The 461373-nt window shown below is 58.7% G+C and carries 407 protein-coding genes, 3 tRNA genes, 6 pseudogenes and 2 riboswitches (2 of these 418 only partly in view); of the genes and pseudogenes, 216 read left to right on the top strand and 200 right to left on the bottom strand.

The genetic code is table 11. The annotated features are described in order from the left end of the window. Positions 1 to 98 carry the 3' portion of a hypothetical protein gene (locus tag ACA061_RS14620; RefSeq protein WP_224450865.1) on the top strand. Its footprint begins 145 nt before the window's first position, so the window shows 98 of its 243 coding nt (coding positions 146–243); the start codon falls outside the window, past its left edge; it ends in the stop codon at positions 96 to 98. Positions 99 to 138: 40 nt separating this feature from the next. On the opposite strand, the gene ACA061_RS14625 is transcribed toward ACA061_RS14620, so the two are convergent. The 7 genes from ACA061_RS14625 to ACA061_RS14655 form a co-directional block, all read right to left on the bottom strand. Beyond that, positions 139 to 225 (bottom strand) — tRNA-Leu (locus tag ACA061_RS14625). Positions 226 to 421: 196 nt separating this feature from the next. Continuing rightward, positions 422 to 495 (bottom strand) — tRNA-Cys (locus ACA061_RS14630). 45 nt (positions 496 to 540) lie between these two features. After that, positions 541 to 616, bottom strand: a tRNA-Gly gene (locus ACA061_RS14635). Between the two features lie 60 nt (positions 617 to 676). Further along, positions 677 to 1237 carry a CDP-diacylglycerol--glycerol-3-phosphate 3-phosphatidyltransferase gene (gene pgsA, locus ACA061_RS14640; protein WP_150592577.1) on the bottom strand — a complete coding sequence of 187 codons (561 nt, stop codon included), beginning with the start codon at positions 1235 to 1237 and terminating at the stop codon, positions 677 to 679. 32 nt (positions 1238 to 1269) lie between these two features. Continuing rightward, complete coding sequence (uvrC, locus tag ACA061_RS14645) at positions 1270 to 3093, bottom strand: excinuclease ABC subunit UvrC (protein ID WP_042562105.1); 1824 nt, start codon at positions 3091 to 3093, stop codon at positions 1270 to 1272. A gap of 1 nt (position 3094) precedes the next feature. Further along, complete coding sequence (gacA, locus tag ACA061_RS14650; protein WP_016984198.1) at positions 3095 to 3736, bottom strand: response regulator transcription factor GacA; 642 nt, start codon at positions 3734 to 3736, stop codon at positions 3095 to 3097. A 127-nt stretch (positions 3737 to 3863) separates the two neighbouring features. Beyond that, the gene (locus tag ACA061_RS14655) at positions 3864 to 4307 is read right to left on the bottom strand and encodes a GNAT family N-acetyltransferase (protein WP_210552850.1); all 444 of its coding nucleotides are present in this window, start codon (positions 4305 to 4307) and stop codon (positions 3864 to 3866) included. 639 nt (positions 4308 to 4946) lie between these two features. Here ACA061_RS14655 and ACA061_RS14660 point away from each other — a divergent pair. Further along, entirely contained in the window at positions 4947 to 6023 is a 1077-nt protein-coding gene (locus ACA061_RS14660; RefSeq protein ID WP_150615473.1) for a 3-deoxy-7-phosphoheptulonate synthase, read from the top strand. Positions 6024 to 6077: 54 nt separating this feature from the next. Here ACA061_RS14660 and ACA061_RS14665 read toward each other — a convergent pair whose 3' ends face one another. Beyond that, positions 6078 to 7157, bottom strand: coding sequence for a hypothetical protein (locus ACA061_RS14665; RefSeq protein ID WP_497299478.1), 1080 nt, complete (start codon positions 7155 to 7157; stop codon positions 6078 to 6080). 336 nt (positions 7158 to 7493) lie between these two features. Here ACA061_RS14665 and ACA061_RS14670 point away from each other — a divergent pair, with 336 nt between their 5' ends. From ACA061_RS14670 to ACA061_RS14715, 10 genes are all read left to right on the top strand, one after another. Beyond that, complete coding sequence (locus ACA061_RS14670) at positions 7494 to 8363, top strand: esterase/lipase family protein (RefSeq protein ID WP_150615471.1); 870 nt, start codon at positions 7494 to 7496, stop codon at positions 8361 to 8363. A gap of 96 nt (positions 8364 to 8459) precedes the next feature. Then, complete coding sequence (locus ACA061_RS14675) at positions 8460 to 8741, top strand: peptidylprolyl isomerase (protein WP_150615470.1); 282 nt, start codon at positions 8460 to 8462, stop codon at positions 8739 to 8741. A 133-nt stretch (positions 8742 to 8874) separates the two neighbouring features. Continuing rightward, positions 8875 to 10743, top strand: a complete 1869-nt coding sequence (locus tag ACA061_RS14680) for an extracellular solute-binding protein (protein WP_210699917.1) — start codon at positions 8875 to 8877, stop codon at positions 10741 to 10743. Continuing rightward, positions 10743 to 11804, top strand: a complete 1062-nt coding sequence (locus tag ACA061_RS14685) for a microcin C ABC transporter permease YejB (RefSeq protein ID WP_150602444.1) — start codon at positions 10743 to 10745, stop codon at positions 11802 to 11804. Before ACA061_RS14680 ends, ACA061_RS14685 begins: the two co-directional genes overlap by 1 nt. Beyond that, positions 11804 to 12826 carry an ABC transporter permease gene (locus ACA061_RS14690; protein WP_150615468.1) on the top strand — a complete coding sequence of 341 codons (1023 nt, stop codon included), beginning with the start codon at positions 11804 to 11806 and terminating at the stop codon, positions 12824 to 12826. Before ACA061_RS14685 ends, ACA061_RS14690 begins: the two co-directional genes overlap by 1 nt. A 9-nt stretch (positions 12827 to 12835) precedes the next feature. Next, positions 12836 to 14410, top strand: a complete 1575-nt coding sequence (locus ACA061_RS14695; protein ID WP_497299479.1) for an ABC transporter ATP-binding protein — start codon at positions 12836 to 12838, stop codon at positions 14408 to 14410. Between the two features lie 166 nt (positions 14411 to 14576). After that, positions 14577 to 15992 carry a sigma-54 interaction domain-containing protein gene (locus ACA061_RS14700; protein ID WP_497299480.1) on the top strand — a complete coding sequence of 472 codons (1416 nt, stop codon included), beginning with the start codon at positions 14577 to 14579 and terminating at the stop codon, positions 15990 to 15992. A 283-nt stretch (positions 15993 to 16275) separates the two neighbouring features. Next, complete coding sequence (locus tag ACA061_RS14705; RefSeq protein ID WP_150592047.1) at positions 16276 to 17667, top strand: GntP family permease; 1392 nt, start codon at positions 16276 to 16278, stop codon at positions 17665 to 17667. A 7-nt stretch (positions 17668 to 17674) separates the two neighbouring features. Next, entirely contained in the window at positions 17675 to 18448 is a 774-nt protein-coding gene (gene hbdH / locus ACA061_RS14710; protein WP_210552857.1) for a 3-hydroxybutyrate dehydrogenase, read from the top strand. A gap of 156 nt (positions 18449 to 18604) precedes the next feature. Further along, the gene (locus ACA061_RS14715) at positions 18605 to 20560 is read left to right on the top strand and encodes an acetoacetate--CoA ligase (protein WP_497299481.1); all 1956 of its coding nucleotides are present in this window, start codon (positions 18605 to 18607) and stop codon (positions 20558 to 20560) included. Between the two features lie 55 nt (positions 20561 to 20615). Here the strand turns inward: ACA061_RS14715 and ACA061_RS14720 are convergent, their stop codons facing one another. Together ACA061_RS14720 and ACA061_RS14725 are read right to left on the bottom strand one after the other, a co-directional pair. Then, positions 20616 to 24308 (bottom strand): hypothetical protein, encoded by a 3693-nt coding sequence (locus ACA061_RS14720; protein WP_497299482.1) that lies wholly within the window; start codon positions 24306 to 24308, stop codon positions 20616 to 20618. 146 nt (positions 24309 to 24454) lie between these two features. Continuing rightward, positions 24455 to 25561, bottom strand: a complete 1107-nt coding sequence (locus tag ACA061_RS14725; protein ID WP_497299483.1) for a PilT/PilU family type 4a pilus ATPase — start codon at positions 25559 to 25561, stop codon at positions 24455 to 24457. A 127-nt stretch (positions 25562 to 25688) separates the two neighbouring features. Between ACA061_RS14725 and ACA061_RS14730 the strand changes: the two genes are divergently transcribed. Both ACA061_RS14730 and ACA061_RS14735 read left to right on the top strand, forming a co-directional pair. After that, entirely contained in the window at positions 25689 to 28226 is a 2538-nt protein-coding gene (locus ACA061_RS14730; protein WP_210552861.1) for a PAS domain-containing hybrid sensor histidine kinase/response regulator, read from the top strand. 51 nt (positions 28227 to 28277) lie between these two features. Then, on the top strand, positions 28278 to 28553 hold the full coding sequence (locus ACA061_RS14735) for a peptidylprolyl isomerase (protein ID WP_497299484.1): 276 nt from the start codon (positions 28278 to 28280) through the stop codon (positions 28551 to 28553). A 130-nt stretch (positions 28554 to 28683) separates the two neighbouring features. On the opposite strand, the gene kdgK is transcribed toward ACA061_RS14735, so the two are convergent. From kdgK to cobW, 14 genes and pseudogenes are all read right to left on the bottom strand, one after another. Then, positions 28684 to 29619, bottom strand: coding sequence for a 2-dehydro-3-deoxygluconokinase (gene kdgK / locus ACA061_RS14740; RefSeq protein ID WP_497299485.1), 936 nt, complete (start codon positions 29617 to 29619; stop codon positions 28684 to 28686). Between the two features lie 157 nt (positions 29620 to 29776). After that, positions 29777 to 30991, bottom strand: a complete 1215-nt coding sequence (locus tag ACA061_RS14745) for an amino acid deaminase (protein WP_497299486.1) — start codon at positions 30989 to 30991, stop codon at positions 29777 to 29779. 43 nt (positions 30992 to 31034) lie between these two features. Beyond that, on the bottom strand, positions 31035 to 31799 hold the full coding sequence (locus tag ACA061_RS14750; protein WP_150602502.1) for an IclR family transcriptional regulator: 765 nt from the start codon (positions 31797 to 31799) through the stop codon (positions 31035 to 31037). A gap of 130 nt (positions 31800 to 31929) precedes the next feature. Further along, on the bottom strand, positions 31930 to 32319 hold the full coding sequence (locus ACA061_RS14755; protein WP_007912330.1) for a RidA family protein: 390 nt from the start codon (positions 32317 to 32319) through the stop codon (positions 31930 to 31932). A gap of 21 nt (positions 32320 to 32340) precedes the next feature. Continuing rightward, on the bottom strand, positions 32341 to 33138 hold the full coding sequence (locus ACA061_RS14760) for an amino acid ABC transporter ATP-binding protein (RefSeq protein ID WP_497299487.1): 798 nt from the start codon (positions 33136 to 33138) through the stop codon (positions 32341 to 32343). Continuing rightward, positions 33135 to 33797 carry an amino acid ABC transporter permease gene (locus tag ACA061_RS14765; protein ID WP_150615455.1) on the bottom strand — a complete coding sequence of 221 codons (663 nt, stop codon included), beginning with the start codon at positions 33795 to 33797 and terminating at the stop codon, positions 33135 to 33137. The genes ACA061_RS14760 and ACA061_RS14765 overlap by 4 nt, the downstream gene beginning before the upstream one ends. 9 nt (positions 33798 to 33806) lie before the next feature. Beyond that, positions 33807 to 34469, bottom strand: a complete 663-nt coding sequence (locus tag ACA061_RS14770; protein ID WP_024012746.1) for an amino acid ABC transporter permease — start codon at positions 34467 to 34469, stop codon at positions 33807 to 33809. 51 nt (positions 34470 to 34520) lie between these two features. Further along, entirely contained in the window at positions 34521 to 35369 is an 849-nt protein-coding gene (locus tag ACA061_RS14775; RefSeq protein WP_150615454.1) for a transporter substrate-binding protein, read from the bottom strand. 283 nt (positions 35370 to 35652) lie between these two features. After that, positions 35653 to 35856 (bottom strand): annotated as a pseudogene (locus tag ACA061_RS14780) (type II toxin-antitoxin system RelE family toxin); the annotation flags it as partial. Positions 35857 to 36100: 244 nt separating this feature from the next. Further along, the gene (locus tag ACA061_RS14785) at positions 36101 to 37660 is read right to left on the bottom strand and encodes a TerC family protein (protein ID WP_150615453.1); all 1560 of its coding nucleotides are present in this window, start codon (positions 37658 to 37660) and stop codon (positions 36101 to 36103) included. 428 nt (positions 37661 to 38088) lie between these two features. After that, entirely contained in the window at positions 38089 to 38829 is a 741-nt protein-coding gene (locus ACA061_RS14790; RefSeq protein ID WP_497299488.1) for a vWA domain-containing protein, read from the bottom strand. Continuing rightward, entirely contained in the window at positions 38754 to 39755 is a 1002-nt protein-coding gene (locus tag ACA061_RS14795; RefSeq protein WP_150615451.1) for a magnesium chelatase ATPase subunit I, read from the bottom strand. Before ACA061_RS14795 ends, ACA061_RS14790 begins: the two co-directional genes overlap by 76 nt. A gap of 163 nt (positions 39756 to 39918) precedes the next feature. Continuing rightward, complete coding sequence (cobN, locus tag ACA061_RS14800; protein ID WP_497299489.1) at positions 39919 to 43767, bottom strand: cobaltochelatase subunit CobN; 3849 nt, start codon at positions 43765 to 43767, stop codon at positions 39919 to 39921. Between the two features lie 3 nt (positions 43768 to 43770). Then, positions 43771 to 44841, bottom strand: coding sequence for a cobalamin biosynthesis protein CobW (gene cobW / locus ACA061_RS14805; protein ID WP_150602463.1), 1071 nt, complete (start codon positions 44839 to 44841; stop codon positions 43771 to 43773). A 101-nt stretch (positions 44842 to 44942) separates the two neighbouring features. After that, positions 44943 to 45153: riboswitch (cobalamin riboswitch) on the bottom strand. A gap of 895 nt (positions 45154 to 46048) precedes the next feature. Continuing rightward, positions 46049 to 46270, top strand: a riboswitch (cobalamin riboswitch). Between the two features lie 121 nt (positions 46271 to 46391). Here cobW and ACA061_RS14810 point away from each other — a divergent pair. From ACA061_RS14810 to cobM, 4 genes are all read left to right on the top strand, one after another. Continuing rightward, positions 46392 to 46589: a CbtB domain-containing protein gene (locus tag ACA061_RS14810; protein WP_150602464.1), complete on the top strand. Its 198-nt coding sequence runs from the start codon at positions 46392 to 46394 to the stop codon at positions 46587 to 46589. A gap of 11 nt (positions 46590 to 46600) precedes the next feature. Next, entirely contained in the window at positions 46601 to 47302 is a 702-nt protein-coding gene (locus ACA061_RS14815; RefSeq protein ID WP_150615448.1) for a CbtA family protein, read from the top strand. After that, positions 47299 to 47712, top strand: a complete 414-nt coding sequence (locus ACA061_RS14820) for a cobalamin biosynthesis protein (RefSeq protein WP_150602466.1) — start codon at positions 47299 to 47301, stop codon at positions 47710 to 47712. Before ACA061_RS14815 ends, ACA061_RS14820 begins: the two co-directional genes overlap by 4 nt. Positions 47713 to 47791: 79 nt before the next feature. Beyond that, positions 47792 to 48538 carry a precorrin-4 C(11)-methyltransferase gene (gene cobM, locus ACA061_RS14825; RefSeq protein ID WP_497299490.1) on the top strand — a complete coding sequence of 249 codons (747 nt, stop codon included), beginning with the start codon at positions 47792 to 47794 and terminating at the stop codon, positions 48536 to 48538. Between the two features lie 151 nt (positions 48539 to 48689). Here the strand turns inward: cobM and nfuA are convergent, their stop codons facing one another. Both nfuA and ACA061_RS14835 read right to left on the bottom strand, forming a co-directional pair. Continuing rightward, complete coding sequence (nfuA, locus tag ACA061_RS14830) at positions 48690 to 49274, bottom strand: Fe-S biogenesis protein NfuA (RefSeq protein WP_042559410.1); 585 nt, start codon at positions 49272 to 49274, stop codon at positions 48690 to 48692. A gap of 291 nt (positions 49275 to 49565) precedes the next feature. Further along, a complete protein-coding gene (locus ACA061_RS14835; RefSeq protein WP_497299491.1) occupies positions 49566 to 51857 on the bottom strand; it encodes a fatty acid cis/trans isomerase in 2292 nt (763 codons plus the stop codon). A gap of 155 nt (positions 51858 to 52012) precedes the next feature. On the opposite strand from ACA061_RS14835, the gene metH reads away from it, so the two are divergent. Then, a complete protein-coding gene (metH, locus tag ACA061_RS14840; protein WP_497299492.1) occupies positions 52013 to 55723 on the top strand; it encodes a methionine synthase in 3711 nt (1236 codons plus the stop codon). Between the two features lie 67 nt (positions 55724 to 55790). On the opposite strand, the gene ACA061_RS14845 is transcribed toward metH, so the two are convergent. The 3 genes from ACA061_RS14845 to ACA061_RS14855 form a co-directional block, all read right to left on the bottom strand. Beyond that, positions 55791 to 58409 carry an NEL-type E3 ubiquitin ligase domain-containing protein gene (locus tag ACA061_RS14845; RefSeq protein WP_497299493.1) on the bottom strand — a complete coding sequence of 873 codons (2619 nt, stop codon included), beginning with the start codon at positions 58407 to 58409 and terminating at the stop codon, positions 55791 to 55793. Between the two features lie 196 nt (positions 58410 to 58605). Beyond that, positions 58606 to 60303 (bottom strand): hypothetical protein, encoded by a 1698-nt coding sequence (locus ACA061_RS14850; protein WP_497299494.1) that lies wholly within the window; start codon positions 60301 to 60303, stop codon positions 58606 to 58608. Next, positions 60296 to 62989, bottom strand: a complete 2694-nt coding sequence (locus ACA061_RS14855) for a dermonecrotic toxin domain-containing protein (protein WP_497299495.1) — start codon at positions 62987 to 62989, stop codon at positions 60296 to 60298. Before ACA061_RS14855 ends, ACA061_RS14850 begins: the two co-directional genes overlap by 8 nt. 174 nt (positions 62990 to 63163) lie before the next feature. On the opposite strand from ACA061_RS14855, the gene ACA061_RS14860 reads away from it, so the two are divergent. The 3 genes from ACA061_RS14860 to ACA061_RS14870 all read left to right on the top strand — a co-directional run bounded on the left by ACA061_RS14860 (position 63164) and on the right by ACA061_RS14870 (position 65967). Then, complete coding sequence (locus ACA061_RS14860; RefSeq protein WP_150602471.1) at positions 63164 to 63382, top strand: DUF2970 domain-containing protein; 219 nt, start codon at positions 63164 to 63166, stop codon at positions 63380 to 63382. Positions 63383 to 63830: 448 nt separating this feature from the next. Continuing rightward, positions 63831 to 65489, top strand: a complete 1659-nt coding sequence (locus ACA061_RS14865; RefSeq protein ID WP_497299496.1) for a nitrite/sulfite reductase — start codon at positions 63831 to 63833, stop codon at positions 65487 to 65489. Then, positions 65473 to 65967, top strand: coding sequence for a DUF934 domain-containing protein (locus tag ACA061_RS14870; protein WP_150602473.1), 495 nt, complete (start codon positions 65473 to 65475; stop codon positions 65965 to 65967). Before ACA061_RS14865 ends, ACA061_RS14870 begins: the two co-directional genes overlap by 17 nt. A 63-nt stretch (positions 65968 to 66030) precedes the next feature. Here the strand turns inward: ACA061_RS14870 and ACA061_RS14875 are convergent, their stop codons facing one another. Both ACA061_RS14875 and sohB read right to left on the bottom strand, forming a co-directional pair. Next, positions 66031 to 70866 carry an NEL-type E3 ubiquitin ligase domain-containing protein gene (locus ACA061_RS14875; RefSeq protein ID WP_497299497.1) on the bottom strand — a complete coding sequence of 1612 codons (4836 nt, stop codon included), beginning with the start codon at positions 70864 to 70866 and terminating at the stop codon, positions 66031 to 66033. Between the two features lie 196 nt (positions 70867 to 71062). Then, positions 71063 to 72094 (bottom strand): protease SohB, encoded by a 1032-nt coding sequence (gene sohB / locus ACA061_RS14880; protein ID WP_150602474.1) that lies wholly within the window; start codon positions 72092 to 72094, stop codon positions 71063 to 71065. A gap of 204 nt (positions 72095 to 72298) precedes the next feature. Here sohB and ACA061_RS14885 point away from each other — a divergent pair, with 204 nt between their 5' ends. From ACA061_RS14885 to ACA061_RS14910, 6 genes are all read left to right on the top strand, one after another. After that, positions 72299 to 73009, top strand: coding sequence for a histidine phosphatase family protein (locus ACA061_RS14885; RefSeq protein ID WP_150602475.1), 711 nt, complete (start codon positions 72299 to 72301; stop codon positions 73007 to 73009). Between the two features lie 64 nt (positions 73010 to 73073). After that, a complete protein-coding gene (locus ACA061_RS14890) occupies positions 73074 to 73388 on the top strand; it encodes an SCP2 sterol-binding domain-containing protein (protein ID WP_007946492.1) in 315 nt (104 codons plus the stop codon). 350 nt (positions 73389 to 73738) lie between these two features. Continuing rightward, positions 73739 to 75469 carry a hydrogenase maturation protein gene (locus ACA061_RS14895; RefSeq protein ID WP_497299498.1) on the top strand — a complete coding sequence of 577 codons (1731 nt, stop codon included), beginning with the start codon at positions 73739 to 73741 and terminating at the stop codon, positions 75467 to 75469. A gap of 189 nt (positions 75470 to 75658) precedes the next feature. Next, the gene (locus tag ACA061_RS14900) at positions 75659 to 76522 is read left to right on the top strand and encodes a LysR family transcriptional regulator (RefSeq protein WP_042559420.1); all 864 of its coding nucleotides are present in this window, start codon (positions 75659 to 75661) and stop codon (positions 76520 to 76522) included. Positions 76523 to 76645: 123 nt separating this feature from the next. Next, positions 76646 to 77791 (top strand): sterol desaturase/SRPBCC family protein, encoded by a 1146-nt coding sequence (locus ACA061_RS14905; RefSeq protein WP_210552876.1) that lies wholly within the window; start codon positions 76646 to 76648, stop codon positions 77789 to 77791. After that, positions 77788 to 78864, top strand: coding sequence for an SMP-30/gluconolactonase/LRE family protein (locus tag ACA061_RS14910; protein ID WP_497299499.1), 1077 nt, complete (start codon positions 77788 to 77790; stop codon positions 78862 to 78864). Before ACA061_RS14905 ends, ACA061_RS14910 begins: the two co-directional genes overlap by 4 nt. 132 nt (positions 78865 to 78996) lie before the next feature. On the opposite strand, the gene ACA061_RS14915 is transcribed toward ACA061_RS14910, so the two are convergent. Both ACA061_RS14915 and ACA061_RS14920 read right to left on the bottom strand, forming a co-directional pair. Further along, entirely contained in the window at positions 78997 to 79161 is a 165-nt protein-coding gene (locus ACA061_RS14915) for a hypothetical protein (RefSeq protein WP_191626417.1), read from the bottom strand. Positions 79162 to 79270: 109 nt separating this feature from the next. After that, the gene (locus ACA061_RS14920; protein WP_042559423.1) at positions 79271 to 79513 is read right to left on the bottom strand and encodes a DUF465 domain-containing protein; all 243 of its coding nucleotides are present in this window, start codon (positions 79511 to 79513) and stop codon (positions 79271 to 79273) included. Positions 79514 to 79719: 206 nt separating this feature from the next. Here ACA061_RS14920 and ACA061_RS14925 point away from each other — a divergent pair, with 206 nt between their 5' ends. Then, on the top strand, positions 79720 to 80241 hold the full coding sequence (locus ACA061_RS14925) for a DUF4142 domain-containing protein (protein ID WP_497299500.1): 522 nt from the start codon (positions 79720 to 79722) through the stop codon (positions 80239 to 80241). Positions 80242 to 80303: 62 nt separating this feature from the next. Here the strand turns inward: ACA061_RS14925 and ACA061_RS14930 are convergent, their stop codons facing one another. From ACA061_RS14930 to lexA, 11 genes are all read right to left on the bottom strand, one after another. Further along, on the bottom strand, positions 80304 to 80582 hold the full coding sequence (locus ACA061_RS14930) for a hypothetical protein (RefSeq protein WP_150602480.1): 279 nt from the start codon (positions 80580 to 80582) through the stop codon (positions 80304 to 80306). A gap of 106 nt (positions 80583 to 80688) precedes the next feature. Then, the gene (locus tag ACA061_RS14935; RefSeq protein WP_497299501.1) at positions 80689 to 83322 is read right to left on the bottom strand and encodes an excinuclease ABC subunit UvrA; all 2634 of its coding nucleotides are present in this window, start codon (positions 83320 to 83322) and stop codon (positions 80689 to 80691) included. A gap of 232 nt (positions 83323 to 83554) precedes the next feature. Next, a complete protein-coding gene (locus ACA061_RS14940) occupies positions 83555 to 85666 on the bottom strand; it encodes a hybrid sensor histidine kinase/response regulator (protein ID WP_497299502.1) in 2112 nt (703 codons plus the stop codon). Positions 85667 to 85800: 134 nt separating this feature from the next. Next, positions 85801 to 86490 (bottom strand): GntR family transcriptional regulator, encoded by a 690-nt coding sequence (locus ACA061_RS14945; protein WP_042559433.1) that lies wholly within the window; start codon positions 86488 to 86490, stop codon positions 85801 to 85803. Between the two features lie 221 nt (positions 86491 to 86711). Beyond that, positions 86712 to 87371 (bottom strand): DUF799 domain-containing protein, encoded by a 660-nt coding sequence (locus ACA061_RS14950; RefSeq protein WP_042559434.1) that lies wholly within the window; start codon positions 87369 to 87371, stop codon positions 86712 to 86714. Continuing rightward, positions 87368 to 87736 carry a DUF4810 domain-containing protein gene (locus ACA061_RS14955; RefSeq protein WP_150615432.1) on the bottom strand — a complete coding sequence of 123 codons (369 nt, stop codon included), beginning with the start codon at positions 87734 to 87736 and terminating at the stop codon, positions 87368 to 87370. The genes ACA061_RS14950 and ACA061_RS14955 overlap by 4 nt, the downstream gene beginning before the upstream one ends. Positions 87737 to 87765: 29 nt before the next feature. After that, on the bottom strand, positions 87766 to 88452 hold the full coding sequence (locus tag ACA061_RS14960; protein WP_191626419.1) for a CsgG/HfaB family protein: 687 nt from the start codon (positions 88450 to 88452) through the stop codon (positions 87766 to 87768). 272 nt (positions 88453 to 88724) lie between these two features. Continuing rightward, positions 88725 to 91802 (bottom strand): error-prone DNA polymerase, encoded by a 3078-nt coding sequence (locus ACA061_RS14965; RefSeq protein WP_497299503.1) that lies wholly within the window; start codon positions 91800 to 91802, stop codon positions 88725 to 88727. Then, a complete protein-coding gene (locus tag ACA061_RS14970; protein ID WP_150602492.1) occupies positions 91799 to 93214 on the bottom strand; it encodes a Y-family DNA polymerase in 1416 nt (471 codons plus the stop codon). Before ACA061_RS14970 ends, ACA061_RS14965 begins: the two co-directional genes overlap by 4 nt. A 7-nt stretch (positions 93215 to 93221) precedes the next feature. Then, positions 93222 to 93839, bottom strand: coding sequence for a translesion DNA synthesis-associated protein ImuA (gene imuA / locus ACA061_RS14975; protein WP_497299504.1), 618 nt, complete (start codon positions 93837 to 93839; stop codon positions 93222 to 93224). Then, positions 93839 to 94456 carry a transcriptional repressor LexA gene (gene lexA / locus ACA061_RS14980; RefSeq protein ID WP_047301573.1) on the bottom strand — a complete coding sequence of 206 codons (618 nt, stop codon included), beginning with the start codon at positions 94454 to 94456 and terminating at the stop codon, positions 93839 to 93841. Before lexA ends, imuA begins: the two co-directional genes overlap by 1 nt. 53 nt (positions 94457 to 94509) lie before the next feature. On the opposite strand from lexA, the gene ACA061_RS14985 reads away from it, so the two are divergent. Next, positions 94510 to 94680, top strand: coding sequence for a hypothetical protein (locus ACA061_RS14985; protein WP_210552882.1), 171 nt, complete (start codon positions 94510 to 94512; stop codon positions 94678 to 94680). Positions 94681 to 94686: 6 nt separating this feature from the next. Here ACA061_RS14985 and ACA061_RS14990 read toward each other — a convergent pair whose 3' ends face one another. Continuing rightward, on the bottom strand, positions 94687 to 95604 hold the full coding sequence (locus tag ACA061_RS14990) for a LysR family transcriptional regulator (RefSeq protein WP_497299505.1): 918 nt from the start codon (positions 95602 to 95604) through the stop codon (positions 94687 to 94689). Positions 95605 to 95707: 103 nt separating this feature from the next. Here ACA061_RS14990 and ACA061_RS14995 point away from each other — a divergent pair, with 103 nt between their 5' ends. Continuing rightward, positions 95708 to 97450, top strand: a complete 1743-nt coding sequence (locus ACA061_RS14995; protein WP_497299506.1) for an amidohydrolase — start codon at positions 95708 to 95710, stop codon at positions 97448 to 97450. Between the two features lie 145 nt (positions 97451 to 97595). After that, the gene (locus ACA061_RS15000) at positions 97596 to 98333 is read left to right on the top strand and encodes a TorF family putative porin (protein WP_497299507.1); all 738 of its coding nucleotides are present in this window, start codon (positions 97596 to 97598) and stop codon (positions 98331 to 98333) included. Positions 98334 to 98516: 183 nt separating this feature from the next. Here the strand turns inward: ACA061_RS15000 and ACA061_RS15005 are convergent, their stop codons facing one another. From ACA061_RS15005 to ACA061_RS15055, 11 genes are all read right to left on the bottom strand, one after another. Next, on the bottom strand, positions 98517 to 98795 hold the full coding sequence (locus ACA061_RS15005) for a DUF971 domain-containing protein (protein WP_150615422.1): 279 nt from the start codon (positions 98793 to 98795) through the stop codon (positions 98517 to 98519). After that, positions 98792 to 99754 carry a HEAT repeat domain-containing protein gene (locus ACA061_RS15010; protein WP_497299508.1) on the bottom strand — a complete coding sequence of 321 codons (963 nt, stop codon included), beginning with the start codon at positions 99752 to 99754 and terminating at the stop codon, positions 98792 to 98794. The genes ACA061_RS15005 and ACA061_RS15010 overlap by 4 nt, the downstream gene beginning before the upstream one ends. Further along, a complete protein-coding gene (locus ACA061_RS15015; protein WP_150615420.1) occupies positions 99751 to 100599 on the bottom strand; it encodes an ABC transporter ATP-binding protein in 849 nt (282 codons plus the stop codon). The genes ACA061_RS15010 and ACA061_RS15015 overlap by 4 nt, the downstream gene beginning before the upstream one ends. Next, positions 100599 to 101381, bottom strand: a complete 783-nt coding sequence (locus ACA061_RS15020) for an ABC transporter permease (RefSeq protein WP_497299509.1) — start codon at positions 101379 to 101381, stop codon at positions 100599 to 100601. The genes ACA061_RS15015 and ACA061_RS15020 overlap by 1 nt, the downstream gene beginning before the upstream one ends. Positions 101382 to 101522: 141 nt before the next feature. Then, entirely contained in the window at positions 101523 to 102947 is a 1425-nt protein-coding gene (locus ACA061_RS15025) for an ABC transporter substrate-binding protein (protein WP_497299510.1), read from the bottom strand. A 213-nt stretch (positions 102948 to 103160) separates the two neighbouring features. Then, positions 103161 to 103406: a 4Fe-4S dicluster domain-containing protein gene (locus tag ACA061_RS15030; protein WP_042559450.1), complete on the bottom strand. Its 246-nt coding sequence runs from the start codon at positions 103404 to 103406 to the stop codon at positions 103161 to 103163. 26 nt (positions 103407 to 103432) lie between these two features. Continuing rightward, entirely contained in the window at positions 103433 to 105163 is a 1731-nt protein-coding gene (locus tag ACA061_RS15035; protein ID WP_497299511.1) for a fumarate reductase/succinate dehydrogenase flavoprotein subunit, read from the bottom strand. After that, complete coding sequence (locus ACA061_RS15040; protein ID WP_497299512.1) at positions 105160 to 105912, bottom strand: GntR family transcriptional regulator; 753 nt, start codon at positions 105910 to 105912, stop codon at positions 105160 to 105162. Before ACA061_RS15040 ends, ACA061_RS15035 begins: the two co-directional genes overlap by 4 nt. Positions 105913 to 106098: 186 nt before the next feature. Continuing rightward, positions 106099 to 107064, bottom strand: coding sequence for a Gfo/Idh/MocA family protein (locus ACA061_RS15045; protein ID WP_497299513.1), 966 nt, complete (start codon positions 107062 to 107064; stop codon positions 106099 to 106101). Positions 107065 to 107083: 19 nt separating this feature from the next. Continuing rightward, the gene (locus ACA061_RS15050; protein WP_497299514.1) at positions 107084 to 107971 is read right to left on the bottom strand and encodes a Dyp-type peroxidase; all 888 of its coding nucleotides are present in this window, start codon (positions 107969 to 107971) and stop codon (positions 107084 to 107086) included. A 133-nt stretch (positions 107972 to 108104) separates the two neighbouring features. Beyond that, positions 108105 to 109145: an AraC family transcriptional regulator gene (locus ACA061_RS15055; RefSeq protein ID WP_497299515.1), complete on the bottom strand. Its 1041-nt coding sequence runs from the start codon at positions 109143 to 109145 to the stop codon at positions 108105 to 108107. Positions 109146 to 109355: 210 nt separating this feature from the next. Between ACA061_RS15055 and ACA061_RS15060 the strand changes: the two genes are divergently transcribed. Continuing rightward, on the top strand, positions 109356 to 110303 hold the full coding sequence (locus ACA061_RS15060) for a SphA family protein (protein ID WP_497299517.1): 948 nt from the start codon (positions 109356 to 109358) through the stop codon (positions 110301 to 110303). A gap of 178 nt (positions 110304 to 110481) precedes the next feature. On the opposite strand, the pseudogene ACA061_RS15065 reads toward ACA061_RS15060, so the two are convergent. Together ACA061_RS15065 and ACA061_RS15070 are read right to left on the bottom strand one after the other, a co-directional pair. Further along, positions 110482 to 110628: pseudogene (locus ACA061_RS15065) on the bottom strand (hypothetical protein); the annotation flags it as partial. Between the two features lie 256 nt (positions 110629 to 110884). Then, positions 110885 to 111244, bottom strand: a complete 360-nt coding sequence (locus ACA061_RS15070) for a DUF6124 family protein (protein ID WP_150597920.1) — start codon at positions 111242 to 111244, stop codon at positions 110885 to 110887. 542 nt (positions 111245 to 111786) lie between these two features. On the opposite strand from ACA061_RS15070, the gene ACA061_RS15075 reads away from it, so the two are divergent. Next, positions 111787 to 112269 (top strand): GNAT family N-acetyltransferase, encoded by a 483-nt coding sequence (locus tag ACA061_RS15075; RefSeq protein ID WP_497299518.1) that lies wholly within the window; start codon positions 111787 to 111789, stop codon positions 112267 to 112269. A 376-nt stretch (positions 112270 to 112645) separates the two neighbouring features. Here the strand turns inward: ACA061_RS15075 and ACA061_RS15080 are convergent, their stop codons facing one another. From ACA061_RS15080 to ACA061_RS15095, 4 genes are all read right to left on the bottom strand, one after another. Then, positions 112646 to 113005, bottom strand: a complete 360-nt coding sequence (locus ACA061_RS15080) for a DUF6124 family protein (protein ID WP_150615407.1) — start codon at positions 113003 to 113005, stop codon at positions 112646 to 112648. A gap of 406 nt (positions 113006 to 113411) precedes the next feature. Further along, complete coding sequence (locus tag ACA061_RS15085; protein WP_497299519.1) at positions 113412 to 113798, bottom strand: hypothetical protein; 387 nt, start codon at positions 113796 to 113798, stop codon at positions 113412 to 113414. Positions 113799 to 113883: 85 nt separating this feature from the next. Then, positions 113884 to 114267 (bottom strand): hypothetical protein, encoded by a 384-nt coding sequence (locus tag ACA061_RS15090; protein ID WP_497299520.1) that lies wholly within the window; start codon positions 114265 to 114267, stop codon positions 113884 to 113886. Beyond that, positions 114264 to 115412 carry a hypothetical protein gene (locus ACA061_RS15095; protein WP_497299521.1) on the bottom strand — a complete coding sequence of 383 codons (1149 nt, stop codon included), beginning with the start codon at positions 115410 to 115412 and terminating at the stop codon, positions 114264 to 114266. Before ACA061_RS15095 ends, ACA061_RS15090 begins: the two co-directional genes overlap by 4 nt. Positions 115413 to 115824: 412 nt before the next feature. Here ACA061_RS15095 and ACA061_RS15100 point away from each other — a divergent pair, with 412 nt between their 5' ends. Genes ACA061_RS15100 through ACA061_RS15110 form a run of 3 tightly spaced genes read left to right on the top strand, consistent with a single transcriptional unit; the run spans position 115825 to position 120571 of the window. Then, positions 115825 to 116955: a ComEC/Rec2 family competence protein gene (locus ACA061_RS15100; protein WP_497299522.1), complete on the top strand. Its 1131-nt coding sequence runs from the start codon at positions 115825 to 115827 to the stop codon at positions 116953 to 116955. Further along, positions 116952 to 118412, top strand: a complete 1461-nt coding sequence (locus tag ACA061_RS15105; RefSeq protein WP_497299523.1) for a Hachiman antiphage defense system protein HamA — start codon at positions 116952 to 116954, stop codon at positions 118410 to 118412. The genes ACA061_RS15100 and ACA061_RS15105 overlap by 4 nt, the downstream gene beginning before the upstream one ends. After that, positions 118409 to 120571 (top strand): DEAD/DEAH box helicase, encoded by a 2163-nt coding sequence (locus ACA061_RS15110; RefSeq protein WP_497299524.1) that lies wholly within the window; start codon positions 118409 to 118411, stop codon positions 120569 to 120571. The genes ACA061_RS15105 and ACA061_RS15110 overlap by 4 nt, the downstream gene beginning before the upstream one ends. 471 nt (positions 120572 to 121042) lie before the next feature. Here the strand turns inward: ACA061_RS15110 and ACA061_RS15115 are convergent, their stop codons facing one another. Continuing rightward, a complete protein-coding gene (locus tag ACA061_RS15115) occupies positions 121043 to 121474 on the bottom strand; it encodes a type II secretion system protein N (RefSeq protein ID WP_497299525.1) in 432 nt (143 codons plus the stop codon). Between the two features lie 120 nt (positions 121475 to 121594). On the opposite strand from ACA061_RS15115, the gene gspH reads away from it, so the two are divergent. The 3 genes and pseudogenes from gspH to ACA061_RS15130 all read left to right on the top strand — a co-directional run bounded on the left by gspH (position 121595) and on the right by ACA061_RS15130 (position 123245). Continuing rightward, entirely contained in the window at positions 121595 to 122047 is a 453-nt protein-coding gene (gspH, locus tag ACA061_RS15120; protein ID WP_210552905.1) for a type II secretion system minor pseudopilin GspH, read from the top strand. Then, positions 122044 to 122485: pseudogene (locus ACA061_RS15125) on the top strand (prepilin-type N-terminal cleavage/methylation domain-containing protein). Before gspH ends, ACA061_RS15125 begins: the two are co-directional and overlap by 4 nt. A 523-nt stretch (positions 122486 to 123008) precedes the next feature. Further along, positions 123009 to 123245 carry a hypothetical protein gene (locus tag ACA061_RS15130; protein WP_497302007.1) on the top strand — a complete coding sequence of 79 codons (237 nt, stop codon included), beginning with the start codon at positions 123009 to 123011 and terminating at the stop codon, positions 123243 to 123245. 23 nt (positions 123246 to 123268) lie between these two features. On the opposite strand, the gene ACA061_RS15135 is transcribed toward ACA061_RS15130, so the two are convergent. Further along, positions 123269 to 123709, bottom strand: coding sequence for a carboxymuconolactone decarboxylase family protein (locus ACA061_RS15135; RefSeq protein WP_210552906.1), 441 nt, complete (start codon positions 123707 to 123709; stop codon positions 123269 to 123271). A gap of 298 nt (positions 123710 to 124007) precedes the next feature. Here ACA061_RS15135 and pdxR point away from each other — a divergent pair, with 298 nt between their 5' ends. The 3 genes from pdxR (at position 124008) to ACA061_RS15150 (ending at position 126460) form a co-directional block, all read left to right on the top strand. Then, positions 124008 to 125441: a MocR-like pyridoxine biosynthesis transcription factor PdxR gene (gene pdxR, locus ACA061_RS15140; RefSeq protein WP_497299526.1), complete on the top strand. Its 1434-nt coding sequence runs from the start codon at positions 124008 to 124010 to the stop codon at positions 125439 to 125441. A gap of 123 nt (positions 125442 to 125564) precedes the next feature. After that, positions 125565 to 125858: a putative quinol monooxygenase gene (locus ACA061_RS15145; protein ID WP_497299527.1), complete on the top strand. Its 294-nt coding sequence runs from the start codon at positions 125565 to 125567 to the stop codon at positions 125856 to 125858. Positions 125859 to 126058: 200 nt separating this feature from the next. Then, positions 126059 to 126460, top strand: coding sequence for a cupin domain-containing protein (locus tag ACA061_RS15150; protein WP_497299528.1), 402 nt, complete (start codon positions 126059 to 126061; stop codon positions 126458 to 126460). A 229-nt stretch (positions 126461 to 126689) separates the two neighbouring features. Here the strand turns inward: ACA061_RS15150 and ACA061_RS15155 are convergent, their stop codons facing one another. After that, entirely contained in the window at positions 126690 to 131585 is a 4896-nt protein-coding gene (locus ACA061_RS15155; RefSeq protein ID WP_150602738.1) for an NAD-glutamate dehydrogenase, read from the bottom strand. Positions 131586 to 132090: 505 nt separating this feature from the next. Here ACA061_RS15155 and ACA061_RS15160 point away from each other — a divergent pair. The 9 genes from ACA061_RS15160 to ACA061_RS15200 all read left to right on the top strand — a co-directional run bounded on the left by ACA061_RS15160 (position 132091) and on the right by ACA061_RS15200 (position 143011). After that, a complete protein-coding gene (locus tag ACA061_RS15160; RefSeq protein WP_210699877.1) occupies positions 132091 to 132444 on the top strand; it encodes a hypothetical protein in 354 nt (117 codons plus the stop codon). Between the two features lie 610 nt (positions 132445 to 133054). Further along, positions 133055 to 134230, top strand: coding sequence for a YcaO-like family protein (locus ACA061_RS15165; RefSeq protein WP_210699876.1), 1176 nt, complete (start codon positions 133055 to 133057; stop codon positions 134228 to 134230). Between the two features lie 29 nt (positions 134231 to 134259). Next, positions 134260 to 135969 (top strand): ATP-binding cassette domain-containing protein, encoded by a 1710-nt coding sequence (locus ACA061_RS15170; RefSeq protein ID WP_497299529.1) that lies wholly within the window; start codon positions 134260 to 134262, stop codon positions 135967 to 135969. A gap of 199 nt (positions 135970 to 136168) precedes the next feature. Beyond that, positions 136169 to 137128: an AAA family ATPase gene (locus ACA061_RS15175; RefSeq protein ID WP_003218556.1), complete on the top strand. Its 960-nt coding sequence runs from the start codon at positions 136169 to 136171 to the stop codon at positions 137126 to 137128. A 5-nt stretch (positions 137129 to 137133) separates the two neighbouring features. Next, positions 137134 to 138078: a DUF58 domain-containing protein gene (locus tag ACA061_RS15180; RefSeq protein WP_042559487.1), complete on the top strand. Its 945-nt coding sequence runs from the start codon at positions 137134 to 137136 to the stop codon at positions 138076 to 138078. Further along, positions 138075 to 138572 (top strand): DUF4381 domain-containing protein, encoded by a 498-nt coding sequence (locus ACA061_RS15185; protein WP_497299530.1) that lies wholly within the window; start codon positions 138075 to 138077, stop codon positions 138570 to 138572. Before ACA061_RS15180 ends, ACA061_RS15185 begins: the two co-directional genes overlap by 4 nt. Further along, entirely contained in the window at positions 138565 to 139644 is a 1080-nt protein-coding gene (locus ACA061_RS15190) for a vWA domain-containing protein (protein WP_042559489.1), read from the top strand. The genes ACA061_RS15185 and ACA061_RS15190 overlap by 8 nt, the downstream gene beginning before the upstream one ends. Continuing rightward, a complete protein-coding gene (locus ACA061_RS15195) occupies positions 139641 to 141377 on the top strand; it encodes a tetratricopeptide repeat protein (protein WP_497299531.1) in 1737 nt (578 codons plus the stop codon). Before ACA061_RS15190 ends, ACA061_RS15195 begins: the two co-directional genes overlap by 4 nt. After that, positions 141374 to 143011, top strand: a complete 1638-nt coding sequence (locus tag ACA061_RS15200) for a BatD family protein (protein ID WP_497299532.1) — start codon at positions 141374 to 141376, stop codon at positions 143009 to 143011. The genes ACA061_RS15195 and ACA061_RS15200 overlap by 4 nt, the downstream gene beginning before the upstream one ends. A gap of 116 nt (positions 143012 to 143127) precedes the next feature. On the opposite strand, the gene ACA061_RS15205 is transcribed toward ACA061_RS15200, so the two are convergent. Beyond that, complete coding sequence (locus tag ACA061_RS15205) at positions 143128 to 143472, bottom strand: DUF7957 family protein (protein WP_497299533.1); 345 nt, start codon at positions 143470 to 143472, stop codon at positions 143128 to 143130. 305 nt (positions 143473 to 143777) lie between these two features. Between ACA061_RS15205 and ACA061_RS15210 the strand changes: the two genes are divergently transcribed. From ACA061_RS15210 to ACA061_RS15220, 3 genes are read left to right on the top strand one after another with little or no spacing between them, the layout of a single operon-like run. Next, the gene (locus tag ACA061_RS15210; protein WP_497299534.1) at positions 143778 to 145022 is read left to right on the top strand and encodes an exonuclease SbcCD subunit D C-terminal domain-containing protein; all 1245 of its coding nucleotides are present in this window, start codon (positions 143778 to 143780) and stop codon (positions 145020 to 145022) included. Next, complete coding sequence (locus ACA061_RS15215; protein WP_497299535.1) at positions 145019 to 148660, top strand: AAA family ATPase; 3642 nt, start codon at positions 145019 to 145021, stop codon at positions 148658 to 148660. Before ACA061_RS15210 ends, ACA061_RS15215 begins: the two co-directional genes overlap by 4 nt. After that, positions 148657 to 149241: a glutathione S-transferase gene (locus ACA061_RS15220; protein ID WP_497299536.1), complete on the top strand. Its 585-nt coding sequence runs from the start codon at positions 148657 to 148659 to the stop codon at positions 149239 to 149241. The genes ACA061_RS15215 and ACA061_RS15220 overlap by 4 nt, the downstream gene beginning before the upstream one ends. An 8-nt stretch (positions 149242 to 149249) precedes the next feature. Here the strand turns inward: ACA061_RS15220 and ACA061_RS15225 are convergent, their stop codons facing one another. The 8 genes from ACA061_RS15225 to ACA061_RS15260 all read right to left on the bottom strand — a co-directional run bounded on the left by ACA061_RS15225 (position 149250) and on the right by ACA061_RS15260 (position 156020). Next, positions 149250 to 149507, bottom strand: coding sequence for a hypothetical protein (locus tag ACA061_RS15225; RefSeq protein WP_042559497.1), 258 nt, complete (start codon positions 149505 to 149507; stop codon positions 149250 to 149252). Further along, positions 149504 to 149716, bottom strand: a complete 213-nt coding sequence (locus tag ACA061_RS15230) for a hypothetical protein (RefSeq protein ID WP_150602746.1) — start codon at positions 149714 to 149716, stop codon at positions 149504 to 149506. Before ACA061_RS15230 ends, ACA061_RS15225 begins: the two co-directional genes overlap by 4 nt. Positions 149717 to 149980: 264 nt before the next feature. Continuing rightward, positions 149981 to 150160 (bottom strand): hypothetical protein, encoded by a 180-nt coding sequence (locus ACA061_RS15235; protein WP_150602747.1) that lies wholly within the window; start codon positions 150158 to 150160, stop codon positions 149981 to 149983. A 156-nt stretch (positions 150161 to 150316) separates the two neighbouring features. Continuing rightward, on the bottom strand, positions 150317 to 151492 hold the full coding sequence (locus ACA061_RS15240) for a lactonase family protein (protein ID WP_210552917.1): 1176 nt from the start codon (positions 151490 to 151492) through the stop codon (positions 150317 to 150319). Next, entirely contained in the window at positions 151479 to 151790 is a 312-nt protein-coding gene (locus ACA061_RS15245; RefSeq protein WP_210552918.1) for a DUF5629 family protein, read from the bottom strand. Before ACA061_RS15245 ends, ACA061_RS15240 begins: the two co-directional genes overlap by 14 nt. 165 nt (positions 151791 to 151955) lie before the next feature. Beyond that, positions 151956 to 153536, bottom strand: a complete 1581-nt coding sequence (locus ACA061_RS15250) for an aldehyde dehydrogenase (NADP(+)) (protein ID WP_497299537.1) — start codon at positions 153534 to 153536, stop codon at positions 151956 to 151958. Between the two features lie 9 nt (positions 153537 to 153545). Then, a complete protein-coding gene (gene araD1 / locus ACA061_RS15255) occupies positions 153546 to 154538 on the bottom strand; it encodes an AraD1 family protein (RefSeq protein WP_210699868.1) in 993 nt (330 codons plus the stop codon). A gap of 159 nt (positions 154539 to 154697) precedes the next feature. After that, positions 154698 to 156020, bottom strand: coding sequence for an MFS transporter (locus tag ACA061_RS15260; protein ID WP_150602752.1), 1323 nt, complete (start codon positions 156018 to 156020; stop codon positions 154698 to 154700). A 193-nt stretch (positions 156021 to 156213) separates the two neighbouring features. On the opposite strand from ACA061_RS15260, the gene ACA061_RS15265 reads away from it, so the two are divergent. Beyond that, on the top strand, positions 156214 to 157950 hold the full coding sequence (locus tag ACA061_RS15265) for an IlvD/Edd family dehydratase (RefSeq protein ID WP_150615390.1): 1737 nt from the start codon (positions 156214 to 156216) through the stop codon (positions 157948 to 157950). Positions 157951 to 158136: 186 nt separating this feature from the next. Next, positions 158137 to 158856 (top strand): FadR/GntR family transcriptional regulator, encoded by a 720-nt coding sequence (locus ACA061_RS15270; RefSeq protein WP_150592137.1) that lies wholly within the window; start codon positions 158137 to 158139, stop codon positions 158854 to 158856. A 192-nt stretch (positions 158857 to 159048) separates the two neighbouring features. On the opposite strand, the gene ACA061_RS15275 is transcribed toward ACA061_RS15270, so the two are convergent. Continuing rightward, the gene (locus ACA061_RS15275) at positions 159049 to 161433 is read right to left on the bottom strand and encodes an efflux RND transporter permease subunit (RefSeq protein WP_150602753.1); all 2385 of its coding nucleotides are present in this window, start codon (positions 161431 to 161433) and stop codon (positions 159049 to 159051) included. After that, positions 161430 to 162473 (bottom strand): WD40/YVTN/BNR-like repeat-containing protein, encoded by a 1044-nt coding sequence (locus ACA061_RS15280; protein WP_150602754.1) that lies wholly within the window; start codon positions 162471 to 162473, stop codon positions 161430 to 161432. The genes ACA061_RS15275 and ACA061_RS15280 overlap by 4 nt, the downstream gene beginning before the upstream one ends. Before the next feature lie 448 nt (positions 162474 to 162921). Between ACA061_RS15280 and ACA061_RS15285 the strand changes: the two genes are divergently transcribed. From ACA061_RS15285 to ACA061_RS15315, 7 genes are all read left to right on the top strand, one after another. Further along, positions 162922 to 163512, top strand: a complete 591-nt coding sequence (locus ACA061_RS15285; protein WP_007917992.1) for an amino acid synthesis family protein — start codon at positions 162922 to 162924, stop codon at positions 163510 to 163512. A 31-nt stretch (positions 163513 to 163543) separates the two neighbouring features. Next, a complete protein-coding gene (locus ACA061_RS15290) occupies positions 163544 to 164377 on the top strand; it encodes an alpha/beta fold hydrolase (protein WP_497299539.1) in 834 nt (277 codons plus the stop codon). After that, positions 164374 to 165855 carry an aldehyde dehydrogenase gene (locus ACA061_RS15295; protein ID WP_150602756.1) on the top strand — a complete coding sequence of 494 codons (1482 nt, stop codon included), beginning with the start codon at positions 164374 to 164376 and terminating at the stop codon, positions 165853 to 165855. Before ACA061_RS15290 ends, ACA061_RS15295 begins: the two co-directional genes overlap by 4 nt. 12 nt (positions 165856 to 165867) lie before the next feature. Next, positions 165868 to 166353, top strand: a complete 486-nt coding sequence (locus tag ACA061_RS15300) for a flavin reductase family protein (RefSeq protein ID WP_210552924.1) — start codon at positions 165868 to 165870, stop codon at positions 166351 to 166353. 129 nt (positions 166354 to 166482) lie between these two features. Beyond that, complete coding sequence (locus ACA061_RS15305) at positions 166483 to 166872, top strand: carboxymuconolactone decarboxylase family protein (protein WP_065259878.1); 390 nt, start codon at positions 166483 to 166485, stop codon at positions 166870 to 166872. Between the two features lie 58 nt (positions 166873 to 166930). Further along, positions 166931 to 167695, top strand: a complete 765-nt coding sequence (locus tag ACA061_RS15310) for a GntR family transcriptional regulator (RefSeq protein ID WP_150602758.1) — start codon at positions 166931 to 166933, stop codon at positions 167693 to 167695. 1 nt (position 167696) lies between these two features. Then, the gene (locus ACA061_RS15315) at positions 167697 to 168260 is read left to right on the top strand and encodes an NUDIX hydrolase (RefSeq protein WP_150592145.1); all 564 of its coding nucleotides are present in this window, start codon (positions 167697 to 167699) and stop codon (positions 168258 to 168260) included. Positions 168261 to 168413: 153 nt separating this feature from the next. Here the strand turns inward: ACA061_RS15315 and ACA061_RS15320 are convergent, their stop codons facing one another. Continuing rightward, the gene (locus ACA061_RS15320; protein ID WP_150615385.1) at positions 168414 to 168707 is read right to left on the bottom strand and encodes a DUF1330 domain-containing protein; all 294 of its coding nucleotides are present in this window, start codon (positions 168705 to 168707) and stop codon (positions 168414 to 168416) included. Between the two features lie 69 nt (positions 168708 to 168776). Here ACA061_RS15320 and ribBA point away from each other — a divergent pair, with 69 nt between their 5' ends. The 5 genes from ribBA (at position 168777) to ACA061_RS15345 (ending at position 174201) form a co-directional block, all read left to right on the top strand. After that, the gene (gene ribBA, locus ACA061_RS15325) at positions 168777 to 169886 is read left to right on the top strand and encodes a bifunctional 3,4-dihydroxy-2-butanone-4-phosphate synthase/GTP cyclohydrolase II (protein WP_497299540.1); all 1110 of its coding nucleotides are present in this window, start codon (positions 168777 to 168779) and stop codon (positions 169884 to 169886) included. Between the two features lie 358 nt (positions 169887 to 170244). Further along, positions 170245 to 171270, top strand: a complete 1026-nt coding sequence (locus ACA061_RS15330) for an ABC transporter substrate-binding protein (protein WP_497299541.1) — start codon at positions 170245 to 170247, stop codon at positions 171268 to 171270. Then, the gene (locus ACA061_RS15335; protein ID WP_042559517.1) at positions 171267 to 172214 is read left to right on the top strand and encodes an ABC transporter permease; all 948 of its coding nucleotides are present in this window, start codon (positions 171267 to 171269) and stop codon (positions 172212 to 172214) included. Before ACA061_RS15330 ends, ACA061_RS15335 begins: the two co-directional genes overlap by 4 nt. Before the next feature lie 6 nt (positions 172215 to 172220). Further along, complete coding sequence (locus tag ACA061_RS15340; protein WP_007918021.1) at positions 172221 to 173030, top strand: ABC transporter permease; 810 nt, start codon at positions 172221 to 172223, stop codon at positions 173028 to 173030. 16 nt (positions 173031 to 173046) lie between these two features. Beyond that, positions 173047 to 174201 (top strand): ABC transporter ATP-binding protein, encoded by a 1155-nt coding sequence (locus tag ACA061_RS15345; protein WP_497299542.1) that lies wholly within the window; start codon positions 173047 to 173049, stop codon positions 174199 to 174201. 221 nt (positions 174202 to 174422) lie between these two features. Here the strand turns inward: ACA061_RS15345 and map are convergent, their stop codons facing one another. Together map and ACA061_RS15355 are read right to left on the bottom strand one after the other, a co-directional pair. Then, complete coding sequence (gene map / locus ACA061_RS15350) at positions 174423 to 175214, bottom strand: type I methionyl aminopeptidase (protein ID WP_497299543.1); 792 nt, start codon at positions 175212 to 175214, stop codon at positions 174423 to 174425. After that, positions 175211 to 175438 carry a ParD-like family protein gene (locus ACA061_RS15355; protein WP_042559521.1) on the bottom strand — a complete coding sequence of 76 codons (228 nt, stop codon included), beginning with the start codon at positions 175436 to 175438 and terminating at the stop codon, positions 175211 to 175213. Before ACA061_RS15355 ends, map begins: the two co-directional genes overlap by 4 nt. A 506-nt stretch (positions 175439 to 175944) precedes the next feature. Here ACA061_RS15355 and ACA061_RS15360 point away from each other — a divergent pair. Both ACA061_RS15360 and ACA061_RS15365 read left to right on the top strand, forming a co-directional pair. Beyond that, positions 175945 to 177321, top strand: coding sequence for a pyridoxal-phosphate dependent enzyme (locus ACA061_RS15360; protein WP_115147322.1), 1377 nt, complete (start codon positions 175945 to 175947; stop codon positions 177319 to 177321). Then, positions 177318 to 178490 carry a cystathionine gamma-synthase gene (locus tag ACA061_RS15365; protein ID WP_497299544.1) on the top strand — a complete coding sequence of 391 codons (1173 nt, stop codon included), beginning with the start codon at positions 177318 to 177320 and terminating at the stop codon, positions 178488 to 178490. Before ACA061_RS15360 ends, ACA061_RS15365 begins: the two co-directional genes overlap by 4 nt. A 526-nt stretch (positions 178491 to 179016) precedes the next feature. On the opposite strand, the gene ACA061_RS15370 is transcribed toward ACA061_RS15365, so the two are convergent. After that, positions 179017 to 180015: a bile acid:sodium symporter family protein gene (locus tag ACA061_RS15370; RefSeq protein ID WP_497299545.1), complete on the bottom strand. Its 999-nt coding sequence runs from the start codon at positions 180013 to 180015 to the stop codon at positions 179017 to 179019. Positions 180016 to 180099: 84 nt separating this feature from the next. Between ACA061_RS15370 and ACA061_RS15375 the strand changes: the two genes are divergently transcribed. Both ACA061_RS15375 and ACA061_RS15380 read left to right on the top strand, forming a co-directional pair. After that, positions 180100 to 180888 (top strand): AraC family transcriptional regulator, encoded by a 789-nt coding sequence (locus ACA061_RS15375; protein WP_497299546.1) that lies wholly within the window; start codon positions 180100 to 180102, stop codon positions 180886 to 180888. A gap of 136 nt (positions 180889 to 181024) precedes the next feature. Then, positions 181025 to 181999 (top strand): TerC family protein, encoded by a 975-nt coding sequence (locus ACA061_RS15380; RefSeq protein WP_210699857.1) that lies wholly within the window; start codon positions 181025 to 181027, stop codon positions 181997 to 181999. A 116-nt stretch (positions 182000 to 182115) separates the two neighbouring features. On the opposite strand, the gene ACA061_RS15385 is transcribed toward ACA061_RS15380, so the two are convergent. Then, on the bottom strand, positions 182116 to 183216 hold the full coding sequence (locus ACA061_RS15385; protein WP_150602779.1) for a polyamine ABC transporter substrate-binding protein: 1101 nt from the start codon (positions 183214 to 183216) through the stop codon (positions 182116 to 182118). A gap of 337 nt (positions 183217 to 183553) precedes the next feature. Then, complete coding sequence (locus ACA061_RS15390) at positions 183554 to 184993, bottom strand: purine-cytosine permease family protein (protein WP_497299547.1); 1440 nt, start codon at positions 184991 to 184993, stop codon at positions 183554 to 183556. Between the two features lie 324 nt (positions 184994 to 185317). On the opposite strand from ACA061_RS15390, the gene ACA061_RS15395 reads away from it, so the two are divergent. Both ACA061_RS15395 and ACA061_RS15400 read left to right on the top strand, forming a co-directional pair. Next, on the top strand, positions 185318 to 185803 hold the full coding sequence (locus ACA061_RS15395) for a flavin reductase family protein (protein WP_047301703.1): 486 nt from the start codon (positions 185318 to 185320) through the stop codon (positions 185801 to 185803). Between the two features lie 209 nt (positions 185804 to 186012). After that, entirely contained in the window at positions 186013 to 187056 is a 1044-nt protein-coding gene (locus ACA061_RS15400; protein WP_210552935.1) for an LLM class flavin-dependent oxidoreductase, read from the top strand. Between the two features lie 94 nt (positions 187057 to 187150). On the opposite strand, the gene ACA061_RS15405 is transcribed toward ACA061_RS15400, so the two are convergent. After that, positions 187151 to 187600 (bottom strand): winged helix-turn-helix transcriptional regulator, encoded by a 450-nt coding sequence (locus ACA061_RS15405; RefSeq protein WP_150602783.1) that lies wholly within the window; start codon positions 187598 to 187600, stop codon positions 187151 to 187153. 184 nt (positions 187601 to 187784) lie between these two features. On the opposite strand from ACA061_RS15405, the gene ACA061_RS15410 reads away from it, so the two are divergent. Together ACA061_RS15410 and ACA061_RS15415 are read left to right on the top strand one after the other, a co-directional pair. Further along, a complete protein-coding gene (locus tag ACA061_RS15410; RefSeq protein WP_497299548.1) occupies positions 187785 to 188603 on the top strand; it encodes an alpha/beta fold hydrolase in 819 nt (272 codons plus the stop codon). Positions 188604 to 188766: 163 nt separating this feature from the next. Beyond that, the gene (locus ACA061_RS15415; RefSeq protein ID WP_497299549.1) at positions 188767 to 189390 is read left to right on the top strand and encodes a glutathione S-transferase family protein; all 624 of its coding nucleotides are present in this window, start codon (positions 188767 to 188769) and stop codon (positions 189388 to 189390) included. Between the two features lie 6 nt (positions 189391 to 189396). On the opposite strand, the gene ACA061_RS15420 is transcribed toward ACA061_RS15415, so the two are convergent. After that, positions 189397 to 189894 (bottom strand): winged helix-turn-helix transcriptional regulator, encoded by a 498-nt coding sequence (locus ACA061_RS15420; protein ID WP_497299550.1) that lies wholly within the window; start codon positions 189892 to 189894, stop codon positions 189397 to 189399. Positions 189895 to 189993: 99 nt separating this feature from the next. Here ACA061_RS15420 and ACA061_RS15425 point away from each other — a divergent pair, with 99 nt between their 5' ends. Beyond that, positions 189994 to 190632 carry a cysteine hydrolase family protein gene (locus tag ACA061_RS15425; RefSeq protein ID WP_210552940.1) on the top strand — a complete coding sequence of 213 codons (639 nt, stop codon included), beginning with the start codon at positions 189994 to 189996 and terminating at the stop codon, positions 190630 to 190632. A gap of 95 nt (positions 190633 to 190727) precedes the next feature. Here ACA061_RS15425 and ptrR read toward each other — a convergent pair whose 3' ends face one another. After that, positions 190728 to 191606 (bottom strand): putrescine utilization regulator PtrR, encoded by an 879-nt coding sequence (gene ptrR, locus ACA061_RS15430; RefSeq protein WP_210553197.1) that lies wholly within the window; start codon positions 191604 to 191606, stop codon positions 190728 to 190730. A gap of 104 nt (positions 191607 to 191710) precedes the next feature. On the opposite strand from ptrR, the gene ACA061_RS15435 reads away from it, so the two are divergent. The 3 genes from ACA061_RS15435 to ACA061_RS15445 all read left to right on the top strand — a co-directional run bounded on the left by ACA061_RS15435 (position 191711) and on the right by ACA061_RS15445 (position 194641). Then, on the top strand, positions 191711 to 193102 hold the full coding sequence (locus ACA061_RS15435) for an aldehyde dehydrogenase family protein (RefSeq protein ID WP_497299551.1): 1392 nt from the start codon (positions 191711 to 191713) through the stop codon (positions 193100 to 193102). A 256-nt stretch (positions 193103 to 193358) separates the two neighbouring features. Then, entirely contained in the window at positions 193359 to 193955 is a 597-nt protein-coding gene (locus ACA061_RS15440) for a paraquat-inducible protein A (protein WP_150615366.1), read from the top strand. Beyond that, positions 193952 to 194641, top strand: a complete 690-nt coding sequence (locus ACA061_RS15445) for a paraquat-inducible protein A (RefSeq protein ID WP_150615365.1) — start codon at positions 193952 to 193954, stop codon at positions 194639 to 194641. The genes ACA061_RS15440 and ACA061_RS15445 overlap by 4 nt, the downstream gene beginning before the upstream one ends. Here the strand turns inward: ACA061_RS15445 and ydiJ are convergent. Further along, positions 194574 to 197600 carry a D-2-hydroxyglutarate dehydrogenase YdiJ gene (gene ydiJ, locus ACA061_RS15450; RefSeq protein WP_497299552.1) on the bottom strand — a complete coding sequence of 1009 codons (3027 nt, stop codon included), beginning with the start codon at positions 197598 to 197600 and terminating at the stop codon, positions 194574 to 194576. The two genes, ACA061_RS15445 and ydiJ, sit on opposite strands and share 68 nt — an antisense overlap. 158 nt (positions 197601 to 197758) lie before the next feature. On the opposite strand from ydiJ, the gene ACA061_RS15455 reads away from it, so the two are divergent. Next, complete coding sequence (locus ACA061_RS15455) at positions 197759 to 198643, top strand: LysR substrate-binding domain-containing protein (protein WP_210699851.1); 885 nt, start codon at positions 197759 to 197761, stop codon at positions 198641 to 198643. 167 nt (positions 198644 to 198810) lie between these two features. On the opposite strand, the gene ACA061_RS15460 is transcribed toward ACA061_RS15455, so the two are convergent. Further along, a complete protein-coding gene (locus tag ACA061_RS15460) occupies positions 198811 to 199416 on the bottom strand; it encodes a DUF6338 family protein (protein WP_497299553.1) in 606 nt (201 codons plus the stop codon). 242 nt (positions 199417 to 199658) lie between these two features. Then, complete coding sequence (locus ACA061_RS15465; RefSeq protein ID WP_150602794.1) at positions 199659 to 199994, bottom strand: hypothetical protein; 336 nt, start codon at positions 199992 to 199994, stop codon at positions 199659 to 199661. Positions 199995 to 200177: 183 nt separating this feature from the next. Here ACA061_RS15465 and ACA061_RS15470 point away from each other — a divergent pair, with 183 nt between their 5' ends. Continuing rightward, complete coding sequence (locus ACA061_RS15470) at positions 200178 to 200417, top strand: hypothetical protein (RefSeq protein WP_497299554.1); 240 nt, start codon at positions 200178 to 200180, stop codon at positions 200415 to 200417. Between the two features lie 250 nt (positions 200418 to 200667). Further along, entirely contained in the window at positions 200668 to 201030 is a 363-nt protein-coding gene (locus ACA061_RS15475) for an NUDIX hydrolase (protein ID WP_150615361.1), read from the top strand. 3 nt (positions 201031 to 201033) lie between these two features. Here ACA061_RS15475 and ACA061_RS15480 read toward each other — a convergent pair whose 3' ends face one another. Beyond that, on the bottom strand, positions 201034 to 201276 hold the full coding sequence (locus ACA061_RS15480; RefSeq protein ID WP_150615360.1) for a DUF1652 domain-containing protein: 243 nt from the start codon (positions 201274 to 201276) through the stop codon (positions 201034 to 201036). A gap of 110 nt (positions 201277 to 201386) precedes the next feature. Beyond that, positions 201387 to 202286 (bottom strand): polysaccharide deacetylase family protein, encoded by a 900-nt coding sequence (locus ACA061_RS15485; protein ID WP_497301941.1) that lies wholly within the window; start codon positions 202284 to 202286, stop codon positions 201387 to 201389. 197 nt (positions 202287 to 202483) lie between these two features. Here ACA061_RS15485 and ACA061_RS15490 point away from each other — a divergent pair, with 197 nt between their 5' ends. Further along, the gene (locus tag ACA061_RS15490) at positions 202484 to 203164 is read left to right on the top strand and encodes an SOS response-associated peptidase (RefSeq protein ID WP_497299555.1); all 681 of its coding nucleotides are present in this window, start codon (positions 202484 to 202486) and stop codon (positions 203162 to 203164) included. 328 nt (positions 203165 to 203492) lie between these two features. Next, positions 203493 to 203765, top strand: coding sequence for a hypothetical protein (locus ACA061_RS15495; RefSeq protein ID WP_210552948.1), 273 nt, complete (start codon positions 203493 to 203495; stop codon positions 203763 to 203765). A gap of 43 nt (positions 203766 to 203808) precedes the next feature. Here ACA061_RS15495 and ACA061_RS15500 read toward each other — a convergent pair whose 3' ends face one another. Further along, entirely contained in the window at positions 203809 to 203958 is a 150-nt protein-coding gene (locus tag ACA061_RS15500; RefSeq protein WP_191626427.1) for a hypothetical protein, read from the bottom strand. A gap of 123 nt (positions 203959 to 204081) precedes the next feature. Here ACA061_RS15500 and ACA061_RS15505 point away from each other — a divergent pair, with 123 nt between their 5' ends. Continuing rightward, a complete protein-coding gene (locus ACA061_RS15505) occupies positions 204082 to 204468 on the top strand; it encodes a DUF2784 domain-containing protein (protein ID WP_150615356.1) in 387 nt (128 codons plus the stop codon). Here the strand turns inward: ACA061_RS15505 and ACA061_RS15510 are convergent. Further along, entirely contained in the window at positions 204465 to 204992 is a 528-nt protein-coding gene (locus ACA061_RS15510; RefSeq protein ID WP_497299556.1) for a DUF3087 domain-containing protein, read from the bottom strand. The genes ACA061_RS15505 and ACA061_RS15510 overlap by 4 nt on opposite strands. A 226-nt stretch (positions 204993 to 205218) precedes the next feature. Between ACA061_RS15510 and ppnN the strand changes: the two genes are divergently transcribed. After that, on the top strand, positions 205219 to 206592 hold the full coding sequence (gene ppnN / locus ACA061_RS15515) for a nucleotide 5'-monophosphate nucleosidase PpnN (RefSeq protein ID WP_042559566.1): 1374 nt from the start codon (positions 205219 to 205221) through the stop codon (positions 206590 to 206592). Positions 206593 to 206802: 210 nt separating this feature from the next. Here the strand turns inward: ppnN and ACA061_RS15520 are convergent, their stop codons facing one another. Both ACA061_RS15520 and ACA061_RS15525 read right to left on the bottom strand, forming a co-directional pair. After that, entirely contained in the window at positions 206803 to 208197 is a 1395-nt protein-coding gene (locus ACA061_RS15520; protein ID WP_497299557.1) for an FAD/NAD(P)-binding protein, read from the bottom strand. After that, complete coding sequence (locus ACA061_RS15525; RefSeq protein WP_210552951.1) at positions 208198 to 208761, bottom strand: helix-turn-helix domain-containing protein; 564 nt, start codon at positions 208759 to 208761, stop codon at positions 208198 to 208200. Between the two features lie 85 nt (positions 208762 to 208846). Here ACA061_RS15525 and ACA061_RS15530 point away from each other — a divergent pair, with 85 nt between their 5' ends. The 7 genes from ACA061_RS15530 to ACA061_RS15560 all read left to right on the top strand — a co-directional run bounded on the left by ACA061_RS15530 (position 208847) and on the right by ACA061_RS15560 (position 216061). Continuing rightward, complete coding sequence (locus ACA061_RS15530; protein WP_497299558.1) at positions 208847 to 209785, top strand: DMT family transporter; 939 nt, start codon at positions 208847 to 208849, stop codon at positions 209783 to 209785. Between the two features lie 218 nt (positions 209786 to 210003). Beyond that, a complete protein-coding gene (locus ACA061_RS15535; protein ID WP_497299559.1) occupies positions 210004 to 212922 on the top strand; it encodes a monovalent cation/H+ antiporter subunit A in 2919 nt (972 codons plus the stop codon). Then, on the top strand, positions 212922 to 213266 hold the full coding sequence (locus ACA061_RS15540) for a Na+/H+ antiporter subunit C (protein ID WP_016775082.1): 345 nt from the start codon (positions 212922 to 212924) through the stop codon (positions 213264 to 213266). Before ACA061_RS15535 ends, ACA061_RS15540 begins: the two co-directional genes overlap by 1 nt. After that, positions 213263 to 214942, top strand: coding sequence for a monovalent cation/H+ antiporter subunit D (locus ACA061_RS15545; protein WP_497299560.1), 1680 nt, complete (start codon positions 213263 to 213265; stop codon positions 214940 to 214942). The genes ACA061_RS15540 and ACA061_RS15545 overlap by 4 nt, the downstream gene beginning before the upstream one ends. Then, positions 214939 to 215427 (top strand): Na+/H+ antiporter subunit E, encoded by a 489-nt coding sequence (locus ACA061_RS15550; RefSeq protein WP_210699842.1) that lies wholly within the window; start codon positions 214939 to 214941, stop codon positions 215425 to 215427. The genes ACA061_RS15545 and ACA061_RS15550 overlap by 4 nt, the downstream gene beginning before the upstream one ends. Next, on the top strand, positions 215424 to 215702 hold the full coding sequence (locus tag ACA061_RS15555) for a K+/H+ antiporter subunit F (RefSeq protein WP_150602808.1): 279 nt from the start codon (positions 215424 to 215426) through the stop codon (positions 215700 to 215702). Before ACA061_RS15550 ends, ACA061_RS15555 begins: the two co-directional genes overlap by 4 nt. Further along, the gene (locus ACA061_RS15560) at positions 215699 to 216061 is read left to right on the top strand and encodes a Na+/H+ antiporter subunit G (RefSeq protein WP_064587971.1); all 363 of its coding nucleotides are present in this window, start codon (positions 215699 to 215701) and stop codon (positions 216059 to 216061) included. The genes ACA061_RS15555 and ACA061_RS15560 overlap by 4 nt, the downstream gene beginning before the upstream one ends. An 83-nt stretch (positions 216062 to 216144) precedes the next feature. Here ACA061_RS15560 and ACA061_RS15565 read toward each other — a convergent pair whose 3' ends face one another. Continuing rightward, positions 216145 to 216585: a DUF3995 domain-containing protein gene (locus ACA061_RS15565; RefSeq protein ID WP_150602809.1), complete on the bottom strand. Its 441-nt coding sequence runs from the start codon at positions 216583 to 216585 to the stop codon at positions 216145 to 216147. Positions 216586 to 216678: 93 nt separating this feature from the next. Here ACA061_RS15565 and ACA061_RS15570 point away from each other — a divergent pair, with 93 nt between their 5' ends. Together ACA061_RS15570 and ACA061_RS15575 are read left to right on the top strand one after the other, a co-directional pair. Next, positions 216679 to 217068, top strand: a complete 390-nt coding sequence (locus ACA061_RS15570; RefSeq protein ID WP_210552954.1) for a DUF2946 domain-containing protein — start codon at positions 216679 to 216681, stop codon at positions 217066 to 217068. 92 nt (positions 217069 to 217160) lie between these two features. Further along, a complete protein-coding gene (locus ACA061_RS15575) occupies positions 217161 to 219293 on the top strand; it encodes a TonB-dependent receptor (protein WP_497299561.1) in 2133 nt (710 codons plus the stop codon). A 161-nt stretch (positions 219294 to 219454) separates the two neighbouring features. On the opposite strand, the gene ACA061_RS15580 is transcribed toward ACA061_RS15575, so the two are convergent. The 3 genes from ACA061_RS15580 to ACA061_RS15590 all read right to left on the bottom strand — a co-directional run bounded on the left by ACA061_RS15580 (position 219455) and on the right by ACA061_RS15590 (position 221275). Beyond that, the gene (locus ACA061_RS15580) at positions 219455 to 220471 is read right to left on the bottom strand and encodes an ABC transporter substrate-binding protein (RefSeq protein ID WP_497299562.1); all 1017 of its coding nucleotides are present in this window, start codon (positions 220469 to 220471) and stop codon (positions 219455 to 219457) included. 127 nt (positions 220472 to 220598) lie between these two features. Then, positions 220599 to 220796 (bottom strand): hypothetical protein, encoded by a 198-nt coding sequence (locus ACA061_RS15585; protein WP_150602814.1) that lies wholly within the window; start codon positions 220794 to 220796, stop codon positions 220599 to 220601. Positions 220797 to 220804: 8 nt separating this feature from the next. Continuing rightward, positions 220805 to 221275 carry a hypothetical protein gene (locus ACA061_RS15590; protein WP_497299563.1) on the bottom strand — a complete coding sequence of 157 codons (471 nt, stop codon included), beginning with the start codon at positions 221273 to 221275 and terminating at the stop codon, positions 220805 to 220807. Positions 221276 to 221675: 400 nt separating this feature from the next. On the opposite strand from ACA061_RS15590, the gene ACA061_RS15595 reads away from it, so the two are divergent. Both ACA061_RS15595 and ACA061_RS15600 read left to right on the top strand, forming a co-directional pair. Beyond that, complete coding sequence (locus ACA061_RS15595) at positions 221676 to 221951, top strand: hypothetical protein (protein ID WP_150615345.1); 276 nt, start codon at positions 221676 to 221678, stop codon at positions 221949 to 221951. Between the two features lie 47 nt (positions 221952 to 221998). Further along, positions 221999 to 222235, top strand: a complete 237-nt coding sequence (locus ACA061_RS15600; RefSeq protein WP_210552958.1) for a DUF2789 family protein — start codon at positions 221999 to 222001, stop codon at positions 222233 to 222235. A 5-nt stretch (positions 222236 to 222240) separates the two neighbouring features. On the opposite strand, the gene ACA061_RS15605 is transcribed toward ACA061_RS15600, so the two are convergent. The 3 genes from ACA061_RS15605 to ACA061_RS15615 form a co-directional block, all read right to left on the bottom strand. Continuing rightward, positions 222241 to 222444, bottom strand: a complete 204-nt coding sequence (locus tag ACA061_RS15605; RefSeq protein ID WP_210552959.1) for a hypothetical protein — start codon at positions 222442 to 222444, stop codon at positions 222241 to 222243. A 113-nt stretch (positions 222445 to 222557) separates the two neighbouring features. Further along, the gene (locus tag ACA061_RS15610) at positions 222558 to 224162 is read right to left on the bottom strand and encodes a methyl-accepting chemotaxis protein (protein WP_497299564.1); all 1605 of its coding nucleotides are present in this window, start codon (positions 224160 to 224162) and stop codon (positions 222558 to 222560) included. A gap of 224 nt (positions 224163 to 224386) precedes the next feature. Continuing rightward, positions 224387 to 224791, bottom strand: a complete 405-nt coding sequence (locus ACA061_RS15615) for a TraR/DksA family transcriptional regulator (protein ID WP_047301757.1) — start codon at positions 224789 to 224791, stop codon at positions 224387 to 224389. Between the two features lie 411 nt (positions 224792 to 225202). Here ACA061_RS15615 and ACA061_RS15620 point away from each other — a divergent pair, with 411 nt between their 5' ends. The 5 genes from ACA061_RS15620 (at position 225203) to ACA061_RS15640 (ending at position 230915) form a co-directional block, all read left to right on the top strand. Beyond that, positions 225203 to 226111: a MurR/RpiR family transcriptional regulator gene (locus ACA061_RS15620; RefSeq protein WP_497299565.1), complete on the top strand. Its 909-nt coding sequence runs from the start codon at positions 225203 to 225205 to the stop codon at positions 226109 to 226111. Positions 226112 to 226173: 62 nt separating this feature from the next. Beyond that, on the top strand, positions 226174 to 226779 hold the full coding sequence (locus tag ACA061_RS15625; protein WP_395598482.1) for a glutathione S-transferase: 606 nt from the start codon (positions 226174 to 226176) through the stop codon (positions 226777 to 226779). A 2-nt stretch (positions 226780 to 226781) separates the two neighbouring features. Beyond that, entirely contained in the window at positions 226782 to 227888 is a 1107-nt protein-coding gene (locus ACA061_RS15630) for a DNA alkylation repair protein (RefSeq protein ID WP_497299566.1), read from the top strand. 508 nt (positions 227889 to 228396) lie between these two features. After that, on the top strand, positions 228397 to 229536 hold the full coding sequence (locus ACA061_RS15635) for a GmrSD restriction endonuclease domain-containing protein (protein WP_497299567.1): 1140 nt from the start codon (positions 228397 to 228399) through the stop codon (positions 229534 to 229536). After that, the gene (locus ACA061_RS15640) at positions 229533 to 230915 is read left to right on the top strand and encodes an ATP-dependent nuclease (protein ID WP_497299568.1); all 1383 of its coding nucleotides are present in this window, start codon (positions 229533 to 229535) and stop codon (positions 230913 to 230915) included. Before ACA061_RS15635 ends, ACA061_RS15640 begins: the two co-directional genes overlap by 4 nt. 417 nt (positions 230916 to 231332) lie before the next feature. On the opposite strand, the gene ACA061_RS15645 is transcribed toward ACA061_RS15640, so the two are convergent. The 3 genes from ACA061_RS15645 to ACA061_RS15655 form a co-directional block, all read right to left on the bottom strand. Continuing rightward, on the bottom strand, positions 231333 to 232268 hold the full coding sequence (locus ACA061_RS15645) for a hypothetical protein (protein ID WP_497299569.1): 936 nt from the start codon (positions 232266 to 232268) through the stop codon (positions 231333 to 231335). 330 nt (positions 232269 to 232598) lie between these two features. Beyond that, positions 232599 to 233714, bottom strand: coding sequence for a hypothetical protein (locus ACA061_RS15650; RefSeq protein ID WP_497299570.1), 1116 nt, complete (start codon positions 233712 to 233714; stop codon positions 232599 to 232601). 635 nt (positions 233715 to 234349) lie between these two features. Further along, complete coding sequence (locus tag ACA061_RS15655; RefSeq protein WP_497299571.1) at positions 234350 to 235270, bottom strand: LysR family transcriptional regulator; 921 nt, start codon at positions 235268 to 235270, stop codon at positions 234350 to 234352. A gap of 109 nt (positions 235271 to 235379) precedes the next feature. Between ACA061_RS15655 and ACA061_RS15660 the strand changes: the two genes are divergently transcribed. Genes ACA061_RS15660 through ACA061_RS15670 form a run of 3 tightly spaced genes read left to right on the top strand, consistent with a single transcriptional unit; the run spans position 235380 to position 237723 of the window. Continuing rightward, positions 235380 to 236465 (top strand): TauD/TfdA family dioxygenase, encoded by a 1086-nt coding sequence (locus ACA061_RS15660; protein ID WP_497299572.1) that lies wholly within the window; start codon positions 235380 to 235382, stop codon positions 236463 to 236465. Positions 236466 to 236468: 3 nt separating this feature from the next. Next, positions 236469 to 237227: a sulfite exporter TauE/SafE family protein gene (locus tag ACA061_RS15665; protein WP_047301774.1), complete on the top strand. Its 759-nt coding sequence runs from the start codon at positions 236469 to 236471 to the stop codon at positions 237225 to 237227. Between the two features lie 16 nt (positions 237228 to 237243). Then, the gene (locus tag ACA061_RS15670; RefSeq protein WP_150602826.1) at positions 237244 to 237723 is read left to right on the top strand and encodes a YbaK/prolyl-tRNA synthetase associated domain-containing protein; all 480 of its coding nucleotides are present in this window, start codon (positions 237244 to 237246) and stop codon (positions 237721 to 237723) included. 217 nt (positions 237724 to 237940) lie between these two features. Here the strand turns inward: ACA061_RS15670 and ACA061_RS15675 are convergent, their stop codons facing one another. The 7 genes from ACA061_RS15675 to ACA061_RS15705 all read right to left on the bottom strand — a co-directional run bounded on the left by ACA061_RS15675 (position 237941) and on the right by ACA061_RS15705 (position 243356). Further along, entirely contained in the window at positions 237941 to 238597 is a 657-nt protein-coding gene (locus ACA061_RS15675) for a DUF2931 family protein (RefSeq protein WP_497299573.1), read from the bottom strand. Positions 238598 to 238608: 11 nt separating this feature from the next. Next, entirely contained in the window at positions 238609 to 239262 is a 654-nt protein-coding gene (locus ACA061_RS15680; RefSeq protein WP_497299574.1) for a DUF2931 family protein, read from the bottom strand. Beyond that, a complete protein-coding gene (locus ACA061_RS15685; RefSeq protein ID WP_497299575.1) occupies positions 239262 to 240803 on the bottom strand; it encodes a phospholipase effector Tle1 domain-containing protein in 1542 nt (513 codons plus the stop codon). Before ACA061_RS15685 ends, ACA061_RS15680 begins: the two co-directional genes overlap by 1 nt. 138 nt (positions 240804 to 240941) lie before the next feature. Further along, on the bottom strand, positions 240942 to 241304 hold the full coding sequence (locus tag ACA061_RS15690) for a DUF6124 family protein (RefSeq protein ID WP_042559596.1): 363 nt from the start codon (positions 241302 to 241304) through the stop codon (positions 240942 to 240944). 576 nt (positions 241305 to 241880) lie between these two features. Continuing rightward, positions 241881 to 242360, bottom strand: a complete 480-nt coding sequence (locus tag ACA061_RS15695) for a GNAT family N-acetyltransferase (RefSeq protein ID WP_497299576.1) — start codon at positions 242358 to 242360, stop codon at positions 241881 to 241883. A 12-nt stretch (positions 242361 to 242372) separates the two neighbouring features. Then, positions 242373 to 242588 carry a DUF4287 domain-containing protein gene (locus tag ACA061_RS15700; RefSeq protein WP_210552977.1) on the bottom strand — a complete coding sequence of 72 codons (216 nt, stop codon included), beginning with the start codon at positions 242586 to 242588 and terminating at the stop codon, positions 242373 to 242375. Positions 242589 to 242801: 213 nt separating this feature from the next. Beyond that, positions 242802 to 243356 carry a cytochrome b gene (locus ACA061_RS15705; RefSeq protein WP_497299577.1) on the bottom strand — a complete coding sequence of 185 codons (555 nt, stop codon included), beginning with the start codon at positions 243354 to 243356 and terminating at the stop codon, positions 242802 to 242804. A gap of 208 nt (positions 243357 to 243564) precedes the next feature. Here ACA061_RS15705 and ACA061_RS15710 point away from each other — a divergent pair, with 208 nt between their 5' ends. The 7 genes and pseudogenes from ACA061_RS15710 to ACA061_RS15740 all read left to right on the top strand — a co-directional run bounded on the left by ACA061_RS15710 (position 243565) and on the right by ACA061_RS15740 (position 249860). Then, positions 243565 to 244242, top strand: a complete 678-nt coding sequence (locus tag ACA061_RS15710; protein WP_497299578.1) for a thermostable hemolysin — start codon at positions 243565 to 243567, stop codon at positions 244240 to 244242. After that, positions 244232 to 245713, top strand: coding sequence for an AMP-binding protein (locus ACA061_RS15715; RefSeq protein ID WP_497299579.1), 1482 nt, complete (start codon positions 244232 to 244234; stop codon positions 245711 to 245713). The genes ACA061_RS15710 and ACA061_RS15715 overlap by 11 nt, the downstream gene beginning before the upstream one ends. After that, positions 245710 to 246383: pseudogene (locus ACA061_RS15720) on the top strand (iron-containing redox enzyme family protein). The gene ACA061_RS15715 and the pseudogene ACA061_RS15720 overlap by 4 nt, the downstream one beginning before the upstream one ends. Further along, positions 246370 to 247179, top strand: coding sequence for an SDR family oxidoreductase (locus ACA061_RS15725; protein ID WP_497299580.1), 810 nt, complete (start codon positions 246370 to 246372; stop codon positions 247177 to 247179). Before ACA061_RS15720 ends, ACA061_RS15725 begins: the two are co-directional and overlap by 14 nt. Continuing rightward, entirely contained in the window at positions 247176 to 247820 is a 645-nt protein-coding gene (locus ACA061_RS15730) for a tetratricopeptide repeat protein (RefSeq protein ID WP_150602838.1), read from the top strand. The genes ACA061_RS15725 and ACA061_RS15730 overlap by 4 nt, the downstream gene beginning before the upstream one ends. Before the next feature lie 10 nt (positions 247821 to 247830). Then, positions 247831 to 248493 carry a response regulator gene (locus ACA061_RS15735; protein WP_150602839.1) on the top strand — a complete coding sequence of 221 codons (663 nt, stop codon included), beginning with the start codon at positions 247831 to 247833 and terminating at the stop codon, positions 248491 to 248493. Then, positions 248490 to 249860 (top strand): ATP-binding protein, encoded by a 1371-nt coding sequence (locus ACA061_RS15740; RefSeq protein ID WP_150615321.1) that lies wholly within the window; start codon positions 248490 to 248492, stop codon positions 249858 to 249860. The genes ACA061_RS15735 and ACA061_RS15740 overlap by 4 nt, the downstream gene beginning before the upstream one ends. A 31-nt stretch (positions 249861 to 249891) precedes the next feature. On the opposite strand, the gene ACA061_RS15745 is transcribed toward ACA061_RS15740, so the two are convergent. From ACA061_RS15745 to ACA061_RS15770, 6 genes are all read right to left on the bottom strand, one after another. Next, positions 249892 to 250470, bottom strand: coding sequence for a LysE family translocator (locus tag ACA061_RS15745; RefSeq protein ID WP_497299581.1), 579 nt, complete (start codon positions 250468 to 250470; stop codon positions 249892 to 249894). Between the two features lie 67 nt (positions 250471 to 250537). Further along, complete coding sequence (locus ACA061_RS15750; RefSeq protein WP_497299582.1) at positions 250538 to 251377, bottom strand: AraC family transcriptional regulator; 840 nt, start codon at positions 251375 to 251377, stop codon at positions 250538 to 250540. A gap of 88 nt (positions 251378 to 251465) precedes the next feature. Continuing rightward, complete coding sequence (gene arsH / locus ACA061_RS15755; RefSeq protein WP_497299583.1) at positions 251466 to 252164, bottom strand: arsenical resistance protein ArsH; 699 nt, start codon at positions 252162 to 252164, stop codon at positions 251466 to 251468. 12 nt (positions 252165 to 252176) lie between these two features. Next, the gene (locus tag ACA061_RS15760) at positions 252177 to 252647 is read right to left on the bottom strand and encodes an arsenate reductase ArsC (protein WP_150602844.1); all 471 of its coding nucleotides are present in this window, start codon (positions 252645 to 252647) and stop codon (positions 252177 to 252179) included. A 26-nt stretch (positions 252648 to 252673) separates the two neighbouring features. Continuing rightward, positions 252674 to 253021 (bottom strand): metalloregulator ArsR/SmtB family transcription factor, encoded by a 348-nt coding sequence (locus ACA061_RS15765; RefSeq protein WP_210699818.1) that lies wholly within the window; start codon positions 253019 to 253021, stop codon positions 252674 to 252676. Positions 253022 to 253173: 152 nt separating this feature from the next. Then, positions 253174 to 254061 (bottom strand): LysR family transcriptional regulator, encoded by an 888-nt coding sequence (locus ACA061_RS15770; protein WP_210699817.1) that lies wholly within the window; start codon positions 254059 to 254061, stop codon positions 253174 to 253176. Positions 254062 to 254193: 132 nt separating this feature from the next. On the opposite strand from ACA061_RS15770, the gene ACA061_RS15775 reads away from it, so the two are divergent. Both ACA061_RS15775 and ACA061_RS15780 read left to right on the top strand, forming a co-directional pair. Then, positions 254194 to 255840 (top strand): GMC family oxidoreductase, encoded by a 1647-nt coding sequence (locus tag ACA061_RS15775; RefSeq protein ID WP_497299584.1) that lies wholly within the window; start codon positions 254194 to 254196, stop codon positions 255838 to 255840. A 175-nt stretch (positions 255841 to 256015) separates the two neighbouring features. Next, positions 256016 to 257638 carry an MFS transporter gene (locus ACA061_RS15780; RefSeq protein WP_150615314.1) on the top strand — a complete coding sequence of 541 codons (1623 nt, stop codon included), beginning with the start codon at positions 256016 to 256018 and terminating at the stop codon, positions 257636 to 257638. A gap of 186 nt (positions 257639 to 257824) precedes the next feature. Here ACA061_RS15780 and ACA061_RS15785 read toward each other — a convergent pair whose 3' ends face one another. Then, positions 257825 to 258193 (bottom strand): DUF427 domain-containing protein, encoded by a 369-nt coding sequence (locus ACA061_RS15785; protein ID WP_150615313.1) that lies wholly within the window; start codon positions 258191 to 258193, stop codon positions 257825 to 257827. Between the two features lie 226 nt (positions 258194 to 258419). Here ACA061_RS15785 and ACA061_RS15790 point away from each other — a divergent pair, with 226 nt between their 5' ends. The 3 genes from ACA061_RS15790 to ACA061_RS15800 all read left to right on the top strand — a co-directional run bounded on the left by ACA061_RS15790 (position 258420) and on the right by ACA061_RS15800 (position 261873). Continuing rightward, the gene (locus ACA061_RS15790) at positions 258420 to 260351 is read left to right on the top strand and encodes a DNA topoisomerase III (protein WP_497299585.1); all 1932 of its coding nucleotides are present in this window, start codon (positions 258420 to 258422) and stop codon (positions 260349 to 260351) included. Between the two features lie 178 nt (positions 260352 to 260529). Next, positions 260530 to 261033 carry a GNAT family N-acetyltransferase gene (locus tag ACA061_RS15795; RefSeq protein ID WP_497299586.1) on the top strand — a complete coding sequence of 168 codons (504 nt, stop codon included), beginning with the start codon at positions 260530 to 260532 and terminating at the stop codon, positions 261031 to 261033. A 510-nt stretch (positions 261034 to 261543) separates the two neighbouring features. After that, positions 261544 to 261873: a hypothetical protein gene (locus ACA061_RS15800; protein ID WP_042559618.1), complete on the top strand. Its 330-nt coding sequence runs from the start codon at positions 261544 to 261546 to the stop codon at positions 261871 to 261873. A gap of 160 nt (positions 261874 to 262033) precedes the next feature. Here the strand turns inward: ACA061_RS15800 and cynR are convergent, their stop codons facing one another. Further along, positions 262034 to 262918 carry a transcriptional regulator CynR gene (gene cynR / locus ACA061_RS15805; protein WP_497299587.1) on the bottom strand — a complete coding sequence of 295 codons (885 nt, stop codon included), beginning with the start codon at positions 262916 to 262918 and terminating at the stop codon, positions 262034 to 262036. Positions 262919 to 263038: 120 nt separating this feature from the next. On the opposite strand from cynR, the gene cynS reads away from it, so the two are divergent. Next, positions 263039 to 263506 carry a cyanase gene (gene cynS, locus ACA061_RS15810; RefSeq protein ID WP_497299588.1) on the top strand — a complete coding sequence of 156 codons (468 nt, stop codon included), beginning with the start codon at positions 263039 to 263041 and terminating at the stop codon, positions 263504 to 263506. A gap of 60 nt (positions 263507 to 263566) precedes the next feature. After that, positions 263567 to 264220: a carbonic anhydrase gene (locus ACA061_RS15815; protein WP_497299589.1), complete on the top strand. Its 654-nt coding sequence runs from the start codon at positions 263567 to 263569 to the stop codon at positions 264218 to 264220. Between the two features lie 100 nt (positions 264221 to 264320). On the opposite strand, the gene ACA061_RS15820 is transcribed toward ACA061_RS15815, so the two are convergent. Further along, the gene (locus ACA061_RS15820; RefSeq protein ID WP_497299590.1) at positions 264321 to 265823 is read right to left on the bottom strand and encodes an aldehyde dehydrogenase family protein; all 1503 of its coding nucleotides are present in this window, start codon (positions 265821 to 265823) and stop codon (positions 264321 to 264323) included. A gap of 201 nt (positions 265824 to 266024) precedes the next feature. Further along, positions 266025 to 266933 carry a glutaminase B gene (gene glsB / locus ACA061_RS15825; protein ID WP_150592233.1) on the bottom strand — a complete coding sequence of 303 codons (909 nt, stop codon included), beginning with the start codon at positions 266931 to 266933 and terminating at the stop codon, positions 266025 to 266027. A gap of 139 nt (positions 266934 to 267072) precedes the next feature. Here glsB and ACA061_RS15830 point away from each other — a divergent pair, with 139 nt between their 5' ends. Beyond that, positions 267073 to 267561, top strand: a complete 489-nt coding sequence (locus ACA061_RS15830; protein ID WP_497299591.1) for a GFA family protein — start codon at positions 267073 to 267075, stop codon at positions 267559 to 267561. Positions 267562 to 267713: 152 nt separating this feature from the next. Here ACA061_RS15830 and ACA061_RS15835 read toward each other — a convergent pair whose 3' ends face one another. The 3 genes from ACA061_RS15835 to ACA061_RS15845 all read right to left on the bottom strand — a co-directional run bounded on the left by ACA061_RS15835 (position 267714) and on the right by ACA061_RS15845 (position 270599). Beyond that, on the bottom strand, positions 267714 to 269000 hold the full coding sequence (locus ACA061_RS15835) for an ATP-binding protein (protein WP_150615305.1): 1287 nt from the start codon (positions 268998 to 269000) through the stop codon (positions 267714 to 267716). Further along, complete coding sequence (locus ACA061_RS15840; protein ID WP_210553199.1) at positions 269001 to 269708, bottom strand: response regulator; 708 nt, start codon at positions 269706 to 269708, stop codon at positions 269001 to 269003. A gap of 282 nt (positions 269709 to 269990) precedes the next feature. Continuing rightward, a complete protein-coding gene (locus ACA061_RS15845) occupies positions 269991 to 270599 on the bottom strand; it encodes a MiaE family protein (RefSeq protein WP_150602857.1) in 609 nt (202 codons plus the stop codon). A gap of 159 nt (positions 270600 to 270758) precedes the next feature. Here ACA061_RS15845 and uspL point away from each other — a divergent pair, with 159 nt between their 5' ends. Beyond that, entirely contained in the window at positions 270759 to 271622 is an 864-nt protein-coding gene (gene uspL, locus ACA061_RS15850; RefSeq protein WP_210699808.1) for a universal stress protein UspL, read from the top strand. An 86-nt stretch (positions 271623 to 271708) separates the two neighbouring features. Here the strand turns inward: uspL and ACA061_RS15855 are convergent, their stop codons facing one another. Next, on the bottom strand, positions 271709 to 272179 hold the full coding sequence (locus tag ACA061_RS15855) for a DUF1289 domain-containing protein (protein WP_497301942.1): 471 nt from the start codon (positions 272177 to 272179) through the stop codon (positions 271709 to 271711). A gap of 470 nt (positions 272180 to 272649) precedes the next feature. Here ACA061_RS15855 and acnB point away from each other — a divergent pair, with 470 nt between their 5' ends. Then, positions 272650 to 275259, top strand: coding sequence for a bifunctional aconitate hydratase 2/2-methylisocitrate dehydratase (gene acnB / locus ACA061_RS15860; protein WP_497301944.1), 2610 nt, complete (start codon positions 272650 to 272652; stop codon positions 275257 to 275259). 451 nt (positions 275260 to 275710) lie between these two features. Here acnB and ACA061_RS15865 read toward each other — a convergent pair whose 3' ends face one another. The 3 genes from ACA061_RS15865 to ACA061_RS15875 all read right to left on the bottom strand — a co-directional run bounded on the left by ACA061_RS15865 (position 275711) and on the right by ACA061_RS15875 (position 277660). Then, positions 275711 to 276991, bottom strand: coding sequence for an HAAAP family serine/threonine permease (locus ACA061_RS15865; RefSeq protein WP_150615304.1), 1281 nt, complete (start codon positions 276989 to 276991; stop codon positions 275711 to 275713). Between the two features lie 253 nt (positions 276992 to 277244). Then, complete coding sequence (locus tag ACA061_RS15870) at positions 277245 to 277415, bottom strand: hypothetical protein (protein ID WP_191626428.1); 171 nt, start codon at positions 277413 to 277415, stop codon at positions 277245 to 277247. 50 nt (positions 277416 to 277465) lie between these two features. Continuing rightward, complete coding sequence (locus ACA061_RS15875; protein ID WP_150602860.1) at positions 277466 to 277660, bottom strand: hypothetical protein; 195 nt, start codon at positions 277658 to 277660, stop codon at positions 277466 to 277468. A gap of 443 nt (positions 277661 to 278103) precedes the next feature. Between ACA061_RS15875 and ACA061_RS15880 the strand changes: the two genes are divergently transcribed. Both ACA061_RS15880 and ACA061_RS15885 read left to right on the top strand, forming a co-directional pair. Continuing rightward, a complete protein-coding gene (locus ACA061_RS15880; protein ID WP_497299592.1) occupies positions 278104 to 278628 on the top strand; it encodes a cysteine hydrolase family protein in 525 nt (174 codons plus the stop codon). 139 nt (positions 278629 to 278767) lie between these two features. Then, positions 278768 to 279736: a 2-hydroxyacid dehydrogenase gene (locus tag ACA061_RS15885; protein ID WP_150602862.1), complete on the top strand. Its 969-nt coding sequence runs from the start codon at positions 278768 to 278770 to the stop codon at positions 279734 to 279736. On the opposite strand, the gene tssA is transcribed toward ACA061_RS15885, so the two are convergent. The 5 genes from tssA to ACA061_RS15910 are packed head-to-tail and all read right to left on the bottom strand — an operon-like array spanning position 279733 to position 287239. Next, entirely contained in the window at positions 279733 to 280815 is a 1083-nt protein-coding gene (tssA, locus tag ACA061_RS15890; protein ID WP_150602863.1) for a type VI secretion system protein TssA, read from the bottom strand. The two genes, ACA061_RS15885 and tssA, sit on opposite strands and share 4 nt — an antisense overlap. After that, a complete protein-coding gene (locus tag ACA061_RS15895) occupies positions 280812 to 284636 on the bottom strand; it encodes a type VI secretion system protein (RefSeq protein ID WP_497299593.1) in 3825 nt (1274 codons plus the stop codon). Before ACA061_RS15895 ends, tssA begins: the two co-directional genes overlap by 4 nt. After that, a complete protein-coding gene (locus tag ACA061_RS15900) occupies positions 284633 to 285397 on the bottom strand; it encodes a DotU/TssL family secretion system protein (RefSeq protein WP_150602865.1) in 765 nt (254 codons plus the stop codon). The genes ACA061_RS15895 and ACA061_RS15900 overlap by 4 nt, the downstream gene beginning before the upstream one ends. A gap of 18 nt (positions 285398 to 285415) precedes the next feature. Continuing rightward, positions 285416 to 286747 (bottom strand): type VI secretion system baseplate subunit TssK, encoded by a 1332-nt coding sequence (tssK, locus tag ACA061_RS15905; protein ID WP_150615297.1) that lies wholly within the window; start codon positions 286745 to 286747, stop codon positions 285416 to 285418. Between the two features lie 45 nt (positions 286748 to 286792). Beyond that, a complete protein-coding gene (locus tag ACA061_RS15910) occupies positions 286793 to 287239 on the bottom strand; it encodes a type VI secretion protein (RefSeq protein ID WP_210553002.1) in 447 nt (148 codons plus the stop codon). 228 nt (positions 287240 to 287467) lie between these two features. On the opposite strand from ACA061_RS15910, the gene tssB reads away from it, so the two are divergent. The 11 genes from tssB to ACA061_RS15965 all read left to right on the top strand — a co-directional run bounded on the left by tssB (position 287468) and on the right by ACA061_RS15965 (position 300743). Continuing rightward, positions 287468 to 288010, top strand: coding sequence for a type VI secretion system contractile sheath small subunit (gene tssB / locus ACA061_RS15915; protein WP_150602868.1), 543 nt, complete (start codon positions 287468 to 287470; stop codon positions 288008 to 288010). A gap of 30 nt (positions 288011 to 288040) precedes the next feature. Continuing rightward, a complete protein-coding gene (gene tssC, locus ACA061_RS15920) occupies positions 288041 to 289522 on the top strand; it encodes a type VI secretion system contractile sheath large subunit (RefSeq protein ID WP_210553003.1) in 1482 nt (493 codons plus the stop codon). A 224-nt stretch (positions 289523 to 289746) separates the two neighbouring features. Then, entirely contained in the window at positions 289747 to 290244 is a 498-nt protein-coding gene (locus ACA061_RS15925) for an Hcp family type VI secretion system effector (RefSeq protein WP_150602870.1), read from the top strand. Positions 290245 to 290259: 15 nt separating this feature from the next. Further along, a complete protein-coding gene (gene tssE, locus ACA061_RS15930) occupies positions 290260 to 290703 on the top strand; it encodes a type VI secretion system baseplate subunit TssE (RefSeq protein WP_497299594.1) in 444 nt (147 codons plus the stop codon). Continuing rightward, complete coding sequence (tssF, locus tag ACA061_RS15935) at positions 290687 to 292480, top strand: type VI secretion system baseplate subunit TssF (RefSeq protein WP_497299595.1); 1794 nt, start codon at positions 290687 to 290689, stop codon at positions 292478 to 292480. The genes tssE and tssF overlap by 17 nt, the downstream gene beginning before the upstream one ends. Beyond that, on the top strand, positions 292444 to 293469 hold the full coding sequence (gene tssG / locus ACA061_RS15940) for a type VI secretion system baseplate subunit TssG (protein ID WP_210553006.1): 1026 nt from the start codon (positions 292444 to 292446) through the stop codon (positions 293467 to 293469). The genes tssF and tssG overlap by 37 nt, the downstream gene beginning before the upstream one ends. 1 nt (position 293470) lies before the next feature. Beyond that, positions 293471 to 296011, top strand: coding sequence for a type VI secretion system ATPase TssH (gene tssH, locus ACA061_RS15945; protein ID WP_210553007.1), 2541 nt, complete (start codon positions 293471 to 293473; stop codon positions 296009 to 296011). Between the two features lie 42 nt (positions 296012 to 296053). Then, entirely contained in the window at positions 296054 to 296947 is an 894-nt protein-coding gene (locus ACA061_RS15950; protein ID WP_210553008.1) for a hypothetical protein, read from the top strand. A 96-nt stretch (positions 296948 to 297043) separates the two neighbouring features. Continuing rightward, on the top strand, positions 297044 to 298048 hold the full coding sequence (locus ACA061_RS15955) for a hypothetical protein (RefSeq protein ID WP_210553009.1): 1005 nt from the start codon (positions 297044 to 297046) through the stop codon (positions 298046 to 298048). 131 nt (positions 298049 to 298179) lie between these two features. After that, positions 298180 to 300189: a type VI secretion system Vgr family protein gene (locus tag ACA061_RS15960; protein ID WP_497299596.1), complete on the top strand. Its 2010-nt coding sequence runs from the start codon at positions 298180 to 298182 to the stop codon at positions 300187 to 300189. Positions 300190 to 300200: 11 nt separating this feature from the next. Beyond that, positions 300201 to 300743 carry a toxin-antitoxin system YwqK family antitoxin gene (locus ACA061_RS15965; RefSeq protein WP_497299597.1) on the top strand — a complete coding sequence of 181 codons (543 nt, stop codon included), beginning with the start codon at positions 300201 to 300203 and terminating at the stop codon, positions 300741 to 300743. A 142-nt stretch (positions 300744 to 300885) separates the two neighbouring features. Here ACA061_RS15965 and ACA061_RS15970 read toward each other — a convergent pair whose 3' ends face one another. Continuing rightward, a complete protein-coding gene (locus tag ACA061_RS15970) occupies positions 300886 to 301281 on the bottom strand; it encodes a DUF4280 domain-containing protein (RefSeq protein WP_210699798.1) in 396 nt (131 codons plus the stop codon). A gap of 190 nt (positions 301282 to 301471) precedes the next feature. On the opposite strand from ACA061_RS15970, the gene ACA061_RS15975 reads away from it, so the two are divergent. Together ACA061_RS15975 and ACA061_RS15980 are read left to right on the top strand one after the other, a co-directional pair. Then, entirely contained in the window at positions 301472 to 302539 is a 1068-nt protein-coding gene (locus ACA061_RS15975; RefSeq protein WP_210553013.1) for a phosphotransferase family protein, read from the top strand. Positions 302540 to 302577: 38 nt separating this feature from the next. After that, positions 302578 to 303345 carry an SDR family oxidoreductase gene (locus tag ACA061_RS15980; RefSeq protein WP_042559635.1) on the top strand — a complete coding sequence of 256 codons (768 nt, stop codon included), beginning with the start codon at positions 302578 to 302580 and terminating at the stop codon, positions 303343 to 303345. A gap of 181 nt (positions 303346 to 303526) precedes the next feature. On the opposite strand, the gene ACA061_RS15985 is transcribed toward ACA061_RS15980, so the two are convergent. The 6 genes from ACA061_RS15985 to ACA061_RS16010 all read right to left on the bottom strand — a co-directional run bounded on the left by ACA061_RS15985 (position 303527) and on the right by ACA061_RS16010 (position 310406). Next, positions 303527 to 303748: a hypothetical protein gene (locus tag ACA061_RS15985; RefSeq protein WP_210553014.1), complete on the bottom strand. Its 222-nt coding sequence runs from the start codon at positions 303746 to 303748 to the stop codon at positions 303527 to 303529. A 947-nt stretch (positions 303749 to 304695) separates the two neighbouring features. Next, positions 304696 to 304953: a DUF1652 domain-containing protein gene (locus tag ACA061_RS15990; protein WP_150602881.1), complete on the bottom strand. Its 258-nt coding sequence runs from the start codon at positions 304951 to 304953 to the stop codon at positions 304696 to 304698. A 136-nt stretch (positions 304954 to 305089) separates the two neighbouring features. Beyond that, entirely contained in the window at positions 305090 to 306586 is a 1497-nt protein-coding gene (locus ACA061_RS15995; RefSeq protein WP_210553015.1) for a helix-turn-helix transcriptional regulator, read from the bottom strand. A 251-nt stretch (positions 306587 to 306837) separates the two neighbouring features. Next, positions 306838 to 307722 carry a LysR substrate-binding domain-containing protein gene (locus ACA061_RS16000; protein ID WP_497299598.1) on the bottom strand — a complete coding sequence of 295 codons (885 nt, stop codon included), beginning with the start codon at positions 307720 to 307722 and terminating at the stop codon, positions 306838 to 306840. A gap of 6 nt (positions 307723 to 307728) precedes the next feature. Further along, positions 307729 to 309942 carry a xanthine dehydrogenase family protein molybdopterin-binding subunit gene (locus tag ACA061_RS16005; RefSeq protein ID WP_497299599.1) on the bottom strand — a complete coding sequence of 738 codons (2214 nt, stop codon included), beginning with the start codon at positions 309940 to 309942 and terminating at the stop codon, positions 307729 to 307731. Then, complete coding sequence (locus tag ACA061_RS16010) at positions 309942 to 310406, bottom strand: (2Fe-2S)-binding protein (protein WP_497299600.1); 465 nt, start codon at positions 310404 to 310406, stop codon at positions 309942 to 309944. Before ACA061_RS16010 ends, ACA061_RS16005 begins: the two co-directional genes overlap by 1 nt. Before the next feature lie 118 nt (positions 310407 to 310524). Here ACA061_RS16010 and ACA061_RS16015 point away from each other — a divergent pair, with 118 nt between their 5' ends. The 9 genes from ACA061_RS16015 to ACA061_RS16055 all read left to right on the top strand — a co-directional run bounded on the left by ACA061_RS16015 (position 310525) and on the right by ACA061_RS16055 (position 320595). Continuing rightward, positions 310525 to 311415: a LysR substrate-binding domain-containing protein gene (locus ACA061_RS16015; RefSeq protein ID WP_497299601.1), complete on the top strand. Its 891-nt coding sequence runs from the start codon at positions 310525 to 310527 to the stop codon at positions 311413 to 311415. A 318-nt stretch (positions 311416 to 311733) separates the two neighbouring features. Then, the gene (locus tag ACA061_RS16020; RefSeq protein WP_042559644.1) at positions 311734 to 312663 is read left to right on the top strand and encodes an amidohydrolase family protein; all 930 of its coding nucleotides are present in this window, start codon (positions 311734 to 311736) and stop codon (positions 312661 to 312663) included. Between the two features lie 4 nt (positions 312664 to 312667). After that, complete coding sequence (locus ACA061_RS16025) at positions 312668 to 313573, top strand: amidohydrolase family protein (RefSeq protein ID WP_034152486.1); 906 nt, start codon at positions 312668 to 312670, stop codon at positions 313571 to 313573. Between the two features lie 318 nt (positions 313574 to 313891). Next, positions 313892 to 315277 carry a UbiD family decarboxylase gene (locus tag ACA061_RS16030; RefSeq protein ID WP_497299602.1) on the top strand — a complete coding sequence of 462 codons (1386 nt, stop codon included), beginning with the start codon at positions 313892 to 313894 and terminating at the stop codon, positions 315275 to 315277. An 11-nt stretch (positions 315278 to 315288) separates the two neighbouring features. After that, positions 315289 to 315909, top strand: coding sequence for a UbiX family flavin prenyltransferase (locus tag ACA061_RS16035; protein WP_497301946.1), 621 nt, complete (start codon positions 315289 to 315291; stop codon positions 315907 to 315909). A 110-nt stretch (positions 315910 to 316019) separates the two neighbouring features. Next, the gene (locus tag ACA061_RS16040; RefSeq protein WP_210699790.1) at positions 316020 to 317075 is read left to right on the top strand and encodes a CobW family GTP-binding protein; all 1056 of its coding nucleotides are present in this window, start codon (positions 316020 to 316022) and stop codon (positions 317073 to 317075) included. Positions 317076 to 317425: 350 nt separating this feature from the next. Beyond that, positions 317426 to 318793 (top strand): nucleobase:cation symporter-2 family protein, encoded by a 1368-nt coding sequence (locus tag ACA061_RS16045; protein ID WP_150602890.1) that lies wholly within the window; start codon positions 317426 to 317428, stop codon positions 318791 to 318793. Positions 318794 to 318806: 13 nt separating this feature from the next. Beyond that, on the top strand, positions 318807 to 320195 hold the full coding sequence (locus ACA061_RS16050; RefSeq protein ID WP_497299604.1) for an amidohydrolase family protein: 1389 nt from the start codon (positions 318807 to 318809) through the stop codon (positions 320193 to 320195). Positions 320196 to 320412: 217 nt separating this feature from the next. Then, positions 320413 to 320595, top strand: coding sequence for a hypothetical protein (locus ACA061_RS16055; RefSeq protein WP_150602892.1), 183 nt, complete (start codon positions 320413 to 320415; stop codon positions 320593 to 320595). Between the two features lie 276 nt (positions 320596 to 320871). Here ACA061_RS16055 and ACA061_RS16060 read toward each other — a convergent pair whose 3' ends face one another. Further along, positions 320872 to 321318 carry an NUDIX hydrolase gene (locus ACA061_RS16060; protein WP_497299605.1) on the bottom strand — a complete coding sequence of 149 codons (447 nt, stop codon included), beginning with the start codon at positions 321316 to 321318 and terminating at the stop codon, positions 320872 to 320874. 509 nt (positions 321319 to 321827) lie between these two features. Here ACA061_RS16060 and ACA061_RS16065 point away from each other — a divergent pair. Beyond that, entirely contained in the window at positions 321828 to 322256 is a 429-nt protein-coding gene (locus tag ACA061_RS16065) for a nuclear transport factor 2 family protein (protein ID WP_497299606.1), read from the top strand. 165 nt (positions 322257 to 322421) lie between these two features. On the opposite strand, the gene mqo is transcribed toward ACA061_RS16065, so the two are convergent. Beyond that, a complete protein-coding gene (gene mqo, locus ACA061_RS16070; RefSeq protein ID WP_210623690.1) occupies positions 322422 to 324068 on the bottom strand; it encodes a malate dehydrogenase (quinone) in 1647 nt (548 codons plus the stop codon). Between the two features lie 536 nt (positions 324069 to 324604). On the opposite strand from mqo, the gene ACA061_RS16075 reads away from it, so the two are divergent. Continuing rightward, positions 324605 to 325036: a nuclear transport factor 2 family protein gene (locus tag ACA061_RS16075; protein WP_497299607.1), complete on the top strand. Its 432-nt coding sequence runs from the start codon at positions 324605 to 324607 to the stop codon at positions 325034 to 325036. Between the two features lie 290 nt (positions 325037 to 325326). Here ACA061_RS16075 and ACA061_RS16080 read toward each other — a convergent pair whose 3' ends face one another. Together ACA061_RS16080 and ACA061_RS16085 are read right to left on the bottom strand one after the other, a co-directional pair. Next, complete coding sequence (locus ACA061_RS16080) at positions 325327 to 326190, bottom strand: methyl-accepting chemotaxis protein (protein ID WP_497301947.1); 864 nt, start codon at positions 326188 to 326190, stop codon at positions 325327 to 325329. After that, positions 326185 to 326940: pseudogene (locus tag ACA061_RS16085) on the bottom strand (MCP four helix bundle domain-containing protein); the annotation flags it as partial. The pseudogene ACA061_RS16085 and the gene ACA061_RS16080, both read right to left, overlap by 6 nt. 246 nt (positions 326941 to 327186) lie before the next feature. Between ACA061_RS16085 and sodC the strand changes: the two are divergent. From sodC to ACA061_RS16100, 3 genes are all read left to right on the top strand, one after another. Continuing rightward, positions 327187 to 327708, top strand: coding sequence for a superoxide dismutase [Cu-Zn] SodC (gene sodC, locus ACA061_RS16090; protein WP_497299608.1), 522 nt, complete (start codon positions 327187 to 327189; stop codon positions 327706 to 327708). Between the two features lie 137 nt (positions 327709 to 327845). After that, on the top strand, positions 327846 to 328160 hold the full coding sequence (locus tag ACA061_RS16095) for a DUF2388 domain-containing protein (RefSeq protein ID WP_150615266.1): 315 nt from the start codon (positions 327846 to 327848) through the stop codon (positions 328158 to 328160). A gap of 80 nt (positions 328161 to 328240) precedes the next feature. Then, positions 328241 to 328642, top strand: coding sequence for a hypothetical protein (locus ACA061_RS16100; protein WP_210553031.1), 402 nt, complete (start codon positions 328241 to 328243; stop codon positions 328640 to 328642). Here the strand turns inward: ACA061_RS16100 and ligD are convergent, their stop codons facing one another. Genes ligD through ACA061_RS16115 form a run of 3 tightly spaced genes read right to left on the bottom strand, consistent with a single transcriptional unit; the run spans position 328643 to position 333602 of the window. After that, complete coding sequence (gene ligD / locus ACA061_RS16105) at positions 328643 to 331243, bottom strand: DNA ligase D (RefSeq protein WP_497299609.1); 2601 nt, start codon at positions 331241 to 331243, stop codon at positions 328643 to 328645. A gap of 17 nt (positions 331244 to 331260) precedes the next feature. Further along, on the bottom strand, positions 331261 to 332214 hold the full coding sequence (locus tag ACA061_RS16110; RefSeq protein WP_150615263.1) for a methyltransferase: 954 nt from the start codon (positions 332212 to 332214) through the stop codon (positions 331261 to 331263). 11 nt (positions 332215 to 332225) lie between these two features. Next, positions 332226 to 333602 (bottom strand): iron-containing redox enzyme family protein, encoded by a 1377-nt coding sequence (locus tag ACA061_RS16115; RefSeq protein ID WP_210553033.1) that lies wholly within the window; start codon positions 333600 to 333602, stop codon positions 332226 to 332228. A 322-nt stretch (positions 333603 to 333924) separates the two neighbouring features. Here ACA061_RS16115 and ACA061_RS16120 point away from each other — a divergent pair, with 322 nt between their 5' ends. Further along, positions 333925 to 334383, top strand: coding sequence for an REP-associated tyrosine transposase (locus tag ACA061_RS16120; protein ID WP_497299610.1), 459 nt, complete (start codon positions 333925 to 333927; stop codon positions 334381 to 334383). 155 nt (positions 334384 to 334538) lie between these two features. On the opposite strand, the gene ACA061_RS16125 is transcribed toward ACA061_RS16120, so the two are convergent. After that, complete coding sequence (locus tag ACA061_RS16125; RefSeq protein ID WP_497299611.1) at positions 334539 to 335291, bottom strand: tellurite resistance TerB family protein; 753 nt, start codon at positions 335289 to 335291, stop codon at positions 334539 to 334541. A gap of 259 nt (positions 335292 to 335550) precedes the next feature. Between ACA061_RS16125 and pcsA the strand changes: the two genes are divergently transcribed. Continuing rightward, complete coding sequence (gene pcsA, locus ACA061_RS16130; protein WP_497299612.1) at positions 335551 to 336273, top strand: phosphatidylcholine synthase; 723 nt, start codon at positions 335551 to 335553, stop codon at positions 336271 to 336273. Positions 336274 to 336423: 150 nt separating this feature from the next. Here pcsA and ACA061_RS16135 read toward each other — a convergent pair whose 3' ends face one another. The 3 genes from ACA061_RS16135 to ACA061_RS16145 form a co-directional block, all read right to left on the bottom strand. Beyond that, entirely contained in the window at positions 336424 to 337236 is an 813-nt protein-coding gene (locus tag ACA061_RS16135; protein WP_497299613.1) for a class I SAM-dependent methyltransferase, read from the bottom strand. A gap of 164 nt (positions 337237 to 337400) precedes the next feature. After that, positions 337401 to 338612 (bottom strand): cytochrome c biogenesis protein DipZ, encoded by a 1212-nt coding sequence (locus ACA061_RS16140; RefSeq protein ID WP_497299614.1) that lies wholly within the window; start codon positions 338610 to 338612, stop codon positions 337401 to 337403. A 72-nt stretch (positions 338613 to 338684) separates the two neighbouring features. Next, positions 338685 to 338948 (bottom strand): DUF2790 domain-containing protein, encoded by a 264-nt coding sequence (locus ACA061_RS16145; RefSeq protein ID WP_042559815.1) that lies wholly within the window; start codon positions 338946 to 338948, stop codon positions 338685 to 338687. Positions 338949 to 339244: 296 nt separating this feature from the next. Between ACA061_RS16145 and ACA061_RS16150 the strand changes: the two genes are divergently transcribed. Both ACA061_RS16150 and ACA061_RS16155 read left to right on the top strand, forming a co-directional pair. Beyond that, complete coding sequence (locus tag ACA061_RS16150; protein WP_150615256.1) at positions 339245 to 339985, top strand: response regulator; 741 nt, start codon at positions 339245 to 339247, stop codon at positions 339983 to 339985. Continuing rightward, on the top strand, positions 339982 to 341283 hold the full coding sequence (locus ACA061_RS16155; protein ID WP_497299615.1) for an ATP-binding protein: 1302 nt from the start codon (positions 339982 to 339984) through the stop codon (positions 341281 to 341283). The genes ACA061_RS16150 and ACA061_RS16155 overlap by 4 nt, the downstream gene beginning before the upstream one ends. Positions 341284 to 341817: 534 nt before the next feature. Here the strand turns inward: ACA061_RS16155 and ACA061_RS16160 are convergent. Next, positions 341818 to 342567 (bottom strand): HvfC family RiPP maturation protein, encoded by a 750-nt coding sequence (locus tag ACA061_RS16160; protein WP_497299616.1) that lies wholly within the window; start codon positions 342565 to 342567, stop codon positions 341818 to 341820. After that, complete coding sequence (locus ACA061_RS16165) at positions 342560 to 343399, bottom strand: HvfB family MNIO-type RiPP peptide maturase (RefSeq protein WP_497299617.1); 840 nt, start codon at positions 343397 to 343399, stop codon at positions 342560 to 342562. The genes ACA061_RS16160 and ACA061_RS16165 overlap by 8 nt, the downstream gene beginning before the upstream one ends. Positions 343400 to 343822: 423 nt before the next feature. Between ACA061_RS16165 and ACA061_RS16170 the strand changes: the two genes are divergently transcribed. Continuing rightward, a complete protein-coding gene (locus ACA061_RS16170; RefSeq protein ID WP_497301948.1) occupies positions 343823 to 344869 on the top strand; it encodes a class I SAM-dependent methyltransferase in 1047 nt (348 codons plus the stop codon). A gap of 87 nt (positions 344870 to 344956) precedes the next feature. Beyond that, entirely contained in the window at positions 344957 to 345808 is an 852-nt protein-coding gene (locus ACA061_RS16175; RefSeq protein ID WP_150604209.1) for an NAD-dependent protein deacetylase, read from the top strand. Between the two features lie 94 nt (positions 345809 to 345902). Here the strand turns inward: ACA061_RS16175 and ACA061_RS16180 are convergent, their stop codons facing one another. The 3 genes from ACA061_RS16180 to ACA061_RS16190 all read right to left on the bottom strand — a co-directional run bounded on the left by ACA061_RS16180 (position 345903) and on the right by ACA061_RS16190 (position 348661). Next, positions 345903 to 346598 (bottom strand): hypothetical protein, encoded by a 696-nt coding sequence (locus tag ACA061_RS16180; RefSeq protein ID WP_497299618.1) that lies wholly within the window; start codon positions 346596 to 346598, stop codon positions 345903 to 345905. Between the two features lie 263 nt (positions 346599 to 346861). Continuing rightward, the gene (locus ACA061_RS16185; protein ID WP_497299619.1) at positions 346862 to 347248 is read right to left on the bottom strand and encodes a c-type cytochrome; all 387 of its coding nucleotides are present in this window, start codon (positions 347246 to 347248) and stop codon (positions 346862 to 346864) included. 81 nt (positions 347249 to 347329) lie between these two features. Then, positions 347330 to 348661: an aminotransferase-like domain-containing protein gene (locus tag ACA061_RS16190; RefSeq protein WP_497299620.1), complete on the bottom strand. Its 1332-nt coding sequence runs from the start codon at positions 348659 to 348661 to the stop codon at positions 347330 to 347332. 89 nt (positions 348662 to 348750) lie between these two features. On the opposite strand from ACA061_RS16190, the gene ACA061_RS16195 reads away from it, so the two are divergent. Further along, entirely contained in the window at positions 348751 to 349644 is an 894-nt protein-coding gene (locus tag ACA061_RS16195; protein WP_497299621.1) for a DMT family transporter, read from the top strand. 3 nt (positions 349645 to 349647) lie between these two features. On the opposite strand, the gene ACA061_RS16200 is transcribed toward ACA061_RS16195, so the two are convergent. After that, positions 349648 to 350463: a cupin domain-containing protein gene (locus ACA061_RS16200; protein ID WP_497299622.1), complete on the bottom strand. Its 816-nt coding sequence runs from the start codon at positions 350461 to 350463 to the stop codon at positions 349648 to 349650. 132 nt (positions 350464 to 350595) lie between these two features. Between ACA061_RS16200 and ACA061_RS16205 the strand changes: the two genes are divergently transcribed. Continuing rightward, complete coding sequence (locus tag ACA061_RS16205) at positions 350596 to 351108, top strand: carboxymuconolactone decarboxylase family protein (RefSeq protein ID WP_497299623.1); 513 nt, start codon at positions 350596 to 350598, stop codon at positions 351106 to 351108. Between the two features lie 637 nt (positions 351109 to 351745). Here the strand turns inward: ACA061_RS16205 and ACA061_RS16210 are convergent. Then, positions 351746 to 353191, bottom strand: coding sequence for a SulP family inorganic anion transporter (locus ACA061_RS16210; protein WP_150615247.1), 1446 nt, complete (start codon positions 353189 to 353191; stop codon positions 351746 to 351748). A 173-nt stretch (positions 353192 to 353364) separates the two neighbouring features. Here ACA061_RS16210 and ACA061_RS16215 point away from each other — a divergent pair, with 173 nt between their 5' ends. Both ACA061_RS16215 and ACA061_RS16220 read left to right on the top strand, forming a co-directional pair. Further along, complete coding sequence (locus ACA061_RS16215) at positions 353365 to 353658, top strand: DUF7693 family protein (protein WP_150615246.1); 294 nt, start codon at positions 353365 to 353367, stop codon at positions 353656 to 353658. Positions 353659 to 353769: 111 nt separating this feature from the next. Beyond that, on the top strand, positions 353770 to 354315 hold the full coding sequence (locus ACA061_RS16220) for a hypothetical protein (protein WP_150615245.1): 546 nt from the start codon (positions 353770 to 353772) through the stop codon (positions 354313 to 354315). 41 nt (positions 354316 to 354356) lie between these two features. Here the strand turns inward: ACA061_RS16220 and ACA061_RS16225 are convergent, their stop codons facing one another. The 4 genes from ACA061_RS16225 to ggt all read right to left on the bottom strand — a co-directional run bounded on the left by ACA061_RS16225 (position 354357) and on the right by ggt (position 358708). Beyond that, on the bottom strand, positions 354357 to 354992 hold the full coding sequence (locus tag ACA061_RS16225) for a hypothetical protein (protein WP_497299624.1): 636 nt from the start codon (positions 354990 to 354992) through the stop codon (positions 354357 to 354359). Between the two features lie 182 nt (positions 354993 to 355174). Then, positions 355175 to 356188, bottom strand: coding sequence for a lysozyme inhibitor LprI family protein (locus ACA061_RS16230; RefSeq protein WP_497299625.1), 1014 nt, complete (start codon positions 356186 to 356188; stop codon positions 355175 to 355177). Between the two features lie 192 nt (positions 356189 to 356380). Then, the gene (locus ACA061_RS16235) at positions 356381 to 356914 is read right to left on the bottom strand and encodes a cysteine hydrolase family protein (protein WP_150604198.1); all 534 of its coding nucleotides are present in this window, start codon (positions 356912 to 356914) and stop codon (positions 356381 to 356383) included. Between the two features lie 66 nt (positions 356915 to 356980). Beyond that, positions 356981 to 358708, bottom strand: a complete 1728-nt coding sequence (gene ggt, locus ACA061_RS16240; RefSeq protein ID WP_210553047.1) for a gamma-glutamyltransferase — start codon at positions 358706 to 358708, stop codon at positions 356981 to 356983. A 151-nt stretch (positions 358709 to 358859) separates the two neighbouring features. Here ggt and ACA061_RS16245 point away from each other — a divergent pair, with 151 nt between their 5' ends. Both ACA061_RS16245 and ACA061_RS16250 read left to right on the top strand, forming a co-directional pair. Then, a complete protein-coding gene (locus tag ACA061_RS16245; protein ID WP_497301950.1) occupies positions 358860 to 359375 on the top strand; it encodes a methylated-DNA--[protein]-cysteine S-methyltransferase in 516 nt (171 codons plus the stop codon). A 302-nt stretch (positions 359376 to 359677) separates the two neighbouring features. After that, on the top strand, positions 359678 to 360673 hold the full coding sequence (locus ACA061_RS16250; protein ID WP_497299626.1) for an IS110 family RNA-guided transposase: 996 nt from the start codon (positions 359678 to 359680) through the stop codon (positions 360671 to 360673). A 49-nt stretch (positions 360674 to 360722) separates the two neighbouring features. Here ACA061_RS16250 and ACA061_RS16255 read toward each other — a convergent pair whose 3' ends face one another. The 3 genes from ACA061_RS16255 to ACA061_RS16265 all read right to left on the bottom strand — a co-directional run bounded on the left by ACA061_RS16255 (position 360723) and on the right by ACA061_RS16265 (position 362730). Continuing rightward, positions 360723 to 361313, bottom strand: a complete 591-nt coding sequence (locus ACA061_RS16255; RefSeq protein ID WP_150604195.1) for an NUDIX domain-containing protein — start codon at positions 361311 to 361313, stop codon at positions 360723 to 360725. A 122-nt stretch (positions 361314 to 361435) separates the two neighbouring features. Then, the gene (locus tag ACA061_RS16260; protein ID WP_497299627.1) at positions 361436 to 362071 is read right to left on the bottom strand and encodes a lytic polysaccharide monooxygenase auxiliary activity family 9 protein; all 636 of its coding nucleotides are present in this window, start codon (positions 362069 to 362071) and stop codon (positions 361436 to 361438) included. Between the two features lie 221 nt (positions 362072 to 362292). Beyond that, on the bottom strand, positions 362293 to 362730 hold the full coding sequence (locus tag ACA061_RS16265) for a hemerythrin domain-containing protein (RefSeq protein ID WP_497299628.1): 438 nt from the start codon (positions 362728 to 362730) through the stop codon (positions 362293 to 362295). Positions 362731 to 362878: 148 nt separating this feature from the next. Between ACA061_RS16265 and ACA061_RS16270 the strand changes: the two genes are divergently transcribed. After that, positions 362879 to 363304 carry a GNAT family N-acetyltransferase gene (locus ACA061_RS16270; RefSeq protein ID WP_210553050.1) on the top strand — a complete coding sequence of 142 codons (426 nt, stop codon included), beginning with the start codon at positions 362879 to 362881 and terminating at the stop codon, positions 363302 to 363304. 123 nt (positions 363305 to 363427) lie between these two features. Here the strand turns inward: ACA061_RS16270 and ACA061_RS16275 are convergent, their stop codons facing one another. Further along, complete coding sequence (locus tag ACA061_RS16275) at positions 363428 to 363778, bottom strand: hypothetical protein (RefSeq protein WP_150597235.1); 351 nt, start codon at positions 363776 to 363778, stop codon at positions 363428 to 363430. 134 nt (positions 363779 to 363912) lie between these two features. Between ACA061_RS16275 and ACA061_RS16280 the strand changes: the two genes are divergently transcribed. The 8 genes from ACA061_RS16280 (at position 363913) to ACA061_RS16315 (ending at position 368623) form a co-directional block, all read left to right on the top strand. Continuing rightward, on the top strand, positions 363913 to 364242 hold the full coding sequence (locus ACA061_RS16280; RefSeq protein ID WP_210553051.1) for a DUF6388 family protein: 330 nt from the start codon (positions 363913 to 363915) through the stop codon (positions 364240 to 364242). A gap of 25 nt (positions 364243 to 364267) precedes the next feature. Continuing rightward, positions 364268 to 364972 carry a YoaK family protein gene (locus tag ACA061_RS16285; protein ID WP_210699764.1) on the top strand — a complete coding sequence of 235 codons (705 nt, stop codon included), beginning with the start codon at positions 364268 to 364270 and terminating at the stop codon, positions 364970 to 364972. Between the two features lie 184 nt (positions 364973 to 365156). Beyond that, positions 365157 to 365549: a sulfurtransferase complex subunit TusD gene (gene tusD / locus ACA061_RS16290; protein WP_210553053.1), complete on the top strand. Its 393-nt coding sequence runs from the start codon at positions 365157 to 365159 to the stop codon at positions 365547 to 365549. A 1-nt stretch (position 365550) separates the two neighbouring features. Further along, the gene (gene tusC, locus ACA061_RS16295) at positions 365551 to 365907 is read left to right on the top strand and encodes a sulfurtransferase complex subunit TusC (RefSeq protein ID WP_497299629.1); all 357 of its coding nucleotides are present in this window, start codon (positions 365551 to 365553) and stop codon (positions 365905 to 365907) included. Next, positions 365907 to 366200, top strand: a complete 294-nt coding sequence (tusB, locus tag ACA061_RS16300) for a sulfurtransferase complex subunit TusB (RefSeq protein WP_497299630.1) — start codon at positions 365907 to 365909, stop codon at positions 366198 to 366200. Before tusC ends, tusB begins: the two co-directional genes overlap by 1 nt. After that, positions 366197 to 366532: a TusE/DsrC/DsvC family sulfur relay protein gene (locus ACA061_RS16305; protein WP_497299631.1), complete on the top strand. Its 336-nt coding sequence runs from the start codon at positions 366197 to 366199 to the stop codon at positions 366530 to 366532. Before tusB ends, ACA061_RS16305 begins: the two co-directional genes overlap by 4 nt. Continuing rightward, a complete protein-coding gene (locus tag ACA061_RS16310) occupies positions 366529 to 367530 on the top strand; it encodes a glycosyl transferase family protein (protein ID WP_210699762.1) in 1002 nt (333 codons plus the stop codon). Before ACA061_RS16305 ends, ACA061_RS16310 begins: the two co-directional genes overlap by 4 nt. A 91-nt stretch (positions 367531 to 367621) precedes the next feature. Further along, the gene (locus tag ACA061_RS16315; protein ID WP_497299632.1) at positions 367622 to 368623 is read left to right on the top strand and encodes a glutathione S-transferase family protein; all 1002 of its coding nucleotides are present in this window, start codon (positions 367622 to 367624) and stop codon (positions 368621 to 368623) included. A gap of 94 nt (positions 368624 to 368717) precedes the next feature. Here ACA061_RS16315 and cysG read toward each other — a convergent pair whose 3' ends face one another. From cysG to ACA061_RS16345, 6 genes are all read right to left on the bottom strand, one after another. Next, positions 368718 to 370112, bottom strand: coding sequence for a siroheme synthase CysG (gene cysG / locus ACA061_RS16320; protein ID WP_497299633.1), 1395 nt, complete (start codon positions 370110 to 370112; stop codon positions 368718 to 368720). Next, the gene (gene serS / locus ACA061_RS16325; RefSeq protein WP_150592299.1) at positions 370113 to 371393 is read right to left on the bottom strand and encodes a serine--tRNA ligase; all 1281 of its coding nucleotides are present in this window, start codon (positions 371391 to 371393) and stop codon (positions 370113 to 370115) included. Positions 371394 to 371408: 15 nt separating this feature from the next. After that, positions 371409 to 371783 (bottom strand): fluoride efflux transporter CrcB, encoded by a 375-nt coding sequence (crcB, locus tag ACA061_RS16330; protein WP_150615234.1) that lies wholly within the window; start codon positions 371781 to 371783, stop codon positions 371409 to 371411. Next, positions 371783 to 373105 (bottom strand): replication-associated recombination protein A, encoded by a 1323-nt coding sequence (locus ACA061_RS16335; RefSeq protein WP_042559848.1) that lies wholly within the window; start codon positions 373103 to 373105, stop codon positions 371783 to 371785. Before ACA061_RS16335 ends, crcB begins: the two co-directional genes overlap by 1 nt. Before the next feature lie 193 nt (positions 373106 to 373298). Then, positions 373299 to 373919, bottom strand: a complete 621-nt coding sequence (gene lolA, locus ACA061_RS16340) for an outer membrane lipoprotein periplasmic chaperone LolA (RefSeq protein ID WP_042559849.1) — start codon at positions 373917 to 373919, stop codon at positions 373299 to 373301. A 65-nt stretch (positions 373920 to 373984) separates the two neighbouring features. After that, complete coding sequence (locus tag ACA061_RS16345; RefSeq protein ID WP_150604183.1) at positions 373985 to 376393, bottom strand: DNA translocase FtsK; 2409 nt, start codon at positions 376391 to 376393, stop codon at positions 373985 to 373987. A 550-nt stretch (positions 376394 to 376943) separates the two neighbouring features. Here ACA061_RS16345 and aat point away from each other — a divergent pair. The 3 genes from aat to infA all read left to right on the top strand — a co-directional run bounded on the left by aat (position 376944) and on the right by infA (position 378720). Next, a complete protein-coding gene (gene aat / locus ACA061_RS16350; RefSeq protein WP_210553059.1) occupies positions 376944 to 377624 on the top strand; it encodes a leucyl/phenylalanyl-tRNA--protein transferase in 681 nt (226 codons plus the stop codon). A 57-nt stretch (positions 377625 to 377681) separates the two neighbouring features. Continuing rightward, complete coding sequence (locus ACA061_RS16355) at positions 377682 to 378389, top strand: arginyltransferase (RefSeq protein ID WP_150604181.1); 708 nt, start codon at positions 377682 to 377684, stop codon at positions 378387 to 378389. Positions 378390 to 378501: 112 nt separating this feature from the next. Beyond that, positions 378502 to 378720, top strand: coding sequence for a translation initiation factor IF-1 (gene infA, locus ACA061_RS16360; RefSeq protein ID WP_002553999.1), 219 nt, complete (start codon positions 378502 to 378504; stop codon positions 378718 to 378720). 970 nt (positions 378721 to 379690) lie between these two features. Here infA and clpA read toward each other — a convergent pair. Both clpA and clpS read right to left on the bottom strand, forming a co-directional pair. Further along, positions 379691 to 381961 carry an ATP-dependent Clp protease ATP-binding subunit ClpA gene (gene clpA, locus ACA061_RS16365; protein WP_047301913.1) on the bottom strand — a complete coding sequence of 757 codons (2271 nt, stop codon included), beginning with the start codon at positions 381959 to 381961 and terminating at the stop codon, positions 379691 to 379693. 30 nt (positions 381962 to 381991) lie between these two features. Next, on the bottom strand, positions 381992 to 382375 hold the full coding sequence (gene clpS / locus ACA061_RS16370; RefSeq protein ID WP_042559854.1) for an ATP-dependent Clp protease adapter ClpS: 384 nt from the start codon (positions 382373 to 382375) through the stop codon (positions 381992 to 381994). Between the two features lie 224 nt (positions 382376 to 382599). Here clpS and ACA061_RS16375 point away from each other — a divergent pair, with 224 nt between their 5' ends. Continuing rightward, entirely contained in the window at positions 382600 to 382881 is a 282-nt protein-coding gene (locus ACA061_RS16375; protein WP_150615232.1) for a cold shock domain-containing protein, read from the top strand. Between the two features lie 79 nt (positions 382882 to 382960). Here the strand turns inward: ACA061_RS16375 and icd are convergent, their stop codons facing one another. Further along, positions 382961 to 384217, bottom strand: coding sequence for an NADP-dependent isocitrate dehydrogenase (gene icd / locus ACA061_RS16380; RefSeq protein ID WP_150597244.1), 1257 nt, complete (start codon positions 384215 to 384217; stop codon positions 382961 to 382963). Positions 384218 to 384695: 478 nt separating this feature from the next. On the opposite strand from icd, the gene ACA061_RS16385 reads away from it, so the two are divergent. The 26 genes from ACA061_RS16385 to ACA061_RS16510 all read left to right on the top strand — a co-directional run bounded on the left by ACA061_RS16385 (position 384696) and on the right by ACA061_RS16510 (position 414661). Then, positions 384696 to 386921, top strand: a complete 2226-nt coding sequence (locus ACA061_RS16385; RefSeq protein WP_497301951.1) for an NADP-dependent isocitrate dehydrogenase — start codon at positions 384696 to 384698, stop codon at positions 386919 to 386921. A gap of 204 nt (positions 386922 to 387125) precedes the next feature. Then, positions 387126 to 387572: an NUDIX hydrolase gene (locus ACA061_RS16390; RefSeq protein WP_150604179.1), complete on the top strand. Its 447-nt coding sequence runs from the start codon at positions 387126 to 387128 to the stop codon at positions 387570 to 387572. 59 nt (positions 387573 to 387631) lie between these two features. Then, positions 387632 to 388756 carry a tRNA 2-thiouridine(34) synthase MnmA gene (gene mnmA, locus ACA061_RS16395; protein WP_497299634.1) on the top strand — a complete coding sequence of 375 codons (1125 nt, stop codon included), beginning with the start codon at positions 387632 to 387634 and terminating at the stop codon, positions 388754 to 388756. Next, the gene (hflD, locus tag ACA061_RS16400; protein WP_150604177.1) at positions 388753 to 389376 is read left to right on the top strand and encodes a high frequency lysogenization protein HflD; all 624 of its coding nucleotides are present in this window, start codon (positions 388753 to 388755) and stop codon (positions 389374 to 389376) included. The genes mnmA and hflD overlap by 4 nt, the downstream gene beginning before the upstream one ends. A gap of 126 nt (positions 389377 to 389502) precedes the next feature. After that, positions 389503 to 390873: an adenylosuccinate lyase gene (purB, locus tag ACA061_RS16405; RefSeq protein WP_497299635.1), complete on the top strand. Its 1371-nt coding sequence runs from the start codon at positions 389503 to 389505 to the stop codon at positions 390871 to 390873. A gap of 86 nt (positions 390874 to 390959) precedes the next feature. After that, positions 390960 to 392129 carry a ribosomal protein uL16 3-hydroxylase gene (locus ACA061_RS16410; protein WP_150615229.1) on the top strand — a complete coding sequence of 390 codons (1170 nt, stop codon included), beginning with the start codon at positions 390960 to 390962 and terminating at the stop codon, positions 392127 to 392129. Beyond that, positions 392122 to 392547, top strand: a complete 426-nt coding sequence (locus tag ACA061_RS16415; RefSeq protein ID WP_042559863.1) for a GNAT family N-acetyltransferase — start codon at positions 392122 to 392124, stop codon at positions 392545 to 392547. The genes ACA061_RS16410 and ACA061_RS16415 overlap by 8 nt, the downstream gene beginning before the upstream one ends. A 215-nt stretch (positions 392548 to 392762) precedes the next feature. Next, positions 392763 to 393515: a secretin N-terminal domain-containing protein gene (locus ACA061_RS16420; protein WP_150604174.1), complete on the top strand. Its 753-nt coding sequence runs from the start codon at positions 392763 to 392765 to the stop codon at positions 393513 to 393515. A gap of 474 nt (positions 393516 to 393989) precedes the next feature. Continuing rightward, the gene (gene aceA, locus ACA061_RS16425) at positions 393990 to 395315 is read left to right on the top strand and encodes an isocitrate lyase (RefSeq protein WP_033057066.1); all 1326 of its coding nucleotides are present in this window, start codon (positions 393990 to 393992) and stop codon (positions 395313 to 395315) included. A gap of 669 nt (positions 395316 to 395984) precedes the next feature. After that, positions 395985 to 396398, top strand: coding sequence for an NADH-quinone oxidoreductase subunit A (locus ACA061_RS16430; protein WP_003223812.1), 414 nt, complete (start codon positions 395985 to 395987; stop codon positions 396396 to 396398). Positions 396399 to 396408: 10 nt separating this feature from the next. Further along, positions 396409 to 397083, top strand: coding sequence for a NuoB/complex I 20 kDa subunit family protein (locus ACA061_RS16435; RefSeq protein ID WP_042559865.1), 675 nt, complete (start codon positions 396409 to 396411; stop codon positions 397081 to 397083). A gap of 73 nt (positions 397084 to 397156) precedes the next feature. Next, entirely contained in the window at positions 397157 to 398941 is a 1785-nt protein-coding gene (nuoC, locus tag ACA061_RS16440; RefSeq protein ID WP_047302093.1) for an NADH-quinone oxidoreductase subunit C/D, read from the top strand. 2 nt (positions 398942 to 398943) lie between these two features. Next, a complete protein-coding gene (nuoE, locus tag ACA061_RS16445; protein WP_042559867.1) occupies positions 398944 to 399441 on the top strand; it encodes an NADH-quinone oxidoreductase subunit NuoE in 498 nt (165 codons plus the stop codon). Beyond that, complete coding sequence (gene nuoF / locus ACA061_RS16450) at positions 399438 to 400793, top strand: NADH-quinone oxidoreductase subunit NuoF (RefSeq protein ID WP_497299636.1); 1356 nt, start codon at positions 399438 to 399440, stop codon at positions 400791 to 400793. The genes nuoE and nuoF overlap by 4 nt, the downstream gene beginning before the upstream one ends. Before the next feature lie 135 nt (positions 400794 to 400928). After that, the gene (gene nuoG, locus ACA061_RS16455) at positions 400929 to 403643 is read left to right on the top strand and encodes an NADH-quinone oxidoreductase subunit NuoG (RefSeq protein WP_497299637.1); all 2715 of its coding nucleotides are present in this window, start codon (positions 400929 to 400931) and stop codon (positions 403641 to 403643) included. Continuing rightward, a complete protein-coding gene (gene nuoH, locus ACA061_RS16460; RefSeq protein ID WP_064390680.1) occupies positions 403640 to 404647 on the top strand; it encodes an NADH-quinone oxidoreductase subunit NuoH in 1008 nt (335 codons plus the stop codon). Before nuoG ends, nuoH begins: the two co-directional genes overlap by 4 nt. A gap of 11 nt (positions 404648 to 404658) precedes the next feature. Beyond that, positions 404659 to 405207, top strand: coding sequence for an NADH-quinone oxidoreductase subunit NuoI (nuoI, locus tag ACA061_RS16465; protein ID WP_129394527.1), 549 nt, complete (start codon positions 404659 to 404661; stop codon positions 405205 to 405207). A 9-nt stretch (positions 405208 to 405216) separates the two neighbouring features. Then, positions 405217 to 405717, top strand: coding sequence for an NADH-quinone oxidoreductase subunit J (nuoJ, locus tag ACA061_RS16470; RefSeq protein WP_042559872.1), 501 nt, complete (start codon positions 405217 to 405219; stop codon positions 405715 to 405717). A 3-nt stretch (positions 405718 to 405720) separates the two neighbouring features. Then, complete coding sequence (gene nuoK, locus ACA061_RS16475; RefSeq protein ID WP_003223790.1) at positions 405721 to 406029, top strand: NADH-quinone oxidoreductase subunit NuoK; 309 nt, start codon at positions 405721 to 405723, stop codon at positions 406027 to 406029. Beyond that, positions 406026 to 407879 carry an NADH-quinone oxidoreductase subunit L gene (gene nuoL, locus ACA061_RS16480; RefSeq protein WP_095189665.1) on the top strand — a complete coding sequence of 618 codons (1854 nt, stop codon included), beginning with the start codon at positions 406026 to 406028 and terminating at the stop codon, positions 407877 to 407879. Before nuoK ends, nuoL begins: the two co-directional genes overlap by 4 nt. A 39-nt stretch (positions 407880 to 407918) precedes the next feature. Further along, complete coding sequence (nuoM, locus tag ACA061_RS16485) at positions 407919 to 409451, top strand: NADH-quinone oxidoreductase subunit M (RefSeq protein ID WP_150592314.1); 1533 nt, start codon at positions 407919 to 407921, stop codon at positions 409449 to 409451. 7 nt (positions 409452 to 409458) lie between these two features. Then, positions 409459 to 410922 (top strand): NADH-quinone oxidoreductase subunit NuoN, encoded by a 1464-nt coding sequence (nuoN, locus tag ACA061_RS16490; protein WP_150615224.1) that lies wholly within the window; start codon positions 409459 to 409461, stop codon positions 410920 to 410922. Positions 410923 to 411399: 477 nt separating this feature from the next. Then, on the top strand, positions 411400 to 411528 hold the full coding sequence (locus ACA061_RS16495; RefSeq protein ID WP_263480701.1) for a hypothetical protein: 129 nt from the start codon (positions 411400 to 411402) through the stop codon (positions 411526 to 411528). Between the two features lie 48 nt (positions 411529 to 411576). Then, positions 411577 to 412809, top strand: a complete 1233-nt coding sequence (locus ACA061_RS16500; RefSeq protein ID WP_210553065.1) for a YcaO-like family protein — start codon at positions 411577 to 411579, stop codon at positions 412807 to 412809. After that, positions 412806 to 413768, top strand: a complete 963-nt coding sequence (locus tag ACA061_RS16505) for a class I SAM-dependent methyltransferase (protein WP_210699758.1) — start codon at positions 412806 to 412808, stop codon at positions 413766 to 413768. Before ACA061_RS16500 ends, ACA061_RS16505 begins: the two co-directional genes overlap by 4 nt. Continuing rightward, positions 413765 to 414661, top strand: a complete 897-nt coding sequence (locus ACA061_RS16510; RefSeq protein WP_210553067.1) for an alpha/beta fold hydrolase — start codon at positions 413765 to 413767, stop codon at positions 414659 to 414661. Before ACA061_RS16505 ends, ACA061_RS16510 begins: the two co-directional genes overlap by 4 nt. A gap of 227 nt (positions 414662 to 414888) precedes the next feature. Here the strand turns inward: ACA061_RS16510 and ACA061_RS16515 are convergent, their stop codons facing one another. Next, positions 414889 to 415353: a GNAT family N-acetyltransferase gene (locus ACA061_RS16515; protein WP_497299639.1), complete on the bottom strand. Its 465-nt coding sequence runs from the start codon at positions 415351 to 415353 to the stop codon at positions 414889 to 414891. 369 nt (positions 415354 to 415722) lie between these two features. Between ACA061_RS16515 and ACA061_RS16520 the strand changes: the two genes are divergently transcribed. From ACA061_RS16520 to ACA061_RS16530, 3 genes are all read left to right on the top strand, one after another. Beyond that, complete coding sequence (locus ACA061_RS16520; RefSeq protein ID WP_497301953.1) at positions 415723 to 416073, top strand: toxin; 351 nt, start codon at positions 415723 to 415725, stop codon at positions 416071 to 416073. Further along, complete coding sequence (locus ACA061_RS16525) at positions 416063 to 416377, top strand: helix-turn-helix domain-containing protein (protein ID WP_027614657.1); 315 nt, start codon at positions 416063 to 416065, stop codon at positions 416375 to 416377. Before ACA061_RS16520 ends, ACA061_RS16525 begins: the two co-directional genes overlap by 11 nt. A gap of 175 nt (positions 416378 to 416552) precedes the next feature. Further along, a complete protein-coding gene (locus ACA061_RS16530) occupies positions 416553 to 417878 on the top strand; it encodes an OprD family porin (protein WP_497299640.1) in 1326 nt (441 codons plus the stop codon). 619 nt (positions 417879 to 418497) lie between these two features. Here the strand turns inward: ACA061_RS16530 and ACA061_RS16535 are convergent. The 6 genes and pseudogenes from ACA061_RS16535 to ACA061_RS16560 form a co-directional block, all read right to left on the bottom strand. Then, a pseudogene (locus ACA061_RS16535) lies at positions 418498 to 418878 on the bottom strand (DUF6124 family protein). Between the two features lie 475 nt (positions 418879 to 419353). Then, positions 419354 to 419683, bottom strand: coding sequence for a DUF2790 domain-containing protein (locus ACA061_RS16540; protein ID WP_497299641.1), 330 nt, complete (start codon positions 419681 to 419683; stop codon positions 419354 to 419356). A gap of 67 nt (positions 419684 to 419750) precedes the next feature. Then, positions 419751 to 419954 carry a co-regulatory protein PtrA N-terminal domain-containing protein gene (locus ACA061_RS16545; RefSeq protein WP_150604166.1) on the bottom strand — a complete coding sequence of 68 codons (204 nt, stop codon included), beginning with the start codon at positions 419952 to 419954 and terminating at the stop codon, positions 419751 to 419753. 236 nt (positions 419955 to 420190) lie between these two features. After that, positions 420191 to 423337, bottom strand: coding sequence for a CusA/CzcA family heavy metal efflux RND transporter (locus ACA061_RS16550; RefSeq protein ID WP_497299642.1), 3147 nt, complete (start codon positions 423335 to 423337; stop codon positions 420191 to 420193). A gap of 15 nt (positions 423338 to 423352) precedes the next feature. After that, positions 423353 to 424546, bottom strand: coding sequence for an efflux RND transporter periplasmic adaptor subunit (locus tag ACA061_RS16555; RefSeq protein ID WP_497299643.1), 1194 nt, complete (start codon positions 424544 to 424546; stop codon positions 423353 to 423355). A 49-nt stretch (positions 424547 to 424595) separates the two neighbouring features. Continuing rightward, entirely contained in the window at positions 424596 to 425843 is a 1248-nt protein-coding gene (locus ACA061_RS16560) for a TolC family protein (protein WP_497299644.1), read from the bottom strand. Positions 425844 to 426379: 536 nt separating this feature from the next. Here ACA061_RS16560 and ACA061_RS16565 point away from each other — a divergent pair. Then, positions 426380 to 427054, top strand: coding sequence for a heavy metal response regulator transcription factor (locus ACA061_RS16565; protein ID WP_150604162.1), 675 nt, complete (start codon positions 426380 to 426382; stop codon positions 427052 to 427054). Beyond that, complete coding sequence (locus ACA061_RS16570) at positions 427051 to 428484, top strand: heavy metal sensor histidine kinase (protein WP_210553076.1); 1434 nt, start codon at positions 427051 to 427053, stop codon at positions 428482 to 428484. Before ACA061_RS16565 ends, ACA061_RS16570 begins: the two co-directional genes overlap by 4 nt. A gap of 262 nt (positions 428485 to 428746) precedes the next feature. On the opposite strand, the gene ACA061_RS16575 is transcribed toward ACA061_RS16570, so the two are convergent. From ACA061_RS16575 to ACA061_RS16600, 6 genes are read right to left on the bottom strand one after another with little or no spacing between them, the layout of a single operon-like run. Further along, complete coding sequence (locus ACA061_RS16575) at positions 428747 to 430489, bottom strand: ABC transporter substrate-binding protein (protein WP_042559890.1); 1743 nt, start codon at positions 430487 to 430489, stop codon at positions 428747 to 428749. Between the two features lie 48 nt (positions 430490 to 430537). Further along, positions 430538 to 430810, bottom strand: a complete 273-nt coding sequence (locus ACA061_RS16580) for a DUF2160 domain-containing protein (protein ID WP_042559891.1) — start codon at positions 430808 to 430810, stop codon at positions 430538 to 430540. 10 nt (positions 430811 to 430820) lie between these two features. After that, a complete protein-coding gene (locus ACA061_RS16585) occupies positions 430821 to 431621 on the bottom strand; it encodes a carbohydrate ABC transporter permease (RefSeq protein ID WP_150615212.1) in 801 nt (266 codons plus the stop codon). A 9-nt stretch (positions 431622 to 431630) separates the two neighbouring features. Next, positions 431631 to 432497 carry a carbohydrate ABC transporter permease gene (locus ACA061_RS16590; protein WP_042559892.1) on the bottom strand — a complete coding sequence of 289 codons (867 nt, stop codon included), beginning with the start codon at positions 432495 to 432497 and terminating at the stop codon, positions 431631 to 431633. Next, positions 432494 to 433609 carry an ABC transporter ATP-binding protein gene (locus ACA061_RS16595; protein ID WP_497299645.1) on the bottom strand — a complete coding sequence of 372 codons (1116 nt, stop codon included), beginning with the start codon at positions 433607 to 433609 and terminating at the stop codon, positions 432494 to 432496. The genes ACA061_RS16590 and ACA061_RS16595 overlap by 4 nt, the downstream gene beginning before the upstream one ends. Then, positions 433609 to 434703 carry an ABC transporter ATP-binding protein gene (locus ACA061_RS16600; RefSeq protein WP_042559894.1) on the bottom strand — a complete coding sequence of 365 codons (1095 nt, stop codon included), beginning with the start codon at positions 434701 to 434703 and terminating at the stop codon, positions 433609 to 433611. The genes ACA061_RS16595 and ACA061_RS16600 overlap by 1 nt, the downstream gene beginning before the upstream one ends. A 374-nt stretch (positions 434704 to 435077) precedes the next feature. On the opposite strand from ACA061_RS16600, the gene ACA061_RS16605 reads away from it, so the two are divergent. Continuing rightward, positions 435078 to 436916, top strand: a complete 1839-nt coding sequence (locus ACA061_RS16605; RefSeq protein WP_497299646.1) for a sigma-54-dependent Fis family transcriptional regulator — start codon at positions 435078 to 435080, stop codon at positions 436914 to 436916. Positions 436917 to 437036: 120 nt separating this feature from the next. On the opposite strand, the gene ACA061_RS16610 is transcribed toward ACA061_RS16605, so the two are convergent. The 3 genes from ACA061_RS16610 to ACA061_RS16620 form a co-directional block, all read right to left on the bottom strand. Next, the gene (locus ACA061_RS16610; RefSeq protein WP_497299647.1) at positions 437037 to 438245 is read right to left on the bottom strand and encodes an MFS transporter; all 1209 of its coding nucleotides are present in this window, start codon (positions 438243 to 438245) and stop codon (positions 437037 to 437039) included. Positions 438246 to 438556: 311 nt separating this feature from the next. Continuing rightward, complete coding sequence (gene cysS, locus ACA061_RS16615; protein ID WP_042559897.1) at positions 438557 to 439939, bottom strand: cysteine--tRNA ligase; 1383 nt, start codon at positions 439937 to 439939, stop codon at positions 438557 to 438559. Positions 439940 to 439960: 21 nt separating this feature from the next. Then, positions 439961 to 441658 (bottom strand): glutamine--tRNA ligase/YqeY domain fusion protein, encoded by a 1698-nt coding sequence (locus tag ACA061_RS16620; RefSeq protein WP_042559898.1) that lies wholly within the window; start codon positions 441656 to 441658, stop codon positions 439961 to 439963. A 253-nt stretch (positions 441659 to 441911) separates the two neighbouring features. Between ACA061_RS16620 and ACA061_RS16625 the strand changes: the two genes are divergently transcribed. After that, positions 441912 to 442418, top strand: coding sequence for a peptidylprolyl isomerase (locus tag ACA061_RS16625; RefSeq protein ID WP_150605366.1), 507 nt, complete (start codon positions 441912 to 441914; stop codon positions 442416 to 442418). Further along, on the top strand, positions 442415 to 443167 hold the full coding sequence (lpxH, locus tag ACA061_RS16630; protein ID WP_497299648.1) for a UDP-2,3-diacylglucosamine diphosphatase: 753 nt from the start codon (positions 442415 to 442417) through the stop codon (positions 443165 to 443167). Before ACA061_RS16625 ends, lpxH begins: the two co-directional genes overlap by 4 nt. A gap of 120 nt (positions 443168 to 443287) precedes the next feature. On the opposite strand, the gene ACA061_RS16635 is transcribed toward lpxH, so the two are convergent. From ACA061_RS16635 to ACA061_RS16670, 8 genes are all read right to left on the bottom strand, one after another. Next, positions 443288 to 444817, bottom strand: a complete 1530-nt coding sequence (locus ACA061_RS16635; protein ID WP_150605364.1) for a DHA2 family efflux MFS transporter permease subunit — start codon at positions 444815 to 444817, stop codon at positions 443288 to 443290. A gap of 277 nt (positions 444818 to 445094) precedes the next feature. Next, positions 445095 to 446297: an HlyD family secretion protein gene (locus ACA061_RS16640; RefSeq protein ID WP_497299649.1), complete on the bottom strand. Its 1203-nt coding sequence runs from the start codon at positions 446295 to 446297 to the stop codon at positions 445095 to 445097. Between the two features lie 15 nt (positions 446298 to 446312). Further along, positions 446313 to 447782, bottom strand: coding sequence for an efflux transporter outer membrane subunit (locus tag ACA061_RS16645; protein WP_150618360.1), 1470 nt, complete (start codon positions 447780 to 447782; stop codon positions 446313 to 446315). Then, positions 447772 to 448254 carry a MarR family winged helix-turn-helix transcriptional regulator gene (locus tag ACA061_RS16650; RefSeq protein WP_095189882.1) on the bottom strand — a complete coding sequence of 161 codons (483 nt, stop codon included), beginning with the start codon at positions 448252 to 448254 and terminating at the stop codon, positions 447772 to 447774. Before ACA061_RS16650 ends, ACA061_RS16645 begins: the two co-directional genes overlap by 11 nt. Before the next feature lie 253 nt (positions 448255 to 448507). Then, positions 448508 to 449830, bottom strand: a complete 1323-nt coding sequence (locus ACA061_RS16655; protein WP_210553082.1) for an HdeD family acid-resistance protein — start codon at positions 449828 to 449830, stop codon at positions 448508 to 448510. Positions 449831 to 449945: 115 nt separating this feature from the next. Beyond that, the gene (locus tag ACA061_RS16660) at positions 449946 to 453620 is read right to left on the bottom strand and encodes a translocation/assembly module TamB domain-containing protein (RefSeq protein ID WP_497299650.1); all 3675 of its coding nucleotides are present in this window, start codon (positions 453618 to 453620) and stop codon (positions 449946 to 449948) included. Next, positions 453617 to 455344 (bottom strand): autotransporter assembly complex protein TamA, encoded by a 1728-nt coding sequence (locus ACA061_RS16665; protein WP_150605359.1) that lies wholly within the window; start codon positions 455342 to 455344, stop codon positions 453617 to 453619. The genes ACA061_RS16660 and ACA061_RS16665 overlap by 4 nt, the downstream gene beginning before the upstream one ends. Before the next feature lie 66 nt (positions 455345 to 455410). Next, on the bottom strand, positions 455411 to 456061 hold the full coding sequence (locus ACA061_RS16670) for a GNAT family N-acetyltransferase (RefSeq protein WP_007912451.1): 651 nt from the start codon (positions 456059 to 456061) through the stop codon (positions 455411 to 455413). A 328-nt stretch (positions 456062 to 456389) separates the two neighbouring features. Between ACA061_RS16670 and xthA the strand changes: the two genes are divergently transcribed. Both xthA and ACA061_RS16680 read left to right on the top strand, forming a co-directional pair. Then, positions 456390 to 457202: an exodeoxyribonuclease III gene (xthA, locus tag ACA061_RS16675; RefSeq protein ID WP_150605358.1), complete on the top strand. Its 813-nt coding sequence runs from the start codon at positions 456390 to 456392 to the stop codon at positions 457200 to 457202. 162 nt (positions 457203 to 457364) lie between these two features. Further along, positions 457365 to 458699 carry a substrate-binding domain-containing protein gene (locus ACA061_RS16680; RefSeq protein ID WP_497299651.1) on the top strand — a complete coding sequence of 445 codons (1335 nt, stop codon included), beginning with the start codon at positions 457365 to 457367 and terminating at the stop codon, positions 458697 to 458699. Between the two features lie 121 nt (positions 458700 to 458820). Here ACA061_RS16680 and ACA061_RS16685 read toward each other — a convergent pair whose 3' ends face one another. After that, the gene (locus ACA061_RS16685; protein ID WP_150618355.1) at positions 458821 to 460050 is read right to left on the bottom strand and encodes an acyl-CoA dehydrogenase; all 1230 of its coding nucleotides are present in this window, start codon (positions 460048 to 460050) and stop codon (positions 458821 to 458823) included. 172 nt (positions 460051 to 460222) lie between these two features. Here ACA061_RS16685 and ACA061_RS16690 point away from each other — a divergent pair, with 172 nt between their 5' ends. Together ACA061_RS16690 and ACA061_RS16695 are read left to right on the top strand one after the other, a co-directional pair. Beyond that, the gene (locus ACA061_RS16690; protein WP_150618354.1) at positions 460223 to 461158 is read left to right on the top strand and encodes a LysR family transcriptional regulator; all 936 of its coding nucleotides are present in this window, start codon (positions 460223 to 460225) and stop codon (positions 461156 to 461158) included. A 150-nt stretch (positions 461159 to 461308) separates the two neighbouring features. Further along, a protein-coding gene (locus ACA061_RS16695) for a MerR family transcriptional regulator (RefSeq protein WP_150592331.1) crosses the window boundary here: on the top strand, positions 461309 to 461373 show its 5' end (the start). Its footprint extends 337 nt past the window's final position; the window shows 65 of its 402 coding nt (coding positions 1–65); the start codon lies at positions 461309 to 461311; the stop codon falls past the right edge of the window.

Here is a 461373-nt window from a genome sequence, read left to right on the forward strand (position 1 = left end):
ATATCCGGACGCGTAAGGGCATGAAGGTAACCCCCTACGAAGTGACAGAAGGGCAGGAATTGCATAAAAGATTTTTTGATTGCGGAAAAAAGAACTAAGGGCTTGCATGAGGTATGTCATGCAAGCTCTTGATATAGATGGTGCCCGAAGCCGGAATCGAACCGGCACGCCCTTACGAGCGGGGGATTTTAAGTCCCATGCGTCTACCAGTTTCGCCATTCGGGCGGTAGCGCTGTGTTGCTGTTTCCAGCGGCTTGCTCGCAATCCTGACAGGATGCAGGCTCCAGCAGCCGAGCGGGAAATATATACATCACTTCCCGGTGAAGCAAGTTCGCAATGGCCGTTTTTCAAGACTAAATCTTGCAACGCACTGCAAATAAAAAAGCTCCGTAAATCATGGATCTACGGAGCTTGTTTATAGTGGAGGCCGAGGTCGGAATCGAACCGGCGTAGGTGGATTTGCAATCCACTGCATAACCATTTTGCTACTCGGCCTCAAAGCATCTGCTGTCAGTAGCACAACAACAAACACGTACAAATTGGAGCGGGAAACGAGACTCGAACTCGCGACCCCGACCTTGGCAAGGTCGTGCTCTACCAACTGAGCTATTCCCGCTTGGTGATGCGCATTCTATAGAATTAAGAAGCTCCGTCAACCCCTTGATTCAAAAAAGTTTTATTTCTTTTCTACATCAGTCTTCAGATGCGGCCAGGCGGCGCGCAGGTATTGAACCATCGACCACAAAGTCAGGCCTGCCGACACCAGGAGCAAGGCGTAACCCAAGATAACCCAGAAGTTGAAGTCCTTCGGATGAGCTAACAGAATCACCAACGCGAGCATTTGCGCTGCGGTTTTCCATTTGCCGAGATTCGATACAGCCACGTGGGCGCGCGCACCGAGTTCGGCCATCCATTCACGCAGTGCCGAAACGACGATCTCGCGACCGATAATTACCGCCGCTGGCAGCGTGAGCCAGAGGTTGCCGTGCTCTTGAACCAGCAGCACCAGCGCAACGGCGACCATGAGTTTGTCAGCGACCGGATCAAGAAACGCTCCGAACGGAGTGCTTTGCTCCAGGCGCCGCGCCAGATAACCATCCAGCCAGTCCGTTGCTGCCGCAAAGGCAAACACCGAGGCGGAGGCCATGTAGCTCCACTGATATGGCAGATAGAACAGCAGAATGAAGATCGGGATGAGCAGGACGCGTAGAACGGTAATCAAATTAGGGATATTCATCGGCACAACTGGCTACGAGGTGAAGGGGCATTCTACTCGCTATGCAGGTTCGCATAAATCGACTCTGCGAGCTTTTTACTGATCCCCGGGGCTTTCGCTATCTCTTCGATGCTTGCACGAGTCAGCTCCTGCAATCCACCAAAATGTTTCAACAAGTCGCGACGTCGGGTCGGCCCTACTCCAGCAACGCCTTCCAGCGTTGACGTACGGCGGGTTTTGCCACGACGTGCCCGGTGTCCCGTAATTGCAAAACGGTGCGCTTCGTCGCGTATCTGCTGAATCAGGTGCAGCGCCGGCGAGTCACCGCGCAAGGTGAACTCGTGCGCCGCATCATTCAGATACAACGTTTCGAAACCCGCCTTGCGCGTTGCACCCTTCGCGACACCGAGCAGGATCAAATCCGGTACGGCCAATTCATTAAGCACGTCGCGAGCCATCGATAGCTGACCCTTGCCACCGTCTACCAGCAGAATGTCCGGCAACTTACCCTCGCCGTCCTTGAGTTTGCTGAAACGGCGCGTCAGGGCCTGGTGCATGGCGGCGTAATCGTCGCCCGCCGTGACACCTTCGATGTTGTAGCGACGGTAATCCGATTTGATCGCGCCTTCCGGACCAAAGACCACGCAGGAAGCGACCGTCGCCTCACCACTGGAGTGACTGATGTCATAACACTCAAGCCGTTGCGGTGGCTCATCCAGGTTCAGCACTTCAGCCAAGGCCTCAAACCGCGCCGCTGTGTGCTGACGATTGGCCAGACGCGCACCCAAAGCCTGCTCGGCGTTGGTAACAGCCAATTGCTGCCAACGCGCGCGCGTGCCACGTACCCGATGACTGATGGCCAGTTCGCGACCACGCAATTCATGGATCGCCTCGATCACCGTCGGAAAGTCTTCGTGCATCACGTTGACGATCAGCTCGCTGGGCAGGTCGCGCTCCGGGCTGCTGATGAAGTAATGACCTAGAAACGCCGCCATGACTTCAGAAACGTCTTCATCAATCCCGACCTGCGGGAAGAAGTTCTTGCTACCCAGCACGCGCCCGCCACGGACGCTGATCAAATGCACGCAGGCGCCGCCCGGGTTGACGAAGGCCGCGATGACATCGATATCGCCCGTGCCCCCCTCCATGCTTTGTTGATCCTGCACACGGCGCAGCAGAGCGATCTGATCACGCAACTCGGCGGCGCGCTCGAATTCGAGGTTGATCGCCGCCTCTTCCATCGCACTGGACAGCTCGTTGGTCAGCGCATGACTGCGCCCTTCGAGGAACATCACCGAATGACGCACGTCGTCAGCATAAACATCAGGCTCGACCAGCCCGACGCAAGGCGCCTTGCAACGCTTGATCTGATATTGCAGGCACGGGCGGGTACGGTTCTTGTAGTAACTGTCTTCACACTGACGGACGAAGAACGTTTTCTGCAGCAGGCTCAGACTTTCACGGATGGCGCCAGCACTTGGATAGGGCCCGAAATATTTGCCCTTGGCCTTCTTTGCCCCACGATGAATGCTCAAACGCGGGAATTGGCCATCGGACAAAAATACATACGGATACGATTTGTCGTCGCGCAACAGAATGTTGTACGGCGGCCGCCATTCCTTGATCAGCGTCTGCTCTAATAGCAGCGCCTCGGTTTCATTGGCGGTGATGGTCGTTTCGACCTGAGCAATGCGTCCGACCAGTGCAGCCGTCTTCGGCGCCAGGCCGGTTTTGCGAAAGTAGCTGGCCAGTCGCTTCTTGAGGTTCTTGGCCTTGCCGACATACAACAGGCGCGCATCGCTGTCGAACATGCGGTACACGCCGGGGCGCCCGCTGACGGTCGACAGAAAGGCACTGGAATCGAATGTTTCAGTCATGTCAGAGGCTGGCATCAACCATGCCGTGACGAACCGCCAAAAGTGTCAACTCGACGTCGCTGCTGATCGAAAGCTTCTCGAAAATACGGTAGCGATAGGTGTTCACGGTTTTCGGTGAAAGACACAACTTGTCGGAAATGATCTGTACCTTCTGGCAGCCGACAATCATCAATGCGATCTGGATTTCGCGCTCGGACAAGGCATCGAAGGGTGAGTCATTGGACGGCTGAAAGGACTTGATCGCCAATTGCTGGGCAATCTGCGGGCTGATATAGCGCTGCCCGGCAAATACCAGGCGAATGGCCTGGACCATTTCCGGCAACCCGGCGCCCTTGGTCAGATAACCCGCTGCGCCAGCCTGCAGCAACCGTGTAGGAAAAGGATCCTCTTCACACACTGTAACCGCGACCACCTTGATGTCTGGATGACTGCGCAGCAGTTTGCGCGTGGCCTCCAGTCCGCCGATGCCAGGCATCTTGACGTCCATCAGGACCACATCGGGTTTCAACTCTCGGGCCTTGATCAGGGATTCTTCCCCGGACTCGGCCTGGCCAACCACCTGCAAGCCATCAATATCGGCCAGCATCCGTGTAATGCCCGTACGAACCAGATCATGGTCATCGACCACTAGCACCCTAATCAAGCAGACACCTCGCGATATGGTCTTATTGGGATGCCGGACACCTTAGCAAAAAGTGCCCGACAGACCTAGCGGCAAGCTTCATTTAAAAAGTTTCAAACGATCATTCAAGGCTTGCCGGCCGTGGGTTTCAGAGCACAGGTGTACTGATATCGAGCTGCATTCGCAGGAAACACTCATCCTCGCCTTGCACGTGTAGGCCTTTTCGCTCATACAATTTCTTTGCCGGATTATTTTCGAATACCGTCAGACGTAACGCCGGACGCCTTTCCTGTCGGGCCATGCCTATAACCTGATCGATCACCCAGGATCCTGCGCCCTGCCCCCGAAAGGCTTCAGCCATTTGCAATTCACGAATATACAGCGCCCGCACATCCCGACTCAGACTGAAAAAACCCGCCGGTACGTCATCAAGCACTATCAGCCAGTTTTCACGCCCCGACCATGCCACGTCGAACGCCTCGTCCTGCCACAACAGCTCATGATGAATGTAGTAATGCAGCATGTTCTGACAGGTGAGAGCGCGGGCAAACACCAAGTCTTCAGGTGTCGCGCGACACATACGAAATCTCATCTTGCCTCCATCACGGACTTGCCCGCTCCTGCCATCTGCGGGTAACAGCGGAGTGTGTCACAACACATGCCGGACTCAAGCGATAGGTGTTTCATTGGCTGCTCGATAGCATTTTCTGATTGCTGAGGCGTATAGGCCTCTAGTAAGCTCGGCGCATTCATCGGAGACAGACCATGTTCAACGCCCTCTCACAGCTTCATACCGCCAGCGCCCTGCGCTCGGTTGCGGCTGCCCGGGCGAATGACGTTTGCGCTCCAGTCAGCTTTTATTTTGGGTATTGGTTTAGCCACTGGCGCGCCTGATACCCACATGGCGCCCAAGTAAACGGGTCGCCTACCAGAGATTTCTCAACCCCCGGTCGGCCTCCCGACCGGGGGTTTTGTTTTTTCAGGCCACAAACTTTTCAGCAACACAACAGACACTTTTGAGGATTCACGAAATGAACTACGCCACTTATTACCGTTACGACAGCTTTAGCGCCTGGCGATTTACCAGCCTCCGCTCGGGACAGCCTGCCGCCTCCGATCGGTCACCTACAGGTGGCAAACCCGAACACGTAGCCAATACGGCCAATTGTCGAACACCCCAGTAGGGCCGAGCGAGCGGGAAGCACCCGCCGCCTGCCCAGGAAGACCGAATATGAACTCGTCCGTTTCTGCACTGCCATTGTCCACCCACACTTGCGCCAACGAAGCCCTGACCCTGCGTCTGCCGAGCTCGTTGCAACTCAAGCAGCAATTGCCATTGAGCCATGCCTTGAGCCGCCAGGTCGCCGCCCACCGCCAAGCGGTTCGCGCGATCCTCAACGGCGAAGACCAGCGCCTGCTGATCATTGTCGGCCCTTGCTCAATCCACGACCCTCAGTCCGCCCTTGAATACGCCGGCAAACTCGCCCGGCTGGCTGAACAAGTCAGCGACGAAATGCTGCTGGTCATGCGCGCCTACGTCGAAAAACCTCGCACCACTGTCGGCTGGAAAGGCCTGGCCTACGACCCGCATCTGGATGGCAGTGATGACATGGCCGGTGGCCTGGCACTGTCCCGCGAGCTGATGCTGGAAATGATCCGACTGGGTTTGCCGGTGGCGACCGAACTGCTGCAACCGATGGCCGCCGGTTACTTCGACGATCTGCTGAGCTGGGTTGCGATCGGCGCACGCACCACTGAATCGCAAATCCATCGCGAAATGGCCAGTGGCTTGAGCATGCCGGTGGGCTTCAAGAACGGCACCGACGGTGGTGCGACCGTTGCCGTTGACGCCATGCGTTCGGCAGCCCACCCTCATCGGCATTTCGGCGTCGACAGCCAGGGACACCCGGCCATCATTCAGACATCCGGCAACCCTGACACCCATCTAGTGTTGCGAGGCGGCCATCAAGGGCCGAATCATGATCGCGAGAGCGTGGCACGGATTCACGCCGAACTGATCCGCCTGAAGATCCCCAGCCGGATCATGGTCGACTGCAGTCACGCCAACAGTGGCAAGGATCCATTGCGCCAGCCAGGCGTGTTCAACGAAGTGCTTGAACAGCGCTTGCAGGGCGATCGTTCGTTGATTGGCATGATGCTGGAGTCGCATCTGTTCGAAGGTTGTCAGCCACTGAGTGCACCGCTGCAATACGGTGTTTCGATCACTGATGGCTGCCTGGGTTTCAGCGCAACCGAGCAACTGCTGCTCGATGCGGCTCAACGCCTTGGCGCGCAAACCAGAGGCTGATAGCAAGACCTGCCCTCCGGTTGGTTAAAAACCGGAGGGAGAATCGTGTCGCAGCTACGCCTCGACCCGCACCAGTGTTACCGCAGAGGCCTGACTGACATCGTCCAGACGCTCGACCGTGTAGGCGACAGAGACGGTCGACCCATGATGCTCACGCCAGAAGCGCTGTGGAACGATGAAAATCAGCGGTTTGCCTGCGGTTTCCCGGGTGATTTCACGGTCATCCCGATGATTGAAATATGCACCGTCGCACTTGAGGTAAACCAACTCACCCTCTTGCGTTTGGGCATTGCCGATCACCACAGTGACGCCATCAATCGAATCCTCCGTCAGTAGCACACCATCCTCAGCTTCCAGTACATCAGGCGCATCCAGCTCGCCTAGCAGCAACGGCGTGATCAGTATTCGCGCTGGCTCGGATTCGCGCACCACTCCACCCTCCTGCTCGATTCGGTAGCGTACCGAAACCTCGGCACCAAGATGTGCCGCGATGAATTCAGGCTCGACCCAAAATGACAGGACATCGGAGACTGCGAAGGTTTCGACTTTCAATCGATCGCTGAACGACAGGGGTGATGCGTCGCCAGACCACATTAGCGAAACCTGATCGCCTGCAGCCATGCGGGCGTATGGCTGCAGCGTGATGAGTACGCCTTCAGCGACACGCGCCGGATCCAGCGTCGCGCCACTTGCACCTTCGACGTGCGGCGCCAGCAACTGCGCCCGCGTATCCCCCACAGACAATTGCAGAGGTGCAGACACTGCGGGCTCGGGCAATGTTGCGCTGACGAGTGTCCAGCGGACCTCCAGTGAGCCGCCATCCAAAGCCGCGACGTGTATGCCCTTGATAACAAAAATGACGTCTTTGCCAACCTGAGCTTCGCTGACGAAGCGCACCATTTCATGCTGATAAGCATAGCCCTCGATATCCAGCCCGTCCCAGCTCAACAGCAGTTGATCACCGCTGGCCATGCCTGGATACGCGGCGATACGGACGACGACCTTGCTTTGCGAGGGGTCCAGGACAGTGCCCTGCAACGCATCGAGCGTTGCTGCTGGCAACAATTCACCTGTCTTGCTGGCGCTGGCTGTGTGGCGCATCCGGTAGCAAAACTCGATCTCATGCGTGTTCATTCGCAATTCCATTCCTTGGGCAAAACGCTATCTTCATTGACGGCGTCGACAGCCAACATTGAACGCGTTTGCGAGCGGTCTCGCTATCAGCCCAATTCGCCGCATCCATGGCGCAAAAGCAATGGGGCCGGTAGGCAACTTACGCAAGATCGAGCAGGTTCCTGCGGGAGACGGCCAGAACTTCCGATTTGGATTTCGACTGTTTCCGAAACTTCTCACGACCACTAGTCCAGATTCAACGGCCAATTGAAGCCTCTTCGTACCTCTTCAACGAGTTGTGTGTTTTAGAGTGGCCCACAGATTCCCCAATGAACTTCTGCGAAAAAAGGTAAGAACATGCAACGGAATGCTGTAACTCGTTATCCCATCCTTCTGGTACACGGCCTGTTCGGATTCGAGCGTATTGGCCATTTCGAGCTGTTTCACGACGTCAAGGTGGCGCTGAAAAACGCTCAAAACCGAGTGTTTGTTCCTCACCTCTCCGCCACCCACAATAACGAAATGAGGGGCGAGCAATTGCTGGCGCAGATTGATCGCGTCCTGCGAGGCACAGGTGTCAGCAAAGTCAACCTCATCGGCCACAGCCAGGGCGCACTGACTGCTCGATACGCGGCGGCGCTTGCTCCGCACGCCGTTGCTTCGGTGACTTCAGTCAGTGGTCCAAACCACGGCTCCGAACTGGCCGACTTCCTGCGCAAGGCTCTGGTTCCGGGTCAGTTGCCGGAAGTGGTCGCGCAAAACGTTGCAACGCTGTTTGCCGACTTCCTTTCACTGCTCAGCGGTAGTGTCAACCTGCCGCAGAACGCGTTGGCGGCGCTCAATGCACTGACCACCGTGGGGGTTGGCGCCTTCAACGACAAATACCCACAGGGGTTGCCCAGCACTTGGGGCGGCGATGGCCCCGGGCAAGTCAATGGCGTGCACTATTACTCCTGGAGCGGAGTGCTACCGGCAAACGGCCTGCCCACTCTCGATCCGATTCAAGGCGTTTACCGGGCGCTATCGCAATATTTCATAACGGAGGGGCAACAGAATGACGGTTTCGTAGGACGCTTCAGCTCCCACCTGGGGCAAGTGATCCGGTCTGACTATCCGCTGAATCACCTGAGCACACTGCGCCGCCCTGCCGATGGCTGCCCCGGCCAACTCGACCCGATTGGTCTTTACGTTGAGCATGCCGCGCGCCTGAAAGCAGCGAATCTGTGATCAGATAGTCGACAATCGCACGGAACTTTGCCGAGAATTCGGCCACTGATTCCGGTAGGCTCCACACTTTACTGAAATAGATTGGAGAGTTTCCCCATGGCTAAAGCCACTGCCCGCCACATCCTTGTTGCCAGCGAAGAAAAGTGCAACGAACTCAAGACCCAGATCGAAGGCGGCGCTGATTTCGCCGAAGTCGCCAAAGCCAATTCCACCTGCCCGTCCAGCCGTCAGGGCGGTGATCTGGGTTCGTTCGGTCCTGGCCAGATGGTCAAGGAATTCGACACCGTGGTCTTCAGCGCGCCGATCAACGTCGTGCAAGGCCCGGTGAAGACCCAGTTCGGTTATCACCTGCTGGAAGTCACCAGCCGTCAGGACTGATCCTTCGTCTGATTGCTATACAACGGCCCGCCTTTTGGTGGGCCGTTGTGTTTCAGTTACACATACGGCTGGCGACTGACGCGCCTCTCGCGTACAACTTGCGCCTATCGATTACCCGGTTCCAAGGCTGACAATGCGACTGGTTTTCCCTACATTGATGCTCACCGCCCTCGCCCTGCTGTCGGGCGCCGCTGGTGTGAACGCTGCACCGCAACATGCGTTGACCGTGTATGGCGAACCCGCCAGATACCCCGCAGACTTCAGTCACTTCGACTACACCAACCCGCTGGCCCCCAAGGGCGGAACGATGCGCCGCTCGGCGCTCGAAATCGGCCACTTCGACCACATCCTTCCTTATATAGACAAAGGCATAGGCGTCAGCCAGATCGACGGCATGCTGTACTCACCGCTGGCACAGCGTTCGATGGACGAGCCGTACACCGTCTACGGTCTGGTCGCGCAAAAAATGGAGCGCTCGGTCGACGGCCTGTCGCTACGGTTCTTTATTAACCCCAAGGCCCGCTTTGCCGACGGTAAGCCGATCACCGCCGAAGACGTGCGTTACACCTTCGATTTGTTGATGACCCAAGGCAGCTTGCGCTATCGCACACAGTTCGCCGACGTCAAAGGCCTCGAAGTGGAAGCACCGCTGACCGTGCGCTTCGATTTCAAAAGCAATGAAAACCGTACCTTGCCACTGGATATCGCGACCCTGCCGGTGTTTCCCGAGCACTGGTGGAAGCGTCGCGATTTTGCCGGCGGCGGTGGTTATGAACCGCCACTGGGCAGCGGACCTTATCGGGTTGGCAAGGTTGACTCGGGACGGAGTATCACGTTCGAGCGCAATGCCGATTGGTGGGGCAAGGATCTGCCGGTCAGCCGCGGTTTGTATAACTTTGATCATTTCAGCATCGAATACTTCGGCGACACCGACGTCGCACGCCAGGTGCTGCGCGGTGGCGCCTATGACTACAACCGCGAGTTTTCCGCCACCGGCTACTCGATCGGTTATGACAGCCCCGCCCTGAGCGACGGGCGGCTGCAAAAAGCCCATCTGGCCACCGAGGCGCCGCAATCTGCCCAGGGATTTGTGTTCAACCTGCAAAAACCGACTTTCCAGGATCGACGCGTGCGTCAGGCATTGGCGATGCTGTGGGATTTCGAGTGGAGCAACCGGCAGATGATGCGCAATCTGTACATCCGCCAGCAAAGCTACTTTTCCAATTCAGATCTGGCGGCGCGGGAGTTGCCCGATGCACAAGAGCTGAAAATCCTTGAACCGTTGCGTGGACAGGTTCCCGACGAGGTCTTCACGAAAGTCTTCGAGGCGCCTAAAACCGATGGCAGCGGCGTGATCCGCGACAAGCAATTGCAAGCCCTCGCATTGCTCGAGCAGGCCGGCTGGAAACCCGACGGCGATCAACTGGTGAATGCCGAAGGCGAGCCGCTGAGTTTTACCTTTCTGGTCAGCCAGAACGGCATCGATCGTCTGTTACTGCCCTACAAGCGCACGCTGAAACAGATCGGCATCGACCTCAACATCCGCCGCATCGACGCCTCGCAGTACGTCAACCGCTTGATGAACCGCGACTACGACATGATCGTCACCGGTTACCCTGTCACTACGTCGCCGGGGGGCGAACTGCTCAACTATTTCGGCTCTGCATCTGCCAACGACCCTGGCGCCAATAACTACATGGTGTTGAAAAACCCTGCTGTGGACACCTTGATCAACGGGCTGATCCGCGCCACGACCAAACCCGACATGCTGCACTACGCCCATGCGCTGGATCGGGTGCTGCAATGGAATTACTACTGGATTCCCAACTACTATCCGCCGGGCAGTTCGACGGTCTGGTGGAACCGTTTCGGCATTCCGTCGGTTCAGGCCAGCAATGACGAAGCCATCGAGAGTTGGTGGGAAATCAGCCGCACGCCGCTGACCAATCAACAGATGACCGCCGAGAAAATCACCCGTGGCAGACCCGGAGGGCCGCGCTGATGTGGGGCTACATACTGCGGCGTTTGCTGCTGATCATTCCGACGCTGGTGATCATTCTGCTGGTCAATTTCGTCATCATTCAAGCCGCGCCTGGCGGCCCGGTCGAGCAGGCGATCGCGCACTTGCAGGGCATTGGCGGGACGAATGTCGGCGGCGGTTCGGGCGAGACCATGAGCGGTACATCACGCGCCAGCCGCGGTCTCGACCCGCAACTGATCAAGGACATCGAAAAACAGTACGGTTTCGACAAACCGGCCCATGAACGCCTGTGGCTGATGTTGAAGAACTACGCGCAACTGGACTTCGGCAAGAGCTTCTTTCGTGGCGCGACGGTCACCGATCTGATTCTGGAAAAAATGCCGGTGACCATCTCGCTCGGGTTGTGGGCGACGCTGATCACTTATCTGGTGTCGATCCCGCTGGGGATCCGCAAAGCCGTGCATCACGGCAGCCATTTCGATATCTGGAGCAGCACGGCGATCATCATCGGCTACGCGATGCCAGCGTTTCTGTTTGCGATGTTCCTGATCGTGGTGTTTGCCGGCGGCACCTCGCTGAACTGGTTCCCGGTGCGAGGTCTGGTCTCGGACAACTTCGAATCGTTGTCGACCCTTGGCAAGATCGCCGACTACTTCTGGCATCTGGTGTTGCCGGTCACCGCGCTGGTGATCGGTGGTTTCGCGACATTGACGATTCTGACCAAGAACTCGTTCCTCAACGAAATCACCCGCCAGTACGTGGTCACGGCTCGGGCCAAAGGCTTGAGCGAGCGCCGTGTGCTTTATGGCCACGTGTTCCGCAACGCGATGTTGCTGGTGGTGTCGGGCATTCCTCAAGCCTTTATCAGTGTGTTCTTCGCCGGTTCCCTGCTGATCGAAGTGATCTTCTCTCTCGACGGTCTCGGCCGCATGAGTTACGAAGCGGCCGTTTCCCGGGACTATCCGGTGGTGTTCGGCTCGCTGTTCATCTTCACCCTGTTCGGTTTGCTGATAAAACTGATCGGCGACCTGTGCTACACCCTCGTCGATCCGCGCATCGACTTCGCCGCGAGGAACGCCTGATGTTAAAGCTCTCGCCCCTGGGTCGCCGCCGCTTCGAGCGTTTCAAGAAAAACCGCCGGGGTTGGTGGTCGTTGTGGTTGTTTATCGGTCTGTTCGTGGTGACGTTGGGCGGCGAACTGATCGCCAACGACAAACCGCTGATGGTCAGCTATCAGGGCGAGTGGTATTTCCCGGTATTCAAACGCCACACCGAACAGGAGTTCGGCGGGCAACTGCCCTTCCAGGCCGATTACCGCAGCGACTACGTGCAGAACCTGATCCGCAAGGACGGTGGCTGGCTGCTGTTTCCACCGATTCCGTTCAGTGACGACACACCCAATTACGACCTCAACAAACCGGCACCCAGCCCACCCACGGCGGTCAACTGGCTCGGCACCGACGACCAGTCGCGGGATGTGTTGGCGCGGGTGATCTTCGGCGCAAGGGTGTCGATTCTGTTTGCACTGATGCTGACGTTTGTCAGCGCCGTGATCGGCATCGCAGCCGGCGCCTTGCAAGGCTATTACGGCGGCTGGGTCGATCTGCTTGGGCAACGTTTGCTGGAGGTGTGGTCCGGGTTGCCGGTGTTGTACCTGCTGATCATCCTCTCCGGTTTCGTCGAACCGAATTTCTGGTGGCTGCTGGGGATCATGGCGCTGTTTTCATGGCTGGCATTGGTGGACGTGGTGCGTGCCGAGTTCCTGCGCGGACGCAATCTGGAATACGTCAAAGCCGCGCGCGCCTTGGGTTTGACTGACCGCAAAGTGATCGTCCGGCACATCCTGCCCAACGCCATGAATGCGACGTTGAGCTACCTGCCATTCATTCTGACCGGAGCGATTTCCACCCTCACCGCGCTGGACTTTCTGGGTTTCGGCATGCCGGCCGGCAGTGCCTCGCTGGGCGAATTGATCGGCCAGGGCAAACAGAACTTGCAGGCACCGTGGCTCGGACTGACGGCGTTTTTCACGCTGGCGCTGATCCTTTCTTTATTGGTGTTCATCGGCGAAGCGTTACGTGACGCGTTCGACCCTCGATCCTGAAGCGTGACCATGACTGACAACCTGATTGAAATCCGTAATCTGAACGTCGCCTTCCATGGTCAGACCGTGGTGCGCGACCTGTGCCTGGATATCCGCCCCGGTGAATGCCTGGCACTGGTCGGTGAGTCCGGCTCGGGCAAGTCGGTAACGGCGCATTCGATCCTGCAATTGCTCCCCGGAAGCGACGCGCATACCAGCGGCAGCATTCGCTATCGCGGGCAGGAACTGGTCGGCGCCGATCCGAAGGTCCTGCGTGAATTGCGTGGCAACCGCATCGCGATGATCTTTCAGGAGCCGATGACCTCGCTCAACCCGCTGCACACCATCGAAAAGCAGATCGGCGAGACGCTGTTGCTGCACCGCGGCCTCGGCGGCAAAGAGGCGCAAAAACGCATCCTCGAGCTGCTCGGACTGGTGGGCATCCAGAAACCCAAAGAGCGGCTCAAGGCCTATCCGCATCAGTTATCTGGCGGCCAACGTCAACGGGTGATGATTGCCATGGCGCTGGCCTGCGAACCAGAATTGCTGATCGCCGATGAGCCAACCACCGCGCTCGATGTCACCGTGCAACGCAAGATCCTGCTGCTGCTCAAATCCCTGCAACAGCGGTTGGGCATGTCACTGCTGTTGATCAGCCACGACCTCAATCTGGTGCGCAGCATCGCCCAGCGTGTCTGTGTGATGAAGGCCGGCGAAATTGTCGAGCAGGCGCCCTGCGAAACACTCTTCACCGAGCCGAAGCATCCTTACAGCTGCGTGCTGCTCAACGCCGAGCCTGATGGCGAAGCGTTGCCCCGTGATGAGCGCGAGAACGTCCTGGAGGTCGAGGATCTACGGGTCGAATTCCTCGTCGGTGGCGGGCTTTTTCAGCGCAAACAATACCTGCGCGCAGTGGACGGCATCAGCCTGAACATTCAGCGCGGCAAGACTTTAGGCATTGTCGGTGAGTCCGGCTCAGGCAAGTCAACGCTCGGTCAGGCGATCCTGCGTTTGCTCGACTCCGAAGGCAGTATTCGCTTCCAGGGTGAAGCGCTCGACAGTCTCAACCAGAAGCAACTGCGACCATGGCGTCGGCAGATGCAGGTGGTGTTTCAGGATCCGTTCGGCAGCCTCAGCCCGCGAATGTCGGTGGCGCAGATCATCAGCGAAGGTCTGGAAGTGCATTGCGAGTCCACCGCCGACGAATGCGACGAACAGGTGATCCGCGTGCTCAAGGAAGTCGGTCTCGACCCGGACAGCCGTCATCGCTACCCCCACGAGTTTTCCGGTGGTCAGCGCCAACGCATCGCCATTGCCCGGGCGCTGGTACTGAAACCGGCGCTGATTTTGCTCGATGAACCGACCTCGGCACTGGATCGCACGGTGCAGAAACAAGTGGTCGCCCTGCTCCGTGATCTGCAGGAAAAACATGGCCTGACTTATCTGTTCATCAGCCATGACCTGGCGGTGGTACGCGCTCTGGCCCACGACATGATTGTGATCAAGGACGGCAAAGTGGTCGAGCGTGGCGCGAGTCATGAGGTGTTTGATTCGCCGCAGCATCCGTATACCAAAGAGCTGTTGGCGGCGGCGCATCCGGGGTAGGCATAATTGGCGCCCGGCTTGAAATCCAGTCGCGGCTATCGCTGGCAAGCCAGCTCCCACAGGGTTTTCGGTCGTTCACAAATGTTGTGTACACCAATGAAACTGTGGGAGCTGGCTTGCCAGCGATGAGGCCAGCACTGGCAACACACATTCAGGATCAGCCTTCATGAACAGCACCGAAAGCCTCAAGGACTACCAACGGGTTCGCACCCTGGCGATCCGCTCGCTGTTCGAGATCATCGAGCAATCGAGTGAAGGCACGGTGATTGTCGATCGCGACGCCAACATCGTCTGGATGAACGAACGCTACGCCCGACGTTTCGGCCTCGAATCTGCTGCAGGTGCGATTGGCAAACCCTGTGAAAGCGTGATCCCCGGCAGTCTGTTGCGTGAAGTGGTGCGCAGCGGGCGGCCGATTCTGCTGGACATGCAGGACACACCGAAAGAGCCGTTGGTGGTGATGCGCCTGCCGATTCACGACGATGCCGGCACGGTGATCGGCGCCATCGGCTTCGCCCTGTTTGATGAGTTGCGCACGCTGTCACCAATGCTCAAGCGCTACCTGAGCATGCAGGAAGAACTGGCCTCGACCCGCTCATTGCTGCGCGCGCGGCAGACCAAGTACAACTTTGCGCACTTCATCGGCACCAGTGCCGCCAGCCTCGAAGTCAAACGTCGCGCTCGCCGTAGCGCCAGTGCCGACTCGCCGGTTTTGTTGCTCGGCGAAACGGGCACCGGCAAGGAGCTGTTGGCCCAGGCGATCCACAGTGCTTCGCCACGGGCACACAAGGCTTTTGTCAGCATCAACAGTGCGGCGATCCCCGAGGCGCTGCTCGAAGCGGAATTTTTCGGTACGGCACCGGGCGCCTTCACCGGCGCTGACCGCAAGGGTCGCACCGGCAAACTGCAGATTGCTCAGGGTGGCACGTTGTTCCTCGATGAAATTGGCGACATGCCGTTGCCGCTGCAAAGCAAATTGCTGCGCGTGCTGCAAGAGAAAGAGTTCGAGCCAGTGGGCTCCAATGAAGTGATCCAGAGCGACGTGCGGGTGATCGCCGCGACATCGACGGACTTGCAAGCGGCAATCAAACGCGGTGAGTTCCGCGCTGACTTGTATTACCGACTCAACGTATTGCCCATCAATGTGCCGCCATTACGGGACAGGCTCGACGACCTGCCAGCGCTCAGCGAAGCCATTCTCGAAGAGCTGCGCAGCCAGCACGAACTGCACCGCGAAGCCTTGGCGTTGCTCGGGCAGCATGCCTGGCCGGGCAACATTCGCGAGCTGCGCAACGTACTGGAACGGGCGGCGCTGCTCAGTGATGATTTGATGCTCTCAGAGAGCGACATTCGTGCGGCAATCGGCACGTTTACACCGGTGGAGCGAACCTGTGCGCCGGTTGTTGAACCATTGGCCGAGGAAACTTTCGCCCAGGCTCGAGAGAGGTTTGACCGACAGTTGATCCAGTCTGCGCTTGTGCAATGTGGGGGCAAGGTGCCGGAGGCAGCGGCTCGGCTGGGGCTTGGGCGGTCGACGTTATACAAGAAGATGGTGGCGTTGGGGATTGCCGAGTCTCAATAGCGAGATAAATATCTCCGATGTGAGACGGCTGAATCAAGATCAAAAGATCGCAGCCTTCGGCAGCTCCTACAAGGGTAATTCGCGTCGCCCCTGTAGGAGCTGCCGAAGGCTGCGAACTTTTGATCCTATAAACGTCTCACTATAGAGACAATGAGCGTGAATTCCTGCAACAAAATCAACCATTCCCCTTACATTTCAATACGTTACGAACTTGGCACGCATCTCGCTATCACTCCTTCCTACATCCGTTTCACCACAAAAATAACAATCGAAGGAGCACACCATGAGTGTGATCATTGCCTTGGCCGCCCTCGCGCTGCTGATGCTCGCGGCCTACCGTGGCTACAGCGTTATCCTTTTTGCCCCGATTGCCGCTCTCGGCGCTGTCCTGTTGACCGACCCTTCCGCCGTCGCCCCTGCCTTCACCGGGGTGTTCATGGAAAAAATGGTCGGTTTCATCAAACTGTATTTTCCCGTGTTCCTGCTCGGCGCCGTGTTCGGCAAGTTGATCGAGCTGTCCGGTTTCTCGCGCTCTATCGTCGCTGCGGCGATTCGTCTGCTCGGCACCAGGCAGGCCATGCTAGTCATCGTGCTGGTTTGCGCTGTACTCACCTACGGTGGCGTTTCGCTGTTCGTCGTGGTGTTTGCGGTCTACCCGTTCGCCGCGGAGATGTTTCGCCAGAGCAATATTCCCAAGCGCCTGATCCCGGCGACCATCGCCCTCGGCGCGTTTTCGTTCACCATGGACGCCCTGCCCGGCACCCCGCAAATCCAGAACATCATTCCCAGCACCTTCTTCAATACCACCGCGTGGGCAGCGCCGTGGCTGGGTGTGATCGGTACGATTTTCGTGTTCTGTGCCGGCATGCTGTTCCTCCAGCGCCAGCGCAACAAGGCCCAGCGTGCCGGTGAGGGTTATGGCACCGAGCTGCGCAATGAGCCGGAAACGGCCGAAGACCTGAAGCTGCCTAACCCGTGGCTTGCGCTGTCGCCGCTGCTGGCGGTGGGCATCATGAACCTGCTGTTTACCCAGTGGATTCCGCAGTGGTACGGCAAGACCCACAGCCTCGCGCTGCCGGGCATGGCCACGCCGGTCACCACGGAAATCGCCAAACTGACGGCGATCTGGGCGGTACAAGCGGCGTTGCTGATCGGCATCCTCATGGTGCTGGTGTTCGGCTTTAAAGCGATTCGCAGCAAATTGGCCGAGGGCAGTAAGAGCGCGGTCAGCGGTGCGTTGCTGGCCGCCATGAACACGGCGTCGGAATACGGTTTTGGCGCGGTGATCGCCTCGCTGCCGGGGTTTCTGGTGCTGGCCGACTGGCTCAAGCAAATCCCCAATCCGCTGGTCAACGAAGCGATCACCGTGACCTTGCTCGCCGGTATCACCGGTTCTGCGTCGGGCGGTATGAGCATTGCCCTGGCGGCGATGTCGGAGCAGTTCATCAGCGCGGCGAACGCGGCGAATATTCCGCTGGAAGTGCTGCACCGGGTGGCCGCGATGGCCAGCGGCGGCATGGACACCCTGCCGCACAACGGCGCGGTGATCACGCTGCTGGCGGTCACCGGTCTGACCCACCGCGAAGCCTACAAAGACATTTTCTGTATTACGCTGATCAAGACCCTGGCGGTTTTCGTGGTGATCGGCACTTTCTACGCCACTGGCATTGTGTGAGGTATTGATGACGACTCTTTCGGGCAAAACCGCACTGGTTACCGGATCCACCAGCGGCATCGGCCTGGGCATTGCCCTCGCGCTGGCCAAGGCCGGGGCCAACGTGATTCTCAACGGCTTCGGCGATGCCGCCAAAGTCATTGCTGAAGTAGCGCAGTCCGGCGGCAAGGTCGGCCATCATCCGGCCGACGTCAGCGACCCGGCGCAGATCGCCGAGATGATTGCGTACGCCGACCGCGAGTTCGGCGGCGTGGACATTCTGGTCAATAACGCTGGCATCCAGCACGTCGCGGCCGTGGAAGAATTTCCGGTCGAGCGCTGGGATTCGATCATCGCCATCAATCTTTCTTCGGTGTTCCACAGCACCCGTCTGAGCCTGCCAGGCATGCGTGCCAAGGGTTGGGGGCGAATCATCAACATTGCCTCCGTCCATGGCCAGGTAGGCTCAACCGGCAAAGCGGCTTATGTCGCGGCCAAACATGGCGTGATCGGGCTGACCAAAGTGGTCGGCCTGGAAACTGCGACCAGTAACGTCACCTGCAACGCTATCTGTCCTGGCTGGGTGTTGACGCCGCTGGTGCAGAAGCAGATCGATGATCGCGCAGCCAAGGGCATCGACCCGCAGCAGGCGCAACATGATTTGCTGGCAGAGAAACAGCCGTCACTGGAATTCGTAACCCCGCAGCATCTGGGCGAACTGGTGCTGTTTCTGTGCAGCGAGGCCGGCAGCCAGGTGCGTGGTGCGGCGTGGAATATTGATGGTGGGTGGTTGGCGCAGTAAGCCGCGCACCCTGTAGGAGTGAGCCTGCTCGCGATAGCGTTGGGTCAGTCAAAGCTGTATCAACTGACACACCGCTATCGCGAGCAGGCTCACTCATACAAGGGATCGATGTGCTACCTGAGCCACGTGTATGAATCAGATAAAAAGAGGCAACCAATGTCCGACATCCTCTGGCAACCCGACACCGACCGCATCGCCAAATCGCGCATGGACACGTTCCGGCGCTGGGTCAATCAGCGCCATTCGCTGAACCTTGGCGACTACTCTGCCCTGCACCAGTGGAGCATCGATCAGCGCGAGGCATTTTGGCAGGCAATCGTTGATTTCTTCGACATCCAATTTCACGCCCAGCCTGACGACGTATTGCGCGAAGGCGCGAAAATGCCCAGCGCCGAATGGTTTCCCGGAGCGACGCTGAATTTCGCCGAACACCTGCTGCGCCGACGTGATGATGCCGTGGCCATAGTGAGCGTGGCGGAAAATGGTCAGCGCGAGCAATTGACCTGGGCCGAACTGGCCCGCGAGGTCGCGGGGTTTCAGTCCAGCCTGCAAGCGGCTGGTGTTGGCCTCGGTGACCGGGTGACGGCGTGCATGCCCAACACCTGGCAGACCCTGGTGGCGATGCTCGCGACCACCAGCCTTGGGGCAATCTGGTCGTGCTCATCACCGGACTTCGGCACCCATGGCGTGATCGACCGCTTCGGCCAGATCGAACCGAACGTACTGATCACCTGCGCCGGCTATCGCTACGCCGGCAAAGAGATCGACCAGACGATCAAGCTCAATGAAATCCTCGAGCAACTGCCGTCGCTGCAACAGCTGATCATCGTGCCTTACGCGCGCTCGCAGGCCCCCGTGGAAGATTATCGAACGCACGCCGATGTCACGCTCTGGGATGATTTCTACAAGCCGGGTGGCGAGCCGTTTTTCGTCCCGGTGCCGTTCGCTCATCCGCTGTACGTGCTGTATTCCAGTGGCACCACCGGCGTGCCGAAATGCATCGTGCACAGCACCGGCGGCGTGCTGCTGCAACACGTCAAGGAACATGGATTGCATGTCGACCTTGGTCCCGAAGACCGCTTGTTCTACTACACAACGTGTGGCTGGATGATGTGGAACTGGCTGGTGTCGGCCCTCGCGGTCGGCAGCGCTGTGGTGCTGTATGACGGTTCGCCCTTTCACCCAGGTCCCGAGCGTTTGCTGGACCTGCTGGAAGATGAGTGCGTCAGCGTATTCGGCACCAGCCCGAAATTCCTCGCAACCCTGGAAAACAGCGACCTCAAGCCCCGCGAAAGCCATGATCTGAGCGCCCTGAAAACCCTGCTCTGCACCGGCTCAGCCTTGTCGCCGCAGAGCTACGACTTCGTCTACCGCGATTTCAAACCGGACGTCTGCCTGGCCTCGATGTCCGGTGGTACCGATATCGTTTCCTGCTTCGTTAACGGCAATCCGCTGTCCCCTGTGCGGCGCGGCGAGATCATGGGCAAGAGCCTGGGCATGGCGGTTGAAGTCTGGAACGACGCGGGTCAGCCGGTGATCGGTGAGAAAGGCGAGTTGGTGTGCACCCGGCATTTTCCGGCGATGCCGATCGGTTTGTGGAATGACCCGGATGACGAGAAGCTGCGCAAATCCTATTTCAGCCTGTTCCCCGGCGTTTGGGCGCAGGGCGATTACGCCGAACAACTGCAACATGGCGCGATGATGATTCACGGCCGCTCCGACGCCGTGCTCAATCCGGGCGGCGTGCGCATCGGTACGGCGGAGATTTATCGGCAGGTTGAAAAAGTCCCGCAAGTGCTCGACAGCGTAGCTATCGGGCAGCAATGGCAGGACGATGTGCGGGTGGTGTTGTTTGTGCGGCTTCAGGACGGTGTTGAACTGAACGAGGCACTGCAAGCGCAGATCCGCCAGGTCATCCGCGCCAACACCACACCCCGCCATGTGCCAGCGAAAATCGTCGAGGTCACGGACATTCCGCGCACGATCAGCGGCAAGGTTGTGGAGCTGGCCGTGAAAAACGTGGTGCACGGATTGCCTGTGAAAAATACCGATGCGTTGGCCAATCCGGAAGCGTTGGAGCAGTTTCGGGATCGATCAGAGCTCAATGATTGAAAGCCTGGGACAGCATATTCGCAGTCCCCCAGTCAAAACGCAGTATTACCCGGAGTCAGACGGAATTCAGCCTGATCAATACCTCGCTTTTTATGGTTTGCCCCCGGCTGGCGATGACAGCGTCGGTCATGATTTCGAAGTTTTTCTCGAATTGAGCGGGGGCCTGATCCAACTGAGCCAGCAGAGACGCCAAGACAGCAATGGAATCTGCGTTTGATACAGCATCATCACTGTTGTAAAAAGCCCCGGCTCCATCAGATTTTGGCAACCGACCCGCCGCGAGATTCAGTAATGGTGCCACGTTGAGGGCTGGGGCATCGTTTAGACGAGCAGCCTTGGCGGAAACCAGTTCAGTCTTGCGAGGGCCCGCACAAACCATCTCGTGAATCAGGTCGTCTGCCACTTCACCGTAGCTAAAGCTCGCTGCATTAAACCGGTCATTAAGATGTTGAGTGCTCACTTGCAAGTATTGAAAATTATCTCGCTCCTGTAACCCGGCCTTTTTCCAATCACTATATTTGCTCTGATCGACTTGAATAATCTGGTTATCGACCTTCGCTACATCTAGAAAAAAGTTACTGATTGATGTGCCATCGAAGTCTAAACGAACAACCTCCATAACAGCCGAAAGCTTGTCGCGCGCCTTGTTCGTGCTACCTAAAAACAGACCGATGGCAAGATCAGTTTTAAGGGCAAACTGCCTCCGCGCCAAGACACTAATGGCGCTTTTCACCTTCATACCTGCTATCGACATACCATTTCGAATTACATGAATCGTGTAATCAATGGGCCGAATGCTTGGAATTAAAACCAAGCTCTTCAAGTCGAAACCATCCAGTGCCTTGCCCCAAGGATTACCGCGACTATTAAGGGCGTACCATCGTTTATTTCTGCTAACGGCGAGCACGCTTGAGATATCAACAGTGGCACCAAGTGCGCGCCATTTGCCTTTTCCGACCCGGGAAAGACTGGCAGCCTTCAGCATATCGATGTATTTATGTCGCCCGGTCAATCTAAATATCTGGGCATTAGCCTTGCCCAACAACCGGGCTGCCTGATGACCAAGTTTAATTCCATTTTTTAATTGCTTTAATCCAAACCCGATGAGAAGGGGTAACGCGGCATCGATCGGATTCAAAATCGATACTGTTAGCGTCAAGCAATATTTTGCGGTTTTAAGGAGCTTGGCGGCCAACGAAATGGACTTGGCGGCAATGCCCAAAATTTTTGCTGGAACGCCCAACACCGCAAAGACAATACCGATAGCGTCCATAGTGCAACCGTAAATACCATCGACCAGTAAATTTCTATCCCCTGACCGCAAGTCCTCAACGCACTTTTTAAAAGGTATGGTCAAGTTGACAAGCCACGTCTCAAACCTTTCATATTTTTTGTCCGCCATCTCTTTATCAGTTAAAACGGTAAGACTCTCAACAAGCTCACTGACACTTCCGACAGGTCTATGCATTACAACGAAATTTGCAATATCCTCGAAATGAGGGCTGACAAAATATTGATATATGCTGTTTTTATTTTCGACGGGCCTTGTCGGCGCCGGAATGGCTCCCAGTTTTTCTATGAATACATTCATGAACCCAGTAGGACGTGAGCCATCCCCAACGTATTTTTTTACGTGCAAAGGAGCACGATAAAATTCAGGCAGCGGACCCTTACCCTCACTCCCATACACTAACCTGGCGGGTGCTTCCATTACTCCAGACGACAGCACAAAGTCTCCTAAAGCGTCGTTTCTTCGACACTCCGCGGTCATACTGAACAGCTCATAGCAGCGCATTTTATTATTATCATACGAAGCGATCATGATCACTCCATAGCGGCCCCGCGCCTTATCATTTATGTTGCAAACCTGCACCGTCCTGGAGTTAGCACTTCCTGCACCAAGAACGCCAGAACCGCTGCCTTGCGGGAACTCCTGTTTCGTATCCGGTTCGCGGACTGTAAAGAAGGCAATTGCACTCCTCCCTAGTATTTCGCGATCTTCGCGCGGCATTCCCGCCAAGCCCAACTTTAAATTAGTTTTAATAGCCCTATGAATATTGCCATGGAATTTCCGAACTTCGGTTTCGAAAACGTGTTGATTTTGCGGCAACCCTGCCAGCCCAGGGTTTGCATGCATAATATGCGGCTCCTGGCTCCAGTTCCAGCCATGCCCGTCTAGCGTACCTTCAATGTACAAATCCAGAATCGAAGCCCTGAAGTCGGAGAAATGATGTGGCCGGAGTATTCGCTGCTCAAAAAAGTCGGTCTCGGCATCGGGTAGTGCCTGCCTCAGCGTTGCCAACGCCAATTGCTTTCGATCCGGTACGGGGGCAAACGCTGTCGCCGTGTTGACCATGGCTTCCAAAAAGGTTTCATAAGCGGCAACCGCACGATCAGAGGCAGCATTGACTGATCCCTCAAGATCACTTCTGGATATCACTTCATTGATCAACGCCCAATCAATAATTGCTTCAATGGCAAGCACACCCTGAAGCTGACCCAATGCATGACTTAGCGAATCTATATCGGCGAACTGCATGACTTCTTTGTAATCAAGGAACCGCACTCCGCCTTTGGAAATAAGTTCGTAAATGCTCACGGCTTGACAGAACGTTACCCAACCGACCGATCCCGCCTTGAGCCAGGACGGAATATTCTTTACCAGCAACCCAGGTGCTGCAGACGACAGCACAAGATGCGAAGCCAAGGGTGCCAACTTGCGCGAAACCTTTTTATTACTGACTAGATGCTCTTCAAAACCCTGGCGAATTTTTTCCAATGTTTCATCGGCTGAGCGACTGGATTCATAAATATCATGACCCGCAATTACGTTCCGCTGCTGACTGCCACCTACCTGGAAATCAAGATCAAGTATGAGCGCCGTATACAGCATTTGTGCCAGGTCTTTATTATCAAGACTCTCGCCAGAGGCGGCACCCCACCAGCCTAATGCCGCAATGTATTTTCTTGCGAGACCATAAGAAAAGGAGTTATAGATGAGCTTATGAATTACATCATCAGCATTTTCCCAGGAAATACCATCATGCAGTACAGGCCTGACCCTTTCGTATAAAGTATCAAGCAAACTTTTTCCACCTTGAACATACTGGGCGGTCATTGCACGGACCTCCTCGTATTGCGAGGCGGTCAACTTAACGCTATCAGCTTCGTGCCCCTCTAACTGTTCCCAGTAACTTTCGATTGCCTCGGGCGCGCGGTACTCCCATTTTAGAAATGCCGCTAATTTTCGGATTTGTTCTCGATCATTAACAGCTGGCACCTTCATGCCGTGAAAGCATAGCCATTGAGCATAACTAGCTTCACCAATAACCGACGACATGAACCCACCGACTTGATCAGCAACACTCATGAAATAAGTGATATAGGGCTGGGCGTATGGATCGTAGATGACTCTATTTCGAAAGCGGATCTGATCCCAGTCATCGAACTCAGCCACCGCAGGCTCAAAAGATCGATTTGTAACAAGCACTACCCCATCGGGATGATATCGCTTGATAAAATCATTTAGTTCCCTCTTCAAGGGCTTGATCATACAGCCAAGAGAGGAGTGCTCCCGCAACGAAAACCTTTCAGCTTCTAAAGAAATCAGCTCTCCTTCTTTACTGGATACGAGCACTTCAAGCGCATCGGCAATCTCTTTACGCTCCGCCGCATCGGCAAGCAAGCATCGCTCATTATCACGCGTAGTTGAACCATCACTTTCGCTTAAAACACTTCTTGTTTTCACGTCATTTCTCCGCCCAATGTCTTTATTGTTGAAATCAACAGTACAAACATTAACCAGAGAACTGCATTTCTCAATCCGAGATTTATTAACTCAAGTTTCGCTGCCGCGGCAGATCGAGATCCACACCTTCAAAATATCAACCATTTTCACTCTGCCAACTCCCACTCTCCGAACGACTTGTCACCTCCCGCCTTAGACAAATCCAACTTGACTCGTAATCGCAAGTCATTCACAGAGTCTGCGTTTTTCAATGCCTCCTCGACACTCACCACTCCTTCTCCAACCAATTTATGAAGGGAAAAATCAAACGTCCGCATCCCCTCCACCACTGACTTCTCCATGATGACTTTAAGTTCACCCAGTTTATTATTTCTAATTAGATCGCCGATGGTTGGCGTGCCCAGCATTACCTCCACCGCAGCCCTTCGCAGTCCGTCTATCGTCCGAACAAGTCGCTGCGATACACAGGCTTTAAGATTGCTCGCCAATGCCTGCAACAACTGCACCCGACGCTCTTCAGGAAACATATTGATGATTCTTTCCAATGCCTGATTTGCGTTATTGGCGTGCAGGGTCGACAGCACCAGGTGACCGGTTTCGGCAAACGCCAGCGCATGTTCCATGGTTTCTCGGTCACGGATTTCACCGATCAGCACGACGTCGGGAGCTTGGCGCAGGGTATTTTTCAGCGCGGCTTGAAAGCTGCGCGTGTCGACACCGACTTCACGCTGGTTGATGATCGAAAGCCTGTGCCGGTGGATGTACTCGATCGGGTCTTCGATGGTGACGATATGCCCGCTGCTATGGCGGTTGCGGTGATCGATGAGCGCTGCTAGCGACGTTGATTTTCCCGAATCGGTGGCGCCAACAAACAGTATCAGCCCCTGCTTGAGCATCACGGTTTCGAGCAATACTGGCGGCAGCTTTAGATCTTCGAAACGCGGAATATCGAGTTTGACGTTGCGGATCACAATGGATACATCGTTACGCTGTTTAAAGATGTTGACCCGGAAACGGCCGATGCCGGGGCGCGAGATTGCCAGGTTCATTTCCAGATCCCGGTCGAACTCCCGGCGCTGCTCGGCGTCCATCAGGGAGGTGGCAACCGTTGCCACCTCGCCCGGTTTGAAAGGTTGTTCGCTGAGCGGCGTCAGTACGCCTTCAAAACGTGCACTGGGCGGTGCGCCCGTGGAGAGGAACAGATCCGAACCATGACGACTCGCCAGTTGTTTGAGCAGTGCATCGATTTCCATGGCTAAAAGCACCTGCGAAGCTTGCAATGAACAGAGAGGACCCGCGCCGTGACGCCGCGAGCCAATGCGCGTCTATCAGACTAGGATAGTAGACGCCGCCCTACCGACTGACGCTCAGGATGCAACGATGAACGCTGTACCAACCAGCAACGACGCCCAGGCACTGATTGCCCGTACCGATTGGAGCCGCAGCCCTCTGGGCGCTGCTGGCACCTGGCCGCAGAGCCTGCGCACCGCCGTGGACATCGTGATTCACTCGCCGATGCCGATGTTGCTGATGTGGGGTCCGGAGTTGACGCAGATCTACAACAATGGCTTTGCCCTGCTCGCCGGGAGCAAACACCCACACGCTTTCGGACAGCCGGCGCACCAGATATGGCCAGAACTTCGAGACTTTACCGACCCGATTTACAGCGCCGTCCTACAAGGTCAGGTACGCACCTACAGCGAACAGCGCTTCACCCTGCAACGCGATGGCAAGGATTCAGACTTCTGGCTTGACCTGACGTACAGTCCGATCCGCGATGAACGTGCACAGGTGGCCGGGATCCTGGTCACCGCGATTGAAACCAACGAACGGCGGCGCATCGCTCTGGAGTTGCAGCAGCGTTCGGACGAGAGCCTCAGGGTTCAGCGCGACACCGAAGAGCGACTGCAACTGGCGCTCGCCGCCACCGATGCGGTTGGCACCTGGGACTGGGACATCGGTGAAGATCGTTTTATTGCCGACGCGCACTTTGCCCAGTTGCACGGCATTGATCCGGCACGCGCCGGGCAATTGCCCATCAGCGATTACCTGAACGGCGTTCACCCCGAAGACCGTGCGCTGGTCGCCCGCAGCATCAAACATTGCATCACCCACGGCACGGAATACGCCGAGGAATACCGCTTGCTGATGCCCGGCGGCGAGCAGCGCTGGGTATTCGCCCGCGGCCGTTGCTACAAGGATCACCATGGCCGGCCGGTGCGTTTTCTTGGCGCAGCGCTGGACCTGACAGAGCGCAAACAAACTGAACAGGCGTTGCGCCAGAGTCAGACCGAATTACAACTGATCATCAACGCCATGCCGATCCTGATCAGCTATGTCGACCACGAAGAACGCTTTCGCCTGAACAACGCGGCGTATCTCGACTGGTACGGTCTGACGCCGCAAGAGCTGTATGGCCGCACCATTCGCGAGGTGATCGGCGAAGAGGCCTATTTCCTGCGTTCGCCGTACATCGGCGAGGCCCTGGCCGGACGGCCCTGCTCGTTCAGCCTGTACACCCCGCATCGCGACGGCAGCACCCGGCATGCGCTGATGAACTACTTGCCCCGCCACGGCGCGGATGGCGCGGTCAATGGCTTCTACATCTTTGTGATCGACGAGTCAGAGCGCAAGAAAACCGAAGAGGCGCTGCGCAATCTCAACGAAACCCTTGAAGAACGCGTCAGCGCTCGCACCGAACAATTGGCCCAGGCCAATGAGCGCTTGCAGAACGAGATGTTCGAACGTGAGCGCGCCGAAGATGCGTTGCGCCATGCGCAGAAAATGGAAGCGGTCGGCCAGCTGACCGGCGGCATCGCCCATGACTTCAACAACATGCTCACCGGGATCATCGGCAGCCTCGACCTGATGCAACGCTACATCGCCAATGGTCGGGCCGACGAAATCGGGCGGTTTACCGAAGCCGCTGTATCGTCCGCCAACCGTGCCGCTGCGCTGACCCACCGCTTGCTGGCGTTTTCGCGGCGCCAGTCACTGGATCGCAAAACCCTCGACGTCAACGCGCTGATCCATTCGCTGGAAGATCTGATCCGTCGCACCAAGGGCGATCCGATCGCGCTCACGTTGCGCCTCGCCGAAAACCTCTGGCCGGTCAGCACCGACGTCAGCCAATTGGAAAACGCCCTGCTCAACCTGGTGATCAACGCCCGCGACGCCATGCCCGATGGCGGTGAATTGCTGATCGAAACGGCCAACGTTTATCTCGACGGCAATGACATCACCACGCTGGAACCGGTCAAGGCCGGCGATTACCTGATGCTGGCGGTCAGCGATAACGGCAGCGGCATGACCCCTTCGGTGCGCTCCAAGGCATTCGATCCGTTTTTCACCACCAAACCTATTGGCCAGGGAACCGGTCTGGGATTGTCGATGATTTATGGTTTCGCCCAGCAATCGGGCGGCCATGTCAGCCTCGACAGCCTGCCGGACCAGGGTACTTGCGTGCGTCTGTACTTGCCGCGCTTGCATGGCAGCGAGCCGCAAAGCCCGGAGGCTGACCGCGTTGAGCAACCTGCGCCCATCGCCGCCGGTGAAACCGTGATGGTGGTCGAAGACGACCCGGCGGTGCGCATGCTGGTGCTCGATTTGCTCAGGGAGTTGGGCTACACCGCCTACGAGGCCGAAGACGCCAACACGGCTCTGCCGGTGCTGGAATCGAATGTACGCGTCGATCTGCTGGTCACCGACGTCGGACTGCCGGGCATGAACGGTCGGCAACTGGCGGAAATCGCTCGCCAGCATCATCCGGGGCTCAAGGTGCTGTTCATGACCGGGTATGCGCAGAAAGCCGCCGAGCGTCAGGGCTTTCTCGAGGATGGCATGGACATGGTGGCCAAACCGTTTTCGAATGAGCTGCTGGCCAGCAAGATCCGCACGATGATCAGCCAGACGCCTTGAGTTGAGGCATAATCCGCGCCCCGCCGTCACCCCGTTATCAGGTACCGCACGATGAAAGCCCAAGCCCGCCACATTCTGGTGAAAACCGCCGAAGAGGCCGAACAGTTCAAACAACGCATCGCCAAGGGTGAAGCGTTTGATGTATTGGCGAAAAAATTCTCGACATGCCCGTCCGGCAAACGCGGCGGCGATCTGGGTGAAGTCCGGCCGGGGCAGATGGTCGGTGCGATTGATGCGGTGATCTTCAAGAAGCCACTGCGCACGGTGCATGGGCCGATCAAGAGCAAGTTCGGGTATCACCTGGTGCAGGTGTTTTACCGCGATTGAGCTTCACACGTTCCCTGCTTGAACACCCTCCCTGTAGGAGCTGCCGAAGGCTGCGATCTTTTGATTTTGTTTTTTTCAGGATCAACATCAAAAGATCGCAGCCTTCGGCAGCTCCTACAGGGGTTGTGGTTCAGGTTCTGGGGATGAGTGCTCCGGGGATTTGAATCACCTGGCTGGCCAACCTATGCCCGGCCTCGGCCGCATCGACAGGACTTGCCCCCATCAACCGACTCGCCAGATAAGCCGCACTGAACGAATCCCCCGCCGCCGTGGTGTCCACCACCTTCTCGACTTTCTCTGCCGGCACTGCAAAGGCCTCACCGTCACAACGAATCAGGCACGCCTCGGCGCCGCGCTTGAGCACCACTTCTGGTGTGCCAATCTGCGCGTAAGCCTCGAACACCGCATCGCAGTCACTGAAGCCGAACAGCGCCTGCTCGTCATCCACGGTCAGCAACGCCAGATCGATGTGCGGCAACACGCTGCGATAAGCCGCACGTGCCTCTGCCACTGACGCCCACAGACGTGGCCGGTAGTTGTTGTCGAAGACGATTCGCGCATCACGCTGGCGAGCGTCGATCAGGGTCTGGATCAGTCTTTCCCTGCCCTGCGCGCCGAGCACGGCCAGGGTGATGCCGCTGAAATACAGCACGTCGTAATCGGGTAACGCTGCCAGAATCGGCTCGGCTGCCGGGGTGGTGAAGCAATCGCGGACGGCCGCCTCGTTGCGCCAGTAGAGAAAGCGTCGCTCGCCGTTGGCGTCGGTCTGGATGCAATACAGACCCGGCAAGCGTCCGGGCAGACGCTGCACGAGAGCGAGGCCGATGCCTTCGCTCGACCAACTCTGGCACATGGCGTCGCTGAAGCTGTCATCGCCCAGCGCAGTGACGTAGTCGACTTGCGCTTTGTCGCCCAAGGCGCGCGACAGGTAGACGGCGGTGTTGAGGGTATCGCCGCCGAAGCTTTGCTGCAGGCTGCCGTCGGCGCGCTGCTGGAGTTCGATCATGCATTCGCCGATCAGGGCGATGCGTGGGGTGTTGGGGCCCAAGGGGCTGAGGGTGGTCATTTTTTTATGGTGTCTCTGGTTGATCGATGGTGTCTGATCTGGCCCCATCGCTGGCAAGCCAGCTCCCACAGTTTTTGGGTCGTACACAAAATGTGCATCCACACTTCACCCTGTGGGAGCTGGCTTGCCAGCGATGGCGGCGCCTCGGTCTAAAGCCCTAGAAACACGTCTCCATGGTTTCGATCACCGACAACTGCTCATCCACCAGCAAACCCACGCGCCACTTATCGAACGTCAGGCATGGGTGCGATGTACCAAAGGAGATGATGTCACCAACGCGCAGCTCGACGCCCGGTGCCACCGTCATGAACGCATGCTGATCCATCACTGCCGTGACCTTGCACGCGCCAACGTCCTCGCCCACCGCCGGCACCACGCCGGCCCGATAACGCAGCAGCGGCACTGGCAGCCCGGCGTCGTACGCCACGTCACGCTTGCCCAGTGCAATCACCGCAAAACCCGGCTCCGGCAGCGATTGCACGTGCGCCCACACTTCCAGCGCCGGACGCAGGCCTTCGTGCAGATCACTGCGACGATCGAGCACGCAACATTGCGCCTCTTTGTAGATGCCATGGTCGTGCGCCACGTAACTGCCTGGACGCAACACGCTGAGGAATCGACCAGCAGCGTTCTGGGCTTCGAACGATTCGGCAATCAGGTCGTACCACGCCGAGCCCGAGGCCGTAATGATCGGTTTGGCGATGGCAAACGCGCCGCTGTTCTGCAACTGCACAGCCAGACGTACCAATGACGCGGCGAATTCGCGGATACCGCTGACCGCATGATCGCCGTGGATCACGCCCTCATATCCTTCGATACCGGTCAGTGCCAGCGCCGGTTGCGCGCTGATTGCCTTGGCCAACTCGATGACTTCCTGTTCGCTGCGGCAACCGCAACGACCACCGACCACGCCGTACTCGATCATCACGTTGAGCTTCACACCGCGCGAAGCGAAGTAGGCGCCGAGGTCGGCGACGTTGTCCGGGTGATCAACCATGCAATAGAAGTCGAACGACGGATCCGCCAGCAGATCGGCGATCAGCGCCATGTTCGGCGTGCCGACCAATTGGTTGGCCATCAGCACACGACGCACACCGTGGGCGTAAGCCGCGCGGGTTTGAGTTGCGCTGGCCAGGGTGATGCCCCACGCACCGGCGTCGAGCTGACGCTTGAACAGCGCCGGGGTCATGCTGGTTTTGCCGTGGGGCGCGAGTTCGGCGCCGCTGTCGCTGACGAATGTCTGCATCCAGCGAATGTTGTGCTCCAGCGCTTCGCGGTGCAGCACCAGTGCCGGCAGGCTGACGTCTCGCGCCAGGTGCGCGCCGATGGCGGCGTCGCCCTTTTCCACAGCAGTATTGATGGCAGTCGTCATGGTCAAACTCCTCGCATTCATTCGCGGCCGCAGGCAGCCGCGGTTATTCGTTGATGCGCCGGGCGAGGCTGTTGGCGCTCTCGATCAATACCCGGCGATAGTCGTCGTAATTGTTCCTGGCATCGGCCCGTGGGGCGACGATGCACAAGGTGCAAATGGCTACACCGGAAGGGTCTTTGACCGGTGCGGCGAAGCAGTGGGTGAACGTGTCGGCGACGCTGTCGAAGGAGAAGAATCCATCGATGCCGGCCTGACGGATTTCCGCCAGAAAGCGCTCCAGCGGCAAGCGCTCGCCGTCGGGGAGGATGTAGTCGTCTTCGTCGATCAGGTCGATGATCTGTTGATCGCTCAGATGCGCAAGCAACAGTCGTCCGGAAGCCGTCCACGGGATCGGCGCGTTTTCGCCGATATCGGAAGAGATACGGAAATGCCGCTCGCCCTCCTTCATCAACGCCACCGTGTATTTGCGCCCGTTGAGCAGGCACATTTGCGCGGTTTCGCGGGTCTGGCTGACGATCTCCTGCAAGGCATGATCGGCCTCGCGACTGAGGTCAAAATGGCGCAAATGCGCCTGCCCGAGAAAGTACAACTGCCGGCCCAGATAGACATGACCGTCCTTGCCCACCGGTTCCAGAATCCGTCGTTCCAGCAGGGACGCGACGAGTTCGTAGACCGTGGATTTCGGGCTGCCAATGCCGTTGGCGATGTCGTTCGGACGCAGCGGCTGGCCGATCTCCTTGAGGAAATCGAGAATATCGAACGCCCGGTCCAGACCTCGTGCCCGGCGCTTGATGGTGTCTTCGGTCATGTCAGCACTCACTCAAAAATCTCCATGTAGGAGCTGCCGCAGGCTGCGATCTTTTGATCTTGCCTTGTGACATATCCAAAAATGCCAAAAGATCGCAGCCTTCGGCAGCTCCTACAAGAGCCACCGTCGATCAGGCCTTTTTCTTGTACGCAATGCAGTCGATCTCAACCTTGCAATCAACCATCATGCTCGCCTGTACACAGGCCCGCGCCGGCGCGTGTTCCGGTTTGAAGTACTCGCCAAAGACCTTGTTGAAACTGCTGAAATCCCGCGGATCATCCAGCCACACCCCGGCGCGCACCACGTCTTCCAGGCCATAACCGGCCTCTTCGAGAATCGCGATCAGGTTCTTCATGGTCTGGTGGGTCTGCTCGACGATGCCGCCAACAATGATCTCGCCATCCACCGCCGGCACCTGACCGGAAACGTGCAGCCAGCCATCAGCTTCAACCGCGCGCGCGAATGGACGAGGCTGGCCGCCTGCGGCGGTGCTGCCGGTGCCGTAACGAGTAATGCTCATGGGTGTTTCTCCTGATAAAAATTAAAACCGCGTGTTTTTGAGGAACTCAGCCAGACGCGGCGATTGCGGGCGTTCGAACAGTTCCTTGGGAGGCCCCTGCTCTTCGATCCGCCCCTGATTCATGAATACGATTTTGTCCGAGACCTCGAAAGCGAAGCGCATCTCGTGGGTCACCAGCAGCATGGTCATGCCGTCTTCGGCCAGGCCCTTGATCACGTTGAGCACTTCGCCAACCAGTTCGGGGTCGAGGGCTGAAGTGACTTCGTCGAACAGCATCAGGCTCGGGTTCATCGCAATCGCCCGGGCAATCGCCACGCGCTGTTGCTGGCCGCCAGACAACTGGCCGGGAAAGTGATTGCGGCGCTCCAGAAGGCCGACCCGCTCCAGCCATTTCTCGGCCAGCACCACGGCTTCGTCCTTGTGCATTTTCTTCACCTTGAGCAGGCCCAGGGTGACGTTCTGCAACGCGGTCAAATGCGGGAACAGGTTGAATTGTTGAAACGCCATGCCGGTCATCGCGCGATGACGAGCGATGACTTTTTCGCCATGCCGCACGCGCTTGCCATTGATCTCGTCGTAACCGATGGACTCGCCGTCGAGCAGGATCTGCCCGCCCTGAAACTCTTCGAGCATGTTCACGCAGCGCAGCAACGTGGTTTTACCTGAGCCGCTGGAACCGATCAGCGTCACAACGTTGCCGCGTTGCATGCTGAGGTCGACACCCTTGAGCACTTCGACCGCGCCGTATTGTTTGTGCAGACCGCGAATATCCAGCAGCGGCTGGCCGTTTGCAGCGTTGGAAACTTGAGCTTCAGTCATGGCAAGGCCACCCGCTTTTCAATGTGCCGGCCGAGTAATTCGATGCCGTAGTTGATGACGAAGAACAGAAAACCGGCGAACAGATAGAACTCCAGTGTCATGAAGGTCCGGGCGATGATCTGTTGGGTGCTGAGGAGCAATTCGGCCACGCCGATCACCGAGAGCAAGGTCGAGGCCTTGACGATTTCGGTGGACGAGTTGACCCACGTCGGCAGGATCTGCCGCAGCGCTTGTGGCAGCAGCACGTAACCGAGCGACTGGTAAAACGTCAGGCCAATCGCCTTGCCCGCTTCCATCTGCCCGCGCGGCAACGCTTGCAATGCACCGCGCACGATTTCCGCAACGTGTGAGCCGCAGAACAGCGTCAGCCCTAACGCACCGGCCTGAAACGCGCTGATCTGCCAGCCGGCCGCTGGTGCCATATAGAAGCAGGCCAGCACCAGCACAAACACCGGCGTACCGCGAATGATGTCGACATAAAACCGAAACGGCGCACGCATCCAGAATCTGCCGTAAGTCAGTACCAGGCCGGCGACAACACCGAGCAACGTGCCGAACAATATTGCCAGCGCCGACACCTGCACGCTGGTCAGAAAGCCCTGCCACAAGGTTTCGCGGGCAATCCACAATTCATTCAACCAACTGGGGGATTCGTACATCACAGCCTCCTATCGGCGGATCGCCAGACGCTGCTCGAGGTAACGCAGCAGCATGGCGATGAGGTAACAGGCCGCGACATACAACGCCGTAGTCACCAGCCAGGTTTCGATCACCCGGTAGCTTTCGACGTTGATCTTGCGCGCGTAATAGGTCAGCTCCGGCACCGCAATCGCGGCGGCCAGCGAGGTGTCCTTGAACAGCGAAATGAAGTTGTTCGACAGCGCCGGCAACACGTTGCGCAGCATCACCGGTACGGTGACGTAGGCCTTGACCTGCCATTCGCCGAGGCCGATCGCCAGCCCGGCTTCTCGCTGCCCTTTGGGGATGCTCAGCAAACCGCCGCGGAACACTTCGGTCAGATAGGCGCCGGCATACAACGACAACGTGATGATGAACGAGGGGATCTTGTCGAGCCGAATCCCGAGACTTGGCAACGCAAAGTAGATCAACAGAATCAACACCAGAATCGGCGTGTTACGGACCACCGTGACGTACACCGATGCCAACACCCGCAAGGCGCGATGCTTCGACAGCAAGGCAAACGCCATCAGCAGGCCGATCACGCAGCCGATGGCGATCGACACCAGTGCCAGCTGCAAGCCCAGACCGAGCCCCGCCAGCAAGGTGTCGAAATCGCGCCACACGGCGGCAAAGTTCAACTGATAGTTCATGGTCAGCAGTACCTTGAACGGGGCGATTTGAATCGCCCCACTCTCACGGGATCATTTGAATTCGACTGGGAAACCGATCGCGGGCGATGGCAGGTCAACGCCGAACCATTGCTTGAATGAAGCGGCGTAAGTCGGGAACTCAACGCCGGTCATGGCCTCATGCAACGCGGTGTTGACGAAGTTCAGCCAGTCCTGATCGCCGCGTTTGACCGCGCACGCGTAGGTCTGTGGGCTCCACGCATAGGTCGGGCTGCGATAACGGCCAGGGTTCTGCACCATCAGGTATTTGACCGAAGACTGGTCGGTGGCGGCCGCATCGGCGCGACCGGAGTTGACTGCCTGATACATCAGATCAACGCTGTCGTACTGATCGACCTTGGCTTTGGGCAGTGCCTGATGCACCAGTTCTTCGGCGTAGACGTTTTGCAGAACGGCAACGGTGACGCCATCACCTCCCGCCTGCAGGTCTTCGATTTCCTTGTACTTGCTGTTGTTCGGCAGCAGCAGGCCGACGCCTTCGCGGTAATACGGCAGGGTGAACGCCACTTGCTGCGCACGGCTGGCGGTGACAGTGATGAACTGACAGCTCATGTCGACCTTGTCGGTCAGCAGGTTGGGGATCCGCGCATCGGACGACTGCACGACGAACTCGACCTTGCTCGGATCGTTGAACAAACCCTTGGCCACAATCCGGGCGATGTCGATATCAAAGCCCTGCAACTTGCCATCCGCCCCCTGGAAGTGCCACGGCGCATTGGTGCTGCCGGTGCCGACAATCAATTTCCCACGGGCCAGAACACTGTCGAGCTTGCCATCGGCTGCCTGGGCCATACCCATGACAGCGGACGAAGCCGCGAGAACAAAAACACACGCTTTGAACAAGGAAGGTCGGCGATGCATGGCAAGCACTCCAGGATGATGTTTATTCCGCTATACCGGAAGACGGTTTGTTACTCCGGAATAGACAGCAGAAAGTGTGCCACAGGACTCGCGAGGAATCTGCAATGGATTTAAATGTTTTTGGAATCAGGGACATGCACAAATTGCAGAAAAGAGAGCTACGCAGGATTTGGTGCCGGGGCGCTACCATTGGCTACAAGGTGCGGGTAGCGGCTTCCCATTTGGTGCTCGGTGGTCCAATAACGTGCATTGCTGAAGGGTATGAAGTCGTTTAAAAGGGAGGTCAGCGTTTGACCGCGCTTTCGTAAACATCACCCCGCTCTCTTTTGCCAATCGCAATAACAGTCACGATCAGAACTTCATCTTTGACGCGGTAAACCATGCGATAGCCAGCGCTTCTGAGTTTGATTTTGTAGGCCGCCCCCAATCCTCTGAGGCGATCTGCGGGAACATCCGGATTAATCAGTCGATCCTTCAGCTTTTTTTGGCGACATGACGTTGCGTGGTTGCGTCAGTCCTTGCGACAGCTTTGCACCCTTCCCCGTGGGCGGTCACTTCGAAGCTGCGCGGTACCCATGTAGGAGCTGCGGCACGCTGCGATCTTTTGACGTAGTTTTAAAAAAACAGATCAAAAGATCGCAGCGTGCCGCAGCTCCTACAGGGTTTTGCATCGTTCAGGGGAGCTGTGGGAGCCAGCCTGCTGGCGATAGGGTCAGCGCAGACAGTCAGATTTACGCAGTTTCACGCACCAACAACACCCGCGTCACCCGCCGCTCCTCGACCGCTTTGACTGTCATCTGCCAGCCGGCATATTCCATTCGATCGCCCTTCATCGGTAACCGGTCCAGCAAGCTCATCACCAGCCCGGCCATGGTCTGATAATCCTCTGTGGGCTCGGCGCCGAACCCGGTGCGCTGGCGCACACGCGTCAGGTTCAATGCACCGCTGACGATGAATCCGCCCTGCTCCTCGACCACGTCCGGGCCTTCGATTTCGCTGGCATCGGGCAGCTCACCGGCAATCGATTCGAGGATGTCAGTCATGGTCAGCACGCCGACAAAGTCACCGAACTCATTGACCACAAATGCAATGTGGGTCGACGCCGCGCGCATCTGTTCCAGCGCGTTGAGGATCGAATAGCTGTCGAGCAGATTGATCGTCTTGCGCGCCAGGTGCTCCAGGTTCGGCTCGGTACCCGCCAGGTATTCCTTGAGCAATTCCTTCTTGTGCACGAAGCCCAGCGGTTCATCCACGGCGCCATCACGGATGAGCGGCAGGCGCGAATAGGACGAGTGCATCAACTTGGTACGAATCGCCTCGGCATCGTCTGCCAGGTCAATACTGTCGACGTCGGCCCGCACGGTCATCAGTTGGCGGATCGGCCGCTCGGCCAGTTGCAGCACACCGCTGATCATCACTCGCTCGCGACGGTCGAACAGCTCGGCGCTCGGCGCATCACCGTTATCCAGCAAATCGGAAATCTCCTCGCCGACTTCCTCCGCCGCCAGTGTGCGACCTCCCAGCAGACGCATGACCGCGTGAGCGGTGCGCTCACGAATCGGGCGCAGGCCCTGCATCGAGCGTTTGCGTCGAGCGCGGGCGATCTGGTTGAACACCTCGATCAGGATCGAGAAACCGATGGCTGCGTACAAGTAGCCTTTCGGGATGTGGAAGCCCAAGCCTTCAGCGGTCAGGGCAAAACCGATCATCATCAAGAAACCCAGACACAGCATGATTACCGTCGGGTGCGCGTTGACGAAGCGCGTCAGCGGCTTGCTCGCAACGATCATCAGGCCAATGGAGATGATCACTGCGATCATCATCACCGCCAGCTCATCGACCATGCCCACAGCGGTAATCACCGCGTCGAGGGAGAACACGGCATCCAGCACGACGATCTGCGCAACGATCGGCCAGAACAGCGCATACGCGGTATTGCTGGTCCGTTCGCCGACATGGCCTTCGAGCCGTTCGTGCAGCTCCATGGTGGCCTTGAACAACAGGAACACACCGCCAAACAGCATGATCAGGTCACGGCCGGAGAAGCTCTTGTCGAACACTTCGAACAGCGGCTGCGTGAGGGTGACCAGCCAGGAAATACTCGCCAACAGGCCCAGGCGCATGATCAGTGCCAGCGACAGACCGATGATCCGCGCACGGTCACGCTGATGCGGCGGCAGTTTGTCCGCAAGAATTGCAATGAACACCAGGTTGTCGATACCCAGCACCAGTTCCAGCACGATCAAAGTCAACAAGCCTAACCAGGCCGTGGGATCCGCTAACCATTCCATAAAACGTCTCGATCTCTATTCAGTTAATTCAGACTGCCGGACACGGCAAAGCGCAACGCGAAGGCTCTGGGGCCGCGTTATCAACGATAGTCGTGTATCGGAAAACCGGATGCTGCGAGTGCGTCAAGACCGCGCCATGGCGCGAGGGGAACGTGCTTCGTACCTGAAGACTGGGAGGCTCCGAGAGGGTGTTCATGTAGATCCTGAATGAAAAAAGGCCTTGGAGCGTACAGCCTGAAGTGACTTTTCCTACAGCCCGAAATCATTTCAAAATCTGTAACAGCGCCCAAATCCCCCTGTAGGAGCTGCCGCAGGCTGCGATCTTTTGATCTTGTTTTTAAAATCAAAGTCAAAAGATCGCAGCCTTCGGCAGCTCCTACAGGTTTGAATCCGTTAATTCGGGGTGACCTGCTGACGCACAGAGGACTTCAGGCCGGGACAAGGTCATCAATATGCCGATAATCCGCGTCCAGCGCCCCGGCCAAATCCTTCGCGCGACCCAACCGAATCGGCCCTCGCTCGATGTCGATCAACAGCCCCGGGCATTCCAGAACCGGCAAACCTGTCCACGCTTTCAAACGTCCATCCGTGACCAGCAGCAAGCGCTGCTGCTCGACAGGAAAGCGCTTGCGCCGCACTGTCAGCCATTGCTGCGCCTGCGACAATGCCGCGACTAACGGCGTACCGCCGCCCGCACCCAAGCCATCAAGCCAGGTGCGCAAATCGCGGGATGCTTTCAAACCCTGCACCTGCCACTTCGGTGTCGCACCACTGGCGGTCAGCAATGCCAGCCGTGCGCGCTGTCGATAAGCGTCATCGAACAGTTGCGCGAGCAGGCCTTTGGCATCGCTCAACGCCTGATGACGGCGCGTCGACGCCGAGGCATCGACGATCACCAGCCACAACTCATGAGGCGTGCGCGTGCGCCGTTGCAACAGCAGGTCTTCACGACGTTGCGGACGCCCCTTGAGCAACGTTCCCGGCCAGTTCACTGAACCGCTGATGGCCGCGTGACGTTTGCCCTGGCGTCCGTTGTCGAGCCGACCGGCACGGGGTCTGGCATTCGCCCCCGCGTCGGATCGGGGGCGAATGCCTAGGGCTTTTTTGGCCAGCTCGGGATTTCGCGACGGCTGCCAGTGGCGAGCGCCGGGGCCGGCATGTCGCCCCACTGGCCCTGCCCGTCGCTCGGGTTCGCTGCAGAGTTTTCCGGGGATTGCGCAGGTTGTTGAGGGCTCGAAGATGGCTGTTCACGACGACGATGACGCAAGGCAAATTCGGCCACGGCATCGATGTCCTCTTCGCCAATCGCCTCAGCTGCGCGCCATGCCGCGTGCGCACGCGCCGCACGCAGCCACACCAGATCGGCGCGCAGCCCATCGACGCCAGCGGCAAAACAGCGCTCGGTGATTTGCGCCAGTGCAGCATCGTCCAGAGGAATGCCGGCCAAGGCGCTGCGGGCGTTTTCACAGCGCTCGCGCAAGGCTTGTTGCGCGGCTTCCCACTGCATGCAGAACGCTTGCGGGTCGCTGTCGAAGTCGAGACGTCGACGAATGATCTGCCCGCGCTCGGCCGGCACGGTGTGGCCGCTGAGCGCGACGTTCAGACCAAAGCGATCGAGCAACTGTGGGCGCAGCTCGCCCTCTTCCGGGTTCATCGTGCCGATCAGGACGAACTTCGCCGAATGCCGATGGGAAATGCCATCACGCTCGATCAGGTTGGTGCCGCTGGCCGCGACGTCGAGCAGCAGATCCACCAGGTGATCGGGCAGCAGATTGACTTCATCGACGTAGAGCACGCCGCCGTCAGCCTTGGCCAGCACGCCGGGGGAAAACTGCGCGCGACCATCGCTGAGGGCGGCGTCGAGATCGAGGGTGCCGACCAGTCGTTCTTCGGTGGCACCCAGCGGCAACGTAACGAACTGACCGCTGGCGAGCAGGTCCGCCAAACCCCGGGCCAGGGTCGACTTGGCCATGCCGCGCGGGCCTTCGATCAGCACGCCACCGATTTTCGGGTCGATGGCGGTGAGGCACAGGGCGAGCTTCAAGTCATCGGCGCCGACCACGGCGGACAGCGGGAAATGGGGGGTGTCGGTCATCTTCAGTACTCGGTCATGGTCGGTGATCTGGCGAGGTTCTTTGGGGCTACCCTGATCCAATGTGGGAGCGAGCTTGCTCGCGAAGGCGTCCCGTCAGGCAGTATTTCTGCGGATGACACTCCGCATTCGCGAGCAAGCTCGCTCCCACAGGGAATTGCGTGCATCAAGTGTCTTCTTCTATATCCAGCAGCAGATTTTCGAGCGCTTCTTTATACGCCCCCGGTTCCTGCCACATCCCGCGCTGTTGCGCCTCCAGCATGCGTTCAGTCATGTCACGCAGTGCATGAGGATTATGCTCACGAACAAAATCGCGCGTTACCGGATCAAGCAGATAAGCGTCAGCCAGCAACGCGTACTGATGATCGTCGATCAACTGTGTGGTGGCATCGAATGCGAACAGGTTGTCGACCGTTGCCGCCAGTTCAAACGCACCTTTGTAGCCGTGACGCTTGACCCCGTCGATCCATTTCGGATTGGCCGCACGTGAGCGGATCACTCGATTCAGCTCTTCTTTCAAAGTGCGGATCTTCGGCAAATCCGGCTGGCTGTGATCGCCGTGATAACTGGCCGCCGCTTCACCGCGCAGGGTTTCCACGGCTGCGAGCATGCCGCCCTGGAACTGGTAATAGTCGTTGGAATCAAGCAAGTCGTGCTCGCGGTTGTCCTGATTCTGCAGCACCGCTTGCACCTGACTCAGGCGCTGGACGAACTGTTCGCGGGCGGCGGTGCCCTCGTCCGCACCGCCATACGCGTAAGCGCCCCAGTTCAGGTAAACCTCGGCCAGATCCTCACGACTCTGCCACAGACGACCGTCGATGGCGCCTTGCACACCGGCGCCATAAGCACCGGGTTTGGCACCAAAGATTCGCCAACCGGCCTGGCGCCGCGCGGCCTCTTCATCCAGGCCCGATTGCAGCAAGGCCTCGCGTTCGGCGCGCACTTTGGCGGCCAGTGGGTTCAGATCGTCGGGCTCGTCCAGCGCCGCCACCGCTTGCACGGCGGCGTCGAACAAACGGATCAGATTGGCAAACGCATCGCGGAAGAATCCGGAGACCCGCAGCGTCACATCGACCCGCGGTCGGTCGAGCAGGCTCAGCGGCAGGATCTCGAAATCGTCAACTCGCTGGCTGCCCGTGGCCCATACCGGGCGCACGCCCATCAGCGCCATCGCCTGGGCGATGTCATCACCGCCAGTGCGCATCGTCGCCGTGCCCCATACCGACAGGCCGAGTTGGCGCAGATGATCGCCGTGGTCTTGCAGGTGTCGTTCAAGAATCAGCGTGGCCGACTGGAACCCGATGCGCCACGCGGTAGTGGTCGGCAGGTTGCGCACGTCCACCGAGTAGAAGTTGCGCCCGGTGGGCAGTACGTCGAGACGTCCACGGCTGGGCGCACCACTCGGGCCGGCCGGGACGAAACGGCCGCCGAGGGCATCGAGCAGGCCGCGCATTTCTGCCGGGCCACAGGCGTCCAGACGCGGGGCGACGACTTCGCGCAGGTTATCGATGATGGCGTTCACTTCGGCCCAACCCGCTTCTTGTAGGAGTGAGCCTGCTCGCGATGGCGGTGTGTCTGTGAAAAAGTCGTCGGCTGACACATCGCCATCGCGAGCAGGCTCACTCCTACAGGGGTTGTGCAAGGTTTCGCAGATCAGTTCGGCGGCGAACAATTCGAGGCGTTCGCGGGTGTCGCCGGCGCTGCGCCAGACTTCATCGGTCACGGTTTGCAGTTCGACGGGACGCGGGCCGACCCACGGCTCAGCCAGCGCACAATCCAGCGGATCAAAACCCAGTTCAAACGCCTTGGCCAGCGCCCGCAACAGACTCGACTGCGCACCTTTGCCATCGCCGCGCGGAATGCGCAGCAACGCCAACAAGGTATCGATACGCAAACGCCCGGAGGGTGATTCGCCAAAAATGTGCAAGCCATCGCGGATCTGCGATTCCTTCAAATCACACAGATATGTGTCCAGACGCGGCAGCCAGATCGCTGCATCGGCATCGCTGTCCAGCGCGGCATCCAGTTGCAGTTCGCGGTCGATCTGCGTGTCGCGAACCAGTTGCAAAATATCGCGCTGCAACTCGCGAGCACGGCGTGGATCGAGCAGCTGCGCTTCGTAATATTCGTCAGCCAACAGCTCCAGATTACGCAGCGGTCCATAGGTTTCGGCGCGGGTCAGCGGCGGCATCAGGTGATCGATGATCACCGCTTGCGTGCGCCGTTTGGCCTGGGCGCCCTCGCCCGGATCGTTGACGATAAACGGATAGATATTCGGCAACGGCCCAAGCAACGCGTCGGGCCAGCAGTTCTCCGAGAGCCCGACACCTTTGCCCGGCAGCCATTCAAGGTTGCCGTGTTTGCCGACGTGGATCACGCCGTGGGCGCCGTAGGTGTTGCGCAGCCAGAAATAGAACGCCAGATAACCGTGCGGCGGTACCAGATCCGGGTCGTGGTAGACCGCGCTCGGATCGACCTGATAACCGCGCGCCGGTTGGATGCCGACAAAGGTCAGGCCAAAGCGCAACCCGGCGATCATCATGCGCCCGTCGCGGCACATCGGATCGTTTTGTGGCGGGCCCCAGCGTTCGATCACTGCCGCGCGATTGGCCTCGGGCAGTGCATTGAACATCGTCAGGTAATCGTCCATCGCCAGACTTTGCTGGCACGGGCGCAAATCAAGGGTGTCGAGATCATTGCTGACGCCACCGAGCAATTGCTGGATCAGCGCGGTGCCGCTGTCCGGCAACTCGGCCGTTACCGGATAACCCTCGGCCTGTAACGCGCGCAAGATGTTCAGCGCTGCCGCCGGCGTGTCGAGGCCGACACCGTTGCCGATGCGCCCGTCGCGAGTCGGGTAATTGGCGAGAATCAGCGCAATGCGTTTCTCGGCATTCGGCACCCGCGCCAGAGCGATCCAGCGTCGCGCCAGCTCGGCGACGAAATCCATGCGTTCGGGTTGCGCCCGATAGCAGACCACATCTGACTGACTGCGCTCGCTGCGCCAGGCCAGATCCTTGAAGCTGATCGGGCGGCTGATGATGCGTCCGTCGAGTTCCGGCAAGGCAATGTGCATTGCCAGATCCCGCGGGCCGAGGCCCTGCTCGCTGTCGCGCCAACCGGGCTCGTTGTCCTGAGCGCAGATCGCCTGAATCACCGGGATGTTGCGGCGAAACGGCCGCAAGTGCGGCGCTTCGGGACTCGACTGGGCAAAACCGGTGGTGTTGAGAATCACCCCCGCCTCGACTTCATCCAGCCAATCCTCGACCACCGACAGGCAGCCGGGTTCTTTCAGACTCGCCACCGCTAACGGCAAAGGGTTCAGCCCCGCCGCTTGCAAGCGCTGGCAGAAAACATCGATGAACGCGGTGTTCGCCGCTTGCAAATGCGAGCGGTAAAACAGCACCGCCGCCACCGGTTGATCGGGCCGCCAATCGGCCTGCCAGTCACTCAGTGCGGCGCTGGTTTTGTGCGGATGGTAAATCGCCGTGCGCGGCAGGGTTTGCGGTTCGCCCCACGGGTAATCGCGGGCGAGCCAACGGCTGGCCAGGCAATGAAAGAAATCCACGGCGTTGCCCATGCCGCCCTGACGCAGGAACTGCCAGAGCCGGTCACGATCTTCGGCGTTGACGGTGCTCAGGTCACTGAGTTCCGGATCGGGGCGATCATCACCCGGCACCAGAATCACCTGCACGCCACGCTCGGACAACTCAATCAAACGCTCGATGCCGTAGCGCCAATAAGCGATGCCGCCGTGCAGCGAGATCAGAATGACTTTGGCGTGGCGCAGCACTTCATCGACGTAGAGATCGACCGAAGCGTGATTCTGCACCTGCATGGGATTGGCCAGGCGCAGGCTCGGATAATCCTCGGGCAGTTGCTGCGCAGCTTCGGCGAGCAGCGCCAGGCTGGAATCGCCGCTGCACAGGATTACCAGTTCGGCCGGGGTTTGCCCCAGGTCCGCGATGTTGTCATCCGAGACGAAACCGCCGGGCTGGGTCCTGAGCAGGTGCATGGGTTAAACGCTGAGCGCAGCGCGCAGTTGCGCTTCGAGTTGCGCGGCGTCGAGCTCCTGACCGATCAACACCAGACGCGTGACGCGCGCTTCATCGGCGCCCCACTGACGGTCGAAATGCTTGTCGAAACGCGTGCCCACGCCTTGAATCAGCAAACGCATCGGCTTGTTCGGGATCGCCGCAAAGCCCTTCACACGCAGGATGCCGTGCTTGACCACCAGTTGCGTCAGCGCGTCGAGCAGCAGGCTTTCGTCGGCTTGCGGCAGTTCGATGGAGATCGAATCGAAGGCGTCGTGATCGTGGTCATCGTGATCGTCATCACCGTCGTGGTGATGGTCGTGATGGCTGTGACGGCTGTCTATGTGTTCTTCGGAACCGGCGCCAAGGCCGATCAGCACGTCCAGCGGCACACGACCACTGCTGGCTTCGATGATCTTCACCGCTGGCGGCAGTTCTTCGGCGACTTCAAGACGTACGCGCGCCAGGTCTTCAGGGCTGATCAGGTCAGATTTGTTAAGGATGACGAGGTCGGCGCTGGCCAGTTGGTCGGCGAAGAGCTCGTGCAGCGGCGATTCGTGATCCAGGTTCGGGTCGAGTTTGCGCTGGGCATCGACCTGATCCGGGAACGCGGCGAAGGTGCCAGCGGCCACGGCCGGGCTGTCGACCACGGTGATCACCGCGTCAACCGTGCAAGCGCTGCGGATTTCCGGCCACTGGAAGGCTTGTACCAGCGGTTTTGGCAAGGCCAGGCCAGAGGTTTCAATGAGGATGTGGTCGAGGTCACCGCGACGGGCAACAAGCTCGCGCATTACCGGGAAAAACTCTTCCTGCACCGTGCAGCACAGGCAGCCGTTGGCCAGCTCATAAACGCGGCCCACAGCTTCTTCTTCGGAGCAGCCGATGGTGCATTGCTTGAGGATTTCACCGTCGATGCCCAACTCGCCAAACTCGTTGACGATCACCGCGATACGGCGGCCCTGAGCGTTGTCGAGCATGTGCCGCAGCAATGTGGTTTTGCCCGAGCCGAGGAAGCCGGTGACGATGGTGACAGGGAGTTTGGCCAGTGTTTTCATCGGTATGCCCTTTGGCAAAGTGGCGGGCATACGGGACGAGAACCGGCACCGCGCGTGCGTGCCTGGAGAGTTCGCCACCGGATCACCCCGCCCGGTTGAAATTGAGAATCTGTGACGAGGCAGGTCTCCTGGCTGACGGTGTTCAGGCGCTGGGCCTGGATTCACTGCGCCTTCCCGCGGGCTCTGTGGATTGAGCTTGCAGTGGCGTGGCAGCGAACATCACCGTTCACAGTTGCGGGGGCAGCCGCGGCATTGACCGCGTTCCCTTCTTAGCTTCGGCAATGCCGAAGAACCTCGAAGGCGCAAGGCTACGCATGGTGTGGGGGCGGGTCAATGTTTGGATAGAGGGCATATCCGTTGCTGCGGTGATGGCTACTTAGGGTTCCGCCCTTACGGCGGGTCACCTTTTCCAAACGCCGAAAAGGTAACCCAAAAGGCTTTCCCCCGGCGTACGGCACTTCGCTGAGGCTCAGTGTTCCCTCGCTACGGTGTCCATTCGGGGGCATCGCCTACGGTTTGCTGCGCTGCACCTCCTCTCGATGTATGCGGCTTCGCCGCACGGCGCTACGCGCCTACCCCCCGAATGAACACCTTCGCTCGGCCTGCCGAAGGGGGCTAAGAGCAAGAGCAACATCAAAAGCCAGATCAAAAGCCAGATCAAAAGCCAGATCAAAAGCCAGATCAAAAGCCCCTCACCCTACCCGTCTTCCAGAGGGAGAGGGGACTGATCGAGGTGTTTGGGAGAAGTACACCGACGTGAAACACCGAGTCGAACACCGATTCCGAAAAGCCCAAAAGTCGGCCCCCCCTCTCCCTCGGTAGTGGGCTGGGACGAGGGCAAACCCAACACAAAACCAAAGCCAACCGCACGCTCCTCCCCCACTCAACACAATGAGCGTTAGCTCGAGTGCAGCTTTTGATCTTGATCCGCGGGCGACGTCGGGAGGCTGAGTGGAGGGATTCATCCGGGGAGGACATCGAAAGGAGGTGCAGCGAAGCAAACCGGAATCGATGCCCCGGATGGATTCCGGAGCGAAGGAACCCCGAGCTTTAGCGAGCGGGCCGGACGTAGGAGCAAGCCTTTTTGGTTACTTTTTCGGCGTCTGGAAAAAGTGACCCGCCGTAAGGGCGGAACCATAAGAAGCCACACCCGCAGCAACGGATAAGCCCCCAAAGCAAATTGACTAAAAACCCCACACCATGCTCTCCTACACAACTTGTTACGGGTGCCCTTCACAGGGTGAAACGGGAAACCGGTGAATCATGTGCTTTACTCAGAGCCATGTCAGTCCGGTGCTGCCCCCGCAACGGTAAGCGAGCGAAGCGTCAGATCCACTGTGCCATTGCGGCATGGGAAGGTGACGCTTGCAGGTCGGCCAGACGCCAACCCCTCGTGAGCCCGGAGACCGGCCCGCAACACACAGCGCGCAATTGGCGTGCTGAACATAACAAACCCGCGGTGGGCGGGCGCTGTTTGAACCTCTGCGTGCCCGCGCCGCAGGGGTTTTCATGCGCTCTTGTCCACCCCTGACATTCCAGAGGGACGCGCCATGTCGATCATCACCAGCACCGGCAGTAACACGGACAAAATCTCCAGCACCACCACCCTGAGCCAACGCCTGACCGCCGCTGTTTTCGCGTCGATCCTGGGTGCAAGCCTCGTCTATTTCGCCGGTTTCTCGCACATTGAAGCCGTGCACAATGCGGCTCACGATACCCGCCACAGCGCCGCGTTCCCGTGCCACTGAGACCTGCCGACATGATCAAGCGAATTGCGCAAACCGCAGGTTTCACCGGCCTGCTGGCCGCCCTGCTGCTCACGCTGCTGCAAAGTTTCTGGGTGTCGCCGCTGATTCTTCAAGCCGAAACCTATGAAAAATCCGAGCCTGTTGCCGCGGTTCACGAACACGCCGCCGGCACCGCTGCGCACACCCATGATGCCGAAGCCTGGGAGCCGGAAGACGGCTGGCAGCGCGTGCTTTCGACCACGGGTGGCAATCTGGTGGTGGCCGTGGGTTTTGCCTTGATGCTGGCCGGTCTCTACACCCTGCGCGCGCCGACCAAAACCTCGCAGGGTCTGCTGTGGGGGCTGGCCGGTTACGCGACGTTCGTCCTCGCACCGACCCTGGGCTTGCCGCCTGAACTGCCGGGCACTGCCGCGGCGGATCTGGCTTCGCGGCAGTTGTGGTGGATCAGCACTGCCGCTTCAACCGCTGCCGGTCTGGCGTTGATTGCGTTCAGCCGTCATTGGTTGATGAAAATCCTCGGTGTGGCCATCCTCGCTGTACCGCACGTGATCGGCGCACCGCAACCGGAAGTGCATTCGATGCTCGCGCCAGAAGCACTGGAAGCGCAGTTCAAAATCGCTTCGCAATTGACCAACGTAGCGTTCTGGCTGGCCTTGGGCCTGATCAGCGCCTGGTTGTTCCGCCGCAAGATCGATGGTCAATACCACGCATGACGACTGACAGCGCAGCGCCGACTTTCGTGGTCGGTCTGGGCTGCCAGCGCGGCTGCCCTGCGAGCACGCTGCGCGCGTTACTCGATCAAGCCTTGCAAGCCAATCGCATAGAACTGCATGCCGTGAAGGCTTTGGCCAGTATCGACTTGAAGCGCGATGAACCCGGCTTGCAGGAACTCGCGAATCAACTGGCCCTGCCGCTGCTGTATTTCAGCAGTGAAGAATTGGCCAGCTATGCACAGCGACTCAGCCACCATTCGCAGATTGCCTTCGAGCGCACCGGTTGTTATGGCGTAGCGGAAAGCGCCGCACTGGCACTCGCCGAACAGCTGATTCAGGCACCGGCAAAGCTGCTGATTTCCCGACAAAAATACGCTCAGGCAACGCTGGCATTGGCCGGCGCCGCGTAAATTCCCGATAATCCCCGCCATTCATCATGAGCAATCTTCATCTGAAGCGTTGCCGCGCCTATTTCCCAAGGATTCTACGATGACCGTTTACTTCATCGGCGCCGGCCCCGGCGACCCGGAATTGATCACCGTCAAAGGCCAGCGACTGATACGCAGTTGCCCGGTGATCATCTACGCAGGTTCGCTGGTACCCGCGGCGGTGCTCGAAGGTCATCAGGCAGAGACACTGGTCAACAGCGCTGAATTGCATCTGGAACAGATCATCGAGCTGATCAAAACCGCGCACGCCAAGGGCCAGGATGTGGCGCGGGTGCATTCGGGGGATCCGAGTCTCTATGGCGCGATTGGCGAGCAGATCCGCTATCTGCGTGAACTCGATATCCCGTTTGAAATCATCCCCGGAGTGACGGCGACCGCGGCATGCGCGGCGTTGTTGGGCGCAGAACTCACGCTGCCTGACGTATCGCAAAGCGTGATCCTGACCCGTTATGCCGACAAGACGGCAATGCCCGCCGGCGAAGAGCTGGGCAGTCTGGCGCAGCATGGCGCGACGATGGCGATTCATCTGGGGGTCAATCATCTGGAAAAGATCCTGACTGAACTGCTGCCGCATTACGGCGCGGATTGCCCGATCGCGGTGATTCATCGCGCGACATGGCCGGATCAGGACTGGGTGGTGGGAACGCTGGCGGATATCGCCGAGAAAGTCGCCGCCAAAGGGTTTCGGCGTACGGCGTTGATTCTGGTTGGGCGGGTCTTGGGGAGTGAGGTGTTCAGCGAGTCATCGCTGTACCGCGCCGGGCATGCGCATCTTTACAGACCCTGAAAATCAAAAGATCGCAGCCTTCGGCAGCTCCTACATTGGAATACATTTCCCTGTAGGAGCTGCCGAAGGCTGCGATCTTTTGATCTTGTACTCCAGACAACGCATTCATCACGGGAAAAATGCGTCGTCGCAATCGCAGTGAACGCCGTACTCAGTAGTAGGCGTTTTCTTTCTGCGTATGGTCGGTCACGTCGCGAACACCTTTGAGCTCGGGAATACGCTCAAGCAACGTGCGCTCGATGCCTTCCTTCAGGGTCACGTCTGCCTGGCCGCAGCCTTGGCAACCACCACCGAACTGCAAAACAGCGATGCCGTCTTCAACCACATCGATCAGGCTGACCTGACCGCCGTGGCTGGCCAGCCCCGGGTTGATTTCGGTTTGCAGGTAATAGTTGATGCGCTCGTTGACCGGGCTTTCGGCGTTGACCATCGGTACTTTGGCGTTTGGCGCCTTGATGGTCAGTTGGCCGCCCATGCGGTCGGTGGCGTAATCGACAACGGCGTCATCGAGAAACGCTTCGCTGAACGAATCGATGTAAGCGGTGAAGCTTTTCAGCCCCAGCGCGGTGTCTTCAGGTTTTTCTTCGCCCGGCTTGCAGTAGGCAATGCAGGTTTCGGCGTACTGGGTGCCAGGCTGGGTGATGAAGACGCGGATGCCGATGCCCGGGGTGTTCTGCTTGGAGAGCAGATCGGCCAGGTAATCGTGGGCGGCGTCAGTAATGGTAATAGCGGTCATGGAAACTCCTCGCAGGCTTGTGGCGGAGTTTACGCCAATCGTTGCGCCGGACAAAGTCCTAGTATTTTTGTCAGGAATGATTCTCGACAGGTTCATCGTCTATTTGGGTCTTGACGCATATGGGGACTGCACTGAAATCGTAAGTACAACACTTCACCCTGTGGGAGCGGGCTTGCCCGCGATGACGGAGTGTCAGGCAACATCAATGCTGAATGTGCCGACCTCATCGCTGGCAAGCCAGCTCACACAGGGATCTGTGGTCTAGTCAGAAAGGGTGACCGCAGGCATCGATTAAAGATTCTCGTAGCGGTTCATGTCCAGCACGCCCTCTTCCACCGGCTCGGTTTCATGGATGTACTGACTCAGATCGTGGAAATAGAACCAGAATTGCGGATGACTGCGACGTATGCCCCAGCGTTCGACGATTTTTTCGAAACGGTTGGCATCCTTGGCATTTTCCATCGCATCGACAAACGCTGGCACCTGATCAGCGGGAATGTTGAAGATGAAATTCGGATAACTGCTGAGCACACCCGGATAAATGGTCAGCGTATCCAGCCCCGGCTGATAGCGCAGAGACTCACCCAGCAGAAACGCCACGTTGCTGTGCGCGCGGTTGCGCATCAGGCTGTAGACCTCGCGTTTACCGCTGGCCGTTTCGATACGCAGCAGGGTCGCTTCCGGCAAGTTATCAATGACCTTCAAACCGGCCGCCGGGCGTGATGTCAGATGGCTCAGCGCCTGCTCGGCATTTTGCAACGCCGGATCGATATTCGGCCGCGAGCAATAAGCGCCGTCGCAACGGTTGATCGGGTCTGGCCGCGCATTGAGGTCGCCGTAGCGCGCGAGCAACTGCATGGCGAAGTCGTGTTTCGGATCCTTCTCATCGAGTTTCAGCGCGGTCGGCTTGTCGTCGTCGATGGCTTCATAATCGAGCCACATCTTGAACTGGCCACCGTCCTGGTACCAGTCGTTGAGGTAGTCCTCACGGGAGTCGGCCGGCATCAGGCGCAGGAAGTTCTGCTCGGCACCGTTGCGGATCAGGTCGAAGTACAGGCGGGTTTGCGCCTGATGCGAGACATTGCCGAACACATCGAAGTTGACCGCCAACTGGTAATAGGTGCGTTCCAGCAGCGGGTAGTCGAACAGCCACATCGTTTGCGGCACTTCACCAATCAGGCCTTTGGTCACCGAGGCACTGTCAAAGTGGCGGAAGATGCTCAGCAGCGCGTTGTCGTTGCCCGCCCACAGGGTCGACCAGCTCGGCGCCGGCAAGTCGGCGTAACTGTCGCGACGCAGGTCTTCGTATTCATTACGTTTGTCGCGGTAGTCGCGCCACAGGCTCAGCACGCTGCCGACATCGTCGTTCTGCCCGGGCATGGCCAGCAACGGCGTGGCCTGGCCGCGATAATTGGGGTCGGTGATGTACAGATCATGTTCCGGCGCCTGGAACAGAGCCCAGAAGTTGTCACGAATCACATCGGTAGCGATCTGCCCCCGACACACCGGGCCGCGAATAAACGTACGGACGAAATATTCAGCGTTATCAAGCATGAACTGATAGCGCGCCTGCGCCGGAATCGCCTCGAACGTGACGAACGGATTGGCCCGGCTCTGCGGGCCGTAACCCGGCAGCGCGTTGACCTGCCAGTTGCCGCTATAGAACAGGCTTTTAACCCGCGCCATCTTCGCCGCGCTCAGCGGATACGTGATGTGGGTCTTGTGTACGATCACGCCCTGCACCGGCCACAAGCGGTAATACACCCGCGTGCCGGGATCGTCGTTGGGACGGCGAGTGGCGATCAGGTCGATCGGCTGACCGGGCGGCGTACGCGAGCGCACCCACTGAAAAAAGTGTCCGGGCTCGCCGCCCTTGAAATAGATGTGGGCCAGATACAAGTGCTCGAACAACCAGCGGCCGACCAGACTTTCCCGTGCACCGGGCAGGTTGAGCAGATTTTCCCATTGCACAATCTGCATCGCTTCCTGGGCACTCGGCGCCAGGCCTTGTTCGTCGATTGGCGCACCGGAAGCCAGCCAGCGCTGCAAGGTCTGGTATTGCTGATCGGTAAGGCCAGTGACCGCCAGCGGCATGCCTTCTTTCGGGTGAGCCCCTGCGTAGCCGTCAAATTCGGCAGGCATCGCGCACATGTTCTGGCGGTTGAGCCCGAGCACGATGTCTTCCGGCAGTCTGGCGTTAGGCGTTAACGGCGTCTTGTGCCCCAGCTCCAGCATGCGCGCCATCAGCGCAGCCTGACTGCCCTGGGCGTCGAGCACTGAGTAAAAGCCTTTCTGCTGCCAGGCGCGTTGGCCGAAAGCGTCGTAGAACAATCGTGTGGTCGGCGCTGCCTGACTGCGCTCGCCGTCGTAGACCGGCATCTTGCTCGCGCCACGCCCCGCGCCTTCGCCACTGCCCAGATTGAGCTGGCAGGCAGAGTCGTAGCACGCATGGCAGGCCACGCACTTCTCGGTGAAGATCGGCTGGATGTCGCGACTATATGAGATGGAAGACGAAGCGGGATCCTGCGCATTGGCGCCCCAGCTGAATAACATCAAAAAGATGCTGATGACGCGGTACGACATGCCCTTGATCCCGATCCTGAAAAAAACGTCGCGATACTACAGTATGACGCCCGTACCAACATGAACGATATTCATGCAAAACCGCCACATGCTCCAAAAGCGCACAGGTTTGTTATGATCCCGCTCCTTCGTAATGGTCTTTCCGAGTAGTCCAAATGTCCGATCGCAGCGTCCGCCTTCAAGCTCTCAAGCAAGCTCTCAAAGAGCGCATCCTGATACTCGACGGCGGCATGGGCACGATGATCCAGAGCTACAAGCTCGAAGAACAGGATTATCGCGGCAAACGCTTCGCGCACTGGCCGAGTGACGTCAAGGGCAACAACGACCTGTTGGTGCTCACCCGTCCTGACGTGATCGGCGGAATCGAAAAAGCCTACCTGGATGCCGGCGCCGACATTCTGGAAACCAACACCTTCAACGCCACACGCATTTCCATGGCCGACTACGGCATGGAAGAGCTGGCCTACGAATTAAACGTAGAAGGCGCGCGCCTGGCCCGCAAGGTTGCCGACGCCAAGACCGCAGAAAACCCGGACAAGCCACGCTTCGTCGCCGGCGTGCTCGGCCCTACCAGCCGCACCTGCTCACTGTCGCCGGACGTGAACAATCCGGGCTACCGCAACGTCACCTTCGATGAGCTGGTGGAGAACTACACCGAGGCCACCAAAGGTCTGATCGAGGGCGGCGCCGACCTGATCCTGATCGAAACCATCTTCGACACCCTCAACGCCAAAGCGGCGATCTTCGCCGTGCAAGGCGTGTTCGAAGAGCTGCACATCGAACTGCCGATCATGATCTCCGGGACCATCACCGATGCCTCCGGCCGCACTTTGTCGGGCCAGACCACCGAAGCGTTCTGGAACTCCGTGGCCCACGCCAAGCCGATTTCGGTCGGCCTGAACTGCGCACTCGGCGCCAGTGAACTGCGTCCCTATCTGGAAGAGCTGTCGAACAAGGCCAGCACCCACGTTTCCGCGCACCCGAACGCCGGCCTGCCGAACGAGTTCGGCGAGTACGACGAACTGCCAATCGAAACCGCCAAAGTCATCGAAGAATTCGCCCAGAGCGGTTTCCTCAACATCGTCGGCGGCTGCTGCGGCACCACGCCCGGCCACATTGAAGCCATCGCCAAAGCCGTGGCCGGTTACGCACCACGGCAGATTCCGGACATTCCCAAGGCTTGCCGCCTGTCCGGTCTTGAGCCGTTCACCATTGATCGCAGCTCGCTGTTCGTCAACGTTGGCGAGCGCACCAACATCACTGGCTCGGCCAAGTTCGCCCGCTTGATTCGTGAAGATAACTACACCGAAGCACTCGAAGTCGCCCTGCAACAGGTCGAAGCCGGCGCCCAGGTGATCGACATCAACATGGACGAAGGGATGCTCGATTCGAAGAAGGCGATGGTCACCTTCCTCAATCTGATCGCCGGTGAACCGGACATCTCCCGCGTACCGATCATGATCGACTCCTCGAAATGGGAAGTGATCGAAGCCGGCCTGAAATGCATTCAGGGCAAGGGCATCGTCAACTCGATCAGCATGAAAGAAGGCGTCGAGCAGTTCATCCACCACGCCAAACTGTGCAAGCGCTACGGCGCTGCGGTAGTGGTGATGGCGTTTGATGAAGCCGGCCAGGCCGACACCGAAGCGCGCAAAAAAGAAATCTGCAAACGCTCCTACGACATTCTGGTCAACGAAGTCGGCTTCCCGCCGGAAGACATCATCTTCGACCCGAACATCTTCGCCGTGGCCACCGGCATCGAAGAACACAACAACTACGCGGTCGACTTCATCAATGCCTGCGCCTACATTCGCGACGAACTGCCGTATGCGCTGACCTCCGGCGGCGTGTCCAACGTGTCGTTCTCGTTCCGTGGCAACAATCCGGTGCGAGAGGCGATTCACTCGGTGTTCCTGCTGTACGCAATCCGCAACGGCCTGACCATGGGTATCGTCAACGCCGGTCAGCTGGAAATTTACGACCAGATCCCTGTCGAGCTGCGTGACGCTGTCGAAGACGTGGTGCTCAACCGCACGCCGAACGGCACCGACGCCCTCCTCGCCATCGCCGACAAGTACAAGGGCGACGGCAGCGTCAAGGAAGCCGAGACCGAAGAATGGCGCGGCTGGCCGGTCAACAAGCGCCTGGAACACGCGCTGGTCAAAGGCATCACCACGCACATTGTTGAAGACACTGAAGAGTCGCGCCTGTCGTTCGCCCGCCCGATCGAGGTGATCGAAGGCCCGCTGATGTCCGGCATGAACATCGTTGGCGACCTGTTCGGCGCCGGCAAAATGTTCCTGCCGCAGGTGGTGAAATCTGCCCGCGTGATGAAACAAGCCGTGGCCCACCTGATCCCGTTCATCGAACTGGAAAAAGGCGACAAGCCGGAAGCCAAGGGCAAGATCCTCATGGCCACGGTCAAAGGCGACGTGCACGACATCGGCAAGAACATCGTCGGCGTGGTGCTCGGTTGCAACGGTTATGACATCGTCGACCTCGGCGTGATGGTGCCGGCGGAGAAAATCCTCCAGGTTGCCAAAGAACAGAAGTGCGACATCATCGGCCTGTCCGGTCTGATCACGCCGTCGTTGGATGAGATGGTCCACGTTGCACGTGAGATGCAGCGTCAGGATTTCCATCTACCATTGATGATCGGCGGCGCGACCACTTCCAAAGCGCACACGGCGGTGAAGATCGAACCCAAATACAGCAACGACGCGGTGATCTACGTGACCGACGCCTCCCGCGCCGTGGGCGTGGCAACGCAGTTGCTGTCGAAAGAACTGAAGGCCGGTTTCGTTGAAAGAACCCGCGCCGAATACATTGAAGTGCGTGAGCGCACCGCTAACCGTAGCGCCCGCACCGAGCGTTTGAGCTATGCGGCCGCCATCGCCAAGAAGCCGCAATTTGACTGGGCCAGCTACGAGCCGGTCAAACCAACCTTTACCGGTGCCCGTGTTCTGGACAACATTGACCTCAAGGTCTTGGCCGAATACATCGACTGGACGCCTTTCTTCATCTCCTGGGACCTGGCCGGCAAGTTCCCGCGCATCCTCGAAGACGAAGTGGTCGGTGAAGCCGCCACTGCGCTTTACAAAGACGCGCAGGAGATGCTCGCCAAACTGATCGACGAGAAACTGATCAGCGCCCGCGCGGTATTTGGTTTCTGGCCGGCCAATCAGGTGCATGACGACGATATCGAGCTGTACGGCGATGACGGCAAACCATTGGCCAAACTGCATCACCTGCGTCAGCAGATCATCAAGACCGACGGCAAGCCGAACTTCTCGCTGGCCGACTTTGTTGCGCCGAAGGACAGCGAAGTAACCGATTACGTGGGTGGCTTCATCACCACCGCCGGCATCGGTGCCGAGGAAGTGGCCAAGGCTTATCAGGATGCTGGCGACGATTACAACTCGATCATGGTCAAGGCCCTCGCCGACCGTTTGGCCGAAGCGTGCGCCGAATGGCTGCACCAGCAAGTGCGCAAAGAACATTGGGGCTATGCCAAGGACGAAGTGCTCGACAACGACGCACTGATCAAAGAGCAGTACTCCGGCATCCGCCCTGCCCCGGGCTATCCGGCCTGCCCGGATCACACCGAGAAAGCGGCGCTGTTTGCCCTGCTCGATCCTGAAGCAGAAGAAATGCGTGCCGGTCGCAGCGGCGTGTTCCTTACCGAACACTACGCCATGTTCCCGGCTGCGGCGGTCAGCGGCTGGTACTTCGCTCACCCGCAGGCGCAGTACTTTGCTGTCGGCAAGATCGACAAGGATCAGGTGCAAAGCTACACCTCGCGTAAAGCTCAGGAGCTCAGCGTGACCGAACGCTGGCTGGCGCCGAATCTGGGTTACGACAACTGACCAAAGGTGGCGCACGGGAACGAAGCAACTCGCTCCCGTGCGCCACTGACTGTCAAGCGCTGTTACTTCAGGGCAGCCTGGAAGGGCCAGGTTGCGGAGACCGCGGTGCGGGGATCTCCGGATCGCCCGCGGTCGGCTGGAGAACCTCGATTTCCCTGCGCGTCAACTCTGCAAGTTGTTGGTTGCGCTTGTCCTCAATCGTATCCATCGCTTCCCTCATTTCTACCGGGTAATCTGCTTCGTTGAATTCACCACGCTCGTTGCGCGCTTCAAGTGCGTTGAAGACTTCCAGGCGTTCGTCGTCCAGCGCAGTGTTGATCGCGCTGAACTCTTGCGGATAGCGCTCTGCCAGGTGAGCCCTCCAGAAATCCTGCGTCGCCATGAACAGCGACAGTGCGTCGGAACGCTCTGCTTCGAGAATGGAAGCTCGGACCTTTGCAGCTCGCGCTTCGGAGATGGGAGTGCCGTAGAGCATGTGCGTAGGCTGTCCGGGCAAATCCAGACCGTCGTCCCAGCCGTTTGTCAGACCTATTCGGTATTCCAGGCGCACTTCCGCTATGTCGCTGTGCCTCTGAATGGCTCTGTGTTCGGCCAGGGTGTCGACCCTGTAGAGCCGGAACAACCGCCGCAACAGCGGTAAAAGCGCCCTGCCTTTGAGCACCGCATTTCCCGGTGGAATATTGCGCAAAGCGTGATAAGTAAAGACGCGGGTCTCAAGCTGACTAAATGTCAAAATGCGGCCGTCGGCGCACGTTCCATGAGTCTCGGCCTCGAGGAACAGCAGTTCTCGTAGTTCGGTATTTTCGCAAGCCGCGCTTATCACCTCCCAGAGCCGGCGGGTCAAATCGGCGCGAGCAAATCTGAATTCGGACGAGTCAGGCAACAACGCAATCAGATTAAAAAAGCGCTCATGCTGTTCTTCTCCTGCCAGTCGCCGCCACAGCTCGCGCCTGGCCAACGCCTGTTCCGGAGTGGAGTCAGCAAGCCAATCGTCCACCGCGCCCACATCAATCTCGCTCTGCTGCGGGTCCAGCTCTTCAACAGCCTCGACAGCAGGGCCGGCAGCTTCACCGCCGCGATCGTTATCGTCGTTACTTCCATCATCACTATCATGATCGGAACCCGAGCCTTCTGAATGGGAGTCGCCCCTAAATTGGTCTCTCTCGACCAGCTCTGATCGGGAAATGCCAGCCACTGCAGCTCTTTCGTGGGTGTCGCTGTAGCCTATAAGCAAGTCGAGCGAATATCTGGACAGATCCAGGTTATCCGAGAGGTTCGTGCCGGCCAGCAAGGTGTCATGACTGCCATCGAGCAGCTCCTCCGGAAGCGCCCTGAGCCCATTGCCACTTAGATTCAGCCTTCGCAACAGCGCAAGATCCAGCGTTCCTCCAGGCCAGTCAGTAATGGAGTTGTAGGCAAGATCCAACGCCTCCAGACTTGCAAAGGGTGAACTGTCGAACGAAGCCAGCCGGTTGCTGCTGAGATCGATCCGTTTCAGCAAACTTCCTTGCATCGGCAGCTCGAAATTCGATTCAAGGTCGGAGAAATGGTTGGCTGCCAGATCCAGCTCGCTCAACTGACTCATGTCTCTGACGGCTTCAGGCAACGCTGCCAGCTCATTGCCGTTCAGACACAACCTGCGTACGCCCGGGAATGCTCTCAGAAAGTCGTTGGAGCCCTGCGCTGTCAGCCTGACGCCGGTCAGATCAAGTGCAGTCACCCCCGGCAACTGAATCCCCAGCGCCGGCAAGTCGCCTGTCTGTATGCCACTGAGGTTCAGGTTCAGCTCCATGCCACCTGGGTGGTCAACGACTGCTTGCCACCACAGCCCGCGGATGCGCGACGCCGCCTGCGATCGTGTTTGCAACGACACAATAGACCTTGACGTCCTGACCTCGGCAATGCAGAGCCAATCATTCAACTTGCGCGTTAACGCTTCGCTGTCTTGACGCCATTGGCTAATTTGCTCGCCGATTTGCGGGTCGCTCATCGCGCTGCTGCGCATCCGCTGGATCTTCTCAAGAGCTTGGGCCTCGGTGATTTCCGGGCGAATTTGCTGCAGGCTATAAACAAAACTGTCGCCCTCAACCATTGCCTGTGGAAGCCGCGGCACGCGGCTGAGGACTGTCCACGACGTTTCCGCAGGCGGGAAAACGTTAAAAGGCATTTGTTCGGAGAGTCGCGCTAATGCGCCGGCGGACAAGCCTCTGGCCTGTTCAATCCGCTGTCGCGCCGTAGTCAGAACCTGCTGCCCCTGGTCGTTCAAAGGGTTATTGCCAAGCTCGGTTTTCAGCAGGATATCGTCATGTATAAACACATCCTGCGGCAACGATGAGAGCTGGTTATTGCGCAAGTCGAGCCACGACAGCTTCGGCAGGAATTCCGCGCCGGCTGGCCATGAGCGCAACTGTGTCGCGTTCAAATCCAGCGCTTCAAGCGCAGTCAGTGCCGCAACGTTGATGCTGCCGAGCGGATTGCCGCGCAGATTCAGCCGGGCAAGTTTGGCAAAGCCATTGAACTGCGCCTGCACAGCGGGCGTAAGGACAATATTATTGCCGTGCAGGTCCAGCTGCGTCAGGTCAGGGAGGCTTTCGGGCGCGGCAGGCAGCTCGGTCAAACGGCCGCCACTGATTTCAAGTATCTGCGCCTTGCTGAAGGCTTTCAGAAAATCTTTTATCTGCGCCACGGGGGCATCCAGCCCGTCGAGGCGCAGCGTTCTCACGTGGGAAAAGCTGCCCGCTGGCAGCGGTGGCAGCTCGGGCAATGTAAAGAGGCGCAATGAGCCCGACAGGTTGTTTCGCAGGTCGATCTCCAGGAGTGACGCGTCAATGCGTGCACCGTACCGTTGGCGAACAAGTCCCCTCCAGTTCCTCTGCAGGGCGTTATATATCGTTGAGCGCGTGCCGCTTAACCAATTCGGTAAAGGTTGCGCCCCCCTTAATGCAGCACCTGTAGCCGACGGGTAGAAAGGTCGGAATATGCCCGCGTGTTCGGCAGTCAGGGCACGAATCCCGGCCAACTGGTTCTCGGGTGAATCCCAGGTGTGCAGGACACTTTCCCCGGAGCCCCCCCCCTCGATCGTCGCCAAGGAGATAGTTCAGCTCTCCACGACAATACTCATGCACCATCAGCGTTTCATCCAGACCACTGAGTGGCCCGTTTTTTCGCAGGTATTCATACGCAGGCAAGAATTCGTCATAAGAGAACTTCGACCAATCCAGCGACAGTCCTCTCCATAACTGTTCATGGCCGGTATACATGCTTTCAGGGATTGCACTAATGGCTGTCGCCCTCAGGTCGAGAAACTCCAGTTGGGGCAAGTTCTCGACATTGGCTGGCCATTGACGCATGTGCCTGGCGATAATCCTGAGCCGCTTCAAACCCGCCAACCCGCCCAGCCCTCCAGCACTGAACTCTGGCGAAATGCTCCCACGCATCACCAGATTGAGTTTTTCCAGAGAGGTCAACGCGTTCAGCCGGGTTGAAAATTCTGCCGTTAATGATGCGGAGGCTGATCCGTGACAAGTGAGCGTCCTGAGTGCCGGCATCTCAAGAACGGCCGAGGGCAGCGTTAAAGGCAGAATGGCGGAACCGGTGCCAGGCACGAGTTCGATATTGGATAACCAAAGCTCGCGGATATGGGAAAACGTCGAGAGAAATGCATTCAGGTTGTCATCCATCACTCTGCCCCATGTCACTTGCAGTGTCTGTACATGGGAAAAGTCTGCTTCCAGCACCGGCCACGGCGCCTCGCAGTCGAGCCGCAACATGACGCTGCCGGGTGTTTGCGCCGTTAGCGGTGCGGTACGCCAACTGTCTTTGAGTGCCTGCGCAACACGGGCTTTTGCCCGGTATTCCGGCAGTTCAGACTGTGGCCCCGTCCATTGATCAAGTGTTGTCTCAAGCGTCTCCCATTCCCGTGTCTTCGCCTGCAGAACATGATGGATCTGCTGTGGTGTCTTGCCCTCCTGCGCACGCAGAAACGCCTGCGCCTGTTCGGGCGCCGGATAAAGCGCCTCCGCCCGCGCCGTTAGCTGGTCGTCGACCCCACGTCCACGGCCGCTGGCGTAATAACCTGTGCGTGTGCCGTTGATCCTCACGGGCGGTTTGTAGGATTTGGCGCGCGGATTCAGAGCGCTGGCGACTTCACTGCGATGCTCAACGGCGTAATCAATGATGTTGCGCTGCAGCTCGCCGCTCTGCCCGACATGAGGAAGGTCGATGGCGGCACGGGTATCGTCCGGCAGTGCATGCATGATCGAGGCATAAAAATTGTCCCCCTGACGGGGAATACTGTTGAGCGTTTCTCCTCGCTCATTGAATGCCTGGTAATGGGGGCCGTCTTTCACCAGATACTTTATTTGGGTGGCGGTCTCATTGCCGATGCTGTCGAGCAGCAGGCCGGAAGGACTTCCGTCACGAACTTCAAGACGCACTGATGCTGGCCAGCCCGGCAAGTTTTCCAAGGCATGCAAGGCCAGTCGACGGCTGTCTGCCGAAGCGATGTTTTCACTGTGCAAGCCGGCAAAAGCCTTGGTTTGTCGTGCTTGCCGCGCATACCAGCGGGCCTCTTCAAGCATTCTCAAAGGCGCACGTCGCGTACTGTCGAGCCGTAAAATTTCCTCGCCACTGGCGTGAGCCAGCACTTCTTGCGCGGCGTTCAGGCCAAGGCCTGGGCACTCGCGCTGCAACCCCCTGACCCGGGCATCGGCGGACTCGACGCCTTTGTAAAGGCTGTCGAAAATCGCCGGTTGCCGGGTTTGCGCATAATCGGCAAAAACGTCGGTCCAGCACCTGGGGAATTGTTTCTGTAACCCTCGTCCCTTCCTGCCCAAGCAGGTCGATGATTTCCGGCTCGTCCAGCGCCTGCACGATCCGTGTGGTCAGTTGGCCGTTGAGCACGTCTGCGCGACTGACCTTGATGGGTGGCCGGGAGGTGCCATCGGGCAACCTGCGTTCAGCACCATAGCGAATAGAACTGCCAGACAGGTCGGCACGCTCGAACACCTCCAGTATCCGCCCCTGCGGCCAGCGCGGCATCTTCGTCAGCAAAGGCAAAGCATGCATGATCCGATCATCTGCCGGTTTCAAATGCTGCAATTGTTCGAGTACTTCACTTGCATCCCTGTCCGCCTTAAGCAGGTCCATGGCGTCTCTCAGCTCGGGAGGCGGTGCGGCATTATCCATGTGCATCTTGCGTAGCGCGTTATCCGTCACGCCACTGACATCGGCGGCCGTCAAAAGCAGCTCGTCCGGGAAGACTTCAGTCTCATGACCCATGCGTCGCAGCAGCGTCAGGCGATCCCATTGCATGGGACGCTCTAACGTGTGACGCCATGCCCCGCGGCCGTTGCTCTCCAGAACAGGCTGGTACGCCTCGGCATCGGGGTGTTTGATCCGCCACTTGTTGATGTCCGGGTCGAAAGTTTGCTCAACCACTGTATCGTCCAGGCGTATGTAGGTTTTGCCGTCCACGACGTATTGACCCAGGGCATTCGGGCCAGCCTCCGTATCCAGCACGACATCACGCTTGTAAGCACCGAGATCGGGTTGCCACAGGCGGGTCTTGCCATTGGGCAGCGTGACCGGTTCAAGCCCTTCGATGACCGGCGTAGCCCTGACCGCTACCAGTTTGCCCACCCCTGCCCCGACACCGGCCATAACGGCAACCATTGCCAGGTTTTCAGCGACATCGATCAGGTGGGCTTTGGCCGCTCTCTTATCGCCTTCACCCCATTCAATGGCGCCTTCCAGTGTTTCGTACAACAACTGCCCGGCCATCGCGACCATCATCACTTCGCCCAGCACCGGTACAAACATCGACACAAAGTTGAGCCCCATCAACCCGATTTGAAGAAGATGGGCCAGTTTCTCCGCCCGCGCCTTGGCATCAACATCATCGGAGGGAACGGCGTGGCTGCGCGCATCGGCCAATACCTTCGCGCAGCTCTGCTTATAGAGGTAATCCCACAGGTCCTGGTTTGGGGACCAGGCAGGACTGCCCTTCTGTCTAAAAGCAGCAGCGCCAATGTAAGGGTCTTCAACCGGCTCCATTTTGATGTTGCGTCGGGGAGGCAACTCCTTGATGCCCAAAACGTAACCCAATTCACCGAACTCGGTGAAAGCCCGCCAAGGCGATCGCAAGAAGTCAGTGGGTGAGTCGGCAGCCTCCTGCACAAACTGACTAAAGTAATAAGGGCGTTGGTCGTAGGGCAGGAACTGGCTGAGGAAACGCTGATAGGCGGTGGGTGCAGCCTGATCAGGTTCGGCGGGATCCCTGGCCGTTAACAGGCGCTTGAACTCCTGGTCCATTTGAGCCCAGGTATAACGCTTGAAGGGATGTTCCGGGTCATGGGGTATGTAGACAATCAGCTCATCGGCATATCGATATTTTCTGGTAATCAAGAAGGCAACACAGCCTGTCATTCGCTTCTTCATCACACTCAAGTTGCCAAACCACACTTGCTGCTTGCCCATCCATGGATTCACTTCGCCATTGATGACCGACTGGATCATGGCGTGATCGGCGGGCAAAATGTCCTTCGTCAACAATGCCTGATCCGCGGCGGCTTTCATCGTTGCTTTCTGCGCGGCGATAAAGTGCTCGCGTAGCGTCTTTTCAACGTCGGCCTCTGGCGGGTGGAAGAAAGACCGCAGATAGGTCTGGTATTTCGCGCCGATATCAAGGCTGCGGCACAGGCTCAGAAACTCGCTGACCGAAAGCTTGAGAGGGACAGATTTATATGTGTCTGCGGGCGTCTCTTGCTCTCCAAAGCACGAAGACTTGTGATAAGCCCCCGCTTTGCACTCCCAGGCTTCAAAATTATGCAGAGCCGCTTGCAGCAGTGTGAGCGTCATGAACTCAAACGAGGCGACTTCCACCTCGAGAATGCTGATTTCGAGTGGGCGTCGTAGAGTCAAAAGCGTTTTGGTGACATCGACCTCCACGCCGTACCGGTCCTTCAACTCCTTGGTCAGCAAGGGTTCAGCGAATGCATCGATGTCCTTGAAAGACGCCATGGTTTTATCCAGTTGCGCCTGTGCAGTCATGCTCGCACTGAAACTGGCATCCAGGGTTTTACGCTGCTCATCTGACGCGTCTTGATACCACTGAGGCATGACGGTAGAGGCGTTCTTCAACGCTGCCCGTCGCGGCGATGAGGTGTCAATCAGCCACTGAGGAGTGGCTGCTTCAAGAAAGTCGCCATGAATGCTCTCGGTGATTGCGGGCTTGCTGGCATTGCGTATCGAGGGGTTCGAGGACATAAGTCGCTCCTTGTGAATGGAGCGCTAGCACACCATCCGGAACGACCTCGCCTGCGGTACATATATATTGCTTCAATGCGTATGTTTATCAGGATTTGTCGACACCCTCCGGCCGCCGGGAAGCCCGAAGTTGTCTATGCTGTGTGCAAGCAAGACCACTGAAGGAAGGGATTTATGGACGATCCACAGGACAACAAGCCACCAACGTTATGGCAGATGCTGCACAGCGTGATGGCGGCAGCTTTCGGGGTGCAAAGCGGAAAGAACCGGGCGCGTGATTTCACTCACGGCAAGCCGAGTCATTTTGTGGTGTTGGGGGTTTTGTTTACAGGCGTGTTCGCACTGACGCTGTTCGGCATCGTCAAACTGGTGTTGCATCTGGCCGGGATCTGAGTCCGGCGGCGGCCCTACGGACGTCGCCCGGACTGTGTCGATTATTGATGACTGACCCAGAACACCGCCGTCCCTACTACCAGAATGATCAGGAACAAAATGGCCCATGCGTCAACGCTGCTGTCGCTTTTCCTTGCCTTGGTCGGGTTGCTCATTGCATCGCCTCTTATCGGTTTTATCGGTGATTGCAGAAAGACTCGACCACAGTTAAGACGATGATTGTCCGCACGACAAATGTGGAATAGGTAATAACTGTTCTCGTTAGGCGATTTGGTTCTTTACATATACTCAAACATCACTTTTGCGCATAACTGCAAACGGGTATATTGCCCCGGCTCCGTTATGGAGCGCGCGGCCGTGCGCGCAGAATTGCAGAGGCACCATCGGACTCCAGCAAGCGAAAACGCAGCGTTTTCCGAGTAGCCCAAAGCCTGAGAACAGGACTTATATGTACGTATACGACGAGTACGATCAGCGGATCATCGAGGACCGCGTCAAGCAGTTCCGTGATCAGACCCGACGCTATCTGGCAGGTGAGCTGAGCGAAGAAGAATTCCGCCCCCTTCGCCTGCAAAATGGCCTGTACATCCAGCGTTTCGCGCCGATGTTGCGTGTGGCGGTGCCTTACGGCCAGCTGACTTCGCGTCAGACCCGTATGATGGCGAAGATTGCCCGTGACTACGACAAGGGCTACGCCCACATCAGTACCCGGCAGAACGTGCAGTTCAACTGGCCGGCGGTGGAAGACATCCCGGACATCCTTGCCGAACTGGCCACCGTGCAGATGCACGCGATCCAGACCAGCGGCAACTGCCTGCGCAACGTCACCACCGACCAGTTCGCCGGTGTCGCTGCCGACGAATTGATCGATCCGCGCCCATGGTGCGAAATCGTCCGTCAGTGGACGACCTTCCACCCGGAATTCGCCTACCTGCCGCGTAAATTCAAGATCGCCGTCAACGGTTCGACCGCTGACCGTGCGGCCATCGAAGTCCACGACATCGGTCTTGAGCCGGTGCACAACGCCGCTGGCGAACTCGGTTTCCGCGTGCTGGTCGGTGGTGGCCTCGGTCGTACCCCGGTGGTGGGCGCGTTCATCAACGAGTTCCTGCCATGGCAAGACTTGTTGAGCTACCTCGACGCCATTCTGCGGGTCTACAACCGCTACGGTCGTCGTGACAACAAATACAAGGCGCGGATCAAGATCCTCGTCAAGGCACTGACCCCAGAAGTGTTCGCGCAGAAAGTCGATGCGGAAATGGAACACCTGCGCGGTGGCCAGACCACTCTGACCGAAGCCGAATTGCAACGTGTCGCCAAGCACTTCGTCGATCCGGATTACAAGGCGCTGGACAACCAGACTGCCCAGTTGGCCGATCTCGACAAAGAACACCCGGGCTTCGCCCGCTGGCGTACCCGCAACACCCTGGCGCACAAGAAGCCGGGTTATGTCGCCGTAACCCTGTCGCTGAAGCCGACCGGCGTTGCCCCGGGCGACATTACCGACAAGCAGCTCGACGCTGTCGCCGATCTGGCCGAGCGCTACAGCTTCGGTCAACTGCGCACCTCCCACGAGCAGAACATCATTCTTGCCGATGTCGAGCAGGAAAAGCTGTTCACCCTGTGGGGCGAACTGCGTGAAGGCGGTTTCGCCACGCCGAATATCGGCCTGCTGACCGACATCATCTGCTGCCCGGGTGGTGATTTCTGCTCGCTGGCCAACGCCAAGTCGATCCCGATCGCCGAATCGATCCAGCGCCGTTTCGACGACCTCGACTATCTGTTCGACATCGGCGAACTCGACCTGAACATCTCCGGCTGCATGAACGCCTGCGGTCACCACCATGTCGGCCACATCGGCATCCTCGGGGTGGACAAGAAAGGTGAGGAGTTTTATCAGGTATCCCTCGGCGGCAGCGCCAGCCGGGATGCGAGCCTGGGCAAGATCCTCGGCCCCTCCTTCGCTCAGGACGCCATGCCTGACGTGATCTCGAAGCTGATCGACGTGTACGTGGAACAGCGTACCGAAGACGAGCGCTTCATCGACACCTATCAGCGTATTGGCATCGACCTCTTCAAGGAACGCGTCTATGCAGCGAATCATTAAGAACAACGAAGTCGTCGACGAAACCTGGCACTTGCTGCCCAAGGATTTCAACATCGACGAGATCAGCAACTGCGACGATCTGATTGTGCCGCTGCAACTGTGGCGTGAACACAGTCGCATGCTCCAGGCCCGCGACGGCGGCCTGGGTGTGTGGCTGGACGCCGACGAAGAAGCAGAAGAAATCGGTGACGACGTCGCCGAGTTCCAGGTCATTGCGCTGAATTTTCCGGCGTTCACCGACGGCCGCAACTACTCCAACGCGCGTCTGCTGCGTGACCGTTACGGCTTCAAAGGCGAATTGCGGGCGATCGGCGATGTCCTGCGCGACCAGTTGTTCTACATGCACCGCTGTGGCTTCGATGCCTTTGCCGTGCGTGCGGACAAAGACCCGTACGAAGCCCTGGAAGGTCTCAAGGACTTCTCGGTGACCTATCAGGCGGCCACTGACGAACCGCTGCCGCTGTTCCGTCGCCGTTAACGAACAAACCTTGAACCCCGCCCGGGGTTCAAGGCGCCTGCCCCGCCACGTCGGAACTCAGAATCAAGCAACTTCCTCGGCAGGCAGCGTCACGGCTGGATGTCTCGCCAAGGCTGCAGATGTAAGGCGCTGGACCAGTCGCGCATTCTCGTTTTTGAAATTTTCGACGATCGCCTTCAGACGTCGAGAAGCTTCAGCGCGCTGCAGATTCTCCTGCACTTCAAACTCCCTGAAGGCTTGAGCGCTACGCTGGGTAATAGCGTCAAAATCTGCCGGATAAGTCGCAACCAGGTATTCGTACCAGAAGATTCGGTTATTGAATGAGGTCAGCAACGCGTCGTCTGCCTCGGCTTTGACGACCTCTTCGTAAGCGTGCTGAAGCTGTGCGGGGGTAACGTCAACATTCTGGATGAAATTCATTTCCCTGGGCTGAGCAGGCAGATCCAGACGCCGCGCCAGCCTCACGCGGTAGATCAGACTGAGTTCCTGTGCCTGGGCGTGGGTCATTGGCCCGACAAGCGTGCGACGACCGATCTCGATCATGGCCTGACGCTCTACCTCCTGCAATCGAAACAAGCCCCTCATCAGATGAACCAGCTCTCCTTCCAGTGTGCGATTTCCGGTGCGCGCCGCATGCACGGCTCGAAAACACAGGACCCTCACCTCGATATCGCTGAATTGACCCGACACATTCTCCGCCCCCACTCGCCCGATGCGAGCCATTCGAAACAACGTGCGGCGCAGCATGTCATCTTCGCCCGCAGCCTCCAGCACGTTCCATACACGCCGACTCAAGTCGATTTGAAGCAGATTGAACTCCGCTGTGTCGTGCATCTGTGCGAGCAGATGAAAGAAATCCCTGGACCATGGATAAGCCGACAGTGAGTCCCAGAGTGCCTGTCTGGAGGCCAATGCATCACCGGTCAGGCCGCGCATCCAGATCGAGCCGCGTCTGGCCGAATCCGGCTGGACTGCCGCAACCTGATGGTACTCGGCGGCCAGAATTCCCAGACTGATGCCGCTGGATCGTTGGTACTCGGCTATTTCACGCAGACTCGAGGTAGAAAACGGATTGCCATCAACATTGGTCCCGCGGTTCAACGCAGGTTCAGCAGCAAAAACCGCCTGAGGGATTTGTGCGATCAGGTTGTCACGCAGATCAAGTGTGCGCAGCGTCGACAGTGCGTGAGCGCCGACTGGCCATTCGACTATCTTCGTACCGCGTAATGCAAGGCGTTGCAATTGTCGCAGCGCGCTGACGTCCGGAGTGCGGCCCAGGGCAGGATTGAAGCTCAGGTCAAGGGCGTGCAACTGATCCCTGTTCCCCAGCCACTGGACCGCTTCCGGCGTCAGTTGAATCTGGTTGTCGCTTAAATCCAGACTTCTCAATCTGGACATGGCGGCGATCGCCTGGGGGACACGGGTCAACTGATTGCGGGTCAGACTCAAGGTGCGCAGATTGGCGAAGTTGTGCAAAAACCTGATAAATCCGGCGCTGGTTCCCACGCTGTCCATTTCCAGCGTACCGACATGACTGAAATCGCCGACGATCATCGGCAGTTCGCCCAGAGGTTGCGGATCGAGTCTCAGAATGTAGAGCGTCTCCGGCATGTCGGGTGTAAGGCCGGTCTCCTTGCGCCAGGCGCGCAATATAGAGTGTGCTGCCCGCTCTTTGCTGTGCCTGGGGACCTTGAGCCTGGGTCCGTCACCCTCCTGATAATGCGTCGGGCGATTGATCCAGCGCTCCAGTGCAAAACGGATGGTCTGGAGTTCCTGGCGCATTGCCTCGAGCTTGCGAGTGACCAGCACGTCATCGCTGCCCAGCGTCGTCAGAAAGTGCTCGATCAGGGCGGGCGAGTGAGACGGATAGAGCTCCTGAGCACGCTGCACCAATGCTGCCGAATGTTTTGATGCAGGAGGCAGTCCCAGCAACGTAGCGTCCACAATCAACCGGTCGGCCAGCCCCATGGGTGATCGATATCCCGTGCGCTGCGACTTGATACCAATGGCCAGGGCAATGGCATCACGCCGCTTCAATGCCAGCTCGGTGATTTTCTTCCTCAAGCCAACGCCTGCATCGTTGGCCTCGACGCCTAGTGCTTTGCGGGCACTGACCGGCAAGCCTTCCCAGAGCGTTTGAAAAAAATGCGCCCGGGTGCGTTGCAGGTGTGTGGCCAACACCTTGTTATGGCCATCGGTCGCTTTGAACTTGTTCGGGTAAGCCTCGATAAAGAGTTTATTGTCACCGTCATTCGTACCAATGCTGGCCTTTTTCTCTGAATGCAAGGCCCACTCCGTGATCTCCACAAACACGTCATTCGTCCAGCCCGGCAAGTGTTTGACGGTGTTGAGCACCAATCGGTCCGAGTCCAGTCCGCCAGCCGCGTCAAGGTACAGCCCTTCGTAGGCCCGATTCAGGCGCACCACCTGCGCGTAGCGCCGCGCTTCCTCCACCAGTCGCAAAGGCACAATTGCATTGTCGAGCTCTTGCCACTCGCTGAAGTCGGCGTTGTGCACCAACTCATCAGCAACACTGAAGGGCAGGTCCGCAAACTTTTCCCGAATCACCGCGGCTCTCGGCTCCGTGCTGACATCCAGACGCTGGTAAACCCGGGCAAAAAGGGGCAGTTTCTTGCTTTCCGACTGCTCGGCTAACACTTTGCTCAAGGCTTGAGCCTGGCTCGCCGCATCCGTCGTCGTGAGGCCAAGCAAGCGCGTGCGCTCCTCACCTCTAAGGGCACTCAGCAGCGCGGGATAGAACTGCCCCTTTTCCAATAGATCGTTTGCGAGCGTTATCTGTCGGGGAGCAGAGACGGACCCATAGTGACTGACCTCGCTGCCGCCTGTATTGCGGATGCTGATGCTCACGTCCTTAGGCCAACGGCCCATTTCGGTCAACAGGTACAATTGCAGGTCGGGATCGGCTTGGGGCGCAGATAACGGCGTGCGCATGCTTTCAACAAAATGGCTGACGTCTTTGTCTGCGCGAAAGCGCCGAACCGTGTCGACCAAGGTCGCCATGGGCCTGGCGCGGTCCAGGAAGAGCTGACGCAGTTGTTGTTCGTCGATGGCGCTGGTGGCGAGAATCTGTGCGCTTTCGCTGTCCGAAAACTCTTCCTCGCGATAGCCGAGGCGCCGGAACAACGTCAGCAGGTTCCATTTCTGCGGCAGTTCGGAATCGTGGCGCCACGCACCGACGCCGTTCGTTTCCATCACGGGTGAATAGCGCTCTGGCGAGGTGGGATGCTCGACCTTCCACAGATCTGTGCCCTTGATGGGACGTATCGCAAAAAGATCCGTGCCGGCTCGCATGTATTGCCGTTCACGCCACGTGACAAGCCCTTTAGCATCTGCCGCGAGGCTGCCGGGCACCGATGAGGTCTGCTGGTACGCCTTCAGGTCCGGTTTCCACAACTTTGTGGGAGCGGTGCCCACCGGAACTGACCGCAAGCGCCCGATCAAGCTCGAGGATTTCATCGTCTTGAAGCCTTTACCTGCCGCCTTACCCGCGCCAGCCATTGCCGCCATCAGCATCAGGTTTTCAATGACGTCAAACATGTAGTCCGTAGCTTGTTCCTGCTCACCCTGGGTCCAGCTCTCGATACCTTCGTAAACCTCTGCGAGCAACTGAATCCCGGCAATAGCAAACATGACCTCCCCGACAACCGGAACGAACGATGAGAGAAACAGCAGCGTATTGAGACCAATGGTTTTATAGGTCTCCAGCCTGTCCAGCCGTGTTTTCTCATCCTCGTCATCTGTGGGTACCACCAGCAATCGCGCGTCAGCCAAGACGTGGGCCGAGCGCTGTTGATACATCAGTGAAAACACCTCTTCTTTGATATCGAATCCATCGAGCGATATGTATCGAGCGGATACAGGAAGTGGCAACCCACCACTGTTTGGATTCAACAGCCGACTAGTGAGAAACGCAAGGAAGTCGGGCTGCTCACTCAACAAGATAAAACGCATGAAGAACTTGCGAAAGTCGGCAGTTCTCAAACGTCTACTCAGTTCGGTTTCAAATTTGGTAAACGATGAATATTCCTTTATCGGGTGCAGCGGGTCCCCGGGAAGGTAAACCACGCATCGATAATCTTCATCGGCAGGTTCAGTGACAGGGCCCACAAACATTGCTCCGTGCAGTGTAAGACCGCGCATTTCCAGTCGCTGATAACCGGGCGTATTGTTACCCAGTTTAAGTGGCACGTCACCGCGCCTGACGGCCTTGAGCAGTGTATATACATCGGCACTGATATGCTTTTTCATGAATGCAATGTGCACATCAACTTCGAACTGGTCTTTTGCAAATGCAACATATTTATCGTGCAGATTATCCTCTTTAAATATCGTATTGATGTGATCTTGATACTGCTTGCCCAGATCCAGTGAGCGACACAGTTTCGCAAACTCTTCAGGTTTTATCGGCAGGATCTTGTTGGTGCGGCCGGTGATACGCTCCGGAATATAGATCAGTGAATTGCCGTCATAGTTATCCGAGCGAGCCTCACTGGCCTCGAAGTTTTCGCACGCTGCCAATAGCAAGTCCCGGCCAATCGGCGTGACGAGTTTCTTGCGCAATTTGAGAAGGCTTGATATCGAGCGTATGTGCTGAAAGACCACGCCTGTTGTTTCGCACGGCATGTGCAACTTTTCCGAAAACGCAGTTTCCAGTAAGGGTCTGCAATATTTTTCAGGTGATTGAAGTTTGCGCAGCGTCGCGGACGCTGCGGCTCGGGACACAAAGCTTGCCATCAGGCTCTTGCGCAACGCGGCACGAACTTCTGATGAAGCCCCAAGCACCCAACCGGGCATTTGCTGTTTAACAACGGAAAAGAACGCACCCTGCTGTTCCGGCGTCATGGTGGGCAGGACGGTAGTGGAATTTTTCGCAGACATATTGATCAACCTCAGACTGATAAGAAAAACCAGACTAACGCTGAATAACTTATTAAAAAACGCTGATTAACTGATCAATAACTGCTTAAACAAGTTTGATTATAAAACTATAAAATACTTATTTACCGCACTCACAACACTTGAATGTGAAGGGCGTTGTCACCGACGCAATGACAACACCCTTCTCACCAGCTTTTTACCAGAAGCGTTGCTGGGTCAACCGACTCCACCAGCTCAACAGCACGCGGTCCACCGAACTGCTTGCCGCCATGCCGATACGTTCTTGCAGGCTTTTGCGCTCGGCATAATGCAGGTGATAGACCTCGGCCTGTTTGGCCTTCTGCGCAAGGTACTCGTCGCTGGTCTTGAGTTCATCGACCAGTTGTTTGTCCAGTGCCGCGATACCCAGCCAGACTTCCCCGGTCGCCACGTCGTCGATGGCAAGTTGCGGGCGGTAGCGAGCAACGAAGTTCTTGAACAGTTGATGGGTGATGTCGAGGTCTTCCTGGAACTTCTCGCGGCCCTTTTCGGTGTTTTCGCCAAACACGGTCAGGGTGCGTTTGTACTCACCAGCGGTCAGCACCTCGAAATCGATATCGTGCTTCTTCAGCAAGCGGTTGACGTTGGGCAACTGCGCAACCACGCCGATCGAGCCGAGAATGGCAAACGGCGCACTGATGATCTTCTCGCCAATGCACGCCATCATGTAGCCGCCGCTGGCCGCGACCTTGTCGATGCACACGGTCAGAGGCACGCCGGCTTCGCGGATACGCGCCAGCTGCGAGGACGCCAGACCGTAGCTGTGGACCATGCCGCCGCCGCTTTCCAGACGCAGGACAACTTCGTCCTTCGGCGTAGCGAGGGTCAGCAACGCAGTGATTTCATGACGCAGGCTCTCGGTGGCCGAGGCCTTGATGTCGCCGTCGAAATCCAGCACGAACACCCGTGGTTTGGCCTCGGGTTTTTTCTTCTGCTTCTTCTCGCTCTTTTCGGACTTGGCCTCGCCCTTGCGCAAGGCCTTGAGCTGATCCTTGTCGAGCAGGGTCTGCTCCAGACGCTCACGCAGGCCTTTATAGAAATCATTGAGCTTGCTGACCTGCAACTGCCCCGCCGACTTGCGCCGCCCCTTGCTGCGCAACGCGGCAAAACTGGCGAGCACCACCAGAATGGCGATCACCAGGGTGACGGTCTTGGCCAGGAAACTGGCGTATTCGGTGAAAAACTCCACAGAGACTCCTCAAAACGATGCGTGGATGTGCGGCACACGCGGAATGGCTCCAGCATACCCATGCGCCGGCTCGTCGACCAGCCGTGAAACCTCTGGCAACACCCCTGTAACGGGCATTTCAAACAAGCGTATGTTTTTTCATTGACAGCTCCCCGGCATCCTCATAACCTCGCCAAACCTTCAACGTACCGGGACGACGCGGACGTGGGCAGCATCTATCTGATTCGACATGGCCAGGCCTCCTTTGGTGCAGACGACTATGACGTCCTGTCGCCGACCGGTGTGCGTCAGGCAGAAATCCTCGGTCAGCACCTTGCTGAACTGGGAATTCGCTTCGATCGCTGCCTGGCAGGTGATCTGCGCCGCCAGCAACACACGGCCACCAGTGCGCTGGAGCAATTCACCGCCAAAGGCCTGTCGGTTCCGACGCTGGAAACCGATTCAGCGTTCAACGAATTCGATGCCGACGCGGTAATCCGCGCCCTGCTCCCGGCGATGTTGCCCGACGAGCCGGAAGCCCTCGACATCTTGCGCAACGCCGCGCAAAACCGCGGCGAGTTCCAGCGCATTTTTGCCCTGATCATCGAGCGCTGGCTGGCCGGCACCTATGACACACCGGGGCTTGAAAGCTGGCTGGGCTTCGTTGAACGGGTTCAGGCCGGATTGCATCGAATTCTTGAACAGGCCGAAAAAAACCAGAAGATCGCGGTGTTCACCTCGGGTGGCACAATCACCGCCCTGCTCCACCTGATTACCCAAATGCCTGCGAAACAGGCTTTTGAATTGAATTGGCAAATCGTCAACACCTCGCTCAACCAGCTGAAGTTTCGTGGTCGCGAGGTGGCTCTGGCTTCCTTCAACAGTCATGCCCATCTGCAACTGCTGAAGGCCCCGGAACTCATCACTTTCCGCTGAGTCCGGATTACTGTGACCCTTGCTGTAATCACCCAGCTCCTATTACCCAAGAAAGGATCGAACCATGACCTCCGTAGCTGATGCCGTACAAGCAATGAAAGCCAAGTTCAACCCAGCCGCTGCTGCCGGCCTGGATCTGGTCTTCGGTTTCCGCATCGACGACACCAAGAACTTCTCGCTGATCGTCAAAGACAGCACCTGCGAGCTGCAAGAAGGCGAGAACCCGGACGCCCAGGTCACGCTGGTAATGGACGGCGAAACTCTGCAAGGCATCGTTGACGGTTCGACCGACGGCATGCAAGCGTTCATGGGCGGCAAACTGCGCGCTGAAGGCGACATGATGCTGGCGATGAAACTGTCCGAGCTGTTCCCTTCGTAATACCGCTGTTCAGTCAAAAAAATCCCGCCCATGTGGCGGGATTTTTGCGTTTGGCGCCAACGCTTTAGCAGGGCGATATCCGTAGGAGCTGCGGCACGCTGCGATCTTTTGATCTTGAAACAAAAAACAAGATCAAAAGATCGCAGCGTGCCGCAGGTCCTAGAGGTTTTTTGTTGAACATCAGTGTGGGGGCAATTCGTCACTTCGTCCGGCCGCACAACATTTGGCTACACAACGTTGACCAAGATCACTGACGCACACCTTGCCACTGATTACTCTTCCCGCTCCATCGAAGGCCAAGGAAGGCTCACCGGGAGCCTGCGGCTGATCCCATTCAAGGAAGAATCTTCATGCGACCACTCAATATTATTCTGCTGTCATCGGCGTTCAACGGCCTGACCCAACGCGCCTGGCTGGAACTGCGCCAAGCCGGGCATTCGCCCAGCGTTGTAGTGTTTACCGACGAGGCGACGGTGTGCGAACAGATAGAACACAGTGGCGCCGACCTGGTGATCTGTCCGTTTCTCAAGGACCGCGTTCCGCAAGCGCTGTGGAGCAATACCGCACGGCCAGTGGTGATCATTCACCCCGGCATCGTCGGCGATCGCGGTGCGAGTGCGCTGGACTGGGCGATTACCAACGAGCTGTCGCCCTGGGGCGTGACCGCGTTGCAAGCGGTCGAGGAAATGGACGCCGGACCGGTATGGGCCACTTGCGAGTTCAACCTGCCGGCAGGCCTGCGCAAATCCGAGCTGTACAACGGGCGGGTCAGTGATGCGGCGATCCGCTGCATTCGTGAAGTGGTCGAGAAGTTCAGTGACGGATTCGTCCCAGTGGCGCTGGATTACGCCGATCCCAAGGTGCGCGGCCGCTTGCAGCCGAACATGAAACAAGTTGACCGCAGCTTCAGTTGGCATGACTGCGCACACTTCATCAAACGCTGCATCGACGCGGCGGACGGCCAGCCCGGCGTGCTGGCGAGCCTGGCCGGCGGGCAGTACTACGTGTACGACGCGCACCTTGATTCACGCAGCGGCATCCCCGGTGAAATTCTCGCTGTACACGACGATGCGGTGTTGGTCGCGGCCGGCGATCAGAGCGTGTGGATCGGCTCGCTGCGACGTAAACCGCAGCCCGGCGAAGAGACGTTCAAGCAACCGGCGCGGCATATTCTCGCCGGGCAATTGGCCGCTGTGCCGACGCTGGACTGGTCGATTGCCAGTCAGCCGTTCTGCGACGAGGCCTATCAGCCGATTCGTTACCGCGAATCCGGGCATGTCGGTGAGCTGACCTTCGAGTTCTACAACGGCGCCATGAGCACCGAACAGTGCCAGCGCATGGTCGAGGCGTTGCGTTGGGCCAAGTCCCGTGACACTCAAGTGTTGTTGATCAAGGGCGGGCGCGGGAGCTTTTCCAACGGCGTGCATTTGAATGTGATTCAGGCGGCAAAGGATCCGGGCGCTGAAGCCTGGGCGAATATTCAGGCAATCGACGATGTCTGTGAGGAATTGCTGACAGCGCGGCAACTGGTGGTCAGTGGCGTGACCGGCAGTGCTGGCGCTGGCGGCGTGATGCTCGCGTTGGCCGCAGACATTGTGTTCGCCCGCGCCGACATCGTGCTCAATCCGCATTACAAAAGCATGGGTTTGTACGGATCGGAATACTGGACCTACAGCCTGCCCCGCGCTGTCGGTCCGGCAATGACCGAGCAACTGACTCAAGCCTGTTTGCCGGTGAGCGCGACTCAGGCATTGCAAATGGGCATGGTTCAGGAGATCGGGCCGCGCTGCCCGGATGAGTTTTCGCTGTGGTTGCTGCAACGGGCCAACGGAGTTCTGAGCGATCCAACCTACGCCGCCGTGCGTGACCGCAAGTTGCGGATTGATCAGGAACTGATCCGGCAATGTCGCGAAAACGAATTGCAAGAGATGCAGGAAGACATGCTCTACAACCGCAATGGGTTTGCCGAGAAGTGTCGGAATTTTGTCTACAAGCGCAAGGTGTGTGGTACGCCGGCGCGGCTGATTGAGGATTGGGCTCGTCCATCACCGACACTGCAACCCTGCGCGATCTCGGTGTAGGAGCTGCGGCACGCTGCGATCTTTTGACCTGTTTTTCAAAGACAAGATCAAAAGATCGCAGCCTCGTTCTACTCGACAGCTCCTACAGGGTTTTGTGTCGAGCACAGATCTTGCGTACGGCCGCGATGTACGATGACGTGGTATCGGCCCTGCACTTACAATGCCCCCACCTCAAACACCGGCCCGCCCATGGACATCGACCTCGCTCGCACCTTTCTGGAAATCGTCCGTCACGGCAGTCTCGCGGCAGCGGCGCAGAAGCTGTTCGTCACCCAAACGGCGATCACCGCCCGGGTGCAGAAACTCGAAAGCCAGTTGGGCAGTACGCTGTTCGTGCGCAATCGCGCCGGGGCGAAATTGACGCCCAATGGCGAGGCCTTCGTGGTCTACGCCAATCAGCTGGTGCAGACCTGGGAAGCGGCGCGACGCGACCTGCCGCTGCCTGAGGGCTATCACAACGTGCTGCACATCGGCGGCGAAGTCAGCCTGTGCAACCCGCTGATGCTCAGTTGGGCGGCCGAGCTGCGCGAGAAGATTCCCGGGCATGCCCTGCGCATGGAAATCCGCGACGGTGAAAACCTGCTGCGCCAGCTAGAACTCGGCGTGCTCGACGCGGCGCTGGTCTATCAACCGGAATACTGGCCGGGGTTGCAGGTCGAGCAGGTGCTGGAGGAAAAACTGATTCTGGTGCGCGCGCCTGATCGCCCGGATCCCTACGTTTATATCGACTGGGGCCCGGACTTCCGCCGCCAGCACGACGCTGCCCTGCCGGAAAAAGCCAAAGCCGCGCTGAGCTTCAACCTCGGCCCACTCGCCCTGCAATACATCCTCGAAAACGGCGGCAGCGGCTACTTCCGCACTCGCGTTGTGCGCACCTATCTGGAAAGCGGCGCACTGGAAACCGTGACCAAGGCCCCGGAATTCGGCTATCCAACTTATCTGGTGTACTCGCGTGATCGCGACTCGGCGACATTGCAGCAAGCCTTCAATCTGCTGCGTGAAGTGATTCGCACCGATGACGACTGGTCGCAACGCTGGAACCCGCTGAGCTGACGCAAGTACGCGGGCGAGCGCTTTACACCGGATCATGGCGCATGTGGCCTCAAGGTCCGGGCTGCACAAATGGCCGGATCGGCTAATCTGCCGGGTACAACAAAATACCCGCAGGTGAACGCAGTGAGGCAGACCACCGAGGCATTCCGCAGCCGCTATCGCGCGGCGATTCATCCGCTCTACAACCCGTGGCTGCACGGCGCCTTCGTGCTGTTGTTCGGGGTGCTGGCCATTGGCGCGTTCTGGAGCAGCGTGCATCAGGTGAGCTGGCTGGAATGGCTGAGCGTGCCGCTGACCCTGCTGTTTTTCAACTTTGGCGTGTACATGGTCCATCGCCATCTCGGCCATCACAAAAAAACCTTCGCCAAAATGTTCTACGCCCGGCATGCGGGCGACCATCACAGCTTCTTCACGCCCGGCCATATGACTTACGACAGCGCTCGCGACTGGCGGGTGATTCTGTTTCCGGCGTGGCTGATCGTTATTCATACGCTGGTGATTACGCTGCCGCTGTGGTGGCTGTTCGCGCAGTTCAACGCCAACGTCGCCGGGCTGTTCGCTGGCAGCATGGTGCTGGGTTATCTGACCTATGAGGTGTTTCATGCCGCCGAGCACCTGCCACCGCACAACCCGCTGACGCGGCTGCCGTGGATCCGTCAGATGCGCCGTTTGCACGAGCTGCATCACCGCCGCGAGCGCATGCAAGAGCGCAATTTCAATATTGTTCTGCCGCTGATGGACTACCTGTTCGGCACCCTTTACTGGGAGCCGCAAGCCACCCCTTTGAGCTATTCGAGAATGCCCATGACCCGCATGCAGCACCAGATCGATATCGCTGGCGAGCCGATTGCCGTACTCGCCTACGCAGCCAGCGTCGGCCGCTGGCCCGAGTGGCATCCGTCATCGCTGAAGATCGACGGCCCATCCGGTCCACTGCATGCAGGTGCGCGTTTTGAAGAAGACATTCATGCCGGCGGCCGCGCAGGTCATCTGAGCTGGGCGGTCACCGAATACCTGCCCGGGCGACGCTGGTGCGCGCGGGCCCTGGGTGATCACGGGTTGTCGCTGGAGTTGACTTACGAATGCTGCGCCGAAGGTGACGGCACGCGGTTTGTGCGCACGCTGGATTATCGTTTCGGCGGTTTGGGCATGCGTATCGCCAATCGATTGCTGCTCAAGCGGCGCATTGACCGTGAGTCCGCCGCATCCATGCTCGCGCTGCGTGACATGGCTGCGCAGTATCTGGCTTCAGCGAGGGCCAGCGCATGAGGTGGCGGCAGGTTTTGTTGCTGCTGATTGTCGTCGTCATCGCGTTTCTGCTGCTGATGCCTACCAAGGTCGAGCCGGTCGCCTGGACACCGCAGGCGGCGCCCTCGTTGAGCGAAGGGATCTACGCCGATAACCAGCGCCTCAAAGGTGCGGTGCAGGTCGGCCCCAGTGACATCGAAGGGCCGGAAGCGCTGCTGCTGGAAGGGGAGTTCCTGATCACCGGTCTGCATGACGGTCGGCTGATCCGCAGCAGTCTGGATGGCAAAGAACGCAAAGTACTGGCCGACACCGGTGGCCGGCCGCTGGGGCTTGCGCGGCATCCCAACGGGCTGCTGGTGATCGCCGACGGGATCAAGGGTTTGCTGTCTCTCGATGCACAGGGCCAAGTGACGGCCTTGACCAAAGAGGCTAATGGTGTGGCCTTCGGTTTCACTGATGACGTGGCGATCGACAAATCCGGCCATTACGCCTACTTCAGCGATGCTTCCAGCCGTTGGGGCTACGGCCATGATGGCGAGGCGATCATTGAGCACGGCGGTGACGGACGTTTGCTGCGCTATGACTTCCAGACCGGCAAGACCAGCATCCTGCTCGATAAATTGCAGTTCGCCAACGGCGTGACCCTCGGCCCCGATGACGCTTATGTGCTGGTCAATGAAACCGGCGCCTATCGCATCAGCCGCTTCTGGCTGAAGGGCCCCCAGGCGGGCACCCATGACCTGTTTATCGACAACTTGCCGGGGCTGCCGGACAACCTGTCATTCAATGGCCGCGACCGGTTCTGGGTTGCGCTGTATGCCCCGCGCAATGCCTTGCTCGATGGCACGGCCGGGCATCCATTCGTGCGCAAGATGGTTGTGCGGGCGCTGAGCGTGTTGCCCAAACCCGTGGAGAAGCGCGGGTTTGTGTTGGGTCTGGATTTGCAGGGCAAGGTGATTGCCAATCTGCAGGATGCGAGCGAGGGGAATTATTCACCGATCACCACGGTGCGTGAGTATGGGGACTGGGTGTATTTCGGGTCTTTGAAGGCCATGCATATGGCGCGGTTGCCGTTGGCTGATGCGCTGAAGTGAGTCTGTCGGTTTTGTGTTGAATTGACAGACGCCATCGCTGGCAAGCCAGCTCCCACAAGTAATGGGTCGTGCACATAATCTGTGAACTACATGAACCCCTTTGGGAGCTGGCTTGCCAGCGATAGTGGTCTGTCAGTTGGAAGACTTGTCGAACTTTTCGGGGTCTTCGTCTTCAGGAAGGTCCTCAACAGGCTCATCCGGATTGGCCGTGGTATGCGCCGGGCTGTTCGGCTCGGGATGCGTCGGCACCGGGTCGAATGCGCCCTGCTCTTCACTCGGGAATTTGGGATCGCTCATGGGGCACCTCGCAAGGAGTCGATGAATTCGGACTCTGAACATTCGAGGTGCCGGTAGGGGCTGTCGTTCCCGTCAATCCGCAACCGTAGGTCGGCGGACAATTAGAGGATCAGGACGGTGCCTGCAAATGGCTGACGATCTCGTCCTTGACCTTCAGACGCTTCTCTTTGAGTTTTTTCAATGCGTCGTCGCTGGGAGCGTCCGAAGTGGCCGTTTCGGCCTTGACCACGTCGGCATCAGCCTGGGAATACTTGTTGATCAGTGAATCCAGTCGCGGATCCTGGGTGCGTTTTTGCTGGATCTCTTCCTTCGTGCAGCTCAAGTCCTGAAACAGGTCATGGGGAACCGGCATGGAACACCTCCGTGAGTTGATCGGCGACCAACGCGACCGATTGCGCTGGCCAGTCATCAGAATGGCCTCGGTCGGGGCGTTCTGTCGACACCCTGTCAGACCAGCGGTGGCCGTTCGTCGCCCTGTCGCAAATGCGATAAAACCTTTCGTCGGTGCACTTGCTCCATTGAATAACGCTCACAAAAACCTGCGTGGAGATACACCAAATGGACGGATTCAACCTGCGTCACATTGCTCTGGCCGTTGCCCTGAGTGCCAGCATGGGCAGCGCGTTCGCTGCCACCGACAATGACTTCGTCGACAATGCCGCTGCCGGTGGCATCGCCGAAATCGAAACCAGTCGCCTGGCGCTGGAAAAAAGCCAATCGGCCGATATCAAGAAATTCGCCGAAATGATGATCACCGATCACAGCAAGGCCAATGACGAACTGGCGACGATTGCCAAGGCTCACGATATCGAGGTGCCGGACACCACCACGCTGGTCAAACAGGCCAAAGAGAAAATCCTTGAAGTACGTGACGAATCTTTCGATGCCGCCTACGCCAACAACCAGGTGAAGGCTCACGAAGACACCATTGAGCTGTTCAAGAAACAAGCCAATACCGTGACGGATGACAAGGTCAAGGGTGCAACTGAACTGAAAGCCTTTGCCCAGAAAATGCTGCCAGGACTGGAAAAACATCTGACAGCGGCGAAAGAGCTGCAGGCCAAACACCCAAGCAAGTAAGTATCGGGCAGTCAAAAAGAGGCCGCATCCAATGGATGCGGCCTCGTCGTTTTCAACCTCGATCAACCCCCATCAGTATCAATATCCGCATCCGTCTCCTCCCCCGGCTTCGCCCGGTCCGGCTCAGGTTCGAAACCGGGGCTGAACTCGTTGTCGTTATCGGTGTTCTGGTTCTTCTGATCCACTGCCGGGTCAGCACTTTGCGTCTGGCCTGTATCGCCCTGCTGCTGCGCAGGCTGCGTCGGCGCCGATTGCCCCGGTACTTGCGGGTCGATCGCCGGGTCATTGCGATTGATCGCTTCCCCGGATTGATTGTGCTGCTGTGTCGATTGCTCGTTCATAAGCACCTCATTAGTCATCGCCAGCGCGACTGAAACCAGTCGGGCCTTGCAGATTCGAAGCCGCCATCGCGCCAACGTTCAAAACATCGCGCCTTGGAACTCGCTGTTAACGGCTCAAGGCGCGGGCCAGAAACGGCGCCGTCCGGCTCTTTTTACTGGCGGCAACTTTCTGCGGCGTGCCCGCCACGACAATCTTGCCGCCCTCATCCCCTGCCCCCGGGCCGATGTCGATCACCCAGTCGCTTTGCGCGACCACGCGCATTTCGTGCTCGACCACGATGACCGTGTGCCCTGCTGTCACCAGCGTATCCAGTTGTTCCAACAGTCGGTCGACATCCCGCGGGTGCAGGCCGGTGGTCGGTTCATCCAGCACATACAACGTCGCGCCGCGCTGATTGCGCTGCAACTCGGTGGCCAGTTTGATCCGCTGCGCCTCACCGCCCGACAGCTCCGTGGCCGGTTGACCCAGTCGCAAATAACCAAGGCCGATATCGCGCAGAACCTCCAGCGAACGGCGAATCCCCGGCTGCCCGACAAAAACTTCCACCGCCTCATCGACCGTCAATTGCAGCACCTGAGCGATGCTCAAACCCTCCCACAAAACCGCCAGCGTCTGTGGGTTGTAGCGCGCGCCATGACAGGTCGGGCACGGCGCATACACGCTGGGCATAAACAGCAACTCAACGCTGACAAACCCCTCGCCTTCGCACGTCGCGCAACGGCCCTTGGCAACGTTGAAGGAAAACTGCCCGGCGTCATAGCCCGCCGCTCGCGCCTGGGGAGTGGCGGCAAACAGCTTGCGCACGTTGTCGAACAGCCCGGTGTAGGTCGCCAGATTGGAGCGTGGCGTACGGCCGATGGGTTTCTGATCGACCTGCACCAGGCGCTTGATCGACTCCAGCCCGGCCGTGATCTGGCCGCTGCTGACTTGCGGCGCGTCGTCTTCAAGGCTCAGCTCTTCAGCCTCAGCCTCAGTGCTTGGCCGTCCCAGTTGTGCACCGACCAGTTCCAGCAACGCCTGACTGACCAGACTCGACTTGCCGGAACCGGAGACACCGGTCACCGACGTGAAGCAGCCCAAAGGAAACTCGGCGCTGAGGTTGTTGAGGTTATTGCGGGTGATGCCCTCCAGCTTCAGCCACGCCGTCGGCTTGCGCGCGGCACGCGTCTGGCGTGGCGCTTCGGCGAACAGATAAGCGCGGGTCTGCGATTGTTCGACGTCGGCCAGCCCCGCAGGTGGGCCGCTGTACAACACCTGACCGCCCTTCTCACCCGCCGCCGGCCCGACGTCAATCAACCAGTCAGCGCGGCGCATGGTTTCCAGATCATGCTCAACCACAAACAGCGTGTTGCCATCGGCCTTCAAGCGCTGCAACGCTTCGAACAACGCCTCACCATCGGCCGGATGCAAACCGGCGGAGGGCTCATCAAGCACGTAGATCACGCCAAACAACTGCGAGCCCAATTGCGTCGCCAGTCGCAGGCGCTGCAACTCTCCGGACGACAAGGTCGGCGTGCTGCGCTCCAGAGCCAGATAGCCCAGCCCCAGTTCGGTCAACGTGGTGACCCGTTCCAGCAGATCCTCGGCAATGCGCTGCGCCGCCAGGCGTTTTTCCAGTGACAGGTTCGGTGTGTGGCGCACATCTGGCGCGCTGGCGTGACCACTGCCCCCCTTTGCGACGCGTTGTTGACGGGCCTCGCGGGTTTGCGCGTGACTGAGGGTTTCGCCGGTTTCCTCGGCGTGTTCGAGGTAACTGGCGGCCGCCACCGGTTTTAGAACTTCGGCGACTTGCAGCAGCGGCATCTGTGACAACTCGCCGATGTCGTACCCGGCAAACGTCACCGCCAACGCCTCGCGCTTCAGCCGTTTGCCATCGCACAACGGGCAAGGACTGCCGAGCATGAACCGCGCCACGCGCTTTTTCATCAGCGCACTTTGCGAGTGGGTGAAGGTGTGCAGGATGTAGCGGCGGGCGCCGGTGAAGGTGCCTTGATAACTCGGTTCCATCTTGCGTTTGAGGGCGACACGGGTCTCTTCCGGGGTCAGCCCGGCGTACACCGGCACGGTCGGGGTTTCTTCGGTGAAGAGAATCCAGTCGCGCTGCTTTTTCGGCAATTTGCGCCACGGGATGTCGACGTCGATGCCCATCGTCACGAGGATGTCGCGCAGGTTCTGCCCCTGCCATGCCAGCGGCCAGGACGCCACGGCACGCTGGCGGATGGTCAGGCTTGGGTCAGGCACCATCAATTGTTCGGTGACTTCATAGACCCGCCCCAGGCCATGACAATCAGGGCAGGCGCCCTGCGGCGTGTTCGGCGAAAAGTCTTCGGCGTACAGCATCGCCTGCCCCGGCGGGTAACTGCCGGCGCGGGAATAGAGCATGCGGATCAGGCTCGACAACGTAGTGACACTGCCCACCGAGGAACGCGTGCTCGGCGTACCCCGCTGCTGTTGCAGGGCCACGGCGGGCGGCAGGCCTTCGATGGAATCGACATCCGGCACCCCGACCTGATCAATCAGCCGCCGCGCGTAGGGCGCGACCGATTCGAAGTAGCGGCGCTGGGCCTCGGCATACAAGGTGGAAAAAGCCAGGGACGACTTGCCCGACCCGGACACGCCGGTGAACACCACCAATGCATCGCGGGGGATGTCGATGTCGACGTTCTTCAGGTTGTGCTCACGGGCGCCACGCACGCGGACCATGCCGGCGGGTGCTTTGGAGGTGCGTTTGGAAGTCATTGGCGGGCCTTGTTCAGGAGTCTGGATTATCTGTCGATAGTTATGCAGACCCTGTGGTGAGGGGATTTATCCCCGACGGAGTGCGAAGCGCTCCCCCGGCATTTTTCCAGACATACCGCAGGCTCAGGTTTTGCGACGGCTGCGCCGCCGATCGGGGATAAATCCCCTCGCCACGGATGACTTTCTCATCACAGGTGATCTTCCTCGCCATGAAGAAAGGGGTGAATTGGGGTCAAGCGCCGAGCACCGAACGAATCATCTGCAACATCGACTCCGGGCTATAGGGTTTACCGAGCAAATGTGTGTCGGGGCTCAACTGGTGGTTGCGCGAGATGATGTCGCGGGTATGGCCGGAGGTGAACAGCACCGCCACCGGTGGCGTCTGCACCTTGGCCCAGGCGAACAGGTCGGAACTTTTTATAAGCCCGGGCATGACCACGTCGGTGAAGATCAGGTCGACTTCAACGCCGTCCAGCAGCATTTGCATTGCCGCATCGCCATTGCCGGCAGTCAGCACGCGATAACCCTCTTCGCGCAGCAGTTCCACTGCCGAGGCGCGCACCGCGTCGTTGTCCTCGACCACCAGAACGGTCTCGTGACCGCCGCCCAGCGGTTCATCGGTCGCCGGTGATTCTTCGCGAATCGGCCGCAGACTGCGCGGGAAGTACAGCTGCACGCGCGTACCCTCGCCCAGCGTGCTGTCGATCTCGACATGCCCGCCGCTCTGTTTGACGAAACCGAACACCATGCTCAAACCGAGCCCCGTGCCCTGGCCGTCGGCCTTGGTGGTGAAGAACGGTTCGAACACCTGCTCCAGAATCTGCGAGGGAATGCCGGCGCCGGTATCGCTGACCGCCACCCGCACGAATTCGCCGGGAACGATGCCTTTGCCGGCGCAAAACGTGCTGTCCAGAAAAGTATTGAAGGCGCTCAGCACAATCGTGCCCTCGCCTTTCATGGCATCGCGAGCGTTGATCGCCAAATTGAGAATGGCGTTTTCCAGTTGATTGCGGTCGACGTTGATGTGCCACGGCTCTTGCGGCAATTGCACATCGATCTGAATGGTTTCGCCCAGCGCCCGTTGCAGCAACTCACCGACGCCTTCAAAGATCTGCTGCGGATTGCACACGGCCGGCGACAGCGGTTGACGCCGGGCAAACGCGAGCAGTTGCGAAGACAGCTTAGCCCCGCGCTCGACCGCCGCCAGCGAAGCGCTGACGCGCCGCTGCACATTGGCGTTATCCGGCTCATGCCGCGCCAGCAGGTGCAGGTTGCCGGCAATTACCTGCAACAGGTTATTGAAGTCATGGGCCACGCCACCGGTAAGTCCGCCAATGGACTCGAGCTTTTGCGATTGGCGCAGTTGTTCTTCGGCAGTGAGCCGCGCTTCGACTTCATCGGCCACGCGCTGTTCGAGGTTACGGGTGAACTTGAGCAGGGACTCTTCGGCGCTCTTGCGCTCATGAATGTCGATCAACACCCCGGGGAAACGCAGCGCTTCGCCGTGCTCGTCGAATTCGCAACCGCCGCTGGCCAGCACCCAAAGGTAACTGCCATCGCTGCGCAGTACGCGGTATTCGACGTTGTACGGGGCGCCAGTCTTTACGCAATGGTCAATATTTTCCTGAACCCAGGCACGGTCATCGGGGTGAATTCGCGATTGCGCAATGTGTTGTGCCAGGTTGCTCAGATCATGTTCCGGCGGGTAAGAAAATGTGCGGGCAAAACGCTCGTCCGCCGACAACACATTGTTCTTCACATCCCAGACAAACGAGCCGAGCAAAGCCCCGGCGTTGAGCGCCAGGCGTACGCGTTCGTTGTCGGCCCGGAAGGCTTCCTCGGCGGCTTGACGCAATTGCTCGGAACGCACGAGTTCGGTGGTTTCCACCACCATTGCCATCACCCCGGACGGACGCCCTTCGTCATTGGCCACGGGGCTGTAATACAGATCCATCCAGACGTTTTCAGGAACCCCGTCGCGCAACAACACCAGCTCTTTGTTGCGAAACGACAAAGTGCCACCCGCCAGGCAAGTGTCGACCACATGCCGATTGAACTCGGCGACCTCCGGCCAACCCAATTCCACCGGCGCACCGAGCAAGTAGGGATGGCGGCCACCGGCAAATTCCGAATAAGCATCGTTGTAGATCATGTAACCGGCGCGGCCCCAGAGCATGACCATCGGCAACGGCGAGGCGAGCATCAACTGCACGGCACAGCACAGACTGGCGGGCCAGGTATCGAGCGGACCCAGTTCGGTATGGCTCCAGTCGAACGCGCAGATGCGTCCGGCCATTTCGCCTTTCCAGCCTTCACAACCGTGGCTATCGGATAAAAACTGCATCGAGTGACTCGGTGTCCTGTGTGTTTGCCCGAATGATCGCGAAGCCAAATCGCTGCGATCGCCCGTCTGTTTCGAGCATCGTCTGACTCATTGGTTTCATTAGAGGTATAGCCGATTTCAAGGCCGGCTCAGGATTAAACGCCGATCAGGTGTTTGAGCGGATGGTAGCCAGTTTTCATCTTCGCGGCGACGTCGAGAATCGCCTTCTCGATGCCGTTGAGGTGTGTGCAGGTCAACTCGATGGCAGCGCTCTGATCGCCGGCCTCGATGTATTCGATCAGGCGCAGGTGTTCGTTGTCGCGGCAGGCCTCATGGCTGTCGTCGTCCAGCGCGGCAATGTACAGCGAGGCGCGGGAAATCAGCTTCTGGAACCAGTCGAGCAGTACCGGGTTGTTGAGGCTGCGCGCGAGTTTGATGTGGAACTCGCCGAGCAAGTGAATCAGCCGCGGATGGTCCCCGGCCGCGTGGGCCTCTTCCTCCAGCAGCAGGTGTTCACGCAGCTCTTGCATCGCTGCGGTGTCCTTGCGGCGGCACAGTTCAGTGACGATGCCGATCTCGATCAAGCGCCGGGTTTCAAACAGCGAACGGATCTCTTCATTGCTCGGCAACGACACCGACGCACCTTTATTGGGCTCGGTCGTCACCAGTCCGTCGGCCTCCAACTGCTTGAGCGCGGCGCGAACCGACGTGCGGCTGACATTAAATAACTCCGCCAGCGAGGCTTCGCCCAGTTTCATCCCCGGACGTAGCGAGCGCTTGCTGATCGCCTCGTAAACCCCTTGGTAGACGCGGTCGACCGTGGTTTCCGGTTTTTTCTCGGTCATTCGAAAGCTCCTTCAGTGCTGGCAACGCAGCAGTGGCGCATGAACTGTCGCGCAGAATATCGCCTTCGGCCTGAAGATGCAGGGTCTTGATTACGAGTCGATGAGGTGCCGAGCGCTTTTGGCCCCTGAAAGCAAAAGATCGCAGCCTTCGGCAGCTCCTACAGGGAAATACATTCCGAATGTAGGGGCTGCCGAAGGCTGCGATCTTTTGATCTGCGTTTTTAGTCCGTGCCGTACTTCGGCGAACGCGGACCGTACAACAGACCTGCCGGATGCCCGGCCGACAGCAGGCGATTACTGGCCACGCCGGCAATCGGGAAACCGGCATCGGTGGAACTGTTGATGATCTGCTTCACCGCCGCCGTGATCAGCATGCCGATCAGGCCGCCGCCACCGTTGTTGCCGCCCTCTTCGCTCGATGCACGGGCCGAGCCGGTCCACAGCGTGGTGCCGCTTTTCAGATCAACCAGTTTCGCCGTTGCAGTAACTGCGGTTTCGCTGCTGATCACCATGTAACGCGTCCCGTATTCGGTCACGGTGATGTACAACGCCGCGTCGGCGCCGAAGATTTCCTGCAGTTTGTTGGCCGGTGCCTGGTGGATATCATCCGGCGTGGTCAAACCGTTCTGGCGAAAAGTCTCGTCAACCAGAGTGATCGGCAATACGTAGTAACCGGCCTCGGCCAGTGGAAACGTTACCTGCGACAGCAGACTGTAGGAGGCTTTGACGTCAGGTGAAGTGTTCAGCGGCGGCAATACCAGAATGGTCTTGGGCCGTGCCTGCTTGTACGCCGAATAGTCCACGGTCTTGGGCTTGACGCAGCCACCGAGCACGCTCAGTGCCAGCACGCCGACCAGCAGTTTCACTGCACGCGGGATCATTTGGCGTCTCCGGTCTTGGCGTTTTTAAGCAGAAAATCCATGTACGTGCCGGACTCGGGAAACAGAGTCTTTTCTGTACGGAACTGCTGCACCATCTGATCATCCTTGCCCATGCTCAGATAGAGCAGCCCCAAGTGCGCGTGGTAACCCGGTGGTACGGCTTTACCCGAGGAGCGGATTTTTTGCAGGTCGGCTTCCAGCGCTTCGGCCTGGGCTTCTTTCGGTGTTTCGCTTTTGAAGTATTCGTAGACCTGCGGTTCGTAGCCTTCCCACTGGTACAGGGTTTTCGGGCCGGCACAACCGGCCAGCAAGGTGCTGGCGGCCAGGGTCAAGGCCAGCAGCGACCGCGACAGAGTCAAATTCATGTGTTGTTGCTCCTTGCAATGGGCGTCGATCAGTTGCCCGGTTTCCAGGCACCGGCGTTCATACCATCCACCAGACGATTGATCGCCTCGCGCATGGCCAGATCCAGGACTTTGCCGTTGAGGGTGGAGTCGTAGGCAGCGGTGCCGCCGAAGCCGATGATTTCGCGGTTGGACAAGGCGTACTCGCCTGCGCCCTGGGTCGAATACACCACTTCCGAAGTGCTGATGTTGACGATGTTCAGGTTGACCTTGGCGTAAGCGACCTGGGTCTTGCCACGGCCGAGAATGCCGAACAACTGGTGATCGCCAGTCTCTTTGCGGCCGAACTCGGTGACGTCACCGGTGACCACGTAATCGGCGCCTTTCAGACGCTGGGCCTGGCCCTTGATCGCCGCTTCCTGCTGGATTTCGCCCATGTTGTCGCGATCCAGCACGGAGAAACGGTTGGTCTGCTGCAAGTGCGTGATCAGGATGGTCTTGGCCTGACCGCCGAGACGGTCAACGCCATCGGAAAAGATCCCGCGCATGTAGCTGGAACGGTTGTCGAACTTACCCACCGCCATCGGCACACGAACGCCGGTCCAGACTTGAGAAGCGCTTTCAACCTTGGCCACCGGCAGCGCACGGGAGCTTTCGGTGGCGCAACCGGCGAGGGTGCTGGCCAGCGTGCCGAGCACGGCGATTGCAACGCCTGAGACCAACATCCGGGAGATCATTCTCACTGAGTATTCCTTCTTGAAAAACGGTGTGTCCCGGCACGGCAACGCGGCGGGGAGCTGAAAAGGGGCGGCATTATGACAAAGTGCCATCATTCACGACAGGTTTTTTTGACGCCAATTAATCGGCTGGCGGGCATCACACAAAACCCTGTAGGAGTGAGCCTGCTCGCGATGGCGTCTTATCAGATGAATATTCTTTAACTGATAGATCGCTATCGCGAGCAGGCTCACTCCTACAGAGGGTTCATGGCAGGCTGGGATAAAGCTGATCAGTGAAAATCGCGGCTCTGTACGCGGATGCCGTTGAGCAGCGGGCTCAGGTCACTCAGGCGTCCGGCGATCAGGTGGCGCACTTCGCCCTGGCGCTCCCAGCGGCCATCGACCCTGAGCAGTTGCGAGCCGACCAGCACCTGGCGTTGACGCTCGGCGAGGTCGCGCCAGACCACCACGTTGACGTTGCCAAACTCGTCTTCCAGCGTCACGAATGTCACGCCGCTGGCGGTGCCCGGACGTTGCCGGCCCGTGACCAATCCGGCAATGCTGACCGGGCGTCCATGCTCGACATCGAGCAACTCTTGCGAACTGCGGCAGCGCCGCGCCTTCAACTCATCGCGCAGCAGTGCCAGCGGATGTGGTCCCAACGTGGTGCCGACCGTTGTGTAATCCGCGTGCAAGTCCTCGCCGACACTGGGTTTGGGCAGCACCACGTCAGGATCTTCCTGACTCGACAACCCGGCAAACAACCCAAGCTGTTTCTGCACCCCGGCCACTTCCCAGCGCGCCCGATGCCGATGCCCGGCCAAACCGCGTAACGCCCCGGAATCTGCCAGCAACGCCTGCGCCCGACTGTCGAGTTCGGCGCGCTCCCCCAGATCGGCGACATCGGCAAATGCTCCGCGTGCCCGCGCCGCTTCGATACGCCGGGCGTCGTCCTCGCGAAAACCCTTGATCATGCGCAGGCCCATGCGAATCGCCGGTTGCGCGCCGCTGATCGGCTCCAGACTGCAATCCCAGTCACTGGCGCGCACATCCACCGCACGGATCTGCAACTGATGCCGACGCGCGTCCTGCAGAATCTGGTCAGGGCTATAGAACCCCATCGGCCAACTGTTGATCAGCGCACAGGCGAACGCCGCCGGTTCATGGCACTTGAGCCAGCAACTGGCGTAGGTCAGCAAGGCGAAACTGGCGGCGTGGGACTCGGGAAAACCGTAACTGCCGAAGCCTTTGATCTGCTCGAAAATCTGCGCGGCGAACTCCGGTGTGTAGCCGTTTTTCTTCATGCCGGCAGCGAGTCGTTCCTTGTGTGGCTCAAGCCCGCCGTGGCGTTTCCAGGCGGCCATTGAGCGGCGCAACTGATCGGCCTCGCCGGGGCTGTAGTCGGCGGCGACGATGGCGATCTGCATCACCTGTTCCTGAAACAGCGGCACGCCGAGGGTGCGTTTGAGCACCACTTCCAGTTCCGGCGAAGGATAGGTTTCCGCCTCTTCCTTGTTTCTGCGGCGTAGATACGGATGGACCATGCCGCCCTGAATCGGCCCCGGCCGGACGATGGCCACTTCGATCACCAGATCGTAAAACTTCGCCGGTTTCAGGCGTGGCAGCATCGACATCTGCGCGCGGGACTCGATCTGGAACACGCCGATGGTGTCGGCACGGCTGATCATCTCGTAGGTCGGTTTGTCTTCTGGGGGGATCGTCGCCAATGTCAGGTCTTGATGGCGATGACGGCGCAGCAGATCGAAACAGCGGCGAATCGCACTGAGCATGCCGAGGGCAAGAATATCGACCTTGAGCAACCCGACCGCATCGAGGTCGTCCTTGTCCCACTGGATGATCGTGCGGTCAGCCATCGCCGCATTTTCCACCGGCACCAGACTGTCGAGCGGCTGTTCGGAAATCACGAAACCGCCGGGATGTTGCGACAGGTGCCGGGGAAAACCGATCAGTTGCCCGGTCAGGCTCAGCACCCGGCGCAGCACCGGACTGTCAGGGTCGAACCCGCCTTCGAGCAAACGCGCAAGAGGCGGCGTTTCATCGCTCCAATGGCCGCAGCAATCGGCCAGCGCGTTGATCTGATCCGGCGGCAGGCCCAGGGCCTTGGCCACATCGCGCACCGCGCCGGCGGCGTGATACGTGCTGACCACCGCCGTCAACGCCGCACGGTTGCGACCATAACGACGAAACACGTATTGCAGGACTTCTTCGCGACGTTCGTGTTCGAAATCGACGTCGATGTCCGGCGGCTCGTTGCGCTCTTTCGACATGAAGCGTTCGAACAACAGCGTGGTGCGATCCGGATCAATTTCGGTGATGCCCAAGGCAAAACACACCGCCGAGTTGGCCGCCGAACCGCGGCCCTGACAGAGGATGTGCTGTTCGCGGGCGAAGTTCACTACGTCATGCACAGTGAGGAAGTAACTTTCGTAGCCGAGCTCGGCGATCAGCGTCAACTCATCGTCGATCTGCTTGAGCACTTTGGCTTGCGGACCTTTCGGCCAGCGCCAGGCGATGCCTTCGTCAGTCAGATGGCGCAACCAGGAACTGGCGCTGTGCCCTTCAGGCACCAGCTCTTTGGGATATTGATAACGCAACTGACTCAGATCGAAGGTGCAACGCCGAGCCAGCGCCACTGACTCATCCAGCAACGCCGGCGGATACAGTTCCCGCTGCACCTCGACGCTGCGCAGATGCCGCTCGCCGTTGGGGTGCAGGCGCAATCCGGCTTCGGCCACCGGCACGTGGTGCCGAATCGCCGTCATGGTGTCCTGCAAGGCACGCCGGCCACGGGCATGCATGTGCACATCGCCACTGGCCACCGCGGCAATCCCCAACTCAGCGGCCAGGCTCAACAACGCCGCCAATCGCCGCTGATCGTCCTGCCCGCGATGCAGTTGCACCGCCAGCCACAGCCGTTCGCCGAAGGTTTGCCGCAGCCAACGCCCCTGCTCCGCGTCATCGACGCTGTCCGGCACCCAAAGCGTCAGCAACCCCGGCAACGGCTCGCTGAAGTCCTCGCGCAGCACCTGATACTGGCCTTTTTGCGTACGCCGCCGGGCGCGGGTGATCAAGCCGCACAGTGCCTGATAACCGGCAAGGTTCTCCACCAGCAGCACCAGTTTCGGGCCGTTTTCGATGCGGATTTCGCTGCCGATAATCAACGGCAGCTCAACGGATTTCGCCGCTTGCCAGGCACGCACGATCCCGGCCAAGGTGCATTCATCGGTGATCGCCAGCGCTTGATAGCCGTGCTTTTTCGCCCGCTGGAACAGCTCCAGCGCACTCGAGGCACCGCGTTGGAAACTGAAGTTCGACAGGCAGTGCAGTTCGGCGTAGCCATTGTTCATGCGAACCAGCCCTGCAGCCACAACGGACCGCCCTCGCCCACCGCCCGATAAGCCCAGCCCTGCTGCCCGGCGCGGTTCTGGATCAGGTAGTAATCGCGGCGCACATCGTCACCGTCCCACCAGCCGGATTCGATACGCTCAGGGCCCATGAGGATCCGTGCCGAACCCTGCGCTACGCTCTGCGGCTCGCCCAGCAACCAGCCCGGTCGCTGGACACTCGGCAAACCGGCGCAGCGTTGTTTGTCGACGGCGTTTTGCCACGCGCACTCCGGACGATGGTCGGCCTGAAAACGCAGGCCTTGCACCGCGTCGTCGCCCAGCCGTGCGCGCAGGCGTTCGCGCAATTGCTCCCAGGGCAAGGTCTGCTGCGGACGGTCGTCGAACAACTCCTGAAACTGCGGCACGAAACTCGGCAGATCTTCGGCGCGCAGCCGGAAGCCGCGCACCGGGGCCTCGACCTGCACTTGTTCCAGTCGGCCACGGGCCAGTTCGAAGAGCATCGCCGGATCGCGCTCGGCGCTGAGCAGGCCGACCTTGATCAGCGTATCCGGCAACCCGGCATGTTCCAGATGCAGATCGAAACGCTGCACGCCGCTGTCGCGCCCACACAGGAACGCCGATAGATCGCCGGTCAAACGTCGCAAAGGAAATAAAAGCGCCTGATGGGATTGCACGTCGAAATTGAGTTCGATGCGCACATCGAAACGATCCGGCGGCAGATAAAACGCCAGCGCCAGCGGACGTGCGCCAAACAGGGTGTCGAGATGCTTGAGCATCTGCGCTTCGAAGCGTCGCGCCAACGCCTGACGCGGCAGGCTCTGCACCTGACTGAGATTGCGCAGGCCCATGCGCGACAATGCCGTGGCCACACCCGGCTCCAGACCGACGCGGTCGATGGGCAATTGCCCCAGGTGATGCTGCAAGGCTTCACCGTCCGGCACCACCAAACCGTCATAAGCATTGGCCAGCACTCGCGCCGCCACCGGGTTGGGCGCGGCGACGATGCGATGACGGAAACCCAGCTCGGTCAGCTCTTTGCGCAGCCGCACTTCGAACTGCGCCCAGGAACCGAACAGGCCCAGGCTCGATTCGATCTCGAACACCACGGTACGCGGGTAATGCACGCTGACCTGTGAGCTGAAACGATAGGCCCATGCGGCGAGAAACTGCTGCCAGTGCTCGACCTCGGCGACGTCGTAATCGGCGGTGGCAAAGCCTTTGCTCAAGGCTTGCGCGGCGGTCATGGACTGGCCGGGACGCAAGCCAAGTTTGCGCGCCGCGCCATTAACGGCTTGCAGCACCCGGCGCTGGGCCGGGCCGCTGAGCAGCACCAACGGTTCATCGGGTTCGGGACGCTGACGCAGCACAGCGTCGAGGGCCAATTGCGGGAACAGAATACACACCCAGCGCATGACGACCTCAGTGACCCACGGCAAAGGCAATAGGCGTCGCGCGTGCCAGCCCGCCACGGCACTTGAGCACGCGCAACTGGGCAGGTTTGGCATCAATGGCAATGCGCAGCGCCGCCGGCGACGGGTTGACCGCCTCGCTCAACGAGCGCCAGGCAAAGGCCAGGGTCTGGCCGGTTTCCGCCGCCACCTGCAAACGCCGTAACGCGCGGTCATCAGCCTTGTGCGGCCAGCACAGCACCGCGCCACAACTGCCCGAACGCAAGCATTGTTCCGCCGCCCACAAGGCATCGCGCTCACTGGCCTGAATCACCGACAACTGCCGCAGATCGACCCCGGCGTTTTCCCACGCTTGCGGGTATGGCACGAACGGCGGCGCCACCAGCACGATGCGCTCGCCCGCCGCCGACAGCCGCGCCAGTGTCGGCCAGACCAGTTGCAGTTCGCCGACCCCGGGGCCGGCCAGGAGGATTTCGCTCAGCGCCGCTTCCGGCCAGCCACCACTGGGCAACGCTGCATCCAGTGCGGCATGCCCGGTCGGTTGCGGGCTCGCGGCCGGTGGCGCAGGCCGGCCTTTCCAGACCTGGCCGCCATTGAACAGCGTATCCAACGCAACGACGGCGCCCATCAGCCTTGCCTCACCAGGCCGCAGAACACTCCCTCAATAGCCAGATCCTGATCATCACGCACGACAATCGGCTGGTAGGCCGGGTTGCGCGGCAGCAGGCGAACCTCATCGCCCGTGCGCTCAAAGCGTTTGATGGTGACTTCACCGTCGAGCCGCGCCACGACGATCTGGCCGTTGAGCGCCTCGGGATTGCGCCGCACGCCGACCAGATCGCCGTCGAGAATGCCATCCTCGATCATCGAGTCGCCCTGCACCCGCAGCATGTAGTCGGGCGTACGGGAGAACAGCGCCGGGTCGAGCAGCAAACGGCTATGGAGATCGGCATCGGCGCCAATCGGCGCACCGGCGGCCACCCGGCCGAGCACGGGAATGTCGAGCAACTCCGGTCGCGCCGGTTGCCCAAGCAAGCGAATGCCCCGCGCCTGATGCGGGTTGACCTCGATAAACCCAGCTTCAGTGAGCGCCAGCACATGCTTGCGCGCCACGCTGCGCGAGGCAAAACCAAAAGCCTCGCTGATTTCAGCGAGGCTTGGGGGCTGACCGTGTTCGGCGATGCGTTCGCGGATAAAAGTCAGAATGGCGGTACGGCGGGGAGTCAGGTTTGTCATGGAGTACATTTGTACTCCTGTAGGATTTTCCTGACAAGCACCGCCAGTCGGCGGCGGGTGCGGTGGCGCTGATTGCACAAACCCCTGTAGGAGCTGCCGAAGGCTGCGATCTTTTGATTTTAATTTTTAAGAGCAAGATCAAAAGATCGCAGCCTTCGGCAGCTCCTACAGGAGACGTGTTCAGCCAACAAAAAGAGGGCATTCAGTCAAAGCCGCGTTCAACCATCAAATGAGTGCAGTCAGCTCAAGCCGCGCTCGGCGAGGAAAGCGGCGATGTAGTCGATGAACGCCACCACTTTTGCCGTGGCGCGGCGATGGCTTGGGTACACCGCGAGAATGTGCGGGCCAAAGCTGTCGGGGTCTATTTCATAGTCGTCCATGACCCGCACCAGTCGCCCGTCTGCAATGTAGGGCGCGGCGCTCCACAGTGGCGTGTGCAGCAAACCGCGCCCGGCCAGGGCACTGGCCAGCAGCAAGTCGTAATTGTCACTGCGCAATCGAGGGGTTGCGGGTTGTGCCAGGCTCAGGCGCTGGCCGTTGCGCTCGGCCCACCAGAATTCGCGGCTGAGCAACGGATGCTTATAGAGCAGCCATTCATGCTGATCGAGGGTCTGCGGGTTGACCGGCAAGCCCTTGCGCGCCAGGTATTCAGGGCTGCCGCACAGGGCCAAGCGATTGCTGCCGACCACGCGGGCGATCAACCCCGGCAAGTCGTCATGGCCCTCGCGCAACGCCAGGTCGTACCCGCTTTCCAGCAGGTTGACGAACTCGTCGCACAAATCCACTTGCAGGCTGATCTGCGGGTATTGCTGCAAAAAGCCGTCACACACCTGATCGAGAAACGCCCGCCCGTACGCCAGTGGTGCGGTGATTTTCAGGCTGCCGCGCAAGCCGTGCTGCAACTGCTCGATTTCCTCGCTGGCCTCGTCCAGTCGCTGCAACACCAGCCGCGCAGTTTCCAGATACACCCGGCCGATCTCGGTTAGCAAAATCCGCCGGGTGCTGCGTTCGAACAGCCGAGCGCCGAGTTCGGCCTCCAGATGATTGACCGCTTTGGTCAGCGCCGACGGGGTTTTGCCCAACTGTTCGGCGGCGCGACTGAAACTGCCGAGTTGCGCAGTGACCACGAACATTTTCAATGCACCTAACTTGTCCATGCTTTTTCCATTCAGGCAAAAACGTTTTTCGTGCGGGAGGCGTTCTGCCGGCCGGCCTCAGCCACTAATCTGGCCATCAGACGCAATAACAAGGAAATCTTCAATGAAAAGATTCATCCCGAAGCTGTTAGCGGTTGCCGTAAGTTTTGCCTCGATGGAAGCCATGGCCGCTGCCGATCTGGTGCTGGTCAACGGCAAGATTTTTACCGCTGATCGCGCTCAACCCAAGGTGCAGGCGCTGGCCGTGGAGAACGGCAAAGTATTGAAGGTCGGCAGCGACATGCAGATCAAGACGTTGATCGAACCCGGCACCAAAGTCATCGATCTGCAAGGCAAAGCGTTGATGCCCGGCCTCATCGATAGCCATTCCCACGCGATATTCGGCGGCCTGGAAATGGTCTCGGCGAACATGGAAGACGAAGTCGTCGCCCTCGCTGAGCTGGAAAAAAACCTGCGCGCCTGGCGTGACGACGGCAAGGCCCGGCACGGCGATGTGCTGAGTATTGCCGGCATGAGTTCGGTGTATTGGGCGCAGGCCGAGGCCCTGGGCAAAACCTTCAATCAGGGCGAATGGGCCAACGTGCCAGTGGTGTTCATCGGTAGCGATCACCACACCGCGTGGGCGAACAACGTCATGCTCAAACGCGCGGGCATCGACGCCGCGCTGCTGAAAACCCTGCCGGACGCGGAAAAAGACACGATTGGCAAACTGGCCAATGGCGAGCCGAACGGCTTTGTCGTGGACGCCGGTTGGGATCGGGTGGCCTCGAAAATGCCGGTGCCGAGCCCCGCCGCCATGCTCAACGCGGCGAAATCCGCGGTGCGCTACAACAACAGCCTTGGCATCACGGCGTGGATGGACCCCGCCGCCAACGCCGCGCCGGGCGAGCCGGTCTTCGCCCTCAAACCCACCGAGAAAACCGTCGGTGTGCTGCCGGCCTACAAGGCGCTGTCAGAGAGCGGCGAGATGAGCGTCCACGTCGCCGCGCTGCTGGTGGCCAACTCGAAAAGCGTGCCCGCCGACCTCGACACCCTCGACAAGGTGCGCCAGCAATTTCAGGGCATCCCCAACCTCACCCTGCCCGGCGTGAAGATCTTCGCTGACGGTGTGATCGAATTCCCGGCGCAAAGTGCGGCGATGATCGACCCCTACAGCAACTCGCACAAACAGGGTGAATTGCTGATCGATCCGCAGCACTTCGGTGAACTGGTCAGCGCCATCGACCAGCGTGGCTGGCTGGTGCATATCCACGCCATCGGTGACCGCGCGGTGCGCGAATCGCTGAATGGCATCGCCCAGGCGCGCAAGGACCGGCAGAGCGGCGTGACACACTCGATCACTCACCTGCAGATGGTCAATCCGCAAGAGTTTGCCCGTTTCAAACCGCTCAACGTGATCGCCTCGATGCAACTGTTGTGGGCCAGTGCCGACGACTACACCACCGAGATGATCAAGCCCTACGTCAGCGCCCTCGCCTTCCGCTATCAGTACCCGGCGCATTCGCTGCTCAAACAGGGCGCGACGATTGCCGGCGCCAGCGACTGGCCGGTGTCATCGCCAAGCCCGTTCAACGCCATGGCCCAGGCCATCACCCGCACCGGTCCGCTGGGTGTGCTCAACGCCGATGAGCGTCTGGACCGCGAAACCATGTTCTACGCCTACACCGCCAACGCGGCGCGCACCCTCGGTCTGGACAAGCAGATCGGCTCGCTGACGCCGGGCAAACAGGCTGACTTCATCGTGTTGGATCGCGATGTGTTCAGCGTCGACGACAAGGCCCTGCACGACACCCAAGTGCTGCAAACCTGGTTCGGCGGACGTCAGGTCTATACCGCCACCCCATAACAAACCGATTCCCCGTGTAGGAGCTGCCGCAGGCTGCGATCTTTTGATGTTGATTGTAAAAAACAAGATCAAAAGATCGCAGCCTGCGGCAGCTCCTACAGGTTTACCTCCTGCCCCCATAACAATCACAACATCGGGACTTCACATGAAAGCCTTGCCTTTGTTCGCCCTCGTTTCCTTGAGTTCGCTGCCCTTGAGCAGCTTTGCGATCCCTTTGAACGATGACTTTGCGCTGCTGGTGGATATCAATCTGGCCACTGATTACCGCACCCGCGGCATCTCGCAAACCCAGAACGACCCGGCGCTACAAGCCGGGCTGACCCTGGCTCACAGCAGCGGCCTGTACCTCGGCGCCTGGAGTTCCAACGTCGATTACGGCGGCGGTCTGAAAACCCGTCAGGAAGTCGATTACTACGGCGGCTGGCTGTGGCAGGCCACCGAGGATGTCAGCCTGGATCTGGGTTACATCAAGTACGCCTATCCCAAGGAAAGTCAGTTCAACCAGAGCGAGGTTTACGGGATTATTGGCGCTTACGGGATGAAGCTCGCGGCGTATTACTCCAGCGATGCGCCGGGGCTCGACAGCCAGCAGAGTTCGCTTTACAGCTATGTCAGTTATGAAACCGAGTTGCCGTTCGATTCAGGGCTGAAGTTGCGTTACGGCAATATGGATTTCAAGGACCCGCATCTGTACTCGGCCTCCGGTGAGGGCGAAGAGTCGTACCGGGAATGGGAGGTCAAGCTCACCCATAATCTGGCCGGGGTGGTGTTGGGGTTGAGCTATATCGACACTGATCTGTCGCAAACCCAGTGCCTGAGCAACTGGGGCTTCAAGGATGTGTGCACGGCGACGGTGGTTGCCAGCGTGAGCAAGTCTTTCTGACCCAACGCCCCTCCTGTAGGAGCTGCCGAAGGCTGCGATCTTTTGATCTTGCTCTTAAAAATCAAAATCAAAAGATCGCAGCCTTCGGCAGCTCCTACAGGGGTGAGTTTTTGCCAGGTAAGCCCATGCAGTATTTGGTTCAAGGGGGTGAGTTTTTGCCGTGTAAGCCCGTGCAGATTTAGTTCAAGGGGTGAGTTGTGCCAGGTAGGTCCACGGGTAGATGCCGCGTTGATGACCATCGCTGAATACCAGTTGCACGCCGTAACCCTGCGGGTTGAGTTCGATGATACGTACTCGCTCGTCCACCAGAGGCGCCGAGCCGCGCAGGCGAAACGCACGGCACTGCGAGCAGGGGCACTGGCGGCGCAGTTCGGCGTGAGCGAGCAGCGATTCGCGCCCGTCCGGCCAACTCAGGCGCAGGATTTGCTCGCTCTGCGAGTTACCGATCGCCAGCGGATTCATTGCAACTGACTCAAGGCAATCCGCACTGCTTTGCGCACTTCCGGATCGCCGTCATCCTGCGCCGCCTGCAACGCAGCCACTGCGCCACGATCATTCAACTCACCCAAGGCCAATGCGGCTTCCTTGCGCAGGTTGCTGATGCGATGCCCGAGAGTATCGATCAAAGCGTCCAGCGCCGGGCCAAAACGCAAGCGGCCGAGGCTGCGGGTGGCGCGTAAACGCACTTGCCAATAGTCGTCGCTCAAGGCTTCGATCAATGCCGGGCCGGCGTCGCTGTGGCCGACTTTGCCCAAGGTGGTTGCGGCTTCTTCGCGCACTTGCCAGGCGTTGTCCTGCAAGGCCTGACGCAGCGCTGGCAGGACTTCAGCGCTGGACGCCAGGCCGAGCGCACCGGTGGCAGCGCGGCGCACTTCGGTGTCCGGGTCAGCACTGGCCAATCGGGCCAATGCCGGTAGCGCGTCGAGTTGCTTGAGCCAGCCGAGCACGCCCACGGCCTCGCGGCGCACGTTGGCATCGGCATCATTCAGCGCCGCGACGGCAGCGGGCGCAGCATCGGCAAATCGCAGTTCGCGCAGGGCCCGAAACGCGGCATTGCGTACGCTGACTTCAGCATGATCGGTCCACGGCAGAATCACCCGCCCGGCCGCTTCGGTCTTGAGCAAACTCAGACTTTGCGCAGCGGCAGATTGCACGGCGGGCGATGGATCGGTCAGCGCCTGGCACAAGGCAGCAACCACCGGTTCGTCCTCCCAAGCCTCCAGCAGACGCGCCGCTTCAGCACGCACCTCTTCAGCGGGATCCTCGGACAGTCGCTCGACCAGCCAGAGCAAACCATCCGGTTCTTCCAGATCCGCCAGCTCAATCAGCGCAATGCGCCGCACACCGGCGTCTGCAGCGGTCAGGCGTGGTTGCAGGGCAAGGATTTCAGGGTTCTCGGTCATAGCAAAAATAGAGGTCACAGGGCAAATCTCGGCAAAGGGTTTTCGGGCGGCAGGCCGAGCGGATTGAGGCGCGGCAGCGGTCGGTCGTCGTCATGGCGCAGCAGGTCGAGGCAGTGGCGCTTGAGTCGGGAGAATTCAGCGCTGGTGACCAGTTCGCTGGTGCGTGGTCGGGCGAAGTCGAGGCGCAGATCTTCGATGATTCGTCCCGGCCGCGCGCTCATCACCAGCAAGCGATCGGCGAGGAATAGCGCCTCATCGATGTCATGGGTGACAAACACCACGGTGGTGCGAATCCGTGTCCAGATGTTCAGCAGCAGCTCTTGCATGTTCAATCGGGTCAGCGCATCGAGCGCGCCAAACGGCTCGTCCATCAGCAACAGCCGCGGGCGATTGACCAGCACCCGGGCGATTTCCACCCGTTGCTGCATGCCGCCAGAGAGTTGATCGGGCCAGCGCTCGGCGAAGCCGTCGAGGCCGACCAGTTGAAGAATTTCATCAGCGGCGCGATGACGCTCGGCCTTGCCGATGCCACGCATTTTCAGGCCGAAAGCGACGTTGTCGCGCACCGTGCGCCACGGGAACAGTGTGTGATGCTGGAACACCATGCCACGCTGTGGCGAAGGGCCGGACACCGCGCCGCCATCGACCTTCAGGCTGCCGGCATGCGCCTTCAAGTGCCCGGCCAAGGCGCCGAGCAGGGTCGACTTACCGCAACCGGACGGGCCGAGAATGCACACGAACTGGCCAGGTTCGATCTGGCAATCGAGGCCCTGCACCGCTTCGAATGCTTCGCGGCCTTCGCCGAGGACGATCGACAACTGACGAATGTCGATCCGCCCTTCGGGGGTTTGCATCACGCTCATCAGGCTTTTCCTCGCGGTCGATGCCAAGGCGTGAACAAGCCGCCCAGACGTTTGATCAACAGACTGCTGCCCATGCCCAACACACCGATCAGCAACATGCCGACGACGATGTCGGCGTAGTTCTGGATGGTGTAGGACTCCCAGGTGTAGTAACCGATGCCGAACTGGCCGGAGATCATTTCCGCCGTCACCAGGCAAAACCATGAAGTGCCCATGCCGATCGCGAGGCCGGTGATGATGCTCGGTGCAGCGCCCGGCAGAATGACTTCGAGCAGGATCGCCCGGCGCCCTGCCCCAAGGCTTTTCGCTGAGGCGATCAAGCGTGGATCGACGCCTTCAACGCCGTGCACGGTGTTGAGCAGGATCGGGAACAGTGCGCCGGTGAAGGTGATGAAGACCATCGACAACTCGGACGACGGGAACATCAGGATCGCCAACGGAATCCACGCCACGGCCGGGATCGGGCGCAGCACTTCCAGTGGTGGCAACAGCAAGTCTTCGGCCCATTTCGAGCGGCCGATGGCCAGGCCCAGGGCAATGCCGACCACCAGCGCGGCGAGGTAGCCGGCAAACACGCGGCCGAGGCTCGCGGTCAGGTGTTGCAGCAGCTTGCCGGAGTCGCCCAGGCCCAGCACGGCTTCAATCACGGCCAATGGCGTGGGGACGTTGGCGAAAGTGACCAGGCCGAGGTTCCAGTGATGGCTCGCGGCGAGTTGCCAGAATATGAGGCAGAGCAGCAGTGAGGCGGATCTTGAAACCCAGCGAGAAAATGATCGGTACACAGTTATTCCTCCACCCGAGATCCCCTGTAGGAGCTGCCGAAGGCTGCGATCTTTTGACCTTTTTTTCAAATCAAGATCAAAAGATCGTCCGATCGCGGCCCGAGCCTTCGGCAGCTCCTACAGGGAAGCGGTGTCGTGCTGTTAACGGGTGGCTACGGCCTGGGTCGTGGCGTCGGTGAAGTCGAAAACCTTGCCGCCCTGCGCCGCTGCAAATTGCTGCGCCTGCCCCTTGAGCAGAAACGCGCTCAAACGGCCCTTGGCATCGCTGGCAAACCACGCCTGATCGGCCAGCAACTTGATCCCGCTGTCACTCGCCTGCGCATACACCGCACGAATGGTTTTGCCGTCCTGCTTCAATCCGGCCAACGCGGTGAAGGCAGATTCGGCGGAGGCGTACTGGCGCACCTTGTCTTCGCCACGCACCCAGATTTCGGCGACATGGCTGAAGTCAGTGATGGCCTTGCCGCTGATCGCATCCACATTCTTCAGCGGCGTCTGCGCGTAGTTGGCCAACTGCGCGGTGTAATCCAGATTTGACGCCTTGAACGCCGCGCGGATGTATTGATCGTCGATGAAGGTGTTCAAATCGAGACCACGATCGGCCTTCTTCAGGAGCTTCAAGGTATCAATGGCCGTACCCACCGCCTGGCGATATTCCGGCTTCCAGCTGAGGTCGCGGGTCTGCACGCCGAGCGGGCCGTGGAACAGGTAATTGACCTCGGCATCGACGCCGGTGACTTTGGCGATCAGTTCGCTGTACTTCTCCGGTTCGGCGGCCAGCAGTTGATTGGCCTCGATGCTCGCGCGCAGGTAGGCGACGACGATCTGCGGGTGTTTTTTCGCGTAGGCCTGATCCACCAGCGCACCGTGGAAGGTCGGCGCATTGGCCTGGGCGCCGTCGTAGATCTTGCGAGCGAAACCACGGCTGGGGAACAACTCGGCAAACGGCACGAAATCGGCGTGGGCGTCGATCTTGCCGGCCTGCAACGCGGAGCCGGCGACTTCCGGCGGCTGGGCGATGATGTTCACATCCTTGAGCGGATCCCAGCCCTGTTCCGCCACCGCACGCAACAACATGCCGTGGGCCGTCGAAGCGAACGGAACCGAAATGGTCTTGCCCTTGAGTTCGCTCAGCGACTGCACGCCGGACGCGCTCGGCACAACGATACCGTTGCCGCTGCCCTTGATGCTGCCCGACAGCACGCTGATGAACAGGCTGTGTTTGCCGGCCGTTTCGAACGCCACACCGTTGAACGCGCCGGGGAAATCGGCCATGGCGCCGAAGTCGAGTTTGCCCGCGACCATCTCGTTGGTCAGCGGCGCGCCGCTGGTGAAGTTTTTCCATTGCACGTCGTATTTGGCGTCCTTGTAGACGCCGTCGTGGGGCAGGTATTTTTCGAGCAATCCGAGCTCACGGATCAACAACCCACCGGCGGCGCAGTTGATGGTGGTGTCCTGGGTACCGATGGCGATGCGGATGGTTTCGGCCGAGGCCGACAGGGTGAACGAAGCCAGTACCAGACCGGCGATTGCTGCACGCAACATGAGTGTTTCCCCTCGAATCATTTATAGGATGTTCGTCTCCGCCGCGATCAGGGCGCGGTGGGAAACGAGGGGTGTTGTTGAATCCAGCGTCCGGGGTTTCCGGATGGCTTTGGTTGACTGGGCCGGCCTCATCGCTGGCAAGCCAGCTCCCACAGGTTTCTCTGGTGTTGCGAAATCTGTGTCCCACTGCAAATCCCTGTGAGAGCTGGCTTGCCAGCGATGAGGCCCTGTCAGTCAACGCAGGAGATAGGGGATATCGACTTTCACCGCACCCGTCGGGCAATCCTTTTCACACGGCATGCAATACCAGCACTCATCGAACGCCATGTAAGCCTTTTGCGTGGCCGGGTTGATCGCCAGCAAGTCCATCGGACAGACATCGACACACACGGTGCAGCCCTTGTCGGCGATGCATTTGTCCTCGTCCACGGTGACGGGGGCATTGGAGCGGAAGAAGATTTCCTGAGCTTGATAGGCCATGGTTCGGGCTCTCTTTTAATGATGCGTCACGCGGCGAAGGCGCCAACCCGCAAGCGGTCGTAAGCCTGCATTTCCTCGGCATCGAGCGGGATGATGTAGGGCTCGACGGCTTTCTTGAAACTGGTCATCTGACCGTCATCGCCCTTCTTCAGGTGGCAATGGCAGAACCAGTCAGCGTCATTGCGCTGCGGGTGATCGACCCGATAGTGGTACAGACCCCAGCGACTCTCGGCGCGGAACAACGAGGCGCGGGCAGCCATTTCGGCGCAGTCGCGGATCACGCTGGTTTCCATCGCGCGCATCAGTTCATGGGCGTTGTTGGCCTTCATCTGATCGAGATCACGCTCGATGTCGCTGAAGCGCTGCAAGCCGATCTGCATTTTTTTGGTCACTTTCGGCGGTTGCAGGTAGTCGTTGACGAAGCGCCGCAGCTTGTATTCGACCTGAGCCGGCGGCAGACCGTGTTCGCGATCCAGCGGAGCGTAGACCCGTGCTTTCTCTTTCTCGATCTGCCCGGTATCCAGCGCAGAGAACTCGCGCCCGGCAACAAAATCGGCCGCGTTGTGCCCGGCAAACCAGCCGTAGGTGAACGCGCCAAGCATGTAGTTGTGCGGCACCGCTGCCATGTCCCCGGCGGAATACAAGCCTTTCACCGAAGTCTCGGCACGCTCGTTGACCCACACGCCGGACGCCGAATGGCCGCTGCAAAAACCGATCTCGGAGATGTGCATCTCGACCATTTGCGTGCGGTAGTCGGTGCCGCGATTGGCGTGGAACTGACCGCGACTCGGGCGTTCGTTGCTGTGCAAAATCTCCTCGATGTTCTGGATGGTTTCCTCGGCCAGGTGATCGAGTTTGAGGAACACCGGGCCGTTGCCGCTTTCCAGTTCCTGGTGGAACTCCCACATCATCTGCCCGCTCCAGTAGTCGCATTCGATGAAGCGTTCGCCCTTGTTGTTTGCGGTGTAGCCACCCAGCGGGCCGGTCACGTAGGCGCAAGCCGGACCGTTGTAATCCTTGATCAGCGGGTTGATCTGGAAGCATTCCAGATTCGCCAGTTCGGCCCCGGCGTGATAGGCCATCGCGTAACCGTCGCCAGCGTTGGTCGGGTTTTCGTAGGTGCCCATCAGGTAACCGGAGGACGGCAGACCCAGGCGACCAGCAGCGCCACACGCGAGGATTACAGCCTTGGCCTTGATCACATGGAAGTCGGCGGTGCGGCAGTCGAAGCCCATCACGCCGTTGACCGCGCCCTCCTCATCAGTCAGCAACCGCGTGCAGACCAGCCGATTGGTGATGCTCACTCGCGCGCGCTTCAACTGGCGATACAGAACCTTTTTGATGTCGTGCCCTTCCGGCATCGGCAACACATAGGCGCCCATGTGGTGGACTTTTTTCACCGCGTAATCGCCGGTTTCGTCCTTCTCGAATTTCACGCCCCAGCGGTCAAGCTGTTCGATGGTTTCGAAGCTGTGCGTCGCGTAGGCGTACACCGCTGCCTGATTGACGATGCCGTCATTGGCGATGGTGATTTCCTTGGTGTATTGCTCAGGCGTCGAGTGGCCGGGGATGATCGCGTTGTTCAGGCCGTCCATACCCATGCTGATAGCGCCGCTGCGTTTGACGTTGGCCTTGTCGACCAGCAACACGCGCAGATCGCGGTTCTTCTCTTTGGCCTTGATCGCCGCCATCGGGCCGGCCGTGCCGCCGCCAATCACGACGATGTCGTATTCCTGCTCAAGCGTGCTGCGTGTCATGCCTGCTCCCCTTTTTGCCGGTCGATCCGCAAGCGGTACTGGAACGCATCGCCACGGTAGTAAAGGTGTTCGAAGTCCAGCGGCTGACCCTGCGCGTCGTGAGTCAGGCGCTCGATGCGCATGATCGGCGAGCCGGCTTCGACGTTGAGTGCCTGTGTCAGGTCGCTGTCGGCGAGCACCGCGTCGATGGCCAGGTCGGCATGGCCGAGGGCGATGCCGCAGTCGTTTTCGAGAATCAGAAAGATGTCGCGGGTGACCAGATCAGCCTTCTCCAGCCGTTCGCCGATGGCTTTGGGCAGGTAGGTGATTTCCAGCGAGATCGGCTCGCGATTGATCAGCCGTACACGTTTGATCTGCGCCACGGTTTCGCCCTCGGCGACCTGCAAACGCTCGGCGACACGCTTGTCCGCCGGGATGAATTTGAAGCTACGCAGGCGGTTGATCACCTCGTAGCCACGCCCGGTCATGGATTCGGCGAGGCCTTGCAGGCTGCTGACGTTCTGAAAGGTTTTCGGCTTGGCGACGAAGGTGCCCTTGCCGTGGATCTTGAAGATCAGCCCTTCCTTTTGCAGATCGCCCAGTGCCTGGCGCACGGTGATGCGGCTGACTTTGAACAGCCCACCGAGCTCGCTTTCGGAGGGCATCTGGCTGTCTTGCGGGTATTCGCCGTCGAGGATGCGGGCGCGCAGGACGTCGCGCAGTTGGGTGTGCAGCGGGACACTTGATAGAGACAGAACGTTATCGGACATCACGGGATCACTTGTTATAACGAGTTATGACGTGATCTTAGAGACGTTATGACAAGGTTGAGAAATACCGAATGGGCATAACCTTAGATGCAGGTTTCAGGATCAAAAGATCGCAGCCTTCGGCAGCTCCTACAGTTTGAAATGCATTCCCATGTAGGAGCTGCCGAAGGCTGCGATCTTTTGATCTTAGCGCTTGAGGATCTGGTCCATGACCCAGTCGGTCTTGACGGCCTGTTCGGCCATCGCCGGATGCTCTGATTCACCACGAATATGCGCATTCATGCCCAGCACGTGATGCCACTGAATGTGTTCGTGATGGGCAATGTCCAGGCTGATCTGCTCATCGGCATGCAGCTCGACCGGATGCTCATCAAACACTGAAAAGCTGATCCGACCGAGGCTGCCGATGATCTCGACCCGATCCTCGCGCCGATCGGCAACAAAACTCCAGCAGCCCATGCCCAGCGCCCCGCAAGCAAAGCGCCAACTGGCGCTGACCGCGTCTTCCGCCGCGTACAACCCGGCCTGCTGCGCGGTGAAGCCGGCGACCTCGACGATGTCGCCGAGCAAATACTGGAACAGGTCGAAACCGTGGCTGGCCAAATCTGCGAAGTAACCGCCACCCGCCACCGCCGGGTCGGTGCGCCAGTTGTCACGGCCATCCAGATCGGCCGCCGACGGTGCCTTGGTCAGCGTCCAGCTCAAATGCCGCACTTCGCCGATCCGCCCCTGTTCGAGCCATTGCCGCACCTGCGCAAAGCGCGGCAACGAGCGACGATAGTAGGAAACGAACAGATGCAAACCGGCGTCGGCAAACGCCTGCTGCATCTCGCGGCTTTGCCCGGCGTTGAGTGCCATGGGCTTTTCCACGCAGCAATGTTTGCCGGCGGCGGCGACTTTCAGACTGTAATCGCGGTGGCTGTCGGGCGGCGTGGCGATGTACACCGCGTCCACCTCGGGATCGTTGATGAGTGCATCGACGTCGGTGTAAACCCGAGCGATACCGTGGCGCGCTGCGTAATCACTGACGGCTTCAAGGCGTCGGCCCATCACCGCCACCAGCGCGGAACCGGGCGCCTTGTAGAAGGCCGGCCCGCTTTTGCGTTCCGCGACACTGCCGCAACCGATCATGCCCCAGCGCACCACGTTCATCTTTAGTCCTTTTGCAGAATCAGCCGATGCGCAAGGCGCGCAGATCAAGATGGCCGTCCTTGAGCGGCGGGCACCAGTAATAGCCGCCGGTGATCGGCCGGCTGATGCGGTACAAGCCATCGGCGATGCCATCTTCCAGACCGCTCATGCGCCGCAATTGCGCTTCGAAGGCATCCAGCGAGAAACCGAACGCGAGGAACATCAGCCCGGCGCGATCACCTTCGATCCACGGCATCGAGCGACGCACGACGAACGCTTCAGGTGCGAAGCTTTCCTGCGCGGTGCGTTTGACGTGAGCGGACACCGGCGCGTCGTCGATCTCTTCGTTATCGCTCAAGCGACGACCCATGATGTTGTCTTTGTCGTCGGCAGACAGTTTGTGGAACCCCTTGAGGTCGTGCTGCCACTGCTGGATCGCGGCGAAACTGCCACCGACCAGGCCTTCAGCGCCTTCGCTTTGCAACGCGGCAGCAACAGCGGCTTCGTCATGAGGGTTTTCGGTGCCATCTTCGTAGCCGGTCAGGTCGTGACCTTCCTTGTGGCGGAAGGCTTCCTGCATTTCTACCAGACGCAAGGCCGGGGCCAGCGCCGCTTCGACGGCGTTGCAGCGATTGAGCAGATCACCACGGTCAACACCGTGCAGCCAGACCCACAGCGCATGCTGGGTGGACGGGTTGTTCACGCCCACGCCGCTCATGGCCGGGAAACTGCGCAGACCGGCAATCTCTACGTTGAGGGCCTTGGTCAGGGACTCACCGAAACCGACCACCGCCGACTTGCCATCCACCAGGTTCAGCAGGTTGTCGATCGCCTGCGGCAAGGCTTCAACCGACGCCAGAGCGAAAAACAGATGACGTGCTTGCAACGGAACAGGGGTGGCGAGAATGCCCGGCTGGTAGTGACTCATGTGAACTCCTTGAAAAAGTGCGCGGAGTTTACCTGTAGCCAGACAGTTTGTGTGGTTGAAGCAAGATCTAAAGATCGCAGCCTTCGGCAGCTCCTACACGAACCTCGGTAGGAACTTGCGATCTTTGGATCTCCTAAAGCGTCATGCTGGTCTCGACGCGCCACGCACTCGGGCTCAGCCCCGTCCAGCGTTTGAACGCCCGGCGAAAGCTGCGCACATCGCTGTAGCCGACCTCTTCGGTGATCCGCTCGATCGGCATGTCCGGATTGGCCAGCAGACTCATCGTCCGCGCCTGCCGCACTTGTTCCAGCAACGCTTCAAAGGTCAGTGCATGCTCGGTCAGGCGCCGGCGCAATGTGCGGCTGCTCATGTTCAGGTCGCCGGCTATCTTTTCGATATGACTGCCCCGGCTCAGGTCGCGGGCTATCGCACGCTCCACGGCTTGAATCAGGTCGATTTTCTGGTGCACCTGCGCCGCTTCCAGCTCCAGCAACGCGACAGCCTGACGCAACGCCAGTGAATGATGATTGGGCAGGCTGACGTCCAGCCATTGCACATCAATCAGCATGCGATTGTGCAGGCATCCAAAGCGCACTTGCGGCCCAAGCAGACGCTTATATTCACTGAGGTAATCCGGCGCCGCATGCACGAATTCCACAGCGATCGGTTTGAAATCGGCGCCGGCCAGTGCGCGGCCGTACACCAGCAAACTGGCGAAAAACTCCTCGACTGCGAACACCTGCACATCGGCAAACGGCAGGCGACATTCGGCATCGAGATGCACCTGATCACCGACCACATCGACGCTGGAAACCACAATCCCGCCCGAGGTGTGTTGATGGCGAATCCCCACGGCAAACGCATCGCGCAAGGTTTTGCACAGTGAAAGCACGTGCCCGAGCAACCCCAGTGTGCCAAGTACGTTCTGGGCGCCGACCCACAAGCCCAACCCTTGGTTCGGCAGGACTTTGAGCGCGCGTTGAATCATCGCTACGGCCTGACGATAGGAAATCCGCTGCGTCGGGTCCTGCAGATCTTCAAGGGTAAAACCCAGGCCACGGCACAGGCTCTCGGGCTCGACGCCTTTGTTCTGCGCGACTTCAGCGAGGGTTTGCAGGAGAAATGGCGACACCAGCGCCAGTTCAAAGGTCGGGTCTTGGACTTTTACGTTCATGTGGGCTGACATTCCGGATCATGCTTGATTGTTATTTTTGTTACCGGTTATGTCGAAGGAAGTTAGCACAGGGTTTGTCGACTGTCCGCAGAAGTCCCCCTAACTGTCCGCCAATACCCTGCCCCGTCTGGCGCAGAGCGCTTATTTCTATCGTGCCGGGCGACCTGCGTGCCCGCGTTGCGCTCCAACACAATAATAATGAGGACGGATATGCACCCGAACCGCGCGACATTGCCCCTGCGTCTGGCCCTGATTTTGCTGGGCTGCACCGCGACTCTTCCAGCCCTGGCCACCGAGGCCGGCGTCGACAATATCGGAACCGGCACCGACGGCTTCTTCATGCTGCCGATGGAGGTCGACAGCCTTCCGGAAAACATGGTCGCGTTCAACCTCTACTACAACCATTACAAGGCCAGAAAGCTCAATATCAGCTCGTTGGGCGGCAAGGTGCCGGATGTCGAAATCGAGTCGACGGCGGTGATTCCGCGCCTCGATTACTTGAGTCCGGTGCGGATCTTTGGCGGACGCCTGGCCGGTTACATCGCCCAACCGTGGCTGAAGCAGGAAGTGTCAGTGTTCGGCTTGAGCGACACCCGCGAAGGCATGGGCGATACCACCGTCGCGCCGATCATCCTGTGGGACATGGGCAAGGACCTGACCCTTGGCGCCGCGCTGGAAATCACCGTACCGACCGGCGAATACAGCGTCGACCGGCTGGCCAACACCAGCAACAATTTCTACACCTACAAGCCGCTGTTCTCCTTCACCTGGTTGCCGACTGAGCGCACCGAAGTCTCGATGAAGACCACCTACAGCTTCAACGAGAAAAACAAGGACACCGACTACAAGTCCGGGCAGATTTTCCACTTCGACTACTCGGCCAGCTACAAACTCACCGACGACCTGATGCTCGGCCTCAACGGCTACTACCTCAAGCAGACCACCGACGACAAACAGTTTGGCCGCACCGTGCAGTTCGCCGGGCAAGACGTGGACGACGGGGTGCGCGGCGAGGTGTTCGCAATTGGCCCGGCGCTGCACTTCACCTTCCTCAAATACGCCAGCGCGGAGATTCGCTGGGCCAAGGAATTCGATGTCGAGAACCGCCCCGAGGGCGAGATGCTCTGGGCCAAAATCAGCATTCCCTACGCGTTCTGAGCCCCGCGCAACCCCTTGTAGGAGTGAGCCTGCTCGCGATAGCGGTGTGTCAGACAACACATCAGCAACTGACACACCGCTATCGCGAGCAGGCTCACTCCTACAAGGGGTTGTGGTCCGTTCAGAAAGTATTTTTCACACAAAAAAAGGGCGGCCAAACGTACTGCACGAGAGTCTGTTACAGCGTCAGTTGCCCACGCTCCTCCTCGGTCAGCTGCTGTTTCGCCTGTTCATCCAGCGCCCCGGCGCCCAGCACTTGCACCGGACTGTTCGGGTTGTAGCCCGGGGCCGCAGCACGACTGGCGCCATCGCGGGATGGCGCGAGGACTTTCAACGAACAGCCGTCGATTCAGGTCACTACGGCTGAACAGTGGGCTCGGGACAACCTGGCAGTCGACTGACGCAAAGAAAGCACCCCGCCACTCCCGGGTACAGAAACGCGTACATCGTCTCGGTATTTATCGCGGCTGAAGAGCCAGCGCACTCCCACCTTGCAACGCGCTCAAAGGTGGGAGCGAGCCTGCTCGCGAAGGCGCCAGAACAGACACCCAATCAATCACCAGGTGATTCCGATACGCGCATCACCCCGGCAACTGCAAATTATCCAAAGCCCGATTCACCGCCAACTCCCCGAGCATGATCAACTGCGCAATCCCCAACAACGCCCGACGCTGCGACGCCGGCAACAGACTGGCGACGTTCTGGGCAATGGTTTGCGCCGAAGCGAGTGTTTCACTGGCATCGATTAGCAGTTCTTCGTTTTTGTTGTCCGCAGTCACGGCGTACATCCCACGGGTTTTGCGTGGCGGTGGTGTGGAGCCGGGGGGACAGAGGTAATGGTCGAGCGCACGGTCGGCGGCTTCGTGGAGTTTTTTTGAGTCGAGGGATTCGTAGGGGGAAACCGAGTCGGTTTCGGGCGGGTTGGGTGTTGGTTTGATCATGGTGAAGCTCCTTGATTGTTGGAGCCGCCACCGTTCGCGGTCAAACAAACAGGGTGGCAGCTGTACGCGGGTTGACCGACCGGACATCAAGGAATCCGGCACACCCGAAGGTGTCCCACGCACAGCCACCGCGACATGATTTCAGACAATGCCTGAACACGTGCAGAACGCTGGCGCGCCTTGATATAGGGCGGACGGTCAAATCCGATCGCTGAGTCATCAGCGACCGCACCACAATAGAACCCGCCCCCAAGGCGCACAAGCCGGCGGATTCTGGCGTAGCTGTAGGCAAAGGCGCAAGGATATGTAGCCTGAGAGAGTGTGTGGAGATGTCTTTTTAAACACTGGCGTTTATCGGAATCCTCAATGCGTCTCGGATCCCACAACAGATCCGTCCCCTTGCCCCAACAGACGTAAGCGTGCGGCGCACACATCCCCCTGAAGCTGATATGGAGCCATCGCCTCCATTGAACCGAGGCAGTAGCGGTTATGCAGATTCTGTTCTCTATAATGACTGACCGGCCATGTTTAGGGTGCTTGTTATGCCAGCCTCCGCTGATCAAAACTCCGCTGTCGTTTTATGCGCAGCTTCCAATAACGACCTGGAAGATCTGGTGGCCATCAGGATTGAGGCTATGCGCGAGAGCCTTGAACGGCTTGGACGATTTAACCCCGATCGTGCACGCGAACGATTTCTTGGTGGGTTCGACGCTAACAGCACACGCCGCATAGAAGTATCAGGTGAGCTGGTCGGTTTTGTCGTAATCAAAGACCATCAGAGCGAGCTTCTGCTTGACCACTTGTATGTGATACCCAGTGCTCAAGGAGCAGGAATCGGCTCTGAAGTTCTTACTCGGATTTTCACAGAGGCTGATGAGATCGGGCGTCCCATCAAGGTGGGTGCTCTCAAGGAAAGCGCTTCAAATCGTTTTTACACTCGCCATGGCTTCGTGTTCGTCGAAAGCGGTGAATTCGATAATTATTACGTCCGGACTAACGGTAATGCCGTTAATTTTGGCGACTAGGCAGATATTGTTGCGGTGTCGTCAGAGGTTGCACCGCTAGATGGGCATCCACCTGTGCGGCAGTAGGTCGGTAAGCTCATTCGCACCTTTGCCTCCTGTAGGAGCTGCCGAAGGCTGCGATCTTTTGATCTTGTTTTTCAGGTTCAAAATCAAAGATCGTCCGATCGCGGCCCGAGCCTTCAGCAGCTCCCATACAAATATCTCAGGCAACGGAAACAGTGCATGTGCCATCGTCATCGCTGCCAGCCCAGCCCCCAAAGGTTTCAGCGCCGAACAAAACATTCCCGACCAAAACAAAACCCTGTGGGAGCGGGCTTGCCCGCGAAGGCGCCAGAACGGACACCCAATCAATCACCAGGTGATCCCGGAACCCGCATCAACCCGGCAATTGCAAATTATCCAACGCCCGATTCACCGCCAACTCCCCCAACATGATCAACTGCGCAATTCCCAACAACGCCCGACGCTGCGACGCCGGCAACAAACTCGCGACGTTCTGGGCAATGGTTTGCGCCGAAGCAAGTGTTTCACTGGCATCGATCAACAGTTCTTCGTTTTTGTTGTCTGCGGTTACCGCGTACATCCCACGGGTTTTGCGTGGCGGCGGTGTAGAACCGGGCGGACAGAGGTAGTGGTCGAGCGCGCGGTCTGCGGCTTCGTGGAGTTTTTTTGAGTCGAGGGATTCGTAGGGGGAAACCGGATCGGTTTCGGGCGGGTTGGGTGTTGGTTTGATCATGGTGAAGCTCCATTTTTATACCTGGTGGAACCACCAACACCTGTCGCTAAACAAGTAAGGGTGGCAGCTGTACGCGGGTTAGCGAACCGAGAGGTATAAGACCCGGCAGACCCGAAGGTCTCCCACGCACAGCCACCATATCGTCGTCGCAAACGTCTGCGACAAACTGGAGCGTCGTTGTACTTATACCTGGTCAGGTCGCTAAACCCGGTCGCTGGGTTGCCAGCGACCCATAGACGATATAGACCAGGTACAAAGCCCACAAGCCGGCGGATTCTGGCGTAGCTGTAGGCAAAGGCGCAAGGGTGTGTAGCCTGAGAGAGTGTCTGGAGATGTCTTTTTAAACATTGGCGTTTATCAAGGCTTGACTGTGCGTAGGAGCGGGAGCCGCGCATTGCACAATGTGCTAAACAACACCTGACTTCACAGCTACTCCGAAGCAAATCATGACCAATAACAGAGAAATGACGCTCCATTGCAGTACTACTAGCTTACGTTTGAGGGGGACTGGGAAATTGGCTAAATCTTCAGAGCTCAGCTCGCCCCTTTTCAAATAGAACTTAGGAAACGTCACAATTCCCGAAATGCCACCCACGAGCAGAAGCTTTCCCCAAGGCCCACCATGCCGAAGCGGAGCGCGAGCCATGACGGCTGAGCAATTTTTCAGATGCTCCAACATCAAATCCATCTTCGTATAGGCCAAGCGCAAACAGACGCCTATCCAAAGAACAAGCCCTGCCAGATCGACGATGGCAATGGCTAGAAGTACCTTATCAACGACGTTCAAACTCATGTCCCTGCCGAGTAGATCTTCTCACCAGCCCGTTCGCCTGTGGTTTCCAAGCGTTCAAACGGGGCTGGACAATCTTCTCATCCGGTTACTTGAGTATTCCTGATTTACCCAAAGCGACCAGCACAGTCATCGCAGAAAGCAGCCCTATTGCACTCCATTGCATCAACACAAGTTTCTGCTTGAGTGAGGAAGGAAAGTTCTTTACATCATCGGTGCTGAGTGTGCCGCGTCTGATGTAGAAATTCGTAAACGTGACAAGACCAGAGGCCCCCCCGACTAAAAGTAATCGGCCCCACGCACCTCCGTGCTTCAGCGCAGCCAACCTGATACCGGCAGAGCTATTTTTGAGGTGCTCAAGGATCACGTCCATCTTGATGCGTGCAATGTAGAGGGCAATTCCGATCCAGATGATCATCGAGATAATCACCACGCCACACAGCCCTCCGACTATCAGTTCAGCGGTATTCATTTAGTCACCTCGTAAATCACTTCGCCGAACATTTCACCGCCGGCCCCTCCTACCGCCCCGCCAGCATATGAGCCGGCTGCTACAGCTACCACGCCGCAAGCGAGGGTTCCCAATCCACCAGAAGGCACGCCAAGCCCTACACAGATTGCACCTACCACGGGACCAGTTAGTGCTGCTCCTGCCATTGCTCCACCGGCCACCCCACCAATGAAGCTACCACCCTCGGTGTATTTAATTTTTTCACAGGCATCTTTGTTGCCAGCCGCACAGACTTCTTGAACCTTCATGTAAGACGCCCCGCCCCCAACCGCTGTACCAATCCAGCCACCGTACTTCACAACTTTGGCTGCTCTGGCGACACCGTCCGCGTGAGTGGCGTAACCGGGAATCTGTCCCGGTGCACCTGCCAAGCTCCAATGATGTACCAGGCTTTTGCTTGAGATACCGAGGGCTGATTTCAGACTTGGGTGATCAGGGAAACCGATGCCCTTTCTGGTTAACCCGGTGAGCTGCCTATCTAGCTTGGCAAACAGTCGTGCGCGCTCATCAAAAAACTCTGAGCTACGCAAGTGACCGTCACGCTGAAAACTTTTCTGGTGCAGAGTTTCGATTTCCTTCAGTGAGGTTTTCACATCTTCCAGGTTCTTGGCGAAGATTGATTCACCAACGCCGATCGATGTTGAGCCTTGCGAAAGAATGGACTCAATCTGGCTCTGATAGCGAACCATGAAACTGGCTTCTTCGTCACTCATGGGCTTGAGTGCCGCGTCCACTTTCTGGGCCGCTTCCATGAGCAGCGCTTCTTCACGTGTGCACTGAGGATTGTTCGGATCGCTCAACACGATAAGTTGACCGGGCTTGGCGTAGCCGGTGACGTGAGGGTTGAGGCGCGTGAATTTCTCAAAAGTTGGACTATCCGGCTTATCGAACAACGCTGCCTCTAGCGCAGAGCGCGGCATGACTTGCTGAACGATGTAAAAACCGGGCTCCGCTGGTGCCTTTGCAGCAGCCGGTTTCTCTGCAGGAGCCTCAGGGTATTCTGCCCAGTACTTGGCATGCAGATCGATCGGCTCTACGCCACGGTAGACCTGTTTTCTTGGAGGGTTAGGTAGCGCGGGCCTTGGTACGTTTCCATATTCACTCATGAATCATCCTTGTCATTTCGGGAATCCCGACTTGGGTTTCTGACAGCCTGACGCTATCGAAAAACCCAAATGCTGGCTGTAGGACAAAGCCTAAAATGCTGTGCCCGAACTGCTGATTCCTGTCATTCGCGGGGTGTGCAGGATAACTGGTGGAGGAGAATGGTTGTATGGCAGCAGATGGCCACAAACCACAGTACCGCGTAACTTTCTCGTATTGAGCTATTTTTACGACCGATGGTGACTGCCGCTTTTGGCCAGAAGCGGACCTTCGTGGAGGGCGCTATCGGACAAAAGCGATCATGTGACTAAAAAATCAGGAGCTATTCATCTCATGTGGATAGTCAACCCTGCACCGCGACCACGTTGCTGATGGTGGTACAATGCTATCACTTAAGAATCAGGGATGACGTACGTGCTCAAAATACGCATGCTTAAAGCTGGTAATGGCGATTGCATTAGCATTACCACCGAATCTGACTTTATCTTGATTGACGGAGGCACCGCTCAATCATTTGAAGATTGGAAAGAATATGTAATTAACAAAACAAAAGTTATAAACACCCTCATTGTAACGCACATAGATAACGACCATGTCAATGGGATTATAAAGCTTCTACAGCACGAAAAATGCCCTAAAATCCAAAGCATCTTATTTAATGGCGCCGAACAATTTTTCGGCAAACCACATGAAGATAGTGCAATAAGCTATTCAACAGATCGTAAATTACAAGCACTCGCTTGTGAGCTAACAGTCCCAGAGGATAACATTCGCATAGGATACTCAGAGGGAACATCACTCTCGTATGCTATTAATACAAGAAGACTCAAGTGCAATGAAATAGTTTCCGGCGAGGCCCTTTACAGGGAGAGACTTCCTCACTTCAATATTGGCCAGATAAAATTCACAACTATCGGACCAGAAAAATCCTCACTTGACGCATTAATAGCAAGCTGGAGAGACCAACTAAACTCAAAGCTAATCAAGCCTAAGATCATAAACAAAATATATTATGACACCTTTGATTTATATGCCAGCGCCCTAAATCCAACCCCAATCAACTATCCGATATCCAATATAACATCGCGCACCATTGAGTCTTTGGCGAGCGAACCCTTTGTGGAAGACACCTCACAAACCAACATGAGCAGTCTTTCCTTTTTAATAGAGCATGGCGACAAACGTATCTTATGTCTTGGTGACTGCTATCCAAGTACAGTAATTTCGTGGCTTGACAAAAGTAATATTAAAAAGCTGAATGTGAACGCTGTAAAAATATCTCACCACGGGAGTAGAAGCAGTACAAGCATGGAGTTATTAGATCGTCTCGACTGCCCCATTTATATGATCAGCACGAACGGCAAATCTCATGGGCACCCAAATCTTGAAACTTTAGCTAGAATTGCAGAAGCAAACAAATCTAAAGATACGCGAATCATAACAAACTATCAGCTTGAGAATATCCCTCAATGGTTCGCTAAAGAAATGCAAGACAAATACTCAAAAGTTACCATAGAGATAGATGACCGCGAGATTGAACTGTGAACACTACAATCCCAAGCGAATACAAATCAGACTCGGTACATATTCTAGAGGCGATCAGAAAGGATGATAGCGGCAATACTCTAAATGTAGTGCGCGGCACTTGCTTTGCGATATCATCGACGTTTTTGCTTACCGCCAATCATATAATAGCCGACTCGGACGAGCTAAGGATTTACTTCTCAAGTGACGACTTTGACCAAAATATCTTTTCACCTGCCAAATGCATTTATTCAGATGAAGCAAAAGACTTCTGCATTCTTGAAGCCGAGGGCGTACTAGCGAACTTCATCGGCCTTTACTCAACCAGCATTAGCTTGGATACGGAAGTTAAAGCTTGTGGATTTCCAATAGAGAAGCAGCATTACTGCACCCCCATAAGCGTAAAAGTATCTAACGTATTTGAGCACATTATAAGCAGGCAATACAGCTTCGAAGTTTCGCAGTCGGATTACGTTAGCATATACAAGGGTATGTCGGGTTCCCCGGTGTTGCGTGACGGCCTATGCGTTGGTCTTCTGCTCGTACAACAGGGCAGTAATACCTTATATGCGGTATCAGTTAAAGATATTTTATCCGACCCTGCCGCACTTGGGATCATTAACGCCCTGAATCTTGATATTAGAATTCAAGAAGGAATACATTATAAAGCGCCTGCTCACCCGCCATCACCATTTACTTACTGCATAAATTGCAATGTCGGACAACCAAATATCAAAGGGATCGATATCGGATTCACGATGAAAGTTTGGAATCTTAGTAGTTTGACAGAAACTGTATATGACTGGATCATTGACTACTGCCTTTCACATAAAGAGAAGGCGAATTTTAGTGGCCCTGAAAGAGGTCTATTCAAACACGCGAGAGCCAATTACCCCGCTAACGACATGAATGCCCTAGGCGATCTATTTTTGCATATTGCTATACGCGACTCATATAAGACAATCCCTATTATGAACAAGGTCTTCGACATCAACAACAAGACCTTCTCTTGCACTCATGTTGTATTAAATCTTGACGACATTGAATTATGGATTGGCGCCTCTTCAGTTAACACCAATATCGAAGATGCCGTAACTGCTGCTATTAGGAATATTGAGTACATAATAAGCCTGACAACATTAAAGCAGCGATTGTTTATGCTTACAGCGGAAATTGACGAGTCCTGGCCACATACAGATAAGCTCAAAAGATTGGCTAACTCTAGTCTTACAATTGACGAACGATTCGACAAAATAATTATCCCCGTATTTTTGATGCATGATAGTTCAATAATTACCAATTACGACCAAAACTCATTTATTGAACTTTTCAACGAGCGTGTTCGAGAGTGTAGGAATATCCTTGTCAGTGGAATCAGACCAGATCTAATTGATCTAATAAATTTGCGAATTTTCTATTTCCCCGTATCTGATGTTTCAATCGTAAATGAGGCGCTAGCAAAGGAGCTTAACTCGTGATCTCTTGGTACGAAGAATCAAAAGCCAGTATAAGCAATCCAGAGTTCGATCAATGGGATGATTTTTTGCTATCGCTTGTGAACGAATACAACAGACACGAGCAGCAGCACTTAATACAAGATATTGTTATCAGATCATTAGAGCGAAAAAGCGAGATAGAGAATTCTTTCATCTTGGATCATTTGCTAGGTGAATTAGGATTATATCCTTACGTTGAAAATACCGATAATACAAGTAAGGATTTATTTAGGCGCAGCATCTTTACTACGCCTCAAGATGAAAATAAAATATTTCATATTCGCCAAGCCGAAGTTTTTCACAGAATCATAAATAGCGAGAACATTATCCTAAGCGCGCCTACTAGCTTTGGGAAAAGCTTAATTATTGAAGCGTTAATTGCAAGCCGGGAGTTTTCCAACATTGCTATTGTTGTTCCTACGATCGCCTTGATGGACGAGCTTAAGAAGAAGCTGTATAAGTATAGTGACACATATAAGATCATTACTCAGGTTACGCAAAAATCAGACAAAAATAATATATACATTCTCACTCAAGAAAGGGTACTTGAACACATCGACCTTGGAACAATAGATTTCTTTATTATCGATGAATTTTACAAATTAGCACCTACAACAAAAGATGACGAGCGATGTGATCGCTTGAACCTTGCCTTCAAAAAACTCTATGCGAAATGCAAACGATTTTACATGCTGGGCCCCAGAATTAATGGGTTAGCGGCAGGAATTGAAGACGAGCTTAGATGTACCTTTTTGAAATTTGACTCCTACGCCACTGTGGCTACTAACGAATTTTTCTATCCGATAGTTAGCAAGGGCAAAGACGCTGATAAAGACTTGGAAAGGGATGCCATACTTTTAAATATCTTAAAATCCTTCGAAAATAACGAGCAAACAGTCATCTACTGCAAGTCCCCCAAAAGAGCTAGTTCCTTAATGGTCAAGCTACTTAACTCCGGACTGCTCAATCAAAAAATTCGCAATGAAGATTTTTCAATCTGGCTTGGCGAAAACTTTCATTTTGATTGGTCGCTAGTTGAAGGACTTAAACACGGCATCGCCTATCATCACTCGCAACTACCGAGAGCGGTTGCTTCATTGATAGTTGACTATTTCAACAGTTCAGATATCAATATCATCATTTGCACCTCTACACTCATCGAGGGAGTTAACACTAACGCCAAAAATATCATTATATATGATGACTGCATCACTAGAAGAACCAAGCTTGACATGTTTACATTTAACAATATTGCCGGCAGATCCGGAAGGATGTTTGAGCATTTTGTGGGGAATGTTTATATCCTCGGTGACAAGCCTCAGAATGAATTACCCTTCATCGATATGCCGATCGTCACGCAGAGTGAAAACGCATCTGACTCACTCCTGCTACATATGGGCACTGAAGTTAGCGGACCAAACAAAGAAAAGATAAAAAGATACTATGAGCAGGAAGCCATTCCTATTTCGTTAATTCTCAAACACCAAGGAATACATCCGAGCAAGCTTATCGAGTTTGCTAATGCGCTAATCGAGAAGTGCAATACTTGGAACGGTCTTATGCGCTGGGATGGCATATACCCAACTAGCAACCAACTAATGCACCTATCAAAAATTTTATTCAAATATTTCAATGTGTCATCAATGGGTGGCGGCGCCGTCCGCTCCGACACACAATTACATAAAAAAATAATTGATATCATCAACAAGGTTGATGACAAGGTATTAATTATCCAAGATCAAAAATTTTGGGCTAATCGCTCAACCAACTACAACATTGATGATGCAATACAGGCTGTTTTTAACTTTAAGAAAAACTTAGTAAACTACAATCTTCCCAAAATAATATATGCAATAAGTGACATTCAAGAGCTGATATTCAAAAGGTTCTCCTATCCTTTTGGCGACTACAAACCTTTCGCTTCCACGCTTGAAAATTTCTACTTTCCGCCTGCTGTGAACTCGCTTGAGGAATTCGGAATACCGATTCAGATCACGAAGAAGATTCTTGCTAATCATAATTTTGACGACATGAATATAGACCAGTACATAATAAAACTAAAGTCGATCCCCATAAAAAGCCTTACATATCTTACTGAATTTGAAACGCGTATTTTGAAGCATGCTCTTTCTTACACATAAAGGTTGCAGCCGTGAAAACCTTCTTAACATTCGGTCATCATAACTGTTCTATCCAATTTCTAGGACCATGATGTACACTGCATAGATTGACATCACTTATAACTTCTTCATTGGGTCACTGCGACTGCGAGACAAAACTGGGGTTTAATCTACGCGAACGCAGTGTACCAAGGTATTGAGGACTCTCACTTGCCTTCTTGAGTTTGCTGATTGCCTATAGTGACATCGTCAATAATACTTTTTAATAGCCCTGGCTTTTTAGATGCTTTCTAAACTTTACCGATGACTGAAGGGTATCAGTTTCAAATAGAGACGAGTGTTCATTTTTGGCAGATAGCTTTCACTCACTACGATACGTTTCTGCCCGAAAGCAGAAATTAGTATTCTTCGTCTGTCAGTCTATTCCTTCACAGAGGTACTTGTACTGGCACCTCAGGAAACGGCAAAAAATGACGACTTCGATCCTACAAATCAGGGCCTAATAAGGCTCGGCAACACCACCCCCTCCACCAACCTCTCCACCCCCAACCTTACCCTCTCCCCACCCTGCTCAATCACCACCCCATCCCCCTCCACCACCAACAACTTCACCCCAGGCCCCACCTTCTCCCCCTGCAAAAAACTCCTTGGCGGCCCATCATTCAAACTCAGTATCGCCACCGCCCCCCGACTCCCCGCCATCACCCCGCTCACCTTGATATCTACCGGCGCCGTTTGATTGGAAAACCACTGCAACGCCGGGCTATCACTGCGCGCCGCCAGCAACTGCGGGGCCGCTGCCGGGGTGTGTGATTCGGCGGAGGTCAGCAGCAGCGACGACCATGTCGCCACGCCAACCAGCACTGCGAGCAGCGCGAGTACCTGGATCATTTGGGGTGGGGAAAAGCGTGCGGTGAAGGTCATGGGGTGAATCTTCTTTTTATCCCTGCTGCCAGCCTACGCGGCAATTCTCTCCGTTTTATTTCACGCGCCTTACATGTTGGCCGTGCACGATGACTTCCGACGCAAAGGAGCGCGCAATCGATGAACGGGGTCAAGCAACAGGGTTTTACGCTGATCGAGTTGATGGTGGTGCTGGTGATCATCGGTATCGCCAGTGCGGCGATCAGCCTGAGTATCAAGCCCGATCCGTTGCAGTTGCTGCGCAAGGATGCCGAGCGTGTGGCGCAGTTGCTGCAAGTGGCGAAGGCCGAGGCCCGCGCCGATGGGCGGCCGATTGTGTGGGTGAGTGATGCCAAGGGGTTTCGGTTTAGTCGGCGCAGTGACAGTGGCAAGGGGTTTGATCATTTCGCGCAGGACCCGCAATTGCGGCCTCGTGCCTGGCAGAGTCCGAAGATGGAGGTGCGCGTGGAGCCCAGACAGAAAGTTGTGCTCAATGCCGAGTGGATCAATCCGCCGCTGCAACTGACCTTGTCCGACGGTTTCAATCGCCTCAGCGTGCTGCGCGACGGCGCCGGCCGGATCAGTGTGCAATGAAAAACCAACAAGGTTTTACCCTGATTGAGGTGATGGTCGCGATTCTGCTGATGGCGGTGGTGAGTTTGATTGCCTGGCGGGGGTTGGACAGTGTGACGCGGGCGGACAGTCATTTGCAGGTTTCGGCTCGACATCATTTGTACAGCGGCTGATCAGCCGGGGGCTTTGCAGCGGGTTCGCTGGTGGGTTAAGGGCGGCACGTTGTATCGGGCGGTGGCTGAGGCGCGGAGTCGGTATCCGTTGCCGGTGCCTGGGAATGGGGTGGCGGTGTTGAACGACGTTAGCGATGCGCAGGTGCGGGTTTGGGAGGTGGATAAGGGGTGGCGGCAGCTCAGCGGTAATCGGCGGGAAGATCCGGCGGGGTTGGAGATTCGATTGACGCGGGAGACGCCGCAAGTGGTGGAGAAATATCGCCAGGTGATTGGGCCGTTGGATTGAACACGGTCCGTGTAGGAGCTGCCGAAGGCTGCGATCTTTTTTGACTTTGATTTTCAAGATCAGGATCAAAAGATCGCAGCCTTCGGCAGCTCCTACATTGGGATCGGGTGCATTCGGAAGAGATTGGTCGGCTGTCGGGCCGTCATCGTTGGCAAGCCAACTCCCACAGGGATTGGTTGCATCTGCTGGAAGGTTGTTGGCTGTAAGGGCGTCATTGCCAGCAGCCTGGCTCCCACAGTTTAAATTTGCGTACACCCCAAGCGGCAAAGCCACCCCACTCAACAGGATGAGCGTTAGCTCGGCTGCCGCTGTTGATCTTGATCCACGGGCGACGTCGGGAGGCTGAGTGGAGGGATTCATCCGGGGAGGACATCGAAAGGAGGTGCAGCGAAGCAAACCGGAATCGATGCCCCGGATGGATTCCGGAGCGAAGGAACCCCGAGCCTCAGCGAGCGGGCCGGACGTTGGAGCAAGCCTTTTTGGTTACTTTTTTCTGGGCCGGCATTCCGGGCGTCTGGAAAAAGTGACCCGCCGTAAGGGCGGAACCCTAGGCCGCCGTTACCGCAGCAACGGATATGTACCCAATCAAACCTTCGGTGGGCTGTTGCTGAGCGTGTTCGCCAGTGCCCACGCCGAGCAGCCGCTGGGTTGCATGGAGGTGACGGTCGGCGGCTACAAGGCACCGAATTCCGATTGCCTGAGTCAGCAGATGGGCAACACGCTTGGAACGTCGGTGAAACCGCAGCGCCCACCGAACTAGAGAAGGCTGCGACCTTTTGGTCTTCAGTCACTTGGGGTTTGGCGAAAGCTCACTGCCAGCCGATTCCAGCTGTTGATGGTGGTGACGGCCATAGTCAGGTCGACCAGTTCGCCTTCGTTGAATTGCTCGCGTGCCTGCTGGTAAACGTCATCCGGCACATGGCTTTCGGCAAGCAGCGTCACTGCCTCGGCCCACGCCAGCGCCGCGCGTTCACGGGGATTGAAGAAGTCGCTATCGCGCCAAACTGCAATCGCATACAACCGCCGATCACTCTCCCCGGCTCGCCGTGCGTCTACCGAATGCATGTCGGTGCAGAACGCACAGCCGTTGAGCTGCGAAGCGCGGATCCGGATCAGTTGCAGCAGCGGCTGCTCGATACTGAGGTTGGCCGTCAGCGCCTCCATGGCAATCATCGCTTTCATCGCCTTGGGCGAAGCGTTGTAGTAATCCAGGCGCGGGGACATGGCTGTTCTCGGTAGACGGAATAGTGACTTCACCGTAAACGCCGACAGCGATGCATTACAGCCCCAATTCCACGAAAAACCGCTACACCACTTAAACACAAGCCCCTGTAGGAGCTGCCGCAGGCTGCGATCTTTTGATGTTGATCTTAAAAAAATCCAGATCAAAAGATCGCAGCCTGCGGCAGCTCCTACAGGGATTTAGGCCAATTTCGGGTTTTTGTGGTGCGCAACTATTGCCAATCAAACAACAGCGGTAATCTGGCGGGCACACCCAATAGCCCCCCGGAGCCTCGTCGGTATGGAACTTCACGTCGTGATCAACGGCCGCAAGGATCTTGCCGGTCAGTTGTATCAGCAACTGCGCGAGGCCATCGAATCCGGGCGTCTGGCCGCAGGTACGCAATTGCCGCCCAGCCGCTTGCTGGCCGAACAATTGGGCATATCACGCAAGACCATTTCCGACACCTACGCGCAGCTGACGTACGAAAACTTCCTCACCGGCGTGATCGGCAAAGGCACCTACGTCAATGCGCGCCCGGCGCAAGTCCAGCGCAAGCAAAGCCACACCGAGCTGGCCGGTGCAGAGGTGATCGAAAGTTGGCGCAACTTGCCGGTGTTCCTGCGTCATCCGACGCTGCAAGGTGCGCTGCGCTACGACTTCATCGGTGGGGCCACCAGCAAGGGCCAGTTCCCCCATGACGACTGGCGCCGCTGCGTCTCCCACGCCATGCGCAAAATGGCCGCGTCCAAAGGTTTCTACAGCGTGCCCGAAGGCCTGCCGGCGCTGCGCAATGCGATTGCCCGGCACATCGCGTTTTCTCGCGGGGTCAACTGTCAGGACGAAGACACCGTGGTGTGCAACGGCGCGCAACAGGCGCTGGACCTGATCACTCGCGTGTTGATCAGCCCCGGCAGCCTGGTGGCGATGGAAGATCCCGGTTATCCGCCGGCACGTCTGTTGTTCGGCACCCATGGCGCCGAGGTGGTCGGTATTCCCGTGGATGCCGAGGGGATACAGGTCGAACACATCCCTGATGGCACGCGGCTGATTTATGTCACGCCGTCGCATCAGTTTCCGCTAAGCATGCCGATGAGTCCGGCGCGCCGCGAAGCCTTGCTGGCTCGGGCTTATGAACTGGGGGCGATCATCATCGAGGACGACTATGACAGCGAATTTCGCTATGAAGGGCGTCCGACCGATTCGCTGCACAGCCTCGACCAGCGCGGCATCGTCGCCTACGTCGGCACCTTCTCCAAGACTCTGCTGCCGGAGCTGCGCCTGGGTTACGCGATCCTGCCGCCGGCGATCCTCGAAGCGGTGATCCGCGCCAAGCAGCTCACCGATCTGCATGCCTCGACCCTGCCGCAATGGGCGCTGGCCAAGTTCATCGCCGAGGGCTGCCTGCTCAAACACATCCGCCGCTGCCATACGATTTACGCCCAGCGGCGCGAACGGATTCTGGCGCGCATGGCCAGCGACCTGTCGCCGTGGTTCGAGGCCGTGCCGCCCAGTGCCGGGTTCCACATGGCCGCGTTGTGCAAGGTGCCGATCGACCTGCCGCTGCTGATCGAACTGGCGAAAAAAGTCGAGGTCGGGCTGTATTCCATCGACGGTTTCTATTACCAGCAGCCGGTGCGCAGCGGTTTGTATTTCGGCTTCGGCGCCATCGAGACCCTGGACATCGACATCGCGCTGGATCGCCTACGCGACATTTTGCAACAAGTTGCCTGAATGATTGGTCTCGGCGATTAACCGCCGATTGGTTATTGGTGATCGGCAAGGGCAGGCCTATTCTGCACAGGCGTTATCCCTCAATGAGCAGGATTCGTCCGGCCTGATTCAGGAGTGTGAGTAATGTCCAACGAAGTGATCAACACGGTGCAACTGCAGGCCGCCGCCGGCCGCTCGGATGAACTGGGCAGGCAACTGCAGAAAATCGTCGAAACCCTGCGCGAAACGCCGGGCTGCGATTCCTACCTGGTCGACCGCTGCCCCGAGGACAGCCACCGCTGGACGGTCAGTGCGCGATGGCAGTCGGAGGCGGCGATGCAGGCGCATTTCAACCGGCCTGAGGCGCAGGGGTTTATTGACTTGATCGACAGTCGATTGGCCAATAGCGTGGATTTCAACAGCTTCCCGATTGTTTAACGGCAAGATCAACAGATCGCAGCCTTCGGCAGCTCCTACAGGGAACGCATTCCAATGTAGGAGCTGCCGAAGGCTGCGATCTTTTGCTTTTGGCATCAGGCCAATTGGTCACCCGATCTTCCGGAATATTGGCCGTTTGCATGCCCCGCCCCGGGGGCTAGTGTGATCACCGACATCCCCACTTCAACAGGTGATCCGCCATGAAAGTCCTGCACGTCTTCGCCGCTACCCTCGCCCTCGGTATTTCGGCCACGGCACTGGCCCACGACCCTTCCGAAAAAATCACCGTCCTGCAAGAGCAATTACTGAAAAACGCTCCCGGCAAAAAAGCCATGATGATCGAAGTCGATTACCAACCCGGCCAATCGTCCATCGCCCACAAACACGACGGCACCGCGATGGCTTACGTGCTCGAAGGCGAAATCACTTCTCAGGTCAAAGGCGAACAGGCAATAACCTACAAGAAAGGTCAGTTCTGGTATGAACCCGCCGGCTCCGAACATCTGGTGTCGAAAAATGCCAGCCAGTCCAAGCCGGCCAAGTTGCTGGTGTTCATGGTCTTGGCCTCGGATGAACAGGTGCTGATCCCGCTGAAAGACTGATGAATGTTTAGCCAGCATGTTCGCAAGAGAGAGGGGTGGATATTAATCAGGAACATAAGTTGTATTGAATGAAAGGACGTCATCGCGAGCAGGCTCACTCCTACAAGGGACTCATTCCAATTGTAGGAGTGAGCCTGCTCGCGATAAGCCGGGACAGACGACACAAAACCTTCAGGCACAAAAAAGCCCCGGCATCTCACGATACCGGGGCTTTTTATTCAGCGCCTACTTAAGCCAGCTCAGGCTCGGCATTGGCCGTGGCAGGTGCCACCACCGCTTGCCCACTCAACGCCAGATCCAGCAGTTCACGGTTGGCAACCGCATACATGGCGTAGTCAGTGCCGCTCGCGGCACGGATTTCCACCAGCATGGCGCGCCAGCGCGAGATCATGCCTTCGTGCTGTTCCATCCACAGCGCCAGACGTGCTTCCACATCCAGAGTGCCGTCGCCCTGTTGCAGGACAGAGATGGTGATCGCACGTTGCTGCCAGTCGACATCATCACGGAACGCTTCACGGGCCAGCGCCTGCCAGTTGTTTTCAACCGGCAGAGCGCTGATCTGTTGCAGGTACCAGGTGATGTCCAGCGCACTGCCCACGGCGAAGTAGGCCTTGGCCACTTCGGCAGGGTTCTGGCCAGTCACGTCGGAGGCTTCGATGATCGGCAGCAGGGTGTACAGGTGCGAGGTGCCCGCAACCATACGCGCCAGCAACTCCGGCACACCGGCTTCGACGTAAGCCTGATAACGCGCCTGCCAGTTTTCACGGATTTCGCCGCTCAGCAGTTCGTCGAGCTTCAGACCCAGCTCTTTGAGGTGCGGACCGAAATGCGCGACGTCACGGGCAGCGTTCTGCTCGTTACGACGGGCACGCAGGAACCAGCGCGTGGCGCGGCGGCCCAGACGCATCAGCTCGTCCATCAGCTCCAGCTGTACGTCAGCGCTCACTTGGTAGTCCAGCGCTTCGATCTGACGGAACCAGTGCGGGAGGTGGAAGATGTCGCGCACGATCACATAAGCGCCGGCCACGTTCGCCGGGCTCATGCCGGTCGACTCTTTGAGTCGTTGAACGAAGGTGATGCCCATGTGGTTGACCAGATCGTTGGCGATCTGGGTGCTGACGATCTCGCGCTTCAGACGGTGACGACGCATGGCTTCGGAGAACTTGCTGACCAGGCTCGGCGGGAACGCCGTTTCCATGTCGCGAGTCAGGTAGTCATCGTCCGGCACCATGGAGCCCAGCAACTGCTCCTTGAGGTCGATCTTGCTGTACGAGATCAACACCGACAGCTCAGGACGCGTCAGGCCGTGGCCTTCGGCGATACGCTCAGCCAGTTGCTCTTCGGTCGGCAGGAATTCGATGGCACGGTCGAGCTTGCCACGGCCTTCCAGATCGCCCATCAGACGCTTGTACTCAGCGATACGCTCGTAAGCACGGCGCGCCGCCAGAGACAGGGCCTGAGTCTGCTTGTAGTTGTTGCCCAGCACCAGATTGCCGACTTCGTCGGTCATGCTCGCCAGCAACTGGTTGCGTTGCTTGTCGGTCATGTCTCCGGCCTGAACCACTTCGTTCAGCAGGATCTTGATGTTCACTTCGTGGTCGGAGCAGTCCACACCACCAGCGTTGTCGATGAAGTCGGTGTTGGAGCCGCCGCCATTGAGGCCGAATTCCACACGACCCAGTTGGGTCATGCCGAGGTTACCGCCCTCGCCCACGACTTTGCAGCGCAGTTCGTTGCCGTTCACGCGCAGCGCATCGTTGGCCTTGTCGCCGACATCGGCGTGGCTTTCGGTGCTGGCCTTGACGTAAGTACCGATGCCGCCGTTCCACAGCAGATCCACCGGCGCCTTGAGCAAGGCGTTCAGCAATTCGGTCGGGGTCAGCTTGTCAGCCTTGATGTCGAAGCGTTCCTGCATCTGCGGGGAAATAGCGATGCTCTTCGCGCTGCGCGAGAAGATACCGCCACCTTCGGACATGATGCTGGTGTCGTAATCGGTCCAGGCCGAACGCGGCAGATCGAACATGCGCTGACGCTCGACGAAGCTGGTCGCCGGATTCGGGTTTGGATCGATGAAGATGTGCAGGTGGTTGAACGCAGCAACCAGTTGCAGCTTGTCCGACATCAACAGGCCGTTACCGAACACGTCACCGGCCATGTCGCCGACGCCGACCACAGTAATGCTGTCTTCCTGAACATTGATGCCGCGCTCGCGGAAGTGGCGTTGTACGCCAACCCACGCGCCTTTGGCGGTGATGCCCATTTTCTTGTGGTCGTAACCCGCCGAACCACCGGAAGCAAACGCGTCACCCAACCAGAAGCCGTAGTCGATGGCGATGCCGTTGGCGATGTCGGAGAAGGTTGCAGTGCCCTTGTCCGCGGCTACTACCAGGTACGGGTCGTCATCGTCGTGGCGAACCACGTTCAATGGCGGAACCAGCGCGCCGTCTTTCAGGTTGTCAGTGATGTCCAACAGACCGGAAATGAAGATGCGGTAGCAGGCGATGCCCTCGGCCGCGATCTCGTCACGGCTGCCGCCCAGTGGCAGACGACGCGGCAGGAAGCCGCCCTTCGCACCCACCGGCACGATGACCGAGTTCTTCACTTGTTGAGCTTTTACCAGACCGAGGACTTCGGTACGGAAGTCTTCTTCACGGTCGGACCAGCGCAGACCACCGCGAGCAACGTTGCCGAAGCGCAGGTGCACGCCTTCAACGCGTGGCGAGTAGACGAAGATTTCGAACTTCGGTACCGGCTTCGGCAGCTCTGGAATTGCGTGCGGGTTGAACTTGAAGCTGAAGTACGACTTGTTCTGGCCGTTGGCATCAGTCTGATAGAAGTTGGTCCGCAGGGTCGCTTTGATCAGGTCGAGGTAACGACGCAGGATGCGGTCTTCGTTGAGCACCTGAACGTCGTCCAGTGCGGTCAGAATCGCTTGTTCCAGACGCTGCTGTTTGTCTTCCAGATCGTCGCTGCCGAGCTTGCGTGCCAGGTAGAAACGGGTTTTGAACAACCGGGTCAGTTCCCGAGCGATGTCGGTGTGGTTGTTCAGGGTGCTGGCGATGTAGCCCAGATCGAAGCCCAGACGAATCTGCTTCAGGTAACGGGCGTAGGCACGCAGCAGCGCAACGTCGCGCCACGGCAGGCCGGCAGTCAGTACCAGACGGTTGAACGCATCGTTCTCGGCGTCGCCGCGCACGATGTGGACGAAGGCGTCCTGCAGGGTGTCGTTGAGTTGCTGGATGTCGAGGTCCAGGCCTTCAGCGGCAGTGAACGCGAAATCGTGAATCCAGAACTCGCGGCCATTGGTGTGGCGCAGGCGGTACGGGAATTCACCCAGTACGCGCAAGCCAAGGTTTTCCAGAATCGGCAGGACGTCGGAGAGTGCCAGCGGCGTATCGGCGTGATACAGCTTGCAATGCAGCTCGCGCTGGCCGGAAACCTGACCCAGTGGCTGATAGAAGCTCATTACCAGCGGATTTTTTTCGTTCAGGCTCAGCAGGTGCTGCATGTCGACCACTGCCGAATGCGCCGCGAAACGCTCGCGGTAGCCGGCCGGGAAGCCTTTCGGGAAGTCGGCCAGCACATTGGTGCCGTGGGCTTCGCCGAAGCTTTCGACGGTCAGTGCGGCGTAGTCGTCCTGCCAGCTGCGGCAGGCCTGAACCACTTCTTTTTCCAGCAGCAGCGGGTCGATGTCGAGACGGTTCTTTGGATCGACACGCAGGATCAACTGCACGCGCGCCAGTACGGACTCGGAGAAGAACGTCCAGAACTCGCAGTCGGAGGCCTTCAGACGCTCCATCAATACTTGCTGGATCTTCTGACGCACTTCGGTGGAGTAGATGTCGCGCGGCACGTAGGCCAGGCAGTAGCAGAAACGACCGTACGGGTCTTTGCGCAGGAACACGCGGATCTTGTTGCGTTCCTGGATCTGCACAATCGACATCACGGTGGTGAACAGTTCGTCGACCGGAGTCTGGAACAGATCATCACGCGGCAACACTTCGAGCACCTGCGCCAGTTCCTTGCCCAGGTGAGCCTTGGACTGGAAGCCGGAGCGGTGTTCGATTTCTTCGACCTTGCGGCGGATGAACGGGATGACCCGCACGCTCTCGCCATACACCGAAGAGGTGTACAGGCCCATGAAACGGTGTTCCTTGATGACTTTGCCGTCGGCGTCGATTTCACGGATCGACACGTAGTCCGGGTAAGCCGGACGGTGCACACGGCTCGGGTGCGCAGCTTTGGCGAACGACAACAGGGTCGGTTCGCGCAGGTAGCTCACGGCGTAGTCTTCGATGCGCAGGTCATCGTAGGTCAGGCCGGTGCGCAGCAGTTTGGTCAGGCCGAGGAAGGAGTTCTGGTCGTACTCGATGTGGCCGCCATCGGCCTGATTGGTAACCACAAACTCTTCGTAGCCGAGGAAGGTGAAGTGGTTGCCCACCAGCCATTCCAGGAAACTTTTGACTTCGTTCTTCTCGTCGGCATCCACGGCGAAGGCGCTGTTGTCGAGCTTGGTGAGGATTTCCTGCACCTTGGCTTTCATCGGCTCGAAATCGGCGACCGCGACGCGGACTTCACCGAGAACCTGTTCCAGCTCTTTGCTCAGCACATTCAGTTCGGCCGCGTTGGCGCAGCGGTCGATTTCCAGGTACATCAGCGACTCTTGCAGAATGTCGTCGCCCTGGGTGCCCTTCGGCAGAATTTCCAGCAGCTCGCCCTTGCTGCCACGACGTACGCTGAGCACGGTGGTTTGCAGGGTGTGGATGCTGTAGCCGCGGCGGTTCAGCTCGGTACGGACCGAGTCGACCAGAAACGGCAGGTCATGGTGCAGGACTTCGACCGCGGTGTGGGTCGACTGCCAGCCATGACGCTCGTAATCGGGGTTGTAGACGCGCACTTGCGGTTGCGCGTGATCGAAGCGCTCAAGCAGGCGCCACGCAGAGAGAGTACAGCCAGCGAGGTCGGAGAGGCGACGCTGGGTCAGCTCGTCCAGGGAAATGATGCCGAAGAATTGTTCAGCGAACAGCGCCACTTGTGGCAGTGCCTGTTCACTGATGTGCTGCGCCAGTGCCGCTTGCAGTTGGTGCTGGAAGTCGGCTTTGCTGGCTGCGGTGAAGAACGCCATCTGTGGTACTCCGCTTAAGCTTGTTATTAATGGAAAGCGTCGCGTGCAACACCCCTTTCGGGGCTTGTGTCGCCCTGTTCCTGATTCTCGGGCAGAGGAAACAGGGAGACAGGTGGGTGAAGCTGGACGGGACACTCAGGTCACATTCACCTTCCATGAATGAGCATCTGCAAAAGCGACTGTACGGGGCTGCCGGCAATGCCTTTACGGGTGCTCATCCGTTGCGCAGCTTAATGGGTGCGACAATGTGTCTGCTTGCGGTGCTGCGACATATTCGGTCATTGGCACGTAAACCAAGGCTCTGGCTGCGTTAAACACTAGCATTCGTGGCGCAGAACGTCGGTCTGAATGCCCGGTTTTACGGTACATCCGTGCCAGAAATGACCATTGACCTGTGTCGCGTTCACGACACATCCTCTGACACTCTCACATGCAGAAATTCCCGAGGGCTGGCAGAATCGCGCCCAATTGCGACCAACACGCCCCTTGAGGCAGGAATTCCCCCATGCAAATGACCACCGCCCTACTGATCGTCAACCCGTGTGACGACGAAGAAGACAACATGGCCATGCTCTGCTGCCACAGCGACAAGGGCGACATGTTCCTGATGAGCCGCTATCCGGACGAGGATGAGCTGGAGATCACCCTGGATGGCGAGCCTTCGACGCTCGATGGCGTCAAAGTGACCCTGACGTCGACCCTGCTGAAGATTGAAATCGCGGCGGCGGATGCTGATGTGTTGAACGGTGATGATGTGCTGGAGATCAGCTTCAACCCGGATATGGTTGATCTGGATGAGGTTGTGGAGACCCTGAAGAACATCCTTGATGGCACTGGGACTTTCGTTAGCGAAGTTTGATGGTGTCCGGACGGGCCCCATCGCTGGCAAGCCAGCTCCCACAGGTATCAGCTGTGTGCATGCGATTTATGCAACACAGCGATCCCTGTGGGAGCTGGCTTGCCAGCGATGAGGCCAGAACTGCTAGCTCGATAGTCCCCTGCTACAAAAATCCAATAATCCCCCGAAGTATTTCCCGCACTTTGCGCGAAACATTATTAAACATTGCAACTCATTGAAGTGAAAAGTTAAAAACCCCCACCTCTTATAACCGAAAAAACCGTAAGCAACCCCCTACTCAGCAGCAAGAACAATCCCACAGAAGCTTGGGAAGTATCGCTGCCGGCCTCAATTGAAAATCAGATAGCCCACTGTTATTAATAAATCACTTGCATTCCTATCATTGCAAGTGCGCCAACTACCGGTTAGCGCCACATCAATAACAAGGAGTTAATATCATGGGTAAAAAACGTACCGAGATCGGCCCTTGGGATAGTCTTCAAGAGATGCTGTATACATCAGATAGTTTTCTGGCTTCTGAAGTGAGCTTCTTTGCCTCACTAACTAACTGACCGACACTGCAGGAAAGTGCCGGAGAAACACTCCGGCATTTATACTATAGGAGACTGTTATGTCTGAGCGGGAGTTTTGCCCTTTTGTAGTGCAATCAAAAATTGAGAAAATAATACACTCCTTAGATCTAGAGGCGATTACACGCTATACCGACAACCACAAACTGGTAGCAGTTGCCGAGCTTTTTGACAAGTCCAACACCGCAGTTGAGGCTGGAGCGGGTAAAGGGCCAAATTCGCTTGTTGGAGCACTGGCTGAAAGCGTCGAACATTACTGCGCACTTCAATTGAGCTCTGCCGAATCGAGCATCCAGCAATGTGACTTTATCTCGAATCAGCACGCTGCCAGCCACGATGGATTCCTGACGAGCTTGCGATTCAAAAATGAAGCAATCGAGTGTTTCAAACTAACAACACTGGATAGAACGGAGGACCTCTTCATTCCAAGCCTCCTGCTTCGCCCAAAGCTCCACGATCAACCACACAGCGAAGCCCATCTCTTTTTGAGCCGCTACTCCTCCAACTCAGGTTCTGCTTTCGGCTGTACTAAAGCTGAGGCACTACTACACGGCGCAAACGAACTCATCGAGAGACATGTTTTATCAAAATTATTTCTGGCAATTTGTAGTTTGGGCCCTTCCATTAGCTTGTACAGGCCGTCGAGCGCTCTGCTAGCAAGGTCGTTACAGAACGACCCCCACGCGCTGGGGCTTGCAGAAAAACTACAAATCATCGTTGTACACAGCTCAATGAATAGTTATTTTTCTGTTGCGCTTCCAAAATCTGGCCCAGGTTATTTCCATCTATCCCCAATCGGCTCAGGAAACTCTCTAGATATACAAACTGCGATCCACCGGGCAGTCACAGAACAAATTCAAGCGAGTGCGCTTTATGATGCTCCACAAGAGAAAATTGACAGCAAAACATTCGCTTTTCTCGCCAACTCTAAATCTCTCCGCCACCTGATAGATTTTGAGCCCATTAGGGCTTTAAAGCTTCCGCCAATCGATGAACCATCACCCCACTTCACCTCAAGTGTTCCGTTACAACTGAAAACGCTGAACAACAACATCACGAACTCAGGCCGAAAACTTTTTTACAGAGTCATTACCGACTTTCCCGGAAACGGCATTGTTTGCCAAAGCTATATACCTGGCCTTGAACGCTTTAACATTATAAGGAATGGAAGTCTGGTAGCACCGCAGGCCATCTTGCGTCAATTACCCGCGAGATAATGTTAGCGCTACACCACTGAAGACATTCAATGCAAACACTCATCAGAACCGCTTGCAAAAATCACGCATGGTTATTGATCTCAACCATCACCACTGTCATAGCGCTGAAAATCCTTGCACTAGCACCGCCACTGCTACTAGGCAAAATCGTCGACGCACTAAACAGCCAAACCCCAACAGCGCTCAACCTACTGCTATTTTTGACAGCAGGAATTACCCTGGCCGGGTGCATTCAAGCAGCAATCAATCCGCTGCAAATCTATTTCCTTTCCAAGTTGGTACAACAGGTAGTGATGGACGCGTCAATTGGCTGGATAGCACAGCTGATGCGCAAAGAGTTCCAGCAATTCAACACGTGGCGTATTGGCCATTTCATTAAGTCAGTAGAGCGTGGGATTACCGCTCATGAGCAATTGCTGACGTTTTTCATCACCACCGGTTTGCCGCTGTGTCTGGAGTTCATCATCGTCGGGCTGGCTTTTTACTACATGGGTGGGGCAGGTATTTTTCTGGCAATGACTGGCATGGCGATCCTTTACTTGTTTGCCGCCCACCGAATCATCAAATGGCGCAGAAAGCACATTGATGCAGTTAATGAGCAGGAGGACGAACTAAGCGCGCTGCTTTTCAGCACCCTGAATACCGGCAAATCGATAAAGCTGGAAAGCGCCGAGCACACGGCAACTCAACCCTTGAACCATGCCTTCCGGCAGTACGCCAAAGCGGCAGTGACGGTGGCCAGTTCCGGAGGGTTCTTGAGTGGAGCGAAAATCCTCTTTGTCAGCCTGTCTACTGGAGGGTTGCTGGGTTGGGGAGTCATTGACCAGTTGTCAGGCGAGCCAAGTATCAGCGTTGGCCAACTGGTTGCCGTATTCGCCATTGCCGGAAGCTTTTTGCTCAACATCTCGGCGCTGACTGAAGGTTATCGAGTACTCGATCAGTTTCTGGCTGATCAGCGAAGACTACGCTACCTGCTGTCACTGCCAGACTTTGATGATAACAGTCGACAAGTCGATATCACGTCGCAGAACGAGTCGACGCTCGCACTCGATCCTTGCACAGTCAGCGACAATAACGCTGTGCAGTTGACCATCAGCAAAACCATGACGTTTTACCAAGGCCAGTCGGTTGCAATTACCGGCCCCAGTGGTGCCGGCAAATCCACCCTGCTTGAAGCGCTGGCCGGGCTGAACGCTTCAATGAGAGCCCACCTGAGTATCGATGAGGTGCAAATCGGCAAACTGAACGCCCAGACTCACTTGGAGGTGTTGAGGTATTGCCCTCAATTGCCACAGTTCCTGGAGGGTAGTTTTGCCAAGTCAGTGTTATTTGGTATGGAACTATCACCAGACCTGCACTTGGCGATTGAACGTTTAAATCTTGAGGACATTGTTTCGCAACGCAAACTCACCGAGAACGCCTCCAATATTTCCGGTGGGGAGGCGAAACGCCTGTCTTTGCTTCGCCTGATAAACAGGCCGGGAAGGTTCAATCTGTTCGACGAACCCAGCGCCTCCATTGAACCGAAGTTGGCCGCACCGGTTTGGGATCTTTTGTTCGATACGTTTGCGACTCGCGGATTGATCTGTGTCACCCATGATCTCGCCCACCTGTACCGCTTTGATCGGGTCATCGTCATGCAGAACGGCGCGATTATTGAAGATGGCCCCTGGCAGGAATTGGTCGACACAGCCGCAGTCAAACTTCTGTTAACTGATCTTCAGATGGTTGATGAGTAAAAAACTTCAAAAGATGACCGCCTTCGGCAGCTCCTACACGGGATCGCATTCCAATGCAGGAGCTGCCGCAGGCTGCGATCTTTTGCTCTTTTCTACAAAATGCCGTTAGTCGCCACCCCCCGCGATGGATTAAAGTAACGCCCCCAGCCCCGGCGTTACCCGAACGCCTGTGGCCACCCCTTTCCAGGAACAGTCACCGATGGAACATCGTGAAGCGCTGCTGGCGCTGCGAACCTTTCTTTCAACGCAGATTCTCGGCCAGGAAAAACTCATCGAGCGTTTGCTCATCGCCCTGCTCGCCGACGGCCACATGCTGGTCGAGGGCGCTCCGGGTCTGGCCAAGACCAAAGCGATCAAAGAACTCGCCGAGGGCATCGAAGCCCAGTTCCATCGCATCCAGTTCACCCCCGACCTGCTGCCTGCCGACATCACTGGCACCGAGATCTATCGCCCGGAAACCGGCAGTTTCGTGTTCCAGCAAGGGCCGATTTTCCACAACCTGGTGCTGGCGGACGAAATCAACCGTGCCCCGGCCAAGGTGCAATCGGCGTTGCTCGAAGCGATGGCCGAGCGTCAGGTCAGCGTCGGGCGCAGCACTTATGAGCTGTCGCCGCTGTTTCTGGTGATGGCCACGCAGAACCCGATCGAGCAGGAAGGCACCTACCCATTGCCGGAAGCGCAACTCGACCGCTTCCTGATGCACGTCAAGATCGGTTTCCCCGACGCTGCCGTGGAACGCCGCATCCTTCAGCAGGCCCGTGGCGAAGCGCTGAACGGCGAGACCAAGCCCGAGCGCCGGGTCAGTCAGCAGGCGATCTTCGCCGCCCGCAAGGAAATCCTCGGTCTGTACATGGCTGACGCCGTTGAGGAATACCTCGTGCAACTGGTCATGGCCACGCGCACTCCGGCCAAGTTCGACCCGGAAATGGCCGAATGGATCGCCTATGGCGCCAGCCCGCGCGGCTCTATCGCCCTCGACCGCTGCGCCCGGGCCCACGCCTGGCTGGCCGGGCGCGACTTTGTCAGCCCCGAAGACATTCAGGCTGTGCTGTTCGATGTGTTGCGTCACCGCATCATTCTGTCGTTTGAAGCCGAGGCCGCCGGCATCGACCAGGATCGCGTGGTGCAGCGGATTCTCGACGTCGTAGCCGTCGCTTGACCCCCATGAACGCCCCTCTGCCGTCCGAACCGGGCATCCGCGTCAGCCTCGCCGAGCTGATCGAGATGCGCCACCGTGTGCGCGAAGTGCAGCTGTTTTCCACGCCGAGCCAGCGCAGCCCGCTGATTGGCTTGCACCACTCGAAATTCCGCGGTCGTGGTGTCGACTTCGATCAGGTACGGGTTTATCAGGCCGGCGACGACGTGCGTACCATCGACTGGCGCGTTACCGCTCGCACCCAGGAGCCGCACACCAAGCTGTTCCATGAGGAACGCGAACGGCCGATCTTCATCATGGTCGAGCAAAGCACGCGGTTGTTTTTCGGCTCGGGGCTGATGTTCAAATCGGTGCTGGCGGCGCAAGTGGCGGCGTTGATCGGCTGGGCCGCGCTCGGCCATAACGACCGGGTCGGCGGGCTGGTGTTCGGCGACAACGAGCACTACGAAATCAAGCCACGACGGAGCAAACAGAGCCTGCTGCAACTCCTCAACCGTTTGGTGAAAGTCAACCAGTCGTTGCACACCGAGCGCGAACCGGATCGCGATACGCTCGGCGTGGCCCTGCGCCGCGCCCGTGAAGTGCTGCGTCCGGGCAGTCTGGTGATCGTGATTTGCGATGAGCGTGCGCTTTCTGATAGCGCCGAGCAGCAACTGAGTCTGCTTTCGCGGCATTGCGACTTGCTGATGCTGCCGCTGTCCGATCCGCTCGATCACGCACTGCCCGCCGCCGGTCTTTTGCGCTTCGCCGAACGAGGCGCGCAACTGGAACTCGACACGCTCAATTTCGACCTGCGCCAGACCTATCGCGCCCAGGCCGAAGCACGTATCGCCCGCTGGGAATTGCTCGCGCAAAAGCTGCGGGTGTTGCTGATGCCGCTGAGCACACAAAGCGAGATGGTCGAGCAGATGCGCGAGTTCCTCAATCCGCAGCGACCGGGGAAAGGTCGATGAACGGCCTCGAACAACTGCAACCGCTGATTTCCCCGCCACCGATTGCCTTCTGGCCGCCGGCACCGGGCTGGTGGCTGCTGCTTCTGTTGCTGCCGCTGCTCGGTTTTGCCGTGTGGCGTTTGCGCCGTTTCATCCCGATTAAAAAAAGTCCGGTGGTGCGCGCCGAACAGCCGCTCGACCCGGTGCGCATCGCCGCCCTCGCCGAACTGGCACAAATGCCCAAACCCTACGACGGCGCTCCGGCCGGAGCCTGGCTGCAACAACTAAACGGCTTGCTCAAACGCCTGTGCCGCAACCACTACCCCTACAGCCAGAGCCACACGCTCAATGGCCGCAAGTGGCTGGCGTTTCTCGACAACCGTTGCCCGGCCGCCGGGCTGACGCGCTGGATGGTGCTGGTCGAAGGCGCCTACAAACCGGAATGCAAACTCGACGACAAAGCCATCGCCGGCCTGACCCAAGCGGTCGACACCTGGATTCGCAAGCATGTTTGAATTCGCCTGGCCGTGGATCTTTGTGCTGTTGCCGCTGCCGTGGCTGATGCGCCTTGTGCTGCCGGTGGCCGACAGCGGCGAGCCGGCGTTGAAAGTCAGTTTCCTCTCGGACCTTGAAGGCCTTGCGCGTCGTCGTGCTCGGGCCAATTTGCCGGCGTGGCGCCAACAGGCACCGTTCATTTTGCTGTGGCTGCTGCTATTGAGCGCCGCTGCGCGCCCGCAATGGCTTGGCGAACCGCTGCCGATTGCTGCCAGCGGACGTGATCTGCTGGTCGCGGTGGACGTGTCCGGATCAATGGACTTCCCTGATATGCAGTGGCAGGACGAGGACGTCAGCCGCCTGACTCTGGTGCAGCACTTGCTCGGCGACTTCCTCGAAAGCCGCGACGGCGATCGCGTTGGCCTGATCCTCTTCGGCAGCCAGGCTTATCTGCAAGCACCGCTGACCTTCGACCGCCACACCGTGCGCGTCTGGCTCGACGAAGCGCGGATCGGTATCGCTGGCAAGAACACCGCTATCGGCGACGCCATCGGTCTGGCCCTGAAACGCCTGCGCCTGCGTCCGGCGCAAAGTCGCGTGCTGATTCTGGTCACGGACGGCGCCAACAATGGCGGCGAAATCGACCCGCTGACCGCAGCGAAACTGGCGGCCAGCGAAGGCGTGAAGATCTACCCGATCGGCATCGGCGCCAATCCGGAAGACAGCGGTTCCACCGCGTTGCTCGGGGTCAATCCGAGCCTGGACCTTGACGAACCGGCGCTCAAAGCCATCGCTGAAGTGACCGGCGGCCAGTACTTCCGCGCCCATGACGGCAAAGAGCTGCAAGCGATCAAGGACACCCTCGACCAACTCGAACCGGTGACCCAGCAACCGACTCAAGCGCGTCCGGCGCAGGCGTTGTATCACTGGCCTCTGGCGTTGACCCTATGGCTGAGCCTGCTGTTGGTCGCGCGCGAATTGTGGCCGGACAACCCGTTGCAACGCCTTTTCAACAAGGAGCTGTACCTGCAAAGTCCGCTGCCTGACTGGCGTGAGCGCCTCAAACGCTTGCGTCTGCGGAGGCGCCGATGATCGCCCTCTGGCCACACTGGTTCCGTCCGTGGTGGTTGCTGCTATTGCCGTTGCTCGGCTGGCTGATCTGGCAACTCTGGCATCGGCAAAAACGCGCTGGCCGCTGGCAGATGATTTTGCCGCCGGCATTCCACGCCACTCTGCTCAGCGGCGGTAACGGTCGCGACAGCAAATTGCCGTGGGTCGCCCTCGGTGTTGCGTGGCTGCTGACGATTCTGGCGTTGCTTGGGCCGAGTTGGGAGCGCGTCGAACAGACCAGTCAGAAACCTGCCGATCCGTTGGTGGTGGTACTGGAACTGACTCCGGAAATGCTTGCAACCGACTCGCCACCCACGCGTCTGGAACAGGCGCGGCGCAAGTTGTTTGACCTGTTGCAGGCACGCAGCGATGCGCAGACCGCCATTGTCGTCTACGCCGGTAGCGCCCACACGCTGGTGCCGCTGTCGGATGACCTGGCGACCAGTCGCAATCTGCTCGACGCTCTAAAGCCTTCGCTGATGCCGCAAAGCGGTCATCGCGCTGACCTTGCGGTGAGCAAAGCGCTGGTATTACTCAAACAAGGTGCGCTCGGCCAAGGCCGGATCCTGTTGATCGGCTCATCCCTGAATGAAGACGAGCGCCAAGGCATTCGCCGTGCGCTGAGCGGTGAGTCGGCGCAACTGTTGATGCTCGGCGTCGGCACCGCTGAAGGCGCACCGATTGCCCAGGAGGACGGCAGTTTCCTCAAGGATGAACAAGGCGCGATCCGCGTGCCGCAACTCGACAGCCCGGGCCTCGGCGCCTTCCTCAACAGCGTCGGCGGTGACTATCACGTCGCACGGCTGGACGAAGGCGATCTGGGCGCCCTCGGCCTGCTCAACGGCCCGCGCAGCCTGCGCGATGACGGCCAGACCGTGCGCCTCGACACCTGGGCTGATCAGGGCTACTGGCTGCTGTTGCCGCTGTTGTTACTGGCGGCGTGTGCCGGGCGTCGCGGCTGGTTGTTCTGTCTGCCGCTGCTGTTTTGCCTGCCGCAGCCAAGCTACGCTTTTGACTTCGAAGACTTATGGCTGCGCCCCGATCAGCGCGGGCTGCACTTGCTCAAGCAGAAACGCCCCGCCGAAGCGGCGCAACATTTTGCCGATCATCAGTGGCAAGGGGTGGCGTTGTACGAGGCCGGCGACTACAGTGGCGCCGCCCAGCGTTTCGCCGAAGGCAGCGATGCCCGCGCCCACTACAATCGAGGCAACGCGCTGGCGAAAAGCGGTGAACTGGACGCCGCAATCGACGCCTACGAACAGGCCCTGGAGTTGCAACCGGACTTGCGCCCGGCGCAGACCAACAAGGCGCTGGTGGAAAATCTGCTGAAGCTGAAAAAAACACCACCGCCCGCTGAACCGGAGCGCAATCCGACGGAGCAAAACCTGCCCGGCGATGAACCGCCGCCAGCGACCGCGCCGCCACCTGCGGTACAAAGTGAAACCCAAAGCGAGGCTCAGCCCGCCGAGTCGGCCAGCGAACCACCACCGACCGCCCCGCCGCTGCCAGGCCCCGACGAATTGCCAGGCAGTGAGGAGGAAGAGGAAACGAACACCGTGCCGACGCTGCGCCCCAGCGAGGACAACCTCGAAGGCGAGCAACGTCAGGCGCTGGAACAATGGCTGGGCAAGATCCCGGATGACCCCGGCGAACTGCTGCGACGCAAATTCTGGTACGAACAGCAACAACATCAGGATCAGGAAAACACTCGATGACCCGCTTCACCGTTCTCTTGCTGCCCCTGCTGATCTGCACGGCCACCGCGCACGCGGCCGAGCTGACCGCCAGCGTGGATCGCAGTCGCCTGAACTCCGGCGAGACGGTCGAACTCACCCTCGAAACCAGCGACGTCACCCAGTTCGGCAAACCCGACCTGACACCGCTCGAGCCGCTGTTTGAAGTGCGCGGCACGCGGCAGGTCAACCAGTTGAACACCCTCAGCGGCGACAACCGCGCCACCACGCGCTGGATCATCACCCTGTTGCCGAAGGAAAACGGCAGCGTGCTGATTCCGCCGCTGCAATTGGGCGATGTACAGAGCCAGCCGATCACCGTGCAAGTGGTCGAAAGCGATAGCCGCGAGGACAAAAACAAACTCGATCCGGTGTTCATCGAGGCCAGCCTCGATCAGTCCAGCGTCTACGTGCAGGCCCAGGCGATCCTGACCCTGCGCATCTACCATTCGGTGTCGCTGTACGACGACAGCAGCCTGACCCCGCTGCAAATCGCCGACGCGCGCATCGAGCAACTGGGCGACACGCGCACCTACGAGAAAGACATCAACGGCGTGCGCCATGGCGTGATCGAAATGCGCTATGCGATCTACCCGCAGCACAGCGGCTTGTTGACCATTGCACCGCAGACGTTCAGCGCAACGCTGGTCGAGACTCAGCCCGCCCAGGACTCGGCCGCTCAAGGGCCGAAACCCGGCAAACTGATGCGAGTCAACTCTGCGCAAATCCCCCTCACGGTCAAACCCAAGCCGCTGACCTACCCGATCGATGCACCTTGGCTGCCGGCCCGCAGCTTGAGCCTGAGCGAAAGCTGGAACCCTGAGCCCGAACACACTCAGGTCGGCGACTCGCTGACACGCAGCCTGACCCTGAAGGTCGAAGGTCTGGCCAGCTCTCAATTGCCCGCCATGCCCGCCACCGAAGTCAACGGCCTGCGCCGCTACCCGGATCAGCCGGTGCTGAGCAATCAGAGCAGCGACCGTGGCCTGATCGGCAGTCGTGAAGAACGCGAAGCGCTGGTGCCGAGTCGCAGCGGATCAATCGATCTGCCAACGGTGGACGTGGTGTGGTGGAACACTTTCGAGGATCACCTGGAACACACGAGCTTGCCGGCGCGCACCCTGCAAGTGGCCAACAACCCGAGCCTGCAAGTCGATACCCCGACCGGCAGCCTGCAACCGAGCGCGGGCGACAATGATGCGTTGTGGTGGTGGAAACTCAGCACGCTGATCCTGGCCTGCACCACCCTGCTCGGCTTCGGCCTGTGGTGGCGCGCACGTTGGCAACCGGCAGTGCACCGCGCCGCGCAAACCGGCCCGAGCCCGCGCACATTGATGGACGACATCAAGCGTGCAAGCCAGGCCAACGATCCGCACGCAACCCGCCAGGCGCTGGATGCCTGGGCCCGCCAGCAACCAGAAACCCTGGCTGACATGGCTGCGCGGTTTGTGCCGCTGTCGGATGCGCTGGATGGGCTCAATGGTGCGCTGTACAGCGAGACCGGCCAGCACTGGCAAGGCGAGGACTTGTGGCGGGCGATCCGAACCATTCCGGCGGCGGAACGGGTGCAGGATCCGGTGGGTGATAGCGGGTTGCCGCCGCTTTATCCGAAGTAAAAAGCAAAAGATCGCAGCCTTCGGCAGCCCCTTCAGGCCATCATTGTTCACCCCGTAATTTGGTGTGAACAGGATCCCCAGCAGGATCTGCCGAAGGCTGCGATCCTTTGGTTTTGCTATCGATCAAACGCCACAGCAGATACCTCACCAGTGTCCAGACTCACTGAGTAATCCGCTCCTATCCAGTTTCCCGCAATCAACCGTCCCTCATTGTCACAAGCGATACTCATATAGGGTTTGTCTGTCTGCGTCCCGTGCGGACTCTCGGCAATCTGCCAAACAATTGCACCGCCTTTTGCGACCGCAAATATATTTCTATTGAAAATAATACCAATTGGCGGCGCAACTCTAACCACACAAAAGCTCCCACACGCTAAAACGTCCGCCACTGCATAAGGCAGATCAATCGGCGCACCACCGATGAACAACTTCCCGCATTCGATGTAAAACTCATTGTTCACTGAATACGCCTCGGGCAACAGACCCCCACGCTGGGCCGATCAGAGCAAGCAGCGTGAAGCAAGGCTACTAGCGCTCTGATATCAAATTAGGGGCGCGATCTTAGAAGGCCACTTTTTTTGCGTCAATTAATGGATGCATCCGTCATCCGTTGCTGAGGAACGATCAGGGTGAATTCCAGCTCTCCTTCAGCCAGCGCTCGATGCCACAACCAGCCTCCCACCGCAATAATCTGTAAACTCTCCCCTCTTTCGCCGCCCCTCATTTCCCCGCGGCCATCACCTCTTTAATTGTTGCGGAGTCCACCTTGCGTCTGTTTCACACCTCCGACTGGCACCTTGGGCAAAACCTGCACGGCCAGGAGCGCGATTTCGAGCATGCGTGCTTCCTCGAATGGCTGCTGCGCCAGCTGCAATTGGCGCAGCCGGACGTGCTGTTGATTGCCGGTGACATCTTCGACACGGTCAATCCGCCGGTCAAAGCCCAGGAACGCCTCTACGATTTCATCGTCAGCGCCCACGAGCAGCAGCCGTTGCTGACCATCGTGATGATCGCCGGCAACCACGATTCCGGCTCGCGGATCGAGTTGCCCGCGCCGTTGATGCGCCGTTTGCGCACCCACGCACTGGGTCGCGTGCTGTGGCTGGACGATGGCCAACTCGATGCCGAACGTCTGTTGCTGCCGCTGCCGAATGCCCAAGGCGAAATCGCCGCGTGGTGCCTGGCGTTGCCGTTCCTGCGCCCGGCGGAAGTGACTGGCGCACACTTGGGTGACAACTATTTGCGTGGCATTGGTCAGGTGCATGAATGGCTGATCGAAGCGGCGAATGCCAAGCGCAAGCCGGGCCAGGCGCTGATCGCCATCAGCCATGCGCACATGGCCGGTGGTTCGGTTTCGGAAGACTCGGAGCGCAGCCTGATCATCGGTAATGCTGAAGCCCTGCCCGCCAGCCTGTTCGGGCCGAGCATCAGCTACGTCGCCCTCGGCCACTTGCACAAACCGCAGAAGGTCAACGGTGAGGAGCGCATTCGCTACAGCGGCTCGCCGATTCCGTTGTCGTTCTCGGAGATTGGTTATCAGCACCAGATTCTCGATGTAACCCTCGACGGCGAAACGCTGGTCAGCGTCGAACCAAAACTGATCCCCCGCGCGGTCAACTTGCAGCGCATCGGCCCGGCGCCCTTGGCGGAAATCCTCGTGCAACTGGCGGACTTGCCGAACGTCGATCTGCTGGCCGAAACCCAGCGCCAACCGTGGCTGGAAGTGCGCGTGCGCCTCGACGAGCCGCAACCGGATCTGCGCCATCAGGTAGAAACCGCCCTGCAAGGCAAAGCTGTGCGTCTGGTGCGCATCGCCGCCGAATACGCTGGCAATCGTGGTGCCGATGGCATCGAGGACGGCACCGCGTTGATCGAACTTGACCAACTCACGCCCCAGGAATTGTTCAGCCGCGCGTGGCTCGACAACTATGGCAACGAGGTCGATGAGCAGACGCTCAAGGACTTCGCCGAACTGTTGCAGGACGTGCAAATGGAGGGCGAGCAGCCATGAAGATTCTTGCCATTCGTTTGAAGAACCTCGCCTCGCTGGCAGGTCCGTTTGAAATCGACTTCACTGCCGAACCGCTGGCCAGCGCCGGTCTGTTCGCGATCACCGGCCCGACCGGCGCCGGTAAAAGTACTTTGCTCGACGCATTGTGCCTGGCGCTGTTCGGCGCCGTGCCGCGTCTGAACAACACCGGCCGTGATGCCAAAGTCCCGGATGCCGATGGCGAAATCGCCACCGGCGATCCGCGCACGTTGCTGCGTCGCGGTACCGGTGAAGGCTACGCCGAGGTGGATTTTGTCGGTGTCGATGGTCGTCGCTACCGTGCGCGCTGGGAAGCCAATCGTGCGCGGGAAAAGGCTGGCGGCAAGTTACAGGCCAGTCGGCAGAGCCTGCGCGACATCGATCAGGATCAACTGCTCGCCAGCCAGAAAGGCGAATACAAGACTCAACTGGAAGCCGCGCTGGGCCTGAACTTCGAACAGTTCACCCGCGCCGTGCTGCTGGCCCAGAGCGAGTTCAGTGCCTTCCTCAAGGCTGACGACAACGATCGCAGCGAACTGCTGGAAAAACTCACCGACACCGCGCTGTACACGCGCCTCGGCCGTCGCGCCTTCGACAAGACCAAGGAGGCCCGCGAAGCGCACAAGCTGTTGCAGGATCAAGCCACCGGCGTCACCCCGCTGGCGCCCGAAGCCCGGGCGGAACTGGATGAGCGTTTCAATACTGCGCAACAACAACTGAAGTTGCAGCAGACGCAACTCAAGCAGCTTGAACAGCAGCACGGTTGGCTGAAGGATTTGCGCCTGTTGCAGGACTCGCAGCAAGCCGCGACCGAGCAACTGCACAGCGCGCAACAGCAATGGGAAAGTCTGGCCGGCGAGCGCGTCAAGCTGACGCGCCTGGAGCAACTCGGCCCGCAACGTCACCAGTTCGCGCGTAAATCCGAACTGGATGCGCTGCTCACACCGTTGGCCGCACAGATTGCCGCGCACACCCAGCAACATGCAGAACTGAGCAACCAGCAGACGCTGCTGGAGCAAAATCTGACGGCGGCGAAAGTCGCCCTGAGCGAGGCACAACAGCGTCAAAGCGAGAATGCCCCGCTGTTGCGTCAGGCCTTTGAAGAACAAAGCACCCTCGCCCGCCTCGCCAAGGAAGCAGCCGGCAGCGCCGATGCCAAACAGAATGCGCAGCAAGCGTGCACGCAAGGCCAGAGCGATATACAAGCCTTGCTGGAAAAGCAGGGCCAGGTCGCTGAACGCCTGCAACGCATCGCCGCCGGGCTTGAGCAAAGCGCTCACCTTGCACCGTTGAGCGATGCGTGGAATGCCTACCGCGATCGTCTCAAACAGTTAATGCAGATCGGCAATCGGCTCAATCATGGTCAGGCCGAACTGGCTTCGCTCGAAGAGAGCGCCACGCGCAACGCTGAGGCATTCGCCGCACAGAAGCAGCAACTTGAAGTGCTGTTCAAGGAGGCCGGCGCCGAACCCGATGCCGTCGCCGAACAGATCGGCATCCTCGGCAATCTGTTGCAGGACAATCGCAAGCAACTGCGTGCCTTCGAAGACCTGTCGCGCCTGTGGGCCAGCCAACAGGATCTGCACAAGCGCAGCAGCGAGCTGCAACAACGCCAGCTCAGCGCCCAGCAGGAACGTGATCGCCTGACCCAGGACGGCGTGAAAACCAAGGCTGAGCTGACCGTCGCCGAACAGACCCTCAACGTCACCCGCGAACTGCTGGAGCGTCAGCGTCTGGCCCGCAGTGCCAGTGTCGAAGAGCTGCGCGAGCAGTTGCAGGACGATCAGCCCTGCCCGGTCTGTGGCAGCAACGAGCACCCATATCACCAGCCCGAAGCGCTGCTGCAAAGCCTTGGTCGCCACGATGAAAGCGAGCAGGCCAACGCCCAGCAAATAGTCGATCAGCTCAAGGAAAAGCTGGTTGAACTGCGCGCTGAGGTTGGTGGAGTCATTGCTCAGCAAAAAGAGCTGCTGCAACAACAGGAACAATTGGCCGCTCAGCAACAGGCGCTGGCGCCGAGCCTCGACGCTCATCCGCTGTCGGCGCAATTGCATAATCAAGACGCCGATAAACGCGACGCCTGGCTCACCCGCCAAAACGAGCAATTGAATCAAAGCATCGCTCAGGACGAACAACGCCAAGGCGCCCTGCTCACCCTGCAACAGGACGCCGCGCGCCTGACTCAGCAATTGCGTCAGGCCGAAACTGCGCATCAGCAAGCGGCGCAGCACTTGAGTAACCAGCAGCGCGAGTTGAGCAGCGATCGCCAGCGCCTAGACGAAGAACTCACCGCGTTTGGCAGTCTGCTGCCGGCGGACACCCTCGAAGCCTTGCGCCTGGAACCTGCTGCGACGTTCATGCAACTGGACCAGCAGATTGCCGAGCGCCTGGCGCAAGTCGAGCAGCAGAAGGAGGAACTGGCCGAGCAGCAACAACGTCAGCAAACGCTGGAGAAAGAACAGGATCGCCAGCAGACCCGCCTGCAGCAATCGCAAGCCGCCGAACAGCAATTCAATGCGCTGGCCGAGCAACAACAGGCTTGCCAGCAAAAACTCACGCAACTGCTCGGTGAGCACAGCAGCGCCGAGCACTGGCAGCAGCAACTCGAACTCGCCGTTGAGCAGGCACGCAACGCCGAAACCAGCACGGCTCAAGCGCTGCAAAACGTCAGCACGCAACGCGTGCAGATCGCCGCCGAGCTCAAGGCACAGCGTGAACGTTTACAAGCGCTGGAAAGCGAAGACAAGGATCTCGCCGGCAAGATTGCCGACTGGCGCGCCCGCCATCCTGAACTGGACGATGGCGGTCTGGAAGATCTGTTGCGGGTCGATGATGCGCAACTGGCTGAATTGCGCGAACACTTGCAGCGCAATGAAAAAGCCATCGAACAGGCCAAAGTGCTGTTGCAGGAACGCGATCAGCGTTTGCTCGATCATCAGGCGCAGCACAACGGCAATCTCGATGCCGAACAACTCGCCAGCGCCCTCGTTGACCTGCAGCACCAGTTCAACGTCAGCGAGCAGCAATGCGCCGAATTGCGCGCCGAACAGGCTGAAGACCAGCGCCGACAGAACGCCAATCAGGCACTGGCGCAGCAAATCGCCGACGCCTATGCCGAGTACCAGCGCTGGGCACGTCTGAGTGCGTTGATCGGTTCGGCGACGGGCGACACTTTCCGCAAGATCGCCCAGGCCTACAACCTCGATTTGCTCGTGCACCACGCCAACGTGCAGTTGCGCCAACTGGTCAAACGCTATCGCCTGAAGCGCGGCGGTAGCATGCTCGGCCTTCTGGTGATGGACAAGGAGATGGGCGACGAATTGCGCTCGGTGCATTCGTTGTCCGGCGGCGAGACATTCCTGGTTTCGCTGGCCCTTGCGCTGGGCCTGGCATCAATGGCGTCGAGCACGCTGAAAATCGAATCGCTGTTTATCGACGAAGGCTTTGGCAGCCTTGATCCGGAATCCCTGCAACTGGCGATGGATGCCCTCGACGGCTTGCAGGCGCAGGGCCGCAAGGTCGCGGTGATTTCCCACGTGCAGGAGATGCACGAGCGAATCCCGGTGCAGATTCAAGTGCTGCGCCAGGGCAACGGTTTGAGCACGCTGGAGGTGAAATGAATACGCTGTACTCATTCCGCCGCTGCCCTTACGCCATGCGCGCGCGGATGGCCCTGCGTTATTGCGGCGTGCCGGTGGAAATCGTCGAGGTCAGCCTCAAGGCCAAACCGGCCGAGATGCTGACGATCTCGCCCAAGGGCACGGTACCGGTGCTGGATGCGGATGGTCGGGTGATCGATGAAAGCCTGGAAATCATGCGCTGGGCGCTGGCACAGAATGATCCGCAGGATTGGTTGCTCAGCGGTGATGCTCGGGTTGCCGAGTTGATCGAAGCCAATGATCAGGTGTTCAAGGTCCATTTGAACCGCTACAAATATGCCGAGCGCTATCCCGAGCAGCCGATGGAAGTTTATCGGGCCGAGGGGGCGGAGTTTTTACGCAGGCTGGACGAATTGCTTGAAGGGCGCGATTACTTGCTGACCGATCATCCGAGCCTGGCGGATGTGGCGTTATTGCCGTTCGTACGCCAGTTCGCCCATGTCGATCGCGAGTGGTTTGCGCAGACGCCGTACGTTCGCCTGCAAGCCTGGCTTCAACACTTTCTCGAGTCTGACCTCTTCACCTCGATCATGAAGAAATAACCACGGGTTCAGGCCAAAACCTGGCACATCCCGAGGGCCGAGCAATCCACTTCGAACGGCCCGAGAAAATTCGCTGCGGCCTTGCTCGGCGGATTGCCGGCCAGCAGCCCCAGCGTATTCGCCCGCTCGATGTCGTGGGCGATGTTGTGATTGGCCTCTATGGCTCGTGCCAGCGCTCCCACCGAACCCTGCCCAATGCCCAGCAACGACGCGCCGTTAGTCATCAACGCGAGACTGGCGATAACCCAAAGTCTGTAGCCTTTCATGCGCCGCCGACTCCTGCGAGTTCAGCCCGGTCGACCATCACGCTTTGCGAGCGGTGTTCGAACTGAATGCCGGGACTTGCGACCTGAATCGGTGCGTCGAAGCTGTGTTCCATCTGCGATGAGATGCTGACGATCAGCACCAGCGCCAGGTACAGGCCGATGGCCAGGTAGGCGCCGAATTTGGCAGAAGAGATGATTGCGCTGGCCATGGTGTTCTCCCGTGGGCATGTTTCGATGCCCACAGAATCGATCAAAAAAGCTGTGGCAACCACTCAGGGTTTTCCATAGTGAACATCAGCTTCGTTGATCATTAAGCCGGTCTATTTCGGCGTTGAATAAAACCTATCGTGTGGTCAAACGCACACACATGTAGGAGCTGCCGAAGGCTGCGATCTTTTGACGTTGAAGATCAAAAGATCGCAGCCTTCGGCAGCTCCTACAGGAGATCGTGTATCTCTCGGGAACGGGGAATTTCAGTGTTGGGCTTTGTGATCCAGCGCAGCGTAGAAGTTGGCGCTCTGTTGCAGATATTTCTGGGTGTAGCTCTGGGCGTGGGATTTTTTGCTGTTGATTTCGACGTTGGCACTGGCTGGCAGAACCACGGTGGCGGAGATGGCGGAAGCGGCGATGACGGAGAAAAGATTGAAGTTCATGGCGGTAACCCTCGTGTTCGGTTGGCTTGCTTGCCCGGTTGGGCTGTGGAGCCAACTTAACGCTCGAGGGTTGATCGCTTGAAATGCTTTGTAACAGTAGCAGTTATCAGCGCGATTAATACATAGAGACAGGCCCCGCGAACCGGGGCCTGTGGCTTATTGTCGCACTACGAACTTCAGGTCGCTGGGCGCGTCCATCGGCAGTTTCTGCACGGTTTTACCGAGCAGACCGGTCTTGCCATCGCGTTCAACAACGACAATCTCATTGCTCTTCTGGTTGGCAATCAGCAGGAATTTGCCACTCGGGTCGAGGCTGAATTCGCGCGGGTGATCACCTTCCACCGAACGTTTTTGCAGCTCTTTGAGTTGGCCGGTCGCCGGATCAATGCTGAACACGACCAACTGATTGGCGGTGCCACGGTTGCTGACGTAGAGGAATTTGCCGTCAGCGGAAGCATGCAGCGCAGCCCCTGCCTTGTCCGAGGTCGGTTGGCCAGCCGCGAGGTCTACAAGTTGTGTCTGAGTCAGCACGCCGTCGTTGTAATCGAATACCGCGACTTGCGCACTCATTTCCATGGTCAGCCAGGCATGTTTGCCGTCAGCACTGAACAACAGATGACGCGGACCGCTGCCGGCAGGCATGGCCACCGAGGCGGTTTTGGCCGGGGTCAGCGGCAAATCCGGGTTGGCCTTCGGGTCGAACTGGTAGATGAAGACCTTGTCCGCGCCCAGATCATTGGAGAACACATAACGGCCGTCCGGCGAAGAGACCGTCGAGTGCACGTGGTTCGATGCCTGACGTTCTGGGTTGACCCGGCTCGCCGGGTGCGCGCTCATCTGCACCACCGGTTTGAGTTTGCCGTCTGCCCCTACCGGCAACACCGCCAGCGTGCCGCCCGGATCTTCCATCACCGAATAGTTGCTGACGAACAAATGGCTGGCGTCATGGCTGAGGCTTGAATGGGTCGGCTCGTTGCCCAGGCTTTGTACCTGATTGATGAGGCTAAGCGCATGGGTTTTCGGATCGATCGCATAACTGCTGACGCGACCGACCGGATCGGTTTGACCTGGACCATTTTCGTTGACCACGAACAAGCGTTTCTGGTCTTTGGACAGAGTGAGCCACGATGGGTTTTCGCTTTTCACCACTTGCAGTGGTTTGGCTTCGATCTGACCAGTGGCGCTATCGAAGCTCATCCGATAGATGCCTTGGCTGGCGCCGGCAGTGTAAGAGCCGACCAGCAGCTGGAAGCTTTCAGCGGATGCACTGGAAAGGCCCATCGCACCGACGCTGCCGGCCATCAGCAGCGGCCAGAATTTACGCATTTTCATCAGTTTCATCCTCGTCGTCGCTGCTGCTGACTACGTCGCCAAGGCACACCAGACGGTGTTCGCCGGTGGTCTTGGTATCGCTGGCATAGCCAATGACTAGCCAGCTCTGCAGAGCTTCGTCAAACGTCGCCGCTTCAACTTGTGCCGGGGTGAATTCCCAATGCTTGGCCGCTCGGCCATCGATGCATTCGATGTGCAGATTGTCGTCTTCATCGAGGGCGAATTCGAAAGCGTGCAGGCCGTCGATTTCGACCATTCCGCAGTGTTCGAGGGCGTTGAGAAGGGTTGGGGCAGTCATGGTGAACAGTCTTTGTAGGGGGGAAAGAGCGAATGATAGCTTATTGTCGATGCAGATCCCTGTGGGAGCTGGCTTGCCAGCGATAGCAATCTGTCTGACACATCAATGTGGGATGTGCCGCAGTCATCGCTGGCAAGCCAGCTCCCACAGGTTATGGGTGTTGCCTTACAACGCTTCGCGCGATGGCTTGCCATCCACCAGGCGCTGGATGCGCAGCGGGTTGGCGTTTTTCAGCGGTTCCGGCAGCAAGCTGTCCGGGTAGTTCTGGAAACACACCGGACGCAGGAAACGGTCAATGGCCAGCGTGCCGACCGAAGTGCCACGGGCATCGGACGTCGCAGGGTACGGGCCGCCATGGACCATCGAATCACACACCTCGACACCGGTCGGATAGCCGTTGAGCAGGATGCGCCCGACCTTCTGTTCCAGCAGCGGCGTCAATTCCGCGAACGCTTGGAAGTCCGCCGGCTCGCCGATGATCGTCGCCGTGAGCTGCCCGTGCAAACCGTTCAATGCGGCACTGAGTTGCGCCTGATCGGCCACCTCGACAATCACCGTGGTTGGGCCGAAGACTTCTTCCTGCAGCACTTCATCGCCGTTGATCAACAGGCTGACATCCGCTTTGAACAGCTGCGGCTGCGCTTGATTGCCCTGCTGTGGATTGCCGGCCAGATGCTCAATGCCTTGATGCGCGAGAAGCTTCTGCAAGCCGTTGCCGTAACTGCCAAGGGTGCCGGCATTGAGCATAGTTTGCGCAGGTTGGTCGCCGATCAACCCTGCAACCTGTTGCACGAATGCGCTGAATTCAGGCGAGCGAATACCGATGACCAAACCGGGATTGGTGCAGAACTGACCGCAGCCCTGCACGACCGACGCGGTGAGGTCGCGAGCGACGCTTTCCGAGCGAGCGGCCAGCGCCTGTGGCAAGACGATGACCGGGTTGATGCTCGACATCTCGGCAAACACCGGGATCGGTTGCGGGCGTGCCGCGGCCATGTCGCACAACGCACGTCCACCCTTGAGCGAACCGGTGAAACCCACAGCCTGAACCGCCGGATGCTTGACCAGCCACTCGCCGACGCCACCGCCGTAGATCATGTTGAACACACCCGCTGGCATCTCGGTTTTTTCCGCCGCACGAATCAGTGCATCAGCCACCAGCTCGGCCGTGGCCATGTGACCGCTGTGCGCCTTGAACACCACCGGGCAACCGGCAGCGAGTGCCGATGCGGTGTCTCCGCCGGCAGTCGAAAACGCCAGTGGAAAATTGCTCGCGCCGAACACCGCAACCGGGCCAAGGCCGATGCGGTACTGACGCAGATCCGGGCGCGGCAATGGCTGGCGATCCGGCAACGGCAAATCGATCCGTGCCCCATAGAAATCGCCACGGCGCAGCACTTTGGCGAACAGGCGCATCTGGCCGCTGGTGCGACCGCGTTCGCCCTGAATACGGCCAGCCGGCAACGCGGTTTCGCGGCAGACAACGGCGACGAAATCATCACCGAGCGCGTCCAGTTCGTCGGCAATCGCGTCTAGAAACTGCGCGCGGCGCTCGGCGCTGAGGCTGCGATAGGCCGGGTAGGCGGCAGCGGCGGCTTTGGCGGCGGCGTCAACTTCTTCGGCCGTGGCCTGGATGAAATCGTGCGGCAGTTGTTCGCCCGTCGTCGCGTCGACGCTTTGCAGTTTGACGTTGCCGGCAGCGCTACGCTGACCGCCGATGTAGTTGTGACCGAGAATCTGAGTCATGGGATCTCCTTAAAGGGTGCCGATGCTGTCCGGTTCGAAAACCGCTTGAACCGGGGCGATGCCATTGATCAGCGGTGCGCCGAATTCGGCCTGGCTGATTTCGAAAACGTCACCCGGTTGGGTGCGAATGCCATCGGCGAACGACAAGGTCGCGGTGCCGAAAAAGTGAATGTGCACGTCGCCCGGGCGCAGGAACTGGCTGTACTTGAAGTGGTGGTATTCGAGGTTCGCCAGGCTGTGGCACATGTTGGCCTCGCCACTGAGGAACTCGTTCTGCCACAACACTTCGCCATCACGCAGGATACGACTGGTGCCTGCAAGGTGTTGGGGTAGCTCACCGACGCGAAGTTCCGGGCCATAACTGCAACTGCGCAATTTCGAGTGGGCCAGGTACAGGTAATTCTTGCGCTCCATGACGTGATCGGAGAACTCGTTGCCGACGGCGAAGCCCAGGCGATACGGCTTGCCGTCGTGGCCGATGATGTACAGGCCGGCCATCTCCGGCTCTTCGCCAGCGTCTTCGGCAAACGGCGGCAACGGGAAGGCTTCGCCCGGACGCACGACGATGCTGCCGTCGCCCTTGTAGAACCATTCCGGCTGAACACCCGCCTGCCCCGCCGCCGGTTTGCCACCCTCGACGCCCCATTTGAAGATTTTCATGGTGTCGGTCATCGCGGTTTCGTCACCGGCCTGCTGGTGCATCTTGTCGCGGGCCGAGGCGCTGCCCAGATGCGTCAGACCGGTGCCGCTGACCAGCATGTGCGCCGGGTCCGGGTGATCAAGCGGCGGCAGGATGCGCAGGTCTTTGAGCAACTGCGCATAGTCATGGCTGGTGCCCAGGCCGAGGCTTTTTACTTGCTGCTCCAGAGTGCCGCCGGCTTCGATGGCGGCCAGGGCCAGATCACGCACGCTGCGGGCATCCTGCACTTCGCGCACCACAGCGCTTTCGACCACGCCGACGCGGCGTTCGCCGTTACTCAATTCGAATTGAACCAGATGCATAAATTTTCTCCTTTATACAAAACTCTTGAACACTGAAGAACCCTGTGGGAGCTGGCTTGCCAGCGATAGCAATCTGTCAGACACATCAATGTGGGATGTGCCGCCGCCATCGCTGGCAAGCCAGCTCCCACAGGGTCGGTGGTGATTGATGGATGAGTGTCAGGTGCGGGTCGCACCACGCGCACTCGCGGCAAATTGATCGGCCGGCAACACGTGCTTACGCTCCAGCACGCGATACACCACGCCAGTCAGAATCAGCCCGAACACCATCACTCCCGACAGGAAGTACAACCCCGAAGCCAGATTCCCGGTGTGCTCCTTCAGCGCCCCGATCACGAACGGCCCGATGTAGCCGCCGAGGTTGCCCACCGAGTTGATCAGCGCGATCCCCGCCGCCGCACTCGCACCGGCAAAGAACCGCCCCGGCAGCGTCCAGAACACCGCCGTGCAGGAAAACAGCGCAAACGCCACCAGACACAGCGCTGCCAGTTGCGCCACCGGCAATGTCAGCCAGGCACTGAGGAACAAGCCAATCGCGCCCAGTACATAAAGCACCGCCAAATGCCCGTAGCGATCGTTCATGCGATCGGAACTGCGCGGGATGATCAGCAGACCGATGATCCCGAAGATGTACGGCACCGACGACACGAAACCGGTCATCAGATCGCTGCCGCCGAACTGTTTGATCAACGTCGGCAACCACAAGCCGAGGCCGTAAATGCTCAGGGTCACCGGCAGATAGAACAGCGCCAGCAGCAACACGCGTTTGTCTTTCAACGCATGCAAAGGATTGCCGTGACGGGTCTGGCCGTACTCCTGCAGATCCTTTTTCAGCTCGCCGGTCAGCCAGTCTTTCTCGGCCTGATCCATCCACTTCACCTGTTGCGGGCCGTCAGGCAACCAGCGCAGCACCGGCCAGGTCAGCAGGATCGCCGGGGTGCCGATGACGATGAACAGCCACTGCCAGCCGTGCAGGCCGAGAATGCCGTCCATGCCCAGCAAACCGCCGGACACGGGACCGGTGATCATCATGGCGATGGGTTGCGAAAGAATGAACAGCCCGAGGATCTTGCCGCGATGGCGCACCGGGAACCATTGGGTGATGTAGTAGAGAACGCCGGGGAAGAACCCTGCTTCTGCCGCGCCGAGCAAAAAGCGCATGACATAGAAGCTGTGCGGGCCCTGGACGAAGGCCATGCCGATGGTGATCGCGCCCCAGGTGATCATGATCCGCGCAAACCAGCGCCGCGCGCCGAAGCGTTCGAGCATCAGGTTGCTGGGGATTTCGAAAAGGAAATAACCAATGAAGAACAGCCCGGCACCGAGGCCATAGGCCGCATCGCCGATGCCGATGTCGGCGCCCATGTGCAGCTTGGCGAAGCCGACGGCGGAGCGATCCACATAGGCGATCAGGTACAGCAGGATCAGGAAGGGAATCAGTTTCAGTGTGATGCGCCGTATCAGGCGCAATTCCTGGCTCATGAGATCGGTCTCCGATTGTTGTTTTTATAGAACCTCGGGGGACGCCTCTCACGGAAAACCGCCAGGGCCATCCCTCCGTCGAAAACGACTATATAGTAATACTAATTACCCAACAACACTTCCAAACCGTTGAATTTGAGCTTATGTTAAGCCACAGCTGGAACACTATAGTCATACAATAAGAGAATCGATCATGTCTGATAAGAAACCCACCCTGCGCTCCGCCCAATGGTTTGGCACGGCCGACAAGAACGGCTTCATGTACCGCAGCTGGATGAAGAATCAGGGCATCGCCGACCACCAGTTTCATGGCAAGCCGATCATCGGCATCTGCAATACCTGGTCGGAACTGACCCCGTGCAACGCGCATTTCCGCCAGATCGCGGAGCACGTCAAACGCGGGGTGATCGAGGCTGGTGGATTCCCGGTGGAATTCCCGGTGTTCTCCAACGGCGAATCGAACCTGCGCCCGACCGCCATGCTCACCCGCAACCTGGCGAGCATGGACGTTGAGGAAGCGATTCGCGGTAACCCGATTGACGGCGTGGTGCTGCTGACCGGTTGCGACAAAACCACTCCGGCGCTGCTCATGGGCGCAGCCAGTTGCGACGTGCCGGCCATCGTCGTCACTGGCGGGCCGATGCTCAACGGCAAGCACAAGGGCAAGGACATTGGCTCCGGCACCGTCGTCTGGCAGCTCAGCGAACAGGTCAAGGCTGGCACCATCACCATTGACGACTTCCTCGCGGCCGAGGGCGGAATGTCGCGTTCGGCGGGCACCTGCAACACCATGGGCACCGCGTCGACCATGGCGTGCATGGCCGAAGCGCTGGGCACTTCGCTGCCGCACAACGCGGCGATTCCAGCGGTGGATGCGCGGCGTTATGTGCTGGCGCACATGTCCGGCATGCGTGCGGTGGAGATGGTTCGCGAGGATCTGAAACTGTCGAAGATCCTGACCAAGGAAGCCTTCGAAAACGCCATCCGTGTTAACGCCGCCATCGGTGGTTCGACCAACGCCGTGATCCACTTGAAAGCCATCGCCGGACGCATTGGCGTCGAGCTGGATCTGGACGACTGGACGCGCATCGGCCGCGGCATGCCGACGATTGTCGATCTGCAACCGTCCGGGCGTTTCTTGATGGAAGAGTTTTACTACGCTGGAGGCTTGCCAGCGGTGTTGCGTCGTCTTGGTGAAGCGAATCTGATCCCCAATCCGAATGCCCTGACCGTCAACGGCAAGTCCATCGGCGAGAACACCAAGGACGCGCCGATCTATGGCGAAGACGAGGTGATCCGCACGCTCGACAATCCGATTCGTGCCGACGGCGGTATCTGTGTGCTGCGCGGTAACTTGGCGCCACTGGGTGCGGTACTCAAACCGTCCGCCGCCAGCGCCGAACTGATGCAGCATCGCGGTCGTGCAGTGGTGTTCGAGAACTTCGACATGTACAAGGCGCGAATCAACGATCCGGAACTGGATGTTGATAAAGATTCGATTCTGGTAATGAAAAACTGTGGGCCGAAGGGTTATCCGGGCATGGCCGAAGTCGGCAACATGGGCCTACCTGCCAAGCTGTTGGCCCAGGGTGTGACCGACATGGTGCGCATTTCTGATGCGCGGATGAGCGGCACGGCGTACGGCACGGTGGTTTTGCACGTCGCGCCGGAAGCGGCAGCCGGTGGGCCGCTGGCCACGGTGAAGGAAGGCGACTGGATCGAACTCGATTGCGCCACTGGCCGTTTGCACCTGGACATTCCGGATGCCGAACTGGCGGCGCGCATGGCCGATCTGCAACCACCGCAGCAATTGCTGGTGGGCGGTTATCGTCAGCTGTACATCGACCATGTGTTGCAGGCGGATCAGGGCTGTGACTTTGACTTTTTGGTGGGTTGCCGAGGGGCTGAAGTGCCGCGTCATTCTCACTGACAGCACAAACCCCTGTAGGAGTGAGCCTGCTCGCGATAGCAATCTGTCAGTTGACACCTCTATTGACTGTCACACCGCGATCGCGAGCAGGCTCACTCCTACATTCGGTTTTGCATCCACATCAAGAATGCCCGGTGCCTGTTATGATGCGCGGCATCTCCATCGCTCAGGATCGCGCCGCTCCCCATGGATTACCGTAAACCTTCCGACCGCAAAAGCATGCACTCGCGCATTGTCCAGGAACTGGGCAAGCAGATCGTCTCCGGACGCTTTTTGCCCGATGACAAACTGCCCGCCGAAGCCTTGTTGTGCGAGGAGTACGCGGTCAGCCGGCCGGTGTTGCGCGAAGCCACGCGGGTGTTGGTGGCCAAGGGTCTGGTGTATTCGAAGCCGCGCGTCGGCACGGTGGTCAAGGCGCGCCGCGAATGGCACATGCTCGACCCGGACGTGCTGCACTGGCTGATGCAAAGCAGCCCGCAGAATGAGTTTTTCAACGTACTGACCAGCGTGCGCAGCATCATCGAACCTGCCGCCGCCGCCCTCGCCGCCCAGCATGCGACCGACGCCGACATTGCCGCCATCGGCGAAGCCTACCAACGCATGGAAGCGGCGCCGACGCCGGAAGCACTGCTGCAACCGGACCTGGATTTTCATAGCCGCATTGCCGATGCGACGCACAATGATTTGTTGGCGAACCTGTGCAACATGTTGTCGGTGGCGATTGCCGAGGCGTTGAAACATTCGAATCAGCGGCCGAATCTGCATGAATTGGCGTTACCGAGGCACAAGGCGATTTTGACGGCCATTGAAAATCGCGATGCGCTGGGGGCGCGGCATGCAACGTTGGTGCAGCTGGATGATGCGCGCAGTGCGTTGAGTGTTGTGTTGGGGGCTGAGCTTTCTTGAAGCAAAGTCAAAAGATCGCAGCCTTCGGCAGCTCCTACAGGGGCTGAGTGCATCCGCAGTTCAACGATGCATGGGGCATCTAACCTGAATGAAACCCATGTAGGAGCTGCCGAAGGCTGCGATCTTTTGATCTTGATCCACAAAAAAAGCCGCAACCCTAAGGTTGCGGCTTTGTCGTTTCAGCCCTTCAGATCAATGCGCAAACAGCGAATTGCCCTTCTGCCCCGCCAGTTTCTCTGGCTTGATCAGGAACTTCGCCAGTGCCGGCAGCAGCCACAGCGCACCGAACATGTTCCACAGCAGCATAAAGGTCAGCATCAGGCCCATGTCGGCCTGGAACTTGATCGCCGAGAAGATCCAGGTGCACACGCCGATGGCCAGGCACAGACCGGTGAACAGCACCGCTTTACCGGTGGATTTCAGGGTCTGGTAATAGGCTTCCTGCAACGGCAGACCGGCACGCAGGAAACTTTCCAGACGGCTGTAGATGTAGATCCCGTAGTCGACGCCGATACCCACGCCCAGCGCCACCACCGGCAACGTCGCCACTTTTACACCGATGCCCATGAACGCCATCAGCGCGTTGCCGAGTACCGAAGTCAGCACCAGCGGCAGCACGATGCACAAGGTCGCCGCCCACGAGCGGAAGGTGATCATGCACATCACCGCCACGCAGATGTACACCAGGATCAGGATGGTCAGCTCAGCCTGTTTGATGACTTCGTTGGTGGCCGCTTCGATGCCGGCGTTACCCGCGGCGAGGATGAATTCCAGGCCGTCCTTGTTGTTGTCCTTGGCGAATTCCTGCACCGCATGCACCGCACGATCAAGGGTTTCGGCCTTGTGGTCGTTGAGGAACACCAGCACCGGCGCCAGCGAGCAGCTGTTGTTGTACAAACCATCAGCACGGGCAATCGAGTTGTTCAGCACGTCCGGGTTGCGCGACAGGGTTTCCCATTTCAGGTTGCCCTCGTTCATGCCTTTGATCATCTGCTTGGACACAGTCACCAACGAGATCGCCGACTGCACGCCCTCGGTGTTCTGCATCTTCCACATCAGCTCATCGATCGGCGCCATGGCTTCAATGCGTGAGCAGCCTTCAGCCTTTGTCTTGACCATCACCACCAGCACGTCGGAACTGGTCGAATAGTTGCTGATGATGAAGTTGTTGTCCTTGTTGTAGCGCGAATCAGGACGCAACTCCGGCGCGCCTTGGTCAAGGTCGCCGATTTTCAGGTTCTGGCTGTACCAGAGGCCACCACCGAAGGCGACCAGCGCCAGAGCGACGGAGATCGGTGCAACTTTCGGGCTGGCAAAGTTCGACAGCAGGCGCCAGAACGGATGTTCGCGGTTCGCGTCCTTCTTGCTCTTGGCAATAGCGCGTTTGCTGATGCCGACATAGGAGATGGCGACCGGCAACAGGATCAGGTTGGTAAACACGATCACCGCCACACCGATGGACGCACCGATGGCCAGTTCACGGATCACGCCGATGTCGATGATCAGCAGCGTGATGAAGCCCACCGCATCCGCGAGAATCGCGATCATCCCCGGCAGGAACAGTTGCCGGAAGGTGCGTCGTGCAGCCGTAAGCGCGTTGTCCGCCTCACTGGATTGCAGAGCGATACCGTTGATCTTCTGCACGCCATGAGAAATGCCGATGGCGAAAATCAGGAACGGCACCAGCATCGAATACGGATCGAGTCCGAAGCCGAAGAAGTGCATCAAGCCGAGTTGCCAGACCACCGCCACCAGCGTCGTGCTCAATACCGCGATGGTGCTGCGCACGCAGTTGGTGAACCACAGCAGCAGAATCAGGGTGATCACGAAGGCAATGCCGAAGAACAGCACCACCATCACCAGACCATCGATCAGATCGCCAACCTTCTTGGCGAAACCGACGATGTGGATCTTGATGTTCGGGTTCTGCGCTTCGAACTTGTTGCGGATCTTGTCTTCCAGCTCATGGGAGAACTTGCGGTAATCCAGCGCCAGCAACTTGCCCTGATCCTGCGGGTCCGGGTAGGACTCCAGCAGCGGGATGTCGACGATGCTCGACTTGAAGTCGTTGGCCACCAGACGGCCAACCTGACCGGACTTGAGCACGTTGTTGCGCAGCAGATCGAGGCTGTCTTGCGAGCCGTTGTAGCTCTGCGGAATCACCTCACCGCCGGCGAAACCCTCCTCGGTCACTTCGGTCCAGCGTACGCTTGGGCTCCACAGCGACTTCAGCCCGGAGCGGTCAACGCCGGAAATGTAGAACACTTCGTCGTTGATCTGGCGCAGGGTCTCCATGTACTCCTTGGAGAAGATGTCGCCATCGGTGGCTTCCACCGAAATCCGCACGGTGTTGCCCAGGTTCGCCAGATCGTTGCGGTGCTCCATCATCTTCTCGATGAACGGATGCTGCAGCGGGATCATTTTTTCGAAACTGGTGGACGGCCGGATCAGCGTGGCCTGCCAGAACAGGAAAATGCTCACCACCAGGCAGATCAGGATCACAGCCGGGCGGTTATTGAAAATCAGGCGTTCGAGGACCGTCGCCTTTTCCTGGTTATGTGTGTTCAAGGAAGTCATAGCCCCGCCTTCTTATTATTGATCTCGGCGCCGTTCGGCAGCGTGGTATGGACGCCACCCTGCCCGGTCAGAATCAGGTTGCCATTGCCGGCGGCGGTGACCGACGACAGGGATATGCGATCCGCGCGGTTGAATACGCTGAAGGTTTCGCCGTTGTCGCTGCTGCTGATCACCGAGCCGCCGTTGCCGACGATGACGATTGAGCCGTCTTCGAGCAAAGTCGCGCCGGAAAGGCCGAATTCCAGTGATCCGCGCGCAGCTTTCAGCTCGACCTGTTCCCAGTTGCTGCCGAAATCGCTCGAGCGGTAGAGGTTGCCCCGCAAGCCGTAAGCCAGCAGCGTCTGCGGTTGAGCCGTGCCGATCACGCCGAACAGCGAGCCTTCGTAGGGGCCTTCGAGTTTTTCCCAGGTCTGGCCCTCGTCGGCGGAGCGGAACATGCTGCCCGACTCGCCGACGATGAACAGCCCGGCGTCTTTCACAGCAGCGATGGCGTTGAGGTGGAACTGGTCTTCGTTGTCGAGGCGGTCACTGACGTCTTCCCAGTTTTTACCGCCATCGGTGGTTTCCAGCAGCGCGCCGTAAGCGCCCACGGCGAAGCCGCTGCTGGCGTCCTTGAACCAGACGTCGAGCAGCGGCGATTCACGTTTGAGGTCTTCGAATTGTTTGGTCCAGGTCAGGCCACCGTCCTCGCTGGCGAGGATCTGCGCGTCATGGCCAACCGCCCAGCCGTGCTTGTCGTCGACAAAATACACGGCCGTCAGCAACTGCCGGCTCGGCACCTTGGCCTGCGTCCAGGTCTTGCCCTGGTCATCGGAATAGAGAATGTGCCCGCGATCCCCGACCGCCACCAACCGGGCGCCGGCGTGGACAACATCAAGAATGAGGCTTTTCGCGGCTTTGGCTGATTCGGTGGCATAAACCACATCGGCTGGAGCCTGGGCGGCAATCACAGGTGCCGACAACATGGCAAAGCCCAGCATCGAGAGTGCTGTGGCCAGCAACGCGGTGTTGCGTAACGCCGGCGGGCGGCAACGACTCATAGACCTTCCCCTATTTATTATTGTTAGGCCATTTGGCCTTCAAGGGCGCCGCAAGGGTGTTCGAGCGATCGCTGGTCAGAAGCATAGTCCTGAAACCCGCAATCCAGAGCCCCTTCGGAAGCTGGCTCATCCTATCGGGCTTTGGAAACGTCTGACAATCGGCGCCACGTTATCTTTTGTTAACCGCCGGGGAACGACACAACCCCTGTAGGAGCTGCGGCACGCTGCGATCTTTTGATCCTGATGTTTAAAAACAGGATCAAAAGATCGCAGCGTGCCGCAGCTCCTACATATAAATCGCCTCCGCTCCGATGGATTGCGACGGCGGCTGAATGCACCGCCATTCGCCGGATGGATGACGCAAAACTCGCAAGGGGGACTTGCGCGATAGGTATTATGGTATACCATCAGACGGACAGACACTTTGAATCCCCCACCGGAGCAGCTCATGAGTTTCGAAATTCGCAAGATCGTCAGCTATGTCGAAGAAACCTTCATCGAAGGCGGCAAAGCCACCGACAAGCCAGTGACCATGGTTGGTCTCGCCGTGGTGATGAAAAACCCTTGGGTGGGCAACGGCTTTGTTGAAGACCTCAAGCCGCAGATCCGCGCCAACTGCTCCGACCTCGGCGCGCTGATGGTTGAGCGACTGGTGGGGATCATTGGCGGCGCAGAAAAAATCGAGGCCTACGGCAAAGCCGCTGTCGTCGGCGCTGATGGCGAGATCGAGCACGCCTCCGCCGTGATCCACACCCTGCGCTTCGGCAACCACTACCGCGAAGCGGTCAACGCAAAGAGCTACCTGAGCTTCACCAACAAGCGCGGCGGCCCGGGTACCTCGATTCAAATCCCGATGATGCACAAAGACGACGAAGGCCAGCGTTCGCACTACATCACCCTGGAAATGCAGATCGAAGACGCGCCGCGCGCCGACGAAATCGTCGTCGTGCTGGGTTGCGCCGACGGTGGTCGCCTGCACCCGCGCATCGGTAACCGCTACATCGATCTGGAAGAACTGGCCGCCGAAAAAGCCCAGTAATCACAATAAAAAAGGCAAGCAGGAGCGCTCCATGATTCGGCTCACCGCTGAACTCACCCCGGCTGGCACCAGTTACCTGGCGACCGGCCAAGGCCAGCCCGTGGTTTTGATCCACGGCGTGGGCCTGAACAAAGAAATGTGGGGCGGCCAGATTGTCGGCCTCGCCAGCCAATATCAGGTGATCGCCTACGACATGCTCGGCCACGGTGCCAGCCCACGACCGGCCAGCGGCACCAACCTGCTCGGTTATGCCGATCAGTTGCTGGAGCTGCTCGATCACTTGAACTTGCCTGAGGCAGCGGTGATCGGCTTCTCCATGGGCGGTCTGGTGGCGCGGGCGTTTGCCCTGCATTACCCGCAGCGCCTGCAAAGCCTGGTGGTGCTTAACAGTGTGTTCAATCGCAGCGAAGAGCAGCGTAATGGCGTCATCGAACGCACCGCTCAGGCGGCCGAACACGGCCCTGATGCCAATGCCGAAGCGGCGCTTTCACGCTGGTTCAGCCGCGAATATCAGGCAGCGAATCCGGCGCAGATCGCCGCGTTGCGTCAAACCCTGGCGAACAACGATCCGCAGGGTTACCTGACCACTTACGAGCTGTTCGCCACCCAAGACATGTATCGCGCCGAAGACCTGGGCAGCATTCAGGCGCCGACGCTGATCGCCACCGGTGAGCTCGATCCGGGTTCGACCCCTGAAATGGCCGAGCAACTGGCCCAGCGCATCCCCGGCGCCAAGGTTGCCGTGCTGCCCGAGCAACGGCATATGATGCCCGTAGAGTCGCCGCGTCTGGTCAACCAGACACTGCTGGAATTTCTCGAATTCGCACACTCCCGACAAAACCAAATAAAGGGGATCGTTGCATGACGCTCGCACGCTTCCAGATGTGCATCGGCGGAGAATGGGTCGACGCCCTCTCCGGCAAGACTTTCGAAAGCCTCAACCCGGCCACGGCCCAAGCCTGGGCCGAATTGCCCGACGCTGATGAAGCTGACGTCGAACGCGCCGTGCAATCGGCGCAAAACGCTTTCGACAGCCCGGCGTGGCGTGGTCTGACCGCCACTGCGCGCGGCAAACTGCTGCGTCGTCTCGGTGACTTGATCGCCGAGAACAAGGAACAACTGGCGCAACTGGAAAGCCGCGACAACGGCAAACTGATCCGCGAAACCCGTGGTCAGGTCAGCTATCTGCCCGAGTTTTTCCACTACACCGCAGGCCTTGCCGACAAGCTCGAAGGCGGCACCTTGCCGCTGGATAAGCCGGATCTGTTCGCCTACACGGTTCACGAAGCCATGGGTGTGGTTGCCGCGATCATTCCGTGGAACAGCCCGCTCTATCTGACCGCGATCAAACTCGCCCCGGCCCTCGCGGCCGGCAACACGATTGTGATCAAACCATCGGAACATGCTTCGGCGACCATTCTTGAGCTGGCGCGCCTGGCCCTCGAAGCCGGGATTCCGCCAGGCGTGGTCAACGTCGTCACCGGTTACGGCCCGAGCACCGGCGCCGCCCTCACCCGCCATCCACTGATCCGCAAGATCGCCTTCACAGGCGGCGCGGCCACAGCACGGCACGTGGTGCGCAGCAGTGCCGAGAACTTCGCCAAGTTGTCGCTGGAACTCGGCGGCAAATCGCCGAACATCATCTTCGCCGACGCCGATCTCGACAGTGCGATCAACGGCGCGATTGCCGGGATTTACGCGGCATCCGGTCAGAGTTGTGTGTCCGGCTCGCGGCTGTTGGTGCAGGACGAAATCTACGACGAGTTCGTCAGTCGACTGGTCGAGCGCGCCCAGCGCATTCGCATCGGCAACCCGCAGGAAGACAGCAGCGAAATGGGCCCGATGGCCACCGCACAGCAGCTCGCGGTGGTTGAAGGTCTGGTGGCTGATGCGATCGCCGAAGGTGCAGTTTTGCGTACCGGTGGCAAGCGCCCGACGGGGCTTGGCGACGGCTGGTTCTACGAGCCGACACTGTTCGAGTGCGACAGCAATTCGATGAAGATCATGCAGGAAGAAGTTTTCGGCCCTGTCGCCTCGGTCATTCGCTTTAAAGATGAAACCGAAGCGCTGGCCATCGCCAACGATTCACAGTTTGGCCTCGCCGCCGGCATCTGGACCCGTGACCTGGGCCGCGCCCATCGTCTGGCTCGGGATGTGCGGTCGGGGATCATCTGGGTCAACACCTACCGCGCGGTGTCGGCCATGGCGCCGATTGGCGGCTTCAAGAACAGTGGCTATGGACGCGAAAGCGGCATCGATTCGGTGCTGGCCTACACCGAACTGAAAACGGTGTGGATCAACCTTTCTCAGGCGCCAATGCCTGATCCGTTTGTGATGCGCTAGGAGACCTGCGACATGATCGAACCCGGCATATATAAAGACGTGATGAGCTCGTTTCCGTCCGGCGTCACGGTGGTCACCGCCCTCGACCCGGACGGCGGCATCGTCGGCATCACCGCGAGCGCCTTCAGCGCACTGTCGATTGACCCGGCATTGGTGCTGTTCTGCCCCAACTACGCCTCCGACACCTACCCGATCTTGCGCGACAGCAAGCGCTTCGCCATTCATTTGCTCTCAGCCGAGCAGACTGCCGAGGCCTACGCCTTTGCCGGCAAAGGCAAGGACAAGGCCAAAGACATCGAGTGGCATTTGAGCGAACTGGGTAACCCGATATTGGCCAAGGCTACGGCGATCATCGAGTGCGAGTTGTGGCGTGAATACGATGGCGGCGATCACGCGATCATCGTTGGCGCGGTGAAAAATCTGATCCTGCCCGAGCAACCAGTGACGCCGATGATTTATCACAAGGGCAAGCTAGGTCCCCTGCCAACCTTGGCCTGACGGATTCACACAATTCCCTGTGTAGGAGCTGCCGAAGGCTGCGATCTTTTGACTTTGATTTTTAAAGACAAGATCAAAAGATCGCAGCCTTCGGCAGCTCCTACAGGGGAATGTGTGTGAGGAGGAATGATGAACAATGAAAAATACGAAAAAGGCCTGAAGATCCGCACTCAGGTATTGGGCGAAGCCTATGTGCAACGCTCAATAGAGAACGCCGACGACTTCACCCGCCCGTTGCAGGAAATGGTCACCGAATACTGCTGGGGCCATGTCTGGGGTCGTGAGGGTTTGTCGCTCAAGGAACGCAGCATGATCAACCTGGCGATGATCTCGGCGCTCAACCGCCCGCATGAACTCAAGCTGCATGTGCGTGGCGCCTTGCGTAACGGCCTGAGTCGTGAGCAAATACGCGAAATTCTGCTTCAAGTCGGCATTTATTGCGGCGTCCCGGCGGCCGTGGACAGTTTCCGGCTCGCCCGTGAAGCCTTTGCCGAAGCCGACGCCGAGGCCTCCAGTTAACCCCTCGGCTGTTTTGATGCCCGTCTGGCATGGACAGCCACAGTAAAGAGCGGACCCCATGAAACGCCAGCCACTCGACGACAGCTTCAAGGTCAATCGCAACCCCGTTACCCTGCGCGAAATCGTGCTGGATAAACTGCGTAGCGCGATCATGAATTTCCAGCTTATGCCAGGGGATCGTCTGGTCGAACGCGATCTGTGTGATCGCCTGGGCGTCAGCCGCACGTCGGTGCGCGAAGCCTTGCGTCACCTTGAATCCGAAGGCCTGGTGGAATTCGCCGATGCCAAGGGCCCGCGCGTCGCCATCATCACCCTCGCCGATGCCGTCGATATCTACGAACTGCGTTGCGTGCTGGAGGGCTTGATCGTGCAACTGTTCACCCTGCGCGCCAAAGCCAAGGACATCAAAGCCCTGGAGAAAGCCCTCGACGAGAACCGCAAGGCGCTCAAGGACGGCGAATTGCAGCAAGTGATCGACTCGGTACAAGGTTTCTACGATGTGCTGCTGGAAGGTTCGGGCAACCATGTAGCGGCCACGCAATTGCGTCAGTTGCAGGCCCGTATCAGCTACCTGCGCGCGACCTCGGTGTCTCAGGAAAACCGTCGCGGCGCGAGTAACCAGGAAATGGAAAAAATGGTCGAGGCGATCAAGAGCGGTGATCCGCTGCTGGCGCATCAGGCTTGCGTGGATCACGTTCGCGCTGCCGCTGCCGTTGCTCTCGACTACCTCAAGCGCAAGCAGGAAGAAACCGGTGTCGCCGTCAAAGGCACGCCACCGATCACCCTGCCCATCGCGCTCAAAGAACCTCGTATAGGTCACTGACATGTTCAGCCCGAGCTTTTGCCCAAAGTGCGGTGGCCCTGATCTCGGTCAGCAGGTACCGCCGGGCGATACGCACGAGCGCCTGATGTGCCGCGGTTGCGGCTTCATCCACTACGTCAATCCGAAGATCATCGCCGGCTGCATCATTGAGCAGGACGGCAAATACCTCTTGTGCCAACGGGCGATTCCCCCGCGCCCGGGCACCTGGACGCTGCCCGCAGGCTTCATGGAAAGCGGCGAAACCACCGAGCAGGCCGCGCTGCGTGAAGTCTGGGAAGAAAGCGGCGTGCGCGCGGAAATCCTCTCGCCCTACTCGATTTTCAGCGTGCCGAAGATCAGCGAGGTGTACATCATATTCCGCGCCATCGCGCTGGAGATCACCGGCCAGTTTGGCCCGGAAACCCTCGACTATAAGTTCTTCGCTCCGGAAGATATTCCGTGGGAGCAGATCTATTATCCGGCGATCCGGCAGATCCTCGAACGCTATATCGAGGAACGCCAGGCTGGGGTTTACGGGATCTATGTGGGCAATGACGACAGCGGCAAGATCCATTTCATCCGCTAATCCCCCAAACGACGTAGCCCCTGTAGGAGCTGCCGAAGGCTCGGGCCGCGATCGGACGATCTTTTGATCTTGTCTTTAGAAAAACAACATCAAAAGATCGTCCGATCGCGGCCCGAGCCTTCGGCAGCTCCTACAGGGTGATCGTATGTTCGGTTAGGGGGCAACGCCTTCGACAATGATGATTTCCGCCCTCGCCCATCCCTCGCGGTAACTTTTCGCCTCTTGATACGCCGCCGAGTGGTAGCACGCCACCGCTTGTTCATAGCTATCAAACTCGATCACCACGCTGCGCTGCGGGGTCTTGCGTCCTTCCATCGCCTCGCTGCGACCGCCTCTGGCCAAAAACCGCCCACCAAACTCCGCAAACGCCTTCGGCCCGCGCTGGGTGTATTGGCTGTAGTGGTCGGGATCGGCAATGTCTACGTGAGCAATCCAGTACGCCTTCATAGTGACCTCTTTGCTGATTATGTATTATGGTATACCAATAATATTTCCAACAAACACTGAGAGTCCAGCATGGCCTTCAACAGCATCGAAGAAATCATCGCAGATTATCGCCTCGGCAAAATGGTCTTGCTGGTCGATGACGAAGATCGGGAAAACGAAGGCGACCTGTTGCTGGCCGCCGACTGTTGCACGCCCGAGGCGATCAGCTTCATGGCCCGTGAAGCACGCGGCCTGATCTGCCTGACGTTGACCGACGAACATTGCCAGCGGCTAGGTCTGGAGCAGATGGTGCCGAGCAATGGCAGCGTGTTCAGCACCGCGTTTACCGTGTCGATTGAAGCGGCGGTTGGCGTGACCACCGGTATTTCTGCAGCGGATCGCGCCTGCACGGTGGCAGCCGCGGTGGCCCCGAACGCCAGCGCCGAAGACCTGGTGCAGCCAGGCCACATCTTCCCGCTGCGCGCCAAGGAAGGTGGCGTGCTGACCCGCGCCGGCCATACGGAGGCAGGTTGCGATCTGGCCAGACTGGCCGGTTTTACGCCGGCCTCGGTCATCGTCGAAGTGATGAACGACGACGGCACCATGGCTCGTCGCCCGGATCTGGAAGTGTTTGCGCGCCAGCACGGGATCAAGATCGGCACCATTGCCGACCTGATCCACCATCGTTTGAGCACCGAGCACACCATCGAACGTATTGGCGAGCGGGAGCTGCCGACGGTGCATGGCACGTTCCGCCTGATCACCTTTGAAGACCGTATCGAGGGCGGCGTGCACATGGCGATGGTCATGGGTGATGTGCGCCGCGAACAACCGACGCTGGTGCGCGTGCACGTGATCGATCCGCTGCGTGATCTGGTCGGTGCCGACTACAGCGGGCCAAGCAACTGGACGCTGTGGGCGGCGCTGCAGCGGGTCGCGGCAGAGGGTCATGGAGTGGTTGTGGTGCTGGCCAATCATGAGTCTTCACAGGCGTTGCTGGAGCGGGTTCCGCAACTGACTCAACCGCCCCGGCAGTTCAGCCGGTCGCAGTCGCGGATTTATTCAGAAGTGGGGACTGGGGCGCAGATTCTGCAGAACCTTGGGGTCGGCAAGCTGCGGCATCTTGGGCCGCCGCTGAAATATGCGGGGTTGACGGGGTATGACCTGGAAGTGGTCGAGAGCATCCCCTACACCGAATAACCCACAGTTATCGATGAGCCCCTGTGGTGAGGGGATTTATCCCCGTTGGGCTGCGAAGCGGCCCCAAATCCTGCCAACGCGATCCTTCAGGAATAGCGCGTTTTCCGCTTTCAGGGCTGCTCCGCAGCCCAACGGGGATAAATCCCCTCGCCACAATTTCATCCACTGCACATCTTCGGTGCCCCCCCAAAAAACTACTTCGCCAGATAACCGGTCAGGCAAAGTGCTTGCAGAAAGTTTGGAATACCATAATATGATATTCCACAGACCGGACACTCCAACGAACGTCCATCTACTGCTCCCGACAGGCGGGCAACAACGCAAGCCCGCTCAAAAACACAACAATGAGGGCGTGAACATGGTGTTGAAAAAAGCTGCAACCGCGATCTTTTTTGCGGGACTGCTCAGCGTTACCGGCCAGGCTGCAATGGCCGCCGAAAGCGTGAATTTTGTCAGTTGGGGCGGAAGCACCCAGGATGCGCAAAAACAGGCCTGGGCTGATCCGTTCAGCAAGGCCAGCGGCATCACCGTCGTTCAGGATGGCCCGACCGACTACGGCAAACTCAAAGCCATGGTTGAAAGCGGCAACGTGCAATGGGACGTGGTCGATGTCGAAGCCGATTTCGCCCTTCGCGCTGCGGCTGAAGGCCTGCTCGAACCCCTCGATTTCAAAGTCATCCAGCGCGACAAAATCGATCCGCGTTTTGTCAGCGATCACGGCGTCGGCTCGTTCTTCTTCTCCTTCGTCCTCGGCTACAACGAGAGCAAACTCGGCGCCAACAAGCCGCAGGACTGGAGCGCCCTGTTCGACACGAAGACCTACCCCGGCAAACGCGCCCTGTACAAATGGCCAAGCCCCGGCGTACTCGAACTGGCGCTGCTGGCCGATGGCGTAGCCGCCGACAAGCTCTATCCGCTGGATCTGGATCGCGCCTTCAAGAAACTCGACACCATCAAGAAAAACATCGTCTGGTGGGGCGGCGGCGCGCAGTCGCAGCAATTGCTGGCGTCCGGTGAGGCGAGCATGGGCCAGTTCTGGAACGGCCGCATTCACGCTCTGCAAGAGGACGGCGCGCCGGTTGGCGTGAGCTGGAAACAGAACCTGGTCATGGCCGACATTCTGGTCATTCCCAAAGGCTCGAAAAACAAGGACGCGGCGATGAAGTTTCTGGCCAACGCCAGCAGCGCCAAGGGTCAGGCCGACTTCTCCAACCTGACCGCCTACGCCCCGGTCAACCTCGACAGTGTGGAGCGTCTGGATTCGACCCTGGCCCCCAACCTGCCGACTGCCTACGCTAAGGATCAGATCACTCTTGATTTCGCGTACTGGGCCAAGAACGGTCCGGCCATCGCGACACGGTGGAACGAATGGCTGGTCAAATGAAAATGGCGGCCACTGCGTCCCGTCCCTCCACTGCCACCGGGAGCGCCGCACGCGCTGCCGGCTCGGCCGAAGGCAAAAAGGCGATTGCGATGCCGCAAGCCGAGTCCCTCAAACAACGCTGGCGCGGTGCCGGCAACCTCCTCCCGGCGCTGCTGTTCCTCGGCCTGTTCTTTCTTGCGCCGCTGATTGGCCTGCTGTTGCGCGGCGTGCTGGAACCTGTACCTGGCCTGGGCAACTATGAACAACTGTTCGCTAACTCGGCGTACGCCCGAGTGCTGCTCAACACCTTTTCGGTGGCCGGGCTGGTAACGGTGTTCAGTCTGCTGTTGGGCTTTCCGCTGGCCTGGGCGATCACGTTGGTGCCACGCGGCTGGGGGCGCTGGATTCTCAACATCGTGCTGCTGTCGATGTGGACCAGCCTGCTCGCCCGCACCTATTCGTGGCTGGTGCTGCTGCAAGCTTCGGGGGTGATCAACAAAGCGCTGATGGCGATGGGCATCATTGATCAGCCGCTGGAAATGGTGCACAACCTGACCGGTGTGGTGATCGGCATGAGCTACATCATGATCCCGTTCATCGTGCTGCCGTTGCAGGCGACCATGCAGGCCATCGACCCGATGATTCTGCAGGCCGGCTCGATCTGCGGCGCCAGTCCCTGGACCAATTTCTTCCGGGTGTTCCTGCCGCTGTGCCGGCCAGGTCTGGCGTCCGGCGGCTTGATGGTGTTCGTGATGTCGCTCGGTTACTACGTCACCCCGGCGCTGCTCGGCGGGGCGCAGAACATGATGCTGCCGGAGTTCATCATTCAACAGGTGCAATCGTTCCTCAATTGGGGCCTGGCCAGTGCCGGCGCCGCGTTGCTGATCGCGATCACGCTGGTGCTGTTCTACTTCTACCTGAAGCTTCAGCCGGAATCCCCGGTTGGCGCCAGTAACGCGAGGTAAGCCGACATGCTCCTGACTCCCAACGCAATGAGCCGGCGCATGCGTTTCGGCCTCTACGCCACCACCGGGTTGATCGGTCTGTTTTTGCTGTTGCCGATCGTCTTTATCGTGCTGCTGTCGTTCGGTTCATCCCAGTGGCTGGTGTTTCCGCCACCGGGCTGGACGCTGAAATGGTATGGCCAGTTCTTCTCCAACCCGGACTGGATGAACGCCGCAGCGGCCAGCCTCAAGGTCGCGGTACTGACGACGATCTGTGCCGTGGCCCTCGGTTTGCCGACGGCGTTTGCCTTGGTGCGTGGGCGTTTTCCCGGCCGCGAGATGCTCTACGGCCTGTTCACCCTGCCGATGATCGTGCCGCTGGTGATCATTGCCGTGGCGGTGTACGCGCTGTTTCTCAAGCTCGGTTACACCGGGACGATGTTCGCCTTCGTCGTCAGCCATGTGATCGTCGCACTGCCGTTCACCATCATCTCGATCATCAACTCGTTGAAGCTGTTCGATCAGTCGATTGAAGACGCAGCGGTGATCTGCGGGGCCTCACGCCTGCAAGCGGTATTCAAGGTGACGTTCCCGGCGATTCGTCCGGGCATGGTCGCCGGCGCCCTCTTCGCCTTCCTGGTTTCGTGGGACGAAGTGGTGCTCAGCGTGATGATGGCCAGCCCGACGCTGCAAACCCTTCCCGTAAAAATGTGGACCACCCTGCGTCAAGACCTGACACCGGTGATCGCCGTCGCTTCGACGCTGCTGATCGGCCTGTCGGTATTGGTCATGGTGATCGCCGCCGCTCTGCGCCGGCGCAACGAAATCAGCGCTTGAGCGCCAGGAGTACGACATGAGTGCCGTGATCAAAGACGCATCCCAGCAGAACGACAAACCCCTGGTCAGCCTGCGCAACCTGAACAAGCACTACGGTGACTTTGCTGCCGTGGACGACATCTCGCTGGACATCAAGGACGGTGAATTCCTCACCTTCCTCGGCTCCAGCGGTTCCGGCAAAAGCACCACGCTGTCGATGCTTGCCGGTTTCGAAACGCCGAGCAGCGGCGAGATCCTCGTCAACGGCCAGTCGCTGGTCAACGTGCCGCCGCACAAGCGCGACATCGGCATGGTGTTCCAGCGTTATTCGCTGTTCCCGCATCTGTCGGTGCGCGACAACATCGCGTTCCCGTTGGCGATCCGCAAACTCGCGACTGCCGAACGCGAACGGCGTGTCGATGCGATGTTGAAACTGGTGCAACTCGAACAGTTCGCCCATCGCCGCCCTTCGCAACTGTCCGGTGGCCAACAGCAGCGTGTAGCAATTGCTCGCGCACTGGTTTACGAGCCACGCATTCTGCTGATGGACGAACCGCTGGGGGCGCTGGACAAAAAGCTGCGCGAAGATTTGCAGGATGAACTGCGCCAGTTGCATCGGCGTCTGGGCATCACCATCGTCTACGTGACCCACGATCAGGAAGAAGCGATGCGCTTGTCGCAGCGCATCGCGATTTTCAGCCACGGCAAGATTGTCGGTTTGGGCAGCGGGTATGACCTTTATCAGAACCCGCCGAATGCCTTTGTCGCGTCGTTTCTTGGCAATTCAAACTTCCTCAAGCTCAAGGCGCAGGGCAATGCAGCGGCTTCGTTTGAAGGGCAGTCGTTGTCGATTCGACTGACGGCCGGATTGCATGCTGATCAGGATGTGTTGCTGATGGTGCGCCCGGAAAAGGCGCTGGCGTTGAGCGTATCGCAGGCGATCAGCGAACCGCTGGCGGCGGGTTGGAATGAAGTGTCCGCGAAGGTTGTTGAGGTGCTGTTTCTGGGTGAGAGCCAGACGTGCAGCGTGGTGACGTCGGGCGGGACTTCGATGACGGTCAAGGCGTTGTCGGCGGCGGGCATGCCGCTCAAGGCTGGGGATCCGGTGCAGGTACGCTGGGCCACCGCCGACGCTTGCGTCTACACCGAATGGACTGAAAGCGATCTGAACAAAGCCGCCGGAGCCCACTGAGCCCCCCCTGTAGGAGCTGCCGCAGGCTGCGATCTTTTGATCTTGCTGTGAAAAAACAAGATCAAAAGATCGCAGCCTCGTTTCACTCGACAGCTCCTACAAGAATATATTCCGAATGTGGGAGCGAGCCTGCTCGCGAATGCGGTGTGTCATTCAATGTTGATGTTGACTGATACGGCCTCTTCGCGAGCAGGCTCGCTCCCACAGTGATTTTGCGGTGCTCAGACGATCGGGGTAAAACCCTCAATCTCATCCGGCCAAGCCGTCAGCACTTCAAACCCCGTTTCCGTCACCGCCACCATATGCTCCCACTGCGCCGACAACGAGCCATCCTTGGTCAGCACGGTCCAGCCATCCGGCATGTTCTTCACATGGCGTTTACCGGCATTGAGCATAGGCTCAACGGTAAAAATCATCCCGGCCTTGAGCTTCATGCCCTGATTCGGGAAGCCGTAATGCAGGATCTGCGGGTCATCGTGATAAACCTTGCCGATCCCGTGGCCGCAATACTCACGCACCACACTGAAGCCTTCTTTCTCCGCCAATGTCTGGATCGCATGGCCGATATCGCCCAACGTCGCGCCCGGTTTTACCACGCGAATGCCCGCGCACATGGCGTCGTACGTCGTTTTGATCAGGTGCTGCGCCTCAGGCGTCGCCTCCCCGACCACGTACATGCGGCTGGTATCGCCAAACCAGCCATCCTTGATCACGGCGATGTCGAGGTTGACGATATCGCCATCCTTGAGCGGCGTGCCCGACGGGATACCGTGGCACACCACATCGTTGACCGAGGCGCACACGGTTTTCGGGAAACCGTGATAGCCGACATTGGCAGGAATGGCTTTCTGCACATTGACGATGTAGTCGTTGCACAACCGATCCAGTTCATCGGTGGTGACGCCTGCCTTGACGTGCGGCACCAGCATCGCCAGCACTTGCGCGGCGAGTTTGCCGGCGGCGCGCGATTGAGCGATGTCGGCCAGGGTGTTGACTTTGATCTGGTTTCTCATGCCGTGACGTCTTCCTGAGTCAGTTGTTGCAGGTCCAGCCCGCCGTTTTGTTCAGCACGAATCAGCAAACGGCAGATCGCGCTATGGTCGAGGTTGGGGTGCAGTTCGGCGAGCATGCCGATGCGCATCCAGTGCTCGGCTTGCGCGTTGATCGAGCGGCTGAGTGCGTTGCTGGAGATGCGCAGATTCTCGTGCATATCCTCTGAAATCTTTACGATGCCCATGGTGAAATCCGATACGAAGTGTATATGGTTCGTATATTAGCCAGGCCTGTTGAGGAATTGCAAATCGAACCCTGCAGGCAAGGAATTTCAGGCAAAAAAAAGCTGCCGGAAATGGCAGCCAAAAACTTTGAAGAACACGCGATGTGTTGGGCTCAGTATGGTTGTCGAATAATGACAGTGTCATGACAGCAACACTTCACCGCTGATCCCTGTGGGAGCTGGCTTGCCAGCGATGAGGCCCGGACACTCGACATTGATGCTGGCTGACCCACCGTCATCGCTGGCAAGCCAGCTCCCACATTTTTTCTGTACAGCCCTCGAACTCGCATGGCCCTCCTCCCGTTGATAACGCCCCGCCCCTCGGCAAATTCAGTTCTATAGTTAGATCAAAATCGCTGAGCTTTTCAGCCCACTGGGTGGTTGCGGCAGATCCCTTCACGGCCTATGTTGCAGGCGAGCTTTTCCCCGCGAATGGAACGCGATCCATCACCAACAAGAGGTGAAGAATGTCGAAGGAATCCCGCCCTGCCGTACTTGGGCTGATAGGAAATACGCCGCTGGTACAAGTGACCCGCTTCGATACCGGCCCCTGCACACTGTTTCTCAAACTCGAATCGCAAAACCCCGGCGGCTCGATCAAGGACCGAATCGGTCTGGCGATGATCGACGCCGCCGAACGCGACGGGCGCCTCACTCCCGGTGGCACCATCGTCGAAGCCACCGCCGGCAATACCGGCCTGGGCCTGGCACTGGTCGGCCGCGCCAAGGGTTATCGCGTGGTGCTGGTGGTTCCGGACAAAATGTCCACGGAAAAAGTCCTGCACTTGAAAGCCATGGGCGCCGAGGTGCACATCACCCGCTCCGACGTCGGCAAGGGTCATCCCGAGTATTACCAAGACGTCGCCGCGCGGTTGGCGAAAGACATTCCCGGGGCATTTTTTGCCGATCAGTTCAACAACCCGGCCAATCCGCTGGCCCATGAATGCAGTACTGCGCCGGAAATCTGGGCGCAAACCGAACATGATCTGGATGCAATTGTGGTCGGCGTCGGCTCGGCCGGCACCCTGACCGGACTGACCCGTTTTTTCAAACGTGTGCAACCGGATCTGGAAATGGTTCTGGCTGACCCGGTCGGCTCGGTGATGGCGCAATACAGCCGCGACGGCTCGCTGCCAACCCCCGGTTCATGGGCGGTTGAAGGCATTGGCGAGGACTTTATTCCGTCGATCACCGACCTCTCCAGCGTACGCCATGCCTACTCGATCAGCGACGAAGAAAGCTTCGACCATGCCCGTCAATTGCTGCGTGCCGAGGGCATTCTCGGTGGGTCATCGACCGGCACCCTGCTCGCTGCCGCGCTGCGCTATTGCCGCGAACAGACCGAGCCAAAACGCGTGGTGAGTTTCGTCTGCGACACCGGCACGCGCTATTTGTCGAAGGTCTACAACGACCAGTGGATGACCGATCAGGGCCTGTTGCAGCGCAAAGGCTATGGCGACCTGCGGGACTTGATCGCCCGACGTTTTGAAGACGGTCGTGTCATCAGCGTCGGCCCCGATGACACGCTGCTAACCGCCTTCCAGCGCATGCGCCTGGCGGATGTCTCGCAACTGCCGGTGCTGGTGGAAGGCAAACAACTGGTCGGCGTGATCGACGAATCGGACATTTTGCTGGGTGTGCATGAGGACGCCGCACGCTTCAGCCAATCGGTCTCCAGCGTGATGACCGACAAACTGCAAACCCTCGCGCCCGACGCCCCCCTCGCCGAGCTGGAATCGGTGCTCAGCCGTGGCCTCGTCGCCATCATCGCCGACGCTTCGGGCTTCCATGGCCTGATCACCCGCGTCGACATGCTCAACCAATTACGGAGATCCCTCGCATGAGTCAGCAGGACAACAATGCCCAAGGTTTCGCGACCCGGGTAATCCATGCCGGGCAAGAGCCCGACCCGACCACCGGCGCGTTGATGCCGCCCATTTATGCCAACTCCACCTACCTGCAAGACAGCCCAGGCGTGCACAAGGGTTTCGATTACGGGCGCTCGCACAACCCGACGCGTTTTGCCCTTGAGCGCTGCGTGGCGGATCTGGAAGGTGGCACCCGGGCCTTTGCGTTCGCCTCCGGGTTGGCGACGATTTCCACCGTTCTCGAGTTGATCGACGCCGGCTCGCACGTGATTTCCGGCAACGACTTGTACGGCGGCACCTTTCGCTTGTTCGACAAGGTGCGCCAACGCAGCGCCGGGCACCGCTTCAGCTACGTCGACCTGACCGACCTGTCGGCATTCGAAGCGTCGTTACAGGACGACACGCGCATGGTCATGGTCGAGACACCGACCAATCCGCTGCTGAGCCTGTCGGACCTGGCCGCCATCGCGCGCATCTGCCGCGCACGGGGGATCATCAGCGTGGCTGACAACACTTTTGCCAGCCCGTATATCCAGCGCCCGCTGGAGTTGGGTTTCGACATCGTGGTGCACTCGACCACCAAGTATCTGAACGGTCACTCCGACGTGATCGGCGGGATCGCCGTGGTCGGGCAGAACGCCGATCTGGCCGAGCGCCTGGGCTTTTTGCAAAACGCGGTCGGTGCGATATCCGGGCCGTTCGATGCGTTTCTTACCTTGCGTGGCGTGAAAACCCTGGCGCTGCGCATGGAGCGTCATTGCAGCAACGCGCTGGATCTGGCGCAGTGGCTGGAGCGGCAACCGCAGGTCAAACGCGTCTACTACCCCGGTCTTGAATCGCATCCGCAGCATGAACTGGCCAAACGGCAAATGCGCGGTTTCGGCGGGATGATTTCCGTGGACCTGAACAGCGATCTGGCCGGCGCGCGGCGCTTTCTGGAGAACGTGAAAATCTTCGCCCTGGCAGAAAGTCTGGGCGGTGTGGAGAGCCTGATCGAGCATCCGGCGATCATGACGCATGCCACCATTCCACCCGAAACCCGCGCGAAACTGGGGATTGGCGATGGCTTGGTACGCCTGTCGGTGGGGGTTGAGGATGTTGAGGATCTGCGGGAGGATTTGGCGCAGGCTTTGGCTAAGATGTGATTCTTTGAAGGGGGCTGCATCGCAGCCCAACGGGGATAAATCCCCTCGCCACAGGGGTAAAAGACAAAGCCCGCACAATGCGGGCTTTGGTGTTCGAGTAGGTGGCCAGTGCTGGTCTCTGGCTTACAAGGTTTATCAGGCTTCTCACAGTACCGGGCCAAATTGAAAAGGTAGTGCCTCGGCTGCTTCACACGGCATAAGGGCTGGATCTCAGCGCGGAGATCTTTCTAACCGTGTACCCTTCGGAACGCGCCCCACGTCCCCTTGCTATCCGTTTGCGCATCAGTCTGCGTCTTCACCTACATCATTGAGCCTAGCAAACGGTCGCAGCGCTGCTGCGGTGTTTTTAGACTGATTTCCTTCTTGTCGCCGTTTGCAAGGAAGCGAAACGCCTATTAAGTCGCAACGCCCCTCACAAAATGCTGATCCCCCATGTAGGAGCTGCCGAAGGCTGCGATCTTTTGATCTTAAAAACAACATCAAAAGATCGCAGCCTGCGGCAGCTCCTACAGGCGACGGTGTGGGGTTATGGATCGACTTGCGCCATCAACTCCGGCACCGACTCCGGTCGTTTCGCATAGCGCTGTGCCAACACCGCGCAAACCATCAATTGAATCTGATGGAACAGCATCAGCGGCAGGATCAGCACACCAATGGTGCTGCCGGCAAACAATACCTGCGCCATCGGCACGCCAGTGGCCAGACTCTTTTTCGAACCGCAAAACAGAATGGTGATGCGGTCTTCCTGACTGAAACCGAAGGCCTTGCCCAGCAACGTCGCCGCCACTAGCACCAGTGCCAGCAAAATGCAGCAGACCACTACCAGCCCAAGCAACTCGATCAGCGGGATCTGCTGCCAGATGCCTTCGTTGACTGCCTCGCTGAACGCGCCGTAAACCACCAGAAGAATCGAACCCTGATCGACAAACTTCAGCCAGTTCTTGTTGCGCCCCACCCACGCGCCGATCCAGCGACGGGCAATCTGACCGACGATGAAGGGCAGTAGTAACTGCATGCTGATTTTCAGGATCGCATCGAGGGTCGAACCGCCGTCACCATGGACGTCGAGCAGCAGCGTCACCAGCAACGGCGTGAGGAAAATCCCGAACAGGCTCGATGCCGCCGCACTGCAAATCGCCGCCGGAATGTTGCCCCGCGCCAGCGAGGTGAAGGCAATCGCCGACTGCACTGTTGCGGGTAACGCGCACAGGTAAAGCATGCCCATGTACAACGTGTCGCCGATCAGCGGCGACAGCAGCGGTTTCAGCGCCAGCCCCAGCAGCGGGAACAGCACGAAGGTCAGGCCGAACACCAGCAAATGCAGGCGCCAGTGACCGGCTCCGGCGATGATCGATTCCCGCGAGAGTTTGGCGCCGTGGAGAAAAAACAGCAGCGCGATGGCGATGTTGGTCAGCCAGCCGAAGCCGACCGCGACCTGACCGCTGGCGGGCAGGAAACTCGCCAGTAGCACGACGCCGATCAGTGTCAGGGTGAAGTTATCGGGCAGGAATCTTGGGCGCGTCATGGTGTGTTCATCCGGGGGTTGCCAGTGCGTGCCGACGACTCTAACGTGAGCGGGAATTACCGACTAACGCCGAAGAGCCTGCAGATGCCGTCTAAAGGACATGAAAAAAGCATACGACGCAGCATTCCCGGGCTGCCCAGCCTGCCGCGCCCGCTGTACGGACGCACTGAATCCCTGCCCAATCGCGCACTGACCCGACGTCACAGCCATCCGTGGGTGCAATTATCCTATGCGATTCAAGGGGTGCTTGAGGTCCAGACCAGTGCCGGACGCTTCGTTGCCCCGCCTGAGCGCGCCGTATGGATTCCGGCCGGTGTGCCGCATCGGGTATTCAGTTCGCCGCACACTGAAATGCGCAGCCTGTATATCGATTGCAGCGTTGCCGGTTGGGCTGTCGAGCATTGTCATGTACTCGGTGTCAGCGATTTGCTGCGCGAATTGATCCGCGCCTTCAGCCTGGTTCCCGTGGAATACGATCAGTCCGGCCCACACGGACGGCTGGCCCAGGTGATCCTCGATCAACTCGCCGAAGCGCAACAGATCGATCTGATGCTGCCGCTGCCCCAAGACGCACGCTTGCAACAGATCTACCAGAGCCTGGAGCAGCATCCCGAACAGCAAACCACCCTGAGCCATTGGAGCGAAAAATTCGGCGTCACCGAAAAGACCCTCACGCGCCTGTTCCTGCGCGATACCGGCCTGACCTTCCGCGCCTGGCGCCAACGCTTGCGCCTGCTCGGAGCGCTGACACCATTGGAAAAAGGCGAACGCGTTACCGACGTCGCACTGGCCTGCGGCTACGACTCGACGTCGGCGTTTATTGCAGCGTTTCGTCAGCAGTTTGGGGAAACGCCGGGGGAGTTTTTTCGCTGATCCGCGATCAGCCACGGGGCCGACACTTCGTTAATAACGAACTCTAACCCAGAAATAAACGATTTTTCTTTCGCCCAAACTCGTCGCTAGCATGGCCTCGTCTGACCCTAATACAACCAGAAAAAGGGAGCGTGACATGCCAGAAACGAACATCAATATCGGCGAACCGTGGATGTGGGGCGCCTTCATCGTCTTCGTACTTGCGATGTTGGCACTGGATCTTTTTGTGTTCGGCGGGCGCAAGGCGCATCGGGTTTCAGTGCGCGAAGCCTTGGCTTGGGTGATCGCCTGGTGCTTGCTGGCGTTGAGTTTCGCAGGCCTGCTCTGGTGGTATCTGCACGGTGAATTCGGCGGCGAAATCGCCCGGCAGAAAACCCTGGAATTCCTCACCGGTTATCTGATCGAGCAGTCGCTGTCGATCGACAACATGTTCATCTTCGTGATGATCTTCAGCTACTTCGCCGTGCCGCCGGAGTTGCAGCGTCGTGTGCTGCTGTACGGCGTACTCGGGGCGATCGTGATGCGCGCGGTGATGATTTTTGCCGGAGTGTGGCTGGTGTCGCAGTTCGAGTGGCTGCTGTACGTGTTCGGCGTGTTTCTGATCATCACCGGGATCAAGATGCTGGTGTTTGCCGATCAGCAACCGGATCTGGAGAAAAACCCTTTGTTGCGCTGGGTGCGCGGGCATTTGCGCATCACCAGCGGCTTTCATGGCGAACGGTTTTTTGTCCTGCAAAACGGCGTGCGCTGGGCCACGCCGATGTTTCTGGTGCTGGTGCTGATCGAGGCCAGCGACTTGATGTTCGCGGTCGACAGCATCCCGGCGATCTTCGCCGTCACCACCGACCCGTTCATCGTCTTCACCTCAAACATCTTCGCGATCATGGGCCTGCGGGCGCTGTACTTTCTGCTGGCGGACATGGCTGACCGCTTCCACCTGCTCAAGTACGGTTTGGCGATTGTGCTGGTGTTCATCGGCGGCAAGATGACGTTGATGCCGTGGTTTCATATGCCGGTGGAATGGTCGTTGGCGGTGGTGGGTGGGGTGATTTTTGGGTCGGTGCTGCTGAGCCTGATCACGACCCGAGACCCAAAACGCAGCATTCAATGACACCACACAAAAACCTGTAGGAGTGAGCCTGCTCGCGATGGCGCCAGACCATTCAAAGTCGATGTTGAATGACATAACGCTATCGCGAGCAGGCTCACTCCTACAGGGAGGGCGGGTTAATTACCGGATTTGATGCTGGTCCAGACCCGGGTGCGTACACGCTCAACCTTTTGCGGCAATGGCTGGACGACGTAGAGGGTTTTCAACGCCTCGGGGGTCGGCGTCAGGTTCGGGTTGCCCGTGATTTCCTTGTTGATCAACGCCATCGAATCCTTGTTCGCATTCGGGTAACCGAGGAAGTCACTGATCGGCGCGATGACCTTCGGATCAAGCAAGGTGTTGAGAAACTCATGGGCCTCGGCGACGTTCTTCGCGCTCTTGGGAATCGCGAACGTATCGAACCAGATCGGCGCGCCCTCCTTCGGCAAGCGCCAGTCGACCACCACACCATTGCCCGCCTCTTTCGCGCGGTTGCCGAACTGATAGAAACTGCCGGAGTAACCGATGGCCACGCAGATGTCGCCGTTGGCGATGTCCGTCATGTATTTGGCCGAGTTGAAGTAGGTCACGTACGGACGAACCTTGAGCATCAGCTCCTTGGCTTTTTCGTAGTCGGCGGGGTTTTGGCTGTTCGGGTCGAGGCCCAGATAATGCAGGGCCAGCGGCAGAATTTCCGTCGGCGAATCAAGCATCGCCACACCGCAGGATTTCAGCTTTTCCATGTTCTCGGGCTTGAACACCAGATCCCAGCTGTCCACGGGCGCATTCTCGCCCAGCGCCGCCTTGACCTTGGCCGGGTTGAAGCCGATCAGCACCGTACCGACCATGTAGGGCACGCCGTACTGATTGCCGGGATCGTTCTTGCCCAGCAGCTTCAACAGCTCAGGGTCCTGGTGCTTCCAATTGGGCAACTTCGACTTGTCGAGTTTCTGAAACACACCCGCCTTGATCTGGGTCTCGAGGAACTGGTTCGACGGCACCACCAGATCGTAACCGGAGTTACCGGTCAGGAGTTTGGCTTCCAGGGATTCGTTGGTGTCGAAGGTGTCCCAGGTCACTTTGATGCCGCTTTGCGCAGCGAAATCCTTGGGCACCGCCGGCAGGATGTAATCCGCCCAGTTATACACCCGCAGTTCGCGCTGCTCGGCCTGGACCGCGCTGGCCAGCAGCGTCAGTCCACACACGGTGGCACCCAGAATACGTTTCATCGTGACCATGGTTGTTTTCCCAAAATGCGACGTGAGTTCGATGGTTTTTATGTTCTGTACACGGCAGTGGCTTTAAAGATAGCCAAGGGTAAAAAGGTCTGGCATTTCGTTGTGGTTTTGATTCTTGCCGACCACGTAGATGGATCACAGTGGGCGACGGGCCAAAAGGGGATCGATATGGCCAATTTGAATGTCCGCCGGGATGCGGAGGGAGGATGTATAGCACCGCTGTAATACTGTTCAGTCGCAAACAGTAGAAGCCAAGAGTCATTGTGGCGAGGGGATTTATCCCCGTTGGGCTGCGAAGCGGCCCCCTTCATCTAAAAGGGCGCCGCGTTCGCCAATTTTACGACTGCTTTGCAGCCGAGCGGGGATAAATCCCCTCGCCACTGCCCAACCTGGCCGCCCTGCTCTGCTGAGTCTTGCTGCGCGTCGCCAGGCAGTAATAAAGCGGAACCGTCACCACAAGGCCAACCAGCCACGACAAGTCCGCACCGTCGACCAGATTGGCGTAAGGCCCGACGTACAACGAGGTGTTGGCGAACGGCAGCTGCACGACGATGCCGATGAAGTAAGCGACGATCGCGTGCAGGTTGAAGCGCCCGTAAATGCCGCCATCAGCGCGAAAAATCGAGGTGATGTCGTAGCAACCGCGCTTGATCAGGTAGAAGTCGATCAGGTTGATCGACGCCCACGGCACCAGCACCAGCAACAGCGCCAGAATCAGGCCGATGAACTCGGAAATGAAATCCGCCGACGCACCAAGCGCCACCACGCAGCAACCGACAAGGATCACGCTCGACAGCACTACGCGCACTTTGATGCTCGGCGTCCACTGGCTGGCGAAGGTCTGGATCGAGGTGATGATCGACAGCACGGCGCCGTACAGATTGAGGGCGTTGTGACTGATGATGTTGAGCAGGAACAGCACCATCAGAATCGGCCCCAGCCAGCCGGTGGACTGCTTGACCGCTGCCATTGCTTCGGTGCCATCCGGCGTCGCCAGCACCGCTACCGCGCCGAAACTGAACGACAGAATCGTGCCCAGCGTAGCGCCCAGATAAGTGGCCCAGAATGGCTTGGCGATACCGATATCCGCCGGCAGGTAACGCGAATAATCGGACACATACGGCGAGAAACTGATCTGCCAGATGATCCCCAGCGACACCGTCGCCAACCAGCCAGACAGGTTGAAACTGCCGCGAGTCAGGAAATCCGCCGGCAAGTCATGAGCGAAGATATAGATGAAACCGGCCAGCAGCGCCCCGCCCATCACCCAGGTGCCAATGCGGTTCAGCGTATGAATGAAGTTGTAACCAATGACGCCAATCGCCGTAGCCGCCAACGCACCGATAAGAATGCTCAGCGGCGCCGGCACCGCAGGCGCGATGCCGACGATTGATTTACCCGCCAGTACAATGTTGGAAATGAAGAAACCGATGTAGATGATCGCCGCAAAGAACACGATCAACAGCGCACCATAACGGCCGAACTGCCCACGGCTCTGGACCATCTGCGGAATGCCCATGCGTGGGCCCTGCGCTGACGCCAAAGCAATCACCACGCCGCCGATCATGTGCCCAAGCGCAATCGCCAGCAGCCCCCAAAGCAAATCGAGATGGAACACCTGAACCACCATGGCGCCGGTGACGATGGGCAGTGGCGCAATGTTGGTGCTGAACCAAAGGGTGAAAAGGTCGCGGGCCTTCCCGTGGCGTTCCGCGAGTGGGACGTAGTCGACCGTGTGATTCTCGATCAACGGATCTTGCCGGGACATCTGGGTCATATCTATGGACTCGAGTTTGTCTGTTCTTATCGTTGTATGAAGCCAAACCGGGGGAGCTTCGTGGCCGCCCCTCAGATGCAGACCATATTATGGTATTCCAAATATTCCACAAGACTGATCCGTAGTTTACGAAGCGATCTGATACACCATCCTCGCTGATCCCGCGGTCTTCAGGTCACTGGAAAGCCCAATAAACGTTGAGTTTCCGACGAAAGCACGACGTTTATCGATTCAGCTTGAAAGCCCTTGCAAAGAACAAATACTGGTATACCATCAGACCAATAAACACATAATAATCGCGTCACAACATCCGAGGACTGTCCAATGATCGATGCCGCCATCTACAAACAAGTCATGGGCTCGTTCCCGTCCGGCGTAACCGTCATCACCACCCTGGACGATGACGGCCAGATTGTCGGGCTGACCGCCAGCGCCTTCAGCTCCCTGTCGATCGATCCGGCCCTGGTGCTGTTCTGCCCCAACTACAGCTCCGACTCCTATCCGGTACTGATCAAGAACAAACGCTTCGCGATACATGTTCTGTCCGGTGGCCAGCAAAGCGAGGCCTACGCTTTCGCCCGTAAAGGCAAGGACAAGGCGCAGGGCATCGAGTGGACATTGAGTGAGCTGGGCAATCCGATCCTGGCCAACGCGACAGCGGTGATCGAGTGCGAGTTGTGGCGTGAATACGAAGGTGGCGACCACGCGATCATGGTCGGTGCGGTGAAGAACCTGATCGTGCCCGAGCAGTGCGCCGGTCCGCTGGTGTATTGCCACGGCAAGATGGGCGCCCTGCCCGTCCTGGCCTGATCGAACATTTTCAGTCCTGTAAAAATGAACTGAAGGCCCCGTCTTGCTCGCGCGAACCTTGTAGGAGCTGCCGCAGGCTGCGATCTTTTGATCTGGTCTTTAAAGCAAAATCAAAAGATCGCAGCCTTCGGCAGCTCCTACAGAGTTCGCCGTGAGCTAGCGATGGCACAAAATTTTGTAGCCACAACAAAAAGATCCGAGGAAACGTCATGAAATTTTCCCTGTTCGTACACATGGAACGCTGGGACGAAAGCGTCAGCCACCGCCAACTGTTCGAAGACCTGACCGAACTGACCCTGATGGCCGAGGCCGGTGGTTTCAGCACCGTGTGGATCGGCGAACACCACGCCATGGAATACACCATCTCGCCGAGCCCGATGCCGCTGCTCGCCTACCTCGCGGCCAAAACCACCACCATCCACCTCGGCGCCGGCACCATCATCGCGCCGTTCTGGCATCCGCTGCGGGTCGCCGGCGAATGCGCGTTGCTCGACGTCATCAGCAACGGCCGCATGGAAGTGGGCCTGGCGCGCGGTGCCTATCAGGTTGAATTCGACCGCATGGCCGGCGGCATGCCCGCATCAAGCGGTGGCCAAGCCCTGCGCGAAATGGTCCCGGTGGTTCGCGCCCTATGGAAAGGCGACTACGCCCACGACGGCGACATCTGGAAATTCCCCACCTCCACCAGCGTGCCAAAACCGATCCAGAAGCCCAATCCACCGATGTGGATCGCCGCCCGTGACCCGGACTCGCACAACTTCGCCGTCGCCAACGGCTGCAACGTGATGGTCACGCCTTTGATGAAGGGCGATGAAGAAGTGCTCGACCTGAAGAACAAATTCCAGACCGCGCTGGACAACAACCCAGATGTACCGCGCCCGCAATTGATGGTGCTGCGTCATACCCACGTGCACACCGCAGACGATCCTGAGGGCTGGAAAGTCGGCGCTAAAGCGATCTCGCGTTTTTACCGCACGTTTGATGCTTGGTTTGGCAACAAGGAAACGCCGGTCAATGGCTTCCTCGCCCCGAGCCCGGAAGAGAAGTTTGCCGGGCGTCCAGAGTTTGAACTGGAGAGTCTGCACAAGACGGCGATGATCGGGACGCCGGAAGAGATCATTCCGCGGATCAAGTACTACCAGGAACTGGGGGTGGATGAGTTCAGTTTCTGGTGTGACAACAGCTTGCCGCATGAAGAGAAGAAGAAGTCGTTGGCGTTGTTTATCAAGCATGTGGTGCCGGCGTTTCGCTGAAAACCTGGCAGAAAACCAGAACTGAAAAGGGGAGAATTCATCAGGATGAACGCTCCCCTTCTACTCCGTCGAAGACGCTGGTAACGACGGTTTTTCAGTGCTCCACGCCGAACCGGGTCGCTACCTCGTTCGCCGCCAACACGCGACCGTCCGCGGCCTTCAATTCAAGCTTGCAGAGCGGTTGGCGATTCTTTGCATCGACCATCACCGATCCCGCCTCTCCCGGCTCGTACATAAACTCGCCGCCCCACTGCGACAGCGCGACAATTACGGTCTGCAAGGCTTTGCCGCGCTCGGTCAGCACGTACTCCTTATAGGCGCCCCCATCGGCCGCCGGCACCGTTTGCAGGATGCCCTGCTCCACCAGCGCCTTGAGGCGGGCGCTGAGCATGTTTTTGGCGATATCCAGATTCTTTTGAAAATCGCTGAACCGGCGTATGCCCTCCAGCGCATCGCGGATGATCAGCAATGACCACCAGTCACCGATCAGGTCCAGTGTCCGGGCAACCGGGCAGGCATTGCCCTGCAGGCTTTTGCGCTTCACGTCAACGTACTCCCTCAAACCAGTGATCGGCCTTGTGGCTCAGGGTTGCATCATACAACCCTGATGCTGAGATCCAACCCAGCACCTGCATACAAGTGACCCGTTGCGATTGCGTGGATAGTGAAGGCTGCCTTTTCGGCAATCCATGCACGCCCTTCGAAAAACCCTGACGCAAGGAGTTTCCATGAGCACGTTCACCGCACAAGACGGCACCGAAATCTATTACAAGGACTGGGGCAGCGGTAAGCCCGTGCTGTTCAGCCACGGCTGGCCACTGGACGCCGACATGTGGGAATACCAGATGGAATACCTGAGCAGTCGTGGCTATCGCACCATCGCTTTCGACCGCCGGGGTTTCGGTCGCTCCGATCAACCGTGGACCGGTTACGACTACGACACCTTTGCCGATGACATCGCGCAACTGATCAATCATCTGGATCTGCGTGAAGTGACGCTGGTGGGTTTCTCCATGGGCGGCGGTGATGTCAGCCGCTACATTGCCCGGCACGGCAGCGAGCGCGTTGCCGGGTTGGTATTGCTGGGCGCGGTGACGCCGCTGTTCGGCAAAAAAGCCGACTTCCCGCAGGGAGTAGACACGTCGGTGTTCGATGGCATCAAGGCCGGTCTGCTGAAAGATCGTGCGCAGTTCATCGCTGACTTTGCCGCGCCATTCTATGGCACCAATCAGGGTCAGACCGTCTCCGATGGCGTGCTGACGCAAACCCTGAACGTCGCGCTGCTGGCGTCGCTCAAAGGCACCGTGGACTGCGTGACTGCCTTCTCGGAAACCGACTTCCGCCCGGACATGACGAAGATCGATGTGCCGACGCTGGTGATTCATGGCGACGGCGACCAGATCGTGCCGTTCGAAACCACCGGCAAACAGGCCGCCGCGCAGATCAAAGGGGCTGAACTCAAGGTCTATGCCGGCGCACCGCATGGTTTTGCAGTGACGCATGCGCAGGCGTTGAATGAGGATTTGTTGGCGTTCCTCAGCCGATAACCCAGGTCAATCAGACCTGACACTAACCTGTGGCGAGGGGGTCGGCTCCCTCGCCACAATTAAAGCGTCATTCTCAAGTGAAACAGCATCGCCTCATGCGGGCCTTCTGCATTGCGCTGTGGTATTTGTTGACGGTCTACAAATACCGGGAGAGGGACATCCAATGCTGCGAATTCTGGGCAAGGCTTCATCGATCAACGTGCGCAAAGTGCTGTGGACCTGCGCCGAACTGCAGATCCCGTTCGAGCGTGAAGATTGGGGCTCGGGCTTCAAATCCACCGACACACCTGAATTTCTCGCACTCAATCCCTGCGCCATGGTGCCGGTGATTCAGGACGGCGATTTCACCCTGTGGGAATCAAATTCGATCATTCGTTATCTGGTGGCCCGTTATGACGGTTCGCACCTTTATCCGGCGGATGCGCGCGAGCGTGCGCGCATCGATCAGTGGCTGGACTGGCAGCCTTCGGAGCTGAACCGCTCGTGGTCGTATCCGCTCATGTCGCTGGTACGCAAATCACCGGACTATCAAGACCCGGAGGCATTGGCCGCTGGATGCCGGGCGTGGTCGCGCAACATGGAAATCCTCGACCGGCAGCTGGAAAAAACCGGCGCTTACGTCAGCGGCGAGCAGTTTTCCCTCGCCGATATCCCGATTGGCTTGTCAGTCAATCGCTGGTTCGAGACGCCACTCGCGCATCCGCACCTGCCAGCGGTGAACGCCTATTACGAGCGCTTGAGTCAGCGTCCCGGTTACCTGCTTTACGGTCGCAACGGCACGCCGTGATCAACGCTATTTCGCCTTGAACGCCTCACGCCGCGCCTGCCGTTCGGCGGCGTAGGCTTCTCGCGGTTGGCTGATCAGGTCTGCGCGCCGCAGAGGTTCGCCGCAGTGATCGCATAGCGGGCCCAAACCTGCGTCGTGATCACAGGTTTTGTGGGTCATGTTGACTGCCACTCCCTCTTCCGGTGCCTTGCACCAGGTTTCTCCCCACGCCCGCAACGCAATCAACACCGGATAAAACGCCTCGCCTTTCGCGGTGAGGTGGTACTCGTAGCGTTTTGGCCGCTCGTTGTACAAACGACGCTCGACCAACCCGTCTGCCTCCAGATTTTTCAGACGGGAGGCGACCATCTGCGGGGTGCCAGCGGTTTGCGCCTGGATCTCGTCATAGCGATGGCTGCCCATAAACAACTCGCGCAAAACCAGCACTGTCCAGCGGTCACCTACGATTGCCTCCGCTCGCGCCACCGGGCACAGCGTGTCAGGCGGACTATCGTTTATTGCCATCAGGGCTTGCCTCTTTCATCATTACTATGATTATCATATCAACATGGCAGCGGGACAAGCCCTGCGCACCGTTCAATCTCTTTGCCGGAGCAAACAGTCATGTTGCAACCTCGCTATCCGCTGGACAGAACCGCTTACTTGCTGGTCGATCCGTACAACGATTTTCTCTCGGAGGGCGGCAAGGTCTTCCCGCTGATCAAGCCGATGGCCGAACAGAACGGTTTACTCGACAACCTGCGCAAACTCGACCGCGCCGTGCGCGGCCTGCAAATTCCAGTAGTCATCGTCCCCCATCATCGCTGGGAAAAAGGCGATTACGAAAACTGGGATCACCCCACGCCGACCCAATGCAAGATCATGCACATGCACCATTTTGCCCGTGGCGAATGGGGCGGTGAATGGCATCCGGACTTCGCGCCGCAAGACGGCGACATCGTCGTTCAGGAACATTGGGGCTCCAGTGGTTTCGCCAATACCGATCTGGATTTTCGCCTGAAACAGAAAGGCATCACTCACGTGATCATCGCCGGTCTGCTGGCCAACACCTGCATCGAGGCCACCGCCCGCTATGCTTCTGAACTGGGCTATCACGTCACCCTGCTGCGCGATGCCACCGCCGCGTTCAAAGCGGAAATGATGCACGCCGCTCACGAACTCAACGGCCCGACCTTCGCCCATGTCATCGCCAGCACCGACGAACTGATCGCCAACCTCAACCCACACGGTGAGGCGCAATGAGCCGATCCGGTATTTGACACGGGTCGTATGCGTGGAAACTCTCGCGGCCATCGCCGATGGCCTGTGCCAAAAACCACACTCACACACAGTGCCAATTACTCTTCGGCACGCACCACACCGCGCTCTTCAAGCAAGCGCACGAACATGCTCAAACTGCGCGACACCGTGCCCCGCCGCCACACCAGCCAAGTGGTCAGGTAGCGAAAATCTGCCGTCAGCGGCCAGACACTCACTGTCGCGCTGCCTGGCATGCTTTGCAGCATTTTGCGTGGCATCAGCGCCAGGCCTGCGCCAGCACTGACGCAGGCGAGCATGCCGTGATAGGACTCCATTTCGAAGATCTTGCCGGGCACGGCGGCGTCGGTGCTGAACCATTTTTCGAAGTGGTGACGGTAGGAGCAGTTGGAGCGAAATGCGTAGATGCTCTCGCCGTTCACATCCGCCGCGCGCTGGACTGGCAGGTGGTTAAGCGGTGCGATGATGACCATTTCCTCTTCAAACGCCGGCACGCCCTCCAGCGCCGGATGCAACACCGGGCCGTCGACAAATGCAGCGGCCAGACGCCCGGATAGCACGCCGTCGATCATTGTCCCGGACGGACCGGTGGACAGGTCCAGATCGACTTTCGGGTGCAACTGGTTATACGCCGCCAGCAGCTCAGGGATGCGCACTGCGGCGGTACTTTCCAGCGAACCCAGAGGAAACGCGCCCTGCGGTTCTTCACCGGCAACCGTGGCCCGCGCCTCTTGCACCAGATCGAGAATGCGCCGTGCGTATTCAAGAAAACTCCAACCAGCCGGCGACAGGCGCAAACGGCTTTTCTCACGAATAAACAGATCGACGCCCAGGTCCTGCTCAAGCTGTTTGATCCGCGTGGTCAGGTTCGACGGCACGCGATGGATCTGCGCGGCGGCGGCGCTGATGCTGCCGTGTTCGGCAACGGCTTTGAAGATTTCCAGCTGCACCAGATCCATAGTCATTCTCTAATCGTGAAAGAAACGATCTTTATTATTCAGTTTCCAGAAAACAAACACCACCCTACTCTAGCTCCATCCTTTGAACACGCAGGACGACAGCCATGAGCCAGATTTCCAGCCAGACCCACGCCATCTCGATCAACCCCGCCACCGGCGAGCAGATCGGCCACTACGCGTTTGAATCCGCAGAAGCCCTCGATGCCGCGCTGACCCGCGCCGCATTCGGCTTCAGCAAGTGGAAACGCAAGCCGCTGCAAGATCGCTCTCGCGCTCTGACCGCCCTCGCCGGCGCGCTGCGTGAAACCGCTGAGGCCATGGCCACCATGATCACCCTGGAAATGGGCAAACCCATCGCCCAGGCCCGCGGTGAAATCGAGAAATGCGCCAAGCTGTGCGAGTGGTACGCCGAACATGGCCCGGCCATGCTCGATGCTGAAGCGACTCAGGTTGAAGACGGCAAGGCGCGCATCGAATACCGCCCGCTCGGCCCGATCCTCGCCGTGATGCCGTGGAACTTCCCGATCTGGCAAGTGCTGCGAGGTGCCGTTCCAGCGCTTATCGCCGGCAATACCTACGTCCTCAAGCACGCACCTAACGTCATGGGCAGCGCTTATTTGCTGCGCGATGCGTTTACCCGCGCAGGCTTTGCCCCCGGCGTGTTTGAAGTGATCAACGTCACTACCGAAGGCGTCTCCAGCGCCATCGCCGACCCGCGCATTGCTGCCGTTACGCTGACCGGCAGCGTCCGCGCTGGCATGGCCATCGGCGCTCAGGCCGGTGCCGCGCTGAAGAAATGCGTGCTGGAGTTGGGCGGATCTGATCCGTTTATCGTGCTCAATGACGCCAATCTCGACGAAGCCGTTCAGGCCGCGGTGATCGGTCGCTACCAGAACTCTGGTCAGGTCTGCGCGGCGGCCAAGCGACTGATCATCGAAGAAGGCGTCGTTGAAGAATTCACGCGCAAATTCGTTGAAGCGACGCGCAAGCTGAAAGTGGGTGATCCGCTGTCTGCCGATACTTACATCGGGCCGATGGCGCGTTTTGATCTGCGTGATGAACTCGATCAGCAAGTGCGCGACACCCTCGAAGAAGGTGCGACCCTGTTGCTCGGCGGCGGCAAAACCGCTGGGGCTGGCAACTACTACGAACCGACCGTGCTGGCCGACGTCACCGATCGCATGACCTCGTTCAAACAGGAACTGTTCGGCCCGGTCGCCTCGATCATCACCGCCCGCGATTGCGCGCATGCCATTGCGTTGGCCAACGACAGCGAATTCGGCCTGACCGCAACGATCTACACCGCCAATGTGCAACTGGCGCAACAACTGACCAGCGAGCTGGAAACCGGCGGCGTATTCATCAACGGTTATTCCGCGAGCGACCCACGCGTGACCTTCGGTGGCGTGAAGAAGAGTGGGTTTGGCCGTGAACTGTCGCACTTCGGCGTTCGCGAGTTCTGCAATGCGCAGACGGTGTGGCTGGATCGCAAATAATCCAGACACCACAAAACCACTGTAGGAGTGAGCCTGCTCGCGATGAGGAAGTGTCAGTGAACATTTGACTGTCTGACACTGCGCTATCGCGAGCAGGCTCACTCCTGCATTTTTTGTATTTCAGGTCTGGAAATCACTAAGCAACACCGCTCGAGGTTTTTTTGATCGTCAAAAACAGGCGTTAAAAATCGCAGCCTGCGACAGCTCTTCAGGATGAGCGTCTATAGTGATCAGGTCCCTGAATCGAGCGTTGTCCATGATCGCCCCCGAACAACTGATCATCTGCGAGCACTGCGATTGCGTGTATGAAAAAGCCGTGCTCGGCAAACATCAGAAATCCCTATGCGTACGCTGCGGCGGGGTACTCGAGCGCTTCAACGGACTGACCGTTGAGCAGCGTCTGGCCCTGACGTTCACGGCGGCGATGCTGTGGCTGTTCGCCAATTTCTATCCGGTGATGAGCATCAGCCTCAAAGGCCTGAAAAATAGCGCGACACTGTGGGATTCGGTGCTCGCCCTGAACCAGGGGCCGATCACGTTCATGGCGATGGTGGCCGCAATTTCGATCATTATTGCCCCGGCGTTTCAGTTGGTGCTGCTGATCTGGGTGCTGAGTTTCGCCCTCTCTTCCCGACGCGCGCCAGGCTTCAAGGTCTGTATGCGCTGGCTGGAAACGCTGCGCCCGTGGAGCATGCTGGAAGTGTGTTTGCTCGGAGCGATGGTCGCCGTGTTCAAACTGGCCGGGATGCTTGATGTGCTGCCCGGTATCGGCCTGTTCGCCCTGGCCGTGCTGAGCCTGATGATGATCCGCATTGCCGGCCGAGACATCCGTGAACTCTGGGACATCTTATGAAGCGACCGGCGACCGCCAGCGAGCTCAACCTGTGCCTGTGCCACAGTTGCGGCCTGGCCTGCGACATGACCGACGAACCCCATGAGTGCCCGCGCTGTGATGCCCCGCTGCACCGGCGCAAAACCAATTCGCTCACCCGTACCTGGGCCTATCTGATTGCCGCACTGGTGTTTTACGTGCCGGCCAACTTGCTGCCGGTGATGAACACCACGATGCTGGGCAGCGGCGCCGACAGCACGATCATGAGCGGCGTGCTGGAGTTCTGGCAGCACGGCGCGTGGGATATCGCGCTGATCATCTTCATCGCCAGTATTGCCGTGCCGGGCGTCAAGTTCGGCGCCCTGACGCTGCTGCTGATCACCGTGCAGCGTGACAGTGGCTGGGCGCGTCGGGAGCGCTCGAAGCTGTTTCGATTTGTCGAGTTGATCGGCTATTGGTCGATGCTCGACGTACTGGTGGTTGCCCTGGTCGCGGCGCTGGTGAAATTCCAGGCGCTGGGCGATATCGAACCGCGTATGGGCATCCTGTTTTTCGGCATGGTCGTGGTGCTCACCATGCTCTCGGCGATGAGCTTCGACCCGCGACTGATCTGGGACAACGCGCCGGACGACGAACCGCTCAGCGACGCAGCCCCGCAAGCAGCACCTGCAACGGATGGCGCACAGCCCGATCCGACTGGCGCTTGACCTGGCTGCGGCACGAATATCCGGTGGCCAGCGCTTCGCCCTCCTGCTCCGGCGTGTCGATCTGGCGCGCCCACGATTGTTCGTAGATCACTGCCGACGTGTCGCGGTTGCGTGCTTCGTGGCCGTATGTCCCGGACATGCCGCAGCACCCCGTAGCCTGCGTGGTCAGTTTTAATCCCGCTCGTTCGAACACTTGCTCCCACTGCCGGGTCGCGGCCGGTGCATTGGTTTTTTCCGTGCAATGCGCCAGCAGACGGAAGCTCTCGGCGTTGCCTTGGGGTGCCTGCTCCGGCATCACATTGAGCAGCCATTCCTGCAGCAGCGCGACTTGCGGACATGCCTGCATACCGGGAACTTTCTGATATTCCTGGCGATAAACCAGGGTCATGGCCGGGTCCAGTCCCACCAGCGGCACACCAACATCCGCCAGTTCGCGCAACTGCCGCGCATTGCGCAACGCCGCACGGTTGAAGGCCGTCAGAAAGCCCTGCACATGCAGCGGCTTGCCGTTGGCACTGAACGGCGCCAGATAGACCTGATAGCCAAGCCGCGAAATCAGCTCGACCAGATCCGCCAACAATGGCGCTTCGAAGTATCGGGTAAACGCGTCCTGCACCAGCACCACGCTGCGCTCGCGTTGCGCCTTAGTCAGCGCAGACAAGGTCGGCACCGTCGCCGGCTGCACCTGCCAACGGCGCATCGCTGCGTGGAAATCGAAACGGCTGAGCAACGGCACATCCACCATGCCGCCCAGGCGCTCAAGCAGTTGTCGAACCACCGACGCGCCCATCAAACCGTTGTACAGCGCCGGAATCCGCGCCATATAGGGGATGCTGTATTCCAGCGAAGCGATCAGATAATCCCGCGCCGGACGCAGATAACGGCTGTGATACAACTCCAGGAATCGCGAGCGAAACTCCGGCACGTTGACCTTCACCGGGCATTGGCCTGCGCAGGATTTGCACGCCAGACAACCGGCCATGGCATCGTAGACCTCATGGGAGAAGTCCGGCGTTTGCGCGCGGCTGTTGCGCCAGCGCTGCCAAAAAGTGCTGAAAAACGCGGGTCGGCGAACGGCCTCCGACAGCACATCAACCCCGGCCTCGCCCTGCAATCGCAGCCATTCGCGGATCAACGACGCCCGGCCCTTGGGCGATTGCGCGCGCTCACGGGTGGCTTTCCACGACGGGCACATCGCGTCATCAGGATCGAAGTTGTAACAAGCGCCGTTGCCATTGCAGTGCATCGCTGCACCGTAGTCCTGCCAGACTTTCTCGTCGATTTGTCGGTCCAGTTCGCCACGCAAGGTCACTTCATCGATCTTCAGCAGCTCAGCGCCAGTGTTGGCCGCCGTAGCGATTTTGCCCGGATTGAATTGGTTGAACGGGTCGAACGCGGCCTTCAGCGCTTGCAGCGCCGGGTACAGCTCACCGAAAAACGCCGGCGCATATTCCGAGCGCAGGCCCTTGCCGTGCTCGCCCCACAGCAGGCCGCCGTAGCGTTGAGTCAATGCGGCGACGCCATCGGACACCGGCCGCACCAGTGCCGCTTGTTGCGGGTCTTTCATGTCGAGAATCGGCCGCACGTGCAGCACACCGGCATCGACATGACCGAACATGCCGTACTGCAAACCATGGCTGTCGAGCAGATCACGCAACTCGGCGATGTACTCGGCAAGATGCTGCGGTGGCACGGCCGTGTCTTCGACAAACGGCTGCGGCCTCGCTTCACCCGCAACGTTGCCGAGCAAGCCGACGGCGCGTTTGCGCATGCCGTAAACCTTGTTCACCGCGGCATGACCTACCGCCAGCGTGTGGCCCAGACGCTCAACGGTAAGATCGTTGCTCAAGTGCTCAACGAACATCTCGACACGGCGCTGCAGATCCTCGGCATCGTCACCGCAGAATTCCACGAGGTTGATCCCCAGCGTCGGCCGTTCGGGGCTCTGTGGGAAATACTCGGCAACGCCATGCCAGACAATGTCCTGCATCGCCAGTAACAGCACTTTCGAGTCGACGGTTTCAATCGATAGCGGCTTAAGCGCCATCAGCGCCCGGGCATCGCGCAACGCGTCCATAAACCCGGCGTAGCGAATGTTCACCAGCATCGTATGTTTGGGGATCGGCAACACGTTCAACTTCGCCTCAACCACAAAGCCAAGCGAACCTTCGGCGCCACACAGCACGCTGTTGAGGTTGAAGCGATTGTCCGCCTCGCGCAGGTGCGCCAGGTCGTAACCGGTCAGGCAGCGGTTGAGATCGGGAAAGCGCGCCTTGATCAGCGCACCCTGCTCATCAATGATCTGCCGCGCACAACGATAGACTTCGCCAACCCGATCCTCGCGGGCGCACTGTGCCTGGAGTTCACTCTCCGCAAGGGGCAGACCGTGCAGACGCTCGCCGCCGCGCAGGATCATATCGAGTTCGAGCACGTGATCGCGGGTCTTGCCGTAGGTGCAACTGCCTTGGCCGCTGGCGTCGGTGTTGATCATGCCGCCGACGGTGGCGCGGTTGGAGGTCGACAACTCCGGGGCGAAAAACAGCCCGGCTGATTTCAGCGCGGCGTTGAGTTGATCCTTGACCACCCCGGCCTGCACGCGCACCCAACGCTGCTCGACGTTGATTTCCAGAATACGGTTCATGTGCCGCGACAAGTCGACAACGATACCGTCGGTCAACGACTGGCCATTGGTGCCGGTACCACCGCCGCGCGGCGTGATTACCACATGTTGGTAAACAGGGTCGGCAATCAGCCGCGCGACCTTGGCCACGTCCTCAGCGTCCATGGGGAACACTGCTGCTTGCGGCAAGCGCTGATAGATAGAATTGTCAGTGGCCAGCACCACGCGACTGGCGTAGTCGGCGCTGATTTCACCACGAAAACCGCTGGCCTTCAGCGCATTGAGGAACTGCTGGTAATTGGAGGTTTGCGCGGTTACGGGCGACAGCTGGGCAATCATCGGTCAGGACATCTCGGTAAAAATCGGGCCGTGTGGCGGTGAACAGTTGTACGCAACGAATGATTGCGTCAGGCTCCGCCATCTCATGTTGCCCATATTCATTGCTGACGAACGCTGGGACAACCGTAAATTCGACCCACTATCAATGACTTTTACGAATGAATCCGCGCACGCTCACCCCTTCCATGTCGTTACTGCTGGCTTTCGAGGCTGCCGCGCGCCACGAAAGTTACACCCGCGCCGCCCATGAACTGTCGCTGACGCAAAGTGCGGTCAGCCGTCAGGTGCAAATCCTCGAGAAGATGCTCGGCATGCGTCTGTTCAGCCGCGAAGGCCGGCAAGTAGTCCTGACCGACGTCGGGCGCATGTATCAACGCGAACTCGCCGAAGCACTCGGGCAGATCCGCAGCGCCACTTTGCAGGCCATGGCATTTGGTTCGGGCATCCACAGTCTGCGGCTGGCGACGCTGCCGACCTTCGGCTCGAAATGGCTTTTGCCGCGCCTTAAGGATTTCTACACCGCGCATCCGGGTATGACCGTGCACTTGCACTCGCGCATCGAAGCCATCGACTTTGATACCAGTGAAATCGACGCGGCGATTTGTGTGGGCGGCGGCGACTGGCCAGGGCTGAACGCCCTGCCCCTGCACACCGAGGAACTGGTAGTCATCGCCAGTACGCAGCTGTCCGCCGCCGAGCGCAACGACGCCGGGCAACACATCGCCGGGCAATTGCTACTCAACGTCAGCAATAATGCTCAAGCGTGGACAGAATGGTTCAGCCAGCACGACTTGCCGCATCGCAGCATGCGCATCGGCCCGAGTTTCGAAATGACTGCGCATTTGATTCAGGCGGTGCGGGCGAATATTGGCGTGGGCCTGGTGCCGCGGATTCTGGTCGAGGACGAACTGCTGAATGGGGAATTGCTGCAACTGGGGGAACCGATTATCAGTCGGCGCAGCTATTACCTGGTGTACCCACCGCGTAATGAAGCGCTGCCGTCGCTGAAGGCGTTTCGGGATTGGTTGGTGGAGACGCTTTGAAGCATCACGATGACTGCCGGGCAGTCATCAGGTTTCCAAGGATGGCTGGCGCTTCAGGGGTGGTGGCGCGCTCGGCCCTTTGATCAGTGGTTCCGCCAGTGGTTTTCCGTCTGCCCCCCTGAAAAGGCGCTCGTACTCCTTTGGCATGGGTTGTGGTGCTCTGGCGGTCATGATGAACCCTCTAATGCCGGGTTGAATTCAACCCATTTAACTTTCGCCGAATCTATCAGCAAAAATTCGGCACCAAAAGGCACCGATTTGCCATCTTCGTCGAGCCAATGCGGATCCTGCATCACAGACTGCCCATTGGCTGACTCAGGCGGCCACTCAACCGGCCAGCCAAGCACGCGCCTTTCGTCGGTCAAATGCAAAGTGATGAAGCGGTCATTTTGAACGAATGCGCTGAACCATTCGCTTGGGTAGGAAGATTGTTTCGTTACGTTTCTATTGCGCAACCATCCATGCAACTTGTCATTGGTGGCCAAACGACAGGCCAGCAGCCCAAGCAGCACCGAAGAAAAGAATGCCCACACTGCCTCAGCCTCTCCATTCCACTTTCCTACAGAAAATCCCTTTGCACCCACCCACAAACAGGCCACACCAATTCCTGCAACCGCCCCATGAATCACAAACGTGAAAATCAACGCCTGCACAATCTGGCCAAACGTATCCGGCCGCCTGAACGCTGTAAGCGAATAAAAAATCCACGTTGATAGAAAACCGGGAATCAGATACTGCAACAGCGGAATAACTTCTTTGACCAGATCATCCATGATCCGTGGCTCCTTGAAAGACATGTCGGCCTGATTTTCGGCCGGCACTCCAAAGCCTAGCGCACGCTAAAAAAATCCTCGCGAGCAACTGTCACAGCTCATTTCGCCGAACCGCCATCGCGTTGCAAGCCCCCAGAACAATGACCGACATTTCAGACCAAGCGCCCTTTTTAACTACCAACAGGCGAAAAAAAAGCAGAAACCGTTAAAGCGGTTTCTGCTTTTTCTGCACCCGACAATCGCTACAGGCAATCACGCACAGATTGGCGTAGCGAGCCGGACTTGGCCCAAGGCGGGCCCTGGTACAAGGACACGCTGCTGCCGTCCTTGTATTTGACGATTTCAAGAATCTCGTCAGCCGTGATGATGCTCGGTGCGGTGATGCGGTAACCGTTGGAGATCGATGTCTGCGAGGTTTTCGCAACATCCTTCTGCCACAACGGTAATACGCACGCGGCATAGTCTTTGGGCGCCTTGCTGCTGGTCTTTCTGACATTGGGCTCACCCGGCACCAACGATGTCGGCAACGAGCACCCTGCCAACACGGCCAACGCCAGCCCCCCGATCCATATCCGCATGATGTTTCCTTTTGCTAAAAAAGTGAATGTACCGCCTAACAGACAACACATCCATCGTGGCATCGCGCCCGCTGTGGAGATTGGACAATTTTTTACACCCATTCAGCAGATCACAGACAAACCACGCGCGACAGGCGAAAAATGCGACTACTCTTTTTTACCGAGAATGTTCCGGAGGTGATCATGCGGCTCAACGAATATGAACACGAACTGCAACGCGACCTGCAAAGCGTTGCGTCGGATCTGCGCTGGTCGGCAGTCGATCTGAAACGCATCGCCGAGCAGTTGCGCAAGTCTGGCAACGAGGCTGACGCGCAGTCAGTACTGAGGTCCTGTGAGGTCTTGCAAAGCGATGAAGAGCGGCTGCAGTTGTATGCCAAGGAAGTGAAGGCACGGGCAATCAGTCGTACCAAAATCCACTGACGTTTACTGTACCGCTGCAAACCAAAGCCCTGGCATTAGCCGGGGCTATTTTTACAACCCGTCTTCTCGCCTCGCGCCCCTAAACACGCGTTTAGCGTTTTCTATATCCGCTCGTACCACGCAAGCCTGTCCAGCATTTGGCACTTCTCTCAATACTCGACGCTCCAACGTCAAAGGAACCTTTATCCAAAGGCCCGGCTCGAATATTGCAGTTTTATTTCTTTTTTGTGACAGCGGTAACAGGTAACCGATGAAAGTACGTGCAACCGTCATTTGCGAACAGGATCGACATATCCTCCTGGTGCGCAAACCCAGGTGCCGCTGGAATTTGCCTGGCGGCAAAGTTGAATCTGGAGAAACCCGGGCGGACGCTGCCGTGCGCGAATTGCAGGAAGAAACCGGACTGAATGCCGATGAAGTGCTTTACCTGATGGAACTGCAATACGGCGGAACCCGACATCATGTCTATGAGGCTTCGGTGCTAAACATTGAACAGCTGCGCCCGCAGAACGAAATTACCGATTGCATCTGGTTTCCGTTAGACGCGGTGCACAATCTGAATACCAGCGAGGCTACGTTGCACATCGTTCGGGCGTTTCAACGGCGTTTATAAACATCAACCGGCGAAGGCCCTGCGGCCGGCACTCATTTCTGTACGCAATTCGCCGATAAAGTTGGAAATGTCGCGGATCGTGACGAGATGTTCCGGGGATACGCCGTTGAGCAGTAACTCGACGCGTCCGCTGCCGGGTTCATAGACTTTGATTTGCAGCAGCCCCTGAGGCGTTGAAATGCAGTCGCATTTAAACGTGGGAAAGCCGGATTCGACAATGCGGCAAATGTCGGCAATGGCAAGCATGGCTGGGCGCCTCGCAGGCGTTGAATCGTTCGATCCGTAGAGCATAGATGGCCGATGACTGCCCCGCCCCCCGATAAACGCCAACCCGATCACACTTTTCATGCGTCCCGTCAGTGAGCGTCGTGATCCCAGATCCAATTCCATATGCCCGGCAACTGCACCGACTCAGAACTCTGCTGGACTGTGCGTGCCAGCGCAGCCTTCTCCAATTGAGCGTGATCGTCATAAAACGGCTTTTGCGCCATTCTCACGCCGGTGGCGGCGGCGCTGTCGAGCAGGATTTGCAGATACTCGCGCATATGCCGCGCGGTATAGCGGTTGAGATCATGAAAGGTCACCACCACCGGAATCACCCCATCCACAGCGGGAAACTCACCGAGGGCGATGCGCTCACGCACCTGCGATAGCTGCTGCACCATGTTCGCCCTTCGGCGCGGGCTGGCATTGAAGCCCCAGATCTTGCCGTCATTGGCACTCAGATCCGTGAGCAACACGCGCAAGTCATGCTGCTGATAAGCGGCGAAGGTGCGTTTGTCGTAATTCCAGAACGGCGGTCGCAGCAACTTCGGCGGCGCTCCGGTGATGGCGGCAATGTCAGCAGAGCCGTTGATCAGCGATTCGTTGAGTTCCTGCGGGTCGAGCAAGCGATGGTTGGTGTGCCAATGGGTCGCTGTATGAAAACCGAGGACATGCCCCTCTTCGAACTCGCGTCGCATGATGCCGCGACCGATTTCGCTGTTACCAGCCCGGGGCGCACGCGTCTGGACGAAAAAAACCGCTTTGATGCCCGGCTGCACCGGGTTGTCCTTAAGGCTGTCGAGCACCGTCGCTGATGGATTCCAGAAACTCGAGGCGCTGGGGCCGTCATCGAACGTCAGCAGAAAACGCACTGGCGCTTGAGCCTTCAGCCGGGATTCAGTTTGCGCGGTCATTTCAATGGGCGCGGCAATGCAGCCGGCCAGCCCCAGGGCGATGATCACTGCAAAAAAAAGTTTAAATCCGGATGTCATGTTTTGCATTGCGCCCGACCACTGCGTTCATGTTGTCGATTGGCAAAACTCCCTCGCCCTTATCCATCCTTGCGCTCGGCTTCGCGAGCCGAGGTTGGATAAGGTACACAGGGTTTGGTTCCGGCGCTCGTTCAGTGCGCCAGTGACCGGTTAAACGAGGTCAACTAAGCTGATATTTCCTACAGGAGATTCAGCCAATGTGCGGAAGACTCTCGCAGTACCGGGGCATTCACGATTTCGTCGCAGTGCTGAGCATTCCCGATGCGCTGATCAATCATGTCGGCGATGCGCCGCTGGCTCGCTACAACGCCGCGCCGACCACCGCGCTGGCGGTCCTGCATCAATACGAACAACGCGTTTACGCGGACAACCTGCGCTGGGGCTGGCGTCCGCACTGGGCAAAGGATCGCGCCGCACCGATCAATGCGCGGGTGGAGAAAGTCGCGCACGGGCCGTTTTTCCGCGCGATCTGGCGTCACCGCTTGATCGTACCGGTCGATAACTGGTTTGAATGGGTCGATGCCGAGGACAAAACCCGACAACCATGGCTGATTCGTCGCGTGGATCAGGGGCCAGTTTTCTGCGCCGCCATTGGGCAATTTCCGACACCGGGTGCGGACGCTCGGGACGACGATGGCTTCGTCATCATCACGGCCGACAGCAAGGGCGGCATGCTCGATATTCACGACCGTCGGCCGGTGGTGCTCAACGCTGAAATGGCGCGCGAATGGCTCGACCCCGCGACGCCCGTGGAACGTGCCGAGCAGATGCTGCTGTTCGAGGGTGAAGACGCGGCGGCGTTTGAGTGGCACAAAGTCGACAAAGCCGTCGGCAACTCACGCAACCAAGGCCCCAAACTGATCGCTGAAGTGGCCTGAAAATTTGCCAGCGCCACACGTTCTCTCTTATGTAGGAGTTGCCAAAGGCTGAGATCTTTTGCTTTTCCAGATCAAAAGACCGCAGCCTTCGACAGCTCCTACAGGTGGCGCACAGGCTTTACAAATGGTGTATCAATCTTGAGACAAACGTAAATAAAACAGTCGTTTGAGCGAACTAACCGCTTGTCTGACATTTCAATCGTCATACATACATTTACATTCGCTACGGATAGCATGCGCGCCGCATTTCCGTTTGGTATACCAGTTGACCAAAGAGTCAAGAAACCAGGATTCCCCATAACTTTTACAAGCCTTGCAGAGAAATAAGTTGCGCGACGATTTTGCAATCAAACAGGTCAGTGGCCTGGAGTGTATTCATCTGTCCACGACAGAACGCTTTCAACTCGAATGTTTTATCGGCCATTACATCAAGACCCGAAACCTGAGTTCAGTCCCTGACATTGAACGTATCCTGCGCACCACCCTTGAGGGTTATCCCGGCCATGCTCCGGTGATGGTCAACGAGCTGAGCGCCTGGATCGACCGAACCCTGGGTTATCGGGCGGCACACCCCGATTTCAAGCAGTTGGAAGACCTTTGAAACGTCAAAGCCCCGTTGATTCGGGGCTTTTGCTATTCATCGTTCAAGGTTTTAGCGGGCGTTCCTGATCCCGATCCGACAGCTCTCTGCTGTCGTCATGTTTCCAGGTCTGCTCCTCTCTCCTCTTCTGTTGTTCGACCTCTTCTTCTGATGGCTCATCCTCATCATCCAGATGCGTTTTATCAGTTGCCATGTCCGCCTCGCTTTCAGAAGTAATTGATCACCGATAAAGCATAGCAATTGCGATAAATCGCGCCGTCCGTAAAGCGCCACTGGCGTACCATGGAACCCATCACAAATGCGTCAGGGAGACGACATGCTGTACCGAATCGCAGCCGACGGGCTGGTGCTGTTTCATTTGCTGTTCATTCTATTCGTGCTGTTCGGCGGATTGCTGGTGCTCAAGTGGCCGCGGCTGATGTGGCTGCACTTGCCGGCCGCCGCGTGGGGCTTCGCGGTCGAGGTGTTGCACCTGACCTGCCCCCTGACCTACTGGGAAAACCTGATGCGCCACGCCGCCGGGCAAACCGAGTACGCCGGCGGTTTCATCGAACATTACATCTGGCCGATCATCTATCCGGCCGGGCTCACACCGCAGATCCAACTGGTGCTGGGCAGTGTGGTGCTGCTGATCAATCTGCTGGTGTACGGGCGATTGATCCGCTCGTGGAAACTGCGCCGAGCGAGCCGTATTCCGTTTTAACGCGACGCAGGTTTCAGGGCCTCCAGCCACGCCGGATCAAGGCGTGGCTGGTCGATATCGAGACCCAGCGCTTGCATCCGCTCCTTGTGCTGCTCGACTTCGCGATGCAACTGCGCATGATCGCTGGAGTTGCCATCCAGTTCATGCATTTGCGTCAGCCCCTGGTGATAGAAGCGCAACACTTTCATCGCGATCGGGTCATTATTTTCCACTGCCGCCGTCACCTGATGCATCACGTTGGTAACGCTCATCAAATTGCGCTTGAGCCGCCAGCTATACACCGCCGGCGCCATCCAGCTCTGATTCCAGAAGCGCCCACGCAACAACGCCCCCGTCAGCAAGAACGCCAGAAACACCCCGCCGACATTGAATCGCAGGTTATCGCCGTCAGGCTCGCCGAACAGCGCCACCGCCGCCGTCGAAAACAACATCGCCAGCACCAGGAACAGCACGGCGATGATCAGCGTGCTGCGGCGGGTCTGCTGGCGAAAAGTGGCGGCGTCCATCGGCTGAATCTCGAACATCACAAATGACTTCCTTGAGCGAGAAAAAAAGGTGCAACAGAAAAACGGGCCCGCGCATTATCGCCTCTGCGATGGATTTAGCTATGCTGGGGGCCCTTTTCATCTTTTCATCGTCCAACGGGGACATGGCGGTATAGCGCAGATCGTGCCATCTTCATTCATGGATACACACTATTCGGATGCCATCCGCCTGGTTTTGGGATGACATCGTTTTAAGGATCATTGCATGACCCAACGACACGTAATCAATGCTTCGGTCAGCCCCAAAGGCAGCCTGGAAACCCTTTCTCAACGTGAAGTGCAGCAACTGAGCGAAGCCGGATCCGGCAGCACCTACACCCTCTTCCGCCAGTGCGCCCTGGCCATCCTCAACACCGGCGCTCATGTCGATAACGCCAAGACCATTCTTGAAGCCTACAAGGACTTCGAAATCCGTATTCACCAGCAGGATCGCGGTGTGCGCCTCGAGCTGCTGAACGCTCCGGCCGATGCCTTCGTCGACGGCGAAATGATCGCCAGCACCCGGGAAATGCTGTTCAGCGCCCTGCGTGACATCGTCTACACCGAAAACGAACTCGACAGCCAACGCATCGATCTCAGCACCTCCCAAGGCATCAGCGACTACGTCTTCCACCTGCTGCGCAATGCCCGCACCCTGCGCCCGGGTGTCGAGCCGAAAATCGTCGTGTGCTGGGGCGGTCACTCGATCAACACCGAAGAATACAAATACACCAAGAAAGTCGGCCACGAACTGGGCCTGCGCAGCCTCGACATCTGCACCGGCTGCGGCCCCGGCGTGATGAAGGGCCCGATGAAAGGCGCGACCATCGCCCACGCCAAACAGCGTATTCACGGCGGTCGCTACCTCGGTCTGACCGAGCCGGGCATCATCGCTGCCGAAGCGCCAAATCCGATCGTCAATGAGCTGGTGATCCTGCCGGACATCGAAAAACGTCTGGAAGCGTTCGTGCGTGTCGGCCACGGCATCATCATCTTCCCGGGCGGTGCCGGTACGGCGGAAGAGTTCCTCTATCTGCTGGGCATCCTCATGCATCCGGACAACGAAGGCCTGCCGTTCCCGGTCATCCTGACCGGGCCGAAACATGCTGCGCCGTATCTGGAGCAGCTCGACGCGTTCGTCATCGCGACCCTCGGTGAAGCGGCCAAGCAGCACTACGAAATCATCATCGACGACCCGACTGAAGTCGCGCGCCAGATGACCCAGGGCCTGAAAGCCGTGAAGCAGTTCCGCCGCGAGCGTAACGACGCGTTCCACTTCAACTGGCTGCTGAAGATCGATGAGGGTTTCCAGCGTCCGTTCGATCCGACCCACGAAAACATGGCCAACCTGAAACTGCACCGCGACCAGCCACCGCATGAACTCGCGGCCAACCTGCGCCGGGCGTTCTCAGGGATCGTGGCGGGTAACGTCAAAGACAAGGGCATTCGCCTGATCGAGGAACACGGCCCTTACCAGATCCGCGGTGACGCCGCGATCATGCAACCGCTCGACGCACTGCTCAAAGCCTTCGTCGCCCAGCACCGGATGAAACTGCCGGGCGGCGCGGCGTATGTGCCGTGCTATCGAGTGGTGGCGTAAGGTTCAGCCACACAAGCCCCCTGTAGGAGCTGCGGCACGCTGCGATCTTTTGATCTTGTTTTCAAAGGTCAAAATCAAAAGATCGCAGCGTGCCGCAGCTCCTACAGGAATTTGTGTTGGGCAAAGATCTTGTGCTCAACGCAAGACCCTGTGGGAGCTGGCTTGCCAGCGATGACGGCCGAACGTACACCCTCAACCCCGCAGGCCCTCTCAATCCGTCAACCGCGCCGCCAGCGCCTTCGCCTGCAGCGCCACATCCGTCACCGCCGTACTCTCCCACCACATCCCGCGCAACGGCGGGCCCATTGCGAACAAGCGACTCGCTGCTTGCCCGTGTTCGTCCACAACACCTCCGTCAGTCGCTGCCGCTATCCCTAACGCCAACGGCCCCGGTAGTACCAATCCCCGCGCCAACAATTGCTGTGGCAACGGTCGCGCCACTCGACGCCAGTCATATTCGATACCGCTGGAGTTGATCAGCGCGGCGCCATGTAGCACGCAGGTTTGCGCTTCACCCCGCGGACGAATGCGAATACTCACACCACTCTGCGCGCAAGGTTCAAGCCCTTTGAACGAAGCCGCGTGAATCCGCAACCGCCCTTCGCTTTGCAGACGCTCGACCAACTGCGCACTCAGCGGTGGCGAACGGTGGTGATGGCTTTCCCACCAAGGCCGCACATGACGTACGAATTGTCGACGCTGCACATCAGTTGCCTGGCTCCACAGTCGGCCGATGTGTGCTCGCACCGTGTCCAGCGGCGCTTGCCAGTCGATGCCTTGTGCGATGGCGTCGCGGCAATGCCGTCGCAGCTCGCGCAATAACTGTCGGGGGGAACGAATGCCATGGTCTTCAGCAAGGAAATCCACCCACGCCGGCGGTTGCCGACGCACATGGGGCAGCAAGCCGTGACGGGAAAACACTTCGATAGGCCCACGATGCCCGGCCTGTTCCAGCGAAACCACCGCATCGACCATGGTCAGGCCGGAACCAATGATCAGCACGCTCGATTGCGCATCGAGCTGACGCATGGCCGCGACATCCCACGGATCCAGCGCGGCAGCGTTTAGACCGCTGGATTGCTTCTGCGGCGTGCGTGCGGCGGGGAACATGCCGGTTGCGAGCACTGCGTACGCGCCGTGCAATTGCTGGCCATTGTTCAAGGTGAGCTGCACCGAATCCTTATTGATTTGCAGGTCGACGGCTTCTGCGCAGATGTGCTCGACGGTCGATCCCATCTGCGCACCAACATTGCGTGCTTCGGCTAAACGCTGCTGCACATAAACGCCGAACAATCCGCGGGGCGGGAACAGTTCACTGACCGGCACCTGCTGTTCGGCAGACTCGGGCCAGCCACCCGCAGCAATGTGCTCGGCCAACCATTGCGTCAAATCATCCGGGTTATCCGGATCGACGCTCATCCGCGCCGCGTTGCCATTGAGCGTGTGGCCCAACTCGACTGCACTGTAGGCCTCGCCACGGCCGAGTTCCGCGCGCGGCTCGATGACCAGAATCCTGCGCTGGCCTGGCCGACGCAACAACTGCACCGCCAGCATCGTGCCGCTGAGGCCACCGCCAATGATCAGAATGTCTGCGTGCTGGTTCATTCAAATCACCACATTGCGCACAAACCGCGCCGCCACATCCCCATCATTGCGATAAGCATGGGGCTGATTACTGGCAAACATGAAGAACTCCCCCGTGCTGATCTGCTGCGCATGATCGCCGAGCATCAAGGTCAGGCAACCCTCGAACACATAAATCTGTTCACTCCAGCCATCGGCGTCCGGTTGCGACGGATAGACCTCGCCCGGTTGCAAGCACCATTCCCATTGTTCGACTTCGCGGGTAGCGGTGGCTTTCGACAGCAACACGGCTTTGCTGCCGGGGATGCTTCCGGCCCACGCCACTTCGTTGATGCGGCTCGGATCGCGCGCGTCGGGGGCCTGGATCAAATCGCTGAAGGCAACGTCGAGTGCTTCGGCGACGCGGTCGAGGGTGGTCAGGCTGACGTTCTTTTCGCCCGCCTCAATCGCCACCAACATCCGCCGACTGACTCCGGACTTTTCCGCCAGCGCGGTCTGGCTCATGTCGGCAGCGTGCCGCAAGCGCCGGACGTTCTGGCTGACGTGTTGCAGGACGGAGGCGCGTTGGCTGGAATCTTTGTGCACTATATTGCTCACTCGGTGGGGTTGGGCAGTATACTGCGCAACATTTGGCGCATTGTGCGTCGCTCTTTCTCCCGCGCGCAAGGACATGACGTCAGTGAATCGCTCCGACACCTCCCCTCGTTTCTCCCGCTTCAGCAAGGCCGAGTGCGTGCTGGTGGTGATCACCATGATCTGGGGCGGCACCTTTTTGCTGGTGCAGCATGCGATGACCGTCAGCGGCCCGATGTTCTTCGTCGGCCTGCGCTTTGCCGCCGCAGCTGCCATCGTCGCGCTTTTTTCGTGGCGGCACCTGCGTGAGCTGACTCTGTTCGAACTCAAGGCAGGCGCCTTCATTGGCGTCGCAATCATGCTCGGTTACGGCTTGCAGACGGTCGGGTTGCAGACGATTGCGAGCAGTCAGTCGGCGTTTATTACCGCGCTGTATGTGCCATTCGTGCCGCTGCTGCAATGGCTGGTGCTGGGGCGACGACCGGGGTTGATGCCGAGCATTGGCATCATGCTGGCGTTTACCGGATTGATGCTGTTGTCGGGGCCGTCAGGAGCCTCGCTGAATTTCAGCCCCGGTGAAATCGCCACACTGATCAGCGCCGTAGCCATTGCCGCCGAAATCATTCTGATCAGCACCTACGCCGGCCAAGTGGATGTGCGCCGGGTGACGGTGGTGCAACTGGCAACGACCTCGGTGTTGTCATTCTTGATGGTGGTGCCGACGGGCGAAGCGCTTCCGGACTTTTCCTGGCTGCTGCTCGCAACGGCTTTGGGCCTGGGCGCGGCGAGTGCGGCCATTCAGGTGGCGATGAACTGGGCGCAGAAGAGTGTTTCGCCGACGCGGGCGACACTGATCTATGCCGGTGAGCCGGTATGGGCAGGGATTGTCGGGCGGCTTGCTGGCGAGCGTTTGCCGGCGATTGCTCTGTTGGGGGCCGGGTTGATTGTGGCGGCGGTGATCGTCAGTGAGTTGAAGACCAAGGGTAAGCATTCGGAGGAAGTGCTGGAGGATTTTGACCGCGAGACTGAGCGCTGAGGATCTTGAAGATCAAAAGATCGCAGCCTTCGGCAGCTCCTACGTTGGAATGCGTTTTCCTGTAGGAGCTGCCGCAGGCTGCGATCTTTTTTCGCCCATGAAACAACGCTAAACACAAATATCCAGACTACTTTGTAGGATTCTGAGACATCCTGGCGTTTGGTGATCGGGGAGCTGGCACGTATGATGCTTCACAAACTTCCGCAGATTAGAAGCCTATGTCCCTGATAGTTCTACTGCTTCTGCCATTCATTGGCAGCTGTCTGGCAGCGGTGCTGCCACACAATGCGCGTAATACCGAATCCCTGTTGGCAGGCCTGGTCGCTTTGATCGGCGTCGTCCAGGTGGCGTTGTTGTACCCGCAGATTGCCCATGGCGGCGTCATTCGCGAAGAATTCATGTGGTTACCCAGTCTCGGGCTGAACTTCGTTCTGCGCATGGACGGTTTCGCCTGGCTGTTCTCGATACTGGTACTCGGGATCGGCTCACTCGTCTCTTTATATGCCCGCTACTACATGTCGCCAGACGACCCGGTGCCGCGATTCTTCGCATTTTTCCTGGCGTTCATGGGCGCCATGCTTGGCCTGGTGATCTCCGGCAACCTCATCCAGATCGTGTTTTTCTGGGAGCTGACCAGCCTCTTCTCTTTCCTGCTGATCGGTTACTGGCACCACCGCTCCGATGCCCGCCGTGGCGCCTACATGGCGCTGATGGTCACCGGGGCCGGCGGACTATGCCTGCTGGCGGGGGTCATGATCCTCGGCCATGTCGTCGGCAGCTACGACCTTGACAAGGTCCTGGCCGCCGGCGATCTGATTCGTGCACATGCCCTCTACCCAATCCTGTTACCCCTCATTCTCATCGGCGCCTTGAGCAAAAGCGCGCAATTCCCCTTCCACTTCTGGCTGCCCCACGCAATGGCGGCGCCCACGCCCGTCTCGGCGTATCTGCACTCGGCGACCATGGTCAAGGCCGGGGTTTTCCTGCTCGCACGCCTGTGGCCATCGCTGTCTGGCAGTGAGGAATGGTTCTACATCGTCAGCGGCGCTGGCGCGTGTACGCTGTTGCTCGGCGCGTACTGCGCAATGTTCCAGAACGACCTCAAAGGTCTGCTCGCCTACTCGACCATCAGCCATCTGGGCTTGATCACGTTGCTGCTGGGCCTGAACAGTCCGCTGGCCGCCGTCGCAGCGGTATTCCATATCCTCAACCACGCCACGTTCAAGGCCTCATTGTTCATGGCTGCGGGCATCATCGACCACGAGAGCGGCACCCGCGACATCCGCAAGCTCAGCGGTCTGATCAAGCTGATTCCGTTTACCGCAACGCTGGCGATGGTTGCCAGCGCCTCGATGGCCGGCGTGCCACTGCTAAACGGCTTCCTGTCGAAAGAGATGTTCTTCGCCGAAACCGTGTTCATCAATGCCACGGCGTGGGTCGAAGCCGCGCTGCCGATTGTCGCAACCATTGCCGGTACATTCAGCGTCGCCTATTCCCTGCGTTTTACCGTCGATGTGTTCTTCGGCCCACCCGCCACCGACCTGCCCCACACCCCGCACGAGCCGCCGCGCTGGATGCGTGCACCGGTCGAGTTGCTGGTGTTTACCTGCCTGATCGTAGGGATTTTCCCGGCACAAGTGGTCGGCCCGCTGCTCGCCGCTGCCGCGCAACCCGTAGTGGGTGGCACCTTGCCGGAATACAGCCTGGCAATCTGGCACGGTCTGAACGCTCCGATGATCATGAGCCTGATCGCCATGTCCGGCGGCATCGTGCTTTACCTGTTGCTGCGTAATCAGTTCAGACACGGCCGCTTCAAATACCCGCCACTGGTGGGACGCTTCAACGGCAAGCGCCTGTTCGAGCGCAGCCTTGTGGTGATGATGCGGATGGCCCGGCGCGTGGAACGCCGACTCGGCACCCGACGCCTGCAAATGCAATTGTTCCTGGTGGTGTTGGCGGCGGTGCTCGCCGGGTTGATCCCGATGCTGCACAGCAGCCTGAGCTGGGGTGACCGGCCGAAGATTCCGGGCTCGATCGTTTTCGTGACCCTGTGGCTGCTGGCGATTGCCTGTGCCCTCGGCGCCGCGTGGCAGGCCAAGTATCACCGTCTCGCTGCCCTGACCATGGTCAGCGTCTGCGGCTTGATGACCTGCGTGACCTTCGTCTGGTTCTCCGCACCGGATCTGGCATTGACGCAGTTGGCTGTGGAAGTGGTCACCACCGTGCTGATCCTGCTCGGTCTGCGCTGGTTGCCACGACGGATCGAAGAGGTCTCGCCACTGCCGAGCACCCTGCGCAAGGCACGTATCCGCCGTCTGCGCGACTTGATGCTGTCGATTGCGGTCGGCGCCGGCATGGCGCTGCTTTCCTACGCAATGCTCACGCGGCAGACGCCGAATGACATTTCCTCGTTCTACCTCAGTCGCGCCCTGCCTGAGGGCGGTGGCAGCAATGTGGTCAACGTGATGCTGGTGGACTTCCGTGGTTTCGACACCCTGGGTGAAATCACCGTACTGGTCGCTGTAGCGCTGACTGTGTTCGCCCTGCTACGCCGCTTCCGCCCACCGAAAGAAAGCCTGCAACTGCCGGCCCAGCAGCGCTTGCTGGCACCGGACGTGGTCACCGATCTGGTCAACCCGCGTTCGGCCAGCGACACCGCGCTCGGCTTCATGATGGTGCCGGCGGTGCTGGTGCGTCTGCTGTTGCCGATTGCGCTGGTGGTGTCGTTCTACCTGTTCATGCGCGGACACAATCAGCCGGGCGGCGGGTTTGTCGCCGGGCTGGTGATGTCGGTGGCGTTCATCCTGCAATACATGGTCGCCGGTACGCAGTGGGTCGAGGCACAAATGAGTCTGCGGCCACTGCGCTGGATGGGCACCGGGTTGCTCTTCGCCACCGCCACCGGGCTTGGTGCGATGGTGGTCGGGTATCCGTTCCTCACCACTCACACCTGGCATTTCTCCTTGCCGCTACTGGGTGACATCCATATCGCCAGCGCGTTGTTCTTCGACATTGGCGTGTACGGCGTGGTGGTTGGCTCGACGCTATTGATCCTCACCGCTCTCGCCCACCAATCGGTGCGTGGTCACAAGAACGCGTCCCTGCCCAAGGCCGTCGCCAGCAAAGGAGCCGTCTGATGGAAGAAGTCATCGCAATCGCCATTGGCATTCTCGCCGCTTCCGGCGTCTGGCTGATCCTGCGCCCACGTACATTCCAGGTGGTCATGGGCCTGTGCCTGCTGTCCTACGCGGTCAACCTGTTCATCTTCAGCATGGGCAGCCTGTTCATCGGCAAGGAGCCGGTGATCAAGGACGGCGTGACCCAGGACTTGCTGCACTACACCGACCCGCTGCCGCAGGCGCTGGTATTGACCGCGATCGTCATCAGCTTCGCCATGACCGCGTTGTTCCTCGTCGTTCTGCTCGCCTCGCGTGGCCTGACCGGCACCGACCACGTCGACGGCCGGGAGCCTAAAGAATGATGGCAATGACTCACCTGATCGCCGCACCGATTCTGCTACCCCTGCTGACCGCCGCGATCATGCTGATGCTCGGCGAGCGGCACCGGCCGCTGAAGGCGAAAATCAACCTGTCCTCCAGCCTCCTCGGCCTGTTCATTTCGGTGATGCTGCTGCAATGGACGCAAACCACCGGCGTGCCGGGCTCGATCGGCGTATACCTGCCGGGCAACTGGCAGGCGCCGTTCGGCATCGTGCTGGTGGTTGATCGCCTGTCGGCGCTGATGCTGGTGCTGACCGGAGTCATCGGCGTGAGCGCCCTGCTCTTCGCGATGGCGCGTTGGGACGGCGCGGGATCGAGCTTCCACGCGTTGTTCCAGATCCAGTTGATGGGTTTGTATGGCGCGTTCCTGACCGCTGACCTGTTCAACCTGTTCGTGTTCTTTGAAGTGCTGCTGGCCGCCTCTTATGGCCTGTTGCTACATGGCTCGGGCCGGGCACGGGTTTCGTCGGGGCTGCATTACATTTCGATCAATCTGCTCGCCTCGTCGCTGTTTCTGATCGGCGCGGCGTTGATCTACGGCGTCACCGGCACCCTGAACATGGCCGATCTGGCGCTGAAAATTCCGCTGGTTCCGGAAGCCGACCAAGGCTTGCTGCACGCCGGCGCAGGCATTCTCGCGGTAGCGTTCCTGGCCAAGGCCGGCATGTGGCCGCTGAACTTCTGGCTGGTGCCGGCCTACTCTTCGGCCAGCGCACCGGTAGCGGCGATGTTCGCGATCATGACCAAGGTCGGCGTCTACACCCTGCTGCGCCTGTGGACGCTGCTGTTCTCGGCTCAGGCCGGGGCCTCGGCGTTCTTCGGTGGTGACTGGCTGATCTACGGCGGCATGGTGACCATGGCCTGCGCAGCGCTGGCGATTCTTGCCGCGCAACGCCTTGAGCGCATGGCCAGCCTGAGCATTCTGGTGTCGGCGGGGATTCTGCTGTCGGCCGTCGGCTTCGCGCAGCCGAACCTGATCGGCGCGGCCTTGTTCTATCTGGTCAGTTCGACGCTGGCGTTGAGTGCGCTGTTCCTGCTGGCCGAGTTGATTGAGCGTTCGCGCTCGGCCAACGAAATCCCACTGGAAGACGAAAGCGAATTGCTGCCGCGACCACAGGAATCCCTGCAACCGCCCAAAGGCATCAACCTCGACGACGAACAGAAAGCCGTGGTCGGTCAGGTCATTCCGTGGACCATGGCGTTTCTCGGCTTGAGCTTCATTGCCTGCGCCCTGTTGATCATTGGCATGCCACCGCTGTCCGGCTTCATCGGCAAACTCAACCTGATCAGCGCGTTACTTAATCCGCTGGGATTGGGCACCGCCGCGCCGATTTCCAATGCGGCATGGGCGTTGCTGGCGCTGTTGATCCTGTCCGGCTTGGCAGCGTTGATGGCGTTCTCGCGTCTCGGCATCCAGCGCTTCTGGACGCCAGAAGAGCGCCCGTCACCGCTGCTGCGCAAACTCGAATGCGCGCCGATTTTCCTGCTGCTGGGGCTGAGCATTGTCCTGACCTTCAAGGCCGAACCGCTGCTGCGTTACACCCAGGCCACGGCTGATGCTTTGAATAATCCGCAGCAGTACGTCAATGCCGTGCTCGGCACTCGCGCCGTACCGAGCCCGGAAAGCAAGGCAGCCCTGCTGGAGGTGCAGCCATGAAGCGCGTATTTCCGGCACCGTTGCTGTCATTGGCACTGTGTATCTTGTGGCTGACGCTGAACCTGTCGATCAGTCCGGGCAACCTGCTGCTCGGCGCGATACTCGGATTCGCTGCGCCGTTGATGATGCGCAAATTGCGTCCCAAGCAAGTGCGTATCCGCCGTCCATGGACAATCGTGCGGCTGTTCCTCCTGGTTGGTCGTGATGTGGTGACGTCCAACTTGATTGTGGCGTGGGGTGTACTCAACGCAGGTCGCCGCCCGCCTCGTTCGCGCTTTATCAAAGTGCCGCTGGACCTGCGTGACGCTCACGGCCTGGCGGCATTGTCGATGATCTGCACGGTAGTGCCCGGTACGGTGTGGTCCGAACTGGCGCTGGATCGCAGCATTCTGCTGATACACGTTTGGGATCTGGATGACGAAGCGCAATTCATCGAGCACTTCAAGAGCATTTACGAGCGGCCGCTGATGGAGATTTTCGAATGAGCCCATTACTGTCGAACGCGATTCTGCTGACGCTGTTTCTATTCTGTCTGGCCATGGTGCTGACCCTGATCCGCCTGTTCAAAGGGCCATCGGCGCAAGACCGGGTACTGGCGCTGGACTATCTGTACATCGTTGCGATGCTGATGATGCTGACCCTGGGCATTCGCTACTCCAGTGACACTTACTTTGAGGCGGCGCTGCTGATCGCGCTGTTCGGCTTCGTCGGTTCGTTTGCCCTGGCGAAATTCCTGCTGCGTGGCGAGGTCATCGAATGAACGCGGAACTGTCTCTTTGGGTTGAGATTCCAGTGGCGATCCTGCTGGTGCTCAGCGGCGTGTTTGCCTTGATCGGCGCAATCGGGTTGTTGCGGATGAAGGACTACTTCCAGCGCATGCACCCTCCGGCCCTCGCGTCGACACTGGGAGCGTGGTGTGTGGCGCTGGCCTCGATCATTTGCTTTTCAGCGCTGAAGTCCGGGCCGGTGCTGCATGCCTGGCTGATCCCGATTTTATTGGCGATCACGGTACCGGTGACCACGTTACTACTGGCGCGCGCGGCGTTGTTCCGCAAACGCATGGCCGGGGATGATGTGCCGGCCGAAGTCAGCAGCCGACGAACAGAAAGCGGTAGCTAATCCGTTAAAAGACACAGTCCGCGGCAAACGCATTCCCCTGTAGGAGCTGCCGCAGGCTGCGATCTTTTGATCTGGCCTTCACCTCAAACCCAAGCCACCGCCAGCAACCCGCCCCCCAACACCGCACACAACGGCGAATAAACCCACGTATCCAGCCGCGCAAAACGTGAACCCTTCACTTCCTTGAAAAACCCCACCAGATGCGAATCACCAATCGCCCGGGCAAACATCAGCAGCGCAATCACACTGATCACCCACTGCAACGCCTTGTGATGTACCGGCGCCACGCCCCACCCGACCCGCAGACACACCAGCGCGGCAATCGCCAATAAAACAACCGCCACCACCAAGGTAATCCAGCCCGACGGTTTGAATGCCGGTCGCAACGTCGCGACCAAGCCTTCCTCCGGAACTTGCGGAACGGCCGCCACCGCCGCCCATTGCCCACCCAACGCCCAATACACATGCACCAGGCTGATCACCGCAAACACTGTCACCAGCCATTGAGCCAACACAAAGGTCATGGTTGAAATCCTTGAAAGGGATTTGAACAAATCATCCTAGTCGCATTTTTTTCAAGTGCACGACCGATCAGCGGTACGGTAAAGTGCCGCCCCATGAAATTCTCCCGTTCCGATCGATCACTGCTGGCCTGGATGCTCTATTGCTGCGTCCTGTTCAACGTGTTCGCCTGCAGCATCGGTCACGGGCAAATGGTCGGCATGCAGCTCAACGGCATCGGCGGCCAGTTCTGTACAGTCGACCCGGCGACTCAAGCGCCGCAGGCCTCCAATCCCGGCGAAGAACAACTGCCGACGCTGTCCAAAGCCTTCGGCTGTCCGCTGTGCTCTGTCGGTGGCGGCATGGGCCCGGCGTTCAACTCCAGCCTGACCCTGGCGATCCTTCCAGAACAACACAGCCCGCCGCTGGCGCCCATCGCCAGCGCCGACCTCCCTGCCCGCCTTACCTGGCCATCGGCCAACCCACGCGCCCCACCGCTCGCCTGAGTGTTCCTGCCTTTTTGATTTGTCAGCCCACTGCGCCAACGCGCGGCGTTTGCCTGTGCGCTGACTCCTAGACATGCATTCAGGATTCAATGATGAAACAACTCACTTTGCTGGCGAGCCTGTGCGGCTGCCTGTCCGTTAACGTCTGGGCGCAATCCACCGTGGAACTGGCGCCAATCACCATTGATGGCGAATCCGGCAGCGAACCGGGCCTGAGCCTCGACCAGTCCAGCGGCATGGCTTCGCGGCTCGGCTTGAGCCTGCGCGACACACCCGCCTCGGTGGCCATCGCCAATCGCAACGACATCGAGCGCCACGGCGCGCAGAACTTCCAGGACGCCGCCAACACCCTGCCCGGCGTCAATGCCAGCGCACCGCCAGGCTTCGGCGGATTCGTCTCCTACCGCGGCTTCACCAGCAGCCAGATCACCCAGATGTTCAACGGCATCAACGTTTCCGGCGGCCTCGCCCGCCCTGTCGATGCGTGGATCTATGACCGGGTGGAGTTGGTCGGCGGCCCGTCGTCGCTGATCAATGGCGCAGGCTCGGTCGGCGGCTCGTTGAACTACGTGACCAAACTGGCGACCCGCGATGAACAGGCTGTTGAAGGCCGGGTCAGTTACGGCACCTACGACACCAGCGAAACCGCGTTCGGCCTCAACCATGCGCTGACCGATCCAGGCAGCGAGGTGCAGCACTACGCGCGCCTGGACGTCAGCCACAACACCAGCAATGGCTACATCGACCGACAGGAGCGCGATGCCTGGAGCGTGGCGTTTTCGTTACTCAGCGATCTCACACCAAACCTGTCGCATACCCTGGCCCTGGAGTATCAGGACGAGCATGAAGACAGTCCCTACTGGGGCACGCCGGTACTCAACCCCAAGGCCGGCGAGTTGAAGATCGATAAACACAACCGCTTCAACAACTACAACGTCGAGGACGGGCGCTACGAACAGCGGACAATCTGGGTGCGGTCGATCATCGACTACCGGATCAACGACACCACCACCCTGCGCAACACGCTGTATCACCTCGACAGCAAACGCGATTACCGCAATCTCGAAACCTACCAATACAACGCCGACAACTCGGCAGTGAATCGTTCGACGGCGTATCAGGTGCGGCACCAAGGCGAACAGAACGGCAACCAGTTCGAACTGCGCCACGACAACACTTTGTTGGGACTTGATACGACGTGGTCCGGCGGTTTCGAGTACAAGGTCAACCAAACCACCAACTCGCCGCTCAACATAAAAGGCGCGAGCACGGTAAACCCGAACCACTATCGTCCTGGGTATTTCTACGACATTCCCGGCACCAACCCCGAGCTGATCAGTGACAAGACCAACGAGGTCACCACCAAAGCGCTGTTCTTGGAAAACCGCTTGGCGTTGACCGACAAACTGTCGCTGCTCACCGGTCTGCGTTATGACGACATCGATCTCGACGTGACCAACCACCGCGTCGTGACCGCCGCCAATCCCAGGCACCTCAAGCGCAGTTGGGAGCCTGTCACGGGGCGTGCGGGCCTGACTTACCAGTTCACCCCTTCGGCCAACGTCTACGCGCAATATAGCACCGCGGCCGAGCAACCCAATGGCACGCAGGACTTCGACGTCTCGACCGGCAAACAATGGGAAATCGGCAGCAAGTTCGACTACCTGAACGGGCGAGGCTCGGCGACCGTGGCGGCTTACACGATTGAGCGAAAAGACTTCGCCGTCACCGATCCACTCGACCCGACCAGCAGTATTCCTGTGGGTCAGCAGACGTCAAAAGGCATCGAGATTGCCAGCTCGTTGCGCATTACAGACAGACTGCTGGCCGAGGGCAATTTCGCCTGGGTTGACGCGCAGTACGATGACTTCACCGAAAAAAACGCCGCGGGAGCCGTGGATTCGCGCAAGGGCAACACGCCCACCAATGTCCCGGACCGGGTTGGCAATCTCTGGCTGACTTATGATTTTTCGCCGCAATGGCAAGGTGGGGTCGATGCGCGATACGTCGCATCGGTGTTTGCCGACAGCGCAAACACGATGACCGTGCCGTCGTACACGCTGTTCGGCAGCTTCCTCAGTTACAAGGTCGATTCGCACACCACCGTCACCGGTCGGGTGCGTAATTTGACGAATGAGGTGTATGCCGAGTTTGCGCATGTATCGCCGGCGTATTACCTGGGTACTCCGCGTACCTTCGAGTTGGCCGTACAAACCAGGTTCTAACCGAAAACGCTACTCACTGTAGGAGCTGCCGCAGGCTGCGATCTTTTGACTTTGTCCTTCCAAAGGCCAGATCAAAAGATCGCAGCCTGCGGCAGCTCCTACAGAATCAGCATCAGCATCAGCATCAGGATCAGGATCAGGATCAGGATCAGGATCAGGATTTATTGCAGGCTGGCCGAAACCTTATCCGCCACATCCTTCGGCAACCACGCCTGCCACACATCCGGATGCGCCTTCATGAACGCTTCAGCCGCCTGACGCGGTGCGGTGTGCTTCTCGCTCATGTCGGCCAACGCCTTGTTCAGCGCATCAATCGGGAAATCAACCTTGCTGAAGAATTCGGCAATCTGCGGATACTGCTTCTGGAACGGCGTAGACACCCCAATCGACAGTTTCGACGCCAGCGAACGGGTCGGTTTCGGGTTGGGATTATCGGCGTCAGTCAACGTCTTCCAGGCCTCGGCATCAAACGGCGGCTCTTCGAGCTGCACCAGTTTGAACTTGCCGAGCAACGGCGTCGGCGACCAGTAATAGAACAGCACCGGCTTACCCCGACGAATGGAAGAACTGATCTCGGCGTCGAGCGCAGCACCCGAGCCGCTGCGGAAATTGGTGAAGTCGTCCTGCAAACCGTAAGCCGTGAGTTTCTGCTTGTTGACCACTTCTGAAGTCCAGCCAATCGGGCTGTTGAGGAAACGCCCCTTGCTCGGGTTTTCCGGGTCCTTGAACACGTCCTTGTATTTTTTCAGATCACTGACACTGCGCAAGTCCGGTGCCAGCGGCTTGATGCCCTTGGCCGGATCACCCTTGATCACGTATTCCGGCACCCACCAGCCTTCGGTGGCGCCTTTGACCGTATCGCCCAGACTCACGACTTTGCCTTCGGCCTCAGCCTTGACCCACACCGGGCTGCGCCCCGCCCACTCTTCACCTATGACCTGTATGTCATTGTTGGCCAGCGCGGTTTCCAGGGTAATGGTGGTGCCCGGCAAGGTGTCGGTTGGCAATCCGTAGCCCTTCTCGACGATGATCCGCAAGACATCGGTGATCAGGCTGCCACTTTCCCAATTCAGGTCAGCGAAATGGATCGGCGCCTGCGCCGCCATCGCCGATTGCGCTGACGTCAGCAAGCCGAATGTCGCCACGCTGGCGGCCAATAACCGTCGAAATCCGTTCATGCATTGCACCTCGTGCTGTTCACAGCAATGGCAGGATGGCCTGACAGAAGACCGCAAGCCTCTGAATACTCAGTCAACTGACTGTAGACGAGGTTCCTGCTTTTTCAGGGCCTGGCCCCAGACGAGGTTAGCTTTCAGACTTTTCCTGCAAGCTTTGCAGCTCGCGTCTGACCATGCTGGCGTACTCCGCTGGACGCAACGCATAGATCTGCGAGGCCACCCATCCCAGCCACGCGCCTTGCAGCTCGGCCTTCAGCGCGAACAATCGCCCGGCCTCATCACGCGCATTGTCGATGTTCTGCGAATGAAAATCGGCGCGACTCAAACCGCCGATCACTCGCTGGCCTTGAAGGTCACCAATTCGCCCTTGCGCCATTTCGCGGCTTTGCCAGTGACGGCTTTCAGGGTCTTGGTCAGGCCTTCCTGCAATTGCTCATTGGCGGCGAACACGGTCACCACGCTGTGACCTTCCTTGAACAGGATTGCATGACCATCAGCGGTATCAACGAAGGCGTAATCGCCAAGCCCATAAACCGTGAGTTTAATTTCACGAAAGCGGATATCCAGCTTGCCACCTTCACGGCTGGGCAAGACTGCTGCACTGAAGTGATCGCCGACCTTGAGCTTAAGCCCTGGTTTGTCATCGACCACCAACGCACTTTGCGTGTCGATCTCGGCAACGTAAATGCCTTCAGCGCTTTGCTCGGTGATGTAAACAAAACGCGATTGGAACTGCTTGACCAGCTTTGCACGCAAATCACCCAGCACGAACAAAGCATGCATATCGAGATTACTGACTGCCAAAGAAACATCCCCACATCTGAAAAACCGCACACGGGAAACGCGCACGGCAAAAAACGGCCAGGCCGATGGCACTGCCAATTGACTCAAATAAAAACCCGAACGGAGCAGAGCGCTCGTTCAACGCGAGGTTCGTAAGACTACTGGATTGTCACTCGCGAAACCCACTCCAATGTCGCCAAAGCCTGAAGGAAAAATCCTCGCCCGCCATGAGAGAAAGTTGACTACGAACTTTAGGGAAAATTCTCACGAAAAAAAGCTCTTTTCCGACATATCGCTTGCGAAAAATTGCTTTAGATAAGCGCTGTCGTCAACAGGTACTGGCGATTCTAGAGCAGCGATGCTCATTAAGACTACCCACAACGGCCTGTAAATATCGGCCAACTGATGAAAAGGACTTCATATGTGCACTCTGACTCATTTCGCCATGACCGCTGACGCCCGACTCAAATCGCCTGTGATCCTGCATATCACCGGTATGGAAGATCTGCCGGAATCCGTATCAAACGGCCAGACACCACGCTTTCAGGTGGTACCTGCAGGTAACGCCTTCTTTCACATCAAAGAAAAGTCGACAGGCCGTGTAAGAGGTTTCCGCGAGAATCATAACGAGGCATGCGCACTCGCCCGCTCACTCGAATTACAAATCGAACTCCTGGCCAGCGGCTGCCTCAGATAGAGAGAGTGTCGACTACGCCATCCCGGCGGGCGCAAAAGGAGCACACGATGGATCTGGAAACATACAATCTGAAAACCCTGTTCGATCAGTTGGGTCTGCCTTCAGAGGACACGCAAATCGACGACTTCATCGAACAGCATCCGCTGGACGCCAACACCAAATTGGTTGACGCGCATTTCTGGACGGAAGCTCAAAAACAGACACTTGAAGAGTGGATTGGCAAAGACGACGACAGGGCAATTGTCTTCGATGAACTGAACGTACGCCTGCACGACGGCAAGTGACCCGATCAGTGCAGGCTGTCGCCAACCTCCGCCTTCAACTGCGCGAGCCACGCAGCCCTGCACTCCTCGGCCTCATCGCGACTGGCAAACGCGGTGCCACGGCGCTCACCGTTGAGCAAAACCACCCAGCAAACGCTTTGCCCCATCGCGCGCAAACCGGGGGGCACGCCACTGCCGATCATCACGGCAACATCAACCCTGCATTGCATGCGGACCTCCGAAATTCATTAGCTACCTAACTAAGCGGGCATGTTAATGATTTCGCCACAGCGGAAACAGCAACCCTCGTGCACAGATTCATTGCACCAAACGTAACAATCGATCAGCGCGGACTTTCCGGTTTATAGCCCAAACGCAGACCGCCCCAGTGTCGGCCCTTTATCGTGATCGGCACTGACAGGTCGTGCATCAGTTCGCCGGTGTCACGCGTGTAGGTCTGCAACAACACCGGTTGCTGATGGCTGCCACAGCGAATCCCGGTGCGGTCGGCGAACTTGCGTTTAGTCCGGTTGTTGACCGCATCGACCTGCGCATCGCCAGTCAGTGCCTGGCTGAACACCTGATTGTGCGTCGGCACATACCCCTGCTGCGTGCAGGCAATGGCGAACACCAGACCTTCGTGACGCGGCAACAACGGTTCCTGAATTGCCGGCAGAACCTGATCGGTATAACGGTCGAATCGGGTTTGATACTTGGTCGGTTGAGTATTCGCGATTGCCTGATACTGGCGGTCGAACAGATCTTCGAGACTGATCCGTCCTTGCTCGACATCCGCCTCGAAACGCGCCGCAATCTGACTCGCCCCTTCGCGCGCCAGATCATAGATGCGCTGGTGATAGTCATCCAGACCGACTTCGGCCAGACGCTCGCTGATGGTTTCCGCCTGACCTTCCATCTGCACCGCCGCTTCGGCGAGGCGGCGGGTCTGTTGATCGCTGATCGCCAGATCGCTGCGCATCTGCTCGATGGCCTTGAACAGACTGTCGAGCTGCTCGCGATTGGTCTCGGCACCACGGGCGATTTCACCGACCTGACTTTCCACCCCGGCCGCCAGCCGCGCGATGTTCTCCAAGTGCTGGCCAGTGTGCTCGACCTGTTCGACGCCGGTGTGCAAGTCGCTCGACAACTCACGAATCTGCTCCACCACTTGCGCGGTGCGCCGCTGAATGTCGGCGACCATCTCGCCCACTTCGCCAGTCGCCGACGCCGTCCGCGCCGCCAATCCGCGCACCTCATCAGCCACCACCGCAAACCCGCGACCATGCTCGCCAGCCCGCGCCGCTTCAATCGCCGCGTTCAACGCCAACAGATTGGTCTGGCTGGCAATCGACTGGATCACCAAAGTCACACGTTGAATGTCATCGCTGCGCAGGCTCAAGGCTTCGATCAATTCACGACTGGCATTGGCGCGCTGACTGAGCTGATGCATGCGCGAGATCGAATCGATCAATTCGGTACGCCCCGCCGCACTGCTGTGATGTGCCTCGCTGGCGGCTGCAAGTGCATCGCGGCTGAGCTGCGAAGTCGCGTGTTCGGTGGCGATCATCACCTCGGCGTTGCTGACAATCCGTGCCGCGGCATCGAGTTGCGATTCGAGTTTGCTCGCCAGCTCCTTGACCGAAAACGCCACGCCGGCCGCCGACAACGCGTTATGGCTGGTGGTGTAGGAAAGGTCGCGAGTCAGTTCGGACATGGCGCTGCCGGTGTCGGCAGGCGGTGCATCGGGGACGGTTCGGGAGCGCAGGCGCGGCAGCCAGACAATCAGCACCGCCAAGGGCATGCCAACGTAAAGCGACCACTCACCCAGCGTCATGCCGGCCAACAACAGCATCAGGGCGATGCTTTGCAGGGTCGGTGCGATCCAGCGGTTTTTCGGCAAAAGCACTGGTGCAGGCAAAGCCCCAACCAGAGATCCATCTCTCGTCATATCAACACCCCACGCTTGTTCTCATTATTGTGACTGCATTAAACGCCACTACAACGCCATTATCTATGGTCCGTTAGTCGCGGGGTCTGAGTCAGGTCAATGAAACAATCGGGGAATCGCAGACGAGCAAAAACAAAGATCGCAGCCCCTGCAACCCCATGTAGGAGTTGCCGAAGGCTGCGATCTTTTCAGAACGACCCGCAATCGGCGGGTCGCCTCAGGAATCAGGCCTGACGCTGGTGCTTATCGATCTGCTCGTGACGCTCTTGAGCTTCGATGCAGTACTTGGTGGTCGGGCTGATCAGCAGGCGCTTCAGGCCAATGGCCTCGCCGCTGTCATCGCACCAGCCAAAACTGTCTTCCTTGATGCGCTCAAGGGCTTGTTCCAGTTGCGGCAGCATGCGCTGGTCGCGATCGATCGCGTTGACCAGCCAGGTGCGCTCTTCTTCAACCGAAGCCGCGTCCGCCGGATCAGCCGGGGTGTCCAGGCTCTCGATGGCGATACGGTTTTGCTCAATGCGCTCGTGGGTTTCGACTTTCATGTTCTGCAACAGCTCTGCGAAGAAAGCGTGTTGCTCAGCATTCATGTAGTCATCTGCCGGCATGGCCAGCAACTTGTCCTTTGTCATTGATATCTCTATAAAAAAACGTGCATTAAGGCGAAATAGGGAGCGTTCCGGCGAACCGTGTCCGGTCGACGAAAAGGCATCGTTTATTGCAAATGCCACCCGGCACTCAATTTACGAGGGGCGGCAGTCTAAGGCCCGTTTCGGGCATCAGCAACTCTAAATACTGGGAATTTGTCCGACAAGGCCCGGAAAAGGCTCTGACACAGGCTTCATTGCGGTTATCGGAGTGCGTTTATAGCAAGAAATTCAGTCGAGCGGCTGTATATAGAAGACAAACGGCTAACCAAGCTGCGTTTGATCGCGATTTTTTCGCCTGCCAGTGCATCGTTTCAGCCAAGCAGACCCGGTAAACCACCACTAACATCAGCCACACCTCGCCACAGCGTTATCGATCAGCCAGAAGGATGACTTATGCCCCGCCCCGATCTGCCGGCCACCGACGAGCCTACCCTCGCCAGCCCCCCGATCACTGCCGAGCGTCTGCTGCAACTGATCACCGAAGAATACGAAACCCTGCCGCGCCAGCTCAAGCGCATTGCCAGCTACATGAGCCAGCAGAGCGAGCGGATCATGGTCGACCGCATCAGCGACATCGCCCGCGAATGCGAAGTCCACCCGTCTGCCATCGTGCGCTTCTCCCAGCGTTTCGGCTTCAGCGGCTTCAGTGAAATGCAGGCGCTGTTCCGCACCGCCTACACCCACAAAGCCTCGCCAGTGCAGAACTATCAGCAACGCATCCGCAACATGATCGCCAACCAGTCGCAGAAAGCCAGCGACGGCGACCTCGCCCGCGAATGCATCGACGCGACCCTCAGCGGCATCGAACGCCTGGGTCGCGAACTCGACGACATTGCCTTCGAAAAAGCCGTCGACCTGATCGTCAACGCCGACAACATCTATGTCGTCGGCGTGCGCCGCTCCTTCGCCGTCGCCGACTATCTCGTTTACAACTTGCAACACACTCAGAAGCGCATCCACCTCGTCTCCGGCCTCGGCGGCAGCTACCGCGAACAAATGCGCAGCGTCCGCGAAGGCGACCTGGTCATCGCCATCAGCTTCACCCCCTACGCCAAGGAAACCCGACACTGCCTGCGCCACGCCCGCGAACAACAGGCCAACACCCTGATCCTCACCGACAGCCACCTCTCGCCACTGGCCAAACGCGCGAACAGCGTGTTGTTGGTCAATGAAGGCAGTGCGCTGGCCTTTCGTTCGTTGAGTGCGACGTTGTGTTTGTGCCAGGCATTGTTTGTGGCCGTAGCCTATCGACTGGAATTGAATGTCGATGAGATTCACGAACAAGCCGGATTCGACGACTGACAATTCCTTCAACCTCGGCTAGGTTATGCCTACCCCACCGGTTTGACTTGAAGGAACGCGTCATGAAACTGATCGGCATGCTGGACTCCCCTTACGTGCGCCGCGTGGCGATCTCCGCCAAACGCCTAGGGATCGACCTCGAACACGAGTCAGTCTCGGTGTTCCGCCACTTCGAGCAATTCCAGCAGATCAACCCGGTGGTCAAGGCGCCCACCCTGATCCTCGACGACGGCGTCGTCCTCATGGATTCGACCCTCATCCTCGACTACCTCGAAACCGCCTCCGGCAAAAGCCTGCTGCCGAAAGACTTGAGCCAGCGCGCCCAAGCCCTGCGCCTGATCGGCCTCAGCCTCGCCGCCTGCGAAAAAGCCGTGCAGCTCTACTACGAACGCAACCTGCGCCCGGCCGACATCCAATACCAACCGTGGGTCGAGCGCGTCGAAGGCCAACTCGCCGCCGCCTTCACCGCCCTCGAACACGAACTCGAAAAAACCGGCTTACCCACCGACGGCACGCTCACCCAGGCCGGCATCAGCCTCGCCGTCGCCTGGAGCTTCACCGACCTCGTCGTCCCCGACCAGATCGATGTGGCGCGCTATCCGCGTATCGCCCAATACACTGCCTACGCTGAAACGCTTGAAGCGTTCGTCAGCACGCCGATGACCTGATCATGAGCGCACCTGAAACCGCGGCACCGGCACTGAAAGAGATCTTTAACACCGAGCGTTTGCAACACATCGCCACAGAAATGAGCGCCGTGTACCCGGCGTTTAAGGCCAAGGCGTTTTTGAAACACGCCAATGACGGACTCGCCGACCTGTCCGTCATGCAACGCATGGCCCGCGTCAGCGAAAGCCTGCACGCTGTGCTGCCGCTGGACTACGAAGATTCCCTCGATGTGCTGCGCGAACTCGCACCACGACTGAACAGTGGATTCGTCAGCATGTGCCTGCCGCACTACGTCGCCAGCTACGGCGGCCACGCATTCGATACCTCCATGGAAACCCTGAAATACTTCACCACCTTCGGCTCCTCCGAATTCGCCATCCGCCATTTTTTGCGCAGTGATCTGGAGCGTTCGCTGGAACAGATGCACGACTGGACCCAGGACGAAAACCACCACGTCCGCCGCCTCGCCAGCGAAGGCAGCCGCCCTCGCCTGCCGTGGTCGTTTCGGCTGGAAGCGGTGCAGGCGGATCCGCAGTTGGCCGCCGGGATACTGGACCGGTTGAAGGCGGATGAGAGTCTGTACGTGCGCAAGTCCGTGGCGAATCACTTGAATGACGTGACGAAGGTGCATCCCGAGTGGGTGCTCGACACGATCGAAGGCTGGTCGCTGGAAAACAAACACACGGCGTGGATTGCAAAGCATGCGTTGCGGAGTCTGATCAAGCAGGGAGATCTGCGTGCGTTGACGGTGATTGGGGCCGGGGGAAAGCCAGAGGTTGAGCTGCTGGATGTGAAGGTTGAGCCGGCGGTGGTGAGACTGGGGGAAGCGATTACGTTGTCATTTGTGGTGAAGTCGACGGTGGCTGAAGAGCAGCGGTTGGTGATTGATTATGCGATTGACTATGTGAAGGCGCATGGCGGGGTTTCGGGGAAGGTCTTCAAGCTGAAGACGGTGGTGTTGCCGGGGTTTGGGAGTGCAGTGGTGGGACGGCGCCAGGTGATTAAGGATTTTACGACGCGCAAGCATTTTGCTGGGGGACATGGGGTGAAAGTGATGGTTAATGGGGAGGTGTTGGCCGCTACCGCGTTTAACATCATTGGGGGATGACGCCACAAAGAGATTTAGTGGGTTTGGAAAGGGTTAAACAGGTGCGAAATCGGGGGGGGGGGGCCAGTTTCAGCCGATATTGAGCAGCTATTCATGAAGGACTGCTTTCGGCCAGAAGCGGACATCGGCAAGCGACCGATGTCGGCCAATAGCTGCCGGTGGGCAACGACAGAATTCGGTTAGAGCCAACGCGGTGCAGGCAGCAAGAATGAGTCGAACGTAGACAGCGAGCTGGCCAAATAGTAGCTTTCGAGCATACCCGCGCCGTATATGGAATCAAGCTGAGGGTTTTGATTGTTTCCCAATGAGCGAGTATTTTTCGGGTCTACTTGGGGACTATTGATTAGACGATTAAGCCGAACGATTCGTAGCCACCTATCGGATCGCGCAATTGCAATAACCTATTAATAGTGGTAGCGCGAAATACACATGAATTATGGCTAATCATTAGCAATATGAATGCGCGCTTCAAATGCCGCGAAACCGTTGGAAACACGAGAAGGAAGTCATGAAAATAAATGCTAAAGATCCAGACATTTCAAGCATATATCAAAGGATCAAGCGAGGAAGCATAGACCTACGTCCAGATTTTCAGCGCGACATGGTATGGAATAAGGCCAAGAAGCAAGGTCTTATTGATACTATACTTAGAGATTGGAAGTTTCCTCCCGTGTTTTTTGTGGTAACGGGAAATGATCAATTGATGGAAGTGCTCGACGGACAGCAAAGATTAAGCGCTATCGTTGAATTTCTTGAAAGTGAATTCGCCATTGATGGCAATATCGAACCTTACGACGAAGAAATCCAAAAGCTGAACGGGCTGCGATTCGATCAACTTCCAGATCGTGTGCGATTTCAGATTGAGCAGTATTCAATTCGAATACATGAGTTGTATGATTATCAAGAAGGTGAACCTTACGAGTTGTTTTTTAGACTCAATCAAGGTGTAACATTAACACCTGCAGAAAAACGAAACACGTTCTTTGGCCCTGTTCGCGAACAGATCAAGAATTTCGTCTCCTATATGAGCAGTTTGGATATTGATGGGTCGCGAATAGGCTTCAACAATAACAGATTGGCCTATGATGATGTCATTGCTCGTTTTGTTTATGCAATTCATACCAAAATTATTAGCAAAAAAATCACTGATGTAAATCTTGTAGAGTTTTACAGGGCGGGGGCGCCTGTTCCAAGAGATACTGAGATGCAGGTGATGAGCTCTATCGACGCACTTGCTGCGGCATGTAGCGCTAACGTTCGCGCTGGCAGTAAGCTCAAGCTAAACAAGTCCACTCTGTTAACGTGGCTTATATATTTTGCGAATGATCGTACCGACCAAAATATCTTACACTTACCTAGCTTTGAGCGCATGAGAGAGTCTATCAAGGGAGATAGCGAGAACAATAGCAAACTTGTCTTCCTACTAGGGATTTACCAAGAGCGTGCCGCATCAAGTGTGAACGACGCTATACCTGTTCAATTACGGCTACTGGTTATTTATCTGATTGGCTGGATGGAAGGCCAAGTCTATAACAGTCGCGTTGGAATAAGCGCGCTGGCGATACTAGATAAAATTTATCAATCGGACAGCTTGACCGAGGAAATGGTTATTTCATTTATGGAAGCCGAGCATTGGGGCTTGCAATGAAAAAGGCCGCTATTGCTGACTACTGGAACAGACTAAAAGATGTCCCTATTGCTGCCAAAGGTATAATATCCCTGAAGCAATTCATCCCGGGCAGTCCCGACCGCGAATTCGCAACTGGAGGGATTTTCGCCGTTGTGGGCGCAAACGGTGCGGGAAAAAGTAGCTTTTTTTCTTATCTTACAGATCCAGATTACAATAGAATTGAATTCTATAAACATGAAGTGTTGCTTCATAATGGGGAAGTCATTAACTTTCCTGGTGGTTCACTGTCAGCAATCGTCACGGAACCACTTTCCGACCTCCGTACAGCCAACGCTACCCTTGTAAATTTCAAAAGTACATTTGGTCAAGGGGGGATAGCTGAGTTGCCAGACAAAGAGCTCAGCTTGGTAAATTACGTGTTAGGTAGCAGTTACGACTCAATTTGTATAGAAGAAGTCGTGACGGGGGACGATGAAAGCTGCCCTCGTTTTGTCTTTACAAAAAATGGAAATGAGCACGACAACTTCACAGCCTCAATGGGCGAGCAACTTGTATTATTTATTTATTGGACATTGTCAAAAAAATACAATCGACCAGGAGTATTTTTTATAGAAGAACCCGAAACAGGCCTTACTCCAGCAGCACAAGATCGCATTGTAGATTTATTAGCCTATCTCTCCTCTGATAGGAAAAAGCAACTTTTCTTAGCGACGCACTCACCTTTCATAGTTTCTAAGCTTGGAGCTGAACGCGTAATAGTTATGAAACGACCTGAGGTTGCTCATTGGGGGGCAGCATTAAACGATAATTACCTTAATGAACTAGGGGTAGCCCCAGTTAGGAGAGGCGTTTTTTTCCTTGAAGATAATAAAGCCAAAGTTTTTTTTGAGAAGCTTTTGGATATGTACGGAAGCAATATCAGAAAAACTCATGAGATAATATTCTTAAACGGCGAATCACACGTATACGAAGTGGTTGTTAGATATGCTAAACAAAGTGAAAATTTCGCGATAAAGGGCATTATTGATGCGGACCAGAAGGGAGTGATCAAATATAACGCGCAAATATTTGACTTTCTCCCTGGCAGCCTTGCCCCTGAAGAAGAATTAATGTCAATCGTCCAATCCGATATGAATGGATTCGCCCGGAAACTTGGTGTTCGACCAGACAAGGTCGCTGATGCTATTCGACTATGTCAAGGATTTGAGTTGCACGATAAATTCGAAGAAATTTCAAAAAAAATTTATGGGGTAGTGAAAACGATAGTATATGAAACTGCGTTCCTCCATTGGTTTGAACAGTATCAAGCCAAGCAAGAAATTCACGACTTCATGAGGACTATTGACCCTGAGCTTACAGCCGATGATATAGAAGTGGTGCGAAGCCAGTATCCATAGCTAAGGGTGACGACAGGTAGCCGTTTCGTAGCCGAATGTACCCATTACCCAAGCTCCTCAATGATAGGGGGCTTAAAGACATGGGTTTTGGGCCGTTGTTCGCGTGGTCCATTGGATAAATCAATTGACACCTGTTTGACTGACTGCTTCTGGCCGATCGCAGCCAGTCGCCACCGGCAGCGATCGGCCAAAAGCGTCCACCGACTTGGTCAGTAACCAGTAAAAATGGTGATTAGCCATCCATTCCCGGTGACGCTCAGAGCGTCTCATTTATTTTTCCATAATTAAAGCGGCCGCGACCCTAAAGATTACAGGTACCATCAGTCAGAAAGGAAAGTATCGCCACTAGTCGGGCGCTACAGAGTGTTCCTTTTCATCCCATACCCATAAACTCTATAACTACAAGTAAATGCTAATTTAATTAAAGTTGTATTTTAGCCTAGGTAGGAGCTCCCTATGTAGGTCTAAGATTGCGGCCCACAAGCATTCGTCAGCTTCAATTAACAATGCATGTTCACTTTTTGCAATCAGTATTCCGCCAATATAAAAATGAAGAAATTCTTTATTCGAGCTGATAAATCCGTTTGTTCGATCTATCGTTAAAATAGCTCCCAACCCCCATTTCTCCTCTAGTTGGCACAGATCGTAATCATCTTCATTGGATTGCTTTATTTCGAGTTCGGATTTGACCTCGTCAAAGCTAAGTACAACGAGATCCTTTAATATTCCATCCTTCAAAAATGCACTTTGCGCACTTTTGATCTCAAAATATGAATAGATACGCTGCTCTGCTCCAAACGTATCAATCTGCGGCGAAAGGAAAGGTACGGCGTTATGTTTCAAAAAATTATTAATATCGATGTAAATACTGTATTTTAGTCCTAGTTGGATGGCGGCATTACAAAAGAGAGGTTCCATGTAGTAGAAATATTGTTTCACCCTCGAATCGATCTCTAGCTGGCCTTTTTTCTCGCTAATCTTAAATTTAAACGCGCTGCTCTCTAATACCCCATACTCTTTGAGTGTATAGGATATGGCGTCGCCTAGAAAGGCAGTCCAATAATCATTCACATTGACGGACTCGATATTGGGAAATACCGAAAGCTTTGCTCTCAAATCAGATCGCAAGGTGTCAATAGTGGCCGTTAATTTTTCAGGTTTCGAAAGCGAAGATTTGTCGATCAGGAAGGAATTGCTTGATGATCTATACTGGATCTTTCTAACCTTATCCTCCGCGGCTCCGATTTTTAACATGCAGCATATGCAATAGTAGTCTATTAGTGATGCCATTGAATTAAGTATCGCATCGGATAAGGCCTGATTTAAGATCGAATTATCCTCGTCGTTTTTCACTCCCAGATTCAAGCAGTCATTGAGATATTTATGGTTTGTTTTACACCTTTGTTTGTATAGGATCTCAATCTTCTTGAACTTATACTGTATGTTATTTTCAAGGTTGTTTATTAAGTCTTGAGTATTCATTTTTATAGCAGCTCGAAGTAAAAAGCGAAGTTTTATTTCTTTCCCCCGCAGTGGCGCGGGGGCGCAATTAACTAGTTACTTGGGTAGTTTAATTCAGAGTGAAGGCTGCCAATGAGAGCCTCTCGCAAGGGGGCGATCGGAAAAATTGGTCTGCCAGCAAAATTTATGTTCTGGTCGCGCAATGAAAACATCGTTACACCTCTATTCCGGAAATAGCTCAGTTAGCTCCTGCCAAATCGCATCGAGTTTTCGCTGCACCAAAAGCCTATTGCTTGAAGATGGAAACATCCATGTCATCGACATATAAGGGTGGAATGGCTCGTGGAATTCGGTAATTACGTCACCGTCGCGCAAGAACATGTCTGCCGATGTACCTAACCAACCTATTGGAATTGGATGTTTTGCATTAGGGTTGTGTATTACAACAGAACCTTGCCGCCACGTTTCTTTTGGCGAATCGGGTGCATTCACATCATGTAGAAAAGGCGATGGCAAACTTGCATTCGAATCATGCCTATAGCAGGTTCCATACCTAAACATAATTAAGGATGAGTCGTAGGCAAATCCTTGCTGCCCCATTCTGTTAAATTTTGCGATAGTACCGGAGTTCGTAAAAATAACAGCAGAAACATGCTCGGATTCCGGCTGTTTGAAAAAGCCTGAGGGAATCGACTTAAGATCATTCTTATGGATGTCCATATCAGCATTGCGGATAATCAGATGACCTGAGGCATCATATTCCGACTCATGCTCCATGCCGTAAAGATACTGTGACAACGCTACAGATGAGGAGAGTAGCGAGCCGGGGCGACTGAAGTCTTGGATGGCAAAAACCAGTGGCTTGCCATTAACCTGATCTAACTCCCAATAGCGCTTTCGCAGTTTGCTATACAGTGGACTCCCTAGTCTAATGGGGAGATCATGGCGAATAATCTGGGACATGTTACTGATTGAGGAGTCAGGAAATGGAGAATATGGTACTACTCCATTATTAGAAGCTGGGCTTGCAGTCACTGCCTCAACCGCGACAGTGAGGCCATCGCGGCTCAGAATAAAATCTGGCCTGTCGTAATTGCGGTCAATCCCATGTCCAGATTCTCTGAACATTTCATGTAGAAAGAGTTCAAATGTACGCTGATCAAAACCTGAACTCTGAAATTGTTCCACAAAATTTCCATCTGGGTCGTGGAAATTTTTTTGAATTTTTCGGAGCAGTTTTCTAGCCGGCTTGTAGCCTAAACTCTTATGCAAGTCCGTAAATTGCGGGTGCAACTTGCTCTGCTTCACACCTCTATTCCGAAATAAATCTATCGCCATGACAATTCCTTATAGTCAATATATCCGCTTAAAGAATAAACTCCATATTGCAGTCTGAGTCCACCTATTCCGTCATCGTATATAGTACTCGATATCACCTCACTCCCAGAGTCAATCTCAAGCCATATTTTAGAATGTCGACACATTCACTTGCTGGGTAAGCCGGCAGCTTCTAGCCGTTAGCTGTACTCCATGAGAGGCAGCTTTGTGGCGAAAAGCGGTCTGATGTGAAGGGCTGCTTTTGGCCGAATACAGCCATTCGTAACAGGCAACAATCAGCCAAGCACTCATGATGCCATGCGGTAAACATCAAAAATCCAGTGTGCTCGCGGTGAGGCCAGCGCTTCCTTTGATGTTGGCTGACACTACGCCATCGCGAGCAGGCTCGCTCCCACAGGGACATTGGTGTTTGGTCAGGGACTGCGCCGACATGGGGGCGGCATTTTCCGGCGTTTTACCCATTGCTGGGCGTCGATAGCCCCCATCGCGCCAATGAAGTTCTAATACAAAACCTCGGCGTAACATCTTGTCGATGCTCGTCTGCGGTAGCCGAGAGTGGGTTTCAGCGCGTTAGCGTCTGATCAACTGCAGAGTGAGCAGACAGGGATGAACGCCCCCTAACCTCTTATCAGTGCTCACCCGCGTTTACATTCGAGGCTTTCACCCAAGCCACGGATCATCTCCATCAATGCCTTCACCCGCAGTGGCAAATTTCCGGCCGGGTAAACCGCGTGCATCTGTGGGCTCTCGCCGCTGCTGGAGGTGAGTTTGTACTCAGGACAAACCCGGCACAGGCGCCCTGCTTCCACTTCGGGCTCCGCCATCCAATCCGCCAAGCGGGCGATTCCGACGCCCGCCAGGGCTGCCTGGAATACCGCCAGACCGGAGCTGAAACGAAATTTGGGATGAACCCGAAAGCTGATGGCTTGCTCCTCACTGCGAAAATTCCACTCCTTGAGAATCCGTGGCGCCGTATGCAGGATCAGCGAATGCGACTCCAGTGCCTCGATGGAGTCGGGCATGCCGTTGCGCTCCAGGTAGTCGGGGCTGGCATACAGATAACGTGAGTAACTCCAAAGCGCAAAGCCGATCAATTCGCTGGATTGTGGAAACGCGCCGCGAATCGAGAAGTCCAGCTTGCTCTTGGCCGGGTCGATGATCTCATCGGTGAAAATCACATCGATGTTTACGTCTGGATAACGCTCGCAGTATTGCGCGATCAACTGGGGCAATACCCCGTTTGCGAGATACTCGGGGGCGGAAAAACGGATCCAGCCGGAGGCCAGGCCGCTGAGACCGGCCAGGTCTTCATCCACCTCACGTTGCAGATCGAGCATTTTGTACGCGTGGGGCAATAAGCATTCACCCGCTTCGGTCAAGCTCACGGCATTGGACGAGCGATTGAACAACTTGAGCCCCACACTTTCCTCCAGGGCTTGAACGGCGCGGGTCAGTGCGCTGGGGGAGCGCCCCAGAGTCCGTGCCGCGGCGACGAAGCTGCGCTTGCGAGCCACGGTCGCGAAGGCTTCAAGTTCCCCCAACATATTCAATGCCACTCTCCACCTCATTGCATTTTTCACAACGCGGCATTGCAACACAAAAAAGTCCCTTCCGTTAACCTTCCCGCTCAACCCACAAGGATTGGGCAAACAGGAGCGCACGGACGTGTCGAAGCTGGATAAAGAAATCGGGAAAGCCGCAGCTTGTGTTGATGAAGTCATTTATGAATGGCTGGAAAAACAATCAGTGACTTCGATCCGACGGGAGATACCGCAAATTCATCTGTCGCTCGAAGAACAACGCACACTTCATGCCGGTCTGGCATCGCTGGACGTGACCGATAGCGCCTCGGGTATCCGCCACATGCCGGTCCTGGGGCAGTTGCTGGAAAGTGTCCTGTGCACCGAGAAAATCCAGCAGCTACGCAATTTTCCACAGTCCCGTGACGTGGCGATGATCGTCAGGGGGCTGCCGCTGGACCCGCAACTGCCCGCCACGCCCTATGACCTGGAGCCGGGTATCGAGAACTTGTCGACTCTGGCCGTAGCTATTTTGTCCGTGCTGCAAACTCTGCAAACCCATCCGCTGGCGTACGAGGGAGAAAGCAGCGACACGGTGTTCCGTCACGTTTCGCCCAAGCAAAAGCGAGAGACCGAAAAGAGCTCCTATGGCTCGCGCGCGGATCTGGACATGCATGTCGACAACCCGCACCTGCCTTTGACCTGCGAACCCGTCTCGCAGTTGTCGGCCTGTCCGGAGTACCTGTCCCTGACCGGCCTGCGCTGCGAGCTCGACGTGCCGACGCGCATCGTCGCCATTGACGAGGTGCTGGCCATTCTGCCGGCCTGGGTCGAAGAAGAACTGTCACAACCGAAATTCACCGTTCGCCGGCCGGCCTCCTTCGGCAAACAGGGGAATGTGCTGGAAAACGTCCCCTTGCTGTACAGAAGCGCAACCGATGGCCTGTATTGCCGCTACAACAAAGCGAGTGTCGAAACGACCTGCGCCAGTGCGCAGTTTGCTCTCCAACTGTTCGCCGCCGCCGCCAATCATGCCGATGTCGTGCACCACATATTGCTGCAACCAGGCGACATGCTGATCTTCAAGAACCAGCAAACCCTGCATGCCCGGGATGGTTTTACACCCCGCTACGACGGCCGTGATCGCTGGATGTTGCGCGTCTTCGGGGTCAATGATCCGGCACGCGTGATGCCGCTGGCCCCTCATCAACCCTATATAGTCAGAGCCTGATTCATGGTCGATATTGTCATCCTTTGCGTGTTCGCCTTCGCCGCCGGCCTGATCGATGCGGCGGTGGGCGGCGGCGGACTGATCCAGATTCCCGCGCTGTTCAACGTGCTGCCCACCGCTCAACCGGCGGCGCTGCTGGGTACCAATAAGGTCGCGGCCGCCTGCGGCACCGCATTCGCGGCCCGGTCCTTCGTGCGCAAGGTGGTGATCGACTGGGGTCTTGTGATCCCCGCCGCCTGCGCGGCTTTTGTCATGGCCTTCTTCGGAGCCGCCACGGTGTCGTTCGTACCCCAGTCGATGATCCGGCCGGCGGTGCTGGTGTTGATTGTATTGATGGCGATCTACACCTTCTGGAAAAAAGATTTCGGCGCCCTGCACAAACCCATGCACATCGGTACCAAGGAAAAACTGCTGGCGATCGTCATCGGCGGTGCCATCGGTTTCTACGATGGTCTGTTCGGTCCTGGCACTGGCAGCTTCCTGATCTTCCTGTTTATCCGCTGCTTCGCGTTCGACTTTCTTCATGCCTCGGCATCGGCCAAGCTGGTGAACATCGCGACCAACGTAGCGGCACTGATGTTCTTCATTCCGACGGGTAACGTGCTCTACCTGATCGCAATCCCCATGGCGGCATTCAACATCCTGGGCGCGCTCACCGGCACCTGGCTGGCGGTTCATAAAGGCGTGCCCTTTGTCCGGGCTCTGTTCCTGGTGTTGCTGGTGATTCTGATCAGCAAACTGTCATACGACCTGTTTCTGTAAACCAGAGGAAAACTACATGCACCCCATGTTCGATCGCCTCGTGGCACTACTCGATGCCCGCTCAGCCTCCTACCGGGTGTTGATGCACGATGCCGAGGGCCAGTCGGCGCGCGTCGCCGAAATCCGTGGCACCGAGCCCGGCCAAGGCGCGAAGGCCATGCTTTGCTCCCTCAAGGGTCAGGCCGAACCCTATGCACTGGTGATACTGCCGGGCGACCAGAAGCTGGACATGAAGAAAGTCGGAGCGGCCCTGGGCGGGAAAAAAGCCGAACTGGTGAAGGCCGAAACCGCCATGGAACTGACCGGGTGCCGGATCGGCGCCATCCCTCCTTTTGTTTTCGATGAGCGAATTCAATTGATCGTCGATCCGGCCTTGACCACACGCTACGCTGAAATTGCCTTCAACGCGGGGCGGCTGGATGCGTCGATGGTGCTCGATACGAAAGATTATCTGGCGATCGCCATGCCTCGATTGCTGGATATCAGCCAGGCCTGAGCAGGCGTTTTCAGGGACGGATTTATTTTCATACTTCTTAAAAAACGGATCTTGAAAAATGGATCAGTCTCCTGGGCTGTAGCCATCGGCCAGAAGGGGCTTTTCGGGGCCGACGGCAATCGGCGATCGGTTTTGCCTGATAGCGGATCTGAAGATTGGCATCCGGCCAAGAACAATGTGCATGGCAGCGTGATGCTTAGCTGTATTGGTCCTCCGCTTACCAACTTCCGTAAGGAATGCCGTACTTCTCGATATAGCGCTTGGACTTTTCACTGACCGGGTATGCGTAACGCCCTTGGTTCTTGCCCTGACCAGGGCCTAACGGTTCGATTTCAGCTTGGGTCTTTGCCACTTTGATCGGGCGATGGCATGAATCCCGAACAAAAACCTGCACAACGCCACCGGGAGCCAGGCCCAAGTAGATAAACGCGCTATAGCTGGCCTGTTCCTCTGGAGTTTCAGGGCATCGCTGATTAACGGAAGCCATCATCATTTGCCTCGCCTCTTCGGGAACATCCACCCAAACCTTATAAGTCTGCGGTTCGATAATGGATTGCCAGCGCACGTAAATGCGTTTAGGCAAATCAGCGCCAATCACTGCTTTTGCTGCAGCTCCTACAGCGTGCCAACCTCGCGCGGATTCTTTACCGTTTTCTGGCTCCCCGCCGGCGGCCGTACCTCCTCCTGTGCGCTTGAACAGTTTGCCGTTTATGTCTTCGACGGCACTGTCCTCAACCCACACCTTCATGTAATAAGGCTCGGTAAACGCGAGTTCCCAAGACTCGGATTTGGGATCGGTTTTGCCTGATAGCGGATCTGAGGATTGGCAACCTGCCAGAAACAATATGCATAGCAGCGTGATGCTTAATTTCATTGGTTTATCGTCTACCAACTTCCGTAAGGAATGCCCCACTTCTCGATATAGCGCTTCGACTTTTCACTGACGGGATACGCATATCGTCCCTGGGTTTTCCCCTGACTCGGCCCCAACGGCTCGATTTCGGCCTGAGCTTTCGCGACTTTGACCGGATCGTGACATGAGTCTCTTACCCACACTTGCACAACGCCACCGGGCGCCAAGCCCAGATAAACCGAAGAGATATAGGTAGCTCTTTTCTCTGGCGTTTTCGAGCAGCGTTGGTTGACCGAAGTCAGCATCAATTGCCTGGCTTCTTCGGGTATATCGATCCAAACACTATAGGTTTGAGGCTCTACGATGGATTGCCAGCGAACGAAGATACGTTTGGGGAGATCAGCGCCCACCACCGCTTTGGCGGAGCTGCCCAAACCGTGCCAGCCTCGCGCAGACTCTGTTCCGTCTTCTGGCTGCCCGCCCGAGGCGGATCCGCCGCCGGTGTGCAGGAGCGTCTTTCCTTTGATGTCTTCGACGGAGGTGTCCTCAACCCAGACTTTCATATATCTAGGCTCGGTAAAGCCGAGTTCCCACCATGGGGATTTGGGGTCGTTTTTGGCTGACAGCGGGTCAGCGTGACAACCAGCAACAAACAGTATGCAAAGCAAGGTTGCGAATAACTTCATTACCAAAGCGTCCAGTCAGGTACGTGCGGGTGTTTTACTCGTATTGCATCTGCCGTGGGGGCGTTGATATATACCGCCCGCAAGCCACTTCCATCCCTTCGCCCAAGTGGGTGGTTCCAGTTGGCGGAAGTATGAATGTACTTGAGTTTGAGCATTTGCTCCTCTTCCAGCGTGGTGCTGTAGTCACCAGAGACAAATCGATCGCACATGGATTGAAGTTCTGCAGGAATTACAAACTCAGGGGTCTCGGGAATATCGTTGAAACGCACTCCCTTGGCTTTTGCCTGTTGATGCATTACGCGCAGGTAAACTCTAGCCAGCATTCCGCTCACCGGCCGTTTTAGCTGCAAGGCAGCATAGACTCGCTTAACGCGTGGACCCAATCGATCTCGCGGGTCGATTGGCATCAGGAGTGCCGGTGGTGTAACGATCTCCAGCATTTCGGAGGGCCACCCTTTGCTTAGCCACCGGCTTCTCACCTTGACCGCATCTTGGTAGATCGATGTGGTGGCGACATCTGTATTAATGGACACCTCAAGAGTTTGCATTGGGCTGATGAGTACGCACTCTTCCGCCTCTTCGAGGTAGCCACCACCAATATCGGAGTGCACACCGGGCAGGACAATTTCTGGATGATCCATCGCCACGCGACTGAGGGCAAAGTTACCTCTGCATTCGTCCCGAGCGACCAGTTGGACAACATCGGTGAAAAAGCGTCGGTCTAGGAAAAGCCTGATGCCTGTTGCGACAGCGCTTTTGATGTTGCCCAAATTGGACCAGCCAGCGATTGACGGCACCGTGTCGAACAGACCGATAAAGCCCATATTGATATCGCTGTGGTACTGATCAACGAAGGACGAACTGAAGACGTCAGAATTGCTGCGAAAGATTTCGCCCAGAGGGCCTTGTTTGCCACGCACGATCTCATTTGCGAAGTGCCGAGCGGCTGCCGCGCCGCGACTGAAACCGAAAGTGTCGAAGGTCAACGAGACAATTTCACTACCCGGATTTTCTTTAACTGCTTCATTGATACGTTGTTCGATGAGCACAAACGAAGATTGAACGCGACCGGCAACACCTGTTTCCCCGCGCCCGGCGCCGGCACCCAAAGTGCTGTCTTCTTCACCTGATCGGGTGCCGATACCTTCGACATACACCATACGGAATGCCTGCTTCCGCTGCCCCTCGCCTTCAGCTAGTTCAGGAGCGTCATACAGATCGCTCAGTCTTTTCACATTACTGACGTCGTTACCGTAACTGCTATCCGGATCGCTCATATACGGCTTGCAGCTGGGATCGATGTCTTGGGGTGAAATGGGGTGATGTGCACCACAAAGTAAACCTGCGGCGGCGTTATTCGCGTTGTTACCCGTGCCATCAAAGAACACACCAATCCGCAGCGCAATGCCGATTTTCTCAGGCTCGGGCGCGGGTTCTTTCCCGTGTTTTTCGTATTCCGCCCAGCGCTGGGCGTGGATATCGACGGGTTTGGCTTCTTCGTAGCGATAGTTTTTCGGGGGGTTGGGGACGTAGCCGCTCAATCCTTGATTCCTTGCTCTGATCCTTGAGAACGGCCCGAAGGGTGACAGCCGAGGCTTGGGGGCGCAAGGCGTGGCCGTGTGCCAGCGCGGTTGAGACAGTGTGATGTGACGAGGGTTTCCCCTCGTCTTGGTGGAGGGTTATTTCGTGATTACGACGTTGTCCAGCGCTTGGTTTACGGCCAGTTCGCCGAGCATTACAACCTGCGCGATTCCCAATGCGGTTTTGCGGTGGGAGATATCCAGCATGGCGGCGAAGTTGTTGAGCATTTCGCTGGCCGAGCCGAGGGTTTCGCTGGCGTTGGCTAGCAGCGATTCGGTGTCGTACTTCGGGTTGGCGAAGTACATGCGGTCGGGCTCGTTGGTGCTGGCCATGATTTGGTCGGCAGGCTTGAGGTAGTGGTCGAGGGCGCGTTCGGCGGCTTCGTGAAATTTCCTGGAATCGGGGGATTCGTAGGGGGATGTGGGGTCGGTTTCTGGCGGGTTGGGTGTTGGTTTGAACATGGATGAAGCTCCTACGTCAAAAAAAGGGAGCCATCACTCTCGCTACCAAACGAGGGTGGCGGCCATGCGCAGGTTGGTAGACCGGGACGTAGAAAACCGGCGCGCCCGAAGACGCCCTGTGCATGACCACCATAAAGCCTTGTCGAACAGACACTGCGAATCATGATGCTTATGCAATCTACGAAAACTCAGGGCTACCAAACCCGATCACTGTTTTTCAGTGACCATCAAACGATAGAACCCGCGACCTAGACGCACAAGCCGGCGGATTCTGGCTTAGTCGTAGCCGATGGCGCAAGACGTTGTAGGGCTTTGGTGGTTACTTGGGGCTTCGTTTAAACAGTGTCGGAATTGTCTGTTTATTTTGGTCTGGGATTCAGGTAGTGACAGAGCTGGCGCCATCGCTGGCAAGCCAGCTCCCACAGGGTTTTGTGGTTGGTTTGGGATTTTTGGTGGCTGGGCTGGCGTCTTCGCGAGCAGGCTCACTCCTACAGGGGTAGTGCCTGGCTTTGGCCTGATGTTGGCTGGGCTGGCGTTATCGCTGGCAAGCCAGCTCCCACAGGAGTTGTGGGTTGCTCAGGATTTGTGGCGTGTCATCTGGATCAGGGCTGTTCGGCCGCCATCAGGTGCGGGGCGTTCTTCAATGGCGAACGGGGTGAAGCCGAGCTTCGGATACAGAAGCAATCCGGCGGTATTTTCGTTGAAGCACGACAACTGCACTTCGTTGGCCTGGTACTTTTCGAAGCCCAGTGCCGTCATGGTTTCGATGATGTATCGGGCCACACCTCGGCCGCGGGCGCTCGGCGCGACGATGACGTTGCCGATGCAGCAGATGCCGTTGTGTTCGGCTCGATAGAAGTTGGCGAAGCCGACAACTACACCATCATCTTCGAAAACCGTGGAATCGAAGCGCTGGCTGATTGCGCTGTGCAGTTGTTCTTCCGTCAGCGGGTAGTTTGCTTTCGGGAACATGAAGAACAGTTCCTGAATGCCCTGCGGAAAACTGCAGACGGTTTTGACATCTTCGGCCAGTACGGGCCGGTGAGTGAAGTTCATCGCGCCCTGCCCTCACTTTTTGCCGCTGGCCAGATGATGCGCAACCAACGCATTGGCATGCCCGTGGCCCATGCCGTGTTCTTCCTTGAGCCACGCCACCAGTTCCATGTGTTTCTTGTCGCTGACGCCGGCGAGCAGGGTCAGCCAGTGGTCGATGGGCTGGCCGTACTTTTTCTCGATGGAGGGGAAGTACGACGCCGGGCCTTTTACTTTGTTGTCTTCGTTCATGCTAAACGCTCCGTGGGTCGCGACGGAGGGTCGGCGGACGCTCCTTGTCGACAAGGCCTAAGCGTGGACGCGAAGTGCGGATCCGGCAACTGCCTTGCTCTACCAGACGCTGAAAAAACTGTAGGAGTGAGCCTGCTCGCGATCGCGGTGGTTCAGTCAACATCGATGCTGGCCGAACAGGCGCTATCGCAAGCAGGCTCACTCCTACAGGGGTTAGCGGGAACCTGCGCGCCCCGGCAGCATCCGCACCAGCGTGTTATCGCGCACCCAGTAATGGTGAAACAACCCCGCCACCGCATGCAGGCCGATCAGCCAGTAGCCGGCGCTACCGATCAGTTCGTGCCAGTACTTCAGGCGTTTGGCGAAGTCTGGGTCGATGGCGACCGGTGCCGGTATGTGGAAGCCGAAGTACGGGAACGGTTTGTCGCCGGCGGCGAGCATCAGCCAGGCGAGGATCGGGGTGGCGATCATCAGGCCGTAGAGGGCGAGGTGCGTGAGGTGCGCGAGGCCGGTTTGCCACGCTGGGGGGTTGGGGGTGATCAGTGGGCGCGGGGTCAGGCGGCCGAGCAAGCGGAGCCACACCAGGGCGAAGATGCTGGCGCCGAACAGGCCGTGAAAGCCCATCAGCAGGCCGCGCGCTTCGCTGCCCTTGGGCATGTAGCCCTTGATTTCGACGCAGGCGTAAACGCCGACGAACAGCACCAGCATCAGCCAGTGCATCGTGATTGAAAGTTTTCCATAACGGGTTGCGGCGTTGTCGCGAGTCATAAGATGCGCCTCGTGATTGTCGTGGATGACGGTCGATGGGGTCGACGGTCACGTTCCTTTGGCCGGGCGAACCGACGGTGTCACCCTGCCCGGTCAGTCTTAAGACAGTCTGAAGATCGGCCCGTGGATTAACCTTTTTTCACCTTCAGACTTCGTTAAGAAATGGCTCGGATACTTCGCTCAAATCTTTGAGGGAGGCGTCCTGCCCATGCCCGATTTCGACTGGAACATCCCCCTGCCCCTGCACTTCGGCCAAACCGAAGCGCCGCAGATGATGCTGACGAATGCTTTGCCCGACGACGCACAACGAACAGCGTTCGAAGCGTTCATTCAGCAACGCTTTCGCAAGGCCCACGGCGCCGACATCCGCCAGTTCATGCCCGAGCTGTTCGGCGTGCACAACGCCGCAGGTGAGCTGTGCGCGGTGGCCGGTGTACGTCGCGCTCATTTAGAGCCGCTGTTTCTTGAGCGCTATCTGGATGAGCCGATCGAACCACTGATCAGCGCGGCGGCGGATCGCCCGGTGACGCGCAACGGCATTGTCGAAGTCGGCAACCTAGCCGCCAGCGACACCGGCAGTGCGCGCCTGAGCATCATCGCCATCACCTATTTACTGGCCATGGGCGGTCTGGAGTGGGTGACGTTCACCGGCAATATCGGGTTGGTCAACAGCTTCCATCGTCTCGGCCTGAATCCAGTGACATTGTGCGCCGCAGACCCGGAGCGACTGGGTGACGAGCGTCAACATTGGGGCAGTTATTACGAAAGCAAACCTTGGGTTCACGTCGGCAACATCCGCGCCGGGTTTATCCATTTGCGCAATATCGGACTGTTTAACCGGCTGGGATTGCCGACTTCGATTGAAGGAGCTTTCCATGTCGCTTGAACTGCAACGTTTTCAGGAAACCCTGCGCAGCCATGCCGGGCGCAACGACAACGCGGTCGCGCTGTGGGGCGATACGCTGAAAATCGATTACACGACCCTGTACGCCGAGGTGCTGTATCGCCAGGAGCGTTTGCGCGATGAACATGTGCGAGTGGTCGCACTGGTGCTGGATAACGGCGTCGACGCGATGCTCTGGGATTTGGCGGTGCTGTTCGAAGGCCTGACCTGTGTGACGCTGCCGCCGTTTTTCAGCCCGGCGCAACGCGCCCATTGTCTGGAGCTGAGTCAGGCTGAACGGGTGATTGTCGAGCCAGAGCTGGAGGCCGAGTTGCTCGGCGCCGGTTATGTGAAGAACGGCGAGTTCTGGTGCCGCACATTCAGTGGCCCAAGCAGCATGCCCGCCGGCACCGCAAAACTGACGTTTACCTCCGGCACCACCGGCACGCCGAAAGGCGTGTGTTTGAGTGCCGAGAGTTTTTTGCGTGTGGCCCGTGAGCTGGATCAGGCCAGTGAACCGACTGATCCACAACATCATCTGGCCCTGCTGCCGCTGGCGATTCTGCTGGAAAACCTCGGTTGTTATGCGGCGCTGTATGCCGGTGCGATGTTGAGCCTGCCGAGCCAGAAAACCCTCGGCATTCAGGGCGCCAGCGGCGTCGATGTGCCGCGTCTGCTGGGCTATCTGGCCAGCCGTGCACCGGAGAGTCTGATTCTGGTGCCGCAGCTGTTGCTGATGCTGGTCAGTGCCGCCGAACAAAAAGCCTTCAATCCACAAAAACTGCGTTTTGCCGCCGTCGGCGGCGCGCGGGTTTCCGAGGATCTGCTGCACCGTGCGCAACGTGTCGGCCTGCCGGTTTACGAAGGTTATGGCTTGTCCGAATGTGCATCGGTGGTGTGCCTCAATCGCCCCGGTGCCCGGCGCCCAGGCAGCGTCGGCAGGCCCCTGCCGCATGTCGAAGTGCGGCTGGCCGAAGACGGCGAAGTGCTGATCAAGGGTTCGCCGCTGCTGGGTTACCTGGGGGATGCGCCGTACGCCGAAGAATGGTGGCCGAGCGGCGACCTGGGCGAGTTCGACCCGGAAGGTTTCCTCTTTCTCAAGGGTCGCAAGAAGCATCAGTTCGTCACCAGTTTCGCGCGCAACGTCAACCCGGAATGGGTCGAGTCGGAGCTGACCCAGCGCCGCCACATCGCCCAGGCCTTCGTCTACGGCGAAGCGATGCCGCACAACCACGCCCTGCTCTGGCCGCATCGCGCCGATTGCAGCGACGCTGATCTGGCTGCGGCCGTCGCCGAAGCGAACGAAGCTTTGCCCGATTACGCCCAAGTACACCGCTGGACGCGTCTATCCCAACCCTTCACCGCCGCCAATGGCCTGCTTACCGCCAATGGCCGCCCGCGCCGCGAAGCCATCGTCGCGCAGTACCACGCCCAATTGACCGAATCCGTTATCTGCGAGGCATCCGCATCATGAGTTTTTTCGACACCCTGCAAGAAGCCACACAACAGGAACGCCACGAGCTGTTCAACCTGCCGATCATCGTTGATGCGCTGCAAGGCAAGGTCAGCCTTGAGAGCTATCGGGAATTTCTCGCCCAGGCCTATTACCACGTGCGCCACACGGTGCCGTTAATGATGGCTTGCGGCGCGCGTTTGCCGACACGCCTGGAGTGGTTGCGCAAAGCGGTGTGCGAGTACATCGAGGATGAATACGGCCATGAACAGTGGGTGCTCAACGACATTGCCGCCAGTGGCGGTGATCGTGATTCGGTGCGTGATGGTCAGCCGTCGCTGTCGATCGAGTTGATGGTCAGCTTCCTGTACGACCTGATCGCCCGGGGCAATCCGGTGGGGCTGTTCGGCATGGTCAATGTGCTTGAGGGCACCAGCATTGCCCTGGCCACCCACGCGGCGGGCAGCATTCGCGAGCGTCTGGGGTTGCCGGAAACGGCGTTCAGCTACCTCAGTTCTCACGGTTCGCTGGACATCGAGCACATGCAGACCTACCGCCGACTGATGACCAGCTCGAGGACCCGCAAGACCAGGCCGCCGTGATCCACGCCTCGAAAGTCGTGTATCGCCTGTACACCGATATGTTCCGTGGCTTGCCGCGTGAAGTGCAGGCTCAACATGCAGCTGCATGAAGCGCGTGTTGTCCTGACCGGCGCCAGTGGCGGTATCGGCATGGCCATCGCCAGTGCCTTGTGCGCCGCCGGTGCGCGGGTGCTGGCCGTGGCCCGGCATCAGGAAGCGCTGCTACCGTTGCTTGAGCGTTATCCGCAAAATCTGTATTGGATCGGCGCCGACCTGACCTTCCTCAGCGACCGGCACAAAGTGCTGGTCGCCGCCGAAGCCATCGGCGGCATCAACCTGCTAATCAACGCGGCAGGGGTCAACCACTTCGCCATGCTCGAACAGCTCGATGACAGCGACATCAACGCCATGCTGGCGGTGAATGTCAGTGCGCCGATCTGCCTGACGAAACTGCTGTTACCGCTGCTCAAGCAGGCGGACAGCGCCATGGTGGTCAATGTTGGCTCCACTTATGGCTCGATCGGCTATGCCGGTTATGCCAGTTACTGCGCGAGCAAGTTTGCCTTGCGCGGTTTCTCCGAAGCGCTGCGCCGGGAGCTGGCTGACACGCGGGTCAGCGTTCTTTACGTCGCGCCGCGTGCCACCCGCACGTCGATGAACAGCACGGCCGCGCAAGCCTTGAACGATGCACTCAAGGCCAACGTCGATGATCCGCAAACCGTGGCGTCGGCGGTGATGCACGCAATCGCCGGCGATCGCCGCGATTTGTATCTGGGCTGGCCCGAGCGGTTCTTCGTACGCCTGAACAATTTACTGCCGCATCTGGTGGATCGTGGCCTGCGCAAGCAGTTGCCGCTGATCCGACGCTTCAGCGAAAAAACCGACAACGAGACCCTCAAACCATGAAAAAAGCCTTCGCCTGCCTGCTGCTCGGTGCCCTCAGCCAATCTGTCTGGGCGCTGGACGCCGCCGATCAACAACGCCTTGCCGGGATCCAGCAGAGCTGGGCGCATATCCAATATGAAGTCGCGGAAAAACAGCGCGCCGCCGCCTTCGAACAGCTATCAACCGAGGCGACTGCCTTTACCACGCAACGCCCCGCCGTGGCCGAAGCGTGGATCTGGAAGGGCATCGTCACCAGCAGTTGGGCCGGTGCCGAGGGTGGGCTCGGCGCCTTGGGCAAAGCCAAGGACGCCAAGGCTGACCTGGAAAAATCCCTGACCCTGGATCCCAAAGCCTTGAATGGCTCAGCCTACACCAGCCTCGCCGCGCTGTACGACCGAGTGCCGGGCTGGCCGATCGGTTTTGGTGACAGCGACAAGGCCGAGCAATTGCTCAAGCAGGCGTTGCAACTGAACCCCAACGGCATCGACAGCCTGTACTTCTGGGGTGATCACCTCTACCGTGAAAAACGCTACGCTGAAGCCAAGGCAGCGCTGCAAAAAGCCCTGCAAGCCGCTCCGCGCCCAGGCCGGGAAAGCGCCGACGCCGGGCGCCGCAAAGAGATCGCCGCCCTGCTGGTGGACGTCAACAAGAAACTCGACTGAAGGAGTGCGCGTGCGTTTATTACTGATTGAGGATGACGTCGCGCTCGGTGAAGGCATTCATCAGGCGCTGGGGCGTGAGGGTTACACCGTCGACTGGCTCAAGGACGGCGCCAGCGCATTGCATGCACTGCTCAGTGAAACTTTCGACCTGGCGGTACTCGATCTCGGTCTGCCGCGCATGGACGGCATCGAAGTGCTGCGCCGTTTGCGCGACAGCGGTTCGAATCTGCCGGTGCTGATTCTTACCGCCCGCGATGCCACCGAAGACCGCATCGCCGGGCTCGATGCCGGGGCCGACGATTATCTGGTCAAACCGTTCGATCTGGCAGAACTCAAGGCGCGTTTGCGCGCTCTGTTGCGGCGCAGTGCGGGGCGCGCTCAGGCGCTGATCGAACACGCCGGCATCAGCCTCAACCCCGGCACCCAGCAGGTCAGCTATCAGGGCCAACCAGTGGCGCTGACACCCAAGGAATATCAGTTGCTGCACGAATTGCTCTCGCCGCCGGGCCGGGTGATGACCCGCGATCAGCTGATCCAGTTGCTCTACGGCTGGAATGAGGAAGCGGAAAGTAACACTCTGGAAGTGCATATCCATCACCTGCGCAAGAAATTCTCCACCGACCTGATCCGCACCATCCGTGGTGTGGGTTATCTGGTGGAGGAGCGCCGATGACTTCAATCCGACGCCGCACGCTGACGCTGATCATCGGCCTGTTGCTGACCGGCCTGGCAGTGCTCAGCACATTCAACGTGCATGACAGTAACCACGAAATCGCTGAAGTCTACGATGCTCAACTGGCGCAGAACGCGCGTCTGTTGCAAGGCGTGATGCGCATGCCGATGGCGAGTACCGAGCACGCGCAATTGTATCAAGCGTTCAATCAGGCCTTGGGCGAAGCCAAGCCACGGGTTGATGGTCATCCTTACGAAAGCAAGATCGCCTTTCAGGTATGGAACCCCAAAGGTGAAGTGTTGGTACACACTGCTAGCGCGCCTTCCTTCACCGCACCGCCGACCCGACCGGGCTTCAGCGACGTGGTGGATTTGAAAGGCCGGCAATGGCGGGCGTTCATGCTGGAAGACAAGCAGAACGGCCTGCGCATCTGGGTTGGCGAGCGCGATGATGTGCGCGCCGACCTGGTCGACCGCATCGTCCGGCACACCCTGTGGCCGAACGTGCTCGGCAGCCTGATTCTGGCGGCGATGATCTGGCTCGCCATCGGCTGGGGCCTTAAGCCTCTGGCGAACATGGCCGCCACCCTGCGCGCCCGCCACAGTGGTTCGCTGGAGCCATTGCAACTCACGCCGCTACCCAGCGAACTGGAACCCATGCAGGCAGCCCTTAACCGCATGCTCGCGCAGATTCAGGAAGTGCTCGGCCGCGAACGCCGCTTCATCGCTGACGCCGCCCATGAAATGCGCACCCCGCTGGCGGTGCTGCGCGTGCATGCGCAAAACCTGCTGGAGGCCGGCACCGAGCAGGAGCGCCGCGAATCCCTGGAATTTCTGATCTCCGGCGTCGACCGCACCAGCCGTCTGGTCAACCAGTTGCTGACCATGGCACGCCTCGAACCGAAATCCGACCCGCCGCCGCTGCAACGCATCGACCTCAGCGAAACCGTGCGCAACAGCCTGGTGCAACTGACACCGTGGCTGCTGAGCAAACAGCTGGAACTGACCTTCGAGGACAGCGCCGAACCGTTCCACGTCATGGCCAGCGCCACTGCCATCGATATTGCCCTGAACAACCTGATCACCAACGCCGCCAACTTCTCACCGGAACACGGCGTGATCACCGTCACGCTGACTGAGGACAACGGCTTCTGCCATTTGCGTGTCGAAGATCAAGGGCCAGGCATTGATGAGGAGGATCGAGAGCGGTTGTTCGAACGTTTCTACAGCCGTGGCAATCCTCAGGGTGCGGGATTGGGGCTGACCATCGTCAACACCATCGCAACGCGTTTGGGTGGACGGATTACGTTGGTCAATCGAGCTGAGGGCGGCCTGCGCGCGACGTTGTCGGTACCGCATGGACAATGATCGGCCAGGCCCGGCCCGCTTATCCTGAGCGTCAGCTGTGCAAGATCGCAGTCGCCGATGAGACCACCAGCAACACGGCCAGCCCCCGGTTCAACCAGCGCAACTGCGCCGGATTACTCAGCCATCGCGCAGCGCCCCGCCCCAGCAACGCCCAGATCGCGAGGCACGGCAACGACACCAGAAAGAACACCAGACACAGCGCATTCAGCCCTTGCCCCTGAGCGGTGAACACACTGATCACGGCAATCGCCATGAACCACGATTTGGGGTTTACCCATTGCAACAACGCCGCGCCAATCAGGCCCATCTCGGCTTTTTCTTCCCCTGCAGCGGCGCCGATGTCGGTGACCGGCGCACTGAAAATCTGCCACGCCAGCCACAGCATCCAGCACAACCCGAGGCCGCTGATGATCGGGCGTACGCCGGGCAGCATCAGCGTGCTGGCGCCGGCGCCCGCCACCCAAACCAGCGAGGCTGCGCCCATGCCGGCGCCGAGGATGATCGGCAGGCACGGTCGCCAGCCACGTCGGGCGCTGGTGCTGAGGACGATCAGGTTGGTCGGGCCCGGGGTGATGGAGGCGACGAAGGCGAAGAGGATGAACGCAAGCATGGCACGGCCCTTTAGGAAGTCAGGGCTTACTTTGGCAATTGGCTGAGCGGCAGTCTTGAACGTTTGTTCAGCGGCGGATGATGCCTGTGGCGCGCTGTTGATAGGCGCCGGGGGTGATGCCGTAGGCGCGTACAAACCAGCGGCCGAGGTGGCTTTGGTCAGAGAAGCCAAGTCTGCTGGCGACGTCCGCCGGTTGCACGCCGGCGGCGAGCATCTGGCGGCCACGGCTGAGGCGCAGCTGAATCAGCCAGGCGTGCGGTGCCAAACCATAAGCGGCCTTGAACGCCCGGGTCAGGCGGAAGCGGTCGGTGCCGCAGACTTGTGCGAGGGTGTGCAGGCTGATGTCTTGTTCGTGGTAGGCCATGAGGTAATCCCGGGCCTGTCGGGCGATCAAGGGTGCCCGGTTGGCGGTGGATACCTGCGGGCGCTTGTACAAATGCGAAGCCAGGCGTTCGAGCAACGTGTCCAGCGCCACGTCTCGGACCATTTGCACGTCTTGTTGATGCAGCGCGTTGAACGCAAACAACGTTGCCCGAGCCAGTTCCGGGTCGTCATTCAATACGCTGCCAATGCCCGGCAAACCGCTGCCGTAACTGCCCAGGTGCAAACCGTCCAGCGCCTGTTCCAGCCACGAAGGTTGCAGGTACAGCATGCGATAGGTGAAGCCCTCAGGACTCGGCGCATCGCCGTCATGGATGTCGCCCGGTTCGAGCATGAAGACCTTGCCCGGCGTGCTGTCATGCCGAGCTCTGCGGCTGTTGAAGCGCTGTACGCCTTGCTCGGTGAAGCCGATCAGGTAGGTTTCGTGCCAGTGCGGATCGTACGCGTGCGCGTGCCCGGCGAAATGCGCGTGCAGGGTTTCGATGCCGGTTTCGCGGTCGTGGCTGAGGTTGATCCAGTTGCTCATGGCTTGCATACAGTGATGGGCTGCACGCAGTAATCCACAATCGGCTGCGTGCGGCTAGAAGGTTTGTGCAACGTTCGTCGGGTTGCCCTCAAATCGAACGCTGGTTGACCCGCGCCATCAGTTGCTCGGCGCTTTCTTTGCGTTCGGAGTAGCGATCAACCAGAAAGTCCTGACGGTCGCGCAGCAGCACGGTGAATTTCACCAGCTCTTCCATCACATCGACGACGCGGTCATAGAACGGCGATGGTTTCATCCGCCCCGCTTCGTCGAATTCCATCCAGGCCTTGGGCACCGAGGATTGGTTGGGGATGGTGAACATGCGCATCCAGCGCCCCAGCACGCGCAATTGATTGACGACGTTGAACGACTGCGAGCCGCCGCACACCTGCATCACTGCCAGGGTTTTGCCCTGAGTCGGGCGAACCGCGCCAAGCTCCAGCGGCACCCAGTCGATCTGCGCCTTGAACACCGCCGACATCGCGCCGTGGCGTTCCGGAGAGCACCAGACCTGGCCTTCCGACCACAGCACCAGTTCGCGCAGTTCCTGCACTTTCGGATGGTCGACCGGGACGTCGTCAGGCAGTGGCAAACCAGACGGATTGAAGATGCGCGTCTCGGCGCCGAAATGTTCGAGCAGGCGCGCAGCCTCCTCTACCAGCAAGCGGCTGAACGAGCGCTCGCGGGTCGATCCGTAGAGCAACAGAATGCGTGGTTTGTGTTCGCCCGAGGCTGAGGTTGGCAAGCCTTCGAACAGGGTTGGATCAAGATTGGGCAAGTGGTCGGACATTGTCAGTCCTCCTTAAAGCGTACCGATTCGGTCGAGTTCGAGTTTGAGTTCGTCGCGGCTGAGGCGGTTGAAAGGCAATGCCAGGAAGGCTTTGCAGCGTTGCTCGATGCGCGCCAGGGTGGCGCGAAAAGCGGCGTCAATCGCGACTTCGTCACCGCTCACTTCGGACGGATCTTCCAGCCCCCAATGGGCTTTCAGTGCCGGGCCGAAATACACCGGGCAGCTTTCGCCAGCGGCTTTGTCGCAGACGGTGATGACGATATCCGGCGGGTTGCTTTCGAACGCATCGTTACCCTTGCTGTACAAGCCGTCGATGGCAATGCCGGCCTGCTGCAAGGTCGAGAGACTGCGTGGCAACACCTGGCCTTTGGGGAAACTCCCGGAACTCAGCGCTTCGAATCCCGACGGCGCCAGGTGGTTGAACATTGCTTCGGAGAGGATGCTGCGGCAACTGTTGGCCGTGCACATGAACAGGATTCGCATGGGTTGCTCCAGCAGATATTAATGATTTAGCAGCACGCCGCTTCGCGGACAGGACGTCCATCCATCTTGTGCAGACGCGAGGCGTTGTCCTTGAGCCAGTCGGCATTGGCTTTGCACGTCACTTGCAGGATCTCGCGAACCCAATCCGGCAGGTCCGGATTGAGGCGGTAATAGACCCATTGGCCTTGGCGGCGATCGAGCAGCAAACCGTTGCTGCGCAGTTGTGCCAGGTGACGGCTGATCTTTGGCTGGCTGTCGTCGAGGGCGCACATCAGCTCGCAGACACACAACTCACCCTGATCGGCAATCAACAGGGTGGCGCGGACGCGGGTCTCATCGGCCAGGCTTTTGAAGACTTCGGTGGGGGTGATCATGGGACCGGACTCGTACATATGGAAAACCGAATATACGGATATCCATATATCAGTCAACCCCTGATGTGAGTCATAGGATCAAAAGATCGCAGCCTTCGGCAGCTCCTACAGAGATCGGGGTAGGAGCTGCCGAAGGCTGCGATCTTTTGATCTTAAAGGTTCAGCAACAACCCCTGCTCCGCCTCACACAACCCCACCACATAATCCCAAACCACCCGCAACCGCACCGACTTGTGCAACTCGCGCCGCGTGCTGATCCAGTAACTGCGCTCGATGCTCTCATCCGGCAGCAATGGCACCAGATCCGGGTCAGACGCCGCCATATAACAAGGCAATACCGCAATGCCCAATCCCGAACGCGCGGCTTCCTGCTGAGCGATGACGCTGGTGCTATGGAACACCACGCGAGGGCTGCGGCAGAAGCTGTTGAGGAACATCAGCTCCTGACTGAACAGCAGATCATCGACGTAGCCAATCCACGCATGTCGCCCGAGGTCTTCGCGGCTGAGCAATGGCGGCGCGTTATCGAGGTACTTCTGGCTGGCGTAGAGCGCAAGTCGATAGTCGGTGAGTTTGCGCGTAACCAGCATGTCCGCCGCCGGGCGCTCCAGATGAATGCTGATTTCCGCCTCGCGATTGAGGATGCTGACGAAGCGCGGCACCGCGACCAATTCCACTTCCAGGCCCGGGTAACGCTCGAACAGACCAATCATGCGACTGGCGAGGAACTTGACGCCGAGACCTTCGGTGACACCGACGCGAATCTTGCCCAGTGGTGCGGTGGATTGGGTGATTTCCTCCTGAGCCAGCAACGCGACGTTTTCCATGGCTTCGGCGTGCTTGAGCAGCGCCTCCCCGGCCGGGGTCATTTCGTAGCCTTGGGCGTGCTGAACGAACAGCGCAGTGCCAAGGCTTTTTTCGATGGCCTCGATGTGACGGGCGACCGTAGCGTGGGTGGTGTTCAGACGGCGGGCCGCGGTGAGCAAGCGTCCACTGCGTTGCAACTCGAGAAAAAACCGCAGGTCGTTCCAGTCGAACATGGCGTGTCCTTGTCAGCGAGGGTCATCAAGGCTGTTCGAAAACGCACAGCGGCTGCGCAAAAACTAACATTCTTTTAACGAAAGCTAACAACTAGAGTGTCCGACAATAAAAACAAAAAGCGAGGTCAGGGAATGCAGACTTCCCTCGATGAATACGATTACATCGTGGTCGGCGCAGGCCCCGCCGGGTGTTTGCTGGCCAATCGGCTGTCGGCTGATCCACATCAGCGCGTGTTGCTGCTCGAAGCTGGCGGACGCGACAACTATGCGTGGATTCATATCCCCGTCGGTTACCTGTTTTGCATTGGCAACCCGCGCACCGATTGGTGCTTCAAGACTGAAGTGCAACCCGGTCTGCAAGGTCGCAGCCTGAGCTATCCGCGCGGCAAAGTGCTTGGCGGCTGTTCTTCCATCAACGGCATGATCTACATGCGCGGCCAGGCCAACGACTACGACGGCTGGGCGGCGGAAGGCAATCCGGGCTGGGCCTGGAACGACGTGCTGCCGCTATTCAAAAAGAGCGAAAACCACTTTGCTGGCAACGCTGAATTTCATGGCGCCAAGGGTGAATGGCGGGTCGAACAACAGCGTTTGTCGTGGCCGATTCTGGATGCCTTTCGCAGCGCCGCTGAACAAAGTGGGATTGCCTCTGTTGAGGACTTCAATCAGGGCGACAACGAGGGTTGCGGTTACTTTCAGGTCAATCAGAAGGCCGGCGTGCGCTGGAACGCGGCCAAAGCCTTTCTCAAACCGATACGTGACCGGGCGAATCTGACGGTGCTGACCGGGGTTGAGGTCGATCGTGTTTTGCTCAAGGACGGTCGCGCCTCTTCTGTCAGTGCGCGTCATGAAGGCCTGGGCAAACAGTTCAAGGCGCGCAAAGAGATCGTGTTGTGCGCCGGTTCGGTCGGCTCGCCGAGCATTCTGCAGCGCTCCGGGATTGGCCCGCGACCGCTGCTGGAACGCCTCGGCATTGGCGTGATTCATGAGTTGCCGGGGGTTGGCGGCAATTTGCAGGATCACCTGCAACTGCGCCTGATCTACAAACTGGAAAACGCCCGCACCCTCAACCAGATCGCCGGCAGTGTGTGGGGCAAGATGGGCATGGGTCTGCGTTATCTGTACGACCGCAGCGGGCCGTTGTCGATGGCGCCGAGTCAGTTGGGCGCGTTTGCCCGCTCGGGGCCGGAGCAGACGTCGGCAAACCTTGAATACCACGTACAACCGCTGTCGCTGGAGCGTTTTGGCGAGCCGTTGCACAGCTTCCCGGCCTTCACCGCGTCGGTGTGCGATTTGCGTCCGCAGAGTCGTGGCCGCATCGAAATTCGCTCGGCGGATCCGCAAGAGGCGCCGCTGATTCAACCCAATTATCTGAGCCACCCCGAAGACCTGCGCGTGGCCGCCGACGCCATCCGCCTGACCCGACGTATCGTCAGCGCCCCTGCCCTGCAAGCGTTCAAACCAGTCGAGTATTTGCCGGGCGACAGCCTGCAAAGCGAGGAGCAACTGCACGAAGCGGCGGCGCGGATCGGCACGACGATTTTCCATCCGGTCGGCACCTGCCGCATGGGCAATGACGGCGATGCGGTGGTCGATGCGCAGTTGCGCGTACACGGCGTGCCCGGTTTGCGCGTTGCCGACGCCTCGATCATGCCGAGGATCATCTCGGGCAACACCTGCTCGCCTACGCTGATGATTGCCGAGAAGGCCGCGCAACTGATCCTCAACCCGGAAAAAAGGAGCCAAACCCAAAAACCCGAACTCACCGAAACCCTGTAGGAGTTCACCGCTGGCTGCGATCCTGTGACCTTGCTTTTGATTGTAAAAAACAAAATCAAAAGATCGCAGCCTTCGGCAGCTCCTACAGGGAACCGCGTTAATTCAAGGCATCGCGCAGCACCCGGACACGCAACACCAGTGGAACAACAAAAACAATCACTGTGAGGGAACCGATATGTCAGAACACGCTCAGCCGCTGGACGCCGCGTACAACGCGGACACCAGCCCGGATACACGCAAAGTCATCTTCGCTTCATCACTGGGGACGGTGTTCGAGTGGTATGACTTCTTCCTCTACGGCGCCCTCGCGGCAGTGATCAGCAAGCAGTTTTTCGCCGGAGTCAACGACACCACGGCGTTCATCTTTGCGCTGATGGCGTTTGCCGCCGGATTCATCGTGCGGCCGTTCGGAGCACTGGTGTTCGGTCGGTTGGGGGACATGATCGGGCGCAAATACACCTTCCTCGCGACGATCATTCTGATGGGTGTGGCAACATTTTGCGTCGGTTTGCTGCCGACCTACGCCAGCATCGGCATCGCCGCGCCGATCATTCTGGTGGTGCTGCGCATGCTTCAGGGCCTGGCGCTCGGTGGCGAGTACGGCGGCGCCGCAACCTACGTCGCAGAGCACGCGCCGATGGGTAAACGCGGGTTCCACACCAGCTGGATTCAATCCACCGCGACCCTCGGCCTGCTGCTGTCGCTGCTGGTGGTGCTCGGTTGCCGCTACTTTACGGGCGACCAGTTTGAAGTGTGGGGCTGGCGAATTCCGTTCCTGCTGTCGATTGTGCTGCTGGGCATTTCCACCTGGATTCGCCTGAGCCTGCACGAGTCGCCGGCCTATCTGAAGATGAAAGAGGAAGGCAAAACCTCGAAAGCGCCGATCCGCGAATCCTTCGGCAAATGGGAAAACCTCAAAGTCGTGCTGATCGCCCTGTTCAGCATCAACGCCGGGCAAGCCGTGACCTTCTACGCGGCACAGTTCTACGTGCTGTTCTTCCTCACCCAGTTTCTGAAAATGGATCCGGCGCTGGCCAACACCTTGCTGATTATCAGCGTGGTGATCGGCGCGCCGTTCTTCATTTTCTTCGGCTGGCTGTCGGACAAGGTCGGGCGCAAACCGGTGCTGATGCTCGGCCTGCTGCTGGCGACGGTGCTGTACTTCCCGATTTTCAAATCCCTCGCGCATTACGCCAACCCGGCGATCGATCAGGCCAGCCGTCAGGCGCCAATCACGGTGCTGGCCGACCCTGCAACCTGCACCTTCCAGTTCGATCCGGTGGGCAAGGCGAAATTTGACAGCCCGTGCGACAAGGTCAAAACCTTCCTGGTCAAACAAGGCCTGCCCTACTCAAGCGCCGCCGCACCGGCCGGCAGCGCCGTACAGGTCAGTGTTGGCGACGTGAAACTCGACGGCTTCGATGAATCGGCCTTACGCGGCGCAATCACCCTCGCCGGCTATCCGCAACAGGCCGATGCGCAGCAGACCAACAAACCGATGATCGTCGCCCTGATCGTGGCGCTGATCATCATCTCCGCCATGTGCTACGGCCCGCTCGCGGCGCTGATGGTCGAACTGTTCCCGACCCGCATCCGCTACACCTCGATGTCGCTGCCGTACCACATTGGCAACGGCTGGTTCGGCGGATTTCTGCCGACGGTGTCGTTTGCGCTGGTGGTGTACACCGGGGATATTTTTTACGGGCTGTGGTACCCGGTGTTGATCACCGGGGTGAGCCTGGTGGTGGGGATGATCTTTCTGCGCGAGACGAAGAATATCGATCTGGACAAGAACTGAAAGTTGCCTCTCGCCACAGACCCTGTGGTGAGGACCCCTGTGGCGAGGGGATTTATCCCCGATGGGTCGCGGAGCGGCCCCCTTAAAAAAGGGCCTGCTGCGCAGTCCATCGGGGATAAATCCCCTCACCACACAATCACCTCACCACAGAATTCACCACCCCACTTGAACCTCCTCAGCGAGAGGTCAGGCATCTGCCTTGATCACCTCAAACTTCACCTGATCCGGATAAAACGCCACATAGTTTTTGATCTGATCGACCGATATTTTCGGTTTCTCGTAAGTCCACACCGCATTCGCCCCCTCATGCCCCGGCACCTGCAGGCTGAAGTAATTGGCGTCGCCCTTGTACGGGCAGTAACTGGTGTGGTCGGTGCGGGCGAAATACTTTTCGTCGATGTCTTCGCGAGGGACGTAGTAAACCGGCGGGTAGTTGGCCTCGTTGAGGATCATCGCGTGGGAGGATGCGGCAACCTGGATGCCATGGAATTTCACCAGCAGGCAACCTGTAAGTTGTTCGAGGGTGATGACGGGGCTGGGGCCGGAGGTTTTCATGGGGCTCTCCTGATACGGCGAACAGACCGGTTCAGGTATAGCGCATGTGTCAGGTTCAGGTGGACTTCACGGCCGAACGGCAATCTTGAACGCTAACCGCGTCGCCGCGATGCCAGTCACTTCCCGCAACCCTTTTTATCTGTATATCCATACAGATAAAAGTTGCCCATGGGCGTAAGTGCGGCCATTCTGTGCACCTCTTCGGACATTGATCGACGTGGTGGCTATGCGGCTGTACCTCTGTGAAAAACCTTCCCAGGCCAAAGACATTGCGGCCGTACTCGGTGCCAGGCGCCGGGGCGACGGCTGCTGGCTGGGAACAGACGTCACGGTGACCTGGTGCATCGGCCATTTGCTGGAAACCGCTCCGCCGGACGCCTACGACGCACGCTACAAGCGCTGGGTACTGGCAGATCTGCCGATCATTCCGGACAAATGGAAAATGACCGTCAAGCCGCGCACCGCCAGTCAGTACAAAGCAGTCAAACGCCTGCTCGGCGAGGCCAGCGAACTGATCATCGCCACCGACGCCGACCGTGAGGGCGAGATGATTGCCCGGGAACTGGTCGAGCATTGCCGCTATCGCGGGCCGATCCGCCGCTTGTGGCTGTCGGCACTGGACGAGGCGTCGATCCGCAAGGCCTTGGCCGCGCTGAAGCCAGGTGCAGAGACTTTCAGCCTCTATCACTCGGCACTGGGTCGCTCCCGGGCCGATTGGTTGATCGGCATGAACATGAGCCGCCTCTTCACCCTGCTCGGCCGACAGTCGGGTTATCAAGGTGTGTTGCCGGTCGGTCGAGTACAAACGCCGACGTTGCGCCTGGTGGTGGATCGCGATCGCAGCATCGCCGACTTCGTACCGGTGCCGTTTTGGGCGATCGATGTGCATCTGCTGCACAACGGCACGCCGTTTACCGCGCAATGGCGTGCGCCGCCGGACGTCTGTGATGATCAGGATCGTTGTTTGAATCAGGCACTCGCGCAACAAGCCGCCGCCGCGATCGGCAGCGCCGCCACTGCCCGGGTCGTCAAGCTGCGCACCGAGCGCATGCGTGAAGTGGCGCCCCTGCCCTTCGACCTCGGTACGTTGCAGGAAGTCTGCTCAAAGAAACTCGGCCTCGGTGCGCAGGAAACCCTCGACATCGCCCAGGCACTCTACGAAACCTACAAAGTCGTCACCTATCCGCGCAGCGATTGCGGTTTTCTGCCGCTGAGCCAGCACGGTGAGGCACCGGGGATTCTCGCGGCACTGCGTCAGGCCGACCCGAGCCTCGAAGCGCTGCAAGGCTTTCTCGAGCCGCAACGTCGCTCCCGGGCGTGGAACGACAGCAAGGTCACCGCGCACCACGGCATCATCCCCACCGCTGCGGCAAAGAACCTAGAACGCCTGACGGGCAAGCACCGCGCGGTCTACACACTGATCCGCGCGCGGTATCTGGCGCAATTTCTACCCAACCATGAATACGACCGCACTCAGGCTGATTTCGATTGCGCCGGTGAAGCGTTGCGTGCGGTTGGTAAACAGATCATCGAACCGGGCTGGAAGCGCGCATTGCCCGAGGCACTGGCACCGAGCAAGGGTCGTGAAGCGCCGGCACCGCAAACCTTGCCGACGCTGAGCCAAGGTATCGACTGCGCCGTCGCTGATGTGAAACTCAAGGATTTGTGGACGCAGCCACCCAAGCCCTACACCGAAGGCGATCTGATCAAGGCGATGAAGAACGTTGCCAAACTGGTGGAAGATCCGCTGCTCAAACAGAAGCTCAAGGACACCACCGGCATCGGCACCGAAGCCACCCGTGCGTCGATCATTCAGGGTTTGCTTGATCGCGGTTATCTGGTGAAAAACGGCAAGGCACTCGCGGCAACACCGGCGGCGTTCAGCCTGATCGACGCCGTACCCCGAGCGATTGCCGACCCCGGCACCACGGCGATCTGGGAACAGGCGCTGGACATGGTGCAGAGCGGTGAGATGAGCCTGGAAGAATTCGTCACCAAGCAAGCGGCGTGGATGAGCAAGCAGGTGACTCGCTGCTCGGCTCTGAGCCTGACCATCAGCGGCCCACCGCCTACCGGCAAAGCGGCTACACCGTGGAAGAAAAAACGCAAATCGACGCGCAGCAAGGCTACCGGCACAACCAAACGCACGGCCAAATAACAACGTTTCTTATGGTGAGGGGATCCTGTGGCGAGGGGATTTATCCCCGATGGGCTGCGCAGCGGCCCCTCTCTTGATTCAAATAAAGTCCTGCAGCGCAGGCCGTCGGGGATAAATCCCCTCGCCACAAAGTCAGAGTCCACAATATTGGAGTCATCACAGTGGGAGATTCGCCAAAATGCCCAACATCGAACTCCACCCCGCCCAGCGTGACGAACTGCAAATCATCGAAAACCTGATGCAGTTCTACGCGTACGACTTCAGCGAATGGCTGCCGCTGAAGCTCGCCGGGCATGGCTTCTTCGCCCTTCAGCCAAAAGACGCTTACTGGCGCCACCCGGACACCCGACCCTTTCTGATCCGCGTCGACGGCGAACTCGCCGGCTTCGTCACGGTGGATAACGAAACCCACATCGCCGGCGCCGAATTCAATATCGGCTACTTCTTCATAACCCGACGCATGCGTGGCCAAGGCGTCGCGCAGTTTGTCGTCTCTGCCCTCTTGAGCCAAATCCCCGGTCGGTGGCAGATTTTCCATATCGACGCCAACCTGCCCGCACAGCGCTTCTGGGCCAGGCTAATGCCGGAATTGGCCGGAGCCGAACTCACTTTGAGCCACCGCGATGTAGACGGCTATCCGTGCACGTTCTATACCCTGCGCAGCCCCGTTTCCGTTGCCTGAACGGATCCGTTCTCATTCCAAAACAGCTTTGTCCGACAATATGTAGTGCTCAAAAATAATCACTACAAAACCGTTGACGGCGTCGTTTTGCTTTTGCATGATGAAGACGTTCCCCGATCGGGAACACGGGTAACACGCTTGAGCAAACTCGTCTGACCGCCGAGTTGTTTTTTCCGGATACACGCTGCCCACAAGGCAGATTGAAGAAGCTGACCTGGCCTGAACGTCCAGTACAAGGACGAGAAGCGCTGGCGAAAATTCTCAAGACGCTTGTGCGTCGACCCTGAAAACGTCGACAAAGGCCTCCCGGTTTTCGCTGCTTCTCCTCGTTGTGACGCTATTGCGTAGCAGTTATTCAACACGACTACATGCAACAGATGCACGACCCCGTACTTCAAACGGGCGAGCGCTGACGTCCTGGTTTCGGTGCCAGGGATCAACTAACCGATGGGCTACCTGTATTAGCGAATCAACTTAGAAAGATCACCAAACTGGTCAAGGGGCAAAATCATGAATCTGAACAATCAACCTACTATCGAAGAACTGGCTCGTATGTTCGCTGCGCAAAAAGACAGCCTCGACAGCCATATTCTGTGGATCAGCAAGTCGGGCCAAGTGCATATCGACTGCCTGGCGCCCCACGCTGGCGAAGAAGAGTTCGACCGCAACAATCAGAACCTGCTGGCCCGCCTGAAGATGTACCGCCGCGGCCAAGGTTATGTCGGCAAAAAAGCCGCGGCCGACAAGGACTTCATCGGTAATGTTCTGCAGACGCTGAAACAGGCGTGGGACTCGATGCAGAACAAGAATGAAGTTCGGGTGATTGATCGGTTCTGCTAAGCCACAACTTCAACATTAAAAAAGGGCCTGCTTCCCAATGGAAGCAGGCCCTTTTTTACTATCCCCTGTAGGAGCTGCCGAAGGCTCGGGCCGCGATCGGACGATCTTTTGACTTTGGTTTTTAAAAACAAGATCAAAAGATCGCAGCCTTCGGCAGCTCCTACAGGTGAGGATGTGTTTTGAGGACAAGGTTGGTGAACGCCTCCGCCGCCGCACTGTGATAATTATTCTTGCGCCGCAACAACGCCGCCCCGCGCTGCGGCGCTTCGCTTTCAACCTGCAGCCTGCGCAAAGCGCGATCCTCAGTCGCAATCGCCTCCGGCAACATCGTCGCAATCGGCGAATGCCGCACCACCTCCAGCAGCGTACTGACCGAATTCACTTCAATACGCACCTTGGGCGTGATGCCGTGCTGACGGAAATACTCATCCACCGATAAGCGCGTGATGAAGTCCGGCGCCAGCAAGGCAAAATTCAGCTGTGCGATGTCATCCGGTGTCAGCCTTAACGTGCTGTCGTACAACGGGTGCTCGCGCCCGACCATGATTCCCAAAGCTTCGGTGAACGCCGGAATGCACTCGATATCCGCATTGCGCACCGGGGTGAAGGCAATGGCGATATCCAGCGAGTCATCCGCCAGCCCCGCCTCAATGTCATCCATCGACAACTCGAAAATCTCCAGATGAATCCCCGGAAATCGCGCCGTGTAGTCGCGCACCAGCGGCCCGACCAGATACGCCATGAACGTCGGCGTCATGGCCAGGCGCAAGGTGCCACGCGACAGATCCTTCACGTCATGCAGCGCCCGCTTGCCCGCCTCCAGCTCCACCAGCACCCGCCGCGCGCATTCGATATAGGCCTCACCGGCGTCCGTTGGCTTGACCGACCGGGAGGTGCGATCAAACAGGTTCACCCCGAGGGTTTCCTCAAGTTGGCGAATCTGTTGTGACAGCGTCGGCTGTGACACATGCAGCGCTTCAGCAGCGCGGGTGAAGCCGCCGTGATCGGCAACGGCGAGCAGATAACGCAAATGTCGCAACAGCATCGGGCACACCATCTATAGGCAGGGCTTATGCGAAGCATTGTATATGGGTCTTGGACGCTATGGGTCAATCGGCAGAAGATCAGTCCCACACAGCAAGCCAACCCTGAAAGGAGTGACACCATGCAACAGTCCCACGCCTACAACGACACCAGCCTGGCCCTGACCACCCGCATTCTCGACGCCAAGGCAGGCAAAAATCTGTCGTGGCAGGATCTCACCGACGGCACCGGCCTGAGCCTGGCGTTCGTCACCGCCGCCCTGCTCGGCCAGCATCCGCTGCCGGAAAGCGCTGCCCAAGTGGTCGGCGACAAACTTGAGCTGGATGCAGCTGATGTATCGGCGATGCAGATCATCCCGTTGCGCGGCAGCCTCAGCGGTGTGCCGACCGATCCGACCATCTACCGTTTCCACGAGATGATCCAGATCTACGGCACCACCCTCAAAGCCCTGGTTCATGAGCAATTCGGCGACGGCATCATCAGCGCGATCAACTTCAAACTGGACATCAAAAAAGTCGAAGACCCGGAAGGCGGTTCCCGCGCCGTGGTTACCCTCGACGGCAAATTCCTGCCCCTGCGTCCGTTCTGATGCGTCCCGGCCCGCACCTCGCGTGCGGGCTCACCGATCTCCATTGAAGAGGACATGCACATGAAAGCCCTGATCGACGGTTTCCTGAAGTTTCAGAACGAAGCCTTCCCGCAACGCACCGAACTGTTCAAACAACTGGCGACCACTCAGCAGCCCGGCACCTTGTTCATCACCTGTTCCGACAGCCGGGTCGTGCCGGAACTGCTGACCCAGCAAGAACCCGGCGAGCTGTTTGTGATTCGCAATGCCGGTAATATCGTGCCGTCCTACAGTCCGCATCCGGGTGGAGTTTCGGCGACGGTGGAATACGCCGTGGCGGTGCTCGGCGTGACCGACATTGTGATCTGCGGCCATTCGGACTGCGGTGCGATGACGGCGATTGCCCAGTGCAAATGCATGGATCACCTGCCCGCCGTCAGCGGTTGGTTGCAGCATGCCGAGTCAGCGAAAGTGGTGAATGAGGCGCGGCCGCATGCCAGTGACGCGGCGAAATTGAGTTCGATGGTGCGCGAAAACGTGATCGCGCAACTGGCGAATATCCAGACCCATCCGAGCGTGCGCCTGGCGCAGGAGAAAGGCCTGCTGAATTTGCATGGCTGGGTGTACGACATCGAGACTGGCTCGATTGATGCGTTGTCCTCGGACCGCCGCACCTTTGTACCGCTGGCCGAGCAACCGGCAGTTTGCGCAGTTCAAGCAAAAGCCGCTGCCTGATCACCCTGTAGGAGCTGCCGAAGGCTGCGATCTTTTGATCTTGCTTCTAAAAAACCAAAATCAAAAGATCGCAGCTTGCGGCAGCTCCTACACAAGGTACTCAGCGTTTTACGGTGAGGTTTGTTTGAGTCATGCGACTGCGGACAGTAAATACGCCATCCCCCGAAAGAATCGCACTGCGCGCAAACAAGCGCCCGCTCTCCCAGTTCGAAAGCCCCAGCTCCGGCTTGTTCAGGGCGTACTGGCCATCGACCCAACGGGTGATGCCGTTGCCCACGAACGGCGCGTTGACTGCGTTGTAAAAACGCTCCTGAACCTGCGCACTTTCGCTGATCAGCGACACGGTGAATTGCGGGCTATAACGGTTGAAGAGCGCAATCGCCTGATCCAGATCGTCAACGATCATCAGGCTGACTTCCGGCGTTTCCTCCCATTCCCACTCGCGGCCCAACGCGGATTCCGCCAGTGGTTCGGCCAGCGCTTCAGTCTGATAACCCTCGGCGCGATAAACCTGCACCGTCGCGCTCTGCCATTCGGTCGGCAGGCAATTTTCACTGCCTTCGACGATGTGCAACTTGCAGCCCTGCCCGCGTGCGGTGCCGGCCTGTTGCAACGCATCAAGGAACAGCGGCACCAGTTCAGCAGCACGTTCGCGCTGAATCAGGCAGACATTCAGGGTGTTGCAGACCTTGCGATCCAGTGAGTTGCGCACTACTGCCGCGAAGCGCTGAGCGTCGGCGTCTCGATCGGCAATCAACCACGCGCCACCGGTGCCATGCAGGCTGACCGCAGTCCCCGCCTGCTGCGCAATGCTGCCCAACTGACTGACCGCACGCCCCGATCCGCGAGCCACCGCCAGCGACAGGCGCCGATCGGCAAACATCGCCCAACCGGCCGCGTGATTGACGCTCTCCACCAACGACACAGCGCCCGCCGGAAGACCCGCCGCTGCCAGCGCCGGGTTCAACGCGTGAGTGACAATGGCTTGCGCCGTGCCCAACGCATCACTGCCAATGCGCAGCACCGCAGTATTGCCGGTGCGCAGAACCCCGGCGGCATCGGCAAATACATTAGGGCGACCTTCGAAGACAAACGCGACAATGCCCAGCGGCGAAACCACTTGCTCGACCTTCCAGCCGTCGTGCTCGACGCTGCTGATGACTTTGCCGCGCGTCGGTGGCGCATCACGCCAGGCCCGCAGACCGGCAATCATGTCGCGGCGCATGCGCTCATCGGCGAGCAGCCGTGTAGTGGAACGTCCGCGAGCCTTGGCGCGCTCGATATCGGTGAGGTTGGCGGCTTCGATCTGCGCCCAGCAATCGGCGGTTTCCAGACGTTGCGCGAACAGATCGAAGAATTGGCTGATCGCCTCGTCCGACACCGCCGACAATGCGCCAAACGCCGCAGCCGCGCGCTCGATCGCAACAGACGCCGCTTGTTGATCCACCACCGGAATCAGCAATAACTCGCCAGTCACCTGCTCCACCAAAAGGTGGTCACCGGGCTGAAAACGCGCAGCCAGTTCGGGGCTGACCACAGTGACGCGGTTACCAGCGAAAGGGATCGGCGTGCCAGCGACTAGACGTTCGAGCGCAAGAGACATGAAGCGGATTCACCATGCAGAGGGCGGCCGGAAAATGTATAGGATTCTTCGCTGAAATACACCTTCCGCAAACATGACTAACCCTGTGGGAGCTGGCTTGCCAGCGATGAGGCCGGCACATTCAAAATTGATGTCGCCTGATCCGCCGCCATCGCTGGCAAGCCAGCTCCCACAGGTTTTTTCAGCGTTCGTGCTATAGGGTTAAAACACAGACCAGCCAATCCGCGAACTGAGCATCTCCAGCGCCGCCATGCCCGCCAGCGAATTGCCCGCGGCATTCAGCTCGGGCGACCATACGCACACCGTGAATTGCCCCGGCACTACCGCGACGATCCCGCCGCCGACGCCGCTCTTGCCCGGCAGACCGACGCGATAGGCAAAGTTACCCGCCTCGTCGTACAGACCGCTGGTGGCCATGATCGAGTTGACCTGCTGAGTCTGGCGCCGAGTCAGAATCTGTTCGCCGCTGTGTTTGCAATAACCGTCATTGGCCAGGAAGCAGAACGCCCGGGCCAGATCGATGCAGTTCATGCGCAGGGCGCAGTGGCTGAAGTAGCTGCGCAGCACCGCTTCGACGTCGTTGTGGAAGTTGCCGAAGGACTGCATCAGGTAAGCCATCGCCGCATTGCGCGCGCGGTGCTGATATTCGGAGTCGGCGACTTTGCCGTCGATCATGATTTGCGGGTTGCCCGACAGGCGCCGGACGAAGTCACGCATCGACAGGGTCGGTGCGGCGAAACGCGACTGGTTGATGTCGCAGATCACCAGCGCGCCAGCGTTGATGAACGGGTTGCGTGGGCGCCCGCGCTCGAATTCCAGCTGCACCAGCGAGTTGAACGGCTGACCGGACGGCTCATGGCCAAGGCGTTCCCAGATCGCTTCGCCGGAATGATCGATGGCCTGCACCAGGCTGAACACCTTGGAAATACTCTGCACCGAAAACGCCGTTTCGGCGTCGCCAGCGCAGTACATCTCGCCATCATTGCCGTAGACGGCGATGCCCAATTGATTGGCCGGCACGGTGCCGAGGGCGGGAATATAGTCAGCCACCTTGCCCTGCCCGATCAGTGGCCGGACAGCGTCAAGGATCTCGTTCAACAGCGCTTGCATGCCGGGTTCCGAAGTCTCGCCCCATGGGATTGCGGGGACACAGGGGCTAGACGCTGCGGGCGCGCGTCGAATCACACCGGCAGGCACCCGGCACAATGATCTAGGCTCAAGCGCTCAACCCTGCTATCGGAGAGCACCCATGCACCTCGAAGGCTCCTGCCATTGCGGCGAGGTTTCGTTCAGCCTCACCAGTGCCCACCCCTACCCTTATCAACGCTGCTATTGCTCGATCTGCCGCAAGACCCAGGGCGGTGGCGGCTATGCGATCAACCTCGGCGGCGACGCCACGAGCCTCAAGGTTCGGGGTCGCAAACACATCAGCATCTACCACGCACGAATGAAAGACGAAGGCGAAAAACGTGCTCACCGCAGCAGCGCCGAACGGCATTTCTGTTCGCTGTGCGGCACTGGATTGTGGCTGTTCAGCCCGGAATGGCCGGAGCTGATCCACCCGTTCGCTTCGGCCATCGACACACCGTTGCCGGTGCCGCCGGAGCACACTCACCTGATGCTGGGCTCGAAAGCGCCGTGGGTCGAGGTCGATGCCAGGCCCAAGGATCAACAATTCGAGCTTTACCCTGAAGAATCCATCGCCCAATGGCATGAACGCCTCGGGCTGACGCGATAAATCACGGAACCTTGGCGAGCATCTGCAAACGCAATCCAAGTGTAGGAGCTGCGGCACGCTGCGATCTTTGATCCTGGTATTAAAGGCCAGATCAAAAGATCGCAGCGTGCCGCAGCTCCTACAGTTTTTTGTGTCTGCCCCGGCCAGCATCGTTAATCCAGATGCGCCCAGGTCATCCGAAACGACGCTCCGCCCCATGGCGAATCGCCGACTTCAACCTGACCGCCATGGGACTGCGACACCCGCCGCACCAGCGCAAGTCCCAATCCAAAACCACCGGTACGCCGATCGCGACTGGCATCCAGCCGCGAGAACGGTTCGAAAATCTTCTCCCGGCCATGCACAGGCACGCCTGGCCCGTCGTCGTTGACCCGCACTTCGTAATAGTCCCCGGTGCGCACCAGCGTCACTTCCACGCGCTGCTCGGCATAGCGAATGGCATTGCGCAGCAGGTTGATCACCGCCCGCGCCATGAAGCGCGGTTCGATGCGCACCGTGTCGAGCCGGCACTCACCAATCAACAACTGCACCCCCGCCGCTTCCGCCTCCAGCGCCACGCTGCCGACGACGCTGTCGAGCCAATTGGCCGCTTGAATGTTCTCGCGCTTGATGACCGTCGCACCCCTTTCAAGGCTGGCGTAGGTGAGCAGTTCCGAAACCATTTCCTCCAGCTCGCCAAGGTCGGCGTACATGTCGGCAATCAGTTCGCGGTTCTGACTGGCGTCCGGCAACTGCTTAAGCTGGTCGAGCTCAAACGACAGCCGCGCAATCGGCGTGCGCAGCTCATGGGAGACGGCGTTGGTCAGTTCGCGCTGATTGGCGATCAAGCCTTCGATGCGCGCCGCCATCAAGTTGAAGTGCTCGGCCAGGTCGCGGATGTTCGAGCGTTTGGACAACTGAATGCGCGCCGACAGATCGTTGTCGCCAAAGCGCTCTGCCGCCAGACGCAGCTTCTCCAGGTCACGCCAGTGCGGGCGCACCCAGAAAAACAGGACGATACCGATCAACACCGCCAGCATCCCGTAAGCGGCGGCGATGTAGAACGGCATCAGGCTCGGTTCCGGCGGCAGCTTGATGCTGAGCACCTGCGAACCGCCGTCTATGTTGCTGATGAACTGGGTGTAGTTGTCGCGGATCACCAGCACATCCTGCGCCAATTGGGCTTTTTCCTCTGGCGTCAGGGCCAGTTGATCGGCTTCGACCAGTTTCAGTGTAAGACCGTAATGCGGCCGTAAGCTCTCCAGTCGCTGCTCACGATCGGCGCCCTGCCGCCCGCGCAAATGATCTACCAACGACCACGCCTGACCGCGCACCGCCTCGCGGTTGTAGGCCTGCATCTGGTTGTCGAGCAACGCGTTGAAGGTGTGTTCGACCGTCTGCAACGCCAGCACCAGACCGACCGTCATCACCAGAAACAGCCCGAGGAATAACCGCAGCATCTACAACTCCCACGCAAACGGATTGAACAGATATCCCTTGCCCCACACGGTCTTGATGCACACCGGTTCGCGGGGATTGTCCTTGAGCTTGTTGCGCAACTTGCTGATGTACACGTCGACGCTGCGATTGAGCCCATCGAAGGCAATGCCGCGCATGCGATTGAGGATGTCATCGCGCGACAGCGTATTGCCGGCGGCACTGGCCAGCAGCCACAGCAGCTCGAACTCCATGGTAGTCATTTCGATGATCTCGCCCCCCAGGCGCACTTCGCGGCAACTGCGATCAATGCTCAACTGACCGAATTCAAGGAAATGCACCACGCCGCTGTCCGGCACCTGCCGGCGCTGCAAGGCGCGCAATCGAGCCAGCAACACCGGCGGTTTGATCGGCTTGATCACGTAGTCATCAGCACCGGACTCCAGGCCCAGAATATGATCGAGGTCGTCTTCTTTGGCCGTCAGAATGACAATCGGCGTGTCCGACACACTGCGGATTTCCCGGCACACGTGCAGACCGCTCTGCCCCGGCAGCATCAGGTCGAGCACCACGACTTTGGGCCTGAACGCCAGAAAAGCCGCCACGGCGAGATCACCGCGATGCACCGTGCGCACCTCGTAGCCATGTTGTTCGAGGAAATGTGCGATCAGTGTGGCGAGGCGCTCATCGTCTTCCACCAACAGGACTTTGCCAAAACCCAGGTTATCCATAACGACCATCTGCCAACCATCTGTGAAGTGGCCGGCATTATGGCGGCAATCAGGGGCGAGACGTTTATCCCAGGCAGCAAAAACCGGCCGCGGGGGCCGGTTTTCGGTGATGTTTCATACTCTTAAGAGTTTTTAACAATCATGAAACAACATCGCCGCCTGCATTTGAAATGCAACCCCCTGTAGGAGCTGCCGAAGGCTGCGATCTTTTGATTTTGATTTTAGAAGCAAGATCAAAAGATCGCAGCCTTCGGCAGCTCCTACATAGGCGGTTTCACAAGGTTATACAGCGGCAGGCACGCCACTGTGGAAGCGGAATTCCGTATCCGGCGATTCGATCAACTCCTGCTCGGCGGCGCGGACTCTCTCGATCACCTGCGCAACATCCTTCGCCTCACCATATTGATAAGCCAGTTTCAGATAACCCTGAAAATGCCGTGCCTCGCTTTTCAACAAACCAAAGTAGAACTTGCCGAGTTCTTCGTCCAAATGCGGCACCAGTGCTTCGAAACGCTCGCAACTGCGCGCTTCGATAAACGCGCCGACCACCAGCGTATCCACCAGTTTCACCGGCTCGTGGCTGCGCACCACTTTGCGCAGGCTCGAGGCGTAGCGACCGGCGTGGAGCTGGCGCAATTCGATCTTGCGGCGTTTCATCAGGCGCATGACTTGTTCGTGATGCACCAGCTCTTCCCGGGCCAGACGCGACATCATGTTGATGAGGTCGACGTGGGAATGGTACTTGGCTATCAGGCTCAGCGCGGTGCTGGCAGCCTTGAACTCGCAGTTCTTGTGGTCAATCAGCAGGGTTTCCTGATCGGCCAGTGCAGCCTGGACCCAGGCGTCAGGTGTGCGGCAGCCAAGGAATTCGTGGATTTCGGGAAGGATCATGGGGCTCACGGCAAAAGGTGTTCGAGCGAAGGGCGCCGATTATACCGGCCTGCGGGCAGACCACCAGCGGCTGGCGTTGATATGCATCAAGTCGCAGGTGTTCAAGCAGCAACTATAGTTGTGCAACGCCGTGCCTTTTCTTTGCTGGAGACTCCGCTCATGCAAGCCATTCGCAGCATTCTGGTGGTCATCGAACCCGAACATTCGGAAAGCCTGGCGCTCAAGCGCGCCAAACTGATCGCTGGCGTGACCCAGGCCCATCTGCACCTGCTGGTGTGCGACAAGAAGCATGATCATGCCGGCATGCTCGGCGTGCTCAAAACCGCGCTGCTGGCGGACGGTTACAGCGTGACCACCGAACAGGCGTGGAACGAGAGCCTGCACGAAACCATCATCGATGTGCAGCAAGCAGAAGGTTGCGGGTTGGTGATCAAACAGCATTTTCCCGACAGCTCGTTGAAAAAAGCGCTGCTGACGCCCGCCGACTGGAAACTGCTGCGTCACTGCCCTACCCCGGTGCTCTTGGTGAAAACCTCAACTTCGTGGAAGGACAAGGTGATTCTGGCGGCGATCGACGTAGGCAATACCGATGGGGAGCATCGGCATCTGCACACGACGATCATCGATCACGGCTATGACATTGCCAGCCTGGCCAAGGCGCATCTGCATGTCATCAGCGCCCACCCGTCGCCAATGCTATCGTCGGCCGACCCGACGATGCAGCTCAGCGAAACCATAGAAGCGCGATATCGCGAGCAGTGCCGGGCCTTCCAAGCCGAATTCGACGTTGATGACGCGCACCTGCATATCGAGGAGGGTCCGGCGGATGTGTTGATTCCGTTTATAGCCCACAAGCTGCAAGCGGCCGTCACTGTGATTGGCACCGTCGCGCGTTCCGGATTGTCAGGGGCGTTGATCGGGAACACGGCCGAAGTGATATTGGATGCGCTGGAGAGTGATGTGCTGGTGCTCAAGCCGCAGGAGGTTGAGGATCATCTGGTGGAGTTGGCGGTGAAGCACTAAAGATCAAAAGATCGCAGCCTTCGGCAGCTCCTACAAGGGAATGCGTTCTACCTGTAGGAGCTGCCGAAGACTGCGATCTTTTGCCTTCAAGCGCCAAAGGCGTCCTTAAGAAATCCTGGCGCGATGTAGCGCTCATAGTGCGCTTCAGACAGCAGGAAGAATTCCCGATCAATGGCATCGCGCAATTCCGGCAGATTCCAGTCGCGGAATTCCGGCAGCAACACCATGCCGTAGGCTTCCAGATTAATGATCACCCGCGCGCCACGGGCAATCAGCTGATAGGCCCAGCAATATTCCGACTGATGCGGCACGAAGCGGATCTTGCGCTGTTCGAGCTGCTGGCGCAGCCGCGCCGGGTCGAAAATCTCGACCTTGCTCGCCATCACTTGTGACAGCAACTGCTCCAGACGCAGCCACACCGCACGCTTTTCCTCCTCGCCGTAACCATTCCAATTGATCACTTCGTGATGGAAACGCTTGCAGCCACGGCACACCAGATCACCGTAAACAGTGGAGCAGAGGCCGACGCAGGGAGTCTTGATGGTCTGATTGGGCATATAAAGTAGGCAAAGGCACTGAAACGCGGAACAGGTCGGCATGTTAGCCCTTTGTCAGGCATTGATCACCCCTCAAACGTCAGGGGCAAGCGCTGGCCCGGTGTTTGGACCGGCTACGCACAACGCCACCAAAGTCCAATAGAGCCCGACTTACCTTTAAATTTTTTTTGCCGTAGAATCAGCCAGCCTTTTAAGGCGCAAATGTCCGTTAGAAGCTGTTTTCAAAGCGTCACGAGCACAGTCGTTCCTTCAGAGCGGTGTTGGCGACGGGTTTTTCCAGCGGGGAAAAGCCCAACGCCAACCCTCATCAGCTCCCCCTCTGCAGGCGTAAAACTTTGAAAGCAGCTTCTGTAAGGAATGGTCGGTAATTCTGGCTAAGTGGCCCACAACGCCACGCAGCGCATGAGTACGAGCATTTCGCGACGAGCGTCCCGGACACCCATTTGGGACCACTGATGAGGGTAATAACTGTGCTTGAAGCCTACCGCAAACATATCGAAGAGCGTGCAGCACTGGGTATCGTTCCCCAGCCGCTTAACGCCGAACAAACAGCCGGCCTGGTCGAGCTGTTGAAGAATCCTCCGGCTGGCGAAGAAGCTTTCCTCGTTGACCTGATCACCAATCGCATTCCACCAGGTGTGGACGAAGCTGCCTATGTAAAGGCCGGTTTCCTGTCTGCTCTGGCCAAGGGCGAAGTCTCCTCCCCTCTGCTGGACAAGAAGCGCGCTGTAGAACTGCTCGGCACCATGCAGGGCGGCTACAACATCGTGACCCTGGTTGACCTGCTGGACGACGCCGAACTGGCGCCAGTCGCTGCCGCGCAACTCAAGCACACCCTGCTGATGTTCGATGCGTTCCACGACGTGGCCGAAAAAGCCAAGAACGGTAACGTTCACGCCAAAGCCGTGCTGCAATCCTGGGCTGACGGCGAGTGGTTCAAGAACCGCCCGACCCTGGCCGACAAGATCAGCCTGCGCGTGTTCAAGGTCACCGGCGAAACCAACACCGACGACCTGTCCCCGGCTCCAGATGCCTGGTCGCGTCCAGACATCCCGCTGCACGCCCTGGCCATGCTGAAAATGGCGCGCGACGGCATCGTTCCTGATCAGCAGGGCGCCATCGGCCCGATGAAGCAGATCGAAGAAATGCGCGGTGAAGGCTTCCCGATCGCCTACGTCGGTGACGTGGTCGGTACCGGTTCGTCGCGTAAATCGGCAACCAACTCGGTGCTGTGGTTCTTCGGCGACGACGTTCCTTACGTGCCGAACAAGCGCGCTGGCGGTTTCTGCTTCGGCAGCAAAATCGCTCCGATCTTCTACAACACCATGGAAGATGCCGGCGCACTGCCAATCGAATTCGACGTCTCCAACATGCACATGGGCGACGTGATCGACCTGTACCCGCATGCTGGCAAAGTCTGCAAACACGGCACCGACGAAGTCCTGACCACCTTCGAAATGAAGACTCCGGTGCTGTTGGACGAAGTTCGTGCTGGCGGCCGTATCCCGCTGATCATCGGCCGTGGCCTGACCGAGAAGGCTCGCGCCGAACTGGGTCTGCCACCGTTCGATCTGTTCAAGAAGCCGGATGCTCCAATTGAAAGCACCAAGGGTTTCACCCTGGCGCAGAAAATGGTCGGCAAGGCTTGCGGTCTGGCAGAAGGCAAAGGCGTTCGTCCTGGCACCTACTGCGAACCGAAGATGACCACCGTAGGTTCTCAGGACACCACCGGTCCAATGACCCGTGACGAACTGAAAGACCTGGCGTGCCTGGGCTTCTCCGCTGATCTGGTGATGCAGTCTTTCTGCCACACCGCGGCATATCCAAAGCCGATCGACGTGACCACCCACCACACCCTGCCTGACTTCATCATGACCCGCGGCGGCGTTTCCCTGCGTCCGGGCGACGGCATCATCCACTCGTGGCTGAACCGCATGCTGCTGCCGGACACCGTCGGTACCGGTGGTGACTCGCACACCCGTTTCCCGATGGGCATCTCGTTCCCGGCCGGTTCCGGTCTGGTCGCGTTCGCCGCAGCCACCGGCGTTATGCCGCTGGACATGCCGGAATCGATCCTGGTGCGCTTCAAGGGCAAAATGAAACCTGGCATCACCCTGCGTGACCTGGTTCATGCCATTCCTTACTTCGCTATCCAGAACGGTCTGCTGACCGTCGAGAAGAAAGGCAAGAAAAACGCCTTCTCCGGCCGCATCCTGGAAATCGAAGGTCTGGAAGGTCTGACGCTGGAACAGGCTTTCGAGCTGTCCGACGCCTCGGCCGAACGTTCGGCTGCCGGTTGCACCATCAAGCTGTCGAAAGAGTCGATCACCGAGTACCTGAACTCCAACATCACCCTGCTGCGCTGGATGATCGGCGAAGGCTACGGCGATGCACGTACTCTGGAACGTCGCGCACAAGCGATGGAAGCCTGGGTTGCCAACCCTGAGCTGATGGAAGCCGATGCCGACGCCGAATACGCCGAAATCATCGAAATCGACCTGGCCGACATCAGCGAGCCTGTGCTCTGCGCACCAAACGATCCGGACGACGCCCGTCTGCTGTCCAGCGTTGCTGGCGAGAAAATCGACGAAGTGTTCATCGGTTCGTGCATGACCAACATCGGTCACTTCCGCGCTGCCGGTAAATTGCTGGATCAGGTCAAGGGTCAGCTGCCAACCCGTCTGTGGCTGTCGCCGCCGACCAAGATGGACGCTCACCAACTGACCGAAGAAGGCTACTACGGCATCTACGGCAAAGCTGGCGCGCGCATGGAAATGCCAGGCTGCTCGCTGTGCATGGGTAACCAGGCACGTGTAGAGCCGAACAGCACCGTGGTCTCCACGTCGACCCGTAACTTCCCGAACCGTCTGGGCGACGGCGCTAACGTCTACCTGGCCTCGGCCGAGCTGGCGTCGGTTGCTTCGATCCTGGGTCGCCTGCCGACCGTCGAGGAGTACATGGAATACGCTGGCAAGATCGACAGCATGGCGGCCGATATCTACCGCTACCTGTCCTTCGACCAGATCGCCGAGTTCCGTGAAGCTGCTGCGAACGCCAACATCCCGGTCGTTCAAGCCTAACGTTACAACGCCATGAAAAACGCCGCCCATCGTGAGATGAGCGGCGTTTTTTTATGCCTGCAGAATCGTCGCCGCCTGCTCCGGCCTCATCGCTGGCAAGCCAGCTCCCACAGGGATTGCGGGTGTCTGCGCATTGGTGGGCATCACACAGAACCCTGTGGGAGCTGGCTTGCCAGCGATAGCGCCGTGTCAGCCACCATCGTCTTTGAATGAGCCAACGCTATCGCGAGCAGGCTCACTCCTACAATATTTGGTGTGATGCCCACCATTGCGCAGACACCTGCAATCCCTGTGGGAGCCAGCCTGCCAGCGATGGCGGTGTGTCAGCCACCATTGTCTTTGAATGTGCCACCGCTATCGCGATCAGGCTCGCTCCTACGTGGCGGTTTCATCCAGACGAAAAAAAACCACTGCACACATCGTGTGCAGTGGCTTTTCTGTTGATCTTGCTTTACATCGTCAGTTTGTAAACCACCGCCGAAATTGCCACAAGACCTACCACGGTGACGAACACATTGGACGCTTGACCACGAAAGCGCGCCATCGCCGGCACTTTGCGGATCGCATACATCGGCATCAGGAACAGGATCGCCGCGATGACCGGGCCACCGATGGTCTCGATCATGCCGAGGATGCTCGGATTCAGCGTCGCCACGATCCAGCACACCACCAGCATGAAAGCCGCCACGATGCGATCCAGCGCCTTGGCGCCGGGACGCTTGCCGCTCTTGATGATCAGACCTTTCAGACCTTCACTGGCACCAATGTAGTGACCGAGGAACGACTTGGAAATCGCCACGAACGCAATCATGGGTGCCACGAATTCGATGGTCGGGTTGCTGAAGTGGTTGGCCAGGTACGACAGGATCGACAGGTTCTGGTCCTTTGCTTCAGCCAGTTGTGCTGGTGACAGGGTCAGCACGCAGCTGAACACGAAGAACAGCACCATCACCACCATCAGCAGGTGCGCACGACAAAGGATTTGCGAGCTGCGCTCATCGGCGTGGGTGCCGTAACGGCGCTTTTGATCGACCGCGAACGCCGAGATGATCGGCGAGTGGTTGAACGAGAACACGATCACCGGGATCGCCAGCCACAGCGTGTGCAGCAGCTCCGACGGCGCGGGCACTTGTGACACGGTGGTGAGGATGCCGCCATTCCAGTGCGGAATCAGGTACACCGCGAGAAACAGCAGCGCGACGATAAACGGATAGACCAGCAAACTCATCGCCTTGACGATCGCCTGTTCGCCACAACGCACCACTGCCAGCAAACCAAGGATCAGCACGAACGACAGCAGCGCGCGTGGCGGCGGTGTGATGTGCAGTTGATGTTCGAGGAAACTGGCGACCGTGTTGGTCAGGCCGACGCTGTAGATCAGCAGGATCGGGAAGATGGCAAGAAAATACAGCAGTGTGATCAGCGCCCCGGCCTTGATGCCGAAATGCTCTTCGACCACGTCAGTGATGTCGGCGCCTTCGCGACCGGACAGCACAAACCGGGTCAGACCGCGGTGTGCGTAGAACGTCATCGGGAAGGCCAACAGCGAGAGGATCACCAGCGGCCAGAAGCCACCGATCCCTGCGTTGATCGGCAAGTACAGGGTGCCGGCGCCGATGGCCGTCCCGAACAGTCCCAACATCCAGGTGGTGTCCTGGCGATTCCAGCTCGAAAGTTCAGCGGGTGCTGCTGCATCAAAGCGCTCTTCGACGCTATTGGCCTGATCATTCATCCGGTCGGATCTCCGCATTCCGGTCACTTGCCACTCGGTCAGGACGCGTCGGAAAAAACCGACAGACATGCTCCGGCCGAAACAGGGGCGCGATTCTCCGTGATAAATGAGCAGAAGCAAAGACTTAGCTGAGGAATGGTTGTGCGGAGCAGATCAGAGGTATGTCGTTTTTGGGAAATTAGCTGTCGGCGATGGGTACGTGCAGTGTCGTTTTCTGGCAAGCACCAGCGCCGAATATGATCGGGCGACTTGATCAGATCGATCGAGCCAGGATGAATCCAAGTGACATGCAAAAAATGCCGAACCCCAGCATCCCCCAGACTGGATACATATCGTCCTTGTCCTTGATACGCATTTTCTCAACCCATTCATCGTGCTCTCGATCTAACTGCTCAATCATGGCTTTGCGGTCAAATGTACTCATGTTGATTTCCTTTTTGGGTCATGGGCCTGACTGTTGAGAAGCGCGAACACTCAAAACTTGAAAAAAACGCCTGCTACTGCAGTGATTGCGGTCACCACCCCACCCAACACGGCGAGTGGATATAAATTCGTCTCCCTCTCTAGCTTTTTTGCTTCCGCTAGCAGCTTTTGTCTCTCAGCCGCGAGTTTCCGCGTTTCGTTCATTAGCCTTTGGAGTTCCAGATTGTCGCGATCATCCTGAAGCATGCGCCTTCCTTGGCTATTGGCACTGGCTGCCGAGCTGCTTTGTACCCTCATGATTTCCTATTCATCCCGTGCCAGATAGCAGATGAGTCCGGCGATTTCGTAGGCAAAATCCGCGAGTTGAGTAGGCCGCCTCATACAACGTCGCTACTGAGATTACGGCGGGCCGATCGCCTTCCCACAGCGTGTGGTCTGCTCCGGCGGCGCCCGGTTATCGAGCACTTGATTGACAGCCGCCCAACACGACCAGCATGATCGACCTCATGAACCTTCGCTCGCTGCACTTCACCCGCACCACCACGACCGCCACCGGCGGGTCGTGGTGTTTGCGTCTGAGGTAAAAACCAGCGCAGCAAACCCAAGGCCCCGCCAGCAATGGACGGGGCCTTGTTGTTTCTCCCGTCCGTGCGGCATCAGCTACCCCGCTCGTCAAAAGGAGAAACACCATGTCTGCTGCGCTGTTGATCATCGATATGCAGGTCGGTCTGTTCCACGGCCCGGAAAAACCCCACAAGGGCGAACCGGTTCTCGCCAACATTCAGCACCTGATCAAAAAAGCCCGCCAACAAAACGTACCCATCTACGCCGTGCGCCACACTGGCTCCCAAGGCTCGCCGGTTGCTGCTGGCAGTTCATTCTGGCAATTGCTGCCAGCGCTGGAGCTGGACGCTGACACCGACATTATCTTCAACAAGTCCAGACCCAACGCCTTCCTCGGCACCAAACTGGCGCAGCAACTCAACAGCCGAAAAATCGAAGACCTGTACCTCGTCGGCATGAAGACTCAGTTCTGCATCGACGCCACCTGCCGCGCCGCTGCTGACCTGGGCTTCAAACCTGTAGTGGTCGCCGACGCTCACACTTGCATGGACACCCCGGTGCTGCCTGCTCAAGCCATCATCGAACACCACAACGCAACCCTCGGCGCCGGCTTCGCGAGGCTGATCGACAGCGCCGACGTGACCTTCTGACGAAGCGTCCGCGCGCTCCCCGTTTCAGCTCCTACACTGGCTGAAACGGGGCAGCGCTCAGCCATTGCCAAACAGCTCTGGAATCAGCACTCTGCTACGACTTCGCGACCGAACCGCCATTGTTCAAAGGAGCCGCGCAATGCCCGCTACCGTTCTGGTACTGGTTGAAACCATCAATGACTATCTGCCGATTCTCGAGCATCAGGGTTTTCACCTGATCCTTGCTCCCACCCCGGCCGAACGTGCGCAAGCCATTGCCACCCACGGCGCACGCATCGATGCAGTGCTGACCCGTGGCCCGCTGGGCCTGACCGCCGCTGAAATTGCCGCGCTGCCGGCGTTGAAAATCATCACGGTGATCGGTGCCGGTTACGAACAGGTCGACCTGCAAGCCGCCAGTGATCGTGGGATTACCGTGACCAACGGCGCCGGGGTCAACGCCTCGTCCGTGGCTGATCATGCGATGGCGATGCTGCTGGCGTTGGTGCGCGATATTGCGCGCTGCGATGCCGCTGTGCGTCGGGGGGAATGGCCGAAGATCATGCGTCCATCCCTGGCTGGTAAACGGCTGGGCATTCTTGGCCTCGGTGCGGTGGGGCTGGCGATTGCCAAGCGCGCCAGCCTCGGCTTCGACATGCAGATCAGCTACCACAGCCGCCAATTGCGCAGCGAGGTGCCTTATGCGTTCTGCTCGACCCCGACCGAACTGGCGCGAGCCTCGGATTTCCTGATCGTCGCAACGCCGGGCGGGATCGGCACTCAGCACCTGGTGACGCGTGCGGTGCTCGATGCGCTGGGGCCGAACGGTTTCATCGTCAACATTGCCCGAGCCAGTGTGATCGCCACGGCGGACCTGATCACCGCGCTGGAGCAGCGGCGCATAGCCGGCGCTGCGCTAGACGTCTTCGACCATGAACCGCACGTGCCGGATGCGCTGAAAACCCTGAGTAATGTGTTGCTCACGCCTCACGTCGCCGGTCTGTCACCGGAAGCCACCCAAGGCACAGTAGAACTGGTGGGGAAAAATCTGCAGGCGTTCTTCTCCGGGCAACCGGTGCTCACACCGATTCAGTTACCGCCAAAAATCAGCAGCCAGCGCGTGCACTAAAGCACGCCAAGCAACGTCCATAAGCGCCGCGATTCAGCATCGGCGCTGATCAACTCTCCGAGCAATTCACTCAGCGGTTTGTTGCCCCACTCGACTCCACGCCGGATCAGATACGGCACCGGGCTATGCGGTTCGGTGCGGGCGAGGTATTCGGCGATCAGCAGCAATTGGCGATAGGCCTCTTCGCGATTCGCAGGCTCACGAAAGGCCTGCGCGATTGGCGCGTCCTCGACGGATGGCGCAACGGCAGCAGGGACTTCGACCACAGGGGGTGGCGGCGCCGGTTGTTGTGGGTGCATGGCGATAAACTCCTGAACCAGCTTCAGTAACGCTTCAATGGTGTCCTGCAAGGGGCGAAGTCCCGGCGCCTGATCACCCAGATAGGCATCGCTCCAGCTATCGAGCCGTTGCAGGTGTTGCAGGCTCAGCAACAGGTTGCCCTGAGTGCGTAGCCAGAACGCCAGCGGCGTGACGCGAATCTGTTCGTTGAGTTTTTTCTGTTCGTTGCGCGCGGCTTCCGCTGAGGTCTTGGCGTTCTTGCTGTCGTTGGCCTGCACTTGCTGAACCTGCAAACGCCGCCAGACTTCAAGGGTATAAGCCTCAAAATCGCTGTTACGGCTGCCGAATAAAGGCACGCGGGTAAGCAACACTTCACTGTACCGACGCACCAGCCACTCCAGCGGAATAACCCGCCACGACTGGTCGCCATCCTCGGCGCGCGGATGCAAGTCTTCGGGGAAGCGCTCACACAGACCGGCGATCAGCGCCAGACTGCCGGGCAGGCCGTCCAGGGCCTGCAAATGCAACCACGCCTCGCCGAGCCAGGCGCTGAGCATCAGATCCTTGCTGCGCTCCAGCAATAACGTCGTGGTGAGTTTCTCGACATCGGGCCAATTCGCCCGCTTGAGTGTCGACTGCCAGACCCCGGTCGGCAGGCTGGCATCGTCTTCCCGGCGCAGGTCGCGCAACTGGTCGAACTCACGTTCATAGCGCAAATCGACGCCGCAAGGCGCGTCCGCACTGATCGGCGCGAGCAACTGATCAATCAGGTCCGGCAACGTAGTTGATGGCAGGCTCACAAGCCCTCCTTCCGGGATTCAAGGGCGACGGTGCTGCCGGTTGCCTGAAACGGCGAGCGCGGCGCGCGGGTCGGCAACGGCGCAATCGACAACGGCAGTTTAGAACCTTGGCTCATCAACGAAACGCGCACGAACATCCGTGTGAATTCGCTGGTGACGCTGTCGGCGGCGCCCGTCACTGGCAAGCGCAGGGTCAAGGGGAAGTCGGTGTAGTCCATGCTCGGCTGGCGCTGCACCGAGAAATGCGCGCGCATCAGCCGCAGCAGCGACCACGGCCCGCCATACTCCCAACCGGCTTCCAGATCACGCACCACCAGGTTCGGTTGCAGCGGATCGTTGACCGGCCGCTCCTTGCCGTTGCGCGCCCAGCGCAAGGTCAGGCGAATCGGTTGGCCAACCATCCAGCGCAGGTTCGGTTGCTCGGCCGGCATCGGATAATTGATTTGCTGACTGCCGGCAAGCAAGCCCCAGGCAATCACCTGATCAGCGCCCTGCTCGTCATCACGATCGGTGCGCCAACGCACGTCCAGCTCAACGCCGAGAATGCCGCTCTTGTCGCGAACAAACAGCGGCGTCAGCCAAGTGCTGGCCTGCTTCAAGCGATTGAGAAAATCAGCCGCGGCCAGGCGTTCTGGAGTCTGATTGGTAGCCAGTCCGGCCTGGGCGACCGGCAGACGCTTGTCGATCAGTTGCAGAAAATATTCAACCCGCGCCGGATCGGCGTCCTGCATCTGCACGCCATTGGCGAACGGAAAGCGATCGGCCAGGTATTGATTGAAGTAATTGGCCAGGTCATTCCATGCGGTCGCAGCCTGTTGCACTTGCAGCGTCTGGCAACGCTGCATGGCCTCTTGCTGCAACTCCACCGCACGCATCGCCAACGTGCCGCGCCCACCCGTAAGGTTGACCGTCTGCAACATTTGCAAGCAGGAATTGACATCCATTTCGATGAAATCCCGACTGATCATTTGCTCGATCTGCGCCGGTGGACTGGCCGGATTGGCCTCTTTGTACCTAAGCAGTTCATCGTTGAGCGCACTGAATTGCGTGACCCGTTCGTAATCCAGCGCCGACAGATTGGCTTGCTGCGTCATCAGCCACTGCAACGAAGATGTCCGCCGCTCGGTGATGCCAAGCATGGTGTTGAATTGCTGCTTGAGGCTCAGTTTCAGGTCCTGCACATCGCTGGCACCGAACAGTTGCAGGCCGAGGTTTTTCGAGCCATCCCACTGGCTGATTTCGCTGCGTCCGCCAAACAGCGGTTGCTCGGTGACTTCACTCAACGCGTTGGTAATCTGCGCCAGGGCGCGGCGATTGAGTGCCGATTGCAGCTGTGTGGCCAGATCCGTGCGATGGACTTCGACGAACGCTTTTTGCAGGGCCATGGCTTGCTCGGCCTGCACGTTGAACACCGCATAAGGATGCGCCTGATCGTTGTGATCCTTGAGGCTCAACCACATTGCCTGGGCGGCGGCGCCCTCGGCGGCTTTAAGCAGCGCGCCGCGATAATCCGGCGGGATGCGCGGTAATTCTTCAGCGATATAGCGGCTATAGTCGGCGAAGTATTTCAGTGATTCATTGAGGTCATCGCCATCGACGGTCTGGCCCTGCAAGTTGACGTTGTCTTCGCTGGCACGCAAGGCCGCTGAAACGAAGTCACGCTTGAACAGCGCCTGTATCGCGTTATCGAGCTTCACCACCTGTTCTTGCAACGCCAACTGCCCACTGGCCTGCTGAACGAGAAGATTGTCGCGCGAGCCGACCTGGGCGATCCATTGATCACGAAAACTCTGCTGCAAGCGTGTCGCTTGTGTGTCGAGGTCCTGTTGCACCTGTGGCCCCAACAGCGAACTCTTGCCCACCTTGTCGAGGAAATCCCGATAACCCGGCACGAGTTCCTGGCCCTTGCCGCGGCTCCAGGTCGAATTGGTCAGGGCAATCGCCGCTTGCAGATCGTCGACCAGCGCGGTCAGGTCTTCAAGCTCGGTCAGGCTGTTACCACTGCCGGCCTCCAGTTGATCAAGGTGCAACTTGAGATAACCGGCCTTGCTGACAAAGTTGTCGGCGAGAAAATATTGATCGAGCCAGCGCTGCATCAAGCCGGAAAAATTACTGACGATCAGCGGCCGGTCGGCGCTCAGGTCAAGCGCCTGCAAGCTGCCGTCCTCGCCCGCCACCAGCAGACGATTGTAGAAAGGCGCATACGCGAGGGTGCCTGCGTTGAGGTTCAGGGACAGCGCGTTATTACTCAGTTGCACCAGATCTTCCAGCGGTGCGCGCTGATTGTTTTGCACCTGATTGAACAGTTGGTTTTGCTGTTCCAGACGCAGTGCCCGATTCACCAGATCGGTTGCCTTTTGATAGTTCTGCCACTGCGCCGGGTCGTCGCCTTCGACAGTGCTGCGCCGATCAGTGCTGCGGATCGCCTTGATTTGCGCCAGCTCCGCGCTCAACAGTTGTTGCAGAGGCAGGATCATATGGCGCCGGGTGGACTGAAAAACTTCCTGTTCGAGCTGGTTGTCGAGCGAGGAGAACCACGACGTCGGAAACACCAGCGAAACGTAGTTCCAGTGCGGGGCGCGTTCCAGTACCCGCCAGAAAGCCTGCACGTTGCGCCGGGTCGAGTCGATTCGCTGCGCCTCATCGGTGACCGCCACGTAACTCTTCTGCGCTCCCTGCATCTGCCGCGCCAGTTCATGGGCATCCCTGACCGATGCGTGCCAGACCCACAGCATCGCCACCGCCCAGACCACCCCCACCACCAGCGCCACCCCGGCAGTCAGCCGTTGCCAACGTTGACGCAGGCGCAGCAAGCGCGGCACACCGTGCGCCAGTCCCTGTTCGCCAACCAGGCGCTGGCGCCACAATTGCCGGGCGAACGCGCTGCGCTGCAAGCCGTTGTCTTCCAGGCTAAAACCATTCTGCGCGTCTTCCCCCGCGACATTGGCGGTGAAATACACGCCGCGAAAACACGGCGCCTCGCCTTGCGCATTGCCCTGAAATACCGGCTCCAGCACGTTCTGCAAACCACGCCGTAAAGTCTCGAGACGGTCCGGCAAGGCATACAGATCGTCACTCAATTGCCCCGACAACGTTCCGATTTCAATCACCGCTTCGGCCACGGCGCGGTGCAGTTGATCCAGCGCCTGATCACTCCACGCGCCTTGCCAAACGGCGTCGCGGGCGTAGGGTGACGACCAGCCCAGCGTGGCTTCGCGAGCTTCTTGCGGCAACGCACTGATCAGTTCCTGAAACCCCGGCAATTCCTCGAGCCCGGTGACAATCACGTAGACCGGGACGCTCAGGCCGAAGCGTTGCAGCAGGTCGATGAAACGTCGACGTGCGGCCAGACCTAACTGCGTCGCTTGTTCAAGATTGTCCAGGCGACTGACCGGCACCGTCCAGATCACCGCGTCCAGCGGCCGTTTGCTGCGCAAGCGCAGGATCAGGCCGAGCAGCCGCCACCAACTGCCGCGCTGCAAATGCATGCCGTCATCCGGCAGGAACAATGCCTGCGGTACCACCAGCACCGCGCCTTCGGGGTCCGACCACCAGCGCCCGAACCACGCCGGTTTGTCGGTCGGCTGCAAGCGCCACTCGCTGACCAGTTGCGTACCCTGGACCTCGTCACCGAGCATCAGCAGCCATGGCATCTGGTAGCGGTCGAGATTGCCCTGGTCGCGTTCCATATGGCGCACCGAGGCATAAAAACTGCGGATCGCTGCGCCGCTCTGAGTGCGCAGCCACCACACCGCCACGCCGATGATCACCAGCACCAACACAATGGCGACGACCCACGCGACAATCGTCAGCGGGCTCATGAGTCTTGCTCCGGCGCATCCATCACGTCGCTGGTTTGCAATACCGGCGTCAACTGTTGGCCGATGTCACGCCACAACCAATGCCCGAGCCCGGTCAGTAACAGCACGATAGCCAGAATGCCCAACGCCAGACGAAAGCCGTCCGGCAGCGCGGTGCGCACCGGCATCTGCAACGGTGTCGCCAGCGAGGGCTGCGCCAGTCGACGGCTGACGTCGGCGTACGTCGCTTCGGCTTGCCAGGCAAAATCGAACAGCGCCAATCGCCATTTTTCCAGCTGTGCCTGACTGTGCTCGCCGCGCAGACGTCCATGAAAGCCGAGAATCAGGCACTGCAAATACACGTTGGCCAGATCGCGGGTGGTCGGTTGCTGCTCGTCGAGCAGGGTTTGAATCGCCGCCGGCACCTGCTCGCCAGCCTGACGACTGGAATACAAGCGCGACTCCAACGGTTTGTCCTGCCATGCGCCCTGCCCCGGCCATGGCGTGAACAGCAGGGTTTCGTCGACCAGTGCGACGAACGCATACACCACGGCTTTGACCTGTTCGGTGGCCGAGTCGCCAACCCGTGAATACGCGGTGCGCCACAGTCGTTGCGAAGCCTGCGTGGACAGCTCGACCACGGTTTCGACCAGTGCCGCTTCGTCCTCGCTGTCCTTGGGCAACTGCAGCCAATCCTGTTGCCATTGCTGCCACGCCTGCCGGAACGCGCTGCTCAACGGTGCGTCCTGCAACCCAAGGCTTGCGGCACTTCCTTGCGACATACGGCGTTCCTTGTGTGATCAGGCACTTTCGCTGTTCTGGGCGACAAACAGCACCACTTGCCACGGGCTGCTGGTCAGCTTCGCTGCTGGCGCGGCGATCATCAGCGGCAGTTGCGCGTCGAACCACGCGCCCTCGGCCGTGACCACGAACAGTCGCGTGTCCTCACCGACGCTATAGGCGACTTGCTCGGTGCGGCTCATGGCCTGATGCGTCAAACCGCTCATGCGTTGGCGACTGAGCAAGGCGATATGCGGCGCAGAAGCGATGATCGCGCCGCGCAACCAGTCAATCGCCGCTTGCTCGCTGGCGCCGTTGGGCATGCGCAAACCGATAACCAGGCGCTGGCTCGGCTGTTCATCCGGCAACTGGATCGAAAAGCTCTGCTCGCTGCGTTCGAACGGCAGACTGCGATAGCCGGCGCGGATCAGTTCGAGGGTGCTTTCGAGCCATTGCAGCACGGCGTCGTAACCGCGCTGCAATTCGAGAAAATCCAGCGGCGCGAACGCTGGTACGCCGGCCAGCGGATCGAGCGCCGACCACGCGCCGGCAAGGCCCAGCAAATGCACATACAGGGTTTGCGGGTGCGCGATGCGGCTGTTCAGTGTGCCTTCGACTTCCGGCAGGCGCGCCCACAACGCGGTCAGCTGCCGACGGATTTCCAGCGCATCATCCTGATTGCCGGCCTGTTGCGCCTGACGCAGGCGACCGCCGAGAAACAGACATTTTTCCCGCGCCCGTGCACAGAGCCCTGCGATGCGTCGACCGAGGGCAGATTCCGGCAACAGGACGGGCGTCGGCGGTGTGTAGGCAAGCGGTAGAAAACCGCCGCCCTCCTTGCGGATTTTCAGCAATGGCAGGCAAATCGAATCGGCTCGGTTCAGTTGCGTGCACAGGCGTGGATTGGGGCGCCACACGGTGATCGTTTCGGGGAATTGGCCGCTGGTGAGATCCGGCAACGCTTCACCGACCACCGATTGCAAACGGCCCCTGAGCGGCAGCAGTTGCCCGGCGCGCCACATCGGGCTGATCGCCAGATACACGGTGACAGTGGCATCGTCAGTGGCCTCGATCGCCGCGCTGACATCCAGCTCCAGCGTCTCGCCGACACCGGCCTGCACATCCACCGGCAAACCGTCGGGCAGCGTGCCTTGCAGCGACAACACCCGCACCACGCCTGCGCTCAGCGCCGAAGGGTCGAACTCCATGTGGCTGACGCCCCAGAACCACGGGTTGCATGCCTGCGCCAGATGCGCGCCGAGCGCTTCAGCCCGCAGCCCCTGCAACTGAAAATGCTGCGGCAGCAATTGCATGCCTTCATGCCAGCAGACCGCGTCGGGTAGCAGACTCATACGACTCCCTTCGACCATGCCGCAAGCCGGCGGCGGGCGGATTTTTTATTTGTCCTGGCTGACCAGATTCATCTCGCGGCTGTCGAATTTCAGCCACGCCTCGCGCTGATCGTCGAGGCGTAATCGGTGCGCTCCGGGAGTGTTATAGCTGGCGAAGACTAAAAGTCCAGCGGCCTTCTTGCCCTCCAGCGGGAAGGGCTGACGGTCGATGAATTGCCCCGGCACCAGCTCCAGTCCCCACACGCTCATCAGCTGACGATAGTCGCGTTGATACTGCTCGCGTTGAGCAAACCACTGACTGGCATTGATGCCGGACAGTTGCTTGAGCAGGTCCGGGTCATTGACCGCGATGAAATCCACGGCAATCGGCGTGTCGTCATTGGCCTTCGGTGCGACGTCGAGAGTCAGGCTGTCGAGGTCCACCTTCGGCCCGAAGAAGGAACAACCCGTCAGCAGCACAAACCCCAACGTTAGAAAAAATCGTCCAGGCAAAATGAATTTTCCTTTTCGTGATTCTGTCCAAAAATGTTTTCGCTTGCTTTTTTATAGACCTGTTCTAGCGTCTTGGGTAGTTCGGTTCCTACAGCCGAATCCAGGAAGGTTTGTCAAAGGAACGACAGGTCATCTGCCTCCCTTTCTAACCTACGGTCCAGTAAGGGAAAGCGATGAACGGGCCTCCCCGATGCATTGCGCCCGCTCATCGCATCGGAGTCCGCCGACATGGCAGAAAGTACGCAACACAAGCTCGACCGGGTGCGTCCGCCCCGGGTGCAAATCACCTACGACGTCGAAATCGGCAATGCCATCGAGAAAAAAGAGTTGCCGCTGGTCGTCGGAATTCTTGCCGACCTGTCCGGCAAACCGCTTGAGCCATTGGCAAAACTGACCGAACGACGTTTTACCGAAATCGACCGCGACAACTTCAACGAAGTGCTCGCCTCGATTGCCCCGCGCGCCACGCTGCAGGTCAACAACACCCTCAGTGGCGATGACAGCAAGCTCAACATCGAACTCAATTTCAAACACATCGACGATTTCGACCCGGTCAACGTGGTGGAGCAAGTCACGCCGCTGCGACGTCTGTTCGAAGCCCGTCAGCGCCTGCGTGACCTGCTGACCAAACTCGACGGCAACGATGACCTGGACAAGTTGTTGCGCGACGTGATCGCCAACACCGAAGGCCTGCAGGAAATCAAATCGGCTCGCCCAGACACCGCTACCCCGGCTCCAGACGCCGGGGCTCCGGCCGAACCGCAAGCCTGATCGTCCACTTGAATAGAGGGAGAATTCGCCATGCCCGCCGCCGCCAAGAACCAAGCCAGCGACAGTACGACCGAGACACTTTCCCTGCTCGACCAGATCATCCTCGATGGCCGCATGGCCCACGATGACAGTCAGCAGGATTACGCCCGCGACATGCTCGCGGAGTTCGCCACCCAGGTGCTTGACGAAGGCATGGCCATCGACAAGGACACCGTGGCGATGATCAACGACCGCATCAGCCAGATCGACGAACTGATCAGCGCCCAGCTCAACGAGGTGCTGCACCATCCCGATCTGCAAAAACTCGAAGCCTCGTGGCGTGGCCTGCACATGCTGGTGAAGAACACCGAAACCAGCTCCCGGCTGAAACTGCGCCTGCTCAACGTCACGCAGAAAGAACTGCAGAATGATCTGGAAAAAGCCGTCGAATTCGACCAGAGCGCGCTGTTCAAGAAGATCTACGAAGAGGAATACGGCACCTTCGGTGGCCACCCGTTCAGCCTGCTGGTAGGTGACTACACCTTCGGCCGGCACCCCCAGGACATCGGTCTGCTGGAGAAACTGTCGAACGTCGCCGCCGCTGCGCACGCGCCATTCATTGCAGCCGCCAGCCCACGGTTGTTCGACATGAACAGCTTTACCGAACTGGCCGTGCCGCGTGATCTGTCGAAAGTTTTCGAGAGCCAGGAACTGATCAAGTGGCGCTCGTTCCGTGAGAGCGAAGACTCGCGTTATGTGTCGCTGGTGCTGCCGCACTTCCTTCTGCGCCTGCCTTACGGCCCTGATACTTCGCCGGTGGAAGGCATCAACTACGTCGAAGACGTCAACGGCACCGACCACAGCAAATACCTGTGGGGCAACGCCGCATGGGCGCTGTCGCAACGCATCACCGAAGCGTTCGCCAAGTACGGCTGGTGCGCGGCGATCCGTGGCGCTGAAGGCGGCGGCGCGGTGGAGGGCTTGCCAGCGCACACCTTCCGCACCAGCTCCGGTGATTTGTCGCTCAAATGTCCAACTGAAGTGGCGATCACCGACCGCCGCGAAAAAGAGCTCAACGACCTCGGTTTCATCGCCCTGTGCCATAAGAAAAACAGCGACGTCGCCGTGTTCTTCGGCGGCCAGACCACCAACAAATCCAAGGTCTACAACACCAACGAAGCCAACGCCAACGCGCGGATTTCGGCGATGTTGCCGTACGTGCTTGCCGCATCGCGTTTCGCCCATTACCTGAAGGTGATCATGCGCGACAAGGTCGGCAGCTTCATGACCCGTGACAACGTGCAGACCTACCTCAACAACTGGATCGCCGACTACGTGCTGATCAACGACAACGCGCCGCAGGAAATCAAGGCGCAGTACCCGCTGCGTGAAGCGCGAGTAGATGTGACCGAGGTGGCTGGCAAGCCGGGCGCCTATCGGGCGACGGTGTTCCTGCGCCCACACTTTCAACTTGAGGAACTGACGGCGTCGATTCGTCTGGTGGCGACGTTGCCGCCGCCGGTTGCGGCCTGACCGCGGTGATATTGAATGGCAAAAACTGAGCTCTGGGGGAGCCCCCTCTCACAGGCCCACTGAATTACCTGTGGCGAGGGGATTTATCCCCGATGGGGCGCGTAGCGGCCCTGTTTTTTTGGGGCGGCTGCGCAGCCCATCGGGGATAAATCCCCTCACCACAGGGTCCGCGCTCCACGCACTGACCCATTTGCCTAATTTGAATTTTTCAGGAGTTTCAAGCGATGGATGCAATCATTCTCGACCTCGGCGGTGACATCAAAGGCGATAGCCTGCTCGAGGGGTTTGCCGACAAGATCGAAGTCATGTCCTACAGCCACAACGTGGCGATGCAGGTGACCAACGACGTCAGCAACTCGGAGCGAACCTCCGGCAAACCGCACATCGGCGAGTTCACCGTAACCAAGTTCGTCGACAGTTCGACGCCCTCTCTCAACGAATATTGCTGCGCCGGCAAACCGATTCCCGAAGCCATCATCACCATCGGTCGCAACGCCGCCGAAGGCAGCGGGCAGTTGATGCCCTTTATCGTCTACACCCTGACCAACGTGGTGCTGTCGAACGTCAGTGTCAGTGGCGGCACCGGTGGCAAACCGGTGGAAACCGTGTCGCTGAACTTCACCAAAATCAAATGGGAGCTCACCGCGCAGAAAGACGATGGCACCAAGGAAGGTACCGCCGCGTCGACGTGGGACATGGCCGCCAACAAGCTTGTCAGCTAACCCGGCGTTGCGGCCATGGCAGGCACCGGCATACTCGCTCCGCTGTTCGAACGCCTCGCCTCCAGCGAGGCCGACGACACGCGGGAATTTGATCGCCAGGACTTGCTCGACTCGGTACACGCCGAGCTCGGGCGCCTGTTCAACACTCGCCGTGGTCCGCGCACGCTGACCAATCCACCCAGCGTGCTCGACTACGGCATCGCCGACTGGAGCGCCCTGCAACAGCAGCGCAGCGATGACCGTCGACGCCTGGCGCGGGACATCCGTGAAGCGATTACTCACTTCGAACCGCGCCTGAAACTGGGCGAGGTTCAGGTCAATCCTCTGCCCGCGCACCCACAGCTAATGAGCATTCGCTTGCTGGGCGAGCTGCGCAGCGGCGAGCAACACTGGCCGGTGGCGTTTGTCATCGAGCCCGGCGGCCAAGGGCTGGAGGTGCGCCATGAGCGACTCGATTGACCCGCAACTGCTCGACTACTATCAGCGCGAACTGACTTGGCTGCGCCACGCTGGCAGCCAGTTTGCCGAGCGCTACCCGAAAGTCGCCCGACGTCTGCAACTGTCCCCCGGCGAGTGCCCCGACCCGCATGTCGAACGCTTGCTCGAAGGTTTTGCGTTGCTCGCGGCGCGGCTGCAACGAAGGCTGGATGACGATTACGCCGAATTCAGCGATGCGCTGCTCGAACAGCTCTACCCGTTGGCCATGCGCCCATTGCCATCGTGCGCAATCGTTCAGTTCGAACCAGACCCAGGCAAAGGCAATCTCGACGACGGCTATCCCCTGTCCCGCGATACGCCGTTGTTCGTGACCACCAGCAAAGGCGAGAGCATCCACTTTCGGACCACGGCCGCCGCGTGCCTGTGGCCCATTGAAGTAAGCGAAGCGCTGCTGCTGGGCAGCGACGAAGCCCAGGCGCTGACCGGTGTCGCGCAGTCGCGTTCGGCGCTGCGCCTGAGTCTGCGTTGCCTGGGTGAAAGCCAGTGGTCAGCGCTGGGTATCGAGCAACTGCGGATCCACCTTGCGGCTTCGCCCGTGGTCAACGCCTGCCTGTATGACTTGCTCGGCGCCCGGGCGGTGCAGGTGCTGGCAGGGTCGCCCGGCAGTGTCCCGACTGCGCTGAAAGGCTTGCCGAAAATCGTTGGTTTCAGCGATGACGAAGTCATGCTGCCCGATGAAGACGGCGTGCATCCGGGCATGCGTCTGCTGGCCGAGTACTTCGCCTTCCCGGACAAATTCCATTTCTTCGACCTGCCGTTGAGCGGTGTCGCCAGTGACAGTCAGACGCTTTATCTGTACATCGTTTTCGACCGTGCGCCGACCAGTCGCCTGCATTTACAGGCCAGTGACATCGCCCTCGGCTGCGCGCCGGTGATCAATCTGTTCCCGCGCACCTCCGAACCGCTGCGCCCGGACGGCACCCGCAGCGAGTACCGCCTGATTGCCGACAGCCACCGCGAAAACAGCGTCGAAATCCACAGTATCCGCGGCATGCGCGCCAGTTCCCGCGCCGGCGTGCAACGTCTGCCTGCCTATTACGGCAGTCAGCACAGCGGCGGCGATCAACAACGTTATTGGCATGCTCGCCGGGTCAGCGGCATGACCCCGAACCGCCTCGGCAGTGATTTGCTGGTGAGCGTGGTCGACACCCGTTTTGAACCGCAAACCGATCTGCCCGATTACAGCCTCACCGCTGAGTTGCTTTGCACCAACCGTCACCTTGCACAGAGTTTGCAAGCCGGCACGCCGTTGGGTTTCGAGCGCCCCGGCCCGGTGGCGTGGGCGCGCCTGCGCAACCCGCCGAGCCCGCAGAGCATGCCGCGACTGGACGGCGATTCGCGTTGGCGGCTGGTGTCGCAACTGACCCTCAATCACTTGTCACTGGTCGAAGGCCCGCAGGCGCTCGATGCGCTGAAAGAGATTCTGCATCTGCATAATTTGCGAGATGAGACCAGCGCCATACGCCAGATCGAAGGCCTGTCGAGCCTGGGTTGCGAGCGGGTAATCGGCCATGTCGGCGCGGATGCCTGGCGCGGTTGGCGCAATGGTCTGGAAGTGCAACTGCAGCTTGATCCGCAGCATTTTGTCGGCAGCAGCGCGGTGTTGTTTTCAGCGGTGCTCGCACAGTTCTTTTCGGTGTACGCCACTGCCAATCGCTTTGTGCGCACGGTATTGATGCAGGACGACAAGGAGGTCAAGGCATGGCAACCCCAAGCCGGCATGCCGCTGTCGCTCTGACGCTGAGCCAGCGACTGCGCCGCGATCCGCAGGCGTTCGAGTGGTTGCAGGCGTTGCTGCTGCTGGAGCGCGAGCAGCCACAAGCCGCCTCCCTTGGCAGCGGCACCGCGCCGCAAGCCGAAGCGCTGAAGTTGCGCGGGCCGCTGACGCCGTTGTTCGCCGCCAGCCAGATCGAAAACCTGCGCGAAGAGCCCGGCGAACCGTTGACCCTCGACACACCGATCTTCGGCCTCGGCGGCCCCGACGGTCCCCTGCCCTACGCCTATCAGGAATGGCTGCAACAACGGGCGCGGGCCAAGGATCATGCGCCGGCCGCGTTCCTCGATCTGTTTCAGCATCGCCTGCTCAGCCTGCTGTACAAGGTGATGCGCAAACACCGCATCGCCCTCGGCTTTGTCACGCCGGGCACCTCGCCGGTGCAGGCGCAACTGCGCGCGCTGACCGGGTTGCTGCCCAAATCCTTACAGGAGCGTCAGGCCATTCCCGATTGCGCGGTGTTGGCCTGCACCGCGTTGTTTGCCGATGGTCGCCGGTCACTCGCCGGGTTCGCCGCGGTTGTGCGTGAGCAGTTCGCCGTGCCGGTTGAATTGAGCGCTTATGAAGGGGCGTGGCGCGAGATTCCACTGGCCAGTCGCAGCCTGATGAAACCCGGTGGCCGCAATCTGCAGCTTGGTCGCACGGCCGTCGCCGGGACACGCGTCTGGGATGAACACGCCGGTATTCGTCTGACCCTCGGGCCGTTGCCCTCGGCGCAGGCCGGGCGTTTTTTGCCGGACGGTGAAACCCATCCGGCGCTGGCCAGTCTCGCGGCGCTGTATTTCGGTCCGGATCTGGACGTGACACTGGTGCTGCTGATACGCGGCGCCGGGCCAATGAAACTTGGGCGCCAGGCTCCAGTGCAACTGAGCTGGAACGGCGGTTTGCAACGTCAGGCCAGCCTCGCTGTGCAACGCATCGAAACCCGCCTTCGGCAGCTGGAGATCACCTGAAATGGAACTGGCCAGCCTGATCGGACGCCTCAACCCGGACAACCGCCGCGCCCTCGAACGCGCTGCGCAACGCTGTCTGCAACGCGGGCATCACTATGTCGAGATAGAGCACCTGCTGCTGGAACTGCTCGACATTGAGGGCGGTGACTTTGCTTTTCTGTTGCCGCGTTTCGGTCTGGAACGTGATGCGCTGACGGCGGAAATCAACAAGGCGCTGGAGCTGTTCAAATCCGGCAGCACGCGCACCCCGGCGCTGTCTTCCCACACCTTGGGATTGCTGGAAGATGCGGTGGTGCAGGCCAGCGTGTTGGGGCTCGACAGCATTCGTTCCGGCCTGCTGTTGCTGGCACTGATCGATCGCGAAGAACGCCGCAGTTTGTTGCTCAACAGCGCGTCGTCGTTGCTGCGCATTCCCAAGGAAGCCCTGCGTGCGAATCTGCTGGAGTGGACGGAAAATTCGCGGGAACACGTCGGCCCGCGCTCCATGGCTTCTGGAAATCCTGCGCCACGGCAAGATTCGGTGCTTGATCAATACACCCAAGACCTGACCGCCGACGCTCACGCCGGGCGCATCGACCCGATTGTGGGGCGCGACGGCGAGATTCGTCAGTGCATCGACATTCTTCTGCGCCGCCGCCAGAACAATCCGATTCTGGTCGGCGCACCGGGCGTGGGCAAAACCGCCGTGGTCGAAGGCCTGGCCCTGCGCATCGCCGCCGGTGATGTGCCGCCGTCGTTACAGGAAGTCAGTTTGCGCGTGCTCGACCTTGGCTTGTTACAGGCCGGCGCCGGGGTCAAAGGCGAGTTCGAACAACGGCTCAAAGGTGTAATCGACGCGGTGCGTAACGCCGACAAACCGATCATCCTGTTCATTGATGAGGCCCACACGCTGATCGGCGCGGGCGGGGCCGAGGGCGGCAGCGATGCAGCGAACCTGCTCAAACCGGCGCTGGCCCGTGGCGAGTTGCGCACCCTCGCCGCAACAACCTGGATGGAGTACAAAAAATACTTCGAGAAGGACCCAGCCCTCGCCCGTCGCTTTCAGCTTGTGCAGGTAGAGGAGCCGGACGAAATCACCGCCGTGGAAATGCTCCGTGGTGTGGCCGCCAAACTTGAACAACATCACGGCGTGCAAGTGCTCGACGCGGCGATCCATGAAGCGGTGAAACTCTCACACCGCTACATCTCAGGCCGCCAGTTGCCGGACAAAGCCATCAGCGTGCTGGATACCGCGTGTGCCCGTGTCGCCCTCGGCCAGCATGACGTGCCGCCACCGCTGGAAAGCCTGCGCCATCGGCAGAACAGCCTCAAGGATGAAGCCGATCGTCTGCGCCGCGAACAGGCCACCGGCCTCGATCACCGCGAGCGCATCACCCTGCTGGAAACCGAATCAGCCAGTAACGTGCAAGCCATCCGCGAACTGGAAACCCGCTGGGGCGAAGAACGCGTGGCCGTGCGCGAGCTTCTCGATACGCGCCGGGAATTGCTGGCGTTGAGCGAACGCGCCGACAGCGACAAACCTGATGAAGCCACCGACAGCCGCATCGATCATCTGGCCGCTGAATTGCTACGACTTGAAGCCGGACTGGACGCGATTCGACAGGACGATCCGCTGGTGCCCGAGCAAGTCGACAGCAAAACCGTCGCCGCCGTTATTGCAGGCTGGACCGGCATTCCCGTCGGCAAAATGCTCGCCGACGAAGCCCACGCCGTACGCACCCTTGGCCAGCGCATGGGCCAACGGGTGATGGGTCAGAGCACCGCGCTGAACACCATAGCTCAGCGCTTGCAGGCCTATCGCGCCGGGCTGACCGATCCGCAAAAACCGGTCGGCGTATTTCTGCTGGTCGGCCCTACCGGCGTCGGCAAAACCGAAACCGCCTATGCGTTGGCCGACGCTTTGTATGGCGGCGAACGCAACCTGATCAGCATCAACCTTTCCGAGTATCAGGAGGCGCACACCGTCAGCCAACTCAAAGGTGCTCCGCCCGGTTATGTCGGGTATGGCAGCGGCGGCGTGCTGACTGAAGCGGTGCGGCGCAAACCCTATTCAGTGGTGTTGCTGGATGAAATCGAGAAGGCCCATCCGGATGTGCTGGAGGCGTTTTACAACGTGTTCGACAAGGGTTTGATGGAGGACGGCACCGGGTTGGTGGTGGATTTCAAGAACACCGTAATGCTGGCCACCAGCAATGTCGGTGCCGAACTGTTGCTCGACACGGCAGTAGCGCAACTCGGCTCTGACGCCTTCAACGAGGCGCTGCATAAAGTCCTGCTGAAAACCTTCCGCCCAGCGTTTCTGGCGCGCATGACCGTGGTTGCATATCGACCGCTGGATGAGGCGACGCTGGAAGGAATTGTGCTGGCCAAGCTTGAGAAGTTGCGTGGTCGGTACAAAGCGGCGACGGGCAAGCAGTTCGAGTTTGATTCAGGAATCGTTAAAGCGGTGCTCGCCAAGTGCAGCGCGGCGGGCGCGCGGGATGTCGAGAATGTGTTGATGACGCAGGTGACGGGGAAGTTGGCGGAGTGGGTATTGGAGTGATCCCTGCAAATGAGGATAGTCGGTGAAGAAGGAGCAACTCAATTGGCCAAATATATTGTTTTTAGCCGTGCGACAAACGACATCCAGATTACCTCCGATAAAAACGAGGATTACATCAGTGAAAATATCCACTTCACCGGCTATTGTTTCCCGGTCTGGTTTGACAAAGATGATAAAGCTGCACTGGATCAGATAAAGCCACTCATAAAAGTTCGCAGCGACCCACTACTTAAGGACGTGGAAGTGGTGTGCGATCAATTGATTGCGAAATACCCTGGATCAGGTTTCCTTTCCCTGGGCGCCAGCCCAAAACTGGTCAAGTGGCGAATGAAACAAAAAGGCGTCACCGTAAAAGCAGTGAATGTCAGCTCTATTGCCATCGGTGCGACTCCCTCACTGGCATTCACCACCTATCTGAACGGAAAACTTCCCACCCTGCCGAAAGATAAGCCCATTGTTGTGTTCGATTTCACGGACAGCGGAGCCAGCCTGTACCAAGTCAAAAGAAACGTGCAGGCTCTAGTGCCCGGTACCGAGGTAAAGACTGTTGCAGTAGGCCACTCGGAGAAACTGCTGAAGGGAATCAATAGAACATACAAAGACGATCTCGATCATATCTTCAACGAGACCATTCCCACTCTGTCGCGATTGCTATTCACCCAATCGACGAAAGGAACACTAGGACGTGCCAAGCCGAAAAACCCTTATGGCTCGTGGGCACAAAGCAATCGCGGGGCGGATCCAACGGCGGAACAGTATCGGCAGGCCAAAATTCAGTATCAGGCAGCCTTTACGGCAGGACGGTTTTTCTTCACGGAGGAGAATTTGATTGAGATCGTCACGACCATCGCCGAACAAACCGCCCCGGCCGAGGATGGTGCCGACGACTTTGAGGGAGGTTACGCAAGCGGTGACGATCATGACACGTTCTTTTAACGACGGAGCCTCTGGCGAATCAAGGCAGAACACGCGTACCACCGCGTGCCCCGATTTTTTCCCCGCCTATTTCTCCCTGGACAACAGGAGACAAAAATGACCAGCTGCTATTTTGCTCTCATGCAACGCCATCCCTTTCGAAAACAGGGCAACACCCTCCCGGCCGACTCTTACGCGCAACCGGAAATACGTGTTCAGCAAATTGAGGAGATGATCAAAAACGCCGAAGTCAGTATCACTTCCGAAAGTCTGCCGGCTCCAGATGTCAAAATAGCGATATGTCCAGAGCATTTCCTTGCACGACAGCATGGAAAAAAAATCGCCAGACCGACAGACGGAAGGTTTTTCAATGAAATGCACGAAGTAATACCCATACTCCAACAACTAACCTTGATCAGTCGGAGCAGACCTGACTGGTTGATTATCCCAGGCAGCATTACCGTGTTCGGTCTTAACCCTGTCAAATCAGGGGATCTGGAAAAAGACATTCTATACACCCACGACATGCTAACCAAGACAAATGACGCCGGTCATAACGCCACAATGCAGAATATTGGCTTACAGAAAGAACTGGACCTGACGCATTCATATTTAAAAAAACAAGGCGAACAGTTACTTCGACCGTGCTACAACATTGCCCCCATTTATCTTGCAGGAACAATAATAAAAATCAGACGAAAAAAGTTTGAAGCCTACGGAGAACAAGGCAGCCTCGACCTTATCGGTGAAGGGTCGGAGGCGGGTTTTTTCCCGATGAGCGATCCAAAGGCGGTTTTTGAGTTCAAAGGGCTGACCATAGGTGTTGAAATTTGTGTGGAACATGAACACGGTTTATTGAAATCCGAAGCACCTGATGGTCTTGATTTGCACATCCTTATTTCAAATGAGGTCACCCCCTTCACCGAACACGCAGCGCTTAAAGCAAATGGCGCGCTTGTGCATGTAGATACAAATTCAACGGGGGTTTACAGAAAAAACGAGCTGGTGGGTGCCTCTAACCCATGGGACTTCATCCCAAAAAACCACAGCGTACAAAAAAGTCATTTCGTCCGACAAAATGTTGGCGTCGAGGATGCTATTAGATTAGAGCTCGGAAAATGAACGCTCTTTTTGTTGTTTCTTGTCGTGATCTATCAGGCGAACGCAGTCTGTCAACGAATATCTCGTGCAAGAATTCGCGAAAAACATAACGCCGCTGTTTGGTACGGAATGCTTTTATTCGAGAGCACACTATGCCCCGCTCAACAGACTGCAATACCAGTATTTCAATGACCGCCTCTTCGCTGTCGGCGCTTTACCCTGAGTCGCTGACCGGCGACGAATCGCTCAATCTGTTGGGTGTACAAATCCTCAACGGCCTTAACGACGGCGCCTCGCTCACTCTGAGCAGCGCTATTGCCACACACGTCACCACCACCTTGCACAACGATGCGCAACTGCGTCCTTTCGATGCGCTGGTAGCCGAAATCCGCCAACTGCCGGCCGATGCCACCGCCGAGCGCTATCAACTTTTACTCAGGCCGTGGCTCTGGTGGCTGACGCTGGCCAGCAATAACCGCGTATTCCAGAACCTCGCCACCTCGGACATCGTCACCACGATCTTCAAGGCGCATGGCTTTACCGATTTCAAACTGTCGCTGACCGGCAGCTACACCCCGCGTGAATACTGCGTGCAGTACGGCGAAACCGATTTTTCCTTCGTCTCGCGCTTGCTCGAGGAGGAAGGTATTTTCTGGTTTTTCACCCACGATGCTGGTACGCACACGCTGGTTTTGGGCGACAGCAACGATGCCTTCGTACAGATTCCCAACGGCCCGACAGTCAGTTATCTGGGGCAAGGATTGGGCGAGCGTGAGTTGCACGGCATCCGTTCCGGGCAGGTGTGTTTACAAGCGGTAGCCGGGGTTTATCGGGCGACGGATTATGAGTTCACCACGCCGACCACCTCGCTGTACGACCAGGCCGAAGCGGTGGCCGGGCCGCTTTCAATGTATGAACATCCGGGCGGTTACAACGCCAAGGCGCGCGGCGATGCGTTGACCAAGCAGCGCGTCGACGGTTTGCGCAGTGAGGAGAAACGTTTTGTCGGTGAGAGCGACTGCCGATGGTTGGTTCCGGGGCATTGGTTCACCCTCGACGGCCATGATGATGCGAGTCTGAATATCGATTGGGTCGTCACGCGGGTCACTCATGACGTCAGTCACGAGCACTATCGCAACCGCTTCGAAGCGATTCCCAAAGCCACGCCGTTCCGTCCGCAGCGGGTCACGTCGAAACCACGGATGCACCCACAAACGGCGATTGTCGTGGGCAAATCCGGCGAGGAAATCTGGACCGACGAATACGGCCGGATCAAGTTGCAGTTTCCGTGGGATCGCGATGGCAAGAACGACGAAAGCAGTTCCTGTTGGGTGCGCGTGGTGTTGCCGTGGAGCGGCAAAGGGTTCGGCATGCAGTTCATTCCGCGTATCGGCCAGGAAGTCATCGTGACCTTTATCGACGGGGATCCGGATCGACCGCTGGTGACCGGTTGCGTCTACAACGGCGACAACGCCCTGCCCTACGCGCTGCCGGCCAATCAGACGCAATCAGGGATCAAGACGCAGTCGTCCAAGGGTGGCGGCGGCTTCAACGAGTTGCGTTTCGAAGACAAAAAAGATGCCGAAGAGGTGTTTTTACAGGCGCAGAAAGATCTGAATATCAACGTGCTCAACGACACCACCGCCACCGTCGGCCACAACGAAACCCTCACGGTGCAAAACGCTCGCACGCGCACGGTCAAGGACGGCGACGAAACCGTAACCCTGGAAAAAGGCAAACGCAGTGTGACCATCCAGACCGGCAGCGACAGCCTCGATGTGAAAGACAGCCGCACGGTGACGGTCGGTGCCGATCAGAACCACAGCACCGGCGGCAATTACACCGACAAAGTCACTGGCGATTACAGCCTGACCGTGGACGGCAACTTGACGATCAAAGTCAGCGGTACCCTGACCCTGCAAAGCGGTGGCAGCTTCACGATCAAGAGCGGCGCCGACCTGGCGACTTCCGCCAGTACCTCGATCAGCCACAAGGCCGGCACCGCCCTGACCAATCAGGCTGGCACTTCGCTGGACAACAAGGCCGGTACCACGCTGACCAACGACGCCGGCATCAGCCTGACCAACAAGGGCGCGGCCTCACAGACCGTCGATGGCGGCGGCATGCTGACCATCAAGGGCGGCCTGGTGCAGGTCAACTGACGAGAGACGCCATGGCGATCACACCACTGGATCTGCAACAGGATGACAAGCAACTCAAGGGCCGTTTGCAGGACGGTCAGCTTGAGGGTCCGCTGAACATCAAGGATGACGGGCGCAAGCAGGCGGATTTGCAGTACAGCCACGGTGAATTGCAGGGTACTTCCCTGCTCTATCACCCCAACGGCAAGGTTTCGGCGCAGATGCCGTTCGTGCGCGACAAGCTGCAAGGGGTGGCGAGTTTTTATGCGCCTGAGGGTTGGTTACAGCGCAAGGCGACGTATCGGCGCGGGTTGTTGCATGGCGAGGCATTCAATTACTTCCCCGACGGGCAAGTCGCGGAGGCCGAGTTCTATCGCGATGGGGTCCGTGAGGGGCGCTATCAACGTTTTCATTCGAACGGGAAAACGGCGGTAGAAGCACGGTACGTGAATGGGCAGTTGTTGGAGCCGGAGCAAGGGTTTGCCGAGGATGGGCGGCCGTTGGGGGCGGATGGCAAGCCGATTTCGCGGGTGCGCTGGTGGTATCAGCGCTGGATGGATCCGCAGCAGGCTTGAGGTTTTTCGGGTGACTGGAATGGCCCTTCGCGAGCAGGCTCGCTCCCACAGTTGATTGCATCGCTTTGCACTTGAAATGCACTCCACTGCTGAAAGACATCTCCCTGTCGGAGCTGCCGAAGGGGTGGTTGGTACTTCGGGGTCACGGAATCAACATCTGCATCTGCCCCGGCACGACAATCTTGATCACCCCCGCCCAGTTGCACATCAACGTGCTATTGGCGTCGATTGCCGGCATCCCGCCCAACAACAAGGTCGGCGCTCCACCGGGAATCCACGGTGTGGCCGTCGCCGGAATGCACGGCATCGGCGTCAACACCCCCAATGCCGCCGTGGTCGCCGCCGCCACCATCGGATTGGCCAAACTCATGCACACCCCGAACGGCAGAATGTTCACCAGCGGAATGTGATCCATGATGTTCGCCGCCGGTAATCCGCCGGTCAGCGTGCGGTTGACTGGCAGCACGTTGAGCATCGCCGGCGCGGCGCCGAAGCTGCATTGCAATGTGGCGGTGGCACAGACTTGCGGACAGCCCATTTGCAGACTCCTTCAGGGACACGACATACCCGCTAAACCTTAGCCTGCCACGGCCCGCCCTGCACATTCCCAAAGGTGATTATCCGGCAACACGCTAACCTATAAGACCGAACCGCGCTTGTGACCGACCGGGCGCACCATTAGATTAGCCAATGATGTCTGGCCTCCAAAATAAGCAGAAGGGATAAGCATGGCGCTTACTGACCAGTCCACCCGTATCCGCTCTGGCGAAGAACTCGATGCCAGCCTGATCGATCCGTACCTCAAGGCACACATTCCGGGCCTGAGCGGCTCCCCGGCGATCAGCCAGTTTCCCGGTGGTGCGTCGAACCTGACTTATCTGCTGGAATACCCGCAGCAGGAGTTCGTCCTGCGCCGGCCGCCGTTCGGCCACAAGGCCAAATCCGCCCACGACATGGGCCGCGAATTCCGCATTCTCAATCAGTTGCGCGACGGCTTCCCGTATTGCCCCAAAGCCTATGTGCACTGCACCGACGAATCGGTGATCGGCGCCGAGTTCTACGTGATGGAGCGGGTCAACGGAATCATCCTGCGTTCAGAACTGCCGCCGGAGCTGGGCCTCGATTCGGCGAAAACCGAAGCGCTGTGCAAGGGCTTCATCGACCGCTTCGTTGAACTGCACCAGGTCGACTACAACGCCTGCGGCCTGGGCGATCTGGGCAAACCCGAAGGCTACGTTGCCCGCCAGATCAAAGGCTGGAGCGAACGCTACGAAAAAGCCCTGACCCCGGATGCGCCGCACTGGGAAGCAGTCAAAGCCTGGCTCAACGAGAAGATGCCAGCCGACCACCCGACCTCGAGCATCGTCCACAACGACTATCGCTTCGACAACGTCATCCTCGACCCGCAAAACCCGATGCAGATCATCGGCGTACTCGACTGGGAACTGACGACCCTGGGCGATCCGCTGATGGATCTGGGCAACACCCTCGCCTACTGGATTCAGGCGGACGACCCGGCACCGGTGCAACTGATGCGCCGCCAGCCAAGCCACGCACCGGGCATGCTCACCCGCCGCGAATTCGTCGACTACTACGCCGAGCGTTCGGGCATCCAGATCGACAATTTCGACTTCTACTACACCTACGGCCTGTTCCGCCTGGCCGGCATCGTGCAGCAGATCTACTACCGCTTCTACCATGGCCAGACCCAAGACAAACGCTTCGCGCAGTTCATTCACATGAACAAACTGCTGGAGCAGATGAGCTTGCAGGTCATCCAGAAATCCAGCCTCTGATCCAGGCCCTCCAACAAGACTTTTCACAAGGGAATCCCATGTCCAAGACTCAGTTGTTCGACCTCGACGGCAAGATCGCTTTCGTCTCCGGCGCCAGCCGTGGCATTGGTGAAGCCATCGCCAAACTGCTGGCCCAGCAAGGCGCCCACGTGATCGTCTCGAGCCGCAAACTCGATGGCTGCCAACATGTCGCCGACGCGATCATCGCCGCTGGCGGCAAAGCCACTGCGGTTGCCTGCCACATCGGTGAAATGGAGCAGATCAGCCAGGTGTTCGCCGGGATCAAGGAACAGTTCGGGCGCCTGGATATTCTGGTCAACAACGCCGCGACCAACCCGCAGTTCTGCAACGTGCTGGACACCGACCTCGGCGCTTTCCAGAAGACCGTCGACGTGAACATTCGCGGCTACTTCTTCATGTCCGTGGAAGCCGGCAAGCTGATGCGCGAAAACGGCGGTGGCAGCATCATCAACGTCGCATCGATCAACGGAATTTCGCCGGGCGTGTTCCAGGGCATCTATTCGGTGACCAAAGCGGCGGTGATCAACATGACCAAGGTCTTCGCCAAGGAGTGCGCGCAATTCGGCATCCGCTGCAACGCCCTGCTACCGGGTCTGACCGACACCAAGTTCGCCTCGGCACTGGTGAAAAACGACGCGATCCTCAAGCAAGCATTGACGCAGATCCCGCTCAAGCGCGTGGCGGATCCGAGTGAAATGGCTGGGGCGGTGTTGTATCTGGCGAGTGATGCGTCGAGCTACACCACAGGGGTTTCGCTGAATGTGGATGGTGGTTTCCTGTCCTGATTTTCGATCGTGATCCCTGTAGGAGCTGCCGAAGGCTGCGATCTTTTGATCTTGCTGTTAAAGATCAAAAGATCGCAGCCTTCGGCAGCTCCTACAGGGGTAAGGGGTTAGCCTGCGAGTTTGGGCAACTGCCAGCCAAAGTGCACCGCCAGCAACAGCCGAGACCTGCGCCCCGCCGGCGTTATTGAGTGACGCAACGGGTAGTGGTGATGTGCCGAGTCACCTGCTCGTCCACATAAGCATCGCCCGCCACCTCAGTGTTCTCGATGACCTGACAAGTACGTTCCGGCGGTGGAGGTGGCGCCACGGGTGGAGGCGGCGGCGGACTGGCACAACCGGCCAACAACGCCACACCAAAAGCCAGCAACAACGGCGAACACACGCGTTTCCCAAGACTGTTCATAGGACGACCCGCGATAAAAGGGAGACAAACTTCCGCGACCGAACCGACCACGGAAAACCTGACCACTCATTCTTTATAGACGAGACCTTCGTGAGCGCCAGTAAACCGGTGGTATGCGGGGACATTGGCTGTCGATTTTGCTTTGGAGTTCGAGAGATCAAGGCTCAAATCTCTCGTCGCCGGTGAAGCCGCCATCGCTGGCAAGCCAGACTCCCACAGGGATTGAGTACATCTGCTGGAAATTAGCTGGCTGTCAGGCCTCATCGCCAGCAGGCTGGCTCCTACAGGGATTGAGTACACCCCTGGCAGATACAGGTCGGCTGTCAGGCCGCTGTCGCCAGCAGGCTAGCTCCCACAGTTGCACCCGGGTACACAAGCCCAGAGGCCGCCATCGCTGGCAAGCCAGCTCCCACAAGGATTTGAGTACACCTGACAGACACAGGTCGGCTGTCAGGCCGCCATCGCCAGCAGGCTGGCTCCCACAGAAAAGCAAAAACACACCCCCCCACCACCCTCGCTTCTAACCACTCAACACAATGAGCGTTAGCTCGAGTGCAGCTCTTGATCTAAAGGCCCGTCGGGAGGCTGAGTGGAGGGATTCATCCGGGGAGGACATCGAAAGGAGGTGCAGCGAAGCAAACCGGAATCGATGCCCCGGATGGATTCCGGAGCGAAGGAACCCCGAGCTTTAGCGAGCGGGCCGGACGTCAGGGCACAGACCTTTTGGTTACTTTTGGGGCGTTTGCCAAAAGTGACCCGCCGTAAGGGCGGAACCCCAATCCGCCATCACCAAAAAACCGGATATTCACCCAAAACCACCAAGAACATGGTCGGCCCAGAGGCCGCCATCGCTGGCAAGCCAGCTCCCACAGGGATTGAGTACATCTGACAGACACATGGCGACTGACCGGACGCCATCGCTGGCAAGCCAGCTCCCACACACATGCCTAGGCCAAATCAGCATCCCGCGAAGAGCGCAAAGAATTACTCTCCAATTCATACCGCAATTCATCGATCAAAGCCGCCACCGACTCAGGCGTACGCAAGGCATTCAGCTTCAACCCACTGATCACCAGATCCACCTGCCCCGACACCGGGTGATAAAGCTTCACCGTCAGCGAATGATCCCCATCCACCGAACACTCACACGCCAGCGGCGCAAAACTGTGCTCAAGCTGGGCGCGCAACTGCGCAAGATTCATCATTGAGGCCATTCCTTAATCCGTTTCGAAGGGGCACGATCCCAAGCCAGAAAAGGCTCGTACCGCACCCCAACAGACTAAAAAAAGCGTCCTCGCCCCAACACATCAATTTGCACCCTGCCCACTAGTGCATTTGCACCTAACGTTGCCCCTTGGTGCGCCACTCACCGGAAAACAGCCCACGCTCCCGCGCCCACACGATCGCCTCACTGCGGCTATGCACATCGAGCTTGGAATACACCGTCGCCACATGATTACGCACAGTGTTCGGCGCCAGTTTTAGCCGCGCCGCAATCTCCTTGTCCGCCAGGCCTTCGCAGATCAGGCCAAGCACATCACGTTCCCGTGCCGTCAGATCGGTGAACGACACGCTCGGCAGTTGCGGTGAATTGATGTTCTTCACATTCGCCAGTTTTTCGATCAGCGTACGACTGAACCAAGAGGCGTCTTTCATCACCTCCTCAATCGCCGCCACCAGTTCAAGCTCGGTGCGTTTGCGCTCGGTGATGTCCATCAGCACCAGCAAATAGCACGGTATGTCGTGGATGTTGACGGTATCGGCGGACACTGCGCATTCCAGGATGTCCGCATCCTTTTTGCGCACGCGCAAATCTACCCGGTCTACCCGACCGCTTTTTGCCAGCGCCGTCAGCAGACGGTTGCGGGCTCCCTCGTCGGCGATGAAATCCAGTTGCGTCACGGTTTTGCCCAATACGTCATCACTGGTATAGGCCAAGGAATCGAGGAAAGCCTGATTGACGTCCATGATCTGCTGCTCGTCGGCCGTGCAAATCAGAATCGGCACCGGGGTCAGTCGAAAAGCCGTGGCGAAGCGTTCCTCGCTCTGGCGCAGCGCCACCTCAGCCCGGCGGCGCAGCTCCACATCAACGAAGGAAAACAGCATGCACTGCTCGTCGTTGAGCAACAGGGGTTGCCCGGCGACAATCACTTGCTTGCTGCTGCCGTCAGGCAGGCGCAGCTCGGCCTGCATCTGCGGAATGGTCGCGACGTCGCGCAGGCGCTGGATGGCCAGATCTCTTTTCTCGGCATGCTCGAAAATGTCTATTTCATAGGCTGAAGTGCCGATCACTTGTTCGCGGGTATAGCCAGTCATCTCCAGAAATCCCGGATTGACCTTGATGTAACGCAAGTCGCTGAGACGGCAGATCACCGCCGGTGCCGGGTTGGCGTTGAAGGTTTTTTCGAAACGCAGCTCAGCGTTGGCCCAATCGGTGACGTCGCTCATGATCAACACCAGCGACTCCGGCTGCCCTTCGCGGTCGGTCAGCACCATGCTGCGCACGCTGTGAACCCAGACACGCTCCGGATCATCCACCGCGAACACCTCGATCAAAACGTCGCTGAAGACTTCGCAACGCGCAACACGGCTGATCGGGTAACTCTCGGGCGGCACCAGATGGTTATTGCGATAGCGCAAACTAAAGCGCTTGGCGTACTCGTCGGCATTCACGCCCAACTCACCAATCCGGCTGACACCGTGCATGGCCAGCGCTGCTTCGTTGGCCCAGAGGATGCTCTGATCAAGTTCAAGCAAAATCACACCGTCGGACAGCCCGGCGATGATCTGCTGTAACTGACGACGATTGGTTTCGCGGGTCAGGACTTCCTGGCTCATTGGATCTCCACAAGTGATACGCCCATGTGAAGGTTACGACCGCACGGCACCGTGATCGTGCGCCGCTATTTTGCACAACACACATCCCCTGTATTCGCACGACAGACATCCCCTGTATTCGCACGACACACATCCCCTGTACTCGCACGACACGCATACCCTGTAGGAGCTGCCGAAGGCTGCGATCTTTTGATCTTGTTTTTAAAAACCAAAGTCAAAAGATCGCAGCCTTCGGCAGCTCCTACAGGGGTTTAGGGGTTTTCGCGCAATTCACGCAAGGTATCGAGAAACAGCTTGAGCACCGGCGAAGCATCGTCCGCGCGATAGGTGGCGTACAACGGCACTTCCGGCAACGCCGGGGTCAAGTTGCGGAACACCAGCCCCGCCGGCGCCAACTGTTCGATGGACGCTGGCAACAGCGCCACGCCAAAACCCGCACGCACCAGGCTGAGCAGGGTCTGCACCTCGATCACTTGCTGGCGGATCTGCGGCGTGAAGCCGGCCTGAATGCAGCACTGGTAGAGGAAATTGGCAAACCGTGACTGCTTCAACTCCAGCGCCACAAACGGCTCCAGCGCCAGATCCGCCGGGGCCAGCACTTCGCGGCCAGCCAACGGATGATCCGCTGGCATCACCACATGAATCGGCTCGTAGATCAGCAATTCATTGCGCAGTTGCGGGTCGTCATAGCCCACGCGGAACACACAGGCGTCGATGCGTTTCTCCTTCAATGCCTTGACCTGCGCCGCCGGGGTCATTTCATGCAAACGCCAGGTGACTTGCGGATAGCGCTCGCGAAAAAGATGCAGCGCCTTGGGCAGCACGCCGACCATCACCGAGCTGATCATGCCGATTTCCAGCTCACCGAGCTGCCCGCGCCCGGTTTGCCGGGTCAGGTCCAGGGCGCGTTCAAGCTGTTCGAACACCAGCGGCGCCTGCTCCTTGAGCATCTGCCCCGCTGCGGTCAGCTCGACGCGATGATGACTGCGCTCGAACAGCGGCGTGCCGAGTTCCTCTTCCAGCAGACGAATCTGTTGGCTCAACGGCGGCTGACAGATGTGCAGCCGCTCGGCGGCACGGCCGAAATGCAGCTCATCGGCCAGGGCCATGAAATACCGCAGCAGACGCAGGTCCATGGCCGTTTACCCCAGACTCAACGGTGTCGAGCGCTGCCGCACGCCGGTCAGTGCGAACAGCGCATTGGCGATGGCCGGCACCACGGACGGGCTGCCCAGCTCACCAACGCCGCCGGGTTTACTTGGCTCACCGTCCAGCACAACGATGTCGGTGGCCGGCATGTCAGACATGCGCGCCACGCGATAGTCGTGGAAATTGCTCTGCACCACCCTGCCCTGTTTGATATCGAGCTTGTCAAACAACGCATGCCCCAAGCCCCACATCAGGCCGCCGTAGATCTGTTCCTCGACACCGCCCGGCGACACGGCCAAGCCACAATCGACCACGCAGGTGAGTTTCTCGACCCGGGCCTTACCATCGACCGTCGTAACTCGCGCTACCACTGCGATAAAACTGGTGTAACCCTGATTGGTCGCGATCCCCAGGGCCGTGCCCGGCGGCAACGGTTGGCCCCATCCGGCGCGCTCGGCAGCCTGCTTGAGCACCGCCACATGGCGCGGCCGCTCCTGCATGTTGGCCAGGCGGAATGCCAGCGGATCGGCACCCGCCGCGTGGGCCAGTTCGTCCATGAAGCTTTCCACGGCGAACACGTTGGGAATGAAACTTACCGAGCGATACCAACCGCTGGGCACATTGCTTTCATGCTTGACCCAATTCAGTTGCAGATGCGGTGGACGGTAGGCGAAGTCCCACGCGGTGATGGCTTCGGTGGTGCTGTAATCCATGTGATCCGGGCGCTGGAAGTAACCCGGCTCCCACTGCTCGGGCGAAGCAGGCGACACCGCGTGCAATTGCAGTGCGGTGAGTTTCCCCTGAGCGTCCAGCGCACCTTTGATCCGGTTCAGCGTTGCCGGGTGATAGAACAGCGCGTGCATTTCGTCTTCGCGGCTGTTGAGCAGCTTCACCGGCACAGCGGTTTTCTGCGCCAGATAGGCCACTTCGAACAACCAGTATTTGGCCTCCCGCGCACCAAAACTGCCGCCAGAGACCAACTCATGGATGGTCACGTTGGCCTTGTCGATCCCACACACGGTTCGCGCCGCTTCCAGCGCCGAGGACGGCACCTGCACGCCGCCCCAATAGGTGATGGCCTTGTCTTTCACTTGTGCGGTGATGCAGATCGGTTCCAGCGGGTTTTGCACCTTGTAGGGCATGGTGTAATCGGCTTCGAGCAGTTGCGCTGCGCCCGCCCATTGCCCGGCGACATCGCCTTGAGTCATGGCGTTGACGACTTGCGCTTGCGGATCGCCGATGGCTTTGGCTTGCGCGCTGAACAACTGGTCGCTGTCGAACCCGGCCAGCGCCGAATCGCTCCACTGAATCTCCAGTAGCTTGCGCCCCTCTTGCGCCGACCAGTAGGTATCGGCCAACACCGCGACACCTTCCAGATTGCCGCCAAGCACATCGGGCCGCCCGGGAATCGCGATCACTTTGCGCACGCCGGGCACCCGTAACGTTGCCGCCGAGCCCACGCTGAGCACTTTTGCTCCCACAACCGGCGCACGCTGGATCACCGCCACCAGCATCCCCGGCAACTGCACGTCGATGCTGTACTTGAACTGGCCGCAGACCTTGGCCGCCGCGTCTCGTTTATGGCGTAATTTGCCGATGTACTTGAACTGCGACGGATCCTTCAGCGTGACCTTGTCGGGTGCCGGCAGATGCGCCGCCACGCCGACGAGTTCGCCGTAACCCAGGCTGCGTTTGCTCGTTGGATGAACGACCCGACCTTCCTCGGTGGAACAACTCTCGGGGCTGACTTTCCACTGCCTGGCCGCCGCCGTGATCAGCAACGCCCGCGCCGTGGCACCGGCCATACGCAAGCGGTCGTACTCCAGCGAAACGCTGGTGCTGCCGCCCGTGGAGAAGACCTTCCAGATCGGGTGAATGTAGGTTTCGAAGAACGGATCTTCCGGAGTAATCACCTGAACGGTCATCGGATTTACGTCCAACTCCTCGGCCACGCACGCGGCCAGCGCGGTATGCGTACCGGTGCCGGAATCGTGCTTGTGCACCACCAGTTTCACCGTGCCGTCGGGCAATACGCGCACCCAGGCATTGGGTTCGAATTCGCTGGCCGGTGCCGGGGCTTTCGGGTCAGTTGCCGCCATGCCGCTCGGCAGATACAGGGCAATCGCCAAACCTGACGCGACCGTGACCGCTTGCTTGAGAAACACCCGGCGCGGCAGCACGGCACCGCTATCGTCGAGAAGGCTCATCAAACCTCCTTCGGCGCAGTCGCCGCGCGTTTGATGGCTTTGTTGATGCGCCCGTAGGTGCCGCAGCGGCAGATGTTGCCGGACATGGCATTGCGGATCGAATCATCAGTGACTGCCGCGCCAGTGTTGAGCAACGCCGCCGCCGACATGATCTGACCCGATTGACAGTAGCCGCATTGCGGCACATCTTCGGCGACCCAGGCCAGTTGCAATGGATGGTTTTGCGTCGGCGACAAGCCTTCGATGGTGGTGATGCTGTGACCCGCGACGGCGGCCAGCGGCAACTGGCAGGAACGCACGGCTACACCGTCCAGATGCACGGTGCAGGCACCGCACAGGCCCATGCCACAACCGAATTTGGTGCCGGTGAGTTTCAACTGATCACGCAAGACCCATAACAAGGGCATGGAGGGGGACGCCTCATCCAGCTCGCGTCGTTCGCCGTTAACCGTGAATGTAATCATTGTCAGGCTCCAAGAGAGCGGCCCGTCTTTGTGCGGGCCTGGTCACCGATTATTGGAAGCCACGGCAATCTGCGGCCAGCGACGATTTCTGCCAACCGGTGTAAGCAGGACTAACAACATGTACAAGCGATACCCGTCGGTGCAGTCCATGAGCGCGTTTATCCATGCGGCGCGCAGCGGCAGTTTTTCCAGCGCTGCGCGCAAACTCGATTTGACTCATAGCGCGATCAGCCAGCAGATCCGTGCGCTGGAAGAGTTCATCGGCCAGCCGTTGTTCGTGCGTGAAGGTGGCGGCAGCAACCTGACGGACGCCGGGCAGTTGTTTGCCAGCGTGTTATCGGATGGTCTGGCGCAGATTGATCGGGCGTTGTCCTCGGTAAAAAACCGCAGCGTGGCGCAGCGGTTGACGCTGGATGTCGACAGTGAACTGGCGCAGAGCTGGCTCAATCCCCGCCTTCCGCAGTTGCTCGATGGCCTGCCGGATTACGAGGTGACGCTGCTGTCGATGCCGCGCAGTGATCGCAGCACGTTTGAACGGGTCGATCTGGCGTTGCGTTACGGATATGGCGACTGGGATGACTGTGAGATGACGCAAATCTGTGGCGACCGGGTGATGGCGGTGGCTTCGCCTGAGTTGCTGGAACGGCATGGTTTGCAGTTGCCATTGAGTCCGGCGCAAGTGCTTGAGTTACCGTTGCTGGGGTATACGCGGCGCTCATGGATTCCCTGGCTGGATGCTGCCGGGATGACACCGACCGAACCCACGGCGCGGGTGATTTTTGATAACGCGGCGAATCTGATTGCCGCCGCCGAGGCTGGCGTCGGCGCGGGACTGGTGCGTGGATTACTGGCCGCCGATGCATTGCGCAGCGGACGGTTGGTGGCGCTGAATGAGGCGCAGATTGCGGCGCATTACAACCTCTACGCCGTGTGGCCACACGGGCAGGCTGAGCGCGTGGCGCCGGTGGTTGAGGTGATTAAAGAGTTGGCCTTGCGTACACAAACTTGACGCTATCGCGAGCAGGCTCACTCCTACAGTTGGAATGCGTTCCCCTGTAGGAGTGAGCCTGCTCGCGATAGCGCCGGTGCAGTCTCTACAGAAGCAAAAACCAAAACCATATCGTTCAAGTATCACCACCGCGCCCAATTAATATTGTACGAACCCCTCCCCCCTTTCCAATACTCGCCCTCAGCAGCCACCCACCCGGGCCGGATGCGACCAGGCGAGGGAATGCGTGCACGTTGCGCATAGAAATGGCCGATTGCCCGGGACGTGGTTGCCGAGAGCCGCAAGGCTCCCTTCCCCGCTATCAGGAGATCGACTTCAATGATCATCGATATCAGTTGCTATCCCACCGATCTGGTGGACCTCGCCTGGAGGCATGACGGTGACCCGTTCACCGGCGAGCGTCTGCTGGAGATGATGGATGGCCCCTACATGGTCAACGGCAAGCCTCGCCGCATCGACAAAGCCTTCATTCAACCGCCGCAGGGCAACACCATCTACACCTGGACCGACGGCGACCTGACCGGCCGTGAATCCATCGACGCCTACATGGCCTACACCCTGAAAATGGTCCAGACCTACCCGGACCGGTTCATCGGCTGCTTCGTCTATAACCCGCGCTGCGGCGTGGAAAACGGCGTCGAGGCAATCGAGCGCTACGTCAAGGAACACGGCTTCAAGATGGTCCAGATGCAGGCCAACATGCACGCCTATCGCCCGGACCGTGCGCTGGACTGGGTGCGCCCCTGCTTCGAGAAATGCGCCGAGCTGGGCATCCCGGTCAAGCTGCACACTGGCGACGGACCGTACAGCATCCCGTCGGAATGGGTGCCGATGATCAAGGAGTTTCCCAACGTCGATTTCATCATGGCCCACTTCGGCGTGCAGACCGGCGGCGTCTACGTGTTCGAACCGATGCAATGGGCGATGGAATTGCCCAACGTCTACTGCGAGTCGGGCTGGTGCCTGCAATCGCGGATCGTCGAATTCGCCAAGGTCCTGCCGACGCACAAAATCCTCTTCGGCACCGACACCCCGCCGAATGAACCGGGCATGTGGCTGCGTCTGCTCGAAGTGCTGTGTCATGAGCCGCCGCAGGGCCTCAACCTCGACGAAGACACCCTCGAAGAGTACCTGGGCAACAACACCGCGCGGATGATCGGCCTCGAGCCAACCCCGCCACCGCGTTCCGTTTCCGAAGCAGAGGCGCAACTCAAGCGCCCCGTCACCACTCAACTGGCCAGGAGCTGAACCGATGATCATCGACACCCATCTGCACCCCACCAACCTGGTCGACGAGGCCTGGCGCCACACCGGCGAACCGTTCACTGGCGAGCGCATGCTCAAGTTGATGGACGGCCCGTACATGATCAACGGCAAACCTCGCCGCATCGACATGGGTTTCATCCAGCCGCCACCGGGCAACACCGGTTATCGCGACGGCAACCGTCGTGGCCGTGAGGGCGTGCGCGACTATATGTCGTACATCGCCGAACTGTGCATGAAGTACCCGGACCGTTTCATCGGCAACTTCAACTTCAACCCGCGCTGGGGGCCGGAAAACGGTGCGGCGGAGCTGGAATTCCATATCAAGGAATACGGTTTCAAGATGCTCAAGCTGCACGCCAACATGCACGGCTATCGCCCGGACCGGGCGCTGGACTGGCTGCGTCCGGCGATGAAAGTCTGCGCCAAATACAACATCGTGGTGCTGATCCACACAGGCGATGGCCCGTACACGATTCCGACGATGTTTTACCCGATCATCCGCGAGTTCCCGATGGTCAATTTCATCATCGGCCACTTCGGTATTCAGACCGGCGGCAACTACTCGTTCGAAGCGTTCTGGATGGCGATGGACACGCCGAACGTGTACTGCGAATCGGGTTGGTGCTTCCAGTCACGGATCGTCGAGTTCGCCAAGGAGCTGCCGCGCAACAAGATCGTCTTCGGCACTGATTCACCGCCGAACGAACCGGGCATGTGGCTGCGTGAACTGGAGGTGCTGTGCTCGCCAGCGCCGCAGGGTCTGGGGATCGATGAGGATCATCTGGAAGACTACCTGGGCAACAACATTGCCCGGTTGTGCGGGATCGAACCGACGCCACCGCCCAAGGATCTGGTTGAAGCCGACATACGCCTGACCACGACGTACCTCTGACTTTACGCAAACCTTAGTGTGGAAATGGAGTTTTCTGTGGTGAGGGGATTTATCCCCGATGGGCTGCGCAGCGGCCCCAAAACCTGCCACCGCGTTGTATCAGGCAAACCGCGTTGACTGGTTTTACGACTGCTTCGCAGCCGATCGGGGATAAATCCCCTCGCCACAAAGGCCCTCGCCACAGGGGATCCGCGCACAGAGCACACAGCGACTTTACAGGCACGAAGATGACCCGGCGTTCGCTCGACCGGCAGGCCAACGGCTTGTCGATCGAACGCCCTCTCACCCCTGCGTGCCTGCTTTTTACGAGGTGAAACCATGACCCGTTCGACGCTCGGCGATTCTCAGGATTTTCACGTATTCATCGATGCCTATCGCCGCGAGTACCCGGACGATGTGCTGACCATCACCCATCCGATTTCTGCCGATCAGGACGTTACCGCCCTGGTCGACGCCCTCGCCGCCCAAGGCCGCGATCCACTGCTGATCTGCGAAAACGTCGGCAGCCTCGGTGTGCCGGTCGCGACCAACCTGTTCGCCTCCCGCACCCGCATCGCCCGGTTGTTCGGCGTAACCCCTGCGCAACTGCACGAAACCTTCCAGACCCGCGCCAACCAGCCAATCCCGCCGCGCTATGTAGAGACCGGCCCGATCCTCGATGAGGTCTTCGAAGGCGAGGCGCTGGACCTGGCATTGCTGCCGATGCTCAAGCATTTCGACAGTGATCGCGGGCCGTACATCACCAACGCGATCATCATTGCCGAAGACTCGGTGACCGGCATCGCCAACATGAGCTACCACCGCTCGATGCGCCACGCCCGCCAGGCCCTCGCCACCAGTCTGCACTCACGCGGGCACCTGTGGCGGATGCTGCAAACCGCCCGCGAGCGCGGCGAAGAACTGCGCGTGGCGATGGTGGTCGGCGCACATCCATTGTTCATGCTCGCCGCTGCGGCGCGCCTGCCCTATGGCAGTGATGAACGCGCGGTGGCTGGCGGTTTGTTCGGTGCGCCGCTGGAGCTGGTGAAAACCCCGCGCTATGGCATTGGGGTTCCGGCGTATGCCGAGTTTGTGCTGGAAGGCGCCATTGATCCGGCGGCCTACGCCGAGGAAGGCCCGTTCGGCGAATTCAGTGGTTACTCCTCGGATCGCTCGACCAACAATGTGCTGCGCGTCGACACCCTCCTTCGCCGCAAGGATGCCTGGCTGGTTGACGTGATGGGCGGTCGTTACGCCGAACATCTGACGCTTGCGCGCCTGCCGCGGGAAGCGGAGATGAGCGAGAAGCTCAGGGCACGTTTCCCCGCCGTCACCGCCGTGCACTATCCGAACTCCGGCACGCATTTTCACTGCTACGTGGCGCTGGATCAGAGCCGCGACGGCGAGGCGCGGCAGATCATGCTGGCACTGCTCGGCTGGGACCCGTATCTGAAAACCGTGATCGCGGTGGACAGTGATATCGACATCAGCGACGACAGCCAGGTGCTATGGGCGCTGGCCACGCACTTCCAGCCGCATCTGGACATTTTCACCATCGATGGTTTGCCGGGCAGTCCGCTCGATCCTTCGTCCTCGGTCAACGGCACGACTTCGCGGATGGGACTGGATGCCACGCGCGGTTCCGGGTTCGACGGGATCAAGGCGCAGCTCGATCAGGATGTACTCGAACGCGCGCGGCAATTGCTCAAGGGGCTGGAATCGTGAGCCGGCAACGGATGGTGGTCGGCATCAGCGGCGCGTCCGGCTTTATCTACGGCGTGCGCCTCCTGCAATTGCTCGCCGATCTGGACATCGAAAGCCACCTGATCATCAGCCGCGCGGCGCTGCTGACCATGGCCCACGAAACCGACTACAAACTGGCCGACGTTACTGCGCTGGCCAGCCACTACCACCGTGCCGATGACGTCGCCGCCGGGATTGCCAGCGGTTCGTTTCGCTGCCTGGGGATGGTCGTTGCGCCGTGTTCGATGCGCACATTAGCGGAGATTGCTACCGGCACTTCATCAGGGCTGATCGGCCGCGCCGCCGACGTCACCCTCAAGGAGCGCCGCACGCTGGTGCTGATGGCCCGCGAAACCCCGTTGACCCTCGCGCACCTGCGCAACATGACCGCCGTCACCGAGATGGGCGGGATCATCGCCCCGCCGGTACCGGCCTTCTATGCCCGTCCCGACAACCTGGCGCAAATGGTCGACCACAGCCTTGGCCGCGTGCTCGACCTGTTCGGCCTCGATGCGGGCACCGCCACACGCTGGAGAGAAAACATAGAAACAACTGTAGAACCGAATCCTTGTGGTGAGGGGATTTATCCCCGATCGGCTGCGCAGCAGTCGTGAAACCATCTTACGCGGTGTGCCTGGTTCATCGCGGTTACAGGTTTGGGGCCGCTTCGCGACCCAACGGGGATAAATCCCCTCGCCACACAGGTCAATCAAAGGAGCTTCATATGAACACCCCATTCAACGCCCCAACCCCGAACACCAAAATCCCGGTAACCATCCTCACCGGGTTCCTCGGTGCCGGTAAAACCACCCTGCTCAATTACATCCTTAAGGAAAACCACGGCCGCAAGATTGCCGTGATCGAAAACGAATTTGGCGAAGTAGGCATCGACGGCGATCTGGTGCTGAGTTCGGAAACCGAAGAAATCTACGAGATGGTCAATGGCTGCGTGTGCTGCACCGCCGAGGTTCGCGAGGATCTGGTGCGCATCGTCCGCGAACTGGTGGCGCGCCCGGTGCGGCTCGACCACATCCTCATCGAGACCAGCGGTCTGGCCGATCCGTACCCGGTGGCGCAGAGCTTTTTCATCAATGACCCAATTGCCGATGAAGTCGAACTCGACGCCATCGTGACCATGGTCGACGCCAAGCACATCGCCCAGCACCTGGAAGATCTGCAACTGGACGGCGTCGACAATCAGGCGGTCGATCAGATTGTCTGTGCCGACCGCATCGTCATCAACAAGGTCGACCTGGTCAGCGCTGAAGAAGTCGAAGCCTTGCGCGGCAAGATCCGTGGATTGAATGCCACGGCGGATCTGGTGACGTCCACCCACGCGCAAATCGACCTGACGAAGATCCTCGGCATCGGCGCTTTCGAATGCACGCAGAAGCTTATGGAAATCGGCGCTGAACCTGAGCATCACGATCACCACGACCATCACCATGAGCACACCATCGAAGAGCAGGATCACCAACACGACCCGAGCGTGTCGTCGGTGGGCATCGCCGTGGACGGCGCGGTCGATCTGATGGCGTTCCACCGCTGGATCAGCGAACTGCGCTCATCCCAGGCCGACAACCTTTACCGCATGAAAGGCGTGCTGGCGGTGGCCAACGAAGACCAACGCTACGTGCTGCAAGGCGTGCACAGCCTGGTGGAATTCCGGGCGTCGACCGCGTGGGGCACGGAGCCCCGCTCGAGCAAGATCGTGTTCATCGGCCGCGACCTGGATCGTGCGGCGCTGAACCAGGGCTTCGCCGCCTGCCTGGCAGGCTGAACAAGGCGTCGGAGCCGGTGGATGGCGGCTTCGCAGCACGAATGACTGATGCCCGCCGAGCACTGTAAATCTGTGGAATGAACTTTGTGGTGAGTTCCCTTGTGGCGAGGGGATTTATCCCCGATGGGGTGCGAAGCGCCCCCAAAACCTGCCAACGCGGAATATCAGACAATCCGCATTCACAGGATTTGCGACTGCTGCGCAGCCGATCGGGGATAAATCCCCTCACCACGGGCCCCCCACTGAACAAATGACCTCATTCCAACAAGGGATCTTCAGTGTTCCTGGATCAAAAGGCATCAGACGAATACCCCTCTCTACCGCATAAAAACAGCCAGAGGTGTTTCCCCATGTCGTCAGCCACATCCCCATCGCAAAGCGCTTCCACCGTCCATCCCGTCGACCAGGTTTTGCCGGTGCGACAGATGCTCACCCTCGGCCTGCAACACATGGCCGTCTCGTACATCGGCGCCATCGCCGTGCCGTTGATTGTCGCCAGTGCCCTGAAAATGTCCCACGCCGAAACGGTGGCGCTGATCAGCACCACGCTGTTCTGTTCCGGCATCGCCACCCTGTTGCAAACCGTCGGTTTCTGGAAATTCGGTGTGCGCTTGCCGATCCTGCAAGGCGTCGCGTTCAGCAGCGTAGGCCCGGTGATCGCCATCGGTAGCAACCCGGAGGTGGGCTTTGCCGGCGTCTGTGGGGCGGTGATCGGTGCCGGGATTTTTACCATGCTGATCGCGCCGTTCGTGGGTCGATTGCGGCGGTTTTTCCCGCCGGTGGTAACCGGTTGCATCGTCACGGTGATCGGTTTGCAGCTGTTCCCGATCGCCTATGAATGGGTCGGTGGCGGGCGCAATGCGAGCAACTTCGGCGCGCCGGCATTCCTCGGCGTGGCGGTGGTGGTGTTGCTGACGATTCTGCTGGTCAACCGCTATGGCAGCCCGCTGCTGCGCAACATGGCGGTACTGGTGGGCATGCTGGTGGGCGCCGGTCTGGCCTACGGTTTGGGCATGGGCAGTTTTCATAGCGTCGAAGAAGCGCCGTGGCTGACCGTGCCCTATCCGTTCTACTTCGGTCTGCCCACGTTCAGCCTGATCCCCATCGCGACCATGGTGGTGGTGATGATCGTGCAGATGGTCGAGTCGATGGGGTTGTTCGTGGCCATCGGCGACATCGTCGAAAAACCGGTCGAAGACAAACAGGTCATCAACGGTCTGCGCGCCAACGGTCTGGCCAGCACCATCGCCGGGATGTTCGCCGCGTTCCCGTTTATTGCCTTCATGGAAAACGTCGGTCTGGTGATCCTGACCGGCGTGCGCAGTCGTTGGGTGGTCGCGGTCAGCGGTTTGCTGATGTGCTCGGTTGCCTTGGTGCCCAAGGCCGGGGCGATCATCGCGTCGATGCCGACGGCCGCACTGGGCGGTGCCGGTATCGCCATGTTCGGCGTGGTCGCGGCGGCGGGGATTCAGACCCTGGCCAAGGTCGACTACGAGCGCAATCGCTACAACGTGCTGATCGTTGGTTTCACCCTCGCCGCCGCGCTGGTGCCGGTGCTCGCGCCAACCCTGTTCAAACAATTACCCGAGTGGTCGCAGCCGTTCCTGCACAGCAGCGTGGTCATCGCCTGCCTGGTGTCGGTGCTGCTCAACGCCGCGCTGAATGGCGTCAGCGTGCCGCAAACCACCGCCGCTAAATCCGCCTCGCACATCCTTTGACTGGAGCCTGCCCATGACTCAACTTCAGAATATCCTGATCAAGAACCCGGTCGCGGTCATGACCGGCCTGCGCGGCACGCGTGCCCGAGCGGGCGCCGTGGACATCCGCGTGGTCAATGGTCGCATCGCCGAAATGGCTGCCGATCTTGCCGCGCAACCCGGCGAACGGGTGATCGACGCGCGCAACTGCGTGGTTTATCCGGGCTGGATCAACACCCACCATCATCTGTTTCAGAACTTGCTCAAAGCCGTGCCCGAGGGCCTGAATCAGGACCTGCACGGCTGGCTCGCCAGTGTGCCTTACCCACGTTTGAACCGTTTCACCCCGCAACTGGCGCGGATCGCCGCGCGCCTGGGGATGGTCGAATTACTGTTGTCCGGCGTCACCACCTGCGCCGATCACCATTACCTCTACCACGCCCACGGCAGCACCGAGACCGGCGACTTGCTGTTCGACCTGGCGGATGAATTCGGCCTGCGTTTCGTCCTGTGTCGGGGTGGCGCACTGGAGTCGGCCAGCGCCCATCCGGGTTTCTCCAAAACCGCGCTGCAACCGGAGAGTCTCGACCAGATGGTCGGCGATATCGAACGGCTGAAATCGCTGTATCACCAGGACACGCCGGACGCATTGCGCCGTGTCGTGATCGCGCCCACCACGCCGACCTTCTCGCTGCCGCCCACCCTGCTGCGCGAACTGGCCCACACCGCGCGCGGCCTCGGTCTGCGCCTGCACACGCACCTGTCGGAGACGCAGAATTACGTGAATTTCTGCCGGGAAAAATACAACTGCCTGCCCGTTGAGTTCGTCGCCGAACACGAATGGCTCGGCCCTGACGTCTGGTTCGCCCACGCCGTGCACCTGCAACCCGGTGAAATTCGCATGCTGGCGCAAACCGGCACAGGCATTTCCCACTGCCCGGTGAGCAATGCACGCCTGGGCAGTGGCGTCGCCCCGGTGCCGCAGATGTACGAGGCGGGCGTGCCGATCTCCCTCGGCGTCGACGGCGTCGCCTCGAACGAATCCGGCAGCATGGTCGGCGAAGCAAACACCGCATGGCTGATCCACCGCGCCGAACAAGGTGCCTCGGCGACGACAGCCGAAGATGTCATCCACTGGGGTACGGCGGGCGGCGCGCAGGTGTTGGGCCTTGGCGCCGTCGGTACGCTGGAAGTCGGCCAAGCGGCGGATCTGGTGATCTACGGCCTCGACCACCCACGCTTCTACGGCTTCCACGACAGGGCCGTCGCACCGGTGGTGGCGGGCGAACCGATCACGGTGAAATACAGCCTGGTCGGCGGGCGGATCATCGTCGATAACGGCGTGATTCCGGGGCTGGATATCGAACGCATGCGCGCCGAGGCATGGGAGGGGGTGCAGGCGATGATGAAGGTCGACGACTGACCAAAATCCCCGTGTAGGAGCTGCCGAAGGCTGCGATCTTTTGATCTTGTTTTTCAACATCAACATCAACATCAAGATCAAGATCAAAAGATCGCAGCCTTCGGCAGCTCCTACAGGGGGTACGCATTCGCACGATACGGGTTTGTCGTCTAGGGTTATTACCTCATCGGACAGAGTCCCTGCCAGCAACACCGGGCTCTTGATCAAGGAGAGACTGATGACGTCCCGCCGCAACATCGAACAGACCTATCGCACCTGGTCCAGTCCCATTCTGCTGGAACTGAAAAAGCGCGAACACCAAATGAAGCCCGTCGAGCGTCAGGCGCTGGAGAACGTATTGGTGGAAAGAAGATTGCTCGACACTGGCAATCCTGAAGGCACCGAACGTCGTCAGCGCTGAAGCCGACAACCTTTACATCAATGTTGCCAGACCCAACGCCATCGCTGGCAAGCCAGCTCCCACAATGATTGGCGGTGTGTCCACACTCTGAGGTCAACACAAAACCCTGTAGGAGTGAGCCTGCTCGCGATGGCGTCGGCGCAGCCAAAATTTGTATCGCCTGACACTCCGCTATCGCGAGCAGGCTCACTCCTACAAAGTCCGTGGCATGGCTGAGGATTCAGCACACGCCCGAGAACCCTGTGGGAGCTGGCTTGCCAGCGATAATGGCTCAGGTCAATCCAGTAATCCGGCGCTCTTTAGCAAATCGCCCAACCCCTTCGGCACCAATGGCGCCTGCTCGCTGAAGCTTGAGCTGTCATGCCAGCGCACGGTAAAGGGCGCGCCGTCGCTTTCGTGGCCTTTGATTTGCGCATGCGTGTACACACCTGGATCGGCAAACGACGCGTCGTAGACCTGGACGATCTCGTGTCCCGGTTTGCCGTTATAGATGAACAGGCTTTCCAGCGTGCCAAGCAGGCGCAGGTCCGTTATTGACTTGCCCAACTCTTCCTGCACTTCGCGCACGATGGCTTCGGCGCTGGTCTCGCCGAAATCGATTCCGCCGCCGATAGGCCGAAAGCAGGTTTGCTGGCTGACAGGGTCACGAAACTCGTTAACCAGAATGCTGCCATTGTGGTGAAAAACACAGAGTGCGAGGGCGCGGATACGCGGTTCGGCCATGGGGGTAAATCCATTTACAGGTGTGAGGCGCGGCATTTAAACACGATTTGCGCGGCACACCTGTGGCCGTCATTTGCAGCACATCACCTCAGACCGGAGAAATCGTCGCGAGCATGCCAATCAGAACGGTGAGAACCAAAAATCCACCCAGAAAATACGCCATCTTGTTCATGTTGCTCTCCTTAATGCTGAGCTTGCGGTGCACTGGACGCTTCGGGATGAAGGACTGTCGCGAGTGACCGAACTGCGGGGGCAGTTTGATCCTGCGTCTGAACCAAATACAGAGGCAGATTGAAACGAAAAAAGCGTATCAGATGGGATCTGATCTGTAGGAGCTGCGGCACGCTGCGATCTTTTGATCTTGTAAACAGGATCAAAAGATCGCTGCCTCGCTTCGCTCGAGAGCTCCTACAGGGAATGTCATAGAGCGATATCAGGCAGCGACATTAAACTTGCCCTGCCGGCGCTTTGATCTAGAGTCGAAGAACAATAAAAATCCAGAGGTGCAAATGACTGATCTGAACCTGCAACCCGGTGCCGCCGAATCCCTGAACCGCTGGCACGAGATGATCCGTACCGGCGACCTGAGCGCCCTGCCCGCGCTGCTTGATGCCAACGCCGTGTTTCGCTCGCCGATGGCGTACACGCCTTACCCTGGCGCGCAGGTCGTGGCGATGATTCTCAACACGGTGTTTGAGGTATTCGAGGACTTTGAATATCACCGCGAACTGGCGACAGCTGACGGTTTGAATGTGGTTCTGGAGTTCAGTGCCAAGGTGGGCGCGAAGGAACTCAAGGGTATCGACATGATTCGTTTCGACGAGCGCGGCAAGATTGTCGAGTTCGAAGTGATGGTGCGGCCACTCAGCGGCCTGCAAGCGCTGGGCGAAGAAATGGGCCGACGCCTTGGTGCCTACCTGGCTGCCGCCAAAGCCTGAACTCAGCACAATCCCCTGTAGGAGCTGCCGAAGGCTGCGATCTTTTGATCTTGCTTTTCAAAGCAAAGTCAGAAGATCGCAGCCTTCGGCAGTTCCTACATGAGGGCACAAAAAAAGCCCACTGACCGTCGCCGGTTCAGTGGGCTTTGTGCGTCAGGGATCTAGTTACAGAGCCATGTCACGTGCAGCGTTTTCCTTTGGTGCTTCAGCTTTTTCAGCTGCAGGCGCCGCCGGAGCAGCAACCTGACCGATCACTGGAGGCGTCGGCAGTTCGAGGATTTTAGCGGTGTAAGCCCACTCTGCAGCCACTTTGGCTGGATCGCTGTTCAGCTGAGTGCCGTAGCTTGGAACGATCTGGTGCAGCTTGGATTGCCACTCTGGGGTCGCGACTTTGTCTTTGAAGACTTTCTGCAACACGCTCAGCATGATCGGTGCAGCGGTCGACGCGCCTGGCGATGCGCCCAGCAGGCCGGCGATGGAGCCGTCTTGCGAAGCAACGATTTCGGTGCCCAGTTTCAGCACGCCGCCAGCCGCTTCATCACGCTTGATGATTTGCACGCGTTGGCCGGCCTGCCACAGGCGCCAGTCTTCGGCTTTGGCGTTCGGGAAGTATTCCTTCAGCGCGTCCAGACGGTCTTCATCCGACAGCATCAGTTGACCGGCAAGGTACTCGACCAGCGGGTATTCCTTGATGCCGACCTTGGTCATAGGCCAGATGTTGTGGGTGGTGGTGCTGGTCAGCAGGTCCAGGTAAGAGCCTTCCTTCAGGAATTTGGTGCTGAAGGTCGCGAATGGGCCAAACAGAATGACGCGCTTGCCGTCCAGAACACGGGTGTCCAGGTGGGGAACAGACATCGGCGGTGCGCCAACCGAAGCTTTACCGTAGGCCTTGGCCAGGTGCTGCTCGGCGATGGTCGCGTTGTCGGTCACCAGGAACGAGCCGCCAACCGGGAAGCCTGCGTATTCCTTGGCTTCAGGAATGCCCGACTTTTGCAGCAGGTGCAGTGCACCGCCGCCCGCGCCGATGAACACGAACTTGGCGTCGGTTTCGGTTTTGGTGCCGTCTTTCAGGTTTTTGTAGCTGACGCGCCAGGTGCCGTCTTCGTTCTTGGTGATGTCCTGCACTTCGCTGGACAGTTTCAAGTCGAAATTAGGCTTGGTCTGCAGGTAGCCGGCGAACTGGCGGGTGATTTCGCCGAAGTTCATGTCGGTACCCAGCGGGCTCCAGGTGGCCGCGATTTTCTGGTTCGGGTCACGCCCTTCCATCATCAGCGGGACCCACTTCTTGATCACAGCCGGGTCTTCGGAGTACTGCATGCCGGCGAACAGCGGGCTCGCTTGCAGGGCTTCGTAACGCTTTTTCAGGAACTTGATGTTGTCATCGCCCCACACAAAGCTCATGTGCGGAGTGGTGTTGATGAACGAGCGAGGGTTCTTCAGAACGCCTTGCTGAACCTGCCAGGCCCAGAACTGACGGGAAACCTGGAACGCTTCGTTGATCTCGACGGCTTTCGGGATCGTGACGTTGCCTTTGTCGTCTTCCGGGGTGTAGTTCAGCTCAGCGAGAGCCGAGTGACCGGTACCGGCGTTGTTCCAGCCGTTGGAGCTTTCCAGGGCGACGCCATCGAGGCGCTCGACCATTTCCATCGACCAGGTCGGTTCCAGCTCATTGATCCACACACCCAGGGTGGTGCTCATGATGCCGCCGCCGATCAGCAGTACATCGACTTTCTTGGCCTCTGCCGCATGAACGGAGGTCAGCCCCATCGACAAAGCCAGCCCTAGCAAGGCCGTGTTCACTTTTTTAAACATCTGTTGCACCTATGATAAAACGCCTTCCGCCCGCCTCTGTTATCTGCATGCGATCCGCTTTGATGACGCTCAGGCTGGCGTCGCAGATTCCGGCACACTTCAATTTTGACGGGTGGGCACACAAGGCCGACATGCCGCATCGACCTCAGTTAATGTCCCTTCTGAACTGACTTCTTATCATTATTGGCTCAGCTACTTGAGCGACAGGGATTCCATCTGCCCGCCCGTAAGGCAAGCAAACTGAATAAGGTCAAACCAAGTTGGCGCGCAGAATATCACGTCAGGGCAAACCCGCGCGTCTGTTCCCGACCTGAGAGTCTTTTTCCGCTCAGGGACTTATCGGCAGCCGGGCGCCGAACATGACCCTGATGATAGTTTCCGGCTGAAAGCGCTCTGCATTCAAGTGTAGTTACCTGTGTGATGAAGTGCCTTGAGCCGCTGTGTAATCAATTAATAACCTGCTACGTTGTACGATGACTGATGAATTCTATCGAGTAATCAGTCATCAACCTCATAACAACAAGGAAACAGCACTCATGACCAAGTCCCGCCTCCTGATCGGATTTCTTTGCGCCTTTAGCGGCTACGCCATGGCCGCCGCTGCCCCGGCCGAGAAAGATGTTGCCCAAGCGGTCGATCATCTGACCCAGGCGATGCTGCACAAAGACATTGCCGAACTGAATGCCCTCACCGCGCCCAACCTGACCTACGGCCATTCCAGCGGCAAGATCCAGGACAAGAAAGCGTTCATCGCCGACATCGAAACCGGCAAGAGCGCCTTCAAAACCCTGGAGATGCAAAACCAGACCATCACCCTGTCAGGCGACACCGCGCTGGTGCGCCATCACTTCTCCGCCCAGGCACTGAAGGGCACTGAAGTGATACCAACCGAGATCGAGAACTTACAGATCTGGCAGAAGCAGGGTGGCAAATGGTTGCTGGTGGGTCGGCAGGCTTTCAAGTTCTGAATGATGTGAATATGGCCTGAATGGTTGTGGGCTGATATGGCCCCCATCGCGAGCAGGCTCACTCCTACAGGGGTCGGTGGTGTTACGCACAAAACCTGTGGGAGCTGGCTTGCCAGCGATGAGGTCGGCACTTCCAGCATCGATATCGACTGACTCACCGCTATCGCTGGCAAGCCAGCTCCCACAGGGATTTGCAGTGTACGCAGGATGCGTACACATGGCTTAAAAATGTGGGAGTGAGCCTGCTCGCGATGACGGCAGACCGGACTGCACAAATCCACGTTCAACCATCACAACCGAAACCGATCCACCGACTGCGCCAACTGCCCCGCCAGGCTCGACAACTCATCCGTGGTATTCGCCGTTTGCCCAATCACTCGACTATTGCCCTCGGACATCCCCGCAATCATTTCTACTTGATGAGCGATTTCGTTACTGGCCAGGCTCTGCTCTCCGATCGTGCGGGTGATGTCGTTGACCAGTTGCGTGGTGCTCAACGTCGCTTCAAGAATTTCGCGAATCGCCCGCTCGACGTCGGCGGTCACCGCCATGCCCTTGTCGACCTGAGCTACGCCGGCCTCCATGCTACTGACGGCCTCGCGCGTGCTGTGCTGAATGCGTGCAACCATGGCGGCGATTTCCTGGGTTGATGCACTGGTTCGCGCGGCCAGACTGCGCACTTCATCAGCCACGACTGCAAAGCCCCTGCCCTGCTCGCCCGCCCGGGCCGCTTCGATGGCGGCGTTGAGCGCCAGCAGGTTGGTTTGGTCGGCAATGCCCTTGATCACCTGGATGATGTTGAAAATGCCTTCTGACTCCTGATCCAGTGTGCGAATAACCTGCGCCGACTGTTGCGCCGAACGAGCGATATCGTCCATGTCGCTCACCACCTGATGGATCACCTGGCCACCATTCTTCGCCAGGGACTGCGCCTGACTGGCCATGCCCAGGGCGCGTTCGGCGTGGCGGGTAATATCCTCGATACTCGCGGTCATCTGGCTGGCGGCGGCGGCCATGGTCCCGGCGGCGGCGCTTTGCTGCTGGCTGCTGTCGGCAACCTGATGGCAGCCGTGGCTCAGTTGTTCGCTCATGCCGCTAACGCCTTGGGCATTGCGCCGCACCACATCGATCATGTTGCGCAGGTCCCGCTGCATGGTTGCCAATGTGCGAATCAATACGCTGGCCTCGTCCTTGCCTGAAGGCTCGACGATCGGCTCGCTGAGGTTGCCGTGGGCGATGCTCTCAGCGATGCGACTCGCAGACTTCAATGGCCCGAGAATACTCAACATCACCCAACGCCCCTGCGCCAGCAGCAAAAGCAAACTGGCGACCAACACAACGCCGAGTGCGATATTGGCATTGTGGATCGCCGCTTCAGTACCTTGGCTGGTCTGTGCCGTATTGGTTTCAATCAACTCACTCAAAGCACCCATTTGCTCTTCGAGCTGACTGAAAACATTGTTGAAACTACCGAGTTGCTGCTGCGCCGCTTCCGGGTTATCCAGCGCCAGCCCGACAATGCGCTCACCCGCGTCGATATACGTATCGAGGCTGGGCTTGATCTGCTCCAGCGCCGTGCGCAATGCCGGGTTGATCGGCAGCTTGATGTTCTCGTCGAGCACTTCGCGAAAATGCCCCGCGTGTTCACCAATCGAAGCGCGTACCTCGGCTGCCGTGCTGGTGCTTTTACCCAGGCCCACCAGCATCGCCGAGTAGACATCGGCACGCAGGGCGTCGTGCATCATGTCGGCTTCCATGTGGTTGCGCAGCGCGCTCATGCTGACCGCGTTGTCGCTGACCGCCGTGGCCATCCGCAGGTTGCCGACGTAGCTGACCAGACTGACGATCAATGCCGTCAGCAGACTGGTAACAATCAGCAACACTAAACGCAGTTTGATCGTCACAGTGGAATCCTCTCTGGGTACGCTGAAAAAGCCCTTGTCAGCCCTTCAGTTAAGCCTGTTTGCGCCGTTCTGCCGCGCCAGAACGTGTCAGCAGTTGTCTGCGCGAAGACGCAACCCCGGCAAAACTTTCGGAATGTGCGACGAGTCTCATTTTGCAACGTAGCCGAATCCAGCGTTCATCGCCCGTTAATGCGCATTGGTTATTGAATCGGCCTTCTGAAAATCGTGTAGCAAAAGGAAACGCTTATGAAACGCGCAGTCTGGTTGGGTTTGCTCGGCACCTTGGCCATCGGTACCGCTCAGGCGGCAACGGAAAAAGTCTCCATCAATCTGGTTAGCGCTGACGGTGCACCGCAGGCAATCGGTGCAGTGACGATCAGCGAGACACCTTATGGCCTGCTGTTCACACCGGATCTGAAGTCCTTGCCGGCCGGCGTTCATGGCTTTCATGTGCATGAAAACGGCAGCTGCGAGGCCGGCATGAAGGACGGCGTCAAAGGTGCTGCACTGGCCGCTGGTGGCCACTTCGATCCACAGAAAACCGGCAAACACCTCGGGCCCTATGCAGACGGTCATCTGGGCGACCTACCGGCGGTTTACGTGACCGCCGACGGTATCGCCAACTATCCGGTGCTGGCGCCGCGCCTGAAGAAAATCTCCGACATCAAAGGCCACGCACTGATGATCCACGCCGGCGGCGACAACCATGCCGACATGCCCAAGCCATTGGGTGGTGGCGGCGATCGCATGGCGTGCGGCGTAATCTGATAGCCCATCAGGCCGGGTGACTCGCGACAGTGTCACCCGTGTCTGTCATGCGCACCCTCAGGGAACTCCCGACCCTGGCGCCCCTCTCACCTATGTAGTACTTCCCTTTTGCTTCGCGCTTGTGGAGGAATACCGTCATGCGCAAGTTAGTGCTCGTTTCTTCTTTACTCTTATGCCTGCCCGTGGGTACTGCTCTGGCCAAAGTTGATGCCGGAGATGTCGCGACCTCTGCAGGTGTCTCCGCGTCGCTGTATTCGACCTTCAAGGATCACAAAATGGTGATTCCGGCTCGTGACGACCTGTCTGCATTTGTCGCCAGTGGCGGGGCCATTCGTGGGGTTTATCTTGAATCGGTGCTGCAACAGGTGCGTCAGGACAATCCCGGCATCAATGCCAGCGATGAAGACCTGGCCAACGCGATTCTGGTGCATTACGAAGGGTTGAATCAGTAGCTGTCACGGACGAAGCCGCCGATGGACGGCAGCTGAAGGCGCATAGGCAAAATTGTCCGACGGCCTCTATGATGGAGGCCATGACGACTCCTGCGCCAATGCGCTCACCCTGCCCCCCCGGCGCCTGCAATTGCGGGCGCGACCCGTTGGTGGAGAAACCCGACGCAGATCTGCGCATCCTGCTGCTGACCCGCGAGCAGGAAAAAGTCCTGCTCGCACGACTGGAAAAGCTCAAAGACCTCGCCGATCTCCGACATCTGCAAAACCGCATGTTTGAGCAGTTGGGGATTCGTGTAGACATATCGCCTGGTTTTCACGAAGTCCGCACCATGCTCGGCATCGACATTCAGATTGAGGAAATTCCGGGACTGTGCCGCAAGACGCGCAAGTCGATACCGGCAGCCATTCGCCGAGGACTCAACAATAATCCCGAAATCGCCTTCGAACTGCTCAACGCCCACGACTTACTGCGCGGTACCTGATCACTTCTTCATGCCCACCCGTTTACGCATCTCGGCAGTGATGCTCTGACGGGTTTTCTTCATGTCCGCCCAAGGCTCGTCGCCGACCTCCGCCAGCCGCTCATGGACGTTGTGGATATTCCACTGATTGCCACCCTTGATCTCGGCCACTTCCTCCCGAAACAGCGGCACCGATACCGGCAGGCCTTCGCGAGTACGCGCCGCATAAGTGCAAATAGTCGTGGCCCCGAGGCCATTTCGCAGGTAATCAATGAAGATCTTCCCGACGCGATTTTTCGGCCCGGACACCGCCGAGAAACGATCCGGCAACAGCTTGGCCATATGACTGACAATCGCGTGGCTGAAATCCTTGACCTCGTCCCAACCCAGTTTGCGTATCAGCGGCACCACTAGGTGAATGCCCTTGCCGCCGCTGGTCTTGAGGAACGCCTTGAGCCCCAGTTCATCCAGCACCGTGAGGGTCAGCGCAGTAGCTTCGACCATGCTTTTCCACGGCAGCGCCGGGTCTGGATCGAGGTCGAGAACGAAGCGGTCGGGCTTATCCAGGTCAACCGTGGTGGCGTTCCAGGTGTGCAGTTCGACGGTGCTCATCTGCACCGCGCCAATCAGCGCTTCGGCGTTATTGATCAGCATCACCGGTTGGCCGGTGATGTCTTTGTCCAGCGTAGTGATTCCGGGTATCGCCAGGCGCTCGGCGTTTTTCTGGAAGAACAGTTCGCCGGCGATGCCATCCGGCGCGCGGACCAAGGCGACCGGGCGATCCTTGAGTTGCGGCAGAATCCATTCGGCGACGCTGGCGTAATACTCGGCCAACTGCATTTTGGTGGTACCACTGACGGCATCGATCACTCGATCGGGGTGGGTGATGCGCACTTTGCCATTGGCCAGGCCGAGCTGCGATGGCGCGGTTTCGGCCGATGCAGGTTTACTCGCCGCGGCTTTTTTCGCCGGTTTCTTCGCGGGGGCTTTTTTCTCTGAAGTCTTCACGGGCTTGGCTCGCTCCTCAGTGATGTCCCTCGCCGGTTTGTCATCGCGCAAACCATGAAACACTGCGTGGCGCACCAAGCCGTCCTTGGTCATTTCGGCAAACGCCACTTCCGCCAGCAACTTCGGCTTGAGCCAGTGCACGCCTTTGGCCTCGAAACCGCTGGGTGGATTGACCACTGCGGCGGTCTTCACCTGCAACGGTTTGAGTTGGGCGAGGATGCTTTTCAGCGTTGTTTCATTGAAACCGGTGCCGACCTTGCCGGCATAGCGCAACTCACCACTGTCGCGATCGTGCAACCCCAGCAACAATGCACCAAACGCACTGCGCGCGCCTTTGGGATCGGTGTAGCCGACGATGACGAATTCCTGACGATGTTTGCACTTGAGCTTGATCCAGTCACCGCTGCGCCGCGACACATAAGGCGAGCCGAGGCGTTTGCCGATCAGGCCTTCCATCTGCATCTGACACGCGCTGTTGAGCAGCGCATCCGGCGTCTCGTCAAAGGCTTCGGAGAACCGCAACAAGGGCTGCTCATGGGCGCCGAGAACCGTGGACAATGCTGCGCGACGTTCCTCGACTGCGACTTCACGCAGGTCGACGCCGTTGAGATAGGGCAAGTCGAACAGGTAATAGAGGATGTTGGTGCTTTTGCCGGAATCGAAAGCATTTTGCAGCGCCTGAAAATCCGGTACGCCCTGCTCGTTGGCAACCACCATTTCACCGTCGAGCCAGGCCGATTCCAGTCCCAGCGCGGCAAGGGCCTCGGCCTGTTTCGGTAACTTGTGCGTCCAGTCGTGACCGTTGCGCGTGAACAGCTGCACCTGATCATGATCGATCCGCGCCATGATCCGGTAACCGTCAAACTTGATCTCGTAACTCCACTCGCCCGCCGGGGCGCTGTCGACCAAGGTCGCCAACTCGGGTTTGAGCTGCGCGGGGATCTTCGCCTTGTGTGCGCCGGCCAAGGTGCCCGAAGCCTTTTTGCGGGTCTTGGGGGCGGCCTTCTCCAGCGGTTTGACCTGCTTGGCCGCAAGCTTCGGTTTGTCGACCAACGTACGCTCGCTGAGCACGCTGTCCGGCTCGGCCACCAGCACGTCGTAGTCGTCCTGCGGGCGGGCGGCGCTGTCCTGATGTTTGATCAGAAACCAGTTTTCCTTTTTGCCCGGCATGTGCGTACGCACCAGATTCCAGATGCCGGCGAGTTTCTCACCTTGCAGTTCGAACTTGAGCTTGCCTTTGGCGTAGGCCTTTTGCGGGTCTTCCAGCGGAATCCATACGCCGCGATCCCAAACAATCACATCCCCGGCGCCGTAATGCCCTTCAGGAATACTGCCCTCGAACGTCGCGTAATCCAGCGGATGGTCTTCGACATGCACCGCCAGACGCTTGACCTTGGGGTCGAGCGACGGCCCTTTCGGCACCGCCCAGCTCTTCAGCGCGCCTTCAAGTTCCAGACGAAAATCGTAATGCAGGTGCGAAGCGTCGTGTTTCTGGATGCAGAACTGCAAGGCGTGATCACCGGCCGTTTTCTTGCCCGAGCGCTTGACCGCCGCCGGTTCAGACGTCGCCGAGAAATCGCGCATGCGGTTGTAGTCATCGAGGTTCCTGCTCATGGCGCACCTGCCTTGTTTCAGCCAATACGGGTCACGGTCAATGCGACCACGGCAATCCGGTCGACTCGCTGATAACCGGGGTTTATCAGTTCTTCACCGAACACATCCGGGTCGAGCTCGCGGTACGTCCAGCCAAAGCGCGATTCATCGAGGCGTGGCAATACGGTGTCGAGAAACGGGTCGCGACCGTCAACCATCGCCACGCCGGTGTACAGCACCAGGGAACCGCCCGGTGTCAGCCGGTTGAGTGCCTGCTCGACGATGCGCAGCGACAACCCGGCGCCCAATGTGCCGCCGCCATGCCGGTAGGCGCGAGCGGCCGGATCAGCCATGTACGGCGGGTTGGCAACGATCAAATCGAAATCGCCGTCGACGCCTTGCAGAATGTCGCTGTTACACGCTTCGACGTTGGCCACTTCCGCCAGTGCCGCATTGATCGTGGTCAGGCGCAGCGCGGCGGGGTTGATATCCAGCGCCAGCACTTGCGCTTCACGACGGGCACGGGCGATCAGGATCGCGCCGACGCCGGCGCCACATCCGATGTCGACGGCGCGGTGGATCGGCGCGAAGTTCTGCTGCAAATGCGCGTGAATCAACTGTGCGAAACGGTAGGTGTCCGGGCCGAAAAACACCGAGTCGGCGGCATCCGTGGGAAACGCCGAATGCACAAACAACATATCGTCCAGGCTCGACCAGCGCACCCGACTCTTCAGGTGCCCTTCGTACGTGTCGATGACTTGAGCGTCCAGCAGTTGCTGCTGCTCATCAGCGGACAACAAGCCCGGTTCAAACGGCCGTGACCAGCCAAAGACATCGCGCAGAGAGTCGGCGAACTGACCTTCGTCGCGCTGGTTGACCCGCTGATGGGTCAGCGGCGTCGGGGTGGTGAAACGGTAGCCGTCAGCCTGCAAGCGCCGGCCCAATTGCAGCAGCGCGAGGTCATGGGTGGACAGTTGATCTTCCTGAGTCATTGACGATTTCCTTAAGGCAAACGGGATTTGAGATCGATGAACCGGCGGGTCGCGAGCAACCCCGCCGGGTGCGCATGCCGGGCCGGCGCGAGCCATGGGATGAGCGTCGCCATTTGAGCGTGGCCATCCTGCCCTTGCAGCGTGTCGTTGAGCTGCTGCACATCGGGGTCCTGTTCAGGCACCTCGATCGGGGAGTTGGCGGGGGCGTGTCGACGCAACGCGGTGGGTTTGTTCGCGGGTTTCCAGTCGCCGGCAATCCAGTCGTGCACCAGTTGTTTTTCGTAGGCGCTGAACACCCCGAACATGGCCGCGCCATCGCCGTCGATCAACTGCCAGAAGCGGCTGGCCTGCGGGTCTTCGTGGCGTTTGATCCAGCCCTTGTTCTGGAGCGCTTGCAGGAAGCCGGGCAGATGCTCGGGTTCGGCCAGCCATTGGTTGACGGTCTTGCCTTCAAAGCGGCAATAGTCCGAGTGCATGTGCTGAGCGAACGGGCACTTGCGCTCCAGCATCGCCAGCAATTCGCGCTCAAGGTCGAACCCTTCGATGATCGCGCGGCTGCCCTGCCCCAGATCGTTGAGCCGATAACCCAGCGATACCCGACGCAGAAAGTCGGCGCGATCAGCCTCAAGCGGCAACAGATCCAGAACGGCCTGCACGGCTTTTTGCGCATGGCCGGTGCTGGCGTTGTCGATGGTCACGTGGAGGGTGAAATAGTACGGATCAATGCCCAACTCGCTGAGTTCGTAACTGCTGATCAGCAAATGCAACGGCAGTTGTTCGTAGCCGAGGTTGTAGCCGATTACCTCGGGCAAAAATTCATCGCCGCAGGCACCGAGAGCCAGTTGCAGCGCGCCCTGCAGATAGCGTCCGTCTTCCAGGAGGCTGGCATGATCGAGGTCGTGCTCGGCCAGCAGTTTGCGGTAGATCACCACATGGTTTTGCGCCGGATTACCCTCCCCCAGTTCTTCCAGATACGTGCAGAGCAAACCGCTGAAACGTGGATCGCGCCAATGCTGCAACAAGCCATACAGCCACGCGCCATCGACCAGTTTGGTTGGCGCCACCGCTTGTAGAAAGTACAGCGCATGAGCCTTGCTGGTGAAGAATTGCCGTGGCCCACCGGCCTTGCGTTGTTGCAGATACTCGGCGTATTGCCGGGCGACGTCGGCGCAGTGCTCGGCCACCCAGGTGTGCCAGGCCGATGGATCGTGCGGGAGTTCCTCGGGCAACGCTGCGGCGCGTTGCAGTTGTTCGTTCAAGAACGTTTGCGCGAGGCCTTGGGAGTTCTCCTCGCGCAATAGCGTTTCGTAAATGCCACGCAGATTGCCGGCAGGTGTGATCGCTTGTGCTTGGGCCGGCACAGATTGCAAACGTGTCAGGACAGTCATGGCAATATTCTCGGTCGATTGGTACGGCGCTGTTTCGCGCCTCTACAGCAGCAGAGGGGCTGCGCGTGCCAAAAATTCAATCGACCTCAAAAATGCCCTGACGGACGGCGTACCACCGTCGCTGACCACACTCCCCTGTAGGAGCTGCCGAAGGCTGCGATCTTTTGATTTTGATTTTTTAGAAGCAGGGTCAAAAGATCATCCGATCGCGGCCCGAGCCTTCGGCAGCTCCTACAGAGTTACATGGTGCAACGGTTCGAAATCACGGAGGGCTGGGCCTCGGCTAACGTTGAGGGACTTGAAAGCAATGGAGGGCAATGGAATGCCTGTAGCTGCAAAAGCGTGTGGCTTGCGCAAGGGGCGGTGTAGCGAGATGGGGCGTGTTTATCTGCTGACTGCGGTTGTGTATGAGCGGCGGCCGGTATTTTCAGATTGGCGCGTGGGGCGGTCGTTGGTTGAGCAGATGCGCGCTGCTGATGAGGAAGGAATGGTTCAGTCGCTTGCCTGGGTGGTGATGCCGGATCATATGCATTGGCTGGTAGAACTGAGGCGCGGTTCGTTGGCTGAGTTGATGCGCCGCGTCAAATCGAGGAGCTGCCGGGCGATCAATCTGAAGTGCGGGAGTCAGGGGCGGTTGTGGCAGCGGGGTTATTACGATCGGGCATTACGCAAGGAGGACGACCTGAAAGCGGCTGCACGCTACATCGTCATGAACCCATTGCGGGCCGGATTGGTTCAGCGGTTGGGGGATTATCCACTTTGGGATGCGATCTGGCTTTAAGATCAAAAGATCGCAGCCTTCGGCAGCTCCTACAGGGGATTGGGGATTTCCTGCTTGGGGTGCTGTCTGGTTTTAAGGTCGAAAGATCGCAGCCTTCGGCAGCTCCTACACGACGATCCCCTGTAGGAGCTGCCGAAGGCTGCGATCTTTTGATGTTATGCCGTGCCGTTGGCCTGTTGCTCCAGATGCACCTGCAACTCGGGCTCAATCCCCAGCGCCGCCGCCAGCTCGTCCAGATAAGTGCGTTCGGCATCTTGCTGGTCGTCCACCAGCAGGATGCTGGCCAGGTACATTTCGGCCGCCACCGCCGGGTCGTCGTTTGCGGCTTGTGCGACTTCGGCGGCATTGAGCGGCTTGGCGACTTCGGCGTCCAGCCATTGCTGTAGTTGCGGATCATCGGTGTGTTTGCCGATTTCACTGCTTATAAGATGTTTTTCCGTTTCGTCGATGCGCCCGTCCGCCTTGGCCGCAGCGATCAAGGCGCGCAACACCGCGTGGCTGTGCTCTTCGATTTCCGGGCCGGCGAGCAGATTGGCCGTCTGCGGCGTTTGTTGCGGTGCCGTGCTGGCCTGATTGCTTTGCCAGGCTTGATACGCCTGCCAGGCCATCATCCCCAGTGATGCCAGCGCCGCATAATTAGTGCCGCCGGAACGGCTTTGCGTGCCGCTACCCAGTGCGCCGCCCAACCCACCGCCACCGCCGCCGAGCAGCCCGCCGAGCAAACCACCCAACCCGCCAAGCCCGCCAACCGCGGCGCCGCCACGTGTACCTGTGGAATTTGCGCCACCGAGCAAGCCACCCAGCAAACCACCGAGGCCGCCCAAACCGCCACCGGCCGCCGCACCACTTTGTTGACCCGCCGCGCCCTGGCCCCGCAGCAGTTGTTCAAGCAAATCGCTGGTGTTCATGACGTCATCCTCAAGCATTGAGATTTACTGCGTCTGGCAACGATAGACCGCTGCGGGCGTTGCGCCAGCACCGTTTGGCCGATGCCGAAGCCGCTGAATTATTTCGCTCGCGTATTTTTTCGATGGACAGCTAAGATTCAGGGTAGGTGAACCTTATCCCGGCCCGACCGGTCGATAGCTGCAACCCGACCCGGTTTGCCGGCGCCCTTGCTGTCCAAGGGTGATACCCGGCTTGCTTTAATTTCTGGAGAACGCCCCCGTGATATCCACCGTCCACATAGCCAGGCTAAAGGCCTGGGGCGCCCATGGTTTTACCGCGACCGGCGTGGTCACTGCATTTCTGGCCACCCTCGCCCTGCTGGAAAACCAGCCCACCCACTGCCTGATGTGGCTGGGGGTGGCGCTGATCGTCGATGGCCTTGACGGCGCACTGGCGCGCAAGGTCAATGTGCAGTCGGTGCTGCCGAGTTTCGACGGCTCGGTCCTTGATCTGGTGATCGATTACCTGACTTACGTGTTCATTCCGGCACTGTTCATCTATCGCTACATTCCGCTGCCGGATTACACACTGTTGCTGACGGTGTCGCTGATTCTGGTGTCGTCACTGTTCTGTTTCTGCAACGTCAACATGAAGAGCAAGGACAACTACTTCGTCGGCTTCCCTGCTGCGTGGAACGTGGTCGCACTGTGCCTCTACATCATCGGCCCTGGGCCATGGATTACCTTTCTGACTGTCATCGGCCTGGCGCTGCTGACCGTGACACGGATGAAGTTCCTGCATCCGTTTCGCGTGCGCCGGTTCATGCCGATCAACATTGCCGTAACGGCGATATGGCTGTTGTGCAGTCTGTCGCTGGTGCTCAACCATCCGGTGATCAACCCGATGGTGATGGGTTTGTGGTTGCTGATGTCGGCTTACTTTCTGGGGATCTGCATCTGGCGTACGGCGCTGGAGTGGTTTGATCGGTCGCAGGTGAAGTAAACCCCGACAATCCCAATACGAAACCCTGTGGGAGCTGGCTTGCCAGCGATGGCGCAGTGTCAGTCAACAGAGTTGTTTACCGGTTGACCGCTATCGCTGGCAAGCCAGCTCCCACAAGGATCTGCGCTGAGCTGAAGGATCAGATTCCGCTCAGCGCTTGTTGATCACCACCTCAAGATACTCACTCGGCACCACCAGTGAGTCTTCCCCCGCGCGGTTCAACCGGTTGAGCAAATCCGCCAGATCACTTTCCAGCGCCTGACCGCTTTCCGGTGGCAGCGCGGCGAAAGCCTTGTGCACCGGCCCGTACCAGTGCCGAAAGATGTCGATGAAATGCTCTGCCGAGCGATAACGGAAATTGAATTCGCGCCGCGTTACCTGCACGACAAAATCCTGATCATCGAAATGTTTGTGCAGCCACGCCTCCGTGCCCCAGTTCGACGGCGGCTGTGCGCCGGCCGGCGGTGGCAGATGCCGGCCGAGGGTCTTGAACATTTGCCCGACAAAACCTTCCGGCGTCCAGTTGGCCAGACCGATCCGCCCACCACGCTGGCAGACCCGTGCCAACTCGGCAGCGGCCTTGTCCTGATCCGGCGCAAACATCACCCCGAACGTCGACAGCACCGCCGCAAAACTGCCATCGGCGAACGGCAAGGCTTCGGCGTCGGCGACTTGAAACGTCACGTCCAGATGTTCGGCGCGGGCGCGATCCTGGCCGCGCTCCAGAAGTGCCGCGACGTAATCGGTCGAGGTGACCAGACAACCGCGCCGCGCCGCCGCCAGCGTCGCATTGCCGTTGCCGGCAGCCACATCCAGCACGTCTTCATCGCAACGCAGGTCGCAGGCTTCGGCGAGGTTTTCGCCGACAATTTGTAGTGTGGTGCCGATCACGGCGTAATCGCCGCTGGCCCAGGCAACTTTCTGGCGTTCCTTCAAGGCAGTGAGATCAATCGGGGTACTCATAACTACGAGCTCCGTTGTTTTTAAAGGGCAGCGCCGAGGGCCCTGCTCAGCCACTATCGCGCCGAGTCAGGCCAGCGTCCCTGCCGGTCGTCTGGAGGCCTCGAAAACAGCCGTTTTGCCGATAAGTGGTGGCGATCTGTAAAGCGTCTGCAACAGATCAGGCATCAGGCAGCCGGGGCCTTGGCCTCTTCCAGCAACTGCTTGATCATCTGCTCCTGTGCTTCGTAGCGACCTTCGCCGAAGTGGCTGTAACGCATCTGCCCCTTGGCGTCGATCAGGTAATGCGCCGGCCAGTACTGATTGTTGAAGGCGCGCCAGATCGCATAGTTGTTGTCGATGGCCACTGGATAAGTGATGCCGAGTTTCTCCACTTGGTCCCGAACATTGTCGATGATCCGCTCGTAGCCGTATTCCGGAGTGTGTACGCCAATCACCACCAGGCCATCCTTCTCGTACTTCTTCGCCCAGTCTTTGACGTACGGCAGGGTGCGCTGGCAGTTGATGCAGTCGTAAGTCCAGAAATCCACCAGCACGACTTTGCCACGCAGGGATTCGGCGCTCAGCTGCGGTGAATTGAGCCATTGCACGGCACCGGACAGCGACGGCATCGCGCCTTTACTCTCGTCCATCATCGAATCTGCGCGAACTTTGCTGACGAGGAAGTCGACCACTTTCGGCACGTTCTCCAGCACGTTTCTCTCGACGCTGGTGACGCCTTCGGACGACGTGCCGGCCAGCAAGGTTTTATCGGCGCCAGTGGAAATCACTGCCACAGCGGCAAGCACTGCGACACCTGCGCCGCGACGAAACCACCCGGTGAACGGAATCGAGGGTTTCAAGCGATTGACCAAGCCGCGACCGGCGAAGATCAACGTCCCCAGCGACAGCGCACTGCCCGCGCCGTAGGCCAGCAGCAACAGGCTGGTCTGGGCGTTGGCGCCCTGCAGCATGGCGCCAGTGAGGATCACGCCGAGGATCGGCCCGGCGCAGGGTGCCCAGAGCAATCCGGTGGCCACGCCGATCATCACCGACCCCATGGGCCCGGCCTTCTTGCTGGCGTCCGGGTCGAGGCGGTTGCCGAGCAACACAAACGGTCGCGCCAGCCAGTCACCCACGCGCGCCGAGATCAGCGACAGCGCAAACAGCGCCATGACGATCAAGGCGATGTGGCGGCCGGTGTTGCTGGCCTGAATCACCCACTCACTGCTGACCACGGCCAGGCTGGAGATCAGGGCGAAGGTCAGGGTCATGCCGCCGAGGGTCAGCAGGACCGAGGAACGTTTACGGTCGGCGTTGGCAAACAGGAACGGCACCACCGGCAAGATGCAGGGGCTGAGCACGGTCAACAAACCGCCGAGGAACGCGATCAAGTACATAAAATCACCTTGGGTTGGCGGGGAGGAACCGAGAGACGTTGTTCATAGGTTCTGCCTGTAAAAACGTGATATTCAGTTGCCGTCGTTGCAACCGTCAGCGAATTTGCTGTAATCGAGTACGCGGGTTTTGCCGGCCGAATCCAGATAGGTCATGCGCGCATCGACAATCCCGCAGGTCACCGAGTTGTCCTGGGTCAGCGAAATGACCTTCTGGATATCCAGGTGGGTGCCGTAGTTGTAAGTTTGCGCGGTGACTTCGGCTTCGGCGCGGGCCGACAGGGTGCAGATGTTCAGAGCGGCAAACAGGCAGGCGGCGATAACGGACGAGTTTTTCATGGCGTGTTCCTCATGGCTGCAAAGGGTTTGAGCCGAGGCGTCATGGAGTGCCTCGATGGAGCCTATTTGAGGCTCACGAGGTATCGCGCATGTGTCGGAAAATGGCGGCTAACCCTCGCTGTGTATCTGCGCCGCCTGGGGATACACAGCGATACAAAACCCTGAAAAATCGCTTTTTTGCGTCTGCGTGTATCGCTTGTAACGCCAGATACACTGCAATACAAAGGCAGGCAGGCGAGCACCCGAAGGCTCGATAGACTGCGTGACAATCCCCCTTTTGCCAGAGGCCAGGCCCCATGGAACATGTCGATCACATTCTCATCGTCGACGACGACCGCGAGATCCGCGAGCTGGTCGGCAACTACTTGAAGAAAAACGGCTTGCGCACCACCGTCGTCGCCGATGGCCGGCAGATGCGCAACTTTCTCGAAACCAACACGGTCGACCTGATCGTGCTCGACATCATGATGCCCGGCGACGATGGACTGCAGTTGTGCCGCGAATTGCGCGTGGGCAAGCACAAGGCGACGCCGGTGTTGATGCTCACCGCACGCAACGATGAAACCGATCGCATCATCGGTCTGGAAATGGGCGCGGACGACTACCTGACCAAACCCTTCGCCGCCCGCGAACTGCTGGCGCGGATCAACGCCGTACTGCGCCGCACGCGCATGCTGCCGCCGAATCTGGTGGTCACCGAGGCCGGTCGCCTGCTGGCGTTCGGTCGCTGGCAACTGGACACCTCGGCCCGGCACCTGCTGGACAAGGACGGCACCATGGTGGCGCTCAGTGGCGCCGAATATCGCTTGCTGCGGGTATTTCTCGACCATCCGCAACGGGTACTCAGCCGCGATCAATTGCTCAATCTGACCCAGGGCCGCGACGCGGATCTGTTCGACCGTTCCATCGATTTGCTGGTCAGCCGTTTGCGCCAGCGCCTGCTCGATGACGCCCGTGAGCCGGCCTACATCAAGACCGTGCGCAGCGAAGGTTACGTGTTCTCGCTGCCGGTCGAGTTACTCGGTGCCCCGGCATGACCCTTAACCTGCACTGGCCGCGCACGCTGGCGTCGCGCTTGTCGCTGATTTTTCTGATCGGGCTGATTCTCGCCCAGGCGCTGTCGTTCGGTGCGCAGTATTACGAGCGTTATGAGAGCGCGAAAAGCACCATGCTCGGCAATCTGCAAACCGACGTCTCGACCTCGATTGCGATTCTTGATCGCCTGCCGGCCGAGGAGCGTCCGGCCTGGCTCGAGCGCCTGGCGCGGAACAATTACGGCTATCTGCTGAGCGAAGGCGACGGCGGTATGCCGATCAAGTCCGCCGACGTGCCCATTGCGGTCACCTCGATCACGGAGGTCCTGGGCGATAAATACCCCCTGACCTTCACCGATATTCCCGGCCCGAAAAAGCATTTTCAGGGTCACCTGCGCCTGAGCGACGGCAGCCCGGTGACCATCGACGTGCGCCCCGCGATGACGCCACTGTCGCCATGGTTGCCAGTGGTGCTGCTCGGGCAACTGGCGCTGATGATCGCCTGCACCTGGCTGGCCGTGCGCATCGCCATCCGGCCCTTGACGCGGCTGGCCAACGCCGTGGAAACCCTTGATCCCAACGCGCACCCGATTCAACTGGACGAGAAAGGTCCGAACGAAGTGGTCTACGCCGCCCGCGCCTTCAACACGATGCAGGCGCGGATTGCCACCTATCTCAAGGAACGCATGCAACTGCTGGCCGCGATCTCCCATGACCTGCAAACCCCGATCACGCGGATGAAACTGCGGGCCGAGTTCATGGACGATTCAGCAGAGAAGGAAAAACTGTGCAACGACCTCGGCGAAATGGAACATCTGGTACGCGAAGGTGTGGCCTACGCCCGTAGCATCCATGGCTCGACCGAAGAAAGTCGGCGCACCAACATGGATTCGTTCCTCGAAAGCCTGGTGTTCGACTATCAGGACATGGGCAAAGAGGTGCAGCTTGTCGGCAAGAGTGAGGTGGTCGTCGACACCCGTCCGCACGCGTTGCGCCGGGTGTTGGTGAACCTGACCGACAACGCCTTGAAATTCGCTGGCGCGGCCGAAGTGTGGGTCGAAGCGAACAAGGGAAGGCTGTCGATCACCGTCATGGATCGCGGCCCTGGCATCGCCGAAGCGGAACTGGCGCAAGTAATGGAGCCATTCTACCGCGTGGAAAACTCGCGCAATCGCAGCACTGGCGGCACAGGTCTGGGCCTTGCCATCGCCCACCAATTGGCGATAGCCCTCGGCGGCTCGCTGACCTTAAGCAACCGCGAGGGCGGCGGGTTGTGTGCTGAACTCAAGCTGCCACTCTAAACCCGCCCACCACAAATCCCCTGTAGGAGCTGCGGCACGCTGCGATCTTTTGATGTTGCTTTTAAAGATCAGAATCAAAAGATCGCAGCCTCGTTTCACTCGACAGCTCCTACAGGTGTTTGTGTTGGACCAAGGCCTTGTGAGCGACGTTGAAACCTGTAGGAGCTGCGGCACGCTGCGATCTTTTGATGTTGTTTTTAAGATCAGAATCAAAAGATCGCAGCCTCGTTTCACTCGACAGCTCCTACAGGTGTTTGTGTTGGACCAAGGCCTTGTTAGCGACGTTGAAACCTGTAGGAGCTGCGGCACGCTGCGATCTTTTGATGTTGTTTTTAAAGATCAAAATCAAAAGATCGCAGCCTCGTTTCACTCGACAGCTCCTACAGGTGTTTGTGTTGGACCAAAGCCTTGAGCGACGTTGAAACCTGTAGGAGCTGCGGCACGCTGCGATCTTTTGATGTTGCTTTTAAAGATCAGAATCAAAAGATCGCAGCCTCGTTTCACTCGACAGCTCCTACAGGGGGTTTGATGTGTTCAAGTAATACCGATTACGCCGTCTTCATGCATTTGCTGCAACAACGCCAATCCACTGGCCATGAACGACTCGTCTGCGAATTGCCCGGCCTCCTGCGCCAGGCCTTGCAACTGCTCACGCCCGGTCAATGACGGCAACTCGCCGATGCGCTGCAGCAACCGCCACGCCAACGGGCTCAATTGCGAAAACTTCACGCTGAAATCCGCCTCCCGCCGTACCAGTAACAGCGTCGGATGCGCCGGGGCGGTTGAGGGCTGATAATCCGGGCCAAGCCGCTGCACCGGCCACGTGTAAGCCAAAGGCCAGGCCAGCGCCGAGAGCCGCAATGGCCGTTCCAGCAACAAGCCTTTATCCGTCGCAGGCAAGGGATCGGCGTCGGATTGCTGCAAGACCATCTCCATCCATTCGTAATGCGCCAGCTCCAGCAAAAACGCGGGCCACGGCCCCTCGCTCAATACCGCAGGCTGCGTGGCGACATAGTCGAGGAACGCCTCGGCGATCTCAGCGAACTTCGGCGTTTGCGCGCGGTAATCGCGCAAAAACCCACGAATCAGCGTTTGCCAGCGTCGATCGCCGATGATCCGGATCAGTACAGGAAAAGTCCCACTCAATAATTGCGAGAGATTGTTGAACACCAAGTCGCGGTACACATTGACCCGCGCGGTATTCATTTCAGCAGGAGGCACGTGGTTGTCGGGATCACGCAGATAACCCGTCAGCGCCCGTTGTTGCCGTTCAAGGCTATCCACGCTGAGCTCCTTCGCCTTGCAGACGGCGAATGGTCTGTAGCTCGGCGACCAGTTCGGCAAATGCCGGGAAATTGAAATCACGCTCCAGCAGTGTCGGCTGCGCGCCGAACCGTGCGTAGGCTTCGGCCAGCAACGACCACACTTGCGGTTTCACCGAGGCACCATGGGTGTCGATCTTGAGGCTGTCGGACTCATCGAAATGCCCGGCCACGTGCATCCCGACCACCCTGCCCGGCTCGATCCGCGCCAGAAAATCCTGTGGATCAAAACCGTGGTTGATGGCATTGACGTAGACATTGTTGACGTCCAGCAGCAGGTCGCAATCCGCCTCGCGCAACACCGCGTTGGTGAAGGTCACTTCGTCCATGTCCTGACGCGGAGCGGCATAGTAGGAGACGTTTTCCACGGCCAGGCGGCGACCGAGAATGTCCTGGGACTGGCGGATACGCGCGGCGACGTGGCGCACCGCTTCCTCGGTGAACGGCAAGGGCAATAGATCGTAGAGATGGCCGTCGTCGCTGCAATAACTCAGGTGTTCGCTGTAATGCTCAACACGGTGATGATCAAGAAAACCCCGCACTTCCTGCAGAAAACCGCAGTCAAGTGGCGCCGTGCCGCCGAGCGACAACGACAAACCGTGACAGGACAACGGATAACGCTCGGCCAGTTCGCGTAACGCCGCGCCATGGACGCCGCCGACGCCGATCCAGTTTTCCGGGGCGACTTCCAGAAAGTCGAAATCGCCGGCGGGGGCTGCTTGCAGATCTTTCAACAGACCACGGCGCAGACCCAGCCCTACGCTGGGTTGCCTTGATACATGAGGGGTTTGCATGGTGGCTGACCTCGGTGGTTGACCCACTCAGTTGAGCCGGTGGCTGTATCGGCACTGTGTTCAACCCTCCCGATATTTGCAGCCTCCTGTATCCCCCAGCCCCTCAGATACAAAGTAATACCCACCCTCTCGCATCAACACAGATCCCCTGTAGGAGCTGTCGAGTGGAACGAGGCTGCGATCTTTTGATCCTGATCTTATAAACAACATCAAAAGATCGCAGCGTGCCGCAGCTCCTACAGGAATTTCAGTGATTACAAATACGGCGTGCGTCCCATTCCAGGGCTAGACTCATTCATGACCCAGTCGAGGGGGCCGCAGGACTTTTGCCGTGACCTGCCTGTTTCCATGACCACCGCCCGGTGGCGCATGCCTCGACGCTCAACGCCGCCGGACTGTGATCCTGTTTCAGGAGCACACATGATGGACGAGGCCCGACTCAACGAATTCATGGGCAAACTGGTCAACGACATGGGCGGCGCGGCAATGCTGGCCAATGTCATCGTCGGCGAGGAACTCGGGCTGTACCGGGCGATGGCCGACAGTCAGCCGATCAGCCCCGAAGCCCTCGCGGCAAAAACCACCTGCAACCCGCGCCTGGTGCGCGAATGGCTCAGCGCTCACGCCGCCTCCGGCTACATGGAGCACCACGACGGGCAGTTTCGCCTGCCAGAAGAACAGGCCATGGCGCTGGCCGTCGAGGACTCGCCGGTTTACGTCGCCGGCGGTCTGGGAGTGGTGGCGTCGTTTTTCCACGACAAGGACAAACTGGTCAAAGCCATGCGCGGCAACGGCGCCCTGCCCTGGGGCGATCACCATCCGTGCATGTTCACCGGCACCGAACGGTTTTTCCGCCACGGCTACAAAGGCCACCTGATCGCCGAATGGCTGCCGGCATTGAACGGTGTCGTGGCCAAACTCGAAAACGGCGCGAAAGTCGCCGACATCGGCTGCGGCCACGGCGCCTCGACCGTGATCATGGCCCAGGCGTATCCCAACTCGCGTTTCGTTGGCTACGACTTCCACGCACCCTCGATCACCGTCGCTACCCAGCGCGCCGAGGAAGGTGGGGTCAGCAGTCGGGCGACTTTCTTCCAGGGCTCTGCGAAAAACTACCCCGGCAATGACTATGACCTGATCTGCTATTTCGATTGCCTGCACGACATGGGCGACCCGGTCGGCGCGGCGCGCCACGCCTACGATTCGCTTAAAGACGACGGCACGGTGTTGCTGGTCGAGCCGTTCGCCAACGATACGCTGGACGACAACATCAACCCGGTGGGACGGCTTTTCTACGCGGCATCCACGTTCATTTGCACGCCCAACTCGCTGTCCCAGGAAGTCGGCCTGGGCCTTGGTGCGCAGGCCGGTGAAATGCGCTTGCGCAAAGTGTTTACCGAGGCCGGATTCAAGCAGTTCCGGCGAGCGACGCAGACGCCGTTCAACCTGATTCTGGAGGCTCGCAAATAACCGCGATTCTGTGGCGAGGGAGCTCTCTCCCTCTCCACGGATGTCAGTGCTAACCTGCATGGCACTCATCGCTAATGGATGCCAGCCATGCTCGACAGCCCGATCCGCGAATACCTCGACACGCTGCAACAGGCGATGATTGATGGCGACTTTCTGGTGCTCACCGGAGCCGGCATCAGCACCCCCTCGGGCATCCCCGACTACCGCGACAGCGACGGCGTGCGACGTGGCCGGCAACCGATGATGTATCAGGAGTTCCTCGGCGCCCCCGAATCACGCCGCCGCTATTGGGCACGGGCGATGCTTGGCTGGCCTCGGGTGCGTCAAGCGCAACCGAATGCAGCGCATGAGGCGCTGGCCAGTTTGCAGCGTCATGGCAGGATCAGCGGCCTGATCACGCAGAACGTCGACACCTTGCACGATCAGGCCGGCAGTCATGATGTGATCGAACTGCACGGCAGCTTGCACCGCGTGCTGTGTCTGGATTGTGGTCAGCGCAGCGAGCGCGATTCGATTCAGCAACTGATGGAACAGCAGAATCCGTATCTGGCCGGCGTCGATGCAGTGCAGGCGCCAGACGGCGACACCCTGCTCGACCCGGCGTTTGAAGCACGCTTTCAGGTACCGCACTGCCCGTTTTGTGCGGGCGAGCGGATGAAGCCGGACGTGGTGTTTTTCGGCGAAAACGTCGCGCAGCACACGGCGGCTCGGGCCATGGATGCAGCGCAGACTGCCGCGGGAATGCTGGTGGTAGGGTCTTCATTGATGGCCTATTCGGCGTTTCGCCTGTGCCGGGTGATCGCCGATCGCGGCAAGCCGTTGATTGCGATCAATCTGGGCAAGACACGGGCGGATGATTTGCTGGATTTGAAGATTGAGGGGGATTGCGAACAACTGCTGCCCTTGCTGACACAACACCTGACGACTGAACCCCGGTAGGTGTTGATGCAGGTCGCGGGTCCGTCAATTGCCGAGGTGACAAGCACATTGCGACAAGCCTTCAACCCAGACAACCCTTGAAAGTCGTCGCTTGCTACTGTTTCAAATCATCGACCAGTTTGTTCATGACCAAGTCAGACACATGGGTAAATGCCTTTCGCAACGTCTCGGGATCGGTGGCGTATTGCTCAGGCGTATAGGCGATTGTGTTGGCGTCATTGAACACAGTCACCGTCTCGAAATTTCGCCACACCGCCGAGCCGTTGCGTTTGATTGAAGCCGTAGCGCCGATAACCGGATACAGCACGGTGCTGTAATTCTTCAGGCACAGCCCCCATTGCGATACCAGAATTTCGATCTCGGCGTCGGCTGCTTCGCCTTCCCCTGCCAAGGTAAATAGGCGTTCCTGTTCTATCCGCTTGGCAAAACTTTGCCGGATCAACTTGCTCAGGTCGATATCGTTGTTTCTCATATTGATCAGGATGGCCCGAGAAATATCCCCGGTCGCCACATCAGCCACTTGCGTCCCGGCGACGGCGCCGACGCCTGTCAGGGCCGTTGTCCCCACTGCCGACGCACCGGACGCCATGCCGGTCGCGGCCCCGACCCCGGCACCGAGCCCCGCTCCCCATGCCTGAGTCATGCTGGTGTACTTGAAGTTATCGACGGCAACATAAACCGGAAGCACTTTCAGAGTCTTGATCTGTTGCCGGTCTTCATTGCTCAGATCCTTGGTCACACAGCCAGAGAGCAATGCCAGTGCACAAACAATACCGACGAGAGTCTTCATGTCATTCCATTTATCAGGGCTTGGGTGGCAAGCATATCGCCCGAACAATCCGATTCTTGAATCTCCATGGACTCTACAGCCGGCGACTGCGCAACGTGCAAGCACTAAGATCTGAGCGGGTTGACCACACAGGCCATCAACCAAATCCCACTGTAGGAGCTGCCGCAGGCTGCGATCTTTTGATCTTGATTGTAAAAAACAAAGCCAAAAGATCGCAGCCTTCGGCAGCTCCTACAGGGGGATTGTGGATGTCAGCTGGATTTTTACTCGGGGAAGGTCTGCAGGTACGCCAGCAAATTCTCAAGCTTCTCCTCATCACTCAGCCCCCAGAAAATCATCCGTGTACCCGACACCACGCCTTTCGGATCTTTCAGATAAGCCTTCAGCGTTTCGTGGTCCCAGGTCACGCCTGAGTTTTTCATCGCATCGGAATACACATAGTTCGCCGACGTCCCGGCCCGGCGGCCGATGATGCCGTTGAGTTCCGGGCCGAAACCCGGGCGGGCGGATTCGCCGACTTGATGGCAGCCGCCGCACAGGCGCGGGAAGATTTTTGCGCCGGCCTCGGGGTCGCCTGCTGCGTGGGCCGGTGCGCTGAGCAGGCCAGCGGTGAGGATCAAGGCGAGGGACAGTGAAGCGGGGTTTTTCATCGGACGATCCAAAGCAATTTGATGCGATTGCGCCAAGGCTAACATTTTGTGGCTCGGGATTTTGCTCCCTCGCCAAAGGTTCTACAGGTAAGCGCCGACGACTTTTCTGACGGTGATCAACGCTTGGCGCAACACGTTCATATCCACCGAACCCAATGCCAACCGAATCGCATGCGGTGTATGCGTCGCCACCGAAAACGGTTCGGCGCTGGTGACCGAAATCTGTTCGTGCATCAACTCCATGACAATCCGATCGGCGCGCACATCTTCCGGCAGCGGCAACCACAAGAAATACGAGGATGGATGGCCAATGTAAGGCAGCCCTTCGAGCAGCTCGGCGGCCAGTGCCTGACGAGCCTTGGCGTCGTTGCGCTTTTGTTCTTCAAGCAAAGTGACGGTGCCGTCGTCGAGCCAGGCGCAAGCAATGGCGGTCATCACGCCGGGAGTGTTCCAGGTGGTGGCGCGGATAATTCGCTCCAGCGCCGGCACTTTGGCCACAGGCGCAGCGATGAAACCGACGCGCAAACCGGTGGCGATATTCTTGGAAAGTCCCGACACATAAACCGTGCGCTCCGGCGCCATGTCAACCAGCGCTGGCGGTGGGTTTTCGACCAGAAAGGCGTAGGCCGCGTCTTCAATGATCGTCAGATCATGCTGACGGGCAATCGATATCAACTGCTCACGTTGCTCAGTCGGCATCACCCAGCCCAGCGGATTGTGCAGAGTCGGCATGCTGTACACGGCGCGCACCGAGCGGCTGCGACAGAGTTTATCCAGCGCCGCCAGATCCGGTCCGTGGTCACCGATCGGGATCGCCACCACTTCCAGATGCAGCGCTTCGGCCAGCACCTTGAACCCAGAATAGGTCAGCGCATCTGCCGCGATCACATCGCCCGGTTTGAGCAGCGCCATCAGCGTCACCGCCAGCCCTTGCTGGGCGCCATTGACGATCAGCACTTGCTCGGCCTCGACGCTCACCCCGCGACTCAGCAGATGCCGCGCAACCGATGCGCGCTCATGTTGGCGGCCAGCGTGTGGTTGATAACGAAGCAGTGCTTCGAGGTCACCGGACAACGCCAATTGACGCAACGCCGTGCGTAAAAGGTCAGCCTGACCGGGCAATGACGGGTAGTTGAAATTGAGGTCGATCATGCCGACCGCGACATCCTTCTGATCGATGCCCTGCCCCGGCGACAACGAGGTTTCCCGCACAAAGGTGCCGCGCCCGGTTTCGCCACTGACCAGGCCCATCGCCTCCAGCTCGGCGTACACCCGCGAGGCCGTGACCAGCGCCAGCCCTTCGCTCATGGCCAGTTGCCGGTGGGTCGGCAGTCGTGTGCCGGGCGCCAAACGTCCCGAGCGGATGTCTGCCGCATAGGTATCAACAAGGTTCTTGTAGCGGGAACGTGGCATGTCGGGATGTATCCATGACAATTTTTTGATTGTCCTGATTCTCACTCCTAGGATTCGCCTGACGCAACCCCACTTCTGAGCGACCTCGTATGGAACGGACTTCAAACCTGGCTAACCCGACAATGGAAAAAACCAGCGGCTGGATCAACGGTTTTATCGGCGTGGTGATCTTCAGCGGCTCGCTGCCGGCCACGCGCCTGGCGGTGCTGGAGTTCGACCCGGTGTTTCTTACCGTGGCGCGGGCGGCCATCGCGGGAGCATTAGCGATGGGTCTGCTGTGGCTTTTTCGCGAGCGCCGTCCGGCGCGCAGTCAGTGGTTCTCGCTGTTCATTGTCGCGATGGGCGTGGTGCTGGGTTTCCCGCTGCTGACCGCGTTGGCGTTGCAGCACGTGACGTCAGCGCATTCGATTGTTTTCGTAGGATTGCTGCCACTGGCCACGGCGATTTTCGGCGTGCTGCGCGGCGGTGAGCGTCCGCGCTCGGTGTTCTGGTTTTTCTCGATTCTGGGCAGCGCTCTGGTGGTTGGATTCGCGCTATCCCAGGGACTGACCGCTTCGCCCACCGGTGATTTGCTGATGCTCGCGGCGATCCTGGCCTGCGGCCTCGGTTACGCCGAAGGCGCCATGCTGTCGCGCACCCTTGGCGGCTGGCAGGTGATCTGCTGGGCGCTGGTGTTGTCCCTGCCACTGATGGCGGTGCTGAGTCTGTGGCTGGCGCCCGCCTCGTTCAGCAACATCAGCCTGTCGGCATGGCTGTGCCTGGCCTATGTCTCGCTGTTCAGCATGTTGATCGGATTCGTGTTCTGGTATCGCGGACTGGCGCAGGGCGGGATCGCGGCGGTTGGGCAGTTGCAGTTGCTGCAACCGTTTTTCGGCCTGGCGCTGGCGGCGACGTTGCTGCATGAACAAGTCAGCATCGGCATGCTTGCGGTGACATTGGGAGTGATTTTGTGTGTCGCCGGGGCGAAGAAATTCGCCAAATAACGCTCAGATCCCGGCCTTCCACTCCCGAGGACTGAGGCCGGTTTTGCGGCGAAACGCGCGGGCCAGCGCCGAAGGACTTTCGTAGCCGACCTCTTCGGCGATCAACGCAATCGGCCGGCCTTCGCGCAGACGTTTCTGCGCCAGACTGACCCGCCAACTCAGCAGATAATCGCCCGGTGTCTGCCCGACAACGCGGTGAAACTGCTCGGCAAATCCTGCGCGAGACAGGTTGGCAGCCGCCGCCAGATCGGCCACGCTCCATGGCTTTTCGGGCTGTTCATGCATCAGGTTCAAAGCGCGTGACAGGCGCGGATCGGCCAGCCCGGCCATCATTCCAGGTGCTTGATCACGACTATTGATGAGGTGGCGCAACAGCAGAATCACCAACAATTCGAACAACCGATCCATCACCGCCACACGTCCGCAATGGCCTTCGAAGGCTTCCTTGAACAGCCATTCCAGGGTGCTGGCCAATTCTGGAATCTCGGTGAGTTCGAGCACCAGATAATCCGGCAGCGCCGCCGCCAATGCATTGCCCGAACCGCCGTCAAACGTCAGCGTTGCGCAGACCAGTTTCGTCTCCATGGACGCGTCCGCAACCATGCGGTGGGCAAAGGGGCCGGGAAAGAAAATCAGCGACGGCTGATCGAGGCGGATCTCACGTTCATTGCCAGGGTTGAGCAGCAACTCACCCGCCTGCAACAGATGCACGTACCCACTCGGTTCACCCTCATGAACACCGACGCCGCAAAAGTCGCCGCTGTGAAACGTACCGGCATGCACAGCGAAATGGCTAAGCAACGTGGAAAGGCGATCCATGGGCGACTCCCGAGCGAATATCTGGACGATCTGCCGCATATCCTCGACGATTTGACGCCAAAGCACCACTTGCGCTGATTAACATCACCTCCATCGCCGGGGCAATTCGCACCGGATCTTCGGAGAATCACCATGAGCCGCATCAATGCCATCAGCCTGGAATCTGCCACCGACACCACCCGCCCGGTACTGGAAGGCGTGAAAAAGAAAATCGGCTTCCTGCCCAATCTTTTCACCACCCTGGCCAAGGCGCCGGTAGCGCTTGAGACCTACGTACAAGCCTCGGCAATCCTCGGTAAAACCTCATTGAGCGCCAAGGAGAAAGAAGCGGTTTATCTGGCAACCTCGCAGGTCAACGGTTGCGATTATTGCCTGGCGGCGCACACCCTGTTTGCCGGCAAGGCCGGGCTGTCGGCGCAGGACATCGTCGCAGCACGTGAGGGCGAACTCAACGCCTACGCCGCCCTCGCCCAGCAACTCACGCAAAGCCGCGGCCACTTGAGCGACGAACAAATCACCGCCGCCCGCGCTGCCGGAATCGACGACGTAAAAATCATTGAAGTGATCGCACTGGTCGCCGTGCAAACGCTGACCAACTACCTGAACAACGTGGCGCTGACCGATATCGATTTCCCGGCGATCTAAACCTGGCCACACACAAAACCCTGTGAGAGCTGGCTTGCCAGCGATGGCGGTGGATCAGTCGACATCAATATTGACTGTGCCGACCTCATCGCTGGCAAGCCAGCTCCCACAGGGTATCGCGCGTTGGCCGCTAGCTTGAGTCGGGCACAGTCAAATGTGGGAGTGAGCCTGCTCGCGATAGCGTTGGATCAGTCGACATCAATATTGACTGTGCCGGCCTCATCGCTGGCAAGCCAGCTCCCACAGGGTTTTGTGTGTGGGCCGCGAGTTTGAGTCGATCAGAGTCAAATGTGGGAGTAAGCCTGCTTTTCGCTCTTAACCACTCAACACAATGAGCGTTAGCTCGAGTGCAGCTTTTGATCTCGAAGGCCCGTCGGCAGGCTGAGTGGAGGGATTGATCCGGGGGTGGGAGCGCAGCGACCGTTCGACGGAGTCGAACACACCGAGAGGAGGTGCAGCGAAGCAAACCGGAGGCGATGCGCCCGGATCGATCACGGAGCGAAGGAACCCGAGCCACAGCGAGGGCCGTACGTCAGGGTAAAGCCTTTTGGGTTACCTTTTCGGCGTTTGGAAAAGGTGACCCGCCGTAAGGGCGGAACCCCAATCAGCCCCACCCGCAGCAACGGATATGCCCCCCTCAATCGTGATCAACGCCACCGCGCTTAAGCAACTTCTTACAGCGCTCCGACAAATGAAACACCCGCAAATGCTTGCCCGCCTTCGCATAGCGCTCGCGCAGGGTCTTCAGGGCAGCAATGGCCGAATAATCAACAAAACTCAAATGCTGACAATCGAGCGTTACGAGCGCCGGGTCATTGGCCGGGTCAAACCGATTGAGGAACGGCGTGGTCGAAGCGAAAAACAGCGTCCCGTGTAGTCGGTAAAGTTTGCTGCCGTCAGCTTCCAGATGCTCATCGGCATACAACTCGCGAGCCTGCTGCCAGGCAAAATTCAGCGCAGCGATGATGATGCCGCACAACACGGCCGTGGCCAGATCGGTGAACACGGTGATAGTGGTCACGGCGATGATCACCAACACATCGTTGAGCGGCACTTTGTTCACCACCCGCAACGACGCCCAGGCAAATGTCTGCTGCGACACCACGAACATCACGCCGACCAGCGCCGCCAGCGGAATACGCTCGATCAGTGGCGACAGAAACAGGATAAACAACAGAATCAACACGCCAGCGACGATGCCCGACAAACGTCCGCGACCACCGGAGCTAAGGTTGATCACGGTCTGGCCGATCATCGCGCAACCGCCCATACCGCCGAACGCGCCCGAGACCATGTTCGCCGCGCCAAGCGCCACGCACTCGCGATCCGGGTAGCCACGGGTTTCAGTGATCTCGTCGGTAAGATTCAGCGTCAGCAGGGTTTCCAGCAAACCGACCAGCGCCATCAGAATCGCGTACGGCGCGATGATGCCCAGGGTTTGCAGGTTCCACGGAATGTCCGGCAAGGCGAAAGTCGGCAGGCCACCGGCAATGTGCGCCATGTCGCCGAGGGTGCGGGTCGGCAGGCCGAACAGATAAACCAGCAGGCCCACGCCAAGAATCGCCACCAGCGCCGGCGGCACCGCGCGGGTCAGGCGCGGCAGGATGTAGACAATGGCCATGGTCAGCGCCACCAGCCCGGTCATCAGGTACAGCGGCGTACCGCTGAGCCAGTCTTCACCGCTTTTGAAATGTTCCAGTTGCGCCAGCGCAATGATGATCGCCAGGCCGTTGACGAAGCCGAGCATCACCGGGTGCGGCACCATGCGCACCAGTTTGCCCAGGCGCAGCAGCCCGAACGCCATCATGATCAAACCGCCCAGCAACACGGTCGCCAGTAGATATTGCACACCGTGCTGCACCACCAGCGCCACAATCACCACCGCCATCGACCCCGCCGCACCGGAGACCATCCCCGGGCGACCGCCGAACAATGCCGTCAGCGTACAAATGATGAAAGCGCCATAAAGGCCCATCAGCGGATTGAGGTGAGCCACCAGCGCGAAAGCAATGCATTCGGGCAACAGGGCAAACGAGGTAGTGAGTCCGGCCAGGACATCGGCGCGCAGACGTATCGGTTTCATGGCTTACCTGACTGAGCGGCCGCCGGGCACGGCCGCGGGTTTGCTGAAAAAAGTGCAGCGGATAAAGAGGGTTGCGGATATTACGGAAATGTCCGGCATCGAGCCAGCAATACGCTGACACATGGCGGCTCACGCCTTATGCTGGCGCGTTCCTGTACGCATCGAGTCCAAGCATGTCTGCATTTCTGACCGCCCGTGAGGTTTGCCAGCGACTGCGCGAGGCTGCGCTGGGCGTACTGGCGTTCAGCTGCGAGGCACGCACCGAGGCCGGACTGGTCACGGTCGATATCGACGGCTGGCGCCTGGTGCTGGATTTTGAAGGCGAACGGTTGCATCACTGTGAATACGCCCGCAACGGCGATGGAGATGAAGGTGCGCTCGATAGCTGGCAGCGCTTCGGCACCGATCCGGTGAGTCTGCTCAGTACCTGGGAATTGGCGCAGATCGAGAAATTGCTTATGGCGTGACGCTGATACGCAGCGATGAACGGTGTTTTCAGCCCCTCTCACGAACTGGTTGCTCAATGATGGCACTCTGCCCATAATTCGCGCCCTCATATTTCCACGCAAGGAACTGCTGTGAAGAAGTCGCTGTTGTTGATCCCGATGTTGGCGCTGTTGCTGCAAGGCTGTGGCATGACCATGCTGCGTTACGAGCCGAGCTATGAAAACGTCCAGAAGCTCAAGCAAACCCCGCCGTTGCACGCGATCAGCAATCCCCAAGTCACTGCCCAAACCGGTGAAGGCTCGCTGATGGTACGCGCCAACCCGATCCGCTCGCCGTCCGGCAGCATCCCGGCGCACATCCAGGACGCGATCACCGAAGAACTGCGCAAGGCCGGCCTGCTCGATCCGCAGGCTCAGCGTCAGTTGAAAGTGCTGGTGGTGAAGAACCAGATGACCGCCGGCATGGGTACTGGCGACGGTCATCTTGCTGCGCGTTTCACCCTGCTCAACGGCAACGACGTGGTGTACGACGCGACCAAGACTGTCAGCAGCCAGTGGGCCAGCAGCTTCTTCGGTTTCATTGCGATCCCGAACGCGGTCAATGCTTACAACCCAATGTTGCGTGACTTGCTGAAGGAACTGTACAGCGATCCGCAGTTCATCCAGGCGTTGAAGTAACCGTTAAAAAAAGAGCCGCAATTGCGGCTCTTTTTTTGGCTTCAGGCCCGCGGGATGCGGGTTTCAAGTGCCGAGTATTTCAGGCTGTTGCTCTCGACCACTTGCTTGAGCAGCGCGTTGACCTGACGGGTGAACGTATCGGTCACCGCCTTATTGGTCGTATTGCCCATCAGCGGGATAAACCAGATGCCAATCCAGGTGCCGACCGCATCGTGATTGCTCGCAGTCGTCAGCGCCTGACCTTGTCCATCCACGGCTTCCAGGCTCATGGTGTACTGATCGGTGCCGTAAGCCGGGATCACCATCATGCTGAAACCGCTGATGTACGCCAGCGCCATCGAGCCTGCACCAGGCGGATGGTTGTAGACCTTCAGGCGCAGATTGTAATCACCCGGCTGCTTCTGGAATTCGTCCAGGGTGACACGGCCAAACAAGCCGGAATCGGTGAGGATTTTCTGCAGTTGCGGCTTGAGTTGATCGCGCCCCTGCGGCACTTCTACAGCGGAAGCGCTTTTTGGCTCGCCCACGTAGAAGTCGAAATCGACATAAACGTTTGGCTTGTTGGCGTAGTTGGCCATCGACGGCATTGTCACCGGCGCCACTTCGTCTTTGGTGAAACTGGCACAGCCGCCCAGCGTGAGTACCAGGCCCAGTGCCAGAATTTTCCCGAATTGCATGATGTCCGTCCCTTTGTGAACAGTGCCAAATGATGGCAATGCGCCTCCATCACGGAAGCCGGGCGGATTCTAGAGAGAGTGCTCGTCGGGGGAAAGACTGAAGTGGGCAATTCGTGAAAAAATTTCGCTCAGCAGTGCCGCCAATCGATGAGGTTGGATGCTGCTGCGCAGGCCGTTGGGGGTCAGGGCATGAAATCCACGAGGAGATCCTGGTGGTTTTTCATCCGTTCATTCCAAGCCTGCAGCGCGTCAGGCAAGCGCGATTTCCACTGCGGCGCGTTGGTGTAATAGCGCAGGCGCGCATGGCCATTGGCATCGTAAGTCTGCAGCAGCACCCAGAACCGGGCATCGCTTGAACGCATGACGATGCCGGTGCTGCCCAGGCCGCGCATCCACATTTCCACGACCTGACTGTCCGGCACATCGGTTGAAGGCTCAGCCGTCATCAACGAGCCGGATAATTCCACCAGTTTTTGGTAATCGTCCTTGAGTAGCGTGCGCAGGGCCTGATTTTCCTCCGGCGTTCGCGCCAGGCCGAGGCTGAGCATGTCGTAGTCCAGCGTCACCGGCTGCTGCGAGGCGACAAAACGACCGGTGTAATACACGCCCATTCCGGCGCTGCAATAGCCACCGGCCGCGACTTGCGAGATATCCAGCACGCCGTTGATGGGCGTGAAGCTGAGGGTGCATTCGTCCTCTGCGTATAGGGCTTTACCGTCCTTGAGTGTTGCAACGCCGTCCAGATCACCGGAGTTGGCCCCCTCACCCGCCGTGATGTCGACACTGATGTGCGTGGCATCAAGCCGTTTGGTGACCACCGTCGCAGACGTCGACGGGCCGGGCGGAATGAGTTGCCAGGTCGCGTCCCAACTGAAGGGCTGAACGGCGTGTTCGAGTTCGGCCAGACGCATGACGTACTGTCGACGCAAACAGGCCGCCGAGTCGCCACAGGCGTTGCGACTTTTCAGCCATTGCCGTTGATCTGTCTTCAGGGCTTTGGGGTCAGCGGCTTTGGCCAGGCTTGAGCGCCACTGCTGGGCGAGTTTTTCGTCGAGCCCCGAAAGGTAAGCGTCGGCACAAATGGCTTTTTCAGTTTTGCCGCTGGCGCTGGCGCAATCGAAACTGCTGGCGTTGACGAAGGGTGCAAAAGCGAGAGATGTCAGCAACAAAACGTGACGGGGGTTGAAAGGCAACATCGAGAGATTCCATTCTTCAGACGGCGGGCAGTATGCCAGTGCTGTCGTCGGAAATCCTCGGTGGGCGCAGGGGCTTGGCCGAACACAAATCCTGTGGGAGTGAGCCTGCTCGCGATGGCGTCCTGTCAGTGAGTGATGTTCTGGATGACAAACCGCTATCGCGAGCAGGCTCACTCCTACAGATTTTTGTGGTTAGAACTGGATTTCCGCGGCGGGTTTTACATCGATCCGCGCCACCGAGCCGGTCAGGTGCGCGAGATCCTTGTTGTGCTCGCCGATGATGTCTTCGGCGCTCATGTTGCCGTTGTCGACGGTGGAATGGGCGTCGGCCGCCAGCACCACGTCGTAACCCGATTCATGGGCCTGGCGCACGGTGGCGTTGACGCAGTAATCGGTTTGCAGACCGCAGATCACCAAACGCTCGAAATCTTCGCTCGGCAGCAGTTTGCGCAGATCGGTCTGGTAAAACGAATCCCGGGTGGTTTTGCGAACGCGCAGATCTTGCGGGGCCGTCTCAAGCCCTTCCGCCAATTGCCAGCCTTCGGCACCGTGGGCCAGTGGACTGTCCTTTTCTTCATGCTGAATCAACACAACCGGAACGCCAGCCTTTCGCGCGCGGTTGCTGAGATTGTTGATGGTGTCGATTACGCGGTGGATGTCGTGGCATTGGTATTCGCCCGAGCACAGAGCGCGCTGGACGTCGATGATCAGTAATGCGGTGGTCATGATGGGCCTTCCTTGATCAGTCCTTGAAACAGGGGCGGACGTACGCCCGCCCCCTTTTTACGCCTCTCAGTAACCCAATGACAAGCCTGTATTGCGCCGTGGATCGTTGGCGCCGTAGAAGCGGTTTTTGCCGACCGGTTTACCGCCAAGCGACGGTGCGCCCACCAGAATCGCGGCGATATGGTTGGCATCCTGCGGCCCGGCGAACTTGTGGCCCCAACTCTCGAGAATCTTCTTCGTGTCGGGACTGGCGGCGAAGTCTTCGAGGTTGGTTTCTTCCGGCATCCATTGCTGATGGAAACGCGGCGCATCGACCGCTTCCTGCAAGCCCATGCCGTAGTCGATGACGTTGAGCATGGTCAGCAAAGTCGCGGTGATGATGCGGCTGCCGCCCGGCGTACCAACCACCATGACCACTTTGCCATCCTTGGTGACGATGGTCGGGCTCATCGACGACAGCGGTGCCTTGCCCGGAGCAATGGCATTGGCTTCGCCCTGCACCAGGCCGTACATGTTCGGCACGCCGACTTTCGAGGTGAAGTCGTCCATCTCGTCATTGAGGATCACCCCGGTCTTGCTCGCCATTACACCGGCACCGAACCAGTCGTTGAGCGTGTAGGTGACCGAGACCGCGTTGCCCCACTTGTCGACGATCGAATAGTGAGTGGTGTTGCTGCCCTCATGGGGCGCTGTGCCGGGTTTAAGTTCGGCGGAGACACCGGCCTTTTGCGGCTGAATGGCGTCACGCAGCTTGGTCGCGTAGTTCTTATCCAGCAGGTGCTCGATCGGGTTCTTGACGAAATCCGGATCACCCAGATAGCTGTTGCGATCAACATAGGCGTGACGCATTGCTTCGATCTGATAGTGCATACCCTGGGCTGAATGGAAGCCCAGATCCTTCATCGGATAACCTTCGAGAATGTTCATGATCTGGCAGATCACCACGCCACCGGAGCTTGGCGGTGGCGCCGATACCACGTGATAGCCACGGTAATCACACTCCACCGGGGCCAGTTCGCGGGTCTTGTATTTGTCGAGATCGGCCTGGGTGATGATGCCTTTGTTCGCCTGACTGGAGGTCACGATGGCGTCGGCCACCCAGCCTTTATAAAAGCCGTCAGCGCCCTTTTCGGAAATGGTTCGCAGGGTTTTGCCGAGGTCTTTCTGCACCAGTTTCTGCCCGACCTGCATCGGCTCGCCATTGCTGAGGAAGATCGAGCCGGAATCGCGCATGTCCTTCTTGAACACGTCGGTGGCGTACTCCAGCAACTCGACGTCGCCTTGCTCCAGCTCAAAACCGTCTTCAGCCAGTTTGATGGCGGGGGCAATCATGTCCTTGCGCTGCTTGGTGCCGTACTTGCTCAGCGCCAGTTCCATACCAGACACAGTGCCCGGCACGCCGACGGCCAAATGGCCGCGGGTACTCAGCTCCGGGATGACGTTGCCTTCCTTGTCGAGGTACATATTGGCGGTGGCCGCCAGTGGGGCTTTTTCGCGGAAATCGAGGAACGTCTTGCGCCCGTCTGCCAATTGAATGGTCATGAAACCGCCGCCACCGAGGTTGCCCGCAGCGGGATAGACAACCGCCAGCGCATAACCGACCGCGACCGCCGCATCCACGGCGTTCCCACCGTTTTTCAATACATCGACACCGACATGCGTGGCCAGATGTTGCGCGGTGACCACCATGCCGTTTTCCGCGGCAACCGGTGCCACCGAGGCGGCGTGAGCCATGAGACAGCTGAGTGCCAGTGAGGTCGCTATCAGCGATTTGGCCAAAGGTTCGTACTTCATGAGTCGATCTCTTTTTTGTTTTTGGGGGCTGTGCAAAACAGAGGGGAACGCGTCAAGAGCAACAAGCAGTATGGTCGGGATTGCGTATTGCGCCTCCCCGATCAACCCGTATGCTGGGCGCTGTTGCCGCACCGATTCGGAGTTTGCTCGCATGTCTTTTACCTTCATCACCCTGCCCTCGCCGGTCGGCGAACTGAAGCTGGTCGCGAACGGCGCTCGACTGGCGGCCATCCTCTGGGAAAACGACCGACCGAACCGCGTGCGACTCGGGCCGATGACCCAAGCACCGGACAATCCGGTCCTGCTGAAAACCGCTCGGCAACTGGAAGAATATTTTGCCGGGTCGCGCAATTGCTTTGAGCTCGAGCTGGATTTTGTCGGCACGGATTTTCAGAAACAGGTCTGGGCCGCCTTGCTGACTATCCCGTTCGGGGAGACCCGCACCTATAGCCAGATTGCTCAACAGATCGGCAACCCCGCGGCGGTGCGTGCAGTGGGCGCAGCGAATGGGCGCAACCCGATTTCGATTGTTGCGCCGTGTCATCGGGTGATTGGCGCGTCCGGGAAATTGACCGGGTTTGCCGGGGGGCTTGAGGCGAAGGAGCGGTTGTTGAGGCTCGAGGGTGGTGATTGGTCGGAGATTGGCAGCACTGGGGATTTGTTTTAGAAGATCAAAAGATCGCAGCCTGCGGCAGCTCCTTGTATGTTGCCCTCACACCAGTCGATTGAGATCTAAGCTCGCTGGTGCGGACATACGAAGATGTGTTTCTGGGGGAGACCGATCGCTCCTGAAGGCAGGACTTGCTCCTGACCTTGTCTGTAGAGAGGTCCCCCCGCCTCATTGCCCACCACGAAGAGTATCGAGAAGCCGACAAGTCGGACTTCGCATTACAAGGTTGCAGTGGCATGAAGTTCGAGGTCAGGGGAACCAGAATGCATTTCTAACCCAGTTCACTCGGAGTTGAAAGCATGAGCATGCATGTCGGTTTGGATGTGGGGTCTCGTACGACCGCCATGGGCTGGCGCAACCACGGCCGTTTTGCAGGGGCCTGCAACATCGACCAAACGCCCGCCGGGCGTAAAGCAGCGGTCAACAAGCTGCTCGAGCTCAAGCCTTTATCTGTGGTAATGGAAGCCACTGGCATCTATTACCTGGATTTGGCCATGGAGCTCACTGCAGCGGGTTTGCCCGTTTCGGTTATCAACCCGAAGAGCTTTCATAACTTCGCCAAGCTGATGCTGAAGAACAGCAAAACCGATGCGATCGATGCCCAATTGTTAGCCGAATACGGCGAGCGCATGAGCCCCGGATTGTGGACACCACCCACGGCCGTACAGTTGGAACTTCGGGCTATCGGAAGGCATATCAATCGTTTGACGTGTCATCGCACCCGAGCCAAGAACGAGCTGCATGCGCTGAAAGCCACTCAAACAACCCTAACGATGTTGATTGAAGACGAAGAAGAAGCCATTGAGGCATTTGACAAGCGAATCGAGCGCTTCAGACTCGCAGGTCGGGCGCTGATCGACAATTGCCCGACGCTAAGCGCCCAGTTCGGGCACATGATCGCAGCGCCGGGCATGGGCGAAATTTCAGTATTTGCGGCACTGGCTGAATTGACGACCTTGCCAGTGACACTTAAGTCCGCGCAGGTCAGCCGACATGCAGGACTCGATGTGCGGCTTACGCAATCAGGTACCAGCATCGATAAACCTGGACGGATAAGTAAGGGCGGAAACGCCTACCTACGCTCAGCGATGTACATGCCAGCGCTGACTGCCATACGTTGCGACAGCAACGTGAAAGCCTTTTACGAAGCGTTGATCGGGCGAGGGAAGAGAAAAATGCAGGCTATCGTCGCCGTCATGCGCAAATACCTGACCGGTTTGTGGGCCTGTATGCGAGCTGGCGAAGACTTCAATACGGCCAAGCTTTTTAGCGAAAAACACCTCGCAAAAGCTTGACCGTGAACAGAGTATCTACAGGGGAACACCGAAGGCTGCGGCCGTTGCTTTACAGGTTGAACAGGTTATTCATCGCCGCGTATTGCAGCAGCATGATGGTCTTGGCATCACAGATCTCACCTCGATGGAAGGCTGCCAGCGCTTCATCGAATGACCACTCCAGCACCTCCAGTTCTTCGGTTTCTTCTTCCAGACCGCCACCGTCGCTGACCTTCGAGGCCGAGTCGTACTCGGCAATAAAGAAGTGCAGTTTCTCGGTCACCGAACCGGGGCTCATGTAGGCCTCGAATACCTTCTTCACGTCATGTACGCGATAGCCGGTTTCTTCCTCGGCCTCATCGCGAATCCGCTGTTCCGGGGCGGCACCCTCCAGCAAGCCGGCCGCCACTTCGATCAGCAGACCATCATGGCCGTTGACGAACACCGGCAAACGGAACTGCCGGGTCAGCACCACAGAGCGCTTCTCGCGGTTGAACAGCAAAATGGCAGCGCCATTGCCGCGGTCATACACCTCGCGCGTCTGACGCTGCCATTCACCGTTATTGCGGTGGTAGTCGAAGGTAATTTTCTTCAGCAAATACCAGTCATGGGACAACACCTGAGTGTCGACTATGTTGACCCGCTCGGCTGTGTCGCGCATGACGCCTGATCCTTTTTTCATCGAGAGGCCGCCATGGTCGAATAATCGCGCCAATTAAAAAAGCCCGGCAGCGCTACCGGGCTTGTTTATTTTCAGCTATCGAGCAGTTGCCGCAGCTGCCGTTATTTGAAGTCGACGTCGAACGCCTGATAGAAGGCGTTACCGGTGTTGGCAACGATCCACATCAGCACGATGACGTGATGGCCTTTCTTGCTCGCCGGCAGTTTCACCGAGTGGTTGACCTTGGCTTTCAGCTCTGCCGAATGACTGTAGTAAGGCACCTGAGTGTAGAAGTCCTCAAAGAACGGTTGTGCTTCCAGCTGCGCACGGGTGATGCGTTGTTTCGGATCCCAGCCGTCCTTGGTGATCAACCAGCGATAGCCACGGGTGGTGTGCGGCGCGGTGTATACCCATTTGACCTCGAGGATCTGACCCGGGGTGACATTGAGCAGCGGCCACGTGAATGGACGATTGAGTTTCTTGCTCATTTCCTCATGGGTGAAGTTCACGCAATCGCGCGCATCAGACTTGCCGCCGCTGAGAATGTAGCCGTCTGCGGGCGGGGCGACACTGGCGGAGTCGGTTTGGTAGGGTGACGGAAACGGTCCGGCAATCAGCGCCGGAAAGTTCTTGCCGCCTTCCATTTCATTGACCTGCCAGTCGCCCAGCAGCCCTAGATCAATGGCCACCGAGCCGCGGCTTGCTGGAGAGGTGACACGACCGTGTCGCAGTTGGGTTTCAGGGTTTGCTTGATTCATGTTTTTCACTCCGTTGATTTAAGAACTCTCCTTCCCGAGGAGAGGCCTTCAAGCTAACGGAGGTGATTTTTTTGTCCATCGGCGGTTTTGCCGCGCTCGTCGACCGTCACGCTCAAAATACCAACAAACACTGTATGCATATACAGCGTACTGCGAAAACACCCACACCGCGTATGGCAAAAGGATTACACGCCGACGCTGCAAAAGCCGCCCTTCTCAACTCAACCTAACTGAGCTTTGAACTCCTTTTCGTATTCCCCGGCCAACTGTTCTTTCTGCTTTTCGCTAAGCAATTTGCCGGCCATCTGGAAGAACTTCTGCTCCTCTTCCTTGAGGTGGTGATGGACCTTGTCCGAGAGCTTTTTGGCAGTCGCCAGCCATGCCGGGCTAGACATCTCGGTCTCGTCCAGCTCTTCCATCATTTCGTCCATCTCATGGTGCTCGGCGATGGCGTGCCGGCTAAGGTCAACACCGTTATCGAACGCCATCAGCGGGATATAGAAGTGGCGTTCCTCGGCAGTTTCGTGGGCTTGCAACTCGGCTTTGAGCTGCTTGTACGCCTCGGCCCTTTCAGGGGTATCGCCACTGGTTTTGATCAGGTTTTCGGCGTAGCTGCGCTGGCGATCATGGCTTTCACGAAGGGCTTCGAAAATATTCATGGAGGGTCCTCATCAATCGCGTTCTGAAATGACGCTGTGAATGCTAGACCGCAGCGCGGGAGCGACGGTTCCACGGGGTTGAACAGGGGCTTGGAGGACACCCCTCGCGCAGGATAGGCTGGGGGCTCACACCACAAGGAAGTCCTGCATGAACTTGCGCATCGAGTTGTCGCAAAACCCCACGGAAGAACAACGTCAGGCCATTCTCCAGCCTTTGATCGCCTACAACGACGCCCAGACGGGTGGCTCGAAATCGGAGCCCTTCGCCCTGATGGTGCGCGATGAGCACGACGCGATTCTCGGCGGATTGTATGGTCGGGTGATTTTTCAGTGGATGTACGTTGAATTGCTGTCAGTCCCGGAGCAGGGTCGGGGACAGGGAATCGGCTCGGAGCTGATGGTCATGGCCGAAGCGATGGCCAGGGACAAGAACTGCCTGGGCATCTGGCTGGACACCTTCAGTTTTCAGGCGCCGGAGTTCTACAAGAAGCTTGGGTTCAGCCAGTTCGGGGAGATCGTTGACTATCCGCCTGGGCACAAGCGGCATTATTTCCAGAAACGCTTGATGGGTTGAATCGACTGGCCCCATCGCGGGCAAGCCCGCTCCCACAGGTTTTGTGAGCGACACATACATTGTGGGAGCGGGCTTGCCCGCGATGGGGCCATTGAAGTCACCGCATAGGGCAACTGACTGACATTAGAGACAAGTCGCCAACGCCGCCAACCGTCGCTTGGCAACAAAATCATCCTTCTGCGCGTAGTAGTTCAACACCGTGCCGGAGGCATCCGTACTCACATCGACAAACGACTCCGCCGAGCGCGTGTACACCGTCGAGCCGCCCTTCTTGCCCGGCTGCAGATAAGCCCCGGCATCGACGCCGAACACGGCTTCGTCCTGCCAGGCGAATTGCACGCACTGGGCCACGTTTTTTTCGGGTTTGTTCGAGGTCAGAACCTTGTTTGGGGTTTGGGTGCGGGCATTGTCCATCACCGAACCCGCGCAACCGGCCAGCACCGTCGCGGCCAACGCCACCATCAGAATTCGCATTGCATTCGCTCATTCACAAAAAAGCGGACTGTATCACCGCAGCAGTAGGAATCGTTCTGCTTTACTGCATTTATAGCGCGACACGCGCGGGCAGCTGCGGCAACCTAAGGTCATCAGCCTCACAAGGAAAACACATGGCGCCTACCGACCAGCGACATGAACACGCTCTGAAACTGTTTCTCGACGCGCACCCCGACTTGCGCGAAACCCTCGACCATCTCAATCCATTGCTGGCCCAGGCCAAAGGTGAAACCCAGGCGCAATATCGCGAGGAGCGCCTGCATGAGGCGTTTGAGGCCGAGGCGGAAAGTCGAGGCTTGTTTGCCTGGGAACTGACCTTGCAACTGACGGCCGAGACGCCTGAAGAGTATCAGGCGCAACGTCTGGAAGTGCATCGCGAAGTCGCGGAAATGGCCGGGATGGATTGGCTGGAATACTGCGATCTGTATGGCATAGAACCGTAATCATTGCTCAAGGATATCCGCACCGATGCTGCCCTCAACCTCGACCCACCGTGCCAGTCCCGGCCATCTGCACAAGCAGAAATGGCGCGGTCGTGTGGGACTGGCGCTGGTGGCCAGCCTGTCGGTGCTGGCCGGGATGACGGATGCTATCGGCTTTATGGCCAGCGGCGATTTCGTCTCGTTCATGAGCGGCAATACCACACGCCTGGCCGTGGCGATCAGTGATGGCGACATGGGGCTGACGTTGCGTCTGGTCATTCTGGTGGCCACGTTTGTCCTCGGTAATGCCCTGGGCGTGGTGGTCGCAAGGCTGGGCGGGCGGCGAACGCTACCCTTGCTGCTGTGCATCGCCACCCTGCTCTGCATGGCGGCAGCGTTACCGATTGAGGCACAACTGCCGGCGCTGCTGGCGGCAATCATCGCGATGGGCATGCTTAACGCCGCCGTCGAGGAAGTGAACGGCCTTCCGGTCGGGCTGACCTACGTGACCGGGGCGCTGTCGCGATTTGGACGTGGACTGGGCCGCTGGATGCTCGGCGAACGCCGCGGCGGTTGGCGAGTGCAGTTGGTGCCGTGGAGCGGGATGTTCATTGGCGCGATTCTGGGTGCGCTACTGGAACATCATCTGGGGCTCAAGGCGATGTTCGTCAGCGGTTTGCTAGCGGCAGTGGTGGGGTTGCTGTCCCTGACAATTCCCCGACGCTGGCAATTGGGCTACATGCCCCGTTGAGAACACGATCCCCTGTAGGAACTGCGGCACGCTGCGATCTGTTGATCCTGCTTTTCAAGATCAAAAGATCGCAGCCTCGTTTCACTCGACAGCTCCTACAGGGTTATGGCCAGAAGCAACTTGGGTTTCGCGACTGCGCCGATAAAGCTTTATCATGCCCGCAGTTTTGCTGATCGAGTCCGTCATGAAGTTCGCCATTGCGCTGTTTTCCGCCGCCCATGCGCCCTCCTCGCGCCGAGCCCTGCTGTTTGCGCAGGCCGCACTGGCCGGCGGGCATGAGATTGTCCGGCTGTTTTTCTATCAGGACGGCGTCTACAACGCCTCTGACGCGGTGGTCACGCCGCAGGACGAGCTGGACCTGCCCAAACAATGGCGCGCATTCATCAGCGAGCAACAACTGGATGGCGTGGTGTGCATCGCCGCCGCCCTGCGCCGCGGGGTGCTGAATGCCGAAGAGGCCCAGCGCTATCAGCGAGATGCCGTGTCCGTCAGCGCACCATGGGAATTGTCTGGCCTCGGTCAGTTGCATGACGCGGTGCAAGACGCCGACCGCCTGATCTGTTTCGGAGGGTCTTGAGATGGCCAAATCCTTGTTGATCATCAGCCGCCAGTCGCCGTGGTCCGGCCCTGCTGCCCGCGAAGCGCTGGACATCGTGCTGGCCGGCGGCGCTTTCGATCTGCCGATCGGCCTGCTGTTTCTCGATGACGGCGTGCTGCAACTGGCCGCAGGGCAAAACGCCAAGGTTCTGCAACAGAAAGACCTGAGTGCCAACCTGCAAGCGCTGCCGATGTTTGGCGTCGAAGAGCTGTTCTATTGCGCCGACAGTGCCAGCGCTCGCGGCCTTGGCAAATTGTCGCTGGACGAAGCAGCACCGCTCGCCCCCGAGCAAATCACCGCCCTTATTGACCGTTACGACCAGGTGATCACCCTCTGATGTCGACTTTGCATGTGTTGTCTCATTCCCCGTTCGGCGACGATCGCCTGAGCAGTTGCCTGCGGTTGATCGGCAGCGCTGATGCGTTGCTGCTATCCGGCGACGCGGTCTACGCGTTGCAACCGGGTACCGCGCCGTTTACCGAACTGCAAAGCCGCCAAATCAGATTATTGGTTCTGGCCGAAGATATGGTGGCTCGCGCCATCGACACTCCGGACTGGGCCGAAGCCATCGATTATCCGGCCTTCGTCGAGCTGTCGATTCACCACGACAAGGTCAACAGTTGGCTATGAATTCCATGACCGTCGGCGCCCGCGCCATCGAACTGGACAAGGACGGCTTTCTCGTCGACCTCAGCGATTGGTCGGCAGACGTCGCCAGTGCCCTCGCCGCCGCTGAAGACATCGAATTGACCGCCGAGCACTGGGAAATCCTCGAACTGCTGCGCAGCTTCTATGCAGAATTCCAGCTGTCCCCGGCCACGCGGCCGCTGATCAAGTACACCGCGCTGAAACTCGGCGTGGACAAAGGCAACAGCCTGCACCTGAACCGACTGTTCAAAGGCACCCCTGCCAAACTCGCCGCGAAACTGGCGGGCCTGCCCAAACCGACGAATTGCCTATGACCGACTATCCAGCGCTGACCCTCGAAACGCCCGCCGAGCATCCATTCGCCCAGTTCGTGCGAATCCTTGGCAAGGGCAAGCGTGGCGCTCGCGACCTGACTCGCGTCGAGGCCCGGGAAGCAATGGGCATGGTGCTCGACGACAAGGTCGAAGACACCCAGCTCGGTGCCTTTTTGATGCTGCTGCGACACAAGGAAGAAAGCGCCGAGGAAATGGCCGGTTTCACCGAAGCGCTGCGTGAGCGTTTGCAGGCACCAGCCTTGAATGTCGATCTGGACTGGCCAACCTACGCGGGCAAGAAGCGGCATCTGCCGTGGTATCTGCTGGCGGCCAAGTGCCTGGCGCAGAACGGCGTGCGCATCTTCATGCATGGCGGCGGCGCGCACACTGCCGGGCGTCTGTACAGCGAGCAACTGCTTGGGGAGCTGAGCATCCCTTTGTGCCGCAACTGGCAGCAAGCGGGTACGGCGCTGGACAACGGCGGTCTGGCGTTCATGCCACTGGTGGACTGGGCGCCGCAATTGCAGAAGATGATCGATTTGCGCAACACCCTGGGCCTGCGCTCGCCGATCCACTCGCTGGCGCGGATTCTCAATCCGCTGGGCGCGCGCTGCGGTCTGCAAAGTATCTTCCACCCCGGTTATCAAGCCGTGCACCGCGATGCCAGCGGTTTGCTCGGCGATACGGCGATTGTGGTCAAGGGCGATGGCGGTGAAATTGAAATCAACCCGGATGCTGACAGCCATCTCTACGGCACCACGGGCGGCGAGAGCTGGGACGAGGAATGGCCGCAATTGTCGGCGCAACGTCACGTCAAACCAGCCTCTCTGGATGTTGAGCATCTGAAAGCCGTATGGCGCGGCGATGTGGTTGACAGCTATCCGCAAATGGCGCTGATTTCGACCATGGCGTTGGCGTTGCGTGGTCTCGGCCAACCCCGTGAGCAGGCGTTTGAGACGGCCGAGCAATTCTGGGCGGCGCGGGATAAATCGATTTAACCGATCATTCGCGCCCGATCTTTGCGCTTTTTGTTCGAACTCATCGGAATAGACTCCACTCCAACGCTTATTGGTTTACGGAGTCTTGATCATGGGTTTACTCGTTGATGGCCGCTGGCAGGACAAGTGGTACGAAAGCAGCAAGGATGGCGCGTTCCAGCGCGAACAGGCGCAACGGCGCAACTGGGTCACCGCCGACGGCCAGCCAGGCCCGAGCGGCGAAGGCGGCTTTGCTGCCGAGGCCGGACGCTATCACCTCTACGTTTCGCTCGCCTGCCCGTGGGCGCATCGCACACTGATCCTGCGCAAACTCAAAGGCCTGGAAAGCCTGATCGACGTTTCCGTGGTCAGTTGGCTGATGCTGGAAAACGGCTGGACCTTCGACACCGCGCTCGGCTCGACCGGCGACAAGCTCGACCACTTCGACTTCATGCACCAGCGCTACACCGCCGACACGCCGAACTACACCGGGCGCGTTACCGTGCCGGTGCTGTGGGACAAAAAACTCAAACGCATCGTCAGCAATGAATCGGCGGAGATCATCCGCATGTTCAACAGCGCATTCGATGGTCTGACCGGCAATGATCTGGACTTCTACCCGGCGCCGCTGCGTAGCGAGATCGATGCCTTGAACGAGCGGATTTATCCGGCGGTCAATAACGGTGTCTATCGCGCCGGGTTCGCCACCTCGCAACAGGCTTATGAAGAGGCGTTCGATGAAGTGTTTGCCGAACTCGATCACCTGGAACAGGTATTGGATGCCAACCGTTATCTGTCGGGTGAGTACCTGACTGAAGCGGATATTCGTCTGTTCACCACGATAATCCGGTTTGACGCGGTGTATCACGGCCACTTCAAGTGCAACCTGCGGCGGATCGCCGATTACCCGAATCTGTCGAACTGGCTGCGTGAGCTTTATCAGTGGCCGGGGATCGCCGAAACCGTGGATTTCCAGCACATCAAGAACCACTACTACGGCAGCCACAAGACGATCAACCCGACAGGGGTTGTGCCGAAGGGGCCGGAGCAGGATTTCACTGTGGCCCATGACCGGGCGCGGCTGAGCGGGAAAGGGGTTTGGTCTAAGGGCTAACCACAAAAGCAAAAGATCGCAGCCTTCGACAGCTCCTACATGAGAATGCGTTCCCTGTAGGAGCTGCCGAAGGCTGCGATCTTTTTGCTTTGACTCAGACTTGCGCCTGAGCCCCTTCAAACCACGCCAGTTTCTCGCGCAGCTGCACCACTTCGCCGACGATCACCAATGTCGGCGCATGCACTTCATGCTCCGCCACCAAACGCGGCAAATCGGCCAGCGTGCCAGTAAAGACCCGCTGATTGACCGTAGTGCCCTGCTGAATCAACGCCGCCGGGGTATCCGCCGAGCGACCATGCTTGATCAACTGCTCGCAAATGACCGGCAAGCCCACCAGGCCCATGTAGAACACCAGCGTCTGCGCCGGCGCGACAAGGTCGGCCCACGGTAGATCGGTGGAGCCGTCCTTCAAATGCCCGGTGACAAATCGCACCGACTGCGCGTGATCGCGATGGGTCAGCGGAATCCCGGCATACGCCGCGCAACCGCTCGCCGCGGTAATGCCCGGCACCACTTGAAATGGAATGCCGTGGGCCGCCAGCTCTTCAATCTCTTCGCCACCACGGCCGAAGATAAACGGATCGCCGCCCTTCAACCGCACCACCCGCTTGCCGGCCTTGGCCAGATCGACCAGTTGCTGATTGATCTGATCCTGCGGCACAGCGTGATCGGCGCGGCGCTTGCCGACATATACCCGCTCGGCATCGCGACGGCACAGCTCAAGAATCGCCGGTGCGACCAGACGGTCGTACAACACCACATCGGCTTGCTGCATCAGACGCAAAGCCTTGAAGGTCAGCAAATCCGGATCGCCCGGACCTGCGCCGACCAGATACACCTCACCGGTGGTGATGGTCGCTTCGCCGTCGATCTTGGCTTGCAACAGACGTTCGGCTTCAGTGCCTTGGCCGGCCAGTTGCCGATCGGCAATCGGGCCTTGAAAGACGTCTTCCCAGAACCCGCGACGCTGCTGCACATCCGGAAACAGGTTTTTCACCTGATTGCGGAAACGCGCCGCCAGACCGGCCAATTGGCCGTAGGTGGAAGGAATCCAGGTTTCGATCTTGGCGCGGATCAAACGGGCCAGCACCGGCGCGTCGCCGCCGCTGGAGATCGCGACAATCAGCGGCGAGCGGTCGACGATGGCCGGGAAGATCACGCTGCACAAGGCAGGCGCATCGACCACGTTGACCGGCACGCAACGCCGATGAGCATCGGTGGAGACCTGTGCATTCAGCGTTTCGTCGTCGGTGGCGGCGATAATCAGCACGCAGCTGTCCAGATCCGCTTCGGCGTAACCGCGCAACAGGCACTCGCCGCCACTGGCGACCACCAATACACGCAGTTGCGTTTCGATTTCAGGTGCGACCACCCGCAGCAGCGCACCGGCGTCGGCCAGCAGGCGGGATTTGCGCAAGGCAATTTCCCCCCCACCGACGACCAACACACGACTGCCGCGCAGGTTGTGAAACAGCGGCAGATACTTCATTTAGCCGATGACCTCAAGGCCACCCATGTACGGCTTCAGTACGTCCGGCACGCGGATCGAACCGTCGGCCTGCTGATAGTTTTCCAGCACGGCAACGAGGGTACGACCGACCGCCAGGCCAGAGCCATTCAGGGTGTGTACCAGCTCAGGCTTGCCGGTTTCCGGGTTGCGGAAACGCGCCTGCATGCGACGGGCCTGGAAATCGCCGCAGTTGGAGCACGACGAAATTTCGCGGTACTTGTCCTGGCTCGGGATCCACACTTCGAGGTCGTAAGTCTTGACCGCGCTGAAGCCCATGTCGCCAGTGCACAGCGCCAGGGTGCGGTAAGGCAGGCCCAGCAACTGCAGGACTTTCTCGGCGTTGGCAGTCAGGCCTTCCAGCGCTTCCATCGAAGTCGATGGCTCAACGATCTGGACCATTTCAACCTTGTCGAACTGGTGTTGACGGATCATGCCGCGGGTGTCACGACCCGACGCGCCCGCTTCGCTACGGAAGCACGGCGTGTGCGCAACAAACTTGATCGGCAGCAGTTTCGAATCGACGATTTCGCCAGCAACAATGTTGGTCAGCGACACTTCGGCGGTCGGGATCAGGTACAGATCGGCTTCGCCTTCGCGGGCGATCTTGAACAGATCTTCTTCGAACTTCGGCAGTTGACCGGTGCCTTGCAGCGCCGGGGCCTGGACCAGGTAAGGCGTGTAGGCCTCTTCATAGCCGTGCTCGTTGACGTGCAGGTTGATCATGAACTGCGCCAGTGCGCGGTGCAGACGAGCAATCGGGCCACGCAACAGAGCGAAACGTGCGCCGGACAGCTTGGCGGCGGTTTCAAAATCCAGCCAGCCGAACTTCTCGCCCAGGGCTACGTGGTCTTTGACTTCAAAATCAAACGCAGTCGGCGTACCCCAGCGGCGCACTTCAACGTTGTCGTCTTCGTCTTTGCCGACTGGAACGGATTCGTGCGGCAGGTTCGGGATGCCGAGCAGGATCGAGTCCAGTTCGGTCTGGATCGCGTCCAGTTCGACTTTACCGGCGCTCAATTCGCCTGCCATGCGCTCGACGTCCGCCATCAACGGCGCGATGTCTTCGCCGCGCTGTTTGGCCTGACCGATGGATTTGGAACGCGCGTTACGCTCAGCCTGCAGTGCTTCGGTGCGGGTCTGGACGGTCTTGCGCTGTTCTTCCAGCGCTTCGATGCGCGCGGTATCCAGGGCATAGCCACGGGAAGCCAGGCGGTCCGCTACGTCCTGAAGGTTGCTACGTAACAGTTTGGAATCGAGCATGTCGGTTTCTCGTTATCAAAGTTTGGTCAAAGACAGGCCAGCCCACGTTGCGAGCAGCCCGCCGAATACGCTGAGTGCCGCATAGCCCAGAGCCAGCGGTACTTGCCCGCTTTCCAGCAGGCGCACCGTATCCAGTGAAAAGGATGAAAAAGTCGTCAGCCCCCCGAGGAAGCCAACCATCAACCCGGCGCGTACCTCGATCGGCACTTCCGGGCGTATCAAAAACAGGCCGTACAACACGCCGATCAGCAGACAGCCCACGATATTAACGGCCAGCGTCGCGGTATAGAAGTGCCGCGGCCAATTGGCGGTGACCCAATTGCCGGTGGCGAAGCGCAACAACGTGCCGGCGACCCCGCCGACGGAGACCGCAACAATCAATGGAATCACTATTTTCTCCGCTGTCTTGGGCTTAAACGATCGAGTTGCGCGAGGTGATTGAGCTTTTCGCCGATCTTCAACTCAAGGCCTCGGGGCACTGGCTGATAGAACGGGATCGGCTCAAGCTCTTCCGGAAAATAGTCTTCGCCCGCGGCGTAAGCGTCCGGCTCGTCGTGGGCATAACGGTATTCATCGCCATAACCCAGTTGTTTCATCAATTTGGTCGGCGCGTTGCGCAGATGCAGTGGCACTTCCAGCGAGCCGTTTTCCGCGGCGGCGCGCAGCGCGGTCTTGAAGCCCATGTACACCGCGTTGCTTTTTGGCGCACAGGCCAGATAGGTGATGGCCTGGGCCACCGCCAACTCGCCTTCCGGGCTGCCGAGGCGCTCCTGCACTTCCCATGCAGCCAGACACAGGCTGAGGGCGCGGGGGTCGGCGTTGCCGATGTCTTCGCTGGCCATACGCACCACGCGCCGGGCCAGGTACAGCGGATCACAACCGCCGTCGATCATCCGCGCGAACCAGTACAACGCACCGTCGGGATTGGAGCCGCGCACCGATTTGTGCAGCGCGGAGATCTGGTCGTAGAACGCTTCACCGCCCTTGTCGAAACGCCGACGGGTGTCGCCGAGCAGGCTTTGCAACAGTTCGGTGCCGATCTCGCTGTCATCTTCGGCAAGGTCGGAGGCGTTTTCCAGCAGATTGAGCAGACGTCGGCCATCGCCATCGGCGGCGGACAGCAGCATCTGGAAGCCTTCGTCGTTCAACGTCAGGTTACGTTTGCCCAAGCCGCGCTCTTCAGTCAGCGCGCGATGCACCAATTTGCGCAGCGCCGCTTCGTCGAGGCTTTTCAGAACGTAGACGCGGGCCCGCGACAACAGCGCGTTGTTGAGTTCAAACGAAGGATTTTCAGTGGTGGCGCCGATGAAGATCAGCGTGCCGTCTTCAACGTACGGCAGGAACGCGTCCTGCTGGGACTTGTTGAAACGGTGCACTTCATCGACGAACAGAATCGTGCGCTTGCCGTACTGGCCGGCCTGCTGCTTGGCGATTTCAACGGCCTGACGGATCTCCTTGACCCCGGCGAGCACCGCCGAGACCGTTTCGAAGTGCGCATCCGAGACTTCCGCGAGCAACCGCGCCAGCGTGGTTTTACCCACGCCCGGCGGCCCCCAGAAAATCATCGAATGCAGAGCACCCTGCTCCAGCGCCTCACGCAGAGGTTTGCCGCGAGCCAGCAGGTGCTCCTGACCGACGTACTCGTCCAGATTGGTCGCACGCAAACGCGCGGCCAGTGGCTGGGCAATCGGTGCACTGCGAAACAGATCCATCACGTAGCGTTGAAACCTCTGATTTTCTGAAACCTGTTGATGACCCTGTGGCGAGGGGATTTATCCCCGATCGGCTGCGAAGCAGTCGCCGCTCTTGGGGCCGCTCCGCAGCCCATCGGGGATAAATCCCCTCACCACAAAAGCCCACCAGGCAGGCCTTTATCACAAAGCCCCCCTCCCACAGGTTCGGGGTTTATTCCTGAATAACGTCAGCGCCCTTAGGGATGTCGAACTTGAACTTCGATGCCGGCACCGGCTCGTTGGCCTTCACCCCGGTGAACAGGATGTTGGTGCGCTGACCAACGCTGTCGATCAGTTGCATGTCATTGAGCAGACCGTTGCGGAACGACAGGCGCAGGTTGTCGAACAGGGTGTCCTTGGTTTTCGGCTTGAGGGTGAAATCGATCACGCCGCCCGCCTCTTTCGCACTGATGTCGAAGCTCTGGCTGATCTTCGACACGTCACCGGACAGCAGCAGCGCCGGGGTCTGGGTCAGACGCTCGTCGAGCTTCTTGATGGTTGCCTGCTCAAGATCCGGGTCCCACAGGGTGACTTTCTTGCCGTCGGAAACCATGGTCTGCTCGGCCGGCGCATTGGTGTGCCAGTAGAACAGGCCCGGACGCTGCAAGGTCATGTTGCCGGTGGTTTCCTGCAACTGCGTGCCGCCGCCATCGAGGGTCAGCTGCGAGAAGTTTGCGCTCAGGGTCTTGGATGTTTCCAGCAATTGGGTCAGACGCGCCACGTCCTTGTCATCGGCGTGGGCCGTGAGGGTGGTCAACGCCAGTACTGGCAACAGCATGCGGATAAGACGCATGGGAGTCCTCTTGAATACTCGTGGGAGAGCGGCGGAACATCATTGTCCCGCCTTTTGCTTTGTTATCAGTCGCGTACCGGGCCCGGGGCCAGGACTTCACGCGAACCGTTGGTGTTCATTGATGTGACGACGCCGGCCATTTCCATGGCTTCGATCATTCGCGCGGCGCGGTTGTAGCCGATCTTCAGCTTGCGTTGTACAGCGGAGATCGACGCGCGACGGCTTTCCAGCACGAACTGCACGGCTTCGTCATACAGTGCGTCCGCCTCAGGATCGTCACCGTCGCCGCCACCGCTGCTGCCTTCAAAGCCGCTGCCCGCCTCTTCGACACCGTTGAGGATGTCGTCGTTGTATTCCGGGGCGCCGCGCAGCTTCCACGCTTCGACCACACGATGGACTTCTTCGTCGGACACGAACGCACCGTGAACCCGGATCGGCAGACTGGTGCCCGGCGGCATGTAGAGCATGTCACCGTGGCCGAGCAGTTGTTCGGCGCCGCCCTGGTCGATGATGGTTCGCGAGTCGATCTTGCTCGATACCTGAAACGCCATACGGGTCGGAATGTTGGCCTTGATCAGACCGGTGATCACGTCCACCGACGGCCGCTGTGTCGCGAGAATCAAGTGAATACCCGCCGCACGCGCCTTCTGGGCGATACGGGCGATCAGCTCTTCAACCTTCTTGCCGACGATCATCATCATGTCGGCGAATTCGTCGACGACCACGACAATAGTCGGCAGCTTTTGCAGCAACGGTGCTTCGTCGTGAATGCTTTCGCGCTTGTACAGAGGATCGCTCAGCGGCTCGCCGGCGTCCTGGGCTTCCTTGACCTTGGCGTTGAAGCCGGACAGGTTACGCACGCCCATCTTCGCCATCAGCTTGTAGCGACGTTCCATCTCGGCGACGCTCCAGCGCAAGGCGTTGGCGGCGTCCTTCATGTCGGTCACTACCGGGCACAGCAGGTGCGGAATGCCTTCGTAGATCGACAGCTCGAGCATCTTGGGGTCGATCATGATCAGCTTGGCGTCTTCCGGGCCGGACTTGAACAGGATCGACAGAATCATCGCGTTAACACCCACGGACTTACCGGAACCGGTCGTACCGGCCACCAGCAAGTGCGGCATCTTCGCCAGGTCAGTGATGACCGGTTTGCCGCCAATGTCGTGCCCCAGCGCCAGCGTGACCGGCGATTTGAAGTTGTCGTACTCGGGCGTCGACAGCACTTCGGAGAAGCGCACGATCTGCCGGTCTTCGTTGGGAATCTCGATACCGACGGTAGTCTTGCCGGGAATGACCTCGACCACCCGCACACTGGTCACCGCCAGGGAGCGCGCCAGGTCTTTTGCCAGATTGGAGATACGGCTGACCTTGACGCCCGCAGCCGGCTGGATTTCGTAACGGGTGATCACCGGCCCCGGATGGATCGAGTCTACGGTGACTTCGACGCCGAACTCCTTGAGCTTGATCTCCAGCAAATGGCCGACCGCTGCCAGCGACTCCGGCGAGTAATTGAGTTGTTTCTTTTCCGCAGGATCAAGGATCGAGATCGGCGGCAAGGTGCCTTCCACAGCACTGTCGACAAACAACGGTGCCTGTTTCTCTTTCTGCACGCGCTTGCTCGGCTCCGGCGCTTTGGTCGGCGCCGGGGCGATGACCGGCGGCACCTGTTTCTCGCGATCGGACATGTGCTTGCTCAGCGCCTGCTCACGTTCGATCAGGCGTTCCTTGACCTTGGCCTGTTCACGCTTGTCGGTGACTGTCGGTGCGACCACATCATGTACGCGATCATCGACTTCACGCAGTTGCGCAACCAGTTGCTTGCGCTCGGTGCGGGCCGACCACCAGCGGTTGAGCGCACCTTGGAACAGTTCGAACAGGTCGAGGGTGATCTTGCCGGTGATGTCCATCACCTTGAACCACGACAGGTCGGTGAACACCGTCAGGCCGAACAGAAACAGCGCAATGAACAGCAACGTGCTGCCCTGAATATTGAATGCGTTCTTCGCCAGATCGCCAAGGCTTTCGCCCAGCGCACCACCCGCGCCGGCTGGCAGACCGGTGGCCGCGTGAAAATGGATATGTGCCAGCGCCGCGCCGGACAGCACCAGAAACACCAGACCGATCAGGCGCCAGGAGAACAGCCAGCCGCTCCACTGCCATGGCTCGTGGCGCTGACGGAAGATCTGATAGGCCTTGACCGCCAGCAGCAACGGAAAGATGTAGGCGAAGTAACCGAGCACCATGAACAGGATGTCGGCGCTGTAGGAGCCCGCCGGGCCGCCGAAGTTCTGCACGTCGTCGATCTTGCTGTTGTGGCTCCAGCCCGGATCGTCCTTGCCGTAGGTCAGCAAAGCCATCATCAGGAACAGGCACAGCGCGCCGATGGCGATCAATGCACCTTCCTTGAGCCGGTAGTGCAACTGTTGGCGCCAGAGCGGAACGACTGTTTTTGGTGCTTCGGTGGATTTCTTCAAAACGCTACTTTTCCTGCGCCCGAGGCGCGTCCATCTATTGAATGACGATAAAAAACTGCCCAATCCAGGCAGGTAAAAAAGTTGACGGGCACAACTGAGACTACTTTTAACACTGAGCCGCGGCTTTTACATACACAGCTATAAACACGCGGCCCAGCGAATATTCTGTAACAGCCCGGCATTGTACGGGTTTGTGCGTCCGATGCCATGCTTCAGACCCGCAGCATTGAGCATAGCCAAGCGCACAAGACCCGCGACTCAATTTGAGCATGCATTGTCTTTTGTGACAAAGGCTTATGAGGTGTATTTGATGAACGTAGCGAAGCATTGACACCCAGCCCCTGCGAACTGCCGCAGATCGCCCGCCAGGCCCGCTGCAGACATGTTCCAGGCCGGCGCGCCGCGCTCGCTTACGACCGCATCCAGCGCGCCAAGTTGCAACACCGCGAATGTCGAGCAGGATCGGCACGACATTCGCCGCATTTCGCGGCACACTTTACTGCGGGCAGAACAGCCCGCGCCGCCCTCCCCTTCTGCAAGCCTGGATGCCATGCTGACTTGGTTACAACGTAATTCCCTGACTTTTCCGCCGCTGGAAAAGGCCATGCGCGAACCCAACGGATTGCTCGCCGCCGGTGGCGACCTCTCCGCCGACCGCCTGATCCAGGCGTATCGCCATGGCTGCTTTCCGTGGTTTTCCGAAGGCCAGCCGATTCTCTGGTGGTCGCCTGATCCTCGCACCGTGCTGTTTCCCGACGAACTGCATGTTTCGCGCAGTCTGGGCAAATTGCTGCGCAAGGAGCGCTATGAGGTGACTTTCGATCAGGACTTCGAAGCCGTGATCCGCGCCTGCGCCGCGCCACGGGATTACGCCGACGGCACCTGGATCACTGAGGCCATGCAAGACGCCTACGTTGAACTGCACCGGCGCGGCTTCGCTCATTCGGTGGAAGTGTGGGATCAGGGCGAACTGGTCGGTGGCCTATACGGGCTGGCGATGGGGCAGCTTTTTTTTGGTGAATCGATGTTCAGCCGCGCAGACAATGCCTCCAAGTACGGTTTTGCCACGCTGGTCCGGCATCTGCAAGAGTCAGGATTCGTGCTGATCGACTGCCAGATGCCGACCGACCACCTGCAGAGCCTCGGCGCCCGGGCGATTCCCCGCCACGAATTCGCGGATTATCTGGCACGGCATCTGGATCAACCCAATCGTGCCACCTGGGTTTGCTGAGCGACTTTTGCGCGCGTGGCTTACACTTAATTCACCAGCTTATCCCGAGGGTTGATCATGACCGAGTTGGCGCGGTTGAAGTTCTATGCCACTCAGCCTCACTCTTGCAGCTATCTGCCCGAGGAACAGGCCACGACCCTGTTTCTCGACCCTAGTCAGCCCATGGATGTGCACGTCTACGCAGACCTGTCGGAAATGGGCTTTCGTCGTAGCGGCGATCATCTGTACCGCCCCCATTGCCAGAATTGCAATGCGTGCGTGCCTGCACGCATCCCGGTGGCGCAGTTCACCCCGAATCGTCAGCAGAAACGGATTTTCAAGCGCAACGCCGACTTGCAGATACAGCCGGCGAAACCGGGTTTCAGTGAAGAATACTTCGAGCTGTACCAGCGCTACATCGAACAGCGTCACGCCGACGGCGACATGTACCCGCCGAGCCGGGATCAATTCTCGACTTTTCTGGTGCGCGATCTGCCCTTCTCACGCTTTTACGAGTTCCGACTCGACGGACGGTTGCTGGCGGTAGCCGTGACCGATTTGCTGCCGAACGGCTTGTCGGCGGTCTACACTTTTTACGAACCGGCCGAAGAACGGCGCAGCCTGGGACGTTTCGCGATCCTGTGGCAAATCGCCGAGAGTCAGCGCCGCGGACTTGAAGCGGTCTACCTCGGTTACTGGATCAAGAATTGCAAAAAGATGAACTACAAGACCCAATATCGCCCCATCGAACTGTTGATTAATCAGCGCTGGGTGATCCTGAACTGAAGACAAGCCGTAAACCCCTTGGCGTAAACACCATTTTTCGGGCACAATGCACGCCGCTTTTGCCTGGCGCAGTTGCACCGGGCCATTCATTGGATACCGAGGGCTTTACTGCATGTCGAAAGAAGACAGCTTCGAAATGGAAGGCACTGTCGTCGACACCCTGCCCAACACCATGTTTCGTGTGGAGTTGGAAAATGGGCACGTCGTAACCGCGCATATTTCCGGCAAGATGCGCAAGAACTACATTCGTATTCTTACCGGTGACAAAGTGCGCGTCGAGCTGACGCCCTATGACTTGAGCAAAGGGCGCATTACTTACCGCGCTCGCTAATCAGGTCAATACAAGACGCCCGGCTTTATGCCGGGCGTTTTTGTGTCTGGGGTTTTGGGTTTTGGGTTTTGGGTGTATATCCGTTGCTGCGGGTGTTGCTGATTAGGGTTTCGCCCTTACGGCGAGTCACCTTTTCCAAACGCCGAAAAGGTAACCCAAAAGGCTTTGCCCCGGCGTACGGCACTTCGCTTAGGCTCAGTGTTCCCTCGCTACGATGTCCATCCGGGGGCATCGCCTACGGTTTGCTTCGCTGCACCTCCTCTCGATGTATGCGGCTACGCCGCACGGCGCTGCGCGCCTACCCCCTGATGAACACCTACGCTCGGCCTGCCGATGGGGCAAAAGATCAAAAGCCGAAGCAAGATCAAAAGCCAGATCAAGAGCCCCTCACCCTAGCCCTCTCCCGGAGGGAGAAGGGACTGACCGGGGTGCTTGGGCGAACTACGCCCACGTGCGATACCGAGTCGAACTCAGGCTTTGAAAAGCACACAAATCGGCTCCCTCTCCCTCTCTCTCCGGGAGAGGGTTGGGGTGAGGGGCGAATCCACTACAAAATCAAATCCGAACACCCGCTCCTCACCACTCAACAGGATGAGCGTTAGCTCGGCTGCAGCTCTTGATCTTGATCCACGGGCGACGTCGGAAGGCTGAGTGGAGGGATTGATCCGGGGGTGGGAGCGCAGCGACCGTTTGGCGAAGCCAAACACAGCGAGAGGAGGTGCAGCGCAGCAAACCGGAGACGCTGCGCCCGGATCGATCCCGAAGCGAAGGGACCCCGAGCCCCAGCGAGCGGGCCGCACGTAGGAGCAAGCGTTTTTTGCTTACTTTTTTTGGCGCTTGAAAAAAAGTGAGTCGCCGTAAGGGCGAAACCGTAATAAGCCATCACCGCAGCAACGGATATTCACCCAAAAAACCCAAACGACAACTAACAAAAAGGCGCCCGAAGGCGCCTTTCGCTTACAACAGGCCGTCAGGCCATCTCAGCCGTGGTTTCGAAGTCAAAGGTCATCTCACCATCCTTGATATCGATATGCACAACACCACCATGCTCAGCCAACTCGCCAAACAGGATCTCCTCCGCTAGCGGACGCTTGATCTTGTCCTGGATCAGGCGCGCCATCGGCCGTGCGCCCATTGCCGAGTCGTAACCACCGGCCGCCAGCCAACTGCGCGCCGCGTCGGTCACTTCCAACAGCACCCGCTTGTCTTCCAGCTGCGCCTGAAGCTCGGTAAGGAACTTGTCCACCACACTCTTGATGACCTCATGACTGAGGCGACCAAACTGGATAATGGTGTCCAGACGGTTACGGAATTCCGGCGTGAAGCTCTTCTTGATCACTTCCATTGCATCAGACGAGTGATCCTGATGAGTGAAGCCGATCGAAGCACGCGCGGCCGTCTCGGCACCGGCGTTGGTGGTCATGATCACGATTACGTTGCGGAAATCCGCTTTGCGCCCGTTGTTATCGGTCAGCGTGCCGTGATCCATCACCTGCAGCAGCAGGTTGAAGACTTCCGGGTGCGCCTTCTCGATTTCATCGAGCAGCAATACGCAATGCGGCTGCTTGGTGATCGCCTCGGTCAACAGACCGCCCTGATCAAAGCCGACATAGCCCGGAGGCGCACCGATCAGACGCGATACGGTGTGACGCTCCATGTACTCGGACATGTCGAAGCGAACCAGTTCGATACCCAGCGCCTTGGCCAATTGTCGCGCGGCCTCGGTTTTACCGACACCGGTTGGCCCTGCGAACAGGAACGAACCGACTGGTTTGTCAGGCGACTTGAGGCCGGCACGGGACAGCTTGATCGCAGTCGACAGCGAATCGATCGCCGCGTCCTGACCAAACACCGTCAACTTCAAATCGCGCTCCAGGTTACGCAGCAGTTCCTTGTCGGAGCTGGTGACGTGCTTCGGCGGAATCCGTGCAATCTTCGCCACTATGTCTTCGACGTGCGGCACTTCGATACGCTTGGCGCGTTTCTCGACCGGTTGCAGGCGCTGGTAAGCGCCGGCTTCGTCAATGACGTCGATGGCTTTGTCCGGCATGTGCCGGTCATTGATGTAGCGCGAAGCCAGTTCGGCAGCGGCGCGCAACGCCTCATCGCTGTACTCGATGTTGTGATGCGCTTCGAAGCGCCCCTTCAGGCCGCGCAGGATGCCAATGGTGTCTTCCACCGACGGCTCGACGACATCGACCTTCTGGAAGCGTCGTGCGAGGGCACGATCCTTCTCGAAGATGCCGCGAAATTCCTGGAACGTAGTCGAACCGATGCAACGAATGTCGCCAGACGAGAGCAAAGGCTTGAGCAGGTTCGAAGCATCCATCACGCCACCCGACGCAGCACCGGCACCAATAATGGTGTGGATCTCGTCGATGAACAGAATGGCTTGCGGACGTTTTTTCAATTCATTGAGTAGCGCCTTGAAGCGCTTCTCGAAATCGCCGCGATACTTGGTGCCCGCGAGCAGAGCACCGAGATCAAGGGAATAAACAACGCTGCCAGCCAGCAGGTCAGGCACCTGGTTGTCGACAATACGCTTGGCCAGGCCTTCGGCAATCGCGGTTTTACCCACGCCAGCCTCGCCTACCAGCAGCGGATTGTTCTTGCGACGACGCGCGAGAATCTGTGCGACGCGCTCGACTTCCAATTCGCGTCCGACCAACGGATCGATACGACCCTGGCGTGCGAGTTCGTTGAGGTTGCTGGCATAAGCATCCAGAGGATTGCCTGAAGAAGAAGACTCACCGCCCTCGTCGTCCTGCATATCTTGTTCACCTTCAGAGTGATCGCCATGCCCCGGCACTTTGGAAATGCCGTGCGCGATGTAATTGACGACATCGATGCGCGCAACGCTCTGCTGTTTCAGCAGAAACACTGCCTGACTCTCTTGCTCACTGAAGATTGCAACCAGAACGTTGGCGCCGGTTACTTCACGCTTGCCCGAGCTCTGTACGTGGAAAACAGCACGTTGCAGTACACGCTGGAAGCCCAGGGTTGGCTGGGTTTCGCGATCTTCGTCATGGACGGGGATCAATGGCGTGGTGGAGTCGATGAACTCCTGCAGGTCGTGCTTGAGTTTGTCGAGGTTCGCGCCGCAGGCACGCAAAACGGTGGCGGCAGCCTCATTGTCCAATAGGGCCAGCAGCAGGTGTTCGACGGTCATGAATTCATGACGTTTCGAACGAGCCTCCTTGAAGGCAAGATTGAGGGTGACTTCGAGCTCGCGGTTTAACATAGCTTCACCTCATACCCAAGTGGTCGGCGATTAACCGTCCTTCTCGATTTCACAGAGTAGCGGATGCTGGCTTTCCCTGGCGTACTGGTTGACCTGCATGGCCTTTGTCTCGGCGATGTCGCGGGTAAACACTCCACATACTGCCCGTCCTTCTGTGTGAACGGCCAGCATGACCTTGGTCGCCAGCTCGCGATTCAGGTTAAAAAACACCTCGAGCACTTCGACGACGAAATCCATCGGTGTGTAGTCATCGTTGAACAAAACCACCTTGTACATCGGCGGCGCCTGTAACGCAGGCTTTGCTTCCTGAACAGCAACGCCCGCCGAATCGTCGTCGCGTTCCTCCGGGTGATCCTTTTGGAGAGTCGGGCGATCCTGATTGAATGTTAGTCGAATCTGGCTGATTGCATGCATGGAAAGAAAGGTTCGTCAGTTGTGCAAATACAGTGGTGGGGGCGGTTGTCCACGTTTTCAACTCCGACTGCCCGGTCACCTTGACTATCGGGAAAACGGTGTTACAACCAATAGAGCCCACAGTGGGTAAAAAAGATCCGCGGAGTCAATCCTTTTAACGGATTAGATTGCGGATGACTTGGATGATACTCCAGCGATGGAGTCTGTTGCAGAGGGATTTGAGCATGGCTGTCGGCAAGGTGAAATGGTTCAACAATGCCAAGGGGTTCGGTTTCATTAATACCGACGCCCGCGAAGGTCGCGATGAAGACGGCAAAGACATTGATTTCTTTGCGCACTACTCCGCCATCGAAATGGACGGGTACAAAACCCTCAAGGCAGGGCAAGTGGTGAAATTCGACATCGTGCAAGGCCCAAAAGGCTTGCACGCCGTGAAGATTGGAGCCGTCGATTCCGAAAAAGAAACGTCCCCCGTCGACGCCAAGCAACAAAAGGTAACCAGCTGACGCCCAGCACCTTCGGCCATAAAAAAAACGCCCGGCTCGATTATTTCGAGCCGGGCGCTTTTGTTGCAGGGTGTTGCTCTTACATGTGCGAGATCAGCGCATCACCGAAGCCCGAAGACGAAACCAGCTTGGCCCCCTCCATCAGACGTTCGAAGTCATAGGTCACGGTCTTGGCGCTGATGGCGCCGTTGGTGCCCTTGATGATCAGATCCGCCGCCTCGGTCCAGCCCATGTGCCGCAGCATCATTTCTGCCGACAGAATCAACGAACCCGGGTTGACCTGGTCCTTGCCGGCATACTTCGGCGCGGTCCCGTGGGTGGCTTCGAACATCGCTACGGTGTCGGACAGGTTGGCGCCCGGCGCAATACCGATACCGCCCACTTCCGCTGCCAGGGCGTCGGAGAGGTAGTCGCCGTTGAGGTTCAGGGTCGCGATCACATCGTATTCGGCCGGGCGCAGCAGGATCTGCTGAAGCATGGCGTCGGCGATGGCATCTTTGACCACAACGTTCTTGCCGGTTTTCGGGTTTTTGAACTGCATCCACGGGCCGCCGTCGAGCAGGGTCGCGCCGAATTCTTCCGCAGCCACCTCATAGGCCCACTCTTTGAAGGCACCTTCGGTGAACTTCATGATGTTGCCTTTGTGCACGATGGTCAGCGAATCGCGGTCGTTATCGACGACATATTGCAGAGCCTTGCGCGCCAGACGCTTGGTACCTTCCAGGGAAACCGGCTTGACGCCGATGCCGCAGTTTTCGTCGAAACGGATCTTGGTGACGCCCATTTCTTCTTTAAGGAATTTGATGACCTTGGTCGCTTCCGGCGAACCGGCCTTCCACTCGATACCGGCGTAGATGTCTTCGGAGTTCTCGCGGAAAATCGTCATGTCGACGTCGCCAGGCTTTTTCACCGGGCTTGGCACGCCTTCGAACCAGCGCACCGGGCGCAGACAGACGTAGAGGTCGAGTTGCTGACGCAGGGCCACGTTCAGCGAGCGGATGCCGCCACCGACCGGGGTGGTCAGCGGGCCTTTGATGGAAACCACGTAATCCTTGACTGCGTCCAGGGTTTCCTGAGGCAGCCAGGTGTCCTGATCGTAAACCTGAGTGGCTTTTTCCCCGGCGTAGACTTCCATCCAGGAAATCTTGCGCTTGCCGCCGTATGCCTTTTGAACTGCAGCATCGACAACCTTGATCATCACCGGGCTGATGTCGACACCAATGCCGTCACCTTCGATGAAGGGGATGATCGGGTTATCAGGAACATTGAGAGAATGGTCTGCATTGACGGAGATTTTGTCGCCGACGGCTGGAACCTGAATCTTCTTGTAACCCATGCTGAACTCCATTGTTTGGATTGAACATCTGGCTTGGTTCGAGCGTAACCCAGTTAAATCAACACGCAAACCCTCTGTTCGCGGCGCAGGCACATCTGGTTTCGTACAAGCCTGAAAGCAAAGGGAAAAGCGCCAAACTCAAGCATTCGCGACGACTCTACGCCCCACCCTGCCCTGCGACCTTTAGACCAATGGACGAGAATCGTTGCATATGAACCATCGGCAGATTGCCAGCTACCTATGTATAATGCCGGCCGCTGACCACAGGGTCACGACGGCTGGCCTGTCTAGAACGAGACTTTCCGCCCTATAGCCAGGTTGTTATCGCAACCTGACTGCTCGACGCTCAACGATGCACCCAACATCACCGCGAAGATTCTCGACATTCGGTTCATGGATGACTTTGAACGAACGCGCTTACCCGGCGCCCCTCGAGTTTCTGCGCACGCTTAGCAAAGAAGAGAGAGTTAATCCGAATATGCCCACCCGCTCGAAGATCATCTATACCTTCACCGACGAAGCCCCAGCCCTCGCCACCTATTCCCTGCTGCCGATCATCGAGGCCTACACCGCCTCGGCCGATATCGCCGTGGAAACCCGCGATATCTCTCTTGCAGCGCGCATCCTGGCCAGCTTCCCCGAGCAACTGGGTGACAAAGCCGTAGCCGACCACCTCGCCGAACTGGGCGACCTGGCCGTTACGCCTGAAGCCAACATCATCAAGCTGCCGAACATCAGTGCTTCGGTTCCTCAGCTGCAAGCTGCGATCAAAGAGCTGCAAGCTCAGGGTTACAACCTGCCGGACTACCCGGAAACCGTGACCAGCGACGCCGACAAAGACGCCAAGGCGCGTTATGACAAGATCAAGGGCAGCGCCGTGAACCCGGTTCTGCGCGAAGGCAACTCCGATCGTCGTGCACCGCTGTCGGTCAAGAACTACGCGCGCAAGCACCCGCACAAAATGGGCGCCTGGGCCAAAGACTCCAAATCCCACGTCGCTCACATGAGCACCGGCGATTTCTACGGCAGCGAAAAAGCTGCCCTGATCGACGCCGCTGACGCTGTGAAAATCGAGCTGATCGCCAAAGACGGTACCGCTACCGTCCTGAAAGAAAAAACCACCGTTCAGGCTGGCGAGATTCTCGACTGCGCCGTGATGAGCAAAAACGCCCTGCGTGCGTTCATCGCTGCTGAAATCGAAAGCGCCAAGGCTCAAGGCGTGCTGCTGTCGGTTCACCTGAAAGCGACCATGATGAAGGTCTCTGACCCGATCATGTTCGGCCAGATCGTTGCCGAGTTCTATAAAGACGCACTGACCAAGCACGCTGACGTGCTGGCCCAGATCGGCTTCAACCTGAACAACGGCATCGGCGATCTGTACGCTCGCATCAAAGCCCTGCCAGCCGAGCAACAAGCGCAGATCGAAGCTGACATGGCAGCGGTCTACGCTGCGCGTCCATCGCTGGCGATGGTCAACTCCGATAAAGGCATCACCAACCTGCACGTGCCGAGCGACGTTATCGTCGACGCCTCGATGCCGGCAATGATCCGTGACTCCGGCAAGATGTGGGGCACCGACGGTCAGTTGCACGACACCAAGGCTGTGATCCCGGATCGCTGCTACGCGACCATCTACCAGGCCGTGATCGAAGATTGCAAAGCCAACGGTGCTTTCGATCCGACCACCATGGGCAGCGTGCCAAACGTTGGCCTGATGGCTAAAAAAGCCGAAGAATACGGCTCCCACGACAAGACCTTCCAGATCAAGGCTGACGGCGTGGTTCGTGTGACCGACAGCAAGGGCACCCTGCTGATGGAACAGGCTGTTGAAGCCGGCGACATCTTCCGCATGTGCCAGACCAAAGACGCGCCGATCCAGGACTGGGTCAAACTGGCCGTCAACCGTGCTCGCGCCAGCAGCACTCCAGCGATTTTCTGGCTGGACCCAATGCGCGCTCACGACGGCGTAGTGATCGAGAAAGTTCAGGCTTACCTGAAGGATCACGACACCGCAGGTCTGGACATCCAGATCATGGCGCCGGTCGACGCAATGAAGTTCACCCTGCAGCGCACCCGCGATGGCAAGGACACCATCTCGGTGACCGGCAACGTACTGCGCGACTACCTGACTGACCTGTTCCCGATCATGGAACTGGGCACCAGCGCCAAGATGCTGTCGATCGTGCCGCTGATGAACGGCGGTGGCCTGTTCGAAACCGGCGCCGGCGGTTCGGCTCCGAAGCACGTGCAGCAACTGGTTGAAGAGAACTTCCTGCGCTGGGATTCGCTGGGTGAATTCCTGGCTCTGGCCGCTTCGCTTGAGCATTTGGGTGTGAATTACAACAACCCGAAAGCACTGGTGCTGTCCAAGACCCTGGATCAGGCCACTGGCCAGTTCCTCGACAACAACAAGTCGCCATCGCGCAAAGTCGGCAACATCGACAACCGCGGCAGCCACTTCTATCTGGCGATGTACTGGGCTCAGGCTCTGGCTGCCCAGACCGAAGACGCTGCACTGCAAGCGCAGTTCGCGACGCTGGCCAAGACTCTGACCGAGAACGAGGCAACCATCGTTGCCGAGCTCAACGCCGTTCAGGGCAAGCCAGTCGACATCGGCGGTTACTACCACGCCAATGCCGAGCTGATCAGCAAGGCCATGCGCCCAAGCGCAACCCTCAACGCGGCGATTGCTGCGCTGGTTTAAGGTTGTAAAGGGAACATCACAAACCCCGGCCAGGTGCCGGGGTTTGTGTTTCCGGGTTTTATGATCACCACAAAACCCTGTGGGAGCTGGCTTGCCAGCGATAGCGGTGGATCAGTCACCTTCAATGCTGAATGATAGGCCGCCATCGCTGGCAAGCCAGCTCCCACAGTAATCGGGTTTCAATGTTCAAAACGAGGACAACTCATGGAATGGCTCCCCCACATCACCGTCGCCACCATCGTCGAGGACAACGGTCGCTTTCTGATGGTCGAAGAGCACAAGGCCGGCCGTAACGTGCTCAACCAGCCCGCCGGTCATCTCGATCCGGATGAAACCCTGATCGACGCCGCAATCCGTGAGACCCTCGAAGAAACCGGCTGGGACGTCGAACCCACCGGCGTGGTCGGCATTTACCTGTACACCGCACCCAGCAACGGCGTGACCTACCAACGCGTCTGCTTCGTCGCCAAAGCACTGAAACATCACCCGGATTATCAGCTCGACGACGGCATCGTCGGCGCCAAGTGGCTGACCCGCGACGAATTAATCGAGCAGCGCGAACACTGGCGCAGCGAGCTGATCATCCGTTGCATCGATGATTATCTGGCAGGCCATCACTTCGGCCTCGAATTGATCCGCCCTTCTCTTTAGCCTTGAGGCCGCGAGCCTGATAGAATCGCGTCCTTTTTAAAGACACTCATTGAATCCCTATGCGTGATCCAGCCCCTTCTGACACATCCAAGAAGCGCGTCATTGTCGGCATGTCCGGCGGCGTGGACTCTTCCGTTTCCGCTCTCCTGCTGATCGAGCAGGGCTACGCGGTGGAAGGCCTGTTCATGAAGAACTGGGAAGAAGACGACGGAACGGAATACTGCACCGCCATGGACGACCTGGCGGATGCCCAGGCTGTCTGCGACAAGATCGGCATCAAGCTGCACACCGCCAACTTCGCTGCCGAGTACTGGGACAACGTGTTCGAGCACTTCCTGGCCGAATACAAGGCCGGGCGCACGCCGAACCCGGACATCCTGTGTAACCGCGAGATCAAGTTCAAGGCGTTCCTCGACTACGCCATGATGCTCGGCGCCGACCTGATCGCCACCGGCCACTACGTGCGCCGCCGTGACATCGACGGCCGCACCGAGCTGCTCAAAGGCCTCGATGCGAACAAGGATCAAAGCTACTTCCTGCACGCCGTCGGCGGCGAACAGATCGCCAAGACTCTGTTCCCGGTCGGCGAACTGGAAAAACCTGAAGTCCGCGCAATTGCCGAGAAGTACGAGCTGGCCACTGCCAAGAAGAAGGATTCCACCGGGATCTGCTTCATCGGCGAGCGTCGCTTCAGCGACTTCCTCAAGCAGTACCTGCCGGCACAGCCGGGCGAGATCAAAACTACCGAAGGCGAAGTCATCGGCCGTCACCACGGTTTGATGTACCACACCATCGGTCAGCGTCAGGGCCTGGGCATCGGCGGCCTGAAAGATGCCGGCGACGAGCCGTGGTACGTGCTGCGCAAGGATCTGGACACCAACGAGCTGATCGTCGGCCAGGGCAACAACCATCCGTGGTTGTTCTCCGGCGCCCTGCTCGCTTCGGAAATCTATTGGGTCAACCCGATCGATCTGAGCCAGCCACGTCGTCTGACCGCCAAAGTACGCTATCGCCAGAGCGATCAGGCCTGCACGCTGGAGCAGACTGCAACCGGCTACCGCGCCGTGTTCGATGAGCCACAACGCGCGGTAACACCGGGCCAATCGGTGGTGTTCTATGACGGTGAAATCTGCCTCGGCGGCGGCGTGATCGAAGTCGCCGAGCCGTGGAGCGGTCAGGCATGAGCCCGACTCAGGAGCAACTGACGGCGCTGGGCGGTGTATTTCTCGCCGCCGTGCTGGTCGACCGGATCGCCAAAAGCGGCCAGACCAGCGAAGCCGGCCTGACCTGCATGCTCGGCAGTCTGTTGGTACGCGATCCGAAAGACACGCTGGACGTGTACGGCGGCGACGACCTCAATCTGCGCGAAGGCTATCGCGCACTGATCGGCGCTCTCGAACGCGATCCGAGCACGTTGCAGCGCGAACCGTTGCGCTATGCCCTGTCGATGCTTGGTCTTGAGCGCCAACTGGCCAAGCGCAACGACATGCTCGATGCGATCGGCAAGCGTCTGCCGCAGATCCAGTCGCAGGTCGAGCATTTCGGCCCGGCGCACGAAAACGTCATTGCCGCATGCGGCGCGCTGTATCAGGACACCCTGAGCACGCTGCGCCAACGCATTCAGGTGCACGGCGACATGCGCAACCTGCAGCAGCCGAGCAACGCCTCGAAGATTCGCGCCCTGCTGCTCGCCGGGATTCGCTCGGCGCGCCTGTGGCGTCAGCTCGGCGGCCATCGCTGGCAGTTGGTCGTCAGCCGGCGCAAGCTGCTCAAAGAGCTGTATCCGCTGATGCGCAGCGAGTAAATCGCCTGCAACAAACGCTTTGAAGTCTGTAACGCGTAATACGCCGGTCAGTTGGCAACGGACCGGCGGATTTTTTCATGTATGATACGCGCCCCATTTCGTTGCCCGACTGTCCGAGAACACCCCATGCAGCTTTCTTCGCTCACTGCGGTTTCCCCTGTTGACGGCCGCTACGCCGGCAAAACCCAGGCCCTGCGCCCGATTTTCAGCGAGTACGGTCTGATCCGTGCCCGTGTTCTGGTTGAAGTGCGCTGGCTCCAGCGCCTGGCCGCCCACGCCGGTATTCCTGAAGTGCCAGCCTTCTCCGCCGAGGCCAACGCCGTTCTCAATGAACTGGCTGAAAACTTCTCGCTGGAGCACGCCGAGCGCGTCAAAGAGATCGAGCGCACTACCAACCACGACGTCAAGGCGATCGAATACCTGCTCAAAGAGCAAGCTGCCAAGCTGCCTGAACTGGCCGCGGTCAGCGAATTCATCCACTTTGCCTGCACCAGCGAGGACATCAACAATCTGTCCCACGCCCTGATGCTGCGCGAAGGCCGTGACGATGTAATGCTGCCGCTGATGCGCCAGACCGCTGAGGCCATCCGCGAGCTGGCGATCCGTTTCGCCGACGTGCCGATGCTGTCGCGCACCCACGGCCAACCAGCCTCCCCGACCACTCTGGGTAAAGAACTGGCGAACGTGGTTTACCGCCTCGAGCGTCAAATTGCTCAAGTCGCTGCCGTGCCGCTGCTGGGCAAGATCAACGGCGCTGTCGGCAACTACAACGCTCACCTGTCGGCTTACCCGCAGATCGACTGGGAAGCCAACGCCCGCGCCTTCATCGAAGACGAGCTGGGTCTGGGTTTCAACCCGTACACCACGCAGATCGAGCCGCACGACTACATCGCCGAGCTGTTCGACGCCATTGCGCGCTTCAACACTATTCTGATCGACTTCGACCGTGACATCTGGGGCTACATCTCCCTGGGTTACTTCAAGCAGCGCACCATCGCTGGCGAAATCGGTTCGTCGACCATGCCGCACAAGGTCAACCCGATCGACTTCGAAAACTCCGAAGGCAACCTGGGCATCGCCAACGCGCTGTTCCAGCACCTGGCGAGCAAACTGCCGATCTCCCGCTGGCAGCGCGACCTGACCGACTCCACCGTACTGCGTAACCTCGGTGTCGGCTTCGCCCACAGCGTGATCGCGTACGAAGCCAGCCTCAAAGGCATCAGCAAACTCGAACTGAGCGCGCAGAAGATCGCCGCTGATCTGGACGCTTGCTGGGAAGTTCTGGCTGAGCCTATCCAGACCGTGATGCGTCGCTACAACATCGAAAACCCGTACGAAAAGCTGAAAGAACTGACCCGCGGCAAGGGCATCAGCCCTGAAGCGTTGCAGACTTTCATCGACGGCCTGGACATGCCAACCGCAGCGAAAGCCGAGCTGAAACAGCTGACCCCGGCCAACTACATCGGTAACGCTGTAGCGCAAGCCAAACGCATCTGATCGACCGCTTGAACCGTTTGAGACGCCCGGCCGCGCCGGGCGTTTTTATTCCCGTCTGAAAAGTGCTTTTTTTCAATAGGTTACATATGAATTCCGATATTCCTCTTCAACTTCTGGGCGGCATCACGGCGCGCGAATTCCTGCGCGACTACTGGCAGAAAAAGCCACTGCTGATCCGCCAGGCGATTCCTGACTTCGAAAGCCCGATCGACGCCGACGAACTGGCCGGCCTGGCCCTGGAAGAAGAAGTTGAATCGCGCCTGGTGATCGAGCACGGCGAGCGCCCATGGGAGCTGCGCCGCGGCCCGTTCGCCGAAGACGAATTCAGCAAATTGCCGGAGAAAGAGTGGACCCTGCTCGTTCAGGCAGTCGACCAGTTCGTGCCGGAAGTCAGCGAGCTGCTGGAAAGCTTCCGCTTTCTGCCGAGCTGGCGCGTCGACGACGTGATGATCAGTTACGCCGCCCCGGGTGGCAGCGTTGGCCCGCACTTCGACAACTACGACGTGTTCCTGCTGCAAGGTCACGGCAAGCGCAACTGGAAAATCGGCCAGATGTGCGATTCCGAGAGCCCGCTGCTGCAACACGCAGACTTGCGCATCCTCGCTGAATTCGAACAGACCGAAGAATGGGTTCTGGAACCGGGCGACATGCTTTACCTGCCGCCGCGCCTGGCCCACTGCGGTGTCGCTGTCGACAACTGCATGACCTACTCGGTCGGCTTCCGCGCACCAAGCGCATCCGAAGTACTAACCCACTTCACCGACTTCCTCAGCCAGTTCCTGACTGACGAAGAGCGCTACACCGATGCCGACGCGCAGCCAGCGGTCGATCCGCATCAGATTCAACACGACGCACTGGATCGCCTGAAAAGCCTGCTCGCCGAACACATGAGCGACGAGCGTCTGCTGCTGACCTGGTTCGGCCAGTACATGACCGAGCCGCGTTACCCGGAACTGGTCGTCGGCCCGGAAGAAGTCGAGGAAGAAGACTTCCTCAGCGCCCTGCAGGATGGCGCCGTGCTGATCCGCAATCCAAGCGCCCGTCTGGCGTGGTCGGAAGTCGATGACGACTTGCTGCTGTTCGCCAGCGGCCAGAGCCGTTACCTGCCGGGCAAACTGCGCGAGCTGCTGAAACTGATCTGCGCCGCAGATGCCCTGCATGTCGACAACCTCGGCGACTGGCTGAACGACGAAGACGGTCGTGGCCTGCTGTGCGAACTGGTCAAGCAAGGGAGCCTGGGGTTCGCCGATGAATAAGATTCGCGTACGTGTCGCAGATTGGCAAAAGGACATCGCCGAGATCCGCCGCATTCGTGAGACGGTATTCATCGCTGAGCAATCGGTGCCACCTGAGCTGGAGTGGGACGCGGATGACGCGAGCGCCGTGCACTTTCTGGCGTTTGAAGGCGACTTCCCGATCGGCACCGCACGACTGTTGCCCGACGGGCACATCGGCCGGGTGTCGGTGCTCAAAGACTGGCGCGGCATGAAGGTCGGTGATGCGCTGATGCAAGCGGTCATCGCTGAAGCTGAAGCGCGCGGTCTGAAACAGCAGATGCTCAGCGCTCAGGTGCAGGCCACGGCGTTTTATGAGCGCCTGGGTTTCAGCCTGGTCAGTGAGGAGTTCCTGGAAGCAGGGATTCCGCACGTTGATATGGTTCGCCATTCGGCGTAAGACCGCGGCGCGGCGATCGCGAGCAGGCTCACTCCTACAATTGAAATGCGATTCCCTGTAGGAGTGAGCCTGCTCGCGATGGCGCCCGCAAGCACACCACAAAACGCCCCGCCATTCTCGGATGCCGGGGCGTTTTGCTGTCTACGATTCAACTTGCCCCACCCCGGGCCGACAAACTGGCAATATCAAGCCTTTCGAAAGCGGAGATAACGGACATGTCCCTACGCACCCTGCTCACCACCCTGCTGCTCGGCTGCAGTTTTTCGGTGATGGCAGCCACAGAAGTCGTCCCCCTCAAGTACCGCACCAGCGCCGACATGCTGCCGATGGCGCAAGACTTCATCGGCAAGGACGGCCAGGTCAGCGCCTATGGCAATCAACTGATCATCAAGGCCGAGCCGGACAAGATCGAGGAACTCAAGACGCTGATTACTCAGCTCGACACGGCGCCAAAACGCCTGCTGATCACTGTCGACACCAATGAAAACAACGGCCGTGGCGATGAAGGTTATTCGGTCAATGGCGCGCAGACCCGCATCATCAGCCGCAGCACCGCCAGCCGTGACGGCGGCGTCCAGCAAGTCCAGGCCACCGACGGCATGCCGGCGCTGATCCAGGTCGGCCAGAGCGTGCCGATCACCAGCAGCCAGAGCAACTCCTACGGCGATTACAACAGCCAGACCGAGTACCGCAACGTCACCCAGGGTTTCTACGTCACCGCCAGCGTCACCGGCGACATCGTTCACCTGGCAATCACGACCAATCGTGACCGTATGAGCCAGGAACGTCCCGATGTAGTGAACGTGCAAAGTACCGACACAACCGTCAGCGGACGCCTCGGCGAGTGGATCACTCTGGCCGGCGTCAATCGCCAGACTCAGGCCGACAAACAGGGCCTGGCCCGCAGCTACTCGACTCAAGGCCGGGATGACATGACCTTGAAGGTGAAAGTCGACGCCTTGGACTAAACCACCGAAAACTGACTGATTAGTCGTATTAGACGAAAGATGTAGTGCTTTAAAAAAAGCACTACAAAACGTTTGACGAGGCAAAAAAGCGAAGGCATGATGGCCTCGCTCCCGCTAATCAGAGGCCCTGGCAAGGGCCTTCGAAGCGATGTTCGCATCTACCCCGCGAACCGCTTCGTGTCTGTACCGCCCACAAGGTGTGTTTGACGAGGTTGCCGACTGGAACGAAGTTGTCCCGAGGGACGGAAGCGTAATTAGGTAACCCGGCTTCACGCTGTAGTTCGTACAAAGGCCCACGACGCCCGAATGCGCCCGCAGTCCGCCCTTACCTGCTCACTTCCCCTCGAGCCCATCGTTCATCCCGTCGCCTACCCCGCCGAATCCGACTTGACCGCCTAAGCTTCTGGTCAGCGAGCGCAGGAATTTTCCACCGCAGAACAACTTTTCATAAAAGACGCGACGAGGTTTATCTCCATGGCACTGACACGCGAACAGCAAATTGCAGCCCTCGAAAAAGATTGGGCTGAAAACCCGCGCTGGAAAGGCGTGACCCGCGCTTACTCCGCTGCTGACGTCGTCCGCCTGCGTGGCTCGGTTCAACCTGAGCACACATTTGCAAAACTCGGCGCCGAGAAGCTGTGGAACCTGGTCACCCAGGGTGCCAAGCCGTCCTTCCGTCCAGACAAAGATTTCGTCAACTGCATGGGCGCCCTGACCGGCGGCCAGGCTGTTCAGCAGGTCAAGGCCGGTATCCAGGCCATTTACCTGTCGGGCTGGCAAGTCGCTGCGGACAACAACTCCGCAGAATCGATGTACCCGGACCAATCGCTGTACCCGGTGGACTCGGTTCCAACCGTGGTCAAGCGCATCAACAACTCGTTCCGTCGTGCTGACCAGATCCAGTGGAAAGCCGGCAAAGGCCCGGGCGACGAAGGCTACATCGACTACTTCGCGCCTATCGTGGCTGACGCCGAAGCCGGTTTCGGCGGCGTGCTGAACGCCTACGAGCTGATGAAGAGCATGATCGAAGCAGGCGCCGCCGGCGTTCACTTCGAAGACCAACTGGCTTCCGTGAAAAAATGCGGCCACATGGGCGGTAAAGTACTGGTTCCTACTCAGGAAGCCGTACAGAAGCTGACCGCTGCACGTCTGGCTGCTGACGTTGCCGGTACACCGACCATCATTCTGGCGCGTACCGATGCGAACGCTGCGGACCTGCTGACTTCCGATTGCGACCCGTACGACCAGCCGTTCGTGACTGGCGAGCGTACTCAGGAAGGCTTCTATAAGGTTCGTGCCGGTCTGGACCAGGCAATCGCCCGTGGCCTGGCTTACGCACCGTACGCCGACCTGATCTGGTGCGAAACCGCCAAGCCGGATCTGGACGAAGCCCGTCGCTTTGCTGAAGCGATCAAGAAGGAATACCCGGACCAACTGCTGTCGTACAACTGCTCGCCTTCCTTCAACTGGAAGAAAAACCTGGACGACGCGACCATCGCCAAGTTCCAGCGCGAACTGTCCGCCATGGGCTACAAGCACCAGTTCATCACCCTGGCCGGCATTCACAACATGTGGCACAGCATGTTCAACCTGGCGCACGACTACGCCCGCAACGACATGACTGCCTACGTGAAGCTGCAAGAGCAGGAATTCGCTGACGCTTCCAAGGGTTACACCTTCGTGGCGCACCAGCAGGAAGTGGGCACCGGCTACTTCGACGACATGACCACCGTGATTCAGGGTGGCTCGTCCTCGGTAACCGCGCTGACCGGTTCGACCGAAGAAGAACAGTTCCACTGATTCTGCTTCGCCTGAGTAAACGGCCGTTGCGGACCGAATAAAAGCTAACCGCAGCGCTGCACATCTGACGCCCCGACTGGTTCGGGGCGTTTTTTTGCCTGCAGAAACCGCGCCCCCTCCCCCCTGTAGGAGCTGCCGAAGGCTGCGATCTTTTGATCTTGCTTTTGATGTTGAAAGCCCAAAGTCAAAAGATCGCAGCCTTCGGCAGCTCCTACAGAGGGGTGGCGATTCCTCGGACATCACAAACCCGTGCCAGACCTTTCTGAAAAAACATTGATCCAGAGCCGTATGGGCGTAGGAAAAATCAGCTAAAACGGACGCCGCCGCTACTTGCAGTAACGGGTATATAAGACAACTTCCCAACTACTGCGCCGCTAAATAGTTACAAAACCACCCCAAACGATATTAATTATCATTCAGCCATAACTATGTTCGTTACATTCCCGACAAAACATTATTCATTGAAACCCGGCTAATGCCCGCAACGCATGGGCCTCAGGGCATTCGAGGTGCGCTATGTCCTTATTCCAATAAATAATTTCGCTATAGGAATTTTACTTGCTGGGTGTTTAGCCATAAAATCAGCGCGATTGATTGCTGCGACATATCGTCACTGCCTATTTCTTTATCAAGCTCAGAGACCTTTGCTCTCTGTTAAGGATTACCAGCATGCCCGAAGCGACAGGACTCATGGCCCACAACTGGGGCTTTGCCATTTTCCTTCTGGGTGTCGTCGGCCTGTGTGCCTTCATGCTTGGCGTTTCCAGCCTCCTCGGGTCAAAAGCCTGGGGCCGCAGCAAAAACGAACCGTTCGAGTCGGGCATGCTACCTACCGGTGGCGCCCGCTTGCGGCTCTCAGCCAAATTCTATCTGGTCGCGATGCTCTTCGTGATCTTCGATATCGAAGCCCTCTTTCTCTTTGCATGGTCTGTGTCCGTCCGCGAAAGCGGCTGGACCGGATTCGTCGAAGCTCTCGTTTTCATAGCAATTCTGTTGGCAGGTCTTGTCTACCTGTTCCGAGTGGGCGCCCTTGACTGGGCTCCGGAAGCTCGTCGCAAGCGGCAGGCGAAGCTGAAACAATGAGGCTTTGGCAATGCAATACAATCTCACCAGGATCGACCCCGATGCTCCTAACGATCAGTACCCGATCGGCGAACGGGAAACCGTTTCCGATCCGTTAGAAGATCAAGTTCACAAAAACATTTTCATGGGCAAGCTCGAAGACGTGCTGAGTGGCGCGGTCAACTGGGGACGTAAAAACTCCCTGTGGCCTTACAACTTCGGCCTGTCGTGCTGCTATGTGGAAATGACCACCGCCTTCACGGCGCCCCACGACATCGCGCGCTTTGGCGCCGAGGTTATCCGGGCATCGCCGCGCCAGGCCGACTTCATGGTTATCGCCGGTACCTGCTTCATCAAGATGGCGCCGATCATTCAGCGTCTCTACGAGCAAATGCTCGAACCGAAATGGGTTATCTCCATGGGTTCGTGCGCCAACTCCGGTGGCATGTACGACATCTACTCCGTGGTTCAAGGGGTGGACAAGTTCCTGCCGGTGGACGTCTACGTACCTGGCTGCCCGCCCCGTCCAGAAGCATTTCTGCAAGGCTTGATGCTGTTGCAGGAATCGATTGGCAAGGAGCGTCGCCCGCTTTCCTGGGTCGTTGGTGATCAAGGCGTTTATCGCGCCGACATGCCTTCGCAGAAGGAACAGCGCCGCGAACAGCGAATCGCAGTGACCAACCTGCGCAGCCCTGACGAAGTCTGATCCAGATCTGTTCTTACAAAGAAACGAGAAGCTGGCTTCATTCTTTACGTTGACCGAAAGCGAATAAATAACCATGACTACAGGCAGCGCTCTGTACATCCCGCCTTATAAGGCAGACGACCAGGATGTGGTCGTTGAATTGAACAACCGTTTTGGCCCGGAGGCGTTTACCGCCCAGCCAACCCGCACCGGCATGCCGGTGCTGTGGGTGGCGCGTGCCAGACTCGTCGAAGTCCTGACTTTCCTGCGCAACCTGCCCAAGCCGTACGTCATGCTCTATGACCTGCACGGCGTGGACGAGCGTCTGCGCACCAAGCGTCAAGGGCTGCCATCGGACGCCGAGTTCACCGTGTTCTATCACCTCATGTCGCTTGAGCGTAATAGTGACGTGATGATCAAGGTCGCCTTGTCCGAGAGCGACCTGAGCTTGCCGACCGTCACCAGCATCTGGCCGAACGCCAACTGGTACGAGCGTGAAGTCTGGGACATGTACGGCATCGACTTCAAAGGCCACCCGCACCTGTCGCGCATCATGATGCCGCCGACCTGGGAAGGTCACCCGCTGCGCAAGGACTTCCCGGCGCGCGCCACCGAATTCGATCCGTACAGCCTCAACCTCGCCAAGCAGCAGCTTGAGGAAGAAGCCGCGCGCTTCCGTCCTGAAGACTGGGGCATGAAGCGTTCCGGTGTGAACGAGGACTACATGTTCCTCAACCTGGGCCCGAACCACCCTTCGGCTCACGGTGCGTTCCGCATCATTCTGCAACTGGACGGTGAAGAAATCGTCGACTGCGTTCCGGACATCGGTTACCACCACCGTGGCGCCGAGAAGATGGCCGAGCGTCAGTCGTGGCACAGTTTCATCCCGTACACCGACCGTATCGACTACCTCGGCGGCGTGATGAACAACCTGCCGTACGTGCTCTCGGTCGAGAAGCTGGCCGGCATCAAGGTGCCTGAGAAGGTCGACGTCATCCGCATCATGATGGCCGAGTTCTTCCGGATCACCAGCCACCTGCTGTTCCTGGGTACTTACATTCAGGACGTTGGCGCAATGACCCCGGTGTTCTTCACCTTCACCGACCGCCAGAAGGCGTACACGGTGATCGAAGCCATTACCGGTTTCCGTCTGCACCCGGCCTGGTACCGCATCGGTGGCGTTGCCCACGACCTGCCGCGCGGCTGGGAAAAACTGGTGAAAGACTTCGTTGAATGGCTGCCAAAACGCCTCGACGAATACACCAAGGCGGCCCTGCAGAACAGCATCCTCAAGGGTCGTACCATCGGCGTTGCCGCCTACAACACCAAAGAGGCCCTGGAATGGGGCGTCACCGGTGCAGGCCTGCGTTCGACCGGTTGCGATTTCGACCTGCGTAAAGCGCGTCCGTACTCCGGCTACGAGAACTTCGAGTTCGAAGTACCACTGGCCGCCAATGGCGATGCCTACGACCGCTGCATGGTGCGCGTTGAAGAGATGCGCCAGAGCATCAAGATCATCGACCAGTGCATGCGCAACATGCCGGAAGGCCCGTACAAGGCGGATCACCCGCTGACCACGCCGCCGCCCAAAGAGCGCACGCTGCAGCACATCGAAACCTTGATCACGCACTTCCTGCAAGTTTCGTGGGGTCCGGTCATGCCGGCCAACGAATCCTTCCAGATGATCGAAGCGACCAAGGGCATCAACAGTTATTACCTGACGAGCGACGGCGGCACCATGAGCTACCGTACCCGGATCCGCACTCCAAGCTTCCCGCATCTGCAACAGATCCCTTCGGTGATCAAAGGCAGCATGGTCGCGGACTTGATTGCGTACCTGGGTAGTATCGACTTCGTTATGGCCGACGTGGACCGCTAAGCATGAACAGCACGCTTATCCAGACAGACCGTTTCACCTTGAGTGAAACCGAGCGCTCGGCCATCGAGCACGAGCTGCATCACTACGAAGACCCGCGCGCGGCGTCGATCGAAGCCCTGAAGATCGTTCAGAAAGAACGTGGCTGGGTGCCGGATGGCGCCCTGTACGCGATCGGCGAGATGCTCGGCATCCCGGCCAGCGACGTTGAAGGTGTGGCGACGTTCTATAGCCAGATCTTCCGTCAGCCCGTCGGCCGTCACATCATTCGCGTCTGCGACAGCATGGTCTGCTACATCGGCGGCCACGAGTCGGTGGTCAGCGAAATCCAGAACAATCTGGGCATCGGCCTGGGTCAGACCACCACCGACGGTCGTTTCACCCTGCTGCCTGTCTGCTGCCTCGGCAACTGCGACAAGGCACCGGCGCTGATGATCGACGACGACACCTTTGGTGATGTGCAGCCTGCTGGCGTCGCCAAACTGCTCGAGGGCTACGTATGACCCTGACATCTTTCGGTCCTGCCAACCGCATTCAGCGGTCGGCCGAGACTCACCCGCTGACCTGGCGTCTGCGTGACGACGGCGAAGCCGTGTGGCTCGACGAGTACCAGGCCAAGAACGGTTACGCCGCTGCGCGCAAAGCCTTTGCCGACATGGATCAGGACGCCATCGTCCAGACCGTGAAAGACGCAGGCCTCAAAGGTCGCGGCGGTGCAGGCTTCCCCACTGGCGTTAAGTGGGGCCTGATGCCCAAAGACGAATCCATCAACATCCGCTACCTGCTGTGCAACGCGGATGAAATGGAGCCGAACACCTGGAAAGACCGCATGCTGATGGAGCAACTGCCCCATCTGCTGATCGAAGGCATGCTGATCAGTGCCCGCGCGCTGAAAACCTACCGTGGCTACATCTTCCTGCGTGGCGAATACACCACCGCCGCCAAGCACCTCAACCGTGCCGTGGAAGAAGCCAAGGCAGCTGGCCTGCTGGGCAAGAACATTCTGGGCTCAGGCTTCGATTTCGAACTGTTCGTGCACACCGGCGCCGGGCGTTACATCTGCGGTGAAGAAACCGCACTGATCAACTCCCTCGAAGGCCGCCGCGCCAACCCGCGCTCCAAGCCGCCCTTCCCTGCCGCCGTCGGCGTCTGGGGCAAGCCGACTTGCGTGAACAACGTTGAAACCCTGTGCAACGTGCCGGCGATCATTGCCGACGGCGTTGACTGGTACAAATCGTTGGCCCGCGAAGGCTCTGAAGACATGGGCACCAAGCTCATGGGCTTCTCCGGCAAGGTCAAGAATCCGGGTCTGTGGGAATTGCCATTCGGCGTTACCGGTCGCGAGTTGTTCGAAGACTACGCCGGCGGCATGCGCGACGGTTTCAAACTCAAGGCCTGGCAGCCAGGCGGGGCCGGTACCGGTTTCCTCCTGCCTGAGCACCTCAACGCACAAATGTACGCCGGCGGCATCGCCAAAGTGGGCACCCGTATGGGTACCGGCCTAGCGATGGCGGTGGACGACAGCGTCAACATGGTTTCGCTGCTGCGCAACATGGAGCAGTTCTTTGCCCGCGAATCCTGCGGTTTCTGCACCCCGTGCCGCGATGGTTTGCCATGGAGCGTCAAGCTCTTGATGGCCATCGAAGAAGGCCGTGGTCAGCCAGGCGATATCGAGACCCTGCTGGGTCTGGTCGGTTTCCTCGGCCCGGGCAAGACCTTCTGTGCTCACGCACCGGGTGCCGTGGAGCCGTTGGGCAGTGCCATCAAATACTTCCGTCCAGAGTTCGAAGCCGGTATCGCGCCTGTCAGCGCCGCCGTCCCGCCTCTGGCAAGGCCGATCGTAATCGGCGCGTAAACGCTTAATAAAGGTGAAGGGCCCGTGCTCTTCACCTCCTGCGATGACGCCTTTCGAGGCTGGTTTGATTCGCACGGATAACAAGATTCCATTAGCCACGCCCGCTGACACCGGGCCAACGAAGACCTTTGAACCATGGCCACTATCCACGTAGACGGCAAAGCGCTCGAAGTCGACGGGGCAGACAACCTGTTACAGGCATGTCTGTCGCTGGGCCTCGACATTCCATATTTCTGCTGGCACCCCGCGCTAGGTAGCGTCGGGGCTTGCCGCCAGTGCGCGGTCAAGCAGTACACCGACGAGAACGACACCCGTGGTCGCATCGTCATGTCCTGCATGACCCCTGCCACCGACAACACCTGGATCTCCATCGAAGATGAAGAATCCAAGGCGTTCCGCGCCAGTGTTGTCGAATGGCTGATGACCAACCACCCGCACGACTGCCCTGTGTGCGAAGAAGGCGGTCATTGCCACCTGCAAGACATGACAGTGATGACCGGCCACAACGAGCGCCGTTATCGCTTCACCAAACGTACCCACCAGAACCAGCAACTGGGCCCGTTCATTTCCCACGAAATGAACCGCTGCATCGCTTGCTACCGCTGTGTGCGTTTCTATAAGGACTACGCTGGCGGCACCGACCTCGGTGTGTTCGGCGCCCACGACAACGTGTACTTCGGTCGCGTTGAAGACGGCACCCTCGAAAGCGAGTTCTCCGGCAACCTCACCGAGGTCTGCCCGACCGGTGTGTTCACCGACAAGACTCACTCCGAGCGTTACAACCGCAAGTGGGACATGCAGTTCTCGCCGAGCATCTGCCATGGCTGCTCGAGCGGTTGCAACATCTCCCCGGGCGAGCGTTACGGCGAACTGCGTCGCATCGAAAACCGTTTCAACGGTTCGGTGAACCAGTACTTCCTGTGCGACCGTGGCCGTTTCGGTTATGGCTACGTCAACCGCACCGACCGTCCACGTCAGCCGCTGCTGGCCGACGGCACCAAACTGGGCCTCGATGCTGCGCTGGATAAAGCCGCCGATCTGCTGCGCGGTCGCAACATCGTCGGTATCGGTTCGCCGCGTGCCAGCCTTGAAAGCAACTACGCGTTGCGTGAACTGGTAGGCGCCGAACACTTCTACTCGGGTATCGAAGCGGCCGAACTGGAACGCATCCGTCTGGTTCTGCAAGTGCTCAATGACAGCCCGCTGCCAGTACCGAACATGCGCGACATCGAAGACCACGACGCCATTTTCGTGCTCGGTGAAGACCTGACCCAGACCGCCGCCCGTATGGCGTTGTCGCTGCGTCAGTCGGTCAAGGGCAAGGCCGAAGAAATGGCCGACGCCATGCGCGTCCAGCCATGGCTCGACGCCGCGGTGAAGAACATCGGTCAGCACGCGCTGAACCCGCTGTTCATTGCCAGTCTGGCTGAAACCAAGCTCGACGACATCGCCGAAGAATGCGTTCACGCAGCTCCCGACGATCTAGCGCGCATCGGTTTTGCTGTGGCTCACGCTCTGGATGCCAGCGCACCGGCTGTTGAAGGCCTGGATGCTGAAGCACTGGAACTGGCCAAGCGCATTGCTGATGCCCTGCTCGCCGCCAAGCGTCCGCTGATCATCGCCGGTACTTCGCTGGGTTCAAAAGCGCTGATTGAGGCTGCTGCCAATATCGCGAAGGCCCTGAAGCTGCGCGAGAAGAACGGTTCCATCAGCCTGATCGTGCCGGAAGCCAACAGCCTCGGCTTGGCGATGCTCGGTGGCGAATCGGTTGATGCTGCGCTGCAAGCAGTGATCGATGGCAAGGCCGACGCTATCGTCGTGCTGGAAAACGATCTCTACACCCGCACCGCCAAAGACAAAGTCGATGCAGCCCTGAACGCCGCGAAAGTGGTGATCGTCGCTGACCATCAGAAAACCGCTACCAGCGATCGCGCGCATCTGGTTCTGCCAGCCGCCAGCTTCGCTGAAGGCGACGGTACTTTGGTTAGCCAGGAAGGTCGCGCCCAGCGCTTCTTCCAGGTTTTCGATCCGCAATACCTGGACGCGAGCATTCTGGTGCACGAAGGCTGGCGCTGGTTGCACGCCTTGCGCGCCACCTTGCTGAATCAGCCGATCGACTGGACGCAACTCGACCACGTCACCGCTGCCGTTGCTTCGAGCACCGCGCAACTGGCGCGTATTGTCGATGCTGCGCCGTCTGCCGCATTCCGCATCAAGGGTCTGAAACTGGCGCGTGAGCCGCTGCGTTACTCCGGTCGCACCGCGATGCGCGCCGACATCAGCGTTCACGAACCACGCACCTCGCAAGACAAAGACACCGCGTTCTCTTTCTCCATGGAAGGTTACTCGGGCTCTGCCGAACCGCGTCAGCAAGTGCCGTTTGCCTGGTCGCCGGGCTGGAACTCGCCACAAGCCTGGAACAAGTTCCAGGACGAAGTCGGTGGTCACATCCGCGCTGGCGACCCGGGCACCCGCCTGATCGAAAGCACGGGCGATTCGCTGAACTGGTTCGCTGCTGCTCCGCGTGCGTTCAACCCGACGCCGGGCACCTGGCAAGCCGTGCCGTTCTTCCACCTGTTCGGCAGCGAAGAGAACTCTTCGAAAGCCGCGCCGGTTCAGGAACGCATTCCGGCGGCTTACGTTGCACTGGCCAAATCCGAAGCGGATCGCCTAGGCGTCAACGAAGGTGCACTGCTGAGCCTGAACGTGGCCGGTCAGACCCTGCGTCTGCCGCTGCGCATCAATGAAGAACTGGGCGCAGGTCTGGTGGCATTGCCTGCGGGCATCGCCGGCATTCCACCGGCATTCGCCGGCGTATCCGTCGACGGTCTGCAGGAGGCAGCGCAATGACCTGGTTCACCCCTGAAGTGATCGATGTGATCCTGACGGTCGTCAAAGCCATCGTGATTCTGCTGGCCGTTGTGGTCGCGGGCGCGTTGCTCAGCTTTGTCGAACGTCGCCTGCTGGGCTGGTGGCAGGACCGTTACGGTCCGAACCGCGTTGGCCCGTTTGGCATGTTCCAGATCGCTGCCGACATGCTGAAGATGTTCTTCAAGGAAGACTGGACGCCACCGTTTGCCGACAAGGTGATCTTCACCCTGGCACCGGTTGTGGCCATGTCGGCCTTGCTGATTGCGTTCGCGATCATCCCGATCACCCCGACCTGGGGTGTCGCGGATCTGAACATCGGCCTGCTGTTCTTCTTTGCCATGGCCGGTCTGTCGGTCTACGCAGTGCTGTTCGCCGGCTGGTCGAGTAACAACAAGTTCGCCCTGCTGGGTGCCTTGCGTGCCTCGGCGCAGACCGTGTCCTACGAAGTGTTCATGGGCCTGGCCCTGATGGGCATCGTGGTGCAGGTCGGCTCGTTCAACATGCGCGACATCGTCGAGTACCAGGCGCAGAACCTGTGGTTCATCATTCCGCAGTTCTTCGGCTTCTGTACCTTCTTCATCGCTGGCGTCGCCGTGACTCACCGTCACCCGTTCGACCAGCCGGAAGCGGAACAGGAACTGGCTGACGGTTACCACATTGAATACGCCGGCATGAAATGGGGCATGTTCTTCGTTGGCGAATACATCGGCATCATCTTGATCTCGGCGCTGCTGGTCACCCTGTTCTTCGGTGGCTGGCACGGTCCGTTCGGCATCCTGCCGCAACTGTCGTTCCTGTGGTTCGCCCTGAAGACCGCGTTCTTCATCATGCTGTTCATCCTGCTGCGCGCCTCTATCCCGCGTCCGCGTTATGACCAGGTGATGGACTTCAGCTGGAAATTCTGCCTGCCACTGACCCTGATCAATTTGCTGGTGACCGCTGCGGTCGTGTTGTGGAACACGCCTGCAGTTGCGGTTCAGTGAGGATTTGACCCATGTTCAAATATATTGGCGACATCATTAAGGGTACCGGTACCCAGTTGCGCAGCCTGGTCATGGTCTTCGGCCATGGCTTTCGCAAGCGCGACACCCTGCAATACCCGGAAGAAGCGGTCTACCTGCCACCCCGCTACCGTGGTCGCATCGTCCTGACCCGCGACCCCGATGGCGAAGAACGCTGCGTAGCCTGCAACCTGTGCGCCGTGGCGTGCCCTGTGGGTTGCATCTCGCTGCAGAAAGCTGAAACCGAAGACGGTCGCTGGTACCCGGACTTCTTCCGTATCAACTTCTCGCGCTGCATTTTCTGCGGTCTCTGCGAGGAAGCCTGTCCGACCACCGCAATCCAGCTGACACCGGATTTCGAGATGGCCGAGTTCAAACGTCAGGACCTGGTGTACGAGAAAGAAGATCTTTTGATCTCCGGCCCCGGCAAAAACCCTGATTACAACTTCTATCGTGTTGCAGGTATGGCAATCGCTGGCAAGCCGAAAGGCGCTGCACAGAACGAAGCCGAACCGATCAACGTGAAGAGCTTGCTGCCTTAAGGAAGAACGATGGAATTCGCTTTCTATTTCGCATCGGGTATCGCGGTTGTGGCCACGCTTCGTGTGGTCACCAACACCAACCCTGTGCACGCCCTGCTCTACCTGATCATCTCGTTGATCGCCGTGGCCATGACCTTCTTCGCACTCGGCGCTCCATTCGCCGGCGTGCTGGAAGTGATCGCCTACGCTGGCGCCATCATGGTGCTGTTCGTGTTCGTGGTGATGATGCTCAACCTCGGCCCCGCCGCGGTTCAGCAGGAACGCGTCTGGCTCAAGCCCGGCATCTGGGCCGGGCCGGTGATTCTCGCCGGCCTGCTGCTGGCCGAATTGCTGTATGTGCTGTTCGCTCACCAGAGCGGCCAGGCCATCGGCCACACCACCGTCGATGCAAAAGCCGTGGGCATCAGCCTGTTCGGCCCGTATCTGCTGGTGGTCGAACTCGCCTCGATGCTGCTGCTTGCCGCAGCCGTCACGGCGTTCCATTTGGGCCGCAACGAGGCGACGGAGTAACTTATGCCTGCTATCCCTCTTGAGCATGGTCTGGCGGTTGCCGGCATCCTGTTCTGCCTAGGCCTCGTCGGCCTGATGGTTCGTCGCAACATTTTGTTCGTGTTGATGAGTCTGGAAGTGATGATGAACGCCTCTGCACTGGCCTTCATCGTTGCAGGCGCCCGTTGGGGCCAGCCGGATGGACAGATCATGTTCATCCTGGTGATCAGCCTTGCAGCCGCCGAGGCCAGTATTGGTCTGGCGATCCTGCTGCAACTGTATCGCCGCTTCCACACGCTCGATATCGACGCTGCCAGTGAGATGCGCGGATGAACCTAATCTTTCTGACTTTCGTATTCCCCCTGATCGGGTTCCTGCTGCTGTCGTTCTCTCGTGGACGCTGGTCGGAAAACCTCTCGGCGCTGATCGGCGTGGGTTCCATTGGCTTGTCGGCGATTGTCACCGCCTACGTCATCTGGCAATTCAACGTCGCGCCTCCCGAAGGCGGTCACTACACCCTGGTGCTGTGGCAGTGGATGGCGGTGGAAGGCTTCAAGCCTGACTTCGCGCTCTACGTCGACGGCCTGTCGATCACCATGCTCGGCGTGGTGGTAGGCGTAGGTTTCCTGATCCACCTGTTCGCCTCCTGGTACATGCGCGGTGAAGCGGGTTACTCGCGCTTCTTCTCGTACACCAACCTGTTTATCGCCAGCATGCTGTTCCTGGTCCTGGGCGATAACCTGTTGTTCCTGTACTTCGGCTGGGAAGGCGTGGGCCTGTGCTCGTACCTGTTGATCGGTTTCTACTACAGCAACCGCAACAACGGTAACGCCGCACTCAAGGCCTTCATCGTGACCCGGATCGGCGACGTGTTCATGGCCATCGGCCTGTTCATCCTGTTCCAGCAAGTGGGCACGCTGAACATCCAGGAACTGCTGGTGCTGGCACCGCAGAAATTCCAGGTCGGCGACTTCTGGATCACCCTGGCGACTCTGATGCTGCTGGGCGGTGCGGTCGGTAAATCGGCGCAACTGCCGCTGCAAACCTGGCTCGCGGACGCGATGGCCGGCCCGACCCCGGTTTCGGCACTGATCCACGCCGCAACCATGGTAACCGCAGGTGTTTACCTGATTGCTCGTACCCACGGTCTGTTCACCCTGGCGCCGGACATCCTGCACCTGGTCGGCATCGTTGGTGGTGTGACACTGGTACTCGCCGGTTTCGCCGCTCTGGTTCAAACCGACATCAAACGTATCCTCGCCTACTCGACCATGAGCCAGATCGGCTACATGTTTCTGGCGCTGGGCGTTGGCGCATGGGATGGCGCGATCTTCCACCTGATGACCCACGCCTTCTTCAAGGCGCTGCTGTTCCTTGCTTCCGGTGCGGTGATCGTTGCCTGCCACCACGAGCAGAACATCTTCAAGATGGGCGGTCTGTGGAAGAAACTGCCACTGGCCTACGCCAGCTTCATCGTCGGCGGCGCGGCACTGGCTGCTTTGCCACTGGTAACCGCAGGCTTCTACTCCAAGGACGAAATCCTCTGGGAAGCGTTCGCCAGCGGCAACCACGGTCTGCTCTACGCAGGTCTGGTCGGCGCGTTCATGACCTCGCTCTACACCTTCCGCCTGATCTTCATCACGTTCCACGGTGAAGCCAAGACTGAAGCGCACGCCGGTCACGGTATTGCTCACTGGTTGCCACTGTCGGTGCTGATCGTGCTGTCGACTTTCATCGGCGCCATGATCGTTCCACCGCTGCACGGCGTACTGCCAGAAAGCGTTGGCCATGCCGGTGGCGAAGCCAAGCACAGTCTGGAAATCGCTTCGGGCGCCATCGCCCTGGCCGGTATCCTGCTGGCGGCCCTGCTGTTCCTCGGCAAGCGTCGCTTCGTGACGGCAATTGCCAACAGCGGCGTCGGGCGTTTCCTGTCGGCCTGGTGGTTCGCTGCCTGGGGCTTCGACTGGATCTACGACAAACTGTTCGTCAAGCCGTACCTTGCGATCAGCCACATCCTGCGCAAAGACCCGCTCGACCAGACCATCGGTCTGATCCCGCGTATGGCCAAGGGTGGACACACTGCCCTGAGCCGCACCGAGACCGGTCAACTGCGTTGGTACGCTGCTTCGATGGCTGCTGGTGCCGTGCTGGTTATTGGCGCCATCGTGCTGGTAGCGGTCTGATATGAACCTTGCGAATTTGCGAAAGGAAACGAGCCCGTCATGATTCTGCCTTGGCTAATCCTGATCCCCTTCATCGGCGGCCTGCTGTGCTGGATGGGTGAGCGCTTCGGCGCTACCCTGCCCCGCTGGATTGCGCTGATCACCATGTCCCTGTTGCTCGCGATCGGCCTCTGGCTGTGGGCTACCGGCAACTATTCATTTGCCCCGGCGCCTGGCGCCGATCCAACCTGGGCGCTTGAGTTCAAGCACATCTGGATCGCGCGTTTCGGCATCAGCGTGCACCTGGCCCTCGACGGCCTGTCGCTGTTGATGATCCTGCTGACCGGTCTGCTGGGTATCCTCTCGGTACTCTGCTCGTGGAAAGAGATTCAACGTCACGTTGGCTTCTTCCACCTGAACCTGATGTGGATCCTGGGCGGTGTTGTCGGCGTGTTCCTCGCCCTCGACCTGTTCATGTTCTTCTTCTTCTGGGAAATGATGCTGGTGCCGATGTACTTCCTCATCGCGCTCTGGGGTCACAGTTCTTCGGACGGCAAGAAAACCCGGATCTACGCAGCAACCAAGTTCTTCATCTTCACTCAGGCTTCCGGCCTGATCATGCTGGTGGCGATCCTCGGTCTGGTGCTGGTCAACTTCAACAACACTGGCGTGATTACCTTCAACTACGCCGACCTGTTGAAAACCAAGATGTCGATGACCACCGAGTACATCCTGATGCTCGGCTTCTTCATCGCCTTCGCGGTCAAGCTGCCAGTCGTACCGTTCCACTCGTGGTTGCCTGATGCTCACGCCCAGGCGCCGACCGCAGGTTCCGTCGACCTCGCCGGTATCTTGCTGAAAACCGCTGCCTACGGCCTGCTGCGTTTCGCCCTGCCGCTGTTCCCGAATGCCTCGGCCGAGTTCGCGCCGATCGCCATGACCCTCGGTCTGATCGGGATCTTCTACGGTGCGTTCCTGGCGTTCGCGCAAACCGACATCAAGCGTCTGATCGCCTTCTCTTCCGTTTCCCACATGGGCTTCGTGTTGATCGGCATCTACTCCGGCAGCCAACTGGCCCTGCAAGGTGCAGTGATCCAGATGCTGGCGCACGGTGTTTCGGCAGCCGCACTGTTTATCCTCAGCGGTCAGTTGTACGAGCGTCTGCACACTCGTGACATGCGTGAGATGGGCGGTCTGTGGTCGCGTATTGCTTACCTGCCGGCGATCAGCCTGTTCTTTGCAGCCGCGTCGTTGGGCTTGCCGGGCACGGGTAACTTCGTCGGCGAGTTCCTGATCCTGATCGGTTCTTTCGCCAGTTGGCCTTGGATCACTGCGATTGCCACCTCCGGTCTGGTGTTCGGTTCGGTCTACTCGCTGATCATGATCCACCGTGCGTACTTCGGTCCGTCGAAATCGGATTCGATTCTGCACGGTATGGACGCTCGCGAACTGATCATGGTGCTAGGCCTTGCGGTACTGCTGATTTACCTCGGCGTCTACCCGCAACCGTTCCTCGACACTTCTGCCGCCACGATGCATGGCGTACAGCAGTGGCTCGGCACCGCCTTCACTCAACTCGCTTCGGCCCGGTAAGAGCGCTATGGAATTCACGATTCAACACTTTATTGCGCTTGCGCCACTGTTGATCACCAGCCTCACCATTATCGTGGTGATGCTGGCAATCGCCTGGCGCCGCAATCACTCGCAGACCTTCCTGATCTCGGTCGCCGGTCTGAACCTGGCCTTGCTGTCGATCCTGCCTGCCTTGAAAGTCGCGCCTCTGGCCGTGACCCCATTGCTGCAGATCGATGCGTTCGCCTGCCTGTACATGGCGCTGATCCTGGTCGCCACCCTCGCCTGCGTCACCCTCGCCCACGCCTATCTGGGCGACGGCGGTTCGGGTTACCCGGGCAACCGTGAAGAACTGTACCTGCTGATCCTGATGGCCGCCGCCGGTGGTCTGGTTCTGGTCAGCGCGCAGCACCTGGCCGGGTTGTTCATCGGTCTGGAACTGCTGTCGGTGCCGGTCTACGGTCTGGTGGCTTATGCCTTCTTCAACAAGCGCTCGCTGGAAGCCGGCATCAAGTACATGGTGCTGTCGGCCGCCGGTTCCGCGTTCCTGTTGTTCGGTATGGCACTGCTGTACGCGGACGCCGGTTCGCTGAGCTTCACCGGTATCGGTCAGGCACTGGCTGCCACTGGTCTGCCTAGCCCGCTGGCACAACTGGGCCTGGGCATGATGCTGATCGGTCTGGCGTTCAAGCTGTCGCTGGTACCGTTCCACCTGTGGACGCCGGACGTGTACGAAGGTGCTCCGGCACCGGTCGCCGCGTTCCTCGCGACCGCTTCCAAGGTTGCCGTGTTCGCGGTGATGGTGCGCCTGTTCCAGATCTCCCCTGCTGCAAGCAGTGGCGTACTGAGCGACGTGCTGAGCGTGATCGCCGTTGCCTCGATCCTGTTCGGCAACCTGCTGGCCCTGACCCAGAGCAACCTCAAGCGTCTGCTCGGTTACTCGTCCATCGCGCACTTCGGCTACCTGCTGATCGCACTGGTGGCGAGCAAGGGTCTGGCCGTGGAAGCCATCGGCGTGTATCTGGTTACTTATGTGATCACCAGCCTCGGCGCTTTCGGCGTGATCACCCTGATGTCTTCGCCGTACAAGGGCCGTGACGCAGACGCGCTGTACGAGTATCGCGGCCTGTTCTGGCGCCGTCCGTACCTGACCGCCGTACTGACCGTGATGATGCTGTCCCTGGCCGGTATCCCGCTGACCGCAGGCTTCATCGGCAAGTTCTACATCATCGCTACCGGTGTCGAGTCGCACCAATGGTGGCTGGTGGGTTCGCTGGTACTGGGCAGCGCCATCGGCGTCTTCTACTACCTGCGCGTGATGGTCACCCTGTACCTGATCGAGCCGAACCTGCGTCGCCACGATGCCGAGTTGCACTGGGAACAAAAGGCGGGCGGCGTAATGCTGCTGGCCATCGCCCTGGTTGCGTTCTTCCTCGGCGTTTACCCGCAGCCGTTGCTGACACTGGTTCAGCAGGCGGGTCTGGCGGGCTGATTGCTCTGCTGGATTTAGCTGCAAATGGAAACGGCACCTTCGGGTGCCGTTTTTGTTTTTGCGGATATATGTGCAGCGCCGGTCCCCTCTGCGCCTGATACCTACCCTTCTGTAGTTGTAGGAAAGCCTTCAATCAGCGCAAGGAAAACTCATTACCTGCGATGGAAAATTCCCGGGAGCTGATTGCCAGACCCTCTTTTCCCAAAAAACCCGCTGAAATATCCCACGCCCCCTCAGCAAGAAACCCTCTCAGGCACACCAAATCCCCCCGACAAATAACAACCGTGCCCCTCGGAAAAAGCCGCTGAATCCTGACTATCCCGCATTTCAATCACAAGATGATGTGTACGCATTTCACCCTCCCATCCATCCCGGAACTGAAACTTCCGGACATTTTTGACCCCTCACAGCCCGCCTTATAGATTCGGTCCGTGCAAGCAAATGCACTTTCATCCAAAAAGAAAAAGGAATTGACCTATGGGCTACATGGCCAGCTGGAACGCCAACAAAATCGTTGAACTGGACGAGGAGCAAGCTCGCGATCCGGAGCACATCGAAGCACTGCAACTGAGTGAGGAAGAACTGGCCGAACTCGACGCGCAGTGAGTCAACGAACGGGGGTGAAAGCCCCCGTTCTTTTTGAGGATGGATAGCATGGACAGCATCAGGATGATCGAGCGAGAACTGACAGCAGATCAGGCATACCAGCGCATTCAAACTGAATTGAGTCGACTGGGAATGACGCCCGCTATGCACACCTTGGGTCAGGACGTTGTTGCGGTACAGGCGACCTTTACTGACAGCAAAGGTCTGCCTGTCGCGCGCGGCGCCGGCAAAGGTTATGCAATTCAGGCAACCATCGGTGCGCTCTACGAAACGCTTGAACACTATTGGACAGACTCGCTCCCGGTTGAGAATGCCCACGCTATTCCCGTGGACTACTTCGCAGACAAGGCGATGTTCAACGAAGATCTGGTGCGACTCATTACCCGCCAGCAGCACCGCCAAATCGCCTGTCGACGCTACACCTGCCCTCAACGACACGACCCTTTTTTTTACCCGCTCGCGCTGACGTCACCCAACACGCAGCAGTTGTTTGATCAGCAGACCGCGGACTGCCGCGCCTTGCGCCGTTACTCGAGCAACAGCGGCACGGCCATCGGCGCCAGTTACAACGAAGCCCTGCTGCATGCCATCAATGAATGCATCGAACGGGACGCTGTTTCGTTGTTTTTGCTGGATCATTTTTATTATCAGAATCACCCGCCAGTGCGCCGGATCACCCGCCCCGACCATGGCGATGCCTTGGGCCAACTGTGGGCGGATGTCGAAAGGGAAATCGGCGCAGAGGTCGTGCTGGTGGATATCAGTACCGAATTCGTTGCGCGCACTTTCCTGGCGTTTTGCGCCGCACCCGGTGCCTGGATTCATGTATTCGGTTCAGGTTGCTCCCTGGATCCGCGCCATGCTGCCTGGCGGGCGCTGACGGAACTGGTGCAGTTGCATCACGCCGCGGCGGGGCCCGAATATACGCAGCATTTGCTCAACGCGAAGCGCCACTTAAGTCCCTTCCCCCGACTATTGCGCTGCCTGCTATTCAATCCTGAGGATCTGCTGCATCGCTGCGCTCACTCCACGGTCACCTTGCCCGAGGCCAGCCCGCAAAGACCATTGCCCCTGCAGATTGAACAGCTGACTACCGATCTTCAACAACACGGGCGCCACCTCGGCGTATCCACTGTGCATCAAACGAGCCTCGGCACCAGCCTGGTCAATGTGGTGATACCCGGTCTGGAACGGTTCTTCGTCGTGTCCAGCGGCAACGTGGTGATTCCCCACGCCCGAGGTCGAGGGTTGGACAAACAGCTTCACGGAGTGAGCTCATGAACAACCAAGCCATCGTCTGCTCAAAGGGGCATGAACTGGAACTGGCAAAAAACCTGTCCGACCACATCACAAGCGCCGGCCCGATCGGTTGTTTCGTCGAATCGACTCGCAACGGCCTGCATCAGGTATTTATTCTGCGGGTCCGCGACCGTGACTGGGTCGGCCGCAAAGTCTTGCAGCGAGACCCTTGCAATCGCTGGGGCCTGAGCAGCCTGTTGAACCCCACCATGTTGCTCGGCCCCCACAGGCAGTCGCAATGGGGCAACGACGGCGTGTCGATCTATTTTCAAACATCAACGTTGAAAGAAAGAATCGAAGCCTTCGAAGCCGCGCTGAACAGCCCGGACAGCGAGATACATTTCCCCTTTGCTGTCATCGATGATTGTGGTGACGAGGCCGTTTGCCCCGCCGATTACTGGCAGGGAAACGAATTGCTGGCTGCGCAACTGAACGCAGACGAGTGCCACTTTCGCGAACACTGCGTGAGCGTACTTCGTCCATTGCTCAAACCGGACGACCTGGTTTACGACCCGGCCTGCTCGACAGGTGACTTCATCGCCCATCTGGCTGCCGAACTCACTGACGGCCGCTACCTCGGCACAGACCGTTCGGCCTCGATGATTGAATATGCGCAACAGCGTCACGCAACATCGACTGCGCAGTTTCGCGTGATGGAGGCGACCGCCTGCATCGACGCTCATATTCGCTGCGACGTGCTGATCCTTCGTTTCCTCAACGCCGAAGTCATGACCCGCCGCGAAGCACACAGCGCGTTTGAAAGCCTGGTGCGTTGCGTAAAGCCCGGTGGCACGATCCTAGTGTTTGGTCATACGCCGGTGCTGCTTGCCATGCCCTGGCTGGCTCACACCTTTGGTCTGGTGATTATTTCCAGTGTGGCGGCGCGCAGCGGGCGGCAAGAGTTATTTCAGTTCTACCGCCTGACGCTTCCCGCCGCATGACCCGCCTCAACGGATACCTTCTCACCGCTGACGGCCATCAACTGTACTGGGAGCGCCACGGAACACGCGGTGGTGAGCCCGTGTTCTTCTTGCACGGAGGGCCCGGTGGGCGCTGCAGCCGTCATCATCTGGAGTTCTTCGACCTGCGTTGCTTCGACGTGATTTTGATTGATCAGCGCGGATGTGGCCGATCACGCCCGTACGGGCAGACGCGAGACAACAACACGGCCCTGAACGTCGAAGACATCAACGCCTTGCGCCTGCACCTGGGCTTGCAGCGCATCAGTTTGCTGGGTGTCTCCTGGGGCACCTGGCTGGCCATTCAATACCAGCAGCGATACCCCGCCACTTTGCTGAAAACCACATTGGTGTCTGTTTTCGTTCCGTTTGCAGCGAACACTTACGCCTATGAAGAAGCAATAAACGCAGCCTTGCGCCATACCGGTGGCGGTACCGCGCGCGACATCCAGCAAATATTGAATGATGGCTGTCGTGACCAACAGCAACAAGCCGCCATCCACTGGTTGCAAGCGTCGTTACGACTCAACGGGCAGACGATGCCAATGGATGCTCTCGGTAGGTTTGCCGATGAAGAAGCCATTCTCGCCATCCGTCTGGAATTGCATTACCACGTCAATCGCTACTTCTTCAGTGCGGACAGCGAAAACGTTTCGCTCAATTCCGACACCCTGATAATTCAGGGCATCAAAGACCCCTTCGGCATGTCCAGCCTGCGTTGGTTACGGCAGCGCCAGCCCGTGCGCAGCCGTCTACTGCGCGCCGGGCACAACGCTTTCGAATGGCCGATATTGAAAACCGTACGCGAGTCGTTGAAACGTGAATGCGCGTCAGACGCTTTTCCACAAACCGTCGCCCCCCCATTGCAGCCTTGAAGCGAACCGATCTGGCAAAGCCTTCCACATGACGAAATTGTAATCCCCCAATCACCCTCGCGTTATCCGCCGCTTGCAACGATGTCACCCGGCGACCATGCCGGCGGGCGGAAAGAGGTGAATCTTTTGGCGTCCTTCGGGGCGCCTTTTTTAGGTCGCCGCTTCCACCTCCATTCTTGAAAGCATTGCTAAGCCCAGCGGGAGCAAGCTCCCTCGCTACAATGGCATCACAGTTTCTTCACCATTGGCACGCACGCCAGTTGCAGACCCGAAGGCGATTGGTAAATCGCACTCCCCTCCCCGATGTAACCGCAGCGCCGGTAAAAATCGGCAGCGTTCAACGTTGCGTCCAGGCAGACCTCTGCCAGCCCCAGCTCCCTTGCCAGATCTTCGAGAAAGCGCAAAACGTGTTTGCCCAGTCCACGCTGCATGAAATCCGGATGAATGAAGATTGCACCGATTTCACGGTGCTCCAGATCAAGCATTCCGGTTGCCACGGGCTCGCCCTCAACGAAGCCCAGATAGAAATGCTTTTCCATGAGCGTGTCGTAACCGTCCTCAGCCGAACCCTTGGTCCAGTCGTGCATTTGCTGCTCGGTGTAGGCACCGATGCATTGATGCCTGATCGCCATGCGTCGTATGTCGAATGCGGTTTGGGCGTCATTCGCGCCAGCTCTTCTGATTTCGAACATTTCTCTCTCCATGAGTCATGTGCTAACAGGAAATGAAAAAGCCCCGTCCATTGCTGGCGGGGCTTTGGGTCCACGTCGGATGACAAACACGTATGACCTTATGGCCCGCCGGAAGCGGTCACTGAGGCGCACATCATGTTCATTCGGCGTTGGACGTTCATTGCCGGATAGTGCTGTGGATTGCTCCGACACGTCAATTGCGAGGTCTCTTCGCTACTCAATTGAAAGTTCTCACCGCACTGGTCGATTCGTCCTACAGGTCTTTTTACGACCGTTGTCTACCGTTGAAAAAGGGACGAAAAGGATGGCCTAGAGGCCTTGACCGATTCGATTGTTGAGAAAACACTATACGTAGGTAACGTACAGAAAATGGATGCTCTTTTTATCGAACTACCTGTGCTTCAGAAGCACCGAGACGATTACCTGGACGACGATCTGTTTCGCAGCTTTCAGTTGGAGCTACTGAAAGACCCTGAGGCGGGCGATCTCATCGAGGACACCGGCGGGCTGCGCAAAATTCGCTTCTGCGACCAGCGACGCGGTAAAGGGAAGCGCAGTGAGTTACGGGTGATTTATTACTGGTGGTCGGGCTTCGACCAATCCTGGCTGTTCACGGTTTACAGCAAAAACGATCAAGACAATTTGACAACTGCCCAGAACAAGCTTTTCAGACAAACGCTGGACAGAGAACTCAACGCGAGAACCCACTATGAAACGTGACATTTTTTCCGAACTGATGGATGGCCTGGAGGCCCTCGCCGACGAGCGCCAAGGCAAGATCACACTGCGAACCCACAAGGTTCAGTTGCCAAAACTGATGCCGATCACTGCCGAAGAGGTCATCGCCATCCGCCAACAACTCAACCTCTCCCGATCAGTGTTCGCTATGTACTTGCGAACCAATACTCGAACGCTCGAAAACTGGGAGCAAGGTCGAGCAACGCCGAATGCCCAGGCCACAACCCTGATCCGGCTGGTCGAGCGTTTTCCGCAGACGATCGAACAGCTCGCAGCCCTGACCTGATATCCAAGGGCTTCGCTCCATCCACATGACGAAATTGTAATTCCCTCATCACCTTGGCGTTATCCGCAGCTTGCAACGATGTTACCCGGCGACCATGCCGGCGGGCGCTTGCCCGTCGAACAATAAAATCCACGCCGAAGCACGTTCCCGTTCTGCCGAACCCAAGGAGTGTTTGATGGTTAACAATACAAAAATGTCGATGGCCGCTTTAGCGGTGGTGGTTGGCTCCGGGCCGTCCATGGTGTTTGCAGAAGAAAAAGCGGAAGGCTTTATCGAAGGCAGCAGCCTGACGGTGCTCAACCGCAACTTCTACTTCAACCGTGACGACCGCAACGGCCAGTCCAGTTCTACCGGCAATGGTTACTCAGAAGCCTGGGCGCATGCGGTGATCAGCAAGTTCGAGTCCGGTTTCACTCAAGGCACCGTCGGGGTCGGAGTCGATGCGTTTGCCATGATCGGCTTGAAGCTCGACACCGGTGACGGGCGCAACGGTGGCCGCAGTTCGTTCGATGTGCTGCCGGTCAACAGTGACGGCGAGGCGCGGGACGAATACACCAAGGTCGGGGGTGCCGCGAAAGTGCGGGCGTTCGATACGGTGGTCAAGGTGGGTGATGTGTTCCCCGCCAACCCGGTGCTCGCAGCAGGTGATTCACGATTACTGCCAGAGAGTTTTCGTGGTGTGACGGCGACCAACACCAGTATTGAAGGTCTTTCGGTGCAAGGTGGTCGTTTGCATGCGATGAGCCAACCGGTGTCGAGCGACATGCGGGAGAACTTCGCGACCTTCTATGCAGGCCCGGTCAATTCGCCGTGGATCGCGTATGGCGGCGGTGACTATGTGCTGAATAAGAACCTCAGCGTCAGTCTCTATTCCAGTCGTCTCAAAGATGCCTGGAACCAGTATTACGCAGGCACCGCGTGGACATATCCGCTGGCGGATGACCTGTCGCTGTTTAGTGGTTTGAATTACTACAAGGCTGTCGACGAGGGCAAACAACTGCTCGGCGAGTTCGACAACAACATCTGGAGCGGCCGGGTTGGCGTGAAACTCGGCGCGCATTCCGTCGCCGTCTCCCACCAGCGCAACAACGGCAACGACGATTTCGATTACCTGCGCCAGTCCGACTCGATCTTCCTCGACAACTCCATCCAGTACAGCGATTTCAACTCGCCAAAAGAACGTTCGTGGATGGTGCGCTACGACCTCGACATGACCACCCATGGCGTGCCCGGTTTGTCGTTCATGACTCGCTACGGCCGCGGCACCGACGCCGACTATTCCAACGCCAACACCGTGTACATGCGCCGCGATGCCGAGGGCAATCCGCTGACGGATCAGAAGCGTTGGGAGCGGGATATCGAAGTCAAATACGTGGTGCAGAGTGGTTCGTTGAAGGACATGTCACTGCGTTTGCGCCAGGCCACCACCCGCGCCACGGCGTTCGAGTCGGACCTGGAGGAAGTGCGGGTGATTGTCGAGTATCCGTTGGCGATTCTCTGAGTTCACGAGCAATGCACATTCACCTTTAGAAGCTCCTTGCTCCTTTGGAAAGAGGTGAATTTTTTGGCGTCCTTTGGGGCGCCTTTTTTATGCGTTAGCTTTGGCACGGTTTTCCAGGGCAGGAAAGCAGCCCTCACGGTAAAGACCGGGTACATCCTTTAAGTTTGAGACCAGGACATGGTTTACAGGTATCAATCACCGTCAGTGCGCCTGGCATGACGACTTGCACGATCTCCAGGCGTCATGTGATCCCTGCTGTCCGGCAGCACACCGAGCTACGTTTACTTTCAGCTCCACCGTTTTCGACGAATTTTCAGTTGGCATAAGCACAAGTTGTTTCGGGCCGGGTTGGCTTCAATAGCCTGTTCGAATGCGCTAAATGCAACGTCATCGAGAAGATATAGCTGTGCTACCGGATTCGTCTGTTGACACGTGAAGGCTGCGAGATCAATCACATGCCGTTTCTTTTGATCCGTACTTCGATAGCTTGAAAAGGGATTGGTAATCACATCGAGTTCAGTTGGACTAGGCATTGACCTGCCTCCGTTGTATTCGAACATTGACCTGCGTGCGCCACGATGTGGCGAGAGATAACCAATCTCGCCACGTGGCTCAGTGCCTACACCGCAGGCTCGACGTTATCCAGCGCTCTGTTCACCGCCAGTTCGCCGAGCATGACGACTTGGGCGATGCCCAGAATCGTCTTGCGATGCGTGCCTTCCAGCAGCGCGGCGAAGTCACCGAGCATGACGCTGGCCGAGCCTAGGGATTCGCTGGCGTTGGCCAGCAGGGATTCGGTGTCGGCGGTGGGATTGACCTGGAACATCTGGTTCTGGACGTAGGGCGTGGCCATGATGGCGGCGGTGGGTTTGAGGTAGAAGTCGAGGGCGCGGTCGGCGGCTTAGTGGAGTTTGCGGGTGTCTTCGCAAGCGTAGGGGGACGTTGTATTGGCGTCCGCAGGGACGGTTGTTTCGGGCGGATTGGGTGTTGGCTTTTTCATGATGAAACTCCGGTGTGGCAATGGAGCTGGCCCATTCGGTTCCAATCGAAGGGTGGCAGCTGTACGCAGGTTGGAACCCGGGCCACCAGACAAAACCCGACAGACTCGAAGTCTCCCGCGCACAGCCGCCATAACGGAGTGCACACCATCAAGGTGCGCAAGCATACGTCATGAAAGACGCTTTGGCGCTGACACGTTCTCCGGGGTTCCAATCCCGATCGCTGATTGGGCAGCGACCCACACAGGCTAGAGAGCCGACGTCCGACGGACAACCTGAAAACATTGTGGGAAGGTTCTGTATTTCCCACACAAGCTTTAAACATCCCGAATCGAAATACACATCGTCATTTCGAAATCCTCCCCTGTAGGAGCTGCCGAAGGCTGCGATCTTTTGATTTTGATTTTAAAGATCAAGATCAAAAGATCGCAGCCTTCGGCAGCTCCTACAGGGGACCGTGTTCTGATCGTTGGCGGATCAGCCGCGCTGGCGGCATTCGCCGGCCACGTTGTATCTGAGGGTGTTGAGCTGGCCTTTCGAGTCTTCGTAGGTCATGACGGTGGGGACCACGGCGCAAGTAGCCGGCGGCTTCACAACGCTGACGATTTTCACCACATCCAGCTTCATGCCGTATGCGTATTCCTTCACCACTGGCGGCGCTTTGCCCTGGTTGGTGGCGTATTGCTCCATGGCTTTGGAGTTGGCGCTGAGTGCGCGTTCAAACGCGCGGTCACCACCACCTTCGGCAAGCACATTCAGCGACATTGCCAGCACCCCGGCGAACACTATCCACTTGATCAACTTCATGTTTATAACCTCCATAAAAAAGCCCGGCATCGATGCGCGATGTCGGGCTTGTTCAGTTGCGACACGCTTACAGGTCTTGGGTCTTGTCGTCTTTCCTTTCATTGACCACGACCGGATTACCAGCGGCCTGTTCCCGGGTAACGAACAGCTCCACGGAGCGGTCATTGGCGGTCATCATTTTTTCGAAGGTGCGGTCGCCGCCACCTTCGGCCATGGCCAGGGAAGACATCACTAACGCGGCGGCGAAGGCACTGATTTGGGCGAATTTCATGTTTGATTCCTCGTTTAAGTAGCTGACGGGATCAAGGTAACAATCCGAACCTATCGGGACGGTGGCGCAGGGATTACATATTCGTTATCTGGCCTTACCCCACCACTGAGCAGCCTGCTGCAATACCTGTGGCGAGGGGATTTATCCCCGATGGACTGCGCAGCAGGCCTGCTTTTTTGGGGCCGCTGCGCGACCCATCGGGGATAAATCCCCTCGCCACAGGGTTGTGTTCACAATCAGGTGGGCATTGAGTCCTCATCCCGGCGATGGGCGAGTTGGTACAGCGCCGGCAAGATCAGCAGCGTGAGAATGGTCGAGGACAGAATCCCGCCAATCACCACCGTCGCCAATGGCCGCTGCACTTCCGCGCCCGTACCGGTCGCCAGCGCCATCGGAATGAACCCCAGAGAAGCCACCAGCGCCGTCATCAACACCGGCCGCAATCGCGTCAGTGCTCCGAGGTTGATCGCATCCGTGAGTGACCGCCCCTCCTCCCGCAAATTACGAATAAACGCAATCATCACCAAGCCGTTGAGCACCGCCACACCCGACAGCGCGATGAATCCGACTCCGGCAGAGATCGACAGCGGAATATCCCGCAACCACAGCGCCATGACGCCCCCGGTCAAGGCAAACGGAATCCCGGTAAACACCAGTAAGCCATCCTTCAGGTTGTTGAACATCATGAACAACAATCCAAACACCAACAGCAATGCCACCGGCACCACGATCTGCAAACGCTTGGCCGCCGATTGCAGTTGCTCGAACTGTCCGCCCCAACTGGTCCAGTAACCGGGCGGGACTTGCACGTCGCGTTCGATCACTTCACCCGCCTCGGCAACGAACGAACCGATATCGCGCCCGCGCACGTTGGCGCTGACGATCACCAGGCGCTTGCCGTTTTCGCGGCTGACCTGATTCGGCCCCAGCACCAAGTCGAGGCTGGCGACTTCTTGCAACGCGATGAAGCCGATCTGATCCGCCGCGCCATTCACCGCCGGCACCGGAATCAGCAGCGACGACAAGCCTTCGATGTCTTTGCGCATGGCATCGGACAAACGCACGACCATGTCAAAACGCCGATCCCCCTCATACAACGTCCCGGCCTGACGCCCACCCACGGCCACGGCAATGGTGTCCTGCACATCGCCGACGTTGAGCCCGTAACGCGCCGCTTTGTCGCGATCGATGTTGATGGTCAGCACCGGCAACCCGGTGGTTTGCTCGACTTTGACTTCGGATGCGCCATTGACCTTCTGCATCGCCGCCGCAATCTTCGCTGCCGTGGCGTTGAGCACGTCCATGTCATCGCCAAACACCTTCACCGCCACGTCACTGCGCACGCCGGAGATCAGTTCGTTGAAGCGCAACTGAATCGGTTGCGACAGCTCATAGTTGCTGCCCGGCAATGTGGCGGCGGCGGCTTGCAGTTCGGCCATCAGTGTTTCGCGGGACTTGTCCGGGTCCGGCCATTGCTCTTTCGGCTTGAGCATCACGTAGCTGTCGGAGATGTTCGGCGGCATCGGGTCGGAGGCAATTTCGGCGGTGCCGGTGCGGGCGAACACGCGCTCGACTTCCGGCACTTTCGCCAGAATCAGCGTTTCCAGACGCTGCTGCATATCGACCGATTGCGTCAGGCTGGTGCCCGGTACACGCAAGGCCTGCAGGGCAAAATCCCCCTCACTGAGACTCGGCACAAACTCACTGCCCATACGACTGGTCAGCACACCACTGAGCACAATCACGCCCACCGCCGCACCGATTGCCACGGTGCGATGAGACATGACCCACGCAAGAGCTGGTGCGTAAACGCGACGTGCACCGCGCATCACCATGCCCTCTTCTTCCTTGACCTTGCCGGTGACAAACAGCGCAATCGCCGCAGGAACAAAGGTCACCGAAAGCAGCATGGCACCGAGCAACGCGATGACCACGGTGAACGCCATCGGATGGAACATTTTCCCTTCGACGCCGCTCAGGGCGAAGATCGGCAGGTACACGACCATGATGATCAACTGGCCGAAAATCAGTGGGCGCCGCGCTTCTTTCGCCGCCGCAAACACTTCATGGAAACGCTCGGATCGCGTCAGCAATCGCCCGTGACGCTGCTGCGCGTGAGCCAAGCGGCGCAGGGTGTTTTCGACGATCACCACCGCGCCGTCGACGATAATGCCGAAGTCCAGCGCCCCCAGACTCATCAGGTTAGCGCTGACCTTGTTGCTGAACATGCCGGTGAAGGTGAACAGCATCGACAGAGGAATCACCATCGCGGTAATCAGCGCCGCACGGATGTTGCCGAGGAACAGGAACAGAATCGCGATCACCAGAATCGCGCCTTCGATGAGGTTTTTCTTCACCGTGGCAATGGCTTTGTCGACCAGGTGCGTGCGGTCATAAACCGTCACCGCGATCACGCCTTTGGGCAGGGATTTGTTGATCTGTTCGAGCTTGTCGGCAACCGCTTGCGACACGGTACGGCTGTTCTCGCCGATCAGCATGAACACCGTGCCGAGCACCACTTCACGGCCATTTTCCGTGGCTGCGCCGCTGCGCAATTCGCGACCGATTTCCACGGTGGCAACGTTCTTGATGCGGATCGGCGTGCCGTCGACATTGGCCATGACGATGTTGGCAATATCCTCGGTGCTCGCCACTTGCCCCGGCGCGCGAATCAGCAATTGCTCGCCGCTGCGCTCGATGTAGCCAGCGCCGACGTTGGCGTTGTTGCGCTCAAGCGCGGTGACCAGATCGGTGAGGGTCAGTTTGTACGCGGCCAGGCGTTTCGGGTCCGGCGCAATCTGATATTCCTTGGCGAAACCGCCGATGGTATTGATCTCGGCCACACCCGGCACGTTGCGCAATTGCGGCTTGATGATCCAGTCCTGTATTACCCGCAGATCGGTCGGCGTGTAGGGCGTGCCGTCGTCCTTCAGCGCCCCTTCCTGCGCCTCGACCGTCCACAGGAAAATCTCCCCAAGGCCTGTGGAAATCGGCCCCATCACGGCTTCCGCGCCTTCGGGCAATTGCTCCCTGGCGATCTGCAAACGCTCGTTGACCAGTTGGCGGGCGAAAAACAGGTCGGTGCCGTCCTTAAAGATGACGGTGACCTGCGACAGCCCCGAACGTGACAGCGAGCGGGTCTGCTCCAGCGCCGGCAAACCGGCCATGGCGGTTTCAATCGGGAAGGTGATGCGCTGCTCGGTTTCCAGCGGCGAGAACCCGGCGGCGCCGGTGTTGATTTGCACCTGGACGTTGGTGATGTCGGGCACGGCGTCGATCGGCAGTTTTTGATAACTGGCGATGCCGAGCCCGGCCATGAGCAAAACGGCGAGCAGCACGATGATGCGCTGCTCGATGGCAAACTGGATCAGGCGTTCAAACATGGGAGTCTTCCGGGATCAGTGACTGTGCTCGGCTGAGGCTTTGCCCAGTTCCGATTTGAGGACGAAGCTGCCGGCGGTGGCGACTTGCGCGTTCGCATCCAACCCTTGAGTGATTTCCACAAAACCGCCTGCGCGGCTACCCAGTTCCACGGTTTGCGCCTTGAAGCCATCGTCGGTGCGCACGAACACCGTGGGTTTTTCCTCGACGGTCTGGATGGCGTTTTCCGGTACAGCCACTTTCGCCTGACGGCTGTCAGTGGCCACCAGCGCGGTGACGAACAGCCCCGGACGCCACGAACCTTGCGGGTTTTCCAGCGTGACGCGCACGGTTGCCGTGCGGGTTTGTTCGCCAAGCAGACTGCCGACGTAGGCCACGTTGCCGGTGACTTGCGCATTCAATTCCGGCGCGCTGACGGTGACGGTTTTGCCCACCTGCACCTTGGTCAGGTCCTTGGGCGACACGCCAAACGTTACCCAAACCCGCGACAGGTCGGAGAGGGTGAAAGCCGCTGTGGTTTCATCCACCACCTCCCCCGGCGTCAGGTGTTTTTCCACCACGACACCGTCGAACGGCGCACGCAGTTCATAGCGATTGCCGCCGGTGGCGACCACGCTGCCGCTGAGCACGCTGATTTTTTGCCGGGCGTTGTTCACGGCGATTTCGGCTTCTTCCATGGCTTGCCGCGCCTGAAGAAAATCCTGCTCGGCGGAAATCTTGTCCTGCCACAGCGTCTTTTCGCGCTCATAAGTCGTGCGCGCCAAGGCCAAACGGCGTTGCGCCGCAGCCTGCTCGCTGCGCTGGTCGGAGATCTGCTGACTGGAGATGACCGCCAGCAATTGCCCCTTCTTTACCGACTGCCCGAGGTTGACCGACACCGACTCGACCACGCCGGGCACGCGTGGCACGACGTGGGCGGTGCGGTCTTCGTCGAATCGCACTTCACCGGGGAACGGTAAACCCAGGCTGATGGTTTGCGCCCGCGCTTCGGCCAGTTGAATGCCGGCTGCGGTGATCTGTTCGGCGCTCAATTCAATGTGCCCTTCTTCGCCGTGGTCGCCGTCGGCGGCGGCGCCTTCTTCAGCGTGATTGGCATGTTCCGCCCCTTCATCCGCGTGGGCGTCGATAGACGCATTGCCCGGCCACATCGAGCCGATACCGATGCCCAGGGCCAAGGTTGCCGCAGCGACCACAATCAGTTTTTTATCCATGGAAACTCCTCTGCGCCGTGCCATCGCGCAGTGTTGAAAAAGATGAAATTCAAGGGCTGACGGCGAGCTCGCCGAAAATCCGTTCGATGCGTACGCGGGCGTCGGTGGCTTCGCTGACCGCCTGGATGTATTGGCTACGCGCACTGATCAAGGTGCGTTGCGCATCGAGCACGTCGAGAAAGCCGAACTTGCCCATTTCGAAACCGCGAGTGGCGCTGTCGACGGCACTTTGCGCGGCGGGCAGGATGGTTTGGTTGAACGCTGTGACTTCGCCGTTGGCGGTCTGCCATTGCTCAAGACTGGTCTGCACTTCGGTGCGCAAACGCAGTTCGGTGGCGTTGCGCAGATCCCGCGCCTGATCGCTGCGTCGCGCAGCCGCCAGCACGTTGCCCTGATTGCGGTTGAACAGCGGAATCGGCATCGACAGCCCGACCACATTGACCCGTTCGCGCTCAGTTTCGCTGTACTGGCTGCCGAGGCTGACGGTGAGATCGGGAATGCGCTGGGACTTCTCCAGCCCCAACGAGGCTTCGCGCTGATCGATCTGCAATTTGGCCAGGCGCAGCTCGGCGGTTTCGTTCAGACGCTCCAATAACCGGCTGGGTAGCGGCACCGTGACGAGGTTTTGCGTAGCAGCTTGTACGTTGATCGAGTTTGGCAACGGTGCGCCCATGACCTGCGCCAGTTGCTGATACGCGTTGGCCTGATCGCGTTCAGCGCGGCTCAGTTCAAGGCGTACTTCGGAAAGCTGCACCTGCGCCCGCGTGCCCTCGACCGGCGAGGATTTGCCCGCCTCGATACGGCCCTGCGCCACGCGCAAACCATGCTCGGCCAGTTGCAGGGATTGACGCGACAACTGCAAGCGCTGCTGTGCGGTCTGGGCGTTGTTGAACGCCTGAATCACATCGGCGCGCAAGGCATTGCGCTTGCGCTCCAGTTCAATGCCGGCAGCGTCCTGGGCGCGGCTGGCCACATCGATGCGCGCGCCGCGTTTGCCGCCCAGTTCGATCGGCTGGCTGAGCATCACCGTAGTAGTGCGTGAATCGCGGCGGGTGTCTTCGGCCTCCCACGAGACTTCGGGATTGGGGATCAGGCCCGCCTGTTGGCGATCACCCTCGGCGATGCCGATTTCCCATTGGGCAGCGGCCAGATCGGGGTTGCCAGCGAACGCGGTTTGCAGGGCCTGCTCCAGGGTCAGGGACGATGCGAGCGCAAGGTTTGCAGTGGCCAGCAACAGAATGCCGCTGGCTATTTTTTTCAGGCGTGTTCGCGCCATCAGTTCGGTTAAACCGGGCAATTGAAGACTTCCTTTAATCAAGAATCTTTGATGCCGCCACGGTAGGGTTTTGAACTTATCGACAAGGTGACTGGAAGATTACAAATCCGTTATCCACGGTTTGCCGAAGTTGTTTTGTTTTAGGATGCGAAGTGCTAGCGGTGTTATTGCAATACATGGAAACAAATGCGCGCTAGTTATCTGCTGAGCAGCACTTGCGGAAATCAAACTCATAAGGATTTTGTGGCTTGTGCTGCGGCCGACTGTCGCAGAGCACCGTTTTAAAGCGCTTGGCGGTTGACCCTGTAGCCACTACAACCTTTATTGTCCGGACTTACCCTCACCCCAGCCCTCTCCCGGTGGGAGAGGGAGCCGACCGAAGTGTCTGGCGTTATATATCGACCTGTTACATCAAGTCGATTATGGATTCAGTAATGTTTTCTCACGTCGGCGTAGTTCTGAAATATCCCGCGCTCAGTCCTCTCTCCCTCCGGGAGAGGGTTAGGGTGAGGGGCCGCCTTAATTAAATATCCATTAAATAAAAGTGGTGATAGATCATGCGAATCCTTGTGATCGAGGACGAGCTTAAAGCTGCCGAATACTTGCATCAGGGTTTGACCGAAAGTGGCTATATTGTTGACCACGCGACCACCGGTGCGGACGGTTTGCATCTGGCGCAACAACAGGTTTATGACCTGATCATTCTCGACGTCAACCTGCCGGAACTCGACGGCTGGGGCGTGCTGGAGCAGTTGCGCCGCACCCATTCGACACGGGTGATGATGCTCACCGCGCGCGGGCGGCTGGCCGACAAGATTCGCGGGCTCGACCTGGGCGCGGACGATTATCTGGTCAAGCCGTTCGAGTTTCCCGAGTTGCTGGCGCGAGTGCGCACATTGATGCGGCGCAGCGAAAACATCCCGGTGCCGCAGGTGCTGAAAGTCGCTGATCTGGAGCTTGATCCGGGGCGGCACCGCGCCTTTCGTGGCCAGCAGCGCATCGACTTGACCACCAAGGAGTTCGCCCTGCTGCACCTGTTGATGCGCCAGTCCGGCGAAGTGCTGACCCGCACGCAGATCATTTCGCTGGTGTGGGACATGAATTTCGATTGCGACACCAACGTGGTCGAGGTGTCGATCCGGCGGTTGCGGGCCAAAATCGATGAGCCGTTCGACAATAAGTTGATCCACACCCTGCGCGGTGTCGGCTATGTGCTGGAGGCGCGTGAATGAAGCCGGCCAGCCTGTCGATGCGCCTGGGTTTGACGGTGAGTATTCTCGGCGCGCTGCTGGTGGTGTTTCTGGCGATCCTCGCGTATTTCGCCCTGACCCATGAGCTCAATGCGCTCTCTCGAGACAGTCTGAAAAAGAAGATGGAACAGGTTGAACACAGCCTCTCGTTGTATGCCGACACTAGCGAAATCGGCGCTAAACCGCACATCCTGCTTGATCAGGTCATGGGCCATGACAACCTCACACTGACGATTTACGACCGCAACAATTTGCGCACGCCGTTGCTCAAATCCGGCACTGGCATGGCCGATTCGCGCCTTGAATTGAGGGTTGTGCGGGCGATCACCGACGATTTGACCTACTCCAGCAGCACCGATGCCGAGGGCGCGAAATTCCTCACCGCGTCGAGGCTGATCAGCCTCAAGGGCGGCGCCCGCGTACCTGTGTTGCTGTCGATGGACAACGCCCACGATGAGGCCTTGCTCAGTGCCTATCTGCGCTCGACGCTGATTGCCTTGCCGTTGCTGCTGATCTTCATCGGCCTGAGCGCCTGGGGTGCGGTGCAGCGTGGGCTGGCGCCGATGCGCGAGTTTCGCAAAGTGGCGGCGATGGTCTCGACCCAGGATCTGGATCATCGGCTGTCGGTGGTGAACATGCCGCAAGAGTTGAGCGAACTGGCGCAGGGCATCAACTTCATGCTGCATCGCCTGGATGCGGGGGTGCAGCAGTTGTCGCAGTTTTCGGATGATCTGGCCCATGAGTTGCGCACGCCGATCAATAACCTGATGGGCAAGGCGCAGGTGACGCTGTCGCGCGAACGCACCACCGAGGAATACAAGGACGTACTGGTCTCGTGCACCGAAGAACTGGAGCGCGTGGCGCGGATTGTTTCGGACATGCTGTTTCTGGCGCAGGTGAGCCACCCGTCGGCGCTGGCACCGTTTGAGCCGGTTGCGCTGGAGGTTGAGGCGGCGAAAGTGGCTGAGATGTTTTCGTTGTCGGCGCAGGACAAGGACATTCATTTGAACGTGGTCGGCAGTGCTTCGGTTCTTGGGGATCGGTTGATGATTCAGCGGGCGATATCGAATCTGCTGTCCAACGCGCTGCGCCATTGTCCGTCCGGCAAAACCGTGACGTTGATGATTGAACAAGCTGCGGCGCAGACCTCATTGCTGGTGAGCAATCCCGGTACGGGGATCGAGGCGCAGCATCTGCCCCATCTGTTTGATCGCTTCTACCGCGTAGACAGCAGCCGCTCGCGCTCGCAGGGCAGCACCGGGTTGGGCCTGGCGATCGTGCGCTCGATCATGAGCCTGCATCAGGGCGTGGCCGAGGTGAAGAGTTTGCCGGGGGCGATGACCGTGTTTCGACTGGGTTTCCCTGCAGTGACACGACCGGCCCCATCGCTTGCAGGCAAGCTCCCACAGTGAGTTGCGGTGACACCGGATTTTGTACATTCCAACGAAACCTGTGGGAGCCAGCCTGCTGGCGATTGCGGTGGGTCAGTCAACATCATTGTTGAATGTAAGTCCGCCATCGCTGGCAAGCCAGCTCCCACAGTGTTCAGTGGTGCCCACAAAATCCAGGAACACTCGAGATCCCTGTGGGAGCTGGCTTGCCAGCGATGGCGGTGGATCAGCCACAAAAGAAAACGGCACCTTGCGGTGCCGTTTGCCTTTCACAGTTCCCCCATCACTTACGCGCATCCGCCCACGATTTAAGCAGCTCGTTATAACTCACGGTCTCACCCTTCGGCTTCTCGTTAGCCAGTTTCGGTTTCGGCGCACCCGGTTGATCAAACCAGTACTGAGCATCGCGTTCCGGGTTCATTTTCGGTGCGCAGGTGGCCTGGGCCTTGGAGCGTTCCAGACGCGTCATGATCGCGTCCTGATCTTTCGCCAAGCCATCAAGCGCCTGCTGCGGAGTCTTCTCGCCGCTCGCCGCTTCGGCGATGTGGCTCCACCACAGTTGTGCCAGACGCGGATAGTCGGGCACGTTGGTGCCGGTCGGCGACCATTGCACGCGGGCCGGGCTGCGATAGAACTCGACCAGACCACCGAGTTTCGGCGCCAGATCGGTCATGGCCTGCGAGTTGATGTCCGACTCGCGAATCGGTGTCAGACCGACAATGGTTTTCTTCAGCGAAACCGTTTTCGAGGTCACGAACTGCGCGTACAGCCACGCCGCGAGTTTCTGTTTCTCAGGCGTGGATTTCATGAACGTCCACGAGCCCACATCCTGATAGCCGAGCTTCATGCCCTCTTCCCAATACGGGCCTTTAGGCGACGGCGCCATGCGCCACTTCGGCGTGCCGTCGGCGTTGACCACCGGCAGGCCGGGTTTGGTCATGTCGGCGGTGAACGCGGTGTACCAGAAGATCTGCTGGGCGATGTTGCCCTGCGATGGCACCGGGCCGGACTCGGAGAAAGTCATGCCCGCTGCTTCCGGTGGCGCGTAGGCCTTGAGCCAGTCGACATATTTGGTGGTGGCAAACACCGCCGCCGGGCCGTTGGTGTCGCCGCCGCGGGTCACGCTGGAGCCGACCGGATGGCAGTCCTCGACACGAATCCCCCACTCGTCCACCGGCAAACCGTTGGGCAAGCCCTTGTCGCCGCCACCGGCCATGGAGAACCAGGCATCGGTGAAACGCCAGCCCAGCGACGGGTCTTTCTTGCCGTAGTCCATGTGTCCGTAAACGCGCTTGCCGTCGATTTCCTTGACGTCTTCGCTGAAGAATTTGGCGATGTCTTCATAGGCCGACCAGTTCACCGGCACACCCAATTCGTAGCCGTACTTTTCCTTGAACTTGGCTTTGAGGTCGGCACGCTCGAACCAGTCGGCGCGGAACCAGTACAGGTTGGCGAATTGCTGGTCGGGCAGTTGATAGATCTTGCCGTCCGGCGCGGTGGTGAACGAGATGCCGATGAAGTCCTTGAGGTCGAGGGTCGGCGAGGTGAAATTCTTGCCTTCGTTGGCCATCAGATCAGTGATCGATTCGGTCTTGCCGTAGCGAAAGTGCGTACCGATCAGGTCCGAGTCGTTGACCCAGCCGTCATAAATATTCTTGTCGGACTGCATCACCGTCTGCATCTTTTCCACCACGTCGCCTTCTTGCAGCAGGTCGTGGGTGAGCTTGATCCCGGTGATTTCAGTGAAGGCCTTGGCCAGCACTTTCGACTCATATTCGTGGGTGGTCAGGGTCTCGGAAACGACCTTGATGTTCATGCCACGAAACGGCTCGGCTGCCTTGATGAACCACTTCAATTCTTCAAGCTGCTGTTCGGCCGTCAGGGTCGACGGTTTGAATTCGCTGCCGATCCACTTTTTCGCAGCGTCTTCGTAAGCATCGGCCCAGGCAGATGCGCTCAAACCGCTGAGTGCCAGCATGGCTGCCAATGAAATGCTATGTCGCAGCTTATTGTTTTTGTCGAACATAGAGACCTCCTGTTTAGGATTTCGGAGCACGATTGCCGATCAATTCGACTAGCCCCAACGCATCACAGCCAACAGCCACACCAGGGACAACGCGGACGCGACCCAGATGCTCCAGTCGGTGGCGCCGATTACCAGCAAATGCAGGTAGGCGCTGCCGAGAAGACCGATAAACAAGCGATCGCCACGGGTGGTGGCAATCGGCAGAAACCCTCGCCGCAAAATGCTCGGCGAACGCAATTCCCAGGTGGTCATGCCCACCAGAATCAGGCCGATGACGATGAAGAATGTCGCTGTGGGGGTGGTCCAACTCATCCATTCCATCATCAGCTCCTCAGACTCGACCGAGGGCAAAGCCCTTGGCCACGTGGTTGCGAACAAACCAGATCACCAGCATCCCCGGCAGAATGGTCAACACCCCCGCCGCCGCCAGCACGCCCCAATCGATACCCGAAGCCGAAACGGTACGGGTCATCACCGCCGCAATCGGCTTGGCGTTTACCGACGTCAACGTGCGCGCCAGCAGCAGTTCGACCCAGGAAAACATGAAGCAGAAAAACGCCGTGACGCCGATGCCGGAGCCGATCAGCGGGATGAAAATCTTCACGAAGAACTTGGGGAAACTGTAGCCATCAATGTAGGCGGTTTCGTCGATTTCTTTCGGCACGCCGGACATGAAGCCTTCGAGAATCCACACCGCCAACGGTACGTTGAACAGACAGTGCGCCAGTGCCACGGCGATGTGCGTGTCGAACAGACCAATCGACGAATACAGCTGGAAGAACGGCAACAGAAACACCGCCGGTGGCGCCATGCGGTTGGTCAGCAGCCAGAAGAACAGGTGCTTGTCACCCAGGAAACGGTAGCGCGAAAACGCATAGGCCGCCGGCAACGCCACGCTCAGCGAGATCACCGTGTTCAGGCTGACGTAGTACAGCGAGTTGAGATAACCGTTGTACCAACTCGGATCGGTGAAGATCACCTTGTAGTTCGCCAGCGTGAAGTCCTGTGGGAAAAGCGTCAGGCCACCGAGGATTTCAGTGTTGCTCTTGAAGGACATGTTCAGCAGCCAGTAGATCGGCACCAGCAGGAACAGGATGTAGATCAGCAGCGGAATAAGCTTTCTCTTGCTCATGGCCGGGCCTCAGCGGTTGGCGTCGGAGTGCGTCATGGCGGTGTAGAACAGCCAGGACACCAACAGGATGATCAGGAAGTACACCAGCGAGAAAGCCGCTGCCGGACCCAGGTCGAATTGGCCTACAGCCATTTGCGTCAACGTCTGACTCAGGAAGGTCGTAGCGTTACCCGGCCCGCCGCCGGTGAGCACGAACGGTTCGGTGTAGATCATGAAGCTGTCCATGAAACGCAGCATCACCGCGATCAACAGCACGCTTTTCAGCTTGGGCAACTGAATGTGCCTGAACACCGCCCATCCCGAAGCGCGGTCGATTCGCGCAGCCTGGTAGTACACGTCGGGAATCGCGCGTAATCCGGAGAAACACAGCAGCGCCACCAATGAAGTCCAGTGCCAGACATCCATCACCAGCACCGTCACCCAGGCGTCCATGGTGTTGGCCGCATAGTTGTAGCTGATCCCCATGGCATTGAGGCTGGAACCGAGCAAACCGATGTCGGCACGGCCGAAAATCTGCCAGATAGTGCCGACCACGTTCCACGGGATCAGCAGCGGAATCGCCAGAATGATCAGCACCACCGACGACCAGCGGCCCTTGGTCGGCATGGTCAGGGCGACAGCGATGCCCAGTGGAATTTCGATCAACAGCACGCACGCCGAGTAGATGAACTGGCGCAGCAGCGAGTCATGCAGACGCGGGTCGAGCAGCACTTGCTTGTACCAATCTGCGCCGACGAAGTAGCGGCTGGACTGGTCGAAGATGTCCTGCACCGAATAGTTGACCACGGTCATCATCGGGATAACGGCACTGAACGCCACCAGCAGAAACACCGGCAACACCAGCCACCAAGCCTTGTTGTTCTGCACCTTGTTCATGGCTGCACCTCGCTGTTTTCGCCGGCTTCGAGGAGGAATTCGTCGGCATAGACCATCAGCCACTGCGCCGGAAAACTGATGTAGGCCGTGCCCTGCGGCACCGGTTTGTCTTCCGCCAGGCGAACTTTCAACGGTGCGCCGTCGAGGTCGAGGGTCATGATCTTGTAGGTGCCGAGGTCTTCGACGTGTACGACCCTGGCCTGCATCGCGTCATCAAACGGCTCGTCCCACACGTGAATAAACTCGGGACGGATGCCGACCTTCAGATTTTTCCACTGGCCATGTTCGATATGGCGCTGCAAGGCGTCGGACAACGGCAGGTGCGTCGAGGCGAAACCGACGCCACCGGGCTGCGGTTGCACTTCGATCAGATTCATACCCGGGCTGCCGATGAAGTAGCCGACGAAGGTGTGGCTCGGCCGCTCGAACAATTCCCGTGGCGTGCCGAACTGGACGATCTGGCCGCCGTACATCACCGCGATCTTGTCGGCGAAGGTCGAGGCCTCCAGTTGATCGTGGGTGACGTAGACCATGGTGATGTTGAACTGCTCATGGATCTGTTTGAGCTTGCGCCGCAGTTTCCACTTCAGGTGCGGGTCGATCACCGTCAGCGGCTCATCGAAGAGGATCGCCGAGACGTCATCGCGCACCAGACCACGGCCCATGGAGACTTTCTGTTTTTCGTCAGCGGTGAGGTTGCGCGCCTTCTTGCTCAGCAGGTTTTGCAGGTCGAGCACTTCGGCAATTTCCTGCACCTTGCTGTGCACTTTCGCCTCGGCCATGCCCTGATTGCGCAGGGGAAACGCGAGGTTGTCGAACACGGTCATGGTGTCGTAGACCACCGGAAACTGGAACACCTGAGCAATGTTGCGCTTCTCCGGCGTCAGGTCGTTGACCGCTTTGCCGTCGAACAGCACATGCCCTTGGGAGGGACTGAGCAGGCCGGAAATGATGTTGAGCAAGGTCGACTTGCCGCAACCCGACGGCCCGAGCAGAGCATAGGCACCGCCCTGTTCCCAGACGTGATCCATCTCGCGGATCGCGTAATCCTCCGGCCCACCTGGGGTTTTGCTGTAGCTGTGAGCAAGGTGTTGCAAGCGGATTTCGGCCATCAGGCAACCCTCGCGACACGCCGGCCAGGTGCTTGCACCAGACGGCCCTGCGCATCGAAAACAAACAGTTTATGGGTCGGGATATAGATGCGGATCGGCGCATCGACGTCGTATTCGTGAACGCCCGGCAAGTGCAGCACCAGCAGGAAATGCTCGTTGCGCACATGCAGAAAGGTTTCCGAACCACTGATCTCGGCGACTTCGACGGTGACCGCCAATTCCAGATCATCATCGTTGCTCGGCACCAGCGAGATGTGGCTGGGGCGCACGCCAAAGCGGAACTCACCCTCGCCCACCGGACGCAGATCGACGTTCAACGGGAAGTGCACAAAATTGGCGAAACTGACTTCGTTGCCGGCGATGCGGCCGGGCATCAGGTTGATCGGAGGCTCGGAGAACAATTCGGCGGCGAGTACCGTTTGCGGCTGGTGATAAACCTCGGTCGAAGGACCGCTCTGAATCACCCGGCCTTCGTGAAGAATGGTCGTGGTGCCGCCCAGCGCCAACGCTTCGTTGGGCTCGGTGGTGGCGTAAATCGCAATGGTGTGGCGCAACTTGAACAGCTCGCGCATTTCCTGACGCAGTTCTTCGCGCAGTTTGTAGTCGAGGTTGACCAGCGGCTCATCGAACAGAATCAGTTCGGCATCCTTGACCAGCGCCCGCGCCATGGCAGTGCGTTGTTGCTGACCACCCGAGAGCTCCAGCGGATAACGCTGCAAGAACTTCTCGATGCGCAGCATTCGCGCGGTTTCCTGCACCCGGCTGTGGATGATCTCTTTTGAGACGCCGGCCTGGCGCAGTGGCGAGGCGATGTTCTCGAATACGGTCATGGTCGGGTAATTGATGAACTGCTGATAGACCATCGACACGTTGCGCAAGCGCACCGGGCGTTGCGTGACGTCGACACCGTTCATCAGCACGCGGCCGCTGTCTGGCTTGTCGAGGCCGGCCATCAGCCGCATCAGGCTGGTCTTGCCCGACAGCGTGCGACCGAGCAAAACGTTGAACGAACCGGGTTCGAATTTCAGGCAGGCATCGTCGATCCAGATCTGGCCCTCGACGGTGCGGCTGACGTGCTCCAGGGTGAGTGACATAGCTCGGCCTTTTTTATTTTTGGAGTCAAGCGACCTGTGCACTGGAGCGACTTTCGTGCCAAAAACGGCAAGCTGTTGATTTGTCGTGAAAATCGCTGAAAACGTCGCCAAGAGGCATTCAATGGTGAACACATTTGAACAGTTGGACGATTGACAATGAACAATTGTGAACAACACTCTATGCACTCTTCGCGCATCCCCGAATGCAAACGGAATTGCCTGCGAACGCAACATCGCCACCTGTAGGAGCTGCCGAAGGCTGCGATCTTTTGATCTTGTTTTTAACAAGCGACGTCAAAAGATCGCAGCCTTCGGCAGCTCCTACAGGGGATCGCATAACAATAATAAAAATGTTGTTTCAGAGGCTGACCGCCATGGCCGCACCTGCCCCGCCGTTGTCCCACGACGCGATCGTCCAGAGTTCCTGGCAACGCTGTCGCGCGTTCGGTCTTGACCATCAGAGCACCCCGGCTTTCGATCAACTGCCCGCCGCCAGCATTGCGCGGTTACTCGACAGCCAACATTCACTGGTGCAGACCACCCATCAGGAAGTGCTGCCCTACTACGAAAACATCCTCAGCAATTCCAATTGCCTGATCATGCTCGCCGACAACCAGGGCCAGGTGCTGACCTCGTGGGGCACGCAACGCTTCATCGAGCCGAATCTGGTCCGGGGTTTTCAGGCCGGGGCGAGCTGGATGGAGCGCTGCAGCGGCACCAATGCCATCGGCACGGCGCTGGCCTGTGAGCAGGCCGTGCATATCGAACACGATGAACACTTTCTTAAAGCCAACCGCTTCATGACCGGTTCCGCCGCGCCGATTTTCGATGCCGAGCGCAAGGTGATCGCGGTGCTCGACGTCTCCAGCGACAGCTATCTGCCGCCGTCGCACACACTGGGCATGGTCAAGATGATGAGCCAGACCGTGGAGAACCGGCTGATCCTCAACCTGTTCCACGGTCAGCACTTTCAACTGACTTTTAACACCGGGTTGAACAACCTCGACAGTCAGTGGGCCGGGTTGTTGATCTTTGATGAGAGCGGCCAGGTGCTATCGGCCAATCGCCGGGCGGACAATCTGCTCGGCGTGCGTTTGTCGCGAGTGAGCGTCGAAAGCCTGTTCAAGGTGTCGTTGCTGGAGTTGATCAATCAGCCAGACGGGCTGCCGTTTGCCTTGCAGACCTCGGGGCGCAACCGTTTTCAGTGCCTGTTGAAGCGGCCGAAACAGGCACCGATTCAGGCGCGGGTTTTTACAGCTGAAGCTAAACCCGTCGTTTCAACGACGATCAGTCTCAACACTCTGCACTTCGGCGACAGCCGCGTGGAAAAAGCCGTACGGCAAGCAGAACGACTCTTGGAAAAAGACATTCCCCTGCTGATTCACGGTGAAACCGGCGTCGGCAAAGAGGTGTTCGTCAAAGCCCTGCACCAGGCCAGCTCACGCAGCAAACAGGCATTTATCGCCGTCAACTGCGCGGCGATCCCCGCCGAACTGGTCGAATCCGAGCTGTTTGGTTACGAGAAAGGCGCGTTCACGGGCGCCAACCAGAAAGGCAGCATCGGCCTGATCCGCAAGGCTGACAAAGGCACGTTGTTCCTCGATGAAATCGGCGACATGCCGCTGCCGACTCAGGCGCGGTTGTTGCGGGTGTTGCAGGAGCGCTGCGTGCAACCGGTGGGCAGCAGTGAATTGTTCCCGGTGGATCTGCGGATTATCTCGGCGACTAACCGTTCGTTGCGCGAGCAAGTGCAGCTGGGACGGTTTCGCGAGGATTTGTATTACCGCATTGGTGGCCTGACGCTGGAACTGCCGCCGCTGCGCGAGCGCAGTGATAAACAAGCGCTATTTAAACGGCTTTGGGAGCAGCATCGAGAGCCGACGCAGTGGGCGGGTATGAGTCCAGAGGTGCTGGAGTTGTTCGACAAGCATCCGTGGCCGGGGAATCTGCGCCAGGTCAGTAGCGTGATGCAGGTGGCACTGGCCATGGCTGAAGAGCAACCGGTGCGGTTGGAGCATTTGCCGGATGATTTTTTTGTTGATCTGGAGATGGAGCCGGTTGAGAGCGCGCAGCCGTTGGGGTTGGATTTGAATGATGTTGAAGCGTTGAATCGGGAGTTGAAGGCGGCTGGGGGGAATATTTCGCATCTGGCGCGGCGGTTGGGGGTTAGTCGCAATACGCTTTATAAGCGGTTGCGGCAGTTGGGCGGTTAACAGCGAAGATCAAAAGATCGCAGCCTGCGGCAGCTCCTAAACGGTGTACGCAATGCCACTGTAGGAGCTGCCGAAGGCTGCGATCTTTTGACTTTGAAAGCTATATAAAAGCAGTGTGCATTACGAATACGCCGACTCAATATTTGTCGTTGAAGCAGCAGCCAACGTACGCAACCCAATCAACACAACCACCATCATCATCACCCCCGCACCAATCGCCACCCCGAACCCCGCACGCGCGCCATAAGCATCAATCACCGGCCCCGCGAGCATGCCCCCAAGCGCTACGCCAATGCTGATGCCAGTGGTCATCCACGTCAGCCCTTCTGTCATCCTGGACGCAGGGATGATGATCGTCCCCAACTTCATGACCACGACCATGGTGGGCGCAAACGATATGCCCGCGATAAACAGCATCGCTGACAGGACATAAACATCTGTTGCGAAAACCGGCAGTACGCCGGTGACGGCCGTGACCAATATGCCGATAAAGAACTGTTTTTCGATCGGCAGGGAAACCCGCAATGCACCGAACGTAAGGCCCGCCACCAGAGAGCCGAGCGCATAGGCGGCGAGCATGAACGTGGCAGACGCGGGCCAGCCTTGATCATTGGCAAAAGCCACGACGGCGACATCGATTGCACCGCCAATGGCGCCCATCGCCAACAGCGCCAGCACGATGGTACGAACGCCGGGAATCAACAAGGTGGAGCCGGTGTGGTTCTTGTTGCCCAAGACCACTTTCGGTTCGGTCTGGCGCTGCAGGAGAAACGCCGTCACCCCGATGGCCAGCAGCCCGACCGCCACCAGTGGCCCGGCTTCGGCGAAGAAGCTCACGCTCAAACCGATCGCCAGTGGCGGGCCGATGATGTACGCGAGTTCGGTCAAGACCGTGTCCAGAGAGAACGCCGTGTGCAACTGCGGCTTGCCACGGAACAAGTGCGACCAGCGTGCCCTGATCATGGACGGCATGCTGGGCATCGTCCCCGCCAGTGCCGCCAGAACAAAAAACAAGGCGGCAGGAGCCCTCATGTAGACTGCGAAGATCAGCGCCAGCAGCATGACCACGCTGAAAGCCGTGACGATGGGCAGCACGCGACTCTGGCCGCGCTGATCAACGAGTCTCGAAATAACCGGGCCGAGCAGCGCATTGGCCAAGGTGAACGTACCGGCGACGGCGCCGGCCAACCAGTAGACACCGGTTTGCTGGACCAGCATGGTGATGATGCCGATGCCGATCATTGCTTGTGGCAGTCGGGCAATAGAGCTCGCGAGCACTAACCCGGTGGCGCCGGGGGTGGTGAACAGTTCGCGATAGTGATTGGCCATGATTCCTCCATTTATTCGTCGCTGGTCAGCATCCTGCTGCAAGCGCCGCCCATGTTGGCGGAGTCAGATATCAAGACCTACGCGTAGAGCAAAAGCAACCCCCTCACTAACGCTCTCCCGGAGGGAGAGGGTTAGTGAGGGGCTCTTCTTCGTGACAGGTCGAGGGTTGGAGGCACAGATCAAAAGATCGCAGCCTTCGGCAGCTCCTACAGGATCGCGCTCGATGTAGGAGCTGCCGAAGGCTGCGATCTTTTGATTTTAAAAAACAAAAACCCGCACAAGGCGGGTTTTGTTTGTATCAGGTACGGCAATCAGTCAGCCAGACGCCAGGTAGTCCCACCCTTACCGTCTTCCAACACAACTCCCATCGCAGTGAGCTGGTCACGAATACGGTCGGACTCAGCCCAATCCTTACCGGCCCGTGCCGCCAGACGCGCAGCAATCAGCGCGTCGACTTCAGCCGCGTCAACACGCCCTTCGGCGCCGGCCTGCAGGAAGTCATCGGCTTCGAGCTGCAACACACCCAGCACGCTCGCCAGTTCTTTCAAACGTGCAGCCAGACCTGCCGCTGCATCAAGATCGCTCTCACGCAGACGGTTGATCTCACGCACCATCTCGAACAGCACCGCGCAGGCTTCCGGCGTGCCGAAGTCGTCGTTCATCACCGTGGTGAAACGTTCGACAAATGCTTCGCCGCCGGCAGGCGCCACGTTCGGCAGGCCTTTCAACGCGTGGTAGAAACGCTCGAGTGCGCTTTTGGCGTCCTTGAGGTTGTCTTCCGAGTAGTTGATCGCGCTGCGGTAGTGGCTCGATACCAGCAGGTAACGCACGACTTCCGGGTGGTACTTTTCCAGCACGTCGCGAATGGTGAAGAAGTTGTTCAAGGACTTGGACATCTTCTCGCCATTGATGCGAATCATGCCGCAATGCATCCACGCGTTGGCGTAGGTCTTGCCGGTGGCCGCCTCGCTCTGGGCGATTTCGTTTTCGTGATGCGGGAACTCCAGGTCGCTGCCGCCGCCATGAATATCGAAAGTTTCACCGAGGCAGCAGGTCGACATCACCGAGCATTCGATGTGCCAGCCCGGACGACCGTCACCCCACGGCGATGCCCAGCTTGGCTCGCCCGGCTTGACGCCTTTCCACAGCACGAAGTCCAGCGGATCTTCCTTGGCTTCGTCGACCTCGATCCGCGCCCCGATGCGCAGGTCTTCGATCTTCTTGCGCGACAGCTTGCCGTAGCCCATGAACTTGCCGACGCGGTAGTACACGTCGCCATTGCCCGGGGCGTAGGCGTAGCCCTTGTCGATCAGGGTCTGGATCATCGCGTGCATGCCCGGAATGTGATCCGTGGCGCGCGGTTCCATGTCCGGCTTCTTGATGTTCAGGCGCGCTTCGTCTTCATGCATCGCGGCGATCATGCGCTCGGTCAACGCTTCGAACGACTCGCCGTTCTCGTTGGCACGATTGATGATCTTGTCGTCGATGTCGGTGATGTTGCGCACGTAAGTCAGGTCGTAACCGCTGAACCGCAACCAGCGGGTCACCAGGTCGAACGCGACCATGCTGCGACCGTGGCCCAGGTGGCAGTAGTCATACACGGTCATCCCGCAGACGTACATGCGCACCTTGTTGCCATCGAGCGGCTTGAAGACTTCTTTGCTCTTGGTGAGCGTGTTGTAAATCGTAAGCACGTTGGTTTCCTTGACGCTAAATCACTGGCCCCACGAATCACGCAGGGTCACGGTACGGTTGAATACCGGCTGACCTGGTTTCGAGTCCTTGATATCGGCAACGAAGTAACCTTCGCGCTCGAACTGGAAACGGTCTTCCGGCTGTGCATTGCCAAGCGATGGCTCAGCACGACAACCGGTCAGCACTTGCAGCGAATCAGGGTTGATGTTGTCGAGGAAACTGGCGCTGTCTTCGGCCTTCTCCGGGTTGGCCGAACGGAACAGACGATCGTACAGACGCACTTCGCACTCGATGCTGGCGGCGGCCGGCACCCAGTGGATCACGCCTTTGACCTTGCGGCCTTCCGGGTTCTTGCCCAGGGTTTCCGGATCGTAGGAGCAACGCAGTTCGACGATGTTGCCATCGGCGTCCTTGATCGCTTCGTCGGCGCGGATCACGTAGCTGCCGCGCAGACGCACTTCGCCGCCCGATTCCAGACGCTTGTAGCCCTTCGGCGGCTCTTCCATGAAGTCTTCACGGTCGATGTAGATTTCCCGGGCGAACGGCAGAGCGCGCACGCCCATGTCTTCTTTCGGATGGCGCGGCAGTTCGAGGTTCTCGACCTGCCCTTCCGGGTAGTTGGTGATCACGACTTTCAGCGGACGCAGCACGCACATGGCACGCGGGGCGCTGTGGTCGAGGTCGTCACGGATGCTGAATTCGAGCATGCCGAAGTCGACCACGCCGTCGGAACGGTTGGTGCCGATCATTTCGCAGAAGTTGCGGATCGATTTCGGCGTGTAGCCACGACGACGGAAGCCCGACAGCGTGGACATGCGCGGATCGTCCCAGCCATTGACGTGCTTTTCATCGACCAGTTGCTTGAGCTTGCGCTTGCTGGTGATGGTGTAGTTGAGGTTCAGGCGGCTGAACTCGTACTGACGCGGGTGCGCCGGCACTGGCAGCGCATCGAGGAACCACTCGTACAGCGGACGATGGCTTTCGAATTCCAGGGTGCAGATCGAGTGGGTGATGCCTTCGATGGCGTCCGACTGACCGTGGGTGAAGTCGTAGTTCGGGTAGATGCACCACTTGTCACCGGTCTGATGGTGATGGGCGTGGCGGATGCGGTACATGATCGGGTCGCGCAGGTTCATGTTCGGCGAGGCCATGTCGATCTTGGCACGCAGCACGCGGGCGCCGTCCGGGAACTCACCGGCGCGCATGCGGGCGAACCAGTCGAGGTTCTCTTCAACCGAACGGTCACGGAACGGGCTGTTCTTGCCCGGCTCGGTCAGGCTGCCGCGGTATTCCTTGGCTTGCTCAGGCGTCAGGTCGTCGACGTAGGCTTTGCCGGCCTTGATCAGCTCGACGGCCCAGTCGTGCAACTGGTCGAAATACTGCGAGGCGTAGCGCACTTCGCCGGACCATTCAAAGCCCAGCCATTTGACGTCGCTTTCGATCGCGTCGATGTATTCCTGATCTTCCTTGGCCGGGTTGGTGTCATCGAAACGCAGGTGCGTGACGCCGCCGAACTCCTGGGCCAGACCGAAGTTCACGCAGATCGACTTGGCGTGGCCGATGTGCAGGTAGCCGTTGGGCTCAGGCGGGAAACGGGTGATGATCTTGGTGTGCTTGCCCGAGTCCAGGTCTGCCTGGATGATCGGCCGCAGGAAGTTGACCGGCACGGCAGGGCCGGACTTGGCATTCGAGGTAGGGTCGACAGTGGGCTTGCTCATAGGATCCTTGACTTACATGTGCGCGGCCGCAGAAGAGGGGCCAGACAAAACAAAGCCGCTATCATAGCCGATGCCGTCAAGGGCCTGACAGAGCAGGCCCTATAAAGGCGTGCATTTAATCGCACGGAAATGAAAAACTGCCTCGAAATTCGCGCCTGTCACGCTAAACTGCGCACCTTGGCCTTCAAGGGCTGAACCGGTAAGGGGTGTAAATGGGCCCCTACCCACGAATTCCTTATAAAGAGTAGCGATCATGACTCAAGTAAAACTGACCACTAACTTCGGTGACATCGTCATCGAGCTGAACGATGAAAAAGCCCCGATCACCGCGGCCAACTTCATCGAATACGTTAAAAAAGGTCACTACGAGAACGTCGTGTTCCACCGTGTGATCAAGGGCTTCATGATCCAGGGCGGCGGTTTCGAGCCTGGCATGAAGGAAAAGAAAGACAAGAGCCCAAGCATTCAGAACGAAGCTGACAACGGTCTGAAGAACGAGAAGTACACCCTGGCCATGGCTCGCACCATGGACCCGCATTCGGCATCGGCGCAGTTCTTCATCAACGCCACCGACAACGGCTTCCTCAACCACACCGCCAAGACCGCTCAGGGTTGGGGTTACGCGGTATTCGGTAAAGTGGTTGCCGGCTTCGACGTTGTCGACAAGATCGAAGGCGTTTCCACCACGTCCAAGGCAGGCCACCAGGACGTACCAGCAGACGACGTGATCATCGAGAAAGCCGAGATCATCGAAGCGTGATATTGCTGATTTCAGACTTGCATCTGGAAGAGGAGCGCCCGGACATCACCCGGGCGTTTCTGGATTTGCTCGCCGGACGCGCCCGCTCGGCGAGTGCGTTGTACATTCTGGGCGACTTCTTCGAAGCGTGGATTGGCGACGATGCCATGACACCTTTCCAGCGTTCCATCTGCCAGGCCCTGCGCGATTTGAGCGACAGCGGCACGGCAATATTTCTGATGCATGGCAATCGCGACTTCATGCTCGGCAAGGCCTTTTGCAAACAGGCCGGCTGCACATTATTGAAGGATCCGAGTGTCGTGCAGTTTTACGGCGAGCCGGTGCTGTTGATGCACGGCGACAGCCTCTGCACCCGCGATGTCGGCTATATGAAGCTGCGGCGTTATCTGCGCAACCCGGTCACGCTGTTTGTCCTGCGGCACCTGCCACTGCGCACCCGCCATAAACTGGCGCGCAAACTGCGTAGCGAGAGCCGCGCGCAGACGCGGATGAAGGCCAATGACATCGTTGATGTCACGCCCGAAGAGATTCCGCGAATCATGCAGGAATATGGCGTGAAGACCCTGATTCACGGCCACACCCATCGTCCGGCGATCCACAAGTTGCAGCTCGGTGAGCAAGCGGCGAAGCGGATAGTGCTGGGTGATTGGGATCGTCAGGGTTGGGCGTTGCAGGTGGATGAAAACGGGTATGCATTGGCGCCGTTCGACTTTGCCCCGCCTCCAGCCCTGCCCGCCCCGAGCGCCTAAGGATCACTGCTATCCCTGTGGGAGCGGGCTTGCCCGCGATGAGGCCATCACATTCAACATCTCTGTTGACTGAAAATCCGCCATCGCGGGCAAGCCCGCTCCCACAGGTTATGTGTTGCCTCAGTGGCCGGAAGCAGCCGGCCCTGCCTTGGCAGCAAACGGCGGCTTCGCCAGCCACACAATCAATATCAACCCCATGAACCCCCACCCCAACAGCGTGAAGTAATCCACGGTGGAGAGCATGTACGCCTGACTGGTCAGGATCTGATCCATCTGCGCATACGCCGATTGACTCGCCCCGCCCAATGAATTCAAGGTCTCGCGAGTCGCCGGCTCGAAAGTGCTGATACTTTCACTCATGTACGCATGATGCTGATCCGCGCGGCGAATCCAGATCCATGTGGTCAGCGACGCCGCGAAGCTGCCGCCCAAGGTCCGCAAAAATGTCGCAAGGCCTGCGCCGTCAGCGATCTGGCTTGGCGGCAAGTCCGACATCAAGATGCTCAACGTCGGCATGAAGAACAGCGCCACGCCAATGCCCATGAACAGTTGCACCAGCGCAATGTGCTGGAAGTCCACCTCGTTGGTGAACCCGGCGCGCATGAAGCAGCTCAGGCCAATCGCCAGAAACGCCAGCCCGGCCAGCAGGCGCAGGTCGAACTTGTTCGCGTACTTGCCGACAAACGGCGACAGCAGCACCGGCAGAATACCGATCGGCGCCACGGCCAGACCGGCCCAGGTCGCGGTGTAGCCCATCTGGGTTTGCAGCCATTGCGGCAGGATCAGGTTGATACCGAAGAACCCGGCGTAACCCAACACCAGCACAATCGTGCCGATGCGGAAGTTGCGATGGGCGAACAGGCGCAGATTGACCACCGGGTGCTGGTCGGTCATTTCCCAGATCACGAACACCGCTAGCGCAACCACCGATATCGCCGCGCCGATGATGATGAAGTTCGACTCGAACCAGTCCAGGTCATTGCCCTTGTCGAGGATCACCTGCAACGCACCGACACCGATGATCAGCGAGATCAGCCCGACGTAATCCATCGGCTGGCGACTGGTCACCACCGGACGCTTGGCCAGTTGCGAACGCACCACCATCACCGCAAAGATGCCGATCGGCACGTTGATGAAGAAGATCCACGGCCAGCTATAACTGTCGGTAATCCAGCCACCGAGGATCGGCCCGGCAATCGGCGCAACCACCGTGACCATCGCCAGTAACGCGAGCGCCATCCCCCGTTTAGCGGGGGGATAAACAGCGATCAACAATGTTTGTGTCATCGGGTACAGCGGCCCGGCGACCAGACCTTGCAGCACACGGAAACCGATCAGTTCCGGCATCGACGTCGAGATGCCGCAAAGGAACGACGCCAGTACAAACAGAATGGTCGCCCAGAGAAACAGCTTCACCTCGCCGAACCGGCGGCTGAGCCAACCGGTCAGAGGCAGCGCAATCGCGTTGCTCACGGCGAACGAGGTGATCACCCAAGTGCCCTGCTCCGAACTCACACCTAGGTTGCCGGAAATCGTCGGCAGCGCCACGTTGGCAATGGTGGTGTCGAGCACTTGCATGAACGTCGCCAGCGACAGGCCGATGGTGCTGAGCAACAGGCTGGGCGGCGTGAAAGAGGCGTTATTGCTCATTGTGAATCCTATGGAACCTGATTGGCGCTGCGCCTGTTACAGACGCAGCTGCGCTTGTGGGAACACGCTTTTGTGATGAGGGAGCTTTTGTGGCGAGGGGATTTATCCCCGATGGGTCGCGAAGCGGCCCCTCTTTTGCTCCTGAAAAGACGGGCCTGCTTCGCAGTCAATCGGGGATAAATCCCCTCGCCACAGATGCATCTTTTCTCTACAGAAGAATCCCTTCTTCCCAGATGAATCCTTTCACCACAGAGGCTTGCCCCCCACAGGATGAATGTCAGCGTTGCGCGGTTTTGCTGGCCGCGGCGCTGTTGTCGTGGATCAGCCGCGCAATCATCGCATCGGCTTCGGCCAGTTGGCGGTCGTAAACGTTGGTGCTGAACGAGGCTTTTTGCGGCGGCTGCTGGGCTAGTACCGGGCCGCTCTGGTCGTGCAGATTGACCTCGACGTTGGTCGACAGACCGACGCGCAGCGGATGCTTGGCCAGTTCTTCAGCGTTGATATGAATGCGTACTGGCACACGCTGGACGATCTTGATCCAGTTACCGGTGGCGTTCTGCGCAGGCAACAGGGCAAACGCGCTGCCGGTGCCGGCGCCGAGACTGTCGATGGTGCCGCTGTATTTCACGTCGCTGCCGTAGATGTCGGACTCGATATCTACCGGCTGGCCGATGCGCATGTCACGCAACTGGGTTTCCTTGAAGTTGGCGTCGATCCACAGTTGATCGAGCGGGATCACCGCCATCAGCGCGGTGCCCGGTTGCACACGCTGGCCGAGCTGCACGGTGCGTTTGGCGACGTAACCGGTGACCGGTGCAATCAAGGTGCTGCGGGCATTGGTCAGATAGGCCTGACGCAGATCGGCGGCGGCCGACATCACGTCCGGATGCGACGAAACCACGGTGTCGTCGACCAGTGCGCTGGTGGTTTTCAGTTGCTGTTTAGCGTTGGCCAGGGCGTTTTGTGCCGAGGTCAGGTCATCGCGAGCGTGGGACAGTTCTTCCTGGGAAATCGCCCCGCCCGAGGCAAGACTCTTGCGGCGGTTGTAGTTGTCCTGCGCCTTCTGCACTTCGGCCTGTTGCGCGTTGACCTGGGCTTTCATGCCATCGACGTTGCTGTACAAGCCACGCACCTGACGCACAGTGCGCGCCAGTTTCGCCTGAGCACTTTGCAGGCCGACTTCAGCGTCGTTGGGGTCGAAGTTGATCAGCACCTGACCTTCGTGAACCAGATCGCCATCGTCAGCACCAATGCTGACCACAGTGCCTGTCACCAGCGGGGTGATTTCAACGACGTTGCCGTTGACGTAGGCGTCGTCGGTGCTTTCGTTAAAGCGCCCGATGAATTCGTGATACGCCCAGACGCCAGCGACGGCGAGGATCACCACGACGGCCAGCGTCAGCAGCATCACTTTGCGTTTGCGCGGGTTGCCGGTGTCCGGGGTGTTGTCTTGAGCTTGGGTGTTTTCGGCAGTGGCCATGACAAATACCTTGAATTAGTTATGCGGCGTGGCTGGGCGGGCGTTGGCTGCGGTCAGGGTTTCACCCTGGAAGCCGCCGCCCAGCGCTTGCATCAGTTGAATCGACAGGTCGATCTGCTCGGCATTGAGGTTGGCCAACTGACGTTGGGCCTGGAGCAATTGCTGCTCGATGCTGAGCACGTCCAGGTAGTTGCCGATGCCGGAACCGTAACGCTGGACGACGGTGTTGTAAGAATCCTGAGCAATGTCGGTGGCGTGTTGCTGCGCGCCGATCTGCCGGCCGATGTCACGCAACTGGTTGATTGTGTCGCTGACATCGCCGAGTGCTTTCACCAGACTTTTGTTGTACTGCGCCACCGCCAGATCGTAATCGGCATCGCGCGCATCGAGGTTGGCGCGCAAGCGTCCACCGTCGAAGATCGGCACCGAAATGGTCGGAGCAATGCTGAAGAAGCGACTGGCCGAACCGAACATTGCATCGCCCAACAACGATTCCGCACCAGCCGAGGCGGTGAGGTTCAGATTGGGATAGAACCGGGTTTTCGCCGAGTCGATGTCTTTGCTCGCGGCTTCCACGCGCCAGCGGGCGGCGACCAAATCCGGACGACGACCGAGCAGTTCCGCCGGCAACACCGACGGCACGGCAACAGCGCTGGCCTGGAGGATTTTCGGGCGGGCGATTTCGTTGCCGCGATCCGGGCCTTTGCCAAGCAGCACCGCCAAAGCGATTTTCGCGCTGTTCAGGCGTTTTTCCGCGTCGATCAGGCTGGCTTCGGAACTGGCTTCCAGACTTTGCGTTTGCTGGAACTGATACTGACTGTCGATCCCCGAGCTCAAGCGACGCTGGCTCAGGTCGAGCATCTGCTTGGTGCGCTTGAGGTCTTCATTGGCCAAGTCATAAACAATGTGCGCCTGACCGAGATCGCTGTAAGCGCGGGCGACGTCGGCGGCGAGTGTCAGTTGTGCAGCCTGACGGTCGACTTCGGCGGCACGGGCTTCACCGAGCGCGGCCTCCCACGCATCACGCTGGCCGCCCCACAGGTCGAAGTTGTAATTGAAGCCGGCGCTGACGTTACGCACGGTGGCGTAGGCATCGCCCTGCCCTCGCGGATCCTGATCCTTGGCCAGGCGCGAACGGCTGATGCCGGCGCTGGCGTCCAGCGTCGGATAGCGCTCGGCATCGGCGGCATACGCGGCGGCGCTGGCCTGATGGGCGCGGGCTTCGGCTATCTGCATGTCGGGGCTGTCGTGCAGGGCTTCGCGGATCAAGCCGTCGAGTTGCGGATCGCCGAGGCTGGTCCACCAATCGCTTTTCGGCCAGGCCGCCGGCGACAGCGTGACGCCATTGAGCGACTGACCGACCTTGAGGCTTTTCGCATCGAGGCTCTGGCCTTGAGTGTCGAGGCCGCTGTAGTTGGCGCAACCGGCGAGAATCATCGCCGACAGCACCAAAGTGAGGCTGCTGCGCAAGGTTTTACCGCTCATTGTGTTCACCTAACCGCTGGATAGTGATCGGGTCACCGGCTGCCAGCAGAATTTTCTTGAGGATGTATTCCAGGGTTTTCAACTCGTCCGGAGTGACGGCGCCGGCCAGTTCATTCATCGCATCGGCGCCGATGTGCGGCAGGCGATCGGCCAGTTGCTGGCCTTGTTCGGTCAGTTTCAATTGCACCTGACGGCGATCGCCTTCGCTGCGGTGGCGGGCCAGGAAACCTTTCTGCTCCAGACGATCAAGCATGCGTGTCATCGAACCGCTGTCGAGCGACAAGTGCCGGCACAGCTCGGCCGGCGTATCGACGCCGAACTGGGCCATGATGATCAACACCTTGAACTGCGCGGCAGTGATGCCGTGGGGTTCCATGTGGGTGTCGATGATCCGGTCCTTGAGCAACGCAGCACGGCCAAGCAACAGGCCGAGATGGCAGTGTTTGAATTCGTCCGGGGTGAAATGTTTCATTTGCTCACCTAATAACTGCCTAGGCAGTGAATGTATGTCGAGATGTTACTGCCTAGGCAGCGAATGTCAATGGAATAGTTAGCAGGCTAGGTAATTGGCTGATAAATGGGCTGGGTTTTGTGTTGCACATACGGACGCCATCGCTGGCAAGCCAGCTCCCACAGGTTTTTGTGGCGTAAATGATTTTTCAGTACGACACATCCCCTGTGGGAGCTGGCTTGCCAGCGATGGCAGCGACTCGGTCTAAAGCCAATCAGGATTCGTCGGGGGGACGGACTGATGTTGGCGGCTGCAACGGATGCACCTCGCGCCCCCGCAAGGCAGTGGCCACATAGCCACAGGCGCGTTTCGCGCCCGCGTACATGCTGTGCCAGCCCGGCGGTGCTGGCTCGACAGCGGCCCGCAATGCCCGGGCATAATCGAGCACCAGACCTGGGGTCCAGGCCATGGCTTCGGCACGTTTGCGCACCTGGGCCGCTACCCAGAATTCGGGGCTGATGATGATCCGGGCAAAATCCAGCATGCTTGATTTGCCCCGATTCATAGCGCCTTCAAGGGCCGCTTCCAGGCTATGGGCGACGGCACTGGAGCAATTGCGGCTGGTGAGGTTGTAGGTGGCGTTCTGCCGATAGTTGGCCCAGAACCCGGCCAATCGCTGAGCATCGTAATGGGCAAAACTGACTTGAACCGACGATGGACACCAGTCGGCGACCTCGCTCGGATAATCGGGTAAAAACCTGCCGGCGACATCGTTGTTGGGAGTGGCCCGTAGCAACCGCACGAAATCCCCGGCCGAACGGTCAATGTCGTCCTGCGGATAGTGACTGATGTAGATGTCCGGCCCGCACTCGAGTGCGGCGTGGCCGGCAGAGATAACGCCGTTGACGTCGACCGCCGCGATATAACGATTGAGCAGACGGTTACGTACCAAGGTGTCGTCGACCGTACCGCTGGGTGTCCAGACATGGATCACCAGTGCATTGCTGCATGCCGGTGCACTGACGGGGGAAATGCTGATCGGCGACTGCCAGTTTTTGAACCGGATGGCCTGACGCAACAAGGCACCGCCCGAGAGAAAAATGCTCATGCCAATGCAGAACGGCACCGTTCCCTTATAGAGCGTCGGGTACGGTTCGAGGATGAACAGACCAAAACCGATCTCGAACAACCCCGTCAGCAATGACAGTCGCCAGCCGACAAAACGCACCACCACTGCCGCCGCCAGACGAAAGCCACCATCGACCAGAAAAGCCCCGCCAAACAGCACCGCCAGAATCAGGCTGGCGGCATGCTGTCGGTCGACAATCAGCAGCCCAAGTATCAGGAAAGCCACACCTCGCGCTTTGCGCAAAGCGGCAGCGGTGCCGGTTTGCGGTGCGGGCACCAGCAGAATGATCAAGGCATCGAGTAACAGCAGATAGCCAAAAAAATGCAGCGGAAAATACATCACGCCATCGAGCGCATCGATGAATATCGCCACGCCGGACGCGCCCCAGACCACGCCGATCAGGGCCAGCGATGACCAGCGTTTGCGGACAAAGTCTTTACCGAGCAGGATCGTGCTCAAGCGGATCATAAGACCAACCTATGAGGCGTCAGGCAACGGCCCGCGCGGCTTTCAAGTCCGCTGAGTCTAATACATCCGCCGATAACCGGAGCGCGCGCGGCGATCCGGTCATCGTCAACGCGACCTAGAAATCGCGCTTGTAGAAGATATCCAGCGAACTGGCCACGCCGCTGGCGACTTCGACGTAAACCTTCTTGCTCAGCTTGTAGCGCAAGGCAATGGTGCTAGCCGGTTCAAACACGCCAACGCCGTAACGCAAACTGAGCTTCTCGGAGATATTGCCGCTGGCCACCACGCTGGTGGCGTCGCCGCTGCCCTGTGTGTCGAGCTGGAAATCCTGAATGCCCAAATCCTTGGCCAGGCCGCTGGTGACCCCGGCGCTGCCCATCAAGCCCAGGCCCAACGCCGCTTGCGCGAGCATGTTGTTGTCTTCACCGTTGGTGCTCAACGGACGGCCGAGGACGAGGTAAGACAGCGCCTGTTCCTGGCTCATCGCCGGCTCGGAGAAGATCTGCGTGGTCGGTTGTTCCGCGCTGCCGCTCAGGCGAATACCAGCGATCACGTCGTCTGTCTGGCGAATCGCTTCGATGTCCAGATACGGCTGATCAATGGGACCGGCGAACAGCAGACGCGCACGCCGCACCGTCAGGCGCTGACCGTAGGCGCGGTAACGCCCGTCGTTGAGCCAGAGTTCGCCGCGCGTGTCCATGTTGTCACCGATGTGAACCTGACCTTGCAGATTGGCGGTCAGGCCAAAACCGGCGAAGCTCAACTTGTCTTGCCCGACCACCACGTCGATGTCCATTTTCATGGCGATTGGGGGTTTGCCCTGTTCGGTCTGCGCGCCGACGATGATCGTGTCATCGGAGACCTTCACCGTCGATGGCGGCAATTCACGCACGGTGATTTCGCCTTTGGGCACCAGCACTTTGCCGGCAATTTTCAGCTCATCGCCGGCCATGGAAATCTTCAGGTCCGGCGCCACTTCAAGCTTGGCATAGGGCTCGACGCTGACCGGCAATTGCGTGCCTTTAAGCGCTAGGTCAACCACCAGCGCCTGGCCCCAGGTGATGTTGCCGTTCAGATTGCCCTGCCCGCTCTTGCCGCTTTTCCAGCTGCCGTCCAGACGCACCGACTCACCGGCAATCATCGCTTTGAGTTGCAGATCCTGCAGCTCCATCGGCAACTCGGCGCCGGACACTTCGCCATCGCTGAGTTGCACAGTGCCGTTGACCAAAGGTGCGAGCAGCCCACCGGAGATCGTGCCGCTGCCGTTGAGGCGCCCGGTGAGTTTCTCGACCATCGGCACAAACGGCCGCGCCACGGACAGGTCCAGCCCGGTGAGACGGAACGAGCCGCTCAGCGGTTTGTTTTTCGGCAGCGGATTGAGCTGCGCCTGCACCATCAGTTCGCCGAGTTTGCCACCGACGAAGTTGAGGTCAGTGTCGATGCGTTTCGGGGTCAGCTTGCTGGTGAGTTTCAGCGTCTGGTACGGAAAGTCGAGCCACTGATCCTTCTCACGCATACGCAAAGTGCCGCCGCTGGCGTCGATGCTGACCACGCCATTGGGGCCGCTGGCCGGCAGGTCCAGTTGCAGATCGGCATTGAGCTTGCCCTGCCAGGCGAAGTCTTTGGGCAACCACTGCGCGAGGCTTTCAATCGGGAATTGCTTGAGGTGGTATCGCAGTTTCGGCTCGGGCATCAGCCGTTGATCTTCACCGCAGAAGCTGGCGCTGCCGGACATCCAGCAATGGGCGCCGAAGTTGATTTTGCCGTCAGCCAGACGCTCGAGTTTGGCCGGGTTTTGCAGTTTCCAATCCTGGCCGCCGGCCTGAATATCGCCGCTGGCCAGGCGCCCGCGCCAATTGCCCTTGTCCAGATTGCCGTCCAGGCCAAGCGCCAGTTTCAGTTTCGGCCCGAGCAAGTCGAGGTTGAGTTTCTGGCTCTTGATGTCGCCTTGGGCGCTGGCGGTCAGGGTGCCCAAACTCGTGTCACCGGCCTGAATGCCGCTGCCTTTCAGATCGATTTTCGCTCGCTGTGCGCTGTCGAGGGTGGCGTCGAGATTGAGGCTTTGCAGGCGATTATCCTGAAAGGCCAGTTGCGACCCTTGCAGATCGAGCTTGCCTTGTGGTGCTTTCAGCGTGCCGGCGACGTTGACCTGGCCGTTGATCTGCCCGCGCAGTTCTGGCCAGAGCTGGGCCAGACGGGCCAACTTGATGTCGATCTGCCCGGTGAGTTTCTGTTGCAGGCTGCCCTTGCCGCTGATGCTGTTATCGCCGAGGCGGATTTGCAGGGCATTCAGATTCCATAGTTCGCCAGCGCCGTCAGCCTTGGCCTGGAGGATCGCCGGTTGGCCGCGCAGTTTGCCTTTGAGGTCGAGATCGGCCGTCAGGCTCAGGCGCTCATTCTTCATCTCGCCTTTGCTTTTCAGTGGGCCGGCCAGGGTGCCCGGCAGCTCTGCCACCCAGTACGCCGGATTGAGCGCCGACAGATCCAGCGCCGCGTCCCAGGCAATGCCGTCAGCAAACTGCACGTTCACGTGCCCTTCGGCCTTGCCCTGCCCGGCTTCCATTTTCAGTTGCGGCAAAGCGATCTGTTTAAGGCTGCCGCTAAACGGACTGCTCAGGCTGAATGCGCCCGCCGGGCCATCCAGCGCGGCGGCGAAGTTACCAATGTACTGACCGTCGGTGTAAGACACTTCGCCGTTGAAGGTACGCAAAGCGACCTGTGGCTCGTCGATTTCGTTGTAGAGCCGATGCCACGGGAAGTCCTGCCAATTGATGTTGGCTTGAGCGGTCAGACCCTTGCTCCAGTCAACACTGCCGGTGAGTTTGAGGCTTTGCTTGTCGTTGGCGCTCAGGTCGAGGCCGGCGATTTGCGCGCCGCTGGCGTCGACCTTGCCTTTGAGCAACAACGCCACCGGGCCTTTATCGGCGGGCAGCGTGGCGTTGCCGTTTAGCTGGTAACCGTTTTTCAGGTCGCCTTCACCGGTCAGCACGAGTTGATTGAGTTGCAGGGTATCCGGCAGATCAGCGCTCGGTTTGAACGCCTCGGACGTGATACGCACCTTGGCCGGCAGGTTTTCCGCCAGCGGTTGCAGTTCGCCGCTCAACTGGCCATCAAGGTAGCCACGACTGTCGGCGTGCAGATTGAGGGTCTTCAACAGATCGCCGTCGACTTTCAACGCCAGCGTCCAGGGATCGGTGCCCGGAGACGGCAGGGTCAGATCCCCTGCAATGTTCAGCGGCCAGTTACCGGTGGGCTGGAGCAACCCGGACAGGTTCAGGCTCAGCTCATCGCGTTGCAATTTCACGCTGTCGATCTGCAAGCCTTTGGCGGTCCAGTGGGCCGCCAGTTGCAGGCCTTTGAGTTGCTCGCTGCCGTTAAACAGCAAACTGCCGACCTGCACATCGCCCAGTTCGAGACCCAGCGGCAACTGCAGATCCGGCAATTTGATCGGGCCGCTTTCAGTGGTTTCTTCACTCGGCGGAGATTGCAAAACGACCCGATCAGCCTTGAGTTGATCGATGCACAGCGTCATGCGCGTCAGGCACAGCGGCGACCAGGCGAAGATGGCCTTGTCCAGTTCGACCCGGCTACTGTCTTGCTGCCACACAAGATGATCGGCGCTCCATTGCCCGCCGAGGCGACCCTGGAAATTCTCCGTGCTCAAGCCCGGCACCAGACCCAGCGCCCAGCGGCTGCCGGTGTTGGTTCCGAGCACGACGGCCACACTCAATACAATCAAGAACACCAACGCCAACAACGTCAGTGCGGTAATTTTCAAACCACGCTTCACAGCTCAGGCCCCATGGAAAAGTGCAGCCGGATGCCGCCATCGTCGTCCAGCGCGTGGGCCAGGTCGAGACGAATCGGCCCCACCGGCGAAACCCAGCGCACACCGATACCGACCCCGGTCTTGAGGTCCGGCAGTTCGAGTTTGTTGAAGGAGTTACCCTGATCGACGAAGGTCGCGACCCGCCATTTCTCGGCGACGGAGTATTGATATTCAACGCTGCCGGCAATCATGTAGCGGCCGCCGATGCGGTCGCCATCGGAGTTTTCCGGGGACAGGCTCTGGTAGTCGTAACCGCGCACGCTCTGATCGCCACCGGCAAAGAAGCGCAACGATGGCGGGACCGATTTGTAACCGTTGGTGGCGCTACCGCCGACCTGCACGCGACCGAGCAAACGGTGTTTGTCGAACACCGTGGTCAAGCCCTTGACCAGCGCAGTGCCATATAAAAGGTTGGTGTCGGAGCCGACGCCTTCCTTCGCGACTTTGCTTTCAAAGGTCAGGCGATAGCCGTTGTGCGGGTCGATGCGGTTGTCACTTTTCAGGTACGAGTAGCTGATGCCGGGCATCAGCAAGGTACTCAAGCCCGAGTCATCGCCAAGCTCGTATTCCTCGCGCTGCCATTTCAGCGAGATCACCCGCTGCCAGCCGCTGGGCAACTTGCTGTGCCATTCCGGGCCGAAGGTCAGCAGTTTGCTGAGCGTGTCGGAACCTTCGATGTCTTCGAATTGATAACCGCCGGCCCAACGCAATTTATCGGTCAGTGGCGGGTCGAGCGGGATGTCGTAGAACAGCCCGACATTCTGCCGGGGCGCCGAGAGTTCGGCTTCCCAGCCATAGCTGTCGCCCTGCGGATTGACCCAGTGGCGCGTCCAGTTGGCTTTGATCCGTGGGCCGACGTCGGTCGAATAGCCGAGACCCAAGCCCATGGTGCGCGGCTTGCGCGTGTCGAGTTTGACGGCCACCGGGATCACGTCGTTTTTCGCGGCGGTCGGCGCGGCATCGACGCGCACGCCCTCGAAATAGCCGCTCGATTGCAGATCGCGGTTGAGTTCGGCGATCAGCTCGGAGTCGTAAGGCTCGCCCGGTTTGAACGGCACCATGCGCTGCAACAAGTCTTCGTCGAATGGCGTATCACCTTCGAAACTGACTTTGCCCAGCGCATAACGTGGGCCGCTTTCGTAGATCAGTTCGACATCGGCGACGCCTGCGCGCGGGTCGACCAAAAGTTTTTGACTAGTGAAATGGCCACTGAAATAGCCGAAGCGCGAGGCCTGATTCTGGATCAGCCGCTTGGCGTCTTCGTAGCGACCATGGTTGAGCACCGCGCCGGGTTTGAGCACATCGGCTTTGGGTACGCGAAAGGATTTGAACGAGGCTGCGGGCCCGTCGACGCGAATGGTCACGTTGCGCAGACGGATCGGCTCGCCGGGATCGATGTTCAGCACCAGGCGCGGCTTGTCGCCGCCCTTCACATCACTGTCGATCTGCGGCTGGTAGTAGCCCAAAGCCTGCGCGGCTTTGCGCGCCTGCTCCTCGGCACCACGACTGAAGCGCAGCAAGGCTTCTTCGTCGCGGTCACCGAGGCTGCCGATATAGCCTTCTATATTGGCCTTGAGTTCATCGTTGGACGGTTTGATCCGCACATCCAATTCACTTTGCGCCAGCGCCGCGCAGCTGGATAACAGCATGAGCACGCCACTGGTAAATCTTCCTGGAAACTTCATAGGCGCGGATGCTATCACGAGCTTGGGAGCGTGATAGAACCGGACTTGACTCGAAAAGTTCGATCGTTATGCGGTCGCAGTTTGTAACACCTGCGGATTGGCATGGAAAAACACATGCTCGCGCACCGGGCCGACGGCAACTTCGCCGATCTCCTCGTAACCCTGTCGTTTGTAAAATTCCAGATAGCGTGGATTGCCAGTATCGAGCACTACTCCTTGAGACGTCTCGTCCACCGCGCACCAGTTGTGTACGGCCGTCAGCAGTTGCTCGCCGAAGTGCTTGCCCTGAAACTGCGGATGAATACCGAGCAGCGGCAACATGTGCACCGAATCACTCGGCACGCACGCGGCGACGGCATCGTGGTATTCCAGATAGCGCCGGGTGCAGCGAAAACCGGTGCTGAGCACCATGCGCAGGCGCCATGCCCAACTTTCGGTGATGCCCAGGCGGCGCTGCGGTGGCGCAATCAGGGCGATGCCGATCAAGCGGTCGTTGACCAGCAGGCCAATCGCGGGCAAGTCCTGAAGAAAGTGCTGCTTGACCAGCTCGCGCACCGTGGCGCGCACACGTTGCTCGTATCCGGGGCGTTCGGCTTCGAAGAGGTAACCGAAGGTCGGCTCATGGCGATAGGCCTGATACAGCAGCGATCGGGCTTCGCGGGAATAACCGCGGTCGAGCATATGAATGTCGGCGATGGCGGTCTGGGTTTCAGGCATGACAGTGATTCTCCCCTGGCACCGCTTGAATGGCGGGGCTCTTGTTGGTACGAACCTTTTGCGGGTGGTGCGGTTCCCCACAGGTATAGACCAAAGCGGGATCTTCATCGACTGAACGGACGCCATCGCTGGCAAGCCAGCTCCCACAGGTTTCTCGGGTGTTCACAAAATTTGTGTTCGCTGGAGATCCCTGTGGGAGCTGGCTTGCCAGCGATGGCGCCATTGCAGACAGCACAAATCCCACAGACCAAACCGAATCTGCTTACCCCAACACTGGCCCCCATCCCACATGTCAGCTAGCATCGCCCTTTTGCCAGGACTGCCGACCATGAAGATTGTTTCCTTCAACATCAACGGACTGCGCGCCCGTCCGCATCAGCTGGCAGCGCTGATCGAAAAACACCAGCCGGACGTGATCGGCCTGCAGGAAACCAAGGTCCACGACGACCAGTTCCCGCTGGAAGAAGTACGCGCCCTTGGCTACCACGTGTATTTCCACGGCCAGAAAGGCCATTACGGCGTGGCAATGCTCTCGCGTCAGGAGCCGATTGCTATCCACAAAGGTTTCGCGACTGACGAAGAAGACGCCCAGCGCCGCTTCATCTGGGGCACTTTCGCTGACGCCAATGGCGTGCCGGTGACGATCATGAACGGCTATTTCCCACAGGGTGAGAGCCGCGACCATCCAACCAAATTCCCCGCCAAGCAGCGTTTCTACAGCGATCTGCAAACCCTGCTGGAAAGCCAGTTCAACAACGAGCAGCCGGTGGTGGTGATGGGCGATGTGAATATTTCCCCGGAAGACTGCGACATCGGCATCGGCCCGGACAACATGAAGCGCTGGCTGAAAACCGGCAAATGCAGCTTCCTGCCGGAAGAGCGCGAGTGGATGGCCCGCCTGAAAAACTGGGGCCTGACCGACAGCTACCGCCACCTGAACCCGGACGTGACCGACATGTTCAGTTGGTTCGACTACCGCAGCCGTGGTTTTGAAGATGAACCGAAGCGTGGGCTGCGCATTGACGTGATCCTGGCGTCCCACGGTTTGCTGCCACGGGTGAAAGCGGCGGGTGTCGACTATGAATTGCGCGGCATGGAAAAGCCTTCGGATCATGCGCCGATCTGGCTTGAACTGAGCTGATCCTCTTCAAGATCAAAAGATCGCAGCCTGCGGCAGCTCCTACAGGGAATGGTGTTTTTCTGTAGGAACTGCCGAAGGCTGTGATCTTTTCCTGTGTAATGTTTTGGTCATGCGCCTGACTTAATCTCCCCGGCAATCCCCTTGGCTTCAATTGGTGCCGGCATGACCCTGCGTGTTTTATTGGTTTTTCTGTTGAGCGCATGGCTGAAGGTCTCTGCCGCTGCCCTGCCGATAACTGAAAACGGCCCGGTGTTGCGCATTCAGGGTTCCAACACCATCGGCGCCGAACTCGGCCCGGCACTGGTTGAAGGCTTGCTGCAAGAACAAGGTCTGCTGAAGATTCACCGCGAAATCCCGGACTCTGCCAATGAACTGCGTATCGTCGGCCAGACTGCGCAAGGTCAACGCGTTGTCGTGGAAGTTGCCGCCCACGGTTCGAGTACCGGATTTATCGCGTTGAAAAACGCCAGCGCCGACCTGGCCGCTTCTTCCCGCGAGATCAAGGATGGTGAGTTACAGACACTGCAATCACTCGGTGATCTGAAAAGCCCCAGCGCTGAGCAAGTCATTGCCATCGATGGTCTGGCGATCATCCTTCATCCCGATAATCCATTGCAGCAACTGGATACCGAACAACTGGCGCGGATCTTCAGTGGCGAGCTGAAAACCTGGGAAGACCTCGGCGGGCGTGGTGGCGCCATTCATTTATATGCGCGGGATGATCAGTCCGGTACGTACGACACGTTTAAGGAACTGGTCCTGAGTCGTCGTGGGAAAAATCTGAGTAACGCGGCGAAAAGGTTTGAATCCAGCGAGCAGTTATCCGACGCCGTCAGCAGCGATCCGCAGGGTATCGGCTTCATCGGCTTGCCGTACGTGCGGCAGGCCAAAGCGGTGGCGATAGCCGATGGCGCGTCGCAATCGATGCTGCCACTCAACAGTTTGATCGCCACCGAAGACTATCCGCTGTCGCGACGATTGTTCTTCTATCTGCCGCCCGACAGTCAAAACCCGTGGGCCAAGGCATTGGTGGCGTTTGCGCAAAGTCGCCAGGGCCAGGCGATTGTTGCGGCCAACGGTTTTATCAGCCAGACGGTGCATGCGATGACCGTCGCACCGAATGCGCTGATGCCCGAGGGCTATCAATCCCTCAGCCGTCACGCCCAACGCCTGACAGTCAATTTTCGTTTCGAGGAAGGCAGCGCCAGCCTAGACAACAAGGCTCGGCAGGATCTGGCTCGGGTGTTCGACTATATAAAGCGCCACGACAAAACCGATCGCGCGGTAACGCTAGTAGGGTTTGGTGACCTCAAGGACGACCCGGCGCGGGCGGACTTGCTGTCCAGACTGCGGGCGATGGCCGTGCGACGTGAACTGGTGAAAAACGGCGTGGTGCTGCGCGAGGTGCGCGGGTTTGGCGCGCAGATGCCGGTGGCGGCCAATAGTGCGGATGAAGGCAGGATCAAGAATCGGCGGGTTGAGGTTTGGGTTTATTGAGTTTCAACTGATCGTTCCGATGCAGTGCCTGAAGAAGATCAAAAGATCGCAGCCTTCGGCAGCTCCTACATTGGAATGTGTTCCCCTGTAGGAGCTGCCGAAGGCTGCGATCTTTTAGCTTTTAGCGCTCGCTACGCAGCATTTCCTTCGGCACATATTTGCCGATTTCGAACTTGCCGATTGCCGCGCGGTGCACTTCGTCGGGGCCGTCAGCCAGGCGCAGGGTGCGTTGCATGGCGTACATGTAGGCCAACGGGAAATCGTTAGACACCCCTGCCCCGCCATGCATCTGGATCGCCCGATCAATCACGCGAAGTGCCACGTTCGGCGCGACAACCTTGATCTGCGCGATCTCGCTCTTCGCCACTTTATTCCCGACAGTGTCCATCATGTAGGCCGCTTTCAACGTCAGCAGGCGCGCCATGTCGATTTCCATCCGTGAGTCGGCGATCTTGTCGACGTTACCGCCCAGACGCGCCAGTGGTTTGCCGAACGCAGTGCGGCTCACCGAGCGTTTGCACATCAATTCCAGCGCACGTTCCGCCATGCCGACCGAACGCATGCAGTGGTGAATTCGGCCTGGGCCAAGGCGCCCCTGAGCGATTTCGAAGCCGCGTCCTTCACCCAACAGGACGTTTTCGTACGGCACGCGTACGTTGTCGAACAGCACTTCAGCGTGACCATGGGGCGCGTCGTCATAACCGAATACCGGCAGCGGACGGACGATTTTCACGCCGGGGGTGTCGACCGGCACGAGGATCATCGAGTGCTGCGCGTGGCGCGGCGCATCGGGATCGCTCAGGCCCATGAAGATAAGAATTTTGCAGCGTGGATCGCAAGCGCCGGAGGTCCACCACTTCTTGCCGTTGATCACCCACTCGTCGCCATCACGCACGGCGCGGGCGGCCATGTTGGTGGCGTCGGACGAAGCGACATCCGGCTCGGTCATGGCAAACGCCGAGCGAATCTCGCCGCGCAGCAGCGGTTCGAGCCAGCGCTGTTTCTGCTCTTCGTTGGCGTAACGCACCAACACTTCCATGTTGCCGGTGTCTGGCGCTGAGCAGTTAAACGGCTCTGGTCCCAACAAAGAGCGGCCCATGATTTCTGCCAGAGGTGCGTATTCGAGGTTGGTGAGTCCGGCGCCGAGTTCCGATTCCGGCAGAAACAGATTCCACAACCCCTGCGCCTTGGCCTTGGCTTTGAGCTCTTCCATGATCGCCGTCGGCTGCCAGCGATCGCCTTCGGCAACCTGGCGCTCGAATACGGCTTCGGCCGGGTAAACGTAAGTGTCCATGAACGCGGTTACGCGCTCACGCAGTTCTTGCACCTTGGGCGAATAAGCGAAATCCATGAGCAATTACCTTGTTGGGCAGAGGTTGTTTAAGTCATGCAATCGATGCTAGAACAGCGTTGATAATTTACCTAGCCTATTCTCGGCGTGTATTAACATTCATCACCGATATATGATCGGCTGATTGTCAGCCCCTCAAACACCTGCCCTTAAAAACAAGAGAAGCCGCGTTATGAATCTGAGCAAGGTCGACCTCAACCTTTTCATCGTCTTCGACGCGATCTACACCGAAGCCAACCTGACCCGTGCCGGGCAGATTGTCGGCATCACTCAGCCAGCGGTGTCCAACGCGTTGGCGCGATTGCGCGAGACGTTTAACGACCCGCTCTTCGTACGCACGGCTCAGGGCATGGTGCCGACGCCGATGGCACAGAACATCATCGGCCCGGTGCGCAACGCGCTGTCGCTATTGCGCGTATCGGTTCAGGAAAGTCGAATTTTCAACCCGGCGCAAGCGGCCAAGACTTACCGCATCAGCATGACCGACCTCACCGAGGCAGTGATTTTACCGCCGCTGTTTCAGCGTTTGCGCCGTTTGGCGCCGACGGTAATCATTGAAAGTTTCCTGTCAAAACGTCGCGAGACCACCAAGGAACTGGCGGCCGGACGTCTGGATTTTGCCGTTGATGCGCCGCTCAACACCGACCCGCAGGTGCGTCACGTCAAGCTGATGGAAGACCGTTACGTTTGCGCAATGCGTAAGGGCCACCCGATGGCGGGCAAGGAAAAATTCTCCCTCGATGACTATCTGTCGCTGACGCACATCCATATTTCCAGCCGCCGCAGCGGCCTCGGCTACGTGGATCTGGCCTTGGGCAAAATGGGCATTCAGCGCAAGATCGCATTGCGCTCGCAGCATTATTTGATGGCGTCCCAGGTGATGCAGCAGACCGACATGGTCATGACCGTGCCGGAGCGTTTCGCCCGTCGCCATGAATTGCATGCGTTTAATCTGCCGGTCAACGATGTGCCGCCGGTGGAGACGCATCTGTATTGGCATGAGAGCACCGATCAGGACCCGGCGAATCGCTGGATGCGCGAGCAGATGATCGAGTTGTGTCAGCAGGTGACGGCGCATGAGAAGAAGCTGGATAAGCAGGTGGTTTGAGGAAAGATCAAAAGATCGCAGCCTTCGGCAGCTCCTACATTTGTAAATTTCTCCCCTGTAGAAGATGGCGGTGGCTGAGATCTTTTCGTCCTTGACGTAAACGTCAACCTGCCATTAGCTTAGCGCCAAGACCTTTTATCGAGCGCTTTCATGAGCAGCCAGACCTACAGCATTTCCGACCTCGCCCGCGAGCTGGACATCACCACCCGGGCGAT

The sequence above is a fragment of the Pseudomonas sp. LBUM1668 genome, assembly GCF_059695715.1.

Coding starts and splice junctions, on each gene's coding strand:
- ACA061_RS14960 (WP_191626419.1), bottom strand. CDS start 88,452: ATGATCTCCCGGATGTTGGTCTCAGGCGTTGCAATCGCCGTGCTCGGC.
- gspH (WP_210552905.1), top strand. CDS start 121,595: ATGAACGGGGTCAAGCAACAGGGTTTTACGCTGATCGAGTTGATGGTG.
- ACA061_RS15070 (WP_150597920.1), bottom strand. CDS start 111,244: ATGATCAAACCAACACCCAACCCGCCCGAAACCGACTCGGTTTCCCCC.
- ACA061_RS15815 (WP_497299589.1), top strand. CDS start 263,567: ATGAAAGCCCTGATCGACGGTTTCCTGAAGTTTCAGAACGAAGCCTTC.
- lexA (WP_047301573.1), bottom strand. CDS start 94,456: ATGTACTCCATGACAAACCTGACTCCCCGCCGTACCGCCATTCTGACT.
- ACA061_RS14915 (WP_191626417.1), bottom strand. CDS start 79,161: ATGAGCGATCCCAAATTCCCGAGTGAAGAGCAGGGCGCATTCGACCCG.
- ACA061_RS15385 (WP_150602779.1), bottom strand. CDS start 183,216: ATGGTCACGATGAAACGTATTCTGGGTGCCACCGTGTGTGGACTGACG.
- ACA061_RS15760 (WP_150602844.1), bottom strand. CDS start 252,647: ATGCGAATCCTGTTCATGTGCACGGCCAACAGTTGCCGCAGCATCCTC.
- nuoG (WP_497299637.1), top strand. CDS start 400,929: ATGGCCACTATCCACGTAGACGGCAAAGCGCTCGAAGTCGACGGGGCA.
- ACA061_RS16040 (WP_210699790.1), top strand. CDS start 316,020: ATGAACACCCCATTCAACGCCCCAACCCCGAACACCAAAATCCCGGTA.
- ACA061_RS15535 (WP_497299559.1), top strand. CDS start 210,004: ATGTCCCTGATAGTTCTACTGCTTCTGCCATTCATTGGCAGCTGTCTG.
- cynR (WP_497299587.1), bottom strand. CDS start 262,918: ATGCTGTTGCGACATTTGCGTTATCTGCTCGCCGTTGCCGATCACGGC.
- cobM (WP_497299490.1), top strand. CDS start 47,792: ATGACCGTTTACTTCATCGGCGCCGGCCCCGGCGACCCGGAATTGATC.
- ACA061_RS16595 (WP_497299645.1), bottom strand. CDS start 433,609: ATGGCCGAAATCCGCTTGCAACACCTTGCTCACAGCTACAGCAAAACC.
- ACA061_RS15025 (WP_497299510.1), bottom strand. CDS start 102,947: ATGATTCGAGGGGAAACACTCATGTTGCGTGCAGCAATCGCCGGTCTG.
- ACA061_RS15680 (WP_497299574.1), bottom strand. CDS start 239,262: ATGAAGTTATTCGCAACCTTGCTTTGCATACTGTTTGTTGCTGGTTGT.
- ACA061_RS15320 (WP_150615385.1), bottom strand. CDS start 168,707: ATGAAGGCGTACTGGATTGCTCACGTAGACATTGCCGATCCCGACCAC.
- ACA061_RS15990 (WP_150602881.1), bottom strand. CDS start 304,953: ATGATGAATCTTGCGCAGTTGCGCGCCCAGCTTGAGCACAGTTTTGCG.
- ACA061_RS16045 (WP_150602890.1), top strand. CDS start 317,426: ATGTCGTCAGCCACATCCCCATCGCAAAGCGCTTCCACCGTCCATCCC.
- ACA061_RS15460 (WP_497299553.1), bottom strand. CDS start 199,416: ATGGATGATCTGGTCAAAGAAGTTATTCCGCTGTTGCAGTATCTGATT.
- clpS (WP_042559854.1), bottom strand. CDS start 382,375: ATGCATGCAATCAGCCAGATTCGACTAACATTCAATCAGGATCGCCCG.
- ACA061_RS16570 (WP_210553076.1), top strand. CDS start 427,051: ATGAAGCCGGCCAGCCTGTCGATGCGCCTGGGTTTGACGGTGAGTATT.
- ACA061_RS15510 (WP_497299556.1), bottom strand. CDS start 204,992: ATGTTCGAGATTCAGCCGATGGACGCCGCCACTTTTCGCCAGCAGACC.
- ACA061_RS16505 (WP_210699758.1), top strand. CDS start 412,806: ATGAACAACCAAGCCATCGTCTGCTCAAAGGGGCATGAACTGGAACTG.
- ACA061_RS14930 (WP_150602480.1), bottom strand. CDS start 80,582: ATGAACGAGCAATCGACACAGCAGCACAATCAATCCGGGGAAGCGATC.
- ACA061_RS15965 (WP_497299597.1), top strand. CDS start 300,201: ATGGCGATCACACCACTGGATCTGCAACAGGATGACAAGCAACTCAAG.
- ACA061_RS16390 (WP_150604179.1), top strand. CDS start 387,126: ATGGAATGGCTCCCCCACATCACCGTCGCCACCATCGTCGAGGACAAC.
- ACA061_RS15135 (WP_210552906.1), bottom strand. CDS start 123,709: ATGTCCCCGCGCCTGGATTACTACAACGCTTCGCCCAAGGCGATGAAA.
- xthA (WP_150605358.1), top strand. CDS start 456,390: ATGAAGATTGTTTCCTTCAACATCAACGGACTGCGCGCCCGTCCGCAT.
- ACA061_RS15830 (WP_497299591.1), top strand. CDS start 267,073: ATGCACCTCGAAGGCTCCTGCCATTGCGGCGAGGTTTCGTTCAGCCTC.
- kdgK (WP_497299485.1), bottom strand. CDS start 29,619: ATGACCACCCTCAGCCCCTTGGGCCCCAACACCCCACGCATCGCCCTG.
- cobW (WP_150602463.1), bottom strand. CDS start 44,841: ATGAAAACACTGGCCAAACTCCCTGTCACCATCGTCACCGGCTTCCTC.
- ACA061_RS15995 (WP_210553015.1), bottom strand. CDS start 306,586: ATGAGCCAGGAAGTCCTGACCCGCGAAACCAATCGTCGTCAGTTACAG.
- ACA061_RS14925 (WP_497299500.1), top strand. CDS start 79,720: ATGGACGGATTCAACCTGCGTCACATTGCTCTGGCCGTTGCCCTGAGT.
- ACA061_RS16355 (WP_150604181.1), top strand. CDS start 377,682: ATGACCGAGTTGGCGCGGTTGAAGTTCTATGCCACTCAGCCTCACTCT.
- ppnN (WP_042559566.1), top strand. CDS start 205,219: ATGACCCAACGACACGTAATCAATGCTTCGGTCAGCCCCAAAGGCAGC.
- ACA061_RS15055 (WP_497299515.1), bottom strand. CDS start 109,145: ATGAACGTAAAAGTCCAAGACCCGACCTTTGAACTGGCGCTGGTGTCG.
- ACA061_RS16305 (WP_497299631.1), top strand. CDS start 366,197: ATGAATTCCATGACCGTCGGCGCCCGCGCCATCGAACTGGACAAGGAC.
- ACA061_RS15340 (WP_007918021.1), top strand. CDS start 172,221: ATGCTCCTGACTCCCAACGCAATGAGCCGGCGCATGCGTTTCGGCCTC.
- ACA061_RS16270 (WP_210553050.1), top strand. CDS start 362,879: ATGAACTTGCGCATCGAGTTGTCGCAAAACCCCACGGAAGAACAACGT.
- ACA061_RS15520 (WP_497299557.1), bottom strand. CDS start 208,197: ATGAACCAGCACGCAGACATTCTGATCATTGGCGGTGGCCTCAGCGGC.
- ACA061_RS14995 (WP_497299506.1), top strand. CDS start 95,708: ATGAAAAGATTCATCCCGAAGCTGTTAGCGGTTGCCGTAAGTTTTGCC.
- ACA061_RS15185 (WP_497299530.1), top strand. CDS start 138,075: ATGAACGGCCTCGAACAACTGCAACCGCTGATTTCCCCGCCACCGATT.
- ACA061_RS15575 (WP_497299561.1), top strand. CDS start 217,161: ATGAAACAACTCACTTTGCTGGCGAGCCTGTGCGGCTGCCTGTCCGTT.
- ACA061_RS14725 (WP_497299483.1), bottom strand. CDS start 25,561: ATGGAAATCGATGCACTGCTCAAACAACTGGCGAGTCGTCATGGTTCG.
- ACA061_RS16280 (WP_210553051.1), top strand. CDS start 363,913: ATGGCGCCTACCGACCAGCGACATGAACACGCTCTGAAACTGTTTCTC.
- ACA061_RS15730 (WP_150602838.1), top strand. CDS start 247,176: ATGAAAAAAGCCTTCGCCTGCCTGCTGCTCGGTGCCCTCAGCCAATCT.
- ACA061_RS15360 (WP_115147322.1), top strand. CDS start 175,945: ATGTCGAAGGAATCCCGCCCTGCCGTACTTGGGCTGATAGGAAATACG.
- ACA061_RS16125 (WP_497299611.1), bottom strand. CDS start 335,291: ATGAACACCAGCGATTTGCTTGAACAACTGCTGCGGGGCCAGGGCGCG.
- nuoM (WP_150592314.1), top strand. CDS start 407,919: ATGATTCTGCCTTGGCTAATCCTGATCCCCTTCATCGGCGGCCTGCTG.
- ACA061_RS16080 (WP_497301947.1), bottom strand. CDS start 326,190: ATGCAGCGGGACCTGCGCAACATGATCGATGTGGTGCGGCGCAATGCC.
- ACA061_RS15605 (WP_210552959.1), bottom strand. CDS start 222,444: ATGCAATGCAGGGTTGATGTTGCCGTGATGATCGGCAGTGGCGTGCCC.
- ACA061_RS15595 (WP_150615345.1), top strand. CDS start 221,676: ATGTGCACTCTGACTCATTTCGCCATGACCGCTGACGCCCGACTCAAA.
- ACA061_RS16685 (WP_150618355.1), bottom strand. CDS start 460,050: ATGGATTTCGCTTATTCGCCCAAGGTGCAAGAACTGCGTGAGCGCGTA.
- ACA061_RS14870 (WP_150602473.1), top strand. CDS start 65,473: ATGCAGCGAATCATTAAGAACAACGAAGTCGTCGACGAAACCTGGCAC.
- ACA061_RS15400 (WP_210552935.1), top strand. CDS start 186,013: ATGAAATTTTCCCTGTTCGTACACATGGAACGCTGGGACGAAAGCGTC.
- ACA061_RS15480 (WP_150615360.1), bottom strand. CDS start 201,276: ATGCTTGCCATTGCCGACATTTGCCGCATTGTCGAATCCGGCTTTCCC.
- ACA061_RS15870 (WP_191626428.1), bottom strand. CDS start 277,415: ATGAGTACATTTGACCGCAAAGCCATGATTGAGCAGTTAGATCGAGAG.
- ACA061_RS16310 (WP_210699762.1), top strand. CDS start 366,529: ATGACCGACTATCCAGCGCTGACCCTCGAAACGCCCGCCGAGCATCCA.
- ACA061_RS16260 (WP_497299627.1), bottom strand. CDS start 362,071: ATGAATCAAGCAAACCCTGAAACCCAACTGCGACACGGTCGTGTCACC.
- ACA061_RS15270 (WP_150592137.1), top strand. CDS start 158,137: ATGGATTACCGTAAACCTTCCGACCGCAAAAGCATGCACTCGCGCATT.
- ACA061_RS15305 (WP_065259878.1), top strand. CDS start 166,483: ATGAACAATGAAAAATACGAAAAAGGCCTGAAGATCCGCACTCAGGTA.
- ACA061_RS15790 (WP_497299585.1), top strand. CDS start 258,420: ATGCGGCTGTACCTCTGTGAAAAACCTTCCCAGGCCAAAGACATTGCG.
- uvrC (WP_042562105.1), bottom strand. CDS start 3,093: ATGACTGAAACATTCGATTCCAGTGCCTTTCTGTCGACCGTCAGCGGG.
- ACA061_RS16335 (WP_042559848.1), bottom strand. CDS start 373,105: ATGGATCTGTTTCGCAGTGCACCGATTGCCCAGCCACTGGCCGCGCGT.
- ACA061_RS16670 (WP_007912451.1), bottom strand. CDS start 456,061: ATGCCTGAAACCCAGACCGCCATCGCCGACATTCATATGCTCGACCGC.
- ACA061_RS15215 (WP_497299535.1), top strand. CDS start 145,019: ATGAAGATTCTTGCCATTCGTTTGAAGAACCTCGCCTCGCTGGCAGGT.
- tssG (WP_210553006.1), top strand. CDS start 292,444: ATGGCAACCCCAAGCCGGCATGCCGCTGTCGCTCTGACGCTGAGCCAG.
- ACA061_RS14675 (WP_150615470.1), top strand. CDS start 8,460: ATGGCTAAAGCCACTGCCCGCCACATCCTTGTTGCCAGCGAAGAAAAG.
- ACA061_RS16030 (WP_497299602.1), top strand. CDS start 313,892: ATGACCCGTTCGACGCTCGGCGATTCTCAGGATTTTCACGTATTCATC.
- ACA061_RS15820 (WP_497299590.1), bottom strand. CDS start 265,823: ATGTCTCTTGCGCTCGAACGTCTAGTCGCTGGCACGCCGATCCCTTTC.
- ACA061_RS14665 (WP_497299478.1), bottom strand. CDS start 7,157: ATGAACACGCATGAGATCGAGTTTTGCTACCGGATGCGCCACACAGCC.
- ACA061_RS16115 (WP_210553033.1), bottom strand. CDS start 333,602: ATGACTGTCCTGACACGTTTGCAATCTGTGCCGGCCCAAGCACAAGCG.
- ACA061_RS15880 (WP_497299592.1), top strand. CDS start 278,104: ATGTCTGCTGCGCTGTTGATCATCGATATGCAGGTCGGTCTGTTCCAC.
- ACA061_RS14865 (WP_497299496.1), top strand. CDS start 63,831: ATGTACGTATACGACGAGTACGATCAGCGGATCATCGAGGACCGCGTC.
- ACA061_RS14815 (WP_150615448.1), top strand. CDS start 46,601: ATGATCAAGCGAATTGCGCAAACCGCAGGTTTCACCGGCCTGCTGGCC.
- ACA061_RS14685 (WP_150602444.1), top strand. CDS start 10,743: ATGTGGGGCTACATACTGCGGCGTTTGCTGCTGATCATTCCGACGCTG.
- tusB (WP_497299630.1), top strand. CDS start 365,907: ATGTCGACTTTGCATGTGTTGTCTCATTCCCCGTTCGGCGACGATCGC.
- ACA061_RS15440 (WP_150615366.1), top strand. CDS start 193,359: ATGATCGCCCCCGAACAACTGATCATCTGCGAGCACTGCGATTGCGTG.
- ACA061_RS15230 (WP_150602746.1), bottom strand. CDS start 149,716: ATGGCCAGCGCAATCATCTCTTCTGCCAAATTCGGCGCCTACCTGGCC.
- ACA061_RS16610 (WP_497299647.1), bottom strand. CDS start 438,245: ATGGCCAATCACTATCGCGAACTGTTCACCACCCCCGGCGCCACCGGG.
- ACA061_RS15530 (WP_497299558.1), top strand. CDS start 208,847: ATGACGTCAGTGAATCGCTCCGACACCTCCCCTCGTTTCTCCCGCTTC.
- ACA061_RS15315 (WP_150592145.1), top strand. CDS start 167,697: ATGTTCAGCCCGAGCTTTTGCCCAAAGTGCGGTGGCCCTGATCTCGGT.
- ACA061_RS16185 (WP_497299619.1), bottom strand. CDS start 347,248: ATGAAAAACCCCGCTTCACTGTCCCTCGCCTTGATCCTCACCGCTGGC.
- ACA061_RS16650 (WP_095189882.1), bottom strand. CDS start 448,254: ATGAAACATTTCACCCCGGACGAATTCAAACACTGCCATCTCGGCCTG.
- ACA061_RS15750 (WP_497299582.1), bottom strand. CDS start 251,377: ATGAGCAACTGGATCAACCTCAGCCACGACCGCGAAACCGGCATCGAA.
- ACA061_RS15300 (WP_210552924.1), top strand. CDS start 165,868: ATGATCGAACCCGGCATATATAAAGACGTGATGAGCTCGTTTCCGTCC.
- ACA061_RS15630 (WP_497299566.1), top strand. CDS start 226,782: ATGAGCGCACCTGAAACCGCGGCACCGGCACTGAAAGAGATCTTTAAC.
- ACA061_RS15285 (WP_007917992.1), top strand. CDS start 162,922: ATGAGTTTCGAAATTCGCAAGATCGTCAGCTATGTCGAAGAAACCTTC.
- infA (WP_002553999.1), top strand. CDS start 378,502: ATGTCGAAAGAAGACAGCTTCGAAATGGAAGGCACTGTCGTCGACACC.
- ACA061_RS16025 (WP_034152486.1), top strand. CDS start 312,668: ATGATCATCGACACCCATCTGCACCCCACCAACCTGGTCGACGAGGCC.
- ACA061_RS15165 (WP_210699876.1), top strand. CDS start 133,055: ATGTCTGAGCGGGAGTTTTGCCCTTTTGTAGTGCAATCAAAAATTGAG.
- ACA061_RS15560 (WP_064587971.1), top strand. CDS start 215,699: ATGAACGCGGAACTGTCTCTTTGGGTTGAGATTCCAGTGGCGATCCTG.
- nuoJ (WP_042559872.1), top strand. CDS start 405,217: ATGGAATTCGCTTTCTATTTCGCATCGGGTATCGCGGTTGTGGCCACG.
- ACA061_RS15420 (WP_497299550.1), bottom strand. CDS start 189,894: ATGGCAATAAACGATAGTCCGCCTGACACGCTGTGCCCGGTGGCGCGA.
- ACA061_RS15260 (WP_150602752.1), bottom strand. CDS start 156,020: ATGAGCCAGGAATTGCGCCTGATACGGCGCATCACACTGAAACTGATT.
- ACA061_RS16195 (WP_497299621.1), top strand. CDS start 348,751: ATGGAACGGACTTCAAACCTGGCTAACCCGACAATGGAAAAAACCAGC.
- ACA061_RS16110 (WP_150615263.1), bottom strand. CDS start 332,214: ATGACTCAGGAAGATCAACTGTCCACCCATGACCTCGCGCTGCTGCAA.
- ACA061_RS15620 (WP_497299565.1), top strand. CDS start 225,203: ATGCCCCGCCCCGATCTGCCGGCCACCGACGAGCCTACCCTCGCCAGC.
- ACA061_RS15375 (WP_497299546.1), top strand. CDS start 180,100: ATGCCGTCTAAAGGACATGAAAAAAGCATACGACGCAGCATTCCCGGG.
- ACA061_RS15175 (WP_003218556.1), top strand. CDS start 136,169: ATGGAACATCGTGAAGCGCTGCTGGCGCTGCGAACCTTTCTTTCAACG.
- ACA061_RS16680 (WP_497299651.1), top strand. CDS start 457,365: ATGACCCTGCGTGTTTTATTGGTTTTTCTGTTGAGCGCATGGCTGAAG.
- ACA061_RS15705 (WP_497299577.1), bottom strand. CDS start 243,356: ATGACTCGCGACAACGCCGCAACCCGTTATGGAAAACTTTCAATCACG.
- ACA061_RS15000 (WP_497299507.1), top strand. CDS start 97,596: ATGAAAGCCTTGCCTTTGTTCGCCCTCGTTTCCTTGAGTTCGCTGCCC.
- nuoK (WP_003223790.1), top strand. CDS start 405,721: ATGCCTGCTATCCCTCTTGAGCATGGTCTGGCGGTTGCCGGCATCCTG.
- ACA061_RS15465 (WP_150602794.1), bottom strand. CDS start 199,994: ATGCGGATATGGATCGGGGGGCTGGCGTTGGCCGTGTTGGCAGGGTGC.
- ACA061_RS15740 (WP_150615321.1), top strand. CDS start 248,490: ATGACTTCAATCCGACGCCGCACGCTGACGCTGATCATCGGCCTGTTG.
- ACA061_RS15015 (WP_150615420.1), bottom strand. CDS start 100,599: ATGAGCGTGATGCAAACCCCCGAAGGGCGGATCGACATTCGTCAGTTG.
- ACA061_RS15615 (WP_047301757.1), bottom strand. CDS start 224,791: ATGACAAAGGACAAGTTGCTGGCCATGCCGGCAGATGACTACATGAAT.
- lolA (WP_042559849.1), bottom strand. CDS start 373,919: ATGCGTCTTATCCGCATGCTGTTGCCAGTACTGGCGTTGACCACCCTC.
- ACA061_RS15005 (WP_150615422.1), bottom strand. CDS start 98,795: ATGAATCCGCTGGCGATCGGTAACTCGCAGAGCGAGCAAATCCTGCGC.
- nuoE (WP_042559867.1), top strand. CDS start 398,944: ATGAACAGCACGCTTATCCAGACAGACCGTTTCACCTTGAGTGAAACC.
- ACA061_RS15710 (WP_497299578.1), top strand. CDS start 243,565: ATGCCCGATTTCGACTGGAACATCCCCCTGCCCCTGCACTTCGGCCAA.
- ACA061_RS16275 (WP_150597235.1), bottom strand. CDS start 363,778: ATGCGAATTCTGATGGTGGCGTTGGCCGCGACGGTGCTGGCCGGTTGC.
- ACA061_RS14895 (WP_497299498.1), top strand. CDS start 73,739: ATGCGACCACTCAATATTATTCTGCTGTCATCGGCGTTCAACGGCCTG.
- ACA061_RS14935 (WP_497299501.1), bottom strand. CDS start 83,322: ATGACTTCCAAACGCACCTCCAAAGCACCCGCCGGCATGGTCCGCGTG.
- ACA061_RS15415 (WP_497299549.1), top strand. CDS start 188,767: ATGCTGCGAATTCTGGGCAAGGCTTCATCGATCAACGTGCGCAAAGTG.
- ACA061_RS15975 (WP_210553013.1), top strand. CDS start 301,472: ATGGCGCTTACTGACCAGTCCACCCGTATCCGCTCTGGCGAAGAACTC.
- ACA061_RS14820 (WP_150602466.1), top strand. CDS start 47,299: ATGACGACTGACAGCGCAGCGCCGACTTTCGTGGTCGGTCTGGGCTGC.
- ACA061_RS16015 (WP_497299601.1), top strand. CDS start 310,525: ATGTACAAGCGATACCCGTCGGTGCAGTCCATGAGCGCGTTTATCCAT.
- ACA061_RS15665 (WP_047301774.1), top strand. CDS start 236,469: ATGGTCGATATTGTCATCCTTTGCGTGTTCGCCTTCGCCGCCGGCCTG.
- ACA061_RS16580 (WP_042559891.1), bottom strand. CDS start 430,810: ATGGAATGGATGAGTTGGACCACCCCCACAGCGACATTCTTCATCGTC.
- ACA061_RS14755 (WP_007912330.1), bottom strand. CDS start 32,319: ATGAGCATTACTCGTTACGGCACCGGCAGCACCGCCGCAGGCGGCCAG.
- ACA061_RS15190 (WP_042559489.1), top strand. CDS start 138,565: ATGTTTGAATTCGCCTGGCCGTGGATCTTTGTGCTGTTGCCGCTGCCG.
- ACA061_RS14700 (WP_497299480.1), top strand. CDS start 14,577: ATGAACAGCACCGAAAGCCTCAAGGACTACCAACGGGTTCGCACCCTG.
- ACA061_RS15095 (WP_497299521.1), bottom strand. CDS start 115,412: ATGAGTGAATATGGAAACGTACCAAGGCCCGCGCTACCTAACCCTCCA.
- aat (WP_210553059.1), top strand. CDS start 376,944: ATGCTGACTTGGTTACAACGTAATTCCCTGACTTTTCCGCCGCTGGAA.
- ACA061_RS15840 (WP_210553199.1), bottom strand. CDS start 269,708: ATGGATAACCTGGGTTTTGGCAAAGTCCTGTTGGTGGAAGACGATGAG.
- nuoF (WP_497299636.1), top strand. CDS start 399,438: ATGACCCTGACATCTTTCGGTCCTGCCAACCGCATTCAGCGGTCGGCC.
- ACA061_RS15610 (WP_497299564.1), bottom strand. CDS start 224,162: ATGACGAGAGATGGATCTCTGGTTGGGGCTTTGCCTGCACCAGTGCTT.
- ACA061_RS15275 (WP_150602753.1), bottom strand. CDS start 161,433: ATGACTTCCTTGAACACACATAACCAGGAAAAGGCGACGGTCCTCGAA.
- ACA061_RS14970 (WP_150602492.1), bottom strand. CDS start 93,214: ATGCGCTGGGTGTGTATTCTGTTCCCGCAATTGGCCCTCGACGCTGTG.
- ACA061_RS16215 (WP_150615246.1), top strand. CDS start 353,365: ATGTCTGCATTTCTGACCGCCCGTGAGGTTTGCCAGCGACTGCGCGAG.
- ggt (WP_210553047.1), bottom strand. CDS start 358,708: ATGAAGTACGAACCTTTGGCCAAATCGCTGATAGCGACCTCACTGGCA.
- cobN (WP_497299489.1), bottom strand. CDS start 43,767: ATGCACCTGCTCAGGACCCAGCCCGGCGGTTTCGTCTCGGATGACAAC.
- ACA061_RS14990 (WP_497299505.1), bottom strand. CDS start 95,604: ATGGACAAGTTAGGTGCATTGAAAATGTTCGTGGTCACTGCGCAACTC.
- araD1 (WP_210699868.1), bottom strand. CDS start 154,538: ATGCATCTGGTTCAATTCGAATTGAGTAACGGCGAACGCCGCGTCGGC.
- ACA061_RS15640 (WP_497299568.1), top strand. CDS start 229,533: ATGAAAAAGGCCGCTATTGCTGACTACTGGAACAGACTAAAAGATGTC.
- ACA061_RS14955 (WP_150615432.1), bottom strand. CDS start 87,736: ATGAATTTGACTCTGTCGCGGTCGCTGCTGGCCTTGACCCTGGCCGCC.
- hbdH (WP_210552857.1), top strand. CDS start 17,675: ATGACGACTCTTTCGGGCAAAACCGCACTGGTTACCGGATCCACCAGC.
- ACA061_RS14655 (WP_210552850.1), bottom strand. CDS start 4,307: ATGAGATTTCGTATGTGTCGCGCGACACCTGAAGACTTGGTGTTTGCC.
- ACA061_RS15780 (WP_150615314.1), top strand. CDS start 256,016: ATGTCAGAACACGCTCAGCCGCTGGACGCCGCGTACAACGCGGACACC.
- ACA061_RS15470 (WP_497299554.1), top strand. CDS start 200,178: ATGCGGCTCAACGAATATGAACACGAACTGCAACGCGACCTGCAAAGC.
- ACA061_RS15075 (WP_497299518.1), top strand. CDS start 111,787: ATGCCAGCCTCCGCTGATCAAAACTCCGCTGTCGTTTTATGCGCAGCT.
- ACA061_RS15280 (WP_150602754.1), bottom strand. CDS start 162,473: ATGAGTCGTTGCCGCCCGCCGGCGTTACGCAACACCGCGTTGCTGGCC.
- glsB (WP_150592233.1), bottom strand. CDS start 266,933: ATGCAAGCGCTGTTGAACGAGATCCTTGACGCTGTCCGGCCACTGATC.
- ACA061_RS14965 (WP_497299503.1), bottom strand. CDS start 91,802: ATGAACAATGGCTACGCCGAACTGCACTGCCTGTCGAACTTCAGTTTC.
- ACA061_RS16520 (WP_497301953.1), top strand. CDS start 415,723: ATGGATGCTCTTTTTATCGAACTACCTGTGCTTCAGAAGCACCGAGAC.
- ACA061_RS14695 (WP_497299479.1), top strand. CDS start 12,836: ATGACTGACAACCTGATTGAAATCCGTAATCTGAACGTCGCCTTCCAT.
- ACA061_RS16235 (WP_150604198.1), bottom strand. CDS start 356,914: ATGACCACCGCATTACTGATCATCGACGTCCAGCGCGCTCTGTGCTCG.
- ACA061_RS15040 (WP_497299512.1), bottom strand. CDS start 105,912: ATGTCCGATAACGTTCTGTCTCTATCAAGTGTCCCGCTGCACACCCAA.
- ACA061_RS14730 (WP_210552861.1), top strand. CDS start 25,689: ATGAACGCTGTACCAACCAGCAACGACGCCCAGGCACTGATTGCCCGT.
- ACA061_RS15845 (WP_150602857.1), bottom strand. CDS start 270,599: ATGATCCTTCCCGAAATCCACGAATTCCTTGGCTGCCGCACACCTGAC.
- nuoL (WP_095189665.1), top strand. CDS start 406,026: ATGAACCTAATCTTTCTGACTTTCGTATTCCCCCTGATCGGGTTCCTG.
- ACA061_RS16545 (WP_150604166.1), bottom strand. CDS start 419,954: ATGAAATTCGCCCAAATCAGTGCCTTCGCCGCCGCGTTAGTGATGTCT.
- ACA061_RS14670 (WP_150615471.1), top strand. CDS start 7,494: ATGCAACGGAATGCTGTAACTCGTTATCCCATCCTTCTGGTACACGGC.
- ACA061_RS14660 (WP_150615473.1), top strand. CDS start 4,947: ATGAACTCGTCCGTTTCTGCACTGCCATTGTCCACCCACACTTGCGCC.
- ACA061_RS16565 (WP_150604162.1), top strand. CDS start 426,380: ATGCGAATCCTTGTGATCGAGGACGAGCTTAAAGCTGCCGAATACTTG.
- ligD (WP_497299609.1), bottom strand. CDS start 331,243: ATGAGCAGGAACCTCGATGACTACAACCGCATGCGCGATTTCTCGGCG.
- tssE (WP_497299594.1), top strand. CDS start 290,260: ATGGCAGGCACCGGCATACTCGCTCCGCTGTTCGAACGCCTCGCCTCC.
- ACA061_RS15370 (WP_497299545.1), bottom strand. CDS start 180,015: ATGACGCGCCCAAGATTCCTGCCCGATAACTTCACCCTGACACTGATC.
- ACA061_RS16555 (WP_497299643.1), bottom strand. CDS start 424,546: ATGGATAAAAAACTGATTGTGGTCGCTGCGGCAACCTTGGCCCTGGGC.
- ACA061_RS15225 (WP_042559497.1), bottom strand. CDS start 149,507: ATGAAAGGCTACAGACTTTGGGTTATCGCCAGTCTCGCGTTGATGACT.
- ACA061_RS14835 (WP_497299491.1), bottom strand. CDS start 51,857: ATGTCGTACCGCGTCATCAGCATCTTTTTGATGTTATTCAGCTGGGGC.
- ACA061_RS15200 (WP_497299532.1), top strand. CDS start 141,374: ATGACCCGCTTCACCGTTCTCTTGCTGCCCCTGCTGATCTGCACGGCC.
- hflD (WP_150604177.1), top strand. CDS start 388,753: ATGAGCCCGACTCAGGAGCAACTGACGGCGCTGGGCGGTGTATTTCTC.
- ACA061_RS15785 (WP_150615313.1), bottom strand. CDS start 258,193: ATGAAAACCTCCGGCCCCAGCCCCGTCATCACCCTCGAACAACTTACA.
- ACA061_RS14775 (WP_150615454.1), bottom strand. CDS start 35,369: ATGCATCGCCGACCTTCCTTGTTCAAAGCGTGTGTTTTTGTTCTCGCG.
- ACA061_RS16250 (WP_497299626.1), top strand. CDS start 359,678: ATGAGCATGCATGTCGGTTTGGATGTGGGGTCTCGTACGACCGCCATG.
- ACA061_RS15060 (WP_497299517.1), top strand. CDS start 109,356: ATGCACCCGAACCGCGCGACATTGCCCCTGCGTCTGGCCCTGATTTTG.
- ACA061_RS15290 (WP_497299539.1), top strand. CDS start 163,544: ATGATTCGGCTCACCGCTGAACTCACCCCGGCTGGCACCAGTTACCTG.
- ACA061_RS16065 (WP_497299606.1), top strand. CDS start 321,828: ATGACTGATCTGAACCTGCAACCCGGTGCCGCCGAATCCCTGAACCGC.
- tssH (WP_210553007.1), top strand. CDS start 293,471: ATGGAACTGGCCAGCCTGATCGGACGCCTCAACCCGGACAACCGCCGC.
- ACA061_RS15380 (WP_210699857.1), top strand. CDS start 181,025: ATGCCAGAAACGAACATCAATATCGGCGAACCGTGGATGTGGGGCGCC.
- ACA061_RS14875 (WP_497299497.1), bottom strand. CDS start 70,866: ATGTCTGCGAAAAATTCCACTACCGTCCTGCCCACCATGACGCCGGAA.
- ACA061_RS15195 (WP_497299531.1), top strand. CDS start 139,641: ATGATCGCCCTCTGGCCACACTGGTTCCGTCCGTGGTGGTTGCTGCTA.
- ACA061_RS15145 (WP_497299527.1), top strand. CDS start 125,565: ATGTCCAACGAAGTGATCAACACGGTGCAACTGCAGGCCGCCGCCGGC.
- ACA061_RS15580 (WP_497299562.1), bottom strand. CDS start 220,471: ATGAACGGATTTCGACGGTTATTGGCCGCCAGCGTGGCGACATTCGGC.
- uspL (WP_210699808.1), top strand. CDS start 270,759: ATGCAAGCCATTCGCAGCATTCTGGTGGTCATCGAACCCGAACATTCG.
- ACA061_RS14890 (WP_007946492.1), top strand. CDS start 73,074: ATGACCTCCGTAGCTGATGCCGTACAAGCAATGAAAGCCAAGTTCAAC.
- ACA061_RS16255 (WP_150604195.1), bottom strand. CDS start 361,313: ATGCGCGACACAGCCGAGCGGGTCAACATAGTCGACACTCAGGTGTTG.
- ACA061_RS15485 (WP_497301941.1), bottom strand. CDS start 202,286: ATGACATCCGGATTTAAACTTTTTTTTGCAGTGATCATCGCCCTGGGG.
- ACA061_RS15365 (WP_497299544.1), top strand. CDS start 177,318: ATGAGTCAGCAGGACAACAATGCCCAAGGTTTCGCGACCCGGGTAATC.
- tssF (WP_497299595.1), top strand. CDS start 290,687: ATGAGCGACTCGATTGACCCGCAACTGCTCGACTACTATCAGCGCGAA.
- ACA061_RS14770 (WP_024012746.1), bottom strand. CDS start 34,469: ATGAACTATCAGTTGAACTTTGCCGCCGTGTGGCGCGATTTCGACACC.
- ACA061_RS15690 (WP_042559596.1), bottom strand. CDS start 241,304: ATGTTCAAACCAACACCCAACCCGCCAGAAACCGACCCCACATCCCCC.
- ACA061_RS14760 (WP_497299487.1), bottom strand. CDS start 33,138: ATGACTGAAGCTCAAGTTTCCAACGCTGCAAACGGCCAGCCGCTGCTG.
- nuoC (WP_047302093.1), top strand. CDS start 397,157: ATGACTACAGGCAGCGCTCTGTACATCCCGCCTTATAAGGCAGACGAC.
- ACA061_RS16385 (WP_497301951.1), top strand. CDS start 384,696: ATGCCCACCCGCTCGAAGATCATCTATACCTTCACCGACGAAGCCCCA.
- map (WP_497299543.1), bottom strand. CDS start 175,214: ATGAGAAACCAGATCAAAGTCAACACCCTGGCCGACATCGCTCAATCG.
- ACA061_RS16645 (WP_150618360.1), bottom strand. CDS start 447,782: ATGAGCGGTAAAACCTTGCGCAGCAGCCTCACTTTGGTGCTGTCGGCG.
- ACA061_RS16190 (WP_497299620.1), bottom strand. CDS start 348,661: ATGCCACGTTCCCGCTACAAGAACCTTGTTGATACCTATGCGGCAGAC.
- ACA061_RS15635 (WP_497299567.1), top strand. CDS start 228,397: ATGAAAATAAATGCTAAAGATCCAGACATTTCAAGCATATATCAAAGG.
- ACA061_RS15155 (WP_150602738.1), bottom strand. CDS start 131,585: ATGGCGTTCTTCACCGCAGCCAGCAAAGCCGACTTCCAGCACCAACTG.
- ACA061_RS16170 (WP_497301948.1), top strand. CDS start 343,823: ATGGACGAGGCCCGACTCAACGAATTCATGGGCAAACTGGTCAACGAC.
- ptrR (WP_210553197.1), bottom strand. CDS start 191,606: ATGGATCTGGTGCAGCTGGAAATCTTCAAAGCCGTTGCCGAACACGGC.
- ACA061_RS16205 (WP_497299623.1), top strand. CDS start 350,596: ATGAGCCGCATCAATGCCATCAGCCTGGAATCTGCCACCGACACCACC.
- ACA061_RS14910 (WP_497299499.1), top strand. CDS start 77,788: ATGAGGTGGCGGCAGGTTTTGTTGCTGCTGATTGTCGTCGTCATCGCG.
- ACA061_RS16180 (WP_497299618.1), bottom strand. CDS start 346,598: ATGAAGACTCTCGTCGGTATTGTTTGTGCACTGGCATTGCTCTCTGGC.
- arsH (WP_497299583.1), bottom strand. CDS start 252,164: ATGTCCGACCACTTGCCCAATCTTGATCCAACCCTGTTCGAAGGCTTG.
- tssK (WP_150615297.1), bottom strand. CDS start 286,747: ATGAGTCTGCTACCCGACGCGGTCTGCTGGCATGAAGGCATGCAATTG.
- ACA061_RS16600 (WP_042559894.1), bottom strand. CDS start 434,703: ATGTCACTCACCCTGGAGCACGTCAGCCGCACCGTCGAGGGCCAGATC.
- ACA061_RS16210 (WP_150615247.1), bottom strand. CDS start 353,191: ATGAAACCGATACGTCTGCGCGCCGATGTCCTGGCCGGACTCACTACC.
- pdxR (WP_497299526.1), top strand. CDS start 124,008: ATGGAACTTCACGTCGTGATCAACGGCCGCAAGGATCTTGCCGGTCAG.
- ACA061_RS15795 (WP_497299586.1), top strand. CDS start 260,530: ATGCCCAACATCGAACTCCACCCCGCCCAGCGTGACGAACTGCAAATC.
- ACA061_RS16285 (WP_210699764.1), top strand. CDS start 364,268: ATGCTGCCCTCAACCTCGACCCACCGTGCCAGTCCCGGCCATCTGCAC.
- ACA061_RS15455 (WP_210699851.1), top strand. CDS start 197,759: ATGAATCCGCGCACGCTCACCCCTTCCATGTCGTTACTGCTGGCTTTC.
- ACA061_RS16585 (WP_150615212.1), bottom strand. CDS start 431,621: ATGAGCAAGAGAAAGCTTATTCCGCTGCTGATCTACATCCTGTTCCTG.
- ACA061_RS15675 (WP_497299573.1), bottom strand. CDS start 238,597: ATGAAATTAAGCATCACGCTGCTATGCATATTGTTTCTGGCAGGTTGC.
- nuoI (WP_129394527.1), top strand. CDS start 404,659: ATGTTCAAATATATTGGCGACATCATTAAGGGTACCGGTACCCAGTTG.
- ACA061_RS16095 (WP_150615266.1), top strand. CDS start 327,846: ATGCGCAAGTTAGTGCTCGTTTCTTCTTTACTCTTATGCCTGCCCGTG.
- ACA061_RS15550 (WP_210699842.1), top strand. CDS start 214,939: ATGAAGCGCGTATTTCCGGCACCGTTGCTGTCATTGGCACTGTGTATC.
- ACA061_RS16005 (WP_497299599.1), bottom strand. CDS start 309,942: ATGAGCCTTCTCGACGATAGCGGTGCCGTGCTGCCGCGCCGGGTGTTT.
- ACA061_RS16620 (WP_042559898.1), bottom strand. CDS start 441,658: ATGAGCAAGCCCACTGTCGACCCTACCTCGAATGCCAAGTCCGGCCCT.
- ACA061_RS15565 (WP_150602809.1), bottom strand. CDS start 216,585: ATGACCTTTGTGTTGGCTCAATGGCTGGTGACAGTGTTTGCGGTGATC.
- ACA061_RS15425 (WP_210552940.1), top strand. CDS start 189,994: ATGTTGCAACCTCGCTATCCGCTGGACAGAACCGCTTACTTGCTGGTC.
- cynS (WP_497299588.1), top strand. CDS start 263,039: ATGCAACAGTCCCACGCCTACAACGACACCAGCCTGGCCCTGACCACC.
- serS (WP_150592299.1), bottom strand. CDS start 371,393: ATGCTCGATTCCAAACTGTTACGTAGCAACCTTCAGGACGTAGCGGAC.
- ACA061_RS15030 (WP_042559450.1), bottom strand. CDS start 103,406: ATGGCCTATCAAGCTCAGGAAATCTTCTTCCGCTCCAATGCCCCCGTC.
- ACA061_RS15220 (WP_497299536.1), top strand. CDS start 148,657: ATGAATACGCTGTACTCATTCCGCCGCTGCCCTTACGCCATGCGCGCG.
- ACA061_RS15160 (WP_210699877.1), top strand. CDS start 132,091: ATGCAAATGACCACCGCCCTACTGATCGTCAACCCGTGTGACGACGAA.
- ACA061_RS16635 (WP_150605364.1), bottom strand. CDS start 444,817: ATGAGCAATAACGCCTCTTTCACGCCGCCCAGCCTGTTGCTCAGCACC.
- ACA061_RS15330 (WP_497299541.1), top strand. CDS start 170,245: ATGGTGTTGAAAAAAGCTGCAACCGCGATCTTTTTTGCGGGACTGCTC.
- ACA061_RS15180 (WP_042559487.1), top strand. CDS start 137,134: ATGAACGCCCCTCTGCCGTCCGAACCGGGCATCCGCGTCAGCCTCGCC.
- ACA061_RS16550 (WP_497299642.1), bottom strand. CDS start 423,337: ATGTTTGAACGCCTGATCCAGTTTGCCATCGAGCAGCGCATCATCGTG.
- ACA061_RS16020 (WP_042559644.1), top strand. CDS start 311,734: ATGATCATCGATATCAGTTGCTATCCCACCGATCTGGTGGACCTCGCC.
- ACA061_RS14745 (WP_497299486.1), bottom strand. CDS start 30,991: ATGACGACTGCCATCAATACTGCTGTGGAAAAGGGCGACGCCGCCATC.
- ACA061_RS15410 (WP_497299548.1), top strand. CDS start 187,785: ATGAGCACGTTCACCGCACAAGACGGCACCGAAATCTATTACAAGGAC.
- ACA061_RS16435 (WP_042559865.1), top strand. CDS start 396,409: ATGCAATACAATCTCACCAGGATCGACCCCGATGCTCCTAACGATCAG.
- ydiJ (WP_497299552.1), bottom strand. CDS start 197,600: ATGATTGCCCAGCTGTCGCCCGTAACCGCGCAAACCTCCAATTACCAG.
- ACA061_RS15985 (WP_210553014.1), bottom strand. CDS start 303,748: ATGAACAGTCTTGGGAAACGCGTGTGTTCGCCGTTGTTGCTGGCTTTT.
- ACA061_RS16265 (WP_497299628.1), bottom strand. CDS start 362,730: ATGAATATTTTCGAAGCCCTTCGTGAAAGCCATGATCGCCAGCGCAGC.
- ACA061_RS15240 (WP_210552917.1), bottom strand. CDS start 151,492: ATGAAAATGCGTAAATTCTGGCCGCTGCTGATGGCCGGCAGCGTCGGT.
- metH (WP_497299492.1), top strand. CDS start 52,013: ATGTCCGATCGCAGCGTCCGCCTTCAAGCTCTCAAGCAAGCTCTCAAA.
- ACA061_RS15090 (WP_497299520.1), bottom strand. CDS start 114,267: ATGAATACCGCTGAACTGATAGTCGGAGGGCTGTGTGGCGTGGTGATT.
- ACA061_RS16225 (WP_497299624.1), bottom strand. CDS start 354,992: ATGCAATTCGGGAAAATTCTGGCACTGGGCCTGGTACTCACGCTGGGC.
- ACA061_RS16515 (WP_497299639.1), bottom strand. CDS start 415,353: ATGTTCGAAATCAGAAGAGCTGGCGCGAATGACGCCCAAACCGCATTC.
- ACA061_RS16120 (WP_497299610.1), top strand. CDS start 333,925: ATGCCTGTAGCTGCAAAAGCGTGTGGCTTGCGCAAGGGGCGGTGTAGC.
- ACA061_RS15545 (WP_497299560.1), top strand. CDS start 213,263: ATGATGGCAATGACTCACCTGATCGCCGCACCGATTCTGCTACCCCTG.
- ACA061_RS15770 (WP_210699817.1), bottom strand. CDS start 254,061: ATGTTCGACTGGAACGACCTGCGGTTTTTTCTCGAGTTGCAACGCAGT.
- ACA061_RS16165 (WP_497299617.1), bottom strand. CDS start 343,399: ATGCAAACCCCTCATGTATCAAGGCAACCCAGCGTAGGGCTGGGTCTG.
- tusD (WP_210553053.1), top strand. CDS start 365,157: ATGAAGTTCGCCATTGCGCTGTTTTCCGCCGCCCATGCGCCCTCCTCG.
- ACA061_RS16135 (WP_497299613.1), bottom strand. CDS start 337,236: ATGAGTACCCCGATTGATCTCACTGCCTTGAAGGAACGCCAGAAAGTT.
- ACA061_RS16420 (WP_150604174.1), top strand. CDS start 392,763: ATGTCCCTACGCACCCTGCTCACCACCCTGCTGCTCGGCTGCAGTTTT.
- ACA061_RS15170 (WP_497299529.1), top strand. CDS start 134,260: ATGCAAACACTCATCAGAACCGCTTGCAAAAATCACGCATGGTTATTG.
- ACA061_RS15715 (WP_497299579.1), top strand. CDS start 244,232: ATGTCGCTTGAACTGCAACGTTTTCAGGAAACCCTGCGCAGCCATGCC.
- ACA061_RS15335 (WP_042559517.1), top strand. CDS start 171,267: ATGAAAATGGCGGCCACTGCGTCCCGTCCCTCCACTGCCACCGGGAGC.
- ACA061_RS16230 (WP_497299625.1), bottom strand. CDS start 356,188: ATGTTGCCTTTCAACCCCCGTCACGTTTTGTTGCTGACATCTCTCGCT.
- ACA061_RS15345 (WP_497299542.1), top strand. CDS start 173,047: ATGAGTGCCGTGATCAAAGACGCATCCCAGCAGAACGACAAACCCCTG.
- ACA061_RS16525 (WP_027614657.1), top strand. CDS start 416,063: ATGAAACGTGACATTTTTTCCGAACTGATGGATGGCCTGGAGGCCCTC.
- ACA061_RS15695 (WP_497299576.1), bottom strand. CDS start 242,360: ATGAACTTCACTCACCGGCCCGTACTGGCCGAAGATGTCAAAACCGTC.
- ACA061_RS16640 (WP_497299649.1), bottom strand. CDS start 446,297: ATGGCCACTGCCGAAAACACCCAAGCTCAAGACAACACCCCGGACACC.
- ACA061_RS16060 (WP_497299605.1), bottom strand. CDS start 321,318: ATGGCCGAACCGCGTATCCGCGCCCTCGCACTCTGTGTTTTTCACCAC.
- ACA061_RS15885 (WP_150602862.1), top strand. CDS start 278,768: ATGCCCGCTACCGTTCTGGTACTGGTTGAAACCATCAATGACTATCTG.
- ACA061_RS16055 (WP_150602892.1), top strand. CDS start 320,413: ATGACGTCCCGCCGCAACATCGAACAGACCTATCGCACCTGGTCCAGT.
- ACA061_RS16075 (WP_497299607.1), top strand. CDS start 324,605: ATGACCAAGTCCCGCCTCCTGATCGGATTTCTTTGCGCCTTTAGCGGC.
- ACA061_RS16575 (WP_042559890.1), bottom strand. CDS start 430,489: ATGTTCGACAAAAACAATAAGCTGCGACATAGCATTTCATTGGCAGCC.
- ACA061_RS14735 (WP_497299484.1), top strand. CDS start 28,278: ATGAAAGCCCAAGCCCGCCACATTCTGGTGAAAACCGCCGAAGAGGCC.
- ACA061_RS15875 (WP_150602860.1), bottom strand. CDS start 277,660: ATGCTTCAGGATGATCGCGACAATCTGGAACTCCAAAGGCTAATGAAC.
- purB (WP_497299635.1), top strand. CDS start 389,503: ATGCAGCTTTCTTCGCTCACTGCGGTTTCCCCTGTTGACGGCCGCTAC.
- ACA061_RS14950 (WP_042559434.1), bottom strand. CDS start 87,371: ATGATCCCGCGTGCAGTGAAACTGCTGGTCGGCGTGCTGGCACTGAGC.
- ACA061_RS15115 (WP_497299525.1), bottom strand. CDS start 121,474: ATGACCTTCACCGCACGCTTTTCCCCACCCCAAATGATCCAGGTACTC.
- ACA061_RS16035 (WP_497301946.1), top strand. CDS start 315,289: ATGGTGGTCGGCATCAGCGGCGCGTCCGGCTTTATCTACGGCGTGCGC.
- ACA061_RS15080 (WP_150615407.1), bottom strand. CDS start 113,005: ATGATCAAACCAACACCCAACCCGCCCGAAACCGATCCGGTTTCCCCC.
- ACA061_RS15865 (WP_150615304.1), bottom strand. CDS start 276,991: ATGAATGATCAGGCCAATAGCGTCGAAGAGCGCTTTGATGCAGCAGCA.
- ACA061_RS15235 (WP_150602747.1), bottom strand. CDS start 150,160: ATGAACTTCAATCTTTTCTCCGTCATCGCCGCTTCCGCCATCTCCGCC.
- ACA061_RS15775 (WP_497299584.1), top strand. CDS start 254,194: ATGCAGACTTCCCTCGATGAATACGATTACATCGTGGTCGGCGCAGGC.
- ACA061_RS15745 (WP_497299581.1), bottom strand. CDS start 250,470: ATGCTTGCGTTCATCCTCTTCGCCTTCGTCGCCTCCATCACCCCGGGC.
- nfuA (WP_042559410.1), bottom strand. CDS start 49,274: ATGACCGCTATTACCATTACTGACGCCGCCCACGATTACCTGGCCGAT.
- ACA061_RS16655 (WP_210553082.1), bottom strand. CDS start 449,830: ATGATCCGCTTGAGCACGATCCTGCTCGGTAAAGACTTTGTCCGCAAA.
- ACA061_RS14900 (WP_042559420.1), top strand. CDS start 75,659: ATGGACATCGACCTCGCTCGCACCTTTCTGGAAATCGTCCGTCACGGC.
- ACA061_RS15925 (WP_150602870.1), top strand. CDS start 289,747: ATGGATGCAATCATTCTCGACCTCGGCGGTGACATCAAAGGCGATAGC.
- ACA061_RS15505 (WP_150615356.1), top strand. CDS start 204,082: ATGCTGTACCGAATCGCAGCCGACGGGCTGGTGCTGTTTCATTTGCTG.
- ACA061_RS15265 (WP_150615390.1), top strand. CDS start 156,214: ATGTCTGATAAGAAACCCACCCTGCGCTCCGCCCAATGGTTTGGCACG.
- ACA061_RS15150 (WP_497299528.1), top strand. CDS start 126,059: ATGAAAGTCCTGCACGTCTTCGCCGCTACCCTCGCCCTCGGTATTTCG.
- ACA061_RS15050 (WP_497299514.1), bottom strand. CDS start 107,971: ATGAGTCACTACCAGCCGGGCATTCTCGCCACCCCTGTTCCGTTGCAA.
- ACA061_RS16530 (WP_497299640.1), top strand. CDS start 416,553: ATGGTTAACAATACAAAAATGTCGATGGCCGCTTTAGCGGTGGTGGTT.
- ACA061_RS16315 (WP_497299632.1), top strand. CDS start 367,622: ATGGGTTTACTCGTTGATGGCCGCTGGCAGGACAAGTGGTACGAAAGC.
- ACA061_RS15035 (WP_497299511.1), bottom strand. CDS start 105,163: ATGACACGCAGCACGCTTGAGCAGGAATACGACATCGTCGTGATTGGC.
- ACA061_RS15435 (WP_497299551.1), top strand. CDS start 191,711: ATGAGCCAGATTTCCAGCCAGACCCACGCCATCTCGATCAACCCCGCC.
- ACA061_RS16690 (WP_150618354.1), top strand. CDS start 460,223: ATGAATCTGAGCAAGGTCGACCTCAACCTTTTCATCGTCTTCGACGCG.
- icd (WP_150597244.1), bottom strand. CDS start 384,217: ATGGGTTACAAGAAGATTCAGGTTCCAGCCGTCGGCGACAAAATCTCC.
- ACA061_RS16415 (WP_042559863.1), top strand. CDS start 392,122: ATGAATAAGATTCGCGTACGTGTCGCAGATTGGCAAAAGGACATCGCC.
- ACA061_RS15085 (WP_497299519.1), bottom strand. CDS start 113,798: ATGAGTTTGAACGTCGTTGATAAGGTACTTCTAGCCATTGCCATCGTC.
- ACA061_RS15245 (WP_210552918.1), bottom strand. CDS start 151,790: ATGACTGCCCCAACCCTTCTCAACGCCCTCGAACACTGCGGAATGGTC.
- ACA061_RS14705 (WP_150592047.1), top strand. CDS start 16,276: ATGAGTGTGATCATTGCCTTGGCCGCCCTCGCGCTGCTGATGCTCGCG.
- ACA061_RS15500 (WP_191626427.1), bottom strand. CDS start 203,958: ATGGCAACTGATAAAACGCATCTGGATGATGAGGATGAGCCATCAGAA.
- ACA061_RS15045 (WP_497299513.1), bottom strand. CDS start 107,064: ATGAACGTGGTGCGCTGGGGCATGATCGGTTGCGGCAGTGTCGCGGAA.
- ACA061_RS16375 (WP_150615232.1), top strand. CDS start 382,600: ATGGCTGTCGGCAAGGTGAAATGGTTCAACAATGCCAAGGGGTTCGGT.
- ACA061_RS16510 (WP_210553067.1), top strand. CDS start 413,765: ATGACCCGCCTCAACGGATACCTTCTCACCGCTGACGGCCATCAACTG.
- ACA061_RS15855 (WP_497301942.1), bottom strand. CDS start 272,179: ATGCCCAATCAGACCATCAAGACTCCCTGCGTCGGCCTCTGCTCCACT.
- ACA061_RS15650 (WP_497299570.1), bottom strand. CDS start 233,714: ATGGCGATAGATTTATTTCGGAATAGAGGTGTGAAGCAGAGCAAGTTG.
- ACA061_RS16145 (WP_042559815.1), bottom strand. CDS start 338,948: ATGAAAAACTCGTCCGTTATCGCCGCCTGCCTGTTTGCCGCTCTGAAC.
- mqo (WP_210623690.1), bottom strand. CDS start 324,068: ATGTTTAAAAAAGTGAACACGGCCTTGCTAGGGCTGGCTTTGTCGATG.
- imuA (WP_497299504.1), bottom strand. CDS start 93,839: ATGGGCGCCGTCGTTGCGTTGGATACGCTGTTCAATGGCGGCCAGGTC.
- ACA061_RS14940 (WP_497299502.1), bottom strand. CDS start 85,666: ATGCAGTTTTTATCCGATAGCCACGGTTGTGAAGGCTGGAAAGGCGAA.
- ACA061_RS15555 (WP_150602808.1), top strand. CDS start 215,424: ATGAGCCCATTACTGTCGAACGCGATTCTGCTGACGCTGTTTCTATTC.
- ACA061_RS15390 (WP_497299547.1), bottom strand. CDS start 184,993: ATGACCCAGATGTCCCGGCAAGATCCGTTGATCGAGAATCACACGGTC.
- ACA061_RS15900 (WP_150602865.1), bottom strand. CDS start 285,397: ATGTCGCAAGGAAGTGCCGCAAGCCTTGGGTTGCAGGACGCACCGTTG.
- ACA061_RS15445 (WP_150615365.1), top strand. CDS start 193,952: ATGAAGCGACCGGCGACCGCCAGCGAGCTCAACCTGTGCCTGTGCCAC.
- ACA061_RS14920 (WP_042559423.1), bottom strand. CDS start 79,513: ATGCCGGTTCCCCATGACCTGTTTCAGGACTTGAGCTGCACGAAGGAA.
- ACA061_RS16200 (WP_497299622.1), bottom strand. CDS start 350,463: ATGGATCGCCTTTCCACGTTGCTTAGCCATTTCGCTGTGCATGCCGGT.
- mnmA (WP_497299634.1), top strand. CDS start 387,632: ATGCGTGATCCAGCCCCTTCTGACACATCCAAGAAGCGCGTCATTGTC.
- ACA061_RS15355 (WP_042559521.1), bottom strand. CDS start 175,438: ATGGGCATCGTAAAGATTTCAGAGGATATGCACGAGAATCTGCGCATC.
- ACA061_RS15700 (WP_210552977.1), bottom strand. CDS start 242,588: ATGAACGAAGACAACAAAGTAAAAGGCCCGGCGTCGTACTTCCCCTCC.
- ACA061_RS16000 (WP_497299598.1), bottom strand. CDS start 307,722: ATGGACCTGCGTCTGCTGCGGTATTTCATGGCCCTGGCCGATGAGCTG.
- ACA061_RS16245 (WP_497301950.1), top strand. CDS start 358,860: ATGTCTTTTACCTTCATCACCCTGCCCTCGCCGGTCGGCGAACTGAAG.
- ACA061_RS15670 (WP_150602826.1), top strand. CDS start 237,244: ATGCACCCCATGTTCGATCGCCTCGTGGCACTACTCGATGCCCGCTCA.
- tusC (WP_497299629.1), top strand. CDS start 365,551: ATGGCCAAATCCTTGTTGATCATCAGCCGCCAGTCGCCGTGGTCCGGC.
- cysG (WP_497299633.1), bottom strand. CDS start 370,112: ATGAAGTATCTGCCGCTGTTTCACAACCTGCGCGGCAGTCGTGTGTTG.
- ACA061_RS14715 (WP_497299481.1), top strand. CDS start 18,605: ATGTCCGACATCCTCTGGCAACCCGACACCGACCGCATCGCCAAATCG.
- ACA061_RS15490 (WP_497299555.1), top strand. CDS start 202,484: ATGTGCGGAAGACTCTCGCAGTACCGGGGCATTCACGATTTCGTCGCA.
- ACA061_RS16590 (WP_042559892.1), bottom strand. CDS start 432,497: ATGAACAAGGTGCAGAACAACAAGGCTTGGTGGCTGGTGTTGCCGGTG.
- ribBA (WP_497299540.1), top strand. CDS start 168,777: ATGGCCTTCAACAGCATCGAAGAAATCATCGCAGATTATCGCCTCGGC.
- ACA061_RS14855 (WP_497299495.1), bottom strand. CDS start 62,989: ATGTCCTCGAACCCCTCGATACGCAATGCCAGCAAGCCCGCAATCACC.
- ACA061_RS14765 (WP_150615455.1), bottom strand. CDS start 33,797: ATGTACGAATCCCCCAGTTGGTTGAATGAATTGTGGATTGCCCGCGAA.
- ACA061_RS14945 (WP_042559433.1), bottom strand. CDS start 86,490: ATGACCGAGAAAAAACCGGAAACCACGGTCGACCGCGTCTACCAAGGG.
- nuoN (WP_150615224.1), top strand. CDS start 409,459: ATGGAATTCACGATTCAACACTTTATTGCGCTTGCGCCACTGTTGATC.
- ACA061_RS15540 (WP_016775082.1), top strand. CDS start 212,922: ATGGAAGAAGTCATCGCAATCGCCATTGGCATTCTCGCCGCTTCCGGC.
- ACA061_RS14690 (WP_150615468.1), top strand. CDS start 11,804: ATGTTAAAGCTCTCGCCCCTGGGTCGCCGCCGCTTCGAGCGTTTCAAG.
- ACA061_RS15955 (WP_210553009.1), top strand. CDS start 297,044: ATGACCAGCTGCTATTTTGCTCTCATGCAACGCCATCCCTTTCGAAAA.
- ACA061_RS16155 (WP_497299615.1), top strand. CDS start 339,982: ATGACCCTTAACCTGCACTGGCCGCGCACGCTGGCGTCGCGCTTGTCG.
- ACA061_RS16540 (WP_497299641.1), bottom strand. CDS start 419,683: ATGAAGTTGATCAAGTGGATAGTGTTCGCCGGGGTGCTGGCAATGTCG.
- ACA061_RS16410 (WP_150615229.1), top strand. CDS start 390,960: ATGAATTCCGATATTCCTCTTCAACTTCTGGGCGGCATCACGGCGCGC.
- ACA061_RS14860 (WP_150602471.1), top strand. CDS start 63,164: ATGGACGATCCACAGGACAACAAGCCACCAACGTTATGGCAGATGCTG.
- ACA061_RS15960 (WP_497299596.1), top strand. CDS start 298,180: ATGCCCCGCTCAACAGACTGCAATACCAGTATTTCAATGACCGCCTCT.
- ACA061_RS16625 (WP_150605366.1), top strand. CDS start 441,912: ATGACTCAAGTAAAACTGACCACTAACTTCGGTGACATCGTCATCGAG.
- ACA061_RS15570 (WP_210552954.1), top strand. CDS start 216,679: ATGAAATTCTCCCGTTCCGATCGATCACTGCTGGCCTGGATGCTCTAT.
- ACA061_RS15980 (WP_042559635.1), top strand. CDS start 302,578: ATGTCCAAGACTCAGTTGTTCGACCTCGACGGCAAGATCGCTTTCGTC.
- ACA061_RS14750 (WP_150602502.1), bottom strand. CDS start 31,799: ATGACCGAAGACACCATCAAGCGCCGGGCACGAGGTCTGGACCGGGCG.
- ACA061_RS15475 (WP_150615361.1), top strand. CDS start 200,668: ATGAAAGTACGTGCAACCGTCATTTGCGAACAGGATCGACATATCCTC.
- ACA061_RS14680 (WP_210699917.1), top strand. CDS start 8,875: ATGCGACTGGTTTTCCCTACATTGATGCTCACCGCCCTCGCCCTGCTG.
- ACA061_RS16010 (WP_497299600.1), bottom strand. CDS start 310,406: ATGATTACATTCACGGTTAACGGCGAACGACGCGAGCTGGATGAGGCG.
- ACA061_RS15800 (WP_042559618.1), top strand. CDS start 261,544: ATGAATCTGAACAATCAACCTACTATCGAAGAACTGGCTCGTATGTTC.
- ACA061_RS16495 (WP_263480701.1), top strand. CDS start 411,400: ATGGGCTACATGGCCAGCTGGAACGCCAACAAAATCGTTGAACTGGAC.
- ACA061_RS16140 (WP_497299614.1), bottom strand. CDS start 338,612: ATGTACTTGATCGCGTTCCTCGGCGGTTTGTTGACCGTGCTCAGCCCC.
- ACA061_RS15765 (WP_210699818.1), bottom strand. CDS start 253,021: ATGATCACCCCCACCGAAGTCTTCAAAAGCCTGGCCGATGAGACCCGC.
- ACA061_RS14850 (WP_497299494.1), bottom strand. CDS start 60,303: ATGCTTGAAGAGGCCCGCTGGTATGCGCGGCAAGCACGACAAACCAAG.
- ACA061_RS15725 (WP_497299580.1), top strand. CDS start 246,370: ATGCAGCTGCATGAAGCGCGTGTTGTCCTGACCGGCGCCAGTGGCGGT.
- ACA061_RS15835 (WP_150615305.1), bottom strand. CDS start 269,000: ATGCTGCGGTTATTCCTCGGGCTGTTTCTGGTGATGACGGTCGGTCTG.
- ACA061_RS16150 (WP_150615256.1), top strand. CDS start 339,245: ATGGAACATGTCGATCACATTCTCATCGTCGACGACGACCGCGAGATC.
- tssC (WP_210553003.1), top strand. CDS start 288,041: ATGCCCGCCGCCGCCAAGAACCAAGCCAGCGACAGTACGACCGAGACA.
- ACA061_RS14785 (WP_150615453.1), bottom strand. CDS start 37,660: ATGGAATGGTTAGCGGATCCCACGGCCTGGTTAGGCTTGTTGACTTTG.
- ACA061_RS15250 (WP_497299537.1), bottom strand. CDS start 153,536: ATGACTCAGATTCTCGGTCACAACTACATCGGCGGTCAGCGTAGCGCT.
- ACA061_RS15970 (WP_210699798.1), bottom strand. CDS start 301,281: ATGGGCTGTCCGCAAGTCTGTGCCACCGCCACATTGCAATGCAGCTTC.
- aceA (WP_033057066.1), top strand. CDS start 393,990: ATGGCACTGACACGCGAACAGCAAATTGCAGCCCTCGAAAAAGATTGG.
- sodC (WP_497299608.1), top strand. CDS start 327,187: ATGAAACGCGCAGTCTGGTTGGGTTTGCTCGGCACCTTGGCCATCGGT.
- ACA061_RS16605 (WP_497299646.1), top strand. CDS start 435,078: ATGGCCGCACCTGCCCCGCCGTTGTCCCACGACGCGATCGTCCAGAGT.
- ACA061_RS16500 (WP_210553065.1), top strand. CDS start 411,577: ATGGACAGCATCAGGATGATCGAGCGAGAACTGACAGCAGATCAGGCA.
- ACA061_RS15625 (WP_395598482.1), top strand. CDS start 226,174: ATGAAACTGATCGGCATGCTGGACTCCCCTTACGTGCGCCGCGTGGCG.
- ACA061_RS16175 (WP_150604209.1), top strand. CDS start 344,957: ATGCTCGACAGCCCGATCCGCGAATACCTCGACACGCTGCAACAGGCG.
- nuoH (WP_064390680.1), top strand. CDS start 403,640: ATGACCTGGTTCACCCCTGAAGTGATCGATGTGATCCTGACGGTCGTC.
- ACA061_RS15310 (WP_150602758.1), top strand. CDS start 166,931: ATGAAACGCCAGCCACTCGACGACAGCTTCAAGGTCAATCGCAACCCC.
- ACA061_RS16100 (WP_210553031.1), top strand. CDS start 328,241: ATGACGACTCCTGCGCCAATGCGCTCACCCTGCCCCCCCGGCGCCTGC.
- ACA061_RS15600 (WP_210552958.1), top strand. CDS start 221,999: ATGGATCTGGAAACATACAATCTGAAAACCCTGTTCGATCAGTTGGGT.
- ACA061_RS16430 (WP_003223812.1), top strand. CDS start 395,985: ATGCCCGAAGCGACAGGACTCATGGCCCACAACTGGGGCTTTGCCATT.
- ACA061_RS15395 (WP_047301703.1), top strand. CDS start 185,318: ATGATCGATGCCGCCATCTACAAACAAGTCATGGGCTCGTTCCCGTCC.
- ACA061_RS14810 (WP_150602464.1), top strand. CDS start 46,392: ATGTCGATCATCACCAGCACCGGCAGTAACACGGACAAAATCTCCAGC.
- tssB (WP_150602868.1), top strand. CDS start 287,468: ATGGCAGAAAGTACGCAACACAAGCTCGACCGGGTGCGTCCGCCCCGG.
- ACA061_RS14795 (WP_150615451.1), bottom strand. CDS start 39,755: ATGACCGACACCCCCCATTTCCCGCTGTCCGCCGTGGTCGGCGCCGAT.
- ACA061_RS16665 (WP_150605359.1), bottom strand. CDS start 455,344: ATGAAGTTTCCAGGAAGATTTACCAGTGGCGTGCTCATGCTGTTATCC.
- pgsA (WP_150592577.1), bottom strand. CDS start 1,237: ATGAATATCCCTAATTTGATTACCGTTCTACGCGTCCTGCTCATCCCG.
- ACA061_RS15295 (WP_150602756.1), top strand. CDS start 164,374: ATGACGCTCGCACGCTTCCAGATGTGCATCGGCGGAGAATGGGTCGAC.
- ACA061_RS16050 (WP_497299604.1), top strand. CDS start 318,807: ATGACTCAACTTCAGAATATCCTGATCAAGAACCCGGTCGCGGTCATG.
- clpA (WP_047301913.1), bottom strand. CDS start 381,961: ATGTTAAACCGCGAGCTCGAAGTCACCCTCAATCTTGCCTTCAAGGAG.
- ACA061_RS15895 (WP_497299593.1), bottom strand. CDS start 284,636: ATGAGCCCGCTGACGATTGTCGCGTGGGTCGTCGCCATTGTGTTGGTG.